Source organism: Aeromicrobium sp. NPDC092404, from assembly GCF_040684095.1.
In the GTDB taxonomy this organism is placed as follows: Bacteria; Actinomycetota; Actinomycetes; order Propionibacteriales; family Nocardioidaceae; genus Aeromicrobium.
The window spans coordinates 280268-721859 of record NZ_JBFBFI010000002.1 but is presented as its reverse complement, the minus strand read 5'-3'; the positions used below and the strand labels follow the sequence as shown (position 1 = coordinate 721859).

The window sequence follows — 441592 nt, the reverse complement described above, 5'->3', positions numbered from 1 at the left end:
CTTGGCGTGGGCGGGGAGCCTGAACGAGAGTCGAGCCCGAGCATGAAGAAGTCTCACGCCGTCGCCGTCATTGCAGCCTTCATCCTCGTGGGTGCTGGATCAGCCGTTGCCGTCGACGCCGCCACCACCACCCCACCGATCAAGCTCTGCAAGGCAAGCAAGGGCGGGACGGTGAGTGCCCCCGGCTCGTCTGGCGCATGCCCGAAGAAGACGACCGCGTTCTACGTCGCATCATCTGCCGATGTCCAGGCGTTGGCTGCTCGACTTGACGCTGCCGAGACTGCGAACGCTGATCAGGCCGACAGGATCGCTGACCTGGAGGCCGCTGTCGAAGATCTGCAGAATGGGACGGAAGAGCCTCCCGGACAAACTCTTTCCATCACGGGCACCTACAACATGAACGGCACCTTTGATGCTCACATCTCGAGCACCGGACTTGCCAACCAGAAGGTCACGTTGCTCAGGAACTTGGAGACCAGCGTTCGATCCACCATCGATTTCCCGACTCTCGCAGCTGATGGGACTGCAGTGGTTCGCAACCTCCCGTGCAGTGATCTTGTCGTGGGGGCGGAGGCCGTCGACGAGGCAGGGGATGACCTCATCAAGGCGATGCTCTTGACGGTCCAAGGCTGCGGAATCGAAGGACCCGAAGGACCCACAGGACCCACCGGCTGACCGCACAGACGTCCGGCCTCCCTCACTCCAGTGGAGCAGGTCGACCTGCGTCAGGTGCAGGTCACGTGCGGCGATCAGCAAGAACGGCCCGATGTGGCGCGCTCGACACACGGAAGCGCCCCGACCGATGGGTCGGGGCGCTCCATGAAAGGCGCTCAGTGCTTGAAGGCGTCCTTGACGTTCTCGGCGGCGTCCTTGAGATCGGACTTGGCCTGGTCGCCCTTGCCCTGACGCTCGAGCTCGTCGTCGCCCGTGGCTCCGCCGACGGCCTCCTTGGCCTTGCCCTTGGCGTCCTCAGCAGCGTTGCTCAGCTTGTCATCCAGTCCCATGACGGATTCCTTTCGTTGAGTTCAACACCACGGGTACCCGCAATCCGCGGGAGCTAACCCTCAGTGGGGGGTCGCCTCATGGTGACGTCGGCCATGCGTGCGCCGCTGCTCCTTCATCTCGGCCTCGAACAGGTGCGTACGCCCTCCGGCCAGCGCCTCGCGCGCCGAGCGCTCGTGGTCCTTGAACGCGTCGTAGTAGCCGGCATCGTAGTCCTCGACGATCTGGAACGTCCATCGGCCCTCGATGACGTTCCGGCCCACGAGGTCCTCGACGAGCCGGTCGGCTATCGCGTCCTGTCCGGCCTTCCGGAACAGGTCGACCGCCTCGTCAAGCGCCAGGTCGGCCTCGCCGGTGCGGCGGTGGAAGGAGTAGAGCAGGCCTCGTGCCTCCTCGACGGTCTCCAGCGCCTCGCTGAGCTTGCCCAGGGCCTCGACGGTGACGTCGTCAACGCCCTCGGGTCGTGTGTGCTGCTGCTTCGGTTCTTCACCCATGTGGCCACGCTAGATCGACGTCGCGCCGTCGGCACGTCGAGGCGTACGGCGGTCAGACCACGCTGCCCATCCGTTCGAGCGCCTCGGTGAGGATCTCGGGCGTGGTCGCGAAGTTGAGCCGCACGTACCCGTCCCCGTTGCCGAACGGGAGACCGGAGCTGACCGCGACCCGGCCGCGATCGAGGAAGGCTTCGGCAGGGTCGTCGCCCAGCCCGAGCCCGCGGCAGTCGATCCATGCGAGGTAGGTCCCGGCCCCCTGGCCCCAGCGGGCACCCGGCAGGTGCCGGTCCAGCAGCTCGGCCAGCAGGACCCGGTTGGCGGCGAGGTCGGCGTGCAAGGCGTCGAGCCAAGCGCCGCCCTCGCGAAACGCCGTCGCGTGCGCGATGTCGCCGAGGTGGCTGGGTCCGTGGGACACCACCTCGGGCAGGCGAGCGAGGTCGGCAGCGCCCTCCTCTCCCGCGACGAGCAGCGCGGCCTTCATGCCGGCGAGGTTCCACGCCTTGGTCGCCGACACGAGGCTGAAGGCGTTCGCCGTGCCGGGCAGGCTCAGGTAGGGCACGAAGCCGTCGGCCGCCAGCGGCGCATGGATCTCGTCGACCACGACCCGCACTCCGTACGTCTGAGCGAGGCCGGCGACGGCGGTCAGCTCCTCGGCGGTGTGCGCGACCGCCGTCGGGTTCTGCGGGTTGCAGAGCAGGTAGGTCACCGGCCGGCCAGTGGAGCCGGCGCGGATGAACGCCGCCTCGAGGGAGTCCAGGTCGAGCCGGCCGACCTCGTTCAACGGGGCCTCGACGATCGCCCGTCCGGCGTGCTCGACGTAGCCGTAGAACGGCGGATAGACCGGCGGGCTGACCACGACCGGGTCGCCCGGGGAGCTCACCAAGCCGATCGCCTCGACGATGCCGGTCATGACGTCGGCGACCCACGCCATCCGGCCGGGGTCGACGGTCCACGACCACCGCTCGAGCGCGAAGGCGGAGACCGCCTCGGCGTACGCCGTGCCGTGCGGATAACCCGTGTCGCCGTCGGCCACGGCTCGCGTCACCGCCCGGGTGATCGGCTCGGCGAGGAGCACGTCCATCTCCGCCACCCACAGGGGCAGCACGTCCGGCCCGTGCTCGCGCCACTTGACGCTCGTGCGCCGCCGGAGGTCGTCGAGGGTCAGCTCACGCAGGGGATGCATGACTCCCATCATGATCGGCGTCACGCAATGCGCATCACGTCGGCAGGTCTTGCGAGTTCAGTGAACACGTGTAGCCTGAAACTGTAACCATGAGTTACATCCTCGATCCGGGAGCGTCACATGACCGAACCGCTCATCGAACGAATCCCCGCCCTGCGGGGACTGCGCCGAGCCGCCCACGCCCTCACGACGCCGCTGGCGCCCGACGACTACCTCAAGCTGATCAACCCCCTGTGGTCCCAGCGTGAGCTGCGCGGGCGCGTGGAGAAGGTCGTCCCGGAGACCGAGCGCGCCGCGACCCTGGTGATCAAGCCCGGCTGGGGCTGGTCGTGGGACCACCAGCCCGGCCAGTACATCGGCATCGGCGTCGAGCTCGACGGCCGGTTCCACTGGCGCTCGTACTCGCTGTCGTCGGTCCCGCTCAAGGAGAACGGCACGGTCAGCATCACCGTCAAGGCGATGCCCGAGGGATTCCTCTCCGAGCACTTGGTCAACGGACTCGCACCGGGGACCATCGTGCGGCTCGCGTCGCCCCAGGGCGACTTCGTGCTGCCGGACCCGCCGCCGGAGAAGGCGCTGTTCCTCGTCGGCGGCAGTGGAATCACGCCGGTCATGTCGATCATCCGCACGCTCGATCGTCGCGGCTCGATGCCCGACGTCGTGCTGGCGTACTCGGCCGTGCACCCCGAGGACATGATGTTCCGCGACGAGCTCAGGGAGCTCGCCGAGACCCACGACAACTTCGCGCTGTACGAGCGGTTCACCGACACCGACGGCATCCTGACCCCGGACCAGCTCGACGACGTGTGCCAGGACTGGATGGAGCGGGAGACCTGGGCGTGCGGTCCGGGACCGATGCTCGACGCGTTCACCGACCACTACAAGCGCCTCGGCCGTGAGGAGAACATCCACGTCGAGCGCTTCACGCTCAACACCGCCGGTGGGGAGGCCTCAGGAGGCACCGTGACGTTCGGCGTCGGCGGCCCGTCGATCGAGGTCGACGGAGCGACGACGCTGCTCGAGGCGGGCGAGCAGGCCGGCGTCAACATGCTGTTCGGTTGCCGCATGGGCATCTGCCACACCTGCGACGTCCCGCTGGCGTCAGGGCGCATCCGCGACCTGCGCAGCGGCGAGGAGCACGACAACCCCAACGAGTACATCCAGACCTGCATCTCGGTCGCCGCCGGCGACTGCACCCTGACCCTCTAGACCACCTCACCCAGAAGGAGCGACACATGGCGTTCGCCGACGTACGTGAGTACACCCACCTGACCGACGAAGAGGTCGAGGCCATCGGCCGCGAGCTCGACGAGATCCGCGCCGAGGTCGAGGCCGACCGCGGCCAGGCCGACCGCGACTACGTGACCCGCATCATCACGCTCCAGCGGCGGCTGGCCGCGGCGGGGCGCATCACCCTGTTCGCCAGCTTCTTCCCTCCCGCGTGGCTGCTCGGCACCGCGATGCTGGGCTCGGCCAAGATCCTCGAGAACATGGAGATCGGCCACAACACGATGCACGGCCAGTGGGACTGGATGAACGATCCCGAGATCCACTCCAGCAACTGGGAGTGGGACACGACGCAGCCGGCGGAGCAGTGGAAGCACTCGCACAACTACATCCACCACCAGTTCACCAACGTGCTCGGCCACGACAACGACATCGGCTACGGCATCCTGCGGATGTCGCGCGACCAGAAGTGGACCCCGTACAACCTGGGCCAGCCGGTCTACAACTTCCTGCTCGCCGCGTTCTTCGAGTGGGGCGTCGCCCTGCACGACCTCGACATCGAGGCGATCCGCAAGGGCAAGAAGGACCCCAAGCTGCTCAAGAAGCAGCTCAAGCAGATCGGCAACAAGGTCGGCAAGCAGACGTTCAAGGACTACCTGATGTACCCGCTGCTGTCGGGTCCGTCGTTCTTCCACACGCTGAGCGCCAACTTCACGGCGAACCTCATGCGCAACTTCTGGTCGTACATGATCATCTTCTGCGGGCACTTCCCCGACGGTGCGGTGCACTTCACCGAGGAGGAGCTCGAGGACGAGACCCGTGCCGAGTGGTACCTGCGGCAGATGCTCGGCTCGGCCAACTTCGAGGGCGGCAAGCTCCTGCACGTCATGAGCGGGCAGCTCGGCTTCCAGATCGAGCACCACCTGTTCCCGGACCTGCCCAGCAACCGCTACGCGGAGATCTCGGTCAAGGTCAAGGACATCTGCAAGCGCTACGACATCCCGTACACGACCGGGCCGCTCCACAAGCAGTACGGCCAGACGTTGCGGACCATCATGAAGCTGTCGCTGCCGAACCGCCGTACGACCGACAACCCGGCCCCCCTGTCGCCGCGCAAGCGCCGTCGTCTCGACGACGCCGAGCGTCCGGTCCGGCGCTCCGAGCTCGGCAAGTGGTCGGGCGCGGCCTCGGCATGAGCACGGTGCTCGACGGTCGACCGGAGGCCGGCGGCCTGCCCGTGCCGTTCGCCTGCGAGGACGACGACGGGACGCTCGACCACGCTCGGGTGGTCAAGCGCCGCGCCATCCGGTGCGCCCTCAGCCGCATCTGCGGGATCTGCGGGGAGACCCTGTCCCGTCCGATCGCGTTCCTGGGGCCGGAGGCCGAGGCGGCCGGAGGGTCGTTCACCTTCCCGCCGACCCACCTCGCCTGCGCCGAGGACGCCCTCGCCTTGTTCGTGCCGATCGGCGGCCGGCACCTCGGTCAGGCCGAGGTGCCGCTCCGCTGGTCGCTCGTCACGACAGGCGGGTTCGACCTGGTCCGACCGGGTCGCCGCGGCGGGATCGTGCAGTTCAGGCCCAACTCGGTCCTGAGCACCACGACGTACGACTGACCGGTCTCGCCCCAGGCCCGGCGGGATCAGACGGCGTCGGACAACGCCCGGAACTGCTCGTCGGTCAGCTCGATGCCGGCAGCGCCGATGTTGTCCTCGAGGTGCGAGACGGTCGACGTGCCGGGGATCGGCAGCACGACCGGTGAACGCTTCAGCAGCCAGGCCAGCGCGAGCTGTGACGGCGTCGCACCCTGCTCGCGAGCGATCTCGGCCAGCGGGCCGCCGTCCTTGACCAGGCCGCCCGTGGCGAGCGGGAACCACGGGATGAACGCGATGCCCTGCGCCTCGGCATGGTCGAGGAGCGCCTCGGCGGAACGGTCGGCGAGGTTGTAGAGGTTCTGCACCGACACGATCTCGGCGGTCTTCTGCGCCTCCTTCAGCTCGTCGACGGTGACCTCGCTGAGGCCGATGTGGCGCACCTTGCCCTGGTCCTGCAGCTCCTTGAAGGCACCGACCTGGTCGGCGACCGGCACCTCGGGGTCGATGCGGTGCAGCTGGATCAGGTCGATGCGGTCGAGCCCGAGACGTCGCAGGCTGAGCTCGACCTGCTGCTTGAGATACGCCGGACGGCCCACGGGGATCCACTCCCCCGGGCCGGTGCGCGTCAGGCCGGCCTTGGTGGCGACCACGACGTCGTCGGCGTACGGGTGGAGCGCTTCGCGGATGAGCTCCTCGGAGACGTTGGGACCGTACGAGTCGGCCGTGTCGATGAACGTCACCCCGAGCTCGACCGCGCGCCGGAGCACGCGGATCGCCTCGTCGCGATCGCGGGGCTCGCCCCAGATGCCGCTGCCGGTGATCTGCATGGCGCCGTAGCCGAGGCGGGTGACCGCGAGGTCGCCGCCGATCTCGAAGGAGCCGGAGGTGGATGCCGAGAGTGTGGAAGTCATGTCGTGGTCAAGGAGACCGGGCAGCTGGATATTCCACGACCGCCACGTCGGGTCCCGTTGTCCTCGCGTGCCAGAGTGGCTCGTATGCAGATCGATCTCGGCGGACGCACCGCCCTCGTCACCGGCTCCACCCAGGGCATCGGGCTCGCGATCGCCACGGCGCTCGCCACTGCGGGAGCGCGGGTGGGCGTCAACGGGCGCAGCGCGGAATCGGTGTCGCGCGCAGCTGCCGAGCTGCGCGAGTCGGTGCCCGGCGCGGAGGTCGTCGAGGTGTCCGCCGACGTCACGACCGACGCCGGGGTCCAGCGGGTCGTCGAGCTGCTGCCCTCCGTCGACATCCTCACCAACAACCTCGGGATCTTCGAGGCGCGGCCGGCGCTCGAGATCAGCGACGAGGAGTGGCAGCGCTACTTCGACGTCAACGTCATGAGCGCCGTCCGGCTGATCCGGACCTACCTGCCGGGCATGATGAGCCGGGGCTGGGGGCGCGTGCAGAACATCGCCAGCGACTCCGCCGTCGTGATCCCGGTCGAGATGGTGCACTACGGCATGTCCAAGACCGCCCTGCTCGCGGTGTCCCGCGGCTTCGCCAAGGAGGCGGCCGGTTCCGGCGTGACGGTCAACTCGGTCATCGCCGGCCCGACCCACACCGGCGGGGTCGAGGACTTCGTCCGCTCACTGGTCGGCGACGACCTGCCGTGGGACGAGGCCCAGGCCGAGTTCATGCGCCTGCACCGGCCGCAGTCGCTGCTCCAGCGGCTCATCGAGCCGGAGGAGATCGGCAACCTGGTGGCCTACCTGAGCTCACCGCTCGCCTCGGCGACGACCGGCGCGGCCGTCCGGGTGGACGGCGGCTACGTCGACTCGATCGTGCCCTGAGCCGTACGCCCGGTGGCTAGTCGACCGGCGTCAGCAGGAACACCGGGATGACCCGGTCGGTCTTGAGCTGGTAGTCCGCGTAGGGCGGGTAGGCCTCGACGGACCGCGCCCACCAGAGGTCGCGCTCCTCGCCGGCGAGCTCGCGCGGTGTGTAGTCCTTGCGGACGGCACCGTCCTGCAGCTCGACGAGCGGTGCGTCGACGACGTTGTGGTACCAGCTCGGGTGCTTGGGGGCTCCTCCGAGCGAGGCCACGATGGCGTACTCGCCATCGTGCTCGACCCGCATCAGCGCGGTCTTGCGGAGCTTGCCGGACTTGGCGCCCAACGTCGTGAGCACCACGACCGGCATGCCCATGATCGTGTTGCCCTTGGCGCCGTTCGTGCTCTCGTAGAGCTCGGCCTGCTTGCGGGCCCAGTCGCTGGTGCTGGGCGCGTACTCCCCGGTCAATGGCATGTCGCCAGCGTGCCAGAGCCCTCCCAACCGGAAAGCCCCGGACACGGCATGATCGGGACATGGATCGCGTGAAGCTCGGAACCAGTGACCTCGACGTGTCGGAGATCATCCTCGGCTGCATGAGCTACGGGGACCCGGACCGCGGCACGCACCCGTGGACCCTGCCCGAGGACCAGAGCCGGCCGTTCATCCGGCAGGCCCTGGAGGCCGGCATCACGACGTTCGACACCGCCAACATGTACTCCGACGGCAGCAGCGAGGAGATCCTCGGACGCGCGTTGTCCGACTTCGCCCGTCGTGAGGACGTCGTCATCGCGACCAAGCTGTTCTACCCGATGGGCGGGGACCCCGACTCCGGCGGGCTCTCGCGTCAGGCGGTGCTCACGCAGGTCGACGGGAGCCTGCGCCGGCTCGGCACCGACTACATCGATCTCTACCAGATCCACCGCTGGGATCCTGACGTCCCGATCGAGGAGACCATGCAGGCGCTCGACGAGGTGGTCGCCGCCGGCAAGGCGCGATTCATCGGCGCATCCTCGATGTACGCCTGGCAGCTCGCCCAGGCCCAGCACGCCGCCGACCTCAACGGCTGGACCCCGTTCGTCTCGATGCAGGACCAGTACAACCTCGTGCAGCGCGAGGAGGAGCGCGAGATGCACCCGTTCTGCCTCGACGAGGGCATCGGCGTCATCCCGTGGAGCCCACTGGCTCGCGGCCGGCTCACCCGCGACTGGGACGACCTCAGCACGAGTCGCAGCGGATCGGACGAGGTCGCCAAGGGCTACTACCGCCAGGCCGAGGAGTCCGACCGCGCCATCTCGGCCGCCGTCGCCGAGGTGGCCGGCGAGCGTGGGGTCTCGCGCGCCCAGGTCGCGCTGGCGTGGGTTCGGCAGCACGAGGTCGTCACGGCACCCATCGTGGGTGCGACGAAGCCACTGCACCTCGACGACGCCGTCGCCTCGCTCGAGCTCACGCTCACCGCAGACGAGATCGCCAGGCTCGAGGAGCCGTACGTACCACGGCTCCCCGAGTTCTGACGCTCCTCACGACCAGACGCGGACCCAGTCGACGTCCGTCGTCGCCGGCAGCGGCGTGGCGGTGGGGCTGAACGCATTGGTGCCCGTGCCGAGCACCTGGGTCATCAGCACACCGAAGGGCTGGTCGAACGGGGCGGAGCCCGTCAACGGCGCGGCCGGGTTGATCGTGTGCACGACGCACGGAACACCGTCGTACATGATCGTGATGGTCTTCGGGGTCCACTCGACGGCGTACGTATGGAACACCGCCGGGTCGAGCTTGCAGGACCAGCTGGTCAACGGCGAGTCGGTCGTCGCGGTGTTGTAGTGGATGCGCGGGATCGAGCGGTCCGGGTACTGGCTGTAGAACTCCGCGACATCGATCTCGCCGGAGGCCGGCCAGCCGCCGTACTTCTGCGTCGCCGGGTAGAGCCACAGCGCGGACTGCAGGCCGGGGACCTTCAGCCCGGGGAAGCGCGCGCGGAACTCGAACCGCCCGTACGTCTGGGCGAACTTGCCGGTCGTCGTCACGCCACCGCTGGTGTACTGGGTCGTGTAGCTCCCGTACGGGTTCTTGCAAGTGAACGGCGCGGACTCCTTGCGGGTCGTGAGGTGCAGGCTGCCGTTCGAGACCGAGACATTCCGGCCGTTGTTGACGAGGCACTCCGGCCCGACGTGCATGCCGGTCACCGCGGTCTGCTGGATCGACCACTTCCTGCCGTCCAGCGCCCCGCTGGTGAAGTCGTCCGCGAATGTGCACCGCCAGGCGGTGCCATCGGCCTTGTAGATCTTCGTCGTCCCGCAGGTCGGCTGCGGCGTGGGCCACCACCACGCGGCACTCGCCGGTGCCGCGGTGGCCACGACGAGCGCGAGTGCTGCCGCGAGCACCCCTGCGCCACGGCGTCGACTAAACAATCGCTTCATGTTGCTGCTCCCTCTCGGTGTGCGTCACCAAGAAGGGCCACGCTCCCCGAACGCACCCACGTCTGCGCCGACCGACTCCCTATGCGGCCGGCTCGCGATCGTGGTGGCATCGAATCCACGCCGTGGCGCGGATCTCCCTTCGACGAACCCGATCGCGGTTCCGTGACTGCCAGGCTCCCTCCTGACAGGCGCCACGCTAGACCCGAGAGCGGCCGCTGCGCCGGGAAATCGCGATATCGACAGACCGGCTGTGACGTACGACGCGAATTTGACAGACTGACTCCATGCCGCCGCACGATGCACCAGAATCGACTCGAGAGGGTGTGAAGGGTCGAGGCATGCTTGCGACGGCACGCGGAGGAGCGTCATGCGCTACTACGTGCTGAGCACCCCCGCCGGCGACGAGGTCGTGCGACTCAGTCGCGGGACCGCGGCCTACTTCGAGAGCGCGACGGGGCGGTGGATCCCTGACCCGCTGCTGGCCGTCGAGGTCCGATTCGGGGGCGAGTGGCGCCAGGTCGACTCCGGCGAGCTGCCGCCGGAGGTCACCGAGATCGCCGACGCGGAGCCCCGGATCCGCCGGTCCCGCTCGTCGTCACGCCGCGGCCGCCGCTTCCGCAGGTGAGGCAACCGGCAGACTGTCCCTCGTGACGTCCGAGATGCCCGCAGACCTGCTCGCCCACGCCCGTGCCGCCAAGGGGTTCATGCCGGAGGACGAGGGCGCTTTCCTGCACCGCCTCGCCCGCGAACGCCTGCCGCACGGGCCCGCCCTCGAGATCGGGACCTACTGCGGGAAGTCCGCGATCTACCTGGGTGCGGCGGCCCGCGCGGTCGGTGGGACCGTGCTGACGGTCGACCATCACCGGGGCTCGGAGGAGAACCAGGCCGGGTGGGAGCACCACGACGCATCGCTCGTCGACGACGAGCTGGGCCTGATGGACACCCTTCCGGTCTTCCGCCGGACCCTGGCCCTCGCCGGTCTGGAGGAGCACGTCACCGCCGTCGTCGGACGGTCGACCAGTGTCGCGACATGGTGGCGCACCCCGCTCAGCCTGGTCTTCATCGACGGCGGGCACGCCGAGGTCCACGCCCAGAACGACTACTCGGGGTTCGCGCACTGGATCATGCCGGGCGGCACCCTCGTCATCCACGACGTGTTCGAGCGCCCCGAGGACGGCGGGCAGGCCCCGTTCCACGTCTGGCAGCGAGCCGTCGACTCCGGCAGCTTCGAGCCGCGGGACACGGTCGGCTCGATGCGGGCGCTAGCGCGTACCGGGGGAAGCGCCGGTGACCCGGTCGGCTGACGGGCAGTCGCACTCCAGCATGATCTCGCCGAAGTCGACGCCGATGCCGTGCCCCGTCATGATCTCGGCGCCCAGCGTCGTCCCGGTCAGCACGTCCCAGGCGAGGATCACGGCGGCGGCGGTGTAGGTCGTGTGCTCCGCGGGCCAGTTGACGTTCTCGGGGAAGACGAGGCCGGTCCAGTACGCGCCGTCAGCCGTGCGGAGGTGCTGCATGTCCGTGAACAGCTGCGTCGCCCGGTCGTCGCCGACCGACGCCAGGGCCATGACCAGCTCGCAGGTCTCGGCACCCGTGACCCAGGGGTTGGTGCTGACGCAGCGGATGCCCAGCCCGTCGACGACGAAAGTGTCCCACTTGGCCGCCAGCATCGCGTCTGCGGCCGGTCCGCGGACGGCACCGCCGAGGACCGGGTAGTACCAGTCCATCGAGAATGTCGACTTGTCGAGGAACCGGTCGCGGTGCTCACGCAGAGCATGGCCCAGTCGTCCGCCGGCGAGCTCCCACTCCGGCTGCGCCTCACCGATGACCTCGGCGAGCGCCACACCGCACCGCAGGGCCTGGTAGATGCTCGAGCTGCCCGCCAGGAGGGCGTCGCGATTGATCGTGGCCGGCCCGTTGCCGTCCCACTCGCGGGACCACGCGATGCCGCCGAACGGCAGCTGCAGGTCGACGACCAGGTCGAGCGCGCGGCGTACGACCGGCCACATGCGCTGCAGGAACGCCCGGTCCTGCCGGATGCGCCAGTGGTGCAGCACGCCGACGGCGATGTAGGCCGCCATGTTCGACTCCGTGCTGGCGTCCTCGACCTCTCCGGCCACGATCTTCATGGGCCAGGAGCCGTCCGGGCGCTGGGTCCTGGCGCACCACTCGTACGCGGCCTCGGCGGCCTCGAGCCGCCCGCCCACCACGAGCGCCATGGCGCCCTCCACGTGGTTCCACGCGTCGGTGTGCTCGCCGACGGTCCAGGGGATCGCGCCGTCCGCCTCCTGCATCGCGGCGATGCTGGACGCGGTCTCGGCGATCTGGTCGCGACCGAGCATCAGGCCGGCTTGCGCAGGTAGAGCACCATGCTCTTGCCGATCAGCGGGTTGAGGGCCCGCTCGGCCAGCCGCGTGGCGGTGCTGTAGCCACGGGTCTTCATGATGTCCCAGACCAGCACCTGGTGGTACGCCTTCACAAGCGGGTTGTCGTCGTTCTTCACGCCCACGGCGCACTTGAGCCACCAGTAGGGCGAGTGCAGCGCGTGCGCGTAGTCGATGCCCTCGAAGGTCATCCCGGCATTCTCGAGCTTGCCGATCAGCTCCTTGTCGGAGTAGATCCGGATGTGCCCGCCCGGCGTGTTGTGGTAGTCGTCGGACAGCTTCCAGCAGAGCACCTCGGGCAGCCAGCGCGGCACCGTCACGGCCATCGTGCCGCCGGGACGCAGAACGCGCACGAGCTCGTCGATCGCCTGGATGTCGGCGGGGATGTGCTCCAGCACCTCGGAGGCGACGACCCGGTCGAACTCGCCGTCGGCGAACGGCAGCGCAAGGGCGTCGCCCTCCTTGATGTCCGCGGAGGCGCCCTCGGGGACCTCACCGGCCTCCTTCATGGCACCGAACAGCTCCAGCACCCCGGCCAGCTCGTCGGCGTCCTGGTCGAACGCGATGACGTCCGCCCCGCGCCGGTAGAGCTCGAACGAGTGCCGCCCGGCACCCGCTCCCATGTCGATGACCCGGTCACCGGGCTTGAGGCCCAGCCGGTCGAAATCAATCGTCAGCACGGTCGTTCTCCTGTTCGGTGGCCGCTGATGCGGCGATGACCTCTTCGTACGCGGCTGCCGTGGCCTGGGCCACCGCGCGCCAGCTGAACTTCTCCAGCACTCGTTCACGCCCGGCCCGGCCCATGGCGGCGCGGCGCTCGGGATCGTCGAGCAGCTCGGCGATCGCGGCCTCGAGCTCGCCGACGTCGCCGGGAGTCACGAGGGTCGCGCAGACGCCGTCCTCGCCGACGACCTCAGGGATCGCGCCGGCCCGGCTCACGACCAAGGGCGTCGCACAGGCCATCAGCTCTGCGGTCGGCAGTGAGAAGCCTTCGTAGAGCGACGGGACGCAGGCGAGCTCGGCCGAACCCATGACGTCGACCAGCTCGGCGTCGCTGATGCCGTTGACGAACGTCACGTGGTCACCGATCCCGAGGTCGTCGATCAGCTTCTCGGTGCGACCGCCGGCCTTGAGCGTCGTGACCAGCAGGAGCTCCAGCTCCTCGCGCTCGGTGCGCAGCTTGGCGAAGGCCTCGAGCAGCGTGGCGATGCCCTTCATGGGGGCGTCCGCGCTGGCCATCGCCACGATCCGGCCGGGGACGCGCGGCGCCGTCGGCGGGACGAACACGTCGTCGACACCGAGGGTGATGACCTCGAGCCGCGCCGGGTCGACGCCGAAGTCGGTCGCGATGTCGCGCCGGCTCGACTCGGAGACGGTGAGGATCTTGGGGAGGCGCTGGGCGACCTGCTTCTGCATGCGCAGGAACCCGTACCAGCGGCGCAGGCTGAGCTTCTTGCGCAGCGTCGGGGCGTTCGCGATGTCGATGCGACGGTCGAACGTGATCGGGTGATGGATCGTGGTGATCATCGGGAAGCCCTGCTCGGCGATGTCGAGCATGCCCCGGCCCAGGGTCTGGTTGTCGTGAACGATGTCGAAGTCGCCGACCCGGCCCTTGAGCAGCCGCGCCACCCGCTTGCTGAACGTCTTGGGCTCGGGGAACCCCGCGGTCCACATCGTCAGGACCTCTTGCACGTCGATGAGGTCGCGGATCTCCTTGGGCCGAGGCGTGCGGAACGGGTCCGGCTCACGGTAGAGGTCCAGGGACGGGACCTTGGTCAGCGCTACGCCTTCGTCGAGCTCCGGGTAGGGCTGGCCCGAGAAGACCTCGACCGAATGGCCCAGGGCCACGAGCTCGCGGCTGAGGTGGCGTACGTAGACGCCCTGACCGCCACAGTGCGGCTTGCTGCGGTAGGACAAGATCGCGATGCGCAAGTGCCGCCTCCGGTTGACTGACTGGAACTGATTCCTATCATCCTTGGACAACCCACCATCCGCGCGGCGTGGGTCTGTGGTGCTCGTCATGTCACGAAGCCGCGCCCTTGCCGCTGTTGCCGGGATAGAAGGAGTGCGTCGCCGTCACGCCGCCGTCGACCGCGAACTCGCCGCCGGTCGTGTAGCCGCTCTCGTCGCTCGCGAGGTAGACGTAGAGCGGCGCGACGTCCTCGGGGGTGCCGACGCGCTCCAACGGGACGCGCGTCGCTCCCCACTGCATCGCTGCGTCGCCGCCGACGTCACGCGTCATGGCGGTGTCGATCATGCCGGGGTGCACCGAGTTGACCCGTACGCCGTGGGCGCCGAGCTCGACCGCGGCGGCCTTGCTCATGCCGCGGATCGCGAACTTGGTGCCGGTGTAGGCCGTCAGTGACGACATGCCCGCGAGTCCCTCGACTGACGAGCAGTTGATGATCGAGCCCTGCCGCGCCTGCTTCATCCCCGGCGCCACCGCGCGCATGCCCAGGAAGCAGCCGCGGAGGTTGACGTTGATGAGCAGGTCCAGGTCGTCCAGCGGCATCGTGTCGACCTCGCCGAAGCGCAGCACGCCGGCGTTGTTGACCAGGACGTTGACGGGCCCCCCGAACAGCTCGTTGGCGTCGGCGACGACGCGGTCCCAGGACGCGGGATCGCTCACGTCGTGGTGCCGGTAGTGGGCCGCGTCGCCGAGCTCGTCGGCGAGGGCCGACCCGTCGGCGACGTCGGCGATGACGACCCGGGCGCCCTCGCCCACGAAGGCACGCGCGATGGCCGCGCCCTGCCCCTGGGCGCCGCCGGTGACGATGACGTGCTTGTCCTTGAGTCGGGACATCGATTTCCTCCGTGAAGGTGAGGGGTGGGTGGGCTAGAGCGAGTAGACCGAGTCGGCCGCGAACGAGGCCTCGGGGTCCCGGTCGGCGAAGAACCCGCCGAGGGTCCGGTCGAGCTCGTCCGGCGACCAGGTGTCGCCCGTCGTGTCGAACCGGCGCTCGACGACCGGGGCAGCCATCAGCGCGACCATGCCGCCGTAGACGATGAACACCTGCCCGTTGATGCGCTCGGACGCAGGCGACGCGAGGTAGGCGACGAGCGGTGCCACGTGGTCCGCGCTGTAGGGGTCGATCGCGTCGCCGGACTCGTCGGCACCGAAGACGTCGGCGGTCATGGCCGTGCGTGCCCGCGGGCAGATCGCATTGGCACGCACGCCGATGCGGGACAGACCGCGCGCGGTGGTCAGGGTGAGCGCGGCGATCCCCGCCTTGGCGGCGGCGTAGTTGGCCTGGCCCGGCGATCCGGTGAGGAACGCCTCCGAGGCGGTGTTGATCACGCTGGCGTCCACGTTCTGACCGGTCTGCTTCGCGACCTGCCGCCAGTGGGCGGCGGCGTTCCTCGAGAGCAGGAAGTGGCCGCGGAGATGGATGCGGACGACGAGGTCGAACTCCTCGTCGGACATGTTGAACAACATCCGGTCGCGGGTCACCCCGGCGTTGTTGACCACGACGTCGAGCGAGCCGAAGCTCTCGAGCGCGGTCTGCATGATCAGGTCCGCGGTCGCGCGCTCGCCCACGTCACCCGGCGCGACGGCGACCTCGGCACCCAGTGCCTTGATCTCGGCGGCGGTCTCGTCGGCAGCCCCCGGCAGGTCGTTGACCACGACGCGGGCGCCCTCGCGCGCGAGGGCCAGGGCCTCGGCCCGGCCCAGACCCGCGCCGGCACCGGTCACGACGGCGACGCGGCCGTCCAAGGAGGTGCTGCTCATGCGTCTTCCGCGATGCGCAGCGCCGACTTGGGGCACGAGCTGACGGCCTGCTCGACCCGCTTGCGGTTCTCGTCCGTGACCGTCGGGTCCTCGACCTGCAGGAAGTCGTCGTCGTCGACGAAGAACACATCAGGCGCGAACGCCTCGCACAGCGCGTTCGACTCGCACGCGTCGAAGTTGACCTCAACCCTCGCCATCAGCGATCTGCCTCCTCGCTCAGGGGACCTAGAAACTAGAACGTGTTCTAGCCTAGCCCAGCGCCGTCAGTTTGGATATGGCCCAGTCGCCATCTCCCCTGGTGAGCTCGATGACCAGGCTGTTGCGGCTCATCTGCTGGTTGGCGGCCTTGCCGGTGCCGGCCGTCGTCGTCTGGTTGAGGAAGACCAGCACCTTGGCCTTGTGCTCGGTCGCGTTGATGATGGCCGACGAGACGGCCACGGCCTGTAGCACGATCTTGTTCTTGACCGTGTTGGCGCGGACCTGCTCCATCGTGCTGTCGTACTGCTTGCGGAACGCCTTGGTCATGCGCGCCCGAGCGACCTCCATGTCGTTCGGCAGCGTCTTGTAGTCGTACGACAGCGTGCGCTGCGCCAGGTCCGCCGCGGTGACCAGCACCTCGGTGCGCGCGTCGGTGCCGACGAGCGCACCGTCAGGAGCGACCGTCGACGACCCCTGCTCGGCGCGCCACCAGGCGTAGCCGACGCCGGCTCCCGCGAGCAGGACCAGCACCGCCAGCACGAGGGTCAGCCGGCGCAGCACGAAGGACCGGACGTCGTCGAGGGCCGGAACCGTCCGGGTTCGCCCGCTGGCGGCCTCGTCCGTCTCGGGCTCGGGCTCGTCCAAGGCCGCAGTGGCGGCCATCTCGGGCTCGGCCTCGGACTCGGACTCAGGCTCCTGGGCCGGCGCGGGCACCGGTACGGACGCAGCCGTCGGCTGCGGCTCCGGCTCGACCACGGGCGTCACGTCGGACTGGCAGAACCGGCACCGGATCGCTGAGGCCTTGATCGTCTCCGCACAGAACGGGCAGACGCGCTCGTCGCGCTTCAACCTCGCCATGTCAGCCCACGAACTCGAGCTGGGAGATCAACCAGCGGCTGTCCTCTTCGACCATCGTGAGCTTGATGCGCCACGACCTGTCCTCGACCTTGCCCTTGGTGCCCTTGTTCTGCACCTTGCTGCCGGCCGCGACGAACACCGTCGCCGAGCGGTCTCCGACCTCGCTCAGCCCGATCTCCTCGATGCTGCCCTTGGAGACCGACTCCTGGCTGATCGCGGTCTCCTTGAGGGACTTCAGGGACGCTTGGTACTGCTTCTTGAAGGTGCCGGTCGACCCTGCGATGACCCGGTCCGTCACCTCGTCCATCCGCTTGTGGTCGACGGCGAGGAACGCCAAGGTCTCCTCCGCGGCCGCCCGCCGGATGTCGGCGTGGCGATCGGCCAGCTCCTCGGTCGGCGTGCTGCCCGGCGCTGCCTCGCTGCCCTGCACCGCGAAGAGCGCCAACCAGCCGCACAACGCCACCAGGATCACGGCGAGCACCGTGTTGATCACGGACGTACGGTTCACTCGTCATCCCCGGACATCTGGCTCTTCCAGTCGATCGGCTCGGGTGCGTACTTCATGCCACGCATGTTCACCGGCGCTCCTGATGCGCACTCGGCGGGGAAGTACGGCACGAAGTCCTCCTGTGAGGCCGGTCGCCACTGCCCCGGCGGGAGGTAGCCCTCCGTGCAGGCCGGCGGGCTCTGGTTGAGGTTGAGGTTGACCCGACCGAACTTCTGGTCGCCCGGCGTCAGCGCCGACGGGCCGGCCGCGATCAGGCGCGGGAACGTCACGAGGAGCTGCTCGAGGGCGGGGAGCCGGGCGTCGAGGACCTCGGTCACGTTGATCAGGGGGCGCAGCAGGGGCGGGAGGGTCGTGCGCAGCGTGCTGACCAGGCGCGTCAGCTCGTCGGCGGCCGGGCCGGCCCGGTCGAGGATGCGGCGCACGTCGGCGTCGGACTTGGCCAACGTCCCGGTCAGGTCGGCCAGGTCGTTGGCGAACGAGCGGATGTCCGCGGCGTTGTCCTGCTGGGTCTGCAGGACCGTCTTGGCGTCGTCGAGGAGGCTGATGGTCGCGGCCTCGTTGGCTGCTGCCTCGTCGACGAAGGCCTGGGCGCTGTCGACCATCGAGCGCAGCGGGTTCGCGTTGTCGCGGAACATCGTGCCGAGCTCGCTCACCACGGTGTTGAGCTCGTCACCGTCGAGGCTCGAGACGAACCGGTCGAGGCTCTGGAGGAGGACGTCCTCGCCGAGCGGGAGGCTGTCCTTGGTGCCCTTGATCGTGTCGCCGTCCTTCAGCACGCGCCCTTGGTCGGAGCCCGGCTCGAACGAGATGTACTGCTCCCCCACGACGCTGAGGTTGTGCACGAACACCGGGGAGTCGGCCGGCACACGCGACCCCTCCTCCAGGGCGACGTCGACCCGGAGTCCGTCGCCGTTGACCTCCATGTCGGACACCTTGCCGATCTTGACACCCCGGTAGGTCACCTCGCTGCCCTCGAAGAGGCCGCCGGACTCCGGCAGCAGCACGTGGACGGTGTATCCCCGGCCCAGAGCCTGGTCGACGAAGCCGAGGTAGGAGGCACTGATGAAGACCATGCCCACCGAGCTCAGGATCGCGAAGGCGAGCAGCCTGATCTTGACGCCGCGCCTCATGACGACCCTCCTCCGAGCAGGCCGCTGAGCAGCTCCACCAGCAATCCGTCGGAACCACCCTCGCCCGTGCCGGGGTCAGGGGTCAGGCCCGGCACGTCCGGGAGTCCCGGTGTGGTCGGCTTCGATGCCTCGGGATCCGCGGCGCCCTCGCCCTCGGCGCGGGCCAGGGCGGCGGCGACCTCGTCCACGTCGGCGTCGGTGCAGAGCGGCAGGGTCGCGAGGACCGAGCAGAGCTGCTCGACGGCGTCGCCCACGGGCGAACAGATCGGTGCGGCCGGGGTCCCCCGGCACAGCTTGACGACGTCGTCGAGGGTGGTCGGGATGAGGCCGCCCTCGCTGACGGGCGTCAGCTTGAGCTGGAGGCTGAACACGACGTTCGCGTAGTCGCCCTTGATCGCGTCGGCGGCATCCATCGGGAACGGGTAGCTGGCGGCGGCGACCAGGCCCGGCACGAGCGAGTCGCCGGTGTCCGAGAGCTTGCGGAGCACGGGCTCGAGGTGGCGCAGCTCGGCGATGAGGTCGTCCTTGGTCTCGTTGATCACGCGTGTCCCGACGCTGCCGAGGCGATCGAGCTCGGAGAGCATCCGGACGAGCTGGGTGTGCTGGTCGCGCAGCACCGTGATCGCCGGCCCCGCCGCGTCGATGGCGTCGCCGATGGTCTCCTTCTCGGCGACCAGCGTGCTGCTCAGCCCGTTGATCGACTCCATGGCCTGGACGATGTCGCCCTTTTGGGAGTTCAAGGTCCTGACCAAGGTGTTGACCTGGCCGAGGACGTTGCGGATCTTGCCGGTACGGCCTTCCATCATCTCGTTGAGCTCGTGCGTGATGGACTGGATCTGGCCGACGCCGCCGCCCGTGAGCACCAGGGACAGGGCCCCCAGCACCTCCTCGACCTCGGGGTTGCGACCCGTGCGGTCGATCGGGATGACGTCGTCGGGCCCCAGGCGACCGGTCGCCGCCGTGGCGGTGATGCCCTCGCCCGCCGGCGGGGCCGACAGCTCCACGAACTTCTCGCCCAGCAGGCTGGTCTGCCGGATCTGCGCCTCCGCGTTGGCCGGCAGCACGACATCCTCGCGCACCAGCATCGTGACGCGGGCGTGCCAGCCGACCCGAGTCACGGACTCGACCTGTCCCACGGGGACGTCGCCGACCATGACCGAGGAGCGCGGGACCAGGTTGAGCGCGTCGGCGAAGTCGGCCTTGACGATGAAGCCGTTGCCCTGGTCGACCTTGTTGCCGGGCAGGGGGATGTCGTAGACGCCACTGAAGCCGCAGCCGCTCAGCAGGAGCGCGACCGCGAGTCCGAGGCTCGCACCCAGTCGACGTGACCTCACGACGCCTCACCTCCCAGCAGCGACAGCAGCGCGTCCAGGCCGCTCTTGGTGCCGCCGGGTGCCGGCGCCGTCGAGGCGTCCGGCTCGATCGGTGCCTCGATCGTGGGCTCGTTCGTCAAGGCGCTCGCGGCCGGTGCGGAGGTCGCCGGCAGGAGCGGCTGGAGCAGGTTGGTGAGCGTGGCGCAGACCGCCTCGGGGGTGCCGATGTTGACGAGCGTCTGGCACAGGAACTGGTCGGGCCGGAACTGGATGCCGGGGGCGACCTGGACGCGGGAACCGAAGGTCCCGGTGCTCGGCTCGAACGCGACCGCGAGGTTGCTCATCGCGAGCGAGCCCTTCTGCACCACGAGGCCGAGGGCGTCCTTCTGGTTGTCGACCCGCTGCAGCAGGCTGCCGAGCAGCTCGAGGTCCTTGCCCAGGGTCGCGCGGTTCTCCTTCACGAACCCTCTGACCGTGCCCAGCACGCGGGCCAGGGAGGCCACCACGTCACGCAGCTCGTCGCGCTCCCCGGCGAACTGCTCGGACACCGACGAGAGGTCCCGCACGAACGCCTGCACGGTCGAGTCGTTCTCGGCCAACGTGTTGGTGATCTCCGCCAGCGCGCGGACGTTGTCGAACAACGGACCGCGGTTGTCGGCGAAGACCTCGGCCGCCTGCGACAGGTTGCGGATGGTCTCGGACCCGAGCGCACCGTTGCCGTCGAGCGCCTTGGCGCCGGCCGACAGCAGGTTGTCCAGCGCGCCGCGGGTCGAGCCGGCCTTGGGACCGAGGGTCACGGCGAGGTCGTCGAGCGACTTGAACATGCGGTCGAGCTCGATCGGCGTCTGCGTGCGACTGATCGGGATGTTGCCGTGGTCGCGCATCGCCGGACCCTTGGAGTACGCCGGGAACACCTGGACGTACCGGTCGGCGACCAGGGTCGGTGTCACGACGGCCGCCTTGGCATCGGCCGGCAGCTTGTACTCCTTGTCGTACGTCATCTCGACGCGGACGCTGTTGCCCTCTGGCACGACCGCCGTCACCTCGCCGACGCGCACGCCCATGACCCTGAGGTGGGTGCCGGGATAGACGGCGACCGCCCGGTCGAAGTGGGCCGTGACGGTCCGCGGGCCCTCGCGGGGGAAGACCAGGAACGTGAGCACCAGCAGCGCGAACGGGATCGCGGCGGCGATGAGCTGGGTCCTGCGGCTCCAGGTCATGAGCCACCTCCGGGCTTGGCCGGCGAGAACTCGCCGGTGAAGACGCCCGTGATGTTGGGGACGTACGCATCGAACCACGGGCCGCTGCCGACGATGTTGCCGAGGATGCTGACGTACGGGCCGTAGTTGCGGATGAGCGTCTCGATCTGGTCCTCGCGCGCGTGCAGGAACGTCAGGACGTTCTCGAGCTTGTCGAGCGCGGGACGCAGCTGCTTGCGGTTGTCCTCGACGACGCCCTCGAGCTCGGTCGCCAGCGCGTTGGCGTTGACCAGGAGCTCGTGGATCGTCTGCTTGCGCTGCTGGAGCTCCTGGAAGATCAGGTTGGCCTGCTGCATCAGCTTGACGAGGTCGCCCTTGCGCTCGTCGAGCAGCTGGGTGACGTTGCTGGAGCGCCGCAGCAGGTTCTCGATCTCCGCGTCGCGGGAGGCGATCGTCGTCGAGAGCCGTGACAGGCCGCTGAAGCTCGTACGGACCTCGGGGGCCGCGGCGTCGACGACCTCGGCGAGCGAGTCCAGCGCCTTGGTCAGGTTCTGCTTGTTCGTCTGCTCGGTGTTGGTCGTGAGCTGGCCGAGGGTGCCGACGATGTCGAACGTGACGTCGGTGCGCGTCAGGGGGATCGTGGCGCCGGCAGGCATGGTGCCGCCCCCCTCGGGTGTCAGGTTGAGGAACTTCTCGCCCAGCAGGCTCTTGACCTCGACGCTCGCCCGCGTGGAGGTGCCCAACGTCGCACCGGAGACGTCGAAGTCGGCGATGACCTTCTCGGGGCCGATCCGCAGCTTGCTGACCCGGCCGACGCGGATGCCCGCGACCTGGACCTCGCTACCGGTGCGCAGGCCGCTCGCGTCGCTCAGCTCGGCGTGATAGGTCGTGCCACGCAGCCACGGCAGCCGCTGCAGGTTGAACGAGGCCACCATCACGAGCAGCAGGAGGGCCAGCGAGACGATTCCCATGCGCAGGATCTGCGCGTCACTTCGACGTGCCATCACTGACACCTCTTCGCTCGGCTGTACAGAGTGAAGTCGGACATCTGCTTCTGCACCTCGGCCGGCAGCGCATCCATGACGACGCTGGGCAGGACCACTCCGCCGTGGAACTCGCAGAGGTAGTAGTTGTACCAGGATCCGTAGACCCCGATCCGGGTCTGCTTGGCGAGCATCGACGGCAGCTTGTCGAGCGTCATGTCGAGGTACTTCTTGTTCGCCGGCTTCGCCAGGACGGTGAACAGGCGGCGCAGCTGGGCGACGTCCTGCTTGAGCAGCGGCCGCCCCTCGGTCAGGAGGTCCGCGACCGACTTGGTCACGGCGGAGATGTTGGTCAACGACGAGCCGATGACCTCGCGGTCCTCGGCGAGGTCGCCGAACCATGCCCGCATGGTCACCAGCAGCTCGTCGAGCTCCTGGTGGTGGTCGTCCACGGTGGTCATCAGGGTGCTGAGGTTGGTGATCACGTCGCCGATGAGCTGGTCGCGGTCGGCCAGGGTGTTCGTGAGGGATGCGGTGTTGGCCAGCAGCTCCTGCACCGTGCCCCCCTCGCCCTGGAGCACCTGGATGAGGTTGAGCGAGAGCTTGTTGACGTCCTCGGGACGGAGCGCGGCGAACAGCGGCTGGAAGCCCTGGAAGAGCTCGGTCAGGTTGAGGGCTGGCGTCGTGCGGTCCATCGGGAGGGTCGAGCCGGGGCGCATCCGCTGAGCGCCCGCCTCGCCCTCGGACAGCGACATGTAGCGGTCGCCGATCAGGTTGAGGAACCTGATGCTGGCGCGCGAGTCGCGGGTCAGCGGCACGCCGTCCTTGACCTTGAACGTGACCAGCGCGTGGTCGCGGTCGTGGATCTTGACGTCGGTGACCTTGCCGACCTGGACACCCGCGATGCGTACGTCGTCACCGGAGGTGAGCTCGGAGGCGCTCTTGAAGATCGCCTTGTACTCGTTCTCGGCGCGCAGGCCGAAGCCGCCCATGATGATGACGAGCATGCTCGTCACGATCAACGAGACCACGGTGAAGATGCCGAGCTTGATCGCGGCGGAGGTGAAGGCCCTGTCGCGGCTGTTCATTCGGGGCCCCCGGGACAGCGCGAGGGGACCTGATGGAGCACCCGCGGGAGCGGGCGGAGTGAGTGGTTTCCTGGGGTGATCACTTGATCCCCCCGTCCGGCTCGTCCTTGTCGGTGCCGTCCTTGAGGGGCTGGAACGGTGCGGGCACGTCGTAGTTGTCCGGCAGGCCGAGGCACCACGGTCCGTGGCCGACCTCGCCGTACTCCGGCGCATCAGCGGCGGTGTACGCGGTCCGCTGGGGCGCGCCGAGCTCGAGCGTCTGGTGGATGATGCCGTCGTTGAAGACGTTCTTGGCGTTGGGGATCTGGCGGTCGAGGCCCTCGATGACGCACGGCAGCTCGGGCGAGTAGGTGTCGAGCAGGGACAGCAGGGGCCGGCCCGACCGCACCTGGGCGATCAACAGCTTCTCGTTCTCCTTGAGCGTGACCCGCGTCTTGCTGGCCAGGCCCGTGAGGCTGCTGAGTGCCTTGTCGAGGTCGCCCTGCTTCTCGGTCAGCGTCTTGGCGGTCACCGTGGCGTTGCGCAGCAGCCGGATCAGGTCGGGAGCGGCCAGCTCGTACGTCCGGGACACCTGCGACAGCAGCTTGAGGTCTTCGCGAAGGGTGGGCAGCTCGACGTTGACCCGGCTGAGGTAGTCGTCGAGCGTCTCGAAGGTGTCGCCGAGCTGGTCGCCCTTGCCCTGCAGCGCGTGCGAGATCGCGTAAAGCGTGGAGTTGAGGTCGGCCGGCCGCACGGAGCGCAGGAGCGGGAAGAGGTTGGCGAGGATCCGCTGCAGCTCGACGTTCGTCGTGACCCGCTTCGCGGGGATGACCGTGCCGTCGCGCATCGGCCCGGCCGAGGTCCCGTCCTTGGGCGGCACGAGCTCGAGGTAGTTGCGACCGAAGAGCGTCGTGGGAAGGATCTGCACGCTGATGTCGCGCGGGATGCTGCGAGCCGAGTCGGGGTCGAGGGCCACCGTGATCTCGGCCTGCTTGCCGTTGCTCTCGATCTGCTTGATGTGACCCACAAGGGCACCGTGCAGGCGGACGTCGCCGTAGCGGGCCAGCTGCAGCCCGGCGCGGTCGGCCATCACCGTGACGTCGGTGCTGCTGGTGAATTTCTTGTCGTAGAGGGCGATGCAGAACCAGATGAGGAACGAGATGACGACGAGGTTGACGACGCCGGCCAGCCACAGGCGTCGGTGCTCGGCCGGCGAGTCGTGAACGATGTTGGCGTACATCAGCGCTACCCCGTGATCCGCACGGTGGTGGTCGATCCCCAGATCGCGAAGCTCAGGAAGAAGTTCACGACGACGACCGTCACGATCGAGGCGCGGATCGACCGGCCCACGGCCAGGCCGACTCCTGCGGGGCCACCCGTCGCCGTGTAGCCGTAGTAGCAGTGGATCAAGATGATGAGGACCGCGAGCACGATCAGCTTCGCGAACGACCACAGGATGTCGATGGGTGGCAGGAACTGCAGGAAGTAGTGGTCGTACGTGCCGGCCGACTCCCCGTAGATCAGCACCGTGATCAGGCGTGGCGAAAGGTAGGACGCCAGCAGCGCCACCGTGTAGAGCGGGATGACCGCGACGAAGCCGGCGATCATGCGGGTCGTCACGAGGAACGGCAGCGAGGGCACGCCCATGACCTCGAGCGCGTCGATCTCCTCGGAGATCCGCATCGAGCCGAGCCGCGCGGTGTAGCCGCAGCCGACCGTGGCGGCCAGGGCGATGCCGGAGACGAGCGGCGCGACCTCGCGGGTGTTGAAGTAGGCCGAGATGAAGGCGGTGAACTTCGCGACACCGATCTGGCTCAGCGACGCGTAGCCCTGCAGCCCGACCTCGGTGCCGGCGAAGAACGCCAGGAAGGCGATGACCCCGACGGTGCCGGCGATGACGGAGAGCGCGCCGACCCCGAAGACCACCTCGGCGAGGGTCTTCGCGATCTCCTTGCGGTAGCTGCGCAGCGCGTACGGGATGGCCGCCAGCGCCTTGGTGCAGAACAGCAGCATGTCGCCCAAGGTCTCGAGCAACGTGCGCTGGTACTTGACGGCCGACGTGCCGATCTCGGTGAGGACGCTCATGTCAGAGGCCCGCCTGCGGGACGAGCTGGAAGTACAGCGCCGTGATGATCGAGTTGACCATGAACAGCAGCATGAACGCGAGGATGACCGACTCGTTGACCGCACGACCGACGCCGGCGGGACCGCCATCGGCGTGGAGCCCCTTGTAGGCGCCGACGATCGCCGCCATGAAGCCGAAGATGGCCGCCTTGATCAGCGCCACGTAGATGTCGGTCAGCGTGGCCAGCGACGTGAACGAGGCGAGGAACGCTCCCGCGGAGCCGCCCTGCACGATGACGGTGAAGTAGTAGCCGCCGGCGATGCCCGCCGCGATCACGATCGAGATCATCAGCACCGACACGACCAACGTCGCCAGGGCGCGGGGCACGACGAGGCGCTCGATGGGGTCGATGCCCAAGGTCTCCATCGCGTCGATCTCCTCGCGCATCTTGCGCGCACCCATGTCGGCGCAGATGGCGGAACCGGCAGCGCCGGCGATGATCAGCGCGGCCGCGATCGGTGCCGCCTCGCGCACGGTCGCGAGCACCGCGGTGGCACCGGCGAACGACTCGGCACCGAGCTGGCCCGTGAGGTTGCCGACCTGCAGGGCGATGACGGCGCCGAACGGGATCGACACCAGGATCGTGGGCAGCATCGTCACCCGCGCGACGAACCAGGCCTGCTCGACGAACTCACGGAGCTGGAACGGGGTCGTGAACGTCATCTTCGCGACGTCCCACGACATCGCGGCGACATGGCCCGGACCGCGGACGACCGAGGCGAGGCTCAGGCCCATGTCTCCTCCTGTGGTCCGTCGACTCCGGCGAGACGAGACCCAGAACGGAGACCGCTGTCATGCGCGGCCGACTCGACTTTCGTACTGTAACGACCCGGTGTGACCTGCGTTACGTTTTCGGGGGTTCTCCCAGCGGCGTGACGGCCCGCCCGCCGGCCGAAGAACGAGGCCTCGCCGAGCTGCGTCCCCGACGCGTAGCCGCGTCCGTCGACCGCGATGTTGGAGGCACACGCGCCGGCCGCGTAGAGCCCCGCGACCGCCGTGCGGTCCTCGCGCAGCACGCGGCCGTCGGGATCGACCCGCAACCCGCCGCACGTGAAGCCGGAGTAGAAGCACGCGCCCGGGGTCAGGTCGTACGCCCCGTAGGGCGGCACGTCCAGGGGGGCGAGGAAGCTCGGTGCCTTGTGGAACGCGGGGTCCTCGCCGTCGCGGGCCGCGGCGTTGTAGTCGTCGAGCGTGCGGGCGAGCGACCCCGCCGGGACGCCCAGTCCGGCCTCCATCTCCTCGACGGTCTCCCAGCCGTCGACCAACGGCTGCAGGCCGTACGCTGGCTCGGCCATGTGCACGGAGTCGAGGATCAGCCAGGCCTTCTGCTCGGGCTGGTCGAAGACGAACGCGGAGGTGCGGGAGTGATAGGAGTCCTCGGCGACGAAGCGCTCGCCGAGGTTGTTGACGCAGATGCCCTTGACGAGGTCGCCGGGCGGATAGAACGGGGCGGTGAGGAACGCGCCCTCCATGTGGTCCGCGACGCCGCCGACCGACTCGCCGAGCCGGATGCCGAGGCCGTCGTCGTACGTGTTCCCGAGCGGCATGCCGCGGGCCAGGAGTGCCTCGAGCGGCGGGGCGAACTCGTGCACCATCTCGGGATTCATGACGAAGCCGCCGGCGGCGATGACGACGGCCGCAGCGCGGACGGCGCCGGTCTCGGCGAAGCGCTTCCACGCCACCCCGACGACCCGCTCGTCCTCGGTGACCAGGGCCGTCGCGCCGGTCTCGTAGCGGACCTCGACGCCGAGCTCGTCCAAGCGCTTCAGGGCGAGGTCGAGCACCAGCGCTCCCCCGCCGGAGTCACCGACGACCGGCGGCTGGTGACCACGCGGCGCCGGGACGGCGATGTCGTGGAACGGCCACACCTTCTCGTTGCCGGTGAACATCACGCCCTCGGTCCCGGGCGCCATGACGGTCTTGTGCGGGTAGTAGGTCCGTTCGAACGCGAAGCCGAGCGACTCAAGCCAGTGGAAGTGCTCGACGCTGTCCTCGCTGTAGACCCGGATCTTCTCGGGGTCGCAGTCGGGCGAGACTGCTCTGAGGTACTTCGCCATCTCGGCGGGAGTGTCCTCGAACCCGGCAGCCTGCTGCACCGGGGTGCCGCCGCCGAGGTAGAAGTGGCCGCCGGCCATGGCGGTGGTGCACGACAGCCGGCCACCGCGGTCGAGCACCAGCACGCTGGCCCCGGCCTGTGCGGCCTCGATCGCCGCCGCCGCGCCGGCCATGCCCGCGCCGATCACGAGCACGTCGACGTCGTCGGACCAGGACGTCACGGTGCCGGCCGGCACCTCGGCCGGGATCTCGAGGCTCGTCACGAGTACGTCACCCGGACCTTCTCCGAGGCCGGCTCGCTCTGGCAGCCGAGCCGGATCCCTTCGGCCAGGTCCTCGTCGTCGAGCACGTCGTTGGCGCGCATCGTGACCTCGCCCTCGAGGAGGCGGATCGCGCAGGCCGAGCACTCGCCCTCGCGGCACGAGTAGGGCGCCTTGACGCCCTTGCTCTCGAGGTGCTCGAGCAGCGTCGTGCCGGGGCTCCAGTCGGTGAACTCGTAGTCGACCCCGTCGAGGTCGACCTGCAGGTGCACCTGACCGGCCGCGGGCGGCGCGGCTTCCTCGTCCTGGTCGGCGCCGGGCTCACGCTCGGCCGCGCTCTCGAACGGGTTGCCGCCCAGCGAGACGAACTTCTCCTGGTGGCGGCGGTCGCGCGGGAAGTCGAGCTCCTTGAGCGCGGCCACCGTGGCGGCCATGAACGGCGCCGGCCCGCAGACGAACGCGTCCCGCTCGACGTACTGCGCGGCGAAGGCCCGCAGCTGCGCCTGGGTGGGCAGGCCCTGCACCGACTCGAGCCAGTGCACGACCTGCAGACGGTCCGGGTGCTCGGCCGCGAGCTCGGCGAGCGAGGCGTGGAAGATCACCGAGCGCTCGTCGCGGTTGGCGTAGAACAGCACGATGCGTCCCGAGCCGCGGGCCAGGGACGTACGGATGATCGACATCACCGGGGTGATGCCGCTGCCCCCGGCGAACAGGAGCAGGTCGGCGTCGAGGTCCTTGGGGGTGAAGATGCCACTCGGTGGCAGCACCCGGAGCCGATCGCCCGGGCGGAGCTCGGAGCAGATCCAGCCCGAGGCGTAGCCGTCGGGCGTCCGCTTGACCGTGATCGTCAGGGGGCCGTCGGCATCGACAGGGGTCGAGGAGAGCGAGTAGCTGCGTGCCACGAGGCCGGTGCGGTCACTCGGCACGGCGACGGTGAGGAACTGGCCGGGGGTGTAGGCGAAGTGCTCGCGGTGCTCGCCCGGGTCGAGGACCACCGAGCGCGCGTCGCCGGTCTCCTCGATGACGTCGAGCACCGTCAGCTCGAACGAGTCGTCAGTCATGGTTCATGACTCGCTCGCTGCGCTCACTCATCGACTGATCCGACCGGGTCGACCCCGGCGCCGACGGTGATGAGGCCCTCGCTGACGGCGTACTCGATCGAGGCGACGAGCCTGGGGCAGGCGGAGTGGACGGGGCGCCCGTCCTCCTGCCGGTCGAGGGCGGCGAAGGTCTCGCAGGCCCGGACGGCGTCCTGGTTCCACTGGATCGAGGTGTGGTGCTCGCTGTTCTTGCGCACCATGACGGTGGCCCCGCACTGCCGGCAGTCCACGTCCGACAGGCGCTCGGAGGTGTAGAGCTCGCGGTCCTCGAGCGTCTCGGCGCGCGTCGGGACGATGTACGCCATCAGGCGTCTGCCGTCTCGGCCTGGCGGTCCTCGGCCGCCTTGCGTGCCAGGTTCTCCGCGACCTCGGCGCGCCAGTTCTCGTTGGCCTTGGTCGTGTCGACCTCGAACTCGAACCGCTCGACCATCTCGGGCTCGATGTCGGCCTTGTCGACGTAGAACTGCTCGTACCAGCGGCGCAGCTGGTAGACCGGGCCGTCCTCCTCGCACAGCAGCGGGTTCTGCACGGGCGCCTTGTTCTGCCAGATCGCGACGTCCTGGAGGAACCCCTGCTCGAACGTCTCGGCGTACTTGTCGCCGATGTACTTCGCGGTCGCCTCGTCGACGCCCTCCGGCTTCTCGACGCACAGGCCGTACTGCAGGTTGAACGAGTTGGGACCGGTCGGGATGTGGCAGTTGATCAAGATGACCTTGGTCAGGAAGCCCTTGTAGTCGGTGTCGAGCCAGTTGACCATGTAGGACGGCCCGAAGTAGGTCGCCTCCGACTTGAGGACGAGGTCCTCGTCGCCGTAGCCCTCGGCCTTCATGTCCGGGCGGCCGGTCGACTCCATGAACTGGGTGGCCTTGTCGCCCTCGAAGACGTTGCGGAAGTTGGTGGGGAACGCGAAGTGGATGTAGAAGAAGTGCGCCATGTCGACGACGTTGTCGATGATCTCGCGGCAGTGCGCGTTGTCGACCTCGATGACGTTCCAGGTCCACTCGGTGTAGCGGTCGGTGCCGACGCCCTCCAGGAGCGGCGGGAGGGCGTCCATGTCGGCCGGGCTGCCCTCGGGGTCGTGCCAGATCAAGAGCTGGCCGTTGTGCACGACGCTCTCGTAGCGCTGCGTCCGCGCGCGCAGCGGGACGCGCTTGGCGTACGGGATCGCCTTGCACTTGCCGTCGCCACCCCAGCGCCAGTCGTGGAACGGGCAGGCGATCTCGTCGCCCTTGACGGTGCCCTGGGTCAGGTCGCCGCCCATGTGCCGGCAGTAGCCGTCGAGGACGTTGAGCTTGCCCTCGGAGTCGCTCCACACGACGAGCTTGCCGCCGAACGCCTGGACGGAATGCGGGTTGCCGTCGTTGAAGTCGCGCTCGAGGCCGAGGCAGTGCCAGCCGCGGGCGAATCGCTCCGGGACGGTGCCGGTGTCGAGAACGCGGGTCTCACTCACGATTGCCTCCGATTGCGGTCCCCTGTGGACCAAAACGAGAACACGTTATAGTTTTACCACATGTACGTCGCCCTGACAGCCGACCAGCTTCGCCTTCGTGATGAGCTCACGGGTTACTTCTCCGAGCTGGTCACGCCTGAGCGGCGCGCCGCCCTCGCAGCATCCTCCGGGGAGTTCGGCGACGCCACCGTCTACAAGGACGTGATCCGTCAGCTCGGCGCCGACGGCTGGCTCGGGATGGGCTGGCCCGAGGAGTGGGGCGGGCAGAACCGCTCGATGGTCGACGAGCTGATCTTCACCAACGTCGCCGCGGTCGCGGGGGTGCCGATCCCCTACCTGACGCTCAACACGGTGGGCCCGACGATCATGAAGTACGGCAACGACGAGCAGAAGGCCTACTTCCTGCCCAAGATCGTGCAGGGCGAGCTGCACTTCTCGATCGGCTACTCCGAGCCCGGCTCCGGCACCGACCTCGCCTCCCTGCGCACCAAGGCCGAGCTCGACGAGACGACCAACGAGTGGGTCATCAACGGCCAGAAGATGTGGACCTCGTTGATCCAGTACGCCGACTGGATCTGGATGGCCTGCCGCACCGACCCCGACCTGCCCCGTCACAAGGGCCTGTCGATGATCCTCGTCCCGGCGAGCTCCGAGGGCTTCTCCTACACCCCCGTGCACACGATCGCCGGCGTCGGCACCAGCGCGACGTACTACGACGACGTACGGGTGCCGGCCGAGAACCTGATCGGCGGTCGCGGCGGTGGCTGGGCGCTGATCACCAACCAGCTCAACCGCGAGAGGGTCGCCCTGACGTCGTCGGCGCCGCTCGTCCACTCGATCGAGCTCGTGACCGACTGGGCGCGGGAGACCAAGAACGCCAACGGCGTGCGCGTCATCGACCAGGAGTGGGTGCAGATCCTCCTCGGCCGGGCGCAGGCCCGCACGGAGGCCCTGACATTGATGGGCTGGAAGCTCGCCGCCGAGATCGACACCCTCTCCCCCGCTGACGCATCGGCCATCAAGGTCTACGGATCGGAGCTCGCGATCGAGGTCTACCGCGCCCTCAAGGAGATCGTCGGCCCCGCCGCCGGAATCGCCGCCGACTCCGCCGGCGCCGTGCTGGCCGGCCGGCTCGAACGCTACTTCCGCTCGTCGCTCGTCATGACCTTCGGCGGCGGCACCAACGAGATCCAGCGGGACATCATCGGCTACGTCGGGCTCGGCATGCCGGCAGCGAAGCGCTAGAGGACGACGACATGGACTTCACCCTTCCGCCCGAGGCCGAAGAGGCCGCCGCACTCGCAGCGACGATCCTGCGGGACCACACCGGTCCCGCCCGGCTCGCCGAGGTCGAGGCCTCCGGCAACCGGTTCGATCCCGTTCTGTGGCAGGCGCTCGGCGAGGCGGGCCTGCGCGGACTCACGACGCCGGAGTCGCACGACGGCGCCGGGCTCGGGTTCCTCGAGCTGTGCCGCGTCCTCGTCGAGGTGGGCCGCACCGTCGCGCCCGCCCCGCTCGCCACCGACGCCGTGGCCCGTCTGGTGGTGGCCGAGCACGGCACCGACGAGCAGCAGCGGACCGCCTCCGCCGCCGGGGTGCTGACCTGCGCGGTGGCCGAGGAGCACGAGCACGCCCCCAGCTCGCCGACCACGACCGCCGCGCCCGACGGCTCGGAGCTCGTGCTCACCGGCACGAAGTACCTCGTCCACGCCGCCGCCGTCGCCGACGGCTTCCTCGTCACGGCGACGACTCCTGACGGCACCGGGATCTTCCTCGTCGACGCCGGGTCGCCGGGGCTGCAGGTTCGCGAGCAGCGGCTGAGCGACGGCGACGCCGTGGGACTCATCGAGCTGTCCGGCGTACGCGTGGGTGCCGACCGGCGCATCGGCGATGCCGCAGCGGCACGTCGGCTCGTCGACCTGCTCACCGTGGCGAGCTGCGCCGTGCAGCTCGGCGTCACCGAGGGAGCGCTGCGGCTGACGGCCGAGTACGCGAAGGTCCGCGAGCAGTTCGACCGGCCGATCGGCACGTTCCAGGCCGTGTCCCAACGACTGGCCGACGGCTACATCGACACGCGGTTCCTCGCGCTGACGGTGTGGCAGGCCGCGTGGCGCCTGGCCGAAGGACTCCCGGCGACCGAGGCGATCGCGACGGCCAAGCTCTGGGCCTCTGATGCAGGGCACCGCATTGCCCACACGACGGTGCACGTGCACGGCGGGGTCGGGGTCGACCTCGACGGTGAGGCGCACCGCTACTTCACTGCCGGCACCCGCTACGACTTCGAGTACGGCGGCGCCACCGAGCAGGCACTGCGGCTCGGCAGGCTCCTCGCCGCCGAACCCGCGTGACGATCCGGGACCTGCTCCTCGACCGGGCCGAGCAGGACACCCCGGCACTCCTGACCCACGACCGCTCCTGGACGTGGCGCGAGCTGGTCGCGGAGGCCGCGTCGAGGGCGACAGCCGTCTCAGAGCTGCTCGACCCGGCCCGGCCGGCCCACGTCGGACTGCTGATGGACAACACCCCCGAGATGCTGCTCGGCCTGGCCGCGGCAGGTCTCGGTGGTCACGTCGCCGTCGGCGTCAACAGCACCCGGCGAGGTGACGCGCTGCTGGCCGACCTGGAGCGTGCGGATGTCCAGGTGCTGCTCACCGACGCCACGCAGCACCATCTCCTGGACGACCTCGAGCTGACCGGCGTCCGGGTGGTCGACACCGGCGGCCCGGAGTGGCGCGACCTGGTGGCGCACGCGAGTGCGGAGCCCGTCGCGGCCACGCCGACCGACGAGTCGCTCTTCATGCTGATCTTCACCTCCGGCACGAGCGGCCGGCCCAAGGCCGTGCGCATCACCCACGAGAAGGTGACCGTGCCGGGCGCCTACCTCTCCGAGAAGCTGGGGCTCGGCAGCGACGACGTGCACTACGTCGCGATGCCGCTGTTCCACTCCAACGCCGTCATGGCGGGCTGGGCGCCGGCGCTGCACAACGGTGCCGCCGTCGCGCTGCGGGAGAAGTTCTCCGCGTCCGAGTTCCTGTCGGACGTACGCCGGTTCGGTGCGACGTACGCGTCCTACGTCGGCAAGCCCCTCACCTACGTCCTGGCCACGCCGCCCCGGCCCGACGACGCGGACAACCCGCTGAGGTTCGTGTTCGGCAACGAGGCCGGCGACCGTGACATCCGCGCGTTCGGCGAGCGGTTCGGCTGCCACGTGATCGACGGTTTCGGCTCGACCGAGAACGCCGTGATCGTCAGCAGGATCGAGGGCACGCCGCCGGGCGCCCTGGGCTGGCCGGCGGACGGGGTCGCCGTCCTCGATCCCGAGACGCTGGCCGAGTGCCCTCGAGCCGTCGTGGACGCCGACGGACGGGTCGCGAACCTCGAGGAGTGCGTCGGCGAGCTGGTCAACACGACGGGCGGCGGGCAGTTCGCCGGCTACTACAACGACCCGGAGGCCACGGCCGAGCGGATGCGTGGCGGCATGTACTGGTCCGGCGACCTCGCGTACCGCGACGCCGATGGCTGGGTGTGGTTCGCCGGACGCACGGCAGCCTGGTTGCGGGTCGACGGCGAGAACCTCGCCTGCGCACCGATCGAGCAGGTCCTGCTCCGTCACCCCGCCATCGACCAGGCAGCCGTCTACGCCGTTCCGGACGAGCGATCCGGCGACCAGGTCGCGGCGGCGCTCGTGCTGCGAGGCGGGCTCGACGCGGACGATCTCGAGCGATTCCTCGACGAGCAGCCCGACCTGTCACCCAAGGCGCGGCCGCGCTACGTCCGGATCGTCGACGAGCTGCCCCGCACCGCGACCCACAAGGTGCTGCACCGCGACCTCACGGCGGCGGGCCTCGCCGACGTGACCTGGACCCGTGAGGAGCGCGGCACGCGGTACCTGACCGGAGTGCTGCGGTGACCTCGGATCGCGACACTGCGTACCGTCGTCCCTAGAGGGTAGTGATCATGACGGACCTCGAGAGGAGCCTGGATGCCGCCTACGACGATCGCCGGCCGCTATGCCGTCGAACGTGCCGTCGGCCGCGGCGGCATGGGCACGGTCTGGCTGTGTCGCGACGAGCTCCTCGGCCGCATGGTGGCGGTCAAGGAGGTCGGCAGCGTCCCCGGCGGGTCGACCTCGGACCTGGCGCGGGCCCTTCGCGAGGCCCGCAACTCAGCGGCCCTCAACCACCGCAACGTCGTCGCCATTTACGACGCGGTCGAGGACGGCGACCACAACTGGCTCGTGATGGAGTACGTCCCCTCGCGCAACCTGTCGGAGCTCGTCACCGAGGAGGGCGCGCTGCCACCCGAGCGCGTCGCCTGGATCGGGGCTCAGGTCGCTGACGGCCTCGCCGCCGCCCATGAGCGCGGCACGATGCACCGCGACGTCAAGCCGGGGAACATCCTGGTCACCGAGGACGACCACGTGAAGATCAGCGACTTCGGGATCGCCCGGACGTACGGGGATGCGACGCTGACCCGGTCAGGGGTGGTCACCGGCACGCCGGCCTACTTCGCACCCGAGCTGGCCCGGGGCGCGGAACCCACCCTCGCCGCCGACGTGTGGGGGCTCGGGGCGTCCCTCTACGCCGCGGTCGAGGGCCGGCTCCCCTATCCCGACCAGACGAACGCGATCGCCCTGCTGTCGCGGATCGCCACGGAGGCACCCGCACCGATGGAGAAGGCCGGGTTCCTCAACGAGGCGATCACCCGGATGATGGACCGCGATCCGAGCACCCGCTGGACCATGGCCGATGCGGCCCACGCCTTGCACCGCCTGCACGAGCAGCACGCCATCCGCCCCGCCGGCCCGACCACGGCGTCGTTGACCGAGCCGTTCGCCGGCAGCGAGCAGGCCGAGCCCGCGGAGCCGATCAGCGAGCCCGAAGCCGGCTCCGATGCCGTCGTCGCCCCAGAAGCCGACGTTGAGTCCGGGGGACCGCCGACCGAGCCCGTCTCGCCGCCGACGTCCGACTCCATCCGCCGGATCTCGACGCCTCCGCCGACCGCGGACCCCTCGCCGGGACGCGGCGATGACGATCATGGGCGGCGCGGCCTCGCGATCGCGGCTGCGCTGCTGGTCGTCGCCCTCGCCGCCCTCGGCGGCGCCTGGCTGGTGAACCAGGACGGCGACGACGACCCGACCGCACGGCAGGAGTCCACCAGCTCACCGTCGTCGGAGGCCGACGGCTCCGAGGCCCCGAGCGACGAGAGCGGCGACGCGGACAACGACGACTCGTCAGGCTCGGGCTCGGGCTCGGGTGCCGACTCCTCGGGAACGGGTGAGGGCGAGCCCTCCTCCGACCCGGCCCAGTTCGTCGAGGACTACTACTCGCTCCTCCCGGGCGACACCAAGACGGCGTGGGCCCTGCTCTCACCAGGAATGCAGGACACGGTCGGCGGCTACGGCAGCTACGCCGGGTTCTGGCGCACCGTCGAGGCCGTTCGCGTCGACGAGACGACCGCGGTCGAGGAGGGGGTCGTGGACGTCCGCCTGACCTACACGACGAGCCGTGGCGTCGAGTCGGAGACGAGGCGGTTGCGTCTGGTCGACGGCGGCAAGGGCCTGCAGATCGACGGCGACCAGACGGTCTAGGCGTCAGGTCACGGCCGGCGACGATGTCGATCGACTACGTCCGCGTCTGGTCCTAGACGCTCCTCGACGACCGCCCGGTGCCACAGGCTCCGGGCGGTCGTCGGTCGCGAGCTAGAGGTTCGAGAGCCGCTTGACGGTCTGCTCGTACTCGTCGACCAGGTCGGCCATGACGTCCGCGACCGGCCGCACCGTGTTCATCGAGCCGACGATCTGGCCCACCGGCATCGAGATGACGTCCGGGTTGCCGGCCGAGTTCATCCTGCTGTGCGCATCGGCCACCAGGAGGTTCTGCAGCGGCATCGGGAGCGGCGACGGCGCCTCCTCGGTGTCCCATGCCTCGGTCCACTTGGTCTTGAGCAGGCGCGCCGGCTTGCCGGTGTAGATGCGGGTCCGCACGGTGTCGGCGCTGGAGGCACGCAGGAAGGCCTCGGTCATGCCGGCGTTGGTGTTGAGCTCCTGGTACTCCTCGGTCGTCAGCCACACCGAGCCGGTCCACACGCCCTGTGCCCCGAGCGCCAGCGAGGCGGCGACCTGGCGGCCGCGGCCGATGCCGCCGGCACCGAGCACGGCCACGTCGGGCCCGACCGCGTCCACGATCTCCGGGGTCAGCACCATGCTGGCGATCTCACCGGTGTGGCCACCGGCCTCGTAGCCCTGCGCGATGATGATGTCGACGCCGTTGGCGACGTGCGAGAGCGCGTGCTTCGCCGCCCCGGCGAGGGCCGCGACCTGCACGCCTTCGGCGTGCGCCTGGTCGATGATGTCCTTCGGGGGCGAGCCGAGGGCGTTCGCGATCAGCACCGGGCGGTGCTTGCCACTGAGGGCGACGTCGACATGGGACCGGGCGACCGAGTGCAGCCAGCCCAGCACCCCGGCGCGTCCCTCACCCTCGGGCAGCGGCGGGACGCCGAGCTGCTGCAGGGTCCGCTCGACGAACGAGACGTGCTCGTCGGGGATCATCGCCTGGAGGTCGATGGCCTTGCCCTCGGTGGGCACCTTCATCGGCATCACGACGTCAACGCCGTAGGGCTTGCCGTCGGTGTTGTCGTCGAGCCAGTCGAGCGTGCGGTCCAGCTCGTCGGCCTCGTTGAACCGGACGCAGCCGAGGACGCCGAGGCCACCGGCCCGGGAGACCGCGGCGGCGACGTGCTCGGACGGGGTGAACGCGAAGATCGGGTACTCGATGCCGAACCGCTCGCAGAGCTCGGTGCGCATCACGCGACAGCCCCTCGGTGCGTGCTCTCGGCGATCTCCTTGGCCGCCGGGTAGTTTGCCTTGCCCGTGGCGGTGCGCGGGATCTCGTCGACGTACGCGACCGAGCGCGGCAGCTTGTAGCCGGACAGCAGCTTGCGCAGGTGGCCCTGGAGGTCCTCGAGGGTCGGCGGCTCCTCGGACCTCGACTGGATCACCGCGGACACGTGGTGGCCCCACTTCTCGTCGGGCAGGCCGACCACGAGCGCGTCGTAGACGTCGGGATGGCTCTTGAGCGCCATCTCGACCTCCTCGGGATACACCTTCTCGCCGCCGGTGTTGATGCAGTTGGAGCCCCGGCCGAGCAGGGTCACCTTGTTGTCGGCCTCGATGCGGGCGTAGTCACCCGGCACCGAGTAGCGCTTGCCGTCGACCTCGAGGAACGTACGGGCCGACTTCTCGGGATCGCGGTAGTAGCCGAGCGGCACGCTGCCGGAGCGTGCGAGCCGGCCGATGGCGCCGATGTTGTCCGGGTCGATCGGCTGGTTGTAATCGTCGAGCACGACGGTCTCCGCGCCGAGGGCGACGACGGGTCCCTGACCCTGGATGTTGTCGCTGTCCTGGAGCCCCGTGCCGGAGAACCCGGTCTCGGACGAGCCGATCGAGTCCGTGAAGAACGCGTTGGGGAACGCCTTCATCCAGACCTCCTTGACGGGGCGGCTGAAGATCGCCGCGCTGCTCGCGATCGCGACGAGGGAGCTGCCGTCGAAGCTGCCCGCCTGGTACGCCTCGATCAACGGCCGGGCCATCGCGTCACCGGTCATGAAGATGAGCTGGACCTTCTCGCGGTCGATGATCCGCCAGGTCTCCTCGGCGTTGAACGTCGGCTCGAGGATCGTGAGGTGGCCGGCGAAGAGGTGCATCAGCATGGCGGCCTGCGCGCCGCCGTGCATCAGGGGGCTCAGCGGGAACGTCACCATCGGGTCGGTGGTCTTGGCGCCCTCGGACTGCGTGAACTCCTCGATCCGGTCGCCGGTCATGAAGTCGATGCCGCCTCCGAGGACTCGCCAGAAGTCCTCGTGCCGCCACATGACGCCCTTGGGGAAGCCCGTCGTGCCGCCGGTGTAGACGATGTAGAGGTCGTCCCCGCTGCGCTCGTCGAAGTCCCGCTCGGCGCTCTGGCCCGCCAGCGCCTCGTCCCAGGTGACACCCCCGTACGGCGAGATGTCGGCCTGGCTGTCGAGGTCGGTCGGGTCGGGCATCGCCACGATCGTGGTGAGCGCCGGGTGCTGCGGCGAGGTCGCCGCGACCATGTCGGCGTACGGGCGCTCGTGCAGCAGCGCGACCATGTCGGAGTTCTCGATGAGGTAGTTGAGCTCGGCCTCGACGTAGCGGTAGTTCACGTTGATCGCCACGGCGCGGATCTTGAAGATCGCGAGCAGCGAGATGACGTGCTCGATGCTGTTCTTCGCGTAGATGCCGACGTGGTCGCCGGCGCCGATGCCGCGCGACGCGAGGTAGTGGGCGAGCTGGTTGGCCTGCGACTCCAGCTCCGCGTACGTCAGCTTGCGGGGTCCGACCTGGAGGATCGGACGGTCGGGTACGGCGTCAACAGCGTGCTCGAACAAGTCGGCGATGTTCAATGGCATGCGCCCAAGACTAGAACACGTTCTCGTTTTTGACTACGCTCTCGATATGTCATCCACCGCTGCCCACTGCCTGGTCGAGCTCCAAGGCAACACCCTGGTCGTCACGATGAACCGTCCCGAGGCGCGCAACGCGCTGTCCGGCGAGATGCTCGCCATCATGGGCGACGCGTGGGACCGGACCAACTCCGACCCCGACGTCAAGGTCGTGATCCTGACGGGTGCGGGCGGCTACTTCTGCGCCGGCGCCGACCTCAAGTCGATGTCGTCGTCCTCGCCGTCGGACAAGTTCGAGTCCGGCGAGTTCGACCCCTCGATCATCAAGCCGCTCCTCAAGGGCTTCCGGCTGACCAAGCCGCTCATCGCGGCCGTCGAGGGTCCCGCGATCGCCGGCGGCACCGAGATCCTGCAGGCCACCGACATCCGCGTCGCGGGAGAGTCGGCGCGCTTCGGCGTCTCCGAGCCCAAGTGGGGCCTCTACCCGCTGGGCGGTTCGGCCGTACGCCTCCCGCGCCAGCTCCCGTACACGGTCGCCGCCGACCTGCTGCTCACCGGCCGTCACATCAAGGCGCCCGAGGCCAAGGAGATCGGCCTGATCGGTCACGTCGTGCCCGACGGCGAGGCGCTCGCCAAGGCGCACGAGATCGCGGACCTGATCGCGGCCAACGGTCCCCTGGCCGTGCAGGCCGTGCTCAAGACGATCCGCGACTCCGAGGGCAAGCACGAGGACGACTGCTGGAAGGACGATGCTGCCGTCGGCGCCGCCGTCTTCGCGTCCGAGGACGCCAAGGAGGGCCCCCGGGCGTTCGCCGAACGCCGCACCCCCCAGTTCCAGGGCAAGTAGCGCCGACCACGCGGCGAGGGTCAGCCGACGTTGCGGTCCCCGGTCCAGAACTGGGCGCGCAGGGCCTTCTTGTCGGGCTTGCCGAGGGCCGTCAGCGGCAGCGAGTCCGCGATGATGACCTCCTTGGGGGCTTGAACCGCGCCCTTGCGCTCCTTGACCGACGCCTGGATCTCGGCCTTGATCTCGCTCAACGAGCGGCCGTCGCGCTTGGCGTCCTCGCGCAGCACCACGACCGCCGTCACGGCCTCGCCGAACTTCTCGTGAGGCGTGCCGATCACGCCGACCTGGGCGACCGCCGGGTGCTCGGCGACGACGTCCTCGACCTCTCGCGGGAAGACGTTGAAGCCACCGCTGACGATCATGTCCTTGATGCGGTCGACGATGTACCAGAAGCCGTCCTCGTCCTCGCGCGCCACGTCACCGGTGTGCAGCCAGCCGTCGTGGAACGCCTCGGCGGTCTCCTCGGGCTTGTTCCAGTAGCCGCCCGCGAGCACGGGACCGGCCACGCAGATCTCGCCCGGCTGGCCCTGCGCCACCGGCTGCCCGTCCTCGCCCAGCAGCGCGGTGCGCAGGAAGGCGCTGGGACGTCCACAGCTCGCGAGCCGCTCGGGGGTGTGGTCGGCCTTGGCGAGGTAGGAGATCACCATGGGGCACTCGGACTGGCCGAAGTACTGCGCGAAGATCTTGCCGAACCGGTCGATCGCCTCGGCCAGGCGCGTGGGGTTGATCGCCGCCGCTCCGTAGTAGACGGTCTCGAGGCTCGACAGGTCACGGGTGTGCGAGTCCGGGTGGTCCATCAAGGCGTAGAGCATGCTCGGCACGAGCATCGTCGCGGTGATCCGCTCCTCCTCGATCGTGCGGAGCACCGTCGCCGGGTCGAACCCGGGCAGCACGACGAGCCGGCCGCCCTTGGCCACGGTCGGGGCGAAGAACGCCGCACCCGCGTGCGACAGCGGCGTGCAGATGAGGAACGTCGGCGCCTCGGGCCACTCCCACTCGGCGAGCTGCACCTTGGTCATCGCGGCGATGCTCGACGCCGTCCCGATGACGCCCTTGGGCTTGCCGGTGGTGCCTCCGGTGTAGGTGATGCCGACGACGTGGTCCGGCGGCAGGTCCTTGGCGGTCAGCGGCTCGACGTCGTAGGTCGCGGCCTTAGCGGCCAGGTCGTCGATCGTGATGACGGTCGTGAGCGACGGCACGCGCTCCTTGAGGGCCTCGGCCCGCTCGAGGAACGCCGGGATGTTGTCGACGATCAGGGCCGTCACGCCGGCGTCGTCGAGCACGTACGCATGGTCGTCCAGAGAGCCGAGCGGGTGCAGCGCCGTACGGCGGTAGCCCTGCGTCTGGCCCGCGCCGATCAGGAACAGCACCTCAGGACGGTTGGCGGCCAGGAGGCCGACGGCCGTGCCGGTCCCGGCGCCCATGTCCTCGAGCGCGCGGACGTAGCGACTCATCTCGTCGGCCATCTCCTGGCCGGTGATGTTGCGTTCCCCCAGCTGCATGACCGAGGCGTTGCGGTGCCGCTTGAGGGAGTCGAGCAGCATCTGGCCCGAGTGGGGGCCGCGGTGGATGTCTGGATCGAGCGTCATGTCAGCGAGCCCCCTTGCCGGGGCCCTTGACCCGCGGATCGTCCTTGAAGTTGATGGCGTCACGCTCGCCGCCCACGGTGTTGATCGTGATGCCGCCGTCGACGTCGAGGATCGTGCCGGTGACGTACGACGAGGCGTCCGAGGCCAGGAACAGCGCCGCGTCGGCGATGTCGGCGTGCGTGCCCCAGCGGCGCAGCGGTGTCGAGGCCGTGATGGTCTCCTTGATGCCCGGCATCGTCGCGATGACGTTGTCCATCCCCCAGGTGTCCTCGATCGGGCCCGGGCTGATGCCGTTGACGCGGACTCCGGCGGGTCCCCACTCGAGCGCGAGGCACTTCGTCAGCATGTTGACCGCGGCCTTGGAGGCGCAGACATGGCTTTGGAACGCCAGCGGTTTGACCGCCTCGGGCGCCGTGATCGCGATCAGCGACGCGCCGGGGGCTCTCAGGTGCTCGAAGCTCGCGCGGTAGAGGTTGAAGGTGCCCATCAGGTCGATGTCGACGACGGACTGGAACGCCTTGGACGACATGCCGAGGGCGGGGGCGTAGAAGTTGCCGGCCTGCCCGGCGACGACGATGTCGATGCCGCCGAACGTGTCGGCGGTCTCCTGCATCGTCTCGGCGACCCGGTCGTAGTCGCGGGCGTCGGCCGGCAGGCCCAGCGCCTCGCCGCCCTCCTCGGTGATCTCCTTGGCCGCCGACGCGCACCGCTCGACGTCACGGCTCATCACGACGACCTTGGCGCCCTGCGAGGCGTACCGCTTGGCGATCGCGAGGTTGAACCCCCGCGTGCCGCCCGCGACGTACGCGACCTTGCCCTCCAGGATGTTCTCTCCGAACACGGTCATGCGGTCTCTCCCTTGGTGAATGACGCCATGGTGCGGTCGGGCTCCCAGTAGGCCTTCATCGAGGCGACCCGTCCGTCGTCGTTCACGACGTAGACCATGATCAGGTCCGTCGTGGTGTGGCTGCCGTCGGCGAACGACGTCGTGATGCGCCCGATGTTGGCGCACGTGTTGCCGGCAGGATTGGCGAACGAGTCGTCGATCTCGAACTCGAACCGGTCGATGGGGGCGATCGCGGCCTCCCAGAACGCCCGGATGCCGTCATGCCCGCGGTGGCCCTTGCCCTCCTCGTCGAACATCGACGGCCCGACAGGGTCTTCGATCACGGCGTCCTCGGCGTACACGGTCAACCACTCCTCGAGGTCGCCCTTGGCGACGGCGGAGTAGGAGCGCTGCGAGGCGGAGCGGGCTGGATGCGGGTCGTTGGGGGCGTTCCAGTGGATGGCGTCCGACGAGATCATGCTGGCGATTGTAGAACACGTTCTACTTTTGAGGTAGGTGCTGCAGACAACCACTTGCCGCTAAAACTAGAACATGTTTCACTTCTGCCATGAGCGAGCGCCAGCGAGTGAATCATGAGGGACTCATGCCAACGCCTCCGTATCGTGGGTTCTTCTCGGGGGCTTTGGCATGACTGACGTCGGGACCCTGCATGCGCCCATGAAGGTCGAGTTCGACTACACCCGGTCGCTCGGCCCCACCTTGTCGGAGTTCATCAGCGGGCTCAGACGACGACAGGTGCTCGGCGGCGTCCTGTCCGACGGGACGGTGGCCGTGCCGCCGCCGGAGTACGACCCGCAGACGTACGACGCCGTCACCGAGCTCGTGCCGGTCGCCAGCGAGGGCACGGTGCAGAGCTGGGTCTGGGTGCCCGAGCCGGTCGCCGGCCAACCCCTCGACCGCCCCTTCGCGTTCGCGCAGATCGTGCTCGACGGCGCCGACCGTCCCCTCCTGCACGCCGTCGCCGTCGACAGCCCCGACGCGATCGAGACCGGGATGCGCGTCCGCGCCCGTTGGGCCGACGAGACGGTCGGGGCCATCACCGACATCAGCTGGTTCGAGCCCGAGGGCGACGGACCGGCAAGCTCGCCCGGACCCGAGGGCGAAGCCGTCTCCGGCATCATCGCCCCGGTCAACCTGGCGTACGACTACGCGGCCTCGCCCGAGGAGTCGAAGTTCTTCCGCGGCCTGGCCGACGGCAAGCTCATCGGCCAGCGCTGCCCGGTGTGCGCGAAGGTCTACGTCCCGCCGCGTGGTGCGTGCCCCGTCGACGGGGTGCCGACCACCGACGAGGTGGAGGTCGCCGACCACGGCACGGTCACCACGTTCTGCATCGTCAACGTGCCGTTCACCGGTCAGCAGATCCCGATCCCGTACGTGTCGGCCTACGTCCTCCTCGACGGCGCCGACATCGCCTTCCTGCACCTCATCCTCGGCATCGAGGCCGCTGACGTACGCATGGGCCTGCGGGTCAAGGCGGTGTGGAAGCCGCGCGACGAGTGGGGCACGACGATCGCCAACATCAGCCACTTCGAGCCGACGGGTGAGCCCGACGCCGACTACGAGACCTACAAGGTGCACCTATGAGAGATGTGGCCATCGTCGGGTTCGCCCAGCGACAGATGAAGGAGTTCGACGGCTCCCCCACGTGCGTGGAGCTGCTCGTGCCGATCTTCGCGGAGCTGTTCGAGCAGACCGGTTGGACCAAGTCCGACATCGGCTTCTGGTGCTCAGGGTCGAGCGACTATCTCGCCGGGCGGGCGTTCTCCTTCGTCTCGGCCGTCGACGCGATCGGCGCGCTGCCCCCGGTCATGGAGTCGCACGTCGAGATGGACGCTGCCTGGGCGCTGTATGAGGCCTGGGTCAAGATCCAGACCGGGCTGGTCGACACGGCGCTCGTCTACGGCTTCGGCAAGTCGAGCGCCGGCCAGCTGCGCCGCGTCATGTCGCTGCAGATGGACCCCTACACCGTCACGCCCCTCTGGGCCGACGCCGTGTCGGTCGCGGGCCTGCAGGCCCGCGCCGGGATCGACGACGGCCAGTGGGACGAGGGCCAGATGGCGGCCGTCGTGGCCCGTTCGATGAGCGACGCGGCCGACAACCAGCACGCGATCCGGGCAGGTGCCACCACGGTCGACGACGTCCTGGCCCAGCCGATGTACGCCGATCCGCTGCGCCGCTGGGACTGCGCCCCGGTCTCTGACGGCGCCGCGGCGATCGTGATCTCCGCAGCTGACACCCCGGCATTCGACCGTCTGCCGGGCCAGGCGGCCTGGATCACCGGCTTCGAGCACCGCATCGAGCCCGGCGCACTCGGCACCCGTGACCTCACGGTGTCCTCCAGCACCGCGGCGGCCGGTGCCGCTGCCGGCGTCGACGGCATCGACCTCGCCGAGCTCCACGCGCCGTTCTCCCACCAGGAGCTGATCCTCGGCTCGGCCCTCGGGCTCGGTGACGACGTGCGCGTCAACCCGTCGGGCGGGGCGCTCACGGCCAACCCGATGTTCACCGCGGGGCTCAACCGGATCGGCGAGGCGGCGAAGCAGGTGTGGGCCGGCACCTCCCAGCGAGCCCTCGCGCACGCCACCTCAGGACCGGCCCTGCAACAGAACCTCGTACTCACGATGGAGGGACGGGCATGACGACCTTGGCAGCTGTGGTCGGAGTCGGCCAGACGCACCACCGCGCCAAGCGCTCGGACGTGTCGATGGCCGGCCTGCTGCGTGAGGCCGTCGACCGTGCTCTGGCTGATGCCGAGCTGACGTTCGCCGACATCGACGCGATCGTCATCGGCAAGGCGCCGGACCTGTTCGAGGGCGTCATGATGCCCGAGCTCTATCTCGCCGAGGCGCTGGGCGCAGCCGGCAAGCCGCTGCTGCGCGTGCACACGGCCGGCTCCGTCGGCGGCTCGACGGCGATCGTCGCCGCGTCGCTGGTCGAGGCCGGCATCCACGAGCGCGTCCTCACCGTCGCCTTCGAGAAGCAGTCGGAGTCCAACGCGATGTGGGCGCTGTCGATCCCCGTCCCGTTCATCATGCCGGTGCACGCCGGCGCCGGCGGCTACTTCGCGCCCCACGTGCGGTCGTACATCCGCCGCTCGGAGGCACCGAACCACATCGGCGCGATCGTCGCGGTCAAGGACCGACAGAACGCGCTCAAGAACCCGTACGCCCACCTGCAGAACCCCGACACGACCTTCGAGTCGGTCATGGCGTCGCAGATGCTCTGGGACCCGATCCGGTACGACGAGACGTGCCCGTCGTCCGACGGCGCGTGCGCCCTGGTCATCGCGTCCGAGGACGCCGTCGAGCGGTCCGGCATCAAGAACCCGGCCTGGATCCACGGCACCCAGATGCGCAGCGAGCCGACCACGGCCGCCGAGCGCGACCAGGTCAACCCGCACGCCGGTCGCGAGGCCGCCGCCGCCCTCTGGAAGCAGGCCGGCATCTCCTCCCCCATCGACGAGATCGACTGCGCGGAGATCTATGTGCCCTTCTCGTGGTTCGAGCCGATGTGGCTCGAGAACCTCGGGTTCGCCGAGGCCGGTGAGGGCTGGAAGCTCACCGAGGCCGGTGAGACCCGCATCGAGGGGCGCATCCCGGTCAACATGAGCGGCGGCGTGCTGTCGTCGAACCCCATCGGTGCCAGCGGCATGCTGCGCTTCGGCGAGGCAGCGCTCCAGGTCATGGGGGAGGCCGGTGAGCACCAGGTCGATGGCGCCCGCAAGGCGCTCGGTCATGCGTACGGCGGTGGCTCACAGTTCTTCGCGATGTGGGTCGTCGGCTCCGACAAGCCCGACCACTAGTCCTCGGACGACAACGGCGGACCCGGCCGAGGGTAGCCGCGTCGGACGGCCCTCTCCAGCAGGCCCAGCGACGCCCGCAGCGCCTTCTGGTCGATCACGGGAAAGATCGGCTTCCATTCCGGCGCGGCCCGCGACCAGTCGCAGTAGGACGTGACCACGGTGCCGCCGCCCGTCGCCGGCGAGAGCTCGTAACCGTAGACGTGGCCGATGGGCGGCTTCACGGTGCCCTCGATCGTCCACTCGATCGCGACGTCCTGCTCGAGAGCCGTGATGATGACGCGTACGTCGTACGTGCCCATCGGCAGGTCGCCGAGCGCCTCGCGGTCCATGTGCACGATGAAGGAGTCGCCCAGGGCGGACACCCCATCACCGGTCGCGGCCTGCAGCATGCCGCTCGAGTCGATCCCGACGTGGCCCTCGGGGTCGGTCAGGACGGGAAAGATCTCGCTTGCCGGGAACGGCATGGAGCGCTGGGCCGAGATGCGTTCAGTCATCACGACCCATGATGTCAGGCGCTCCGACGGAGTCGTTCCCGACGCTCAGACGTACTGGACCGGGAGCTCCTTGATGCCGTTGATCCAGCCATGGCGGAGGCGGCTGGCCTCGCCGAGCTGCTTGATGTCGGGCAGCCGGTCAGCGAGCGTGTTGAACATGATCTCGACCTCGAGGCGGGCCAGGTTGGCGCCGATGCAGTAGTGCGCGCCGTGGCCGCCGAACGACAGGTGCGGGTTGGGGCTGCGGGTGATGTCGAACGTCCCGGGGTCGGTGAAGACCTCTTCGTCGTGGTTGGCGCTGGCGTAGTAGAGGCCCACGCGCTCACCCTTCTTGACCTCGACGTCGCCCACCATGACGTCGTTGATGGCTGTGCGCTGGAACACCGTGACCGGCGTCGCCCAGCGGATGACCTCGTCGACCATCGTCGACGGGCGCTCGGCCTTCCACAGCTCCCACTGGTCGGGGTGCTGGAAGAACGCGTTCATGCCGTGCGTGATCGCGTTGCGCGTCGTCTCGTTGCCGGCCACCGCCAGCATGATGACGAAGTAGCCGAACTCGTCCTCGCCGAGCTGGCCGTGCCCGTCGACGTCGGCGGTGATGAGCTTGGTGATGATGTCGTCCTGCGGGTACTTGCGGCGCTCCTCGGCGAGTCCCATCGCGTAGACCAGGATCTCGGCGGCGGCCTCGTCGGGGTTGCCCTCGAAGTCGGGGTCGTCGAACGACATCATCGTGTTGGACCAGTCGAAGAGCTTGCCGCGGTCCTCCTGCGGCACGCCCATCAGGTCGGCGATCGCCTGCAGCGGCAGCTCCGAGGCCACCTCGACGACGAAGTCGCCGGAGCCCTTGGCGATGGCCTCGTCGACGATGTTGTTGGCCCGCTGGACCAGGACGTCGTGCTGGGCGTTGATCGAGCGCGGGGTGAAGCCGCGGCTGATGATCTGGCGGATCTTGGTGTGGTCCGGCGGATCCTGGTTGATCAGCATGATGCCCTGCAGCTCGACCTGGTCGCGGGTCATGTCGGGGGCGAAGCGGATGATCGCCCCGTTCTCCTGGCTGGAGAAGTTCTTGCTGTCCTTGGAGACCGCCGAGACGTCGGCGTGCTTGCTGATGGCCCAGAAGCCCTCGCCCTTCATGCCGGCGCGCGACTCCTGCGGCTGGTCGACCCACCAGACCGGGGCCGTCCGACGCAGCTCGGCGAACTCATCGAGCGGCACGCCCGCCTGGCACAGGTCAGGGTCGGTGGGATCGAAACCGCTGGGAACAGCGGGGGCGGCGGACGTCGTGGTCACATGGGCTCCTAGATTTCTGTAACACGTTCTAGTTCATCCTGACATGTCTTCCGTCGTTTCGAAAGGCTTGTGCAAGACGAGAACGTGTTCTAGTTTTGCTCCATGGGCACCCCCGTGATCGTCGACGCTGTCCGCACGCCCCAGGGCAAGAGGAACGGCGTGCTGGCCGGCGTCCACCCTGCCGTGCTGTTGGGTCTGACCCAGTCCGAGGTCATCGCCCGCGCCGGCATCGACGCCGAGCTCGTCGAGCAGGTCATCGGCGGTTGCGTGACGCAGGCCGGCGAGCAGTCCAACAACATGGTCCGCCGTGCGTGGATGCACGCCGGGCTGCCTAACGCCACGGCCTCGACCGAGATCGACGCCCAGTGCTCGTCCGCCCAGCAGGCGACCCACCTGGTGCACGCCATGATCGCCGGCGGCCTGATCAAGGCCGGCATCGCCTGCGGCGTCGAGTCGATGTCCCGCGTCCCCCTCGGCGCCAACGTCCCTCCCGGCACCGGCTCCCCCCGGCCCGACGACTGGTCGATCGACCTGCCCAACCAGTTCGAGGGCGCTGACCGGATCGTCCACGACCGCGGCTTCTCCAGGGCTGAGGTCGACGCGTTCGGCCTTTGGTCGCAGGACAAGGCGCGCGCCGCCCGTGACGAGGGCCGGTTCGCCCGCGAGATCTTCTCCGTCAAGGCGCCCGTCCTCGACGAGGAGGGCCAGCCCACGGGAGACACCCAGCTCGTCGACGCCGACCAGGGCATCCGCGAGACGTCGCTCGAGAAGCTCGCCGGCCTGAAGCCCGTCCTCCCTGACGGCACACACACCGCCGGCACCTCGTCACAGATCTCCGACGGCGCCTCCGCGCTCCTGCTCATGGACTCCGACCTCGCCGCGTCCCTCGGTCTGAAGCCGAGGGCGCGGATCGTCGCCTCGTGCCTCGTCGGCGCGGATCCCTACTACCACCTCGACGGGCCGGTCCAGGCGACCGAGAAGCTCCTCGCCGACACCGGCATGACGATCGGCGACATCGACATCTGCGAGGTCAACGAGGCCTTCGCCGGGGTCGTGATGTCGTGGGCCAAGGTCCACGCCGTGCCCGAGGACAAGATCAACGTCAACGGCGGCGCCATCGCGCTCGGCCACCCCGTCGGCTCGACCGGCACCCGACTGCTCACGACCGCGCTGCACGAGCTGGAGCGCCGGGACGCGAGCACTGCCCTGATCTCGATGTGTGCTGGTGGGGCGCAGGCATCAGGCACGATCATCGAACGCATCTGACCCGAAGGACTGCCATGACCAAGAACGAGACCCTGCGCGACGAGGCCGACTACGTCGTGGTCGGTGCCGGCAGCGCAGGAGCCGCCGCCGCGTCACGTCTGGCCGCCTCCGGAGCGTCAGTGATCCTGCTCGAGGCGGGCAAGAAGGACACCTCGATGCTGGTCACCAAGCCCGGCATGATCGGGCCGATGCACGCCGACCCGAGCATCAAGAAGCGGGTGGACTGGGGCTACTACACCGTCCCGCAGAAGCACATGAACAACCGGGTGATCCCGCAGACCCGCGGCAAGGTCGTGGGCGGCTCCAGCTCGATCAACGGCCTGCTCTGGGTGCGCGGCAACCGCGCCAACTACGACTCCTGGGCCGCCGAGGGCAACACCGGGTGGGACGCGGACTCGGTCAACGAGACGTACAAGAAGGTCGAGGACTTCGAGGACGGCGCCGACGACTACCGCGGCGAGGGCGGGCCGATCAAGGTCACCCGCCACACGCAGCCCACCGAGGCGTCGCAGCAGTTCGAGCAGGCGACGGCCGACACGCTGGGCGTCAAGATCCTCAAGGATTACAACGCCGCCGAGCAGGAGGGCGTGAGCCGGTTCCAGCAGAGCGCGTTCCAGGGCAAGCGCTTCTCGTCGTCACGGGGCTACCTCACCAACACCAGCTGGCCGACGATCCAGGTGCAGCCGCAGGTCCACGTCCAGAAGGTCGTGATCGAGAACGGCCGCGCCACCGGGGTCGAGGTCGTCGACAAGGGCGGCGCCCGCCGCACGGTCCGCGCGGGCAAGGAGGTCATCCTCTCCGCCGGCGTGTTCGGCTCGGCCCAGATCCTCATGCTCTCCGGCGTCGGGCCGGCCGCCCACCTCGCCGAGCACGGCATCGAGGTCAAGGCCGACCTGCCCGTGGGCGACAACCTGCACGACCACCTCTTCGTGCCCACCACGTGGCTGATGCCCAACGCGCTGCACCGGGGCATCCCCTCCTACTTCGCCCGCGGGCTTGCTCGGGAGCTCACGGTCGGCGGCTCGTTCCTGGAGAACTCGGTCTTCGAGACCGTGGCCTTCCTGCGTACGTCGTTGGCGACGGACGTGCCGGACCTGCAGATCCACGTCCTGCCCTGGGCGTACCCGTCGCCCAACCAGGACGCGCCCAAGCGTCACAAGGTCGACCGCCGCCGGGCGCTGACCGTGATGTCGACGCTGATCTATCCCCGCAGCCGGGGCACCTTGCGCCTCGCGTCGAACGACCCGAACGCGGCACCGCTGATCGACATGAACTACCTCGCCGAGGCCGGTGATCGTCAGGTGCTGACCGAGGGCGTCGAGATCATCCGCGAGATCATGAAGTCGGCGGCGTTCGGCGGCAACGTGACCTCGGAGCTCCACCCCGGCGCGGCGATCGACTCCGAGGCCATGAAGACCGAGGTGCTCAACCGGGCCACCACGGTCTACCACGGTGTCGGCACCTGCCGGATGGGCGTCGACGAGCGGGCGGTCGTCGGACCGGACCTGCGCGTGCGCGGCATCGACGGCCTGCGGGTCGCCGATGCCTCGATCATGCCGTCGATCATCGGCGGCAACACCAATGCCCCGTCGATCATGATCGGCGACAAGTGTGCGGAGCTGATCCTGCGATGACCACTCGACGACCGGCAAGCCTGACTCCCGACTTCCTGGACAGCCTCGTCCAGCGCGTGCCCGGCACGACCGGCAACACGTGGAAGCTCACCGAGGTCTACACCGGTGACCTCCTCGTGGAGCTGCCGCAGTCCTCGCCGACCGACATCAAGCAGGCGTTCGACACCGCCCGCGCGGCGCAGCAGATCTGGGGCTCGTGGTCGCTGCGCAAGCGGCTCAAGGTGCTCAAGCGGTTCCACGCCCTCGTGATCGAGAACCAGTTCCTCATCACCGACCTCATCCAGGCCGAGAGCGGCAAGAACCGGCGCATGGCGTTCGAGGAGTCCTGCGACGTCCCGATGGGGACCAGCCACTACATCAAGCGCGCGCCGTCGGTGCTCAAGGACCGCAAGCACGCCGGCCCGATCCCGGTGCTGTCGCACTCGACCGAGGTCCGCCGACCCAAGGGCGTCGTCGCGATCATCGCGCCGTGGAACTTCCCCTTCGCCACCGGGATCTCCGACACCATCCCGGCCCTGATCGCCGGCAACGGTGTCGTGGTCAAGCCCGACAACAAGACGGCGCTGTCACCCCTGCTGGGCGTACGCCTGCTGGAGCAGGCCGGCATGCCCAAGGGTCTCGTGCAGTTCGTGTGCGGCGAGGGGCCCGACGTCGGCGGACCGATGCTCGAGAACGCCGACTACGTCATGTTCACCGGCTCCACCGCAACCGGCCGCATCATCGGCGAGCTCGCCGGCAAGCACCTCATCGGCTGCTGCCTCGAGCTCGGCGGCAAGAACCCCATGCTGGTCCTCGAGGACGCCAACGTCGACGAGGCCGTCCACGCGGCGCTGTTCGGCGGCTTCGGCAACTCCGGCCAGATCTGCATGCACATCGAGCGCCTGTACGTCCACGACTCGATCTACGACGAGTTCCGCGACAAATTCGTCGCCGCGACGAGGGCCATGAAGATCGGCGCCTCGTACGACTTCGGGCCCGACATCGGCTCGCTCGTGTCGGTGGACCACCGCGACCGCGTCTCGGCCCACGTCGAGGACGCCAAGGCCAAGGGTGCGACCGTGCTCACCGGTGGCCAGGCCCGACCCGACCTCGGACCGGCGTTCTACGAGCCGACGATCCTCGAGGGCGTCACCAAGGACATGCTCGCCGGCTCGACCGAGACCTTCGGCCCGGTCGTCGGCCTCTACCGCTTCCACACCGAGGACGAGGGCATCGCCCTGGCCAACGACACCGAGTACGGTCTCAACGCCAGCGTATGGAGCGCTGACCCCCAGCACGGTCTCGCGGTGGCGCGGCGCATCGATTCGGGCAACGTCAACGTCAACGACATCCTCGCCACGGCGTACGCGTCGAAGGGCAGCCCGTCGGGCGGCCTCAAGCAGTCCGGCGTCGGCGCCCGGCACGGCGACCAGGGCCTGCTGAAGTACACCGACGCGCAGAACATCGCGCTGCTCAAGAAGCAGGTCATGGAGCCGAAGGCCGGCCAGACGTACGAAGCCTATGCCAAGCAGACCCAGATGTCGCTCAAGCTGATGCGCAAGACGCGCCTGCGCTGACGCTCAGGAGGGCAGCAGTGCCTCGGCACGGGCCTTGAGGGCGTGCGCGACCGAGTCGAAGCCGGCCTTGACCCACGCGCCGTTCAGCTCCATCACGAGCCCGGCGTGCTCACCGCTCAACGTGTCCGTCGTGGCGTACGCGCACCGGTCGAGGCCGAGCTCGGTGATGAACTGGTCGCGGACCGCGAAGATCCCCTCCATCTCGTCGCCCGTGTCGTAGCGCAGGTGGTAGGGCGGGTCGATGACACGGATGTATTCGCGATTGACGAACGTGCCGGAGCCGTCCGGCTCGGGCAGCGTCAGGTCGATCCGCTCCCCCACCTCGAGGGCCGTCGTGACCGCGATCGTGTACGGGTTCCACTCCGGGTAGCGCGGGTAGTCGACCAGCACGTCCCAGACGAAGGACGCCGGGGCGTCGATCTCGACGGTCACCGAGCTGATCACGTGGGTCTGCGTCGGCGGCGTGCTCATGCCGGCATGTACTCGCCGCCGTTGACGTCGAGCACCGCACCGGTGACCTCGGATGCCAGGTCGGACAGGAGGTAGAGGATCGCGCCGGCGCAGGCCTCGTCCGTCGGGATCCGGCCGAGCGGGTTGCGCGAGGCGATGTCGTCGTAGACGTCCTGCTCGGTGATGCCCTTCTCCTCGGCCGTCATCGTCAGGTAGAAGCGGACGCCCGGGCCGTCGAGCCAGCCCATGATCGCCTGGTTGACCCGGATGCCCTTCTCGCCGAGCTCGAGCGCCATGTACTGGGACGCACACCCCATGGCGGCCTTCGCCATCGCGTACCCGCCCTCGCCGCGCAGCGGGACGCGCGTGGACATCGTGCCCACGTTGACGATCGATCCCCCGCCCGTCATGTGCGGCACGACCGCTCGGCTCATCTCCAGCGATCCGTACAAGATGATGTCCATCGCCCGGCGCAGCGCCTTGTCTGGCGTGTCGAGCAGATCGGTGAAACCGGGGTGTCCGTACGCGCTGTTGACGAGCCCGGTGACCTTGCCGAAGCGCTCGACGGCCGTCGCCACGACGCGCTCGACGTCCTCGGTCCTGCGCACGTCGCACTGCACGGCAACGGCTTCGCCGCCGGCAGCGGTGATCTCCTTGACGGTCTGTCCGGTGACCCCGTCGGACCGCGCAGCGAGCACGACCTTGGCGCCCTCGGCCGCCGCCCGGACGGCCAGCTTCGCACCGAGTCCCGCCCCGACGCCGGACACGATCACCACTTCATCGTTGAGGATCACGGTGCAATCTCCTTCTGGTAGAACGCGAAGTCCTGCTCGAGCCCGGCCTCGGTGAGGCCGAAGTCCTCGGCCGTGTACGTGTGCGAGCCGTGGCGCTGCTCCTGGTTGCGGGCCATGTACGCCTCCAGCGCGTCACGGTCGACCGGGAGCCCCAGCTCGCCCAGGACCCGGGACGCGGTCCCGACCGGGTCGGACATCTGGTCCTTGAAGCCCACGTCGACGATGCGGTCGGGGCGCCGGTCGCGGACCTCGGAGAGTCCGCTCAAGGCCGTCACGAAGCGGTCCCGCCAGTAGGGCCCGACCTGCAGCGGGTCGACGTCGTCGCTGTACTGCCCGCTGATCGCACAGACCATCGAGGCGTACGACGGCACGGCCTGCTTCGGCGAGCGGTGCGTCATGACGATCTTGCAGTCCGGGAACGTGTCGAGCACGGTGTCGACGGCGGTGAGGTGGTGCGGCGACTTGAGGACCCACGGCTTGCCGGCGCGCGACGGGTCCTGGTGCTGGAGCGCCTGCAGCCACTCCTCGAGCTCGCGGTAGGCCGGCGCCTGGTCGAAGTCGCGCAGCCAGTCGCCGTACGTCGGCACCCAGTAGAACGAGTCGTAGCTCATCGAGGTGAAGGTCCGGTCGAGGATGATGACGTCCTCCTCCGGCCCGTCCCACTCGATCGTGTGGATGTCACCGAAGTCAGGAGCCATCTCCATGAACAGTGCGAACCGGTCACGCGCCTTTTGCTTGCGCAGCTCGGCGTCCGGGCCCTCGCCGGGGAACGGCAGCAGGTAGGACGTCTCCCACGACAGCGTCGACGTCACGTGCGGTGACGAGGCCAGCAGTCGGTGCAGGAGGGTGGACCCGGTGCGGGGCAGCCCGCAGATCTCGGCCGCGACCATGACCTGCTCGTCGAGGACGGCGGGGTTGTCCTTCTGGTACTGCCGCAGCCGCAGCCGGTCGGCGAGCAGGGCGGCCAGCCGCTGCTGGGTGAGCGCGAGGCCCAGCTCGGACAGCCTGGCCTCGTCGGCCAGCGACGACGTCAGGACGCGCAGCGGCTCGACGAACCACTCGTCGCCGTAGTCGCTGAGCCCGGTCTTGTCGCGGGCGGCGGTGAGCAGCCCGTCGGCGTCCAGGACGCGGGCGGTCTCGGCGGTGGTCATGAAGCCTCCATGTCGATCACCTTGCACTCCGGCAAGGGATGGTGGTCGGCGCCCAGCCAGCGCAGCAGCGCGGTGCCGCTCGTGTGGCCGGCGGTGTCGATCCAGTTGCCCCAGCCCGGGTCGCGGTCGGCCACGACGATCGTCAGCCGGCCGTCGTCGAGCTGTGCGGTGTGCTTGTTGATCGTGATCTTGCGCTCGTGGTCGAGCGACTCCATCCACCAGTTGTCGAGCTGGAAGTTCCAGTAGAGGCAGTCCGGCACCTCGGTCTCGATCACCCAGGCCTGTCCGGGCTCGAGCGCCCAGTAGCCGTGGAGGTAGAAGATCTCGGGATCGCCGCCGGCCTTCTGGAACATCTCCTGCCCGAAGTCGGGCATCTCGTTCGGGCGGGTCATGAACAGCTCGGTCCAGCTCGCGAACAGGGCAGCGGTGCCGTGCAGCGAGAAGGCAGCCGTGGCGAGGGCCTTGGCCAGGTGTGCGGGGTCGAGCTCCTTGCGCTCGATGGGGTCGCCGACGCGCTCGATGTGCCACTGACCCGGAACCTCGGTCGTGCGGTCGAGGTACGTCTGGCGGACCACGAGGCCCGTCGAGTCGGGCGCGAGCGGCAGCCAGTTCTTGTCGTGCGGCGTGGCGCTGACGATGATCTCGACGGTGCCGTCCGGCTCGACGACGAGGTCGCGGTCCGAGAGCTCGCCGGTCGAGGCCATCGTGCCGTCGATGGCGTACCGGTTGGCCTTGGAGCCGATGCTGAAGTACGCGATGGTGCCGCGCGTCCCGGTGATCCGGTACGTCCGGTCGCCCCGGATGTTGGCCGACAGGTAGACGTTGTCGGGGTTGTCGGCCCCGAGCTTGACCCGGTCCAGCTCGTGCAGCCGCGGGAAGTCGGGGTCGGCGTTCTCGACCGTCGTGTAGAGCATCTCGCGCAACAGGCGGGTCAGGTAGCGGTAACCCTCGGCCCGGTCGAGAGGCGTGTCCGGCGCGGTGTCACGCAGGACGACCTCGCCCGCCTGCTCCAGCGCGCGACAGAAGTCAGTCCACGCCTGCCCGGAGGAAACCTCCGCAGCCCCGTCGCCCATGCCAACCTCCACGGAGAAATCTAGAACACGTTCTACCAGTTTCGCACACATCGGACAACCGATCTGTAGAGTTCGGCACCTCATGAGCCACGACCTCTCGACCGACTTCGCGGACGCGCCGGGTGCCGCCCTGGTGGTCGGTGGCAGCGGAGGGCTGGGCGCCGCGATCGCCCGCCTGCTCGCCTCACGAGGCAGCGACGTCGCGCTGACCTACCGGGGCAACGCGGACGCCGGCCGGTCGGTGGCAGCCGAGGCCGAGGCCATCGGCGTACGGTCCTCGGCGCACGCCCTCGACGTGACCTCGGCCGACCAGTGCGCGGCCCTCGTCGCGGCGGTCGCCGAGACGTACGGAGGCCTGCACACCCTCGTCCACGCCGCCGGCCCGCACGTCCCGATGGTGCACCTGTCGAACGTGTCGCCGGCCGACTTCGCCGGGCAGCTCACCCAGGACGCCGTCGGCTTCTTCAACCTCGCGCAGCCCGCGCTGCCGCTGCTCCGGGAGTCCCAGGGGTCGATCGTCGCCGTCACGACCGCGGCGACGGCGCGGTTCCCCGTGCGCGACGGCCTCTCGTCGGCGCCCAAGGGCGCGGTCGAGCAGCTCGTGCGCGGCCTCGCCGCCGAGGAGGGCCGCTTCGGGGTGCGGGTCAACGCCGTGGGACCCGGCATGCTGACCGACGGCATGGCCGCCCGCCTGATCGACTCGGGCGATCTCGACGAGCGTGCGCTGGCGATCACCCGCACCAACATCCCGCTCCGGCGGTTCGGCAACGCCGCCGACATCGCCGAGGCGGTGTGCTTCCTCGCCTCGAGCCGCGCCGGCTTCATCACCGGCCAGAAGCTCGACGTCGACGGCGGCTACACCGTCTGACCCTTCTCAAGAACTGGAACACGTTCTAGATTGGCTCCATGATCATCGACGTGCCCGAGGGCAAGGACCCGATCGGCTACGTCTGGGGTGAGCTGGTCCCGGGCATCGGCGGAGCGGCGGCCACGATGGCGTTGAAGGTCTACTCCGACTCCACCCTCGGGCTGCGGGAGTTCGAGGCGGCCCGCCTGCGGATCGCCCAGGTCAACGGCTGCCTGTTCTGCCAGGACTGGCGCACCGAGCGCGACGGCATCACGGTGGAGGAGTCGTTCGACCAGGCCGTGCGCGACTGGCGCACCACCGACGCGTTCGACGAGCGTACGAGGCTGGCGGCGGAGTATGCCGAGCTGTACGCGACCGACCACCACAGCATCGACGACGCGTTCTGGGCGCGGATGCTCGCCGCGTACGACCAGCGCGAGGTCGTCGAGCTCAGCATGTGTCTCGGCTCGTGGCTCGCGTTCGGCCGCCTCAACCGCGTCCTCGGACTCGACGCCGCCTGCGTCCTGCCCTCGCACCTGTCGGCCGGCTGATGTCCACGCTCCGCGTCGTCGTCTGGTCGACCGGCACCTTGGGCCGGCACGCGATCGCCGGCATCGACCGCAACCCGGAGCTCGAGCTCGTCGGCGTGTGGGTCAGCGACCCGGCCAAGGACGGCCGGGACGCCGGTGAGCTCGCCGGCCTCGGGCGCGACCTCGGCGTCGCCGCCAGCACCGACCGTGACACCGTCCTGGCGACCCGGCCGGACTGCGTCGTCTACTGCGCCCTGACGGACGACCGGGTGCTCGAGGCGATCGACGACCTCGTCGGGCTGCTCAACGCCGGCGTCGACGTCGTGGCCAGCGGTCCGGTCATCCTGCTGTTCCCGAACCCGGCTCTGCCGGCCGAGATCTGGCAGCGCATCGAGGACGCCGGCCGTCGCGGCGGCGCCACCCTGCACGTCAACGGCATCGACCCGGGGTGGGCCAACGACGTCCTGCCGCTGCAGCTGACGTCCCTCAGCCAACGGATCGACCTGCTGCGGGTCGCGGAGATCGCCGACTACTCGACGTACTACCAACCCATGACGATGCGCGACATGTTCGGCTTCGGGCAGCCCGTCGACGCCGAGGTGCTGCTGTGGAAGCCCGGCGTGCTGTCGATGGCGTGGGGACCCGTCGTGCGGCAGCTGGCTGCCGGGCTGGGCCTCACCCTCGACGAGCCGCTGGTCGAGACCGTCGACCGACGTCCGGCGGAGCAGGACGTGTCCACCGTCAGCGTCGAGATCGAGGCGGGGACGATGGCGGCCGTCAGGTTCGAGGTCATCGGCACGGTCGACGGTGAGCCGCGGGTCGTGCTCGAGCACGTCACCCGCACGCATCCCGACCAGGTGCCGGAGTGGCCCAGCCCGCTCCAGGGCGACGGTTGCTACCGCATCGAGGTGGTCGGCGAGCCGATGATGAACCTCGAGCTGACGCACCATGGCGAGCACGGGGACCACAACGTCAGCGGCATGATCATCACGGCACAGCGCCTGGTCAACGCCGTGCCCGCCGTCGTCGCCGCGCGGCCCGGCCACGTCACCGCGCTCGAGCTGCCGCTCGTCGCAGGTCACGGGACGGTGGCCCGCTCATGACCGGCACCTTCGCCGGGCGCAGCATCCTGGTCACCGGGGCGTCGTCCGGGCTGGGTGCCGCGACCGCACGCCGGTTCGCCGCCGGTGGCGGCCTCGTGCTCGCCGCGTCGCGCGACCAGGGCAAGCTCGCGGAGGTCGCCGCGGCCTGCGCGGACCTGCCCGGCGAGGTCCGGGTCCACCCACTCGACGTCACGTCGGCTGACGACTGCCGATCCGCCGTCGCGGCGGCTGTCGACGCGTACGGACGGCTCGACGTGCTGGTCAACAACGCCGGCCGACACGACTTCCGGGTGACGACCGAGGTCACCGACGAGGAGTGGGACGCCGACATCGCGCTCAACCTCAGCGGGGCATTCCACCTGAGCCGGGCCGCGATCCCGCACCTGCTGGCCACGGGCGGCAACATCGTCAACGTCGCCTCGGTCGCCGGGGTGATGGGCGAGGCCTACTCGGCGGCATACACCGCCGCCAAGCACGGCATCGTCGGGCTCACCAAGGCGCTCGCCGTCGAATACCTCGACTCACCGCTGCGGGTGAACTGCGTCTGCCCCGGCGGGATGGACACGCCGCAGGTGCAGACCATCAGCATCCCGGACGGTGCCGACTTCGACCTGATCATGCGGGTGGCCGCCAAGCGTGGCTTCATGAGTGCCGACAGCGTCGCCGCCGTCATCGCGTTCCTGGCCTCGGACGATGCCTCATCGCTCCACGGCAGCATCCAGACCGTCGACCACGGCCACACCGCCGGCTGACCGAGCGCGGCCGGTGGGCTGGCCGGGTCAGCGGGGGGTCAGCAGGAAGAGCTTGATCTGACGATCGGTGCGCTTCTCGTACAGGCGGAAGTTGGGCCACGTCCTGACCATGTGCGTCCACGCAGCGGAGCGCTCGTCACCCGCCAGCCGGCGTACGGTCATCGCCGTGTCGCGACGCCGGAACGTGATCATCACCTCGTCCGCCGCCTCGATGTTCTTGACCCACATCGGCTCCTTGGGGCCGCCGAAGTTGGAGCCCGCGATCAGGATGTCGTCGCCGTACGGCACGCAGAGCAACGGCGTGCTGCGCGGGATCCCGCTCTTGCGGCCGGGCACCGTGAGCACCATGTTGGGCAGCCCCGCGATGTCGAGCAGGGTGAGACGCCCGCGGGTGACCCGCTGGATCATCATGTCGACCCACATGATCTGCGAGAGGTACCTCGGCAGCCACGGGATCGAGCCGATCCGGACGGCGAGCGGAGTGAGCAGACCCATGCCCGCAGACTACGACGTCCCGTAGACCGGTTCCGGACTTCCCGCCTCAGAGATGAGGTCGCGCAGCGCGGGCCCGACCTCGGCGGCGTCCCACCGCCGACCGGCATCCCGCTTGGGCCCGTGGGTCCAGCCCTGCTCGAGGCAGATCTGGCCGCCCTCGATCTCGATGACGCGACCGGTGACGTCGCCGGCATCGGTCGAGGCGAGCCAGGCCACGATCGGCGAGTTGTCCTCGGGCTCGGGCATCGCGGAGGTGTCGAACGCGCCCTCGGTCATGCGGGTCTTGGCGACCGGCGCGATGGCGTTGACCGTGACGCCGTAGCGGCCCATCTCGGCGGCGGCGACCAGCGTCATCCCGGCGATGCCGGCCTTGGCGGCGGAGTACGTCGTCTGGCCGATCGAGCCCTGCAGGCCCGCGCCTGAGGAGGTGTTGATCACCCGGGCCGCGCGCGTACGGTCCTGCTTCGACTCGCTGCGCCAGTACGCCCCCGCGTGCCGCAGTGGCGCGAAGTGGCCCTTGAGGTGCACCCGGATGACGGCGTCCCACTCCTCCTCGGAGGTGTTGACCAGCATCCGGTCGCGGACGAAGCCGGCATTGTTGACCAGGATGTCGAGGCCGCCGAACGTGTCGATCGCCTGCTGCACCATCTCCTCGGCCTGCACGAAGTCGGCGACGTCGGCCCCGTTGACGACCGCCTCGCCACCGAACGCCCTGATCTCCGAGACGACCGCGTCGGCGGGCGACTCGGTGTCGCTCTCCCCCGCCAACGAGACGCCGAAGTCGTTGACCAGGACCTTCGCGCCCTGCCGGGCGAGCTCGAGCGCGTGCGCCCGGCCGATGCCGCGGCCCGCGCCGGTCACGATCGCGATGCGACCTTCGAGAAGGGTCATGGGGTCTGCTCCTTGGTGACGACGTGCAGGAAGACGGGGGGCTCGCCGCCGCCGTGGCAGGCGACGGTCGCCCCGGAGACGTACGACGCGAGGTCGGAGGCCAGGAAGGCGACGACGCCGCCGACCTCCTCGGGCTCGGCCATGCGGCCCAGCGGGATCGTGGCCTCGACCGCGGCGACGGTCGCATCGTCGCCGTAGTGATCGGCGGTCTGCTCGGTGCGGCACAGGCCCACGTCGACGCTGTTGATCCTGACCTTGGGGCCCCACTCGACGGCCAGCGACGTGGTGAGCGAGTCGACGCCGGCCTTCGCGGCGCCGTACGTCGCGGTGCCGGGCGACGGTCGCAGCGCCGAGACCGACGAGATGTTGACGATCGCCCCACCGGCCGGCTGCTCCTGCATCACGGCGTTGGCGGCCTTGGCGACCGTCAGCACGGACATGAGGTTGAGGCCGACGACCTTGTCGTCGAGCCGCGGGCTGGAGTCGGCGGCGAGCGCGTACGGCGCTCCGCCCGCGTTGTTGACCACGAGGTCGAGGCTGCCGTGGCTCGCGACGATGCCGGCGACCATCGCCTCGACGTCGTCGGTCTCGCGGACGTCGCACACCACGTGGTGGGTGCCGTCGACCGGATCGGCGACCTCCGAGCGGCCACAGGTGATCACCGTGGCGCCGGCCTCGACCAGCACCGTCGCGATCCCGCGGCCGATGCCCCGAGAGCCACCGGTCACCAACGCGACGCGTCCGGAAAGATCCAAGGCCACAGTCATGCTGACAGCCTACCAAGCAAATGCTAGGTTGGCGGTCATGACGATTCGATCCGAGCTCCGAGATGACGGCATCCGCGTCGTCACGATGGAGCACCCGCCGGTCAACGCGCTGTCCGTCCAGGGCTGGTTCGACGTGGCCGACGCGATGGTCGAGGCCGGGGCGGACCCGGCCACCAAGGTCGTCGTGCTCCGCGCCGAGGGCAAGGGCTTCAACGCCGGCGTCGACATCAAGGAGATGCAGAACACCACGGGCTTCGACGCCCTGATCGGCGCCAACAAGGGCTGCTTCGCCGCGTTCAAGGCGGTGTACGAGTGCGCGGTCCCGGTGATCGCCGCGGTGCACGGGTTCTGCCTCGGCGGCGGCGTCGGCCTGGTCGGCAACTCCGACATCGTGGTGGCCAGCGACGACGCCTACTTCGGCGTGCCCGAGGTCAACCAAGGCGCCCTCGGTGCAGCGACGCACCTCGCCCGCCTCGTGCCCCAGCACCTGATGCGCACCCTCTACTTCACCGCCCGGACGATCCCGGCGGCCGACCTGGTCCAGCACGGATCGGTGTATGCCGTCGTCCCGCGCGACGAGCTCGACGACCTGGCCCTCGGCCTGGCTGCCGAGATCGCCGCCAAGGACGGCCGGGTCATCCGCGCCGCCAAGGAGGCGTTGAACGGCATCGACCCGATCGACGTCAACACCAGCTACCGCTTCGAGCAGGGGTTCACGATGGAGCTCAACCTGATGGGCGTGAGCGACGAGCTCCGCGACGACTTCGCCGGTACGGCGAAAAGCGGGCGGAGTGCCGGTACGGACAAGGCGAAGCAGTGAGGGCGCCGTCGAAGGAGCTGACGATCGACGAGGTCGTCGGCCGCATCGAGAGCGGGATGACCGTCGGCATCGGCGGCTGGGGCTCGCGCCGCAAGCCGATGGCGCTGGTCCGTGCGATCCTGCGCAGCGGCCTGACCGACCTGCACATCGTGTCGTACGCCGGCCCCGACGTCGGGCTGCTGCTCGACGCCGGCAAGGCCAGCCGCGTGACGTACGCGTTCGCGACGCTCGACTCGATCCCGCTCGAGCCGCTGTTCAGCAGGGCTCGCGTCGACGGCACCGCACAGTTCCGCGAGTGGGACGAGGGCATGTTCCAGACCGGACTGCGCGCCGCAGCCCAACGGATCCCGTTCCTGCCGATGCGGGCAGGGCTCGGCTCCGCGGTGCTCGAGAACGACCCCGACCTGCGCACGGTGCTGTCGCCGTACGACGACGGGGAGGAGCTCGTCGCGGTGCCTGCACTACCCCTCGACGTCGCCCTGGTGCACATGAACCGGTCCGACGAGCACGGCAACGCGCAGTACCTCGGGCCGGACCCCTACTTCGACGATCTGTTCTGCATGGCCGCCCGCGAGGCGTACGTGTCGACCGAGCAGATCATCGACTCGGCCGGACTGACCGTCGATGCCCCGCTGCAGAGCCTGCTGCTCAACCGCACGATGGTCGCTGGCGTCGTCGAGACACCCAACGGCGCGCACTTCACGGACTGCACCCCGACGTACGGGCGCGACGAGAAGTTCCAGAAGGCGTACGCCACCGCGGCCAAGACCCCTGAGGACTGGGGCGCGTTCCGCGAACGGTTCCTGTCCGGCGACGAGGCGGCCTATCAAGCCGCGGTCACCGCGTTCCACGAGGAGGCGACCGCATGACGGACGTGACGAGGTCGGAGTACTGCGCGGTGGCGATCGCCGATTGCTTCGCCGACGACGGCGAGATCATGGGCAGCCCGATGGGCCTGCTCCCGACGCTGGGCGCCCGCTTGGCCAAGAACACCACGAACCCGCTGCTGATGCTGACCGATGGCGAGGCGCGGATCCTGCGCGGCACGCCGCCGCTGGGCCAGACCGCCGACGTCACCGAGGGCTGGATGCCGTTCCGCCACGTGCTCGAGCACGTTGTCCCCTACGGCAAGCGACACGTCATGATGGGTGCCACCCAGGTCGACCGGCACGGCAATCAGAACATCTCGGCGATCGGCCCGTGGGACCGGCCGACCCGCCAGCTGCTCGGCGTGCGCGGCGCCCCGGGCAACACCGTCAACAACCGGACGTCCTACTGGGTGCCCAAGCACTCCGAACGGGTCGTCGTCGAGCAGGTCGACATCGTCAGCGGCGTGGGCCGGGCCCGCGCCGAGGCAGCCGGACCGGCAGCGACGCGGTTCCACGACGTGCACCGGCTGGTCACGAACCTCGGGGTCTTCGACTTCGGCGGGCCTGAGCACACGCTGCGCCTCGTCTCGGTGCACCCCGGTGTCTCGGTCGACGATGTACGCGCGGCCAGCGGCTGCAACGTCCACACCGACGGCGACGTTTCCGAGACCCGTACGCCGACGGACGGCGAGCTCACCTTGATCCGCGAGCTGCTCGACCCCAAGGCGCTGCGCGAGCGTGAGGTCCCCAACCCGTGATCGACCAGCTGCTGTCGACGCCGCTCACCGAGCTCACCGGCGTACGCCATCCCGTCGTCCAGACCGGCATGGGCTGGGTCGCGGGGCCGAGCCTCGTCAGCGCGACGGCCAACGCCGGCGGCCTGGGCATCCTCGCCTCGGCGACGATGACGCTGCCCGAGCTCGAGCGCGCGATCGTCGAGGTCAAGCAGCGCACCGATGCCCCGTTCGGCGTCAACCTGCGCGCCGACGCCGCCGATGCACCCGCGCGGTGCGACCTGCTCATCTCGTACGGCGTCAAGGTCGCCTCGTTCGCTTTGGCGCCCAAGCCGGACCTCATCGCACGGCTCAAGGTGCACGACATCGTCGTCATCCCGAGCGTCGGGCTGCCCAAGCACGCCGTGAAGGTCGCGTCGTGGGGCGCCGACGCCGTGATGATCCAGGGCGGCGAGGGCGGCGGGCACACCGGCTCGGTGCCCACCACCCTGCTGCTGCCGACCGTGCTCGACGCGGTCGACATCCCCGTCATCGCCGCGGGTGGGTTCTTCGACGGCCGCGGGCTGGCCGCCGCGCTGTCGTACGGTGCGGCCGGCGTCGGCATGGGCACCCGGTTCCTCCTGACGGCCGACAGCCGCGTGCCCGACGCGGTCAAGCAGCGCTACCTCGCCGCGAGCCTCGACGACACCGTGGTCACCCGGAAGGTCGACGGGATGCCGCACCGCATGCTCCGCACCGACCTGGTCGAGCAGGTCGAGGCCGGTGCCGGCCTCCGTCGTCTCGTGCCGACCGCCCGGCGCACGCTGGAGTTCAAGAAGATGGCCGGCATGTCGTGGAAGCAGCTCGCGGTCGACGGGCGCGCGATGCGCAAGGAGCAGGGTCGTACGCTCGGTCAGCTCGCCCTCGCCGCCAACACCCCGATGATGCTCAAGGCCGGGCTCGTCGACGGCGACGCCTCGGCCGGTGTGCTGGCGTCGGGCCAGGTGGTCGGCGTGATCGACGACCTGCCGACCTGCGAGGACCTGATCGACCGCGTCGTCACCGAGGCGGCAGGGGCGCTGAAGCAGGCCGGCAGCTACCTGACCTGAGGCGATCAGCTCGCGGCGGCGATCTCCATGAGGATCTTCTCGGCCAGGTCGACGCGGCAGATGAGCAGGTCCGGGAGGTAGGGGTGCTCAGCGTTGTAGGTCAGCGTGGACCCGTCGACGCGCGACGCGTGCAACCCGGCGGCGAGGGCGACCCCCACCGGCGCCGCCGAGTCCCACTCCCACTGGCCACCGGCGTGCAGGTACGCATCCGCGTCGCCGCGCAGCACCGCCATCGCCTTGGCGCCGGCGGACCCCATCGGCTGGAGGTTGGCGCCGAGCGCCGCCGCGACCGGTGCGGCGAACTCGGGCGGCCGGCTGTCGCTGACCAGGAACACCGGGTCCGAGTGCGGACCGCGCACGGTCGTCGACCGCCCTGAGGCGTAGACCATCGACAGGGCGGGCTGCGCCACTGCCGCCGCGGTGATCGCCGAGCCGGCCGCGCCACGCTCCCACAGCGCCACGTGCACGGCCCAGTCAGGTCGTCCCGGCATGCCGTACTCGCGGGTGCCGTCGAGCGGGTCGATGATCCAGACCCGGTCGGCCGAGAGCCGCTCGGGCGAGTCGGCCGACTCCTCCGACAGCACCGCGTCGTCCGGGCGCCGTTCGGCGAGCAGCTGCAGCAGCAGCTCGTTCGACTGCGCGTCGCCCGCCTTGCCGAGCTCCTTGCCGGTCAGGCCGGAGGTGCGCTGCAGGTCCAGCAGCAGCGCGCCGGCTCGCTCGGCCAGCTCGGCCGCGAGCGCCGAGTCCCGCTCGTTCACGTCGGTCATGCCTGCTCCACCCGGTCGATGATGATTCCGGCGAGCGTACCGACGTCGCCGTCGCTCGGCCGCAGCAGCAGGTCGGGGCGCAGCGGCGCCTCATACGGTGCGTTGACCCCCGTGAAGTCCGTGATCTCGCCGGCCCGCGCCTTGGCGTAGAGGCCCTTGGTGTCGCGGGCCTCGGCCACCTCGATCGGCGTGTCCATGAAGATCTCGATGAACGGCAGCCCGTCGGCCTCGTGCGCCGCGCGCGCCGCGTCGCGATCGGCTCGATAGGGGCTGACCAGCGAGACGATCGCGACCACGCCCGCGTCGGCGATGAGTCGGGCCACCTCGGTCACCCGGCGGACGTTCTCCTGCCGGTCCTCGGGGCTGAACCCGAGATCGGAGTTGAGCCCGTGCCGCAGGTTGTCGCCGTCCAGGATGTACGCCGGCTGGCCGGACGCGACGAGCCGGCGCTCGACCTCGACCGCGACGCTCGACTTGCCGGAGCCGGACAGGCCCGTGAGCCACAAGGTCATGCCCCTGGTGCGACGGTGCTCGCGCGTGACCGCACCGCTGTGCCAGACGATGTTGGGCTCGTTCTGGGTCGCGCCCAGGATCATGCCCGCCGCGACGGTGTTGTTGGTGGCCTCGTCGATCAGGATGAAGCTGCCGGTGTCGCGGTTGCGGCGATAGGGGTCGAAGTGCAGCGGCTTCTGGGTGCGCAGCCGCACGCGTCCGATCTCGTTGAGCGCCAGCGTGGGCGCGTCCTCGACGCGGTGCAGCGTGTTGATGTCGAGACGGTACTCCAGGTCCTTGACCGAGACGCGGGTGTCCCGGGTCGTGTGGAGCAGCGTGTACGTCGTGTCGGTCGACAGCGTCAGGTCGCTGTCCATCCAGCTGATCATCGCGTCGACGTCCTGCGTGCTCGTCGGCCGGTTGTTGGGCCGGCAGAGCATGTCGCCGCGACTGATGTCGAGGTTGTCGGCGAGCTCGACCGTCACGGCCTGCCCCGTGAACGCCTCGTCCAGCTTGGTCCCACCGGGACCCCAGACATTCGTGACGATCGTCGAGAACCCCGACGGCAGCACGACGACCTCGTCGCCGGGCCGGAAGACACCACCGGCGACCGTGCCGGCGTAGCCACGGAAGTCGTGGAAGTCAGCCTGCTGGGGCCGGATGACGTACTGCACCGGCATGCGGGCGTCGATGAGGTTGCGGTCCGAGGCGACGTGCAGCTCCTCGAGGTAGCCCAGCAGGGCCGGGCCCTCGTACCAAGGCATCGCGGAGCTCGGCGTGACGACGTTGTCGCCGGTCAGCGCCGAGACCGGTATGAACGTCAGGTCGCGCACCTCGAGCTTCGACGCGAACGCCTCGAACTCGGTGCGGATCTCCTCGAACCGCTCCTGGGAGTGGTCGACGAGGTCCATCTTGTTGACGCACAGCACGAGGTGCGGGATGCCGAGCAGCGTCGCCAGGAAGGCGTGGCGGCGGGACTGCTCGAGGACGCCGTTGCGCGCGTCGATGAGGATCAGCGCGACGTCCGCCGTGGAGGCACCCGTGACCATGTTGCGCGTGTACTGGATGTGCCCGGGGGTGTCCGCGATGATGAACTTGCGCTTGGGCGTGGCGAAGTAGCGGTAGGCGACGTCGATCGTGATGCCCTGCTCGCGCTCGGCGCGCAGGCCGTCCGTGAACAGCGCGAGGTCAGGCCCCTCGTGGCCGCGGGCGAGGCTCGCGGACTCGATGGCGCCGAGCTGGTCCTCGAAGATCGCCTTGCCGTCGAACAGCAGACGGCCGATCAGGGTCGACTTCCCGTCGTCGACGCTTCCGGCGGTGGCGATACGCAGCAGCTGCGACATCAGAAGTAGCCCTCTTTCTTGCGGTCTTCCATGCCGGCCTCGGAGATCGCGTCGTCGGCGCGCGTCGCCCCTCGCTCGGTGATGCGGGCCCCGGCGACCTCGGCGACCACTGCCTCGGGTGTCGTGGCCCGCGACTCGACGCAGCCCGTGCAGGTCGCGTCGCCGATCGTGCGGAAGCGCACCGTCGCCTCGAACGGGGTCTCGCCGTTCCTGGGCTGGATGAAGTGGTTGACCGCGAGCAGCATGTTGTCGCGCTCGATCACGGTGCGGTCGTGCGCGTAGTAGAGCTCGGGGAGGTCGATCTCCTCACGCAGGATGTAGTTCCAGACGTCGAGCTCGGTCCAGTTGGAGATCGGGAAGACCCGGATGTTCTCGCCCTTGTGGTGCCGGCCGTTGTAGAGGCTCCACAGCTCGGGTCGCTGGTTCTTGGGGTCCCACTGGCCGAACTCGTCGCGGAAGCTGAAGACACGCTCCTTGGCGCGGGCCTTCTCCTCGTCGCGCCGCGCGCCGCCGAACACAGCGCCGAACTGATTCTCCTTGATGCCGCGCAGCAGCGACACGGTCTGCAGCTTGTTGCGGGGGCCCAGCGGCCCGCCGACCTCGGCGACCCGGCCGGCGTCGATGTCGTCCTGCACCTTGGCCACGATGAGCCGCAGCCCGAAGCGCTCGACCGTACGGTCACGGAACTCGATGACCTCGTCGAAGTTCTGCCCGGTGTCGATGTGCATGACCGGGAACGGCACGGGCGCGGGCCAGAACGCCTTGGCCGCCAGGTGCAGCATCACGACCGAGTCCTTGCCGCCCGAGAACAACAAGGCCGGTCGTTCGATCGTCGCCGCGACCTCGCGGAAGATGTGGACCGCCTCGGCCTCGAGCTTGTCGAGGTCGGTCAACACGTACGTCGGGGTCATGCCGATCGCTCACGGATGGCACGGCAGAAATAGAACATGTTCTAGTTTTGCAGGCTGCGCTCGGAATCGCAACCACTTCGCGAGGTCAGGGTGACAGCAGCCCCGAGACCTGCTCGGCCACCGCTCGGCGTACGTCGGCGGGGTCGGCGCCGGTCGCCTCGCTCATGAACTGGCCGAATATCAGCCAGCCGAGCACTGACGCCCCGGCGGCGGACGTGGCCACGGCACGGTCGGGGTCGTCGCCGTCCCACAGGCCGGAGAAGAGCTCGGTCGTCGAGGCGGTGCCCGGCAGCGCTGCCTCGGGGCTGTCGAGGACGGCGTGGACGAGGGTTCGCCAGTACGACGGCCGCTCCGCGAGCAGGTCGAGCAGCTCGGCCACGACGTCAGGAGTCGCACCGCCACTCGTCGGGAGACCGGACTCGACGACCGCCGCGACGACCACCTCGGCATCGGCGGCCAACATCTGCTCGAGGACGTCGGCCTTGGTCCCGAAGTGCCGGTGCACGAGGGCATGGTTGACGCCGGCACGGGCGGCGATGTCGCGCACCGAGAACCCGTCGGGACCGCGCTCGGCCACCAGGGCGCTCGTCGCGGTGAGGACGGCGGTGCGGACCTGCTCGCGTCCGCGGGGCTTCGTCGCTGCGTCGGTCATACCGCGACACTGTACAAGGGTGTAACCATCCGGTTACAGTCGGCGGATGCGTCGTGCCCTGGCCGTGCTCGCGGTGATCTCCCTGATGGCCCTGCCCGCCCTCGGTGGGCCCTCGGCGTCCGCGTCGCCCGAAGTCACGCTCCCGCCGATCCCGGCCGTCCGGGGACTGCCGATCCCCTCGCTGCCCACCGACCTGCTGGCTCCGCGATTCATCGGTGCGCCGGCGACCAAGCAGCCACTGGCCCACCCACCCATCCCGCAGAACCCGTCACTCTCGCCGGACGGGACGAACTCGATGCACAACGACTCGTACGCCTCCGACGCGTACGAGGTCAGTGGCCCGCTCGGCCGCAACCTCAAGGTCACCTCGGCGTCGTACGGCGTCCGGGAGTGCGCCACGATCGCGTTCGACTCCCGCGGTCGCATCGTCGGGCTGTGCGGCGGGCTCGAGGGCTTCGGGATGATGGTCATCGACCCGGTCACCCTCAAGCCGATCTCCGAGCTCCGCACGTCCGCGCGCAATTTGGCCACGAGCGCCAACCCGTTCACCGACATCTGCGGGGGCACCTACTTCTTCCTCGACGGTGACGACGTCGCCTATCCGACCACGGCCGAGAAGTCCGTTCTCAAGATCTCCGTCCGGCCTGACGGCACCCTGGTCAAGCAGCAGGAGTGGTCGCTCGCCGAGCACGTATCGGCCGACGACTGCCTGATCGCCACGATGCCGGACTGGGCCGGCCGGCTCTGGTTCTTCACCCAGCAGGGCACCGTCGGCACGCTCGACCGCGACACCGGCGACGTCCGGGTCACCCGCCTGCCCGCCGGGGAGCAGGTCACCAACTCGGTCGCGACCGACGAGACCGGTGGCATGTACGTCGTCTCGACGCACGCGCTCTACCGCCTCGACGCCGCCTCCGATGGCACGCCGACGGTGTCGTGGCGCGAGACGTACGACCGGGGCAGCCGCCTCAAGCCCGGCAACCTGTCGCAGGGATCCGGCACCACCCCGACCCTGCTCGGCGACCGCTGGGTGGCGATCAACGACAACGCCGACCCCCGCACCAACGTGCTCGTCTACGACCGGCGGACCGGCGTGGCCGACCGACTCCACTGCACGCAGCCCGTGCTGGCGGCGGGTGCCGGCACGACCGACAACAGCCTCGTCGCGGCCGGCAGCTCGTTCATCATCGAGAACAACTACGGCTACGCGGGACCCACCTCGACGATCCTCGGCAAGACGACGACGCCCGGCCTCGCCCGCGTCATGGTCGAGGACGACGGCTGCCACGTCGCGTGGACGAGCAACGAGATCGCCCCCAGCTCGGTCGCCAAGGCCTCGCTCGGCAACGGGCTGCTCTACGCGTACACCAAGCCGACCTCCGGGCTGCTCGGCAACGTGCTCGACGCGTGGTACTTCACGGCGATCGACATCCGCACCGGCAAGACCGTCTGGAGCCGGCTGACCGGCACCGGCATCCAGTGGAACAACCACTACGCCGCGATCTACCTCGGCCCCGACGGCGCCGCCTACTCCGCCACGCTCGCCGGCCTGATCCGCATCGAGGACTCGTGAGGACGTACGTCGTCAGCGGCGCGGCCAGCGGCATCGGTGCTGCCACGACGACGCTCCTGCGAAGCCAGGGCGACCGGGTGATCACGGTCGACCTGCACGACGCCGACGTCACGGCCGATCTGTCGACGACCGACGGGCGTACGTCGGCGGTCGCGGGCGTCCAGCAGCTGACCGACGTCGTGCACGGCGTCGTGCCGTGCGCCGGGATCGCCGGAGCGACCGGGGTCGACTCCGCTCTCGTGGTGTCGGTCAACTTCTTCGGCGCCGTCGCGCTCGTCCGCGGCCTGCGTCCACAGCTCGCCGCTGCCGGCGGTGCCGGCGTGGTGCTGCTCGCCTCGAACTCGATCACCGGGATGCCGGGCTGGCGCGGCGCAGTCGCCCAGCTGTGCCTGGCAGACGACGAGCCCGGAGCGCGTGCCGACGCGGCGACCGTCGAGTCGGTCATGGTCTATCCGGCGACCAAGGCCGCGCTCGCGTGGTGGGCGCGCCGCGAGGCCGTGACCCCCGAGTGGATCGGCAGCGGCATCCGGCTCAACGCCGTCGCCCCGGGGATGATCGACAGCCCGATGACCGACACCCTGCTCGCCGATCCCGAGATCGGGCCGCTGGTCCAGGCTTATCCCTCGGCGATCGGCCGACCCGGCCGCGCCGACGAGATCGCTGCGCTGATCGCCTTCATGCTGTCCGAGACCAACAGCCTGATGGTCGGCTCGGTGGTCTACGCCGACGGCGGCACCGACGCGATGTTCCACCCGCAGGCGCCCGAGGGCTGGGACGTCGCCTAGCGGCCTTCGACGCCAACCGCGGCGAGTTCGCAGCGTGCGATGATACGAAAGCCGCGCCTAGACGTGCCCCGTGGAGAGGCTGCGGTCCTCGGTTCGAAGGAGCAGACGATGGCGTCCAATGCGGTCGAGGACCCGTCTGGCGCCGACATCGAGTCCGCAGTCGGCACGTTCAACGAGTCGCGTTCCCGCCTGTTCGGCATCGCCTACCGGATGCTGGGCAGCGTCGCAGAGGCCGAGGACATCGTTCAAGAAGCTTGGCTGCGGTGGCAGCAGACCGATCGCTCGAACGTGCGAAATCCTGCTGCCTTCCTGACAACGATCACCGCCCGACTGGCCCTCAACTCCGCTTCATCCGCACGTGTTCGGCGTGAGCAGTATGTCGGCTCGTGGCTGCCCGAGCCCGTCGACACCAGCGCCGACCCGAGCCTCGGCGCGGAGACAGCAGAGGCACTCGACGCCGCAGTCCTGATGCTCCTGGAAAAGCTCTCGCCGGAGCATCGCGCCGCGTACGTGCTGCGTGAGGCGTTCGGCTACTCGCACGAAGAGATCGCCGGGATTCTGGCGACCACGCCTGCGAATGCCCGGCAGCTCTTCAGCCGGGCCAAGAAGCATGTGCAGTCCAACCGCAAAGAGCCGGTCGACCCGGCCGAGCACCGAGCCCTGCTCGAAGCGTTTGTCGCCGCTGCCCGAAACGGCGACGTGAAGCAGCTAGAGCAGGTGCTCGCCGGCGATGTCGTCAGCACCTCCGACGGCGCGGGTATCGCGCCGCGGGCAGCGCGCCGTCCGGTCATCGGCCGAGACGACGTCGCGCGGTTCGTCGCCGGGTGGGCGAGCTGGTGGACCGACACCACCCTCACGTGGCTCGAGACCAACGGTCATGCGTCCGTGCTCGTCACTCGTGGCGACGAGGCGTTGGCGCTGCTCAGCATCAGCACCTCGCGGTCCGGCATCGACCAGCTGCTGTGGGTGATGGCTCCCGACAAGCTCAGCCACGTCACACCCTGACCTTCCCCGATCACGGACTTTCGGCGGTTGTCACACATGCAGGGGCTGGCTGGTCAGTAGAGCAGAGGCTCTGACGCCTCCTGACCCACAGCCCAGAAAGGCGCAACCCATGAAGATCGTCGTCATCGGCGGAACCGGACTCATCGGATCCAAGCTCATCGAGAAGCTCAACGCTCACGGTCACGACGCGGTGCCTGCCGCGCCCCAGACCGGAGTCGACACCCTCACCGGAGCGGGGCTGCCCGCCGCGCTGGCCGGTGCGGACGTCGTGGTCGACGTGTCGAACTCGCCGTCATTCGCGGATGACGACGTCATGCGCTTCTTCACCACCTCCACCAGCAACATCCTCGAGGCCGCGAAGGAGGCGGGCGTCAAGCATCACGTGGCGCTCTCCGTTGTCGGCACCGGGACACTGCCCGACAGCGGCTACCTTCGTGCGAAGGCGGCGCAGGAGGACCTAATCGAGCAGTCGGGCGTCCCGTACTCGATCGTGCACGCGACGCAGTTCTTCGAGTTCACGAAGGCGATCGCCGATGCGTCCACGATCGACGGCCGGCTCCACCTCGCGCCGGTGCACTACCAGCCGATCGCCTCTGACGACGTCGCTTCCGCCGTCGGACGCGTCGCGGTGGGTTCGCCGCTCAACGGGGTCAAGGAGATCGGTGGACCCGAGAAGGTCCGGATGGACCAGTTCATCCCGGCTGCGCTCGCCATGTCCGGCGACACCCGAGAGCTGGTCGTCGACGACCACGCCACGTACTTCGGGACCGAGCTCGCCGACGACAGCCTGGTGCCCGGACCCGATGCCGAGCTCGGCTCGATCTCGTACGAGACCTGGGCCAAGCAGTCCGCCTGACGCTCGGACCGAGAGGCCTAGCGACCTTCGACGTACTTCTTGAAGTCCTTGCTGCCGGTGTCGAGTGCGCTCTTGAGGACCCGCTTGAGCACGAAGCCCGGCATCGGCACCTTGACGCCGATCTCGAGGTCGAGCGTGATGTGCGTGCCGGAGGCGGTTGGCGTCAGCGTGTAGGTCGCGACCTGCTTGGACTGCACCGAGCTCTCCGCGAGCGTCCAGGTCACCGAGTGAGGCTCGTCCCAGGTGTAGTCGGTGACCTCCTCGTCGGTGAATCCGGCAGCTGAGACCTTGGCTCGTACGCGCTTGGGTCGGCCGTCCGCGTGGCGCGACTCGACCTCGGCCGACTTGTGCGCGCTGGAGCGCTTGGGCAGGTCCTTGATGGCGGCGACTGCGTCGAGGACCTGCTCGGGGGTGGCGTCGACGTCGAACTCGGTGCTGCCGGACACTGCCATGTCAGAGCCTCTCGATGATGGTGACGTTGGCCTGGCCGCCACCCTCGCACATGACCTGCAGGCCGAAGCGGCCCTCGGTGCGCTCGAGCTCGCCCAGCAGCGTCGTCATCAGCCGCGTGCCGGTCGCGCCGATCGGGTGACCGAGGGCGATGCCTCCGCCGTTGACGTTGACCTTGTCGTGCGGCACGTCGAGCTCCTGCATCCAGGCCAGCACGACCGACGCGAAGGCCTCGTTGCACTCGAACAGGTCGATGTCGTCGACCGTCATGCCGGCCTTGACCAGGGCGTGGCGGGTCGCGCCGATCGGACCGGTCAGCATCCAGATCGGGTCGTCGGCGCGCACGGACAGGTGCTGCACGCGCGCTCGCGGGGTGAGCTGGTGGTCCTTGACCGCCTGCTCCGACGCGATCAGCATCGCGCTCGCGGCGTCGCTGATCTGCGACGCGACGGCAGCGGTGATCCGACCGCCGGGTGCCAGCGGCTCGAGGCCGGCCATCTTCTCCAGCGACGTCTCGCGGGGGCACTCGTCGGTGGTGAACTCGCCGACTGGGGCGATCTCGCCGTCGAACCGTCCCTCGGCGATCGCCGTACGCGCACGGGTGTGCGAGGCCAGCGCGAACTCCTCCATCTGCCCGCGACTGATCGCCCACTTCTCGGCGATCATCTCGGCGGACTTGAACTGGCTGACCTCCTGGTCGCCGTAGCGCGCGAGCCAGCCGGGCGACTCCGCGAACGGCGTCGTGAAGCCGTACTGGTCGGCCACCAGCATCGCGGCGGAGATGGGGATGGCGCTCATGTTCTGCAGCCCGCCGGCGACCACGAGGTCCTGCGTGCCGGACATGACGCCCTGCGCGGCGAAGTGCACCGCCTGCTGCGACGAGCCGCACTGCCGGTCGATCGTCACACCAGGCACGTGGTCGGGCAGCCCCGCGACGAGCCACGCCGTGCGCGCGACGTCGCCGGCCTGTGAGCCGACCGTGTCGCAGCAGCCCATGATGACGTCGTCCACGGCGCCGGGATCAACGCCGGTGCGCTCCATGAGGGCGCTGAGCACGTGACCGCCGAGGTCGGCCGAGTGCATCCCGGCGAGGGAGCCGCCGCGGCGACCGACCGGCGTACGTACGGCATCGACGATGTAGGCGGTCTGGCTCATGAGGTGATCCCGTCGAGGAGGATGGTGAGGTACTGGTCGGCCACGTCGTGGTGGCTGAGCTTGGCGCCGGGGCGGTACCACCGCACCGCGACCCACACGGTGTCGCGGATGAACCGGTAGACGAGCTCGATGTCGAGGTCCTTGCGCAGCGCGCCGGACCGGACGCCCTCGCCGAGCAGCGTCAGCCACACGTCGCGCGACTGCTGATTGCGCTCGGCGAGGTAGGCGAACCGGTCGAACGTGCCGAGGTAGTCCGCCTCGTTCTGGAAGATCGCCACCTCGTTGCGGTGGTGGTCGATGGCCTCGAACGACACCCGCACGGCCGCCTCGAGCTTGGCGCGCGGATCGTCGCTGCCGGCGAGGATCCCGGCGTACGCACCGAACAGCTCTTCCTGGAACGTCGACAGGATCTCGTCGACCATCGACTCCTTGGAGTCGAAGTGGTGATAGAGCGAGCCGCTGAGGATGCCGGCCGCGTCGGCGATGTCGCGGACCGTCGTGTTCTTGAACCCCTTGGTCGCGAACAGCTCGGCTGCGATCTGCAGCAGCTCCTCGCGCCGGGTCTGGGTCTCGGTCATGCGTGCTGGCTCGAGACGGAGATGACCTCACCGGTCAGGTAGGACGAGTAGTCCGACGCCAGGAACACCATCACGTTGGCGACCTCCCAGGGTTCGGCCGCGCGGCCGAACGCCTCGCGCTGCTTGAGCTCGGCCAGCAGCTCGTCGCTGGTGACCTTGGCCAGGAACGGGTGCATGGCCAGCGAGGGCGCGACCGCATTCACCCGGATACCGTACGGCGCAACATCGAGTGCAGAGCACCGGGTCAGCGCCATGACGCCGGCCTTGGCGGCGGCGTAGTGGGCCTGTCCCTCCTGCGCGCGCCAGCCGATGACCGAGGCGTTGTTGATGATGACGCCGCGCTTGCCGGACGTACGCATGCGGTTGCCCGCGGCGCGGACGCAGCGGAACGTACCGGTCAGGGTGATGTCGAGGACGCGCGACCACTCGTCGTCGGTCATCTCGAGCACGTCGGCCGTGCCGCCGAGGCCGGCGTTGTTGATCATCACGTCGACGCCACCGTGCTCGTCGGCGAGGTCGAGGAGGGCCTGCACCTGCGCCTCGTCGGTCACGTCGACCGCGAGGGCGCGGACCCGCGCCTCACCGAACTCCGCAGCGAGCGCGTCACGGAACTCGTTGAGGCGTCGCTCGTGCGTGTCGCTGATGATGACGACGCCCGCCGCCTCCTCCAGCGCGCGGCGCGCGACGGCGGCCCCGATGCCGGCACCAGCGGCGGCGGTCACCACCACGACCTTGTCGGTCAGCAGGCCGTGCCCCGGCACGTAGTCGGGGGTCGGCTGCTCGGGTCGCATGGTGGTCATCCGCGGGGCTCCTTGGGCAGGCCGAGCACGCGCTCGGCGAGGATGTTGCGCTGGATCTCGTCGCTGCCGCCGTAGAGCGTGTCCGCGCGAGAGAAGAGGAAGAGCCGCTGCCACCGGTCGATGGCGTACGAGTCGCCGACGGTCAGGGCGCCCGCGCCGCAGACCTCCATCGCCAGCTCACCGAGCCGCCGGTGCCAGCCGGCCCAGACGAGCTTGGCGACGTTGTCGGCGCCCGGTGTCGCCTCGGTCAGCGAGCGGATCGCGTTGACCCGCATGACCTCGAACTCCGCACTCTGGGCGGCGAGGCGGTCGCGCAGGACCGGGTCGTCGAGAGCGCCGTTGCTGCGCGCGAGGTCGATCAGGTCGTTGAGCTCGCGCTCGAACCCGACCTGCTGGCCGAGCACCGAGACGCCGCGCTCGAAGCCGAGCAGCGCCATGGCCACCCGCCACCCGTCACCGGGCTCGCCGAGGACCATCGACGCAGCCGTCCGGGCGCCGGAGAAGAAGACCTCGTTGAACTCCGAGTCGCCCGTGATCTGCTCGATCGGTCGGATCTCGACGCCGTCCTGGTCGAGCGGCACGAGCAGGAACGAGAGCCCCTTGTGGCGCACAGAACCCGGCTCGGTGCGGGCGATCACGAAGATCCAGTCGGCCTCGTGCGCCCACGACGTCCACACCTTCTGCCCGTCGACGACCCACTCGTCCGTCGCCTCGTCGAGCACCGCCTTGGTGCTGACCGCGGCGAGGTCGGAGCCGGCGCCGGGCTCGGAGTAGCCCTGGCACCACAGCTCGTCGACCGCACGGATCAGGGGCAGGAAGCGTGCCTTCTGCTCGTCGGTGCCGAACTCGATCAGCGTCGGCCCGAGCAGCTGCTCGCCGAGGTGGTTGACGGTCTCGGGTGCGCCGGCGCGGGCGTACTCCTCGTGGAAGATCGCCTGCTGGGTCAGCGACAGCCCGCGGCCACCGTGCTCCTCGGGCCAGCCGAGGCACGTCCAGCCGTGCTCGGCGAGGAGGCGGTTCCAGGCGCGCAGCTGCTCGTACGTCCCGGTGCCGGTGGCCTTGCTGAGCTCGGCCCACTCCCCGACGAGATGCTCGGCGAGCCAGGCGCGCACCTGCTCGCGGAAGGCATCGTCGTCCGGGTTCATATGAGGTACCCTACCAAGCACTTGCTTGGGTCGAACAGGTTCGACCGACATCGAGGCGGAAGGAGGAGCCTATGAGCGACACCGTCCCGGGGCTCGTCCGCCGCGCCGCCACGGAGTTCGGCGATGCCGCCGCGTGCTCGATGGACGGGCAGACAGTCTCGTACGCCGAGCTGCACGACCAGGTGCGCCGCACCGCCGCGGCCTTCCACAAGCGCGGGATGCGGGGTGGCCGGGTCGTCCTGTGGGCGCCCAACAGCATCGAATGGATCGTCGCGGCACTGGCGGTGACGTACGCCGGCGGCACCCTCGTGCCGGCCAACTCGCGCTACACCGCCCACGAGGTCGCCGACATTGTCGACCGCACGGGCGCCGCACTCGTGATCGTCGCCGACGGGTTCCTCGGGCGTACGCAGATCGACGACCTCCGCGCCCTCACGACCTCCGCGCCGATCCTCGACCTCGCCGACATCGGCATCCTCGCGGCCGTCGCCGACGAGCTGGACCTGGCGACGGTCGAGGCGCTGGCCGACGCCGTCACCCCCGACGACATCGCCGACATCCTCTTCACCTCCGGCACGAGCGGCCGACCCAAGGGTGTGCTGAGCGCACACCGGCAGACCGTCGCCGCGGCTGCGGCCTGGAGCGCCGTCGGCGAGGTGAGCAGCGCCGACCGCTACCTCGTGATCAGCCCGTTCTTCCACTCGTACGGCTACAAGGTCGGTGTGCTGGTCGGGCTGATGCACGGCTGCACGCTGCACCCGATGGCGACGTTCGACGCCGATGCTGCACTCGCGCTGATCGAGGCGGAGCGCATCACGATGGTGCCCGGAGCGCCCGCGATCTTCCTCGGCCTGCTCGAGTCGCCAGCCTTCGCGACGACCGACACCTCGTCGCTGCGGTTCGCCAACACCGGCGCCGCGAACGTGCCGGTCGCCCTCGTCGAGCGGCTGCAGACCGAGCTGAGCTTCGACCTGGTCATCACGGCGTTCGGCATGACCGAGTGCGTCGTCGCCACGATGTGCCGGCGGGGTGACAGCGACGAGACCGTCGCCACCACGTGCGGCCGCGCGATCGACGGCATGGAGACCGCGATCGCCGACCCGGAGACCGGCGAGCACCTGCCCGCGGGGCAGGAGGGCGAGCTGCTGCTGCGCGGCTCGCAGGTCATGCTCGGCTATCTCGACGACCCGGCCGCCACCGACGAGGCGATCGACGCCGACGGCTGGCTGCACACCGGAGACGTCGGAGTGCTCGACGACCGCGGCTACCTGCGCATCACCGACCGGCTCAAGGACATGTACATCTGCGGCGGCTTCAACGTCTATCCCGCCGAGGTCGAGCAGGCGCTCGTACGCCTCGACGGCGTCGTCGACGTGGCCGTGATCGGCATCCCCGACGAGCGCCTCGGCGAGGTCGGGAAGGCGTTCGTCGTACGCCGTGACGGTGGGCCCGACGCCGATGCCGTGATCGCGTTCGCCCGTGAGCGGCTGGCCAACTTCAAGGTGCCGCGCGAGGTGGTCTTCGTCGACAGCCTCCCGCGGAACCTGTCCGGAAAGGTCCTGAAGACCGAGCTGAGGAGCACATCGTGACCGAGCAGGACGTAGTGACGTACGAGGTCGTCGACCAGGTCGCGCGCATCACGCTCAACCGGCCGGAGTACCGCAACGCGCAGAACTCCCAGATGACGTACGCCCTGGATGCCGCGTTCCAGCGCGCCACCGACGACGACGCGGTCAAGGTCATCGTGCTGGCCGGCAACGGCAAGCACTTCTGCGCCGGGCACGACATCGGGACGCCCGGGCGTGACGTCGACCAGACCTTCGAGCGCAAGGCCGTCATCTGGTGGGACCACACCGACAAGGAGGGCGGCGACCAGCGCTTCGCCCGTGAGTCGGAGGTCTATCTCGGCATGTGCCGCCGCTGGCGCGAGGTGCCCAAGCCGGTCATCGCGCAGGTGCACGGCGCGTGCATCGCCGGCGGGCTGATGCTCGCCTGGGCGTGCGACTTCATCATCGCTTCCGACGACGCGTTCTTCTCCGACCCGGTCGTCCGCATGGGCATCCCGGGCGTCGAGTACTTCGCGCACCCGTGGGTCATGAACCCCCGCGCGGCCAAGGAGTTCCTCTACTCCGGTGACCGGTTCACCGCCGATCGCGCCCTTGCGCTCGGCATGGTCAACCAGGTCGTCCCGGTCGACGAGCTCGAGAGCACCGTGACGGCATTGGCCGGCCGGATCGCCCAGATGCCGCGGTTCGGTCTCGCGCTGACCAAGAAGGCGGTCAACCAGGCCGAGGACCTTCAGGGCATGCGCGCCGGCATGGACTCGGTGTTCGGGCTGCACCACTTCGCGCACGCGCACAACGCCGAGACCTCGGACGACTCCCTTGGCGGGCTCGACGCCAAGTCGATGGCGGCCAAGGCTCGGGACAACTCAGCTGGGGAACAGAGTCCGGAGTGAATCTCGACTTCTCCCCCGACGAGCTGGCCTTCCGCGCCGAGGCCCGCGCGTGGCTGGCCGCGAACGTACCGGCCGAGGCGCTGCCGTCGATGGACACCGCCGACGGGTTCGCCGCGCACCAGGAGTGGGAGCGTCGGCTCGCCGACGCGCGTTGGTCGGTCGTGTCGTGGCCCGAGGAGTTCGGCGGCCGCGGTGCCTCGCTGGTCGAGTGGGTCATCTTCGAGGAGGAGTACTACCGCGCCGGTGCCCCCGGCCGCGTCTCGCAGAACGGCATCTTCCTGCTCGCGCCGATCATCTTCGACCACGGCACTCCCGACCAGCAGCAGCGCTGGCTGCCGAGCATGGCGACGGGCGAGACCATCTGGGCGCAGGCGTGGTCCGAGCCCGAGGCCGGGTCCGACCTCGCGTCGCTGCGGTCGACCGCGACCCGGACCGACGGCGGCTGGCTGCTCAACGGGCAGAAGACCTGGTCGTCCCGAGCGGCGTACGCACACCAAGGCTTCGGGCTGTTCCGCTCCGACCCGTCCGCCGAGCGGCATCGCGGGCTGACGTACTTCTGCTTCCCGCTCGACGCCGACGGCGTGACCGTGCGCCCGATCGCGCAGCTCGACGGCAAGGCCGGCTTCGCCGAGCTGTTCTTCGACGACGTGTTCGTGCCGGACGCCGACGTGCTGGGCGATCCCGGCGACGGCTGGCGGGTCGCGATGAGCACGGCGGGCAACGAGCGCGGGTTGTCGTTGCGGTCGCCGGGTCGGTTCTGCGCCGCCGCCGACCGGTTGTTGGATCTGTACGCCGACAGCGCCGACCCGGCCCTGTCCTCCGGCGTCGTTGAAGCCTGGCTCCGTGCCGAGGCGTACCGGCTGTTCACCTGGGGCACGGTCACCCGGATCGCCGACGGCGGCGACATCGGCGCGGCCGGCTCGGTCAACAAGGTGTGGTGGAGCGAGCTCGACGTGGCGCTGCACGAGACCGCGCTCGACGTGCTGGGGCCTGAGGCCGAGGTGGCGTCGAGCTGGACCGACGGCTACCTGTTCTCGCTGTCCGGGCCGATCTATGCCGGCACCAACGAGATCCAGCGCAACATCATCGCCGAGCGCATCCTCGGCCTCCCGAAGGAGGTGCGGGGATGAAATTCACGCTGACCGACGAGCAGACCGGGTTCGCCCGGTCGCTCGACGACCTGCTGTCGCGCGCCGACACCGTGGCGGCGAACCGGGCGTGGGCCGCCGGCGACCACGAACCCGGGCTCAAGCTCTGGGCCCGGTTGGCCGATCTCGGCGTGACCTCGCTGGCGGCCGAGGCCTCGCCCGTCGAGGTATGCCTCGCGTTCGAGGCCATCGGCCGGCACGTCGCACCCGGACCGTGGATCGAGTCCGCGGCTTTCCTCCCTCTCGCGCTGCCTGACACCGACCTGTCCGAGTCGCGGGCGACAGTTGCCATGCCCTACGCCCTCGACGCCGACATCGCGGACGCTGTCTATACGGTCGCCGACGGCCAGCTGCACCAGGCGACAGTCGGTGAGCGGGTTGCCTCGGTTGACCCCTCACGGCACCTGTTCGAGGTCACGGCGGGCGAGCCTGTCGACTCGCCGAACCTCGACGCGGCGCATGACCTCGCCACCCTCGCCGGCGCCGCCGAGCTGCTGGGTGCAGGCGAGCGGGTGCTGGCCGACTCAGTGGCGTACGTGAAGCAGCGCACCCAGTTCGGCCGGCCCATCGGGTCCTACCAGGCGATCAAGCACCAGCTCGCCGACGTACGCATCGCGCTCGACTTCGCCCGCCCGCTCGTCTACGGCGCGGCGCTTGGCGTGACTCGGCGCTCCGTGGCGGCAGCCAAGATCCAGTCCGCCGACGCCGCCAACCTCGCGGCCCGCGTCGGGCTGCAGGTGCACGGGGCGATCGGCTACACCGACGAGTACGACCTCAGCCGGTGGCTCCTGCGCATCCGCGCGCTGCAGTCGGCCTGGGGCTCCCCGGCCTCCCACCGCGCCTGGCTCATCAACGACCTCTTGGCCTCCCGCTCATGACCAACCTCGTCCCCACGCGGGAGCACACCGAGCTGGCCTCGTCCGTGCGCAGCCTGCTCGATCGCCGTTCCGACAGCCAAGCCGTCCGCACCGCCATGAGCTCGTCCGACGGTTTCGATCGCGAGCTCTGGGCGACGCTCTGCGACCAGGTCGGCGCCGCAGCACTGGCGATTCCGGAGGAGCACGGCGGAGCCGGCTTCACCCTCGCCGAGACCTACGTCGTTCTCGAAGAGCTCGGTCGCGCCCTCACCCCGTCTCCCCTGCTTGCCTCAGTCATCAGCAGCGCAGCCCTCTCCGAAGGTGCCCTGCTTGAACGAATCGCCAGCGGCGTCGTCGCGACGCTCGCGTGGTCCGGCATCACCGGCCCAGCTGATGCACCCGTCGACGTCACCTTCCAAGACGGCACGCTGACCGGAACCGTCTCCCCCGTCCTCAACGGCGACACCGCCGAGATCCTGCTCGTCGTCGCAAAGCACGGCGACGGTGTCGGTCTCTTCTGCGTCGATCCCAGCGAATCCGGCCTCAGCCGTATGCGCATCGGTGGCCTCGACCCGACTTTCGGGTTCGCCAGCATCGAGCTCGACGCCGTGCCAGCAGAGCCGATCACCCTCGACGCCACCGAGCTCCTCAACGCGACCCATCGTGTCGGCGCCCTCGCAGTCACTGCCCTCCAAGTCGGCTGCGCTCAGCGTGGCCTCGACATGACCGTCGACTACACGAAGCAGCGCGAGCAGTTCGGCCGGCCGATCGGCTCGTTCCAAGCGCTCAAGCACCGCATGGCCGACATGCTCGTCCGCACCCAGATGTCCCGCGCCGGCGCCTGGGCCGCCGTCCAGGCCCACGTCCACGGCTCCCCCGACTTCGACCGAATGGCCGCCGCCGCGTCCTCATACTGCAGCGAAGCCGCCCTGGCCGTCGCTGCCGAGACGGCCCAGCTTCACGGCGGCATCGCCATCACCTGGGAACACGACGCCCACCTCGTCCTCAAACGTGCCCAAGCCCTTAACCAGCTCTTTGGCCAACCTCACCAGCAGCGCCAATCGCTGATCCTCTAGGTTCGGTCGACCCGCACATTCCGTCCAGAATGACGTATGCGCGCACGAGCTAGAAGTCAGCACAAGTAATCGCGCAATAGAACCGTTCGAACGATATGCGAGAAGCCTTGACCGAATCGGAATCGCAGCTCACTTCATATCTGACGAGCGACAACTGTGACCGCAGCTGGTTCGTGCCGTTCTGACCACTGACTCAGCCTTGCAGGAAACTCGTACAGAGGAACTTCTGGCAGGAACGCGAGCCGCGGCCCAGGAATCCCGGTTCAATCTGCGAAGCGGTGGGATCGACGCTCGGCCTGAGAAGTCTGCGAGCCTGCTCCGATCTGGGAGCCGGATCACCTCCCTGGCCTCTCGGACGACGCCCCTTCCTGAAGGCATCCGGATTCTTTACGCTTGATTGCGCCGGTGGCGTCGATGAAGTCGTAGAAGTCGCACTCAGCAGGGGTCATTGCGATCAGGTCGACGGGAAAGAACGCCTCCTTTAGCAGTATCGACTTGAACCTTCGGAGCTCAATCAAGTCGCGATACACCAACAGCACATCCACGTCCGAAGCCGGCGCACCCACGGGTGCGCGATGCCAGGAGCCGAACGTGTACACCTCGATCGAGGGAAACGCTTCCGCCAGCCGCCCTATGACTTGGAGAGCTACGTCCGTCACGAGCAATCTCAGAAGTTCAGTCTCGACATGAACTCTGGCCAGAGTAATACCTCGACTCCGCTTTGCATTCCGACGTCCACAGCGGGCTGCGCAATGCTGTGATTGTTCGGGTTCGATGTGACAAATGCGTCCAGAGACCCGTAGCGCCCGATCGCTTCGCGCACCTTTTCGGCCGTCACTTCGTAGACACTTTCGATGTGGACGAAGATTGAGTCGCCTCTGAACCGGTGAAGTGAGTAGCCAAAGCGGCTGACGCGCGTGAAACTTCTGATAGACGAGTGCTGACTCAAGATCCGCTCGACGTAAAGAACTTCTCGATCCTCGTACTCGTGAGGGTGTCTCATCCGGAGAGCCCTGTAGGCATCGCCGAGACCACCAAATGCCACCCGAAGGTCCAGCGCAGCGTGGAAGAGATCCGATTCCATGTCTGAATCTCGCGGAACGTTCAGCACAAAGACCACGTCGGGATTGGTTTCGACGATTGCCCTCAAAAGGCCACCACCCAGCATCGAGACAGACACGACGGCAATCTCTACAGGTTCCATACCCAGTCGGTGCACTCGAAGGAACGGATCGCCAAGGATCTCCACATCTGAGACGAAGTCGAGCTCGCCGATTTTGGTCGCTGCCCACTCGGCGGAACTAGTCATCAGCCAGGACACGATCCATGTCGATGGGGTACATCTCCGCTCCGACCAGTTTGGTCTCCTGCTCGTGTCGAGCCACCAAGTCGGCGACATGCGTCCGGAACCGGCTCACGACAACTCGTTCGTTGTCAGTCAGCAGTCCAACATTCATATCAACTAGGCTAAGGATGAGTCTGCTGTTAGGGATAATCGTGTCGATCATCCGGCGCTTCCACGTCTGAGCACGGACGGCTTCTGGATCGAACATTTCGTCGCCATGGGGACCGAATTCTTCAAAAATCCGCCTGTTTTCAGACTGAAGGCGCTCAATCACTGTTCGAGCCTCTGAGCGAGAACCGCATACCTTGACCCCGAATGCTGCGGTCAGCTTCGCGCTATGTGAAGCCTTCCAGTCCCTGAGCATCTCAATGCTGAACAGTCCGGGTGCCTTGTCGATCTCCCTGTGACAACTCGGGCAAAGGAGGATCAAGTTCTCTGCGCGGTGGCGATCCGCGGAGGAAAGGTCAGACTTTCCACGCGGCCCATCCTCACTGAAAGCGACGATGTGCGCGATCTCGGCAATGTGTGTTGGCTCGTCCACATCCTTGAGATACAGAGGCCTCAAACATCCTGGGTTCTGGCAGCGCTGCGCGGCCGACGAAAATAGAGCCACCCTGACCGCGTCTGGAATCTTCGGCCGTCCCGCCATCAACGCCCCCTGCCTCGATCGGATAGTGCTCAGGGACGCCCGCTGCCCAAGGCCCCCGATCGACGGCATTCAATACCCACCTCAGGGAGCACCCGCGAGCGCAGTCCCTCTTGATTTTGGCACGCTGCTTGAGATTCCGTCCGGAAGACTCCAGACCCGCGCGCAATACGAACTGTCGAACGGGATGGTGTAACACGGATCCCCCCCGCAGAAGCTCCCGGCTCAGTTTCGATTCAGGTCAATCAAAGAACTGCCTTAGACGTCCCGGGGCCATCTCCTCAAACTCGCTCTCAGACTCAACGATCCATCGGAACGCCGGATGAGACTCGAGGGCCTCCTTACGAACGAGGTCCTCCACGTGTCTGACCAGATACGTGCTGGCGCTGTCGTCGATGACAACCACAATGATTGGAATTCGTTGAGATGCTGAGGCGTCCGCTATTGAGCCCAGTTTTCTGATGGTCCGACGAAGAGTAGAGATACTGGATCCGGTTCGACCGATAAACTTCAGTTCTACGGCGAAGCTCGGCCCACCGCGTCGTGGCGTAATGAGATAGTCCACCTCTGCGTCGCCTCCCATGCTGCGAACAGCAACTCCGACGTCGATTCGCCATGCGCCGCCTAGCGCCCGCGCCAGCAATCCGGCGAAGTAGGTTTCCAGTCCGGTCAGTTGCCTCATCTGCTCAGCAACCTCACCACCGCCCCGATGGTCGGACGTCTGCAAATGCAAGTCGTTGTTTTCGCCCCCGCCCCCTTGCCCGGTTTTCTCGGCGTCCGCTGGCTCGATCAAAGGAGCGCTTTTCACGATTTCAACCGCTTCGGCGCGACGGCGGTTTTCTTGCTCGGGTTCAGTGAGGGGACGGACTTCGCTCTCAACCTTCCGCATGAGCACTTGGTCGTATTTGTCGAGCTCAGCCTGCTTTGGGATCCACCGATAGAGCCCAACAACGAAAAGCATCACGCCGACACCGACGCCAACGCAGACGAACGTCCAATAGTGGTCTGTCGCGAAAGCCACATACTCCTGCCGCTGCAGAACTGTCTGACGTGCTTCCGGAGTTAGCCGGTCGAGTTCCTCTAGAGGAATGAGTAATTCCGTCTTGATTCGCAGAAACAATCCTGCGAGCGAAATGGTCGCGGCGACGATGGCGACGCCGAGCGTCGTCAAGTACTTGCTGAGGTGGCCGGCTTCGGTCGGGAGCACACCCTGACACTAATGGCACCTAAGTTGCCGCAATGCCCTATCGGTCAAAGGTCTGCTTCCGCCCTAGCCCGAGATCACAGCCGACCGAAGAACATCCGTCGCGTTGAGATACCTTTCGGGACCGCATTCAGCACACAGGTCGCCCCAGCCCATTACCGAAGCGCAGTCAGGCCGACAGCCGAACGTGGAGCACTTTGTTTCCACTAGTGGTCTGCGTCTCTTTGACCTCGGTGAACGACTGATCGCGTACCAGCAGTCCAAGGCGCTGAAAACCGTAGTTCCGCGAATCGAAGGTCGGCTGGTTCGCAACAAGCTGGAAACCGACGTTTGACAACAGCGCCCAGCCGTCGTCTTCGAGCTGCGCTGAGATGGCCGAACGGAGCATGTCCTCCAGCGCCGGGACGTCACCCGCCGCGGGTTCGACGACCGCCCCAATCTCCAGCGCCGATTCAGTCTCGGCGCCGGCCGTGTCATGGACTGCTTCTTGCGGCTTCTCGTTTCGAGCCACCCCCGCGTCGGCTAGTACCTCCAAGAAGGTGAAGCGATCGCAGGCATTGCTGAACGCAGCCGACGCGTTCTTCGAGCCGATTCCGACTACCCGCTTGCCTGACTCGCGAAGTCGCATGGCCAACCTGGTGTAGTCACTGTCATTGGCTACAAGGCAAAAGGTGTCCACTTGCCCGGAATGCAGCAGGTCCATGGCGTCAATCACGAGCGCGATGTCTGTAGCACCCTTCCCGGAAACGTAGGCGATCTGCTGCATCGGTTGAATCGCCAGACCGATCAGGACCGAGCGCCACCCCTTCAAGTTGGCGCTGCCCCAATCGCCGTATCCACGCTTCACGCCGACAACTCCATGAGTCGCCGCTTCAGCCGTGATGGCAGCGGCCTGCTGCCAGGAGACGTTGTCGCAGTCGATCAGTAGACCAACCCGGACTGGAAGCGGTCGCTGGGAAACTTCGTTGTTCACAGCCACCACTCCCATGCTGGACCCCTGCAGAGCCTGCCTACGCAATTGCCATCGTTGCGCACTTGAATCTCGTGCGTACGGCAATCGCCCTACTTCGTGCCGTGGAGCAGCCGATTCGGCTCAGCTGAGTTTGGGACGAAAGCAGATCGGAGACTCCGCGACAACGCCGGGATCATCACGGCCGCGGCGATGAGGTGCAGGCCGACCAATGTCACCGTTGTCGCGGGGTCTGCGCCGGCGAGGAAGGGTGGGATCAGCGAGAGCGCGGTCAGCGCCACCGTCGTGCGTAAGAACTGCTCAGCGGGGCGGGCGCTCCAGCGGAGGAACGCCGCCGCCATGACGACGCCCAGGAGCGAGAACACGCCGGTCATGAAGGCGATGCCCGACAGCGGGATCTCTTCGCCACCCGAGACCTTAAAGTCGACGCCGGCCGCTCGAGCGACAGCGGCAACCAACGTTGTCGCCACGACCGCAGCGACCACCGCGATGAGACCGGTGCCAACCAGGCGCTTCATGACGCGTCCTCCGCCGAGAGGCGCTCCGGCAGTCCGAGGTGGGCGTACGGGTAGTCGTGGAACGTGACGATCTCGGTGATCGCCCCGTTGGCGATGCGGAGGACATCCACCCCGAATGGTAGATACGCACCCTCCTGCTCTCGCCAGAGGTAGAAGGCGACAGCAGGCTGCCGATTGACAGTAGTCAGCACGCCGCGGAGGCCCGTCATGCTCTCGAATCCGTGCTGGATCCAGTCGTTCACCACCACGTCGCGACCGACCCAAAGGCCTGGCGTGGGCGGCATCGAGAAGCGGACATCGTCGCGCAGCATCGTGGCGAGTGCGCCGACATCGGTGGCGACGCTGGCGTCGGTGTACCGGCGCACCAGCTCGCGTGTCTCGGTGTCCTCCTCGCCGCCGGTCCAGTCCTGCCGCTCGGAAGGCAGGTGCTCGCGCATACCTGCGCGGGCCCGCTGCAGGGCGCTGTTGACCGAGTTCACCGAGTCGCCGAGCAAGTCCGCGACGTCCTTGGCAGGCCAGCCGAGCACGTCCCGCAGGATCAGCGCGGCACGCGGCCGCGGCGCGAGGTGCTGCACCGCGATGACGTACGCCAGCTCGATCGTCTCCCGCGCGACCGCGAGCGCCTCCGGCTCGTCCGTGTCGTCCGCGGGCAGCTCGTCGAGCAGCCGGTCGGGGTAGGGCTGCAGCCACAGCACCTCTCCCCCGGTCGCCGGCTCGGGCCGACGCTTGGCGAGCAGGTCGAGGCAGGCGTTCGTGGCGATCCGGTACAGCCACGCCCGGAACGTCGACCGTCCCTCGAACGTCTCCCGCCGGCGCCATGCACGCAGCAGCGTCTCCTGCACGGCGTCCTCAGCGTCCTCGAACGAGCCGAGCATCCGGTAGCAGTGCACGTGCAGCTCGGGCCGGTGCGGCTCGGCCAGCTCCGAGAACTCCCGCTCGTCCACCTCGCTCAGGCTGCCCACGTCCAGTCCCTCCAGTCGCATGTCCACACTCATGATGATCCTTTCGCGTTGTCCCGTCGCATGTATGACGGACGGCGGCCGCGAAACTCATCACTCAGGCGGAACAACCGCCTCGAGCCAATCGACGATGGTCTGACGGATGACCGGGGCGTCCTTCTTGAGCGAGTGGTCGCCCTGCACCACGACGAGCGTGTGCCCGGCAGGCAGGGTCGAAGGATCCGGTACGCCGAACGAATCCCGCTCACCCTGCACCACCAACGTCGGCACGGTGACGGCCGTGAGCTCAGGGAGCCGGGATTTCTCCGGCCGGCCCGGAGGATGAAGCGGGAAGGCCAGGCACAGGACGCCGGCCGCGCCGACATCCGCGGACGTACGACAGGCGACCCGGCCACCGAACGAGCGCCCGCCGACGACCAGCGGCAGACCCACGAACTCGGCGAGCAACTGCTCGGCCACAGCGCGCCACGCGGCATCGACCTGCACCGCAGGAGCAGGAGCCCGTCGGCCGGCGACCCGATAGGGCTGCTCGACCAGCGCGGCAGCGAGACCAGCCTCCATCGCGACCGCAGCCGCCAGCTGCAGGTCGGGCGCGGTCACGCCACCACCGGCACCGTGCCCCAGCATCACCAGGCCGCGCGGCTCGCCGGTGGGCCGAGCGAGGTGTACCCGCGCGTCGCCGTGCGGAGTCGGTACGAGAAACGCGTCGGCCATGCGACGACCGTACGCAGGTCAGCCGGCGTACTCCACCGGCAGCGTCTTGATGCCGTTGAGCCAGCCCGACCGCAGCCGAGCGGCCTCGCCCGTGCGCTTGATGCCCGGGGCCATGTCGGCGAGAGCCTCGAAGATCAGCTTGATCTCCATGCGGGCGAGGTTGGCGCCGATGCAGTAGTGGACGCCGTGGCCGCCGAACGCCAGGTGCGGGTTCGGGTCGCGGGTGATGTCGAAGGTGAACGCGTCGGTGAAGACGTCCTCGTCGTGGTTGGCGCTGGCGTAGAACAGCGCGACGCGCTGGCCGGCCTTGATCTGCACGCCACTGAGCTCGATGTCCTCGAGCGCGGTGCGCTGGAAAGAGGTCACCGGGGTCGCCCAGCGGATGACCTCGTCCACCATTGTGCTGGGGCGCTCGCGCACCCACAGGTCCCACTGGTCGGGGTTGTCGAAGAACGCGTTCATGCCGTGCGTCGTCGCGTTGCGGGTGGTCTCGTTGCCGGCGACGGCTAGGGCGATCACGAAGAAGCCGAACTCGTCATCGGTCAAGCCACGGCCGCCGTCCTCGCCGGACTGGACGAGCTTGGTGACGATGTCGTCGCGCGGGTTGGCCTTGCGGTCGGCGGCGAGGCCCATCGAGTACATCAGCACCTCGGCGGCCGCAGCCTCCGGGTCGTTGTCCTCGCGGGCGAGGTCAGCGTCCTCGGCACCGGTCATCTGGTTGGTCCAGTCGAAGATCTTCTGCCGGTCCTCGGCCGGGATGCCGAGCATGTCACCGATGACCTCGAGCGGGAACTGCGACGCGACCTGGTCGACGAAGTTGCCGCTGCCCGCCGCGACGGCGTCAGCCACGATGCGCCGCGCCCGCTCCTCCAGCACCTCGTCGAGCGCACCGATCGCCCGCGGGGTGAACCCGCGGCTGATGATCTTGCGCAGCTGCGTGTGGTCGGGCGCGTCCTGGTTGATGATCACGACTTGGGTCATCTCCAGCGACTCACGCGTCGCGGTCTCCGGCAGCCGGACGATGGCGCCGTTCTCCTTGCTCGAGAACACCTTGTGGTTCTTGGACACCTCGAGGATGTCGGCGTGCTTGGTCACCGCCCAGTAGCCCGACCCCGCGTCAGTCGACATGCCGGCACGTGCCGACTCGGCCTGCTCGACCCAGTGGATCGGCGCCGTGCGCCGCAGCAGCGTCAGCTCGTCGTGCGGGACGCCGATCAGGTTCACGTCGGGATCGGTGAAGTCGAAGCCGTCAGGTAGGACGTCGGTGGTCATGGCGCTCCTCGCGGGACAATGAGCATACAAAATCGTGAGTGTGTATGAACACAAACACGAATGTGTATGATCGTCAAGGATCGAGCGAAGGGGGACGCGGATGAGGGCACACGGCTGGAGCGGCCGTCCGCCGGCCGATGCCGAGGAGGCGCGCACCCGCATCCTCGCCGCGACGCGTACGCGCTTGAGCGCCGCAGGCACGACGAGCACCTCCGAGATCGCCGAGGTCCTGGGCGTCACCCGGCAGACGATCTACCGCTACTTCCCCACCACCGACGACCTGCTCGACGCGGCCTCGCTCGACGCGGCGAACGACCTGCAAGAGCACCTCATCTCGCACGTCGTCAGCCACCTCGACGGGTCAGGCGATGCTGCCGACGCCGCGGTCGAGGCCGTCGCGTACGTCTACGAGCACCTGAGGGACGACCCGGCGCTCAACCGATTGCTAGCCCCCGGTCGGATCAGCAGCACAACCGCTGCCCTCACCGCACCGTCGTCGATCGCGATCGGCGGCAAGCTGCTGGGCGGTCTCGGGGTCGACTGGTCCGGCGTCGGCCTCGCCGAGGACGACCAGCTCGAGCTCGTCGAGCACCTGCTGCGCACCTTGCAGTCGCTGGTGCTCGACCCCGGCGACCCTCCGCGTACGGGCGACGAGCTGCGCGCCTACCTGCGTCGCTGGGTCGCCCCCGCACTGCGCACCCATGCCGGAGGCACGTCATGAACGAGCAGGTGCTGCAGGAGGCGTTCGACCGCTACGTCGCCACGGTCGAGGAGATCAGCATGAGCCGGGACTGGTCGGCGTTCGCCGACATGTTCACCGAGGACGCGACCTACTGCGAGCACGCGTACGGCGACTTCAACGGCCGCGAGGAGATCCGGCCGTGGATCATCAAGACGATGACCGCGTTCCCCGGCAACGAGATGATCGCGTTCCCCCCGGCCTGGTCGATCCTCGACGCGCCGACCAACCGCGTCGTCTGCGACGTCCGCAACATCATGCGCGACCCCGGTGACGGCTCGGTGCACGAGACGTCCAACATCACGATCCTGACGTTCGACGACGACGGTGGCCTCGTACGCCAGGAGGACGTCTACAACCCGCAGAAGTTCATCGACATGACCCTCGCTTGGTGCCGGGTCGCCGACGCGCACGGCACGTTGAGCGACGCCGGCCGCAAGATGCTCACCGCCCTCGGCGGCTGAGCCGCTCAGTCGAGCGAGCCGGAGACCGATCCTTCGCGGGCCCAGCGCGGCACGATGAACAGCCCGGTCGCCTCGACCGCGGGCTCGTCGCCGTACGCCTCGCAGCCGAGGTGCGCCGTGACGGTGACCTTGCGGTCGTCCTCGTGGGTGATCTGCGCCTGCATGTGGATCCGACCGAGCGGCAGCGGCTTCCGGTAGCGCAGCGTGAGCGTGCCGGTGACGATCAGCCGGGTGTGCGCCGCGCTCGCGCACTCGCCCATGAGGTGGTCGAGCAGCAGCGCCGACACCCCGCCGTGCACGCAGCTGGGCGGCCCTTCGTACGCCGCGCCGAGGTCGACCTCCGAACGTACGGTCTCGTCGTCGACCCAGCGCAGCACCACGGGCGGGGCGATCGCGTTGCGGACGCCGACGACGGCGTTGCCCCAGTTCCACGACCGGCCCTCGGTGTTGAAGTGGATGCCTGCGGGCTCCTGCGACGCGTCCTCGGCGAGGATCCGCTCGGCCCGGCGCACCAGGTCGCGGGCCGCGGCGACGCGGTCGGCGTCGACGCGCGCACGGATGGCGACGTCGACCAGCAGGCGCACGTCCTGGGCGAGGTCGCCGTAGAGCTGCTCGGACGCCTCGACCTCGGCGGTGGACAGGTCGGACGGCACGAACGACATCGACGACAGGGTCATGCGGTGAGTCCCATGCGTGAGGCGAGCTTGTCGAGGTAGGCCAGCACCTTGTCCTCGTCGGAGTCCGGCACGCCCCAGATCAGCTCGGAGGCACCCGACGCCGCCCAGTCGGCGAAGTCCTCGCCGGTCGGCTTCTTGGCCACGAGGATGCGGATGTCGGGCTCGCCCTGGCGGCCGGCGTCGGCCCACTCCTTGCGCAGCAGCTCAGCCTTGGCCGCGGTGTCGGTCTCGATCGGCGTCGTCATCCAGCCCTCGGCGTTGCGGGCGATCCAGCGCATCGTCTTGGGCCCGCCGCCGGCGCCGATGATCACGGGAATCCGACCCTGCGGCGGCTTCGGATAGGCCCAGCTCGGCCCGAACGAGACGAACTGCCCGTCGTACGACGCCTCCTCCTCGGTCCACAGCGCGCGCATCGCCTCGAGGTACTCCTTGAGCACGGTGCGGCGCTTGTTGGCCGGGACGTGGTGATCGGTGAGCTCGTCGGTGTTCCAGCCGAAGCCGGCGCCGATCGTCAGCCGGCCGCCCGACAGGTGGTCGAGGGTGGCCAGCGTCTTGGCGAGCGTGATGGGGTCGGACTCGACCGGCAGGCACACCGCGGTCGACAGTCCGATCCGCTCGGTGACGGCGGCGCAGGTGGCCAGCGTCGTCCACGGGTCGAGGGTGCGCATGTAGCGGTCGTCGGGCAGCTCCTCGCCGCCGGTCGGGTGCAGCGCCTCGCGCTTGACCGGGATGTGGGTGTGCTCGGGCACGTAGAACGTGTCGAAGCCACGCTCCTCCGCAGCCTTGGCGAGGGCGGCCGGCTTGATGCCGCGGTCAGAGGTGAAGAGGACGAGTCCGTTGCGCATGCGTCCAATGTAGAACGTGTTCTAGCAATGGCGATAGGCTCAGGCATGGTCAACAGCGTCTTCGAGCCCGCCCGCCTCGGGCCGATCGAGCTGCGCAACCGTACGGTCAAGGCCGCCACGTTCGAGGGTCGCACGCCTCACGGGCTGGTCACCGACGAGCTGATCGACTATCACCTGGCCCCGTCGCGCGGCGGTGTCGGCCTCACGACGGTCGCCTATCTGGCGGTCGCACCCGAGGGACGTACGCAGAAAGAGGTCATCGTCGTCAACGCCGAGTCCGCTCCCGGGTTGGCCCGGCTCACCGACGCGATCCACGAGACCGGGGCCAAGGTCGCCGGTCAGCTGGGGCACGCCGGACCCGTCGCCAACGGTCGGTCGAACGGGGTGCATGCCCTCGCCGCGTCGCGCATGCCGTCGCCCTTGAGCATGCAGATGATCAACTCGGCGACAGCAGCCGACATCGCGCGGATCACCCGGGACTACGTGCGTACGGCCCGGACCATGGTCGACGCGGGCTTCGACGTGCTCGAGATCCACATGGCGCACGGCTATCTCCTCAGCTCGTTCCTCGCGCCGGGTCAGAACCGGCGCAAGGACGGCTGGGGCGGCTCGCTCGACCAGCGGGCGAAGTTCGCCCGCGACGTCGCCCGGGTCGTCCGCGAGGAGGTCGGCGACGCCGTCGCGGTCACCGCCAAGATCGGCATGACCGAGGGCTCGCCCAAGGGGTTCTCGATGCCGGAGAGCCTGGAGTTCGCGCAGATGCTGGAGGCCGACGGCCACCTCGACGCGCTCGAGCTCAGCGCCGGCAGCTCGCTGCTCAACCCGATGTACCTGTTCCGCGGCGACGTCCCCCTCAAGGAGTTCGCGGCCAACATGCCGCTGCCCGTACGCCTGGGGCTCCGCACGCCGGTCGGCAAGGCGTTCTTCAAGGCGTACCCGTTCGAGGAGGCCTACCTGCGCGACAAGGCGCTGGCCTTCCGCGCCGGGCTGTCGATGCCGCTCATCATGCTCGGCGGCATCAACGACAAGGCCACGATGGATCGCGCGATGGCCGAGGGCTTCGAGTTCGTCGCGATGGGCCGCGCCCTGCTGCGCGAGCCCGACCTGGTCAACCGCATGCAGTCCGGCGAGGCCACCCGCGGCATCTGCATCCACTGCAACCAGTGCATGCCCACGATCTACAGCGGCACCAGGTGCACGGTGCGTGAGCAGGAACGTGATCCAGCGAACCTTTGACTTCAAGTACTTGAAGTTTCTAACGTGGTCGGAGTGAGTCACCACGCCACCGATCGGACCTACACGATCAAGGAAGCCGCAGCGCTGACCGGACTGCCGGCAAGCACCCTGCGCTACTACGAGACGATCGGCGTGATCTCGTCCATCAGCCGCGGGGCGAGCAGCAAGCACCGCGTGTACGGCGAGGATGACCTCGACCAGCTGATGTGGATCGCCTGCCTCGCGGCGACCGGCATGTCGGTCAGCGACATGCGGCAGTACATCGCCAACGGACAGACCGGACCCAGCGCCGCGGCGGGTCAGATCGAGCTGCTGTCGAACCAGGCCGACCGCCTCGCGGAGGAGGCCGAGCACCTCGCCGTGCGCCAGCGCTACGTCCGCCTGAAGATCGACTACTGGCACGCGGTCGAAGCCGGCGACAGCGAGCGCGCAGAGCTCATCGGCGGCGAGGCCGGCACGCTCGCCGACACCCTCCGGCGCGCCAAGAAGTCCTAGCTCGCGGCATCCCAGCACACCCCTCAGCACCACCACCCAAGGAGAAACCCATGCAGGTCAACGCCTATGCCGCATCCGAGGCCGGCGCGCCGCTCGCCCTCACCACCATCGAGCGCCGACCCGTCGGTGACAACGACGTCCTTATCGCGATCGAGTACGCCGGCATCTGCCACTCCGACATCCACACGGTCAACGGTGACTGGGGGCCTCAGCCGTTCCCGGTCGTCCCCGGGCACGAGATCGTCGGCACCGTCGCCGAGGTCGGCCCCGCTGTGACCCAGCACCAGGTCGGCGACCGGGTCGGAGTCGGCTGCATGGTCAACTCCTGCCGGGAGTGCGTCAACTGCCTGCGGGGCGACGAGCAGTACTGCGTCAAGGGCATGGTCGGCACGTACGCCGTGACCGACCGTGACGGCACCACGACGCAGGGCGGCTACTCCACCCACGTCGTCGTCGACGCCGACTTCGTGCTGTCGATCCCCGAGGGACTCGACCCGGCCGCCGCAGCTCCTCTGCTCTGCGCCGGCATCACGACCTACACGCCGCTGAAGCACTGGAACGCCGGTCCGGGCACCAAGGTCGCCGTCGTCGGTCTCGGCGGGCTCGGTCACATGGCGGTCAAGATCGCCCATGCTCTCGGCGCCGAGGTCACCGTGCTCTCGCAGTCGCTGAAGAAGCAGGAGGACGGCCTCCGCCTGGGCGCCGACCACTACTACGCGACCTCCGACCGCGACACGTTCGCAGCACTGGCCAACCAGTTCGACCTGATCATCAACACCGTCAGCGCATCGATCAACCTGAACGCCTACCTCGGGCTGCTCGCCGTGGACGGCACGCTGGTCAACGTCGGCGCCCCGCCGGAGCCGTTCCGGGTCAACGCGATGTCCCTCATCTTCGGCCGTCGCTCGTTCGCCGGCTCGATGATCGGCGGCATCGCCATGACCCAGGAGATGCTCGACTTCTGTGCCGAGCACGACATCGCGGCGGAGATCGAGATCATCTCGGCCGACCAGGTCAACGAGGCGTACGAGCGAGTCCTCGCCTCTGACGTGCGCTACCGATTCGTCATCGACGCCAGCACGCTGAGCTGAGCGTCTGGGAGAGCCCCGATTCGGTCGCCCCTGAATCGGGGCTTCTTCAATCGTTGACATGTGACCAAATGGTCACCTATTGTCGTGGCCATGGGCGACGACGATGCAGCTTTCAAGGCGCTCGCGGACCCGACCAGGCGTCGCATCCTCGACCTGCTGCACGAGCTCGACGGGCGGACGCTGTCCGAGCTCGAGACCGCCATCGCCAAGCACACCGAGATGACCCGCTTCGGCGTCATGAAGCACGTCAAGGTCCTGGCCGCCGCCGGGCTCGTCACCACCGAGCGCAGCGGGCGGCACACCCGGCACTACCTCAACCCTGTACCGATCCGGCTGATCCACGACCGGTGGATCTCCAAGTACGCCGAAGCGCAGGTCGCGGCCCTCAGCGACCTCAAGACCCGATTGGAGTCGTCATGACCGAGACCGCAGCTGAGTCCCGGATGGTCTTCCAGATCTACATCCGCGCGACAGCGGACCAGGTGTGGCAGGCCATCACCGAGACGGAGTTCCGCCGACAGTACTTTCACGGCTCGACCATCGAGTCCGACTTCAGGCCCGGCTCGCCGCTCCGCTCGGTGAGCCCCGACGGTGAGCTCTGGGGCGACGACATCGTCCTGGAGTGCGAGCCGCCCCACCTGCTGTCCCACTCCTGGCGCAGCCTGTGGGACCCCGAAGCCGTCGACGAGCCCGCGAGCCGGGTGACCTGGCGCATCGAGCCCCAGGACGGCGGGGTCTGCAAGCTCACCGTCGTCCACGACCAGCTCGAGGAGTCCCCGGCCACGGCGCGCGGCGTCAGCGGGGGCTGGGCCTTCATCATCAGCGGCCTCAAGAGCGTCCTCGAGACCGGCGAGCCCCTCGCCACCCCTCCCAGCTGAACCGAAAGGAACCCATCATGTCCTGGTATCTCTACCGCCTGACCGCCCACCGCCCCGACTTCGCCGAGACCATGTCGGAGGCCGAGATGGCCACGATGATGGAGCACGTCGACTACTGGCGCGGCCCCTTGGCCGACGGCCGCGTGCTCATCTACTCCCCGGTCGCCGACCCCGAGCGCAGCTGGGGTCTGTGCGTCGTACGCGCTGAGTCCCAGGCCGAGCTCGAGGAGCTCCGCGACAACGACCCCGCCCACGTCGCCGGCATCGGCACGATCGACTGGCTGCTGCTGCCGATGCCCGTCGTCGCCGACCTCCCGGCTCACGCCTGAACACCCACTTCGAAAGGAACCGAGATGACGAACCACCCCGTGGCGTTCTTCGAGATCGTCAGCGACGACGCCCCCAGGCTCCACACGTTCTACACCGACCTGTTCGGCTGGACGGTCGAGACCGATGAGGACGGCTACGGCCTCGTCGACACCGGTGCCGGCGAGGACGCGGTCGCCGGCGGCATCGGCCCGTCGATGGCCCCGGGCGACACCGGCGTCAAGATCTACGTCCGTACGCCGGCACTCGAGGACACCCTCGCAAAGGCGCAGGAGCTCGGCTCGACGGTCTACCTCGAGCCGATGGACCTGCCGGGCGGATACGGCCGCATCGCCGTCGTCAGCGACCCCGACGGCAACCCCCTGGGTCTCTGGGCCTGAACCCTCAGTGCTTGAAGGGGTTGAACGTCTTCCCCATCGCGTACTGAGCCCGGTAGGGGACGGGGCGCATGGCGTGCGAGATGACCTTGTTGACGACACCCGGAACGCAGACGGGCTTGCCCGCGTTGACCGCACCCCAGCCCTCGCGCACGACTGCTTCTGGCTGCTGCCACAGCAGGGACGGCAGGCTGGTCGCTGCCTCCCTGCTGCCCATGACGTCGTGGAACTCGCTGTACGTGAACCCGGGACACAGGGCCGTGACGTGGACGCCGTGCGGCTTGAGCTCCATGTCGAGCGCCTGCGACATGTTGAGCACGTAGCTCTTGATGCCGGTGTAGAGCAGGCTCTCGCCGGGCGGGGCGAACGCGGCGAGGGATGAGAGGTTGATGATCCGTCCCCATCGGCGTTCCTTCATCCCCGGCACGACGAGGTGCGCGAGCTGGGTCGGCGCCGTCACCATCACCTGGATCTCGCCGGCCAGGGACTCCCACTCGGTATCGGCGAAGGCGTCCATGCCTGACAGCCCCGCGTTGTTGATCAGGACGTCGATGTGCAGCTGCTTCTCGGCCACGAACGCCATGATCGCCGCGGGTGCACTCGGGTCGCTGAGGTCGGCGCTGAAGACCTCGCACCTCACCCGGTGCTGCTCCTCGAGCTCAGCCGCCAGGTCGTCGAGGCGCTCCTTCCTGCGGGCCACCAGGACGAGGTCGAGCCCCTCGGCAGCCAGTACGCGCGCGAAGGTCGCGCCGATGCCGGCTGAGGCTCCAGTCACCAAAGCGGTGCGTGTGTGGTCGGTCATGAGGTCTCCTTGATCGGGTTGGCAATGGCAGGAACGTGGTGGTTCAGGAAGTCGATCTGGTCGGCGATGACGGTCTCGAAGAGCGGCTCGACGTAGGGGTCGAAGTGACCGCCCGGATAGACCTTGACGGTGGAGTGCCGGATCTTGGCTGCCGCGGCTTCCGCGACCGCTTGGGGGGTGATGGCGTCGTCGGAGACGATCTGGACCAGCGCAGGGCACTCGATGCGACCGGCCCAGCGCCTCGGAGAGTAGGAGCCGATACTCACGGCGATACGCGCTGCCACGGTCTCCGGGTAGCTCCCGTCGGCCAGGCCGGACTCGTGGATCAGCTTGAGCATTCCCGGCTGGGCATCCGGCGTCGTCATCATCCCGACGCGCCCAGGCAAATCGACGCTGCGGATGTGCACGGGTTCCCGTCCGAGCCACGACCCCACCACGTCTCGGAGAGCGGGAGACATGACCTTCAGCGACGATCGCAGGCCCTTCGACCTCACGGCCGCAATTCCGCTGACGTGCGGCACCTGGGCGATGATTGCCGCCAGGGGCTCCCCTCGGCCGGCGAGGGTGAGGACGTGCCCGCCGGCGAACGAGGTGCCCCACGCCACGACCTTCTGTGGATCGACCGCGTCTAGGGAGCGCGTGTAGCTCAGTGCGGCCCGCCAGTCCTCGTGCTGCATGCGGACGCTCAGCAGCTGCCGCGGCTCGCCCTCACTCTCGCCGAACCCGCGGTAGTCGAACACCACGACCACGTAGCCGGCCGCAGCGAATCGCTCGGCATAGGCATACAGGCGGAGGGCCCGTACGCCGCCGAACCCGTGCGCCATGACCACCGCAGGCCGCCGGCCACTGTGTCCGGACGGTCGGTAGACGCGGGCCGCGCACTTGACGCCGCGGGAGTCGAACCCGTCCTCGGCGGACGTGAACCCATGCTCGGTTTTCATCGCCGACTCCTTCCGATTGAGAGCGTCGCCACGTTTCTTGGACGCCGATCAAGACCGTACTTGCCGTCTTGATCGTCGTGCAAGATAAGGTGACGTATGCCTCGAAACCGTCGGCCTCGCGATCGCGAGGAGAAGTCCGCGGAGATCGTCGCGGCAGCAGCCAACCTCTTCATAGAGGTCGGCTTCGAGAAGACGTCGCTGGTCAGCGTCGCAAAGGCCGCAGGGGTAACCACCAACACGATCTACTGGTACTTCGAGAGCAAGGAAGTCCTGCTGGTCGCCGTCCTGGAGCACCTCTTCGCGGAGGCGCTGAAGGACGTGGGTCAGCAGGCCGAGGTGCCGTTGGTCGACCTGCTCGTCTGGGTCGTCGACCGGCTGCAGCAGCACTCAAAGCTCGTCACGACCGTCCATGCGCTGGCCGCGACCTCTCCTGTCGTCGGGACATGGCACGACGGCTTCCACGCCGTCACGAACGAGATCCTCGCCGAGGGTCTGCGGCAGTCAGGCGTGCCCGAGGACCAGGTCCTCCCCATGACCAGGCTCGGGGTCTTCGCCATCGAGGGTCTGCTGATGCACTCGCTGCCCAGAGCCGAGCAGCGCGCCGTTCTTGACCTGGTCAGCAACGGCTTGCGCTGAGCGGGGTCTAGCCGACCGCGAGATGGCCTCGCACGGCCGCGTTGCCGTCGTCTTCAGTCGGGCTCAACCGTCTCGACCTTCTATCACCATGATCGATGTCCGGGGGCTAGGCCAAAGGGTTACGTGTCCCGGGGCGTACGTGATCTCGAGTGGCTCGTCATCAGGTCCGACAACTTCAGCCCTAAGTTCTTCTCCCGCTGGAATCTCGAACAGCGCCAAAGCGGGCTCGATCAACACGCTCATCGGCTCGTCGTCGCCTGAACTCAGCGTGAGGAAGTAGCTCGCCTCTGGATCTTTGGCCTCTGGATCTTTGGCCTCTGGATCTTTGGCCTCTGGATCCTCGGCCTTTGGATCTTCGGCCTTTAGGTCCTTAGCCCTGCGCTTCAACGCCTCCCACATAGGACCATCTTGACCCATTCGACGGCGTGCGGGGCCGGGCAGACTCATTCCGACACCTTGGTTTCACTCACGCCGCGCCGGCAGTCAGCCGCGCCATTCCTCGGCGAGCATGGCGTAGGTGTAGGCGTCGAGCCAGCCACGGTCGCGGTGGAGTGATTCCTTGACGGTGTGGGCCTCGCGGCGCATGCCGAGCCGCTCCATCAGCCGCCACGACGGTTCGTTGTCGGTGAAGCAGATGGCGACGACACGGTGGAGGCCGAGGCCGTCGAAGCAGATCCCGAGCAGCGCCCGCATCGCCTCCGTCGCGAAGCCACGACCTTGGTACGCGGGATCGAGCGTCCAGCCGAGCTCCGCCTCGGCCCCGGCAGCCTGCTCGGCCACCTCGCGCTGAGCCCATGCGTCCTGGACCTTGACCATCAGGTCGCCGATCACCTGGCCGTCGTGCTCGACGATCACGGCCGTCTCGCCTTCACCGAAACGCTCGGTCAGGTCCTCGAGGTCCGTGACCTTGCCGCCAACCCACTCGGCAACCTCGGGCTGCAGGCGGAAGGCGAAGATCGCGGGCATGTCGCCCTCGGCGAGACGGCGCAGGACGAGCCTGTCGGTCCGCACCGGCCAGTCGAGGGCATCAAGAGGTGAGGGCATGTCTCATCTTCTCAGCCCGGGGTACGGCCGAGGGTCATCCGCTGCTCTCGTCGGCCGTGCGATAGCGGCCACGGTGGAACAGCAGGGGCTTGTCGGCGTCGCCGTGACCGAGGTCCTCGACCCGGCCGATGACGAGGTAGTGGTCGCCGGCCTCGTGCACGTCCTGCACGACGCAGTCGACCCAGCCGACGACGCCCTCGAGCCGCGGCATGCCGGCTTCGGTCGGCGACCAGTCGACGCCGGCGAACTTGTCGTCGGCCTGCGAGGCGAAGCTGTTGGAGATCTCGGCCTGGTCAGCAGCAAGGAAGTTGACGCAGAACCGGCGCGACTTGCGGATCGCCGCGAACGCGCGCGACGTCTTCATCGGCAGGAACGCGACGAGCGGCGGATCGAGCGAGACGCTCGTGAACGACTGGCAGGTCATCCCGACCGGCACGTCGGCCAGGACCGTGGTGACGACCGTGACCCCGCTGGCGTACTGGCCCAGCACGTCGCGGTACGTCCGCGCGGCAGCCTGCGCCGCCTCGCCGTCGATGTGCACGACCTCGCCAGGCCGCCACGCGAACATCTCGTCGTGGCCGCCGAGGTAGGACTCGATCAGCTCGCGGGACGGCCAGGTCGTCGCGGCGTCCGGGCTGATGCCGTCGGGCAGCTCTGCGTCGGTCACGGAGTCCACCGGACCTATCCCGACTGTCCGAACGCGTGGCCCCAGTAGGACACGGCGGTCGACTCGCGGGCGACCCAGCGCTCGTCGCTGACCGTCAGGCCCTCGCAGCCGAACTCGATGTCGAAGCCACCGGGCGACTTCACGTAGAACGACACCATCTCGTCGTTCATGTGCCGGCCTAGCGTCGCCGACAGCGGAGCCTTGTGCTTGCGGACGCGCTCGAGCGCGCGGCCGACGTCGTCGAGCTTCTCGACCTCGAGCATGAGGTGGACGCAGCGGCTGGGGTTGGGCATCGGCAGGAACGCCAGCGAGTGGTGCCGTGGGTTGACCCCGAGGAAGCGCAGCCAGACCTTGGAGCCGGGCTCCTTGCCGACGAACTCCCCCGGCATCGACATCGAGTCACGCAGGCGGAAGCCCAGGACGTCGCGATAGAAGCGCAGCGCCTCGACGTCGTCGTCGACGGGGATCACGACGTGACCCATGCCCTGGTCACCGGTCACGAACGTCGCGGCGTACGGGGTGACGACGGGGCGCGACTCATAGGTGATGCCGTGGAAGAGCTCGAAGACGTTGTCGAACGGGTCGGTGAACCGGATCATCTCCTGGACCCGGCGCTCGGCCAGCTCCTCGGCGGTGCCCTCGGTGAAGTCGACGCCGGCCTTCATGAGGTGCTCGCGGGCAGCCTGCAGCGCGTCATGATCGGCGAGCTCCCAGCCGACACAGTCGAGCCGGTCCTCGACGGCAGGGAAGACGATCAGCCGGGCTGAGACCTCGTCGATGCGGAAGTAGAGGTTCTCAGGGGTCGGTCCCCGACCCTCGGCGAGCCCGAGCACCTTGGAGCCGAAGTGCCGCCAGGCGTCCAGGTCGGTCGACGCGACTCGCGCATACCCCATGGAACGGATGTCGATGGTCATCAACGCTTCCTCTCGACGTGGCGGGCGAGGTAGGCCGTGCAGATCTCGCGGAACTCCTCGGCCGCCTCGATCTGCGCCCAGTGCCCACAATTCGGGAAGACATGCAGCGACGCCTTGGGGATCATCTTGAGCCCGACGAACGCGCCGTCGAGCGGGTTGACCCGGTCCTCGCGACCCCACGTCAGCAGGGTCGGCCGGCGCAGCTGGTGGGCGTCGCGCCACACCAGTCCGTCCTCATAGCTGTCGGGGTTCCAGAACGACATGCCCATCGAGCGCATGGCCTCCATGGCGCCGGGTGCGGTCGCATCGGCGTACCGCTCCTCGACCAGCTCGTCGGTGACGAGGTCCTGGTTGACGACCATGCTGGAGATGAACGCGCGCAGGGCTTCCTTGGACGGCGCGGCGGAGAAGTCCATCAGGCGCTTGACGCCCTCGGTCGGGTCCGCGTGGAACAGGTTGAGGCTCAGCCCGCCGGGACCCATGAGCACGAGACGGCCGACGCGCTCGGGATAGAGCAGGGCGAAGCGCATCGCCGTGCCACCGCCGAGGCTGTTGCCGAGCAGGTGGATGCGGTCGATGCCCAGCTCGTCGAGCAGCAGCTTGACCGCCTCGGCCGCGAACCGGAAGTAGTTGCCGACGACCTCGGGCTTGTCGCTCTGCCCGAAGCCCGGCTGGTCGATCAGCAGGGTGCGGAAGGTCTCCGCGAAGCCCGGCAGCGCGGGGCCGAAGTTGGACCACGCCGAGGCGCCGGGGCCGCCGCCGTGCAGCATGACCAGCGGCAGGCCGCCGCCGACCTCGGTCGGCTCGCCGGCCTCGTAGTAGTTGAGCGTCAGGTCGCCGGCCTTGGCGGACCGCCGGGTCGACTCGCGATCCAGACCCTTGGAGTCAGGACCGGCCATCAGTACATTCCCGGGTCGACCTTGTGACCGAACTCCGCCATGCCGAACATCTGCAGCGCCCGCTCGGGGTCGTTGGCCGCATGGACGCGACCGGCGTGCGCATCGCGCCAGGCGCGCTGGAGGTAGGTGCCCTGGGCCAGTGCCCGGCCGCCCGACGCCTCGAAGAGCTCGTCGATCGCGTCGATCGCGCGCTGCGTGCCGAGCACCTGGTCGCGGCGGACCTTGAGGCGCAGCGGGATCGGGATCTTCTCGCCCTTGGCGACCAGCGCCTGCTCCTCGCGGATGTTGGCCATCGTCAGCGCCCAGGCTGCGTCGATCTCGCTGCCGGCGCGCGCGATGCGGACGGCGGCGAAGGGGTCGGAGGACGCCTTCTCACCGAGGTAGGCCGCACGTACGCGCTTCTGCTGCATCTCGACGTGCTCGGCGTACGCTCCACGGGCCATGCCGATGATGGGCGTACTGATCGTCGTGGTGAACAGCGAGTGGAACGGCAGCTTGTAGAGATCGCCGGGGTTCTGCTCCTGGCCGGGGCCGAAGCAGCGGCCGGTGTCGCCCATCGAGAGGGTGAACTCCTCGGGGATGAACGTCTCCTCGACGACGATGTCGTTGGAACCCGTGCCCGACAGCCCGACGACGTTCCACACGTCGACGATCTCGTACTTGTCGCGCGGCACCATGAAGGTCTTGAAGTCGACGATCTGGCCTTCCTCGTTGGAGACCAGCCCGCCGAGCAGCACCCAGGTGGCGTGCGCGGAGCCGGACGAGAAGCTCCAGCGGCCCTGCAGGTTGTAGCCGCCCTCGGTGACGACGGCCTTGCCGGTCGGCGCGTACGAGGAGCTCAACCGGGTCGAGGTGTCCTCGCCCCACACGGCCTGCTGCGCGGTGTCGTGGAACAGCGCGACCTGCCACGGGTGGACGCCGAGGACCGACGAGATCCAGCCGGTCGAGCCGCACGCGGACGCGATGAGGCTGACCGCGGTGTAGAAGTCGACCGGATCCGCCTCGAGCCCGTCGAAGCGCTTGGGCTGCAGCAGCCGGAAGAATCCGGTCTCCTCCAGCTCCTTGACCGAGGCCTCAGGAACCTGACGCAGTCGCTCGGTCTCGTCCGCACGCTCGCGAAGCGAGGGCAGGAGGTCCCGAATGCCATCGAGCACAGCTTGGGTCATCACAGCTCCTTGAAGATCAGACCTCAATACTAGAACACGTTCTAGTCGTACGTCCACAGGGGGAGTCGTGCCTGTCTCTCTCCAATCCGCGCCGTTCTCTAGCAAAGTGGAACGTGTTCTAGGTACGGTCAGCGGCATGACGACAGCGCAGGCGAGCAGGACCGAGTCCATGGTGCGGGTCGTGGTGGCGTACGTCGTCGCCTTCGGGGCCGGCGCCGCATGGTTCGTCTGGGGTCCCGAGACGGAGTGGCTCTGGCTCGACGGGCTCGTCGCCGACCTGATCGCGACGCTCGTGATCTTCGCCGCGAGCCGCATGCACCACAACTCGAGCTTCTACGACGCGTACTGGAGCGTGCTGCCGCCGCTGCTGATGCTCGCCTGGTGGATCGAGGCCGACACGCCTGCCGACGACCCGCGGTCCTGGCTGACGATGATCGTGATCCTGCTCTGGGCGATTCGGCTCACCGCCAACTGGGTCCACACCTTCCCCGGGCTGCACCACGAGGACTGGCGCTACCCGATGGTGCGCGAGCGGGCGGGCCGCGCCGAGCTCGCTGCCGACCTCATGGGCATCCACGTCTTCCCGACCCTGCAGGTGTTCCTCGGCATGGTCCCCGTCTACGTCGTCCTGACCCGCACCGGCCGCGACCTCGGCTGGCTCGACGCCGTCGCCGTGATCGTCGGTGTGGGCGCCGTCGCCATTGAGCTGGTCGCCGACATCCAGATGCACCGGTTCATCCGCACCCGCGAGCCGGGGCAGGTCATGGACCGTGGGCTGTGGTCGTGGTCGCGGCACCCCAACTACTTCGGCGAGATCAGCTTCTGGGTCTCGCTCGCACTCTTCGGCCTCGCCGCCGACCCGGACACCTGGTGGGGCTTCGTCGGCGCCGCCTGCATGCTGGCGATGTTCCAGCTGGCCAGCATCCCGATGATGGAGGAGCGCAGCCTCGAGCGCCGGCCGGCGTACGCAGCGGTGATCGACCGCGTGCCGCGACTGGTGCCGCGACCCCCGCGGCGGAGCCGCACCACCGCATGACCCGGCCGCGCGTGGTGATCGCCGGGCTCGGCGACAGCGGTCTGCTCACCGCCATCCACCTCGCGCGGCACGCCGACGTCGTCGGCATCTCGACCCGGCCCGGGCTCGTCAGTGGCAAGGAGCTCGGCACCCGGCTGACCCAGCCCAGCGAGTGGGCACGGGACCACTGGATCGCGTTCGACCGCTACCGCCGCCTCGACGGCGTACGCACGGTGCACGGGACGGTGACCGGCGTCGACCTGGAGGCGCGCCGCCTCATGGTGACCACCGCGGACGGCAGGGCGACCGAGGAGCCGTACGACGTGCTGGTCGTGGCGACCGGCGTCACGAACGGGTTCTGGCGCCCACCCGGGCTGTTGTCAGAAGACGAGGTGGCGACCGAGCTGGAGGCGGCCCACAAGCAGCTCGGTGCAGCACGTTCCGTTGCGGTGATCGGAGGTGGCGCGGCGGCGGTGAGCAGCGCCCTCAACCTCAAGACGACCTGGCCGGACATCGCGGTCGACCTCTACTTCCCCGGCGATCGCGTGCTGCCGCACCACCACCCGCGGACCTCATCGACCCTCGCGCGCCGGCTGGCCGAGATCGGTGTCGGCGTGCACCCGGGACACCGCGCCGTGGTGCCGGACGGCTTCGCGTGCGACCGGATCACGGACGAGCCCGTCGCCTGGAGCACGGGCCAGGACCCGGTGACCGCCGACGCGGTGCTCTGGACGGTCGGGCGGGTCAAGCCGTCGACCGAGTGGCTGCCGCCGGCGCTGCTGGACGACCGGGGGTTCGTCGTCGTCGAGCCGACCCTGCGCGTGCCGGGCCACCCCGGGGTGTTCGCGATCGGCGACGTCGCGGCGACCGATCCGCTGCGGAGCTCAGCCCGCAACCGCGCCGACAAGCTGCTGGCCCGCAACATCCGGGCCGAGCTCGCGGGCAAACCCCTTCAGGCGTACCGCCCACCCAGGGGCCAGTGGGGCTCGGTCGTCGGGGTGCAGCCGAACGGCCTCGAGGTGTTCGCGCCGAACGGTCGGGCGTTCCGGTTCCCGTCGTGGACGATCCGTGGGCTGCTGCAGGGCCTCATCGTCCGGCGTGGCATCTACCGTGGCGTGCGCCGCTGACGTCAGACGCGCACGACCTTGGTCCAGCCGGCCCAGCCACGCTCGGCGAGCAGCTCCCTCAGGCGTACAACCATGGGGTGCCCCTCCGCCATCGAGTCCAGCAGCTGCACGAAGGCCGAGTCGTCCATGTTCAGGTCCTGGTCGTCGAGCTGCCCGGTGGCAGCCGCCTCCTCGAACATCTCCGCCAGCAGGTCGGCCATCTCGACGACGACCTGCTCGCCCGCGGCGTCGTCCGTCAGCAGCTGGGCGATGAGCCGGTAGAACCGCACGGTCCTGGGGTCCTCGAGCTGACGGACCTTGTCCGCCATGAACGCCGAGATCTGGTCGGGATAGCGGGCCGCCACCATGATCCAGGCGTCCCGCTCGGCCGCGATCATCATCTCGGGCACACCGAGCGCACGCACCTGCTCGAGGTAGTCGGCCACCTCGGCCGGCACGGCCAACGAGTCGCCCGAGGCCAGCTGGGCGATCCGCCGGCGGTGCTCCTGCAGCTCGCGGATCTGGGCCCGGAGCCCACGGTCGATCACGCTCGTCGCCTCGGCGAACGTCGTGGCGTCGGCGTTGAGCAGCTCCTGCACCCGTGCGAGCGGTACCCCCGCCTCGGCGAGCGTGCGGATCCGGATGAGCCGGACGACCGCCTCGGCCCCGTACGTCCGGTAGCCCGAGACGTCCCGCTCGGGCTCGGGCATCAGCCCGACCTGGTGGTAGTGCCGGACCGCGCGGATGGTGACCCCGGCGTACGACGCCAGCTGTCCGATCGTCAGCATGACCTCAGCCTGCCATCGCTCGTCATGCGATCTTGCTGCGGTAGACCGACATCGCGAAGACGTACGCCACGACGACGAGCCCCAGGCACCACGCGAGGGCGACCCACAGGTCGTCGCCCAGCGCCTGGTTGCCGAGCAGGTCGCGGATCACGTTGACGACCGAGGTGACGGGCTGGTGCTCGGCGAACGCGCGCACCGGCCCCGGCATCGAGTCGGTCGGCACGAACGCCGAGCTGATGAACGGCAGGAAGATCAGCGGGTACGAGAACGCGCTCGCCCCCTCGACCGAGCTCGCGGTCAGTCCCGGGACCACGGCCAGCCAGGTCAGGCCCAACGTGAAGAGGAACAGGATGCCGGCGACGGCCAGCCAGTCCAGCACGCTCGCGCTGGAGCGGAAGCCCATCACCAGCGCGACCAGGATGACCACGACGAGCGAGATCAGGTTGGCGACTACCGACGTCAGGACGTGCGCCCACAGCACCGCCGACCGGGCGATCGGCATGGACTGGAACCGCTCGAACAGCCCGCCCTTCATATCGAGGAAGATCCGGTACGCCGTGTAGGCGATGCCCGACGCGATCGTGATGAGCAGGATGCCCGGCAGCAGGTAGTCGACGTAGTCGCCCTGACCGCCGGTCTCGATCGCGCCGCCCAGGACGTACACGAACAGCAGCATCATGGCGATCGGCGTGACCGCCGTGGTGATGATCGTGTCGGGGCTGCGGCCGATGTGGCGCAGCGAGCGGCCGAGCAGGGTGCCGATGTCGGTGAGGAAGTATCTGGTCATGCTGGTCCTCAGCTCTCTGCGGCGACGGCCGCGGTCGGGGTGCCGGTGATGGCGAGGAAGATGTCCTCGAGGGACGGCTGCTTCTCGACGTACTCGACCTCGGCGGGTGGGTACAGCGCCTTGAGCTCGGCCAGCGTGCCGTCGACGATGATCGTGCCGTCGTGCAGGATCGCGATCCGGTCGGCGAGGTGCTCGGCCTCGTCCAGGTACTGCGTCGTGAGCAGCACCGTCGTGCCCTGGCCGGCGAGCTCCTTGATCGTGCGCCAGACCTCGATGCGCGACTGCGGGTCGAGACCAGTCGTGGGCTCGTCGAGGAAGATGATCGGCGGGTTGCCGATCAGGCTCATCGCGATGTCGAGCCGGCGCCGCATGCCGCCGGAATAGCTCGCGACCTTGCGGTGGCCGGCGTCGGTCAGCGAGAACCGGTCGAGCAGGTCGTCGGCGATCCCGGCGGGATCCTTCTGGTGCCGGAGCCTGGCCACCAGGACGAGGTTCTCCCGTCCGGTGAGGATCTCGTCGACCGCAGCGAACTGGCCGGTGAGGCTGATCGACTCCCTCACCTGGCCGGGCTGCGTCGCGAGGTCGAAGCCGTTGACCGTCGCGGTCCCGGCGTCGGCCTTGAGCAGCGTCGACAGGATCTTGACGGTCGTCGTCTTGCCCGAGCCGTTGGCGCCGAGCAGGGCGAAGATGCTGCCGCGAGCGATCTCGAGGTCGACTCCGCGCAGGACGTGCAGGTCCTTGAAGGACTTCTTCAGACCCTGCACGGTGATGGCTGGTGGATGCATGTGCGTGCCTCTCGTCAGGTGGCCCGATGAGGCCACGACGAGAGTGTGCAGGGTTGACGCTGCGTCAAGGTCAAGCCCGAGCTGCGGGCTGCGTCCTAGGGGTTGGCGTCGGCCTTCGCCTTGAGCATCAGGGCGATGTCGATGAGCTGGTCCTCCTGGCCACCGATCAGCTTGCGGCGGCCGGCCTCCAGCAGGATCTGAGCACCCGAGACGCCGTAGCGGTCCGCGGCGTTGCCGGCGTGCTTGAGGAACGAGGAGTAGACGCCGGCGTAGCCCATCATCAGCGTCATCCGGTTGAGGGTGCACTCCTCCGGCATGGCCGGACGGATGACGTCCTCGGCGGCGTCGACGACCTGCAGGAAGTCGACGCCGGTCTTCCAACCGAGCTTGTCGGCGACGCCGATGAACGCCTCGAGCGGGGTGTTGCCCGCGCCGGCACCGAACCGGCGTACGGACCCGTCGATCTGGGTCGCACCCGCACGCGCCGCGATGACGGTGTTGGCGACGCCGAGGCCGAGGTTCTCGTGGCCGTGGAAGCCGATCGTCGCCTCGTGCCCGATCTCGGCGACCAGCGCCGAGACCCGGTCGGCGACGCCCTCCATGACGAGCGCACCGGCGGAGTCCACGACGTACACGCACTGGCAGCCGGCGTCGACCATGATGCGCGCCTGCTTGGCCAGCGTCTCCGGCGACTGCGTGTGGCTCATCATGAGGAAGCCGACGGTCTCGAGACCGAGCTCGCGGGCGAGGCCGAAGTGCTGCTGCGAGGTGTCGGCCTCGGTGCAGTGGGTGGCGATGCGGCAGATCTGTCCGCCGTTGTCCTGGGCCGCGCGGATGTCGTCCTTGGTGCCGACGCCCGGCAGCATGAGGAACGCGATGCGGGCCGTCTTCGCGGTCTCGGCAGCGAGCTTGATGAGCTCCTGCTCGGGCGTCTTGGAGAACCCGTAGTTGAACGACGAGCCACCGAGTCCGTCGCCGTGGGTCACCTCGATGACGGGGATGCCCGAGGCGTCGAGCGCGCCGACGATGTCGCGCACCTCCTGCGGCACGAACTGGTGGCGCTTGTGGTGCGAGCCGTCGCGCAGGCATGTGTCGGTCAGCCGGAGGTCGAGGTCGCTGCCGGGGTCGGTCTGCGACCACGTACGAGCGAGGGCGTCGACGGAGGCGTCGAGGCCGGAGACGGGAGCAGCGGTCATCGGAGGATCTCCTTGGCGATCGACTCGCCGACCCGGGTGGCCGCGGCGGTCATGATGTCGAGGTTGCCGGCGTACGGCGGGAGGTAGTCTCCGGCGCCCTCGACCTCGACGAAGATGCTGACCTTGGTCAGCCCCATCGTGGCCTCGGTGGCGTCGTCGAACTGCGGGTCCTGCAGCAGGCGGTAGCCCGGCACGTACTCCTGCACCTGCTGCACCATCCGGACGACCGACTCGGCGATCGCGTCGCGGTCGGCGTCGGCCCCGACGCCGCAGAAGATCGTGTCGCGCATGATCATCGGGGGCTCTGCGGGGTTGAGGATGATGATCGCCTTGCCGCGCTCGGCACCGCCGATCGTCTCGACGCCGGCGCTGGTCGTCCGGGTGAACTCGTCGATGTTGGCGCGGGTGCCCGGGCCGGCCGAGGCACTCGAGACCGAGGCGACGATCTCGGCGTACGGCACGGCGGTCACGCGCGACACGGCGGCCACCATCGGGATCGTGGCCTGACCGCCACAGGTGATCATGTTGACGTTGTCGGCGGTGAGGTGCTCCTCGCCGTTGACCGGCGGGATGACGGCGGGGCCGACGGCCGCGGGAGTCAGGTCGATCGCGCGGATGCCGGCCTCGGCATACCGCGGGGCGTACTCCCGGTGGACGTATGCCGAGGTGGCCTCGAAGATCAGCTCGGGCAGCTCGTCCTGCTTGAGCAGCCAGTCGACGCCCTCGTGAGAGGCCTCCACACCGCGCTGGCGGGCCAGCTCGAGGCCCTCGGACGCCGGGTCGACGCCGATCATCCAGCGCGGCTCGATCGTGTCGCTGCGCAGCAGTTTGTAGAGCAGGTCGGTGCCGATGTTGCCCGGCCCGACGATCGCGGCGGTGACCTTCTTGCTCATGGTGTTACTCCTCGAAGGAGACGGTCAGGGGTGCGAACCCGCTGATGGAAGCCGTGACACGGTCACCCGCGGCGAACGGCACGAAGGGCCCGAGGGCCCCGGACAGGATCAGGTGCCCCGCGCGCAGCGGGTCGTCGAAGCGGGCGGCCTGGACGGCAAGCCACCGCAACGCCTCGAGCGGGTCGCCGAGGCACGCCGCTCCGTTGCCGGCCGAGCGCTCCTCGTCGTTGATCGTCAGGCTCATCTCGACCTCGCGCGGCTCGATGTCGCTCAGCGGGAGCCCCGCGTCGCCCACGACGTAGAGGCCGCTGGACGCGTTGTCGGCGACGGTGTCGGTGAACGTGATGTCCCAGCCCTCGATGCGCGAGTCGACGATCTCCAGCGCCGGGATCGCCACGTCGACGGCGTCGCGGACCAGGTCGATCGTGATCTGCTCCTCGGGCACGTCGATGTCACGACCCAGGCGGAAGGCGACCTCCGCCTCGACCCGGGGCTGCAGGAGCGTACGCATCGAGATCGGTGTGCCGTCGGTGCCGTGGCTGACGTCCATGTCGCTGAGCAGGTAGCCGAAGTCGGGCTGGTCCACACCCAGCTGGTCCTGCACCGCCTTGGACGTCGCGCCGATCTTGCGGCCGACGACCGTGACACCCCCGTTGAGCCGCCTGCGGACGAGACCTTGCTGGACGGCGTACGCCGCCGACAGGTCGTCGGTCCCGATCAGGTCGCGGACCGCCGCGCACGGCACCCGCGTCTCCAGCGCCTGCGCCAGCCGGTCGGTGGCGGCAGCGACGGCGGTGGGATCTGCCTGTACGGAGGACACATCGTCATACTAGAACCTGTTACAGTTTTGCGGTAGTTCACCCCTACGGAGGTCCCATGGAAGAGACGTGCGACGTCGTCGTCGTCGGTGCCGGAGGTGCCGGGATGACGGCCGCTCTCGCCGCTGCGGAGCACGGCCTGGAGACCGTCCTGATAGAGAAGAGCCCCTACTTCGGCGGCTCGACGGCCCGCTCGGGTGGCGGCGTGTGGATCCCCGGCAACCGGGCCCTCAAGGCCGCGGGCCAGGTGGCACCCGACGACGCCGAGCAGTCCAGCCGCTACCTCGAGTCCATCGTCGGTGACGTGGTCCCCCGCGAGCGCCGCGACACGTTCCTCGACCGTGGCCCGGAGGTCATGGACTTCCTGCTTGACAAGACACCGGTGCAGTTCGCGTGGGTGCCGGAGTACTCGGACTACCTGCCCGAGCAGCCGGGCGGCCGGGCCCGCGGCCGCAGCGTCGAGCCCGTCCCGATGGACGGTCGCATCCTCGGTGCCGAGCTCGACCGGCTGCACCCGCCGTACGCCAAGGCGCCGGCCAACCTCATCGTGACCCAGGCCGACTTCCGCAAGATCAGCCTCGGCCTCCGCACGATCCGGGGCCCGATGACGATGCTCAAGGTCATGGTCAAGCGGATGGTGAGCTCGTTCCGCGGCCGCCGCATGTACGCCATGGGCAACGCGCTGACGATCAGCCTGCGCAAGGCGTTGATGGACGCCGGCGTGCCGGTGCACTACGAGACCCCGCTGACCGGCCTCGTCATCGAGGGCGGCCGCGTCGTCGGCGTCCGCGCCGAGCGCGACGGCACCGAGATCGTGATCCGGGCCCGCCACGGCGTCATCCTCGGCTCCGGCGGGTTCGAGAAGAACGAGGCGCTGCGCGAAAAATACCTCCCGTCGCCCACCGACGCCGACTGGAGCACCGCTGCGGCCAGCAACACCGGCGCGGGCATCGAGGCCGGCGTCGCGATCGGCGCGGCCACCGACCTCATGGACGACGCCTGGTGGGGACCCACGATCCCGCTGCCGTCCGGGCCGTGGTTCTGCCTCGCCGAGCGCAACCTGCCCGGCTCGATCATCGTCAACTCCGCCGGCAAGCGGTTCATGAACGAGGCGCTGCCGTATGTCGAGGCGACGCACGCGATCTACGAGGGCGAGGCGACGGGCGTCTCGCACGTACCGGCGTGGCTCGTCATGGACCAGCGCTACCGCAACCGCTACCTGTTCGCCGGTCTCTCGCCGCGCCAGCCCTTCCCCGGCCGCTGGTACAAGTTCGACACCGTGCGCAAGGGCAGCTCGCTGAGCGCCCTCGCCGCGGAGATCGGCGTCCCGGCCGACGCGCTCGAGGAGACCGTCCGCCGCTTCAACGGCTTCGCCGAGACAGGCAACGACGAGGACTTCCACCGCGGCGACAGCGCGTACGACCGCTACTACGCCGACCCCCGGGTCAAGCCCAACCCGTCGCTCCACCGCATCGACCGCGGTCCCTTCTATGCCGTCAAGATCGTCCCGGGTGACCTCGGCACCAAGGGCGGGATCGTCACCGACGAGCGGGCCCGTGCGCTGCGACCGGACGGCTCCGTCATCGAGGGCCTGTACGCCGCGGGCAACTGCTCGTCGGCGGTCATGGGCCGTACGTACGCCGGTCCCGGCGCGACGATCGGGCCGGCGATGACGTTCGGCTACCTCGCCGCCGAGGACATCGCACGGAGCAGGGACGCCGGCTGATGCCGATCGATCCCGACGTCGCGATCGGCGCCGACCTCGGCACCCGCGAGTTCTCGTGGACCAGCAGCGACGTGCTGCTCTACCAGCTCGCCGTCGGCGCCGGATCGCGTCCGGGCGACAACGTCTCGGCTGACGCCCTGCGGTGGACCCATGACGACGAGGCCCTGCAGGTGCTGCCGAGCTTCGCGGTGGTCGCGCCCTCGTTCCACGAGACCGATCCACCCGCGCTCGACCTGCCGGGCTGCGACATCAACCTGTCCCAGGTCGTGCACGGCGCCCAGCACGTACGGGTCAACGGTCCGCTCCCGACCGACGGCTCGGCCCGGCTGACGACCCGCATCACCGATGTCTGGGACAAGGGCAAGGCAGCGGTGATCTGGCAGGAGGGCGTCGCGGTCGACCCCGACGGCGAGGAGCTGTGGCGCGTACGGTCGTCGATCTTCGTCAAGGGCGAGGGCGGCTGGGGCGGCAACCGCGGCACCAGCAACGCCGTCGTCGTGCCCGACCGGGCGCCCGACGCGTCGACGACCTACACCGTGACGCCGCAGCAGGCGCTGCTCTACCGGCTCTGCGGCGACCGCAACCCGCTGCACTCCGACCCGGCGTTCGCCAAGGCCGCCGGCTTCCCGGCGCCGATCCTGCACGGCCTCTGCACGTACGGGATCGTGCTGCGCGAGGTCATCGACCTGGTGCTCGGCGGTGACGCTGCCGCGGCCGGCGGCTTCGGCGCGCGGTTCGCCGGTGTCGTGTTCCCCGGCGAGACGCTGACGATCAACGCGTGGGACGAGCCCGATGGCATCGCGGTGACCGTCACGGTCGGCGACGACGCGCGTCCGGCCCTGGCCGACTGTCTCGTGACGCGTCGCTGATCCCGCCCTAGGGTCGGTGGCATGGAGCCGACTCCGAACGCCCGCACGATCGAGTCGTACGACGAGATCGCCGAGCAGTACGCCCGCGAGACCGCGAGCGAGACTCCCGTCCTCCGCGGCGGGCTGGACCGTCTGGCCGAGGCCGTGCCCGGTGCGCGCGTCCTCGAGATCGGTTCGGGTCCGGGCTGGGACGCCGACTACCTCGAGAAGGCCGGCCTGACGGTACGGCGGACAGACCTCACGCAGGGATTCATCGACGTGCAGCGCAAGCGGGGCAAGGACGTGGACCGCCTCGACGCGATCAACGACGACCTCGGCGGCCCGTACGACGCCGTCGTCTGCCTCCACGTCCTCCAGCACCTCGAGCCGCACGACCTCGAAGCCGTGCTGGCCAAGGTCGCCGCAGCCTTGCAGGCCGACGGCCGGTTCCTCGTGTCGATCCCGCTCGGGCACGAGTCCGGCATGGAGACCGGCGACTCGGGCAAGCCGTACTACCGGGCCCTGCGGACCGAGTCGGACTTCGTCGAGGCACTGGGGCGAGCAGGACTCGAACGGGAGTGGAGCGAGCGCTCCAACGACGACGAGGAGTCCGGCTGGCTCGCCGTGCTCGCTCGGCTGAACCAGCCGCGGCGGCCAAGCATCTACGCCACCATGGACGCGTGAGCCATCCCCCTCAGCCCCCACCGCACTGGACGCCACACCCGGGTTACTACCGGCCCGCCGAGCCAGGCCCGTCCGTCGGCTGGGCGGTGTCCTTGTGGATTGTTGCCGGGCTGAGTCTGGTGGGCACCCTGGTGTGCGGTGCCATCGCGGGATACGGATTCTGGATCAGCAATCACATGGCGACCGAGGGAGTGACCACCACCGCAGTCGTCACTGAGGTCAGTCCTCTTGACGACGTCACGCTGGACTTCACCACTGAGACTGGGCAGCGAGTCACCGCTGACGTGGTGTGGTGGTCCTCCGATGTCCCGGCGGTGGACGACGAGGTGGCCGTTGTCTACGACCCCGACGACGTGACCTACGTGTTGCCTGAAGGCAGCGACGAGGACCGGATCATGGCGATCATCTTCTCAGTGGCCGCGGGTGTCGGGCTGCTGGTCTCGGTCGGCACCGCGATCGGGGCGATCCTGGTCCACCGCGCCAGGTCCAGAAACGCCGAGACGGCCTGGCCGCGTCCGCATTGATCGATCGCAGGTCAGCCGGCGCCGAGGACGAGGCCTGAGGTCGGGACGCCGGTACCGGCGGTGACCAGCACGTGCTGCGCGCCGTCGACCTGGTTGACCGACGTGCCGCGCAGCTGCCGCACCGCCTCGGCGATGCCGTTCATGCCGTGGATGTAGGCCTCGCCGAGCTGCCCGCCGTGCGTGTTGAGCGGCAGTCGGCCACCGAGCTCGATCGCCCCGCCGGCGATGAAGTCCTTGGCCTCGCCGCGGCCGCAGAAGCCGAGCTCCTCGAGCTGCATCAGGACGTAGGGCGTGAAGTGGTCGTAGAGCACGGCGGTCTGGATGTCGTCCGGCGAGAGCCCTGACTGCCGCCACAGGTCGCGGCCGACGACGCCGATCTCGGGGATGCCGATGTCGTCGCGGTAGTAGGACGTCATGACGAACTGGTCGGCGGCGCTGCCCTGCGCCGCAGCGACGATCGGCACCGCTCCGGCGGCGAGGTCACGAGCGCGCTCGGTCGACGTGACGACGATCGCGACCGCGCCGTCGCTCTCCTGGCAGCAGTCGAGCAGACGCAGGGGGTCGGCGATCATCCGCGAGGCCTGGTGGTCGTCGATCGTGATCGGCTTGCCGTGGAAGAACGCCGCCGGGTTGGTCGCCGCGTGCCGACGGTCCGCGACCGCGACGGCGCCGAAGTCGGCCGACGTGGCGCCGTACTCGTGCATGTAGCGGCGGGCCTGCATCGCGACGGTGGCCGCGGGGGTCGACAGGCCGTGCGGGTACGACCACGCGTTGTCGAGCCCGTTGGTGTTGACCTGCTCGGCGGCCCACTTCTGCACCTGCCCGAAGCGCTGGCCCGAGCGCTCGTTGAAGCCGCGGTAGGCCACCACGACGTCGGCCATGCCGGTCGCCACGGCCATGGCCGCCTGCTGCACGGTGGCGCAGGCCGCGCCGCCGCCGTAGTTGATCCGGCTGAAGAACCGCAGGTCACCCATGCCGAGCTCGCGCGCCAACGCGATCTCCGAGGACGAGTCCATCGTGAACGTCACGAGGCCGTCGACGTCCGACGCGCTCAGCCCGGCGTCAGCGAGGGCCGCGAGGGTCGCTTCGGCCGAGAGCTGGAGCTCGGATCGACCCGACTCCTTGGAGAACTCGGTCGCCCCGATGCCGGCGATCGCCGCCGCCCCGCTGAACCCGTTCATCGGCGTACCTCCAGCCGGGCGTTGGCGTGGACGCCGATCGAGACCTTCGCGGTCACGTCGATCGTGGTCACGCCGTCCTCCTCCGAGACGATGTCTCCGGTGAAACGCAGGGTGTCGTACGGGTAGGCCGGTGCGCCGAGTCGCAGCGCGCACGACAGCACCTGGGTCTGCGGGCCGGCCCAGTCGGTGACGTAGCGCTGCACGAGGCCGGTCGTGCTCAGGATGTTGACGAAGATGTCCTTGCTGCCGTGCCCGATCGACCGGTCCCGGTCGTGGTGCACGTCCTGGAAGTCGCGGGTGGCCAGGGCCGTCGACACCACGAGCGTCGGGGTGATCGGCAACTCCCAGACGGGGAGGTCCGACGTCTCCTCTGCCTCCGGCTCCGGTGCAGCCTCTGCGCTCCCGACGGGCCGCCACTTGGCCAGCGTCACGTCGTCGTCGATCGCGTCGAACCAGACCTCGACGGCCTGGCCGGTCTCGATCTCGCCGGTGACCTCGCCGATCATGCGTACGCCCTCCTCGAGCTCGACCAGTGCGAGGGTCAGCGGCAGCTGCTTGCCCGGGACCATCGGGGCGTGGTGGACGAGGAAGGAGTGCACCGTGCCGAGCCCGGACGCGACGACGTACCCACGATCCATCGCGTGGCAGGCCGGGCACACCGGTCCGGGCGGGTGGCGGAGCTCGCCGCAGGCGTTGCAGGTCTGGATGCGCAGCTCGCCGGCTGCCGTGCCGGCCCAGAAGAACTCGGTGTCGCGGTTGATCATCGGGCGTGCGGTCCGGGACTTGTCGACCGTCGCGCGTCCGGTGCCGGGCTTGAACTTGAGCACCCGGAACGTCATCGTGGCGACCTCCTCGTCGCCGACGGTCCACGTGCTCTTGGTCGTGATGAACCAGCCCTCGCCGACGCCGGTCTTCTTCGGCCCGACGACCTCGTCGAGGCGGGTGCTGATCTGCGGCACCTCGCCGGGCCTGAGCGTGCGGGCGTACGTCTGGTCGCAGTTGGTGCCCAGCACCGAGGTGAAGCCGGCCTCGTCGAACACGCTCATGGTGTCGGGCAGCGGGTCACCCGGCATGCGCTCGGGGTTGAGGCCGTACATCGTCCACACCTGCGCCATCGCCGGCGGCGCCTCCGTGTCGGGGCCGGGCGCCCATCGCGGGTTCGTGTCGCCGATGGCCTCGGCCCAGTGGCGGATCATCGGCGTGTTGACCGGGTCCGGCGCCTCGCGGGCCGGGCTGTTGCCCCGCGCCTTGATCTCCGCGACCCGGGCGAGGATCTCGTCCTCCGTCATCTCGGTCGTCATCGCGGCACCCGCGGCAGGTCGAGGCCGAACATCGCGATCAGCTCGCGCTGCACCTCGTTGACGCCGCCACCGAAGCTCAGCACGAGGTTGCGCTTGCTCGTCGCGTCGAGGTACTCCCCCAGCCGCGCCGTCGCCGGGTCGGCCGGATCGCCGTACGTCGTGACGACGTCCATCAGCGCCAGGCCGAGGCGCTGCACCTCGTCGCTGGCGAAGACCTTGGACGTCGAGGCCTCGGCCACCGTCGACCGGTCGGACGACGAGCCGCGGGCGACGGCCCAGTTGAGCAGCTCGTTGACCCGGAACGACGCCGTGGCGCGGGCGAGCACGTCACGCACCCACGGCACCTCGAGCAGCGGCGTGCCGTCAGGCGCCTCACGGTCCTCGGCCCACGCCCGCACGATGTCGCGCAGACCCTCGATCCGGCCGGCCGGGCCGAGCATGACCCGCTCGTGATTGAGCTGCGTCGTGATGAGCTGCCAGCCGCGGTTCTCCTCGCCGACGAGCATGTCGACCGGCACCCGTACGTCGTTGTAGTACGTCGCGTTGGTGTGGTGCGAGCTGTCGCTCGTGACGATCGGGGTCGACGAGAACCCGGGATCTCGGGTGTCGACGATCAGCACCGAGATGCCGCGGTGCGGCGGCGCGTCGAGATCGGTGCGGACGGCGAGCCACACGTAGTCGGCCACGTGTCCGCCGGTCGTCCACATCTTCTGCCCGTTGACGACGTAGTGGTCGCCGTCGCGCCGTGCCGACGTCCGCATCGAGGCCAGGTCGGTGCCGGCGTCGGGCTCGCTGTAGCCGATCGCGAAGTGCACGTCGCCGTTGACGATGTCGGCGAGGAACATGTCCTTCTGCTTCTGGGTGCCGTACGCCTGCAGGGTGGGCCCGACGGTCTGCAGCGTCACGGACGGCAGGTGCACGTCCGCCCGCGCAGCCTCGTTGACGAACACCTGCTGCTCGATGACGCCGCGCCCCTGGCCGCCGTACTCCTTCGGCCAGCCGACGCCCATCCAGCCGTCGGCGCCCATCTGCTTGATGATGCGGTGGTACGCCGGACCGTGACGGTCGGTGCGCATCTCGTCGCGGTCGGCGTCGCTGGCCAGCCCGGTGAGGTAGTCCCGCGCCTCCTGCTTGAACGCGCGCTCCTCGGCGGTGAGCTCGGCGTTCTTGCCGGCCGTCTCGACGACCGGGACCTCGGCGAGGGCGGCCGGACCGCCCAGGTGCCGGGCGATGTCGCGCACGCAGGAGAAGTAGCGGTTGAGCGGATAGGTGATGTCGACGCCCATGCCGCCGTGGAGGTGCTGGCAGATCTGCAGCGTCGCCGGTGCGCGGTCGGCGAACCAGTGCGCGGCGATCGCCAGGTCGTCGCCGGCCGGGTCACCCGCGTCGAGGCGACGGGCGAGCTCGCCGGCCGTCAGGGTGAACGTACGGGACGCGATGTGGACGTCGGCGATCTGCTGCGCCACGGCCTGGAACTCGGCCAGCGCGCGGCCGAACTGGCGGCGGTCGCGGATGTAGCCGGCGGTCAGGTCGCGCGCGCCCTCGACGACGCCGGCCCCGAGCACGGCGAGGCCCGCGATGACGTGGTCGCGCACCACGTCGGCGTCGAGCACGCCGACAGACGGCGCATCGGTGAACACGTACGTCGCCTCGGTCGCGCCGCGCGAGGTCCAGGTGTCGACCCGGGTCACGCCGGGGCCGTCCGGGTCCACGAGCACCACGGTTGCGGCGTCGGTCGAACGATCCAGCGCCGACACCAGCAGCAGCGTCGTGCCGTCGAGGACCGGGACGCCGACCTTGGCGCCGGTCACGCCGCTGCCGTCGTACGTCGCCGCGGGATCGCGCGGCAGCGCGACCCCCGGCTCCCCGAGCGCCGGGGCGAGCAGCAGGTCGCCGGCCAGGACGCGCGGGACCAGCTCGGCCTGCAGGGTCTCGGAGCGGGACCGGGCGAGCGGCAGCAGACCGCATGCCACGGTCTCGAGCACGGGCAGGTCAACTGCGCGCCGGCCCACCTCGTGCAGCAGCACGGCCACCTCGGTCATGCCAAGACCCTCGCCGCCATGCTCTGCGGGGGCGGCCAGGGCGAGCAGGCCGGACTCCTGCAGGGCGCGCCAGGTCCCGTCACCACGGTCGAGCACGTCGCTGATGACGGAGCGCACCTCGTCGAGCACCGAGTCCACGCACATCCCCAATCGTCCGAAGGCAGCCTGTTCGTGCAAAACTATAACGTGTTCTAATCTTCGGAGCCCGACCTTGAGGAGGACGAGTGCGCAACCTGGTCCAGCTGCCCATGGCGGCGATGCGCCATCTGCTGCCCGACCCCTCGACGTGGGACCTGTTCGACGTCCCGCCGGTCGAGCTGCCCGAGGGCCGCTGGCTAGACCTCCCGCGGCGCGGACGTACGTGGCTGACCGACGTCCCGGGGCCGACCCCCGACGCCCCCGTCATCGTCCTGCTCCACGCCGTGGGCTGCACGGGCCAGCTCACCTGGTTCCCCGCAATCCCCCGGCTTGCCGAGCACTTCCGGGTCATCACGTTCGACCAGCGCTGGCACGGGCGCGGCATCACGTCCGAGCGCTTCCTGATCTCGGACTGCGCCACCGACGTCGCCGCGGTGATCGACGCGCTCGACCTGGACCTGCCGATCATCGCCGGCTACTCGATGGGCTCCGTCATCGCGCAACGCGTGTGGCGCCAGCACCCCGACGTCGTCGGCGGGCTCGTCCTGGCGGCCAGCACCGCGCACTTCCGCACCAACGGTCGCGAGCGGGTCTTCCACACCGGGATGGCGCTCGGCATGGGCCTGACCTCGACGCTGTCGCGCTCGCGGGTCGTACGGCGGGCCAGCGCTGCCGCCGCCGAGGAGATCGACGCCAACAGCTCGGACACCGCTCGCTGGGCCATGAACCAGTGGCGCTCGAGCAGCCCGTGGGCCGTCGGCCAGGCCGTCGCCTCGCTGGGTCGCCACCACTCGAGCAAGTGGCTGGCCGAGGTCGACGTGCCGACCGCCGTGGTGGTCACCACCAAGGACCGGGTCATCCCGCCGGACCGGCAGCGCGACATCGCCGACCGCATACCGGGTGCGACGGTGCACGAGGCCGCCTGCGGTCACGCCGGCTGCGTGCTGGAGCACCAGGAGTTCGTACCGGCGATGCTCGACGCCGCCCGCTCCACCGCGGCCCGCATGCAGCAGCGCCAACCCGCCTGACCGACCGAGATTTGGATGCGATTGCACCACCGCAACGCGCAGCGTGGTGCACGGGGATCCAAATCTCGGCTGCTCGGTCAGCCGAGCACGGCCTCGCGCATCGCCTCGAGCTCGACCGGGAACTGGTCGACGAGGTCCCACACCTGCGGCATGAGCTCGCTGCAGGCGATCGCGCCGATGTGCATGTGCCCGTGGTTGCTCATCACCGTGATGTTGAGCCCTGCACCGTGGAACACCGGCCCCAGCGGATAGAGCCCGTCGATGCGCGCGCCGACGAAGTACAGCGGCACGGGCGGACCCGGGACGTTCGAGATGACGAGGTTGTGGATGACCGGGGCCTTCTCGGCGAGCCGCAGGTCGGACACCATGCGCACCGCCAGGCCGAACGTCCGCGGTGCCGCGAACTCGGCCCACTCCTGCAACGTGTCCGCCGGTACGGCCGTGTGGTGGTCCTTGGCGTTCGCGTTGTCGACCGCCATCGCCGTGATGCGCTCGAGCGGGTCCTCGACGTCGGTGCCGAGGCGGCAGAAGAGCGACGACACCTTGTTGCGCCCGCCGCTCCTGGTCGACTCGTCGCGCACCGACACCGGGACGCTCGCGAGCAGCGACGAGTCGGGCAGCTCGTCGCGGTCCAGCAGGTAGCGGCGCAGGGCCCCACCGCTGAGCGCGAGCACGACGTCGTTGACCGTGGCGCCCGGCACCGCGCGCTTGATCTGCTTGATGGTCTCCAGCGAGACGTCGGTGAGGGCGATCGAGCGGTGACCCGTGATGGTGCCGTTGAACGACGTACGCGGCGCGGTGAGCGGTGCCGCCATCGCGGTGCCCTGCCGGGCCCGGCTGGCCGTCTCGATGAGGGTCCGCGCCGTGGGTGCCACGAGCCGGGCGAGCTGCCACGGCTTGGTCGCGGTCGCCAGCAGGCCGCGGCCCACGAGCTCGAGGTCGGACGGTGCGCGCTGGTGCTCGTTCGCGCCCGGCGCCGTGCCGGTGTCGAGCGGCGGCGCGTCGGGCTCGAGGCTGCAGAGGTAGGAGATCATGTTGGATCCCGAGACCCCGTCGACCGAGGCGTGGTGCATCTTGGAGAAGATCGCGATCTTGCCGTTGGCCAGCCCCTCGATGACGTGCATCTCCCACAGCGGCCTCGACCGGTCCAGCGGTATGCCCGCGAGGTGGCCCGCGACCTCGGTGAGCTCGTGGTCGCCGCCGGGCGCCGGTGCGGCGAGGCGGTGGACGTGCCGGTCGATGTCGAACTCGTCGTCGGTCACCCAGATCGGGAAGTCGATGCGACCGGGCACGAACTTGAGCTTGCGGTTGAACATCGCGATGCCCGAGACCCGTTCGGACAGCTCGTCCTTGAACCGCCGGAAGTCGTACCCACCCGGGATCGTGGCAGGGTCGACGACGATCACCCCGCACACGTGCATCAGCTGCGCGCCGCTCTCGAGGTAGAGGAAGCTGGCGTCGAGTCCGCTGAGACGGTCCATGGCCGTATCCTAGACCTGTCTAGAACATGTTCTATCCCGTCTGAGGAGCTCACATGTCAGCCGGGTTCACCCGTCGCCAGCTCACCCTCGCCGCTTTGGCCGTCAATGCCGTACGTCCGGCGCGGCGCGGCTGGTCCGCGATCCCCAGCTTCGCGCTCGGCTGGCCGACCAGCGAGCTGGCCCCGCACCTGCTCGCCGCGAGTGCGATCGACACGGCCGCCGAGGTCGTCGTGCGCGGCGGCCGGCCCTCGCGCCTCGGCCTGGCCGCGGGTGCCGTCGCGGCCGGCCTGCTGGGCTGGACGATCGCCGGAGCACGCCGCACCGGCACCCAGCTCGACGAGGCGCTGCGCGCAAGCATCGGCGACGGCTACCTCGACGAGATCGACCTGCCCGGCCCCGTCGACCTGCGACTCCCCCGCGGCTCGGTCGCCCGGCCGTTCAACTTCCGCGCCCAAGACATCGAGGTGCTGCGGGACGTGCCCTACACCGAGGGCGGCCGCAAGGCGCACCTCGACATCCGCCGGCCCAAGGACCGTGACCTCGCCGACGCCCCCGTGCTGATCCAGATCCACGGTGGCGGCTGGACGATCGGCAACAAGGAGCAGCAGGGCATCCTGCTGATGAACCGCATGGCCCAGCTGGGCTGGGTCTGCGTCTCGGTCAACTACCGCCTCGCCCCCAAGCACCGGTTCCCGACCCAGATCGTCGACGTCAAGCGCGCGATCGCCTGGGTCCACGAGAACATCAAGGAGTACGGCGGCGACCCCGCGTACGTCGCCATCACGGGCGGGTCCGCCGGCGGCCACCTCGCCGCCCTCGCCGCACTGACGCCCGGGCTCGCCGACTACCAGCCCGGCTTCGAGGACTCCGACACCTCGGTCTCGGCGTGCGTGCCGTTCTACGGCGTCTACGACCTCGGCGGGATCACCGAGACGCGCGCCGCGATCGACATGCGCGACCGGTTCCTCGGCCCGCGGGTGTTCGGCAAGGACCCTCGTACGGACCTCGACGACTTCGTCCAGGCGTCACCGATCGCCCACGTCGCGGAGCACACGCCCGACTTCTTCGTGATCCACGGCACCAACGACACCGTCGTGTCGGTCAACCAGGCTCGCGCGTTCGTCAAGGAGCTCAGCGAGACCTCCGACGCCAGCGTCACGTACGCCGAGCTGCCCGGGGCGCAGCACGCGTTCGAGGTGTTCTCCTCGATCCGCAGCCAGCACACGATCGCCGCGGTGCAGCGCTGGCTGCAGTGGCACCGCGCGACGCGTCACGCCTCAGCTGCGGGGTAGGCCCAGCACGCGCTCGGCGACGACGTTGCGCAGGATCTGCGTCGTCCCGCCGGCGATCGAGAGGCATCGGGTCAGCAGCATCTCGTGCACGTCAGCAGCGATGCGCTCGTCCGACGACAGCAGCGCCGCCGGCCCGTGCAGCCGCACCACGAGCTCGGACGCCTCCTGCCGGTTGCGCACGCCGAGCAGCTTGGCCACGCTCGACTCCGGCCCGGGGCCTCGACCGGCGATCGATCGCAGCGTCGACCGTACGCCGAGGAGCTGGCACACCGTCGCCAACGCCACCTGGTGCCCCACCGTCGCCGCGTCGGTCTCGGACTCGCGGCCGGCCAGCAGCTCGACGGCTCGCTCGGTGCTGACGCCGAGCTTGGTTCCGGCCATCGCGACCCGCTCGTTGGCCAACGTCGTGCGGGCGAGCTTCCAGCCGCCGTTGACCTCGCCCACGACGCAGTCGTCCGGCACGAACACCTCGTCGAGGAACACCTCGTTGAACAACGCGTCGCCGGTCAGCTCGCGCAGCGGCCGGGTGTCGATGCCGTCGGAAGTCATGTCGACGAGGAAGTAGGTGATGCCACGGTGTGCCGCGTCCTTGTCGGTACGCGCGAGGCAGATCGCCCAGTCGGCTTCCCGCGCTCGCGAGGTCCACACCTTCTGACCCGTGAGGCGCCAGCCACCGTCGGCCCGTACGGCGCGGGTGGTCAGCGAGGCGAGGTCGGAACCGGCGCCGGGCTCGCTGAACAGCTGGCACCAGCCGATCTCGCCCAGCAGGGTGGGCAGCACGAAACGCTCCGCCTGCTCAGGGGTGCCGTGCCCGATGATCGTCGGCACGGCCCAGGCTCCGATGGTCAGGTCCGGCCGGCTGAGCCCCGCCCGGAGGAGCTCCTCGTCGACCACGAGCTGCTCGACCGGCCCCGCATCGAGGCCGTACGGCCTCGGCCAGTGCGGCGTGAGGTAGCCGGCCTCGGCAAGCGCGGCGCGCTGGTCACTGGCCGGCAGCTCCGCGATCGACGCCATCGCCCGACGGGTGGTCTCACGGAGCTCGGCGTCGGCACCCTCGAAGTCGATCTCGGGCACGCGGCGCTGACCGGTGCCCGCGCGACGCGCCAGTCGCGCGGCGGACTGCTCGCCGCCGCCGGTCGCCGCCGCGACCGCCACACCCAGCGCGATCGCCCGGCGGAGGTAGAGGTGCGCGTCGTGCTCGAACGTGAACCCGATCCCGCCCAGCACCTGGATGCAGTCCTGCGCAACCGAGACGGCGCCGTCGAAGGCCACAGCTGCGGCGACGTCGGCCGCATAGTCGGCCTCCCCCGCCGGTACGCCCGACATCGCGGCCGCTCCGGCGTCCCAGGCGACTGCAGCCACCGACTCCGTCGTCTCGAGCATCTGGGCGCAGAGGTGCTTGATCGCCTGGAAGGAGCCGATCGGGGCGCCGAACTGCTCGCGCACCTTGGCGTACTCCACCGCGGTGTCGAGGCACCACTGCGCGACACCCGCGGCCTCGGCCGCTGCCAGCGCGACGAGCGTCCGGCGTACGCGCTGACCGTCGGCCTCGGACACGGGCACGACCTGCTCGGCCGGCGCGGCGACCCGCACGCGGCCACCACGACGGGACAGATCGAGTCCGGCCTCGGGTTCGGCGGTCCAGCCATCGGCGGCGACCAGCACCCACGAGCCGTCGGCCGTCGGCGCGAGCAGCCAGCCGGCGTCGACGACGTCGAGCGCGACCTCCAGGTCTCCCTTGGCGCCGGAAGCGTCGAGCGCGACGGATCCCACCAGCGCGACGGCGGCACTGCTGCCGGAGGCGATCGCTGCGCGCACCGTGTCGTCGCCGACCTGGGCAACCACGGTGGTCCCGAGGAGCGGGCCAGGCACCATGGCGTACGCCGCGGATTCGAGCGCGACCATCTGGTCGAGCAGGTCACCGCCACCACCGCCGTGCGCCTCAGCCACACCGATGCTGCTCAGCCCCGCCTCGATGACGGCCTGCCACGTCTTGGTGAACGCGGCGGCCGGGTCGGTCTCGGCTTCTCGCACAGCGGCCGCCCCCGCGAGCCCGCCGGCCCATGCCCTTAGGCTGGATCCCAGTTCAAGATGGTCCTGCGTCACGCCGACCGGCATCAGTGTCGCCTCCGAATCTAGAACGTGTTTCAATCATACGTACGGTCGGCGATGCCAACCGCGGCAGCAAGAAGTGGACAGGAGACGACGGATGGCGACGACGACAGAGACTGCCGGCTCCAACGCCCAGCGTGAGCGCCGGCGCCGCATCCTCGACGCCACCATCGAGCTCGCCGACAGCGGTGGCTTCGACGCGGTGCAGATGCGTGCGGTCGCTGACAACGCCGACGTCGCCCTCGGCACGCTCTACCGCTACTTCCCGTCCAAGATCCACCTGCTGGTGACCGCGCTCGGTCGCGAGTTCGAGCGCGCCGAGGCGCAGTCGCGCACCCGCGTGGTGCCCGGTGACACGCCGCACGAGCGCGTCATGCACGTGCTCGGCGTGACCACGACGGCGCTGCAGAAGCAGCCCCAGCTGACCGAGGCCCTGACCCGTGCGTTCATGTTCGCCGACGCGTCCGTCGCCGACGAGATCCACGTCGTCGGCATGAAGCTCACCGCGATGCTGACCCACGCGATCGACGGCACCGACGAGTCCCGCGAGCCCACCGACGAGGACATGGCGATCGTGCGTGTCATCGGCGACGTGTGGCTGTCCGCCCTCATGGGCTGGGTGACGGGTCGTACGCAGGCCGCCGACGTCACCACGTCGATGGACGTCGCGGTCCGCCTGCTGCTGCGCTGAGCCCGTCACGCCAGGTCCTCGTAGACCTGCATCTCGCGCGGCGTCGATGATCGCCGCGCGAACCGGGCGATGACGGCGACCGGGGCGCCGTGCCGGACGCCGTTGGCGGTGACGCTGTCGCCTGACGCGATCAGCTTGGTGACGCCCGTGATGCCCTTGCCGGCCAGCTCGTCGAGGAGCGCCCGCTTGCGACGCCGTCCGACGTGACGGGCTGCGCCGATGAACTGCAGCGACGATCCCACACCGAGGGTGCGGATCATGTGGGCGAGCTGGCGAAGGCCCGCGGCGACGTGGGCCGGCGTCGGTCGCATCATCTGGCGGTAGACCGGCCTGGGTTCCCAGTACGCGGCCATGCGGCGAACCTTGAGCGCGCCGTCCTCGTTCGTCGTCTGGTAGATCAGGTGGGCGGGCGTGCGCACCACGACGCCGGGCCGCAACGTCGACACGACCGTCGCGTCACGAACGACGTCGAAGCCGTGCACCCAGTCGCGGGCGACCTCGAACTCGATCTCGTTCGGAGCGATGAACGTGTCCCAGAACCTCTCGAGGGCGCCGGCGTCGTCGGACCGGACCGGACGCGCACCGACCGGATCCTCCACGACGTGCTCACGACCGAAGATCCCGAGCCAACCGGCCTTGTCGTGGGCGGCGACGAGCTCCGGCGACGACCGCACCAGTGCCAGCACCTCGGCCCGGTCCGGCGTCACGGCGTACCCACCCGGAACGGGACCCGCGTCGGCCGACGTACGTAGGGACCGGGCGCGTACTCGACGCCGTCGACGTCGACCTCGAACCCGGGGAAGCGGACCAGCAGCTCCTCGAGAGCGACCCGGGCCTGCATGCGGGCTGCCGCGGCACCGAGGCAGTGGTGGTTGCCGTGGCTGAAAGTCAGGATGTGGGCCGGCTTGCGCCGCACGTCGAGCTCCTCGGCGTCCGGACCGTACGTCGTGGCGTCCCTATTGGCTGAACCGTAGAGGAGGAGCACCTTGCGGCCGGCCGGGATGGTCGTCCCGTCGATCTCGACGTCGCGGGTCGTGGTGCGGCTGAGGCCCTGCACCGGCGAGGTGAGCCGCAGGAGCTCCTCCACCGCGTCCGCGACGAGTGCCGGGTCGTCCACGAGGATCTGGCGCTGGTCGGGGCGGCTCGTCAGCAGCTGCACGGCACCACCCAGCATCCCGGTCGTCGTGTCGTTGCCGCCGGTGACCATCGTGAACGCGAAGCCGAGGATCGACAGCAGCCCGTCCGTGTCGTCCGCCATGCCGGCCGCGACCAGGTGCGAGATCGTGTCGTCGCCCGGCTCGCGCCGCCGACGCTCGGCCAGCTCGGTGAAGTACGTCATCAGGTCGCCCACGGCCTGCGCCGCCTCGAGCGGGTCCCCGGCCGAGCTCGCCGCGACGATGTCGTGCGTCCACGTGTCGAACCGGTCGCGGTCCTCGGTCGGCACGCCGAGGTAGTGCGCCACGACCATCGTCGGCAACGGCTTGAAGAGCTCCATCACGATGTCGCCCTCGCCGACTTCGGCCAGCCGGTCCAGCCGCTCGGCGACGAACGCCCGAACGGCAGGCTCGATGCTCGTGACCTGGCGCGGCGTGAAGCCGCGTGACACCGTCCGCCGGAAGTCGGTGTGGCTCGGCGGGTCCTGCATGACGAGCGGCGGGTTGTCGCGCAGGCCGATCCGGTCCAGCTCGCCGTACTCCGTCGTCAGCCCCTCGGCCGACGAGAAGGTCTCGACGTCCCGGGCGGCGGCGAACACGTCCCGGTGGCGCGACAGCACCCAGTAGTCGCGCGACGGATCGCCCTCGGGGACGACCCGGTGGACGGGATCGTGCTCCCGCAGGGCGGCGTACATCGGCCACGGGTCGCGCCACGAGGGTCCCGAGCGCGGGACGTAACGAGCTTCCGCGGCAGCTGGCATCAAGCCGGCGGATCGATCGTGAACGTCGCGTCGATCCGCTTGATGCGGCAGTCGCTCGTCAGCGTGAAGTCCTCGTCGACGGTCGAGCTCGCGAGCGACAGCCCACCCAGACCGACCGGGATGTCGTAGTGCGCGTTGATGACGTCGGCCCGTCCGTCGGGCTGCCAGGTCCACACGACGTTCTCGATCGAGGTGAAGACCGAGTACTGCACGTGCAGGTAGAGCTGCAGCTTGAGGTCGAGCGCCGAGACCGACGTCGGCAGGCCGTTCTCCATGCGCAGGACGAACGGGTGGAGCGGGATCGCCCACGCGGCATCGCCGTCGACGAGCGCGTCGAGGTACTTCTGCGACGCAGCCTGCGAGTCGGCCTGCGAGCACCCCGTCGCGGCGGTGGCCGTCGCCGGTGACATGAGCGCGACACTGCCGGCGATGGCCGCCGAGACGAGCACGCGGCCGAGGCGCCGGGCGTTCACACGACCACCAGGCCGCGGCCCGTGACGAGTGGCAGGTCGAGGGCGGTGACGAGGCCGGGCTGCGCGTCGACGACGGCCGGGACGGCGTTGACCAGGCGCATCGCGGTGGCCTTGAGGCCGGCGGTGTTGTGGTCACCATCGGTGCCGAGCAGCTGGAGGTCCAGGGTGTAGTTGGGCTCGCCCTTGATCTCGACGCGATAGCAGCCCTTGCCGGCCGGTTGCGGCCAGTCCGGGCCGATGTCGTCGTGCACGCGGGTGACGTGCTCGAGGACCACGACGGCCTTGTCGCCCACCATCCCGCGTACCTCGAAGTGCAGGCCCGCGACGGTGCCCTCCTCGACGCGTCCGCTGTCGATGTCGAACGACTCGGTCGCCGGCAGGCGCTCGTAGAACTCCTCGACGTTGTCGAGCTCGACACCGAGCCCCGCGGCGATCTGGTGCACGACACTGCCCCACGCCATGCTGAGGATGCCCGGTTCGAGGAGCATCGGGACGTGGTCCATCGGCTTGCCGAAGCCCATGACGTCGAAGACGATCATGCCCTGGTCGTACGTGTTGTAGTTGAGCACCTCCGAGCAGCGCACCTGGTCGATGCGCTCGCTGATGCTGGTCAACGACAGGGGCAGCCAGTCGTTGGCGAACCCCGGGTCGATGCCGCTGACGTACAGCGAGACCCCGCCCTCGGCGGCCGCCTCCTGCACGCCCTTGGCCATGTCGACCGCGACGCCGGACGGGTACTGCAGGAAGACCGGCCCGCTCGACACGACGTTGATGCCGGCGCGCAGCAGCCGCTCGAGGTCGGCCATCGCCTCGAACAGCCGGTCGTCGGCCATCGCCGAGTGCAGCACGCAGTCGGGCTTGAGCGCGATGATCTCGTCGACGTCGTTGGTGGCCACCACGCCCAGGTCACGATCGAGCCCCGCGAGCCGGCCGGCGTCCTTGCCCACCTTGTCGGGGTTGGACACCCAGAGGCCGACGAGGTCGAGGTCGGGCCGGGCGTCGATGCCGGCGAGGACGTGCCTGCCGACGTTGCCGGTGCTCCACGCAACGACGCTGATGGTCATAGTTCTTCTCCCAGGTCGGGCAGTGCCATGTCGAGGTTGGGCTGGTCGATGCCGCCGTCGACCTCGATGACCTTGCCGGTCACGTAGGCGCCGGCCGGGCTGGCAAGGAACAGGACGGCGGCGGCGATGTCGTCGGGCTCGCCGATACGGCGAAGCGGGGTGTTGGCCTCCATCTGGGCGGTGAGACCCTCGTCGCCGGTGACGATCTCCAGCGCGGAGGTCGCGACGGAGCCGACCGCGATGGCGTTCACTCGTACGCGCGGGGCGAGGTCGCGACCGGCGAGACGGGTCCAGTGGGCGAGCGCCGCCTTGGCCGTGCCGTACGCCAGGTAACCACGGCCACTGACCCGGCCCATGACCGACGAGATGTTGACGACGGAGCCGCCGTCACCCGCGAGCAGGTGCGGCAGCGCTGCACGGGTCAGCGCGTGGGCCGTCGAGACGTTGAAGTGGAATGCGCCCTCGAGGGCGGCCACGTTCGTGCGGACGAACTCCTTGGGCATCGAGCCGCCCACGTTGTTGACGACCACGTCCAGCCGGCCGAACGTGTCGACCGCGGTCTGCGCGAGCGCGGCCACCTGGTCGAGGTCGGACAGGTCTGCGGGCACCACGAGCGCCTTGCGCCCCAGAGCCTCGACCTGTGCCGCGACCTCGCGGAGCTGGTCCTCCGTACGGGCGGCCAGGACGACATCGGCACCGGCTTCGGCGAGCGCCAGAGCACTGGCAGCCCCGATCCCGCGGCCTGCGCCGGTGACGATCGCGACCTTGTCGTCGAGCCGGAATCTTTCGAGCACCATGGCGGGGACAGTAGCGCAAAACTGGAACACGTTCTAGTCTTTGGCACCCGGGCCAACTGGCTGTCCGGCGCACCTGACAGGCTTGTCCCATGTCGTTGGCCATGTTCACCCTCGAGGACGACCACCTCGTGCCCGCCGAGATCGCCCGCAGCATGTGGAAGCACGACCAGATGCACGGCGTCGCCGTCAGCGGTGCCCTGGCTCGCGCGCTCGAGCTGCGGCTGACCGAGCTCGGGCGCGACGACCTGAGCCCAGCGCGCTACACCGTCGACCTGTTCCAGCCGGCCACGATGGCGCCGTGCACCGTCGAGACCGAGGTGGTCCGCGAGGGACGCCGTATCTGCCTGATCGACGCGGTCCTGCTGCAGGAGGGCAAGCGCGTCGCCCGGGCCAGCTGCATCTTCGTGCTGCCGACCGAGACGCCCAAGGGCGACGTGTGGACGCCCGACGACCATCCGAAGCCCCCGCCCGAGGACCTCGTGCCGCCCAGTGAGGAGCCGCGGGTGCCGCACTTCATCAGCGACTCGCCGTGGTCGCAGTCCTTCCCCGACCACCAGAACGCCGGGCGCAAGCAGACCTGGCAGGCCGGGCTCCCGGTCGTCGAGGGCGAGGACGGTACGCCGTTCCAGTCGGTCGCGAGCATCGCTGACGGCACGAGCATGGTCGTCAACTGGGGCAGCGAGGGCGTGAAGTTCATCAACACCGACGTCACCCTGGCGCTCGCTCGGCGGCCGGTCAGCCGCGAGGTGGGCCTGTCGGCCACCGACCGGGTCGAGCACGACGGCATCGCCGTGGGCACCGCCGAGGTGTTCGACCGCGCCGGGCCGTTGGGCACCGCCATGGTCACGGCGATCGCCAACGCCGGCAGGCCGATCGACTTCGGCGACGTCGAGTTCGAGGACGACGGCAGCCGCAAGCCCGCGGAGGGCTAGAGCCCCCGACGCTCCCGCGCCTCTTTGAGCAGGCGCACGGCCTTGGGTCCGACGCCGTGCAGCTGCAGCAGTGCGTCGAGGTCGTCCGGCAGGTCGGACAGCGTCGCGTGGCCGGCGTCGACCAGCGCACCGGTCGCGGGTCGACCGATGCTGACGCCGTCGAAGCTGCCGCCGCGGTCCACTGTCATGTCGCCTCCTGTGGTCCCTAGTGTGGGGGCATGCGTTCGCTGATCCTGACGTTCGACGCGCACGACCCCGTCCGGCTCGCCACGTTCTGGGCCGGGCTCTTGGATCGGGAGGCCATCGACGACTCTCTCGGCAAACCTGGTGACGGGGTCCGAGACACAGGTCGGTCTGCGGTTCGTGACGAGCTCTTCGACGAAGGACGGCCTCAACCGGGTGCACCTCCACCTGACCAGCACGGACCAGGCCGAGATGGACGGAACGATCACGAGAGCGCTCGAGCTCGGCGGGAGTCACCTCGACGTCGGTCAGCTGCCGGAGGAGGGACACGTCGTCCTCTCCGACCCTGAGGGCAATGAGCTCTGTGTCATCCCGCCGGGCAGCACGTTCCTCGCCGGATGCGGCTTCCTCGGCGAGCTGGCCTGCGAAGGCAGTCGGGAGGTCGGCCTGTTCTGGTCCGCCGCACTGGACTGGCCGTTGGTCTGGGACCAGGACGGGGAGACGGCGGTCCAGTCGCCACGCGGCGGCACCAAGATCGCCTGGGGAGGACCCCCGGTCGCGCCGAAGCGCGGCCGGAACCGGCAACGTCTCGACCTCGTCTCCTACGGAGACATCAAGGCCGAGGTCGATCGCCTGGTGGCATTGGGAGCATCTCTTGGCGGCGATGCCGACGGGGCGGTCGAGCTGACCGACCCCGACGGCAACGAGTTCCGCCTGCTCAGCGGCTGACGCTGTGTGCAGGACGTCAGTCCTGCTTGCGCTCCTGCTTCTTGGCCTCGGTCAGATCGCTCAGGATCTCGGCGTCCTTGCGGGCCTCGGCAGCGGCTTCCTTCGACTCGCGAGCATCGGCCAGCTCGGCCTTGGCCTCGCGACGGGCAGCGGCCTTCTTGGCCTCGGCTTCCGCCGCGACGCGCTTCTTGCGCTCCTCGACGGTCTCGGTGCGGCTCGCGGCCTTCTTGTCGGCGGCAGCCTTCTTGGCGGCCGCAGTCTTCTGGGCGGACTCTGCGGCGCGCTGCTTGCCCTGCACCTCGGTCTGCTTGGCTTCCGCGACACCGGAAGCGGCGCGCTCGGCGGCCGCCTCACGCTTCTCCGCGGCTTCCCGCAGGCCCGTCTCGGCGGCGTCGCGCGCCGCCTGGCGGCGGGACTCGGCCCGCTTCTCGAGATGAGCAGCCTTGGCGAGCTTGTCCGACCGCTCGATCCGGTCGGTGCCGCGGTCGACGATCTCGTCGTTGCGGAGGATGGTGCCGGCGAGCTTGTCGGCCGAGCCGATCGCGCGATCCACCGCCGTACGGGGCAGCGAGCTCTCGGGCAGGCGGCTGGTGAGGCCGCGGTCGATGGCGGTGAGCGGCAGTCGCGCCAGCTCGTACGGGAGGGCGATGAGGGTGCTGATCATGGTCATCCTTCGGTCGGGGCGTCGGCGCGCAGCTGCGCAGCCTGACGTTCGGCAATGTCGGCCTCGCGTTCAAGGCGCTCGCGGTCGGCAGCGGCTTGCTGCTCGGTGGTCCTGGCGTCGGCGGCGAGCATCTCCGACTCGCGGAGGCCGGCCTCGGCGACGGCGTCGGCCTCCTGCTCCGCCGACTGGCGTCCGATCGCCTCCTGCTGGGCCGCGTCGCGCTCGGCGGCGGCGCGCTCTTCTGCTCGCTCGCGGTCGACAGCGCGCTGGGCGACGTCGGCGCGGTCGTCCGCTGCCTGCTTCTCGGCGGCGGCCTCGTGATTGGTCTCGCGAAGCTCGTCGGCGGCCTGCTGGCGCTTGGCGTCCGCGATCGCCTCGTCGGCCACCGCAGCCTTGCGCTGCTTGGACTCGGCCTGCTGGAGCTGACCCTCTTCGACGAGCTCGTCGTTGCCGGTGACGGCACCGGCGACCTCCTTGGCCTTGCCGGCGACGCTGTCGAACAGTCCCTCGCGGGCTTCTGCTGCTGTGTCTACTTCGTCTTGGCTCATGCGGTGAAGGTGCCCTCCCCTGGGGCGACCTACACCCCCAGGACGGTGTGACATCGGCCTCAAAGCCCGGAATCCCGGGCGTGCTCACCGGACCAGCGCGCGCCGGAGATAGGGGGCCGTCACGCTCGCCGGGACGTCGAGGAGGTCGGCGGGCGTCGCCGCCGCGACGATCGTGCCGCCCCGGTCACCACCTCCGGGGCCGAGCTCGATGACCCAGTCGGCAGCAGCGACGACCTGCATGTCGTGCTCCACCACGACGACGGTGTCCCCGGCGTCGGTGAGCCGACCGAGCACGCGCACGAGGTCGCGTACGTTGACCGGGTGCAGGCCGCCGGTCGGCTCGTCCAGCACGAACAGCGTGCCCTCGCGGCGGGGGCGCTGCAGCTCGGTGGCCAGCTTGATGCGCTGCGCCTCGCCGCCGGACAGCTCGGTCGCCGGCTGACCCAGGGTCAGGTAGCCCAGCCCGACGTCCAGGAGGGTCACGAGGGAGCGGTGCACCGCGGGCACGTCGGCGAAGAAGTCCGCAGCCTCCTGCACCGTCATCGCGAGCACCTGCCCGATGTCGCGGTCGTGATACGTCACCTCGAGGGTCTCGGGGTTGTAGCGGGTGCCACGACAGGTCGGGCAGGTCGAGTAGCTCGTCGGCAGGAAGACCAGCTCGATCGCGATGAAGCCCTCGCCCTCGCACGTCGGGCAGCGACCGGCCGGCACGTTGAACGAGAAACGCCCCGCCTGCCACCCGCGCTCCTGCGCTTCGGGGGTCGCCGCGAACAACCGCCGTACGGCGTCGAACAGTCCGGTGTAGGTCGCCAGGTTAGAGCGCGGCGAGCGGCCGATGGGTCGCTGGTCGATCGAGATGATCCGCTGCGGGTCGCCCGTCGTGCCCGCTTGCTCCTCGAGTCGCTCCAGGATGGCGGCGAGCAACGACGACTTGCCCGCGCCCGATACGCCGGTGACGGCCGTCATCACACCGATCGGCAGGGACACGCTGACATCGCGCAGGTTGTTGATCGACAGGTGGTCGAGCTCGCGCCAGGCGATCGGTTCGCGTGCCGCGAGCTCGGGCACCGGCGCCCGGTCGAACATGAATTCTGCGGTCGCCGACTCGGCGGCGTCAGCCAGGGTTTCCGGCGGCCCGCTGTGGACGACGTGGCCACCGAGCACCCCGGCGCTCGGGCCCACGTCGACCACCCAGTCGGCGTTGCGCGCGATCGAGAGGTCGTGCTCGACCACGAACAGCGAGTTGCCGGACGAGACCAGCTCACGCAGCGCGGCGTACAGCGCCTCGGAGTCGGCCGGGTGGAGGCCGGCGGACGGCTCGTCGAGGACGTACAGGACGCCGAAGAGACCGGCCCGCAGCTGACCCGCGAGTCGTACGCGCTGCAGCTCGCCGGCCGAGAGGGCGGTGCTGGGCCGGTCCATCGACAGGTAGCCGAGCCCGAGAGCGATGATCGACTCGACGCGCGCCGAGAAGTCCTTGACGAGGGAACGCGCGGCGGTCGCCGCCGCCGCACCGTGGCGATCGGTCCCGCGGGCCTGGTCCGCCAGGCCGGTGTCGAGCAGCGTGCACACCTCGGAAAGCGGCATCGAGGCCATGGTGGCGATGTCCACCCCGGCGAACGTGATCGCGAGCGCTGCGGGCCGCAGCCGCTTTCCACCACACGTCGGGCACGGCCCTTCGGCGATGAACGCCTCGAGCTTCTCGCGCTGCGCCGGCGACTGCGTCTTGGCGAGGTTGCGCAGCAGGTACTTCTCGGCCGACGACCAGTGACCGTGATAGGCGCTGGCCTCGCCCTGCTTGTTGCCCTGCAGGAGCATCCGCGGCTCCTCGTCGGTGAACAGCAGCCAGTCGCGATCGGCCTGTGGCAGCGTGTGCCACGGAGCGTGGATGTCCATCCCGAGCTTGGTGACCATGCGACGGACGTTGAGGCCGACCCATGCCTTGTTGGCCCACACGCCGATCGCACCTTCGTCGATCGACAACGTCGGGTCCGGCACGAGCAGCGCCTCGGTGGTGCGTCGCGCGACTCCGCTGCCGTGACACGTCGGGCACGCGCCGACGGCGGTGTTCGGCGAGAACGCGGACGCCGGCAGGTGATCGGCGCCGGGCGGGTAGGTCCCGGCACGGCTGTAGAGCAGGCGCAGCACGTCCGACAGCGAGCTCAACGTCCCCAAGGTCGAGCGCGAGCTCGACGCGCCGCGCGCCTGCTGCAGCGCCACCGCCGGAGGCAGCCCGTCCATCGTGTCCAGGGCTGGGGCGCCGACCTGCGACAGGAGCCGGCGGGCATACGGCGCCACCGACTCGAAGAATCGGCGCTGCGACTCGGCGAACACCGTCCCGAACGCGAGCGACGACTTGCCCGATCCCGAGACACCGGTGAACGCGACGAAGCAGTCGCGCGGCAGGTCGACGTCGACGTCGCGCAAATTGTGCTCGCGCGCTCCCCGGACCCGGATCCACCCCGACGAGCCGTCCGGGAGCGGGGTGCCGTTCAGGTCTGTCTCGGGGCTGGTTGGCATCGACTCAACCTAGTCGCAGCTGCGGACAGGCGCCCTTCGACGAGAAGCTTGGGCGGCGGCGGAAATTCCGGCAGCGACGACAGCCGGCCGTCGGGAGATGCTACGTCGGCGAGCCCATCGCGAGTGGGAGAACCCTTGCCATATGGCCCGGCCCCGCTGGGGGACGATCCTCATCGATGGGTTCCGCGGGCGGTAGGGACCAAAGACCTCGACTGCGTGGCCCACCGAGACGGGGACTCTGGGTCAGCCACAGCGGGCGGCCCGATCGTCGTCGTGCAAAAGAGAAAACCCCCGATATCACTAGAATCCCAGTGAAGATCGGGGGTCTTCATCGTGCGGTGGCGGTGGGATTTGAACCCACGGTGGGTTTGAGCCCACACATCATTTCGAGTGATGCACCTTCGGCCGCTCGGACACGCCACCGCGGAGTACCTTACCGGACCCTCGGAGACCGGACGAACCCGCGTCCCGGGGCAGAATGGCCGCGTGAGCACGCCCCCGATCGATGACCTGCTCGCCCGCGCTGCCGGGCTGGCAAGGCCTGGCGCACGGCCGGTCCTCGGCATCTGTGGTGCACCAGGCGCGGGCAAGACCACGCTGGCCGAAGCGCTGGTCGGGCGGCTCCGCGCCAGCGGGGTCGCGGTGGCCCACGTCCCGATGGACGGCTTCCACCTGGCGGATGCTGCGCTCGCCGAGCGCGGCACCCTCGACCGCAAGGGAGCGATCGAGACGTTCGACGCCCGCGGCTACCTCGCCCTGCTGCAGCGCCTTCGGACCGACGTGGAGCACGAGGTCCTCGCCCCCGACTTCGAACGCACGTTGGAGCAGCCGATCGCCGGCGCCATCACCGTACGACCGCAGGACCGGCTCGTCGTGACCGAGGGCAACTACCTGCTCGACGAGGAGGAGCCGTGGCCCGCGATCCGCGCAGAGCTCGCGGAGTGCTGGTTCGTCGACGTGCCGGACGACGTCCGGGTCGAACGACTGGTGCAGCGCCACGTCGAGTTCGGCAAGGCCCCCGACGAGGCCCGGCGATGGGTCGAGACCGTCGACGAGACCAACGCCCGACGGGTCGTCGCCCAGCGCGAGGCGGCCGACCTGATCATCACGTCCTGACGGTGTGCGTTGGGCACGGTGGGGTATGCCTTGGGCATGAAGCTTCTACGCAGCGCTGCAGCCATCGGGATCGCCAAGAAGGTCTACACCGAGGCTCGCAAGCCCGAGAACCAGGCCAAGATCAAGTCAGCGGTCGACAAGGCGAAAGCCAGGCGCGCCAACAAGCCGCGCTGACCCGCTTGGTCAGGACTGGGGCTGCGAGATCGACAGGAACGTGTCGCTGAACAGGTCGATGTCGTCAGACGGTCCGCGACCGGTGCCGGCACCCTTGAGCAGGCTGACGAGCTCGCCCGCCGCGCGGTCGATGCGCTGGCCGAGCGCGTTGGTGCCGTCCGTGCCCCAGTCGTACGGGGACGCGAAGACGCCGGTCGGCACGATCAGCGCCTGCAGGTAGGCGAACAGCGGGCGCAGCGCGTGGTCGATCGCGAGCGAGTGGCGGGCCGTGCCGCCGGTTGCCGCGAGCAGCACCGGCTTGCCGATCAGCGCGTCGGCGTCGAGCACGTCGACGAACGACTTGAACAGGCCGGGATAGGACGCCTTGAAGATCGGCGTCACGGCGATCAGGCCGTCGGCTGCGACGACCTTGTCGATCGCGTCCTGCAGGCGCGGCGGCGCGAACCCGGTCAGCGTCGCGTCCGTGATGTCGTGCGCCAGCTCGCGCAGCGACACGACCTCGACCGACACGTCACCGGACTGCCGCTCGGCGGACTCGACCAGCCGGTCCGCGAGCATCCGCGTCGTCGACGGGTCGCTCAGACCGGCCGAGATGGCGACGATCCTCGTCATGCATTCACCTCTTCAATGGCTTCCTCAGAGTCAACCGCCGGGACCGCCGCGGCATTCCGCGCAGCGACGCGAGCGGCGTGCGTCGGGGCATCAGGTACGTTCGCCGGCCGGCGCGCGTCGAACCCTGCGCGCAGGTCGGGCAGCACCTCGCCGAGCAGGTCGAGCTGCTCGAGGACGATCTTGAGCGGCAGGCCGGCGTGGTCGACGAGGAACAGCTGGCGCTGGTAGTCGCCGAAGTAGTCCGCGAACGCCAGGGTCTTCTCGAGGAACTCCTGCGGGCTGCCCACCGTCAGCGGGGTCTGCGCCGTGAAGTCCTCGAGCGACGGCCCGTGGCCGTAGACCGGGGCGTTGTCGAAGTACGGCCGAAACTCCCTCACCGCGTCCTGGCTGTTCTTGCGGATGAAGAACTGACCGCCGAGGCCGACGATCGCCTGCTCGGGCTCGCCGTGCCCGTAGTGCTGGTAGCGCTGCCGGTAGAAGTTGATCAGCCGGATGTAGTGCTCCTTGGGCCAGAAGATGTTGTTGGCGAAGTAGCCGTCGCCGTAGTAGGCCGCGAGCTCGGCGACCTCAGGCGTACGGATGCTGCCGTGCCACACAAACGGCGGCACGTCGTCCAGCGGCCGCGGCGTCGCGGTGAAGCCCTGCAACGGCGTGCGGAACTGGCCCTGCCAGTCGACGACCTCCTCGTCCCACAGGCGGCGCAGGAGCTGATAGTGCTCGATCGTCAGCTCGACGGCCTTGCTGCCGTCGTAGCCGAACCACGGGTAGACCGGGGCGGTGTTGCCACGACCGAGCATGAGGTCCATCCGACCGTCGGCGAGGTGCTGCAGCGTCGCGTAGTCCTCGGCGATCTTGACCGGGTCGTTCGTCGTGATCAGCGTCGTGGACGTCGAGAGGATCAGCTTCTCGGTCTGCGCGGCGATGTACGCCAGCGTGGTCGTCGGGGACGACGGCACGAACGGCGGGTTGTGGTGCTCGCCGGTCGCGAACACGTCGAGGCCGATCTCCTCGGCCTTCTTGGCGATCGTGACGGTGTTCTTGATGCGCTCGTGCTCGGTCTGAATCGTGCCGTTCACGGGGTCGGGAGTGACGTCACCGACCGTGAAGAGTCCGAACTGCATGCTGGTCATCTGAAAATCTCCTTCGCCAGGACCGTCCGTGGTCCTGTTGAATGTTCAACTAGATTAGCACGTCGACTATTCCTCGACACCGACCGGACCGCCGCTTACTTTCGAGACTCGAGCCTCCTCGAGCCGGGCCAGGATCGTCTCGACCGTCTCATCGACCGTCAGGTCCGACGAGTCGACCCACAGCCCGACCCTCGGCGTCTCGTCGCGCAGCCCGGCGTCGAGGGCTTCCGGTGTCCAGGCGCCGTATCCGGTCTTGGCCCGTCCAGCCTCGCGCCGGGCGACCTCCGCCACTGACGGCGCGAGCACGACCACGTGCACGTCAGCCACGGCTGCCAGTTCCGCGACGATGTCGCCCAGCACCGGACCGAGGATGACATCTTGGTAGACCACGGTGAAGCCCGCGGCGACATAGCGAGCGGCGGCCGCAACCGCGAGGTCGTACCGCAGCCGTAGCTGCTCGGCTGCCGCGGCCTCCAGGTCCTCGCTGATCTCGACCCGCCCGTTGACGATCATCCGGCGGAAGACGTCGCCTCTCAGGTGGACGCTCGCCGGGAGGCGCTCGGCCAGCGCCTGGGCGACGGTCGACTTCCCGGCGGCCATGATGCCGGTGACGACGATGACGCCGGGCTGATCAGCCATGGTTCACTTTCCCTCTCGATCCTTCGCTTCGCGTATGCATCGATTCCCACGCGCAGGGGCGGCGCTACACCCGCTTCTGCCACGCACCCTCGTAGCCGATCGCGCGGAATCCCATGGCTTCGTTGACGTCGAGCATCGGCCGGTTCTCCTCGGCGTTCCACGTCACGATGGCCTCGAGCTGCGGTGCGTGCTCGAGGAGCAGGTCCGCGGTGGCGATCTTGACCAGGGTTCCCAGCCGGCGCCCGCGATGGTCCCGCAGGATCAACGTGTCCTCCTGCGTCGCGACGGACAAGCCGTCGGACACGAGGAGCTCGGAGTAGCCGACCAGGGTCCCGGACGCCACGTGCTCCACCGCCGCGGTGAGGACCGTGCGGCCGCTCTCGGCGATCCGCGCATCGTTCTCGCGCACGCGCTCGGCGTCCCACTCGTCGACCGGCGTCACCAGTCCGCCGGACGGCGCGTCGGTGCTCATCCGCGTACGCATCTCGGCCAGGTCGCCGACCCAGCGGTCCGGGGTGGCCCCGATCCAGCTGACGACACGGTAGGCGTCGCCGGCTGCCGCCACGGCGGCGTCGCGCAGCGGCCGGATGCGGTCGGCGAGGCCGTCGGTGTCGAGCAGGCTGATGCGGCTGATCTGCTCCAGGGCGTAGCCGTGGGAGGAGAGGAACCTGACCCCGTCGTCGTCGGCCGGCAGGTCGCCGAAGCCCGTCGGCGCAGCGACTCGCTCACCACCCGCCGCGGCCCTGTGCGGCAGGACCACCTTGAGCACCGATGCGCCGGTGTCGAGCGCGACCTGCTCGACCCGCTCGAGCAGCGCCGACCCCAGCCCTGCCCGGCGATGCTCGGGGAGGATGTCGGTCATCAGGTGGACGCCGGACTCCGGGCTCTGCGGCCTCGAGGTGACGATGCCCCGGCCGATGATCACGCCGTCTTGCCACACCGCGAAGTGCCTGCGGACCCGGTGCGGGTTGTCGCGATACTCCGACCACACGTCGGGCAGCGGCATCTCCAGCAAGTCGGTCCCCAGCGCGTACGACTCCACGGCGTTGCGGACCGTGACGTACTCCTCGAAGACGTCCCACCCCGGTCCCCCGATCGTCGCCGGGACCTGGATCTCCTCGATCGTGAAGCCGATGCCGCTCACCCTTTCCTGTGGTCTGCGAAGAACTGCTGGAGCATGGCGGTCGACTCCGACGCGAGCACCCCGCTCACGACCTCCGGGCGATGGTTGAGCCGGCGGTCGCGGACCACGTCCCACAGCGAGCCGACCGCGCCGGCCTTGTCGTCGAACGCCCCGAACACCAGTCGCTCCAGGCGCGCGGCGACGATCGCGCCGGCGCACATGGTGCAGGGCTCGAGCGTCACGACGAGCGTGCAGCCCTCGAGCCGCCACTCCCCCCGTACGCCTGCCGCCTCGCGGATGGCCACGATCTCGGCATGCCCCGTCGGGTCCCCGTCGCGCTCCCGGGTGTTGCGCCCCCGGCCGATGACGATGCCGTCGGGATCGACGACGACAGCCCCCACAGGCACGTCCCCGTCGGCCAGGGCGGACTCCGCAAGGAGCAGCGCCTGCTCCATCTCGTGTTGGTACGTCACCCGATGACGGCCTCGAACTCTTCACCGAAGCCGAGCCGGTCCGCGACATCGCGCAGGATGTCCTCGGGATAGAGGTCGTCGTCGTCGCACAGCACGCCGAGATCCATCGCCGGCATCCCGAGATCGCTCAACAGCTCGAGGTCGCCGGCGGCCTGGGGCTCGTCGTCGTCGCCGGGATTCGGCAGGTCGAGCAGGTCGGCCACCCCCACCGCGAGAGGCCAGTCGACCACGGCCGTCAGGTCGGACAGCATCGCGCGCACCTCGGTGCCCGAGCGGCGCAGGATCACGAAGAAGTCGTCGCTCATCGAGACCAGTCCCAGGACCCCGACGTCGGAGGGGAACCGGGCCAGCGCGAGGCTCAGCTCCTCGATGTCCTCGCCGAGGCTCGGCTTGAGCTCGACGACCTGCCACTCGCCCTCGTCCCGGTAGGCGGCGACGGCGAAGTCGACATCGTCTTCGGCCATGCTGCACCTCCTGTCGGACGGGCTCCCTTGCGATGGTGACAGACGTCCGCCACGCACCGCTAGTCTGCTGACATGCAGGTACACGTCGCCGACCACCCGTTGATCTCGCACAAGCTGACGGTGCTGCGCGACGAGAGGACCGACTCCCCGACGTTCCGGCGCCTCGCCGACGAGCTCGTGACGCTGCTGGCGTACGAGGCCACCCGCGACGTGCGCGTCGAGGAGGTCGACGTCATGACGCCGGTCGCCCCGGCCACGGGCGTACGCCTGTCGGACCCGCCGCCGCTCGTCGTGCCGATCCTGCGCGCCGGGCTCGGCATGCTCGAGGGCATGCAACGGCTCTTGCCGACGGCCGAGGTCGGCTTCCTCGGCATGGTGCGCAACGAGGAGACGCTCGAGGCCGTGACGTACGCCGAGCGGCTGCCCGACGACCTCACGGGGCGCCAGTGCTACGTCCTGGACCCGATGCTCGCGACCGGAGGCACGCTGGCCGCGGCCATCGAGTTCCTGGTCAGCCGCGGGGCCGACGACATCACGGCGATCACCCTGCTGGCAGCACCCGAGGGCATCGCACGGCTGGAGTCAGAGCTCGCGGCGATCGACGTGCCGGTCACCCTCGTGACGGCCGGCCTCGACGAGAAGCTCAACGAGCTCGGCTACATCGTCCCGGGCCTCGGCGACGCCGGCGACCGCCTGTACGGCGTCGTGGGTTGAGCTTCGCCGCGAAGGCTCAGCGGTAGATCCCGAAGATGAAGATCGCGACAACGGCGATCCCCAGGACGAGGAAGATGACGGCCTTGCTGCCCGTCGACTCCTTGTCGTCCGGCCGGTCGTACTCGAACTTGTCCACGGGTCCTCCAAAGGATCGGGTCGTCCTGTTCAACGAATGGCGCACACGGGCGTCACGACGGAGCGCTCAGAGCTCCCGGAGGATGTCCTCGACCCGCTCCTTGGCGTCGCCGAACAGCATCTGGGCGTTGTCACGGAAGAACAGCGGGTTCTGCACCCCGGCATAGCCCGCGGCCATCGACCGCTTGAACACCACGACGTCGTCGGCCTCCCACACCCGCAGCACCGGCATGCCGGCGATCGGGCTGGACGGGTCCTCGGTCGCGGCCGGGTTGACGGTGTCGTTCGCGCCGATCACCAGCACGACCGACGTTCCGTCGAAGTCGTCGTTGATCTCGTCCATCTCTAGCACGATGTCGTACGGGACCTTGGCCTCGGCTAGCAGCACGTTCATGTGGCCGGGGAGCCGGCCCGCGACGGGATGGATGCCGAAACGGGTCTCGACGCCGCGCTCGCGCAGCTTCTTGACCAGGTCGGCGACGGGGTACTGCGCCTGCGCGACCGCCATGCCGTACCCGGGAGTGATCACGACGCTCGAGGCGTTCTTGAGCAGCTCGGCGGTGTCCGCGGCGGTGACCTCGCGGTGGTCGCCGTAGTCGGTGTCGTCGGCGGGCCCGGCCTCGATGCCGAAGCCGCCGGCGATGACCGAGATGAACGACCGGTTCATCGCCTGGCACATGATGTACGACAGGTAGGCGCCTGACGACCCGACCAGCGCGCCGGTCACGATCAGGGCGTCGTTGTTGAGCAAGAAGCCGGATGCCGCGGCGGCCCAGCCGGAGTACGAGTTGAGCATCGACACGACGACCGGCATGTCACCGCCACCGATCGAGGCGACCAGGTGCCAGCCGAGCGCCAGGGCGACGACCGTGACGGCGACCAGCAGCCACAGGGCGGGATCGATCACGAACCACGCGGTCAGGGCCACGAACAGCGCCAGGGCCCCGAGATTGATGTAGTTCTTGCCCGGCAGCATCAACGGGCTCGACTTGATCCGCGCCGACAGCTTCAGGAACGCCACGATCGAGCCGGTGAACGTGACGGCGCCGATGAACACCCCGATGAACACCTCGGCGTTGTGGATGTCCTCCAGCGACTGGAGCGAGAACGACTCGTGCGCGAGGTAGCCGTTCCAGCCCACCAGAACGGCGGCGAGGCCGACGAACGAGTGCAGCAGCGCGATGAGCTCGGGCATGCCGGTCATCTCGACCACGCGCGCTCGCCACAGGCCGATGGCCGCGCCGATCACGACCGCGATCAGCAGCAGCACGACCGAGGTCGTGTCGGCCACGTCGGCGACCACGATGAACGTGGCGAAGAGCGCGATCACCATGCCGGAGATGCCGAACAGCACGCCCTGCGAGGCGGTCTCGTGCTTGGACAGCCCGGCGAGGGACAGGATGAACAGGAGGGCCGCGACGATGTACGCGGCGGTGGCGATGCTGACGGAGTCCATCGGGGATCAGCCCTTCGAGAACATGCTGAGCATGCGGCGGGTCACGGCGAATCCGCCGAAGACGTTGATGGAGGCGAGCAGGATCGCGACGAACGCCAGGATGCGGATGACCGTGGCGTTGTCGGCGTCGCCGTCGATCCCGACCTGCAGCATCGCCCCGACGACGATGATCCCGCTGATCGCGTTGGTCACGCTCATCAGCGGGGTGTGCAGGGCATGGTGCACCTTGCCGATGACGTAGTAGCCGACCACGATCGCCAGCGTCAGCACCGTGAAGTGCTCGGGCAGCGGCGCGGGTGCGTACGCGTTGACGAGGAACAACGCGAGGACGCCGAGCCCGATCAGGCCCAGCTTGCGACCCTGCGACATCGGTTCCTTCGCGGGCTTCGGCTCCGCCTTCTCCACCGGCGCTGCGGCCGGCGTCGCCGACACCTGGACGGGTGGCGGTGGCCACAGCGTCTCTCGATCGCGTACGACCGTGACGGTCCGCTGCACGACGTCGTCGAGGTCGAGGACCAGCTGGCCGTCCTTGCCTGGGGTGAGCAGCTTCATGAGGTTGACGAGGTTGGTGCCGTAGAGCTGCGACGCCTGCGTCGGGAGCCGGCCGGCCAGGTCGGTGTAGCCGATGATCGTGACGCCGTTGTCGGTCACGACCGCCTCGCCGGCGACCGTGCCCTCGACGTTGCCGCCGTTGGAGGCGGCCATGTCGACGATGACGCTGCCGGCCTTCATGGTCGCGACGTCCGCCGCCGTGATGAGGCGGGGTGCCGCGCGGCCCGGGATCAGCGCCGTCGTGATGATGATGTCGACGTCCGCGGCCTGCTCCGAGTAGATCTCGGCCGCGCGCCGGTCGTAGTCCTCCGAGGTCGCCTTGGCATAGCCGTCGGTGCTCTGCTCGGTCTCGACGTCGACCGCGAGGTACTCGCCACCGAGCGAGGCGACCTGGTCGGCGACCTCGGCGCGTGGGTCCGTCGCTCGGACGATCGCGCCCATGCTGTTGGCGGTGCCGATCGCGGCAAGACCGGCGACGCCGACGCCGGCGACGAGCACCTTGGCCGGCGGCACCTTGCCGGCAGCGGTGATCTGGCCGGTGAAGAACCGGCCGAAGACGTGCGCCGCCTCCACGACGGCGCGGTAGCCGGCGATGTTGGCCATCGAGCTGAGCACGTCCATCGACTGCGCGCGCGAGATGCGGGGCACGGCGTCCATCGCCAGCACCGTGATCGGTCGTTGCGCCAGCGCCTCGACGAGGTCGGGGTTGAGCGCGGGGCTGATGATGCTGATGAGGGTGGCTCCGTCAGCGAGCCGGCCGATCTCGTCGGTGGACGGGGCGTTCACCTTGAACACGATGGCGCTGCGCCACACCTCGTCACCGGGTGCGATCGTCGCGCCGGCCTCGGCGTACGCCTCGTCGGTGAACGAGGCCTTTGCTCCGGCGCCCACCTCGATCGTCACGGCGTACCCGAGATCGATCAGCTGGCGTACGGTGGCCGGTGTCGCCGCGACCCGGGTCTCGCCCGGGCTCGACTCGGCGACCACCCCGATGACCGACGCCGGTGGGCTCTCCTGCTGTCCCTCGCTCATTCGGCGAACGTTATCTGTTCGTAACCCGCCTCGACCACCCTGTGAGACTCGCGTCTCACTGGTTGGGTATGGCTCACGCGTCCCAGATGTACTGCGCGATGCCCCAGCCGATCCCCGCAGCGACCCAGGCGTACTGCAGTACTGCTCGAGCGATCTGTCGAGGAACCGTCCGGGACCACTGCTCCCTCGCCAGGACCCGCGGCAGGAACTTGAGCACGTACGAGGCGACGTGGATCAACCCGAAGGCGAAGAGGCCGAGGCCGAGCAGGCGCAACAGGACAGATTCGCCGTCGAGCGCCAGCTCCCATCCGTAGAGCAGCTCGAAGGCCGCCCGCCCGACCTCCAGCAGGACGAGCCTGGGGTGGTTCCATAGAGCCTGACCAAAGGTCTCGGGAGGCTCATCAGGTGCGGTGGTCCGCGCCGGACCTGGCTTGCGATGACTCCATGGAGTGGTGCCCGACAGCGCCTCGGTCTCCTCGGACGACCAATCGGTCTCGTGCTCGACCCACGGCCCGGTGCCGGTCTCGGGGCACGCAGCGTCGGCTGCGGCCCTCGTCTTGCGCGCCCGGTCAGGGAACCGCCGACCCTGCAGCACTGTGTCTGCGTCGACGTTGAGCTCGACCCGACCGTCCGGGTACTTGGCGTCGTACTCGATGACCCTCCGGCTTCTGCCGAGGACGCCCGAGACCTGAACACGTGCCGCCGCTCGGAGTGCCCCCGCCACCGGTTGCGTCGACATCCAGCAATGATGCCCTTCGACTCGGGCAAAGGAGGACGTTCCACAGATCAGCGCCCAGTCGCATCTGCGGGTACCGTCACCCCATGAGCGACGTGGTGTCTCCTCCCAGACGCAACAAGACCCAGCTCGTGCTCGTGCTGGCCCTCGTGGTCCTGCTCGTGGCGGCCGGCGTCGGCGCGTTCCTCGTCCTCCAGGGAGACGATGACCGCAACGACTCCTACCCCAAGGAGTGGGACGAGCGGATCAAGCCGTACGTCGAGATCGTCGAGGACAAGCGCGGCCTGTCGTTCGACCATCCGGTGAAGGTCCGCTTCCTCGACGCGAAGGCGTTCGAGAAGACCGTCCGGGCAGACAAGAAGGACCTCGACAAGGACGACCGCCAGGAGATCAAGGAGACCACCTCCCTGTTCCGGGCCTTCGGCCTGATCTCGGGCGACGTCGACCTCTTCGACGCCTTCGACGACGCGCGCGGCTCGGGCACGCTGGCGTACTATTCGTTCGACGACCGGACCATCACGGTGCGCGGCACGAAGCTCTCGCTGGCCACGCGGGGCACCTTGGTGCACGAGCTGACCCACGCGTTGCAGGACCAGAAGTTCGACATCGCCACCTCGACCAAGAAGCTCGCCAAGAAGGCCTCCGACGGCAAGGCGACCACCGAGGGCGACGCACTGCGCGCGATCGTCGAGGGGGACGCGGAACGCGTCGCCACCCTCTATCGCGCGTCGTTGGACAAGAAGGAGCGGGCCGCGCTCGACAAGGCCGAGTCGGCTGACACGAAGGGCTCCCAGGAGGAGCTCAAGGGCGTGCCGAAGGTCGTGACCACGCTGATCGGGGCTCCGTACGCCCTCGGTCAGGCCCTCACCGAGACGATCGCCGCCGATGACGACGACCGCGTCGACGAGCTGCTGGAGAACCCGCCACCCGACGACTCGATCCTGCTCGACCCGCTCAGGGCCTTGGACGACATCGACTCGACGAAGGTCAAGATCCCCAAGCCGGGCACGGGCGAGAAGAAGTTCGACTCCGGCCAGGTGGGGTCGCTGGTGACGTACCTGATGCTTGCCGAGCGCATCCCGCTGCGCGATGCGCTGGAGGCCGCCGACACGTGGCGAGGCGACGCCTACCTCGGCTTCAAGCGCAAGGACGTCCTGTGCGCGCGCGTTGCCTACGCCGCCAGCTCGCAGAAGGGCGCCGCACGCCTCACCTCCGCCTTCGAGGACTGGATCGCCGCCGAGGCCGGCTCGTCAGCGACCGTCTCGAGCGAGGGCAAGCGGGTCACGTTTGAGTCCTGCGATCCGGGCAAGGACGCCAAGCTGGGCAACGACGCCTCGGAGGATGCAATCCAGCTGGTCGGCACCCGCAGCTATCTGGGGGTCAGCGTCATCAAGGCCGGTGCCACGCCCAAGTCCGCGCGGTGCTTCTCGAACCGCGTGATCAACGAGTTCTCGATCGACGACCTCAACGACCCGGAGTTCGGCGCCAACGACCCGGCCTTGGTCAAGCGGGTCCAGGGCTTGGCCGCCGACTGCCGAGGTCAGTAGTACCAGGGGTACGGCGTGAAGTCCGGGTCGCGCTTCTCGAGGAAGGCGTCGCGGCCCTCCTGCGCCTCGTCCGTCATGTACGCCAGGCGCGTGGTCTCGCCGAGCAGGACCTGCTGTCCGACGAGGCCGTCGTCGATGAGGTTGAAGGAGTACTTCAGCATCCGCTGGGCCGTCGGTGACTTGGCGTTGATCTTGCGACCCCACTCGAGCGCCTCGGCCTCGAGCTCGGCGTGCGGGACGACCTTGTTGACCATGCCCATGCGGTGCGCATCGGCGGCGGAGTACTCGTCGCCCAGGAGGAAGATCTCGCGCGCGAACTTCTGGCCGACCTGGCGGGCGAGGTACGCCGAGCCGTAGCCACCGTCGAACGAACCGACGTCGGCATCGGTCTGCTTGAACCTCGCGTGCTCGGCCGACGCCAGCGTCAGGTCCGCGACGACGTGCAGGCTGTGCCCACCGCCGGCGGCCCAGCCCGGGACCACCGCGATCACGATCTTGGGCATGAAGCGGATCAGCCGCTGCACCTCGAGGATGTGCAGCCGAGCGAGCTTGGCCTTGTCGACCGACTCGGCCGAGTCACCCTCTGCGTACTGGTAGCCCGCCTTGCCGCGGATGCGCTGGTCACCGCCGGAGCAGAACGCCCATCCACCGTCCTTGGGCGACGGCCCGTTGCCGGTCAGCAGCACACACCCGACGTCGGACGACTGGCGCGCGTGCTCGAGGACGCGCAGCAGCTCGTCGACGGTCCCGGGCCGGAACGCGTTGCGCACCTCGGGACGGTCGAACGCGATCCGTACCGTGCCGTGGTCTGCCGCGCGGTGATAGGTGATGTCCTCGAGCTCCTCGAAGCCGGGGACCTCTCGCCAGGCGGAGGAGTCGAAGAGCTCGGAGACGGTCATGACGGCGAGGGTATCGCGCGACCTCGCCTCGATATCGTCGTGGCATGTCCGAGAACGAGCTCACCACGGTCCATGGCACGCCCGTCCTGGTCATGCCGCAGGACGGCCCGCCGCTCGACACCATCGAGGCCGCGACCGAGGTCGTCGGCGATGCCGCGTGGGGACCGGCCGAGATGGTGGCCATGCCGGCGGCGAGGCTCACCGACGACTTCTTCGAGCTCAAGACCGGTATGGCGGGCGAGGTCACGCAGAAGTTCGTGAACTATCGCCTGCGGCTCGCGATCGTCGGCGACATCGAGAGCCGCGTGGCCGAGAGCACCTCGCTCCGGGCATGGGTCACCGAGTCCAATCGTGGCCGCCAGCTGTGGTTCGTCCCGACCCTCGACGCACTGGCCGAGCGCCTCCAGCCCTGACCTCCCGCATGTGACATCGGCCATGGCGCATTTCGGATACCGACGGTATGTTGATGCGATGGCTGACAACTTCACCGGCAAAGTCGCGCTCGTCACCGGAGCCGCCCGCGGCATCGGCGCGGGCGTGGCGCGTGGTTTCGTCGATCGCGGGGGCAAGGTCGCGCTCGTGGGCCTCGAGCCCGCCCTGCTCGCCGAGCTGTCCGACGAGCTCGGCGACTCGGCCGCTTGGTGGGAGGCCGACGTGCGCGACTCCGCCGCCGTCGCCGCCGCCGTGGGTGCAGCCGCCGCCCACTTCGGACGCATCGACTTCGTGCTCGCCAACGCCGGCATCGCGTCGTACGGCACCGTGCGCCAGATCGAGGACGAGGCCTTCGAGCGCGTCGTCGACATCAACATCAACGGCGTCTTCCGCACGCTGAAGCACACGACCCCGCACCTCGCGGCGACCAACGGTTACGCCCTGGTCGTGGCGTCGCTCGCGTCGTTCACCGCGCTGGCCGGCCTGGCGTCGTACAACGCGAGCAAGGCCGGCGCGGAGTCGCTCGCCCTGGCGTACAAGCAGGAGGTCGCCCACCTCGGCATCGACGTCGGCATCTGCCACCCGTCCTGGATCGACACCGACATCGTCCGCAACGCCGAGAAGGACCTGCCGTCGTTCGCCGAGATCCGCACCAAGCTGCCCTACCCCGCCAACAGCACGACCAGCGTCGAGGAGTGCGTCGAGCTGATCCTGCAGGGCTTCGCGAAGCGCAAGAGCCGCGTGTACGTGCCCAAGGGCGTCCTGCTCGCCAGCTGGACCAAGGCACTGACCAACTCGCCCCTCGCCTGGCCGGTGCTCAAGCGCCTCGCGCGCAAGACCGTGCCGAAGCTCGAGAAAGAGGTCGAGGCGCTCGGGCGGTTCCACCACGCCCACGTGCCGGAGACCAAGCCGGCCGACTAGCGCGACTGGACCGACGCCGCCAGCGACACCATGTGGCCGAGCCGGGCCAGCTCGGACGCGAGGAACTCCGGTCCACCGTGACGGCCGACGACCACCACGAACCTGTCGCCCCCTCGGTCGCGGGCGGGTGATGCTGCCAGCACCATCGAGTCCCACTCCGGCACGTCGCGCAGCACCTTGGACGTACGGATCCCGAGCCATTCGGTCGCCTCGGCGACGAGCTTGGGGGCGGTCGACGAGGACGCCCTGACTGCCGCCTGGCCGTCGACCCGGTGCAGCGCCATCGCCCAGTCGGTGCGGAACGTCGCCGGGATGACCTCGACGAGCTGGTCGATCGCGTTCGCCGGGTCCTCGGTGAACCGCTCGACCGCCTCGAGATCCATGCTGAGGTTGGCGCCGGCGTTGTAGCGCGAGATCCAGGCGACCGTGACGTCCTCGAGCTGGTGGCAGGCCGTGATCAGCGCATCGGGCATGACCTGGGCCGGTAGCTCCAGCAGCACGTCGTCGACGACCCGGCCGTCCGCCCGCCGCTCCACGATCTCGATCGCCTCGATGTCGGCCCCGGCACCACCGAGCGCCGTGGCCAGTGCACCCAACGAGCCGGGCACGTCAGGTAGCTCGACGCGCAGCAGGAAGGCCATATGACCATTGTCACCGGCCCACATTGCCTAGGCGTTACGCGGGTAGCGTGGTGGCGTGAATCCCTCCTCCACCGTCCGCACCATCTTCCGTACCGTCGCGATCGCCGAGGCCCTGTCGTGGGCGCTGCTGCTCGCAGCGATGTTCTGCAAGTGGGTCCTCGAGTCCGAGCCGTTCGGCCTGCACGAGGGCGGCGTCCCGGTCGCCGGGCCGATCCACGGCGGGATCTTCATGCTGTACGTCGCGAGCTGCATCGTCGCCGCGATCGTCTTCAGGTGGAAGCCGGGCACCACCGTGCTCGCGCTGGCGTCCAGCATCCCGCCGTTCTTCACCTACTGGTTCGAGACCGTCGCCGATCGCAAGGGCCTGCTGAGCCGGCCTCAGCCGGCGGGCGCCACGTCGGCCCCGTAGCGCTCGACGCAGAACGCCTGCAGGCGCGCCGCCAGCCGGTCGAGCGTCGGAGCAGCGTGATGACCCCGCTCCCACGCGGCGAACAGCTCGATCCGCAATGGCCCGTCCCGGCCGATGATCTCCAACGGGTGCAGCCCGAACCTCGCGTCGTCCGAGACCACGGCTGCACCGCGACCCGCGGCGGCGAGGGCCTGTGCGACCTGCGGGTTGCTGCAGTCGACGACCGACCCGGGCGAGACCCCGGCCCGCTCCATCGCCCGGTCGAGGATCTGTCGAGGCTTGAACGCCGGCGTCAGCGCGAGGACCGTCTCCGTCGCGAGCTCCTTCAGGCGTACGGAGCCGCGGTCGCGCCAGTCGTGGTCGGCTCGGACGTACGCCCACACTGGCAGCACGGCGAGTGCGGTGCCGGCGAGGCGGGCCGGCGGCGGCTCGGTCGCGATCGCCAGGTCAGCACCGTGCTGGAGGGCGTCGAACGCCTCACGGGGATCGGACTCGATGACCGTGGGCATCGGGTCGTCCGGCCCGAGGGTGGCCAGGAACGGGGCGATGACGTCGGTCAGCGTCGTGGTCGGAGCGGCGATCGTGATCCGCTCGAGCCGGCCCGCTGCGTACGAACGGGCTGCACTGCGCGCCCCGTCGGCACGGCGCAGCACGTCCTGCGCGTGCGGCAGGAACTGCCGGCCCGCGGCGCTGAGCTGCAGCCGTCCAGCCGTGCGCACGAAGAGGTCGACCCCCAGCTCGGTCTCGAGCTGACGCACCTGTCGCGAGATGGCCGGCTGCGTCACGTGCACGACCTCGGCCGCCGCGCTGACCGACCCCGTCTCGGCGACCGCGACGAAGTAGCCGAGCGTCCGCAGTTCCATGCCTTCAGAGCATAGCCGCGATCACGAGGAAGTATTGGACGGCATACCTCGACCCGGCGAGAATCGGAGCATGTCTGCCTCGATCGAGCAACGCCGCAACCTCGTCACGGCCATCCCCGGCCCGCTCTCGCAGAAGCTGATGTCCCGCAAGCAGTCCGCCGTCGCCCAGGGCGTCGGCACGACGATGCCGGTCTTCGCCGTCGAGGCCGGCGGCGGGATCGTCAAGGACGTCGACGGCAACTCGTTCATCGACCTCGGCTCGGGCATCGCCGTGACGACGGTCGGCAACAGTGCTCCACGCGTCGTGGACGCCGTTCGCGCCCAGGTCGAGGCCTTCACCCACACGTGCTTCATGGTCACGCCGTACGAGGGGTACGTCGAGGTCGCCGAGGCGCTCAACCGGCTGACTCCGGGCGAGCACGAGAAGCGGTCGGCCCTGTTCAACTCCGGCGCGGAGGCCGTCGAGAACGCCGTCAAGATCGCCCGCGCACACACCAAGAAGCAGGCGGTCGTGGTGTTCGACCACGCCTACCACGGGCGCACCAACCTGACGATGGCCATGACGGCCAAGTCGATGCCCTACAAGAGCGGCTTCGGACCCTTCTCCCCCGAGGTCTACCGCGCTCCGCTGTCCTATCCCTTCCGCGACGAGAAGAACCTCGACGGCGCGGCTGCGGCACAGCGGGCGATCACCTCCATCGAGAAGCAGGTCGGCGCCGACAACCTCGCCGCCGTCGTCATCGAGCCGATCCAGGGCGAGGGCGGCTTCATCGTCCCGGCCGAGGGATTCCTGCCCGCGCTCGCCGACTGGTGCACCGCAAACGACGTCGTGTTCATCGCCGACGAGGTGCAGAGCGGCTTCGCCCGCACGGGCGAGATGTTCGCCTGCGAGCACGACGGCGTCGTGCCGGACCTCATCGTCACCGCCAAGGGCATCGCCGGCGGCCTGCCGTTGTCGGCGGTGACCGGGCGCGCCGAGATGATGGACGCGCCACACGTCGCCGGACTCGGCGGCACCTACGGCGGCAACCCCCTCGCCTGCGCCGCGGCCCTTGCCACGATCGAGACGATCGAGGCCGACGGTCTGGTCGATCGCGCACGCGAGATCGAGCGGCTGATGCTCGACCGGCTGCACCGCCTGCAGGCCGACGACGACCGGCTCGGCGACGTCCGCGGGCGTGGCGCCATGATCGCCGTCGAGATCGTCAAGAGCGGCACCGACGAGCCCGACCCGCTGCTGACCAACGCCGTCGCGGCTGCGGCACGGCTCGCCGGGGTGATCGTGCTGACGTGCGGCACGTACGGCAACGTGCTCCGGTTCCTGCCGCCGCTGGCGATCAGCGACGAGCTCCTCGGTGAGGGCCTGGACGTCGTCGCCCAAGCACTGTCGGAGGCGACCGCGTGAACGGGGTGTTCATCGGTGGCCGGTGGCTGGCGGGCTCCGCCGGCGAGTTCGACGTCGAGAACCCCGCCGACCGCTCGGTCATCGGCCAGGTCGCCGACGGCGGGCCGGGCGAAGCGACCGCTGCCGTCGATGCCGCCGCCGCGGCGCTGCCCGCGTGGCGCGCCATGCCGCCGCGCCAACGCTCCGAGATCCTCCGTCGCACGTACGAGCTGATGGTGCGCGACACCGACGAGCTCGCAGCGATGATCTCGGCCGAGAACGGCAAGTCGCTCGCGGATGCCACCGGCGAGGTCACGTACGCCGCCGAGTTCTTCCGCTGGTTCGCCGAGGAGGGCGTCCGCACGGGAGGTGACTACGGTGTCTCGCCCGCAGGGGGCACCAGGACCGTCGTGACCCACAAGCCGGTCGGCGTCGCGGCGCTCGTCACCCCGTGGAACTTCCCGGCGGCCATGGCGACCCGCAAGATCGCGCCGGCCCTGGCCGCCGGCTGCACCGTCGTGCTCAAGCCCGCTTCCGAGACGCCCCTGACCGCGCTCGCGGTGACCCGGCTGCTGGTCGAGGCCGGCGTGCCCGACGGCGTGGTCAACGTGGTCCCGACGACCGATGCCTCGGCCGTCGTGTCGACGTGGATGGCCGACGTCCGCGTCCGCAAGATCTCGTTCACCGGGTCCACCGGCATCGGCCGCATCCTGCTCAAGCAGGCCGCGGACCGGGTCGTGAACTCGTCGATGGAGCTGGGCGGCAACGCCCCCCTCGTCGTGACGGAGGACGCCGACATCGAGGCCGCCGTCGCGGGCACGATGATCGCGAAGTTCCGCGGTGGCGGGCAGGCCTGCACCGCCGCCAACCGGCTGTACGTCCACGCAGACATCGCGGACGAGTTCACCGCGCGGCTGGGCGCCGAGGTGGAGAAGCTCACGGTCGGCCCCGCCTCCGAGGGCTCGCAGATCGGTCCCCTGATCTCCGCCAAGGCCGCCGACGGGGTCGCCGCGCTGGTCGACTCGGCAGTCGCGGCCGGTGCCCGCATCAGCCACCAGGCCGCGGTGCCCGACAGCAAGGGCTTCTACTACCCGCCGACCGTCCTGGTCGACGTGGCTGCAGACGCCGACGTCGTGGTGAACGAGATCTTCGGACCCGTGGCGCCGATCATCACGTGGACGGACGAGGCCGAGATGCTGCGACAGGTGAATGCCTCGGAGTTCGGCCTCGCGGCGTACGTCTTCGCCGGCGAGCTCCAGCGAGCGATGCGGATCGGCGAGGCGATCGACGCCGGCATGATCGGCATCAACCGCGGGCTGGTGTCGGACCCCTCCGCACCGTTCGGCGGGATGAAGCAGAGCGGGCTCGGCCGCGAGGGGGCGCGCGCAGGCCTCGAGGAGTTCACCGAGACGCAATACTTGAGCATCGACTGGCGATAGGCCGCGCACCCGGTGCAGCACGCGAGAATCCCCATCCACGCAAGGAGCAGCCCATGACCACGACATCAGGACCCGCGTACCAGGTCGTCAACCCCGCCACCGGCGAGGTCGTCCAGACCTTCGACCCCGCGACGGATGCCGACATCGAGCAGGCGATCGCTGCCGCCACGCGTGCGTACGCGTCGTGGAAGGACGTGCCGATCACGGAGCGTGCGGAGATCGTCAAGAAGGTCGCCGCCCTGTTCGCCGAGCGTGCCGACGAGCTCGCGGCGATCGCGCAGGAGGAGATGGGCAAGCCCGTGGGCGAAGGGGTCGAGGAGGCGGAGTTCTGCCAGTCGATCTTCGAGTACTTCGCGAACGAGGGCCCGACTCTGGCCGCTGACCAGCCGATCAAGACGTTCGACGGCGGCAAGGCCGTCGTCCAGAAGCTCCCGATCGGCCCGCTGCTCGGCATCATGCCGTGGAACTTCCCGTACTACCAGATCGCCCGGTTCGCGGCGCCCAACCTCATGCTCGGCAACACGATCATCCTCAAGCACGCCGAGTCGGTGCCGCGGTCGGCGCTTGCCGTCGAGCAGATCATGAAGGATGCCGGCGTGCCCGAGGGCGCGTACGTCAACGTGTTCGCGACCCATGCGCAGATCGAGACGATCATCGCGGACCCCCGCATCCAGGGCGTCTCGCTGACCGGCTCGGAGCGGGCCGGCTCCGTCGTCGCCGCGCTGGCCGGCAAGAACCTCAAGAAGTGCGTGCTCGAGCTCGGCGGCTCCGACCCCATGATCGTCCTCGACAGCGACAACCTCGACGAGGTCGTCGACAACGCGTGGGACTTCCGGATGTACAACACCGGCCAGGCGTGCAACTCCAACAAGCGGATGATCGTCATGGAGGACCTCTTCGACGACTTCGTCAACAAGCTGACCGAGAAGGCCCGGGCCATCGACGCGTTCTCGCCGCTGTCGTCGCGCAAGGCTGCGGAGGCGCTCGCCGAGCAGGTCGACGACGCCGTGAGCAAGGGTGCGACCCTGCACGCCGGCGGCGTCCTGAGCGACGGGCCCGACGCGCACTACACACCGGCCGTGCTGACCGGCATCACCAAGGACATGCGTGCCTACTCCGAGGAGCTGTTCGGTCCGGTCGCGGTCGTCTACAAGGTGAGCTCCGACGAGGAGGCCCTCGAGCTGGCCAACGACACCACGTACGGGCTCGGGGGCGCGGTCTTCAGCGCCGACCCGGCGCGTGCCGAGAAGGTGGCGCAACGGCTCGAGGTCGGCATGGCCAACGTCAACTCCACGGCTGGCGAGGGCGCGGAGATCCCGTTCGGCGGCGTCAAGCGTTCCGGCTTCGGCCGCGAGCTCGGCCCGCTGGGGATGGACGAGTTCGTCAACAAGCGGATGTTCTTCATCGCCGACTGACGGCTAGCCCAGCAGCTCGGTCAGCGCCGCCTCGAACACCTCGTGGTGGCGCTGCACGTCCGCGACCGTGGTCGTCGGGGCCATCAGGGCCATGTTGTGGAACGGGGTCAGCAGGATCCCGCGGTTGACGAGGTAGACGTGCAGGAAGTCCTCGAGGTCCTCGTCAGCGGCGGCCGCGGACTCGCTGCCGTTGCGCGGAGCCGGTGAGGCGAACCGGTACTCCGTGCGGGCGCCCAGCTGGCTGACCGACCACGGCAGCGCGTGCCGGTCGATCGCAGCCTGCACTCCCTCGGTGAACGTCGTCGCGGTCTCGATCATCCGCGCGAACGCCTCGTCTGTTAGCACGTGCTCGAGCGTGGCGCGCATCGCGGCCACCGACACCGGGTTGCCGGCCAGAGTTCCGCCGACCCCACCCATGTCGACGAGGTCGAGGTCCGTGCGCTCCTCGGCACGCGACGCGAGCTCGTCGGACAGCCCGTACGCTCCGCAGGGCACCCCGCCGCCGATCGCCTTGCCGATGACCAGCACGTCAGGCTCCAGGCCCCACAACGCCGTGGCCCCGCCCGGACCCGCCGAGAAGGTGTGCGTCTCGTCGATGATGAGCAAGGTGCCGTGACGGCGCGTGATCTCGCGTACTCCCGCGAGGTAGCCGTCCTCCGGCAGCACGATCCCGATGTTGGTCAGGGCGGGCTCCATGAGCACCGCTGCCACGTCGCCGTGGGCCAGCTGGCGCTCCAGGCCTTCGAGGTCGTTGAACTCCGCGACCCGGCTCGTCGCCGTGACGTCGACCGGCGCCCCGACGTTGCCGGGACGCATCATGCCCTCGCCGTCCGGACCCACGACGATGAGCGACTCGTCGACGCTGCCGTGGTAGCAGTAGGCATTGACCAGGATCTTGGGCCGGCCGGTCAAGGCTCGCACGAGGCGGATCGCCCAACGGTTGGCATCGGTCGCGGTGAGCGAGAAGCTCCAGCGCGCCAGCCCGAAACGGCGGGTCAGCTCGGCGCCGACCCACTCGGCGTCGGCGGTGGGAAGCATCGTCGTGAGACCGCCCAGCTCCGACATGCGCCGGTGGACGGCGTCGACCGTCGGTCGGGGCGAGTGACCCGCCATCGCCCCGGTGTCGCCGAGCGCGAAGTCGACATGTTCGCGCCCGTCGACGTCCCAGACGCGACTGTCACGAGCCCGCTCGACGTACAAGGGGAAGCCGGCAGCGTTCTTGTTCATCCATGTCATCGGCACCCGGCCGAACAGGTGTGTCGCGTCGGCGTAGTGCCGCGCCGAGGTGGGATGGAGGTCGGCGTAGGTCGCGCGCTCCCGGGTCAGCAGCTCACCGAGCCGGTTCCGGTCGATCACCTCAGCGCCTCGGTGTCGCCGCTGATCTTCTGCGCCAACCAGATGGGGACGACCGACAGCAGGATCAGCACGACGGCGACGACGTTGACGATGGGCGCCTGGTTGGGCCGGAAGAGGTTGTTCAGGATCCAGATCGGCAACGTCTGCACACCGGCGCCGGCCGTGAAGGTCGTCACGATGATCTCGTCGAAGCTGAGGGCGAACGCGAGCAGGCCGCCCGCGAGGAGCGCCGATCGGAGCTGCGGGAACGTCACCAGTCGGAAGGTGGTCCAGACCCCGGCTCCCAGGTCGGCGGATGCCTCCTCGAAGCTGCCCCCCATCCGACGCAGTCGCGCCTGCACGTTGTTGAACACCGTGACGATGCAGAACGTGGCGTGCGCGATGATCACCGTCAGGATCGAGAGCTGCAGGCTGAGGATGCCGCGGAACGCGTTGTTGAGCGCGATGCCCGTCACGATGCCCGGCAGCGCGATCGGCAGGATGACCAGGAGATTGACCGAGTTCTTGCCGAAGAACTCATAACGCTGCAGCGCGATCGACATCAGAGTGCCCAGCACCAGTGCAATCGCGGTCGAGGCCAGCGCGACCTGGACGCTCGTGAGCACCGCCTCACGAGCGCCGTCGCTCTCGTAGGCCCGTTGCCACCAGTCCACGGTCAGGCCCGGCGGTGGCCACGTCAACGATCGACTGGTGTTGAAGGAGTTCAGCACCACGACGGCGAGCGGCAGGTACATCAGCAGCAGGATCAGGCCGGTCAGCGCCGCCAGCAACCGGCGGATCGAAGCACTCAGGATCATCGCGTACGCCTAGAGGTTCTCGAGGGCACCGGTGCGGCGGACAGCCGTCAGGTACCCGATCATGATGACGATGGGGATCAGCGCGATCGCCGCCGCCAGGGGCAGGTTGTTGGCCGCGCCGACGTTCGTGTAGACGAGGTTGCCGAGCATCTGGTTGGCACCGCCCACGATGTTGACCGTGATGTAGTCACCGAGGGTCAACGAGAAGCTGAAGATCGAGCCGGCGATGATCGCCGGCGTGAGCATGGGCAGCACGACGGTGCGCAGCGACTGCCACGACGAGGCGCCGAGGTCGCTCGACGCGTCGAGGAGCGAGTTCGGCACCCGCTCGAGGCCGGCGTAGATCGGCAGGATGACGTACGGCAGCCAGATGTACGCCTGGGTGATCACGACAGCAGTCAGTCCGTAGCCGGGAGTGTCCAGCCCGATGCGGCTCGCCGCCCACTGGAAGATGCCACCGTCCGAGAGCACGGAACGCCACGCGAACGCCTTCACGAGGTAGCTGGCCCACAGGGGGGTGAGCACCGCGATCACGAGGATGCGCTGCATCCGCCGCGACGCGACCTTGGCCATGTAGAACGCGATCGGCAGCGCGATCAGGATGTCCACGACGGTCACGAGCAACGCGACCCCGATCGTGCGGAGCGCGACGGTTCGATAGAGCGACTCGGTGGTGATCTCCTTGAGGTTGTCGAGGCTCAGGCCCCGGTCGAGCTCACCGGTGAAGCTGTCGACGGTCCACAGGGCCGAGACGAGCAGGGCGGCGAGCGCCACGACGTACACGAGGACGAGCCAGGTGAGCGGCGCGGCAAGCAGCAGCGCGAGCCGCGTGCGCGGCTTCGAGCTGAGCGAGGACGAGAGGCGCCGGGCGGCCGGCCCCCCCTGAGGGGGGACGGCTGCCCGAGCAGTGTCGATCGACATGTGGTCCTTAGCCCTTGATCGCCGTCCAGGCCTTGGTCCACTCCGAGTAGTCCTTGCACTTGACGTCCTTGCGGCCGTCGAGGCACTCCTCCACCGGAGTACGCCAGTACCAGAGCTGTGACGCGAACTCCTCGTCGCCGGCCTTGAACGTCTCGCAGAACTTCGGGTCGCTCGCGAAGTCACAGGCTTCCTTGCTGTTCGGCGCCTCACCGAAGTACTCCGTCGCCTGGGCGTTGGCCTTGGGCGACTCGATGTAGTTGAGCCACTTGTAGGCGCAGTTGGGGTTCTTGGCCTTGGACGAGATCATCCAGGTGTCGGACCAGCCGGTCGCGCCTTCCTCGGGAAGGATCGCCTTGACCTTGGACTTCTGGACCGAGTTGGCGATCACCTGCCACGTGGTGCCGATGACGGAGTCGCCGGTCTCGAACGCCGAGATCTCCTTGAGGTAGTCCGACCAGTACTCACCGACGTGCTTGCGCTGCTCCTTGAGCAGGTCGATCGCCGCGTCGAACTGCTTGTCGTCCAAGGAGTACGGGTTCTCGATCTTGAGCTCCGGCTGGTGCTTCATCAGGTACAGCGCGGCATCGGCGATGTAGATCGGCGAGTCGTACGCGGTGATCTTGCCCTTGTACTTCGCCATCTCCTCCGGCTCGAAGACCGCCGACCACGAGGTGGGAGCAGGCGTGACCTCGTCCTCGTTGTACATCAGGAGGTTGGCGCCATAGCCGTGCGGAACGCCGTAGTTCTTGCCGTCGAACGTGTTCCACTCCTTGTTCTTGAGGAAGTCGTAGACCTTCTCGTAGTTGGGGATCAGGTCGGTGTTGACCTCCGCGGCCTCCTCGGAGGCGACCATGCGGGCCGTGAGGTCGCCCGAGGCGGCGATGACGTCGTAGTCACCGGTCTTGGCCAGGTTGAACGCCTCATCCGAGGTCCCGTACGTCTTGCTGGTGACCTGGCACTTGGTCTCGTCCTCGAACGCGCTGACCCAGTCCACCTTCGGGTCGTTGCTGCCGTCCTCGACGTAGCCGGGCCAGGCGAGGATGGACACCTTGCCCTCGGTCTTGCCGAGCTTCTCGACGGGCTTGCTGCCCTCGTCCGAGTCGCCGCCGCCACATGCGGCGAGCACGACGAGCGCGCTGCTGGCGAGCAGAGCGCCGGCGGCTCTCCTGCTCCTGCGGGTGGTGATTCTCATCGGTGTCTCCAACTTTCTTCTGGTGGTGGGAGCGGTCAGGTTCAGGTCAGGGGCACGAGGTCGTCGGGAGACCAGCAGGCGACGATGCGTTCGCCCCGCTGCTCGTCGGCCTTGCCGCCCGTGCTCTGCTCGAGCACGACGATCTGCGTGCCGTCGTTCAGGCGGACGTGGATGCGATGCCCGGTGCCGAGGTAGATCGACTCGAGGATCACGCCCTCGACGCGGATCGTGCCGTCGTCGGATGCGGTGCTGCCCGCGGGCCGGAGCGAGATCTTCTCGGGTCGCAGTGCGTGGGTCCCGTCCCGACCCAGCAGGCGCGCCGAGGTCGGACCATCGAACAGGTTGGACGTCCCGACGAACGACGCGACGTACTCGGACGCCGGCTGCTCGTAGATCTCCTGCGGGGTGCCCAGCTGCACGATCTTGCCCTCGCTGAACACCGCCACGCGGTCGCTGAGCGTCAGGGCCTCTTCCTGGTCGTGCGTCACGAAGACGAAGGTGATGCCGAGGTCACGCTGCAGCTGCTTGAGCTCGACCTGCATCTGCTCGCGCAGCTTGAGGTCGAGGGCACCGAGCGGCTCGTCGAGCAGGAGCACCTTCGGACGGACGACGATCGAGCGGGCGAGCGCGACACGCTGCCGTTGTCCGCCGGACAGCTGCCCCGGACGGCGGCTGCCGAGGTGGGCCAGCTGGACGGTTGCCAGTGCCTCCTCAGCCTGCTGACGGCGTGGACCTTTCTTGACGCCTCGCACCCGCAGCCCGTACGCCACGTTGTCCAGGACGCTCATGTGCGGGAAGAGCGCGTAGTCCTGGAAGACCGTGTTGACGTCGCGATCGAATGGCGCGCGCCTCGTGACGTCCTCGCCCGCGAGGTGGATCGTCCCCTCGGTGGCCTGCTCGAAGCCCGCGATCAGGCGCAGCACCGTGGTCTTGCCCGAGCCCGAAGGTCCGAGCATCGAGAAGAACTCGCCGTCGGCGATGTCCAGGTCGACGCCGTCGACCGCCTTCACCTCGCCGAAGTGCTTGCTGAGCCCGCGAAGGGAGATCGCCGACCCCGCGGACGCGGCTACGCTCGGTGTCGTTCCGGCGGACGTGCTGACGCTCATCGTTGTCCTGTTCGGTCGGGCTGTGGGACGAGGTGGCCGGATGTGATCCAGGCCACCGCGTGCAAAATCATATGAGACCAGATATTAAATATCTACACTTCATTTGAAACAATCGTGTGAACGCGAGCGAAGGGGCGGGCATGGCGACAGTGCGGCGAGCCTCCACCCGCGCTCGCTCGGCGATCTTCGCTCCCATCGGCGACGAGGGCCGGGCTGTCCGCGTCGAGAACCGGCTCGCCGAGGCGATCCGGTCCGGCGTCCTCGCCGACGGTGAGCGCCTGCCGAGCGAGCCCGAGCTCGCCTCGATGCTGGGCGTCGCGACGGTGACGGCGCGCGAGGCCCTCGTCGCGCTGCGCGCCCAGGGGCTGGTCACCACCACCCGCGGCCGAGGCGGAGGCAGCTTCGTCACCCGTCCCGAGCAGAGTGGTCCGGCCGAGCTCGGCAGTCGGCTCGCCTCCATGTCCCGGGTCGAGCTTCGCGACCGCGGCACGATCTACGGGGTGATCCTCGCCGGGTGCGCCGAGCTCGCCGCCGAGCGGGCCGACGCCTCGGACGTCGAGGGGCTCCGTGCCCTCCTGCTCGACGAGACCGAGCCCGACGTGGGCCGGTGGCGGCACGCCGACTCCGAGCTCTACCTCTCGGTCGCCGCCCTCACCCAGTCGGCGCGCATGACGCGCGAGGTCGTCCGGCTCGAGGCCGACTTCGGCGCCCTGCTCCGGCTGCCCCTGTCCGAACCGGAGTTCCGGGCGGCGACGACCGCTCGCCACCTCGCTCTCGTCGATGCGATCGAGGCCCATGACGCGGACCAGGCCAGGCAGTGCGTACGTGACCATGTCTCCGATGCCCTGGAAACACTGGCCGATCTCCACGCAGCGATGCCATGATCAGACCAACGACCTGCGCCACGCGCGCAACGAAGGAGCACCCGGCATGACGGTCAAGACCGCAGACATCACCGACTGTGTCGACACCATCGAGGACTACTTCCACGGCATCCTGGCCCAGCTGGAGACGATGCGTGAGCAGCTCGTCGAGCTCTTCGACCGTGGTCCGGTCGACTCCGCCGTGGCCCGAGCCCGCATCGAGCCGCACGCCCGACGCTTCCTCGACACGTTCCCCATCGTGGGCTCGGGATACGTCGCCGCGCGGGGCGCGCTGAGCGACGAGCCGCTCTACCTCGCGTGGTGGCAGGGCGACAACCAGGACCTGCTCGCAGAGCCCGACGCGCCGGCGACCGGCGACCCGCTCGACTACACCCGTCACCCGTGGTTTCGCACGCCCGAGCGCACGGGACAGCCGTACGTCACGGGCCCCTACGTGGACTTCGTGTGCACCGACGAGTACGTCATGACGTCGACCGCACCGGTGATCTCCCGCGGGACGATGGTCGGGGTCGTGGGCGCCGACACCTTGGTCGAGACGCTCGAGGGCCTGTTGCTGCCGGCTCTCCGCGCCGCCGGCGCCACGCTCGTCAACGACCAGGGCCGGACGGTCGTCTCAGCTGATCCGCACCTGGCCACCGGGAGCCTGCTCGACCTCCGCGACCATCGCGAGAACGTGCGCTGCCGCGATCTGCCGATGTCGGTCGTCAGGCGCTGACCTTCGTCAGCGTGCCTGCAGGGCGTCGAGCGCGACTGCCATCGCCGCCGCGACGCGCCAGTCGAGCTGCCAGCCGTTGTCGAGCACCGGGACCGTGATCTCGTAGCGGTCGCGCAACGACCGCTGGCGCTCGGACGTCAGGACGACCTGCCCGTCGGACGCGGTGAAGTCGAAGTGGAACCGCAGGAAGATCGGCAGGTCGCCCACCACGTCGAGCACCCGCCGGGCGATCGCCACACCTTGGCTGCGTTCCTGACCGACCGCCACCAGGCCGTCGGGTGTCTGGAGGTGCCACGTGGAGCGCAGCAGCGACTTGCCGAAGTCCTTGCGGAACTCGCCGATGGGCTGGCCCTGGGCATCCGTCACGTCATAGGTCGCCGCGAGATCCATGCGCTTGCGCGCCTTGAACCCGAAGACCGGCTGCGTGCGGGCCTCGTCCGAGTAGAACGTGACCTCTTCCTTGAACGCCATGCGCTTCTGCTGGGCCAGCGCGATGAGCGGCCCTTCCTGCCCGTCGTCGCCGAGCGCACGCAGCTCGTAACGGTTGACCATCATCGTGATCGTCTGGCGGAGGGTGAAGCGCTGGTGGACGTCGGTCATGGGCCCATCCTCTCAGCGCAACGGGTCGAAGCTCGACAGCAGCCCCGGGGTATCACCCCGGACGATGTGCGCAGCAAGCAGCTTGCCGCTGAGGGGCCCCAGTGCGATGCCCCACATGCCATGGCCGCCGGACACGAACACCCGCGAGGAGCGCGTACGCCCCACGAGCGGCAGCCCGTCGGCGGTGCACGGGCGCGAGCCGACCCACTCGTCGGTGCGCGCCGCCCAGTCGACGCCGGTGAGCATCGGCTCGGCCGCGTCGATGATCGCCGCGATCCGGCGCGGGTCGAGGGGAGCGTCGGGCTTGCGGAACTCCATCATCCCGGCCACACGGAGGCCGTCGCCCAACGGCGTGCAGGCGACACGTTGGGCCGGGAAGTACATCGGCGCGACGGGCATGTGATCCGGCTGAACCGTGAAGCTGTAGCCACGGCCGGCCTGCACGATCGTCCTCACCCCGACTCCGCGCGCGAGGGAGCCCAGCCAGCTGCCGGTCGCGATCACGACGGCGTCCGCGGTGATCGGGGCACCCCCGGCGACGTCGAGGCGTACGCCGCCGGGCGTCTCCGTGACGTCCCGGACGTCGACGTCGGTCCTGATCTCGGCCCCGCGGTGGCGCACCGCGTCGGCGAGGGCATGGACGAAGCGCCCGGGGTTGATGAAGCGCTGGTCGCGCAGGCGTACGCCACAGGTCACGGCATCGCCGAGGGCAGGCTCGAGGGCGTGCATCGCGTCGCCGTCCAGCAGCTCGGCGGGCGTCTCGACCCCGAGCTCGCGCACGTGCTCGAACTCCTCGAGCAGGGTCTGCCGATCGTCCTCCGAGGTGAAAGCGGCCAAGAACGGCTCCGCCGCCCGGACCGACTCGGCGAGGTCGGTCGCGATCTCGTCGAATGCGCCGACCCCCTGCCGGTTGGCCTCGGCGAACACCGTCATCGCGGCCCGCCAGCGGGCCGGCGTGCAGTGCCGCACGAAGTCGAGCAGGAACGTCAGGAGTCGCGGGTTCGCCGTCATCGGCACGTAGACCGGTGAGGACGGCTTGAGCGTCGCCTTGATGCCGCCGCCCAGGATCGCCGGATCGGGAAGCGGCAGCGTCAGGGCAGGGGCGAGCCAACCGGCATTGCCCCACGACGAGCCGGCCGCGACACCGGCCCGGTCGACGACGGTCACCCGGACCCCCTCAGCCTGCAGGAACCACGCAGCCGAGAGCCCCACCATCCCAGCGCCCACCACCACGACGTGCTCCGGACGCTGACTCATGCCTTCATTGTGCGGTGCGACCGTCGACGCAGGCACTCGATACCCTGACCCGGACCGGAGGAGGACGGATGGACCAGCACACCCGAGGCGCGCAGCACGTGCAGCACATCGGCAAGTCGCGCCTGTTCGTCGAGCCCCCGGTGCGCTTCCTCGGTCCTTTCGTCATCCGCGCCGACACCCGCATCGGCGCGTTCACCGAGTTCGGCCGCGAGGTCGAGGTGCAGGCCGCGACGATCGGCCGCTACTGCGAGATCGGTCCCGGCAGCCTGCTGGGCGCCACAGGGCACCCGACGACCTGGCTCAGCGTCTCGGCGTTCCAGTACCGCGCGTCGACGTGGGGCTGGCACCCGTCAGCCGACGCCGCCGACGTCGTGGACCCCGAGGCCGGCGGTCGGCAGTCCTTCCGCAGCGTCGGGCCCGATCTGGCGACGATCGGCAACGACGTGTGGATCGGCGCCAACGTCGTCGTGCTGCGTGGGGTGACGATCGGCGACGGTGCGATCATCGCCGCCAACGCCGTCGTCACCAAGGACGTCCCGCCGTACTCGATCGCCGGCGGCATCCCCGCCAAGGTGATCCGGCCGCGGGTCGCCGACGACCTCCGCGACGAGCTCCAGGACCTGCGGTGGTGGCGCTTCTCGCCCAACCAGCTGAGCGGCATCCCGTACGACGACCCGGTCGAGGCTGCCCGCCGGCTGCGCCCGCAGGTCGAGGCGGGCCTGCAACCGTACGAGCCCGCAGTCGTCGAGGTGCCGAGGCCGGCGCCGCCCCAGCCGCGCCGGCGCTGGCGGCGCCGCTGACCGCGCGGCCTATCCCACGCGGAAGGGTGCATCCGCCAGCGCGCTGACGTACATCCGCGCATGAGCAGCTGCCACCATCTGGCGCTGCTCGATCCGCTGCTCGACCGACACCGGCTCGATGGGCGTCTCGTCGTACGCCTGACGGACCGCGTCGACCAAGGAGCCCTCGTCGAGCCCCCCGTCGTCGATCGTGAACCCGAAGACCGGGCTGTCGTCACCGAAGTGTCTGCCCGTCGGGGCCACCACGGCCGTGCCCACGTCGCGGCAGGCCTCCAGCCAGCTCGTGTGCGGACCGAACCGATGGGGCAGGACCGACGCGTCGAGGCAGCCCAGGTAGTCCCACATCTGAGCTTCGCTGAAGAACTCGCGCGACCGCACGCGGACTCGGTGCTGCGACCGCTCGACCTCCCGCGCCAGGTCGACCTCGAAGCGGCCACCGGCGGGGCCGAGCACGTCGGGGTGGGCGTCGATCTGCAGGATCGCTCCCGGGATGGCGCGCACGGCCCGGACCAGGGCGGGAAGCAGCGTGAACGGGTGCTCACCGGTCCGGGGCTTCGAGACCCGCAGGCCCACCGTGAACGGCCGATCTCGGTGCAGGGGGGTCTGGCGGCGGTGCCGGATGCGCGCCATCGCCGCGAGGTCGACGACGTGCGGGTGAGGCAGGACGACGGCCTGCCGTCCCCATCGGTCGGCGATGTCCGCAGCGGCCGCAGGCGTCAGGGCGACCACCGCGTCGGCGGCCGGCACCAGCACGTCCAGACGCGCGTCGTGCAGCTCGCGGTCGGACTCACGGGGACTGCGCAGATCGTGGACCGTGTGGATGAACGGCTTGCCCGCCCGACGGAGGGTGTCGACCAGCTCCCCGAGCTGGTCCGGCGCGACGTCATCGAAGCCGAAGTGCAGGTGGAACAGGTCGAACCGCTCGTGATGCTCGCGCACCCAGGCGGGCTCGAGCATGACCGGAGGCCACCACCGCGTCAGCGTGACCCGACTGGGATTCGACGGATCGGGATCGGGCAGCCGGACCACCTGCGGCAGGCCCTGGATCTCCTGGACCGGCGCGAGGTGTCGCACGTACGGATGCGCGGCCGGCACCGAGGCGACCTTGATCCGTCTGCGATGCAACGCCGCGGCGGGACTCGACGGTCCAGGACGGGCGGGGCGCGCAGTCGGCATCGTGACCATCCCTCAAGCTCGAGAGCGAGGTGGCGACCTTCTGCACCACCCGCGGGGGTACCCCGATCCCCCGCAGCCATTCGTCCGGCGAGCTGTCGACGCATGTCTCGTCACGATCCGGGTAGCACTCCAGCGGGGCCAACGAGGAGAGGGAGAAACAGAGATGGAGCACACCACTGACGAAGCCGGTCGACGCCCGCTGGGCTTGGTGACCGGCGCATCGAGCGGCATCGGCGAGGGGCTCGCCCGCGAGATGGTGAGCAACGGATTCGACTTGGTCGTCGTCGCCGAGGACGAGGGCATCGTCGACATCGCGGCCGAGCTCAGCGACCTCGCAGACGTGCAGGCACTCCGCGCCGACCTGGCGACGCGCAGCGGCAACGACATGGTGACCGACTTCCTGGCACAGCAGGGGCGTCCCGTCGCCGCGGCGGCGATCAACGCCGGCATCGGGGTCCATGGACGTCTGGTCGAGACCGAGCTCGACGATCACCTGCGACTGATCGCGCTCAACATCGTGTCGGCGGTACATCTCGGGCGTTGGGTCGCCAAGGACATGGTCACGAATGGTGGGGGCCGCCTGCTGTTCACGTCGTCGGTCGCGTCGCAGATGCCCGGCCCGTTCTACACGACGTACGCGGCGTCGAAGTCGTTCATCCAGTCGTTCGCGCTGGGTCTCCGCGAGGAGCTCCAGGACACTGCGGTCACGGTGACCTCGCTGATGCCCGGACCCACCGACACCGACTTCTTCGAGCGCGCCGGCATGGACGGCACGAAGGTCGCCGAGGGGCCCAAGGACGACCCCGCTGACGTCGCCAAGGCGGGTTTCGCCGCGATGATGGCCGGAGACGACCACGTGGTCACCGGATGGCGCAACAAGTTGCAGTCCGCGGCCGCCGGCGTGCTGCCCGACGCCGTGGCCGCCAAGGTTCACCGGTCCATGACGGAGCCCCTCACCTGACGAGCAGCACCAGCACGCCGCGATCCCCGAAGGTGCGGTGCTCCGCGATCCGCAGCCTGAGATCGGGATGGTCCGCCAGGTGATCACTGACGGCCGCGACCTGCTCGAGGTCGCCCACCTGCAGCACCGCTGATCCGCGGTCCATGAGGTGCCGTCCGATCAGCTGGACGCACGTGCGTGCGAGATCGAGGCCGTCGTCTCCCCCGTCGATCGCGTGCAGGGGATCGTCCTGGTGGTCACCGGTCCGGTCGCTCCGGACCCACGGCGGGTCGGCGATGATCAGCGCGAAGCGCTCGTCGTCGGCGATCTCCTCGTCCATGCGACCGCAGCGGATCTCGACAGGGCACGACACGTTCGCCTGCTCCACGTTCGCAGCGGCGTGCCGGCACGCGGTCTCGGACAAGTCGACCAGCACGAGGGGGCGGGTGTGACCGGCCATTGCCAGCAGACCGATGTGGCCGACACCGGCGCACAGCTCGAGGACGGGTCCGTCCGGCGCCGTGCGCAGCTGCGCAGAGGCCCACGCCGACTGCGCAGTGGTCCACCGCCGCGGCCGCAGCACCCGGCTGTCGAACTGGACCGACAACGACCCGAACTCGATGACCTCGGTCCTGACCTGCTCGACCTCAACGGTCACGGCGACTCCTTCGTCAGCGCCGCCGTCCGGGCGGCCCTGCGTGACTACCCCCGGCACTCCTCCGGCAAACGGTCAGTCGCCCAGCTTCAGCTCACGCGCCGGCACCACGATCCAGACCACGAAGACGAACAGCGCGATCAGTCCCGCGACGACCGAGGCGATCCAGGTCGTCGCGACGACCTCGATGACGAGCCAGACAGCACCGATGTTGGCCAGCGCCAGCACGGCCAAGCCCCACCGCGACGCCCGGTCGGCTGCCTCGACGAGCCAGGGCCTCGCGTCGTGCCCGAACAAAGCGCGGTGCAGCGCGACCGGCGTCATCAACAGGAAGGTCGCCACGACCGACGCGCAGAGCACCGCGGCATACACGGCGTGACGCGAGTCGGCCAGCTCGTGGAACCGCGGCGTGAACGGGAGGGTCAGCAAGAATCCGGTCAGGATCTGCACGCCGGTCTGCGCGACCCGGAGCTCTTGGAGGAGCTCCTGCCAGTTGCGGTCGATCTTCTCCTTCTGGGAGTCCTGCGCGCTCACGTCAGTGGTTGCGGAGGGCCTTCACCAGCTCCGACTTGTTCTTCCCCGAGTAGTTGGTCAGGCCGAGCTCCTTGGCCCGCTTGCGCAGCTCAGGGACCTTCCAGTCCTCGTACGAGCCGGACTCTCCGCCCTTGCGGCCGACCGACGACTTCGACCGGCCCTTCTGGGCTGCCGCGTTCGAGATGCGCGCGGCCTTCTCCTTGGAGGCGCCGTCCTCACGGAGCTCCTCGTACATCTTCGGCTTCTTGATGCTGCTCGCCATGATTCATCCCTTCCTTCGATCGATCAGAAGACGGGCTTGCCACCCGTGACGCCCAGCACCGTGCCGGACACATAGCTCGAGTCCCGCTCGGAGGCGAGGAAGACGAAGGCCGGCGCCACCTCGGCCGGTTGCCCGGCGCGACCCAACGGCGTGTCCTTGCCGAACTGCTCGACCTTCGAGGCCGGCTGGGTCGCGGGCTGCAAGGGCGTCCAGATGGGGCCCGGCGCCACGGCGTTCACCCGGATGCCCTTCTCACCGAGCTGACCGGCCAGGTTGACCGTTGCGTTGTTGATCGCCGCCTTGGTCGCGGCATAGTCGAGCAACGTGCTGGACGGGTCGAACGCCTGGATCGAGGTGTTGTTGATGATCGCCGAGCCGCGCGGCATGTGCGGGACGGCCGCGCGCGTGAGCCAGAACAGTGCGTACAGGTTGGTCTTGAAGACCCGATCCATCGTCTCGTCGGTGATCTCCTCGAGGGACTCCTCGCGTGCCATCTGGTAGCCGGCGTTGTTGACGAGGATGTCGAGGCCGCCGAGCCGCTCGACGGTCTCGCCGACGACCCGGTCGCACGTCTCACGATCGCGGAGGTCCGCCTCGATCGCAGCGTGCGTACGGCCGGCCTGCTCCAGGAGCGCGGACGTCTCGTCGGCATCCGCCTGCTCCTCCGCCAGGTAGGTGAAGGCCACGTCTGCGCCCTCGCGGGCGTACGCGATCGCGACGGCCCGGCCGATGCCGGAGTCCCCGCCCGTGATCAGCGCCTTGCGCCCCTCGAGACGACCGCTGCCCTCGTACGAGTCCTCGCCGTGGTCCGGCAGCGGGTCCATCTCTCTCGTCAGGCCGGGCGGGTCCTGCTGCTGCGACGGGAAGGCCTGGGAATCGTCATCAGTCATGCGGGCAGGGTGCCCACTCCATCGGGCGTTAAACGCAAATGACTGGCGCCCGAAGATCAACCGCGATTGACTGAAGACATGCGATCCATCTGGAAGGGCGCCATCAGCTTCGGTCTGGTCAATGTCCCGGTCAAGGTCTACAGCGCGACGCAGAGCCACGACGTCTCGCTGCACCAGGTGCACAACAAGGACGGCGGACGCATCCGCTACCAGCGCAAGTGCGAGGTGTGCAACAAGGTCGTCGCCTACGAGGACATCGACAAGGCCTACGACGACGGCGACAAGACCGTCGTGCTGACCGACGACGACTTCGCCTCCCTGCCGGCCGAGCGCAGCCACGAGATCGAGGTCGTCGAGTTCGTCCCGGCCGACCAGGTCGACGTCCTGCGGCTCGACAAGGCGTACTTCCTCGAGCCCGAGGAGCGCGCGCTCAAGCCCTACACCCTCCTGCGCCGTGCTCTCGAGGACTCCGACCGCACGGCGATCGTCCAGTTCGCCCTGCGGCAGAAGACCCGCCTCGCAGCGCTGCGGGTGCGCGACAACGTGCTGGTGCTGCAGACCATGCTGTGGGACGACGAGGTGCGCAAGCCCGACTTCGACGTGCTCGACTCGACGCCCCGCATCAGCCAGAAGGAACGCGACATGGCAGCCCAGCTGGTCGACTCGCTGTCAGAGGACTTCGACCCCACGGCATTCACCGACGACTACCAGGAACAGCTTCGTACGCTCATCGAGGCCAAGATCGAGCAGGGTGCCTCGCTCGACACCGAAGCGACGTTCGGCAAGCCGGACGAGGAAGAGGACAGCGCCGACGTCGTCGACCTGATGGAGGCGCTCAAGCGCAGCGTCGACCGCAAGAAGGCCACCAAGAAGACGGCGGCCAAGAAGACCACGGCCAAGAAGAAGACCGCCAAGAAGAAGGCCGGCTAGCCGGCCGCGACCTTGCCGTCGGTCACCAGGGGGGCCTCGAACGTCGCGTCGGGCGAGTTGCGGTTGTCGACGACCCATTCGGCGACGAATCGCAGCTTGACGTTGTGGGCCTGCGACTGCCGCCGGAGGAACTCGAACGCCCGGTCGGGATCGAGGTCGAACCGTTCCATCAAGATGCCCTGCGCCTGGCCGATGAGCTTGCGAGCGTCGATCGCGACCTGCAGGCCCTCCTCGTTGTGCGCGTTGGCGATGGCGACGGACGCGTGGCGGACGAAGATCGTGGCCACCGCGAGGTCGTCCTCGTCGAAGGCGCCGAGGCTGTTGGCATACAGGTTGAGCGAGCCGTAGCGGCGCGTCCGCGTCTCGAGGCGGATGCTCAGCACGCTGCGGATGCCGAGATCCTCGACCGCGGGTCCCCAATGGGGCCAGCGAGGGTCGCTGCCGACATCGCGTGACTGGTAGATCGCGTCGCCCTCGATCGCGTCGAGGCAGGGTCCCTCGTCGTGCACGATCTGCAGGTTGTGCGACTCGCCGACGCGCTGGGAGGTCGCAGCGGCGGTCTCGATCTGGTTGCGCGCGTGAACCAGCATGATGCCGGCGTCGTCACAGCTCGTCGCCACCCGCGCATACTCGGCGATGCGCTCGATCGTGCGCTCCGCGGTGGGCTCGTCGTGCAGGTCGAGCGCCATCTGAGAAAAGAAGGTCGAGCTGTCCACGCCGGAGCTCCTCACCGAATGACTCTTCACCATGACCACGTCCCCCGGAGGAAATATATCGCGGCCGGGGCCACTTGTTTGCCCCGAGAAGCGCTGGGTACGTCCGCAGCAGCATGCGACAGGCACGGTCCAGCGGCAGCGTCGACTGCCCTTCGACGTTCGGGAAGGGGTGCCCGATGGCGAAAGCTCCGGGCTCCACTGCAAGCACCGTCACGGTCTTCGGTGACAACAACGCCATCGACCATGCGCTCGGCACGCAGCTGGAGCGACTCGGGTGCAGGACGCACTTCGTCTCGGTCCCGACCGGCTGGCTGCGGTCCGCGGCGCACGCGGTCGTGCGCCTTGACACGGCCGCGGGTGCCGACGCCCTCCGTGAGCTCGCCGAGACGACGCAACCCCGGTCCCACGTCGTCGCCGTCTGCCCTGAGCTGATGGACGGTGCTGAGTCCGAGCGGGTGCGGGACCTGTGCCGAGCCTGCGGGGCGCACCACGAGGTCTCCCTGATCTGGCATCCGCCGCTCGAGGCCAACCTCGCGCATCCTGCCGGCGCGGCCACTGACGTACGCGCTGCGGCCAAGGCGCTGGCGGCCTCGGTCGCCGACGAGATGGTCGACCACTCTGCCGTCGGAGATCCGTCGTTCGTGACACGACCGTTCGTGCCGACTCTGGTCACCGATCACTGACGACCTCCTCGGCCGCCTCGTCGAACATCCCCACCGTGGCGCGCACGTCCCAGAGTGCCGATGGCGCATCGAGGGTGTCCACCACGATTGCCGGAGCTCCGTCCAGCTCGACGGCGGAAGCTGCCACGCCATGATGAAGCGAGAACTCGTGGAGCAGGTCGCTCTGGATGTCCGGACCGCTCACACGAAAAGTCAGGGTGATGCGTCGCAAATCTCTTTCCTCGGGTCAGCAAGATGTTGCGGCTGCTGCTGAACCGGCGTTGAGACCATACCCAACGCCAAGAGGCCGGCGGCCACCGGGTTCCGGTGACCGCCCACTCATCCAGCGACCTCAGGCTGCGTCTGCCGCCAGCGCGGACTCACGCAGCCGAGCCAGGAGCTTGGCCAGTCTGCGCGAGATCTGCATCTGGCTCACGCCCACGATCTCGGCGATCTCCTGCTGCGTCTTGTCCTCGACGAACCGGAGGCGGAGCAGCAGCTTCTCGTCGTCGTCGAGATCGCGGCAGAGCGGCTCGATCGTGACCCATTCGTCGATGAACTCGAACTCCGACGTCTCGGTCGCGATGGTCTCGCCGAGCGGACGGCCGCTCTCGCGCACGGGCTGGTCTAGCGATGTCGGCGAGAAGCAGCTGCGTGCGGCCATCGCCTCGCGCACCTCGTCGACCCCGGCGTCGATCTCGCTGGCGATCGTCTCGATGTCCGGCTGCCGCGAGTCCGACTGCAGGCGACGCTCGGTCGCGCTGGAGATGTCGGCCTGCATCTGCTGGATCCGCCGCGGGGGACGGACGCCCCAGCAGTAGTCGCGGAAGTACTTCTTGATCTCGCCGAGGATCGTCACCGTGGCGAACGGGACGAACTCGCCTCGTTCGTGGTTGAAGCCACGGATGGCCTTGACCAAGGCGAAGCAGGCCACCTGTGCCAGGTCGTCACGGTCGGCACCTCGGCCGGAGTAACGACCGGCCAGATGGTGGGCGAGGCCGAGGTGACGGCGAACAACCTCGTCCTCGAGGCGCGCTCGCTCGGCATCATCTGCGTGGCGAGCCGCTTCGATCAGATCGTGCGTGTCATCGTGCTGAGTGATTACGGGAGCAGTGTTCACGGAAAACCCCCAAAGGGTCTCGGTCCGTCAAACCGGCTTCTGCTCAACCGGTGAGCCAACCATGGCACTGTGGGAGGCGAAACGTCAAGAGTCATCTGGTTGGGAGTGACCAGCCGATATGGTTCTTTCGAACCATCTCCGCGCCGTGGCAGCGTGTTTCGGGCGGGTGCGGCCGGGTAGGAACCCCTGATGAGAGGAGGCGCCATGGCACGGCAGACCAGCACCCAGACCGTGTCAGTGGCCGGTCAACGCCTCCGCCTCACCAATCCGGACAAGGTCGTCTATCCCGCCACCGGCACGACCAAGGCCGAGGTCATCGCCTACTACATGGAGATCGCGCCTCATCTGCTGCCGCACCTGGCCGACCGGATCGTGACCCGCAAGCGCTGGGTCGACGGTGTCGGCACGGCCGACAAGCCCGGCGAGGTGTTCTTCGAGAAGAACCTCCCGTCGTCCGCGCCCGACTGGATCCGCCGCGTCGAGATTCAGCACAGCGACCACGTCAACACCTATCCGGTGTTCGACAGCGCGGCGGCGCTCGCCTGGGCGGGCCAGGTCGCTGCACTGGAGCTGCACGTGCCGCAGTGGAAGGTCGGGCCGCGCGGTGGCAAGCAGAATCCCGATCACCTCGTGCTCGACCTCGACCCGGGACCGGGTGCCGGCCTCCCCGAGTGCGTCGAGGTCGCCAAGCGCGCACGGTCGCTGCTCCGCGACCTCGAGCTCGAGGCCTATCCCGTCACCAGTGGCAGCAAGGGCCTCCACCTCTACGCGGGGCTCGACGGCACGCACGACGCGGACTACGTCAACCGTTTCGCCAAGCAGCTCGCCCAGGTGCTGGAGTCCGAGATGCCCGACCTCGTGGTCAGCTCGATGAAGAAGAGCCTGCGCGGCGGCAAGGTGCTGGTCGACTGGAGCCAGAACAACGCCAACAAGACGACGATCGCGCCCTACTCCCTGCGAGGCAAGGCTGAGCCGTACGTGGCGGTCCCCCGCACCTGGCGGGAGCTCAACGACGATTTGCGCCACCTCACGATGGACGAGGTGCTCACCCGCATGAAGCGGCGCAAGGACCCGATGGCGGACCTCGCCGGGCCTGAGCCGAGAAGCGACAAGCTCGCGACCTACCGCTCGAAGCGCGACGCCGGCAAGACGCCCGAGCCGGTGCCCGAGGCCTCCCCCGGATCCGGCGACGGGCACTCGTTCGTGATCCAGGAGCACCACGCCAGCAGCCTGCACTGGGACTTCCGACTGGAGCACGACGGCGTGCTGGTGTCGTGGGCCCTGCCCAAGGGCGTGCCGACCGATCCCAAGAAGAACCACCTCGCCGTGCAGACCGAGGACCACCCGCTGGAGTACGGCACGTTCGAGGGGACGATCCCCAAGGGCGAGTACGGCGGCGGCGAGGTGACGATCTGGGACGCCGGCACGTACGAGCTCGAGAAGTGGCGGGACGGCAAGGAGGTCATCGCGACGCTCACGGGACGCAAGGCCGGTGGTCTCGGCGGTCCCCGCAAGTACGCGCTGATCAAGACCGGCAAGAACTGGCTGATCCACCTGATGGACTCGCCCGCGCCGGCGGCCACGTCGAAGAAGTCCGCGCCACGGTCGATGAAGAAGGGCTTCGTCGCGCCGATGCTGGCCAAGCTCGGCTCGGCCGACGACATCCGCGATCCCGACGACTGGGCGTTCGAGATGAAGTGGGACGGCATCCGCGCCGTCGCGGTGGTCGACGGCAAGGACGTCGGTCTGTTCACCCGCAACGAGAACGACGTGACGGCCGGCTACCCCGAGGTCGTCACCGCGCTGGCCGAGCTCGGCCTCGACGACACCGTGCTCGACGGGGAGATCGTCGCGCTCAACGCCGCGGGGGTTCCCGACTTCGGCCGGCTGCAGCAGCGCATGGGTCTGACCAAGGAGCCCGACGTCGAGGCCGCGCGGCGCAACGTGCCGGTGAAGTACCTCGTCTTCGACGTCATGCGATCCGGCGGCGAGTCCTTGAGCGACCAGACCTACGTCGAGCGCCGCGGCGCACTGTCCCGCCTGAAGATCGGCGCGGACGTCGTCGAGGTGCCCACGGCGTACGACGGCTCCCTGACGGACGCCGTCGAGTCGAGCAAGGCCCTGGGTCTCGAGGGCGTGCTCGCGAAGCGGCGGGACTCCCGCTACCTGGGCGGCAAGCGGGCGACCGCCTGGACCAAGATCAAGCACCAGCGCATGCAGGAGGTCGTCATCGCCGGGTGGCGCGGCGGGCAGGGCGCCCGGAGCGGCCGCATCGGTGCGTTGCTGCTCGGCATCCCGACCGACGAGGGCCTGCGCTACGTCGGCAAGGTGGGCACGGGCTTCGACGAGCGCACGCTCGCCGACCTCCAGAACCGCCTCTCCAAGCTCGCCCGCAAGACCAGCCCGTTCGACGACGTCCCCCGCGACGTCTCGCGGGACGCCAACTGGGTCACCCCCAAGCTCGTCGGCGAGGTGACGTTCGGAGAGTGGACGTCGAGCGGCCATCTGCGTCACCCGAGCTGGCGCGGGCTACGAACCGACAAGAAGCCGCAGGAGGTCGCTTTGGAGTGAGGTTGCGACCTGACACACCATCATCACGACACGAGGAGATTCATGCCGTTCAAGAAGAAGAAGCTCAGCCAGCGACTCGAGGCCCGTCTGGACGACCTGGCCACCCAGACCGAGGAGCTGCGTCAGCAGGTCGTCGACCGGGCGCCGGGCGTACGCAACCAGCTGGTCGATATGCTGCCCGACAAGGACCAGCTGCGTGACCTGCGCGACGACCTGTTCGAGCGACTGCCCGACGGGGTCGCCGAGAAGGTCCCCGCCAAGGTCAAGCCCAAGAAGAAGCGCTCGAAGCTCAAGCGCGTCGCCTTCCTCGGTGCCCTGACGGGCGCCGGCGCGGCCGCCTTCGCCGCGGCCAAGGGACGGAGCAACACACCCGCCCCGGCACAGCCCTTCCCGGCACCGCCGACGCCTGCCGCACCGGCGGACGTCACGCCGCCGAAGCCGGCCAAGAAGGCCGCCAGCAAGAAGGCCTAGGCAGCCGGCACGAGGTCCCCGGGCAACCGTCCGGGGACCTCGTGCGCCACCGCCGTGAATAGCCTCCGGCCATCGGGGTAGTGGCGTCGGCACCATCGTGCTCGGAGGCCACCCATGACGACTGAGATCGACCCGACCTGGACCACGGAGGAGCTCAGCTCCATCCGGGAAGGTCTGCTGATCGCGGCCGACCGCCTCCGCGCCGAGCTCCTGGTCCTCGGCAACGCCTCCGCGCAGGCCGTCTCGGCGTCGACCCTCGAGGTCCTGCACGACGACCTCGACGTCGCGACCCACCGCGCCGAGCTCCTGCAGGATGCCGTCCAGGCCGAGAACACGGCCGCGATCCTCGCGCAGACCGAGCACGTCCTCGACCGGCTGGACCAAGGGCTGTACGGCCGGTGCGAGCAGTGCTCGGCCTCGATCGCCCGGCCGCGGCTCGAGGCGTTCCCGCGTGCCACCCTCTGCATCACCTGCGTGGCCTGACGGCGACCGATCGCCGCGAATCCTGGGGCCGCGCGGTTGGCTGCCTCCCGCTAGGCTCACTCCGTGACGGATCAGAAGAAGAAGCAGCTGCCGGTGTGGCAGGAGTCGATCCTTCTGGTCGCGACTGCCATGATCATGGCGATCATCGTCAAGACGTTCTTCCTCCAGGCGTTCTACATCCCGTCGGAGTCGATGGAACCCACGATGCTCGTCAACGACAAGATCCTCGTCCAGAAGGTCTCCTACTGGGGCGGCGACGTGAAGCGTGGCGACATCGTCGTGTTCGACGATCCCGGCGGCTGGCTGAGCGCCGAAGACTCCAAGCAGGCGTCCAACTTCGTCCAGAAGGGTCTCGAGACCGTGGGACTGTTCCCCACGGGCGGTCACCTGATCAAGCGCGTCATCGGCGTCGGCGGCGACACCATCGCGTGCTGCACCGACGGCAAGCTGACGGTCAACGGCAAGGAGATCACCGAGCCGTACGTCCTCGACGAGACCGCCACCAAGGACAAGACGTTCGAGGTCAAGGTCCCCGAGGGTCACCTCTGGGTCATGGGTGACAACCGGGGCAACTCCAGCGACTCGCGTGCCCACATGGGTGATCCGGGTGGCGGGTTCATCTCCGACGACAGCGTCGTCGGCAAGGCCTGGCTGCGGGTGTGGCCGTTCGGCCGGGCCGGTTTCATCCACAAGCCGGACACGTTCGACGCCGACCTCGACCCCTGACCCACGGCGCCCGCCCCAACGGCGGGCACCGCAGGTCACTCACGGAGTGACGCAGGCCTCGCTGATCGCCGCGACGTGCCGCGCGTCGGTGCCGCAGCACCCGCCGAGGACCCGCAGGCCCGGCAGGCGTTGCCGCAGTGCGTGGAACCGCCGGCCGAGGTCCTCCGGATCGCCCTCGTCCAGCTCCTCGGCCTCGTCCAGCTCGGCGTGACTCGCCATCGACGCGTTGGCCCGCAGCCCGGCGAGCCGCCCCGCCCACGAAGCGGCCGGGTCGAGCACCTGGTCGACGTGGGTCGGGTGCGCGCAGTTGATCATGAAGTACCTCGCGTACGCATCGGTGGCCGTGTCGACGGCCTCGATCGCGGCGCCGAGATCCTGGCCGGACGGCAGCCGGCCGTCGGTCTCGACGGTGAACGAGATGACCACCGGGATGCCGTGGTCCCGGGCGGCCAGCACGAGGCCGGTCGCCTCCTCCACGTACGTCATCGTGATCCCCGTGACCAGGTCCACCCCGCTCTCGGCGAACGCGGCCACCTGCGCCGCGTGGTAGTCCCGTGCCACGGCGACGTCCATCGCGTCCTCGACGGCATAGCCGTCACCACGCGGACCGATGCAGCCGCTGACCACCACCGTGGTGGCGGACGTGGCGTACTCGTCGCGAAGACCGACCAGGAGGTCGACCGCCGCACGGTTGATCGCTGCCACGTCGGAGACCGGTCGCCCCTGCCGGGCGACTCCGTCAGGGTGCGCCCGCCACGTCGGGGTTTCCAGGACGATGCCCACCTGGTCGCGTCGCGCGATCTCCAGATAGGAGACGAAGTAGCGGCGCAACGCCTCGCGGCCGGCCTCGTCGTCCAGCAGGATGAAAGCGGCGAAGTCCGGCAGGTCGATGCCGTCGTGGAAGATCAGCGTCGTCTCGATGCCTCCGTCGGTCAGCACCAGGGGGGCGTCCAGGGCGGTCATGGCGCTCATGCCGCACCACCCGTCCCCGGGGCGACGTGGATGACGTCCCGCCACCACTCGGCGAGTCCCGGGGCGAGCGCGTCGTACGTGCTCCGGAACCGCGCGTCCTCGACGAACGTGTCGGCCAGCGTGCGTTGCATCGCGCGGTCGGCGTCGTAGAACGACTGCAGCGAAGCGAGGTGTGCGTCGGCCAAGGCGTCGGCATCCGCGCTGCCCGGGGTGACGCCCGCAGCGAAGGCATCGACCAGTCGCTGGTTGAACGCATCGGTGTCGGTCTTGAGGCGGCGCCAGTCGTCCGCGGTGAGGTGCGCGGTGCGCTCCCGGCTCTGCTGCCAGGCCGAGGTCCCCTCCCACTTCTCCCGGGCCTCGTCCTCCCAGGACGGGTCGTACTCGGTCCCGAAGATCTCCAGCTTCTCCTCGGGGGTCAGGTCCTGTCCGCTCATGTGAGCCTCCATCTCCTTCTCTATCGCCTGGACCATCCCGCGTACGTGCTGCAGCTGCTCGGTCAGCATGCGGTGCTGACGGCGCAGGTGCTCGACCAGGTCGGCCGGGTCCGCGAGGAGGGTGGCGATGTCGTCGAGGGAGAACCCGAGGTGCCGGTAGTACAGGATCCGCGTGAGGCGGTCCAGGTCTCCGGCGTCGTACTGCCGGTAGCCCGCCGCACTGCGTGCCGACGGGACCAGGAGGCCGATCGACTCGTAGTGGTGCAGGGCTCGCACCGTGGTGCCCGACAGGCGAGCGACCTCGCCGACACCATGGCATCGCGTGGTCTTGGTCATGCGTCCTCCGGGTTGCTCCCGGTCCGGCACCGTGCCGGACCGAGGACCACCGTGACGCCTGACGTTACGTGAGGGTCAAGTCAACAGGAGGAAACTTCGACGAATTGTCGAGCCACCCCCGGACGCGCGAAGGCCCCGCGGACCGGACGGTCTCACGGGGCCTCACCACGAAGCGCGCCCGAAGGGATTCGAACCCCTAACCTTCTGATCCGTAGTCAGATGCTCTATCCGTTGAGCTACGGGCGCACACCCCGAAGGGCCTCGCTGAGTCTAGCGTGGCCCTACGCCGAGTGAAAATCTGGCCACTTCCCCGAACTTGCCCACAGGCGCAGCAGGGGTGACCTAGTGTTGCGGATCACAACCTGTCACCGATCGGGGAGGACCCGTCATGTCGGCACGCCCGCTGCGCACCATCGCCAGCGTCACCTCAACTTTCGCACTGGTCGCGGCCGGCCTCGCCGTCACGACGAGCGCGGCTCACGGCGCGCCGAACGTCGACGCAACCACGTGTCCTGGCACACCGGTCTGGACCGGTGGATTCACCCCCGACCAGCCGGTGCACGGACTCACCACGACGCGAGGAATCACGCCGGAGCCGTTCACCGGCACGTACGTCGACACGCTCGAGGACGGCGCCGGTCGCGGCAAGGACATCCTCGTGTTCAAGCTGGCTGGTAGTCGCATCACCAAGACCAACAGCGCCGGAGACACCAGCGCGGACGCCGGGATCTGGGCCGGGATGTCCGGCTCGCCCGTCTACGACGCGGACGACAACCTGATCGGTTCGGTCTCCTACAGGTTCAGCAGCGACGCGAGCGACTACGCCGGCGTCACCCCCGCAGCGGATCTCCTCGCCGTCGACAAGCCTGCAGCGCCGCTGCCCGTGGTGACGTCAGCCGCAGTCCCGAAGGCGATGGCCCGCTCGATGGCGGTCGCCAGCGAGTCCACGTCGGACACCACGTCGAGCTACTCGACGATCCGCCGGTTGACGCTCCCGCGGGTGTCGGTCGGCATCCCGGGCGAGGACGCCACCACGATGGCCGCCAAGTCGCGCACCCTCGCCGCCAAGGCGCCCGGGAAGGTCACGTTCCAGACGGCCGCCGCAGCCACCGACATCGACCCGCAGGACGCCATCGTCGCGGGTGGCAACATCGCCTCGGCCTGGTCCTACGGCGACGTCACGATGGCCTCGGTGGGCACCATCACCGCCGTGTGCGGGACCAAGGTGTTCGCCTTCGGTCATCCCGACACCTACACGGGCACGTCGACCGCGACCTTCCACGCGGCCTCGACGGCGTTCATCCAGGAGGATGGGGGCGACGGTTCGTACAAGCTCGTCAACATCGACACGGACCCGGTCGGCCAGATCACCCAGGACCGGCTCAGCGGCATCATGGGCGTGACGGGGCAGCTGCCCGCGACCACGCTCATCACCTCCAACACGACGGTGGACGGCGCGACGACCTCGGCCACGACCCGGGTGGCCGTCCCGGAGGCTCTGGGATCTGCTGTCGGTGGCCAGGTGTTCAACGACGTCATCGCGGGGCTCGACCAGTACTCCGGCCCCGGCGAGGCATTGATGACGTGGAACATCGGCTACACGCCCAAGGGTGGCCAGCCGGCGACCTACACCCGCACCCAGCGGATCTCGCTGAACTCGTACTTTGCCGAGGAGGCTCCGTACGACCTCGCGAGTGACGTCGAGTTCCTGCAGACCGGCTCGGACACCAAGGTCACGATCAACTCCGTGACGGTCAACACCGAGCTGAAGCCCGTCTACAACGCGCTGCGCATCTCGCGGATCGACGTCCGCAAGAGCGGCAAGTGGATCAGGGTCCCGAGCGGCGGCAAGGTCCTCGCAAACCGCGGCAAGCCGTTCCCGGTGCAGGTCCACCTCGTCCCGGCCAACGGCGACTCGGTGGCCGAACCGGTGATCAAGCGACTCGACCCGACGATCTCCAAGACGGCCTACGGCACCGGCTACCTCTCGTTCGTCGGCGGAACGAACTACTACGACGACGAGGAAGACTTCACGATCGACATCGACGAGGAGGACGAGGACTACTACTACTCCGGCGAGGAGACCTTGACTCTCGCCGAGGTGCTCTCCGCGCTGAAAGGCCAGGTGCGCTACGACTCCGCGCGCAGCACCCAGCGCTACTCCACGAAGTACGGGACGCAGCGCTTCTCGCGCAAGTCCGTCGAGACGTCGGCAGTGACCAACGGCTCGGCGTACATCCGGCTGGGGTACGTCAACTAGCTCGCAGACGACAGGAGGGGCGGTGCCATCCGGCGCCGCCCCTCCTGTCATACGTGTGACCATGTTCACCCCTTCCGACCAGCCCAAACTCCAGATGCGGCACGTAAAGTCGGCTGAATCGTCATCGCCCGTCGGTGACGATTCATCACACATCAGCTACCTGAGGCCTGCATGCCGAGGGAGTGCGAATCAATGCGCTTGGTTCGCGATGCGCGAGAAGGAAAAGCTCACACATGTCCGCAGACACCGCCATCTCCACCTACCGGACGACGCACCCCAGGCTCCAGGCCTGGGTCGATGACGTCGCCGCCCTGACCAGACCGGCCGCCATCCACTGGGTCGAAGGCACTCCCGAGGAATGGGTCGCGCTGACCGACGACCTCGTCGCCTCCGGCACCTTCGTACGACTCGACGAGTCCAAGAAGCCCAACTCGTTCTGGTGCGCCTCGGACCCGAGCGACGTCGCTCGCGTCGAGGACCGCACCTACATCTGCAGCGTCGACGAGGCCGACTGCGGCCCGACGAACAACTGGATGGAGCCTTCGGAGATGAAGGCGATCATGCGGGACCTCTACGACGGCTGCATGCAGGGCCGCACGATGTACGTCATCCCGTTCGTCATGGGCCACCTCGAGTCCAACAGCCCCATGTTCGGTGTCGAGATCACCGACTCCCCCTACGTCGTCGCCTCGATGACCGTCATGGCCCGGGTGGGCAAGAACGTGCTCGACAAGATCGAAAAGCTCGACGCCGACTACGTGCCGGCGCTGCACTCGATCGGCGCTCCCCTCGCCGAGGGCCAGCAGGACGTGCCATGGCCGTGCAACGACACCAAGTACATCGTGCAGTTCCCCGAGGAGCGCATGATCTGGTCGTTCGGATCGGGCTACGGCGGCAACGCCCTGCTGGGCAAGAAGTGCTACTCCTTGCGCATCGCGTCGGTCATGGGCCGCGACGAGGGCTGGATGGCCGAGCACATGCTGATCCTCAAGCTGACCTCGCCGGACAACGTCGTCAAGTACGTCGCGGCGGCGTTCCCCAGTGCCTGCGGCAAGACCAACCTCGCGATGGTCGAGCCGACGGTCCCCGGCTGGAAGGTCGAGACGATCGGCGACGACATCGCCTGGATCCGCGTGGGCGCCGACGGCCGTCTGTATGCCGTCAACCCCGAGTTCGGCCTGTTCGGCGTCGCCCCCGGCACCGGGTGGGACACCAACGCCAACGCGATGCGCACGATCGACCAGGGCAATTCGGTGTTCACCAACGTCGCGCTGACCGATGACGGCGACGTCTGGTGGGAGGGCATGACCGACGAGGCGCCGGCCCACCTGACGGACTGGAAGGGGCGCGACTGGACGCCGGCGTCCGACGAGCTCTCGTCGCACCCCAACAGCCGGTTCTGCACCCCGATCAAGCAGTGCCCGACCCTCGCCGCTGAGTACGACGACCCCAATGGCGTCCCGCTCGACGCGATCCTGTTCGGTGGTCGCCGCAAGACGACGATCCCGCTGGTGACCGAGGCCCGCGACTGGACCCACGGCACGTTCATGGGTGCGACCCTGTCGTCCGAGACCACCGCCGCGGCAACCGGCGCAGTCGGCGTCGTCCGCCGCGATCCCATGGCGATGCTGCCGTTCATCGGCTACGACGCGGGTGACTACTTCAGCCACTGGATCAACATGGCGAAGAACAACGACGAGTCGAAGTTCCCCAAGATCTTCTACGTCAACTGGTTCCGTCGCGACGAGGACGGCGGGTTCCTGTGGCCCGGCTTCGGCGAGAACAGCCGCATCCTCAAGTACGTCATCGAGCGCGTCGAGGGCAAGGTCGAGGCGGTCGAGACGCCGATCGGCCTCGTGCCCGTGCCCGGCGCGATCGACACCGACGGTCTCGACGTCACCGACGAGCAGCTCGAGAAGGCCCTGCGGGTCGACACCGAGGAGTGGCGAGCCGAGATCCCGCAGATCAACGAGTGGTTCGAGAAGTTCGGCGACAAGCTGCCGACGGTTCTCTGGACCGAGCTCGACGGCCTGAAGGCGCGCCTCGAGGCCTGACCTGCCGCACCACCGCTGAGCCTGACGTACTGCTGCCCGCCCACGGCGTGTCGCAGCAGACTCGTCAGGCTCAGCGCGTTCGGGGCTTCCAGCCGATCGCGGGGAGGACGTGGTCCGCGAGCGCGCCGAGAAGTCGGGCGTTGTAGGCGACGCCGAGCTGGTTGGGCACCGTGAGCAGCAGCGAGTCGGCCTCGCGCACGGCGACGTCCCGCGCGAGCTCCTCGGCCAGGGCATCGGGCTCCCCGACGTACGACTTGCCGAACCTCGCGATCCCGCCGTCGAGGTGCCCCAGCTGGTCCTCACCGCTGCGGTCGCCGAAGTAGGCGCGGTCCTGTGCGTCGAGGATCGGGATGACGCTGCGGCTGACCGACACCCGGGGCTCCCGCTCCCAGCCGGCCTCGGACCAAGCGGCGCGGAACCGCTGGATCTGCTCGAGCTGCAGCTCGTCGAACGGGACGCCGGTGTCCTCGGTCAGCAGCGTCGAGCTCATGAGGTTCATGCCCTGCTGGGCGGTCCACTCGGCGGTGCCGCGCGTGCCGGAGCCCCACCAGATCCGGTCGGCCAGGCCGGGCGCCTGGGGCATGACCGGCAGGGGCACCGACTGGCCCGTCATCTTGGGGTCGGACATCACGACACCGGCACCGGCGATGGCCTGGCGGAACACCTCGGTGTGCTGCCTCGCCATGTCGGCATCACTCTGGCCCTCGGCCGGCACGTGGCCGAACGACTCGTAGCCGCGCAGGGCGGTCTCCGGTGATCCGCGGCTGATGCCGAGCTGCAGCCGGCCACCGCTGATGAGGTCGGCCGCGGCGGCGTCCTCGGCCATGTAGAGCGGGTTCTCGTAGCGCATGTCGATCACGCCCGTCCCGATCTCGATCCGGCTCGTTCGGGCGCCGACCGCGGCCAGCAGCGGGAACGGGGACGCCAGCTGCCGCGCGAAGTGGTGCACTCGGAAGTACGCCCCGTCGAGCCCCAGCTCCTCGGCCGCCACCGCGAGGTCGATCGACTGCAGGAGGACATCCTCAGCCGTACGCGTCTGAGAACCGGGGACGGCCTGGTAGTGGCCGAACGAGAGGAAGCCGACGTTCTTCATACCGGGGTCAACGTCGAGGAGCCACGCGCTGTTCCGTCGGCTCACCCCATGAGGAGCGAGCCCTCGGCCAGTCGCGCGGACACGGTGGGGACGGCGCGGGACGACAGGCGGTGCGTGACCATGAGGACGGTCCGGCTGCCGTCGAGGAGGTGCTCGAGCACGCGCTCCTCCGTTCGTACGTCGAGAGCGCTGGTGGCCTCGTCGAGCACGAGGAGCTCGGGGTCCCGGATGATCGCGCGCGCGATGCTGAGCCGCTGCTGCTCGCCGCCCGACAGCTCGGCCAGCTCGTGCAACGGTGCCGAGAGACCACCTGGCAGGGCCGCGATCTCGGCCTCGAGCTGGCTGAGCCGCAGCGCCTCCCACGCCTCCTCCTCGGTCACCGTGCGGCCGGGCGGCAGCGACCAGGTGAGGTTCTGCCAGACGGTGCCGGGCACGAGGACGGTCTGCTGCGGGACGTACCCGATCCGCCTCCGCCACGCCTCGAGGTCACGAAGCCGCTCGCCGTCGACCAGGACCTCGCCGGTCTCGGGCCGCAACAGTCCGAGGATCACGTCGACCAGGGTGCTCTTGCCGGCGCCGCTCTCGCCGGAGAGCGTCACGAGACCGCGGTGAGGTATGTCGATGCTGACGCCTCGAAGCACGGGTCCGAGGTCTGCCTGGTGGCGCACCGTCACGTCGCGCACGGAGACGAGTGGGGCGCCGGCACGGGCGGGCGCGGGGGCCGGTCGACTGCGCCGGACTAGAGTCGACCCGTGATCGTCGCCGCCCTGCTCGTGCTCGCCCTCGGGCTGGCGACGGGGATCGTCGCCCGGCGCGGCGCTTCGGCGAGAGCGCCTCGGGCCGCCCACTTCCCCGGCCAGCCCGAGGGCCTGGCGGACCGGCCCCCCGTACGTCTGAGGGTGTGGGCCGCCGTGGCCGCGGCAGTCGTCGTCGCCGTGGCCGCCACCGCGTTCCTCGACCCTGCAGTCGCCCTTGGTGCCGCCGTGATCGGGAGCGTCGCCTTGATCGTGCTCACCGGGTTCCTCCACCGGTACGCCCGCGACTGCGCCAAGGTCGCCGCGGCCGTCGAGGCGTACGAGCCGACGATCGCGATCCCCTATGCCGGCAAGGTCGGCGTCCACATCGGTATGTGGTCGCCTTGGATCGAGCGGACCGGGGTGCGCTGGTGCATCGTGGCGCGCACGGCTCCGTCGTTCCGCGAGCTCGCCGAGATGTACCCGACGACGCCCGTGGTCCGTGGACCGATCCCGGCGAGCGTCCGCGGCGCGCTCTACCCGCACGGGGCCGCGAGCAACGCCGACTTCATCGCCGGCTCGGCCGCGACCCACGTCTTCCTCGGTCATGGCGACAGCGACAAGCCGCTCAGTGCGTCCGAGCGAGTGCTGCAGTACGACCTGGTGACCGTCGCCGGCCAGGCCGCGATCGACCGCTTCACGGCGGCGGGGCTCTCGATCCCGTCCGAGCGGTTGCGCATCATCGGCCGGCCGCAGACCGAGGGCATCGTCCCGGCGGCGGGCCCGGTGCCCCGACCGTCCACCGTGCTCTACGCGCCGACCTGGCGGCATGCCGACGACAGCCTCAATGTCTCGTCGCTGGCCGTCGCCGACCGGGTCGTCCGGGCGCTGCTCGACCACGGATGCACGGTCGTGTTCCGGCGCCACTTCGCCGGTCAGAACCACGTCGAGGCCGAGGCCATGATCGTCCGGGTCAACGAGCTGCTCGAGGCCGACGCCGCAACGACCGGGCGGGCCCACCGTTGGGGCCGGCCCGCGATGGACGAGCCGCTGATCGAGGCGTTCAACTCCGTCGACGCGATGGTCTCGGACGTGTCAGGGATCGTCGTCGACTTCATGGCCAGCAACAAGCCGCTCGTCATGTACGCGGCGCAGTTCGCCGACCCCGAGGCGTTCCGCGCGGCTCATCCGACAGCCGCAGCGGCATACGTCGTCGACCGCGACCTGCAGAACCTCGAGTCGGTGCTGGGCTCCGCGCTGGGCGACGACCCACTCGCCGGGATCCGCGCCGACCGGGCCGACCACTACCTCGGTGGGCCGGAACGTGCGGAGCCGGCGCGGCGCTTCATGGAGCTGGTCGTCGAGCTCGGCGGCTAGGGAAGGAAGCACCAGAGCTGCCAGGCCAGCACAACCACGCCGAGCACCCGCCGGAACGGTGCCGCACCGCGTACCACCTCGTCGAGCGCCCAGACGGTCAAGGCACCGGCGCCGACCCAGCGCAGCTCGGCATCCCGCTCGTCGTACGGGCTCCACCGCAGCGCAGTGGCCGACAGCCAGACCCAGAGGGCGGAATTGGGCACCTGCGCGACGACGAGACGCCCGGACTCGTCCCTGAAGAACGAGCCGAGGCGGATCACACCGTCATGCTATGTGGCCTGTGCGGTCGCCGGCTCCCTGATCGACTCCGGGGAAGGGTCCTGCTCGAGCTGTTCCTCGAGCTTCTCCGCCGAGATCGTCGGGATCGCGAGGCCCGCGACGGCGGCGAGCAGCAGGGCGCCGCCCAGCACGGCGAACCCCGCGGTGTAGCCGATCTCCTTGGGGAACCCGGTCGGCAGGACGTGCGCCGTGACGATGCTGGCCATGACCGCCGTGCCGACCGAGCCGCCGATCGTACGGATGTTGGCGTTCATGCCGCTCGCGACGCCGGTCTGCTCCGGCGGAACGGCACCGACGATGAGGCCCGCGAGGCACGCGAACGCCAGGCCGATGCCGACGCCCGTGATGCCGTTGGCGATGGCGATCTCGGTCTTGGTGTCGTGGGCGTAGGCCAGCATGAACATGCCGGCGGCGCCCAGCGCCGAGCCGAACACGACGACCGTCTTGGGCCCGATCCGGCGGGCGATCGACGCGGCGACCAGACCGGTCAGGAAGGTCGCCACAGCCGACGGCAGCATCAGCATGCCGGACTCGGTCACGCTGGACCCGAAGCCGTACCCGCTCTCGCTCGGGGTCTGGTTGAACTGCGGGATGAAGCCGAACGAGGCGTACATCCCGACGCCGACCAGCAGGGCGACGAGGTTGGTGGTCCAGACGCCGGGCAGGCGCATCATGTGCATGTCGATCAACGGCACGGCAGCCCGCTGCTCGACCCGGACCCAGGCCACGAAGAGCACGGCGGCCAGCACCAAGAGCCCGATCGTGCGGCCGGAGCCCCAGCCCCACTTGGGTGCTTCGCTGAGCGCCAGCAGCAGCGCGACGAGCCAGCTCGACAGCAGGACCGCCGGCAGCACCGAGATGCGGCCGGGCGTACGGACCGGAGAGCGCGGCACGAACACGATCGCGGCCGCGGCGGCCACGGACGTGACGATGAACGGCAGCCAGAACAGCCAGTGGTAGCCCAGGCCCGAGACGATGGGGCCGGCCAGCACGATCCCGGCGCCGAAGCCGACCGCGAGAAGCGAGGAGACCACGCTGACGGCCCCGCCGACCTTGTGGTGCGGGAACTCGTCACGGATGATCCCGAACGCCAGCGGCAGCACACCGCCACCGACGCCCTGGATGATGCGCGCGACGATCAGGACTCCGATCGTCGACGCCAACGCGGCGAGCAACGAACCGGCCGCGAGGGCGACCAAGGACAGCACCATCAGCCGCTCCTTGCCGAAGGCGTCGCCGAGGCGGCCCATGATGGGCGTGAAGACCGAGGCCGACAGCAGGTATGCCGTCAGCACCCAGGTCACGGTGTTCTGGTCGGTGTTGAGCTCCTGCTCGATCTCGGCGAGCACGGGGATCGTCAGCGACTGCATGAGCGAGTAGGACGACACCGCCACCGCCAGCACGGCGAAGGTCAGCCAGTAGTGAGTGCGTCGGCGTGACGAAGGCACAGGAGTTCTCCAGGAAGAGCAGGTGGGACGCAGCACTGATTGCTGCGTGCAACCAATATACGGAGTGTTTCTCCGGATCGCTACGTGCGCCTCGTCACCCTGCCGACTCTGGTGGGGTGCCGGCAAGGTCGTCGAAGAGCCGCTTGTCATGCGCGTTGAACACCGTCACGCCCGCTTCCTCGTCCAGGCGCCGCAGCGTGGCGTGGTTGCCGGCCAGCCGCTTGCGGTCGGCCGCCATGGCGCGCTCGAACCCCCGCAGCAAGCCGATCTTGGCCAAGGGGCCACCGCTGGGCGACGTCGGCGTGTAGAGGCTGGCGTCGAACACCGCGTCGCCCGCATGGACCAAGAGGCCTTGGCTGGACGTCTCGACTGCAACCGCTGCATGCCCCTTGGTGTGGCCCGGCATCGGCAGGTAGGTCACGCCCGGCAGCACCTCCATGCCGTGCAGGCCGTGCTTCCACGACTCGCCCGGCCCGGCGTGGGTCTGGATGCGCGGGCCGTGCGCCCACTGCCGCTGCGCATAGCGCCGCCGGGAGGCGAAGTCAGGGTTGACGACCGCCCAGTCGTACTCCTCGGCCGTCGTGTGGATGATGGCCTCGGGGAAGTCGGCGATGCCCCCGATGTGGTCGAAGTCCATGTGGGTCAGCACGATGTGCTGCACGTCGGCGGCCGTGAACCCCAGGGCCTCGACCTGTCCGATGGCGGTCCTGGCATCGGCGCGATCGGGTCGCATCAAAAACCGCGCGACTCCCATCCGCTTCGGCTCGGCGAAGTCCCGGCGGCCGAGACCGCTGTCGATCAGCACCAGCCCGTCCGCCGTCTCGCACAACAGCACGTGGCAGACGATCTCGGGTGCGAGCGGCGGGTGCAGGGATCCACAGTTGAGGTGATGAACGCGCATGCGCTTGATCCTGTCGGAGTTGCCGTGGCCCGTCACCTCGAATGCCGAATCAGTGCCTGACTACGCTCGGATGGTGACCCGTTCCCACCTGGTGCTCGCGGCGGCGGTCTACGGAGGCGCGCTGCTGCTGGTCGCCGCGTGGCCGACGCACGTCGACGAGGACGTCCCTGTGCTGGACGCGCCACCCTCGCGGTGGCTCGTCGGACAGGGGCTGTCCGCGGAGCGGACCTACTGGTTGATCGAGTGGGCCGCCAACGTCGGCCTGTTCGTGCCGTTCGGCGTGCTGGGGATGCTCGCTGTCAAGCGGGCGACCTGGATCCGCGTCACGGCTGCCGCGCTGGTCGTCTCCGGTGGCATCGAGGTCCTGCAGGCGGTCGCGCGACCGGGCCGCACGGCGGACGCCTCCGACGTCGCGGCCAACGTCCTCGGCGCGGCCGTCGGCGCGCTGGGCGTCACGACATGGCGCAGGTCAGCGCGCCGCCGCGCCACCGAGGTGTGACTTCACTAGCTCACGGATCGCCTCGACGAACACGCTCTCGTCGTAGCGGTCGGCGTGCTCCTTGATCTGCTCGACATCCCACTCGCGGACGTCGAGCTGGGCCAGCGCGTCACGCAGGCTCGCGGCCGACGGGTCCTCGACGAACAGCGCCGTGACGTGCTCGATCATCGTCTCCATGTAACCGCCCCACCGCAGGACGATGCTGGGCTTGCCGAACGAGGCCGCCTCCAGCGGAGTCAGTCCGAAGTCCTCGTGGCTGATCGCGATGAGCGCGCGTGATTGGCGGTAGAGCCACGCGATCTCACCGTCGGCGATGTCCTCCAGCAGACATACGTTGTCGGGGGCCGCGGCCCGCAGCTCCGCGCCCATGGGCCCGCGTCCCACGACCACGAGACGACGGTGCGGCTCCTCGGCGTACGCCTGGATCACCGCGCCCACGTTCTTGTAGGGCAGGAGCCGTGAGATGCACAGCTCGAAGGGGCGGCCGTCGAGCCAGTGGATGATCTCCGGCATTGGCACCGACGGCCGGTCGACCGTGTTGGGGCGCGGCGCCGGCAGCACGACGGACGTGCGGTCGTACTCGCTGAGGATGCGGTCCTGCACGATCGAGGAGATCGCGACGTAGGCGTCTGCGGACCGCGCCGCACGACGGTCCCACCAGACGAGGAACGGTCGCAGCAGCCGCAGTGCCAGCGACTCGGCCCGGCTCGCGTTGTCGCCCAGGTAGCGCCGGGACTGGTAGAGCCAGCGCGCGGGGGAGTAGCAGTAGACGACCTTGTGCCCCGAGGACCGGAACCCGTGCGCCCAGCCGCTGCTGCTGGCCAGGACGAGGTCGGCGTCGATCCTCGTCGCCGACGCGGCGAGCGGCAGGAGCGGCAGCGCGAACCGGTGGTGGCGCCGGAAGAACCCGATCCGGTTGAGCCACGACGTCTCGATCCGCAGATCGCGGAACTCGGGGAACGTGGCGTCTGGGTCGTAGACGGTCGTGTGGATCGTCGCCTCGGGGAATGCGGCGGCCATTGCCAGGACGACCCGCTCGGCACCCCCGCGCTGCGTCAGGTAGTCGTGCGCGATCGCCACCGTCGGGCGCCGCGTCACTGGACCACCTCCGGATGCCTCATCCCCCCATCGAACCAGATGCCCGGGTGCGCGCACGAGGTGCAGACCGTCTGTGCGGGTCGTTCAGGCGGCCACGCGCCGCGAGCCGATCGCCCGCCGCAGACCCCGTCGAGCCGGCTCCTCCACGAGGTGGAACACAAGCGCAGCCACGGCGATCACCGCGACGTAGACCAGGACCGGGGTCGCGCCCCGCATGAAGTCCGACGGCGGATGGCTCGACCAGATCCGGCCGATCGCCAGCGTCGCGAGGGCAAGCGTCAAGGTGTGGGTCATGTAGAGCGAGTACGAGACCCGGCCCAGCCAGACGACGGGACGGGTGCTGAAGACGTACCGCAGCGGTCCGGTCGCCCCGGCGCACGAAACCACGACGAGGGCCAGGCAGGGCACCGCGGCGTACGGGAAGAAGCCGACGTGGTGGATGTCCTCGGCCAGGCATGCGATGACGATGAAGACGGCGGCCGCGAAGCCGGCAGCATCCCAGTGCAGACCCTGTCGCCACCGGCCGCTGCGCTGCCACGCGACGCACAGCAGGCACCCGGTCAGGAACTGCATCGCCAGGCGGGTCCAGCCGGCCTGGTAGCTGAAGAACCCGAATCCATGGACATCGAGCTGGTCGAGTCGGAACAGTCCGGCCGCCGTGACGGCGATCGCCAGCAGCCAGGCCACGATGGCCGACCTCAACCTGATGAGCAACAGAGCGAGCAGTGGAAACGCGAGGTAGGCACCCATCTCGAGGCACACCGACCACGAGATCGACGCGATCGACGAGCTCGGCGGGACGTGGTTGAGCAGCAGGACGTTCATCACCACGTTGCGTGCGCTGAGGACTGAGTCGGTCAGAGTCGAGTCGTCACACGTCCGCACCAGGAAGTAGACCGCCCAAGCCACCGACATGACCAAGAACACCGGATAGACCCGTGCGAGTCGCAGACCGAGGAAGCCTGCCGTCCCCCACCACGACCAACGACCCAGCACGTCGAGGTAGTTCAGCGTGATGATGAACCCGCTGAGCACGAAGAACAGGTCGACCCCGAGGTTGCCGCCCAGGGCCAGGCCGCGGAGGTGCTCGGCCGGCGGCCACAGCGTGATCATGAGGTTGAGGGAATGACAGGCCAGCACCCAGATCGCTCCGACCGCCCGCAGGCCGGTCAGCTGCGGAACGTCGGGGACGCGGCTCACCCGGCGCTCGTCACCGGTGCTACCCGGCGTCGACGGGAGATCGCGCGTCGCGCCGGCTCCTCGACCAGGTGGTAGACCGTGGCGCCGAGTGCCACCACGACGGCGATCGCCAGGACGAGGCCTGCGACCCTCACCGGCCACGGTGCTGTCGCGACGTCGCGGCGCTCGACGATCTTGTCGTACGCGTAGGCCACGACATAGTGCGTGAGGTAGACCGAGTACGAGATGCGGCCGCCCCACACGATGGCACGTCCCGACAGCGCGCGGGCGACCCAACCGGTCGCGCCGGCACAACCCACGACGATGAGGCACAGGAACGGCAGGGCGGCCAGAGGCAGGTAGAACGTGGGCCCCGGGTCGCCGGTCATGACGGCCGCGAACATGCCGAGCACCCCGACCGCCGCGACAACGTCCCACGCCTGTGAGCGACCGCGATCGGCCATCAGCACCCAGCCCCGGGCCACCAGGCAGCCCGCCGGGAACGCCCAGCCGGCCCGCATCCACGACAGCTCGTAGAGCGGGTAGCCGAAGTCGTCGGACCAAGTCACCGCGATCAGCATCGACCCGGCGATCGCGATCGCGGCGGCGAGACCGAACGCCATCCATGACGTGGGGATCCGGACCACCGCCAGGACGAGGACCGGAAACAGCGCGTACGCCGCGACCTCACCCGGCAGCGACCACGCCGGCGGGTTGATGACGATGCCGCCGGGCGACGACTGCAGGAACAGGGCATTGCGGATGATGCTGCTGCGCTCGATCACGACCGACGGAATCGGTGGATCGGCCAGCCGTTGGGTCGCGACCGCGAAGGCGATGACCAGCGCCATCGACAGGGCGTAGACGGGATAGATGCGGGCGAAGCGGTGGCGCCAGAAGTCCCGCACGGCCGCCCACGAGAACGTCGCCATCCGCTCGCCGTAGATGTAGGTGATGATGAAGCCGCTGAGGACGAAGAACATGTCGACCGCGAGGCTGCCGGCCAGAGCAGGCCGCGCGAGCTCCACGAGATCCGGGAGCTGCTGGACCGCCGGGATCCAGAAGTGCCCGAGCACCACCCACGCCGCGAAGACCCCTCGGAGCCCGGTCAGCGGGCGGATCTCCGTCATGGCACGCCGGCGCTCTCGACGCTCGCGCGGCGCGGGTTGCTGCGCATCGCGGGAGACTCCACGAGGTAGTAGGTCGCACAGGACAGGGCGGTGGTGAGCGCCCCCACGATCGCGACGCTGACGACCATCCCGGCCGGGGTGTCGTCGCCGGCCCAGTCGTGCCGGGCGACCAGCAGGATCACGGGGTAGTGCCACAGGTAGACGCTGAGCGAGATCTTACCGACGAACCGTAGGGGGCCCCAGTCCGCCAGACGCGCGAAGCCCGACTCCCGGCCGCGCGCCGCGGGCTCGGTGACCACCAGCAGGAAGATGCCCGCCGCGATCGCAAATGCCGTCCCGGCGAACCGCGACCCGGTGGAGGTCAGCGCGAGGGCGACGGCGAACGTGAAGAACCAGGCCGGACACCCGACCAGCCACAGGCGACGTGCCGTCAGACTTTGCAACCCGCCGCGCTCCATCCACACGAAGAGGACGACGGCCACCATGCCGTACGCGAAGTTGTCCGCGAGCACGAACAGGCTGCGTGCCAGCACGGCGATGCCGTTGGAGCCGAAGTCGGCGTCGGCGACCGACATCTCCGGACGGTTCACCTGCAGCGCCGCGGTCACGACCTTACCGACGACACCGAGGACCGCCATCGCGACGGCCGGTAGCAGGGCTCGCGACAGGCGCGGCTCCCCAGCGCGGCCTCCCCGCAGGACCACGACGACGAGCAGCGGCAGCACGACGTAGAAGCACAGCTCGGTCGTCAGCGACCACGACGGCGCGATGCCGGTCTGCAGCGCGTCAGGCGAGAAGTTCTGCACCAGCGTCAGGTGCGCCAGCAGGTCGGGCGGCGCGGTGATGCGGCCGGACCCGTCGTCGGTGCCGGCGCGCGCGACGTCGGTCGAGTTGTCGAGGTAGACCGCGGCGAGGGCGAGGTTGGCCAGCAGGAAGATCACGACGTAGCCCGGATAGACCCGGCGCACCCGCTGCGAGGTGTAGCGCCGCAGGCTGGGTCGCGGCCGGCCAGCGGCGTACGCGCGGACGAACGGCAGGTAGATCAGGAAGCCCGACATCGCGAAGAAGTACACGATGGCCTCGCTCAGGTACGTCAGGTGGAACCGGTCGAGCTGCAGCGGGGCGAAGAAGGCGACCACGTGCACCACGAGGACGCACAGGCAGGCGATGCCGCGTGGGCCGTCGAGACCCACCAGCCGGGTGCGGTCGGTCATGCCGCCTCACGATCCAGCTCGTCGGCCCATCGGTCGTGCGACAGGTAGGCCAGCAGCACCCCGAACGCCATCGTGGCCGGTGGGAGCAGCGCCACGGGGAAGTCCAGCTGCAGAGCCACCAGCGCGACCGCCACGAAGCCCGCCGCGACGACCGCCTGGGGGAACGTGCCGGTCTGCAGGAGGCGCACCGAGCGGAACATCCCCGCGACGAGCAGCGCGACGAAGATGAGGCCGACGATCACGCCCGCCCGGTAGACCGTCAACAGGGGCGCGTTGGCGACGAAGTTGGTCACCTGGCCGACCGTGGGGTCGCGGAACTCCTCGATGCCCCACCCCTTGCCGAACCACCACTGACCACGCATCGCGTCAACGTAGTCGTTGAAGGCGGCCTGCCGAGCCTGCGTGCCGGCGTCGGTCGGGCCGAACGAGTCGAGCAGCCGGAGCCGCACCGCGGGGATCGCCAGGCCGACGACAGCCGAGGCGGCGACGGCGACGATCATCCCGACCCGGGCGCGCATGCCGACGTTGCCGAGCACCACGATGACGACGAACGCGACAGCAGCGGTCGCGATCGACGTACGGCTCAAGGTCAGCAGCACCGCGCCGCCGATGATCGCCGACACCACGACCCGTGGGACGCCACGCAGCAGCGCCACCGCGAGGACCAGCCCGACGACCAGGACGAAGCCCCCCATGTTGGGGTCGACGTAGGTACTGGTGAGCCGCAGCGACGTCTCCTCCGACCCTCGGACGACCCGCAGGTTGCCGCCCCGCACGTCGTAGCCGAAGGCGGTCAGCTGGTCCAGCAGGTAGCCCTGCCGGTCGACCGCGACCAGCAGCATCCCGACGGCGGAGCCGAAGCACGCGCCGGCGACGTACGCGCGCCCGAACGAGACGAGGTCCTTGGCGCCCAAGAGGCGCAGCGGGATGACCAGGGCGAACGCGATGACCCAGCGGCCGTACTCGACGATCGAGACGAGGTCGGGCGACGTCATCAGCACCGAGATGCCCGATACCACGACCGACAGCGCGACCAGCGCCTCGACCCAGCCGAGCCGGACCGCGGGTCGGACGGCCATCATGAGGACCACCCACACCGCCAGGCCGAGGATCAGGATCAGCGGTGCGCCGAGACCCGGGGCTGGGATCAGGGGTGCGCCGGCGAGGACGAACCCCGTGAAGCGGAACACCGACTGCGGGTGGACCGCCACGACCCACAGTCCGAACGCCGCGAGCAGGCCCATCAACGCGTACGTCCCGAGGGCCCATGGGCCGAGCATGACCAGCACCATCAGCACCGTGGCGACAGCGGCTACCGCGGCCCACCCGGCGGTCGTCGAGGTCCTGACGCGGAGATCGGTCATGACTCGATCCAGTCGAGGATCGTGCGCTGCGGGACCTCAGCGGCCCACCGGTCGGCGTTGACGGCGTAGATCCGTGCGCCCTCGGCGGCGGCGGCATCGCGGTCGAGGAGCATCGCCCGCGCCGCGGCGACGAAGTCCTCGCGCTCGTCGTCGGCAGGGATGTCGAACACCGAGGACAACGATCCGACGGCGGCCGATGTCGCCACGACCGGCAGTCCCCGGCTGGCGGCGTCGAGGATCTTGACGCGTACGCCTCCGCCGGTCGTCACGGGTGCCAGCACCGCCCGGCACGACCCGAGGAACGCGTCGAGGTCCGGGACGAAGCCCAGATCTCGCACGCCGTCAGGCAACGGCTGGGTACGCACGCGGTTGCCGACGACGCACAGCTCGGCGTCGTCGATGCCGCGCGAGATGTCGGGCCACCACTGCAACAAGGTCTCGAACGCCTGCTGGTTGGGCGGCCAGGCCCGCTCGCCGACGAACACGAGTCGCCGTCCGCTGGCGGCGACGTCCACGGCGGGCTTGGGCGCGAGGGTGACGTCCAGCCACCGCGCGCGAGGGACGCCATGCGCCCGATAGTAGGCTGCTTCGTCCGCGTCGTACGTGCCCACGCCGTGTGCCGCCCGGGCGACGCGCAGTTCGTCGCGGCGGATGCGGATGCTGTCGACCCGGCCCACCATCCCGCGGGTCTCGGACCACACGAGCGACTCGGAGATCACGGTGTTGACCAGCAGCGGGCGGGCGCCGGACCACCGGGAGCGGAGGAACGGCTCGGCCATGTAGCTGTGGTCGGCGATATAGACGTCGGCCTCGATCGCGTCGAGCGCCGCGACGTAAGCGTCGTCGTCGAACCTGGTGTGCACAAGGCTGCGGCCTCGCCGCAGGCTGCGCAGCGCGATCGACGCCGGGGCGACGGACGGCTTCGGCACCTTCCAGAGGTCACCGTCCTGCCGGGTCGAGGTCACGTCGGGGGACAGGCAGAGGCCGACGGTCTCGTGCGCCGAGCGGCTGATCGCCATCAGCTCGCGCGAGATCGTCAGGTCTCCACCGTGCGTCGTCGCCGGATCCTTGGAGAGCAGGAACGCCACCTTCACGGCAACCTCCCCCCGGCATCGACGGGTCGGTGCACCGCACGTCCGTAGGCATACGTCATGACCACGTCGGACACCACGAACGCCAGGGCCGCGGCAGGTCCGCCGTGCCGGCCGATGGCCAGCAGCAGCGCGAACTTCACAGCGACCGAGATCCACGTGACGACGGTGCGGAACCGGTCGCGCCTCTGCACGGCCAAGACCGTCGTGAAGATGCTGCTGAGCGTGCGCGGAACCGCGACGACGGCGAGGACCGCGAACGTCCAGACCAGCTCGCTGGATGCGTCGGCCATCGCCATCACGACCGCGACGACCGCCACGATCGCTCCGAGTCCCAGCGACAACGTGACCGAGGGGCAGATCGCCGGGCCGGCCGATGCGTGGCCGTGGGCCTCGCGCAACCGGGTGTTGAACGTGTAACTGTAGTTCTGGCCGACTGCGGCCAGCGACCAGATCAGCAGGCTGCCGTACGCGTAGTAGCCGGCTGAGCTGTTGGAGGCCAGGGCCCCGACCACGACGATGTCGGCCTGGGAATACACCGCGCCGCCGATCGCCTCGGCGACGATCGCGGCGGTGCGTGCCGTCAGCTCGGGGCGACGCGGGCCGTGACCCCAGCACGCCCAGCCGGCCCAGGCCAGGAACGGGACGAAGCTCACGAGCGTCCAGGTCGCGATGCCCAGCAGCGTCGGGTGATCCGACTCGAGGAAGTACGCGGCGGTCCCGCCGAAGCCGACCAGCTGCCGGGTCGTGTCGAGACCCATCGCGCGGGCGGGGTGGCCGTCGCGGATGAACTCGCTCTTGGCGGCGTTGAAGGCTATCTCCCCCCCGGCCTTGCCGATCGCGAACCCGCTGAGGAAGTGGTCGCCCTGCAGCAGGACCCCGCCGACGACGAGCAGCGCGACCCCGCCGAGGAAGCGCGTGGACCGGTCGCCGAGGAAGGTCAGCCCGTCGACCCGCAGGATCCGCACGACGTAGTAGTGGTCGAGCGGCACCGTGATCAGCACCGAGATCGCGATGGCGATCGCGTACGCGCCGTAGACCGCGATGCCCATCTCGCGGGTCAGCAGCACGGCCCAGAACAGTCCGATGAAACGGCTGAGATACATCCAGCCCGATGCGAGCACCGTCTCGGCGACCTGTCGCGAGACCCGCCAGATCACCGGGCCCACGCCTGGAGGTAGGGCGCGATCGCGGACTCGATGGTTTGCGTTGCCGCGAAGGCGTCGAGGTCGTCCGTGGCCGCCTGCAGCCTGGCGGGGTCGTCGACGAGGTCGGCCGCAGCGGCGGCCATGGTCGTCCCGTCACCGTCCACCACGATCGTGGCTCCCGCCCGTGCGGCGCTGCTCAGCGGACCGACGCCGGTGCTGAGCGACGGGGTCCGATAGGCGAGGGCGCGCATCAGCACGCTCGAGGCCGGGAACACCTCACCGCCGTAGACGTACCGGCGTTCGTACGGCAGGAGCAGGGCGCGCACCGAGGCGAAGAACTCGTCCTCGGCCGCACCCCGGACCTCGCCGAGGATCTCGACCCCGGGCATGAGCGGCAGGTCGGCCGTGCCGCGGCCGGCGACGCGCAGCGCGACACCGGGATCGAGGGCTCGCCGGATCGCCATGAGCTGGTCGAAGCCCTTGCCGCGGTAGACGTGGCCGAATAGGCCGACCGCTCTCGGCCGCTCATCGGCGGGCGGCAGCACAGGGCGTGCGGGGATCAGCAGATGACTGACGGTCTGGGACGCGCCGACGCCCGCCGCGGCCATCGCCTCGACACCTTCGGCGCTGAGCGCGAACGCCTCCACGTCGCGCATCAGGCGCCGCTCCACGCGCGCGGTGAGCCGGTCGAACGGGAGGTGGGCACCGTGCACGAGATAGCGGCTGCGCGCGAGGCCCTTGGTGAGGTAGGGGTACCACACAGGCCGGGGCGGGTCGTGCAGCGTCGCGGTCCGGACCGACGCCTGCGCCCCGGCCGCTGCCCATAGTCCGGCCAGCGAACCGCCGCTCAGCTCGGCGTGCACGACGACCGTACGGTCCCGGCGCTCTGCCAGTGCTGAGCGCAGAGCCCACCTGGTCCGCAGCACGTCCCCGATGCCGTCCTCACGCGGCGGGCCGTGACGTAGCTCGACGATGTCACCCAGGTGGGGTGTCACGGCGGCCACGAAGTCATCGGCGTGGTCGCCGACGCCCGACGTCCCGCCACGGGGGGCAAGGTAGAGGAGCGTGGTGCTCGCCAGGTCGGGCACGCGGCGACTCAGAAGAAGAGCGGCCGGAAGACCGGACGGTAATCGAGGGTCGAACGACGGATGCCGACCGAGACCGCGGGGACGCCGGCGACGATGTCCATCGCGGGGACGTCCTGGCGGACCAGCGAGCAGGCCGACACCACCGCACCGCGGCCGATCGTAACGCCGCATAGGATCGTCGTGCGCACGGCCAGCCACACGTACTCCTCAACCACGATCGGCTCAAGCACCGCAGGGAAGTCGGGAGCGTGGACGTCATGGAACGCGCCGACGAAGTGGGTGTCGCTAGCAATCACGGTGCTGGACCCGATCGTGAGTCCCCCCCGGGCGTCCAGCACGCAACGGAAGCCGATCGAGACCGCCTCCCCGATCTCGAGCCGGGAGATGCCGAGCACCGTCGTTCCGCGCAGCAAGGAGCAGTCGCGGCCGATCCGCGCACCCCACAGCCGGAGGGCGCCGATGCGCAGGCGATGCGAAGGTATGTAGGTCATCACCGAGTTGTAGACCACCTCGCCGAGATGGGCCCAGATACGCTGCGGTCGTGACACGCGTCAGGCTCCGGCCGGCCGAGCGGCCCGGGCGCGCATCGCGAGGTCGCGGGCGACCACGACGGCGGATCCGATGACGACACCCGCGACTAGGCCGACGACCAGGTTCACGGGCCAATTGGGGCTGCTGGGTGCGGTCGGCACCTCGGCCGCACTGATCACCGTGCCGGTCATCGCCGAGGGTCCATCCTTATCGGGTCGCTCGAGCAAGTTCACCTGATTGATTAGCGAACCGCTGACCGCGTCGGCTGTGGTAGCTGCACGCTTGGCCGACGAGTCACTGATCGTGACCTCGACGAGCGTCGTGGTGAGGCTAGTGCTGACCGTCACCCGGCCGTCGAGCTCCTTGGCATCGATGCCGCCGACCTCGGCCGCAGCCGGTTCGAGAACGCTGGCCGAGCGAGCCAGTGAGTCGAAGCCTTGGACCCTCGCCTGGGTGTAGGTCGCGGCGTACGCGAGGTCCTCACCCTTGGGTCCGCCGGCGGCGGAGAAGTAGATCGTGGTGGTCGCGGAATACTGCGTAGACGCCAGCGCCGACACGACGCCCGCGGCAACGAGCCCGAGGAGCGCGGCACCGAGCATGATTGGCCAGCCGCGAAGCATGGCCCTGACATAGTCGTACGGGTGCACCTGTGACTCCTGTTGCTCACGTCGCTTCGGCGTTCACGGACGACCTCACTCTATGAGGCGCAGCGGCGGCAGGCGAGATAACCCGCTCGTTGTCGGTCTTTCAGCTCCGTTCTCGCGAGACGAAGAGACCAGCCACGGTGCGTGCCTGGTCTCTTCGGTGGTGCTTGTTGCGTGGCAGCGGAGTGAACTCCTCTGTTCTCACGACGCAGAATGACCAGCCGCGTGAGCGACTGGTCACTTCTGGTGCTGCTTGTTGCGTGGCAGCGGAGGTGGCGAGATTTGAACTCGCGAGAGGTTTGAACCTCAACCCGCTTAGCAGGCGGGCGCACTAGGCCACTATGCGACACCTCCCCGCTGCCGATCGAGACCGGCAACCGGAACAGGATACCGACCGGGACTCCCGTCCGACGAATCGGGCATTCCACCTCGCGTGAAGCCTTCGATCTATAGAGTTCTCAGAGCCCGGACAGCCAGTCTCGGCGGCTGCCCGAAAGGCCCTGTCTTGCTCACGCATCCCCTCCGCCGCGTCATCGCGACGTGCGCCTCAGCCCTGCTCGTCCTGGGTCTCGTCGCGGCGACGTCATCGCCGTCGCAGGCTGAAGATCCGTACGTCCAATCGGTGGGCGGGATGGTGGTGGACGCCGAGGGCGTCGGAGTCGCCGGCATCTCGGTCACCGTCTATCGGGCGACCGGCAACACGGATTCGCCATGGGTGCTCGACAGCACGCTGCTCACCCGTGGCGATGGAGGCTGGACAGCCGCCCGCCTGCCGGCCGCCACCTACCGCATCATGTTCAACGAGTTCGACGACGGGACTGCCGCGTGGACGACGTGGCGACCAACGCCTTGGTCCCAGACCGATGACGACGAGCAGATCACCGAGTTCACCGTCGGCCCCGAAGTGTGGGTGGACTACACCCGGACAGTCCTGCACCCGCGAGGTGGCGAGGTGAGGGGGACCATCTCGGCGTCGTACGGCCGAACTCTCTACGGCGCGGACATCGTGTTGTACGACGCCGAGGGCAATGGCGACAAACCCTTGAGCACCACGACCAAGTCGGGTGATGGCGGTAGGTACTCCATCCGCCTGTCGACTCGACCGACAAAGATCTTCATCCGGACCAGCCATCTTGGGTCGCGGCTCGTCTCGCGGTGGGTCGGGGGTTCCACCTTCGAGGATGCCAAGACCTTCACGATGTCTGATGGCGAGGTATCGGAGGGGAACGACGAGGTGATCACCTACCTCGAACCGTCCACGATCTCCGGACGCGTCCTCGATCCTGAGGGCAGGCCGGTCGTCTCTGCTGAGATCGTGGGGTACAAGTCCAAGGACGGGGTCGGCGGACCGTGGGAGTACATGGGCAGCGTCGCCTACACCCGCAGCCCCACCGCGGCCGAGCCAGAACTGGCCGGAACCTTCATGGCGAAGCTGGATCCGGGGCGGTATCGGTTCAAGATCGAGCCGTTCTACGAGTACGGCCACCTCCTGCGGGACGAGTTCTATGGGGATGCAGCAACGATCGACGCAGCAGCGTCCATCGATCACGCCCGGACCGATCAGACACTGCCTGACATCGTTCTCGCCCACTCGGGCGGCTCGGTGTCCGGGAGAGTGGTGGACTCCGCCGGCAAGCCGCTGGCCAACGTCAGGGTCAGCTCCGGCTTGACCCGCTTCGGTCCGTCATGGCCCATGGCCAAGACGGTCACCGACGCTGCTGGTGCATACACGATTCGAGTGAGCAGCGATCCGACCACCCTCAGGTTCGTCACGTCATCGGCCGCTCACTTCGAGGACTTCTCCCTCAGCGAACTGACCGTGCCCGTCGGCGAGACACTGCTCCAGGCGGACGTGCAGATGATCCCGAAGCCCATCGCGAACACCAGCACCCCCAAGATCTACGGCTCGCTTTCTGTTGGCCGCAGCCTGAAGACTGCGGGCGGCGCCTGGGCACCGGCGGCGGTCACCAAGAACTACCGGTGGTACTACCTCAAGGGAGGCCGGATCCGGCCCATCATCGGCGGGACGCGGTCGTACCTGACTCTGCGCAAGACCGACTACGGCAAGCGGTTCCGCGTGAGGGTGACGGCGTCCCACCCAGGACTCAACTCCAAGGTCGTCATCAGCAGGTGGAGCACCGCACTGTTGCGCAACTCGTCGATGTCGCTCTCCGTGTCGTCGCCCAGCCGAGGGAAGATCAAGCTCACGGCGAAGGTCAGCGCGTCAGGTGCCAAGGCGACTGGCAAGGTCCGCTTCTCGTGTGGGACCTCGTCGGCGATCTTCGCTGCGAAGACCGTGACGCTGAGGTCCGAGAAGGCCTCCGCGACGCTCTCGACGTCGTACAGCACACGGATGACGTGTCGGGCCAACTACCACGGCAACTCGACGACCAAGAAGACCAGCAGGTCCAAGGGCGTCACCGTCAAGTAGTCGGGTCGAAGCGCTGGTAGCCGTTGGCGGCGTTGAGCCTCTCGTAGACGTCCCGCATCAGGGCGGGCGCCCGACTGCCGACGTACGCCAGCGGGAACGCGATGACAGCCTCGCCGCCACGGTCGACGTACAGTCGTCCGTCGGCGGTGCTGACGTCCTCGATGTCGAGCCACGCCACACGGATGGGCTTGACCGTGAGCGGGCCGCCGAGGCGCACGCCGCCCGGGTCGGTCCGGGCCACGAGCGGCGGCAGGGCGAAGACCCGCAGGGCATTGAGCAGCAGCACCACGGCGAGCACCCCGAAGACCCAGGCAAGGGCTGCGACGGAGGACAGGAAAAACGCGAGTGCGGCAGCAACACCAGCGGCGACCACGTTGATGCCGACGGCGAGCAGCACGAATCTGCGGTCGAGTCGATAGTTCGTCAAGCAGAGGGGGCGGGATTCGAACCCGCGGCTGACATCGCTGCCAGCGAGCGCTTTCAAGGCGCTTCCGATCGGCCGCTCCGGCACCCCTCCTGGGTGGCAACGCCAAGGGCGCTGCGCCGCGTCGATTATCGCACTACTTCAAGGCGGCGAAGCGAGGAGGTTCGACACGGACGACCGGCGCGATGGCTCGCGCTGCCCGCGAGGACGGTTCCTTGAGGACCTGGCGCCGCAGCACCAGACCCACCGCAAGGCCGAGCACGGCCGAGTAGAGGGTGGAGAGCCCGATGTACTTCGGGTACGCGCCGGGCGACACCAGCGAGGTCGTCAGGACGGCCGTGCCGATCACTGCGAAGACCAGGATCCACCAGCCCTCGCGTCGCTTGGAGCGCAACGCGACGCCGACGATCAACGCGGGGAACCCGATGAGCACCTCGATGGGTCGCGGCACACCGTGGAACGTCTGGCGGGTCCACATCACCAGATCGCTGAACGCCTGGACGAGCGACTGCGACCCATGCGTACGGACGAAGCTGCTGTAGGCGATCACCAGCATCACGAGGGCGGCCACGCCCAGCAGGATGCCCAGGTTCTGCCGGCCGAGACCGTGGAGGCCGGCTCCGAGGTTCCACACGAGGGTGATGGCGAGTCCCAGCGACAGCGTGAGGACGATGAGGTTGAACCGCTGGTAGTTGACAGGGGCGTTCCAGGCCGCGACGGCGAGGGTGCCGCTCAGCGCGACCAGCAGGGCAAGTGCGTACTCGCGCAGCGCGCCGGCCACGGTCGGGACGGGCCTGGTGACCAGGACGGCCCACACCGACGCAAGCACCGCGGTGACCGCGGCCGCCGACGCGAGCAGGAGGTTGGTTTCGACCACGACGGCCGCAACACCGAGGACCGCTGTCATCGGGAGCCACAGCCGCATGTGACCGCCGCCTCGATGGGTCAGACCCACCGCGAAGACGACCATCAGCAGCGCGGCGGCGGGCCGCTCGATCCAGCCTGGGGTGTCGAGCGCGATGATCGACGTCGCGGACCCCGCAGTTCCGGCGAGCCAGGCGACGAACACCAGCACCATGACGAACCGGGCGGCACGAGGCGACTCGAGGCGCGGCTCGCGGGTCGGGAGGTCGTACTCCGGGGGCACGGAGGCGTCGAGGCGACGGCGTCCACCCTTGGGGGCACGGCTCATGAGCTGGTACGGATCCTTCGGTTGGCCAGCGACGGGTTGATCTCCCGCGCACGGGCCACGGCCTCGGGTTCGAGGGTGGCGCGGATGATCTCGGGGGTCGAATCCGCCTCGCCCACGATAGAGCCCCACGGATCGACAACCAAGGAATGACCGGTGTAGCGGTCGCCACCCTGCGCGGCGGCCAGGACGTGCACGGTGTTCTCGATCGCCCGCGCGGCCAGGAGCGTGCGCCAGTGGTCGAGCTTGTGGTCCCCGGCCACCCAGGCTGCCGGGACGACGATCGCCTCCGCACCCGCATCGACGAGGGCGCGGGCGTGCTCGGGGAACCTCAGGTCGTAGCAGGTCATGAGTCCCACCGGCGTGCCCGCGATGTCGAGCACGACCGGCTCGAGGTCGCCCGCGCGGAGCCGGTCGGACTCCTTGTAGCCGAACGAGTCGTAGAGGTGGATCTTCCGGTACGTCTGACGGAGGCTGCCATCGGGCCCGACCACGACGAGGGTGTTGAACGGCAGCCCGTCCGTACGCTCGAACATGCCCGCCACGATCGTCGCGCCGAGCCGCCGGGCCTCCTCGCCGAGCATCGCGACGAACGGGCCGTCCAGCGGCTCGGCCACGGCGGTGAGGTCGTGATCGGCGGGGCCGAAGTCGTGCATCGCCCCCTCAGGCAGCACCACCAGGTCGAGCTCGTCGGCAGCCTCCAGCGCTGCAGTTCGAGACCGGATGTCTTGGCGATTCGCCTCCGAGTCCGTCGCCGAGACGAGCTGGACCAGTGCAACGCGCATAGCCTTCATCCTCTCAGGTGGCACCAGAACCCGGTGCTCGCCGGGGTCAGGACTGCTGGACGGGCACGGCCTCACGGAGGAACTCGACCTGGTCGGCGACCACCTCGTCGAACCACGGCTCGACGTAGAGGTCGAAGTGCCCCGTGCGATAGCGCTTGATCCGACCCTGCCGGGCCTTGCGGACGTGCCAGATCGTCGAGCGGGACGGGGCGACGCTGTCCTTCATCGCGACGCAGAACAGCGCGGGACACTCCAGCGACGCGGCGGCGCGGCCGGGGTAGTAGAACGGGATCCGCAGACCCACGCGAGCCGCCACGCGTTCCGGTGGGCGAGGACCGGGCGGCATCAGTGCGTCGAGCCCGGGCCGCACGTCCGGCGCGGTCATCAGGGCCGCGTCTCCCCGCCCTCCGGCGAGCCCGACCAGCACGGGCGGCTTGCCCCGCAGGCCGCGCAGCGCATCGCGTATGCCCAGGACCGTCAGCTTCACCAGGCTTCGGAGGCCGACCGCCCGCACCGACGCGAACCCGTCGGTGAACGGGCACTGCGAGATGATCGCCGCCACGTCGCCGTCACGGCTCGCCGCCTCGATGACGTGGCCGCCACCGAACGACGTGCCCCACAAGACGATGCGCCGCCGATCGACCTGGGGCAGCGACCGTACGTGATGCAGCGCGGCGGCCCAGTCGTCCAGCTGCCGGTGGATGTCGAGCAGCTCTCGCGGCTCGCCGTCGCTGGCGCCGAAGTGGCGGTAGTCGAACACCAGGACGCGGTAGCCCTCGGCGACGAACCGCTCGGCATACGCGTCGAGGCGCATCTCCTTCACGCCGCCCAGCCCGTGAGCCATGATGACGACGGGTCCCGGGGTCTCGGCGTTCTCAGGCTCGTACCACCAGCCGGCGCACCACACCGGACCAGAAGCGAAGCGCACGTCGACCCGACCCATGCTGGAAATGCTAGGGCGTGGCTGGGTGAACGTGGGGAAGGGCCGCTAGCCTGCGGGCATGCGCGCCGTCATCGCTCCCGAACCCGGAGGCCTCGAAGCCCTCCAGGTCGTCGACCGCCCCCAGCCCGAGCCGGGTCCCGGCGAGGTCCTCATCCGCGTGGCCGGGGCCGGCCTCAACCGCTCCGACCTGCTGCAGCGTCAAGGGCTCTACCCGCCCCCGCCCGGCGTGACCGATGTCCTGGGCCTCGAGTGTTCGGGTGACATCGTCGCGGTCGGTGACGGCGTCACGGACCTGCCGCCGGGCACCCACGTGTGCGCGCTGCTGGCCGGCGGAGGCTATGCCGAGTACGTCGTGGTGCCGGCCGGCCAGGTCGCCACGGTGCCCCTTGGCATCTCGCTGGTCGAAGCCGGCGGCCTGATGGAGGTCGCCGCGACCGTCTGGTCCAACGTCTTCATGATGGGCAAGCTCCAGCACGGCGAGACCCTGCTCGTCCACGGCGGCGGCAGCGGCATCGGCACGATGGCGATCCAGCTGGGCAAGGCGTTCGGGGCTCGCGTCATCACGACGGTCGGCTCGCCCGAGAAGGCCGAGTTCTGCCGCGAGCTGGGCGCCGACGTGGTGATCGACTACCAGCAGCACGACTTCGCCGCCGAGATGAAGTCGATGGACGTGACCGCCGACGTGATCCTCGACATCATCGGCGCGAAGTATCTCGGCGCCAACGTCTCGGTGCTGTCCACCGCAGGTCGCCTCGTCGTGATCGGGATGCAGGGTGGCGTCAAGGCCGAGCTCAACCTCGGGGCGCTGATGTCCAAGCGTGCCGCCGTCATGGCGACGACGCTGCGGGCGCGGCCCTCGGCCGAGAAGGCCGCGATCGTCCGCGCGATGGTCGCGCAGGTGTGGCCCTTGATCACCGACGGCACGGTCCGCCCGATCATTCACGCGACCTACGCCCTCGACGACGTACGACAGGCGCACCAGGTGCTCGAGGAGTCGAGCCACATCGGCAAGGTGCTGCTCACGCCTTGACCGGTCCCCGGCGTCGCGGAGCAGCGGCGGGGCACGCTGGCTAGGCTGGGCAGATGACTGAGCAGCGACCCGAGATCATCGGCCCCGACGGCACCGCCGTCCCCGCGCCGTCCCCGTCCGCCACGTCACTCGGCGATCTCGTCGAGCAGCCCGCCAAGGTCATGCGGATCGGCGGGATGATCCGGCAGCTCCTCGACGAGGTCAAGGCTGCTCCGCTCGACGAGGCCAGCCGCGTACGTCTGCGCGACATCCACCTCCAGTCGATCAAGGAGCTCGAGGACGGGCTGGCCCCCGAGCTGGTCGACGAGCTCGAGCGCCTGAGTCTCCCGTTCGACCAGGAGACCCCCAGCGAGGGCGAGCTCCGCATCGCGCAGGCGCAGCTCGTGGGCTGGCTCGAAGGGCTCTTCCACGGCATCCAGGCCGCGCTCTACGCACAGCAGGTCCAGGCCCAGGCGCAGTTCCAGAACATGCGGCTGGCTCTACCGGGTCCAAACGACACCAAAGGTGAAGATTCGGATACGTCCGCCGAAAACGGTGGTTCAGGGGGCATGTATCTCTAGAATGGTCATGATGTGAGCTGAGCACGGCGCAGGAGTGTCGCCGTCTCGGCTCATTGGGAAGAGGGAGCCCATGACCATCGTTGATGAGACGACGACACCACCGTGCGCGTACGAGCCGGACGTCTACCTTGACGACCTGTTGCACTCGCCGCCGGCACGGACCGACCTCAGCGCTGCCGACTGGGAGCGACTCACCACCAAGCAGGCCGCCGCTCACCGCCAGTGCGCCGGCTGCCCCCTGATGGTGGAGTGCCTCTATCGCGCGGTCGTCGAGATGGACGTCTCGGGATTCGTCGCGTGCACGACCGAGAGCGACCGGCTCGCGATCCGTCGCCGGCTCGGCATCGAGATCCACGAGCCGACGACCGTTGCGTACGGTGCGGCACGCGTCGGTGGCGGGCCCGTGAGCCACGAGGCCGTCATGACGGCGCGCCAGGCGTACCCCAAGGACACGTGCCACCAGCTCGCGGATCGGCTCGGCTGCTCGACCTCGACGATCAAGCGGCACCTGCGCCGTGCTCGCGAGCGAAAGCGTGACGACGCGCTGTCGCCCGCATCGGCCCCGGCGCGGCCCAGCGTGGCCGACGTCCTCGACGTGTTCGACGAGCTGGAGTCCAGCCGGACCGCCTGACAGCCCGCCACGCCCGGTGGTTTGGCAGGATCGTCACATGCGCAGTGAGACGTTTCCCGTACGCGCCGGTGGGCGCTCCGTCGTCCACGACCTGACGTCGGAGTGCGCGGCGTTCGTCCGCGACGAGCAGGACGGGTTGCTGCACGTGTTCGTCCCGCACGCCACGGCGGGAGTGGCCATCATCGAGACCGGCTCCGGCAGCGACGACGACCTGCTGACGGCGCTCGACGACCTGCTGCCGCGAGACGACCGCTGGGTGCACCAGCACGGCACGCCCGGACACGGGCGCGATCACGTCGTGCCGGCCTTCCTCGCGCCATCGATGACCGTGCCGGTCCTGGGCGGGCGGCTCCAGCTCGGCACGTGGCAGTCGGTGTGCCTCGTCGACACCAACGTCGACAACCCCGACCGCGAGGTGCGGCTCAGCTTCCTGCGCGGCTAGAGGTGGCGGAGGAGCTCGGTGGCGAGGCCGTCCTCGTCGATCGTGCCGGTCACGGCGTCCGCCACGGCCTTGACGTCGTCAGGCGCCTGACCCATCGCGACGCCTCGGCCGGCCCACTCGATCATCTCCAGGTCGTTGTTGCCGTCGCCGACGGCCAGCACCTCGGTACGGTCGATGCCGAGCTTGCCGCAGAGGAGCTCCAGCCCGGACGCCTTGGACACCCCCTCGGGTGCGAGGTCGAGCCACGCCGAGTAGCCGATGTAGTAGTTGGTGCCGGTCAGGCCGAGGTCCCTGACGATCGCGGTGAACTCGTCGCGGCTGTGCTCGGCCGACCGGATCACGACGCGGGCCACGGGCTCGGCGATCAGCGACTCGACGTCCTCGACCACGAACTGGCCGGAGATCTCGTTGTCGGGGAACGGCTTGTTGAGCCGGAAGCCCACCCCGACCTCCTCGACCGCGACGAGCGCCTCCGGCATGTGCTCGAGCACCCGGCGCACCGCCTCGCTGGCATCGAACGTCACGACGTCGATCAGCTCGACCTCGGGGTCGTAGCGGAACGTGACGGCGCCGTTGCTCGCGACCCCGTAGCCCTCGGTGAACCGCAGGTTGTCGACCGCGTCCATGACCCCGGGCACCCCTCGACCGGTAGCGATGACGGTCTCGATGCCGGCGTCGCGCACGGCGTGGACCGCCGAGCGTACGGCGTCGGTCATGACGTTGTCGCCGTCGACGATCGTGCCGTCGACGTCGAGCGCGACGAGCCGAGGACGCCAGGTCACTGCAGAGGCCTCAGGACCTCGCCGAGCAGCGGGTGCAGCGCCGCGGGAAGTCGTACGGATCCGTCCTCCTGCTGACCGTTCTCGAGCAGCGCGATGATCGTGCGCGTCATGGCGCAGAGCGTGCCGTTGAGGGTCGCCGCCGGCACGGTGCGCTCCTCGCCGCGGACCCGGATGTCGAGGCGTCGCGCCTGGAACTCGGTGCAGTTGGACGCCGACGAGACCTCGCGGTACTTGCCCTGCGTCGGGATCCACGCCTCGCAGTCGAACTTGCGGATCGCCGAGAGCCCGAGGTCGCCGGACGCCACGTCGATGACGCGGTAGGGCAGCTCGAGCGCGTCGAGCCAGGCGCGCTCCCACCCGAGGATGCGCTCGTGCTCGGCGTAGGACTCCTCGAGCGTCGTGTAGACGAACATCTCGACCTTGTCGAACCAATGCACGCGGAAGATGCCGCGCGTGTCCTTGCCGTACGAGCCGGCCTCGCGCCGGTAGCAGGGGCTGAACGCGGCATAGCGTCGCGGCAGCGAGCCGGCCTCGAGGATCTCGTCGGAGTGGTAGGCCGCCATCGGCACCTCGGACGTGCCGACGAGGTAGAGGCCATCCTTCTCGAGGTGGTAGACGTCGTCGGCCGCCTGGCCGAGGAACCCGGTGCCCTCCATCGCGCGCTCGTTGACCAGCGCCGGCGGGATCATCGGGGTGAAGCCCCACTCGGCGGCCTTGCTCATCGCGAGCTGCGTCAGAGCGAGCTCGAGCTGGGCACCGACGCCGGTGAGGAAGTAGAACCGGGAGCCGCTGACCTTGGCGCCGCGCTCGGTGTCGATGGCGCCCAGCAGCTGGCCCAGCTCGAGGTGGTCGCGTGGCTCGAAGCCCTCGGCGGCGAAGTCGCGAGGCGTGCCGACGGTGTCGAGCACGACGAAGTCGTCCTCGCCGCCCTCGGGCGCATCCGGCGAGGCGAGGTTGGGCAGGGCCTTGATGAGCCGGTCGTACGTCTCGGCCGCCTCGACCTGCGCGGCCTCGGCGTCCTTGACCTGCTGGCTCAGCTCCTTGGCCCGGGCCAGGAGCTCCTGCTTCTCGTCGCCCTGCGCCTTGGGGATGAGCTTGCCGAGGCCCTTCTGCTCGCCCCGCACGGCCTCGAACGCCGAGATCGTCGACCGGCGCCGCTCGTCGGCATTGATCAGCTCGTCGACCAGGTCGGTGGACTCGCCTCGACGCCTTTGGGCAGCGCGTACGGCGTCGGGGTCTTCTCGCAGGATTCGGGCGTCGATCACTGCCTCAGCCTATCGCCCGGCTGCCGACCCCCAAGCAGTCCATTAGGCTGGGTCGACCCCTGAGGAGGAAGCTTGTCGTTCGATCTGCGCCGTGCCGCGCCTGCGCGCCGGTCCATCCTCCTGTGGGCGCTCGCCGTGCCGACGACGCTGTTCTTGATCCTGGCGATCTGCATCGGCGCGGGAACCGACGCGATCCTCGACCTCGACCGTGACGTCGCCCAGGAGGCGTACGACTTCAGCTCCGGCAACAACGGTTTCGTCGACGTGCTCGACGTAGTCGCGTTGGTCTTCAGCAACGCCGGTGCCGGAATCGTGCTGGCCCTCCTCGCGGCGTACTCCCTCTGGCGGCACGAGCGCCGGGTGGCGATCTGGATCGTCCTGAGCGGTGTCGTCGCGATCGGCGGCAATGCGCTCATCAAGCTCGCGTACGAGCGGGAGCGCCCGGTCTTCGAGAAGCCGCTGCACGAGATCGGCGGCTACTCCTTCCCGAGCGGGCACTCGTCAGGGTCGGGGATGCTGTTCACGGTCGCGATCCTCCTGACGATCGTGCTGACCGGACGCGGCTGGAAGCGCCGGATCATCATCACGCTCCTGGCGCTCATGGGCCTGGCGGTCGGTGCCGACCGCATCTTCCTCGGCGTGCACTACCTCAGCGACGTCGTCGCCGGCCTCAGCTTCGGCACGGCAGTCGCCCTCGGCCTGTGGATCCTCCTCGTCGCCGACGCGACCCGTGTGCCCCACGAGCTGGCGGCCATCACCGGCAGCGGGCGCAAGCGGGCTGCCGTTGTGCTCAACCCCTCCAAGATCGCCGACGTCGAGGCGTTCAAGGAGCGCGTCCGCCTCGTCGCCCAGCGCGACGGGTGGAACGAGCCGATGTGGTTCGAGACCACGGTCGAGGATCCCGGCCACGGGCAGGCCAGTGCGGCGCTGCGGGCCGACGTCGACCTCATCGTCGCGGCCGGCGGCGACGGCACCGTGCGAGCGGTCTGCGAGGAGGTCGCCCGCACCGGCGTCGCGGTCGGCATCCTGCCCCATGGCACCGGCAACCTCCTGGCCCGCAACCTGTCGATCCCGCTCAACACCCGTGACGCCCTCGATGTCGTGTTCGGCGGTCAGGACCGCGCGATCGACCTCTCCACGCTCACGACCGACTCCGGCACCAACACGACGTTCCTCGTCATGGCCGGCCTCGGCATGGACGCGGCGATCATGACCGGCGTCAACGACCAGCTCAAGAGCAAGGTCGGCTGGCTCGCCTACTTCGTCAGCGGCGTCAAGGCCGCCCGCTTCCCGGCCATGAAGGTGCAGATCGCCGTGGACGACGGCGAGTTCAAGAAGTTCCGTGCCCGTACGGTCGTCGTCGGCAACGTCGGCTTCCTCCAGGGCGGCATCCCGTTGCTGCCCGACGCGCAGATCGACGACGGCAGGCTCGACGTCGTGGTGCTGGCGCCCAAGCGATTCATCGGCTGGCTCGCGATCATCGTGCGGGTCGTCGGGCGCCAGAAGCGTACGAACGAGCGGCTCGACCGCCTCACCGGCCACAAGGTCCACATCAAGGCCGAGAAGAAGATGCCGATGCAGCTCGACGGCGACCCGGTCGGCGAGGGCCAGGAGATCACCGCCGAGGTCCAGCCCGGCGTGCTGCTCGTCCGTGTGCCCCTGGCCCCGGCGCCGGCCACCGCGATCTGACTCAGAGCTCCGTCACAGCGACTCGAGGATCTCGTCGAGGCGCTCGTAGCCGTCGAGGACGCCCTGCTCCATGTTGGCGGCCATGCCGTCGCGGTCCTCGGTCGTGGTGAAGACCGAGACGCCGACCGAGCGGGTACGACCGTCACCGAGGTCCTCGAGCCGCAGCGTCTCGAACGAGACGTGGCCGGGCATGCCGAGCCACTCGAACGTCCGCATCGACAGCTCGGGGGTCTGCTCCCCGTGGAAGACGCCCCTGAAGGCGTACTCGTTGCCGTCGGGATCGCGCTGGACGAGCTTCCACGTCCCGCCGTGGTGCGCGTCGTTCACGATCTCGACGTTGGTCAGGTACTTCGGCCCCATCCAACGCGCGATGAGCTCGGGCTCGGTCATCGCCCGGAAGACCTTGTCGACCGGAGCATCGAAGTCGCGGCTGATCGTGATGGCGTGGGTGCCGGGGGTCTCGATCGTCGTTTCCTTGGTGGCGTTCATGATGCTTCTCCTCTGGGTGTGTGGTCAGTCCAGCGAGTCGAGCAGCTCGTCGAGTCGCGCATAGCTCTCGGTCCAGTACTCCCGGTAGTCGGCCAACCATCCGGTGGCCTGCTTGAGGGGCCCTGCCTCGAGATGGCTGAGGCGCATGGTCCCCTGCCGGTTGCGCGAGATCAGTCCGGCCTGCTCGAGCACCTTGAGGTGCTTGGAGATGGCCGGCTGTGACATCGTGAACAGTGCCGTGAGGTCGCCGACGTTGGCGTCCTCCCGCGCGAGCCGGGCCAGGATGGCGCGGCGCGTGCGGTCGGCCAACGCACCGAACACGAGGTCGAGCTGCTCGTCACTCATTCGATAACCATTCCTTTATGTAACTTGATGGTTATAGATAACCACGTGGCGATGGAAGCGTCAAGCCCTCGCACGAAGGAGCGGTGACCTGGCCGCGTCAGGCGGAGGTGGCGTAGCCGTCGATCTCCGCGAGGATGCTCGCCTTGGTGGAGTCGTCGGCGAACGATGCCCGCACCGACGCACGGGCGAGGTCCGCGATGCCCTGGTCGTCGAGACCCAGGAGCTGGGCCGCGACCTCGTACTCATGGTTGAGGGTCGTGGAGAACATCGGCGGGTCGTCGGAGTTGATCGTGACCGGTACGCCCGCGGCGACGAGGGTCGGCAGCGGGTGCTCCTCGAGCGACGGCACGGAGCGCGTGCGGACGTTCGACGTCGGGCACACCTCGAGCGTGATGCCGTGATCGGCGAGGTGGGTCATGAGCGCCGGGTCCTGGGCGGCGGCGATGCCGTGGCCGATGCGCTCGGCGCCGAGATGGTTGATCGCGTCCCAGATCGTCTCGGGTCCGGTCGACTCACCGGCGTGCGGGACGCTGTGCAGGCCGGCCGCGATCGCCTGCTGGAAGTGGGGGGCGAACTGCGGCCGCGGGACACCGATCTCCGGGCCGCCGAGACCGAAGCTCACGAGCCCGGCGGGCTGCAGCCGCAGCGCCGTGTCGAGCGTGATGTCGGCTGACGGCACGCCGGACTCCCCGGGGATGTCGAAGCACCACCGCATCGTCAGCCCGAAGTCCGCCTCGGCCCGACGACGCGCGTCCTCGAGCGCCTCGCAGTAGGCCTCGGCACTGATGCCGACAGCGATCGAGGTGTACGGCGTGCAGGTCAGCTCGACATACCTGACGTTCTGCTCAGACAGGTCACGGGCGACGTCATAGGTCAGGGTCCAGAGATCTTCGGGCGTGCGCAGCAGGTCGACGACCGAGAGGTAGACCTCGACGAAGTGCGCGAAGTCGGTGAACGTGAAGAACTCGCCGAGCGCCTCAGGATCGGTCGGCACCGTGGTGCTCCCGGCGTGGCGCTCGGCCAGCTCGGCGACCGTGCGCATCGAGGCCGAACCGACGTGGTGGACGTGAAGCTCTGCCTTGGGCAGACCGGAGACGAACGACATGCGGTCGACCCTACCGATCGGCGACCGCGACGTGCCTCAGGAGTCGGAGGCGCGCTGCCGCTCGACGACGCTGCCGCGCTGCTCGAACTCGATGTCGACCGTGACCAGGACCTCGTCGTTGATCGAGAACTCGACCCGGTTCTCCTCAGCCGTCAGGTTGCCGGCGGTGCCCTCGTCGAGCCAGGTGATCGAGCCGATGACGCTGACCAGCGCGACCTTGGCGCCGTTGTCGGTCTGGCCGCGGAACACGACCGGGCCCGGCCCGGCGTCGCGGATCACCAGGGCCGTACGGCTGACGGCCGGGTTGTCGACCGCCACGGTCAGGTCCTCGGCGCCGCCAGTGCGTCCGAAGGTCCATTTCGCGTCGCCGTCGAGCGTGACCTCACCGGTCTCGCCCTCCGCGGTCTTCCACATGACGGTGATCACTGCACTGCCTCTCGATACGTCTCGACTCCGTTTTCAGAGTAGGTCTTTCCCGTGCTTGAGACGTTCGAACGACCGATTTATGACTCGAAAGGACCAGACACCGACGGCGTCGTGCGGGTCAGCTCCCGGGGACGATCGCCGCGATGATCGTGCCGTCCGAGCGCCGGCGTCCGGGCACCGGGGGCGGCTCGCCCTCGATGCGCGGCCCCTGGCCCTCGATCGGCACGGTCACCGGGTCGCCGGGCAGCACGGTCACCTCGCGGCCGCGGACCACGAGGGTCGCTTCCTTGCCCTCCTCGACGCTGAGCTCGACGCTGTCGGGCAGCACCGTCACGCGTACGCGGGTCCCGCGAAGCGTCACACGGAAGGTCAGTGACTCCCACGACTCCGGCAGGCGCGGGTCGAGCGTGAACACGCCCTGGTAGTCGCGGAAGCCGCCGAAGCCGTTGACCAGCGCGCCCCACACGCCGCCGGTCGACGCCACGTGGACGCCGTCGGAGGTGTTGTGGTGCCGGTCGGCCAGGTCGACGAACAGCGCCGACAGGAAGTAGCGCAGCGCGAGATCGTGGTAGCCGACCTCGGCCGCGATGATCGACTGCACGACCGCCGACAGCGTCGAGTCGCCCGTCGTGATCGGGTCGTAGTACTCGAAGTCGGCGCGCTTCTGCTCGGGATCGAACTGGTCGCCCTGCAGGAAGAGCGCGAGCACCACGTCGGCCTGCTTGAGCACCTGGAACCGGTAGATCACCAGCGGGTGGTAGTGCAGCAGCAGGGGCCGCTTGTCCATGGGCGTGTTGGCGAGGTCCCACACCTCGCGCTCGAGGAAGTGCTGGTCCTGCGGGTGCACGCCCATGTGCTCGTCGTAGGGGATCGCCATGTCGGCCGCAGCGCGCTCCCAGGCGGCGACCTCCCGCTCGTCGAGCTCGAGCCGTGCGACCACGCGGTCGTACTCGATGCCGTCGCGGATCGCGAGCTCACGCACGGCCTCGGCGGCCCGGCGCAGGTTGAAGCGGGCCATGACGTTGGTGAAGAGGTTGTCGTTGACGACCGTCGTGTACTCGTCCGGACCGGTCACGCCATGGATGTGGAACGTCCCGTCCTCCTCGTTGCGCCAGAAGCCGAGGTCGACCCACATGCGGGCGGTCTCGACGAGCACGTCGATGCCCTCGCGGGTCAGGAAGTCGATGTCGCCGGTCGCCGCGAGGTACTGGCTCAGGGCGTACGAGATGTCGGCGTCGATGTGGTACTGCGCGGTGCCGGCGGCGTAGTAGGCCGACGCCTCCTCACCGTTGATCGTTCGCCAGGGGAACAGGGCACCGTGCTGCGCCAGCTGCTTGGCCCGGCTGCGGGCCGCGTCGAGCAGCGTGTAGCGGAACCGCAGCGCGTTGCGCGCGGCCCGCGGCGTCGTGTAGGTGAGGAAGGGCAGGACGTAGACCTCGGTGTCCCAGAAGTAGTGACCGCCGTAGCCCGAGCCGGTGACGCCCTTGGCGGGGATGCCCGTGCCCTCGGCGCGGGCCGACGCCTGCGCGAGCTGGAAGAGGTTCCAGCGCACCGCCTGCTGCACGGCCGGCTGTCCCGGGATCTCGACGTCCGACCGCTCCCAGAAGTCGTCGAGCCACTGACGCTGGTCGGCCAGCTGCTGGTCGAGCCCCTCGTCGCGTGAGCGGTCGAGCGTACGGTTGCAGCGGTCCAGGAGCTCGCGGGACGGCACGCCGCGCGACGTGTGATAGCTGACCATCTTGGTCAACGTGATCGGCTGACCCGGCTCGGCGTCGATGCGATAGGTCACCTTGGCCAGGTCGTCGCCGGTCTGCACCCGCTGGGTGTAGGTGTTGGCGGTCTCGAGCTGGTGGTCCGCGGCGACCGCGATCGTCATGCCGCTCTCGGTGCACTGGTAGCCCAGCCCCACGCGACCGTCGGCGGCGGTGCCGGAGTTGCTCTGCGGGATCAGGACGCGGTGCCGCATGCTGCTGGCTTTGCGCGGGTCGACGCCTTCGCCCATCGCCTTGTCGCGGACGTGGTACTCGTCCTCGCCGTCTTGCCGGTTGAGGATCTGCGACGAGATCGCCACGGGTGCGTAGTCGTCGAGCATCGTGACCTCGAACGTCATGACCGCGAGGTGCTTCTGCGTGAACGAGACCATGCGCCGTGACCGGATCTGCACCCGCTTGCCGCCGGGCGTGCGCCACAGGATCTCGCGCGACATCACGCCGGCCCGGAAGTCGATGCGGCGCTCGTACTCCATGAGGTCGGCGATCTGCAGGAGCAGCGGCTCGTCGTCGACGTAGAGCCGGATGACCTTGGCGTCGGGCGCGTTGACGATCGTCTGACCCACGCGCGCGAAGCCGAACGCCTCCTCGGCGTGCTGGATCGGCCACGTCTCGTGGAAGCCGTTGATGTAGGTGCCGTGCGAGTACGAGTCGCGGCCCTCGTCGACGTTGCCCCGCAGTCCGAGGTAGCCGTTGCCGACGGAGAACAACGTCTCTGTCGTGCCGAGATCGTGGCTGTCGACGTGGGTCTCGACGAGCGACCACTCGTCGACGGGATAGCGCGACCGGTCCAGGAAGTCGTGGATGTGCGGCGCGACGTGCGACGGCCCGGTCATGGCAGCAGCTCGTCCAGGTCGCTGACGACGACGTCGGCGCCGCTGGCCAGGAGCTTGTCGGGGCCGGCCCCACGGTCGACGCCGATCACGAGGCCGAAGTCGCCCGCGCGACCGGCGGCGACGCCGGACAGGGCGTCCTCGAACACCACGGCCCGGTCCTTGGACACACCGAGCTGCTCGGCGGCGTCGAGGAACGTGTCGGGCTGCGGCTTCCCGGCGAGGCCGCGCTCGGCCGCCACCTTGCCGTCGACGATGACGGGGAAGAAGTCGATCATGCCGGCTGCGCGCAGCACCGCGGGGGCGTTGCGCGAGCTCGAGACGACCGCCATCTTGGTGCCGCGCTCGACCAGCGCGTCGACGAGCTGGACCGAGCCAGGGTAGGGCACGACGCCGTCGGTCTGGAGGATCTGCTCGAAGTCGGCGTTCTTGCGGTTGCCGAGTCCGGCGACGGTCACCGACGACGGGGCGTCGGTCGGATCGCCCGCGGGGAGCTCGATGCCCCGGCTCGCCAGGAACGACCGGACGCCCTCATAGCGGGGCTTGCCGTCGACGTACGTGTAGTAGTCGTCATCGGTGTACGGCTCCGCGATCCCCCGCTCGCGCAGGAAGTCACCGAACATCTGGGCCCAGGCGCGCATGTGCACCTCGGCCGTCGGCGTGATCACACCGTCGAGGTCGAAGAGCGCAGCGTCGTAGTCGTTCCAATCCACACGTACGAGCGTATGCCCGCGAGGGGTCGCACCGTTACACAATCGGGTGCGTCTCTCGACACAGAATCCGCGGCGTCAGCCCGCTGCCACGACTTTCACCGTCGGTGTGCTGGTCGCGAAGGTGTTGAGGTAGCCGGGCTTCGATCCGGTCACCCGCACCTGCATCCGCTTGCCGACCTCGGCGGCCGTCAGGACGTACGTCTTGGCCGTCGCTCCGGTGACCGCGACGCCCTCGGCGAACCACTGGTAGGTGAACGTCACGCCGTCGGGCGTCCACGTGCCCTCGTTGGCCGTCAACGTCTCGCCCACCTTGGGTGTACCGGTGATCGTCGGGACGGCGTAGCCGAGGGCGGGGATCTGCTCGACGGGTGCGGACTCGGCGGTCGTGACGGTCACGGAGGTGTAGCCGGCCTTGGCGCCGGTCACCGCGACGGAGAGCTTCTTGCCCACACGTGACGAGCCGGGGGCGAACGTCGACGACGTCGCGCCGGCGACGGGGACGCCGTCGACCAGCCACTGATAGGTGAACGTCACGCCGGCCGGCGACCAGGTGCCGGGGTTGACGGTCATCGTCTGCCCGACCTTGGGCGTGCCGCTCAGGGTCGGCGCCACGGAGTTCACGACCGGCTGCGCCGCCGCCGGGACGACCGCCGCGGTGGCCGCGCTCGTGGCGAACGTGGTGAGCCAGCCCGGCTTGCTGCCGGTGACGGTCACCTGGATCCGCTTGCCGACGTCCGCAGCGGTTGGCGCGTAGGTCCTGGCCGTCGCGCCGCTGATGGGGGCACCTTCAGCGCGCCACTGGTAGGTGAACGCCACCCCGTCCGGCGTCCACGTGCCCTCGTTGGCGGTCAAGGTCTCGCCGACCTTCGGAGTGCCGGTGATGGTGGGGACGGCGTGGCCGAGTGCGGTCGGGGCCGGCACGGCCGCGGTCTGCGGACTTGTGGCGCTGGCCGAGGCGGTCATGCACTTGGCGGCAGTCACCTTGACCGAGATCTTCTTGCCGACCGCGCCACCCGGGACCACGTACGTCGTCGAGGTCGTGGCGGCGGTGACCGGTGCCCCGTCGGCCAGCCACTGATAGGTGAACGTCGCACCCGTCGGCGACCACGTGCCGGGGCTCGCCGTCAGCGTCGAGGCGACCTTGGCGGTGCCGGTGATCGCCGGTGGCGACGTGTTGACCATCGAGCCGAGGGCGAGCCGGCAGAGGAGGCTGCCGAGGTCGATGCCGGTCGGGCCGGGGTCGGCGGCCTTGGCGCTGGAGGGCGAGACGCCGACGAGGCACACGGCGGCGAGGAGCGCCGCCGACGCCTGACGAAGGGGGCGGACGGGGAGGATGCGCATGGGAGTCTCCGGTTGGTGTGTTCCCTCGTGAGACCGACACTAGAACAGCCTTTCCCGAACCGCAGCGAAATCGCGACTCTCGCCCCGCAGCGGCGCCATGTGGTGGCCTAGGGTGACTCCATGGATCTCGGAGCGGACAGCGAAGTCGGTCGCCTGCGTACGGTCATGCTGCACCGGCCCGGTCCTGAGCTGGGTCGGCTGACCCCCCGCAACAACGACCAGCTGCTGTTCGACGGCATCCCCTGGCTCGGCCGCGCGCAGGACGAGCACGACGCGTTCGCCCAGGCCCTGCGCGACCGCGACGTCGAGGTGCTCTACCTCGTCGAGCTGCTGGTCGAGGCGCTGGCCGTCGAGGAGGCGCGCGCGACGATCATCGAGAGCACCACGGCGAGCCTCCGTCTCGGCGACGGGCTGCGCCGGCACATCGCTCGGGTGATGACCGACCTGGCGCCCGAGGAGCTGGCGCTGACCCTGACTGCGGGCCTGCGCAACGACGAGGTCACGAGCTTCCGCAGCATCGTCACGAGCCTGCTGCCTCCCGAGGACTTCCTCATCGAGCCGCTGCCCAACCTGTTGTTCACGCGCGACTCGTCGGTGTGGCTGCCCCGCCATGTCGCGGTGACGAGTTTGGCCATGCCGGCCCGCATCCGCGAGACCCAGCTCACCGGGCTGATCTATGAGCACCACCCGCGGTTCGCCGGGGTGCCGCGCGTGCACGGACCGCACCTCGAGCACGTCGAGGGCGGCGACGTCCTGCTGCTGGCACCCGGCGTCATCGCCGTCGGCGTCGGCGAGCGCACGACCCCGGCCGGCTTCGAGCGCTTCGCGCGTCAGGTGCTGACCGGCGGCCTGGCCCACACCGTGCTCGCGGTGCCGATCGCGCAGGAGCGCGCCACGATGCACCTCGACACGATCGTCACGATGGTCGACGTCGACACCGTCGTGATCTACCCCAACATGGCCCATGACCTGCGGGCCCATGCCGTGACCGTCAGCGGCGACGAGCTCGTGGTCGCCGGCGAGCAGTCGTTCTTCACCGCGGCCGCCGAGGCGATGGGGATCGACACGCTGCACCAGATCGACACGGGGCTCGACCCGGTCACGGCCGAGCGCGAGCAGTGGGACGACGGCAACAACACGCTCGCGATCGGCCCGCGGCTCGCCGTGGCGTACGAGCGCAACGAGCAGACCAATGCCCGCCTCGAGGAGCACGGCATCGAGGTCGTCGCGATCAGCGGCTCCGAGCTCGGCTCGGGCCGCGGCGGTCCTCGCTGCATGTCCTGCCCGATCGACCGCGACTGAGCCCATGACGACACTGGTCGACACGTTCGAGGCCGAGCGGCCACGACTCCTCCACGTGGCCTACCGGCTCACCGGCAGCGTCGCCGACGCCGAGGACGCCGTGCAGGAGGCCTGGCTCCGACTGGCTCGCACCGAGACCGGGATCGACAACCTGCAGGCCTGGCTCACGACCGTCGTCAGCCGGTTGTGCCTCGACCGACTGACCTCGGCCGTTGCCCGCCGGGAGACGTACGTCGGACAGTGGCTCCCCGAGCCGGTCGTCACTCCCGTGGAAGGGTCCGCCGACCCTCTCGCTGCGGTGGTCCAGCAGGAGGACAACCGCCTCGCGGCGCTCGTCGTCCTCGACGTGCTGCCGCCCGACCAACGGGTGGCCTTCGTGCTGCACGACGCCTTCGGCGTGCCGTTCGCCGAGATCGCCGAGGTGCTGTCGATCGAACCCGCCAACGCCCGCCAGCTCGCGTCGCGCGCCCGCAAGGCCGTCGCCGACCCACCGCCTCCGGTCGACGACGAGGAGCACGACGCCGCGGTGGGCCGCTTCCTCGCCGCGATGGCGTCCGGCGACCTCGACGCCGTGCTGGCGACGCTCCACCCCGACGCCCTCATGATCGGCGACTCGAACGGCACGACCAGCACGGCCGCCCAGGTCGTCCGCGGCGCCGACAAGGTCGCGCGCTTCTACCTCGGTCTCCTGCGCCGCTACGGTCCCGACAGCCTGGGCGCGATGCAGCCCGCCATGGTCAACGGACAGCTCGGTGTCGTGAGCCGCGGCTGGACCGGCGAGACGGAGAAGCTCAGCTCGCCGGCCCGGATCGGTGGCTTCACCGTCCGTGACGGGCTGGTCTGGGCGACGTACGACGTGGCCAACCCCGAGAAGTTCTCCGGCGTCAGACTGCCTGACTGGCCGGTTCGTCCGTGAGCCACGGCACGCGGCACTGATCTCCGGAGCTGAAGCCCTGGTCGGTGATGCCGAGGGCGTGGTTCATCCGGGCCCGCTGGTTCTCGTGCGAGATCTGGTAGGTCAGCTCCAGGACGCCGTCGTGCCCGTACTTCTCGACCAGGGACGCGACCTGCTCGTCCGTCACGGTCATCGGCGTCGCCGTCATGGCGTCGGCGAGCCGGATGACCTCCCGCTCGTCCTCAGTGAACTTGTCCGAGGTCTCGAACTCACCGATCTCCTTGAGCCGGTCGATGTCCAGCCCGTCCATCCGCTGCAGCATCGCGCCGAAGTCGACGCACCACGAGCAGCCGACGGTCCACGCCGTCCGGTAGACGGCGAGCTCGACCAGGTGCTGCGGCACCACGTGCATGGCCTTCTGCAGGGCCAGCTCGTGGCGGGCTGCGAGGACGAAGAGCTTGCGATGGTGCGCCATGACCGCGAACGGCTCCGGCACCTCACCCAGCTGCTTGCGGGCCATCCGGTACCCGAGCTTCACGACCGGGCCGGCGTCCTGGGGAGCGAGTGCGGGGATGCGAGGCATGGGGATACTCCTGTCCTGCGGCGCCCTCGCGCCGCTCACCCCTCAGACGACGCAGCCCCCAGATGTGTGACAGCAGCGGTCCTAGCGGATCGAGACCTGGCCGCTGACGAGGGCGCCACGGGCTGAGCGCTGCTCCGAGGTCAGTGGGGAGTCGTCAGCGAGCGCCGCGTCGAGGCGGGTGCGGAACTCCTGCGCCGGCTTCTCCAGGTCGGCGGCATCGGCGTCGAACTCCCACACCGGGACGAGCCGGCCGTGCACGCGAAAGTGCCCGATGAGCTTGGTCCCCTCGCCGAGCGTCTCCTCGCCACGCACCTTGAGCCGTGCCAGCGCATCGAGCAGCGGCGTCTCGTCCTCGGTCATGACCCAACGGAGGAACCGCTGTGAGCCCATCTCGGTCCAGTACGCGGAGTCGACCGACTCCAGCTTGACCGTCGGGGCGATCGACTGGTTGGCCTCGGCCAGCAGCTCGGCCGTCTCGGGCCGCTCGTCGGTGCCCTCGACCCAGTAGTCGAAGCCCTGGTGCACCTCGACCTCGAAGGGGCTCGACGGGTCGACCAGGTCCTGCAGCCGGGGGCCGACGCCGGGATCGCCCATGGGGACGGGCTGGCCGGGTTCCATCTCGAGCGCGGTCTCGACGACGTACGCCAGGTCGCGGCTCGTGTCACCGAAGTTGTGGGCGACCTGCAGGCCGACCCAGATCTCGCCGTCGGGCCGCACGATGCCTGCCCCGTTGCCCGGCAGGAGCGAGCACACCTTGACGGACTGGCCCGAGGCCAGCGTGACCGTCGCGGTCGCCGACGGCACGAACTCGCGCAGCGCGATCCAGTCGGCCTCGTTGGGGAGCCCTTCGAAGGTGCGTGCCACGAACGGCATGCGGTCCTTCTTGGCGGCCTTGTTCTTGAGTCGCGACTTCTTGCCCATGAGGGGTCACTCTAGGCGACCCCATGAGGCCTCGGCCCACGAGGCTGCTGAGGGATCAGTGCGGGCTGAGACCCAGCTCCGCGTTGACCCGCGTGCCCGTCGACATGTCGACCCACCAGCGGTCGGCGACCCGGTTGATGATCGACAGGCCGCGGCCGCTGAGGGAGTCCTCGTCGAAGTCGATCGGCTTGAGCGAGCCACCCTGACCGGCGTCGTAGACGCTGAGCTCGAGGAGCGTGCCGTTGATCGCCCAGGAGATCTCGATCGTGCCGTCGGACGTGGGCACACCGTGGCTGACCGCGTTGGCGATCATCTCGCTGATGACGATGAGGGCATCGTCGATGACCTCGTTGGAGGCTCGATTGACCGTCAGGAAGGCGGCGAGACGGGTGCGGGCGATGCCCGGCGTCGAGAACGCGAAGGGCAGACGGATCGTGTCATGAGCCTTCATGACACCACCTTTCTGCAGACCGACACGGCGGTGTCGCTGCCTCCGCGGTGGCGGCTAGCGACACATCTATAGCCCAAAGTAACTACACGAAGGGGTCCATCGCCACTCCCTGGCCCAGAAAAGACCCCGTTCGTGGCACATCACACGTGTCGGGGGACTATGGAGGCATGAGTGATTCCGCCATCCCGACCACCGACGTCGCCAGCATTCCCGAGGTGATTCCGTCCGACGTGGTCGTGCTCGACGTGCGTGAACCGCACGAGTGGGCCGCCGGTCACATCGAGGGCGCGGTCCACATCCCGATGGGCGACCTGCCCTCGCGGGTGGGCGAGCTCGACCCCTCGAAGCACACGGTCGTGGTGTGTCACGTGGGTGGACGGTCCGCCCGGGTGACGGCGTGGCTCCATGCCCAAGGTCATGACGTCGTCAACCTCGACGGCGGCATGGACGCCTGGGAGCGGGCCGGTCGGCAGGTGGCCCGCTAGCGCCGTCCGGAGTCCCAGTCCGGCGGCAGCTCACCGGGGTAGTCCGGCCCGGGAACGGCCGGGGCGGCAGACGCGCTGGGCGGCGGTCCGGCCAGGTGCGACGAGGGTGGCGCGGGCGCCGGGTGCCACTGCTGCGGCGGGGCCTGGGTGACCGGCGGCCACCAGTACGCGTACGGGACCGGGGGCCACATCGGCGCCTGTGGTGGCGGCGGGGGCGCGATGGGCGGCCGGGTCCGCTGGAGGTTCTTCCGACGGGCGAGCAGCTCGACCAGCACGAGGAAGACGACGCTCGAGACGACGGTCGGGACGAGGTCGAGCGGCCCGGCATCACTGTCGTCGGTGGCGGAGAACATCCCCAGCGCGTCCAGCACGAACAGCACGACGTTGTTGGCGGTGTGCGCCGCGATGGCCGCCTCGAGACCGCCCGTGCGGATCGTCACCACGGCAGCCATGAGGCCGAAGATGCCGACGTCGACCAGGCCCCACAGCTCGTACGCGTGGCCGGCGACGAACAGCGGGACCGATACGACCACCGGGATGAACGCGAATCGGCTCCAGGAGCCCACGAGCTGGAGGATGTAGCCGCGGAAGACGTACTCCTCGGCTGCTGCCTGGAACGGCACGAGCAGCAGGATCAGCCCGATCGCGACGAGCGCCCGGGTGCTGATCTCAGCGGGACTGATCTCGGTGGGGTCCGTTGCCTCTCCGAGGGCGACCGCGCCGCCGATCGTGGCGATGAACACCGCGAACGCGACGACCCCCGTGAGCGCCAGCCACTTCCACCGCAGGCGCCCAGCGACCGACGAGAGGTAGCCGATCGGTCGTGGCCCGGTGATCAGGACGGCGACCAGCACGGCGGGCATCGCGATGATGATCGACAGCATGTCGAGGGCGAAGAAGTCCAGGTGCTGCAGGTCGAGCTCGCCGGCCCCGTCGGCCCAGGCTTCGAACTGGTCGAGGCCCGATCCGGTCGCGAACGCGATCACCGCCACGACCACCAGCACGATCCCGGCGCCGATCCACAGCACCACCGTCAGCAGGCCGGCGACCGGGAGCCGCCACCACGCGTACGCCGGCGTCTCGCGAGCGAGACGGTGGTAGCGCGTGGACATGGGCGCCATCCTCCCAGAGACGAGACAGCGCCACCGGGAAGACCCGATGGCGCTGCGCGATTGGTGCGGTTCTACTTGGCGGCGGCCTTGAGGCGCGAGCCGACGCTCACCTTGACGCCGAAGCCGGCGGGGATGTCGATGGTCTCGCCGGTCGAGGGGTTGCGGCCCGTACGTGCGGCACGCTGGACGCGCTCGACGGACAGGATGCCGGGGATCGAGACCTTCTCGCCATTGCTGACGGAGTCGAGCAGGATCTCGCTGAAGGACGAGAGGACGGCGTCGGCCTCGGCCTTGCTGGTGCCGGCCTTCGAAGCGAGGGCAGCGACGAGGTCGTTGCGTGAGATAGCCACAAAAGCTCCTTGTGAGTGGTGGGTGTGCTTCGACAGTCTATGAACCCGCGACGGCGATTCGACCGCGCCCCCACGGGAGCACCCCCCGCCGACCTGCTATCAGAGCCAGATCCCGGGCGGCTCGGCGTCGACGAGGGCGGCGATCGTCCGCAGGTAGCGGTCCCGCGGCCACTCCGTCACGCCCAGCGACGCCAGGTGGTCGGTACGCCACTGGGTGTCGATCAGCCCTTCGTCGCCGACCACCTCGACCAGCGCCATCAGCGCGACCTTGGAGGCGTCCGTCGCCCGGTGAAACATCGACTCGCCGGCGAACAGCCGCCCCACGCTGAGGCCGTACAGCCCTCCGACGAGGGTCCCGTCGGCGTCCCGTGTCTCGATGGAGTGCGCCCAGCCGAGCCGGTGCATCCGGACGTACGCCTCGCGGATCGGCGAGTCGATCCAGGCACCGGGCCGGGACGGGTCGGCGCACGCGTCGATGACCTCCTCGAAGGACTCGTCGATCGTCACGTCGAAGCGGCGCCTGGACCGGGCGAGTGATCGGCTGACCCGCAGGTCAGCGGGCACCAGGACACCGCGCTGCATCGGGGACCACCACAGCAGCACGCCGTCGTTCGGCATCGGGAAGGCGCCGCGCCGGTACGCCTCGAGGAGGGTTCCGGGCTCGAGGTCGGCGCCCGCCGCGACGCAGTCCTCGCGGGGCCACCGCGCGGGGTCGAACACCCACGGCGTCGGGCCCAGCGGCTGGCGGGCCACGTCAGCCATCGAGCACGCGCGACAGGTGGTGGAGCGGCGCCTCGCCCCACTCGGCGAGCTCGGCGGCGCTCGCCTCGGCGAGGCAGCCCCACCACGTCATGGCCCGGTTGACCGGCTGGGTGAGGCCTGATGCCACCCACTGCGGCTCGAGGTCGGCGGGCGTCACGCCCCACACGTCGCAGTACGCCTCCAGCACCTCGCCCCAAGGGAGCACGGTGCGCTGGGCGATCCAGCCGTACGGGACGCTCAGCAGCTCGGTGGCGTGCGCCCACTGCGCGTCGCCGAAGTCGAAGACCCGCAACGACCCGCGACCGACCGCGAACACGTTCCACGGGTGCAGGTCGCCGTGCTGCCAGGTCGTCGGAAGAGAGGAGGCCTCGAGCTCCTGGGCGGCGTCGACGACTGCCGGGCGCCTGGCCCGCAGACGGGCAGCCAGATCAGCGTCGAGGTGGGACGGGTCGTGCTCGGGCAGGGCGGCGAGGACCTCGACCAGCCGGTCGAACCGGTCGACGACCGTCGGCGGTGAGCAGTCGGGCATCCCGGTCGCCAGCAGGCGGTCGGCCTCGGTCGCCGTGATGCGCTGGAGCGTCGCCGCCTCGCCCAGGACGCGCCGCCAGTCCTCGATCGTCGGCTCGTGCGAGTCGCCCAGCGTCGACCCGCGGTCGCGGGTGAGCAGCCAGCCGCGGTCGGGCTGCGTCGCGTACGGGACGTCCACGGACCCCGGCGCGAGTGCCGCCAGCTCGTCGTGGAGCCGCGGCTCGAAGGCGAGGGCAGCGCAGTTGGCCTTGAACCACAGGGACCCGGCTGTCGTCGGGACGGTCAGCTGGGTCGACCAAGGACGTACGCGGGGCTGCTCGATCGGCCCGGTCATCGTGTCGCCGTGCCGGTCCAGCTGGCCACCGATCCAGGTCTCGGCCTCGCGCCGCCACTCCGCGTCGGCCACGCGCTCGGAGAAGGGTCGGACCATGCCCACAGCGTAGGGCCAGGAACCGGGCCGCTCGAGGATGCCGGCCTGGGAGACCGGCCTATGCTGAACGGATGGGAGTTCGCCGCAGCGTCGCCGCCACCGCGGGCGCCAAGCTCGCCCCGGCGGTCGCGTCGGGCTACGTCCGCACCGTTCTCGACCACGCGATCGACGGCATCGGGCCCTTGCGGTCGGCAGCCGCCTCGGCCGACACCAAGCTCGTCGACCACGGCGGCGACGTGGAGAAGGCGATCAGGGGTCTCGTCCGGATGCACGCGAGCCTCGCCGGCGTGCAGGGGTTCGTGACGAACCTCGGCGGCTTCTCGACCCTCGCGGTCTCCGTGCCGGCCAACGTCGTCGGGGTGACGCTCGTCCAGTGCCATCTCGTCGCCGGCATCGCGCACCTCCGCGGCTACGACCTGGAAGATCCTCGGGTCCGCAACGCGATCCTGGCCTGCATGCTGGGGGAGGACGCGGTCAAGGGACTCATCAAGCGGCACCGGTTGCCGTCCTCCCCGATGGCCTTGGCGACGTCGCCGGTGCACGACCCCGTGCTCGACGAGACCCTCTCGCGCGAGGTCACCGCTGAGCTCGTCGGACGCACGGCGGGACGCCGGGCGATCACCCTGATCGGGCGCAGGGTCCCCGTGCTCGGCGGCGCCGTGGGCGGCTCCAGCGATGCCCTCGCCACGTGGCACGTCGGCCAGTACGCCGCCGACGAGCTGCGGGACCGCCGCCTCGCGACCTGAGGGCGTACCCGAGCGTCGCGGGAGATGTCAGACCCGGCACCTACCGTCGTACGCATGACGCTCGAAGCCGTGATCCTCGCGCTGCGTGAGTCCTGGGGCCCCGACACCTGCTCGCCCGAGGACGTCCCGGACTGGACGCCGGACAACCCGGCACGCGGGCAGTGCGCCACGACCGCGCTCGTCCTGCACGACTACTTCGGCGGCTCGCTCGTCACGGGCGAGGTCTTCGTCGACTCCCCGACGGGTTCAGGCCTCGGCGAGAGGGTCGACTTCCACTGGTGGAACCGGCTGCCCGACGGTGAGCAGGTCGACATCACGCTCGAGCAGTTCGGCCCGCACGAGCACGTGGTCGGCGGCCTCGACGTCGTACGGCCCACTGGTCCCACCCGACTCGACCAGCAGTACGCGCTGCTCTCGTCGCGGGTCTCCGCGCGGCTGGCGCAGTCGGCCTAGCCGACCCGGCCCAGCGCACGGGCGACGGCGCTGGCCGGCTCCTTGCCGAGCACGCCCGACATCCAGACGCTGGTCTGCACCAGTGAGTCGAGGTCGACGCCGTGCTCGATGCCAAGACCCGTGAGCATCCACACGAGGTCCTCGGTCGCCAGGTTCCCGGTCGCGCTCTCGGCGTACGGGCACCCGCCCAGTCCACCGGCCGAGGCGTCGAACGTCGTGATCCCGTGACGTAGGGCCGCGTACGCGTTGGCCAGCGCCTGGCCGTAGGTGTCGTGGAAGTGCATCGCCAAGCGGTCCACGCCGACGCCGGCAGCACCGAAGGCCTCGATCAGGGCACCCACCTGAGCCGCCGTGCCGACCCCGATCGTGTCGCCGATCGACAGCTGGGAGGCGCCGAGGTCGAGCAGGCGCTGCCCCGTGGTCACGACCTGGTCGACCGGGACCTCGCCCTCCCAGGGGTCGCCGAAGCACATCGACACATAGGCACGAACGTCGAGGCCGGCGTCGCGCGCCCGGGCGACCACGGGCTCGAACATGACGAGCTGCGAGTCCAGCGTGGCGTTGAGGTTCTTCTGGGCGAAGGTCTCGGTGGCGCTGCCGAAGATCGCGATGTGGGTGCAGCCCGCCTCCAGCGCCCGGTCGAGCCCTCGTTCGTTGGGCACCAGGACCGGCAGGGGCGCCGGACCGTCGAGGGGGAGCCGCGCGACGAGCTCGGCGGCATCCGCGAGCTGCGGCACCCATCGTGGATGGACGAAGCTCGTCGCCTCGACGATCGGCAGGCCGGCCGCGAGGAGGCGCGTGATGAACTCGGCCTTGGCGTCGAGCGGCACGACCGCCGACTCGTTCTGGAGCCCGTCGCGCGGACCGACCTCATAGATCGTGACCGCGTCGGGCAGCGCCGGGTCGCGCACGACGGCCGGCGTCATGCCGGTTCCACCGTGAACAGCAGGTGCTTGATGGGCACCTGGTCGCCGACGGCAGCGCCGACGTGGGCGACCACCCCGTCGTAGGGCGCGAGCAGGGCGAGCTCCATCTTCATGGCCTCGACGACCCCCAGCTGCTGACCCAGCGTGACGGCGTCGCCCTCGGCGACATCGACGCGCAGCACCGTGCCCGGCATCGGGGACACGAGGTCGGCGTCCGTCGCCGCACCCAGATGATGACCGCCGCGCATCGGGTCAGGCACGACGAGGCGCCAGTTCTGGCCCTCCCAGGCCACGGTCAGACCTTCGGTGTCGATCGTGGCCAGCAGGTCTCCGCCGGGCTGATCGTCGTCCGTGAAGGCGAGCTCCCACGGGTGTCCCGTCTCGTCCACCAGCACCACCCGGGTCGGCGCCGGGTCGGCGCCCGCGCGCCAGCCGTCGCCGGCTGACCACGGCGAGTCACCGCCGGGAACGGTGAAGCTGCCCCACAGCCTGGCTGCGGCTCGGGCGGCCTCGGGGGGCAGCGTCGGGGTCGTCAGCAGCTCGGTCGACGCATCGCTGTCGAGCCAGGCGGTGTGCACCTCCCCGACCGCGAACTCGCGGCTCGCGACGAGTCGGCGGACGAATCCGAGATTGGTCGTCACCCCGAAGATGCCGGTGTCGTCCAGCGCCTCGACCATCCGGCGTCGCGCATCCTCACGATCGGTGCCGGCGACGACGATCTTGCCGAGCATCGGGTCGTACGCCGTCGAGACCTCCTGGTCGGCGCCGAGGTCGGTCTCGACCCGCGCGTCGAGGGGCCAGGCAGCATCGAGGACGTGGCCGGCCTGGGGCAGGAACCCGGCATAGGGGTCCTCGGCGTAGACCCGGACCTCCATCGCGTGCCCCGTCGCGGTGATCTCGTCCTGGGTCGAGGGCAGCCGGCCGCCGGCGGCGACGAGCAGCTGCCACTGGACGAGGTCGATCCCGGTGATCTCCTCGGTGACGGGATGCTCGACCTGGAGGCGGGTGTTCATCTCGAGGAAGTAGGCGCGGCCGTCCGCGACGAGGAACTCGACCGTGCCGGCTCCCGTGTAGCCGACCTCGCGACACAACGCCACGGACGAGTCGTGGAGGGTTCGACGCAGCTCGTCGGTGAGCCCGTAGGCCGGGGCCTCCTCGACGACCTTCTGGTGGCGCCGTTGTGCCGAGCAGTCACGCTCGAAGAGGTGGACGACGTTGCCGGCGGTGTCGCCGAAGACCTGGACCTCCACGTGTCGGCCCGCCTCGACGTACTTCTCGACGAGGAGCGTGTCGTCGCCGAACGCCGCCGCGGCTTCGCGACGCGCGGCGTCGAGCGCGGCGGACAGCCCGGCAGCCTCCCGAACGATCCGCATGCCCTTGCCACCGCCACCGGCGGCCGCCTTGACCAGGACGGGATAGGCATCAGCCGGGACGTCGGCCGCGTCGAACTGCGGAGTCACGGGTACGCCAGCACGCTCGGCGATCGCCCTGGCCCGGTCCTTGCGACCCATCGCGTCCATGACCTCGGCGGTGGGACCGATGAACACCAACCCCGCGTCGACGACCGTGCGGGCGAACTCGGCACGCTCGGACAAGAAGCCGTACCCGGGGTGGACCGCCTCGGCTCCCGCCTCCTTGGCGGCGGCGAGGACGCGCTCGATCGACAGGTAGGACTCCGTGGCCGGGGTCGGCCCGAGGTGCACGGCGTCGTCGGCCAGGCGGACGTAGGGGGCGTCCGCATCAGCGTCGGAGTAGACCGCGATGCTGCGCAGGCCGGCCTCCCGGCACGCGCGGATCACCCGGCGGGCGATCTCGCCGCGGTTGGCAATGAGGACGCTCTGAAAGGTCATGTCTCGCCTCACATCCGGAAGAGGCCGAAGCTCGGCTTCGGGGTCGGGGAAGCGGCAGCCAGCTGGAGGCCCATGCCGAGGACGCGGCGGGTGTCGACGGGGTCGATGATCCCGTCGTCCCACAGCCGTGCGGTGGAGTAGTAGGGCGAGCCCTGCCGCTCGAACTGCTCACGGATCGGCTCACGGAACGCTGCCTCGTCGTCAGCGGACCACTCGCCGCCCCGCGCCTCGATGCCGTCGCGCTTGACTGTCGCCAGGACGGCCGCGGCCTGCTCGCCGCCCATGACCGAGATCCGCGCGTTGGGCCACATCCAGAGGAAGCGCGGGTCGTACGCGCGGCCGCACATGCCGTAGTTGCCGGCGCCGTACGATCCCCCGATCACGACCGTGAACTTGGGCACGACCGAGGACGCGACGGCCGTGACGAGCTTGGCGCCGTCCTTGGCGATCCCGCGGTTCTCGTACTCCTGGCCGACCATGAAGCCCGTGATGTTCTGCAGGAAGACCAGCGGGATGCCGCGCTGGTTGGCCAGCTGCACGAAGTGCGCGCCCTTGAGGGCCGACTCGCTGAACAGGATGCCGTTGTTGGCCACAATGGCGACGGGATAGCCCCAGATGCGGGCGAACCCGCAGACCAGCGTCTCGCCGTAGAGCGGCTTGAACTCGTGCAGGCGCGAGGCGTCCACGATGCGGCGGATGACCTCGCGCACGTCGTAGGGCGTGCGGGCATCGACCGGCACGACGTCGTAAAGGCCCTCGGGATCCTCGGCCGGCGGCACGGGATCGTGCGGCGGCTCGGGGCTCGGCGGACGCTCGAGCGTGCCCACGATCGACCGGACGATCTGCAGGGCGTGCTCGTCGTCGTCGGCGAGGTGGTCGACGACCCCGGAGACGCGGGCGTGCACGTCGCCGCCCCCGAGGTCCTCGGCCGACACGACCTCGCCGGTGGCGGCCTTCACCAGCGGCGGACCGGCGAGGAAGATCGTGCCTTGGTCCTTGACGATGACGGTCTCGTCGCTCATCGCCGGGACGTACGCGCCACCCGCGGTGCACGACCCCATCACGGCGGCGATCTGCGGGATCTGCTGCGCCGACATGCGGGCCTGGTTGAAGAAGATGCGCCCGAAGTGCTCGCGATCGGGGAACACCTCGTCCTGCATCGGGATGAAGGCACCGCCGGACTCGACGAGGTAGACGCACGGCAGGTTGTTCTGCTCCGCGATGGTCTGGGCCCGGAGGTGCTTCTTGACCGTGAGGGGGAAGTAGGTGCCGCCCTTGACGGTCGCGTCGTTGGCGACGACGACACAGTCGTGTCCGCTGATGCGGCCGATGCCCGCGATGATGCCGGCGCTGGGGACGTCGTCGTCATAGACCCCCTCGGCGGCCAGCGGCGCGATCTCGAGGAACGGGGATCCGGGGTCGAGCAGATGGTCGATGCGGTCGCGGGGCAGGAGCTTGCCGCGCCCGACGTGGCGTTCCCGGGCAGCCTCGCTGCCCCCCAGCCGTACGGCCGCCAGCCTGGACCGCAGCTCTTCGACGAGTTCACGCATGCCGACAGGTTAACAGTCGTTAACCAGCCGTCGCCACTGGCTAGGGTGTCATCATGAGCACCACCCGTCGCCAGCAGATCCTCGAGACGGCGGCCACCTTGTTCGCGGAGCGCGGCTTCCACGGCGTCTCGGTGCACGACATCGGCGGCGCCTGCGGCATCTCCGGACCGGCGCTCTACAAGCACTTCGCCGGCAAGGACGACATCTTGACCCAGTCGCTCACCGCGATCAGCGAGCAGCTGCTGGCCGAGGGCACGGCCCGCAGCGCCGCAGCGCCCGATCCGGGCGCAGCCCTCGAGGCGCTCATCGCCTGGCACATCGACTTCGCCCTCGGGCATCCCGCGTTCATCGTGATCCAGGAACGCGAGTGGGCCAACCTCGACGCCGCGGGACGCAAGGAGGTCCGCTCGTTGCAGCTCGCCTACATCGACCTCTGGGTCGACATCGTGCGTCGACTCCGCGAGGACCTCGAGCCGGCGGAGGCCCGCGCCGTGGTCCAGGCGACGTTCGGGTTGCTCAACTCGACGCCGCACAGCGCTCGCATCAGTGAGTCGGCGATGCGCTCTCGACTCTCGGCGATGGCACGCTCGGCCCTCTTCGCGGTGTGATGACGGGTCGCCGTCGCGAGACGGTCGCGGCGGCGACGCCGACGAGCATGACCACGCCGCCCGCCAGCTCCAGCACCGTCGGCACCTCGTCCTGGACGAGCCAAGCGGTGGCGATCCCGACGACCGGCACCAGCAGGACGAACGGGACCACCGCACTCGCGGGATAGCGGGCCAACAGCGAGTTGAAGATGCCGTATCCGAGCAGCGACGCACCGATCGCCGTGAACGCCGTGCTGGCGATCGCTGTGCCTGACAGGTGGGTCAGCGCGTGGCCGACCTCGGCGCCACCGTCCACCACGAGCGAGAGACCCAGCGCCGGCAGGGGTACGACGAGCGCCGACCAGACGACCAGCGACAGCCCGGACGCGACCCCGGCGCGGCGCGCGATGACGTTGCCGATGGCCCAGGAGGTCGCCGCGCCCAGCATCACCAGGACGGGGACGACCGGGGCGGAGGCGCCGTGCGCGACCACCACGACCGCGAGTCCCCCGGTGCCGAGCGTCGCGCCCGCGACCTGCCGTCGGCTCGGCCGTTCCTTGATGACAACGGCGGCGATCACGATCGTGAAGATCACCTGCGCCTGGAGCACGAGCGACGCCAGGCCGGCGGGCATGCCGAGGTCGAGGGCGAGGTAGAGCAGGCTGAACTGTCCCAGGCTCATGAACGTGCCGACGGCCACGACGTTGCGCCAGCCGGCCGGCGGCGGCACGAAGAAGACCAAGGGCAGAGCCACGAACGTGAACCTCAGGGCGAGGAACAGCAGCGGCGGCACGTCCGCCAGGCCCTCGTCGATCACCACGAAGTTGGCACCCCAGATCAGCATCACGAGGACGGCGAGCATGCTGTGCTTGAGGGACATGCCCTCAGTCTCGTCCGCTCAACGATGAAGCACCAGCAACGCTTTGTGGACGAAACCGCGTACTGTTGCTTCATGATCGACCTCGGAGCGCTCCGTTCACTGATCGCCGTACGTGATCACGGCAGCATCGTGTCCGCGGCTGCCGCCCTGGACTTCACCCCGTCCGCGGTCTCTCAGCAGATCAAGAAGCTCGAGCGCCAGAGCCGCTCGCCGATGCTCGAGCGCGTCGGTCGGACCGTCATCCTGACCGAGCGCGGGCGCCTGCTGGCCGAGCGGGGAACCCAGCTGCTCTCGGACCTCGAGCAGGTGGAGAACCTGGCAGTCGGCGGGGCCGAGGAGCTGCGGGGCACGTTCCGGCTCGCCTCGTTCTCGACCGCGTCGCGCGGCATCGTCGCGCCCCTGCTGGCGCGTCTGCGCACCACGGCACCCGAGCTCGATGTCGTGGTCACCGAGGTCGATCCCCGCGAGGCGGTGACGTTGGTGGAACGGGGCGGCACCGATCTCTCGATCGTCCACGACTGGAGCACGATGCCGCTCGAGCTGCCGACGACCCTCGAGCACCGGGAGATCCACGTCGACCGGGCCGACGTCCTGCTGCCGTGGAGCCACCGGCTCAGCCTGAAGGACTCCGTCACGCCGACCGACCTCGCGACCGAGCGCTGGGTGACCACACCGGCCGGGACGATCTGCCACGACTGGCTGCTGCACATGTTCGCGATGCACGGCATCCGGCCCGACATGCGCTACTTCGACGGCTCGTACTCGACGCACGCCGCCATGGTCGAGCACGGTGTCGCGGTAGCCCTCGTCCCCCGGCTGGGCCGCGAGTCCCTCTCGCCCAGGGTCCGCGTGGTCCCGGTGGTCGATCCGACACCGACGCGGCGGGTCAGCTCGCTCTGGCGCACGTCGAGTCGTGAGAACCCGGCGCGGCTCCACGTGCAGCACGAGCTCGAGGACCTGTTCCCCCAGGCATCCGCCGACGCGTGAGTCAGGCGTCCTTGAGGGTCCGCCACGAGACCACCGCCGCGGACAGTGCGACGAGGATCGCCGTTGCCGACGTGAGCTGCACCCCGAGGTCGAAGGCCTGGTGCGCCGAGCGCACCATCGTCTCGCCGACCGCGTTGGGATAGAACTTGGCGAACTCGACCGTCCCGCCCAAGGTCTCGAACGCGGCGTCGTGGTGACCCCACTGCGCCACCGCCGGCACGGTGAGGTGCGACCGGTACGTCGACGTGAGGATGCTGCCCAGCACCGCCGTGCCCAGCACAGCACCGACCTCGTACGCCGTCTCGGAGATCGCCGACGCCGATCCCGCCTTGTGGGGTGGCACGCTCGACAGCATCAGGTCGTTCGTCAAGGTCTCGGCCAGGCCGATCCCGAGCCCCAGCACCGAGAAGGCGATCATGATCGACACCGTGGTCGGCGTGCCGACGAAGGCTGCGATCGCATAGCCGGCCGCCGACAGCCCGAAGCTGCCTGACACGAGCGCTCGCGCGGGAAACCGTCGCACCAGTCGGACGGCGGCGAAGCCCGCAAAGACCGTGACGACGAGGCCGGGCAGCAAGGCCGTCGCGGCCGACAGCGGAGACAGCCCCACGACGAGCTGGAGGAACTGCGCCGCGAAGTAGACGAAACCGGCATAGCCCATGAGGCTCAGCAGGTTGGCGACGATCGCGCCGCTGAAGACGCGGTCGGAGAACAGCGTCATGTCGATCAGCGGGTCGGCGATCCGACGCTGCCGCCGCACGAACAGCACCCCGCTCACGATGCCGACACCGAGACCGATGAGCGTCGGGTCACTGAGACCGTGCTCGGCCGCCTGCTTGATGCCGAACACGAACGGCAGCATCGCGGTCATCGACAGGACGATGCTCGCCAGGTCGATGCGTCCCGGCCGGGGATCGCGCGACTCCGGCAGCAGGAAGACCGCAGCGACGAGGAACACCGCGATGATCGGCACGTTGATGAAGAACACCGATCCCCACCAGAAGTGCTCCAGCAGCCAGCCGCCGACGACAGGGCCGAGGGCCGCCCCACCGGCGAACATCGCCGCCCACGTGGCGATCGCGAGCCTGCGGTCCTCGCCGTGCGTGAAGATGTTGCGGATCAACGACAGCGTGGACGGCATGAGGGTCGCGCCGAACACACCGAGCAGGGCGCGCGAGGCGAACAGCGCCTCCGCGGTCGGGCTGAACGCCGCGCACACCGAGGCGATGCCGAACCCGACAGCGCCGATCAGCAGGAGCTTGCGCCGGCCGATCCGGTCGCCGAGGCTGCCCATCGCGACGAGCAGGCCGGCCAGCATGAGCGGATAGATGTCGACGAGCCACAGCATCTGCTCGCCCGTCGGACGCAAGGCGATGCTGACCTGGGGCAGCGCGAAGCTCAGCACGGTGTTGTCGATCGACGTGAGGAGGACGGGCATCATCAGCACGCCGAGCGCAAGCCATTCGCGCACTCCGGCGCGCGGCGCGTCGAGCTCTTCGGCGCGTCGGCGCATGGTCATCGTGGTCATGGGGCCTCCTCCCATCGGCGACGGTCAACTATACCGTCTGGACGGTACAGTCAACGACGTCGGTGACCGTGATATTCCTCTCTGTAAGGTGAGCGCATGTCAGTAGGGGAGCGTTCGACGAGGGATCGTCTGCTCGACGCCTTCGAGACCCTTCTCGTCACCGCGGGCAGCCGGGCGGCAACGCTCGACGCCGTCGCCGCGGAGGCCGAGGTGTCCAAGGGCGGCCTGCTCTACCACTTCCACAGCAAGGACGAGCTCGTCGAGGGCATGCTGACCCGCCTGCGGGAGCAGGGCGAGGCCGATGTCGCCAAGATGCGGACGGCCAAGAAGGGGCCGGTCGAGTTCTACCTGGCCACCTCGGTCAACACCGGCAGCAACTTCGACCGTGCCCTCATCGCCGCCGGCCGCATCGCCCAGGAGAACGACTCTCGCGCGGCCGCAGCGCTCGCTGACCTCCGCGAGGGCTGGTTCCGGGTGCTCCGTGAGCACTTGGGCGACGAGTCCCTCGCTCGCACGATCCAGCTGATCGGCGACGGGCTCTACTTCGACGACACGACCGGGCTGACCGAGAAGAATGCCCTCAAGCACGTCCGCGCCGTGCTGAAACGGCTCGACGTCCTCTAGCTGTTCACTTGCCGGGCGCACGTCGTGCACGCAGGCGTCACCCGGTGCGCTTGGACTCGAGGACATGACAGTCCTCCGACCGTACGTTCGCCGCACCGCGCACGCCATCGGCGTCGCGGCCATCGCCACGGGAGCCGTCGCGGCCCCCGCAGGCGCCGCCGACAAGGCACCCACCACCCAGAGGTCCCTCCAGCACCAGTCGGTCACCGTGTTCGCGCATCGCGGCGCGTCCGGCTACCGCCCCGAGCACACGCTCGCGGCATACGCACTGGCGATCCGGCTCGGCGCCGACTACATCGAGCCCGACCTGGTCAGCACGAAGGACGGCGTGCTCGTCGCTCGCCACGAGAACGAGATCAGCGGCACGACCGATGTCGCCGACCACGCCGAGTTCGCCCAGCGCAAGACCACCAAGACGATCGACGGCGTCGCGATCTCCGGCTGGTTCACCGAGGACTTCACCCTCGCGGAGCTCAAGACCCTGCGCGCCAAGGAGCGGCTGCCGGCCGTGCGTCCCGGCAACACCCGCTACGACGGACGCTACGACATCCCCACGTTCGACGAGGTGCTGGCACTCGCCAACGCGGAGGGCCACAAGCGCGGACGTCGGATCGGCGTCGCGCCCGAGACCAAGCACCCGACCTACTTCCGATCGATCGGGCTGGCCCTCGAGAAGCCGCTCCTGCGCTCGCTGACCAAGGCCGGGCGCAACTCCCGGAACGCGAAGGTCGTCATCCAGTCGTTCGAGACCTCCAACCTTCGCAGCCTCGCGCGGCAGACCCGTGTCCCGCTCGTGCAGCTGACCTCGGCGAAGGGCGCGCCGTACGACCGGGTCGCCGCCGGTGACTCCCGTACGTACGCCGACATCATGACCCCGGCCGGGCTGCGGGACGTGGCCACGTACGCGAGCTGGCTCGGCCCGGAGAAGAACAGCATCATCCCCCGGGACTCGCGCGGCTTCCTGACCGAGCCGACCTCCGTCGTGAGGGACGCCCATCGCGCCGGTCTCAAGGTCGTCGCCTACACGTTCCGCGACGAGAACCAGTTCCTGCCGGCCGACTTCCGGGACGGCTCCGACCCCAACGCGAAGGGCGACGTCTTCGGCGAGCTGAACGCGTTCCTCGAGGCCGGGCTCGACGGCGTCTTCGCGGACTACCCCGACAGCGCCGATGTCGCACGCGACTGGTGGGAGGACCGCTAGACCCATCCCTGCGAGGGCACGCGGCGTCCTGACGGGCGCCGCGTGCCTCCGTTCCTGACATGCATCGGCTGAGCCAGCCCCTGTTGTCGATGGGCTCGGAGTCCTAGCCTGTGGGTATGTGCCGCAACATTCGTACCCTCCACAACTTCGAGCCCGCCGCCACGAACGACGAGGTGCAGGCCGCCGCGCTGCAGTACGTCCGCAAGATCAGCGGGTCGACCAAGCCGTCGAAGGCCAATGAAGAGGTCTTCAACCGCGCCGTCGCCGAGATCGCCCACATCACCGGGCACCTGCTCGAGGACCTCGTGACGACGGCGCCGCCCAAGGACCGCGAGATCGAGGCCGCCAAGGCCAAGGAACGCTCGGCCAAGCGGTTCGCCTCGGCCTAGCGGCCGCCGGTCGTCAGGACTTGCGCAGCTTGAGGAAGATGCTCGGGCCGAAGTTGCTGCGCGCCAGGCGACGCTGCGTCAGCCGCTCGGCGACCAGCATCGCGCTGGTCGGCAGGGCCTTCTTCAGCGTCTGGCTGCGCAGGTTGGACACCGACAGCTTGCTGTCGAGCGTCAGGCCGGCCGCCGCCGCCTGACTCAGCACGGTGTCGATGTTGTGGTTGACGAACGCGATCGCGTCGGGCTCGTCGGCCTTGGTCTTGCGGATGTTGACCGGCTCGGTCGGCAGCGGGGTGCCTTCCTTCTTGTGCCGGCGACGGTTCTTGTAGTGGCCGTAGTTGGCGACCTCGATGATCGCGGTCCCGCCGGGAGCCAGCACGCGCGAGATCTCCGCGAACTCGGCCGTGGGATCGGGCAGGTGGTGCATGACCCGGATCATCGTGACGAGGTCGAGCTCGCCGTCGTCGAACTTCAGGTCGTCGGCCTGCATCTGGACCTGCTTGATGTCGGTGCCCTCGAGCACCCGCTTGGCCGCCTCGAGCTGGGTCGCGGCCGGCTCGGCCAGCGTGACCTCGTCGGAGAAGGTCCGCAGCAGGATGCACAGACGGCCGAAGCCGCCGCCGATGTCCGCCGCCTTGCGGTAGTGGTTGCCCTTCAGCAGCCGCCGGATGGCAATGTGCTCTGCGGCGTTCTCGTAGTCGCGGTTGTCCCAGTACTTGGTGTAGTCGTAGTTGCGCTCGTACTGGTTGGCGACCTTCTTGGAGGGCTCTTTTTCACTCACGCCGACCACAGTAACAACGACCTGCGTGGACCTCTCAATCGTCCGCCGCGGCCGCTACGGACCGAAGGTGCGCGGGCCGAAGACGGGCGTCTCCTTGGCTGCACCGGCCTTGCGGGCGATCGACGTGTTCCGCGACTTGAACATCGCCGACTGCAGCTTGCGCTCGAGCCGGTACGCCGCACGGAGGCCGCGATGCCGGTTGCCGTAGATCAGCTGCTTGGTCGCCGCGACCGAGTCGGGCGAGCGCTCCACGAGCTGGTCGACGAGCGCCAGCGCTGCCTTGAGGGGATCGTCGCTGACCTCCGTGGCCAGGCCGAGCTCGGCGGCACGCTCGCCGGAGAACGTCTCGCCGGTCATCGACAGTCGCATCACCACGTCGGCGGGGAGCAGCTCGTTGAACGGCACGGTGCCCGCCATGTCGGGGACGAGGCCCCACTTGGCCTCGAGGATCGACCACGTCGAGTCCGGTGTCGTGAACCGGAAGTCCGCCCCGGCCGCGAGCTGCAGCCCCGCCCCGTAGCAGTGGCCGTGCACCACGGCGATGACCGGCACCGGCAGGCTGCGCCAGATGGCCGTGACCTTCTGGAACTGGTTGACGGTCCGGGGACCGGCGAAGAAGAACCGCGCCACCCGCTTCTTGTCCTTGAACGCGGCAGCGAAGTCGAGGCCGGCGCAGAAGGACCGGCCCTTGCCCTGGAGCACCACGGCACGGATCTCGCGGTTGCTCCGGAGCGTCTCGGCAGCGGCGATCAGCTCCGCGATGAGCTCGAGGTCGACGCCGTTGAGCTTGTCCGGCCGGTTGAGCCACACGTACGCGACGGGACCGTCGATCTCGGTCAGGACACGGGGTTCGGTCATGCGGTCAGGCTAGCCGTCCCCTTGATCGGCCGACCCTCCTGACCAGCGAAGAACATCCGATCCACAGATGTTTGAAAGCGCAACCTGTGGGCAATACCCCCGCATGGTCAACGTCAAGAGGCTCCCGCTCCCACTCATCGAGACGTATGAGTGGCAGTACCAGGGAGCGTGCATGGGCGCCGACAGCGAGGTCTTCTTCTCGCCCGAGGCCGAGCGCGGCGCCAAGCGCGAGCGCCGGGAGCAGAACGCCAAGAAGCTGTGCTTCACCTGCCCGGTGATCGACCGTTGCCGGGAGCACGCCTTGGCGGTGCAGGAGCCCTACGGCGTCTGGGGCGGGATGACCGAGAGCGAGCGAGCCGCGCTCACTCGTCACGCGGTCGCCAGCTGACGCTCGTCGGCGTTGCCGCAGCCGGTGTACAAAGGAGTGACATGAGCACTCCGACCATCCTCCACGTCGCGAAGGTCTGATTCACATGCCCGCCGCCCAGAAGCCCAGCACGTCCGCCAAGATCCTCTACCGACCGGTCGGCATCGTCAGCTCGATCCTCGGCGGCCTCATCGCCTCGATGCTGTTCAAGCAGATTTGGAAGCGGGTCAGCGCCGGCGAGAACGCCGATCCGCCCACACCCTTGCAGTCCGAGTACTCGTTCAAGGAGATCATGCTGGCCGCCGTGATCCAGGGCGCCATCTTCTCCGCGGTCAAGGCCGTCATCCAGCGCCAGGGCGCACGCGGCTTCCAGCGGGCCACCGGCGAGTGGCCCGGGTCGTGACGGCTGGAGCAGACCTGCTGGCCGACGCGTTCGGCCGGATCAACGAGGGCACCGTGAGTGTCGTCGAGGGCCTCTCACCGGCCGACCTGAGCCGCCGCGTCGCGCCGGGCGCCAACACGATCGGCTGGCTGGTCTGGCACCTCGTCCGGGTGCAGGACAATCACGTCGCCGAGGCGGCCGGCACCGAGGAGGTCTGGACCTCGGACGGCTGGTACCAGCGGTTCAACCTGCCGTTCAGCGAGCAGGCCACGGGCTACGGCCACAGCCGCGACGACGTCGACACCGTGCACGTCACGGCTGAGCTGTTGACCGGCTACGCCCGGGCGGTGGGCGAGGTGACGCTGAACTACGTCCGGGGACTCTCCGACGCCGACCTCGAGCGCGTCGTCGACAGCTCCTGGGACCCTCCGGTGACCCTCGCCGTGCGCCTGGTCAGCGTCATCGCGGACGACCTGAAGCACCTCGGGCAGGCCGAGTACGTACGCGGCCTGCTCTGACTCCTCGGCACGCGTAATTTGCAGTCCGCAAAGACAAATTACGAGACATATGCCACGTGTGAAATAGACCCGTGCGTTCTGTCACCGGAGAGGGCATGATCGAGCGATGGTTGATGTCGACGCAGCACTGGATGAAGCAGGACTCAAGAACCCCCACGTGCGTGAGTACGTGCGCTACTGGGCCGATCTGACCGGCGCCGAGCGGGTCGAGGTGGTCAGCGCCGCCGACGACGCGCGGCTCATTGCCGAGGCCCTCGAGGCCGGCGAGCTCGAGCCGGCCGGCGACGGTCTCTACTACTCACGCAGCTACGTGAAGGACACCGCGCGCTCCGAGGAGCGCACGATCGTCGCCACGAACGATCCCAAGGACAAGGGCGTCTACAACAACTGGCGCCCTGCCTCCGAGATGAAGCCGATGCTCGAGGACCGCATGCGCGGCGCGTCGGCCGGCAAGACGATGTACGTCATCCCCTACCTGATGGCACCCCCCGGCAACGCGCTCGCGCCATGGGCCGCCGGCGTCGAGCTGACCGACGCTCGGACCGTCGTGCTCCACATGATCCGCATGGCACGGGTCGGCGCCGAGCTTCTCGAGGACCTGGAGGACCCCGAGCAGTTCGTGCGCGCCGTCCACGTGACCGGCGACCTGGAGAACCTCGGGCAGGGCACCCCCGACGACCAGCGCTACTTCGTGACGGTCGCCGACGAGCGGACGATCCTGCACTACGGCTCGTCCTACGGCGGCAACGCCCTGCTCGGCAAGATCGCGCACGGCCTGCGCCAGGCGGCGTACGACGGGTGGGCGTCGCGCAAGTTCCTCGCCGAGCAGTACATGCTGATCGGCATCAAGGACAAGCAGACCGGCAAGACGTACCACATCTGTGGCGGCTTCCCGAGCGCCTCCGGCAAGACCAACCTGGCCATGATGCTGGCCCCCGACGTGCTCGGCGATCGCTATCACGTCTCGTTCTACGGTGACGACATCGCGTGGCTGTGGGTCGACGAGGCCAGCGGCAAGCTCTACGGCATGAATCCTGAGTACGGCGTCTTCGGCGTCGCCAAGGACACCAACGAGGGCACCAACCCGACGGCGCTCGCGTCGATCGCCGAGGGCACGCACGCGATCTTCACCAACATCGCCTACAACGCCAAGACGCACGAGGTCTGGTGGGAGGGTCGCACCCCCCATCCGCCGGCCGACCCCGACGGCTGGCTCGACTGGACGGGCGCCCCGATCGCCGATCGCGAGAACGGCGACGACAGCCCGTGGGCGCATCCCAACAGCCGTTTCACGACCCAGCTCGACAATGTCCCCAACATCGCCGACGACTACAACTCGGCGGCGGGCGTGCCGATCGACGCGATCATCTTCGGCGGTCGTACGCGCGACCGTGAGCCGCTCATCCGCGCGATCACCGATCTCGCCGAGGGCGTCTACGACGGCCTGACGCTGGGTGCCGAGGCCACGTCCGCAGCAGAGGGCGTCGAGGGCATGCTCCGCTACGACCCGATGTCCAACCGGCCGTTCATGGCGTACGGCGAGGGTGACTACGCGCAGCACTACCTCAACATCGTCGGGGCGGCCAAGGACCTGCCGATCTTCGCCCACGTCAACTGGTTCCAGAAGGATCCGGAGGACGGTCACTACCTGTGGCCCGGCTACCGGGACAACCTGCGACCGCTCCTGTGGCTGCTGCAGCTCCAGGCCGGCGAGGTCACGGGACGCCAGACGCCAGTCGGCATCATCCCGACCGCCGAGGAGCTCAACCTCGACGGTGTCGACATCACACCCGAGGACCTCGAGACCATCTTGTCGATCGACATCGATCGCTGGCGCCAGGAGATGGGCTTCCGCGAGGAGCACCTCAAGCAGTTCGACAACATGCCCGAGGAGATCTGGGAGGCTCACCGCCGCGTGTCCTCCGCCCTCGACGACGAGGCGTAGCTCCGACGGCCGGACCCCCGCACCCTTGGTGCGGGGGTCCGGTCGTGTGACGGGGTCGGCGGTGGGTAACAGCAGCCCGTGCCCGCACCCGATGTGTCCGCCGTCGCGCGAGACCTGCTCGAGCCCCACGCCCGTCTGCGTCCCGGTCAGCGCGACGCCATGGAGGCCGTCCTGGAGCACGACACCCTCGCCGTGCTGGCCACAGGGACCGGCAAGACACTCATCTACCAGGTCGCGGCCGAGCTGATCGACGGGCCGACCCTCGTCGTGTCGCCCACGATCGCCCTGCAGGCCGACCAGCTGGCGGCCCTGCGAGCCAGCGGCGCGACCGCCGAGACGCTCAACAGCACGCGCCGCCCTGCGCAGCGACGTCGAGCGCTCGAGGCGTTCGGTGCGAGACGGCTGGAGTTCCTGCTGCTGGCTCCCGAGCAGCTCACCCGCCCCGACGTCGTGGCCGTGCTCGCCGAAGCGGGCATCGGTCTGTTCGTCGTGGACGAGGCGCACTGCGTCAGCATGTGGGGCGAGGACTTCCGGCCGGACTATCTCGCCCTGGCAGCCGTCATCGGGACGCTCGGCCGGCCTCGGGTGCTCGCCCTCACGGCGACGGCCTCGCCGGCGACCCGCGAGCGCATCTGCGACGCCCTCGGCCTCACCGACCCGGTCGTCGTGGTGGGCGGCGCGGACCGAGCCGAGATCTGGCTGGGTGCCCGCCAGGTCGCGACCGAGGACGACGTGACCCACGAGCTCGCGGAGCTGCTGCGACCTCTCGCGGACGAGCAGCAGACCGCGATCGTCTATGCGGCGACCCGTCGGCGGACCGAGGAGCTCGTCGAGCGCCTCCGGGCCGAGGGGCTGGAGCCGGTGGCGTATCACGGCGGACTGGCCACGCGAGAGCGTACGCAGGTGCACCGCGGCTTCCGGGACGGCAGCACCCGGCTCGTCGTGGCGACCTCGGCATTCGGCCTCGGGGTGGACCGGGCCGACGTACGTCTGGTCGTCCACGCCGATCCGCCGGAGCGGCTCGACGACTACTGGCAGGAGGTCGGTCGGGCCGGCCGCGACGGCGAGGCGGCGCGCGGCATCCTGTTCACCCACCCCACGGCGTACGGGGTGCGGCGCTACTTCGCGGCCGGCACCGGGACGGACGCCGCTGACCTCAGCGCCCTGCTGATGGTGCTGCGGTCGGCCGAGGGTCCGGTGCGGCCGGGTGACCTGGCCCGTGCCGCCGACCTGTCGACCGCGAGGTCCCGTCGGGCGGTCAACGTCCTGCTGCGCTCCGGCGCGATCCTGGAGTCACGTGCCGGCATCCTGCTCCGCGACGACACGCCGCCTGGCGAGCTGGTGGACCAGGCGGTGGCGCTGGCGGACGGCCTCAAGGCAGAGCGGGAGACCGGCGTCGAGCTGATCCGCCGCTACGCCGAGACCGCGGACTGCCGGCGGCGACTCGTGCTCGAACTGCTGGGCGAGGCCCACCCGCAGCCATGCGGCGCGTGCGACAACTGCGATGCGGGGCGGTCCAGCCCCGCGATCGACCGGCCGTATCCCCTCGGCGCGGACGTGCGCCACGACGAGTGGGGGCTGGGGACGGTCAGCCAGTACGAGGGCGACCGCGTCGTGGTGCTGTTCGAGAGCGGCGGCTACCGGACGCTGTCGCTCGATGCCGTCCGGGAGCGCGACCTGCTCGAGCCGGCCTGACCTAGTCCTCGGGTTCCCACCGCAGGAGATCACCGGGCTGGCACTCGAGCGCCTCGCAGAGCGCCGCAAGGGTCGTGAAGCGTACGGCCTTGGCGCGCCCGTTCTTGAGCACCGCGAGATTGGCCGGCGTGATGCCGACGCGGTCGGCGAGATCTCCCACCGACATCTTGCGCTTGGCCTGCATGACGTCGATGTCGACGATGATCGCCATCAGATCACCTCGTCGAGCTCGGTCTGCAGGTGCTGCGCCTCAGCGTCGCGGGCCACAGCCTGCGCCAGGAGCATCCGTTGCACGTACACGATGAGCGCGATTCCCGCGATCAGCACGGCCAGGCCACCGAGCAGCAGCACCACGCCGGGTGCGGCCGACTCACCAGGAGCGAGGGTGGCTCCCAGGGCGAACGCGAGCAACGAAGCCGCGCCGATGGCACCGATGATGATGTCGACGTACCGGAAGGCGGCATGGGAGAAGACGGTCCCTCGCCGCACCATCGTGAGCAGCCGCCACACACAGACCGCGCACACCTGCACCGTCAGGATGCCGAGGACGACGATCACGATGATCGGCACCGCGACATCCGCGACGTCAGCGTTGAAGTCGTTGTCCAGGTCGTGGGCGAGCAGCGGGATCATCACCGCCTGCACGAACACGGACCCCAGCAGCACCATGCCGAGGACCACTCGCAGCGCGAGGATGGTCAGCTTTCCCATTCCAGACTCCTTCGATCGACGTACGAGTGAAACCTATCGATAAACGATAGATTACGCAAGCGTGCCAGCCGTCGTCGACAATGAGCGTGTGTCCTCCACGAGTCGTCCCCCCGGTGCGAGGGTGCTCGTGCACGACGACTCGCACGAGTCCCCGCACGCGTCGGTCCAGGACCTGGTGGTCCCGGCAGTCCTCCTGCGCGCAGCGCGGACGCCGTGGTCCGAGCTGGTGCACGTGTACGTCGCCCATGGGCCGACGGTCGCGTTCACCTCACGAGACCTCCGGTCACCAGGCATCGGCCGTGCCGTCACCATCGCCCGCCACCTCGGTTTCGAGGCCGTGGTCCGGTCGCCGGGCGGACGGATGGTCGCGTACGACAGCGGTGCCGTGGTCATCGACCACCTCACCCGGACGTCCGGCCTCCGTGGCGCGGGAAAGGATGTCTTCGCCCGCAACGCCGCGAGCCACGCCGAGGTGCTGCATGGCATTGGCGGTCTCGACGCGAGGGTCGGGGAGGTCGAAGGGGAGTACTGCCCGGGCCGGTACAGCGTCAACGTCGCGGGACAGGTGAAGATCATCGGATCGGCACAACGGGTCGTCAGCACCGGCACGCTGTTCAGCACCGTGGTGCAGGTCGCGGTCAGCGATCGCGTGCGTGCCGTCATCGTCGCGGTGTCGGAGGCACTCGGCTATCCCTTGCGGGTGGGCACGATCGGCGGACTGACCGACCACGTGCCGACTCTCACCAGCAGCGGTGTCGCCGCGGCGTTCGCCGCCGACTACCGCGAGCGGCTCGCCATGACCGACGGTGAGATCCCGTCGGCCGCGCTCACGCACGCGGCCACCGCGGCAGGTGCCGGTGACGGCCCGCCGTTCCACGTGGAGGCCTGGACCCGGGCGCACCCGCTCAGCGAGACGTACGGCTGACCGACTGGATACAGGAAGGACCCCGTCAGGCGCTGAGCGCCTTCCTCCTCAAATCCCCCACGTGCAGCAGTTGCCGAGACCCCAAGGGATCCCGGCAACGTGCTTTCGTCTTCACTCTGTGCGCGAGGGGGGATTTGAACCCCCACGCCCTTGCGGACACTGGCACCTGAAGCCAGCGCGTCTACCATTCCGCCACCCGCGCGTGGTCCCGTAGGACCGGTTCGCAAGTCTAACAGGCGGATTCCGGTGCGTTTCCTCACGCCCGCCCCTGCTGCGAAGTAGCGAGGATGGGCGGTCCCGATACGATCGCAGGGTAGAACCACGACAACGGGAAAGGCGGAGGCTGATGGCGGGGGTGCTGCAGCGATTCGAACAACGCCTCGAGGGCGCCGTGACCAGCGCGTTCGCTCGAGCGTTCCGTAGTGCCGTGCAGCCCGTCGAGATCGCGGCAGCCCTGCAGCGCGAGGTCGACAACTCGGCCCACATCCTGTCGCGCGAGCGGATGCTCGTGCCCAACGTCTTCACCGTCGAGCTCTCCCCGCCCGACTTCGACCGGCTCAACCCGTTCAGCACCACATTGGCCGACGAGCTGTCGACCCTCGTCAAGGAGCACGTCGACGAGCAGCGCTACACGATGGCCGGACCCCTCGAGATCGCCTTCACCAAGACCGGCGAGCTGAGCACCGGACGCTTTCGCGTCCGCAGCAAGACCAATGCCTCGGTGACCCCGGTCGCCGGCCAGCGGATGACCGACACCGCGATCCGCAGCTCCGACGTCGTGCTCGAGGTCAACGGCATGAAGCACCCGATCCAGGCCCCGGGCGTCGTCATCGGCCGCGGCAACGAGGCGGACCTCAAGATCGACGACCCGGGCATCTCGCGTCGCCACGCCGAGATCAAGATCCACCAGAGCGGAGCCGAGACCACCGTGACGATCGTCGACCTCAACTCGACCAACGGGGTCGTCCTCAACGGCCACAAGGTCGCCACCGGCATGATCACGGACGGGTCCGAGATCCGCCTCGGCAACACCGTGATCGTGATCCGCATGACCGAGGCCGGCCGCTAGATGTCAGAGCTCACCCTCACGCTGATCAAGCTCGGCTTCCTGGCCGTGCTGTGGCTGTTCGTGCTCTCCGCGGTGTCAGTCATCCGCTCGGACATCTTCGGCGCCAAGGCGCCGGCGACACCGCGGCCGGCCAAGAACAAGCAGAAGGCCCCGGCCAAGTCCAAGGCCAAGAACCGCAAGGCACCCAGGGGTGTCCCGACCAAGCTGCAGGTCGTGTCCGGTCCCAACGCCGGCCAGAGCGTCCCGCTCGGCGACACCCCGATCCTGTTGGGCCGCGGCACCGACGCGGCGATCCGCCTCGACGACGACTACGTCTCGACGCGGCACGCGCGGTTCGCGACGAACGGCGAGCAGTGGTTCGTCGAGGACCTCGGGTCGACCAACGGCACCTATCTCGGCAGCCAGCGCATCACCTCGCCCGTCCCGATCGGACTCGGCATCGCCGTCCGGCTGGGCAAGACCATCGTCGAGCTGCAGAAGTAGCCCATGACCGCCTTGACCTTTCGCTACGTCGCGCACACCGACACGGGTCTGCGCCGTTCCGCCAACCAGGACTCCGGCTACGCCAGCCCCCGCCTCCTGGTCATCGCCGACGGCATGGGCGGCGCCGCCGCCGGCGACCTCGCCTCGTCCGAGGTCATGCACATCATCCGCGAGCTCGACCGCGACGACCTCGACACCGACGCGATGGCGGCGCTCGAGGAGGCCGTCACCAAGGCCAACGCGCGGCTCGGCGACCTCATCACCGAGGATCCCGCCGTCGAGGGCATGGGCACGACGCTCGACGCGCTGCTCTGGGACGGTGAGAAGTTCGCCTTCGCTCACATCGGCGACTCGCGGGTCTACCGGCTGCGTGGTGGCGAGCTCACCCAGATCAGCCAGGACCACACGTTCGTCCAGAGCCTGATCGACGAGGGCCGCATCTCGCCGGCCGAGGCGCGGGTCCACCCGCACCGCTCGCTCATCCTTCGGGCGATGCTCGGCCGCGACGACAACGGTGCCGACCTCAGCTGGGTCCAGCCGATGCTGGGTGACCGCTACCTGCTCTGCAGCGACGGACTCACCGACATGGTCACCGACGAGGTCATCCGCGGCGCCCTGCTCGCCGAGACGATCGACATGGCCGCGACCGAGCTCGTACGCCTCGCGCTCGAGGCCGGCGGCTACGACAACGTCACCGTCGTGATCGGGGAGTTCGTCGAGGCCGGCACCCCCCCGGACGACCGGTTGTCCTCCTCCGACGGTCAGCCCCAGCTCGTGGGCGCCGCTTCCGGCCAGGCGCGACCGCGCACCGGCAAGGGCTCGAGCGGCAGCGACTCGGCCACCGCGTCGAGCTCCTCGACCTACGATCCCGAAGAGCTCCGCTACGCGCCACGGCCGCCGAGCCGCCGTCGGTGGATCCGGTGGGCGGCGGCGTTCGCGCTGGTGGCGCTGATCCTCGGAGCCGGTGGCGCGTGGGCCTACAACTGGTCGCAGACGCAGTACTTCGTGGCCGCCCAGGACGGCAAGGTCACGATCTTCAAGGGCGTGCAGGCGGACATCCCCGGCATCACCCTCCAGCACGTCGAGCAGGTCACCGACGTCGAGCTCGAGACGCTTCCGACGTTCCGCCGCCAGCAGGTCGAGGCCGGCATCGAGGCGTCCAGCAAGGCCGATGCCGAGGAGACCGTCGCCGAGCTCGACCAGCTCGCGGTCCAGCCGACCCCGACACCGACCAAGCCCACCCCCAAGCCGACGCCGACCAAGACCCGGTCGACGGCATCGAACGCCTCATGGCAGCGATGACGTCAGAGAGCTGGGTTCCCCGCAAGCGGCGGGGAGCCGAGTTCTTCCTGACCGTGCTCGCAGTCTTCATCGGCATCGCCGCCTACGCCTCGGTGGGCCTCGGTGCCGAGGGCACGATCCCCGCCGACACCTACAAGCTGGGCGGGGCGCTCATCGTCGTCGCCGTCGCGACGCACCTGATCGTGCGCCGTGTCGCGCCCTACGCCGACCCGGTGCTGCTGCCGCTCGTCATCGCGCTCAACGGCCTCGGCCTCGCGATGATCTATCGGCTCGACCTCGGACGGCAGCAGATCAGTCCCGACCGCGCCGCGTTCGCCAACTCCCAGCTCGTCTGGACTGCGGTCGGCATCGCCGCGTTCGCCGGCATCCTCGTGCTGGTCCGCGACCACAGACGGCTGCAGACGCTGACCTACACGTTCGGTGTCGCGGCCATCGGCCTGCTGATCCTCCCGCTGCTGCCCTACTTCGGCCGGACGATCAACGGCGCTCGGATCTGGGTCAACTTCGGCCCGTTCAGCTTCCAGCCCGGTGAGGCCGCCAAGGTGTGCCTGGCGATCTTCTTCGCCGGCTACCTCGTCGTCAAGCGCGACGCCCTCGCCCTGGCCGGGCGCCGGATCATGGGCATCGACCTGCCGCGCGGCCGCGACCTCGGGCCGATTCTGGCGGGCTGGCTGATCAGCGTCGGGATCTTGGTGTTCCAACGCGATCTCGGGTCGTCGTTGCTGTTCTTCGGGCTGTTCGTGGTGATGCTCTACGTCGCCACCGAGCGCCCCGGCTGGCTCGTCGTGGGTGCGCTGCTGTTCGGCGGCGGCGCCTACTTCGGCTATCTCGCGTTCTCGCACGTACGGGTCCGCTTCGACGCCTGGCTCGACCCGTTCTCCGACCCCGACCGCAACGGCCAGATCATCAACGGCCTGTTCGGGCTCGCGCACGGCGGCATCCTCGGCAAGGGCCTGGGCCAGGGCAGCCCCCAGATGACTCCCTACTCGTTCTCGGACTTCATCGCCGCGTCGATGGGTGAGGAGCTCGGGCTGACCGGGCTCATGGCGATCATCCTGATCTACGGGCTCATCGTCGAGCGGGGACTGCGCATCTCGCTCACGTGCCGCGACGCCTTCGGCAAGCTCCTGGCCGCCGGGCTCGCCTTCTCGTTCGCCCTGCAGGTCTTCGTCGTCATCGGCGGCGTCACCCGGCTCATCCCGCTGACCGGGCTGACCACGCCGTTCATGGCCCAAGGCGGCTCGTCGGTCGTCATGAACTGGGCCATCATCGGGCTGCTGCTGCGCATCAGCGACCAGACCCGCCGTCCCGCTCCCGAGATCTCCACTTTCGCCAGCGACGAGGAGACCCAGGTGGTGAAGCTGTCGTGAACCGCCCGATCCGCAACATCGCCATCGCCTGCCTCGTGCTGTTCGCGGCCCTGCTGCTCAACATCAACTACGTCCAGTTCGTCGAGGCCGACAGCCTCAACGACCGCAGCGGCAACCGCCGCGTCATCGACGAGGAGTTCTCCCGCGACCGGGGCGCGATCCTGGTCGATGGCGAACCGATCGCCGAGAGCGTCAAGTCCAAGGACGAGTACAAGTTCCAGCGGCGCTATCCCGACGGTGGGCTCTACGCACCGCTGACCGGTTCGTTCTCCTACATCTACGGCCCCAGCGCGCTCGAGAACTCGCAGAACGGGGTGCTGTCCGGCAGCGACAACCGGCTGTTCGTCAATCGCGTCGTCGACCTGGTCTCCAACAAGCAGCCCAAGGGCGGCAGCGTCGAGCTGACGATCGATCCGCTCGCGCAGAAGGCCGCGGCCGAGGGGCTCCAACGGCTCGGCAAGGACACCAAGGGGGCCGTCGTCGCGCTCGATCCGCAGAGCGGCGCCGTCCTGGCGATGGTGAGCCAGCCGTCCTACAACCCCAACCGGCTGGCCAGTCACGACTTCGACGCCGTGGTCGACGCCTACGAGGCCTACAACAAGGACGAGGACCGGCCGCTGCTCAACCGCACGACGCAGCAGACGCTGCCGCCCGGCTCGACGTTCAAGCTCGTCACGGCCGCGGCAGCGCTCGAGAACGGTGTCGTCGACGACATCGACGACCGCATCAAGGCCGGCTCACGCCTGACCTTCCCGGGCATCGACTACTCGTTGCCCAACGAGAACGGCGGCAACTGCGGCGGCGACCGCATCACGTTCGAGCAGGCCGTCAACGTCTCGTGCAACGTGTCGTTCGGAGCCCTTGCCGGCCGGATCGGTCAGGACAAGCTCGACGCCCAGGCAGCCAAGTTCGGCTTCGGCACCGATCCGCTCGACGGCCTGGCCGGGGACCCCAGCCGCTTCACCGTGGGTGAGAACAAGCTGGAGGCGCCGCAGCTCGCCCAGTCCGGCATCGGCCAGTTCGAGGTCGCGGCCACGCCGCTGCAGATGGCCATGGTCTCTGCGGGCATCGCCAACGACGGCGACGTCATGAAGCCCTACATCGTCAAGACCGTGCGATCGCCCAACCTCCGGGTGCTCGACCGGGCGCAGCCCGAGCGCCTGAGCCAAGCCATGAGCGGTTCCAACTCCGAGAAGCTCCGCGACATGATGGTCAGCACCGTGACCCGGGGCACCGCCACGTCGGCGCAGATCCCGGGGGTGGACGTCGGCGCCAAGACCGGCACGGCCCAGTCGACACCCGACCGCCCGCCGTACGCGTGGTTCGTCTCGTTCGCCCCGGCGAACGACCCCAAGGTCGCCGTCGCCGTGCTGGTCGAGTCGAGCGACACCGCCCGCGACGAGATCGCCGGCGGCCGCCTGGCCGGCCCCATCGCGCGGTCCGTCATGGAAGCGGTGCTGGGCAAGTGAGCACCAGCCTCGTGAGTCCACGGGCGCAGCTGGCGCCGACATGCCCTCGTGCAGGCAGCAACACGACCGCACCGACAAGTCTGGGAGACTGACACCATGACCGAATCCGGCGACGAGACCATCCGCCTGGGCGACCGCTACGAGCTCGGCGGCCTGCTCGGACGCGGCGGCATGGCCGACGTACGTGTCGGTCGCGACCTGCGGCTCGGGCGAACCGTCGCCGTCAAGCAGCTGCGCGGCGACCTGGCGGCGGACGACACGTTCCAGGCCCGCTTCCGCCGGGAGGCGCAGTCGTCGGCGGCGCTCAACCACCCGTCGATCGTCGCGGTCTACGACACCGGCGAGTCGATCGACAAGCACGGCAGCCACGTGCCCTACATCGTCATGGAGTACGTCGAGGGCCAGACGCTGCGCGACATCCTGCGTGGCGCCGAGAACGGTCGCAAGATCCTGCCCGAGCGCGCACTGTCGATCACGGCCGACGTGCTGAGCGCCCTCGACTACAGCCACCGTTCGGGCATCATCCACCGCGACATCAAGCCCGCCAACGTCATGCTGACGCCGTCAGGCCAGGTCAAGGTCATGGACTTCGGCATCGCCCGCGCCATTGCCGACACCTCGTCCGCCATGACCCAGACCGCTGCCGTCATCGGCACGGCACAGTACCTCTCGCCCGAGCAGGCGCGCGGCGAGACCGTCGACGCCCGCAGCGACATCTACTCCACGGGCTGCCTGCTCTACGAGCTCCTCACCGGGCGCCCGCCGTTCGTCGGCGACAGCCCGGTGTCGGTGGCCTACCAGCACGTGCGTGAGGAGGCCCGGCCGCCGTCGCAGCTCAACCCCGAGGTGAGCGCCGCGGTCGACAACATCGTCGCGAAGTCCCTCGCCAAGCGCGTCGAGGACCGCTACCAAAGCGCCGCGGACATGCGCAAGGACATCGACCGCGTGCTGGCCGGACAGGACGTCGAGGCCCCGGCGGCCGCGACCGCGGTCGTCGGAGGCACGGCGGTCGCCGCTGCGGCGCCCGTCCTTCCCGTGGCCGGCGGCGCGCGTCGCGCCGAGCCCGACCCCGACGAGGACGACGAGACCGAGAACCGGGCCAAGTGGTGGATCATCGGTGCGATCGCCGTGCTGCTCCTGGCCGGCATCGCGTACGCGATCTACCAGGCGACCGACTCGCCCGACGCCCCGCCGCAGGTCACCGTGCCGGACGTGACCGGCCGGTCCGTCGAGGCCGCGCAGCGCATCCTCGAGCGCGAGAAGCTCGTCGTGGACGGTGAGCCCGAGCAGCGAGCCAGCGAGGACGTCGAGAAGGGTCTCGTCATCGAGACCGATCCACCCAAGGGCGAGGAAGTGGCGGAGGGGGACTCCGTCACCCTGATCGTGAGCGCCGGTCCGGAACAGGTCGAGATCCCGACCCTGCAGGGACTGCCGTTCGACGAGGCCAAGGACAACCTCGAGGCCAAGGGCCTCCGGGTCAAGAAGGTCTTCCAGGACAGCGACGTGCCGCGCAACCAGGTGATCAACAGCAACCCGCCGGCCGGCGATCAGGTCGACGTCGGCACGGAGGTCAGGCTGATCGTGTCCAAGGGCCAGGTGACCGTCCCCAACCTCGTCGGGCAGAACATCGACGACGCCACCAAGGCGCTGGAGGACCTCGGGCTCAAGGTGACGACCACCGACGATCCAGCGGCCCAGGCTCCCGAGGGCACCGTGACCGCCCAGAACGTGGCGCCCAACGAGAAGGTGTCGCCCGGCACGACGATCCAGCTGACGGTCTCCACCAACACGGGGACCGACACCGATCCCGGTGGCGAGGACGCTGACGCCGATGGTGCCGGGCTGCTCGGCACCGAGGGCGACACCGACGGCGGCTAGTCCGTCGCCTTTGCGTAGCGCAGGCTGACCGTGCCGGCGTACGCCTCGGCCTTGACCCGGTCGACGTCCTCGATCTCGAGGCCGAGCTGGTAGTCGGGGTTGTTGGCGTACTCCGCGTAGGTGATGGTCGCGGCCGACGAGTTGATCGCCGCGTTCATCGTGGCGGAGTCGCCGATCGCCTCGATGACGTAAGGCGGGGAGTACGGCACGCCGTCGAGGACGACCGTCGCCCCGACGCACTTGATGCCGGTCGTGGAGATCAGACGCTGCCCCTGCAGCGTCACGGCGTCAGCGCCACCGGCCCACAGCGCGTTGACGTACGCCTGGATGTCCTGCTGGTGCACGATCATCCGGGGATCGACGTCCTCGGACGACGTGAGCACCGACGGGGCATCCGTGAGGGTCACCCGGATGCCCGGTCCCTCGACTGCCGTGAGGCCGGTCGGCTCCTCGAGGTCCTTGACCCGGGCGCTCAGCTTCTTGATCGTGGCGCTCGAGACGCTCTCGGACAGCTGGTCGATCGCGCTGCGCAGGTCGCGCGCGCGATCACGTCGTTCGTCGACGCGATTCCTGCGCTCCTCGGCCAAGGAGGCCGGATCGCCGCCGGACGGCCGGAGGTCGATGCCCCCCGCGCTGACCGACGCGGCGACGAAGAGAAATCCGGTGAACACGAAGATCGTGAACACGGCGAGGGGCCAGCTCTGACGGGCGTGCGCCCCTGTCTTCGCCATGCCGGAGTCCTCCTCAGTCGATGGCCTAGGCTATCCGAGAGCACCTACCGATGCGGGCCAGCCCGCAGCAACCATCCGGAGACGTCGTGGCGAAAGACAAGGCCCCCAAGGCACCGAAACCCCAGAAGATCGGCAACCGCTGGGCAGGTCCCGCGATGGTCATCTCGGGCATCATCGGCCTGATCTGGATCGTGGTCTTCTACACCCTGAGCAACCAGGACATCGACTACCCGTCGTTCCTGCAGTGGTACGCCGACCTCAACAGCTGGAACCTCGTGATCGGGATGGGCTTCATCGTGGCGGCCTTCGGCTTCGCCATGAAGTGGGAGTGAGAGTTACACCGGTGTAGTTGTCCACACCTGTGTGCACAGCTGTTGATAATCACATGGGTGTAACTCCGACCCTGTGGACTACAGCAGCTGGTTGCTTCGGACGACGATCGTCGCGACCATCGCGATCCACAGGGCCGCGAAGGTCAGGGCCTGTACGAGCTGCTTGCGGTCCCGCGGCGCGTACGCGAAGGCGAGCCCGAGCAGGCACCCCACGACGAAGCCGCCGAGGTGGCCCTGCCAGCTGATGTTGGCACGCAGGCTGAGCACGGCGTTGATCGCCAGGAGCACCAGGAGCGTCGTCACGTCCTGCTTGGCCTTGAGCAGCAGGATCAGCGCCATGCCGAACAGGCCGAAGACTGCGCCGGAGGCGCCGATCGTCGCGGTGGTCGGCTCGGTCAGCACGAAGACGAACACCGAGGCGAAGACCGCCATCGTGACGTACGCCGCGATGAACCGCCAGGTGCCGAGTGCCCGCTCGATGTACGGCCCGAAGAGATAGAGCGCGTACATGTTGAAGGCGAGGTGCAGCACGTCGGCGTGCAGGAAGGCCGAGGTCAGGAGCCGCCAGTAGTCGCCGTCGGCGACGACGTAGCCCTGCATGGCGCCGTTCTGGAAGATGTCGCCGGTCCTGTTGCCGGTCGCGACCTGCAGCAGGAACGCCACGACGTTGATGCCGATCAGGACCATCGACACGATCCCGTCGCGCCCGGACACCGCGCCGCCGGCCAGCGTGCGCGGTGCCCGTACGGACTTGGCACCTTCGGTGACGCACGACGGGCACTGGAAGCCCACCGAGGCGTCGTTCATGCACTCCGGACAGATCAGCCGCTCACAGCGCTGGCACGAGATGTAGGCCTCGCGGTCAGGATGCCGGTAGCAGCGGTAGTCCGAAGCGGGGAGGTTCACGCCTCGCGACGCTCGATCGTCAGCTTCTCGATGACGACGGGCTCGACGGGGCGGTCGAAGCCGTCCGTCGCGGTCGCGCCGATGGCATCGACGACGGCCTTGCTGTCGGCGTCGACGACCTCACCGAAGATCGTGTGCTTGCGGTTGAGCCAGTCGGTCGGCACGAGGGTGATGAAGAACTGCGAGCCGTTGGTGCCGGGTCCGGCGTTGGCCATCGCGAGCAGGTAGGGCTTGTTGAACTGCAGGTCCGGGTGGAACTCGTCCTCGAACTCGTAGCCAGGACCGCCGGTGCCGGTCCCGAGCGGGTCGCCGCCCTGCAGCATGAAGTTGGGGATGATGCGGTGGAAGCCGAGGCCGTCGTAGAACGGCTTGTTGGAGATCTGGCCGGTTGCCGGATCGATCCAATCCTTGGTGCCCTCGGCAAGGCCGACGAAGTTGTCGACCGTCTTGGGAGCGTGGTTGGGGAAGAGCTCCACGACGATGGTGCCGTGGTTGGTCGTGAAGGTCGCGATGAGCTGCGAGGCCACAGGGGGATTCCTTTCGGTTGCTGGGGCCCATCTTTTCATGCGCAGCCAAGACCGCCGCGCCCCCGGTCCGGCGGGCCCGCGGCGCTTCAGACGACTATCGTGACCCGCATGTCGCCGTCCGATAAGAGACATCCCGTCCGGAAGATCCTCCTGCTCGCGCTGGTCGCCGGCGCCGTCGTGGCCGTGCGCAACGCGGTCGCGGACAAGGGCGGCTCGTACGGCCCCACCGAGCCGGGCCCACGCTGATGGGGGTCGACGTGGAGCACACCGACAGCGGGGTCACGGTGCTGACGTTCAGTGCGCCGCCGGTCAATCTCTACTCGCTCGAGCTGCACGACGAGCTGGATCGCGCGCTCGACGAGGTCGAGGCGTCCCCACCTCGCGCGTTGCTGATCCGCGCCGAGGGCAAGCTGGTCTCCGGCGGCGTCGACGTCGCCCAGTTCCACGCGCGCAAGACGAAGGCCGACACCCAGCAGCTGTACGACCGGATGATCGAGCTGCCGAACCGCATCGACGCGCTGCCGTTCCCGACGATCTTCGCCGCGCACGCGTTGACCTTGACCTGGGCGTTCGAGGTCGCCCTCGCCTGCGATCTCGTCCTGGCGTCCGAGAAGGCGAAGTTCGGCCTGGTCGAACGCGTCATCGGACTGACTCCGACGATGGGCGGCACGCAGCGTCTGGCCGCCCGTGCGGGCGTCGGCCGGGCCAAGGAGCTCGTCTTCACCGGCGACCTCTACGACGCCTCGACGTTGGAGCGGTGGAACGTCGTCAACCGGGTCCTGCCGGTCGATGGGTTCGACGATGCCGTGACGGCCTTCGTCGACCAGCTCGCGGCCGGTCCGACCCGTGCGTTCGGCGCGGCCAAGGACGTCCTGCGTCACTTCGAGGCCGGGGGAGTCCCCGAGGCCAACGCCCACGTCACGACGATCGCGGCAGAGCTGTTCGAGACCGACGACCTGCAGCGCGGCATGGAGTCGTTCCTGCGTGACGGCCCGGGCCAGGCGACGTTCACCGGCCGGTAGGCCCCGGCTGTCAGACGGTGGAGCGGTCCGCCCCGCGCACGGCCTTGGTGGTGCGGCGCTCGGCCCAGAAGCTCACGAACGGGATCGTGGCCAGCAGCATCGTGGTGATCGTGAAGGCCGGCTTCCAACGATTGCGCTGGGACAGGATCGCGATGAGCACGAGCAGGCCCATGAAGAGCAGGCCGTGGACCTGGTCGATCACGGTGATCAGGCCGTCGTTGCGGTTCCACCACGACTGCTCATCGGTCGTCCGCTGCAGGACGGCGGCCGCGACGACGAACAACAGGTTGAGCCCGACGATCGTCGCAACCACCTGGTAGGGACGCAGCGGGCCGGAGGAATTGCTCACGGCGTCAGGCTACCTTCGGGCTCGAAGCTGCGACGCTCTCGGTCGCCATCCGCCACCACATGAACAGCGCGAACGCGCCGAACACCCACCACTGCAGCGCGTACGCCAGGTTGCGCAGGCCCACGGTCCACGAGACGTCACCCGGCTGCGGCGGCGGCACCAGGTCGAGCCCGCCGGCCGCCGAGGTGCTCGTGCTGATCGCGAAGCCGGAGTAGAGGTCGTACGGCAGCTCGTTGGTCAGGGCCGGGATGCGCACCGAGCCGATCTCGCGGCGGTCGGGGTCGTACGTCGTCCCGCCGGCCTCGCCCTGCTCGAGCACGGCGTCGATCGCCACCTCTCCGGCGGGCACGGCGGGGAGATCCGTCGGCTCTGGTGCCCAGCCGCGGACGACCAGCAACGCGCGGTCGTCGCCGTCGACCAGGAACGGGGCCAGCAGCCAGGCTCCGGTGCGGCCGTCCTGCTCCTTGCCGGTCACCCACACCTGGTCCGACGCCGGCGCGAAGGCGCCCTTCGCCGACACCGGACGGTGGTTGAGCTTCCCGGTGAACGGCTCGTCCGGGCCCCACACGCTGGACAGCGCGACCCGCGGGACCTCGCGCTTGTCAGCCTGCTCGTGCTCCTGGCGCGAGTCGTAGGCACCGAGCTGCCACAGCCCCATGAAGACGCAGAACGCGACCGCGACGACACCGAACACGTGCAGGCCGACGAGCCCCGGCCTCAGCCACGACCTCGCCGAACCACCGCTCACTTCGTGAAGGGGACGACGTCCGGGTAGAGCGGGAAGCGCTCGGCCAGCACGGTCACCCGCTTGCGCAGTCCCTCGGTGTCGACGTCGCCCGGCAGCAGGGCCGCGGCGATGATGTCGGCGACCTCGGTGAACTCCTCGGCACCGAAGCCGCGGGTCGCGAGCGCCGGGGTGCCGATGCGCAGGCCCGACGTCACCATCGGCGGACGGGGATCGTTGGGCACGGCATTGCGGTTGACGGTGATGCCCACCTCGTGGAGCCGGTCCTCGGCCTGCTGGCCGTCCAGCTCGGAGTCACGCAGGTCGACCAGCACCAGGTGCACGTCGGTGCCCCCGGTGAGGACGTTGACGCCGGCGGCGCGGGTGTCGGCCGCGACGAGGCGTTCGGCGAGGATCTTCGCGCCCTCGATCGTCCGCTCCTGGCGTTCCTTGAACTCCGGCTCGAGGGCCATCTTGAACGCGACGGCCTTGGCCGCGATGACGTGCTCGAGCGGACCACCCTGCTGGCCGGGAAAGACCGCCGACCGCATCTTCTTGGCGATGTCCTCGTCGTTCGTCAGGATCGCGCCGCCGCGCGGACCGCCGAGGGTCTTGTGCGTCGTGGTCGTGACGATGTGCGCGTGAGGCAGCGGGCTGGGGTGCAGACCCGCGGCCACCAGGCCCGCGAAGTGCGCCATGTCGACCCACAGCTTGGCGCCGACCTCGTCGGCGATCTCGCGGAACTGCGCGAAGTCGAGCTGACGCGGGTACGCCGACCAGCCGGCGATGATGACCGTCGGCTGGTGCTCGTGCGCGAGCGCCCGGACCTCGTCCATGTCGACGAGACCCGTCTCCGGCACCACGTGGTAGGCGACGGGCCGGTAGAGCTTGCCCGAGAAGTTGAGCTTCATGCCGTGCGTCAGGTGGCCGCCGTTGGCGAGGTCGAGGCCCAGGATCGTGTCGCCGGCCGTCGCAATGGCGTGCAGCGCAGCGGCGTTCGCGGTCGCGCCCGAGTGCGGCTGGACGTTGGCGTAGCCGGCGTCGAACAGCTGCTTGAGCCGGTCGATCGCGATCGTCTCGACCTGATCGACGAACTCGCAGCCGCCGTAGTAGCGCTTGCCCGGATAGCCCTCGGCGTACTTGTTGGTGAGCACGCTGCCCTGAGCCTCGAGCGAGGCGACGGGGGCGAAGTTCTCCGACGCGATCATCTCGAGCGTGGACTGCTGACGGTGCAGCTCGGCGTCCAGAAGCGCAGCGACGTCAGGGTCGAACTCGGCGAGATGCTGGTTGTGGCTCATGCTGCCCAGCGTATCGCCCGGCGCCTCGCACAGGGTCCTCGGCATTGCAGCCCGGACGGCCGTTCGGTAACCAAAATGCAATCTTGCGCGTCGGTCACGGCCCCACGGGCGCGTGTAGCGTGCGGAAAGGCTCGGTCCCATCATGTGGACAATCCCGCCGCGACCACGCGTTGCGGCTCGACTCGTAGGAGAGCAATGAAGAACTTCCGTCGAGGAACCGCGATCATCGCGGCCTCTGCGCTCGCCGGCATCACGCTGGCCGCGTGTGGACAAAGCAAGGACGACGGCGGGGACTCCGGTTCCGGCATCGTCGTCGGCACCACGGACAAGGTCGTCTCGATCGACCCGGCCGGCTCGTACGACAACGGCTCGCTCAACGTCCAGACGCAGGTCTACCAGTACCTGCTGAACTTCCCGGCCGGCAGCACCGAGCTCACGCCGGACGCCGCCGAGAAGTGCGACTTCGACACCGAGGACCCCACCAAGTACGTCTGCACGATGAAGGACGGGCTGAAGTTCGCCAACGGCAACGAGCTCACCGCCTCCGACGTGGTGTTCTCCTACACCCGCATCGGCAAGATCAACGACCCCAACGGCCCCGCCTCGCTCCTGGGTGCCATGAAGTCGGTCGAGGCCACGGACGACAAGACCGTGACCTTCACGCTGAACGCGGCCAACGACCAGACGTTCCCGCAGGTGCTGGTGACGTCGGCCGGCCCGATCGTCGACGAGGAGACCTACCCCGCCGACAAGGTCCTCGATGACGACGCTGCGGTCAAGGCCAACGGCTTCTCGGGTCCGTACACGATCTCCAAGTACTCCAAGAACCAGCTCGCCGAGTTCAAGGCCAACCCCGACTACGACGGGACCTACGGCAAGGCCCAGACCAAGACGGTCACGATGAAGTACGAGGCCAAGCCCGAGAACCTCAAGCTCGACATCCAGAACAAGGACGTCGACGTCGCCTACCGGTCGCTCACTCCGACCGACATCGCCGACCTGGAGAAGGAAGACGGGCTCACGGTCCACAACGGGCCCGGCGGCGAGCTGCGCTACATCACGTTCAACCTGAAGACCATGCCCGGCGACGATCCTGAGCAGAAGCTCGCGATCCGCAAGGCGATGGCCTCGTCGGTCGACCGTGCCGAGCTCGCGAGCCAGGTCTACAAGGACACGTTCACCCCGGCCTACTCGATGGTGCCGGACGGACAGGTCGGCGCGACCGAGTCGTTCAAGGACGCCTACGGCGAGACGGCTGACAAGGCCGCCGCCAAGAAGTTCCTCGACGACGCCGGCGTGAAGACCCCGGTCACGATCAAGCTGCAGTACAACCCCGACCACTACGGCTCCAGCTCCGCCGAGGAGTACGCCGCGGTCAAGCGTCAGCTCGAGGCCACCGACCTGTTCAAGGTCGACCTCCAGTCGACGGAGTGGGTGACGTACTCCGAGGAGTACCCGGCCGACGCCTACCCGGTGTTCCAGCTGGGCTGGTTCCCGGACTTCCCGGACGCCGACAACTACCTGTCGCCGTTCCTCTCGCCGTACAGCAAGGACAAGAGCGGCAACTTCACCAACTCGCACTACAACGAGGAGGGCACGGACTTCGAGGACAAGGAGATGTCCAAGCTCCTCGACGCCGAACGGACCGAGAGCGACAAGGCCGCCCGCGAGGCGACCCTGAAGGAGATCCAGGACCGCCTCGCGGACCAGGTTCCCTACCTGCCGCTGCTGACCGGCTCGCAGGTTGCGATCGCGACCGACGAGATCAAGGGTGTCAAGGACACGCTCGACCCGTCGTTCAAGTTCCGATTCACCTCGCTGACGAAGTGACACCGTGAAGAGGGGCGGGCCCGTGACGGGCCCGCCCCTCTTCCGTATGTTTGTCGATCGAACGGTCCTCGAGCCTGTCGAGAGGACCCGGCCCATGATCACGCCCCTCCGACAGGCTCAAGCAAGAAGAGGAACCGATGTCCACCGCCGAAGTCCTTGCGCCGTCCGAGCCGGCAGGGGAGTCAGCGCCGCGCCGCCGTGGCCCGCTGAGCCCGCTCGCTCGCTACCTGCTGGTCCGCCTCGCCCTCCTGATCCCCATGATCTGGGTGCTGGTGACGCTCGTGTTCGTCATGATGCGTGTCATCGGCGACCCGATCCAGGCCGCCCTCGGTGGGCGGCTCAACGCCGAGCAGATCGCTGAACGCAAGGCCGAGGCCGGCCTCGACCGGCCGATCCTGACGCAGTACTGGGAGTACATCAGCGGCCTGTTCCGCGGTGACTTCGGCACGACGCTCACCGACAACCGCAAGGTCTCCGAGATCTTGGTGACCAACGGGGCCGCGACGCTCGAGCTGGCGTTCTGGTCGCTGCTCGTCGCGTTCGCCGTCGGCATCCCGCTGGGCCGCATCGCCGCCCGATACCGCGACCGGACGCCCGACGTCGCGCTCCGGCTGTTCTCGATCCTGGTCTACGCCGCCCCGGTCTTCTTCGTGGGCCTGCTGCTCAAGCTCGCGTTCAGCCCCTTCGGCTGGCCGGCGTCCGGACGCGCCAGCGTCTCCAACGAGCTGACGCTCCTCGACGTCAACCCGCACACCAACATCATGATCGTGGACGCGCTGCTGTGGGGTGATCCCGCGATCATCGGCGACGTGCTCCAGCACGCCCTCCTGCCGGCGATCGCCCTCGGCCTGCTGACCGGCGGCGTGTTCCTGCGGCTCGTCCGCGTCAACCTCCTGCAGACCATGCGGATGGACTACGTCACCGCTGCCCGCGCCCGTGGCGTCTCCGAGCGCCGGGTCATGAACAAGCACGCCTTCCGCAACGCCCTGATCCCCGTCGTCACGGTCATGGGCATGCAGGTCGCCCTGCTGCTCGGCGGCGCGATCCTCACCGAGACGACCTTCGAGTGGAAGGGCCTCGGCTACAGCCTCTCGGAGTACCTCATCAAGCGTGACTTCCTCGCCGTGCAGGGCATCGTCACGGTCATCGCGTTGATCGTCGGAGCCATGAGCTTCCTCATCGACGTCATCATCGCGTTCGTCGATCCCCGAGTGAGGTTCTGACATGAGCCGTTTCGTGCCGTCCATCGTCCGGCAGTCGCACGGACTGCAACGCTTCATGCTGCTGCTGGGCTTCGGCCTGGTCGCGTTCTTCGTCTTCGTCGCGATCTTCGCGCCGTGGCTCGCCCCGTACGACTTCAACGCCGACCGCGCCGGCGGCAGGGTGTTCGGCACCCAGCAGGGGCCGTCCGCCGACCACTGGTTCGGCACGACGGTCGGTGGCACCGACGTCCTGTCGCGCGTCATCTACGGCACCCGCACCGCGGTCGAGGTCATCATCCTGGCCGTCGCACTGTCGGCCGTGATCGGCGTGCCGCTCGGGCTCGTCTCGGGCTACCTCGGCGGCAAGCTCGACCGTGTGCTCGTGCTGGTCATGGATGCGCTGTACGCCTTCCCGTCGCTGCTCCTCGCGATCGTCGTGTCGATCGTCGTGTCCGGCGGCAGCAGCGGCGCGGTCAGCGGCATCGTCGCCGCAGCGTTGTCGATCACTGTCGTGTTCGTGCCTCAGTACTACCGCGTCATCCGCAACGCGACGTTGTCGGTCAAGGCCGAGCCGTACGTCGACGCGGCCAAGGTGGTCGGTGTCCGCACCCCCCGGATCCTCAAGAAGCACATCTTCTCCAACGTCTCCCAGTCCTTGCCGGTCATCGGCACGCTCAACGCGTCCGAGGCGATCCTCACGCTGGCCGGGCTCGGCTTCCTGGGGTTCGGCATCGAGCCGACGGCCGCGGCCGAGTGGGGCTACGACCTCAACAAGGCGCTGCCCGACGCGTCGTCCGGCATCTGGTGGACCGGTACGTTCCCCGGCATCGCGATCGTGCTGATCGTGCTCGGTGCGACGCTGGTCGGTGAGAGCCTCAACGACATCCTCAACCCGTTGCTCCGCACGCGTGGCGCCGACAACGCCGAGGCTGACGAGGAGGAGATCAAGCACGAGTTCGAGGAGCTCACGGGCGAGGCCGAGCCTGCGGTCGAGGTCCGAGACAGCGGCCCGGCAGGCGACGAGAAGCGGGTCGCCGCGCTCTCGCTGTCCAACCTCGCCGTCACGTTCCGGACCGATGCGGCACCGGTGCACGCCGTCAACGGCATCAGCTTCGACGTCGCGCCCGGGGAGGTCGTCGCCGTCGTCGGCGAGTCCGGCTCCGGCAAGTCGGTCAGCTCGCGCGCCGTGCTCGGCCTGCTGCCGTCGACCGCAGAGGTCAGCGGTTCGGCCAAGCTCGGCACCCGCGAGCTGCTCGGGATGTCCGCGCGCAGCCTGCGGCCCATCCGGGGCGACCAGGTCTCGATGGTGTTCCAGGAGCCGTCGACCGCGCTCAACCCGGTCTACACCGTCGGGTGGCAGATCATCGAAGGCCTCCAGGCGCACCAGGACATCTCCAAGAAGGCGGCCCGCAAGCGCGCCGTCGAGCTGCTCGAGCTGGTCGGCATGCCCGATCCGGAGCAGCGCGTCGACTACTACCCGCACCAGCTGTCCGGGGGCCAGAAGCAACGCGTCGTCATCGCGATGGCGATCGCGTGCGATCCCGACGTCATCATCGCCGACGAGCCGACGACGGCCCTCGACGTCACGGTGCAGGCCGCGATCCTCGAGCTGCTGCTGTCCCTGCGGGACCGGCTCGGCACCGCGATCGTGCTCATCACGCACAACATGGGCGTCGTCGCCGACATGGCCGACCGGGTCGTCGTGATGTATCGCGGCAACATCGTCGAGGAGGCACCAGCTTCCCGGTTGTTCGCCGAGCCGAGACACCCCTACACGCGGGCGTTGCTCGACGCCGTGCCGCACCTCGGCCGCGAGAACGGTCCGGGCCTCGTCGACGACAACGAGCTGGTGCTCAAGGTCGACGACCTGGTCGTCGAGTTCCCCGGTGGCTTCGGCCAGCCGCCGTTCCGCGCCGTCGACCACGTGTCGCTCGAGGTGCGCAAGGGCGAGGTGCTCGGCCTGGTCGGTGAGTCCGGCTCGGGCAAGTCGACGGTCGGGCGCACGACGGTCGGTCTCCAGCAGCCGACCAGCGGCACGATCAACGTGTCGGGCAACGAGATCTCCGGGCTCAGCGATCGCGAGCTGCGACCGCTGCGGTCCCGCTTCGGGTTCGTGTTCCAGGACCCGGCCGCGTCGCTCAACCCGCGCATGTCGATCGGGCAATGCGTCGCCGAGCCGCTGCACGTCCAGACCGAGATGAAGCAGTCCGAGATCGACGCCAAGGTGCGGTCGCTGCTCGAGAGCGTGGAGCTCGGTGGCTCGTACGCCGAGCGGTTCCCGCACGAGCTCTCGGGCGGACAGCGCCAGCGCGTCAGCCTGGCCCGTGCGCTGGCGCTGGATCCCGACCTGCTGATCGCGGACGAGCCCACCTCGGCGCTCGACGTGTCGGTGCAGGCCCGGGTGCTCGAGCTGTTCACCGAGCTCCAGCAACGGCTGCAGTTCGCGTGCCTGTTCATCAGCCACGACCTGGCCGTCGTCGACACGCTCGCCAACCGCGTCGCGGTCATGCAGCACGGCAAGCTTGTCGAGATCGGTCCCCGCGACCAGGTGCTCGGCAACCCGCAGGAGGACTACACCAAGCGCCTCATCGCCGCGGTGCCCGTGCCGGACCCGGCCGAGCAGCGCCGACGTCGCGAGGAGCGCGGTCACCTGTTGACCGACATCTCCTGACCGAGCCGACTCACGCGACCCGGCGTACGGTCGAGCCATGAACCCGCTCGAAACCGTACGCCGGCGCGTGGGCGACTCGATCTTCTCGCGGGTCGCCGGTGACGAGGGCCCGGCCCGGCGCGACCGGATCCACTTCTCCGAAGGTCCGCGACGGTTCGCGCCGGACTCGGAGATCTGCCGCGTGCACGCCGATGCCTCGATGTTCGTCGGCGGCATCCGCGCTCTGCTGCTGCAGTCGATGCACCCACTCGCCATGGCAGCCGTCGACGCGCACTCAGGCTTCCGCGGCGATCCCTGGGGCAGGCTGCAACGCACCAGCACGTTCCTGGCCGAGACGACGTTCGGGACGATCGACGACGCCGATCGTGCGGTCGCCGTCGTCCGGGCGGTCCACGAGCGCATACGCGGCACGGCGCCCGACGGCCGGCCCTACGTCGCGTCCGATCCCCACCTCATCCGCTGGGTCCACGTGGCCGAGATCGACAGCTTCCTGCGGGCCCACGACCGCTACGGCGCGCACCCGCTCGATGCCGCCGGCCGCGACGCGTACGTCGCCCAGACCGCACACGTGGCTCGTGCCCTCGGCGCCGTCGACGTGCCGGAGACCGTCGCCGAGCTCGAGCAGGTGCTGGCTGACTACCGGCCCGAGCTGGCGGGCACTCCCGCCGCCCGCCGCGCGGCACGGTTCATCCTGGTGCACCCGCCCGTGCCCCTGACGCTGCGAGCGCCCTACGGCCTGCTGTCGGCGGCGGCCGTCGGCATGATGCCGCGGTGGACCCGCTGGCCTCTGCGGCTGCCGTGGCTGCCCGTCGTGGAGGCGACCGCCGTGCGTACGAGCGGCGTGGTGATCACCGGGGCGATCCGTTGGGCGATGGGCTCCGGCCCACCGACGCGCACCTAGCAGTCGGCGATGCCCGGGACCTCGCACGCCCCGACGACCGGGCCGGCTGAGGCGATCTTGAGCAACAGCTGCCTGAACACCTCGGCGTCCGTCTCGGAGAGCGGGCCGAGCAGCGCCCGCTCGACCTCACCGATGCGAGCGGCATGGGCCGCGAAGGTCGTGCGGCCCGCGGCCGTCAGCACGACGAGGCGCGCCCGTCGGTCGCTCGGGTCGGGCCGCCGCTCGACGAGCCCCGCCCTTTCCAGGTCGTCCACCAGGTAGGTCATGACGGTGCGGTCGAGCCCCATCAGCTCGGCGATGCCGGCCTGGTTGCTGGACGGGTTGCTCGAGGCGATCGACAGGACCTGATAGCCACGCGGACCGCCGGGCAGGTCGCTGATCGCCTCGGTGGCGCTCTCGAGGTAACGCCGCAACAGCGTGCCGAGGGCCTGACCGAGGTCGATGGAGCTCTCCACCGTCGTCGCCTCAGCCATGTCCGTCATGAGCCAAGTGTAGCCACTGGGTTCGCAGTGACGATCATCATGTTTCCCGATTGTCTGTCTAGTATATGATCGTTTCAACAGACTATCGAGATCTAGGAGCATCATGAGCACCATCTTCCGGTTGGACGCCAGCATCCGCCACGAAGGATCCGTCACTCGCGCGGTTGCCGACACCCTCGAGACGACCATCGTCGAGGAGCTCGGCGGCCCCACCGTCGTACGTCGCGATCTCGGCACCGACCCCATCGAGGCGACGTTGTGGCCGGCCGCGGCGTTCGCCGGCTTCACACCGCAGGAGCAGCGCACTGCCGAGCAGGCTGCCGCCGTCCGGGCAGCGGCGGCACTCGCGGACGAGGTCGTGTCGGCCGACGCCCTGATCTTCGCGGTCCCGCTCTACAACTTCGGCGTCTCCCAGCACTTCAAGACGTGGTACGACCTGGCCACGACCGACCCCCGTCTCACGATCGGCCAGAGCGAGGTCGTCGGCAAGCCCGCGTTCCTGGTGACCGCACGCGGCGGAGGCTACGGAGCCGGTACGCCGCGCGAGGGCTGGGACCACGCGACGGGCTGGATGCGGCGCGTGCTGGAGGATGTGTGGGGTCTCGACCTCGACGTCATCGAGACCGAGCTGACCCTGGCCGAGGTCACGCCGCAGATGGCCGAGCTCCGTGAGCTGGCCCGCGAGCAGCTGGCCGAGTCCCACGAGTCCGCGCGGCAGAGCGCCCGCTCCGTCACGATCAAGCTCCGCCCGGCGGCCTAGGCCCGAGCGCCGGGGAGGGCGAGCTCCCCGGCGCCCGTCGGACGCTCATGTGTGACCACTCCCCAACGGGGTACGCCCGACCCGAAGGAGTGGTTGATTGTGAAGAAGCTGACAGTGCTCGTCATCGGCGCCGCCGGGTACGTCCTGGGGGCTCGCGCCGGGCGCGAGCGTTACGAACAGATCAAGACCCAGGCCACCAAGGCCTGGAACAACCCCAAGGTCCAGAGCGCGGTGGACGACGTCCAGACCCAGGCCAAGCAGGCCGGCTCGGAGGTCGGCAGCAAGGTCGGCGCCAAGGTGGCCGACGTCGCGGGCGATGCCAAGACCAAGATCGCCGACAAGGTGAAGGGCAACGACACCGACCCGAGCTCGGACGCCTACAAGCCCGGCGACGAGGTCATCGGCCCGCCGCCCGTGCCGGGTGGGTCGAAGATCGCCGACGCCCACCGCCAGGGCATGTCATGACACCTCCGCGCGTCCCGACGTCGCAGGCGTCGACCGGGGAGCTGATCGCCCAGGCGTCCGATGACATCTCCACGCTGATCCGCAGCGAGATCCAGCTGGCCAAGCAGGACCTCGCGACGAGCGGCAAGCGCCTCGGAGTCGGCGCCGGCCTGTTCGGTTTCGCCGGGACCTTGGCGCTCTACGGCCTCGGCGCGCTCGTGGCGGCCGGCATCATCGGCATCGCCGAGGCCCTCGACGCCTGGCTCGCCGCGCTGATCGTCGCCGGCGGACTGTTCGTCGTCGCCGGGATCGCTGCACTGATCGGCAAGGCGCGCGTCAGCCGGGTCGCCAAGGGCCCGCGCGAGCGGGTCGAGAGCGTCAAGGCCGACGTCGCCGCCGCACGCCCCGGGGGAACCTCATGACCGACACGATCGAGCAGGACATCCAACAGACCCGCGAGCACCTGGGGCACACCGTCGACGCGCTCGCGGCCAAGGCCGACACCGGCAAGCGCCGCCTCGGCATGGTGGCGCTCGTCGGCGTCGCGGCGGTCGCCGCGCTCGTGCTCTGGCGACGCCTGAGCTGACACGTGCGCAGCCGCTGCTGCCCCGGCGATCCACGCGTCGGGGTGCGGCAGCGGTCCCGACCGCTCCTCGCAGCACAGTCGTAGGGCTGGGCTTCTACGATGGCAGGGTGATCATGACTCGCACCGACGAACGAACCCTCTGATGGCCGGCGGACTCGCAGCCCTGCTCGACGACGTGGCCGCGCTGGCCAAGCTGGCGGCTGCGTCGGTCGACGACGTCGGCGCTGCGGCGGGACGAGCCGGCACCAAGGCAGCCGGGGTCGTGGTCGACGACGCCGCCGTCACGCCCCGCTACGTCCAGGGTTTCGATCCTTCTCGCGAGCTCAACGTCATCCGGCGCATCGCCGTGGGGTCGCTGCGCAACAAGCTCCTGTTCATCCTTCCGGCGGCCATGCTGCTCAGCCAGTTCCTGCCGTGGCTGCTGACCCCGATCCTGATGGTCGGCGGCACCTATCTGTGCTTCGAGGGTGCCGAGAAGCTGTGGGAGAAGCTCGGTCACGGCCACCACGACGAGACCAAGCCCGTCGCGGCCGACGACAGCGACACCGACCACGAGGCGACCATGGTGGCGGGCGCCATCCGCACCGACTTCATCCTGTCGGCGGAGATCATGGTCATCGCGCTCAACGAGGTCACCGACGAGCCCTTCGTGTCACGGGCACTGATCCTCGCACTCGTCGCCGTCGGCATCACCGCGCTGGTCTATGGCGCGGTCGGCCTGATCGTCAAGATGGACGACATCGGGCTGCACCTCGCCAAGCGCTCGTCGGCTGTCGCCCAGCGCGTGGGGCGCGGCCTCGTCATCGCGATGCCGGTGTTCCTCAACGTGCTCGCGACGGTCGGCGTGGTGGCGATGCTGTGGGTGGGCGGTCACATCCTGCTGGTCGGCGTCGACGACCTCGGGTGGCACGCCCTCTACGACCTGGTGCATCACGCCGAGGAGGACATCAAGCACGCCGTGTCGACCGGCGGCGCTGCCCTCGCCTGGCTGCTGAACACCGCCGTGTCGGCGCTCATCGGCCTCGTGGTCGGAGCGATCGTCGCGACGATCTGGATCCAGGTGCAGAAACGGCGCGGAGCCGCCGCGCACTGAGGCGGGCTGGTGCCCGCTCCAGACGAGCGTGCAGAAGGCGAAGGCTCCCCACCCAAACCCGGGGTGGGGAGCCTTCGTATGTGGTGGAGCCGAGGGGACTCGAACCCCTAACCCCCTGCTTGCAAAGCAGGTGCGCTACCAATTGCGCCACGGCCCCGTGGTCGTGCCGGTCCGGAGTCAGACCTTGTCGCTGGCGGCGGCCCACGTGTCGGTGGGCTTGCCCTGCTTCTTCGACAGGGCCCAGAAGACACCTGCCGCGGTGAGCCCGAGGGCGATGATCTTCTTCATGGGACCTCCTGTGCGAGTGGGCGTACGAGGACTTGAACCTCGGACCTCATCCTTATCAGGGATGCGCTCTAACCAAGCTGAGCTATACGCCCGCAACAGCGATGAACTTTACCCCACCGCCATGCGCTCCCCCAAAACGGGGAGGGGTCTTACTTTTCCTCGGCGAATGTCACCTCGACACCGCCGAGGAGCTGGGCCGCCAGGTTGTAGAGATGAGCGCCGATCGTGGCCAGTGCGGTCGTCAGGATGACGTTGATCGCGGACAGCACGAGGGTCAGTCCGACCATGCGACCGAAGCCCAGGTAGTCGGTGATGTTGAAGCTCGTCGAGTCGTCGCTGAGCACGGAGGTGACGCTGCCGTTGATCTCGTCCCAGACACCGGTCGCCTCGAGGACGACCCAGAAGATCGACACGGCGACGACCGCCACGATCATCATCGCGACCGAGATCGCGAAGGCCAGGCGGGTGACGGACCACGGCTCGACGTGTGTCAGCCGCAGGCTGGCGCGGCGCTCCTTCTTGGAGCCCGAGTCCGGTGTCGGCGTGAGTGTCGCGCCGGACTTGGTGGTGGCTCCTTCGCGGTTCGCCTTCTGGTCGACCTTGTCCTTGACCGCCGGGATGACCGCGGTGGTCGAGGGCGACGGCTTGGTCGTGCGAGCGTAGTCGGCGGCGGTCAGGGTTCGTCCCTTGTCGTCGCTGTCCTTGCCGCGGTCAGACCCCTTGTCCTGGGTGTCGTCGCCGGACGACTTCGGCTGCTTGGCCGGGGTCGCGCGAGGCCGTCCCTTGTCGGTCTGCGTCCCGGCACCTGCCGCACCCTTGGCAGCGGCGCTCTTCTTGGCCGGGGCCTTCTTGGCCGGACGGCTCGCCGGCTTGGGGATGCGGGGGATCTGCTGGGTCGGCGCCGCGTCGCCTGCGCTGGAGCCCGGCGCGGAGGTCGGGTCCTGCTTGTCGTCTTCGGTCACTGATCCTGGTCCTCGTCGGTCGACGTCTCTTCGGCCTGCGCCTCGTCCTGGAGAAGCTCGGTGTTGCGCGCGATGGTCACGACCCGGTCATCCCCCTTGAACTTCACGAAGCTCACCCCCATCGTGCCACGGCCTGTCGGATTGACGCCGGAGACGAGGCTCCGGGTGACCTGTCCGGCGGCCGTCACCGAGATGACGTCGTCGGTGTCGACCAGCACGAGGCCGCCCACGAGCTCACCGCGGTTCTCGGTGATCTGCATGGCCTTGATGCCGAGACCGCCGCGGCCTTGCAGGCGGTACTGCTCCACCGGGGTCTTCTTGGCGAAGCCGCCGTCGGTGACCGTGAAGACGTAGAGCTGGTCCTCCTCGGGCACCTCTTCGGACTCGAGCGCGCCGGCTGAACGGCGGATGACCGACATGGACAACATCGAGTCGGCCTCGCGGAACTTCATGCCGGTGACGCCGGAGGTGGCACGACCCATCGGACGCAGCTGCTCGTCGTCGGCGCGGAAGCGGATCGCCTGCGCCTTGCGCGAGATGAGGATCAGGTCGTCCTCGGGCGTGACCAGCTCGGCGCCGATGAGCTCGTCGTCCTCGTCGCGGAAGTTGATCGCGATGACGCCGGCCTGGCGTGGGCTGTTGTAGTCGCCGAGCCGGGTCTTCTTGACCAGGCCCTTCTTGGTGGCCAGCACCAGGTAGGGCGCCTGCTCGTAGTCGCGGATCGCCAGGACCTGCGCGATCTCCTCGTCCGGCTGGAACGACAACAGACCAGCGACGTGGCCGCCCTTGGCGTCGCGCCCGGCCTCGGGCAGCTGGTAGGCCTTGGCGCGGTAGACCCGGCCGGCCGTGGTGAAGAACAGGATCCAGTGGTGGCTCGTCGTGGCGAACATGTGCTCGACGAGGTCGTCACCGCGCAGGGCCGCACCGCGTACGCCCTTGCCGCCGCGGTTCTGCACGCGGTAGAGGTCGGTCTTGGTGCGCTTGGCGTAGCCGCCCTTGGTGATGGTGACCACGACCTCCTCGTCGGGGATCAGGTCCTCGTCGGACAGGTCGCCGTCGGCGGGGATGATGTCGGAGCGCCGGTCCTCGCCGTACTTGTCGACGATGTCGGAGAGCTCCTCGGAGACGATCTGCCTCTGTCGTTCGGGCTTGGCCAGGATGTCCTTGAAGTCCGCGATCTTGAGCTCGAGCTCGGCGAGGTTGTCGATGATCTTCTGGCGCTCGAGGGCGGCCAGGCGACGCAGCTGCATGTCGAGGATCGCGCGGGCCTGGAGCTCGTCGATCGCGAGCAGGCTGATGAGGCCGTCGCGGGCCTCCTCGACCGTGGGGCTGCGGCGGATCAGGGCGATGACCTCGTCGAGCGCGTCGAGCGCCTTGGCGAGCCCGCGCAAGATGTGCGCCGACGCCTCGGCCTCGTCGAGAAGGTACTGGGTGCGACGCTGGATGACCTGGATCTGGTGGTTGATCCAGTTGCTGACGAAGCCGTCCAGGGTCAGGGTGCGCGGGACCTCGTCGACCAGGGCCAGCATGTTGGCGCTGAAGTTGGTCTGCAGCTCGGTGTGCTTGTAGAGGTTGTTCAGCACGACCCGCGCGATCGCGTCCTTGCGGATCTCGATCACGATGCGGCGGCCGACGCGCGACGACGACTCGTCGCGCAGGTCCGAGATGCCCTGGATGCGACCGGCGTTGACCAGGTCGGCGATCTTGCGCATGAGGTTGTCGGGGTTGACCTGGTAGGGCAGGCCCGTGACGACGAGCTGGATGCGGCCCTTGGTGTCCTCCTCGATCGACACGATCGCGCGCATCATGATCGACCCGCGGCCCGTCCGGTACATGTCCTCGATGCCCTTGGTGCCGACGATCAGCGCGTCGGACGGGAAGTCCGGACCCTTGACGCGCTCGATGAGCGCCTCGAGCAGCTCTTCCTTGCTGGCGTCGGGGTTGGCCAGCGCCCACTGGGCGCCCTCGGCGACCTCGCGCAGGTTGTGCGGCGGGATGTTGGTCGCCATGCCGACCGCGATGCCGGCCGACCCGTTGACCAGCAGGTTGGGGATGCGGGCGGGGAGCACCGTCGGCTCCTGCGAGCGGCCGTCGTAGTTGGGGCGGAAGTCGACGGTGTTCTTGTCGATGTCGCGCACCATCTCCATGGCGATCGGCGCGAGGCGGCACTCGGTGTAGCGCATGGCGGCAGCGCCGTCGTCACCCGGCGAGCCGAAGTTGCCCTGCCCGTCGATCATCGGTGCGCGCATGACCCACGGCTGCGCCAGTCGTACGAGGGTGTCGTAGATCGCGGTGTCGCCGTGCGGGTGGTACTGACCCATGACGTCACCGACGATGCGCGAGCACTTGGAGAAGCCGCGGTCGGGACGGTAGCCGCCGTCGAACATCGCGTAGAGCACACGTCGGTGCACCGGCTTGAGGCCGTCGCGTACGTCCGGCAGCGCGCGGGAGACGATGACGCTCATCGCGTAGTCGATGTAGGAGCGCTGCATCTCGTCCTGCAGCTCGACGGCTTCGATGCGGTCGTGCTCGGGAGGTGTCGTGTCAGTCATCAGTGAGCCCTGTCAGGTCAGATGTCGAGGAAGCGGACGTCTTTGGCGTTGCGCTGGATGAACGAGCGGCGCTGCTCGACGTCCTCGCCCATGAGGATCGTGAACATCTCGTCGGCCATCGCGGCGTCCTCGAGCGTCACCTGACGGAGGATGCGGTTGGCCGGGTCCATCGTGGTGTCCCAGAGCTCGCTGTCGTTCATCTCGCCGAGACCCTTGTAGCGCTGGATCTGCTGGCCGACCTCCTTGGGCAGGCGCTTGCCGTCGGCGGCGCCGGCCTTGAGCATCGCGTCGCGCTCGGCGTCGGAGTAGGCGAGCTCGTCGGCGGAGTTGCTCCACTTGATCTTGTAGAGGGGCGGCTGCGCGAGGTAGACGTGCCCGCCGTCGATCAAGGGCTTCATGAACCGGAACAGCAGCGTCAGCAGCAGGGTCGAGATGTGCTGGCCGTCGACGTCGGCATCGGCCATCAGCACGATCTTGTGATAGCGCAGCTTGTCGATGTCGAAGTCGTCGTGCACACCGGTGCCGAGCGCCGAGATGATCGCCTGGACCTCGGCGTTCTGCAGGATCTTGTCGATGCGAGCCTTCTCGACGTTGAGGATCTTGCCGCGCAGCGGGAGGATCGCCTGCGTACGGGGGTCACGGCCGCCCTTGGCCGAGCCACCGGCGGAGTTGCCCTCGACGATGAAGACCTCGCACTCCTCGGGGTTGCGCGACGAGCAGTCGGCGAGCTTGCCCGGCAGGCCACCGCCACCCAGGAACCCCTTGCGGTTGCGGGCCAGGTCGCGAGCCTTGCGAGCGGCCATGCGCGCGGTCGCTGCGTCGATCGACTTGCGCACGATCGTCTTGCCCTCGGTCGGGTGCTGCTCGAACCAGGCACCCAGCTCCTCGTTGAGGACCGACTGGACGTAGGACTTGGCCTCGCTGTTGCCGAGCTTGGTCTTGGTCTGGCCCTCGAACTGAGGCTCCTCGAGCTTGATCGACACGATCGCCGTCAGCCCTTCGCGGATGTCCTCGCCCGAGAGGTTGTCGGACGCCTTCTTGATGAGGCCCTGAGCGGTGGCGAACTTGTTGACCGTCGTGGTCAGTGCCGCACGGAAGCCTTCCTCGTGCGTGCCGCCCTCGTGCGTGTTGATCGTGTTGGCGAACGTGTGGACCGACTCGATGAAGCTGTCGTTCCACTGCATCGCGATCTCGAGCGAGAGGCCCTTGGACTCGTCCTCGGCCTCGATCGAGATGACCTCACGGTGGATCGGCGACTTGCTGCCGACGTTGATGTGCTCGACGTAGTCGACCAGGCCCTTGTCGAAGCGGAACCTGGCGTCGCGCTCGACCGCGTCGACGGGGGTGTCACCCTCGGAGGCCTCCTGGGCCTCTTCGCGGTCGTCGCGCAGCACGAGCTCGAGACCCTTGTTGAGGAACGCCATCTCGCGGAACCGGGTCTTGAGCGTCTCGTAGCTGTAGACGACGGTCTCGAAGATGTCCTCGCTGGCGTAGAACGTCGTCGTCGTACCGGTCTCGTCGGTCCTCTCGTGCCGCTCGAGCGGGGCATCGGGGACGCCGTAGGTGAACGACTGCGTCCAGCGGTAGCCGTCGCGCTTGACCTCGACGTGGAGCTTGGTCGACAGGGCGTTGACGACCGAGACGCCGACGCCGTGCAGACCACCGGAGACCTTGTAGCCGCCGCCGCCGAACTTGCCGCCCGCGTGCAGCGAGGTGAGGACCAGCGTCACGGCCGGCATCTTCTCGGTCGGGTGCTCGTCGACGGGGATGCCACGGCCGTCGTCGACGACCCGCACGCCGCCATCGGCCTGCAAGGTCACCGCGATGTGGGTCGCATATCCGGCCAGCGCCTCGTCGACCGAGTTGTCGACGACCTCGTAGACCAGGTGGTGCAGGCCACGCTCACCAGTCGAGCCGATGTACATGCCAGGTCGCTTGCGCACTGCCTCCAGACCTTCGAGAACCTGGATGTTGCTGGCGTCGTACGATGCTGCAGGATCTGGAGTTTGGCTCACCCATCCAGTATACGGGCCATTGTGTGGGTCTCAGCGCTTACCCACAGCTGGCGGGCGGCGCGTCGCGACCGTGACTTGCCCCTGAGAGCCACATAACGGCGGCTGTGACGACGGCGCAGACCCTCCACCAACCTCCGGTATGTCCGAAGGCCCGCCGAGTCGCCCAGTCCGGGCAGGGTTCGCGCGCCTTGGGAGCCATCGGGCATCGTAGAGGGATGAGCACGACAGTCACCCGTCGCGACACGGCGATCCCGGCCCTTGCCGCGGCCGTCGCAGCAGCGGGGACGCTCGCGCTCATGGTCGTCATCGCCCTGCAGTCGGCGCGGGGGCAGCGGTGGGACGACGAGGCGATGCGGACCGTCGTCGCCGGCCGCGACACGAAGCTCACCCTCCTCAGCGGTCTGGGCTATGTCTCGATCGGCGCGATCGTCGTGGTCGCGATCGCCTGCGGCGTGGTCGCCCTGTTGCGGGGCAAGGCCCGGCTCGCGATCGGCGCCGCGGTCATCATCGGCGGCGCGAACCTCGCGACCCAGCTGCTCAAGCACTCGTTCCTCGACCGGCCCGACTTCGGGCTCGGCGTGCTCAACAGCCTGCCGAGTGGCCACACGACCGTCGTCGCGAGCTCGGTCGGCGCGGCCCTGCTGGTCGCGCCCAAGGCCGTGCGCCCCCTCGTCGCCGCCGCCGGTGGACTCGCCACGACCCTGACCGGTACGTCGACGATCGTCGCCGGCTGGCACCGCCCCGCCGACGTCGTGGCCGCGCTCGCGGTCAGCCTGCTCTGGACCGGGCTCGTCGCCTGGTTCATGCACGGCCCGCGCACTCCGGTGACCGGCACGTTCATCAGCGCCGTGCTGGGGTGTGGTGCCGGCCTCGCCACGCTGGTCGCGATCGGCGTGCGTCCGGCGTACGGGTGGGTCGGCTTCACCCAGGCGTCGCTCGTGCTGGGCGCCGTCACGGCGATCACGGCACTGTTCGTCGTCGCCGCGGCAGCGGTCTCCCCGGCCGAGTGAGGATCAGCCGTAGGTGTCCCGCGGGCCGCGCGCACCGCGGATCGAGCGGGGGCCCTTCTTCCACGACGGCGCCTGTGGTCCGCGCACCACGATCCGCAGCACCGACCCGTCGCCCATCAGCTCGTTGAGCTTGGCCACGATGCGTGGCGCGAGGAGCCGGAGCTGGGTCGCCCACGCCGTCGAGTCGGTGCGCACCTCGACCTCGCCGTCGTCGAACGCGATGACCTCGGAGTGCTGGGCGACCTCGGGACCCACGATCGCGGCCCAGTCGGTGAACACCCGTTGCGCGGCGAGTCGTTCGTCCCAGCCTTGGTCGTTGACGACCTCGCCGAGCAGGTCGGCGAGGCTGCTCGGCTCGTCGCGGGCGGCCCGAACCGGCTTGGCCGGCCGCACGCGGCGCTTGCCGGTCGGTGGCACGGGCGAGCCCTTGCCGCGATAAGACTGCGCGATGTCCCGCGCCAGGTCGAGGCCGTCGTCGGACGGCGTGCCGGGATCAGTCACGGGCGACCTCCCCTCCGGCGACGTTGAAGCGGTGACCCTTGAGCGTCTCGGGCACGTCGTCGGCCACTGCTGCGGTGACGAGCACCTGCTCGGCGTCACCGACGAGCTCGGCGAGCTGCTGGCGGCGGCCCTGGTCGAGCTCGGCGAAGACGTCGTCGAGGATCAGCACGGGATCGTCGTCATCATCGCGCAACAGCTCGAACGACGCGAGCCTCAGGGCCAGCGCCAACGACCAGGCCTCGCCGTGGCTCGCGTAGCCCTTGGCCGGCAGCTCACCGATCGTCAGCACGACGTCGTCACGGTGCGGGCCGACGAGGCTGATGCCGCGGTCCATCTCGTCGTTGCGGCGCCGGGCGATCTCGTCCAAGAGCGCCTGCTGGATCTCAGCCTGGTCGCGGACGTCCGGGTCCAGCTCGAGTGACGGCTTGTAGGTCGCCGTGACGACGCGGCGATCGGGCGCCGCGGCCGCGGCCACTCGGACGTAGGCCTCGGCCAGGTGCGGGGCCAGCGCGTCGAGCAGCAGCAGACGCGTCGACACCACCTCGGCTCCGGTGCGCGCGAGGTTCTCGTCCCAGATGTCGAGGGTCGCGATCTCCACGGTGCGCCGGCCGCGGGCCGACTTGAGCAACGTGTTGCGCTGCTTGAGCACGCGGTCGTAGTCGGCGCGGACCCCGGCCAGGCGCGGGGTGCGGAGCACGAGGAGCGAGTCGAGGAACCGGCGGCGGTCCGACGGGTCACCCTTGACGAGTGCCAGGTCCTCCGGCGAGAACATCACGGTGCGGAGCACCCCGATGAGGTCGCGCGTCCGGGGCAGCGCCCCGCGGTTGATGCGGGCCCGGTTGGCCTTGCCCGGCGTGATCTCGAGCTCCAGCAGTGCCGTCCGGTCACCCCGCACGACATCCGCGCGGACGACCGCGCGCTCGGCGCCGGACCGCACGAGCGGCGCGTCGCCCGAGACCCGGTGCGAGTCGAGGCGTGAGAGGTAGTCGATCGCCTCGACCAGGTTGGTCTTGCCCTGCCCGTTGGACCCGATGAACGCGGTCGCCCCGGGCTCGAGGTCGATCTCGACGGAGTCGTACGAGCGGAAGTCGTGCAGGGTCAGGCGACTGACGTGCACGGGTTAGACGGGATCGGCCGGATCGGGTGCGGCGGGATCGAGGCCCTTCTCCTCGGCAGCCTTCACCGCGTGGCCGCCGAACTGCTGGCGCATCGCGGCGACGGCCTGCATCGCCGGCGACTCGTCCTGGCGCGAGGTGAAGCGCGCGAAGAGCGACGCGGCGATCGTGTGCATCGGCACGGCGTTGTCGATCGCGGCCTCGACGGTCCACCGACCCTCGCCGGAGTCCTCGGCGTAGCCGCGGACCTTGGACAGGCCCGGGTCCTCCTCGAGCGCCTTGACCAGCAGGTCGAGCAGCCACGAGCGCACGACGGTACCGGTGCGCCAGGAGTCGAAGACCTCGGTGACGTTGTCGACCATGTCGACCTTCTCGAGCAGCTCGAAGCCCTCGGCGTAGGCCTGCATCATGGCGTACTCGATGCCGTTGTGGACCATCTTGGAGAAGTGCCCGGCACCGACGCGACCGGCGTGCACGAAGCCCGACTCGCTGTCGGGGCGGAGCGCGTCGAATGCCGGCATAACCTTGGCGATGTCGTCGGTGCTGCCGCCGGCCATCAGGGCGTAGCCGTTGTCGAGTCCCCAGACCCCGCCGCTGACACCGCAGTCGACGTAGCCGATGCCCTTGTCGGCGGCGAGTGCTGCGTGCTTCTCGTCGTCGGTCCAGCGGGAGTTGCCGCCGTCGACGATGACGTCGCCCTCACCCAGCAGCTCGATGAGCTGCTCGACGGTGGACCGGGTGATGTCGCCGGCCGGCACCATGACCCACACGACCTTGGGCGACGGCAGCTGCTCGACGAGCTCCTCGAGCGATGCCACGTCGGAGACGTCCGGATTGCGGTCGTAGCCGACGACGGTGACACCGCCGTTGCGCATGCGGGTGCGCATGTTGCCACCCATCTTGCCGAGTCCGACGAGTCCGATGTCCATGGTGTGAGGTCCCTCCGAGAGTTCAGTTCTGCAGGCGTACGGGCATGATCAGGTAGCGGAACGCGACATCGGGGTCGGCGCCGATCTCCTGGACGCCCGAGATCGCGGCCGGCTTGGTGTGCTGGGTGAACGACAGGTGCACGACCGGGTCCGGCATGACCGCGAGTCCTTCGAGCAGGTAGGTCGGGTTGAAGCCGATCGAGATGTCGGCGCCGTTGATCGTGGCCTCGATGGACTCCGACGCCTGCGCCTCGTCGCCGCTCCCGGCCTCGAGCAGGAGCTGCCCGTCGGAGAACGTCAGGCGTACCGGGGTGTTGCGCTCGGCGACCAGCGCCACGCGCTTGACCGAGTCGACGAACGCCTGGGTCTCGACGTAGGCGACGGTCTCGGCCTGGGCCTGGAAGAGCTGGCGTACGCGCGGGAAGTCGCCCTCGAGCAGGCGGGTCGTGGTGCGGCGGGTGCCGTTGCCGACCACGCCCTCGAAGCCGATCAGGCCGTCGCCGGACTCGCCGGACGACACCGCGATCGTGACGTCGCCGCCGGAGGTGAGCGAGCGGGCCGTCTCGTTGAGGACGCGAGCCGGCACGAGCGCCTGGGCCGACAGGTCACTCGCCTCGGGATACCACTCGAGGTCGCGGAGGCTGGCGCGGAACCGGTCGGTCGCCATGAGCGAGATCGTCGAGCCCTCGAGCTCGAGGCGTACACCCGTCAGCAGGGGCAGCATCTCGTCGCGGCCGGCTGCGGCGCTGGCCTGGGAGACCGCGGTCGCGAAGTCGTCGGCCTTGATCGTGCCGGAGGCGGTGGGCATCTCGGGGAGCTGCGGGTACTCCTCGACGGGCATCGTCTGCAGGCTGAACCGAGCGCTGCCGCACACGACCTGGACCTTGGTGCCGTCCAGGGAGATGTCGACAGGCTTGGCGGGCAGGGCCTTGACGATCTCGGCGAGCAGGCGACCGGACACCAGCGCCCGGCCGTCGGCGCTGACCTCGGCCGGCAGGGTCGCGCGGGTCGAGGTCTCGTAGTCGAACCCGGACAAGGTCAGGCCGTCCGCGGCGGTCTCGACCAGGAGGCCGGCGAGCACGGGGACGCTCGGACGGTTGGGCAGGCTGCGGGCTGTCCAGGCGACGGCGTCGGCGAGCGTGTCGCGGTCGATGCGGAATTTCACGTGATGGGGCCTTTCCGAGGACGGGAGCCGTCGGGATGAATCCTGCCACGGTATCCGTGGCGCGACGTATTCAGGGGAAGTGCAGAAGATGTCATCCACACACAGCTCGAGACGTTCCTTCGGCTGGCATTGCGGAGATAGAGAAGAGTAGTAGTCGTAGTAGCGTCTGTGGATTCGGTGGACAACCTGGATTCGTGCTGGAGTTCCGGCGTTTGCCCCCGTGGACAACCTGTGGCCGGCGGCGACGCCAAACTACACAGAGCTGTGGATGTGGGTCTTGCGTTCACACGCTGTTCACACAGCGTCCGATGATGTCCACGTGACTGATGGGTTTTCCCACAGCGTCTTCCCCAGGTGTGAATGGTCCTGACGGGCCATTCACACGTCATGACTGACGGGCTTGCTGCTTGATGCGGGCCGTCAGCTCGGTGACCTGGTTGTAGACCGCGTGCTTCTCGGCCATGAGCTTGCGGATCTTGCGATCGGCGTGCATCACCGTGGTGTGGTCGCGGTTGCCGAACTCCTGCCCGATCTTGGGGAGCGACATCTCGGTCAGCTCGCGGCACAGGTACATCGCGATCTGCCGGGCGAGCACCAGGTTGCGGCTGCGGTTGGTGCTGCACAGGTCGTCGATCGAGAACTCGGAGTAGGCGGCGGTCTGCGCCATGATCATGCCGACCGTGATGTCGGGTTCTTCGCCCTCGGCGATGAGGTCCTTCAGCACGATCTGCGCGAGCTGCAGGTCGACCGTCGTGCCGTTGAGGTTGGCGAACGCCGTGGCTCGGATGAGGGCACCCTCGAGCTCGCGGATGTTGGTCTGCACCTTGCTGGCGATGAACTCGAGCACGTCGGCCGGCGCGGTGAGCTTCTCGTTGGCGGCCTTCTTGCGGAGGATCGCGATGCGTGTCTCGAGATCGGGCGGCTGGACGTCGGTCGTCAGGCCCCACTCGAACCGGTTGCGCAGCCGGTCCTCGAGGGTCGTCAGGTTCTTGGGCGGACGGTCCGAGGTCATCACGATCTGCTTGTTCTCGTTGTGCAGCGCGTTGAACGTGTGGAAGAACTCGGTCTGCGTCGACTCCTTGCCCTCGAGGAACTGGATGTCGTCGACGAGGAGGACGTCGATCTCGCGGTACTTGCGCTTCAACGCGGCGGTGCGGTTCTCACGGATCGCGTTGATGACGTCGTTCGTGAACTCCTCGCTGTTGACGTAGCGGACGCGCGAGGACGGGTAGAGGTTGAGGACGTAGTGGCCGATGGCGTGCAGCAGATGGGTCTTGCCCAGACCGGACTCGCCGTGGATGACCAACGGGTTGTACGCCTTGCCCGGTGCCTCGGCGACGGCGACGGCGGCGGCGTGAGCGAACCGGTTGGACGAGCCGATGACGAAGTTCTCGAACAGGTAGCGCGGGTTGAGTCTGGCCTCGGCGACGCTGCCGATGCGGGGCGGCGCGGTCTTGCGCTCGGCCCAGCTGGGGACGAACTCGTCCTGGTCGTCGTCGTCCTCGTCGTCCAGGTCGGTGTCCTGGCCATAGGAAGGCGTATTTGTCGACAAGTCGTCTTGTAGACTTGGACGCGGTTCCATTAAGGTCGGCTCGATCGTGACGACGAGCCGGGTCTCCTGCTGCAGGGTCGAGCTGATGGCGTGCTCGAGAGCTGGCCTGACGCGCGACTCGAGCTGCGCACGGGTGAGGTCGTCCTGGACCGCGACGATGAGGATGTTGTTGTGCAGCGTCAGCGGCTTGGCGGAGTAGACCCACACCTTCGCGCCGGGGGAGAGCGTGTCGACGGCTCCTTGCCAGACTCGGTTGAGATGCTCTTCCGGGCTGGTCTCCTGGCCGTCACTCATCCAATGCCTCCCGACACGTCCACATGGTTTTCCACATGGTGTGAATGCGAACTCGAGAGTTGAGGGTGCCTTGTGGAAAACTCGATACCGCGGTGACGCTAGCAGCGATGCAGGGTCCATACAAGCGGAATTCCCCAGCTCGTCCTCAGCCTTCGGCGTGTCGTGTGGACGACGGCGCCCAGGACGCGTAAGGAGATCAGTTTGACCGGTGTCCGAGGCCCCCGTACCGTTGTCTAGTCGTCCTAGAACGACTTCCGCCGCATGCCCACGACAAGTACGTCTCGGTCGTGGGCGAGCGGTGGCCGTCGACCGGCCCAGACTGAGATCCGTGAGGAACACATCGTGAGCAAGCGCACTTTCCAGCCGAACAACCGTCGTCGTGCCAAGAAGCACGGCTTCCGCCTCCGCATGCGCACCCGCGCCGGGCGCGCGATCCTCGCGGACCGCCGCCGCAAGGGCCGCGCCAAGCTGTCCGCCTGAGCCGTTGCTCGCGCGCGGCCAACGCATGCGCAGCGGGGATGACTTCCGGCACACGATTCGTCGTGGGGCCAAAGGTGCACAACCCACCCTCGTCGCTCACGTCTTGATGGGAACCAGTGTCCCAGGAACCGGCGGACCCACGTCCGTCGGTTTCGTCGTGAGCAAGGCCGTGGGGTCGGCAGTCGATCGCAACCGGGTCAAGCGCCAGCTGCGTCACCTGATGCGTGACCGCGTCGACGCGCTGCCAAGTGGCAGCCGGGTCGTGGTGCGAGCGCTTCCCGCCGCTCACGACGCCGGCTCGACGACGCTCGCTGAGCACCTGGACGCAGCGCTGGCGCGAGCCGGTGCCCGATGAAACACCCCTTGATCTGGTTGCTGAAGGCGTACCGCTTCGCCATCAGCCCGCTCTACGGTCAGGTCTGCCGCTACCACCCCACTTGCTCGGCCTACGCTTTGGAGGCCGTCGAGACCCACGGTGCGGTGCGCGGAACCTGGCTGGCCGGACGTCGTGTCCTGCGCTGCCACCCCTGGAGCGCCGGAGGCTATGACCCGGTCCCACAGTCACACAGAGGAGAACCATGTTCGACTTCCTAGGCGACATCGGCGGCGCCATCATGACGCCGCTCTACTACGCGGTGTCGGGGATCCTGCTGGTCTGGCACCGGCTGTTCGAGATGGTCGGGCTGTCGGGTGACTCGGGCTGGACCTGGGCCCTGGCGATCGTGGGCCTCACCGTCACGATCCGAACGCTGTTGATCCCGCTGTTCGTCAAGCAGATCAAGTCGAGCCGCAACATGCAGCTGCTGCAGCCGCAGATCAAGGCGCTCCAGCAGAAGTACAAGCACGACCGTGAGCGGCTCACGCAGGAGCAGATGAAGCTCTGGAAGGAGACGGGTACCAACCCGTTCGCCTCGTGCCTCCCACTGATCCTGCAGATGCCGATCTTCTTCGCGCTGTTCCGCGTGCTCGACCAGGCTGCGAAAAACGGCGCCGAGGGAGCTCGCGGGTTCCTGTCGGCCGACGACGCCGACTCGCTCTCGAAGGCCAAGCTGCTCGGCGCCCAGATCGCCGACACGTTCCTGCAGAGCGACGCCGTGGAGACCAAGATCCTCACGATGTCGCTGGTCATCATCATGTGCATCACGCAGTTCACGACGCAGCGCCAGCTCATGAGCAAGAACATGCCGGCCGATGCCATGTCGGGCCAGTACGCGCAGCAGCAGAAGCTGCTGCTGTACATCCTGCCGGTGGTCTTCGCCGTCGGTGGCGTGGCGTTCCCGCTGGGCGTCCTCTTCTACTGGACGACCTCGAACTTCTGGACCATGGGCCAGCAGTTCTACGTCATCCGCAACAACCCTGCTCCCGGCACGCCGGCGTTCAAGGCCAAGCAGGACCGCGATGCCAAGCACGGGAAGACGGTCGCCGAGGATCCGTTGAAGCCGGTCGTCGAGGACCTGCCCAAGCCTCCCCCGCGTCAGCAGCCCAAGAACCAGGCCCGCAGCCAGCGCAAGAAGAAGCCGGCCGGCCCGCCCAAGCGCAAGCCAGACATCACGAGCAAGAACGACGAGACGGACAAGGACGGCACCAAGTGAGCGACCTCGCGAAGAAGCTGGAGAAGGAAGGCGACATCGCTGCGGACTTCCTCGAGGGTCTGCTGGACATCGCGGACCTCGATGGTGACATCGACATGGATGTGGACGGCGACCGCGCTGCGGTGGCGATCGTCGGCGGCAACCTCGACCACCTGGTCGGCCGTGACGGCGAGGTGCTGGACGCGCTGCAGGAGCTGACTCGTCTTGCCGTCTATCGCGAGACGGGTGAGCGGAGCCGGCTGATGCTGGACGTCGCAGGCTTCCGGGCCGCGCGCCGGCTCGAGCTCGTGGCCATCGCGCAGGACGCGATCGACAAGGTCAAGGCCGGCGAGGCGTCGGTGTCGCTCGACCCGATGACGCCGTTCGAGCGCAAGGTCGTCCATGACGCCGTCGCAGACGGTGGTCTGAACAGCTCGTCGGACGGCGTCGAGCCGCATCGGTACGTCGTCGTGCATCCGGCGGCTGAGTAGGTGCGCCGATGACCGGGCCTGAGGCTGATCCGGGCGACACCGATCGTCAGGATGTTTCACGTGAAACACCCCCGTCGCACGCGGCGGGGGTGTTCGCTTCTCGGCTCCCCATGGCGGAGCGGTACGCGCATCTCCTGTCGACCGACGGGGTCGTGAAGGGTCTCATCGGCCCACGGGAGGTTCCACGGATCTGGGACCGGCACGTGATGAACTCGGCGGTCGTGGTGCCTCGAGTTCCGCACGCCGCGACGGTGGCGGACATCGGCACCGGTGCGGGCCTGCCGGGCCTGGTGTGGGCGATCGCCCGACCAGACCTCTCGGTCACGCTGGTCGAACCCTTGCTGCGCCGCACCCGCTTCCTCGAGGACGTCGTGGGCGAGCTCGGCCTGGACAACGTCACCGTGCTGCGTGCTCGGGCCGAGGAGGTCCACGAGACGTACGACGTGGTGACGGCTCGCGCCGTTGCGCCACTCGACAAGCTCGGTCGCTGGTGCCTGCCGCTGGTCAAGAAGAATGGCGTGTTGCTGGCTCTGAAGGGCCGCACGGCGCAGGAAGAGGTGACGGCCGCGACGGCGACCCTCCACCGGCTCGGTGCGAGGACTATCGTGGTGGCGACGTATGCGAACGGCGACGTGCCGACCACCGTCGTGGAGGTCAGCAGGTGAGAGCCCCTGAGCCCAGCCGCCCGCATGTTTCACGTGAAACCAACGAGGGGAACGCATGAGCGAGACGCCGCAGCCGTCGGCCCCCACCGCCGCATCCGCCTACCGGGTGCCGGTGCCGGCCCATGACGAGTCCACCCCACTCGCCTCCGAGGTGGAGGAGCACATCGCCTTGGTCCAGCGCTCGTCGGCGACACCTCGATTCGAGTCCCCGGCCGAGACCCGCGTGTTCGTCGTCGCCAACCAGAAGGGCGGTGTCGGCAAGACCACGACGACCGTCAACGTCGCCGCCGCTCTCGCCATCAAGGGACTGCGCGTCCTGGTCATCGACCTGGATCCACAGGGCAATGCCTCGACGGCACTCAACGTGCCGCACGCCGAGGGGACACCCGGGGTGTACGAGGCGATCGTGGAAGGCACCGACCTCGACGAGCTCATCAAGCCGTGTCCTGACATCGAGGGGCTGACGGTGCTGCCCGCGTCGATCGATCTCGCCGGCGCCGAGATCGAGCTCGTCTCACTCGTGGCTCGTGAGTCGCGCCTCGACCGCGCCCTCCAGAGCTATCTGAAGGACTGCGACGAGGCGGGCGACCGCATCGACTACGTGCTGATCGACTGCCCGCCGTCACTCGGGTTGCTGACCGTCAACGCGATGGTGGCCGGGCGTGAGGTGCTCATCCCGATCCAGTGCGAGTACTACGCGCTCGAGGGTCTGGGTCAGCTGGTCCGCAACATCGAGCTCATCCGGTCGCACCTCAACCCCAAGCTCGAGATCTCCACGATCCTGCTGACGATGTACGACGCGCGGACCCGGCTCTCGGCGGGCGTCGCCGAGGAGGTCCGGTCCCACTTCCACGAGCGCGTGCTCAAGACCGCGATCCCCCGGTCGGTACGCATCTCGGAGGCGCCGAGCTATCAGCAGTCGGTCATCACGTACGACGGAGGGTCGTCGGGCGCGCTGTCCTATCTCGAGGCGGCTCGTGAGATCGCGATCGCCGGAAGCCAGGGATCGACCCGATGAGCCAGGGCACCACATCAACCGGGAGGACGGCATGAGCACGCGACGTGGACTGGGACGTGGACTGGAGTCACTCATCCCGTCGGGGCCGGCCGAGGCCGCGGCCTCCGGGCTCCAGGAGATCGACGGCGCGCGCTTCGCCGAGATCCCCCTGGACCAGATCGTGGCCAACCCCAGGCAGCCGCGGCACGTGTTCGACGAGGACCACATGGCCGAGCTGGTCCACTCCATCAAGGAGGTCGGCCTGCTCCAGCCCATCGTGGTGCGTGAGGTCGCCAAGGACCGCTACGAGCTCATCATGGGGGAGCGGCGTTGGCGGGCCAGCGGCAAGGCCGGTCTTGCGACCATCGGCGCGATCGTCCGCGACACGTCCGACGAGGACCTGCTCCGAGACGCCCTTCTGGAGAACCTGCATCGGTCCAACCTCAACCCGTTGGAGGAGGCGTCGGCCTACCAGCAGCTGCTCGAGGACTTCGGCTGCACCCACGAGGAGCTGGCCGATCGCATCGGCCGCTCCCGGCCGCAGATCAGCAACACGCTGCGGCTGCTCAAGCTCTCGCCTGCGGTCCAGCGGCGGGTGGCCGCCGGCGTGCTGTCGGCCGGTCACGCCCGCGCACTGGTCAGTGTGGCGAACCCCGAGATCCAGGACCGTCTCGCGACCCGGGTGGTGGCCGAGGGCCTCTCGGTCCGGGCCCTCGAGGAGATCGTGACGGTGGGCCCTGAGTCGACCAGACGACCCGCGGCACGCCAGACACCCAAGGTCTCGGCACCCCGGCTGGCCGACCTGGCAGCCCGGCTGTCCGAGCGGTACGACACGCGGGTCAAGGTGGACCTCGGCCGGTCGAAGGGCAAGGTCACCGTCGAGTTCGCAACCCTCGAGGACCTCGAGCGGATCGTCGACCTGATGGACCCGGAGAAGAACTAAAGAGACAAGTCGACAAATAGACTAAGCAACAAGAAGCCCCGGTGAGCGTGTCACCGGGGCTTCGTGGTTGAACGGGTTGTGCGACTAGCTCGCGTGCTCCTCGAGCTCGCTGAGGATCGCGCTCTTCGGTCGGACACCGACGATCGAGCGGACGACCTCACCCTTGTAGTAGAGGTTCATCGTGGGCAGCCCGGTCACGCGGTACTGGGCCGGGGTGACCGGGTTGGCGTCAGCATCCATCTTGACGATCGTGAGCTTCTCGCCCTTCTCCTTGGCGATCTCCTCGAGGATCGGAGCGAGCTGGCGGCACGGTCCGCACCAGCTGGCCCAGAAGTCGACGAGGACGGGACCGTCGGCCTTGAGGACCTTCTCGTCGAAGTCGGCGTCGGTGACGGCGGTGATGTCTGCCATGGGTTCTCCTTCAGGTCTGTCTTGGGTTCAACGTCGGTGGGCGTGGGTTATTCCACGAGGGCAGCAGCCGGCGCGGGGGCTCCGGCATGCTCGATGTCGGCGAGGTAGCGCTCGGCGTCGAGCGATGCCGCGCAGCCGGTGCCGGCCGCGGTGATGGCCTGGCGGTAGGTGTGGTCGACCAGGTCGCCTGCGGCGAAGACGCCCGGGAGGTTGGTCGCGGTCGACCCGGCCTGGACCAGGACGTAGCCCTCGTCGTCGAGCTCGACCTGCCCCTTGAGCAGCTCCGAACGCGGGTCGTGGCCGATCGCGATGAACAGCCCGGTGGCGTCGATGCGGCGCAGCTCGCCCGTGACGGTGTCGCGCAGCGTGATGCCCTCGAGCTTGTCCTCGCCGTGCAGCTCGGCGACCTCGGCGTTCCACTCGAACGCGATCTTGTCGTTGGCGAAGGCCCGGTCCTGCATGATCTTGGAACCCCGGAGCTGGTCGCGGCGGTGAACCATCGTCACCTTGGACGCGAAGCGGGTCAGGAACGTCGCCTCCTCGAGCGCGGAGTCACCGCCGCCAACCACGACGATGTTCTGCTCGCGGAAGAAGAACCCGTCACACGTCGCGCACCACGAGACGCCGTGGCCCGACAGCCGGTCCTCACCCTCGACCTCGAGCTTGCGGTAGCCCGAGCCCATGGCGAGCACGACGGCGCGTGCGCTGTAGGTCGTGCCGTCGGCCAGCGAGACCGTCTTGACGTCGCCCGTCAGGTCGACGGCGGTCACGTCGTCGCTGATGAGCTCGGCGCCGAACCGCTCGGCCTGGGCGCGGAGCTTGTCCATCAGGTCCGGGCCCATGATGCCGTCGGGGAAGCCGGGGAAGTTCTCGACGTCGGTCGTGTTCATCAACGCGCCGCCGGCGGTGACCGAGCCCTCGAAGACGAGCGGCTCGAGGTTGGCGCGTGCGGCGTAGACCGCCGCGGTGTAGCCGGAGGGTCCCGACCCGATGATGATGAGGTTGCGGACTGAGTCGCTCATGAAGTGCCTTCTGATCGTGGTACGGGTATCAACGAATACTAGGTGTTGCGCATTCCCGGCCCGGACACCGTCTCGGCGCGTTCAGGACCGGCCGCGGATGACGACCTCGAGGATCTCGCCGCGGAAGCTGTCGGGCTCGACCTCGGGCAGCGAGCGCAGCCACACCACGACGTACCGGGTGAGGATGCCCGAGTCCAACGACACCGTCGAGTCCGTCCCGGAGTCGTTGAGGACGGCGACCTGGCGCAGCCCCCGCAGCGAGCGGGGGACGGTGGTCGCGGAGCCCGACGAGGCGTAGATCTGGAAGCTGGTCGGCGCGCCGGCGAGGCGGACCCGCAGCGACTCGACCTCGCGCTGTCCACCGAGATCCAGCACGAGGCCCACCCCGTCCTTGAGCCCGCCGAGCTCCGGCGAGCCGAGGTAGGTCGAGGTCCGCCAGCCCGTGGACAGGTCGTCGTCGACGGCCAGCCGGGCCTGGTCGGCATTCTCCTGCTCGTCCTCGCCCAGGGGGTCGAAGTCGACGGCTCGTTGCACCGGCAGGACGCGCAACGGGCTGGAGCGCTCGATCGGGTCGCTGCTGTCGGTGGTCGACCGGCCCACGAGGAACGCCAGGACCGTGGCGATGAACAACGTTCCGACGATGCCGAGGAGCACCAGCCCGCGATCGCCCTTGGCCGCCCGCCTGGCCCGCTCCTTGCCGCGCTCGAGCGTCGTCGGCGGCGCCGGCTGGTACGCCTTGGGGCGGCGACGTGGCGGCTCGAGGCCGGGTGGCGGACCCTCCGGCACGATGACCGGATCGAGGCGCAGGAGGTCGGGCGACGACATGCTCGCGAGGCTCGGCTGGTCGTCGTGCAGGTCGTCGTCCTCGCCCGACAGCCGGAGCGTCCGCGCGATGTCGCCGGCCTTGCGCAAAGGTGCAGCGTGGTTGCGAGGCGGCGTGCCCAGGATCCGGTCGCACGTCGTGTCGACGTCGCGGGAGACACCGGCGCGCACCTGCCGGGGTCGCAGCAGCCGGCCGTGCTCGGTGGGCGCTGCGGGCAGGCCATCGACCTGCGCGCCCGGCCACCGCGCCGTCAGGCACGCGTAGAGCAGCTTGCCGATCGCCTGGACGTCGAGCTGCTCGTACCCCTGCAGGTCCGCCAGGGAGTCCTGACGACCGACCGGCGACAACGCCGTCGTGACGCCGAGCCCGACGACGCGCACGGCGCCGGACTGCTTGAGCAGGACCTGGTGAGGCGTGAGTCGGCGGTGGTAGACCCCGTGCTCGTGGGCGGCGGCGAGGGCCTCGGCGACCTCCGCGACGACCGTCGCCGCTCGGCGATTGGGCAACGGCGACTGCGCGAGCAGCTGGTCGAGCGGGAAGGCGCGGGCCCACTCGCGGACGACCAGGTGGTGGTGCTGCTCGTCCTCGATCAGGTCGAGGACCCGGAGGAACCGGGGATCGGTGACCGAGGTGGACTCACGGGCGGCCTGCAGGAAGTGCTCAGCGCGCGGATCGCCGCTGGAGAGCATCTCGATGCCGACGTTGCGGTTCAGCACCTGGTCGTGAGCGCGCCACGTCGTCGACCCGAGCTTCTCGTTGACGAGGTCCTGGAGCTCGTAGCGATGGGCGAGCACGTCACCGGAGGCCAGCAGCCGCCTCTCGCTCATCACCACTCCTTCTCGGAACCATTCCCATGCTAGTCCGCGTGTGGAGGCAGGACCGGGTGATTCAGGTGCGGCGACGCAGGGTGTCGACGACGTACGTCAGCTGGTCCATGCCCACTGTGCGAGCTGCGACGACGTACGTGATGGCGCCGGCGAACCCGGCGACGGCGGTCGTGATCGCGCCACCGACCGCGCGAGCGGGCTCGATGCCGACGGTGTCGAGGCCGTGCGCGAAGCCGAGCGCGACAAAGGCCGCCAGCCCGCAGGAGACGACAAGGCGTACGGCGAAGACCAGCATCTCCCGGTCGAAGACGTTGCCGACCGCGAAGGCGAGCAGCGATGCGGACAGGATCGAGCCCACGAGGTAGGCGATGCCGAACGACAGGGCCAGCATCATGGCCACGCGAGCCGGCTCGACGGCCGAGGCGAGCTGGAAGGCCAGTCCGATGTTGACCGTCGCGATGACGACCTGGATGAAGAACGGGGTGCGGTTGTCCTCGTTGGCGTAGAACCCCCGCAGCATCAGGTAGTGGATCGTGAACGTCACCATGGCGAGTGAGAACGCCTGGATCGTGTGCCCGATCGCGACGGTCTGACCGCCGAGGGAGCCCACGCCGCCGGCGATCGCCGTCATCGGCTGGCCGAGACAGAGCAGACCGACGGCGACCGGTGCCACGATCGACAGCGCGATGCGCACGGTGCGACCGAGCTCGACCCGGAACCGGCGGTAGTGCCGGTCCGCCGCCAGCCCCGCGAGCGTGGGGATCACCGCGGTCGCGAGTGACACGGTGATGACGCCGTGCGGCAGCTGGCTGATGAGGAAGCCGAGACCGTAGACCGTCGAGCCGGCGGCGGCCTGCCCGTCGATCGCGCCGGTGATCGTGGCACTGGTGGCGATCTTGTTGATCGTGATGAACGCGACCTGGTTGGCGATGATGAACGCCAGCGTCCAGGCGCCGAGCTTGAGCGTCTTGCCCAGACCGACGCCGCGGAAGTCGAATCGTGGCCGGTAGCGGAAGCCGGCGGCCCGGAGATAGGGCACCAGCACCATGGCCTGCAGGGCGATCGCCGCGGTCGATCCGAGGCCGAGGACCATGGCCTCCGAGGTGGTGAACCCGTCGACGCCGTTGCTGGCGCCGAACACCACGGCGTACGCGATGATGACCGCGCACGCGACGACGTTGTTGATGATGGGCGCCCACATCATGGGGCCGAAGCGGCTGCGGGCGTTGAGCACCTGGCCGGTGAGCACGAACGCGCCGTAGAAGAACACCTGCGGGAGGCACAGCAGCATCAGCAGCCGAGCCGACTCCCGCTGGTCGCCCAGACCCTTGGTGAAGAGGTCGTCGTCGAAGACGACGTGCAGCAGCTGCGGCACGAGCAGCATCAGCACCACCGTGCCGACGCCCAGCACGAGCAGCCCGAGCGTGATGACGCGATTGGCGTACGCCGTGCCGCCGTCGTCGTCCTGCTTCATGGCCCGCACGAGCTGGGGAACGAGCACGACGTTGAACACGCCACCGGCGAGCAGGATGTAGAGCGAGTTGGGGATCGTGTTGGCGATGTCGAACAGGTCGGCGTTGAACTGGGTGCCGATCACGACGGCGAGCAGCGCGGCCCGGAGGAAACCGGTGACCCGCGAGACGATCGTGCCGAGCGCCATCCAGGCGCTGGCGCGGGCGATCGTCTGGTCAGTCATCGTCGTCCGCGGGGCGCTCGGACGCGACGCGGGTGCTGGTGCGACGCCGGCTGAAGCGGCGGACCAGCGCGGCGAGGACCAGCAGCGCCGCGAGGCCCATCGCGACCCAGAGGACGACGCCGATCTTGCTCGACCGGACGTTGAACTCGTCGGGCAGCCCGATCGCCTTGCCGTCGGTCGACCTGAGGCGCGCGGTGACGGACGTCGTGTTCTGGCGGCCCAGGTCGACGTCGACCGTGACCGTCCGGCGCTCGCCCGCGCCGATGTCGACCGGCTCGACGTCGGGGATGCGGAGCGCTGGATTGCTGGAGTCGAGCGAGACACCCACCCGGATGGCCTCGTCGGTGCCGTTGCGGATCGTGATGGGGAAGCCGCCCTTGGAGCTGGACAGCGTCACCGAGGGCGGGGCCTTGATCGTGATGCGGCGGAGCTCGGCGCCGGCCTCGCGGGCGAGCTTCTCGGCGATCGCGGTCCCGGCCGCCGGGTCCCTGCGCCAGCGCACGCCGAGGACGCTGGCCACGTCCTGCGCCAGTGCGTCGTCGACCGCGTCGCTCTGCGGGATCACCGAGCTCAGCGCGTTGCCCTTGGCCACGATGCCGGCGGCGGCGTCGAGCTGCGCGCGGCTCAGGGGACGGTCCTTGGCTGCCGCGACCTTTCCGCCGTACCTCGCGAGCGGCCGGGTCAGGACGGACTCGAGGCTCGTGGGACTCGTGAACGGCGTCTCGAACGCCTGGGACAGCCGGCCCACCGACCACCGCGGTCCGGGGTTCCACCGCGGATCGACCATCGTGATGGCATCAGCACGGGACTTGGGGTCGATCTCGCGCTGCAACGTCGCGAGTGCAGCCTCGCTGAGGATGCGTTGACGCAGCGTCACGACCGAGTCCTGACCCGGCACGCCTGCGTCGAGCTCGTCGGTCACGAGAAGCGGCATCGGTCCGCTGGGAGTCGCGTAGCGGACCACCGAGCCCTGTCGACGGTCCCAGTCCGGCAGCGCCTCGGACGCGACGACGACCGGGCTGTCGCCCGAGCCGCGAAGGTCTCGGAGCAGCCGTGCGGTGACGCCCCGCTTGGTGGGCCACGACGTCCTGCGGCCGAACAGCTGGAACGTCGTGAGGGTCGAGTCAGTGGCACGGTTGACGGCAGCGCGCAGAGGTCCTTCGAGGCCGCCGCTCTGCGACAGCCCGAGGACGTCGGGCCGGTCGAAGCCGAGGATCCAGCACCCGCGGAGCCGCGCGAACGCCAGGAGGTCGCCGAGGAACCGCCTGGCCTCGGCCCTCTGCTGCTCCGTGAGCTCGACGCCGTCGGGCAGGCGACGGTCGCGGGCCAGGTCGTCGACCCCGACGAGCAGTGCCGGGTCGATCAGGGCTGTCGACGCGTTGCCACCGGTGTCGACCGCGAGGTCGAGCAGGTTGCGGAGCCGGCCGCCGGGCGAGACCGCGGTGAGCAGGCCCTTGGGATCGGCGTAGTCGCCGTCGTAGCCCCGGCGGTCGGGCATGAGGAACGGCCAGACGACCGCCGACGGGACCCGCGGATGTCCCGAGGACACCAAGGGGAGGAAGGTCGTGGCGCGGGCGATGGCATCGGTGCTGCGCTGTCCGCCGGTGTCGGTGCCGAGGATCTGGACGCCGACGGGATAGACCCCTTCTGCCCCACTGATGCGGAGCTGGGCCGCGGGCACCCGAACCGTGAACCGGAGGGTCTGTTTGGGTGCGAGATCACCCAGGTCGTCGAACGTGCCCGGGTCGATGACACGGGCGCCGGTGTAGGCATCACCGTTGTCGATCGCGTCCTCGACCTGGGCCCGAGTCGTGAACGGGACGGTCGGGATCACGAGGTAGGCCTGCACGTTGGACCAGGCGTGGTCGTCGTGGTTGGTCACCGTGCCCGTCATCGTGACGGTGGCGGGGCCGCCCAGCCGGCTGGGGCTGAGGGTCTGGATGCTGACCCCCAGCTGCGGGTCCTGGTCGGCTGCCCGCGCCGGCAGGCCGGGCGCGACGACGGTGCCGAGGATCATCGCGAGCAGCGCGACGAGGACGGGACGACGGCGGCTGCTCACCCGAACATGCTAGGCCGTACGCCTGCGTGGACGGCCGCACAGGCGTCGCCGCGCCGGATCGCGGCGTCCGGAGGCCGATAGAGTATGTCCTCGTGCCCACGTCCACGCTGAACCCGGATCGCCGCGCCAGGATCGAGGCGTCGCTGCAGGCCAACCCTTTCCTGGCCGAGCTCGGAGCGCTGTTCGAGAAGGCTGGTCACGAGCTGGCGATCGTCGGCGGACCCGTGCGCGACGCGGTGCTCGGTCGACCGGGCAACGACTGGGACTTCTCCACCTCGGCGCGACCCGCAGAGATCGAGCGCATCGCGGGGTCGTGGGCGGACGCGGTGTGGGACGTCGGCCGGGAGTTCGGCACGATCGGGCTGCGCAAGGGCGAGCACGACCTCGAGATCACGACCTATCGCAGCGACGCGTACGACTCGGAGTCGCGCAAGCCCGAGGTGCAGTTCGGTGACACGCTCGAGGGCGACCTGTCCCGCCGCGACTTCGCGGTCAACGCGATGGCCATCCGGCTGCCGTCAGCCGAGTTCGTCGACCTGTTCGGCGGGCAGGACGACCTGGACGACCGGCTGCTGCGCACCCCCGTGACCCCCGAGCAGTCGTTCAGCGACGACCCGCTGCGGATGATGCGAGCTGCCCGGTTCGTGTCGCAGCTCGGCTTCGCCGCAGCGCCGGACGTCGTGGCGGCGATGACCGACATGGCCGGTCGTCTCGAGATCGTCTCGGCCGAGCGCGTGCGCGACGAGCTCAACAAGCTGCTCCTGGGCGCCCACCCCGTTGCCGGGTTGCGGTTGCTCGTCGACACCGGCCTGGCGGCCCAGATGCTGCCCGAGCTGCCGGCGTTGATCCTCGAGCGCGACGAGCACCACCGGCACAAGGACGTCTACGAGCACTCGTTGATCGTCCTGGAGCAGGCGATCGCGCTCGAGCATCGGCTCGAGACCCGGCCGGATCTCGTGATCCGCCTCGCTGCGCTGCTGCACGACATCGGGAAGCCCAAGACCCGCCGGTTCGTCGAGGGCGGCACCGTGACGTTCCACCACCACGACGTCGTCGGCGCCAAGCTGGCGCGCAAGCGCATGCGGGCGCTGCGCTACAGCAACGACCTCACCGACCAGGTCGCCAAGCTCGTCGAGCTGCACCTGCGCTTCCACGGCTACGGCTCCGGGGAGTGGACCGACTCGGCCGTGCGCCGCTACGTCCGCGACGCCGGCGACCAGCTCGAGCGCCTGCACATCCTGACCCGGGCCGACTCCACGACGCGCAACCAGAAGAAGGCACTGCGCCTCCAGCGCACCTACGACGAGCTCGAGGAGCGGATCGCGGTGCTGGCCGAGCAGGAGGAGCTCGGCTCGATCCGCCCCGACCTCGACGGGCAGCAGATCATGACGATCCTCGGCATCGGTCCGGGGCCGGAGGTCGGCGAGGCGTACCGGTTCCTGCTGGACCTGCGGATGGACCGCGGCCCGCTGAGCGAGGCCGACGCGACCGAGGCGCTCAAGGCGTTCTGGGCCGCCCGCAGCTGACGGGGACGCACGAAGGGCCGGCTCCCCTCAGCCGGCCCTTCGACGCGCAGGTGCCTACTTCGCCGGGATCCCGTCGGCCGGCGGGACCGTCGGGTCCTCGGTGTACTCCTCGACCGGGGTGTCGCCGTCATCGGTGGAGTACGTCGGGCCGAAGTAGTCCTGCGAGTCGCCGGTCACCTTCGCCATGCGCACCCCGCCGTAGCCGGCGTGGTCGTCCGGCGAGTAGCGCAGCTTGCCGAGACCGGAGCCGTCGAGGCCGCCCTTCTCGATCGTCTCCATCAGGCCCTCGCGGGTGAGGTCCTTGCCGGTCTGTTGAAGGGCCTGGACGAAGAGGTACCCGACCGTCATGCCGTACACCGTGTTGCCGGTGAACGGCGCGTCCTTGTTGAAGTCGGCGTTGATCTTCTTGAACTGCTTGATCCACGGGTCCTGGTCGTCGAACGCCGACGGCAGGTAGTTGGTGGACAGGAATCCCTCGAGCAGCGGCGCCGCGTCGCCCAGGGCACCGCCGACGGTGTTGAGGTCCGCGCCGACCGAGGTGGCGATCCACTGCGGCTGGAACTTGAGCCGTGCCGCGGTGCCGACGGCGAGCGCCGTGAAGCCCGGCACCGTGGCGAGCGACACGACCTCGCAGCCGGCTGCCTTGAGCTTGCCGATCTGCGGGCCGACGTTGGTGTTGCTGGTGACGTACTTCTGCCGCTCGGCCACGCCATCCTCGCCGAGGATCTGGGTCAGGCCCTTCAGCGCGTCACGGCCGAAGTCGTCGTCCTGGCCGAGGAAGCACACCTTCTTGTCGGCGAGGTTCTCCTTGATGTAGGTCGCCTGCACCTTGGTCTCGGTGGTGTAGTCGGCCTGGAACCCGAACGTCGTGGGGTACTTGTCGACCTGGTTCCAGTTGCGGCTGCCCGAGGCCACGAACAGGTCGGGCACCTTGTTGGTCTTGAGGAAGTCCAGGACTCCGGTGTGCGTCGGCGTGCCGAGGCCGTTGACGATCGCGAAGACCTTGTCCTTGAGGACCAGCTCACGGACGACCTTCTGCGTGTTGGCCGGGTTGTAGCCGTCGTCCTTGATCTCGTACGAGATCTTGCGGCCGTGCACGCCGCCCTTGCTGTTGACGTAGTCGAAGTACGCCTTGGTGGCCGGCGAGATCGAGGAGTAGCCGGCGGCGGCCGGTCCGGTCAGCGGCTGGTGCGTGCCGATCTTGATCGTGGTGTCGGTGACACCGGGCGCCGAGGATCCGCCGCCCCCGTCCCCGCCGCACGCGGCGAGGGTGCCGATCAGGGTGAACGAGGCGACCGCCGTGACGGATCGCCGCAGGCGTGACAGGTGCTCATGCATCGATGGACTCCGAACTGGTTGTGATGGGTGGGACTTCCGAGGGGGCAGGAGCGGGGCGCGCGCGGAGGCGGCGCGTGGCGGCGTCGACGAGGCCCTGGATCCCACGAGGGAAGAGGATCGTGACGAGGATCAGGACCAGGCCGAACACGGCGAGCGAGAGGTTGCCGTCGAGGCGTTCGGCGAGCCGGGGCGACGAGCCGATGCTGTCGGCCAGGGAGTCGGTGATCTCCGGCAGCGCGACGAGCAGCAGCGCACCCCAGACCGCTCCGGCCAACCGGCCGACCCCGCCGATCACGACCGCCATCAGCAAGAAGAGGGAGAACGCCAGCGAGAAGCCGCCCGGCGAGACCGACTGCGTGAGGATCGCCAGGATCCCCCCGCCCAGCCCCGCGGTCGCGGCACTGACGACGAACACCACGACCTTGGTGCGCTGCACGTTGATGCCGGCGAGCCGCGCCGCGACCTCGTCGTCACGCACCGCGCGCATCTCGCGGCCGAACCGGCTGTGGACGAGGTTGGCGAGCAGGAACATCGTCAGCAGCGCCGCGAGGCAGGCGATCCACGCCTGCCACCGCTCCAGCGGGAACATCACGCCGAGGCTCGCAGGCGCGGGCTCGACCAGCACCGAGAGGCCTTGGTCGCCGCCGAGCTGGTCGGCGAACGTCGTCGTGATCGCCGGCACGACGATCGTCAGCGTGAGGGTCAGCCCGGCGAGGTAGGGACCGAAGAGCCGTGCCCCGGCGAGACCCACGATGCCCCCGGCCGCCGCCGTCACGACGACCGCGGCGACGAGCGGCACCAGCAGCAGGAGCGGGCCGGTCGTCCCGCCGTCCCCGAGCTCGGTGGCGACCAGGGCGTACGTGTAGGCGCCGACCGCCATCAGGGCGCCGTGGCCGAGGGAGAGCTGGCCGGACAACCCGACCAGGACCGTCAGGCCGGCCGTGGCGCAGAGGTACGCGGCCATCGTCGCGAGCTGGTAGTTGCGGTAGGGCGAGAGCGCGAACGTCAGCGCGAAGATCGCAGCACCGGCGGCCAGCGTGATCAGGGCGTGCCGCAGCAGGGTGTGGCGGGCGAGGAGATCGATCATCGTCAGACCTGCCTTGCCGTGGCGCGGCTGAACAGGCCGGAGGGTCGCAGGAGCAGGACCCCGATCAGCAGGCCGAGGATGACGACGGCCGACAGGTCGCTGCTGGAGTAGCCGCTGACGTACGACAGGACGAGCCCGACGCCGAGGCCGCCGACGACGGCGCCGATCGGGCTGTCGAGCCCGCCGACCACCGCGGCCGTGAAGGCGTAGACGAACACCAGGTCGGTCGCGTGGGGATGTGCCCCCAGCTCGGTCGGCACGACCAGCAGCGCCGCGAGCCCGCCGACCGCGCCGGCGAGGGCCCAGCTCAGGGTCAGCATGCGACTGACGTTGACGCCGAGGAGCCGGGCCATGTCTGGGGCGAACGCGGCGGCACGCATCTTCAGGCCGATGTCGGTGCGGGTGAAGGCGTAGCCGAGGCCGAGCATGACTGCCAGGACCGTCCCGAACACGAACAGGTCGTACGGCGAGAGCAGCGCCTGGTCGCCGATGCTGAGCGGGCTGCGGCTGAACGGCACGTCCATCGGCCGGTACTCGCTGCCGTAGACGACGCCGAGCACCGCCTGGATCACCAGCACCAGCCCGAGGGCGACGATGACCGCGTTGAGGTGCTGGGTCGGATCGACCCAGCGCATGACCAGGCGTTCGGTGAGGCCGCCGATCGCCAGGCCACTCAGGACGGCCGCGACCAGCCCGATCCAGTAGGACCCGGTCGCGTTCGTCACGCTGTAGGCGACGTACGTCGACGCGGCCGCCATCGCGCCCTGGGAGAAGTTGACGAGACGGGCGCCGCGCCAGATCAGCACCAGCGCGAGGGCGAACGCGGCGAACACGGCACCCCGGGCGAGGCCGTCGATGGTCAGGAAGATGAAGCGATCCACGTGTCAGAACCCCAGGTAGGCGTGTCGGAGGTCGTCGTCCGCCGCGATCCGGGCGGCGTCGTCCGAGACGACCACCGTGCCCAGTGAGAGGACGATGCCGCGGTCGGCGATCGACATCGCGCTGCGGACGTTCTGCTCGACGAGCAGGATCGAGAGCCCGGTCTCGTCACGAAGGCGACGAAGCAGGCCCATGATCTGCGCCGTGACCTTGGGCGCCAGACCGAGGGACGGCTCGTCGAGCAGCAGCAGCCTCGGTCGGGCGACCAGCGCCCGGCCGATCGCGAGCATCTGCCGCTCGCCGCCGGACAGCTGGTGGCCGGCGCTCGTGCGCCGGCGGGCCAGCGGCTCGAACAGCTCGTAGACCTCCGCAGTGGCACGGCGGGCGTCGTCCTTGTCCCGACGCCATACGTGGCCGAGGCGCAGGTTCTCCTCGACGGTGAGCTCGGTGATGACGCCGCGCCCCTCCGGCACGTGCGCGATCCCGCGGCGGACGAGGTCCTCGACCCGCGTGCCGCGCAGCTCTGCGCCGTCCCACGCGATGGCCCCGGCCGTGGGGACGAGCAGGCCCGAGAGTGCCCGAAGCAGTGTCGTCTTGCCGGCGCCGTTCGCGCCGACCACGGCGACGATGGTGCCGGGCTCGACGTCGAGGTCGACGTCGTGCAGCACGGGTGCCGCGCCGTAGCCGACCGTCAACCCGCGCACGTGCAGCGCACCCGTCCCGTCGGCCGGCATCAGGACGCCACCTCGGCACCGAGGTAGGCCTCGGCGACCTTCGGGTCGTTGCGCACCTGGTCCGGCGTGCCTGCTGCGATGACCTTGCCGAAGTCGAGCACGACGATCGAGTCGCAGACACCCATCACGAGGTCGACGTGGTGCTCGACGAGCATCACCGAGGAGCCGGCTCCACGGCTCGGGAGGCTCGTGATGAGCTGGCCGAGCTCGTCGATGTCGTCGTGGCCGAGGCCTCCGGCCGGTTCGTCGAGCAGCACGAGCCGTGGCTCGCAGATCAGGGCGCGGGCGAGCGCAGCGCGTTTGCTCACGGCGTACGGCAGGGTCGCCGGGCTGGCTCCGGCGTACGCACCCAGACCGAGCTCGTCGATCAGCGCGCCGGCCCGCTCGCGCAGGTCGCGCTCGTCACGGTCCGCCCGGGGCAGAGCGAGCAGACCGGAGAGGAAGCCGCTGCGTGCCGTGTGGGTCGCTCCGGCGACGACGTTCTCGAGGACCGTGAGGCCCGGGAACAGGCCGAGACCCTGCAGGCTTCGGGAGATGCCCTGCCGTGCGAGCCGGTGCGGCGCCGGTCGCCACGGTGCGCCGTCGAGGAGCAGCGTCCCCGCCTGGGGGCGGGTGAAGCCGCAGATCACGTTGAAGAGCGTCGTCTTGCCGGCGCCGTTCGGCCCGATGACCCCGACCACCTGCCCGGACGGCACCTCGAACGACACGGCGTCGAGTGCGCTGAGGCCGCCGAACGAGACCGACACCCCGTCGATCTCGAGTCGTGCACCGCCGGCGCCGTCGCGTGTGACGTGGGTCTCCCGATTCATGCACACAGAGTGTATGTTTTTTCGGCGGGCGTCAACCGGTCGGCTCATCCGGGCCCGGCGGTGGCCGTCCGAGGGTCATACTTGGCCCGTGGTGAGCAAGGAGAATCCGACGATGCCGAGCAACCGGCCGCGCAACACCGACGGTCGCATCGCGCGCGGTGAGCGCACCCGCGACGCCATCGTCGATGCGCACACCGAGCTGCTCCGCGAAGGTGTCCTGAAGCCGACCGCCAAGGTCATCGCCGAGCGGGCCGGGATCTCGTTGCGCACGGTCTGGCTCAACTTCAACGACCTCGAGGCCTTGCTCCGCGCCACGACCGCCTACTGGCTCGAGGCGGACGCCGAGCTCCGCCGAGACGTCGACCCGGCGCTGCCCCTGACGCAGCGGATCGAGCAGTACATCGCGCAGCGGGTGCGCCGCCTCGAGCACATCGCGCCGGCTGCGCGCTCGGCCGCGCTCGGCGAGCCGTTCTCCGCAGCCCTCCAGGCCAGCCGCCGGGCGCACGTGGAGCGTTCTTTGAGCGACCTTCGGCTCGCGTTCGCACCGGAGATCGAGGCCGCCAGGAGCGAGGGCGATGTGCTGGTGCGATCGCTGTTCCTCGCGACCAGCTGGCCCAGCTGGACGCAGCTGCGGGACGACTTCGGCCTGGGCGTCGCGGCCGCGACGAAGGTCGTGCGCCAGTCGATGACGGCGCTGCTGGAGACATGACGAAGGGCCGGCCCCGAACGGGACCGACCCTGCGTCAAGCAGCGTGAGCGATCAGCGCTCGACCTCACCCGCGATGTACTTCTCGAGCATCTCGCGACCGAGGTCGTCGGGACGCTGCTCCGGGGGCGACTTCATCAGGTAGGACGAGGCCGACAGCAGGGCGCCGCCGATGCCACGGTCCTTGGCGATCTTCGCCGCACGGATGGCGTCGATGATGATGCCGGCCGAGTTGGGCGAGTCCCAGACCTCGAGCTTGTACTCGAGGTTCAGCGGGACGTCACCGAACGCGCGACCCTCGAGGCGGACGTAGGCCCACTTGCGGTCGTCGAGCCACTGGACGTAGTCGCTCGGGCCGATGTGCACGTTCTTGGCGCCGAGGTCGTGGTCCAGGTTGGAGGTCACGGCCTGCGTCTTCGAGATCTTCTTGGACTCGAGGCGGTCACGCTCCAGCATGTTCTTGAAGTCCATGTTGCCGCCGACGTTGAGCTGGTAGGTGCGGTCGAGCACGACGCCGCGGTCCTGGAACAGCTTGGCCATGACGCGGTGCGTGATGGTGGCGCCGACCTGGCTCTTGATGTCGTCGCCGATGATCGGGACGCCGGCGTCCTCGAACTTGCGGGCCCACTCGGGGTCCGAGGCGATGAACACGGGCAGGGCGTTGACGAACGCGACCTTGGCGTCGATGGCGCACTGCGCGTAGAACTTGTCGGCCTCCTCCGAGCCCACCGGGAGGTAGGAGACGAGCACGTCGGCCTGGGTGTCCTTGAGGACCTGCACGACGTCGACCGCCGGGGCGTCCGACTCCTCGATCGTCTCGCGGTAGTACTTGCCGAGTCCGTCGAGCGTGTTGCCCTTCTGGACGATGACGCCGGTCGGCGGCACGTCGGCGATCTTGATCGTGTTGTTCTCGCTGGCCTGCGTCGCCTCGGAGAGGTCGAAGCCGACCTTCTTGGCGTCGACGTCGAACGCGGCGACGAACTCGATGTCCTTGACGTGGTAGTCACCGAACTCGACGTGCATGAGCCCGGGCACGTTGCCGTGGGGATCAGCGTCCTTGTAGTACTCGACGCCCTGGATCAGGGACGTGGCGCAGTTGCCCACACCCACAATTGCTACGCGTACCGAACCCATGGGTTCTCCTTCATTGATGTGTTCACTTCTCGGTCGTGTTGAGGTCTGTGCTGGTCGTGCCGTCTGCATCGGGATAGCCCCCGGAGCGTTCGCGATCGATGAGCTCGGTCAACCACTTGACCTCGCGCTCGACCGACTCCAGGCCGTGCCGCTGCAGCTCCAACGTGTAGGAGTCGACCCGGTCCCGCTTCCGCTGCCCTGCCTTGCGGACGTGGTCGAGGCGCTCCTCCAGTCGGCTTCGTCGTCCCTCGAGGATGCGAACCCTCGAGGCGGCGTCGGTGCGCGCGAAGAACGCGAACCGTACGCCGAACGTCTCGTCGTCCCACGTCGAGGGACCGGAGTCCTCGAGCGCCTGGGCGAAGTGTTCCTTGCCCTCGGCGGTGAGCTTGTAGACGATGCGGGCCCGGCGTCCCCGCCCCTCGGTCTCGGCGGACTCGTCGGCCACGATGTAGCCGTCCTTGCCGAGTGCCTTGAGGCAGGGGTAGAGCGTGCCGTAGGACAGGACGCGGCCCCAGCCGAGCAGGGCGTTGACCTGCTTGCGCAGCTCGTAGCCATGCATCGGGGCATCGTGCAGCAGTCCGAGGACTGCCACCTCGAGTGCCGCGCCGCGTCGTGTCATCTGCCCGTCCTGACAAAGTGTGTCATTTGTTCGTATATCGGAACGATACATCTAACTGGTGTATCGACAAACTCCCGACCTTCGTGACGCAGCACACGCGGCCCGGGCTCGATTAACCAATCCTCAGGTAGGTTCGGCACACTTGGTCGTTGACGGATCCGAATCCGGGATCCCCATGGAGGTAGACAGACCCTTGGCAACACAGCGAAAGAAAGCGCCACGCCCTGACGCAGAAGGCGGGCGCCTCAAGGCGATGGCCCGCAGGATCGGCGGACGCGGACCCTGGTGGCTGTCCACGATCCGGTGGGGAGCCTTCCTCGGCGTGCTCGGCGTGCTGTTCGCAGCGGGCACCTTCTTCATCCTCTACCAGTCGATCAGCATCCCGACCGAGAACGCCGCGTTCAAGACCCAGACGACCAAGGTCTACTACTCCGACGGCAAGCACGTGCTCGGCACGTTCGCGACGCAGGACCGCGAGAGCATCTCCATCGACGAGATCCCGGCGTCGATGCAGGCCGCGGCGATCGCCGCGGAGGACCGCTCGTTCTACTCCAACCGCGGCATCGACATCAAGGGCATCATCCGTGCGGCGCGCAACAACGCCACGAGTGGCGAGATCCAGGGCGGCGGCTCGACCATCACGCAGCAATACGTCAAGATCCTCTACCTGACGCAGGAGCAGTCCTACAAGCGCAAGGTCAAGGAAGCGATCTTGTCGCTCAAGATCCACAACCAGCTGAGCAAGAAGGAGATCCTGCAGGGCTACCTCAACACGATCTACTTCGGCAACGGTGCGTACGGCGTCCAGGTCGCCGCGAAGACGTACTTCGACAAGCCCGCCTCCGAGCTCAACTACGCCCAGTCGGCGATGCTCGCCACGATCATCAACAGCCCGTCGTTCTACGACCCGTACGCCGAAGGTGCCGAGGAGCGCATCGGCCCGCGCTTCCGCTACGTGCTCAACGGCATGGCCAAGGACGGCGCCATCACCGAGGAGGAGGCCGCGAGGTTCAGCGACCGCCTGCCGAAGTTCGCCCCCAAGCGCGAGATCAACCGCTTCAGCGGCTCGAAGGGTTATCTGCTCGACCTCGTCAAGAAGAAGATGGACGCCGAGGGCTTCTCGTCCCAGGAGGTCGACGGCGGCGGCCTGCGGATCGTCACGACGTTCAACTTCAACAAGCAGAAGGAAGCAATCGCCGCGATCAAGGCGCACCGCCCGGAGGGCAAGAAGGAGCTGCACCAGTCCCTCGTCTCGGTCAAGCCCGGCACGGGAGCCGTGCAGGCGATGTACGCCGGTCGCGACTACCTCAAGAACCAGGTCAACTGGGCGACGTCCCCCACCCAGCCCGGCTCGACGTTCAAGGTGTTCTCGGTCATCGCCGCGCTCGAGAACGGCTACAGCCTCAAGACCAAGCTCAACGGCTCGTCGCCGCTGATCATCGACGGCAAGCAGGCCACCGAGAACCAAGGCGACAGCGGCGGAGCCTCGTTCGGCAGCGTCCCGCTCGAGTTCGCGACGCAGAAGTCGGTCAACACCGCGTTCGTCGACCTGATGGACCAGATGAAGGACGGCCCGGACAAGACCCTCGAGGCGGCCGAGAAGGCCGGCATCCCGGCTCGCGTCCTCGACCCGGTCCGCGAGGCCGGAGCACCGCTCGTGACCCCGCTCGGGTTCTTCGGCGTGGCCCCGGTCGACATGGCCAACGCCTACGCGACGCTGGCGGCGCAGGGCAAGCGCGCCAACTGGTACGTCATCGAGTCGGTCAAGGACTTCCGCGGCAAGACGCTGCACAAGCACAAGGTCGAGACCGAGCAGACGATCCCCAAGGACGTCGCGGCCGACACGATCGCCGCGATGCAGAAGGTCGTCAACTCCGGGGGCGCCGGCACCGGCTCCAACGGTCGGACGGTCTGCCCGACGGCGGGCAAGACCGGCACCGCGACGGCCGGCCCTGACGACGACCAGCACGTGTCGTCGTCGTGGTTCGCCGGCTTCACGCCGAAGCTCGCGACCGCGGTGATGTACAACCGCGGCAAGCTCGGCAACGCCGACCTCGAGGGCTACATGGTGCCGTTCTTCGGTGGCCAGATCCCGGCCCTGACGTTCCAGACGTACATGAACGACGCGCTCGAGGGCACGGAGTGCGGCACGTTCCCGCCCCCGGCAAACATCAAGGGCACGAAGGGCACGACCTACCAGAAGCCGGCCCCCAAGTGCGGCGACGGCCAGCGGCTCAACGACAGCAAGACCAGGTGCGTCGACGAGCCGAAGCCCAAGCAGGAGCGGTGCGGCGCGGACGAGCAGCCGGACGGCAATCTCGGGTGTGAGCCCAAGCCGGTGGAGACCTGCCCGCCGGGCCAGACCGGCACCCCGCCCGACTGTGTCGAGCCGGGTACGGACCCGGACGGGACCGATCAGGACGGCACCGATACCGACGGCAGCAATCCCAACGGCAACGGCAACGACGGCAACGGGATCCTGTTCGTCCTGGCCGCGCCGCTCGCCGGCCTGGGTCTCGGCATCCAGCGCAGGAAGCAGCCGCGCGCCTAGCGCAGGTTGATCGCGTCGAACGTGGCGGTGGTGAACCGCACCGCCACGTCGACGCGGTCGCCGACCTGTGGTGCCGTCACCGACGCGGGCAGGAACACCATGCTCGCCTGCATGTGCGGCGGCTCGGCGAACCACCGCTGCTTGCCGTCGATCGTGAACGGCGACAGCGAGAACCCCGCGGCCTCGAGCCCGCCCTTGGCGAGCGACTTGCCGCGCTGCACGACACCGGCGGACGCCTTGGGCGCCTCGAGGCCGATGCCGTTGCTCGTGCCGCCGGAGATGATCAGCAGCGTGCCGTCGCGGGGCATGGGCCGCTGGCGGTAGCCGACCCGCTCGCCGCGCGCGACGAGGTGGCTGTCGAGCACCGTCGCGCGTACGGTCAGGGCGCCGAGGTCGCCGAGCCACAGCAGCGTGCCCACGCGGGGCCGGATGTCGAGCTGGGGGCGGCGCTCACGCAGGATCGTCAGCTCGCCGGCCGTGAGGTGCGAGGCGTAGAACGTCGAGGCGTCGACCTGCGAGGCCTCGAGCGCGGCGGCCCAGTTCTCAGCCTCGCGCAGGTTGTCGCCGGACATCGGCAGGTGGATCGCGAAGCCCTCGACCCGCAGCTCGCCCAGCGCCGCCACCGCCGCTGCGAGCTCGTGCCGGTCGAGGCCGTGCCGCGCCATCGTCGTCTCGCCCTCGACCAGGACACGCGCGGTCGGGTCGGGCCCGGCAGCGAGCGCCGCGATGTCCTCGACCCGGCCGACCGTGTGGACGACGCGCTCGTCGTGGACGACGTCGGTGAAGAACGGCCGCCACGGCGTCAGCACCATGACGTCGCCGTCGAACGCCGCGAGTGCGCCGGGCACCTCGGCGTACGTGCCCACGGCGATCATCCCGAGTCCGAGGGCCTTGGCCTCGGCGGCGAGCAGGTCGCGACCCAGGCCGTAGCCGTTGCCCTTGACGACCGGCACGATGCCCGGGGTGCTCTCGACGACGGCGCGGAGACCGCGTCTCCAGCGCTCGGCGTCGATGTCCAGCTCGAACGTCACCGTCATCGCCTCTTCAGGTATTGCGTGAAGCCGAGGTGGAGGGCGCGGTTGAGGGGCAGGTCCCACTCGCCGAGATACTCGACCGCCTCGCCGCCGGTGCCGACCTTGAACTGGATCAGCCCCACGTGGGGGTCGTCGGGATCGAGCGTCTCGGTGATGCCGCGCATGTCGTACGCCGTGGCGCCGGCGGCCATGGCGTCACGGATCATCTGCCACTGGATCGCGTTGGAGCCGCGGACGTCGCGCTTGGCGGTCGTCGACGCTCCGTAGGAGTACCAGGCGTGCTCGCCGACCCGCACCATCGTGGTCGACGCGACCAGGTCGCCCTCGTGACGGGCGAGATAGAGCACGAGGCGGTCGGGCTCCTCGGCGGTCAGGGCGTCCCACATGCGCTCGAAGTACGCCAGCGGCCGCGGCGTGAAGTGGTCGCGCTCGGCGGTCTCGGCATAGACCTCGTGGAACGCCGCCAGGTCGTCGCGCGCACCGCGGACGACCTCGACCCCGGCCTTGGCGGCCTTCTTGATGTTGCGCCGCCACTGCTGGTTCATGCCCGCGAGGACGTCGTCCTCGGACCGGCCGGCCAACGGGATCTGGAAGTTGAACTTGGGCTGGCCGGCGGAGAACCCGTTCTCGGTCGGGATCTCCTTCCAGCCCAGGCCGGTGAGGGCCGTGGCGACGCCGAGCGCCTCCTCGTCGCGCACGTCCGCGGGGACCTCCGACAGGGTCGTCAACACCGGGTCGGCGATGGCCTGCTTGATCGTGGCGGCGTGCCAGCGGCGGGTGATGACGGGCGGGCCCATCCGGATGCCGAAGGCACCCTGGCTCTTGAGGTGGGTGGCCAGCGGGGTCAGCCAGCGGCCGAGGTCGGGATCGGTCCAGTCGATGTCCGGGCCCTCGGGCAGGTAGGCGAGGTAGCGCTTGAGCCGGGGCAACTGCCGGTAGAGCACCAGCGCGGCGCCCACGAGGGTGCTGCCGTCGTACCAGCCGATCGACTCACCGCGCCAGTCGTTCTTGACCGTGGCCCAGGCCGGGGTCTGCAGGAAGCTCACCGAGGTCCGACTCCGTACGAAGTCGAGGTGCTCCGGCGTGCTGATGGGGCGGACCACGAGCGCTGACGTCACCGGGCCACGCTACCAACCGGGCATAAGTTAGGCTGTCCTAACCAGATCGACGATCGAGGGGAACAGACAGTGAAGACGTACGCCGCCACGGTGCTGGGCCGCCGCCAGCTCTCCGCCCACCTGGTCACGGTGACGCTCGGAGGCCTCGACGGATTCGTGTCCACCGGAGTGCCCGACGAGTACGTTCGCGTGCTGATCCCGCCGGCCGGGGCCGAGCTCGCGATCCCGCAGATCGACGACGACTGGACCGTCACGCTGCCCGAGGGCGCGGTCGAGCCGGAGTCGCGGGTCTACACGGTGTCCGACCACCGGGTCGTCGACGGCGACACCCGCGTCGACCTCGACATCGCCCTGCACGACGAAGGTGTCGGCTCGGACTGGGCGCGCACGTGCCAGCCCGGCGACCGGGTCGGCATGATCGAGCCGCACGGCCTGTACGCCGCACCGGCCGGGGTCGGCTGGCAGCTGCTGGTCGCCGACATCACCGGTGTGCCGGCCGTGGCGCGCATCCTGCGCGGGCTTCAGCCCGGCCAGAAGGCCGACGTCGTGATCGTGCTGACCGATCCCGGCGACGAGATCCCCCTGCCCAGCGCGGCAGACGTCGAGGTGACCTGGCAGGTCGTCGACCGGGAGACCGACATCTGCGACGCTCTCGCCGAGGCCGTCACATCCCGTGACCTGCCGGCCGAGGACCGCTACGTGTGGCTCGCCGGCGAGGCGCGCGCGAGCCGCGCAGTCCGGCGGCACCTGCGCCGCGAGCTGGGCTGGCCGCAGGCCGACTTCTACACGTGCGGCTACTGGCAGATCGAGGCCGAGAAGTGGAACGCGCGCTACGAGGAGGTCGCCGCCGAGGTCATGGCCAAGGCCAAGGCGGTCGAGCAGGAGGTCGGCGACGACCAAGGTGCCTACCTCGACGCGCTCGACGACATCTACGAGAGCGTCGGCCTCTGACCCACCGGAGTGGCTCGTCGGGTCACGCGACGACGACGAACTGGGGTTGCTTCGGGGTCACCAGCAGCGTCATGCCGGCCTCGGCCGGCGTGCGGTCCGCCTTGCGGTGGTTGCACCGGATGCAGGCGGCGACGGCGTTGTCCCACGTCAGGCCCCCACCGCGGCTGCGCGGCACGATGTGGTCGACCGTCTCGGCCCGGCCGCCGCAGTAGGCGCACATCTTGTCGCGAGCCTTGATCGCGCTCTTGGTGCACAGGTGGGAACGACGGTGCATCCAGCGGGTCACGACGTAGCGGACGAGGCGCAGGACCTTGGGCTTGGGGAACGGCCCGAACGAGCCGCCGGCCTCCTCCTCGATGACCGCGACCTCGCGAACGAGCATCTTGATCGCGTGCCGCATCGAGACGCGCTGGAGGGGCTCGTAGCTCGCGTTGAGCACCAGGACGTGTGCATCCGCCATCGGCCGGCCCCTTTCTGAGCGAAAGCGTAGCCCGCCGACCCACGAAATGCCTCGGATCTCGTGCAGATCCTCCGGGTGTCGATCGCGGCCGGCACCCGCGAAACACGTCCGTGACGAATCTGTCCTACGGTGGGACGCGTGGATCTCCCTCAGCTCTTCGACGGCTACGGACCCGTCGTCGGATTCGACGAGATGATGGGACCGGACCTCGAGGGGTCAGGATCCTCGACGGTCCGCGAGAACTACCGTCGCGTGCACGAGTCGTTCGAGAAGATGGGCTCCGAGGAGATCCGGCTGCGCGCCGACTCGCTGGCCTCGTCCTACCTCGAGCAGGGCGTCACGTTCGGCGTCGCCGGCGAGGAGCGGCCGTTCCCGCTCGACATCGTCCCCCGCCTGATCGAGGCTGCTGACTGGGAGCACGTGGAGCGCGGTGTTCGTCAACGGGTGCTCGCGCTCGAGGCCTTCCTCGCCGACGCCTACGGTCCCGGCGAGCTGTTCGCCGACGACGTCGTGCCGCGTGCGACGGTCATGACCTCGCCGCACTTCCATCGCGTCGTGGCCGGGCTCGAGCCGGCCAACGGCGTACGCGTGCACGTCGCGGGCGTCGACCTGATCCGCGACGGCAACGGTGACTTCCGGGTGCTCGAGGACAACGTGCGCGTGCCGTCCGGCGTCTCCTACGTCATGACCAACCGGCGGGCCCTGTCGGCCGCGCTGCCCGAGGTGTTCGCCGACCATCGCATCCGCCCGGTGTCGCAGTACTCGCAGCGGCTGCTCGCGGCACTGCGCAAGGCGGCGCCGGCCGGCGTCAACGACCCGACGGTCGTGGTGCTGACGCCCGGTGTCTACAACTCGGCGTACTTCGAGCACACGCTGCTGGCCCGCACGATGGGCGTCGAGCTGGTCGAGGGCCGCGACCTCGTGTGCCGCTCGGGCCGCGTGATGATGCGCACGACGAACGGGCTCGAGCCGGTCGACGTGATCTATCGCCGGATCGACGACGACTTCCTCGATCCCGTGCAGTTCCGCTCCGACTCGGCCCTCGGCGTCCCGGGCATCATCAACGCCGCCCGCGCCGGTCACGTGACGATCGCCAACGCCGTCGGCAACGGCGTCGCCGACGACAAGCTGCTCTACACCTACGTCCCGGACCTCATCCGCTACTACCTCTCGGAGGAGCCGATCCTGCGCAACGTCGACACGTGGCGGATGGGCGAGGCCGAGCAGCGCGAGGAGGTGCTCGACCGGCTCGACGAGCTCGTGCTCAAGCCGGTCGACGGATCGGGCGGCAAGGGCATCGTGATCGGCCCGGCGGCCTCGCGCGACGAGCTCGACGAGCTGCGGGCCAAGATCATGCTCGACCCGCGGGCGTGGATCGCGCAGCCGGTGGTCTCGCTGTCCACCGTGCCGACCTTGGTCGAGGACGGCGTACGCCCGCGGCACGTCGACCTGCGTCCGTTCGCGGTGCACGACGGCGACGACGTCTTCGTGCTGCCCGGCGGCCTGACCCGTGTCGCGCTGCCGGAGGGCGAGCTGATCGTGAACTCCAGCCGCGGCGGCGGGTCCAAGGACACCTGGGTCCTCGCCAGCCCGACCGACCCCGAGGACGAGGGCGAGGGCGCACCCGCGGCCAGTCGCGTCGCCGGCACGCCCCAGTCGGCCGGCCCCGCGATCGACGGCGACACGAGTGACGTCCAGGTGCAGGAGCAGGAGCAGCAGCAGGGCCGCCTGGTCGAGGAGTCGTCGTGCTGAGCCGCATCGCGCAGTCGCTGTTCTGGATCGGCCGCTACCTCGAGCGCGCCGACGACACCGCCCGCATCCTCGACGTCCAGATGCAGGTCCTGATCGAGGACCCCGGCATGGACGAGCGCACGTCGTGCGAGCAGCTGCTGTCCGTCATGGGGGTCGAGGACTACACCGGCAACCCCAACCGCTGGATGATCCTCGACCTGCTCGCGCACAACGCGGACTCGCCGGTCTCGATCGCGGCCGCGATCGGCGCAGCTCGGGAGAGCGCCCGCCGGGCTCGCGAGACCCTCTCGACCGACATCTGGGCGGCGATCAACACGACGTGGCGCGGGCTGCCGACGGCCCGGGCCATGCGCTCGCCCGACATGTTCGCCTGGGTGCGCAACCGCACCGCCATGATCTCGGGCATCGCCGACTCGACCATGACCCGCGACGAGGGCTGGCAGTTCTACATGCTCGGCCGCAGCATCGAGCGCGTCGACATGACCGCCCGGCTGCTGTCGACCGCGGCGCTGGCGTCCGGGCCGCAGGTGGCCTGGCCCACGACGCTGCGGGCCTGCGGAGCGTACGAGTCCTTCATCCGCGCCTATCGCGGCATCGAGGCCGACCGACAGGCCGCGGAGTTCCTGCTGCTCGACCGCTGGTTCCCCCGGTCGATCGTGTCGTCCCTCGCCCAGGCGGAGAAGGCCCTGACCAAGCTCGAGCGCAGCGGTCAACGTACGGGCTTCAGCGACGAGGCGCAGCGCCTGCTCGGCCGGGCCCGCACGGAGCTCGAGTACCGCCCGCTCGCCGACATCGTCTTCGACCTGCCGGTCGAGATGGAGCGCCTGCAGCGCAGCTGCGCCGCCGCGAGCGACGCCGTGTCGGCGCGCTACTTCGCGGAGTACGAGGAGCACACGTGGCGGGGAGGGATCGTGCTGTGAACCCACCCCAGAGCATGCAGATGCGGATCCGGCACACCACCGGCTACCACTACGAGCGAGGTGCGGCCGCGTCGTTCAACGAGGCGCGGATGACGCCGATGACGACGTCGGAGCAGTACGTCCTGCGCTCGCGCTTGGAGATCTCGCCGACACCGTGGAGCTATGAGTACCGCGACTACTGGGGCACGACCGTCACCTCGTTCGAGGTGCACGACCCGCACACCGACCTGACGGTCGTGGCGAGCTCGACGGTCGAGACGCAGGAGGTCCCGCACCGGCCGCACGCGGCGACGTGGGACGACCTGTCGGGCGTCGAGGACGAGTACTGCGAGTTCCTCGAGCTGTCCTCCTGGGTCGCGCCCTCGCCGACGCTGCTGGCCGAGCTGGCGCCGATCCGCGCCGCCGCCGCGACGCCGGGTGAGTACGCGCTCGCGGCAGCCGGGTTCCTGCACGAGCAGGTCGCTTACGTGACCGGCAGCACCGAGGTCACCACGACGGCGGCAGACGCGTGGGAGAGCAAGAACGGCGTCTGCCAGGACTTCGCCCACCTGACCCTCGGCGTGCTGCGCGAGGCGCGCATCCCCGCCCGTTACGTCTCCGGCTACCTCCACCCGTCACCCGACCCCGTGGTCGGCGAGGCGATCGAGGGCGAGTCGCACGCGTGGATCGAGTGGTGGGACGGCGAGTGGGTGGGCTGGGACCCGACCAACGCCATCGCCCCGGGACCACGCCACGTCGTGGTCGCCAAGGGGCGCGACTACGGCGACAGCCCACCGCTGCGCGGGATCTTCTCGACGTCCGGCGGCTCCGAGCTGTTCGTCTCGGTCGAGATCACCCGGCTCCGATAGGTTCGGCCCATGGCGATCCTGCACGGCGATGCCGACATCAGCCCGACCAAGCCCGAGCTGCTCGCGACCTGGGTGCCGGCGCAGCCGTGGTTCACCGGCGATGCTGCCGACCTGCAGCACCTCGGCGCCTACCGGTTCGACGACCCCGCCGGTGAGGTCGGCATCGAGACGCATCTCGTCCGGGCCGGCGACGGGCCGGTCCTGCAGGTGCCGTGGACCTATCGCGGTGCCCCGCTCGACGGTGCCGAGCAGTTCCTGGTCGGCACGATGGACCACACCGTTCTGGGTCAGCGCTGGATCTACGACGCGATCGGAGACCCGGTCTACCAAGCGGTGCTGGCGACGACGATCCTCACCGGTGGCAGCCAGGCCGAGCTCGTGCGCGAGCTCGCCGACGGCAGCAGCACGATCGTGGAGCCGAGCGTACGGGTCACGGGCAGCGGCGCCGGCTCGCCCACCGCACCCGTCGACCTCGAGGTCGTGCGCGTGCTCGGCGGCACGCCGCCCGAGGGCGACGAGACGTTGACCGGCACCTGGGCCGAGGCGCCGGACCCCGTGGTGCTGGCCGTCGCCCGGCTGCGCTGATCAGCGCAGCGGCGAGCGCGGGGTGGGCCGGAGCCGCAGGGTCTGCAGCTCGCCACCCGGCAGCCCGTCGCCGCCCAGGGCGACCACGACCCGGTCGTCGCGGACCGGCAGCCGGAAGGTGTTGGGGCCGGGATGGCTCAGCAGCATGTCCCCGCCGCCGGCGTCGATCGCCGCCTCCAGCGCCGAGGAGCCGTCGTCGAGCGACCACACCCTGACCGCCAGCTCGCCGAAGACCGACACCGGGAGGCCGGGCTTGCCGGGCCGCGGTCGCAGCATCAGCACGTCGTCGGAGTCGATGAGGTCCGCGTTGGTCTCGTCGCGCAGCGCAGCCCAGACAGGTCCGTCGTAGAACGCGGCCAGCGACGCGTCGCGCTGCTGGAGCGAGGAGAACCCGCGGAACCACACGAACCGGTCGGCGTCGTCGAGGTCGGCGAACATGCCGAGGACGTCGATGCCGACGGCCTGCTGCGTGTCGACGAACTCTCGTTCGAAGCGCTCGACGAAGGCGTCGCGCCTCCCGGGCTTGAGCGTGTACTGGCGCAGCTCGATGATCGGGTCCGACATGTCCCGAACGTACGTCCGGGTGCCGACAGTCGCCAGGCGGCTAGCGTGGAGCCATGACCGACAGCGCTTCGTTCGCCGACCCCGTACCCGAGATCCACCGTCCCTACGTGGCCGCCGAGGACCGCTACACGCACTGGGACTATCGGCGGGTCGGGCGCTCCGGCCTGTTCCTGCCGCCGCTGTCGCTCGGCCTGTGGTGGAACTTCGGTGACAACTTCCCGTTCGACAACCAGCGCGCGGTGCTGCGGCATGCCTTCGACAACGGCATCACGCACTTCGACCTCGCCAACAACTACGGCCCGCCCTACGGCTCGGCCGAGGAGAACTTCGGTCGCATGATGCGTACCGACTTCAAGGCGTACCGCAACGAGCTGATCCTCTCGACCAAGGCCGGCTACGACATGTGGCCGGGGCCGTACGGCAACTTCGGCTCGCGGCAGTACCTCTTCGCGAGCCTCGAGGAGTCGCTCCAGCGGATGTCGGTCGACCACGTCGACATCTTCTACTCGCACCGCGCCGACCCCGGCACGCCGCTCGAGGAGACGATCGGTGCGCTCGACGCCATCGTCCGTCAGGGCAAGGCGCGCTACGCGGGCATCTCGTCGTACTCGCCCGAGCGCACGTCCGAGGCCGTCGCGATCGCGAACGCGCTCGGCACCCCGATCGTGATCCACCAGCCGTCGTACTCGATGATCAACCGCTGGATCGAGGACGGGCTGACCACCGTCCTGGCCGAGCACGGCGTCGGCTCGATCGGCTTCGGCTCGCTCGCGCAGGGCCTGTTGTCCGACCGGTACGTCGAGAGCCCCGACCCCGAACGCTCGCAGCAGCGCGGGTCGTTCGACTCGTCGATGGCCAACGACGACAACCGCGAGCGGCTCAAGAGCCTGGCGGCGCTCGCCAAGAAGCGCGGCCAGACGCTCGCCCAGATGGCGATCTCGTGGACCCTCCGCCCCGGCGGGGTGACCTCGGCCCTGATCGGCGTCTCGTCGGTCGAGCAGCTGGACGAGAACCTCGAGGCCGCGCAGCGCATCGACTTCACCGACGAGGAGCTCGCCGAGATCGACTCGTACGCGGTCGAGGCCGGCATCAACATCTGGGCCGCCAGCTCCGACGTCTAGACGGCACGAGCTCAGCTCGTCGGGGCGCTCCTGATCCGGCGGGTCAGCTCCTCCGGCGGGATCGGCCTGATGTCGACGATGCGGGCAGGACCGACCGAGAGCTGGCCGTCGTCGAGCGGCTCGCACCGGATGCCGGCGTGGCCGCGCATCGCCTGGTGGGCCCCGGACGCGTAGACCGTGTTGAGCCACGCGCACGGGTTGGCCGGCGTCATCGAGCGGAATCGGATCGGCCCGTGACCGGCGTCGAGCGTGAAGGTCGTCCGTGCGAGAGCGTCGACGTCGAGGCCGTGGGTCACGAGGTTGCGCCGCGCCAGGGCGGGATCGAACGGCGTGTTCGCCGCCGGGAAGAGGCCCTCACCGGCGAGGTCGCGCTCGAGCTGCTCGATCTTCTCCGCGGCGATCATCGACATCGCGGCGAACGTGAACCGTGAGCCGAAGTAGCGGTCGCCGACGAGGCCCTTGTTGGCCCTGACCCGCGCCGTCTCCACCAGCTCGTCGCGGATGTCGTACGGCGCCGGACCGTCGGCCGGCCGGCCGTCGTAGCGGCGCACCCGCGACACCAGCAGCGACCGGATCTCGAATTTCACGTCTAGACGATACCGGCCCCCCAAGCGAACTGGTTGCAGGGCGAATCGATGCTTGCCGGATCGGTGCCGGAGGAGAACAATCGGTCGACGACGGTCGGGGCGTCAGGTTGTCTCGGGTTCTTCATCTCCTCACCGGTCATCCATGGCACCCAGGCGAGCCACTCGCCCCGATCGAAGGAACCGCATGAAGTCCATCTCGCGCATACTCGCCGCCGTGGCGCTGGTGGCGGGCCTGACGCTCGTCGCCGGCGGCTCGGCCACCGCCGCCACCCCGAAGTGGCTGTCGATCTCCGCCGGCAACACGCACACGTGCGCCATCGCCACCAACCACGCGTTGTACTGCTGGGGCGACAACAACGAAGGAGAGCTCGGCATCGGGCCGGCGGGCGACCAGAACACGCCGCAACGCGTCGGCTCGTCGACGAGCTGGAGCAGCGTCAGCGCCGGCTTCTCCTTCACCTGTGCGCGCCACCAGTCCGGGTCGCTCTACTGCTGGGGCAACGGCTGCAGCGGGCAGCTGGGCACGGGCGAGTTCAACGACCGGAACACCCCTCAGAAGGTGGTGACCTCGGTCAAGGACTGGGTCAGCGTCGACGCCGCGACCAGCCACGTGTGTGCCCGCCGGGCGACCGGTTCGGTCTACTGCTGGGGCGCCAACAGCAGCGGTGAGCTGGGCCTGGGCGCCGGGAACAACGACGACCGGGCGACTCCAGGCAAGGTCGGCACCTCGACCGGCTGGAAGAGCGTCAGCACCGGCGGCGCGTCGAGCTGCGCCCTCCACGAGAACGCGTCGGTCTACTGCTGGGGGTCCAACGGTCAAGGCCACCTCGGCATCGGGCCCAGCGGTGACAAGTTCACGCCCACCAAGATCGCCGCGCCGACCAAGTGGACCAGTGTCAGCGTCGGCCTGCTCCATACGTGCGCCCGCCACGCCACCGGGTCGCTGTACTGCTGGGGCTACAACGACGACGGCCAGCTCGGGACGGGCGGCGGCAGCTTCGCCTCGAAGTACACGCCGCAGAAGGTCGGCACGTCGACGAGCTGGACCGGCGTCAGTGCCGGCAGCAGCCACACCTGTGCCAAGCACGCGTCCGGCTCGCTCTACTGCTGGGGCGAGGGCACCGGTGGCCGGCTCGGCACCGGCGACGGCGGCGACAAGCCGTCACCGGCGAAGGTCGGGACGTCGACCAGCTGGACCACGGTCACGGCGGGCGGTGCCCACACCTGCGCCCTCCTCTCGTCGGGCTCGGCCTACTGCTGGGGCACCAACGGTTCCGGCCAGCTCGGCACCGTCGGCGGTCCGAGCGCCGTTCCCAAGAAGGTCGTCTAGGCAGCGGGCCGGCCGGTGGGCGCGACGTGATCGCGTTCGCCGGCCGGCAGCTCGCCGTTCGCCGTAGGCTCGGGCCGTGACCGACCCGATCCTCGACATCGCGTTCCACGGCGACGCGGCCGAGATCGCTGCGGTCGCCGCGGAGGCGGAGGCCCGCGGCGTGGGTGGGCTGTTCGTCGCCGAGGCCGCGCACGACCCCTACATCGCGATGGCCCTGGCCGGCACGGCGACGAGTCGCATCCGGATCGGCAGCTCCGTCGCGATCGCCTTCGCCCGTACGCCGATGTCGACGGCGTACTCGGCGTGGGACGTGCACCGGCTGAGCGGCGGTCGCCTGGTGCTGGGTCTCGGGACCCAGATCAAGCCGCACATCACCCGCCGGTTCGACATGCCGTGGTCCAGCCCGGCGCCGCGGATGACGGAGTACGTCGAGGCGTTGCGCGCGATCTTCGCCAGCTGGCAGGACGGGTCGAGGCTCGACTTCCAGGGCGACTTCTACGAACACACGCTCATGCCGCCTCTGTTCGACCCGGGACCGGTCGACGGTGGTCCGCCGCCGATCTGGCTGGCCGCCGTCGGGCCCCGGATGCTGGCCGCCGCCGGGTCGGTCGCCGACGGCCTCATCTGCCACCCGCTGCTGTCGCGGTCCTACCTCGACGAGGTCATCGCGCCGACGGTCGTCGGTGCCCGGTCGACCGGGCCGCACGCTGCCGAGCCGTTCACGACCTCGGTGCTCTGCATGGTCGCCACCGGTCGTACCGAGGAAGACCTGGCCGCGGCCGTCGCCGGCACCAAGCGACAGATCGGGTTCTACGCGTCGACCCCGGCCTACCTGCCGGTGCTCGAGCACCACGGCTGGAGCGACCTGCACACCGAGGCACACGCGCTGACGAAGAGCGACCGCTGGGCCGAGCTGGGCGACCTGGTCGACGACGAGGTGCTGTCCACGTTCGCCGTCGTCGGTGAGCTGGCAGCGGCGCGGGACGAGTTCCGCACGCGCTTCACAGGGTCGGCCCAGCGGGTCATCACGTCGATCCCCTACGACGCCGACAACCAGCTCGCGCTCGACCTCGTCGGCGACTGAGGCCGGGCACTCACAGCTTGTGGATGATGTTCTCGGCGTACTGCTCGAGATGCTTGACCTTGGTCTCCAGCGGCTCGGTGTCGGGACCCTTGATGTAGGGGATCCGGAAGCCGACGATGCAGTCGGTGACGCCCTTGTCCTCCAGGCGCTTGACGCCGTCGAGGTCGTAGGCGTCGTACGAGATGACGTGGATCTCGAAGTCGTCGCGGGTGTCGCCCTCCTCGCGGCGGATCTCCGCGAGCCGGGCCAGCAGCCGGTCGAGCTCCTCGCCGTCTCCGCCGGCATGCATCCAGCCGTCGCCCTTGCGGACCGCCCGACGCAGCGCGTTGTCGACGTGGCCGCCGACGAGCAACGGGATCGGCTCGGTGGGAGCCGGGGACTGCTTGAGCTCGTCGATCTCGTAGAACTCCCCCTGGTAGCCGAAGAACTCGCCGGTCGTCAGGCCGCGCAGGATGTCCATGCACTCGTCCATCCGCTTGCCCCGTCGAGCCCAGTCGACCTGCAGGTTCGCGAAGTCCTCGGGCCACGGGGAGATGCCGACGCCCAGGCCGAGCCGGTTGCCCGACAGGTACGCGAGGGAGGACGCCTGCTTCGCGACGAGTACCGGCGGACGTACGGGCAGCTTGAGCACGAACGGGGTGAGGCGCAACGTCGTGGTCAGGGCGAACAGGTGCGCGCACAGCACCATCGCCTCGATGAACTCCTTGCCCTCGAGGAACTCCCGGTCCCCGGTGTCGGTGTAGGGGTACTTCGAGTCCGACTCCTTGGGATAGATCAACGAGTCGGCGACGGTCATCGACGTGTATCCCGCCGCCTCGGCCGCCTGGGCGAGTGGTGCGTAGAACGTCGCCTGGGTCATGGCCTCGGCATAGGTGAAACGCATGGGGTCTCTTCTCGAAGGGGGTTGCTCGAAATATAGAACGTGTTCTTGTTTTCTGCCAGAGTGCTGGGCATGGACCTTCAAGAGATCAGCGACCGCGCCGAGATCGGCGACGTGCTCGTCCGCTACACCCGCGCCGTCGACACGTTCGACTGGGACCGGCTCGACACCGTCTTCACGCCGGACGCCGCGATCGACTACACCGAGTCCGGCGGGATCGCGGGGACCTATCCCGACGTCAAGCCATGGCTCGCCGAGATGCTGCCGGCGTTCTTCCGCAAGCTGATGCACACCCTCGGGCAGGTGGAGGTGACGATCCGCGGTGACGAGGCGGACGTGACGGCGTACTTCCACAACCCCATGACGATGGACGACGGCAACGGCGGCGAGAAGGTCGTCGAGATCGGCGGGCTCTACCACCACACCATGACGCGTACGCCCGACGGCTGGCGGAGCCGCGCGCTGCACGAGGAGGTCGTCTGGAAGCGGAACATCTGAGATCGCGGGACGATTAGCCTCGCGCGCGGGTGTTCCCGTAGACTTCCCCGGTTGCCGTTTGGCAACCCACTCCTGCTACGGAGGCCCCGTAGCCGTTTAGTCCGAAGGAGACTGAATGTCATTGCGCCCGTATGAAGTCATGATCATCCTTGATCCTGATCTCGAAGAACGTACCGTCGCCCCCAGCCTGGACACGTACCTCAACGTCGTCCGCCAAGATGGCGGCTCCGTCGACAACGTCGACGTGTGGGGCAAGCGCCGCCTCGCGTACGAGATCAACAAGAAGAACGAGGGCATCTACGCCGTCGTCCAGCTCCAGGCGGAGCCGGCCACGGTCAAGGAGCTCGATCGCCAGCTCACGCTCAACGAGTCGGTCGTGCGCACGAAGGTCACCCGTCCCGACGTGAAGTAAGGCCCGACGGACAGCGATGTCCACAAGGACCGCACGCGACCCTCGCAGGTGTCGCACCACTGCGGTTCACTGGAGTCAGACACCCCACACTCGAAAGGCTGCGTCATGGCAGGCGAAACCGTCATCACCGTCATCGGCAACCTCACCGACGACCCGGAGCTCAAGTTCACTCCTTCGGGCGCCGCGGTCGCCAACTTCACCGTTGCGTCGACGCCTCGTACGTTCGATCGCCAGACCAACGAGTGGAAGGACGGCGATGCGCTGTTCATCCGCTGCGCCGCATGGCGTCAGCTGGCCGAGAACTGCGCGGAGTCGCTGCAGAAGGGTCAGCGCGTCATCGTGACGGGCGCCCTCCGCATCCGCAACTTCGAGCGCCAGGACGGGTCGAAGGGCACGAGCGTCGAGATCAACGTCGACGAGATCGGCCCCTCGCTGCGCTACGCCACGGCCAAGGTCACCAAGGCGAGCCGCTCCGGCGGCGGCGACTTCGGTGGCGGCCAGGGCGGCGGCAACGCCGGTGGCGGCGGGGCTGCACAGAGCAACCCGTGGTCGACGCAGCCCGCACAGGGTGGAGCACAGGGTGGATCTGACGCCTGGGGCGGCAACGCCGGCACGACCGACGAGCCCCCCTTCTAAACACACCTCAGCATCAAGTTCAGGAGCAACATGGCAAAGCCAGTAGTCCGGAAGCCGAAGAAGAAGAGCAACCCGCTCACCGCGGCCAAGGTCACCGAAATCGATTACAAGGACACCGCGCTGCTGCGCAAGTTCATCTCGGACCGCGGCAAGATCCGCGCGCGCCGGGTGACGGGTGTCTCCGTCCAGGAGCAGCGTCTCATCGCCAAGGCCATCAAGAACGCCCGCGAGATGGCCCTGCTGCCCTACACCTCGACCAGCCGCTAAGGAGGTTCTGATGAAGCTCATCCTCACCCACGAGGTCACCAACCTCGGAGCCCCCGGCGACATCGTCGACGTCAAGGACGGCTACGGCCGCAACTTCCTGCTGCCGCGCAACTTCGCCATCCGTTGGTCGAAGGGCGCTGCCAAGCAGGTCGAGTCGATCCGCGCCGCGCGTGACGCGCACGCCGTGCACGACCTCGAGGAGGCCCAGAGCATCAAGGGCAACCTCGAGGCCAACCCGGTCAACGTCCCGGTTCGCGCCGGCGTCGGCGGCCGTCTGTTCGGCGCCGTCACGGTCTCCGACATCGCCGAGGCTCTCGGCGCCGTCGGCGCCAAGGTCGACAAGCGTCGCATCGAGGTCGGCAACCCGATCAAGTCGCTCGGAGCCCACACGGTCTCCGTTCGCGTCCACCCCGACGTGAGCGCGCAGGTCAAGCTCAACGTGGTCGCCTCCAAGTAGTCCACCTCTGGCGGGTCAGGTCGGGGGTTCCCTGACCCGCCACGGGTGGTCGACGACATCGACCATGCGTATTCTCGCGGCCCCCGCCGCGTCCTTCCTCCTCGCCGGGAGCCTCGTGCTCGCCGGTTGTTCGTTGGTGCCCGACGACGACAAGCCGTCGCCGACCGGCAGCACCGCCGACACGGCCCTGAAGAACACGTCGTGGACTCCGGCCGGCCGCGGCAAGGTCGCCGACGGCGGCACGCTTCGCCTCGGCACGACGGCTCTCCCGCGCAACTTCAATCCCCATCACCCCGACGCCGTCAACAGCGACGCCGCCCGGATCCTCGCCCCCACGGTCGGCGGGGCCGTCCGCATCACGCCGGACGGTGGCTGGCAGATCGACCACGACTACGCGGAGTCGATCGAGGTCGCCGACACCGACCCGTTGAAGATCTCGGTGCGCCTCAACCCGCGGGCGGTCTGGCAGGGCGGCACCTCGATCACGGCGGCCGACATGATCGCCTACTGGAAGGCGCTCAACGGCTCCGACGACGACTACGAGGTCGCGTCGACCGAGGGCTTCGACGACATCGAGTCGGTCGAGCAGGGCAAGACGAAGTTCGACTACACGGTGACCTTCGACGAGCCCAACGCCGAGTGGCCGAACTACATCTACCCCCGGCTCGCCGCCAACGTCTCCGAGTCGCCCAAGCTGTTCAACGACGCGTTCCGCACCCGCGCCATCTCCTCCAACGGGCCGTTCCTGGTCTCGTCGATCGACACCCGCAAGGGCACCGTCGTCCAGAAGCGCAACCCGCGGTGGTGGGGCCAGAAGCCCAAGCTGTCGAAGATCACCTTCCAGGTCGCGACGCCGACCGTGCTCGCCAAGGCGTTCGTCGCCGGTGACCTCGACGCCGTCGACCTCGAGGCCTCCAGCTACCGGATCGCCGAGCAGGCCGAGGCCGGCTCGATCCAGCGCGCCTCCGGCGTCGAGTGGTCGCAGATCACCCTCAACGGCGGTCGTGGCCCGCTCGAGGACCCCGACGTACGTCGCGCCGTCGCGCATGCGATCAACCGCGAGACGATCGCCCAGCAGTCCGCGTCGGCCCTCGGGGCGTCGGCGACCCCGCTGGGCAGTGTCATGCTCGTGCCCGGCCAGCAGGGCTACGTCGACTCGTCCGACCGGATCGCGTTCGACCGCGCCAAGGCCGAGTCCCTGCTCACCGAGGCCGGCTGGAAGGAAGGGTCCGACGGCACCCGCATCCGCAAGAACAAGCGGTTGACCCTGACGATGCCGGTGCCGTCCAACACGCCCGCCAACCGGCAGCGCGCGTCGCGGATCTCGCGCGACCTCCGCGCGGTCGGCATCGACGTGCGCGTCAAGAGCGTCCCGGCCGATCGGTTCTTCAACCAGTACGTCATCCCGCTCGACTTCGACATCGTGACGTTCGTCCGCCGCGGCTCACCGTTCCCGATCGCGGCCGCCGAGCCCCTGTTCCACCCGGTCGACTCGCCCCAGAACTACACCGGGGTGAGCGAGGACCGGTTCGGCAAGGGGTGGGACGTCACGACGCAGACCCTCGACGACGAGCTGAGGCTCAGGCGCGTCGCGAAGCTCGACGAGTGGGTCTTCGACAAGCCGACGGTCGTGCCGCTCGCGGTGACCCCGATCGCGATGGGCGTCCGCAAGGGCTTGGTCAACTACGGGGCCGCCCAGTTCGAGCAGCCCGACTGGACGGTCGTCGGCTTCACCGACAAGCAGTAGCGACGAGCTCCGCCACCTGTCGGCCCACGGCGACGGTCGAGTCGTCCTCGGCCCGTACGAAGCGGTCGTTCGCTGCGTCGTAGCGCGACATCGCGACCGAGCCGTGGTCGGCGTCGACATCGGTCCACGTCACGGGCCAGCCTGCAGCCCGCAACCGGTTGGCGAGCCCGCGGACGAGCTCGGGTGTGGCGATGTCGTCGCGGGTGGCGCTGACGACGTGCACCGGCCCGGCGTGCGGTGCCTCCGGGAACGGGTCGGGCAGCGGCGCGCCGGTGAACGGGTCCAGGGCTCGGGGTCCGTCCCCGGGTGAGAGCAGCACCGCGGCGCGGATCGCGACGCCCAGCTCCGGCGCCTGCATGACCAGGCCGAGGGTGGCCGTCCCGCCGAGAGACCAGCCGACCACCACGACCTCGTCCGGGTCACGGCCCAGGCCGGTGGCCTCGTCCCGAGCCCTGGCGAGCGAGTCGAGCAGGTCCGCGCGGCCGCCGTCAGGTGCTGTCGAGTCCCAGTCGGGCACGACGACGCGTACCCCGTGCTCGGTCATCTCGTGGGCCAGGTCGGCGACCACGCTGCGGGAGTTGGCGCCACGGCCGTGCCACAGCAGGACGACTCCTGCGCGGCCCTCCCCGTGGATGTCGACCAGGCGGCCGGGCGCGTGCTCCTCGGTGATCATGAGCTCAGTCTGCCGAACGACTGGCGCCCAGCACCATCCAGGCACTGCCCGTCTGCCGCCGCCACAGCGTCACGAGGCGGGCTGCCATGAATCCGCCATACGCGACCCACAGCCAGGTGAACCCCGCGTCCGTCCAGCCCACTGCGAGCACCAGCGGGGCGTACACCGCGAGGACCAGCAGACCTGCCCAGGCCAGGTAGCGCCCGTCTCCCGCGCCGATCAGGACCCCGTCGAGGACGAAGACGACGCCGGACAGCGGCTGGATCGCGGCCACGACCAGGAGGGCCGGCACGAGCGCGTCCTGGACGGCCGGATCGGAGCTGAAGAGCTGTGGGAGCCACGGGGCGCCGGCAGCCAGCAGCACCGCCGCGGCGACCCCGGTGACCACACCCCAGCCGATCATCCGGTTGGTGAGGGCGCGAGTGCCGGCCGCGTCGCCGGCGCCCAAGGTGCGTCCGGTCAGCGTCTGTCCGGCGATGGCGATGGCGTCGAGCCCGAACGCGAGGAACGTGACGATCGCCGCCGCGACCTGGTTGGCCGCCAAAGGGACGTCGCCGAGGCCCGCGGCGACGACGGTCGCCAGCAGAAGAGAGGCTCGCAGTGTCGCGGTGCGGACGAGGAGGGGGACGCCCACGCGTGCCGCCTCGATGATCTCGCCGGTACGCGGCCGGGTCGGCGCCTTCGCGCGGCCGGCGCGGCGGACCAGGACGGTCACGAGCCACACGGCGCCGAACCACTGCGCCACGACCGTGCCGGCCGCAGCGCCACGCACGCCCCAGTCGAAGCCGTAGACGAAGGTCAGGTTGAGCACGATGTTGAGGACGTTGGCGGCGACCATCGCGATCAGTGGGGTGCGGAGATCGAGCACGCCGCGCATGGCACCGGTGGCAGCCAGGATCAGCAGCATCGCCGGAAGGGCGAGGGCCGAGATGAGCAGGTAGTCGTGGGCGAACCCGGCCACTCGGCCCGAGCTCGACAGCACGTCGGCCAGCGGGTTGCTGACGCCCGCGACGAGCATCCCCAGGCCGGCGCCGAGGCCGGCGGCGAGCCACAGGCTGCTGATGGCCAGGCCGAGCGCCGTACGCTCGTCACCCGCGCCGTGGTGGCGCGACACGATCGCGGTGCTGCCGTACGCCAGGAACACGCACAGGCCGACGACCGTGCCGAGAGCCACCGAGGCGGCGGCCAGGCCACCCAGCTCCGGGGTGCCGAGGTGCCCGATGATCGCGGTGTCCGCGAGCAGCATGAGCGGCTCGGTGATGAGGGCGAAGAACGCCGGGACGGCGACCCGGAAGATCTGCCGGTCGACGTCGAGCCAGCGGCGCATGACAGGCCTTCCTCGACGTGACGGGATGGTGTCGTGGGGACGAAGTGACGGGGTTTGTCGACAAGTGTATGAACAGGGGTCCGTGGACGACGACGGGGCCGAAACTATTTTGTCTCCACACGCGTGTACGTACGTTTGCGCAGGTCAGGGACTTGGCGACGCGGGCCCGGCTGATGTTGTCCACACCTTCGTCCACGGACTGTGCACATGGTTCTCGGCGTTTTCCACAGCATCTCGACGGTTGCGCACACCCCCTGTGTGGCGCTGTCTGTGATTGCGCCCCGAGGAGGCCTACTGTGACGGGTCGGCACCATCCTCCGGGGATCTGACAGTGCCGGCCACTACCGTGAAGCTCGAGGCGAAAGGGGACAGTTCTGTGAGCGTGACGGACCTCTACGAGGCTGCACCAGGGCCCAGTGAGGACCCCGGCTCCGGACGTGTTCCGCCGCAGGACCTGGCCGCCGAGCAGAGCGTGCTCGGGGCGATGCTCATCAGCAAGCAGGCCATCGATCCCGCCTCCGACATCCTCCAGGGCCGCGACTTCTACCGGCCGGCTCACGAGCTGATCTTCGACACGATCGTCGACCTCGCCAACCGCGGCGAGCCGGCTGACGCCATCACCGTGGCTGCCGAGCTGCAGCGTCGCGGCGAGGTCGGTCGCATCGGCGGAGCGCCCTATCTCCACACGTTGGTCGCCGGCGTGCCGATCGCGTCCAACGTCGACTTCTACGCCGACATCGTCCGCGAGAAGGCCGTGCTGCGACGCCTCGTCGAGGTCGGTCAGCGCATCGCCCAGCTCGGCCAGGCCGGACAGGGCGAGGTCGCCGAGATCGTCGACCGGGCCCAGGCCGAGGTCCTCGACGTCGACGGCACGAGCCAGGCCGAGGACTACCAGTCCGTGGCCGAGCTCATGAGCCTCACGATCGACGAGATCGAGGAGATCCAGGGCCGCGACGGTCAGATGACCGGTGTGCCGTCGGGCTTCCCCGATCTCGACAAGCTCACGACCGGCTTCCGGTCCGGCCAGATGATCGTCGTCGCCGCCCGGCCCGGTGTCGGCAAGTCGACGCTCGGACTCGACTTCTGCCGGTCGGCCTCGATCCGGCACGGCATTCCCACCGCGATCTTCTCGTTGGAGATGACCGGCGCCGAGATCGCCATGCGCATGCTCTCGGCCGAGGCCCGCGTCAGCATCTCGCACATGCGCGGCGGTGGCATGCACCAGCGCGACTGGGACGCCATCAGCAAGGCGATGCCGCGCGTCCAGAGCGCGCCGATCGTGATCGACGACAGCCCCAACATGACGATGCCCGAGATCCGCTCCAAGGCACGCCGCATCAAGAAGCAGTACGGCCTCGGCATGATCGTGATCGACTACCTGCAGCTCATGACGTCAGGCAAGCGGGTCGAGAACCGTCAGGTCGAGGTCTCGGAGTTCTCCCGACAGATCAAGCTGCTGGCTAAGGAGCTCGAGCTCCCGGTGGTCGCGATCAGCCAGCTCAACCGTGGCTCCGAGCAGCGCACCGACAAGACCCCGCAGCTGTCCGACCTCCGTGAGTCCGGCTCGATCGAGCAGGACGCCGACATCGTGCTGCTGCTCAACCGCCCTGACGCCCACGGGGCCGGCGAGTCCGAGCGCCCCGGTGAGGCCGACATCATCATCGCCAAGAACCGCTCCGGTCCGGTCAACAAGGTCGCCGTCAGCTTCCAGGGCCACTACTCACGCTTCACCCCGATGGCCCGCGACGCCGAGCCCCCCGGAGCAGCCGCCGGCGACTTCTTCGGCTGAGCGAGGGAGCCGACCGCCGCGAGGGGATTGAGCCTGACGGATACGCTCGTGCCCGTGACCCTACTGACCGCTCTCGCGCAGGAGACGGCCAACGCGCCCGACTCCGGGCTCGCGGGCTGGACCGTGCAGCTGATGGACGACCTCGGCCTGTTCGGCGCGGCGCTGGCGGTCTCGCTCGACAACTTCTTCCCGCCGATCCCCAGCGAGATCATCCTGCCCCTGGCCGGCTTCGCGGCGAGCCAGGGCACGTTCTCGCTGGCCGGCGCCCTCATCGCCACGACCGTCGGCTCGGTGTTCGGCGCGTGCGTCCTCTACTGGCTGGGCGCGATCTTCGGCCGTGAGCGGGCGGTGTGGATCTTCGACAAGACGCCACTGCTCAAGGTGAGCGACCTCGAGCGCACGGAGGCGTGGTTCGCCAAGCATGGTGGCAAGGCGGTCTTCTTCGGCCGCATGGTGCCGATCTTCCGCAGCCTGATCTCGATCCCGGCAGGGGTCGAGCGCATGAGCTTCACGGCGTTCTTCCTGCTGACCGCCGCCGGTAGCGCGATCTGGAACTCGATCTTCGTCGTTGCCGGCTATCGCCTCGGCGAGAACTGGGACGACGTCGAGCCGTACGCCTCGCTGTTCCAGAAGCTCGTGATCGGCGCGGTGCTCGTGGTCATCTGCGTGTTCGTCGTCGTGCGGGTGCGCCAGCTGCCTCGTCGGCGCCGGGCCTGAGCGCGCTCTGGATCGCCGTCCTACGCTGAGGACATGACTGAGTCACGCGAGAAGGAAGTCGTCGCCGCCGTACGCCCGCAGCTGTTCATCGGTGGCGACTGGCGCGATGCCGAGGGCGGCGGGACGTTCGCGGTCGAGGACCCGTCCAACGGCCGGACCCTGGTCGAGGTGGCGGACGCGAGCGTCGCCGATGGAAAGGCGGCCCTCGATGCGGCCGTCGCGGCCCAGGCCGAATGGGCCGCCACGGCGCCTCGCGATCGTGGCGAGATCCTGCGCCGGGCGTACGAGATCATCACCGAGCGCGCCGACGAGCTCGCCCTGCTGATGACCCTCGAGATGGGCAAGCCGATCAAGGAGGCGAAGGCCGAGATCGCGTACGGCTCGGAGTTCTTCCGCTGGTTCTCCGAGGAGTCCGTGCGGATCGCCGGTCGCTACTCGGTCGCGCCCAACGGAGCCACCCGGCTCCTGACCCTCAAGCAGCCGGTCGGTCCGTGCCTGATGATCACGCCGTGGAACTTCCCCCTGGCGATGGGCACCCGCAAGATCGGCCCCGCGATCGCCGCGGGCTGCACCATGGTGGTCAAGCCGGCCGCCCTGACGCCGCTGTCGATGCTGCGCCTCGGCGACATCCTCACCGAGGCGGGTCTGCCCGCCGGCGTGCTCAACATCGTGACGACCAAGAGCACCGGCAAGGTCATGGAGCCGCTGATCCGTGACCCGCGGCTGCGCAAGCTGACCTTCACCGGATCGACCGAGGTCGGCCGCTCCCTGGTCGAGCAGAGCGCTGAAGGTCTGCTGCGCGTGTCGATGGAGCTCGGCGGCAACGCGCCGTTCCTGGTGTTCGAGGACGCCGACCTCGACAAGGCCGTCGAGGGCGCGATGCTCGCCAAGATGCGCAACATCGGCGAGGCGTGCACCGCCGCCAACCGGTTCATCGTGCACGAGTCGGTCGCCGAGGAGTTCGGGGCCAGGCTCAGCGAGAAGATGCAGGCGCTGTCGGTCGGCCGCGGCACCGAGGACGGCATCGACGTCGGACCGCTGGTCGAGGCTGACCAGCGCGACAAGGTCGCCGAGCTCGTCGACGACGCGGTCGACAAGGGTGCGACGGTCCTCACCGGGGGCTCGGCGCCCGATGGCGAGGGCTACTACTACTCGCCCACCGTGCTGTCGGACGTACCTCTCGACGCCCGCCTCGCCAAGGAGGAGATCTTCGGCCCCGTCGCCCCCATCTTCACGTTCTCCGACGAGGCGGACGCGCTGCGGATGGCCAACGACACCGAGTACGGCCTCGTGGCGTACGCCTTCACATCGGACCTCTCGCGCGCCGTCCGCGTCTACGAGGGGCTCGAGACCGGCATGGTCGGGCTCAACCAGGGCATCGTCTCCAACCCCGCGGCCCCGTTCGGCGGGGTGAAGGCATCCGGGTTCGGTCGCGAGGGTGGGGCCGAGGGCATCGAGGAGTACCTCGAGACCAAGTACGTCGGCATCGCCCTGTGACCCGCCGAGCGGCGGCCGCGGTCCTGGCCGCCGGGCTGATGCTCGCTGCCTGCGGTGGTGGCGGCGACTCGGAGGCCGGCGACCCGACACCGAGCGCGTCGGCGACGGCACAGCCCTCGCTCGACCCGAAGGAGCCGGCCTGCTCGTTCCTCACAGCGGCAGACCGCAAGCGACTCGTGGGCTCGGCCATCGACGAGGTCGTCGCCACGAGTGGCACCGATCGCAGCACCCAGTGCCGCTGGCAGGCCGCCTCGGCGCTGGTCCAGGTGACGACCCTGCCTGCCGAGGAGTGGGCGAAGACCCTGCCGCAGGTGGTGGCGCAGCTGGAGCAGTCGGGCGACCTCACCTCGGCAACCGACAAGAAGGAGCTCGCCCGCGCCAAGAAGCTGCTGTCGAAGGCGTCGTCCTTCAGCGGCGACCAGGCCTGCGACGCGTTCACGACGCTGGCCGAGCTCGGCGGCGCCAAGCCCGGCGCCACCACGACCATCACCGCGGTGCCGATCAGCGAGGCCGAGGCCGGCATCTCCGCGCAGATGTGCACCGCCGGCGAGATGACCTCGTTGATCTACTCGGTTCCCGGCCTGAAGAAGACCAAGGCCACCGACGCGGCGGTCACGAAAGCCCTGGCCGCTGCCCAGACCCGAGCCCTCGCAGCACGCTGACGCCTAAAGTGGCCCGATGCGATTGATTCTCGGGGGCATCGCTCTCGTTCTGGCCGGAACCCTCACGGGTTGCGTCGATGGGGGCACCGTGAATGAAGGTGAACCGACCCGCGCGGCGTGCCAGCTGTTGAACCGCGTCGACAGGGAGACGATCGACGGAACGGCCATCGACCGAGAGATGCCTGCCGAGGGAAATCTCGGACCACGCGAGAATCAATGTGGGTGGGCGTCCCGGAAGGCCAACATCAGAGTCATCTCGATGGCGTCCACCACGTGGGCGGACGTTCTTCCCGCTGCTCTGGACCAGCTCGAGAAGTTGCCCCAGGTGAAGCTGAGCGCGGCGGATCGCGCGAAGCTCGACGAGGGCAGAAAGCTTCTGGACGACAAGGCGCTTCTGCCGGACCAGGCGTGCGACCTCTTCGTGACGCTCGCCAAGCTCGAGGACGGCCAGGACGGCAGCAACGAGGTGATCAGATACCTCCCGCTGAACGACGGGCAGGCGATGACGATCAGTGCGCAGACCTGCTCCGACGGCAGGTTCACGTCCGTGACCTACACGACCGACGGCATGCAGAAGTCAGTCGAGCTCGAGGAGACCATGGCGGACCTTCGATACGTCGCGCATCGGCGAGCCATTCGGCAGGACCTCTAGGGCGCCCCGGCGCTAGAACGAGACGTCGGCTCGGCGGTCGTCGGCGCCCGGCTTGTCGCAGTAGGTCTCGCCGCTGCTGAAGCGGACGCCGTCGGTGAACCGGGCCTCGATCTGCCCCGACCCGAACTGCTCGACGTACAGGCGGGAGTACAGGCCGCCGAGGGCCAACAGCTCGTCGTGGGTGCCCTGCTCGACGAGCCGGCCGTCCTCGAGCCCGAAGATCACGTCGGCGTTGTGGATCGTCGAGAGCCGGTGAGCGATCGCGATCGTCGTACGGTTGTGGGTCGCCCGCTCGAGGGCATCCTGCACCAGCCGCTCGGTCTCGGTGTCGAGCGCCGAGGTCGCCTCGTCGAGGATCAGGATGCGCGGGTCCATGAGCAGCACGCGGGCGATCGCGAGCCGCTGCTTCTCGCCGCCGCTGAGCCGGTAGCCGCGCTCGCCGGTGATCGTCTCGTAGCCGTCGGCGAACGACAGGATGCGGTCGTGGATGTTGGCGTCGCGTGCCGCCTGCTCGATCTCGTCGGCGGTGGCGTCGGGCTTGGCGTACGCGATGTTGTCGCGGATCGTGCCGTGGAACAGGTAGGGCTCCTGCGTGACCATGCCGACCGCCTCGGCCACCGATCCCATCGTCAGGTCGCGCACGTCGGTCCCGTCGATCAGCACGGCGCCGGAGCTGACGTCGTAGAACCGGGGGATGAGATAGGTCATGGTGGTCTTGCCCGAGCCCGATGGGCCGACGATCGCCGCCAGCTGGCCGGGCTCGACCCGCAACGAGACCCCGTCGAGGGCCCAGCCCTGCTCGGGCGCCGGCGTCGCGCGCTCGATCCGCACGCCGCTCTCGCCGAACCGGTCACCCCCCGCACTGCCCGACAGGCTGCGCGGCTCGGGGTAGCGGAAGCGCACGTCGCGAAACTCGATCCGGCCCTGCACGTCCTCGGGGTCGAGTGCCACCGCTCCCGGCCGCTCGGTGATGGCCGGCTCGAGGTCGAGGTACTCGAACAGGCGGCGGAACAGCGCGAGCGACGTCTGCACGTCGAGCGAGACGCGCATGAGCTGCAGCAGCGGCATCTGCAGGCGCGCCTGCAGGGTCGTGAACGCGACGAGCGTGCCGGCGGTCAGCGACGTGCCGCCCTGGAGCATGTAGCCGGCGACGAGATAGATGAGCGCCGGGGTGATGGCGAAGAACGTCTGTACCGTCGCGAAGAACGCGCGGCCCGTCATGGCCTGCTCGACCTGCAGCCGGGTCTGGTTGCGGTTGGCCTCGCGGTAGCGCTCGACCTCGGAGTCGGCGCGGTTGAACACCTTGGACAGCAGGATGCCGGAGACGCTGAGGGCCTCCTCGGTGATGGCGGTCATCTCCGAGAGCGACTCCTGCGTCTTGCGGGCCAGCCGCTGGCGGCGCTTGCCGACCTGCAGCTGGATCCAGACGAAGAGCGGCATCACAATCAACGTCAGCACCGTCAGCTGCCACGACAGGATGACCATGGCGATGAACGCGGCCGACACCGTGACGCTGTTCTGCAGGATCGAGGTCGCGGTGTCGGTGAGCACGGTCCGCACACCGGCCACGTCGTTGGCGAGCCGAGACTGGATCGCCCCCGTCTTGGTCGCCGTGAAGAACGCCAGCTCCATCTTCTGCAGGTGGGCGAACAGGTCGCTGCGCAGGTCGGCCATCGCGGAGTTGCCGATCGTGGAGGTCAGCCAGTTCTGCACGATGCCGATCAACGCGGTCACGACGGGGATCGCGCACAGCGCCCCGACCAGCCAACCCAGCAGGCCGAGGTCGACCCCGCTCCCGTCCGTGGGGAACAGTGCCTCGTCGAACACCGCTTTGGTGAAGAACGGTGCGACCGAGGCCAACGCGGCCGACACGAGGACGGCGACCGCGACGTACGCCATCTTGGTCCGGTAGGGCCGGAGCATGTGGGCGATGCGGCCGAGGATCGGCGGACCGGTGCCGATCTCGTCGTCGGCCAGGTGCGTGATGGTGGGACCGGAGCGCATCATTCCTCGATCTTGGTCAGCAGCACTGCCGTGGCGTCGCCCTCGACCGGCACGAGCTCGGTGGTGCCCCACACCCCGGCGTCCGTCCGGAGCATGGCCCAGATCAGCAGGGCGCTGGGATCGTTGACCAGGCTCGGGTCGACGTGCAGGGCGAACTCGGCCGGGACGCCCGGCGCCTCGGTCGCGGTCGCGGCCAGCACCTCGCCCTCGGTGTCGACGAGCTTGATCGTCGCGACGGCACCGGGCGGGACGGCGACGCGCTCACGGAAGGTGACGGAGCCGGTGACGGTGAGGACGTGTGCGGAGGCCATGTCCTGAATGCTATGCCTCGCCCACAGACTCCTCCCGGCGAAAGCGGCGCACCTGCCAGGCCGTGCAGACGAGCAGGATGCCGAGGGCGAGGGTGACGACGGCACCGACGGCGCCGTGGAACGCCATCGAGTGCAGTCCGACCGACGCCTTGGGCAGGGCCGCGGCGAGTGCGGCGACGGCGCCGGCGACGATCACGGCGGGCAACGTGAGGAGCGGCAGCAACCGATCCGGCCGTGGCTCGCGGACGACCGGCTGCCGGCGCAGGTGTGCGAACGCGTATGCCGCGATGACGACGAGTCCGCCGACGGCCGAGGCGTACTGGGCCCATCGGAGCCCGGCCACGCCGAGGTGGTCGGCCCGCAGCCACGCGACGTGGCGATAGCCCCAGGTGTGGTCGTGGGTGAACGAGTCCCAGGTGACGTGGAGGGTCGCGCCGATGAGCCCGCCGACCGGGGCGAGCCACCACTGCCGGCGGGTCAGGCGGGCACGCGGAGCCAGGCGACTCCTGATGGGTCCCGGGGCGAGGTCGGCCAGCGGGTCGCGCAGCACCGTGAACCAGATCCACAGCACGAGCAGGGTGCCGATCACGTCGACGGTCGGGATGCCGATCGGGCTGTGCGCGATCTCGTAGCCGCGGCGCGACCCGAGGTAGAGCGGGATGTCGAGCACCATGCTGCCGATCACCAGCGACGTCATGGGCAGCCCCAGGCGGCGAAGCGGCAGCACCAGTGCAGGGTGGCTCAGGGTCAACGGCACCCGTCGAGCGTACGTTCTGCCGGGAGTGAACAGCCCTGTCGCCGCCGGCGTGGGCATGGTTCATTGAGGCCATGAGCTCCGTCCTCGTCCTGGGTGGCACCTCGTGGGTCGGCGGGGAGGTCGCGCGGACCGCGGTCGCGCGAGGGCACGAGGTGACGTGCCTGGCGCGAGGCGAGTCCGGCGACCCGCCCGACGGCGTGCGCTGGGTCCGCGCGGACCGCGACGACCCGCGCGCGTACGACGAGGTCCGCGGCCGGGACTGGGACCAGGTGATCGACGTGTCGCGCCAGCCCGGCCAGGTGCGGTCCGCGGTCGACGTCCTCGGCCCGACCACGGGGCACTGGACGCTCGTCTCGACGGGCTCGGTGTACGCCGACCAGAGCGGCCCGCTGACCGAGGACTCACCGGTGCTCGAACCGCTCGACGGTGACGTCGCGGGACCCGATCAGTACGGCGAGGGCAAGGTCGCGTGCGAGCAGGCCGTACGACGTCTGGGCCGGCACTTGATCGTGCGAGCGGGGCTCATCGGTGGTCGGGGGGACCGCTCGGACCGGCTCGGGCACTATGTCGCGCGGTTCGCGCTCGCGGACGACGGGCCGGTGCTCGTGCCGGGTGTCGCGGACCAGCCGATGCAGGTCATCGACGTCCGTGACCTCGCGGCCTGGATCGTGGCAGCGGCGGAGTCCGGCACCACCGGCACGGTGCACGGAGTCGGCGAGGCCACGACGGTCGGCGAGCTCGTCGCGCTGTCGGCTGCGGTCGCCGGGTTCGCCGGCGAGCAGGTGGTCGCCGACGAGTCCTGGCTGCGTGAGCGCGGGGTCGAGGAGTGGATGGGGCCGCGGTCGCTGCCGCTGTGGTTGCCGAGGAGCCACCACGGCATGGGGCTGATGGACGACACGCGAGCGCTGGCCCACGGCCTCGAGCGACGGTCGCTGTCCGAGACGATCGACGCGACGTTGGCGGACGAGCGCGAGCGTGGGCTGGGCCGCGAACGACGAGCGGGACTGAGCCGGGAGGACGAGCTCGAGCTGATCGCGCAGCTGCAGGCCTGAGTTCATCGAGCGGTCCCGACGGGGCGGCGTAGCCTTGGAGGATGAGTGCGAAGCCGGGTCGGCCACGGACGCTGACCGACGACCAGATCATCGACGCCGTGCTGGCCGAAGGACTCGACACGTTCAGCATGCCTTCGGTCGCCGCCAGGCTGGGTGTCGTGCACTCCGGGCTCTACCGCTACTTCACGGATCGCGAGCACCTCGTCGTCCAGGTCATGGACCGCATCGCGCGCTCGGCATCGTGGCCGGCGGCGGACCTGCCGTGGCGCGAGCACCTCGAGCAGCTCGGCGAGACCTTGTGGGCGACGTGCGCCCGCTATCCCGGCTACGACATCACGGCACTGCGCTCGACCAACGTCTCACCCGGGTTCGTCGAGATGCTGACCCCGCACGTCGAGTCCTTGCAGCGTCAGGGTCTCGACGTCGTCGACGCCACCGCCGCCGTCGAGTTCATCCGCACCCTCGTGCTGACCCAGTCGATCGAGGCCAGGCGCCTCGAGGCGATCGCGGACCGTGCCGACCTGCCCGACCACGCGATCCCCGGTTTCGCCGACCCGGAGAAGTGGGCCGGCCGCGGGTGGTACCGCCGGCACCTCAACACGTGGCTCGACGGGCTGGCCCAGCGGGTCGCCGTGCGCGAGAACAGCGTCTGAGCCACTCGTAGCCGTACCTGGACGAAGATGCCCCGCCCCGACTGATTCGGGGCGGGGCATCTTTTCGTCGTGCAGCTGTCTGCTCAACGTGCCGACATGACAGACGTACCCGGTGTCGTACGGGACATGCATGGTGAGCCAGAACTTGATTGGTACCCCCTAGGGGTATATGTTGTCGAGTGATCAGATACCCCCCGGGGGTAGGAGACGAGGAGTTCCGATGGCGCACGACCACGAAGCACGCGGCTACGACGACAAGAAGGCCGACTACCTCAAGCGGCTGCGCCGCATCGAGGGACAGGCCCGTGGCCTGCAGCGCATGGTCGAGGAGGACCAGTACTGCATCGACATCCTGACCCAGGTCTCGGCGATGACCAAGGCGCTCCAGTCCGTCTCGCTCGGCCTGCTCGACGACCATCTGAGCCACTGCGTCGTCGACGCGGCCCGCGCCGGCGGTGCCGAGTCCGACGCCAAGATCCGCGAGGCGTCCGACGCGATCGCCCGCCTCGTCCGCAGCTGACCCGAACACCCTCACCACGAGAGGAAGTCCCATGACCACCAGCACCTACACCGTCGTCGGCATGACCTGCGAGCACTGCGTCCGCTCGGTCAGCGAGGAGGTCGGCGCCATCCCCGGCGTCAACGACCTCAGCGTCGACCTCGAGACCGGCTCGCTGTCCGTGACCACCGAGGCCGAGCCCGTCGCCGACGACGCCGTACGCGCCGCAGTCGTCGAGGCCGGCTACCAGCTCGCATGAGCTCGTTGACGAAGGTCGGCATCTTCGCGGGCGGCCTGTGCGTCGTGTTCGCCGCGGCGATCGCCGTCGGCAACGCCGTCGGCCCGGTCGACGATGAACCGGCCGCGATGGAGCACGGCACGGGGGAGGGCACGCACGACATGCCCAGCACGTCGGCCGCGGCCGACCAGCTCCCCGGCGGGCTGCAGGTCGCCCAGGACGGCTATCGCCTGGTGCTCGACGAGCCCCAGCAGCAGCCCGACGACCGGGCCGTCGTCACGTTCCGGATCCTCGGACCCGACGGTGATCCCCTGACGGAGTACGCGACGCTGCACGACAAGCGGCTGCACTTCATCGTCGCCAAGCGCGACCTGTCGGGCTTCCAGCACGTCCACCCGACGATGGACGAGCAGGGGACCTGGACCGCGGAGCTCGCCCTCGATGCGGGCCAGTGGCGTACGTTCGCCGACTTCGACCCGGCCGGCAAGGATGCGCAGCTCACGCTGGGCGCCGACCTCACGGTCGCCGGAGACGTGACGCCCAAGAGGCTCCCGGCACCGTCGACCGAGAGCACGGTCGGCGACTACACCGTCACCCTCGACGGCGCGGCCGAGGTCGGCGCGTCCTCGAAGCTGACCCTGAAGGTCGCCAGGCAGGGCACCCCGGTCACCGACCTGCAGCCCTACCTGGCGGCGTACGGCCACCTCGTCGCGCTGCGCGAGGGCGACCTGGCCTACCTGCACGTGCACCCGGACGGCGAGCCCGGCGACGGCACGACGAAAGCCGGTCCCGGCATCACGTTCCACACCGACTTCCCATCGGCAGGCCGCTACCGGCTCTACCTCGACTTCAAGCACGAGGGAGTCGTCCGGACTGCCGAGTTCACCGTCGAGGCAGGCCAGGTGAAGGGCACGCCGGAGCCGGAAGCCGCGGACGACGACGACGCAGACCACGACGACGCGGAGCACGAGCACTGACATGGCCATCACCGACCACGAGCCCACGACCGATCGCATCGACCTGACGATCGGCGGCATGACCTGCGCGTCGTGCGCGATGCGCATCGAGAAGCGGCTCAACAAGCTCGACGGGGTGACCGCCTCGGTCAACTACGCGACGGAGAAGGCCCGGGTCGACGCTGCTGGTCCGATCGACCCTGCGGTGCTGATCGCCGAGGTCGAGAAGGCCGGCTACTCGGCCGAGCTGCCCTCACCACCGCAGTCGGAGCAGCCTGAGGACGAGGTCGAGGCCGATCCGTCCCGGCCGCTACGCGACCGGCTCCTCATCTCGCTCGTCCTCACGATCCCGGTCGTCGCGATGGCGATGATCCCGGCGCTGCAGGTCACGAGCTGGCAGTGGCTGTCCTTGACCCTGGCCGCGCCGGTCGTGGTGTGGGGCGCCCTGCCGTTCCACGTCGCTGCCTGGACCAACCTGCGGCACGGTGCCGCCACGATGGACACCCTGATCTCGGTCGGCACCCTCGCGGCGTTCGGTTGGTCGATCTACGCGCTGTTCTGGGGCACGGCCGGCGAGCCCGGCATGAAGCACCCGTTCGAGCTGACGATCTCTCGCATGGACGGCAGCGGCAACATCTACCTCGAGGCCGCGGCCGGCGTGACGACGTTCATCCTGGCCGGACGCTGGTTCGAGGCGCGGTCCAAGCGCCGCGCGGGCGCGGCCCTGCGTGCGTTGCTCGCGCTGGGTGCCAAGGAGGTCTCGGTCGTCCGTGACGGCGTCGAGGTCCGCGTGCCGACGGACGAGCTGCGCGTCGGCGACGTGTTCGTCGTGCGCCCCGGCGAGAAGATCGCGACCGACGGAGTGGTCGAGGGCGGGACGTCGGCGGTCGACGCATCGATGATCACCGGTGAGCCGGTGCCCGTCGAGGTCGTGCCGGGGGACGACGTCGTCGGCGGCACGGTCAACACGAGCGGCCGGCTGACCGTCCGTGCGGCCCGGGTCGGCGCGGAGACACAGCTGGCTCAGATGGCTCGGATGGTCGAGGACGCCCAGAGTGGCAAGGCGCAGGCCCAGCGGCTCGCCGACTCGATCTCGGGCATCTTCGTCCCGATCGTGATCGCCCTGGCGGTCGGCACGCTCGGGTTCTGGCTCGGCACCGGCGAGGGGGCGTCCGCGGCGTTCACTGCGGCCGTCGCGGTGCTGATCATCGCGTGCCCGTGCGCGCTCGGCCTGGCCACGCCGACGGCACTCATGGTGGGCACGGGTCGCGGCGCCCAGCTCGGCATCCTCATCAAGGGACCCGAGGTCCTGGAGTCGACCCGTCGGGTCGACACGGTCGTCCTCGACAAGACCGGCACCGTCACCACGGGGCAGATGGCGTTGCACGACGTGATCGTCGCCGAGGGCGAGGACCGGTCGACCGTGCTCCGCATCGCCGGCGCCCTCGAGGACGCCTCGGAGCACCCCATCGCCCGCGCGATCGCCGACGCCGCCCGTGCCGAGCTCGGCCAGCTGCCACCGGTCGAGGGCTTCAGCAGCACCGAAGGACTCGGTGTGCAGGGGGTTGTCGACGGTCACGCGGTGGTGGTCGGCCGCGAGGCGTTCCTCGCGGACTGGTCGCAACCGCTCGGCGACCTCGCAGAGCCCAAGGCCGACGCCGAGGCGCACGGGCGTACGCCGGTCGTCGTCGGCTGGGACGGTGCGGTCCGCGGCCTCCTGGTCGTCTCGGACACGATCAAGGAGTCGAGTGCCGACGCGGTCCGCCAGATGCGCCGGCTGGGGCTCAGCCCGGTGCTGCTGACGGGTGACAACCAGCGCGCCGCCGCCGCGGTCGCCGCGGCCGTCGGCATCGACGAGGTCCATGCGGAGGTGCGGCCCGGTGGCAAGGTCGACGTCATCCGTGGTCTGCAGGCCGAGGGTCGCACCGTCGCCATGGTCGGCGACGGCGTCAACGACGCCGCGGCACTGGCGCAGTCCGACCTCGGGCTGGCGATGGGCACCGGCACCGACGCGGCGATCCAGGCGGCCGACCTCACCTTGGTGCGCGGCGACCTGCGGGCCGTGCCGGACGCGATCCGGCTCGCCCGGCGCACGCTCGGCACGATCAAGGGCAACCTGTTCTGGGCCTTCGCCTACAACGTCGTCGGCATCCCGCTGGCCGCCGCCGGGCTGCTCAACCCCATGCTGGCCGGCGCCGCGATGGCGCTCTCCTCGGTGTTCGTGGTGTCCAACAGCCTGCGGCTGCGCGGCTTCCAGCCGCTCGAGCCGAGAGGACGATGATGAGCGAGCACCACCGTCACGACACGGCGGTCTCCGGACGCGAGCTGACGCGGAGCGCGATCTCCGCGACGCTCCACTGCCTGACCGGCTGCGCGATCGGCGAGGTCCTGGGCATCGTCATCGGCACCGCCCTGGGCATGAGCGACGGCAGCACGATCGCCCTCGCCGTCGTCCTGGCGTTCTTCTTCGGCTACGCCCTGACGGTCCGCCCGGTCCTTCGCGCGGGCTTGTCGTGGCGTGGCGCCATCAAGGTCGCCCTCGCTGCCGACACCCTCTCGATCCTGGTCATGGAGATCGTCGACAACGCGGTGCTGCTGATCGTGCCGGGAGCGATGGAGGCGGGGCTGGCCAGCTGGCTGTTCTGGGCCAGCCTGGCGTTCGCGCTGGCCGTCGCCTTCGTCGTCACGGTGCCGGTCAACCGCTGGCTCATCGGTCGCGGCAAGGGCCACGCAGTCATGCACGCCTACCACTGACCTAGGCTCGACGACATGACTGAGATCCCCGGACTGGACGGCATGCTCGGCGTCGAGCACGTGACGGCGAACGCCGATCAGGTCGTCGTACGCTTCACGATCGGCGAGCAGCACCTGCAGCCGTTCGGCATCCCGCACGGCGGCGCCTACTGCGCGGTGCACGAGTCGACAGCCAGCGTGGCCGGTCAGATCTGGCTCGGCGACAAGGGCATCGTCGTGGGCACCAACAACTCGACGGACTTCCTGCGGCAGGCCAAGGTCGGCGACACCATCACGACGACCGCGACCCCGATCCATCGCGGTCGCAGCCAGCAGCTCTGGCACCTCGATTCGGTCGACCAGGACGGTCGCCTCATCGCACAGGGGCAGGTTCGACTGGCGAACCTCGATCAGCCCCTTCCGCAGGAGGCCATGGACCGGTTCACCGCCGCGCTGCCGCAAGGCTGAGCTGCCGTGCCGCGGCGGGTGGTCCTCGACTGCGACACGGGGTCCGACGACGCCATCGCGATCATGCTGGCGGCTGCGAGGCCGGAGCTCGAGCTGCTCGCGGTGACGGCGGTGTGGGGCAACCACGCCGTGAGGCACACGGCTGACAACTCCCGCCGTACGCTCGACCTGATCGGTCGCCCGGACGTCCCGGTGCACGCCGGGCTCGGCGGACCGATCGACCCGCCGCCGGCCGCCGAGCCGGCGAAGGCCAGTCCGGAGCGGGCCACGCTCCCGCTCCCCGCGGCGACCACGGCCGTCGACCCGCAGCACGCCATCGAGTGGCTCGTGCAGGCGGCGCGGGAGGCCACGGACCGCTTCACCCTCGTGGCGACCGGCTCGCTGTCCAACGTCGCTGCCGCGATCCGGGCGGACCCCGAGGTCGTGCGGGCGGTCGATGAGCTCGTGGTGATGGGCGGGGTCATGGAGCGGGGCGGTGCCCTGCCCGACGTCGAGACCAACATCGGCAACGATCCGGAGGCCGCCGAGCGCGTCCTGGCCGCCGGCTTCGAGCGAGTCGTGCTGATGCCGCTCGACACGACGTATCGAGCCACCGTGTCGGCCGAGCAGTGCGGCGAGCTGCAGGGTGGTGGCGGGCCGGCCGCCGCCATCGCGGCGGACCTCATCGAGCAGCGCATCGAGCGCTACCGGACGCTGCCGGCGCTGGCCGGTCGGACCGCGGCACCGGTCCACGACGCGCTGACCGTCGCCTACCTCGTGGACCCGACGCTGGTGACGCTCCACCCAGCGGTCGTCACGGTCCACACCGGCCACTCGCCGACCCGCGGTCGTACGGACATCACGCTCGAGCCGGCCGGAGCCGTGCACCTCGCGCTCGATCCGGATGCACTCCGCTTCTTCGACCTGCTCCGCGCGTCGCTCGAGAGCCTCTAGGCGAGCCCGCGGTCCTTCTTGATCTTGCGCCATCCACCGGCCCGGTTGTCCGCGATGATCGCCCGGAACATCTCGAGGAGGGCGGCTGCGTTGACGGCCTCACCCTCGCGGAAGCCGACGGTGCGCGCGGTCTGGTTGTCGTGGCCGGCGGTGATGATGCCGTGGGGATCCGGCACGATCCCGCCGTCGTAGACGAACACGTTGACGTGGTCCTTGGCGGCCAGCAAGGCGCAGACGTTGCCCTCTAGGACGAAGTACGGCTGCACCGTGCGCTTGATGGTCTCCTCGACCTCACGATCGGCCGCGTGCACGAGGTCGCGCACCTCGTGACAGATGTCCTGCTGCCACGGTGGCAGCGCGTCGATGTAGTCGTCGACGCGCGGGTCCTTGACGTAGTCCATGGAATGTCCTGCCTGCCGGGGCGTTGTTCCGTACAGGTTAGACTTGGGGCAGTCGGTCGCGACTGGCGTTGAGGTGGGTACCACCGGGGAGCGACTGCAGAAACCGGACATCGGGACCGTTCGCCTGGGCCCCACGTCAGCCGTGCATTGCTGACTGGAGGCAACCGAGATGATGATGACCATGACGACGACTGATCCCTTCCCGACCTCGCTGCTCGACGACGAGGACGTACGCGTCCTGCTGCTCGAGAACATCCACGTCGACGGGGCCGAGTTCCTGCGGGGCAAGGGCTACCAGGTCGAGACCCGCGACGGTGCGCTCGGCGAGGACGAGCTCATCGAGGCCATCCAGGGCGTGCACCTCCTGGGGATCCGCTCGACGACCTACATCACCGAGAAGGTGCTGGACGCCGCCCCTGACCTGATCGCCATCGGCGCCTTCTGCATCGGCACCAACCAGATCGACCTGGCCGCCGCCACCGCGCGCGGCATCGCGGTGTTCAACGCGCCCTACTCCAACACCCGCAGCGTCGTCGAGCTGGCGATCGCCGAGATCATCTCGCTGGCTCGCCGGCTGCACGAGAAGTCGACCGACATGCACAACGGGGTGTGGAACAAGTCGGCCGCCGGCAGCCACGAGGTCCGCGGTCGCACGCTCGGCATCGTCGGCTACGGCAACATCGGCAGCCAGCTCTCGGTCATCGCCGAGGCCCTGGGGTTCAAGGTCGTGTTCTTCGACATCGACGACAAGCTCGCGCTCGGCAACGCGAAGCGCTGCTCGACGATCGAGGAGCTGCTGCAGATCTCGGACGTCGTGACGCTGCACGTCGACGGCCGCCCGGGCAACGCGGGGCTGTTCGGCGCCGAGGAGATGGCGCAGATGAAGCCGCGCTCGCTCTTCCTCAACCTCTCTCGCGGCATCGCGGTCGACACCGCGGCACTGCGACAGCACATCGAGTCGGGTCACATCGCCGGCGCCGCGCTCGACGTGTTCCCGGTCGAGCCCAAGCGCCAGGGCGATCCGTTCGAGTCCGACCTGCGCGGCCTGGCCAACGTCATCCTCACCCCGCACGTGGGTGGCTCCACCGAGGAGGCGCAGCAGGACATCGGCCGGTTCGTCGCATCGAAGCTGCGGTCGTACGCCTCGACCGGCGGCACCTCGCTCAGCGTCAACCTGCCCGAGATCAACCTGCCGTCCGACGCCACCAAGCACCGTCTCGCCCTGGTGCACCTCAACCATCCCGGCGTGCTGGCGCGCATCAACGGCCTGCTGGGTGAGCACGAGGTCAACATTGAGGCGCAGTCGCTGTCGACGCGCGGAGAGCTGGGCTACGTGCTCACCGACGTCGCGGCCGAGGTCGGTCCCGACGTGCTCAAGGAGCTCGCGAGCCTCCCTGAGACCGTACGCCTGCGCCAGCTCAGCTGACCCGGACGCCAGAACGCCCCGATCCGAGCACGGATCGGGGCGTTCTGTCGTGCGGCTACTTGAGGCCGAACGGCGGGTACTTGTCGGTGAGCAGGTTGGCGTACGCGTTGAAGCGCGCCATCCAGCGGATGAAGCCGACCACGAAGGACTCGAGCCCGGACGGCCAGCGGCCGAGGATGATGACCGCGAACCAACCGATGATCACCACGACGTACATCGCGATGGCAAGGAAGAAGAAGACGAAGAAGTGCGGGATCAGCAACAGCCCGCGGAAGAAGATCGTCAGGCGGCTGCGGTTCTCGATCTCCGGCTGGAAGTCCAGACGGACGCGCGCATCGGTGCCGGGGTCGGTGAACTCCGTGTCGAAGGCGAACGGTGGGTACTCCCCACGCAGGAACAGCATGTAGGTCTGCACCCTTGCGCCGTAGCGCAGGGCAGCGACGATCAGGCCTTGGATGCCCTCAGGGATCTTGCCGGTGATGACGCCGACGATCCAGGCGACGAAGACGAGGATGCCGGCGACGAGGTTCAGCACGTACAGGACGATGACGTGCGGAATCACCAGGAGCCAGTGGATCAGCGGTCGCCAGCGCGCAACCGTGCCCGGTGAGTCGAACGTGAACGTGGCGGGATAGTCACTCGGCGCGGGAGCCGCGGCGGGGGGAGGCGGTGGGGAGACGGCGCTCATGGGAGTCCTTCGGCGATGCGGATGGGTCGTCCGAACGCTATCGCTGCTGAGCCGGGTCCACTGCCATTTCGGGCAAACGATGCGACGGCGTGTCACGAAGCAACGTGAGCGTCTCGGCGCAGCCTGCCTCGATCTTGAGCGTCGCGAGCTCGTCGCCTCGTGTGCTGCCGCGGTTGATGATCACGACGGGGATGCCCCGCTTGTGGGCCGCGCGCACGAACCGCAGCCCGGACATGACCTGCAACGACGAGCCGAGCACGACGAGAGCATCCGCCTCCTCGACCAGCGCGTACGAGCGCGCGACCCGATCCTTGGGGACGTTCTCGCCGAAGAACACGACGTCGGGCTTGAGGTCACCGCCGCACGAGGTGCAGTCGGCGACCCGGAAGTCGGCGGTCTCGTCGAGGACGACGTCGCCGTCAGGCGCCACCTCGCCGACCCGGGTCTCGTAGCCGGGGTTGAGTGCTGACAGCCTCGCGTGCAGTGCGGATCGCGGCGTCAGGTCCCGGCACTGCAGGCAGATCACGCGGTCGATGCGGCCGTGCAGGTCGATCACGTCGCGGTGACCGGCCCGGGTGTGCAACCCGTCGACGTTCTGGGTGATGAGGCCGGTCAGAGAGTCCTGCCGCTCCATCTCGACCAGCACGTGGTGGGTGGCGTTGGGCTCAGCCCGCCGCATCCGGCTCCAGCCCACGTGGGCGCGCGCCCAGTAGCGCTGGCGGCCCTCAGGCGTACGCACGAACTCCTGGTACGTCATCGGGGTCCGCACCGGCGACCCCGGCCCGCGATAGTCAGGGATCCCGGAGTCGGTCGAGACGCCGGCTCCGGTCAGCACGAGCCAGCGGCGGTCGCCGAGCACGTCGTCGAGGGTGGGCTGGTCCACCCCTCAAGCGTACGTTCCCGCCTGTCATCGCGGCCGAGATGCGGATCGGCCGGACCGGCGTACCTTCGGTAGGAAGGTGGCCGGCGCCCGTCGGCCACGGACAGGAGGGCAGTAGCTGTGGTCATCCTCGGCATCATCTTGGTGATCCTCGGAGCGGTGCTCGATATCTCGATCCTCTACACGATCGGCATCGTGCTGGTCCTCGTCGGCGCGATCCTGTGGATCCTTGGCTCGATGGACCGTGGCATCGGCGGTCGGAGACATTGGTTCTGACCTGAACCAAGGCGGGCCGTCACCTTCGGGTGGCGGCCCGTCGTCATGCCGGGCGTCAGCCGGCGAGCTCGATGAGCTTCCGGACGGTGTTGAGGTTGCGGGCCGTGCCCGGCACCTTGAGCGCCCGGCCGATCGACTCGGCCTTCATCTCCGGCCGGCCTGCGCCGTTGGCGTAGCGGATGTGCATCTCGGTGCCGATGACCTGCCACCGGTCATCACCCGTCTCGTAGGTCTCGGCCTTCGCGATCGCGTCGGCCGTCGGCCGCTCGGCGAGGAAGGTGACGTAGGAGAACTTGGGCTCGGTGACCTCGAACGGGTGCGCCTCCAGCGCCTCGCGCACCTGCGCCGGCGTACGGGAGATGACCTCGCGGAACCAGCCGTAGCGCTGCTCGAGCGCCTGCTCCAGTGCCCGGTCGAAGTCGGCGCCCTTGCCGGGAACGTCCGCGATGAGGTTGCCCGAGGCGATGTAGGTCGACACGTCCGTCGCGCCGAGACCGGTGGCGATCTCCCGCAGCTCGGCCATGGGCAGCTGGGTGCCTCCGACGTTGACGGCGCGCAGGAGGAGGATCCGGATGCTCACCGCCTCAGTATCGCGGTCAGCCGGCCAGGACGGCGAAGAACACGATCGTCGCGACGACGCTGACGCAGAACCCCCCGACCGCCCATGGCCACAGTCGCCGATTGGTCGACGTGGCCACGATGAGGCCGACGAGGGTGCCGATCAGCAGGACGCCCAGGGCGATCCAGTACCCGATCATCGCCGAGCCGGCACTCTCGTCGGAGCACGAGCCGCTGCCGTCGGTGCACCACGAGTCGATGATGACGGCGAAGATCGAGATGACGACCATGACCCCGGAACCGACGACCTGTCCGGCGTACAGGAGCCACGACAGGACGATGTCCGGCGTCCGGTCCTTCTTCTGGGGTGGCCGCTGCTGGCCGTGCGGGTACGCGTGGACCGGCGGTGTCCACGACGGCTGAGGCGGAGGCGTGCCGTACGGCGGGAGGTTCGGGTCAGGCGGCTGGCTCACGTGCCGAACCTAGCGGTTCCGGATTCCCATGCCGTCACGGCTCGCGCCGCCGACTAGAGGCGCGCGGCCAGCTCCGTGGCCTGCTTGATGGCGCGCTTCGCGTCGAGCTCGGCCGCGACGTCGGCGCCGCCGATGACGTGCACCGGCCGGCCGAGCGCCTCGAGCGGCTCGATGAGATCGCGTACGGACTCCTGCCCGGTGCACAGCACGATCGTGTCGACGTCGAGCACCCGCGACTCGGAGGAGTCCCCGGTCGCAACGGTGATGTGCAGGCCGTCGTCGTCGATGCGGTCGTACGTGACGCCCTTGACCATCTCGACCTCGGAGTCCTTGAGGGTCTGGCGGTGCACCCATCCCGTCGTCTTGCCAAGGCCCTTGCCGAGCTCGGTCGACTTGCGCTGCAGGAGGACGACCTCGCGCTTCGGCGGGGCCTTGAGCTTGGTCGCGAGGCCGCCGCGCTCGAGCTCGGGGTCGGTGACGCCCCAGCGTTCCATCCAGTGCTCCAGGGACTCGTCCGGGTCGTGCAGCAGGAACTCCGACACGTCGAAGCCGATGCCGCCGGCACCCATCACCGCGACGCGGCGACCGACGGGAACCCGGTGGCGGATGACGTCCTGGTAGGTCACGACCGTCGGGTGGTCGACGCCGGGGAGGGACGGGACGCGAGGCTCGACGCCCGTGGCGACGACGACCTCGTCGAAGGATGCCAGGTCGTCGACGGTGGCCCGGGTGCCGAGATGGATCTTGACCCCGCTCAGCTCGAGCCTGCGGGAGTAGTAGCGGATCGTCTCCTTGAACTCCTCCTTGCCCGGGATCTGCATCGCCAGCCGGAACTGGCCGCCGACCTCGGGCAGCGCCTCGAACAGCTCGACCGCGTGGCCGCGACCGGCCAGCTCGGCGGCTGCTGCGAGTCCGGCGGGCCCGGCGCCGACGACGGCGATCCGCTTGGCCGTACGCGTGGGGGACAGCACGAGCGTGGTCTCGTGCCCGGCCCGGGGGTTGATCATGCAGCTCGCGCGCTTGTTCTGGAACGTGTGGTCGAGGCAGGCCTGGTTGCAGGCGATGCAGGTGTTGATCTCGTCGGCGCGGTCCTCGGCGGCCTTGGCGACGAAGTACGGGTCGGAGAGCAGCGGACGCGCCATCGACACGAGGTCGGCCTGGCCGGACGCGATGATCTCCTCGGCGAGCTCAGGGGTGTTGATCCGGTTGGACGCCACGACCGGCACCGAGACCTCGGGCCGGAGCTTGCCGGTGACCCAGGAGAACGCTCCGCGGGGCACCGACGTGACGATCGTCGGGATGCGGGCCTCGTGCCAGCCGATGCCGGTGTTGATGATCGAGACACCGGCCGTCTCGATCTTCTTGGCCAGCGCCACGGTCTCGTCCCAGCTCTGGGCGTCGTCGACGAGGTCGAGCAGCGACATGCGGTACATCACGATGAAGTCCTCGCCGACCGCCTCGCGGACCCGCTCGACGATCTCGACCGGGAAGCGCATGCGGTTCTCGGCACTGCCGCCCCACCGGTCCGTACGGTCGTTGGTCCGCGCGGTCAGCATCTGGTTGATCAGGTAGCCCTCGGAGCCCATGATCTCGACGCCGTCGTAGCCGGCCCGGCGCGCCAGCATCGCCGAGCTCGCGAAGTCCGAGACGGTCCGGTCGACCTCGCGGGTCGACATGGCCTTGGGCTTGCCCATCGGGGTGATCGGTGACGGCTTGCTCGAGGCGGCGCGCTTGAACGGGTGGTAGCCGTAGCGGCCGGCGTGCAGCAGCTGCATCACGATCTTGCCGTCGTGCTCGTGGACCGCGTCCGTGACGATGCGGTGCTTGTCGGCCAGGCGCTTCGACGTCATCAGCGAGCCGAACGGCAGCAGCCAGCCGCGCCAGTTGGGCGCATAGCCGCCGGTCACCGAGAGGGCCACACCGCCCTTGGCCCGCTCGGCGAAGTAGGCCGCGAGCTCGGGCAGGTGCTTGGCCCGGTCCTCCATGCCGGTGTGCATCGAGCCCATGATCACGCGGTTGCGCAGCGTCGTGTGGCCGAGGTCGAGCGGCTCGAGCAGGTGCGGGTAGGGGTTCATCGGGTCTCTCCTGACATCTCGGCCAGGGCCTCGGCCTGGATCCGGTCGAACTGGGCGCCCATGGCCTGGGCCAGGGCGTTGGCTCCGGACAACGGACGCACCATCACGGTGAGCTCGCTGATCAGGCCGGCGTCGTCGGTGCGGATGAGGTCGATGCCGTTGACGCTCACGCCGTCGACGACGGTCTCGAACACCAGCGCCGATCCGTGGTTGTCGTCGTCCGCCAGCTCACGGACGTAGCGGAAGTCGGTGAAGACCCGGCCGACGCCACGCAGGATCGCCGCGACGATGGGCTTGCCCTCGTACGGCTTGAACGCGACCGGGCTGCGGAACACGACGTCGTCGGCCAGCAGGTCGCCGAGGGCGTCGAAGTCACCCGCCTCGACAGCGGCACGAAACTGTTTCACTGGAGCTCCTGTGATGGGATGGTCAGGTGATCTCGAAGACTGCCGCCCGGTTCCTGGTCGTCGCGGGCGTGTTCAACGTCGTGATCTGGCCGCGGTTCGCCAAGGCGATCGTCGACGACGACCGGGCCTGGGACGGCGCGCACTGGGACAGTGCCCCGACGTCGTTCTTCTGGGTGCACGCGGTGCTCATCACGACGGCGATCGTGCTGGGCCTGGGTGTGCTGCTGGTGGGCGTCCGGGCTCATCGGTCCGCCTCGCGGTCCACGAAGGCCTGAAGGATCTCGTCGCACCAGGCGATGCCCATCTGCTCCTGCATGAGCCCGGCTCGCAGCACGAGGTAGGCGCCGAGCTCGTCGTCGCCGAGCGCAGACGGATCGGGGTAGTGCTTGGCGGCGCTGGCCTCGTAGTAGGCCAGCTGCGCGAGGTGGGCCTGCCGCCGGACCCGTACGTCCGACAGCACGGCGTCGCGATCGCCGAACCGCAACCCGCGCACCTTGACCGCGATCTCGCTGCGCGGCGACTCGATCGGCGTCGGCAGGGACGACCAGCGCAGGAGCTCGGCACGCCCCTCGTCGGTGATGGCATACACCTTCTTGTCGGGGCGGCCGGTCTGCTCGACGAGGTGGGCCTCGACCCACTTGTCGGACTCCATCCGGCCCAGCACCTTGTAGATCTGCTGGTGACTCGCCTTCCAGAAGTGGGCGATCGAGGCATCGAACCTGCGCGCGAGGTCATAGCCCGAGGCGGACTTCTCCGCGAGGGACACGAGGATCGCGTGCTCGAGGGCCATCCGGCGACCGTACTATGCAACGAGTTGCAGTGCAACTGGCTGCATCTGGCTGTGCGGCGGACGCGTCCGGGCTACGATGCGCGGGTTCACGACGTGAGGATCTCCATGGCCGACCGCAACGACGAGGGTGCCCTCCCCGGCGCGCCGGCCGACGACCCGGCCGACACCCCGGCATTCGACCCCGCGCTGTTGATCGACGTCGCCGAGGCGTACCTCTTCGACGAGCCCGCGTCGCTGACCCAGGCGCAGGTCGCCGAGGCAGCCGGCGTCGACCTCGACACGGCCAATGCGATGTGGCGCCACCTGGGCTTCTCTGAGCGGGCCGACGACGAGGTGGCGTTCACCCCGGCGGACGTCGAGGCACTCCGCATCACCCAGCGGCTGACCGAGCTGGGAATCGTCGAGCCCGAGCGGATGCCGCAGTTCGTGCGGTCGATGGGCCGGTCGTTCTCGCGCCTGGCCGACTGGCAGACCCGGGTGCTGCTGAGCTCGCTGGCCGAGAAGGACGGTCTCGACGACCCACCGCTGGAGGTGCTGGTCGAGGTGATCCCGATGGTCGAGCAGGTCCAGGGCTACATCTGGCGGCGGCACCTGCTGGCGACGGCCAGCCGGATGGCGCTGCGCGGTGTCTCCGACCGGTCGACGGTGTCGACGGCGGTGGGGTTCGTCGACATCGTCGGCTACACGTCCCGCAGCCGGCAGATGACGACCCGCGCCCTCGGCGACATGGTCGAGTGGTTCGAGCGTGTCACCACCGATCTCGTCGTCGCGCACGGCGGTCAGGTCGTGAAGACCATCGGTGACGAAGTGCTCTACACCGTCGACGACCCGGTCCGCGCCGGCCACCTCGCGTTGTCGTTGGCCGAGCGGTCGCAGTCCGACGAGCGGTTCCCGGAGGTCCGGGTCGGCACGGCGCACGGGCCGGTCCTGGCCCGACTGGGTGACGTCTTCGGCGCCACCGTCAACCTCGCCGCACGGCTGACCTCGATCGCGCGGCCCGGGCGGGTCCTGGCCGACGGCGAGCTCGCGAAGCTCCTGCAGGCCCACCCCGAGGAGTTCCGGCTCCGGAGGACCCGGCGAACGTCGGTCAAGGGCTACGAGCATCTCGAGCCGTGGTCGGTCAAGCGGCCTCGCGAGTCGCGCGACTGAGACTCACGCCTCCTGGGTGGCGCGCTGGTCGAAGGCCATCCGGGCGCGGATGATGGCCTCCTGGTTGCTCTCGGTCCACGTGACGAGGGTCTGGATCGTTTCGATCAGCCCGCAGCCGAGATCGGTCAGCTCGTAGTCCACGCGGGGCGGCACGACCGGGTGGACCGTCCGCTGGATCAGCCCGTCGCGCTCGAGATGACGGAGCGTGACGGTGAGCATGCGCTGGCTGACCCCGTCGATCTCGCGCTTGAGCTCGGTGAAGCGCAAGGTCCGGTGCCCGAGCAGCGAGATGACCATGAGGGACCACTTGTCGGCCACGCGGTCGAGGATCTGCCGGACCTCGCACCCTTCACGGGTGTCCCACTGGAACGCATCGGTCGTCCCGGTTACGTCGCAGGAACCGGGTGAGGTTGAAGTGCCTTCTTCCATGACCCCTCATGGTGACGCATGATGGGGTCAGTTACAAGAGGTAACCACGAGAGGACTCCGATGACCACTACGACCCAGCCCGCCGAGGGCCAGATCAAGCGGCTCGACGCGCGCGGGCTCGGGCTCCTGCTCGTCCTCAGCGGTGCCTTGTTCCTCGAGGGTGCGGACATCGCGATGCTCGCGGTCGCCCTGCCCTCGATCGGCGCCGAGTTCGACCTCAGCGCCGGCGGCCTCCAGTGGGTCATGAGCGCGTACGTCCTCGGCTACGGCGGCTTCCTGCTCCTGGGCGGCCGCGCGGCCGACCTGCTGGGCCGGCGGCGGATGTTCCTGATCCCGTTGGCGGTGTTCGTCGTGTTCTCCGGCATCGGTGGCCTCGCCACCGAGTCGTGGATGCTGGTCGTGGCGCGGTTCGTGACCGGCGTCGCTGCGGCCTTCATGACACCGGCCGGCCTGTCCATCATCACGACGGGCTACGCCCAGGGCGCGGCCCGCCAGAAGGCCTTGCTGATCTACGGCGCCGCCGGAGCGGCCGGCTACAGCCTCGGCCTCGTGCTCGGCGGCCTCCTCACCCTCGCCGACTGGCGCTGGGTCTTCTTCGCCCCCGTGATCATGTCGGCGGTGATCCTGGCCTTCGCCACGCGCCTCGTGCCCCCGGACTCGGTCGTGGCGAGCCGAGCCGTCCGCCAGCTCGACCTCACGGGTGCCGTCGCCCTGGCAGCCGGCCTGCTCCTTCTGGTCAACACGTTGGAGCGGGCGTCCCACACCTCACTCGCGTGGACGCTGACCAGCGGCCTGGGCGCCGTCGCCGCCCTGGCGGCGTTCGTGGCGATCGAGCGCCGGGTGCGGGAGCCCCTCGTGCGCCTCGGCATCTTCCGCGCCGGGTCCGTCATCCGGGTCAATCTCGTGGCCCTGCTGTTCTCGGCGGCGTTCTTCAGCTTCCAGTTCGTGATCGTGCTCTACCTGCAGGAGCTGCGCGGCTGGTCGACGCTCGAGACGAGTCTGGCGCTGCTCATCATGGCCATCGACGGCCTCCTGGCCCCGACGTTGACGCCGTGGGTCGTGACGCGCTTCGGCCACGCCTCGGTGCTGACCGCGGGCGTCGTGGCCCAGGCGGTGTCGTTCCTGCTCTTCCTGCCGATGACGGCTGACTGGTCGTACTACGCGATGCTCCCCGGGCTGGTCGCGATGGGCCTGGCCTTCACCCTGGCGTACGGGACGCTCGCGATCGCTGCGACCGACGGTGTCGACGACTCGGAGCACGGCCTGGCCGGCGGGCTGCTCTACACGGCGTTCCAAGTGGGCGCGGCCCTCGGTCTCGCGGTGGTGTCCGCCGCGCTGGTCGCCTTGGCCGACGGTGGGGCGACGGGGCTCGACGACTACCGCGCAGCGCTGTTGGTGCCGCTGGTGGCCGCGATCGTGGCGGTCGGGGTGAGTCTGGTCCATGCCGTGCGGAAGCCGCCATCGACTGGCGCTGCAGGGTGATCCGCGAGAACCTGTGACCATTCCACGGCTGGCGCCAACAGGGGACGCCGGCCACGAGGAGGTCTCGATGACCATGCGCACACGCACACTGTCCCTCGCCGTCGCCTCGGCGCTCGTCCTCGCCGGCTGCGGATCCGGCGGCTCCGACGACGAGGGTGTGGCCGACCTGTCGGCAACCAAGCTGATCTCGACAGCCAAGAAGCAGCTGGGCCAGGAGGACAACGTCAGGATCAAGGGCAAGGGCAGTGACGAGGGCCAGGAGATCGAGGTCGACATCGGCTTCGCTGGAGGAGATGCCGAAGGTTCGGTCACGGCCAGTGGCCAGACCCTCGGCGTGCTGAAGGCGGACGGCAAGTCCTACTTCAAGGCCGACGCGAAGTTCTTCGAGTCGAGCGGAGCCCCGGCGGAGGCAGCGAGGACCATCGGCGGCAAGTGGGTGCTGATCGACCCGAACAACGCGGACTTCGCCGAGCTCGGAAACTTCGTGTCCAAGGACAAGTTCGTCGACGAGCTGCTCGACCCTGAGGGCAAGGTCAAGAAGGGCAAGGAGAAGAAGGTCAACGGCGTCGACTGCGTGACCCTCAAGGACGGCGAGGGCACGCTCTACCTCGACAAGGAGGACGGCAGGCCCGTCAGCCTGGTGTCGGAGGGGGGCTCCGACGGCGAGGGCACGCTCAACTTCACGTACGAGAAGGTCGACCCGGTCGAGGCGCCGGCCGCGAGCGAGGTCGTCGACCTCGCCTCGCTCGGCGGCTAGGCCAGCTCGCCCACCACGTCGGACGCCAACCAGGTCGCGACACCGCGTGCAGCGGCTCGTCCGGCCCGGTTGGCGCCGATCGTGCTGGCGGACGGCCCGTAGCCGACCATCTGGATCCGCGGGTCGACCACGGCGGTCGTCCCGTCGAGCTGGATCCCGCCACGCGGGCTGCGCAGGTGCAGCGGTGCCAGGTGCTCGATCGCCGGCCGGAAGCCGGTCGCCCAGAGGATGACCTCGACCCGTTCGAACGTGCCGTCGCCCCACCGCACGCCGTCGGGCTCGATCCGGCTGAACATCGGCCGGCGCTCGTACGCGCCGAGGCGCTCGGCCTCGCGCTCCTGCTCGCGCAGCATCAGGCCCGTGACACTCACGACGCTGCGGGGCGGCAGTCCTTGACGCACGCGCTCCTCGACCCGCGCCACGACCTGGCGGCCGATCTCCGGGGTGAACTCGTCGGTGCGCCACACCGGCTCGCGCCGGGTGACCCAGATGGTCTCCGTGATGGGGCGCAGGGCGCCGAGGAACTGGACCGCCGACGCGCCACCGCCCACGACCAGGACCCGCTTGCCGTGGAAGTGCTCGGGCCCCGGGTAGTCGACGGTGTGCAGCTGCTCGCCGGCGAACGTCTCGGCGCCCGGGTAGTAGGGAATGAACGGCCGCGTCCACGTGCCCGTCGCGTTGACGAGGGTCCGGCTCGCCCACGACCCCTGGTCGGACTCGATGCGCAGCAGCCCCTCGTGGTCCCGTACGGCCCGCACCTGGACCGGGCGGATCACCGGCAGGTCGTGCGTGCGTTCGTAGTCGGCGAAGTACGCCGGCACGAACGTGTTGGCGCGCGAGGCGTCCGCGGCGAAGGGGACCGGCTCGTCCGGAAGGTCCGAGACCCCGTGCACGTCATGCATCGTCAGCGCGTCCCACCGGTGCTGCCACGCCCCGCCGGGGTGCGCGTTGGCGTCGAGGAGGACGTGGGAGATGCCGCGCCGCTTGAGGTGGTGCGACGCCGACAACCCGGCCTGGCCGCCCCCGATCACCACCGCGTCGTAGATCTCCACATCCAGCACAACGCGGTGGAGGTGCTTGCTATTTCAGGCGGCCTGCTCGGCCGCCTGGGCGGCCCGGGCGGCCGTGTTGTCGATGACGCGGACGATGAGGTCGGGGTCGTCGATCATCGGGACGTGCCCGCAGTGCGGCAGCGCGACGTGCTTGGCCTGGGGGAGGCGTTCCTGCGCGAGGGCCGACTGGCCGAACCGCAGGATCCGGTCCCGGGTGGCCCAGGCGATCGTCGTGGGCACGCTGACCGAGCTGGTGAACTTGTAGTGCACCCCGGCCTTGAGCGTCCCGCCGAAGGCGCGCGCCTGCTTGAGCGCGATCGCGTCGCCCAGGACCGCGGTGTTGTCGAACCGCTCGGGATGCGAGTAGAGCGAGAGCCCGGCCACCCGGCGGCCGAACGCGCTGTGCGAGACCGCCTTGAGGATGGGCATGGGTGCCAGCGCGGCGACCCGAAGGACCAGCAGGAGCACCAGCGCCTGCAGCCGGTCGCCCAGGTTGCGGAAGAACCCGGCCGGGCTGAGCGCCGTGACGGAGCGGGCCATGCCGCGTGCGCCCATCTCGAGGGCGATCGCGCCACCGAGCGAGTTGCCGACGACGTGTGGCCGGGTGATGCCCCACTCCTGGAGGTTCTCGCCGATGATCCGGCAGGCGTTGTCCATCGTGTAGGCCGTGCCGTCCGGATAGGGCTCGGACTCACCGAATCCCGCGAGATCGACCGCGACGACGTCGTACGACTCGGCCAGCCGGTCCATCACGGGATCCCACGCCTGGCGGCGGTGTCCGATGCCGTGGATCAGCAGGAGGGGCTCGCCGGAGCCCTTGCGCGTGTACGCGAGACGAGTCGTCATGTGGTTCCTTCCGGGACGTGACATCGATGATGACACATGGCCATACCGGTGGTATGTAACCGGGGTCACTTGCAACCGTGACAGTGGCACTGTCACAATCGATCGTGTGACCATCCCCCGCACCGGACCCCTGCACGGCGTACGCGTGATCGAGCTCGTCGGCATCGGCCCGGGCCCGTTCGCCGGCATGCTGCTCGCCGACCTCGGGGCCGATGTCATCCGGATCGACCGCCCCGGTGGGGCCGGCCTGGTGGTGCCGACCGACCAGGACATGCTGAGCCGGGGCCGGCCGTCCGCGGCGGTCAACCTCAAGGACCCACGGGCGATCGACGTCGTGCTCGACCTCGTGGAGCGGGCCGACATCCTCATCGAGGGCTTCCGGCCGGGCGTGACCGAACGACTCGGGTTGGGCCCGGAGGCGTGCCACGCCCGCAACGCGGCACTCGTCTACGGCCGCATCACCGGCTGGGGCCAGGACGGACCGCTCGCGCAGACCGCCGGCCACGACGTCAACTACATCTCCGTCGCCGGCGCCCTCGACCCGATCGGCCGGGCCGGAGGGCCCCCGCAGATCCCGCTCAACCTCCTCGGCGACTTCGCCGGCGGCTCGATGTACCTCGTCACCGGCGTGCTCGCGGCGTTGACCCACGCGCGGGCGACGGGCGAAGGGCAGGTCGTCGACGCGGCGATCACCGACGGCACCGCGCACCTGTTGGGGATGCAGCTGTCGATGCAGGCCGCCGGCTTGTGGAGCACCGACCGAGGCACCAACCTGCTCGACACGGGCGCGCCCTACTACGACGTCTACGAGACCTCCGACGGCCGGTGGATGTCGGTCGGCGCCCTCGAGCCGCGGTTCTACGAGGTCCTCATCTCCGTCCTGGGGATCGAGGACGTCCCCGACCGCAACGACATCGGCCAGTGGGACGCGCTCCGCGGGGTCCTCGCCGAGACGTTCGCGTCGCGGACCCAGGCCGAGTGGACCGCGCTGTTCAACGGCACGGACGCCTGCGTCGCCCCGGTCGTGCCGATGCACGAGGCCGCGCAGCACCCGCACAACGTGGCCCGGCAGACGTACGTCGAGCACGAGGACCTGGTCCAGCCAGCACCTGCTCCACGATTCTCCCGGACCCCCGCCACCCTGACCACGCCCCCGCAGCGGCCCGGCGCCAACACCGCCGAGGCCCTCGCTGCATGGGGCATCGACGACGTCGACCGGCTCATCGCCGACGGTGTCGTCACCCAAGCCGACTGAGACAAGAGGATTGACATGAAGCGCGACATCTTCGAGGCCGACCACGAGGCGTTCCGCGAGACGGTGCGGACGTTCTGCGAGAAGGAGATCGCCCCGCACCACGACCAGTGGGAGCAGGACGGCGTGGTCCCGCGCGAGCTGTGGGCCAAGGCCGGCGAGCTGGGCCTGCTCGGCTTCATGATGCCTGAGGAGCTCGGCGGCGGCGGCATGGACGACTTCCGCTTCAACGCCGTGCTCGACGAGGAGCTCATCCGCATCGGCGCGAGCGGCGTCGGCTTCGTGCTCCACACCGACCTCGTGTCGGGCTACCTCCTGGCGTACGCCACGCAGGAGCAGAAGGAGCGCTGGCTGCCGAAGTTCTGCACCGGCGAGATGATCACCGCGATCGCGATGACCGAGCCCGGCACGGGCTCGGACCTGCAGGCGATCCAGACCACGGCGATCCGCGACGGTGACCACTACGTCGTCAACGGCGCCAAGACGTTCATCTCCAACGGCATCCTCGCCGACTTCGTCATCGTGGCGGCGAAGACCGATCCCGAGGCGGGCGCGATGGGCGTCTCGCTCATCGTGCTCGAGCGGGGCATGGAGGGCTTCGAGCGAGGCCGCAACCTCGACAAGATGGGCCTCAAGGCCCAGGACACCGCAGAGCTGTTCTTCGACAACGTGCGCGTCCCGGTCGGCAACCTCCTCGGCGAGGAGGGCAAGGGCTTCATCTACCTGATGGAGAAGCTGCCGCAGGAGCGGCTGGCGATTTCGGTCGGCGCGATGGCCGCGACCCGGGCGATCATCGACATGACGCTCGACTACGTCAAGGAGCGCAAGGCGTTCGGCAAGCCGATCGGCTCGTTCCAGAACTCGCGCTTCGTCCTCGCGGAGCTGGAGACCGAGATGCAGATCGGTCAGGCGTTCGTCGACAAGAGCATCCTCGCGCTCAGCAGGGGTGAGCTGACGATCGAGGAAGCCGCGATGGGCAAGTGGTGGACCACGGAGCTGCAGAACAAGGCGGCGGCCAAGTGTCTGCAGCTGCACGGCGGCTACGGCTACATGTCGGAGTACCCGATCTCCAAGGCCTACACGGACAGCCGGATTCAGACGATCTACGGCGGGACGACCGAGATCATGAAGGAGATCATCGGCCGCACGATGGGCCTCTGACCTCCTACTGCTCCGGCGGGGAGGTGGACGCCAGCTCCCCGCTCAGCTGCCTTCGGTCCGGCGCCGGATCGTCTCGCGCTTGGCCTCGTCGACCGCGGTCTCGTACGCCGTGACGAGTGCCTGGATCGTCAACGGCTTGAATCGCTCGACGAGCGCCGTGATGTCCTCGGCCGTACGCCCGGAGGACCGCAGCTGAGGCCACCACAGCGTGCGGAACACCTCGGTGATCTCGTCGGCCACGGCCTTGCCGGCCGCGTCGAAGATGCGACGAGAGGCGTGGGCCACCTCGATCGGCATGTCGGTCTCGACGAACTGGATGCCGACCGCGAGGTGGGCCGGGGCGACCCGGAAGACGTCCTCGGCGGGCGTCGGCTCGACCACGCCGAGCGCGATCAGCGTCTCGATCGCCTGGTCGTCGAGCTCGCGCCCGGCCCTGAGCTCGAGGGCCTGCCGGTCGAGCTCCTCCGGCCGGTCGGCCATCCAGGGGGCGAGCAGCGTGCGGTGCAGGGCGACCTGCTCGGGCGTCGCGTCACTGGGGATGTTCTCGAGGTAGCCCTCGATCGCCGACAGGGTGAACCCGTGCGCCTGGAGCTCGCGGACGAGCTCGAGGCGGGCGATGTGGTCGGGACCGTAGTAGCCGTTGCGGCCCTCGCGGCGCGGCGGCGGGATCAACCCGCGGCCGGCGTAGAAGCGCACGGTCCGCACCGTCATGCCGACACGCGAAGCGAGCTGCTCGACGCTCATCTCGGCGGGTGCGGCGGTCATGGTGCAGAGACTATGCCACCGACGCTGGCAGGGTCCGCGTACGTCCGCCCGCACGTGACGCGGCCCACAGAAGGGCGCCTAGAACTTTGACAGTGCCGGTGTCACAATCGAGGTTGTCGCTTCGGCGACACCTCTTTCACCTGAATTCTGCGAGGACCCGCCATGACCGAGGCTTATGTCTACGACGCCATCCGTACCCCGCGAGGGCGCGGCAAGAAGACCGGATCGCTGCACGAGGTCAAGCCGATCTCGCTGATCACCGGCCTGATCGACGAGATCCAGAAGCGCAACCCGACCCTCGACCCCCATGGCGTCGACGACGTCGTGCTCGGTGTCGTGTCCCCGGTGGGCGACCAAGGCGCCGACATCGCCAAGACCGCGGCGCTCGCCGCCGGGCTGCCCGACACGGTGGCCGGCGTCCAGCTCAACCGCTTCTGCGCCTCGGGCCTCGAGGCGGTCAACCAGGCCGCGGGCCGCGTCCGCTCCGGTTGGGAGGACCTGATCCTCGCCGGTGGTGTCGAGTCGATGAGCCGTGTGCCCATGGGCACCGACGGCGGCGCGTGGGCCATGGACCCGCGCACGGCGTTCGACACGTCGTTCGTGCCGCAGGGCATCGGCGCCGACCTCATCGCGACGATCGAGGGCTACAGCCGTACGGACGTCGACACGTTCGCGGCCGAGTCGCAGGCGCGCGCCGCCAAGGCCATCGCCAACGGCTACTTCGCCAAGTCCGTCATCCCGGTCAAGGACGCCAACGGCCTCACGATCCTCGATCACGACGAGTTCGTCCGCGAGGGCACGACGGCCGAGAGCCTCGCCGGGCTGCCGGCATCGTTCGCCGGCATCGGTGACATGGGCGGCTTCGACTCGGTGGCGCTCGAGAAGTACCACCACATCGAGCGCATCGACCACGTCCACCACGCAGGCAACTCCTCGGGCATCGTCGACGGCGCCGCCCTGGTCGCGATCGGCAACGAGGCCGCGGGCAAGCGCCACGGTCTGACCCCGCGGGCACGCATCGTGTCGACCGCGGTCTCGGGCGCCGATCCGACGATCATGCTCACCGGCCCCGCCCCGGCGTGCTGGAAGGCCCTCGACAAGGCCGGCCTCTCGGTCGCCGACATCGACCTGCTCGAGATCAACGAGGCGTTCGCCGCCGTGGCGATGCGCCTCATGAAGGATCTCGACTTCCCACACGAGCGCACCAACGTCAACGGCGGCTCGATCGCGATGGGCCACCCGCTCGGCGCGACCGGCGCCATGATCCTCGGCACCCTCATCGACGAGCTCGAGCGCCGCGACCTGCGCTACGGCCTCGCCACGCTCTGCGTCGGCGGCGGCATGGGCATCGCGACCATCGTCGAACGAATCTGAAACGGACTAGGACCCTCACATGACCAGCACCACTGAAGCTGTCCGCTACGAGCTCGTCGACGGGATCGCCAACCTGATCCTGGACGACCCGAGCCAGAGCGCGAACACCATGAACCAGGCGTACACCGACGGGATGGCGAACGCCGTCGACCGGCTGGCCGCCGACGTCGCCGCCGACGCCGACTCGATCAAGGGCGTCATCGTCTCCTCGGCGAAGAAGACCTTCTTCGCCGGCGGCGACCTCAAGCTCATGACCCAGGCCACGCCCGACGACGCCCAGGCGCTGTTCGACAACGTCGAGCGCATCAAGGCGACGTTGCGCAAGCTCGAGACGATCGGCAAGCCGGTCGTCGCGGCGATCAACGGCGCGGCCCTCGGCGGCGGCCTCGAGATCACGCTGGCGGCGCATCACCGCATCGCGGTCGACGGCGGCTACGAGCTCGGTCTGCCCGAGGTCACCCTCGGCCTGCTGCCCGGTGGCGGCGGCGTCACGCGTACGGTCCGGATGTTCGGCATCCAGGACGCGATGCTCAACTTCCTCCTTCAGGGCCCGCGGATGAAGCCCGCCCAGGCCAAGGAGAAGGGCCTGGTCGACGACATCGTCGCGACACAGGACGAGCTCATCCCTGCTGCCAAGGCCTGGATCGAGGCCAACGCCGGCAACGAGGAGGCCGCGACGCAGCCCTGGGACCGCAAGGGCTACCGCATGCCGGGCGGCACCCCGTCCTCGCCGAAGCTCGCGCAGTTCCTGCCGGCCTTCCCGTCCAACCTGCGCAAGCAGATCAAGGGCGCTGCGTACAAGGCGCCGCGCGCCATCATGAGCGCTGCCGTCGAAGGTGCGCAGGTCGACTTCGACACCGCTTCGCGCATCGAGTCGCGCTACCTCGTCGAGCTCCTGGTCGGCCAGCAGTTCAAGAACATGACGCAGGCGTTCTTCTTCGACCTCGGCGCGATCAACGCCGGTGGCTCACGCCCCGAGGGCATCGAGCCGAGGACGTTCACGAAGGTCGCCGTGCTGGGCGCCGGCATGATGGGCGCGGGCATCGCGTACGTCTCGGCGAAGGCCGGCATGGAGGTCGTCCTCAAGGACGTCAGCCTCGAGGCCGCCGAGAAGGGCAAGGCCTACAGCGAGAAGCTCCTCGACAAGCAGCTCGAGAAGGGCCGCATCACCCAGGACAAGAAGGACGCGTTCCTGGCTCGCATCACCCCGACCGCCGACTACGCAGACCTCGACGGCTGCGACCTCGTCGTCGAGGCCGTCTTCGAGTCCGTCGAGCTCAAGCACTCGGTGTTCGCCGAGCTCGAGCCGGTCGTCAAGGCCGATGCGCTGCTCGGCTCCAACACCTCGACGCTGCCCATCACCGGCCTGGCCGAGGGCGTCAAGCGTCCCGAGGACTTCATCGGGATCCACTTCTTCTCGCCGGTCGACAAGATGCCGCTGGTCGAGATCATCGCCGGCGAAAAGACCAACGACACGACGATCGCGCATGCGCTCGACTACGTCCAGGCGATCAAGAAGACGCCGATCGTGGTCAACGACAGCCGCGGCTTCTTCACGAGCCGGGTCATCGGGCACTACATCAACGAGGGCCTCGGCATGCTGGCCGAGGGCGTCAACCCGGTCTCGATCGATCGCGCCGCGACCCAGTCGGGCTACCCGACCGGGCCGATCCAGATCAGCGACGAGCTCAACCTCGAGCTGATGAAGAAGATCCGGGTCGCGTCGCAGAAGGCCGTCGAGGACGAGGGCGGCACCTGGGTCAGGACGCCTTCCGAGGACGTCATCGACACGATGATCGAGCTGGGCCGCACCAGCCGGCTCGTCGGCAAGGGGTTCTTCGACTATGACGAGAACGGCAAGCGCGCGGCCCTGTGGCCGGGCCTCGCCGAGCACTTCCCCGTCGCCGCCGAGCAGCCCGACTTCCAGGACCTCAAGGATCGTCTGGTCTTCATCATGTCGCTCGACACGGTGCGCTGCCTCGAGGAGGGCGTGCTGCGCACGGTGGCCGACGCCAACATCGGGTCGATCTTCGGCATCGGCTTCCCGCCCCTGCTGGGTGGTGCGCTGCAGTACATCAACGGCTACGAGGCACCTGACGGCCGCATCGGCGTCGAGGCGTTCACCGAGCGTGCCCAGGAGCTGGCCGCGAAGTACGGTGAGCGTTTCGAGCCGCCGGCGCTGCTGCTCGACAAGGCCAAGAACGGCGAGAAGTTCGCCTGACCCTCGCCCACCCGAACGCCCCGGCCCCTGCGGCCGGGGCGTTCGGCATGGCATGCAGGTGCGATCCCGCGGGTCTGCGGATACCCTGACTTCACTGGTCATCGGGACTGGAATTCGAGGGGAAAGGCGACATCATGTTGCGAATCCGTACAGCGCTGGCCGGCCTGGCCGTTGCGCTCCTGGCCGCGGTCACCGCCGCCGGACCGTCCGCCGCCATCACCGGCGGTGAGCCCGACGGGAACGACCATCCCAACGTCGGGCTGATCCTGTTCTACGACTCGACCGGCCGCTACCGCTGCACCGCGACGCTCATCAGCCCGACCGTCCTGCTCACGGCCGCCCACTGCACCAGTGGCGTCGTCGGCAAGGTCCTGGTCGACTTCGACACCGTCATCAGCGAGACCGGGCCCAACCCCTACCCCGAGGCGACCGATCCGGCGGCGGGCTACACGCCGGAGCAGATCGCCGCCATCGGTGAGCTCTCCGGCACGGCGTACACGCATCCCGACTACTCCGACTTCACCGACCTGAAGAACTGGAACGACGTCGGTGTCGTGGTGCTCGACCAGCCGGTCGCCGGCATCACGCCTGCGACCCTCGCGCCCCAGGACTACCTGAACCAGTTCGTTCCCAAGATCCTCAACAAGACGGCGTTCGACGTCGTCGGCTACGGCACCGAGGTGCGGCAGGCCGAGTCCGGACCCCAGAAGCCGACGCCGATGAGCTACCCGCTGATCCGTCGTCAGACCTCGGTCATCGGGCAGAAGCTCACGCCGCAGATCCTGCAGGGCAACGGCAACGAGAAGGACAACCGAGCCGGTGGCGGGACGTGCTTCGGCGACTCCGGTGGTCCGGTGTTCCACAACGGCCTCGTCGTCGGTGTCACGAGCTACGGCTACACCGACAACTGCCGCTACATCGACGGCTACCAGCGCGTCGACATCGCCGGGGTCCAGAGCTGGGTGGGCTCCTTCCTCTAGGCATCACGGTCACCAGACGGCGCCCCTCGGTCCATTCGATCGGGGGGCGCCGTGCTGTCCGGACACGTGATGTTCATGGTGCGGTTGACCTCAACCAAGGTTGAGGGTCAAGGATGGGGCCAACAGCACGGCAGGAATTCGCTGAAAACTGTCAGTGGGTCGTGCTATTCCTAGTAGGAATAAAACGGTAGGCTCGAATCTCAGTTTTCAGTGGAAGGAACCCCATGTCTGCTCCAGCAGTGGAGGCAGTAGACCTCGTCAAACGATTCGGTGACAACGCCGCGGTCGACGGCGTCAGCTTCGTCGTGCCCCAAGGCAGCGTGCTCGGACTTCTCGGTCCCAACGGAGCCGGCAAGACCACGACCGTCCGCATGCTCACGACGCTGAGTGTCCCGACGAGCGGCACGGGCCGGGTGGCCGGTCACGACATCCGCACCGAGCCCGACGCGGTGCGCCGCAGCATGGGCCTGACGGGTCAGGCCGCGACGGTCGACGAGCTGCTCACGGCCCGCGAGAACCTCAAGCTCATCGGCCGGCTCTACGGGCTGCCCAAGGCGTACGTCGCGCGGACCTCGGACGAGCTGCTCGAGCGGTTCTCGCTCACCGAGGCGGCCAACCGCACGGCCAAGACGTACTCCGGTGGCATGCGCCGGCGACTCGACCTCGCGGTCAGCCTGATCGCCGCGCCGCCGGTGCTGTTCCTCGACGAGCCGACGACCGGGCTCGACCCGCGCAGTCGCACCGAGCTGTGGGAGGTCCTGCGCGGCCTCGTCCGCGACGGCACGACGCTGCTGCTGACGACGCAGTACCTCGAGGAGGCCGACCACCTCGCGGACAACATCGTCGTGATCGACAAGGGCAAGGTCATCGCGGAGGGCACGCCGACCCAGCTCAAGGACCAAGCCGGTGCGGCGAGCGTGGTGGTCACGGTGACCGACGCCGCTGACCTGCAGCGCGCCGCCGAGCTGAGCCGCACGGTCTCCAGCGAGGTGCACGTCGACGAGACGTCGCGTCGGCTCACCGCCAAGGCGTCCGGGCTGGGCGACATGACCCGCATGGCGCACGTGTTCGAGGAGAGCGGCATCCAGGTCGACGACCTGGGTCTGAAGCGTCCCAGCCTCGACGACGTGTTCTTGCACCTCACCGGCCACAAGGCCGAAGAGGTCGACGAGCTCGAGGCCCAGTTCGAGGAAGCGGAGGTGCTCGCATGACCACGACGACCACGTCGACCACGCGTCCGCCGATCAGTCCACCGTCGATGCTGCGTGCCTCGAGCACGGTGGTGTGGCGCAACCTGATCCACATCAAGCGCATGCCCGAGATGCTCATGGACGTCACGGTCCAGTCGATCATGTTCGTGCTGCTGTTCGCGTACGTCTTCGGCGGCTCGATCAACCCGCCGGGTGACGTGTCCTACAAGGAGTTCCTGCTGCCGGGGATCATGGCGCAGACCATGGTCTTCTCGTCGGCGGTCGTGGCGATGGGCCTGACCAACGACCTGCAGAAGGGCATCGTCGACCGGCTCAAGTCCTTGCCGATCTCCCGGTCCTCGGTGCTGGTGGGGCGAAGCATCTCCAGCCTGATCCACTCCAGCATCGGCATCGCCGTGATGGGCGTGACCGGCGTGCTGATCGGCTGGCGCATCCGCGACGGGGTCGTCAGCGGCGTCCTGGGGTTCGTGCTGCTCCTGCTCTTCGGGTTCGCGATGATCTGGCTCGGCATCTGGGTCGGTTCGCTGATGCGGACCGTCGAGGCCGTGCAGGGCTTCATGTTCACCGTGATGTTCCCGCTGACCTTCGTGGCCAACACGTTCGCGCCGACCGAGCAGATGCCGGCGTGGCTGCGCTTCATCGCCGAGTGGAATCCCGTCTCGGCGTTGACCCAGGCCTGCCGAGAGCTGTGGGGCAACACCTCCCCGATCGCCGCGGACGCGGCGTGGCCGCTGCAGAACGCCGTCCTCGCGTCGATCATCTGGTCGCTGCTCCTCACGGCGGTGTTCGCACCGTTGGCGCTGCGGGCCTACCGCCAGCGTTCCAAGGACTGATCGGATCGACCGAAGGGGCGCCGCCCGGCCGAGCGGCGCCCCGTTGGCGTGTGATGAGTGCCACGGCGCTGGCAAGGTAAGACGTGCCTAAGTTAGGGTGACCTACGTCCCCCCGACGAAAGGCTTGTTCGTGTCGTACGTACGTCGTCTGGCTGGTGGAGCGCTCGCCGCCCTGCTCGCCACCACCGTCCTTGCCGCCTGCGGCTCCAGCGCGTCGTCCGACGACGACGCCAAGAGCGGCGGCCCCTGGTCGTTCACCTCCGGCAACGGGAAGACGGTCAAGCTCGACGCGACCCCCAAGCGGATCATCGCCAGTGGGGCCGAGGCTGCGGCGCTGCTCTCGTTCGGCATCAAGCCGGTCGGCATCTACGCGACCGGGCCGGTCAAGGACGACAAGAACCTCAAGGACCTCGACCTCTCGGGCATCACGATCCTCGGCGAGACCTGGGGCGAGATCGACGTCGAGAAGGCTGCGTCGCTCAAGCCCGACCTCATCGTCGCCGACTGGTGGCCGGCCGAGAAGGCCTACAGCGGGCTCGAGGAGGGCGCGAAGGCATCGAGCAAGAAGCTGCTCGACCTCGCGCCGATCGTCGGCATCAGCCAGGGCGACTCGATCGAGGAGCTCGCGCAGGGCTACGAGGAGCTTGCCGCCTCGCTGGGCGCCGACGTCGACGATCCCGAGATCGCCAAGAGCAAGAAGGCGTTCGAGACCGCCAAGAGCAACTTCGAGAAGGCCGTCGAGGCCAAGCCCGGCCTCACCGCGCTCGCCGTGTCGCCGTCGGACGACCTGCTCTACGTCGCCAACCCCAAGTACGCGCCCGAGCTGCTCGACTTCCAGCGCTGGGGTCTCGACGTGATCAACCCCGACAAGCCGGACAAGGGCTTCCCCTACTGGGAGAACCTCAGCTGGGAGAACGCCGACAAGTACCAGCCTGACCTGCTGCTGATCGACAACCGGATGTACGAGTCCACGGTCAAGCAGGGCGAGAAGCAGCCGACCTGGTCCAACATCAAGGCCGCCAAGGCCAAGGCCTACGTCGAGTGGCCCGCGTACTGGATGCACACCTACGGCGAGTACGCCACGCAGCTCGACGCGCTGACCGCGGCGATCGAGAAGGCCGACCCCGACCTCGCATGACACTCCTCGAGACGGCCCCACCCCAGCCCGAGACCGCACCCCGGCATCGTCCGGGGGCGGGCCTCGCGGCCGGACTGGTCGTCCTGGTCGGCGTGCTGCTGGTGACGTGCTTCGTCAGCATCACGCTGGGCTCGCGCGGAGTCGGCGTCGGCACCATCTGGAAGGCGTTCACCGACTTCGATCCCGGATCGGCCTCCGAGACGGTGATCCGGGAGATGCGAGTCCCCCGCACCCTGATCGGTGTCTTCGCGGGCGCGGCACTGGGCCTCAGCGGGGCGATCCTGCAGGGCGTCACCCGCAACCCGCTCGCCGACCCCGGGATCATGGGCATCAACGCGGGCGCGGCCGCCTTCATCGTGTTCGGCATCATGATCATCGGCGTGCAGGGCGTCATCGGCTACGTCTGGCTGGCGTTCCTCGGCGCCGGCGTCGCCACCGTGACGGTCTACGGCATCGCGTCGTTCGGCCGCGAGGGGGCGACCCCGGTCAAGCTGGCGCTCGCCGGAGCCGCGGTCACCGCGGTGCTGTCGTCGCTCACCACGGCGATCGTCATGACCAACGTCGACGCGCTCAACGAGCTGCGCTTCTGGCAGGTCGGCTCGCTCGCCGGCCGCTACATGGGGGTGTTCTGGCAGACCGCCCCGTTCATCGCCGTCGGACTGGTCGTCGCGATGGGCGCCGGCCGGGCCCTCAACGGCCTCGCCCTCGGCGAGGACCTCGCGCTGGCCTTGGGCCAGCGACTCCGCCTGACCCGGTTCGTCATGTTCGTCACCGTTGCGGTGCTGTGCGGCGCGGCCACCGCGGCCTGCGGCCCGATAGTCTTCGTGGGGCTGATCGTGCCTCACCTCGCCCGCTTCATCTGCGGGCCCGACTATCGCTGGATCCTGCCCTACTCGCTGGTGCTGACCCCGATCGTCCTCCTGGCCGCCGACATCTTCGGCCGCGTCATCATCTCTCCCGGCGAGCTTCAGGTCGGCGTCGTGCTGGGCGTGCTCGGGGCACCGGCCTTCATCACGCTGGTCCGCTACAAGAGTCTGGCCGAGCTGTGATCGATCACGTCTCGAACGCGCCTCCGCGTACGCACCGTCCGCGGGCCCGACACGCGCGAATGCTCGCGGTGACCGTCGCCCTGGCGATGGTGGCCTTCGTCCTGTTCGTCCTGACGATGATGGTCGGCAGCTTCTACGTCCCGGCGTGGGACGTCATCACGTCGGCGTTCCACCTGCGCGACGAGCCCTCCGTCGACTTCATCGTGCGCGACCTGCGCCTGCCGACCGCGTCGGCGGCCCTCGCTGTCGGCTTCGCGCTCGGCGTGTCCGGGCTGCTGTTCCAGAAGCTGCTGGGCAATCCGCTCGCCTCGCCCGACTTCGTCGGTGTGTCATCGGGCGCGAGCATGTTCGCGGTGACCGCGATCGTGATCTTCGGCGCCAGCAGCTCGATGATCTCCGCATCGGCACTGACCGGTGCGGTCGTCACGTCGTTCGTGATCTACCTGCTGGCGTGGCGCGACGGCATCTCTGGCTACCGCTTCGTGCTCATCGGCATCGCCGTCTCGCAGTTCATGCTGTCGATCATCGGCTACATCGTCGCGCGCGCCGAGCTCTACGAGGCCCGGCAGGCGATGACCTGGCTGGTCGGCACCGTCGGCCAGGCCGGTCCCACGGAGCTGCGGACCCTGCTCGTAGCCCTCCTGGTCCTCGTGCCGGCGGCGCTCCTGCTGCAGCGTCCCCTGCGCGTCCTCGAGCTCGGCGACGACACCGCGCACGCGTTGGGCGCGCGTGTGGAGATCAGCCGGCTGGCCCTGATCGCGGTCTCGATCGTGCTCATCGGCTTCGCCACTGCTGTCGCGGGCCCGATCATGTTCGTCGCCCTCATCGCCGGGCCCATCGCCCAGCGCATCGCCGGCCACAGCGGCGGCGGCATCATGGCAGCCGGCTTCGTCGGATCGATCATCGTGCTGGGCGCCGACCTGGTGGCTCAGCACGTCGTGCCGGTCGCCCTGCCGACCGGCGTCGTCACGGGCATCATCGGTGCCCCTTATCTCATCTGGCTCCTCGCCACCGTCAACCGGGAAGGACGCGGCGGATGACCCACGACCTGCGCGCCAAGAACCTCACGCTCGGCTACTCAGAGGTCGACATCGTCCGCGATCTCGACGTCGCGATCCCCGACGGCCGCATCACGGTGATCGTCGGGGCGAATGCCTGCGGCAAGTCCACGCTGCTGCGCGGCCTCGCCCGTCTGCTGCGTCCGCGCAGCGGCCAGGTGATCCTCGACGGCAAGTCGGTCCATGACCTCAAGAGCGTCGACGTGGCCAAGGTGCTCGGGCTGCTTCCGCAGTCGCCGGTCGCCCCGGATGGCATCACGGTCGGCGATCTCGTCGGGCGCGGCCGCTACCCGCACCAGGGCTGGTTCCGGCAGTGGAGCGCCGAGGACGACCGGGCGGTCGCGGGCGCGCTGGAGGCCACCGGCACCGCGGACCTGGTGGACCGCAATATCGCCGAGCTGTCCGGGGGTCAGCGCCAGCGCGTGTGGGTGGCCATGGCGCTCGCGCAGCACACCGACCTGCTGCTGCTCGACGAGCCGACGACGTTCCTCGACATCAATCACCAGGTCGAGCTGCTCGACTTGTTGACCGATCTCAACCGGGAGTCGGGCAAGACGATCGTGATCGTCCTGCACGACCTCAACCTGGCGTGCCGCTACGCCGACCACATCATCGCGATGAAGAAGGGCGTGATCGTCGCGGAGGGCCCGCCGACCGACGTCATCGACTCGGCCGTCGTGACCGATGTGTTCGGGCTGGCGTGCGAGGTCGTGCCCGATCCCGTCAGCGGGACCCCGATGATCGTGCCCCGCGGGCGTCACCACGCGGCTCGGGAGGTCGTGCGCGCCCTCGGCTAATCTCTCGCCCGGCCGGCGGGAGCACGCTGGTCCGACGCACCAGCGCCCGAGCGGTGCTCACCGACGAGCGTTGAGGGCTTGGTCGACGGCGTCGGCATAGGAACCGCGCCACGGCACGCCGTGCCCCGGCAGGAGGACGTCTCCGCTCAGCCGACGCAGCTGGTCGAGCGAGCGACGGTTCGCAGCGACGTCGTGGTGGAACATCCTCGGGAGCAGCTGCGGTCCCGTACGCCTGACCGTCGGGTGCCCCGTGACGAGCGCGTCTCCGGTGACGAGCACTCCCGTGTGCGGCAGGTGGTAGCAGGTGTGACCACTCGTGTGCCCCGGCGTCACGATCGGCACGGGTAGGCCGGGCAGGTCCAGGGCACCCTCGGCGAAGCCCTGCGCCTGCGGCACGCCCGCCTTGGTGGTGCCTCCGGCGGCCACGACGTGCAGCGACCAGGCCAGCACTCGCGGTCGCCACGAGGCCGCTGCGACCTGCAGGGGTGTCGCCTGCTCGAGGAACTCGCGCCGGGCATGGTGCGCCTCGACCTCCGACGTCAGCACCGGGACGTCACGCCCCTCGAGCAACCGTGGCAGGGAGCCGATGTGGTCGACGTGGGCGTGGGTCACCAGGACGGCCTCGAGCTGGTCGAGCGAGTAGCCGATCTGCTCGATCGACGACAGGACGGCGTCGCGGTCGCCGGGGTATCCGGCGTCGACGAGGGTGAACGCGTCGCCCTCGGTGAGCAGGATCCAGCTGACCGACGTGCCCTGCGCGACGTGGACGCCGTCGGCGACCTGGGTGACGGTGGGTGTGCTCACTCGGCCGTCGGCGCCGCGTCCTGCCCGGCGGGGGCCTGCTTGAGACCCCGACCGAGGCGGGAGCGGCGATAGCCGTACAGGAAGTAGACGACGAACCCGATCGCGAGCCAGGCGAGGAATCGCAACCAGGTCTCGACCGAGAGGTTCACCATGAGCCAGAAGCACGCCAGGATCGACAGCGCCGGGATCCACGGGACGGCCGGCACCCGGAACGGCCGGTGCAGGTCGCCGCGGGTGCGCCGCAGGATGATGACCCCCGCCGACACCAGGACGAACGCGAACAGCGTGCCGATGCTGACGAGCTTGGACAGCTCCGACAGCGGGACGAAGCCGGCGAGCGCGGCGACGAACACGCCGGTGAGGATCGTGATGCGGTACGGCGTGCCGAACCGGGGGTGGACCTTGGCCAGGGACACCGGGAGCAGCCCGTCGCGAGACATCGCGAAGAGCACTCGCGCCTGGCCCAGCATCAGCACGAGGACGACCGTCGTCAGACCGGCCACGGCCCCGGTCGAGATGAGCTTGCTGGCCCAGTCGAGCCCGTTGGCGCTGAAGGCCTCGGCCAGCGGCGCTGCGGTCTTCATCCGCTCGTCGCTGTACTTCAGCATCCCGGTGATGACGAAGGCCACGGCGGCGTAGAGGAACGTGCAGATCGCCAACGACCCGAGGATGCCCCGTGGGACGTCCCGCTGCGGGTTCTTGGTCTCCTCCGCAGACGTCGCGACGATGTCGAAGCCGATGAACGCGAAGAACACGACCGACGCCGCGGCGATGATGCCGTAGACCCCGAACACGGTGGGGTCGACCCCGAAGACCGACTGCAGCAGCGTCGAGTCGAGGCCGGACTCCCCGCTCTCGGCAGGCTTGGAGTCCGGGACGAACGGGGTGTAGTTCGAGAGCTTGATGAAGAACAGCCCGGCGATGATGACGAACATGATGACGGCGACCTTCACGACGACCAGCACGCCGGTGAACCGACCCGAGAGCTTGGTGCCGAGCACCCCGACCAGCGTCAGCCCCAGGACGACGGCCATGGCGCCGAAGTCGGGGGTGGCCTCGTCCCCGGCAAGCCACGTCGGCAGGTCGAACAAGGACTGCAGGTAGGCCGACCACCCACGGGCCACGACGGCGGCCCCCAGGGCGAGCTCGAGCACCAGGTCCCAGCCGATGATCCAGGCGATCAGCTCGCCGAGCGTCGCGTACGAGAACGTGTAGGCGCTCCCGGCCACCGGCACGGTCGAGGCGAACTCGGCGTAGCAGAGCGCGGCCAGGCCGCAGGTGATGCCGGCCAGGATGAAGGAGATCACGATGGCCGGGCCGGCGTTGCTGTAGGCCTGCTCCCCCGTGAGCACGAAGATGCCGGTGCCCACCATGACCCCGACGCCGAACACCGTCAGGTCGAGGGCCGAGAGCTCCTTCTTGAGGCGATGATCCGGCTCGTCGGTCTCCTCGATCGAGCGCTCCACGGACTTGGTGCGGAAGAGGTCCATGGCCACCATCCTGTTGCGGCTGGTGGGCGCGCGCAAACGCAGCCGACGATCAGCGGGTCCGGACGTAGCGCGCCCAGGCGAAGCAGAACAGGCCGAAGGCCGCGAGCCCGATCGCGACGAGTGTCAGCAGGTAGGGACCGTAGGGCTGGTCGCGCACGGTCTTGAGGGCGTCGTCGAGACCGCCGGCCTTCTCGGGGTCGTACGCCACCGCGGCCCAGCCGAACAGGAGGCCGACGACGCCGATCGCGGCGCCCTTGCCGACGTACCCCACCCGGCCGACGAGAAGGACGGGCGACCGTGTCGACCCGCTCGTGGCACCGCCCTGGAGGTCGTGCGTGAAGTTGTCGGTGATGCCGCGGTGCACGTGCTTGGCCGCGATGACGAGGATCGCCACACCGACGGCTGCCACGAGGATGCGGCCGGCCGGCGCTCCGAGCAGGTCGGCCGTGAGGCCCTCGCCCTTGCTGTCCTGGCTCTTGCCGCCACCACCCGAGCCCGACGCGGTGCGGGCTGCGGAGAACCCGACGACCGCGTAGACGACGGCTCGGCCGATCGCGGCCAGGCGCTTGATGGTGCGGTGCTTGTCGTCGGACTCGTCGCGGTGTCCCCAGATCGCGGTCATGACCTGCCAGATCGCCAACGCTGCGAGCCCGCCGGCCACGACCCACAGGAGGGCCTCGCCGTACGGCTCCTTGGCCACGGTCTGCAGGGCGCCCTGGCTGTCCGCCTTGCCGCCCCCGCCGCCCCAGGCGATCTGCAGCGCGAGCCACGCGATGAGCAGGTGGACCAGGCCGAACGCGACCAGACCGACCCGAGCCGCGGCGCGCATCGTGTCGCTGTGCCGGGCCTCGTTGCCGGCCGTGCTGACGTCACCCATGTGCCGACACTCCCTCTCCCCCGAGTGATCGTCTCAGAGGCCGAGAGGTTCCGCCTCTCGAGTGACTAGCGCTCGAGCGCCTCGGCGGCCTTGGCGATGTTCTTCTGCATCGAGCCGAAGATGATGCCGTGGAACGGGTAGACGGACCACCAGTAGAGGTGGCCGAGCAGGCCCTTGGGATGGAACAGCGCTCGGTGGTGGAACGTCGTGGTGCCGCCGTCGGTCGAGCCCACCCGCAGCTCGAGCCAAGCGAGGCCTGGCAGCTTCATTTCCGCCCTCAACCGCAGGAACGTCCGGTCGTCGGTGTCCTCGACGCGCCAGAAGTCGAGGGCGTCGCCGACCACGAGGTCACGCTCGTTGCGGCGTCCGCGCCGCAGGCCCGGCCCGCCCACGGCGCGGTCCAGGAGGCCGCGGACCCACCACGCCAACGCCCAGGAGTACCACCCGTTGCGACCGCCGATGCCCTCGATGATCGTCCACAGGTGCTCGGGGCTCGCGTCGACCTCGCGCGTGCGCTCGTCGGTGTACAGCGAGCCGCCGGCCCAGTCCGGGTCGGTCGGCAGCCCGGTCGCCGGTGCCCCAGCGGTCGAGGCAGACGACCAGCGGGTCGGCACGTCGAGGTTCTGGATCTTGGTCAGCGCGAGCTCGACCGAGCGGTCGAAGCCGATGAGGCCCTCAGGGGGGTCCGGCACGTACGTCTTGATGTCGGTCTCCGCGGCCACGACCGTGTTGCGGAGCGACTCGACGAGCGGCCGGGCCAGGCTCGCCGGCACGGGCGTGATGAGGCCGACCCAGTGGCTCGACAGCGTCGGGGAGAGCACCGGCACCGGGAGCACCCGCCGCTTCGGCAGGCCGGCGACCGTGGCAAACCGCTGCATCATCTCGACGTACGTCAACACGTCCGGACCGCCGATGTCGAAGCGCCGGTTGACGTCCGCAGGCAGGTCGGCGCACGCCACCAGGTAGCGGAGGACGTCGCGGATGGCGATCGGCTGGATGCGCGTGTGCACCCACTTCGGCGTGACCATGGCCGGCAGGCGCTCGGTGAGGTAGCGGAGCATCTCGAACGACGCAGAGCCGGAGCCGATGACGACGCCGGCCTGCAGGACCGCCGTGGGCACGCCGGAGTCGAGCAGGACCTCCCCGACCTCCTCGCGCGAACGCAGGTGCTCGGACAGCTCCTCGTCCTTGGGCGACATGCCCCCGAGGTAGACGATGCGACGGACCCCGGCCGCCTTGGCCGCGGTGGCGAACGTCTCGGCGATCCCGCGCTCGGTGGCCGCGAAGTCCTCACCCGTGCCGATCGAGTGCAGCAGGTAGTAGGCGACGTCGACGTCCTTCAGCGCGGCGGCGACCTGGTCGGGCTCGGTCGCGTCGGCGACCGCGATCTCGACGTCCCCGGACCACTCGTGGGCCTGGGCCTTGCGCTCGTCGCGCACCATCACCCGTACGTCGTGGCCGGCCTGCACGAGCTGGGGGACGAGCCGGCCGCCGACGTAGCCGGTGGCGCCGGTGACGAGGCTGCGAGTCGTGGGCACCTGACCAGTCTTGGGGTCGCGCGCGGTTGGCGCACGCTCAATATGTCAGGTCAGGAGATAGGAGTGGATGTCCTCGTACGCGAACCGGTTGGGGAACGCGTGCGGCGTCTGCGGGGTGCCGGTCGGGATCGCGTCGTGCGGCGGCTCCTGGACCGCGCCGCACGGGCGCGCGTACCAGTCGTTGCGACGCACCAGGCGGTCGTCGACGACCGTCCCGAGGTAGCGGCCGTTGCAGTCGACGGCGTCGTGGTCGTCCCACGGGAAGTAGCCGATCCAGCGGCCTTCGCAGTCGTAGAGGTAGGGGTCGGTCCAGGTCTGTCGGAAGGCGACGGGCTCGCCCTCCATGTCGAACAGGTACACGCTCATCCGAGAAGTCCTTCCAGCGCTTCCCTCCGACCGTACGACTGTCGGCCTGCGATTGCGGGGATTTGTTGTGAGCCAAGCAGAAAATGGCTCAAAAGGACTAGACCGTTTCAGCGCGCGTCCCCCTCAGTCGCTCGGATGGACAACCCCCGCGGTGCGGGGTAGGACTTGGACATGAAGCTCACCCGGGTTCTCGGCGGGGTCGGTGCCGCTCTCGGCGCCGTGGCGGTGCGCGACCTGACGCAGAAGCGCCACGCGTTGCTGCGCAACTATCCCGTGGTCGCCCACGCCCGTTACTGGTTGGAGACCATCGGTCCCGAGCTGCGCCAGTACATCGTCACGAGCAACGACGAGGAACGGCCGTTCAGCCGCGACCAGCGCTCGTGGATCTACGCGTCGTCGAAGCAGGAGAACAACTACTCGGGGTTCGGCACCGACAACGACATCGAGCACCTGCCGGGCTACGCGATCATCAAGCACCGGACGTTTGCCGACTCCCTGCCCCACGACCACGCGGAGCAGGTCGGCCTGCCGAGCGCCAAGGTGCTCGGGCAGGCTCGGGGGCGGGCCAAGGCCTTCCGGCCGGAGTCGGTCATCAACGTCTCGGCGATGAGCTTCGGCTCGATGTCGGGCAACGCGATCCAGGCGCTCAACAAGGGCGCCGAGATCGCCGGCTGCCTGCACAACACCGGCGAGGGTGGGCTCTCGCAGCACCACCGCCAGGGCGGTGACGTCGTGCTCCAGATCGGTACGGCGTACTTCGGGTGCCGCGACGAGGACGGCACGTTCTCGCTCGATCGGCTCAAGGCCGTCGTCGACTCCGCCCCGGTGAAGGCCATCGAGATCAAGCTCTCGCAGGGGGCCAAGCCGGGGCTGGGCGGCCTGCTGCCCGCCGCCAAGGTGACTCGCGAGATCAGCGAGATCCGCGGCATCCCGATGGGCAAGGACTGCGCGAGCCCGTCGCGGCACACGGCGTTCACCGACGTCGACAGCCTGCTCGACTTCGTCGAGCTGGTCGCGACCGAGACGGGGGTGCCGGTCGGCATCAAGAGCGCCGTCGGCGAGATGGACTTCTGGCACGAGATCACCCGGCTCATGGCCAAGGGCGACCGGGGCGTCGACTTCGTGACGGTCGACGGCGGCGAGGGCGGCACCGGCGCCTCCCCGCCGATCTTCGCCGACTCGATCGCGCTGCCGTTCCGCATGGGCTTCTCGCGGGTCTACGGCACGTTCGCCGAGTCCGGGCTCACCGACGACGTCACGTTCATCGGGTCCGGCAAGCTCGGGCTCATCGACAACGCCGTGGTGGCGTTCGCGCTGGGCGCCGACATGGTCAACGTCGCTCGTGAGCCGATGATGGCGATCGGCTGCATCCAGTCGCAGAAGTGCCACACCGACCGGTGCCCGACAGGAGTCGCGACCCAGGATCCGTGGCTGGCGCACGGCCTCGACCCGACGTCGAAGTCGGTGCGCTGCGCGCAGTACATCCGCACGTTCCGCAAGGAGATGGTCAAGGTCTCCGAGTCGGTCGGTGTCGCCCACCCCAGCCTGATCACCGCGGACGACGTCGACATCATGTGCGGCGACTACGAGGCCCGGTCGCTGCGGTCGGTCTACGGCTACCAGGACGGCTGGGGCTCTCTCGGCAGCAGGATCGCCAACGAGATCACGGAGCTCATGGCGCCCGGCGGATCGCGTCCCGAGACCCGCTCGATCGAGGAGGGTGAGGGCGAGAAGCCCATGGGCCAGGACAGCACCACCGGGATCACCTGACCGCTCCTCTGTCAGGCTCGGGCGGTGGATCCTCCACCGAAAGAGCCGCCATTCGGTTGCGAATCCACCGCCCGAGCGTGAGGGCCGCAGGGTGGGCGTAGCGTCGCGGTATGACTGACACCGAGCGATCCGTCGAGCTGACCCGCACCGGCAAGGCGCGGTTCCGCGCGACCAACGTCCGCGGCGGGACCCTGGACCTCGACGAGGGCAACGGCACCGACTTCACCCCGATCGAGCTGCTGCTCGCCGGCATCGCCGGGTGCAGCGCGATCGACGTGGACTACCTCGTCGGCAAGCGCGTCGACCCCGAGTCGTACGACGTCTCGATCCGCGCCGACAAGATCCGTGACGACCTGGGCAACCGGCTCACCAACATCCGCGTGACGTTCGACGTCACCTTCCCCGAGGGGGACGACGGCGACCGCGCCGCGGAGAGCCTGCCCCGGGCGGTCGCCCAGTCGCACGACCGCCTGTGCACCGTCACGCGCACGGTCATCGTCGGCACGCCGGTCGAGTCGATCATCGCCTGACTCAGACGCCGTCGTACGCGTCCTGGAGCGCCTGCAGGTCGAGCCGCTTCATCTGCATCATCGCGGCCTGGGTGCGGCCGGCCTTCTCGCGGTCTGGGTCGCTCATGAGCCGCATCAGCAGGGTCGGGATGATCTGCCACGAGAGACCGAAGGCGTCGACGAGCCAGCCGCACGGACCTTGCTCACCGCCGCCGGCGATCAGTGCGTCGGAGATCGTGTCGACCTCGTCCTGCGTCTCGACGCTGACCGACAGCGAGAACGCCTCGCTGAGCCGGTGGTCCGGGCCGCCGTTCATGAGCGTCAGCGTCTGGCCGTGCAGCCGGATCGTGGCGATGAACAGCGTGCCGTCCGGCATGCGGTTCTCGTCGACGATCTCGGCGTCGTCGAAGACCTCGAGGTAGCGCTCGACCGCCGGGCCGGCGTTGTCGTCGAACCACAGGAACGGCGTGATCGTGGTCATGAGTCGTCGCCTTGGTGGTCATCGGGGTCGTTGCGGAACTTGGCGGGGGTCTCGAGCAGGGCGTCGAGCTTGTGGAACGACTGCCGCCAGCCGATCGCGCTCATCTCGCGCATCTCCTCGGGGAACGGGCCCTGTCGGAGCTCGAGGCGCGTGCCGTCACCCTCGGGGATGAGCTCGAGCGACAGCGACAGCCGGGTGCCGTCCTCGATGCCGGGGATCGACTGGGCGGTCTCGTAGCCGACGAGCAGCTGGTTCTCGACGACCTCGGTGAAGGTCGCGTTCACGGGTGCCCGCCACTCGGGGTCGTCCTTGCCGACCATCGTCATCTTCCAGTGTCCGCCGGGGCGGATGTCGACGTCGACCGTGTCCATCGGCACGACGAACAGCGGGAGAACCGGTCGTCCCACAGGTGGCTGAGGTGCTCCATCCACGAGGTCGCCTCCTTCAGCGGTGCCGCCTGCAGGCTGTTGGTCCGCCACTGCGCCCGCTTGTCCCGGCTGATCAGGCCCGCTCCCTCGAGCACCTTCAGGTGCCGGGAGATCGCCGGGAGGCTGATCGGGAACGGGTCGGCGAGCTCGGTCACGGTGGCGTCGCCCTGGCCGAGCCGCGTGAGGATCTCACGTCGGGTCGGGTCGGCGAGAGCCGAGAAGACCCGGCTGAGCTGATCGGTTGCCATGTACTTAACGTATGCGTTAATTAACCACTACGTCAAGTACCGAGGTGCGGGGGTGCAGAGGGTCCCTGCCGGGAGGAGGTCAGTGCATGCGCAGCTCGGGGTTGTGCGGCCCCTTGGGCTCGACCCAGAAGTCGAGGGCGAGGTCGTCCTCGGCACCGCCGTTGAGGTAGACCGAGAAGTCGGTGACCCCGGCGTCCTCGAGGACGTCGTCGTCGATCAGGAACTGCCCGGTGTAGTCGCGACTCGGCTTCGTGATGATCTCGTACGCGGCATCGGCCATGATCGCCGGCGTGCGGGAGTGGCTGACGAGGCCTGCGCCGACGACGTTGCGGACCGCCGCGGTGTCGATCGCGGTGCGGGGCCACAGCGAGTTGGCCGCGATGCCGTACGGGCGCAGCTCCTCGCTCAGGCCGAGCGTCACGAGGCTCATGCCGTACTTGGCGATCGTGTATGCCGTGTGCTTGTCGAACCACTTGGGATCGAGGCTCATCGGCGGGGACAGCGTCAGGATGTGCGCGTTGTCGGACTGCTTGAGCCACTCGATGGCGGACTTGGCGAGCAGGAACGAGCCGCGGGTGTTGATGTCGTTCATGAGGTCGTACTTCTTCATCGACACGTCCTCGGTGCTGGACAGGTCGATCGCGCTCGCGTTGTTGACCACGATGTCGATGCCCCCGAAGGCCTCGGCGGTCTTGGCGACCGCGTCGAGCACGAACGCGTCGTCGCGGATGTCACCGACCAGGGGCAGGGCCTTGCCGCCGGATTCCTCGATCGCCGTCGCGGCGGTGTAGATCGTGCCGGGCAGCTTGGGGTGCGGCTCGGTGGTCTTCGCCAGGAGGGCGACGTTGGCCCCGTCCTTGGCCGCGCGGATCGCGATCGCCTCGCCGATCCCACGGGATCCGCCGGACATGATGATGGTCTTGCCTGCAAGCGTCATGGTCACACCTTAGATAGTCGGGCGACGACCGGCGATGGCGAACCGGGGTTCGGGCTCGGTCGTGCCCGCGACGAGATCGGCGACCATCGTGCCGACGAGGGGCACGAACTTGAAGCCGTGGCCGGAGAAGCCGGCAGCGACGGTGAGCCGTCCCGTGCGGTCGATGAGGAAGTCGTCCTCCGCCAGGCCGCCGTACAGGCACGTGCCCGGGTCGAGGCTCTCCGGCGCGACCCCCGGGACCCACGCGGCGGCGTAAGCGCGCAGCGCCTCGACCTCCTCGTCGACCACGGCGAAGTCGCGGTGGTCAGGGTCGACGACCTTCCCGCCGCCGTGGAAGCCGATCTTGACGCCGTCGGGCGACGGCAGCCCGTACGCCTCTGGCATCGCGGCGCCGTGCTCGTCCGCCCTGCGGTGGATGAACGTCGGCCACGCCGTCGAGGAGTCGAGGGGCGCGAAGTGCGAGGGCTGCACCTGCGTCGCCACGTCGGTCGGCAGGTCCGCGAGCCGGTGGCTCCACACGCCCGCGGCGAGGACGGCTTGGTCCGCCGAGAAGACCTGGTCGCCGGCCAGGACCCGCACGCCGTCTGCGGTCTCCTCGATCGCGTCGACCCGGGTGTGCGGGTGCCACGCGGCGCCGCGCGTGATGGCATCGCGCTGCAGGAGGGCGAGGGTGTGGTCCGGGTGGGCGACGCCGCCGTCGGGCTGGAACAGGACGGCCTGGTCGAACCTCAGCCCCGGCCAGCGGCGGGATGCCGCCGCGGGGGTGAGCCATTCGTAGGCCGCCCCGGCCACGTCCAGCGCAGCCGCGAACGGTTCGAGCAGGTGCCGTGGACCGTGGTCGACGCTGCCGGTCCGGCGGAACACCTCGGCGTCCGTACGCTGCTGCAGCGCGTCCCACCTCGGCCGGGCCGTCATCGCGAGGCGTACGTAGAACGGGTCGTCGTACACGACGCGGACGATGCGGGAGGTCCCGTGCGAGCTGCCGCGTGCGTGCCGCATCTCGTGCTGCTCGAGGACCGTGACCGGGTGCCCGCGCTGAGCCAGCTCACAGGCCACGCTGGAGCCCATCGCTCCACCGCCGACGACGATCACAGAAGGAGGCGTCACCGCTCGATCCTGTCACCAGGCCGGGCTCGGTGCAGCCGGCGGGCATCCTCCCCTAGAGTCAGGTAGCGCCCCGCGTGAGGAGAGTCGATGAGCCACGAGGTCCCGACCTGGTTCACGGATGCACTCAGCCAGTCCTACGACGCCGCCGAGATCGAGGTCGACGGGGTGCGGGTCGCCTACCGCGCCTGGGGCAAGAGCGGCGGCCCCGTCGCGATCCTCGTGCACGGCGGCGCCGCCCACGCAGGCTGGTGGGACCACGTCGCGCCGCACCTGACGGCGGGCCACCGAGTCATCGCCCTCGACCTCAGCGGGCACGGCGACAGCGGCCACCGCGAGACGTACGCGCTGGAGGCCTGGGCCGACGAGGTCATGGCGGTCGCAGCGGCCGAGTCCGACCTGCCGCCCGTCCTGCTGGGTCACAGCATGGGCGGGTTCGTCGTGCTGACCGCTGCCCAGCGACACGGCCACGCGATCCGCGGAGCGGCCGCGATCGACTCCCCGGTGCGGGAGATGTCACCCGAGGCGCGCGCCTGGGTCAAGCGCAAGCACGTGCCCGGCCACCGCGTCCATCCCGATCGCGAGTCGATCCTCGCGCACTTCCGGACGCTGCCGGCCGACGGTGCCTCCCTGCCGTACGTGCACCGGCACCTGGCGGTGGGCTCGATCCGGGAGGTGCCGGGGGGCTGGACGTGGAAGTTCGACCCGCACATCTTCCTTCGTGCCCGCATGGAGCCCGAGGACCTGGCCGAGGCGGTCTGCGAGATCGCCCTCATCCGCGGTGAACGGGGCATGGCGACGACCGACATCACCGACGTCGTCGCAGAGCGGCTCGGACGCGACGTCCCGGTCACCGTGATCCGCGACGCGGGCCACCACATCATGCTCGACCAGCCCATCGCGCTCATCGCGGTGCTGCAGACCCTGCTCGGCCAATGGAGGATCGCGTGAGTGAGTCCGTGCTGCTCGACACGACCGACGGTGTCCTGACGATCACCTGGAACGAGCCGGAGCGGCTCAACGCCCTCACCGCCGCCATGCTCGACGCCGCAGCCGCCGCGATCGAGGAGGCCACGGACGTACGCCTCGTCGTCATCACGGGCACGGGCCGCGCCTTCAGCTCGGGTGCTGCCCTCGGGCCGGGCTTCGACGGGACCGCGACCCTCGACAGCGCCAACCGTCTGGTCCGCGCCATCACCAGTGCGCCGGTCCCTGTCGTCAGTGCGGTCAACGGCCTCGCGGCCGGTGTCGGGGTCTCGATCGCGATCGCCGCCGACCTCACGGTGGCCAGGACGTCGGGCTACTTCCTGCTCGCGTTCGTCAACATCGGCCTGATGCCCGACGGTGGCGCCACGGAGCTCGTCGCCGCGTCGATCGGCCGGGCCCGCGCCAACCGCATGGCGATGCTGGGAGAGCGGCTCTCCGCCGACGACGCCGCCGAGATCGGCCTGATCCACGCCTCGCTCGACGACGAGGGCTATGCCGCCGAGCTCACGAGGCTCGTCGACCGGCTCGGCCACGGTCCGACAGTGGCACTCGCCAGGACCAAGGCCGCGATCACCGCGACGACCCTGTCCCACCTCGACGACGCGCTCGAACGGGAGCGTGAGGGCCAGGTCGCCCTGTTCGCGACGGCTGACTTCGCCGAGGGCGGGCAGGCGTTCATCGACAAGCGCACGGCGACGTTCACCGGCCAGTGACCGGCCGGCGTCAGCCGCGCAGGGCGCCGACCCCCAGGACGGCGGCAAGACCGAGCGCGCTGCGCGGGTGGTAGGCGCTGGTCCACAGCCCGCCGTGCGCCGCGTTGACCGCCTCGTCCTGCCACGGCTCGGCCTGCGGCGCGGCCCCGGACTTCAGGTCGTACGCCATGAGCGCGGCCATCAACGTGTTGCTCGTCGCCGGCTCGAACACCTCGACCCCGAAGCGGTGCGCGCCGGCATACGCAGCGGCGAGTGCCTTGTTCTTCACGACCGAACGCGTCCGGGTGGCCGGTGCCACGTTGAGGGAGACGGTCGTGCCGTCGTGTCGCGCTGTCGTGGCGCGCCAGCGCTGCAGGCGCTTGGCGAGGGCGTAGTTGGGACCCTGCTGCGGCACGAGTGCGTCGCACACGCCGGGATCGGCGCCCGGCGGGTAGTTGCGCTGCAACAGGCGTCCACCGCTGACCATCCGCAGGGGCGCGCGCAGCACCTTCGACGACGTGGCGTACGCGCGGTTGGCCGCGGCCACCTCGGCAGCCGGCACCGCGAACGTGTCGGTCGGCGTCGCGAGGAACGCCAGGGCGGTGTCGTGCCGCTCGCGGGTCAGGTGCGCCGCGAGTGCGTCGGCGGCCATCGACACGCGGACGTGTGAGGCGCCGTCGGCATAGCAGTAGTTGCCCAGCACCAGACGACCCTCGAAGCCGTCGAGCCAGTGCGCGACCGCGGACAGCTCGGTGACGAGGTCGGCGCCGGAGTCGTCGTCACCGTTCGTGACGATGCGGGCCGGGACGTGCACCCGGCTGGCCGACTGCTCGGCGTACGTCCGCACGCGCTCCTGCATGTCGGGCCGCGGCAGGTCGAGCGCGATGACATCGGCACCCCAGCGCAGCAGCGCGCGATAGGGCGCCATCTCGGCACCGGCGCCCAGCACCACGACCACGTCGCCGTCGAGCCGAAGCCACTCCGGGTGCTCCTGGACGGTCTGGACCGCCTCGGAGCACGACTGCGTGATGATGCCGTGCTGGACCCAGGAGTCCAGCTGGTCGACCAGTGCCTGACCGCGCAGGCGCTCGCCGCGGTAGGGGATCGAGAGCTCGGTCTCGGGCTCGGCCGACCCCGCGATCGTCCGGGTGTGGAACACCTGCGACAGGGCCGTCCCGCTGATCGCCTCGTCGAGACCGACGTCGCCGAACCGCATCAGCTCGTGCGCACTGCGCAGCCCGTCGGCGGCGATCGAGTGTGCGGCCGGCGCCTCGCCGATGCCGGCCTCGACGGCCCGGCGGAAGTGCGTCAGGTAGTTGCGACGCCAGCTTGTCTCGTTCTCCACCGCCCGTGCACCCACCGGATCGGCCTTGCGCAAGGCGTCGGACAGGATCGTCCGGGCGGCGGCTGACGTGCTCTCGGTCGGAAACGACACTCCCTCAAGTCCCATCGGCTCAGCCTAGGAGCGTTTCCGGGTTACTGACGAGTCAGGTGACCGCTTCTTTTTTCGCGGCCCGTGGCGCCGCGCCGGATAGGCTCCGGCCATGGGATCTGTCCACCTCATCCGGCACGGCCAGGCCTCGTGGGGATCCGACGACTACGACCAGCTGTCCCCGGTCGGCGTGCAGCAGTCGAGCGCGCTCGGCATGTCGTGGGAGGCGTCGGGCTGGGCGCCGACCGCTGCGGTGGCGGGGTCGATGACGCGCCATGCGCAGACCGCGATCGCGGCGATCGACGCCTCCGGCCAGGGCGACGGTTATGACGTCGACGCGGGCTGGAACGAGTACGACCACCTGGCGATCGCGCGAGCTCACGATCCGGGCTCGCTGACCAAGGACCCCAAGGAGTTCCAGCGGCTGCTCAACGTCGCGCTCGACAGGTGGATGGCCGGCGAGGGTGAGCACGCCGAGACCTACCAGCACTTCGTCGACCGGGTCATGACGTCGTTCGAGAGGGTCGTCGCCGACGCCGGCCCCGGCCGCTCGATCGCGGTGTTCACCTCGGGCGGCCCGATCGCGATGGTGGCGTCCCACCTGCTCACCGGCGACGACTCGGCGTTCCAACGGATCAACGACGTCATGATCAACGCCGGGGTCAGCACGGTCATCTGCGGGTCGACCGGCCCTCGCCTGCTGGCGCTCAACGAGAGCATGCACCTGCCGCGTGACCTCGTCACGTACCGGTGATTCAGATACCGGTAGTATCCGAACATGTCCATCGCCCCGAACTCCCGTGCCCTTGTGACCGGGGCCGCCTCCGGCCTGGGCCTGGCCCTCGCCCGTCAGCTGGCTGCCCGTGGCTGCCGCGTGCTCGCCACCGACGTCCACACCGATCCCCCTGAGTCGCTGCGCGACCTCGACGGCATCACCTACCTGAGGCTCGACGTGACCCAGGACGTCGACTGGGCCGCCGCGCGCGACTGGGTCGTCGAGCAGTGGGACGGCCTCGATCTCTTGTTCAACAACGCCGGCGTCGCCGCAGGTGGCCGCATCGAGCTGTCCGAGATGGACCAGTGGCAGTGGATCGTCGAGATCAACCTGCTGGGCGTCGCGCGCGGGTGCCGGACGTTCACCCCGATGCTCAAGGCGCAGGGCAGCGGGCACATCATCAACACCGCATCGGCCGCTGGACTCATCCACCCGCCTCGGATGAGCGAGTACAACACCGTCAAGGCCGGAGTCGTGGCTCTCAGCGAGACGCTGTTCCACGAGCTGAAGCCGTACGGCGTGAAGGTCTCGGTGATCTGCCCGACGTTCTTCAAGACCAACCTCACGGCATCGCTGCGGGGCAAGGACGAGTCGGCCAACCGGTCTGCCGCCAAGCTCATCGACAGGTCGACCATCAGCGCCGACACCATCGCCGAGCGGGTCCTCAAGGGCATCGACAAGGGGCGGCACATCATCCTGACCGACCGCGACGGCAAGGTGGCGTACGCGGCGAAGCGGTTTGCCCGCCCGTTGTACTACTCGATGATGAACAAGGCCTCCGTCAAGATGTCGAAGAAGGACTGATCCGATGCGCAAGAACGTCCTCATCACCGGCGCCAGCTCAGGACTCGGCGCGGGGATGGCCCGGATCCTCGCCGTCAACGGTCATCACCTGGCGCTGACCGCCCGCCGGCTCGACCGCCTCGAGGCGCTGCGCGACGAGCTGGTGGCAGCCCACCCCGACATCGAGGTGGTCGTGCACGAGCTCGACGTCAACGACCACGACCGGGTGTTCGCGGTGTTCAAGCAGGCGATCACCGACCTCGGCGGTCTCGACCGGGTCATCGTCAACGCCGGCCTCGGCAAGGGTGGTCGCATCGGCACCGGCAAGTTCCACGCCAACAAGCAGACAGCCGAGACCAACTTCATCGCGGCGATCGCCCAGTGCGAGGCGGCCATGGAGCACTTCTACGAGCGCAAGGCCGGGCACCTCGTGGTGATCTCCTCGATGTCGGCGATGCGCGGGATGCCGTCGTCCATGACGACGTACGCCGCGACCAAGGCAGGCATCGCCGCGGTCGCCGAGGGCATCAGGTCCGACCTGATCGGCCGCAAGGGTCTCGACATCAAGGTGACGACGTTGTTCCCCGGCTACATCGCGTCGGAGATGAACGAGGGCGTGCAGCAGGAGGCCAAGATGATGGTCGACACCGAGACCGGATGCCGCGCCATGGTCAAGGCGATCGACAAGGAGGTCGCCGACGCCGCGGTGCCGTCGTGGCCCTGGGCGCCATTGGGGCAGGTCATGAAGCACGCGCCGCTCAGCGTCGTACGACGCATGGTCTGACTAGGACCTGGGGCTGAACTGCTTCTGCTTCGGCCGCCCCGAGAACACGATCCGGCTGACCACGAACGCGACGCCCGCGGTGTGCGTCGCCAGCAGTGCCGCGCCCAGCACCACGATTCCGATGAGGATCCACTCCAGCATCCCGCCATTTTAACGGTCTGCTCCGCGAGTCGCCCGTCTTCTGCCGACCGCCATGGGGCCGGTGATGCGACAGGTTGTGCGCCGTGCCACGGTGGTGGTCTCGTCTGATGCCACCGAAGGGAAACCCATGAGCACCACGCCGCCCGACGATCCTGCGCAGCCCGGCACCGGTGGATACCCCGCCTACCCCGGCGAGGGCGGAGGGCAGCCGACCGGTCCCGGAGGCTATCCGACACACCCGGGGATGCCGCCCGGAGGCGGTCATCCCGGCCAGCCGGGTGCACCCGGCGCGGAGGTGCCGCAGCCCGGCTCGATCCGTCTCGCCGTGCGGCTGATGTGGGCCGGCGCCGTGGTGAGCCTGCTCTCGCTCATCGTCGGCATCGCGACGCTCGGCGGCGCGAAGGAGGAGATCCGTGACGAGCTCGCCAAGGACGACCCGACCGTGAGCCAGTCGACCGTGGACGCGGCGTACGCCATCGGAGTCGTGTTCGTCGTGGTCATCGGCGTGCTCAGCGTCCTGTTGTGGCTGTGGATGGCGTGGAAGAACGGCCAGGGCAGACAGTGGGCGCGTGTGGTCGCGACAGTCCTGGCCGGGCTCAACGTGCTGTTCACGTTGCTGTCCTTGGTCGTCCCGAGGACCACCGCCGACGAGAACTCGGCGGCTCTTGCGTTCTCCCTGGTCAACCTGGTGCTCGCGATCGTGATCCTGGTGCTGCTGTGGCGCAAGGATTCCAACGACTTCTTCGCGGCCAGGTCGCGCCCGCAGTGGGGCTGAACCAAGCCGAGGAGGCGACGCTCGACGAGCTGTCGGCGCGGATCGACGACCTGCGTTCCGCCCGGTCGCGCACGGTGGTTGCCGTCAGCGGCTACGGCGGCGCCGGGAAGTCGACGCTGTCGAAGGCCCTCGTGGCGCGGGGCGGGTCGCGTGCGCGGCTGCGGGGCGACGACTTCCTCGATCCCGTACGTTCGCACCAGCGGTCGACGGATTGGGACGGCGTCGACCGCGCCCGCCTCCGCTCCGAGGTGCTGGAGCCCTTCCGCCGGGGTGAGCGGGTGCGCTTCCGGCCGTACGACTGGCACCTCGGCGCTCTGGGCTCGATCACGGAGCTGCCCGACGTCGAGGTCCTCGTGGTCGACGCGATCGGCATCCTGCACCCGGACCTCGACGGCTGCTTCGACCTGGCCGTCTGGGTCGACGTCGACCTGGCCACCGCCGGCACCCGAGGGCGCCGCCGGGACCAGGTCGCCGGGCACGACCACGACGCGCTCTGGACCGACGTGTGGCTGCCCAACGACCGCGACTTCGCCGCGAGGTTCGACCCCGTCGGCCGGGCCGATCTCCGCTACGTCCCCGAGGACGTCGCGGGGCGGGAATGAGGAAAGCCGGCGATCTGTTGACAACCATTGTCAATCAACGAGAGGTGACCATCATGGCTCGATCAGCCGACCTCAGGCCCATCGTCAAGCTCCGCTCGACCGCCGGCACCGGCTACACGTACGTGACCCGCAAGAGTCGCCGGAACGACCCCGACCGCATGGGGCTGCGCAAGTACGACCCGGTGGCCCGCCGGCACGTGGAGTTCCGCGAGGAGCGCTGACTCAAGCTCTGCGCACGGCGCGCAGCACAGCATCGACCGCGACGGCAGGACGGCCGTCGCGGTCGATCGAGTCCCGCTCCGGACGCGTCGCCTCGATGACCTGCCAGTCCGCAGGGTCGAGCGTCCCGGCGACCTCCTCGGCCGTGAACCGCATGTCGGCGAGATCGGAGCTCTCCGCCGGGTGGCGATGGTCGTCCGGATGGTGCCCGACGATCAGCAGCGTGCCGCCGGGCGCCACGGAGGCCGCGAGCTCGCGGTGCAGCCGGGTCACGGCCGGCCGCGGCAGGTGCATGAACTGGGCCGACACCAGGTCGTACGTCGGTCCGGCCGTCCACTCGAAGGCATCCGCCTGGTGCCACCGGATGTCGAGCCCGGCCTCCTTGGCGCGGCAGTCAGCGCCCTCGAGCGCCACCGGCGAGATGTCGATGGCCGTGACCTGCCAGCCCTGCTGCGCCAGCCAGATGGCGTCGGCGCCCTCGCCGCTGCCGTACTCGAGCGCGGTGCCGGCCCGCAGCGGGGAAGCATGAGTCACGAGGTGGGGATTGGGGTTGCCGCTCCAGACCTGGTCGCCGGCATAGCGCACGTCCCAGAACTCGCGGGTGAAGTGATCGTTCGGATCAAGAGCATGTTCATGTGTCATGCCCTCATGGTGAGGTGTTCGCCACCATCTGACAAATGCGTTTGCCGAGATGGCAACCTAATCCCTCGAGCGCGGCTTCGCGCGGACGTGCATGCGCTCGCCCTGCGTGCCGAACAGGGTCAGCAGCTCGAGGACCCGCTTGCCGGCGTTGCTGAGGCTGTGCGGCAGGCGGGTGTCGAACTCGGCGGCCTCGCCGGGTCCGAGCACCAGGTCGTGCTCGCCGATGCGCAGACGCAGTCGGCCGGACAGGACGTAGAGCCACTCGTACCCCTCGTGCGTCTTGAGCTCGTCCGCCTCGGTGTCGGGTCCGTCGAGGGGCGGGACGATGACCTTGTACGCCTGGAGGCCGCCGGCTTGGCGGGTGAGCGGCACGAAGGTCCGCCCATGGCGGACGAGCGGCTCGGGCTGGATGCGGGGATCCTCGCTCGGCGGCGCCTCCACGAGCTCGTCGAGCGTGACCCCGTGGGCCTTGGCCAGCGGCAGCAGGAGCTCCAGGGTCGGCTTGCGCTGCCCCGACTCGAGGCGCGACAGCGTGCTGACGGAGATGCCGGTCGTCGCCGACAGCTGAGCGAGGGTGGCTTCGCCGCGTTGGCGGAGGGCCTTGAGGCGGGGCCCGACAGAGGTGAGGGCGTCGGCGAGATCGGTGGTCATGAGGACGATCTTGCCACATCGGCAACACTATTTGCGAAGACGGTGGCGGCGACGAAGACTGGCTGCATGAACACATCTGCCTACGACGCGATCATCATCGGAGCCGGCGCAGCCGGCCTGTCCACCGCCCTCGTGCTCGGACGTGCACGCCGCCGCGTGCTCGTGCTTGACGGCGGGCCGCCGCGCAACGCCGCCGCCGCCCACGTCAACGGCTACCTCGGCGTCGACGGGCTGAGTCCCCTCGAGCTGCTCGACGTCGGACGTACGCAGGTCGAGAAGCTGGGGGTCGAGGTGCGGGAGGCAGCTGTCTCCGCGGTCCAGATGGCCGGGGACGGGTTCCTCGTCACTCTCGACGGCGAGCAGGCGCAGGCCAGGCGGGTCGTCCTGGCGTCGGGCATCACCGACCGGCTTCCGGAAATCGCCGGACTGGCCGAGGGATTCGGCGTCGACATCTTCCACTGCCCCTACTGCCACGGCTACGAGGTCGCCGGGCAGCGGCTCGCTGTGGTGGCCACCCATCCGATGTCGGGTCACCAGGTGCGCATGGTGCGCCAGTGGTCGGACGACGTCCTGTTCTTCCTCAACGACACCGCCGAGCTCGACGCCGAGGAGCGCCGGGTGTTCGCGGCACGGGGTGTCGAGGTCGTCGACGGGCCGGTCGACGAGATCGTCCGTCGGGACGGGACGCTGCACGGCGTACGAGCGAGTGGAGAGGTCCGCGAGGTCGACGCCGTCTTCGTGGCGCCGTCGATGGTGCTGAACATCGACGCCATGGCGGGCCTCGGCCTCGAGATGTCCGACACCCCGCTCGGGCCCGTCGTCGCGGCGGACCCGACGGGCGCGACGAACGTGCCGGGCCTCTGGGCCGTGGGCAATGTCGCCGATGCCGGCTCGCAGGTCATCTCGGCCTCGGCCGCGGGCGCCAAGGCCGCTGCGATGCTCAACTTCAGCCTCATCGAGGACGAGTGGGCCGCCGCAGCGGAGGCGGTGAGCTAGCGTCCAGCCGACCGTACGCCGTGGACGCCAAGTCACCGCTCGCTTCGGTGGGCGCGGAGTCAGGCCAGCAGGCCGCGGGCGAGCTCGCCGACCTGGTCTGACTCGACGAGGAAGCCGTCGTGGCCGTAGGGCGACTTGACCACGTCCAGCGACGCGGAGCCCGGGATCCCGTCGGCGAGCTGCTGCTGCTGGTGCAACGGGTACAACCGGTCGGAGTCGATGCCCGCCACGACCGTACGGGCGGTGATGTGCCCCAGCGCAGCGGTGATCCCTCCGCGCCCCCGCCCGACGTCGTGGCTGTTCATCGCAGCGCTGAGCACGACGTACGAGTTGGCGTCGAAGCGGCCGACCAGCTTGGCGCCGTGGTGTTGCAGGTAGGACTCGACCGCGAACCGGCCGTCGTCCTGGACCGTACGGCCGAAGCGCTCGGCGAGCTCGTACTCGCTGCGATAGCTGATGTGCGCGATCCGACGAGCCAGGTCGAGGCCGTGGAGGGGTCCGTGAGGCCCGTCGTAGTAGTCGCCGCCGAAGTACGCCGGATCGGCGCGGATCGCGTCGATCTGGGTGGCGGACAGCGCGATCTGCTCCGCCGACGCCGCGGCCGAGGTGGCGAGCAGGAACAGTCGCTCCACCCGCTGCGGGTGCTCGATGGCCCACTCGAGCGCGCGCATGCCGCCGGCCGATCCGCCGATGACGCCACGCCAGGAGTCGATGCCCAGCTGGTCCGCGAGCGCCACCTCTGCACGTACCTGGTCGCGCACCGTCAGGGCGGGAAAGGCGCCGCCCCAGGGCAGCCCGTCAGGACCGAGCGAGGCGGGTCCCGTCGAGCCCTGGCAGCCGCCGAGGATGTTGGCGGCGACGACGTAGAGGCGGTCGGTGTCGATCGCCCTGCCCGGCCCGACCAGCGCATCCCACCAACCGGCCGTGGGATGGCCCGGCTGCGCCGGCCCCGACACGTGACTGTCACCCGTGAGCGCGTGCAGGACCAGCACGGCGTTGCCGCCGTCGTACGTGCCCCAGGTCTCGTACGCCATGCGCACGTCCGGGAGGATGGCGCCGGACTCCAGCAGGACGTCACCGACGTCGGCGAACGTCCGGGCGCCCGGCGGATCCCCCTCTCGCCACGCGCCGGTGACGAGAGTGGGATCGATGCCGGGCACGACCGTCACTTCGCTGCGCGGAACCCGGCGTCGAGATCGGCGAGGATGTCGTCGATCCCCTCAAGGCCGATCGCGAGGCGGACCAGCCCGGGCGTGACGCCGGTGGCGGCGTGCTCCTCCGGCGTGCCCTGCGAGTGCGTCGTGCTGGCCGGGTGGATCGCGAGGCTGCGGACGTCGCCGATGTTGGCGACGTGGCTGAACAGCTCGAGCGAGTCGATGAACGCGCGACCGGCGTCGACGCCGCCGGGCAGCTCGAACGTCAGGACCGCGCCGGCGCCCTTGGGCACGTACTTGTCGGCGAGCGCCTTGTAGGGGCTGCTGTCGAGGCTGGCCCAGGTCACGGTGCTGACGTCCTCACGTGCCTCGAGCCACTCGGCGACCTTGCGGGTGTTGTCGAGGTGACGGTCGATGCGCAGGCTCAGCGTCTCGAGACCCTGCGCCAGCAGGAACGCGTTGAACGGGCTGATCGCGGGGCCGATGTTGCGCAGGAACTGCACGCGCAGCTTGGCGATGAAGGCCGCCGGGCCGAGCGCCTCGGCGAACTTGAGCCCGTGATAGCTCGCGTCGGGCTCGGTGAACCCGGGGAACTTGTCGCCGTGGGCACCGTAGTCGAACGTGCCGGCATCGATCACGACGCCGCCGATGGCCGTGCCGTGGCCGCCGATGTACTTCGTGGCGGAGTGGACGACGGTGTCGACGCCGTGCTTGAACGGGTTGAGCAGGTAGGGCGTTGCGATCGTGTTGTCGACGATGAACGGTACGGCCACGTCCTTGGCCACTGCGGAGATCGCCTCGAGGTCGAGGATGTCGCCCTTGGGGTTGCCGATCGTCTCACCGAAGAACGCCTTGGTGTTGTCCTGCACGGCGGCGCGCCAGGCGTCGGGGTTGTTGGAGTCCTCGACGAACGTGACCTGGATGCCGAGCTTGGGGAAGCTGTGCCGGAGCAGGCTGTCGGTGCCGCCGTAGAGGCTCGCGGACGCGACGATGTGGTCGCCGGCCTCGGCCACGTTGGTCAGCGCGGCGGTGGTGGCGGACTGGCCCGACGCGAGCAGCAGGGCGCCGACGCCGCCCTCGAGAGCGGCGAGCCGCTGCTCGACGACGTCCTGCGTCGGGTTCATGATGCGCGTGTAGATGTTGCCGGGCTCGGCGAGGCCGAACAGGTCGGCCGCGTGCTGGGTGTCGCGGAACTGGTAGGACGTCGTCTGGTAGATCGGCAGCGCTCGGGCGCCGGTCGTCGGATCAGGCGTCTGGCCGGCGTGGATCTGCTTGGTCTCGAAGGACCACTCGTCGCTCATGGGTTCTCCTGCAGGTCGAAGGTCTGTGCCATCGACTGTGCCAGCGTCTCAGGAAACGACAACCGCGTCTCACGATCCGGACCTGCAGCTCGGGACGACTCAGGGGCTCTCGATCAGCACATGCTGAACGGCTGCGCGGTGCTCTCCAGCACCGAGAGCCACAGGTCGCCGTCGGGGGAGACGCTGTGGGAGCCGGAGGTGACGAACGGGATCGGCACGTGGACGAAGCGGTGCCGGCGGCGGCCGACGACCATGTCCGTTCGGCCGGCCATCGCGGCGTGGACCGCGGTCTGTGCCAAGCGTGCGCAGTAGACCGAGTCCGAGGCGTCGGCCGGCACGGAGCGGATCGCGTAGCCGGGGTTGAAGTAGCGCATCGTCAGGGGCTGGTTGCGGTTGGCGAAGTCCTTGGTGATCTGCTCACGGAGGAAGCCGGCGATGTCGCCGAGCACCGCGTTGCCGCTCGCGTCCTGGCGGTCGCTCGCCGGGATGAGGTCCTGACCGGCGCCCTCGGCCAGCACGATGACGGCGCTGCCGCGATCGGCGACCCGGCGTTCGATCAGGGCGAGCAGACCGTTGTCGCCGTCGAGCGAGAACCCCACCTCGGGGATCAGCACGAAGTCGGCGTCGTGGTTGGCCAGCGCGGCGTAGCAGGCGATGAACCCGGCGTGGCGGCCCATGACCTTGACGATGCCGACGCCGCCGACGGCTGCCTCGACCTCGACCCGGGCGGCCTTGATCGACTCGGCGGCCTTGGCGAACGCCGTGGAGAAGCCGAAGCTCTGCCCGATGTGGGGGATGTCGTTGTCGATCGTCTTGGGCACGCCGACGACGCCGATCGACAGGCCACGCGCGGCGATCTCGGCGCCGATGTTGTGCGCGCCGCGCATCGAGCCGTCGCCGCCGATGACCATGAGGATGTCGATGTCGAGCTCGACGAGCCGGTCGACGATGGCCCGCGGGTCCTGGGCGCCGCGGGACGACCCGAGGACCGTGCCGCCGCGCTCGCTGATCCGCGAGACGAACTCCGGGGTGAGCTGGACGACGTCGTGCCCGTTGGCCTCGATGAGCCCCGCGTAGCCGTGCTGGAAGCCGACGACGTCGCGGACGCCGTAGTGCGTGTTGAGCTCGAGCACGATCGCGCGGATGACGTCGTTGAGACCCGGGCAGAGGCCGCCGCAGGTCACGACCCCGACCTTCGTCGTGGCGGGGTCGAAGAAGATCTTCTGGCGCGGGCCGCCGGACTCGAACGTCGGCAGCTCGGTGAGTGGGACGCCACGCGACTCGATCAGCTCGAGGGTGTCGTCGTAGAGGATGCGGTCGGTCTCGCCGACGTAGTACTCGTTGGTCGTGCGCCCCTCGACGTACAGCGCGAGCGGCGAGTCGACGGTGCATGCACCGAGCGAGCGGACCTGGAGATCGGAGAGCGAGACCACGGGTCCATCGTATCCGAGGAAACCCTCAGGTTTGACCGGGATTCAGGGAGTGAACACGAGGCAGGTCGAGGTCGCGGTCGCCAGCAGCCGCCCCGCCGCGTCCTTGATGTCGGCCTCCACGAAGGCGGCTCGTGTTCCCGGCTTGGTGACCCGGCCCTGAGCGGTGACGCGGCCGGTATCGCTCGTCATGCCGCGCAGGAAGCTGACGTTGAGGTCGAGCGACGTGTACGCCATGCCGGCCGGCAGCGTCGTCTGTACCGCGCACCCGCACACCGAGTCGAGCAGCGTGGCGGCGAAGCCTCCGTGGACCGAGCCGATCGGGTTGTAGTGCGACTCGTCGGGGGTCGCCATCATCGTCGCCACGCCGGGACTGACGCTGGCCAGCTCGAGGTTGATGTGGCTCGCGATCGGCGGCGCGGGGAGCTGCCCGTCGATCATGGCCTGCAGGTAGTCGAGGCCGGACATCGTGAGGGCGGCCGCGGCCTGCGGTCGCGGGTCCACCCACGAGATCGTCTTGTGCTGGGTGTCGCGGTCGAGCTCCGTCATGGCGTGCCTCTGTTCGTACGGGGGACATGAGCGTAGCATCTGAGTTGGAGATACAAACTCAGCCGACCAGGAGCGCCTCATGCCGTTGACCGACTACGACTCGGCCACCTGCTCCATCGCCAGGACCGCGCGCATCCTCGGCGATCGCTGGTCGGTGCTGGTCGTGCGCGACCTGTTCAACGGGGTGCGCCGGTTCGACGCCCTGCAGCAGCACCTGGGCGTCGCCCGGGACGTGCTCACCAAGCGTCTGGCGCTGCTCGTCGACGAGGGGATCGTCGAACGCCGCCCCTATCGACCCGCGGGTGAGCGGGCCAGGCACGAGTACGTCCTGACCGCCGCGGGTCGCGACCTGCGCACCGTGATGGTCGCCCTCATGGACTGGGGCGATGCCCATCGCCCGGGGGAGGACGGCCCGCCGATGTCGTTGCGGCACCGCGAGTGCGGTGCCGAGATCCACACCCACCTCACGTGCGCCGCCGGTCACGACATCGCACCGGCGACCCGTGCCGAGCTCGTCCCCCTCGCGGGCGCCAGGCTCGCGGGTACTCAGGCGTAGGTGTAGTCCTCGAGCGGAAAGCTGCCGGCCTCGCGGAACGCGTTGAGCGTCGAGGTCGGCCGCAGCAGCGTCGCCATGCCGTGCTGGTTGAAGTAGTACGAACGCGACGTGGCGCAGCTGCCGTTGACGAACACGGAGTCCTCGATGAGGTCCGTCACCCGGTCGAGGAACGCCGCGTTGGCCTCCTCGGTGACCTCGAACGTCGTGGCGCCGCGCCGCTCGACCTCACCGAGCAGCCGCTTCATGTGCTTCATCTGGGACTCGATCGTCGTGAAGTACGACAGCCCCGAGTACGAGTACGGGCTGTTGAGCGAGATGAAGTTGGGGAACCCGGGGACCGTGACGCCCTCGTACGCCTGGAACTGTTGCTCGCGCCAGAACTTGCCGAGGTCCTTGCCGTCGCGGCCGATGACCTCGAACGCCGGGAAGTTGGTGTCCCAGAGGTTGAAGCCGGTCGCCAGCACGAGCGTGTCGATGGTCCGCTTCGTGCCGTCGGAGGTGACGATCCCGTCGGGCTCGATGCGCGCGATCGGCGTGGTCTCGAGGTGCACGTTGTCGCGGTTGAACGTCGGGAAGTACGTGTTGGAGAACGTGGGGCGCTTGCAGCCGAACGTGTAGTCGGGAGTCAGCTTCCTGCGGGTCTCGGGGTCCTTGACCTGCCGCTCGAGGTGCCGCAGCGCCATCTTCTCGACCGAGCGGTTGAGCAGCTTGGTGCGGCGGTAGTTGAGCACGCCGGCGACCATGATGAGCTCGAGGATGCTGCTGCCGATGGCGCGCACGGCACGCTGTGCGAGCGGCACCCGCGCGTACAGCTTCTGCACCCGCTTCGGGATCGCGCCGTCGCGCTTGGGGGTGACCCAGATCGCGGTCCGCTGGTAGACCGTGAGCTCCGCGAGACGGGGCGCGATCTCCGGGATCAGCTGGACGGCGGTGGCTCCCGTGCCGATCACGGCCGCCCGCCGGCCCTCGAGGTCGATCGAGTCGTCCCAGCGGGTCGTGTGGATGACGGTGCCGCCGAACGAGTCGATGCCCTCGATGTCAGGGAAGGCCGGCTGTGACAAGAACCCGGTCGCCGTCAGGAGCATGCGAGCGTGCAGCCGCTCGCCGCCCGCGACGTTGACGGTCCAGTGCTGGTGGTCCTCGTCCCACACGGCGCCCTCGACGACGGTGTCGAACCGCATGTGACGGCGGATGTCGTACGTGTCGGCGACGTGCACGGCGTACGCCTTGAGCTCCGGGCCCGGTGCGTAGAGCCGCGACCAGTAGGGATTGGGCTCGAACGAGTAGGAGTAGGTCGACGAGGGGATGTCGACGGCGAGACCGGGATAGCGGTTGACGTGCCACGTGCCGCCGAGGTCGCTCTCGCGCTCGAGGATCACGAGATCGTCGAAGCCGAGCCGTCGCAGCTGGATCGCGGCGCCGATGCCGCCGAACCCGGCGCCGACGATCGCGGCGTCGTGGATGGTGTCGGGCATGCTCGCTCCTAGATTTCAGATAATCGCAATATCTGAGTGTCAGTAAACCAGCGACGGCGCCGCGTGACAACCCCGATGTCATGGTCGGGGCCGTGACCATGCGGCAGGATGACGGCATGACGCTCGACATCACGGTCCGCGGTTCGGCCGAGCAGCGCTATCCGGCGGAGCGGGCCACGGTGTCGATGTCGGCCGCCATCGAGGGGGCGGAGCGGCAGCAGGTCTTCAAGGACACCGTCGCGATCCACGACTCGCTGACCTCCCAGCTGCGCGAGCTGGTCGAGCTGCGCGCGGTCGGCCCGTGGTCGAGCGACCAGGTCCGGGTGTTCAGCCACCGCCCGTGGGACGCCGACGGCAAGCGGGGGGCGACGGTGCACGTCGCGCGCGTGCAGATCAGTGCCGAGTTCACCGACTTCGAACGGCTCAGCGGGTTCCTCGACTTCTGGTCCGGGACCGACGGCGTCGAGGTCGGCGGCATCAGCTGGGACGTCGGGGTCAAGAGCCGTCGATCGTACGAGGCCGAGATTCGCAAGGCCGCCGTGGACGATGCGATCGCCAAGGCACAGTCGTATGCCAACGCGGTGCGCCGCGGCAAGGTCGTGGCAGTCGAGCTGGCCGACCCGGGGATGCTGACGCAGCAGCCCGAGGGCGGGGCGTACCCGATGGCGAAGGCGAGCTTCTCCGACACCTCGACGGGCGGACCCGAGCTCGACCTCACCCCGGCGGACATCGTGATCCACGTCGACGTGGACGCCCGCTTCGTCGCCGAGTAGGGCACCTAGTCGAAGAACACGATCTTGACGAGCGCGAGGGTGCCGATCGCCAGGATCACGGCCCGAAGGACAGCCGGTGGCAGGCGCCGACCGATCCGGGCGCCGAGGTAGCCACCGACGAGGCTTCCGCCGCCGATGAGTCCGACAATCCGCCAGTCGATGTCGTCCCAGGCCACGATCATGAAGGTGATCGCGGCGACGGCGTTGACGATGGTCGCCAGGACGTTCTTGACCCCGTTCAGGTCCTGCAGCCCGATCGTGAGCAGGACGCCCAGCAGGCCGACCAGGAGCACTCCTTGGGCGGCGCCGAAGTAGCCGCCGTAGATGCCGAGCGCATAGACGCCGGCCGGCAGCAACCAGCGCGAGGGTGGCGGGGCGGTGCCGAGCTCGGCGTGGCGCCGGGCCGTGCGGCGCTGCACCACAGGTCCGACGACCACCATGGCGAGGCCCAGCGCGATCAGGACCGGCACGATCGCGTCGAACGCCCCGTCGGGCAGCACCAGCAGCAGGAGCGCGCCCGTCACGGCGCCCAGCACCGACGCCGGCGCGAGGCGCAGCAGGAGCGACCGGTGCCGCAACGCCTCCTCGCGATAGCCGTGCACGCCGGAGAGGCCGCCGGCCACTAGGCCGATGTTGTTCGAGACGTTCGCGGTGATGGCCGGATAGCCGAAGAGCAGCAGGGTGGGGAACGTGATCAGCGTGCCCGACCCGACGATGACGTTGATCGTGCCGGCCCAGACCCCCGCCGCGAAGATGACGACTGCCTCGAGCATGCGATCACCTCCCGTCGACGTGCTGCCCGTACGAGTGTCACGCATCCGGCCGCCCAGCGGGCACGGTACCCGCCACACCGCCCCTGACCTGCGCAAACGTCGTGCTCGAAGTTGAGGCGCGGGCATACCGGAGGTACGCTCGAGGCATGTGGTCCACCGTGGTCAAGCGCGTCCCGGCCCTCCCGGGCGTCGCGAAGCTGCCCCGCAGAGGGGTCCGACTGAGCCTGCCCGGGCGGGGCCCGATGCGTGTCGTGTTCGACAAGGCCGTCGTCCACGAGAGCTACAGCTTCAGGGCGCGGGTGCTCCAGCGGACGATCCGCATGGTGTTCAAGCCCGTGCTGCGCTTCACCCCCATCAGCGAGCGGACCTTCGCCACGATCCGCACGATCGACGGCCTGCAGACCCGGCGCAAGCGGTCGCCGCACGTGACCTTCGAGGTCTCGGAGCTCGGTGGCGTGCGGGTCGAGCGCATGTCGCACCGGCACGGACCGGACAGCGAGATGACGCTGCTCTACCTGCACGGTGGCGGGTTCTTCTCCGGAAGCATCGCGACGCATCGTCGCATCTGCGAGCGGCTCGCTCTCAAGACTGGTGCCACGGTCGTCTCGGTCGACTACGTGCAGCTGCCCGAGGGGTCGATCGCCGACTCGGTGCAGGACGTCATCTCGGCGTACGCCGCTCTGGTCGAGTCCGTGGAGCACCCCGACAAGATCGTCGTTGCCGGCGACTCGGCCGGCGGCTACCTGACGATGAAGGTCGCCGAGCTCGCGACCCGCCGTGGCCTGCAGGCACCGGCAGCGCTGCTGGGCTTCTCGCCGATGCTCAGCGTGGATCCCGACCGCGAGGACAAGGCCGTCGAGCGCATCATCCGCGCCCGTGACGCGTACCTGCCGATCCAGCGGATCGCGCACATCCGCGAGCGCTGGCTGCCCGAGGACGGCGCACCGATCGAGGGCTACGCATCACCTCTGCACGCCTCGGCGTACGTCTCGTCGCCCACGTTCTTCGTCGCGGTCGAGGACGAGCTGCTGCGACCGGAGGTGGAAGCCATGGCGCTGATGCTCGCCGAGCGAGGCGTCGAGGTCGAGACCCACCTGTGGCGCAAGCAGGTCCATGCGTTCCCGGTGCTGGTCGACCTCGTGCCGGAGAGCGAGATGGCCATCCAGCTCGCTGCCGACTTCGCGCGGCGTGCCGTCGGTGAGCTCGACCGACCCCCGGTCGAGGACCCCGACAGCCACGAAGAGGTCATGACCGGCGAGCTGGTGCCGGACCAGGGTGGTTCCGCGGCCTGACTGTGCCGGGCCAGGACGGTCCTTCCCGTGATTCCGCTGTCTCGGCTCTGGTGCGGGGTTACCGTGAAGAGCCGGCGACATGGTGTCGCGGCGGATGGGTCCTCATCATGCGCAAGCTTCTCGTAGCCGTGTCAGCCGCCTTCGCCGGTCTCCTGCCGGCCACCTTCCTGGCGCCGGCCGACGCTGCCGGGTCCTACAGCGTCACCGCCAAGGTCTCGGCCACCTCCATCAACTTCGGGCAGGAGGTCACGATGACCGGCAAGGTGTCGCCTTCGGCGGCGGGCGCCAAGATCCGCATCCAGAGGTCGCACGACGACCAGGACTACGTGGGCTTCGAGACGGTGCACACCGCGACCATCCGGTCGGACGGGACGTTCTCCAAGACGTTCGAGCCGTCGATCGGAACCTACACGTGGCGTGCCTACAAGATGTACGGCCAAGGCAGGTCCGGCGGCGCGAGCACGCCCATCGCGATCCACGCCTACACCTGGTACCAGCTGGCGAACGCCACCTGGGTGCACGTCCTCTCGGATGACACGGGCGGACCCGGTCGGTTCGGTCCGATCACCGTCGCCGGCGCACCGTTCAAGAGCTATTGGGAGTCAAAGCCCGACGCCACAGGAAGCACCCGTTGGTACCTCGAGCGCTCGTGCCGCCGGTTCATCGGGACTGTCGGGCTCGACGACGCACGCTCGGACGCCGGCGCGTTCGGCCGGGTGCGCGTGGCCGGCAGCCCCACCCTCCTGCTCGACAAGTCGATGAACGGCAGCACCAAGCTGGCGGTCGACGTCTCCTTCGACCCCGCGAAGAACTCGTGGCTCACGATCAGTGCCAGTCGACTGCATGCCGACAAGGCCACTGCAGTGGTCGTGGCGAACCCCAAGGTGCAGTGCGCGTTCCCGCACAACGAGGACGAGCTTCCCTGACCCACCTCCCGCCCTGCCGGCTGGCAGGGCAGGCGGTGTCACTTCGCGAAGGACACCCGCAGGCTGAACACCGAGTGCTCGCCGTCCTTGCCTCCGGACAGGCCGACCGCCTTGACGGTCCGCGCCTCCTCGATGTCCTTCGCGACGTCGTCGGGCGGGTCGGCCTCCATCAGCTTGTCGAGGATCGTCCCGACGTCGACGAACAGGCCGAACGCCGTGTCGTCGCCGTACGGCATGACGGACGTGAACGTGTCGTCGTCGCCGAGCTTGCCGTTCGGTGTGTCGATCGCCTCGGCCGCGTCCTCGTTGGTCGCGATGATCGCGCCGTCATCGGTCTCCTTGGTCGGTAGCTCGATGCCCACCTGGGAGGCCAGGGCGGCGAGACGGGTGGCGAGGTCGATCGCCTTGGCCGGGTCGGTCGTCATCTTGAGCGCGACGTCGAGCTCGGCCACGTCGGCAGGCCCGGACAGGGCGGGCACGTTCTCGAGGTTGCTCGAACCGATCGAGACCGTGAGGCTCTCGCCGAACAGCGTCTCGAGGTCCTCGGGAAGCTTGAGCCCCGTTGACCGCTCGAACTCCGCGATCATGGCCGCGGGGTCGAACAGGCCGACCGGCTCGTCGGCCATGAAGTCGTCGTACGCGTCCTGCTGCTCGGGCGTCAGGCCGTCCGCCGGCTCGAGCGCAGGGCTCCCGAAGCCGCGATCGAGCTGCGAGAAGAACGCGTCGTACTGCGCCGAGACCTGCTTGCCGACGCCTCCGACGGACAGTGCCGCGACAGTGTCGGCAGGCAGCTTGTCGAGCGAGCCGCCCTTGGTGTCATAGGCGTCCGTCAGCCCGGAGAGTCCGGCGAGCTCCAAGGTCGAGCCGTCGACGCGCAACGTCGTCGCCATGGTCCCGGCCTGCTTGAGCATCTTCTCGGTGTCGGGACCGGCGGCGCTGGCGAAGCCGGCCTTGAAGTCCGGGATCTCAGCGAGCGCCTCGAAGTCGCCCCAGGCCGAGGCGACGCCCTGCTCGCCGAGGTCCTCGAAGTCGGAGGCGAAGGCCGCGTTGTCAGCCAGAGGCTTCTTCTCGGCCGCCTTCACGGCGGCGTCGGCCTGCTTCTGGGTCTCCGCGACGATCGCGTAGCCGTCGAGGAAGGCGACGGCGGCCTTCTCGTCGTCGCATGCGAAGAGATCCTTGATGCCCTTCTCGGCCTTCTCCTCGTCCGAGACCTGGATCGCGACGAGCGGGACCTGCTCGTCGTCGAGCGCGACGCCGATGCGGCTGCCGAGCCACGGCTTGACGTCGTCGTCGTACGAGAGGTCGCAGTCGCCCTCCTCGAGTGCCTCCTCGACGAGCAGCTTGCGCACGTCCTGGTCGGCGCTCTTGATGCCGACGTCGTCAGCGGCCTCGGGGAACTTGCGGATGAGCTTGAACAGCGCGATCTTCTGGCTCGCGGAGGGGTCGACGTCGACACGGGCATAGGCGACGACCGACGACGGCAGGACGTCGTGTGGCTGGGCGCCACCACCGTCGAGCTTCTTGACGACCGCGAACGCACCGCCGGCCAGCGCCAGCACCACGACGGTGGCGATGGCACCGAAGGCGAGCCGCTTGGTGTTGCGACCGCCGCCGGCGGGAGCCTCGTCCGGGGTCGAGAGCTCGTACGTGATCGGGGGCTGCTGCTCGGTCATACGACGTCCTTCGAGAGGAATCTGGTGGGAGTCCGAGGAGAATATCGGACTTCGCACCACCTCCGAGACAGATTGGCGCGATCCGGACGACGCCGCACGTGGCGTCCGTCACGCGTTGCCCGCCGATGGCCCGCCCCCTCATGCGGGAGGCGGGCCGAGGGGCAACCTCAGCGATCGATCTTGGTGACGGAGAACGCCCGGTCGAGCTCGACCGTGACGTCCTCGCCGCCCGGCAGCAGCACGTCGACCTCATACTCGTGATCCGCGTCGTCGCTGCCGCTGGTCTCGGTGATCTTGCCGCCGTCGGTGGCCTTGAGTGCCGCGGCCGAAGCCTTCTCGAGCGTCGCCCCGGTCAGCGGCCGGTCGTCGTCGGCCCTCGCGCTCGACGACGGTGCGGATGTCGCGCCGGCGGCCTCGGGCGCTGCCGAGGGTTCGAGGTCGGCGGCCTTGGCCGGGCTGTTCGTCACCTTGAAGGACGTGTCGAGCTCGACGTCGATGTCCGCCCCGTTCGGGAGGGTCACCTCCACGCCGTAGGCGTATCCGTCGTCGCCGTCGCCGCGCTCGGCATCGGTGACGGCGCCACCGCCGACGTACTCGAGTGCGGCGGACGAGGCCTTCGCTCGGTCGCTGCTGCTGAGCTTCTCGTCGTCGCCGCCTCCGCAGGCGCTGAGGCCGAGGGCCGCGACGAGGGTCAGTCCGATGATGGCGCGAGGGGTACGCATGTCACTCCTGTGAGGTCGAGGATCAGTAGCCCACAGCACACCGTCGCGGCGTGAGGTGGACGTGAAGGACGGGTGAGAGAGTTCTCATCAATAACAATCAGGCTTGACTGTTTGTGTAGGCGTCCCGCATGCTGGGTCCGTGACGACGGACTCCGGCACCACGACGCGTACGCCCCAGGGCGAGCGCACGCGGGCCATGCGGCTGCGGCTCATGGAGGCGACCGTGGAGTGCCTCGTCGAGCTGGGCTGGGCGGGCACGACCACGACTGTCGTGAGCCAGCGGGCCGGCGTCAGCCGCGGCGCGCAGCTCCACCACTTCCCGAGCAAGCAGGATCTCGTGGTCGCGGCCGTCGGCCACCTGACCGAGCGCCGCCGTGAGGACATGCGCGCGGCAGCGGCCGAGCTGCCGGTCACCGGTCGCACGCGGGCCGTCCTGGAGATCCTCAGCCAGCAGTTCGTGTCGCCGGTGTTCTTCGCAGCGCTCGAGCTGTGGGTCGCGGCGCGCACGGATGCCGACCTCCGCGCCGAGGTGGCACCGCTGGAGCGTCGGGTCGGACGCGAGACCCACGCCTACGCCGTGGAGCTGCTGTCGATCGACGAGGGCCGGGGCGACAACCGCCGCCTGGTCCAGGCCACCCTCGACCTGCTGCGTGGCCTCGGCCTCGCGGCGTCCCTTAGTGACGACGCCGCCCGTCGAGCCGCCGTGCTCGACTCGTGGGCGATCGTCCTCGACCACGAGCTGGAGACGACATGAGCGGCACGACCACGATCCTCGAGGGCATCCTCGCCGATCTCGCCGACGAGAGCCTGCAGCTCGACACCTGGGTGTCGGGCCTCAATGCCGACGGGTGGGCGACGGTGACCACCCCCGAGGGCTGGACCGTGGCCCACCAGATCGGCCACCTCCACTGGACCGACGCCGCGTCGCTTGCCGCGATCACCGACCAGGACGAGTTCGGGCGCGGCATGAAGCTCGCGGCCGAGAACCCCGAGGGATATGTCGACGAGGGCGCCGAGGAGATGGCGCTGCTGCCGCCAGAGGAGCTGCTCGCCATGTGGCGCGAGGGCCGGGTCGCGCTCGACGCCGCCCTGCGCAGCGTGCCGGATGGCGAGAAGATCCCCTGGTTCGGTCCACCCATGAGCCCTGCGTCGATGGCCACGGCGCGGATCATGGAGACCTGGGCCCACAGCCACGACGTGGGGGAGGCGCTCGGGCTCGAGATCCCGCAGACCTCGCGGGCCAAGCACGTGTGCCACATCGGCGTACGCGCTCGTGGCTACGCCCACCTCGTCCGCGGCGAGCAGCTGCCCGAGTCCGAGGTGCGGGTCGAGCTGACCGGTCCCGATGGTGACCTGTGGACCTGGGGACCCGAGGACGCGGAGCAGCGAGTGACCGGCTCGGGCTACGACTTCGCACTGCTGGCCACTCGTCGCCGCCATCCCGACGACGTCGACGTCCGGGCCGAGGGCGCCGACGCGGCGCACTGGCTGACGATCGTGCAGGCGTTCGCGGGTCTGCCGGGCGCCGACCCGGTGAGGCTGGCCGACCGATGATCCGTGTCGGCAACTGCTCTGGCTACTACGGCGACCGGATCTCGGCGATGCGCGAGATGCTCGAGGGTGGTGACCTGGACTACCTGACCGGTGACTACCTCGCCGAGCTCACGATGCTGATCCTCGGACGCGACCGCATGAAGGACGAGTCCTTAGGCTACGCCAGGACCTTCGTCCGGCAGATGACCGACTCGATGGCACTGGCGAAGAGCAACGGCGTTCGCATCGTCGCCAACGCCGGCGGGCTGAACCCGGCCGGCCTCGCGGACAAGCTGCGGGAGATCGCCGCGTCGCAGGACCTGGACGTCTCGATCGCGCACATCGAGGGTGACGACCTGCTCGCCCGTGCCGGCGAGCTCGGCTTCGGCGACGTCATGACGGCGAACGCCTACCTCGGCGCCTTCGGGATCGCGTCGGCCCTGAAGGGAGGGGCCGACGTGGTGGTCACCGGGCGCGTCACCGACGCCTCGGTGGTCGTCGGCCCGGCGATCGCGCACTTCGGCTGGGGGCGGGACGACCTCGACCGGCTGGCCGGCGCGGTGGTGGCCGGCCACGTGATCGAGTGCGGCACGCAGGCGACCGGCGGCAACTTCGCGGGATTCACGAATGTCGACATGTCGACCGCTTTGGGCTTTCCGATCGCGGAGATCGGCGAGGACGGCTCGGCCGTCATCACCAAGCACGCCGGGACGGGCGGCGCGGTCACGGTCGACACCGTCACGGCGCAGCTGGTCTACGAGATCGGCGGCCCGGTCTACCTGGGCCCTGACGTCTCGACCCGCCTCGACACCATGACGCTGACCCAGGACGGTCCGGACCGGGTGGCCATCAGCGGCGTCGTGGGTGCTCCGCCGCCGGAGACCACCAAGGTGTGCCTCAACGCGTTCGGCGGCTTCCGCAACAGCGTCGAGTTCCTGCTGACCGGGCTCGACATCGCCGAGAAGGCCGAGCTCATCCAGCGACAGATGGAGAGCGCCCTGGCCGCCGGTACCGTCCCCGAGACGGTCGACTGGCAGCTCGACCGCACGGACACCGCTGATCCAGCGACCCAGGCGCAGGGGACTGCGCTGCTGCGCTGCCACGTCAAGAGCGCCTCGCCCGACCCGGTCGGTCGCGCCTTCAGCGACGCCGCGATCCAGCTGGCCCTGGCGTCCTATCCCGGCTTCAGCGTCTCCCGGCCGCCCGCGGCCGGCACCCCGTACGGCATCTACCGGCCGGCGTACGTCCCGCAGACCAAGGTGCCGCACGTCGTCGTGCACGCCGACGGCCGCCGCGAGGACATCGCTCCACCGCCGGCCCTCGAGGCCGACGCCAGGACGTCCGACGTCCCTTCGGCCGGCTCACGGACCGACGAGCTGCGGGACTGGATCGCCCAGACCGTCCGGACACCCCTCGGCCGGCTGGTGTACGCGCGATCGGGCGACAAGGGCGGCGACGCCAACATCGGGGTGTGGATCCCCGCCGATCATCCGGCCCGTGACGACGCCTATGCCTGGCTCGTGAGCTTCCTCGACGAGGCCACGGTGCGCGAGCTGCTTCGCGAGGCGGCGACGCTCGACATCGAGATCCACCCCCTGCCCAACCTCGCGGCGGTCAACGTCGTGATCCACGGACTGCTGGGCGAGGGCGTGGCGTCGTCGACCCGTCTCGACCCCCAAGCCAAGGCAGTCGGCGAGTGGTTGCGGGCGCGTGACTGCGCCATCCCGGCAACCCTGCTGCCCGCCGCGGTGGCCGAGGCGGCGCTGTGAACGCCTGGGACACTCCCGAGCGCCGGGCGCTGCGCGAGATGGTCACCTCCTTCACCGAGAAGGAGGTCGTCCCGCACCTCCCTGCCTGGGAGGACGCCGGCGAGGTGCCCCGCGAGCTGCACCGCAAGGCCGCGGAGGCAGGGCTGCTCGGTGTCGCGTTCCCCGAGGACGTCGGTGGACAGGGCGGCGACCTGATCGACTCGGCGATCGTCACCGAGGCGATGCTGCAGGCCGGCGGCTCGACGGGGCTGATCGCGGCCCTGTTCACCCACGGCATCGCGCTCCCGCACATCGTCGCGTCCGCGAACACCGACCTGATCGACCGCTACGTCCGCCCGACGCTCGCCGGGGAGCTCATCGGCTCGCTCGGCATCACCGAGCCCGGTGGCGGGTCGGACGTCGCCAACATCCGGACCAAGGCGGTCCGCGACGGTGACGACTTCGTGGTCGAGGGCGCCAAGACGTTCATCACCTCGGGCGTCCGTGCCGACTTCGTGACGACGGCGGTGCGCACGGGTGGCGAGGGCTACGGCGGCATCAGCCTGCTGGTCATCGACAAGGGCACGCCGGGGTTCGCGGTCGCGCGGCCGCTCAAGAAGATGGGCTGGCACTGCTCCGACACCGCCGAGCTGAGCTTCGACGGCGTCCGCGTCCCGGCAGCCCACGTCGTGGGCGAGGTCGACGGCGGGTTCGTCCTGGTGATGCAGCAGTTCGTCAGCGAGCGGCTGAGCCTGGCGGTGCAGGCGTACTCGACGGCGCAGCGCTCGCTCGATCTCGCCGTGGCGTACGCCCGGGAGCGCGAGACGTTCGGCAAGCCGCTCATCGCGCGCCAGGTCGTCCGGCACAAGCTCGTCGACATGCACCGCCGCACGTCGGCCGCGCGGGCCCTGACCCGCCAGGCGGTCGAGCGGGCGGTCGCCGGTGACGCCACGGATCCGGCTGTGATCCTCGATGCGGTGCTGGCCAAGAACCAAGCGGTCGAGGCGTGCGAGTGGGTCGTGTCCGAAGCCGTCCAGATCTTCGGCGGCATGGGCTACATGCGCGAGTCGGAGATCGATCGGCACTACCGTGATGCCCGCATCCTCGGCATCGGCGGCGGGGCCACCGAGGTCCTCAACGACCTGGCCGCGAAGCTGCTGGGGTACTGATGTCGATCCGCCAGCGCCGTCTCCGCAACCAGCACCTCGTCGGTGAGCCCGCCGGGTCGCCCGAGCAGGTCGTCTGGCGGCTGTGCGCGGTGCAGGCCCAGGACTACGCCGGCGCTGCCTGGGCCATCGGCCAGCGGACCGCCGAATGCACTCGCTCCGACGTCGACGCCGCCTGTGCCGCAGGCCATCTCGTCCGGACGCACGTCATGCGGCCGACGTGGCACGTCGTGCGCGCCGAGGACCTGCCGTGGCTGATGGCCGCGACCGCGCACCGGGTCCATGTCGCCAACACCTCGATGTACACCAAGCTGGATCTCGACGAGGCCACCCGTGGCCGGACGACCGAGGCGCTCGTCGCTGCACTGGCCGATGGCGCGCACCTGACCCGCACCGAGCTCGGGAAGCGGCTCGGCGAGGACGGCGTGCGGATGGGCTACATCCTGATGAGCGCTGAGATCGACGGGGTGATCGTCAGCGGAGCCATGCAAGGCAAGCAGCACACGTACGCGCTCGCGGCGGACCGGCTGCCGAGCGCCGCGGCGGTCGATCGCGACGAGGCTGCCGCGATGCTCGCCGCCCGCTACCTCGCCGGCCACGGCCCGGCCCTCGTCGAGGACCTCGCCTGGTGGTCAGGGCTGACCAAGGCCGAGGCGAGCCGTGCCCTGGCCGACTCGGGCGCGTCGCACGAGGAGCTCGACGGTCGTACGTACTGGGCGCTCGACCAAGACGACGCGACGGACGCCGGTGCCAGCGCCCACCTGCTCCCCAACTACGACGAGTACTTCATCGCCTATCGCGACCGCTCGACCCTCGCGGCCGCCTTCGATGTCGAGCCGCCCGAAGGATTCTTCCACCGGCACGTCGTCGCGATCGACGGATTCGTCCTGGGCGCCTGGCAGGCGACCGTGAAGCGCAGCAACGTCGCCGTGGAGATCACGCTGCTCGTCGATGCAGAACCCCCAGCTCAGGCGCTGCTGCGCGCAGCCGCCGACCGTCACGCCCGCCACCTCGACCTCTCACTCGACCTCACGATCGGGAAGGCTTCATGACCACGACCCAGGTCGACACCACGTCGGCAACGTACGAGACCAACCGAGCCCTCATGCTCGAGCGACTCGCCGACCTCGCGGAGCAGCACGCCGCGGCGCTGGCCGGCGGCGGCGAGCGCTACGTCGAGCGCCACCATGCCCGCGGCAAGCTGACGGCGCGCGAGCGCATCGAGCTGTTGGTCGATCCCGACTCGCCGTTCCTCGAGCTGTCGACCCTGGCGGCGTGGGGCACCGACTTCGCCGTCGGCGCCTCGCTCGTGACGGGCATCGGCGTGGTCGAGGGCGTCGAGTGCATGATCGTGGCCAACGACCCGACGGTGAAGGGCGGCTCGACCAACCCGAGCACCCTCAAGAAGGGCCATCGCGCGGCGCAGATCGCCCACGAGTGCGGCCTGCCGACGATCAACCTGGTCGAGTCCGGTGGCGCTGACCTGCCGACCCAGAAGGACATCTTCATCCCCGGCGGCGGCTCGTTCCGCGGCATCACCCGCGCCAGCGCCGACCGTCGGCCGACCGTCGCCCTGGTGTTCGGCAACTCGACGGCCGGCGGTGCGTACGTCCCCGGCATGAGCGACTACGTCGTCATGGTCAAGGAGGGCGCCAAGGTGTTCCTCGGCGGGCCCCCGCTGGTCAAGATGGCGACGGGCGAGGAGTCCGACGACGAGTCGCTGGGCGGGGCGGAGATGCACGCCCGCACGTCCGGACTGGCCGACTACCTCGCCGTCGACGAGCTCGACGCCATCCGCATCGGGCGGTCGATCGTCCGGCGGCTCAACTGGCGCAAGCGCGGAGCCACGCCGGCGCCGACGTACGCCGAGCCCGTGCTCGACCCTGAGGAGCTGCTTGGCATCGTGCCGACCGACCTCAAGATCCCGTTCGACCCGCGCGAGGTCATCGCCCGCATCGTCGACGGGTCGGAGTTCGACGAGTTCAAGCCGCTCTACGGCTCGTCCCTCGTGACGGGCTTCGCCCAGCTGCACGGCCACCCGATCGGCATCCTTGCCAACGCTCAGGGCGTGCTGTTCAGCGAGGAGGCGCAGAAGGCGACGCAGTTCATCCAGCTCGCCAACCAGACCGACACGCCCCTGCTGTTCCTGCACAACACGACGGGCTACATGGTCGGTGCGGAGTACGAGCAGGGCGGCATCATCAAGCACGGCGCGCAGATGATCAACGCGGTGTCCAACTCGACCGTCCCGCACCTGTCGGTCGTGATCGGCGCGTCCTACGGTGCCGGGCACTACGGCATGAGCGGCCGGGCGTACGACCCGCGGTTCATGTTCAGCTGGCCCAACGCCAAGTCCGCCGTCATGGGTCCGGCCCAGCTCGCCGGCGTCATCTCGATCGTGGCGCGCGGCGCCGCCGAGGCGAAGGGCCAGCCGTACGACGAGGAGGGCGACAAGGCGATGCGTGCCTTCGTCGAGGAGCAGATCGAGAAGGAGTCCCTGGCCTACTTCACGTCCGGGATGCTCTACGACGACGGGGTGATCGACCCACGTGACACTCGCACGATCCTCGGCATCTGCCTGAGCGCCATCAACACCCGCCCCGTCGAGGGCGCCAAGGGATACGGAGTGTTCCGCCCATGATCACGTCCATCCTCGTCGCGAACCGGGGGGAGATCGCCCGCCGGGTCTTCCGCACGTGCCGCGAGCTGGGCATCACGACCGTCGCGGTGCACTCCGACGCCGATGCCGGGGCGCCCTTCGTCGCCGAGGCCGACGTCGCCGTGCGGCTGCCCGGCAGCTCCCCGGCCGACACCTACCTGCGCGGGGACCTCGTCGTCGCGGCAGCACTCAAGGCCGGAGCCGATGCGATCCATCCCGGCTACGGCTTCCTGTCCGAGAACGCCGAGTTCGCCCGCAGCGTCGTCGAGGCCGGTCTGACCTGGATCGGGCCGGCGCCCGAGACGATCGACGCCATGGGTTCCAAGATCCGGGCCAAGGAGCTCATGGCCGCAGGCGGCGTGCCGATCCTCGAGGTCGACCCGTCGACGGCGACGCCTGACGACTTCCCGCTGCTGGTCAAGGCCTCCGCGGGCGGCGGCGGCCGCGGCATGCGGGTCGTCACGGATGCTGCCGACCTCGAGGGCGAGCTCGCGGCGGCCGGCGCCGAGGCGCTCTCGACGTTCGGCGACGCCACGGTGTTCGTCGAGCCCTACCTGCCGACCGCGCGCCACATCGAGGTGCAGGTCATGGCCGACACCCATGGCACCTGCTGGGTCGTCGGCGACCGGGACTGCTCGATCCAGCGTCGACACCAGAAGGTCGTCGAGGAGGCTCCCGCGCCGGCGGTCAGCGATCCCGTGCGCGCGACGCTGCACGACGCGGCTCGGGCAGCGGTCAAGGCCGTCGACTACGTCGGCGCCGGCACCGTGGAGTTCCTCGTCGCCGACGCGCACCTCGACACCGGCACGGTCTGGTTCCTCGAGATGAACACCCGGCTCCAGGTCGAGCACCCCGTCACCGAGGAGGTGTTCGGCGTCGATCTGGTCGCCGAGCAGGTCCGGGTCGCCGAGGGCGCCCAGCTCGGGGACGAGCCCGCAGGTCCGCACGGCCATGCGGTCGAGGTGCGGCTCTATGCCGAGGACCCGGCCGACGACTGGCAGCCCCAGACCGGCACGGTCCGTACGTTCGAGGTCCCGGCCGGCGTGCGCGTCGACGCGGGGGTCGAGGCGGGATCGGTCGTCGGCATCCACTACGACGCGATGATCGCCAAGGTCGTCGCGCACGGGGCCGATCGAGCGACGGCTGTCCGCAAGCTGGGCGACGCCCTCCGGCGCACCCGCATCCACGGCGTCTCGACCAACCTCGACTTCCTGCGCTCGATCCTCGCCGACGAGGAGTTCGTCGCCGCACGCGTGCACACGGCGCTGCTCGACGAGCGGCTCACCGAGTGGTCGCAGCCGCGGCTCGACGACCGGGCCGTCCGCCTGATGGCACTCGCGGCGGCTCTCGCCGAAGCGAGCACGGCCACGGCGAACGCGAAGGTGCTGAGCCGCATCCCCACCGCGTTCCGCAACGTCCCGAGCCAGCCCCGCACCCGCACGTACGTCGGCGACATCACGGTCTCCTACTCCGCGGGTCTCGCGCAGCACGACCTCGACGGCGTGACCGTCGTCGAGGCCTCGCCGACGCGGGTCGTGGTCGACGACGACGGCATCCTCCAGACGTACGGAGTCGCGGTGGGTGAGAGCTGGGTCGACGTCGACGGGCCCCAAGGCTCTCTGACGCTGACCCCCGTGCCGACGTTCGTGAACCCGGCGGACGTCGTGGCCGAGGGGTCCCTCCTCGCGCCGATGCCCGCCTCGGTCATCAGCGTCGCCGTCGCCGACGGGCAGCACGTCACCAAGGGCGATGTCGTGGTCGTCCTCGAGGCCATGAAGATGCAGCACACCATCACGGCGCCGACCGACGGCGTCGTGTCCGGACTCTCGGTCGCGCCCGGCGCGCAGGTCGAGTCCGGCGCCGTCCTCGCCGTCATCGCGGCGAGCTCAACGAACGAAGTGGGGGAAGAGTCATGAACAGCTTCACCGAGTCTGACGAACGTCTGGCGCTCCGCAAGGCCGTGGCCGACCTCGGCGCGAAGTACGGGCGCGACTACTTCGAGAAGGCTGCGCAGGAGGGCCGCAAGACCACCGAGCTCTGGGACGAGGCCGGCAAGCTCGGCTATCTCGGAGTCGCGGTCCCCGAGGAGTTCGGCGGCGGCGGTGGCGACATCGGTGACCTGGCAGCGGTCTGCGAGGAGCTCGCCGCGGCCGGGAGCCCGCTGCTGCTGATGGTCGTGTCGCCGGCGATCGTCGGCACGATCATCGCCCAGTACGGGACCCAGGAGCAGAAGGAGCGCTGGCTGCCCGGTCTCGCCGACGGCACCTCGACGTTCGCGTTCTCGATCACCGAGCCCGACGCCGGGTCGAACTCGCACCAGATCATCACGACGGCCTACCGGGAGGACGACGGCTGGCGCCTGAAGGGCACCAAGACGTACATCTCCGGCGTCGACGAGGCCAGCCACGTGCTGGTCGTCGCCCGCACCGAGGACGCCCGCACCGGCAAGCTCAAGCCCGCGCTGTTCCTCGTGCCGACCGACGCCGAGGGCTTCACCCATCAGGAGATCGACATGGGGATCACGTCGCCGGAGAAGCAGTTCACGCTGTTCTTCGACGACGTCCGCGTGCCCGCCGACACCCTGATCGGCAGCGAGGACGCCGGCATCGACCAGCTGTTCGCCGGGCTCAACCCCGAGCGCATCATGGGCGCCGCGTTCGCGACCGGCACGGCGCGCCTCGCGTTGGCCAAGGCGTGCGAGTACGCCAAGCAGCGCCAGGTCTGGAAGGCGCCGATCGGCTCGCACCAGGCGATCGCGCACCCGTTGGCGCAGACGTTCATCGAGATCGAGATGGCCAGGCTCATGACCCAGAAGGCGGCAGCGCTCTACGTCGCCGGCGACTTCATGGGTGCGGGCGAGGCCGCGAACATGGCGAAGTACGCCGCGGGCGAGGCCGTGTGCAACGCCGTCGACCGCGCGATCCAGACGCACGGCGGCAACGGCCTGGCCAACGAGTACGGTCTGGTGCAGATGCTCGCCGGCTCGCGCCTGTCGCGCATCGCACCGGTCAGCAAGGAGATGGTGCTCAACTTCATCGCCCAGTTCTCCCTGGGCCTCCCCAAGTCCTACTAGCAACCCCCGCTGAGCGTGACCTTCTGCCGGCGACACGCCGGTCGCAGCCTGCAGAACGTCACTCCCAGCGGAGCGGAAGGAGACCCATGACCGAGCTGGTGCACCTCGAGGTGGCCGAGCAGGTGGCCACCGTCTCGCTCGACAGCGAGGCCAACCGCAACGCCCTGAGCCGGCAGCTCGTCACCGAGCTCGCCGCCCACCTCGCGACGGCGGACGCCGATCCAGCCGTCAAGGCGATCCTCGTCCGCTCGGCCGGTCCGGTGTTCTGCTCCGGAGCCGACATGACCGAGGCGATCAGCGGCGGCATGGCCGAGGGCGCCGCGGCGATCGTCGCCCTGCAGCGGCAGATCGCCACCGCTGCCAAGCCGGTCGTCGTCGAGCTCGGGGGCCCCGTACGCGCCGGCGGTCTCGGCATCGTCGGTGCCGCGGACCTCGTCATCGCGGCCGAGTCGGTGACGTTCCAGCTGACGGAGGTACGTCTGGGACTCGCGGCGGCGATCATCTCCCTCAGCCTCATCCCGCGCTTCAGCGATCGCGCGGCGGCCGACCTGTTCCTCACCGCACGCAAGTTCGACGCAGCAGAGGCCGCGGAGGTCGGCCTCGTCACCCGTGCCGTCCCCGACGCGGAACTCGAGGCCGAGGTCGCACGGGTGCTCACCGACCTCTGCAAGGCCTACCCGCAAGGCCTGCGCGAGAGCAAGCGCATCCTCAACCGCGACCTGGTGGCCCGCATCGACGCCTTCGGTGACGAGGTCGCGGCGACGTCGGCCGAGCTGTTCGGCAGCGACGAGGCCCGTGAGGCCATGAGCGCGTTCCTCGCCAAGAAGGGCTAGCCCGTCGGTCAGACCCAGCTGCACCTGGTCTGTCTCGGTGCTCGCCGAGGACGCCCGCCTCGAGTCCGCCCTGCGAGACATCGGCAGGCCGGCTGAATCAGGGCTACTGTCACGTCTATCGGGGAAACCCTCGGTGGACCACCACAGAGGAGACGCAATGCGCCATGCCGTGAGGGTGCTCGTCCTGGCGTTCGTGGGGATGATCGTGCTGCCCGGCAGCGCCACCGCTGCCGCGACGCACCTGACACAGGCCGGCGACGATCGGCCCGTCGTGCGCGTGGGCACCGAAGGTGTCTATCCGCCGTTCTCGTTCCACGACGCCGAGACCGACGAGCTCACGGGCTTCGACATCGAGGTCATCAAGGCCGTCGCCAAGAAGGCCGGGTGGCGTCTCGAGTTCGTCGAGACGACGTTCGACGCGATCTTCACCGCGCTCGAGGCCGACCGCATCGACGTCATCGCCAACCAGGTCACCTTCAACCCCGAGCGCGACGCCAAGTACGGCCTCGGCACGACGTACACCTACTCGCGCGGCGTCATCGTGGTCAAGAAGGGCACCAAGGGCATCAAGACCCTCGCCGACATCAAGGGCAAGACCGCCGCTGAGTCGATCACCACGAGCTGGGCGGACGTGGCTCGCAAGGCCGGCGCCAAGATCCAGGCCGTCGAGGGGTTCTCGCAGGCCGCCGCCCTCGTGGTGCAGGGGCGGGCCGACCTGCTGATCAACGACAACATCGCGGCGCTCGACTACCTCAACACGACCGGCAAGGACGACATCGAGATCGTCGGCAACGCCGGCGACGAGGTCAGCGAGCAGGTCCTGGCGTTCCGCAAGGGCGACCCGCTGCTCGAGGAGTCCAACAAGGCGTTGGCCGAGCTCAAGGCCGACGGCACGCTCGCCAAGATCTCGGAGAAGTACTTCAAGACCGACGTCACGGTCGAGAACGCGGGCGACGTCGACGTGTCCGGCGGCCGGGCGGTGCGCAGCGACACCGAGGTCATCCAGGACGCGGCCTGGCCGATGCTCAGGAAGGCCCTGCTCGTCACGATCCCGATCACGTTCATCAGCTTCGCGTTCGGGCTGGTCCTCGCGGTGGGGGCGGCCCTGGCCAGGATCTCCGGCAACCGCGTCCTCAGCGCGATCGCGAAGGCGTACATCTCGATCATCCGAGGCACGCCGCTGCTCGTGCAGCTCTTCATCATCTTCCTCGGCCTGCCCGAGATCGGCATCAAGTTCTCGCCGTGGACCTCGGCGATCCTGGCCCTGAGCCTCAACGTGGGCGGCTACGCGGCCGAGGTGGTCCGATCGGCGATCCTGTCGGTTCCCAAGGGCCAGTTCGAGGCGGCGTCGACGGTCGGCATGGGCTATTGGCAGACCCATCGGCGCATCATCTTCCCCCAGGCCGCCCGGACCGCGGTTCCCCCGCTGTCGAACACCTTGATCTCGTTGCTCAAGGACACCTCGCTGCTCGCGGTCGTCACCGTGACCGAGTTGACCCGCCAGGCCCAGTTCGCCGCCGCCAACAGCAACGCGTACCTCCCCCTCTACTGCGTGGCGGCGCTCTACTACTGGGTCATGTGCGTGGGCCTCTCCACGATCCAAGGCAGACTCGAGACCCGACTGAACAGGTTCGTGGCCAGATGACCGACATGCAGCAGACCAGCAGCGACATGGGCAACCTCCGCGTACGCGCGAGGGGCATCCAGAAGTCGTTCGGCGACAACCACGTGCTCCGCGGCATCGACCTCGACGTCGCCGCCGGCAGCACGACGGTCCTGATCGGCCCCTCGGGCTCGGGCAAGACCACGATCCTGCGGTCGCTCAACGTCCTCGAGCGGCCGGACGCCGGCACGATCCGCATCGACGACGTCGAGGTCGACTTCGGCACGTTGCCCGAGAAGGGTTCCTCCGTCAGGCAACAGGTGGCTGAGCTGCGGGCGCAGAGCGGCATGGTGTTCCAGGCACACAACCTGTTCCCCCACAAGACCGTGCTGCAGAACGTCATCGAGGGACCGGTCCAGGTGCAGAAGCGCCCGCTCGAGGAGGCCGTCGCTGACGCCAGGGCGCTGCTCGAGCAGGTCGGACTCAGCGACAAGATCGACCAGCACCCGTTCCAGCTCTCGGGCGGTCAGCAGCAGCGGGTCGGCATCGCCCGGGCCCTGGCACTGAAGCCCCGCGTCATGCTCTTCGACGAGCCCACGTCGGCGCTCGACCCCGAGCTCGTCGGCGAGGTGCTGTCGGTCATCAAGGACCTGGCAGCAGAGGGCTGGACCACGGTGCTCGTCACGCACGAGATCCGCTTCGCCGAGCACGTGGCCGACCAGGTGCTGTTCCTCGACGAGGGTGCCGTCGTCGAGCGCGGACCCAGTGCCCAGGTCATCGCGGACCCGCGCGAGGAGCGTACGAGGCAGTTCCTCAAGCGGATCCTCGACCCGGCCTGAGTCAGCGCAGCTTGGCTCGCGCTGAACCCGGGCGGATGTGCTTGTCGCCCGAGTAGTCGACCGTGACCTTCTTGCTCAACGCCGGTGAGCCCTTGGCCGAGCCGAACAGCGTGATCGCGGTGCCGCCGTCGGTGAGGGGGAGCTCGGTGCTGAACAGCTTGGTCGAGACCGTGACCGACCCGGTCGCAGGGGCGCCGGTCGCGCGCTCGGTCACGGTGACGTCGACGACGGCCTTCTTCTTGCGGACGTCGACGTCGAGATCGATCGAGGCCGTCGACACGAGCGTCACGCCGACCTTGCGGCGAGTCTTGCCGTGCTTGACCTTGATCGTGTCGGCCTTGGCGAAGGACCGCCCGCCGTGCCATCCCGGTGCGAAGTCGCCGTCAGCCTCGTCGTCCGCGACCAGCCGGTAGGTGCCGGCCGGAAGCTCCTCGACGACGAACGCGCCACCGGTGCCCGAGACCGCCGTGGCGACCGCGCGTTCCTTGTCGTCCAGCACCGTGACCTGCATGCCGCGCAGCCCGCGGCCGCGCGAGCTCTGGACCGTTCCACTGATCGCTGCGGTGTGGCGGCGGTGCTTGCCCTTCTTCTCGGGCTTCTGCTTGGCGGCCCTGCGCTTGTCCTTCGTGTTCTTCTCGCGGGGCTTCTCGGCAACCGGAGGTGCCTCTGGCTCGGGCTCGGGCTCGAATTCGGGCTCGGGTTCCGGCTCGGGTTCGGGCTCGGGTTCCGGCTCGACCTCGACGGGATCCACGAGGTCGTTGTCCAGCGGGGGCGGCTCGAGGTCCGGCTCGTCGTCGGCGGGCGTCGTCAGGTGCAGTGAACGCAGCGGCTCCAGCTCGACGACCGGGCTGTGCTGCTCCTGCCCGGTCTCTCCCTCGTCCCGATCGTCGTCGGACTCCGGCTCGTCGTCGCGGTCGTGCTGTGCCGGCCCCTCGACGTCAGCGGTCTCGGCTTCTGCCGCCGGAACCTCGGGATCCTGCTCAGGATCCTCGTCGAGGTCCTGCACGAAGGCGGCCGCCGTGCGTACGGACTTGGGCATGATGACGGGCGCGGCGGGGGCGACGGACTCGCGGTCGTGGGGCTCGTCGCTCGAGGGGCGCGAGATGACCGGCATCTCGGCGGCCGGCTCGCGGCGCCGCGGCTCGGACCTGAACCCGATGCCGTGCGACGGCGCGACGAGGGGGATCGGGCCGAACTCGTGAGGCGGGCCGGCCTGCGCGGCGATGATGCGGTCCTCACCTGGCGAGGTCTCCGGCGTCGGTGCCACGACCGTCAATCGTGCGGGCGCACGAGGCGGGCCGGGCGCTGCCGGACGTTCGAGCTCAGGTGCCGGAGCAGCCTCAGCGACCAGCCTGCGCATCGACTCAGCTGCCCGGGATACCGCTGCGGCAGCGACGGCGGTCGCCACCATTCGTGCCGTCACGCGCCAGCCGCCTGCCATCGTCTTCCTCACGCCGGGTCCAGGGCCCCAGTATGACCTGTCGCCCGGGTTCGCGCCGAGCAATCCGGGAGTGCCACGCCGGGCGCTGCGCCAAGTCGGTCAACCGGTCGCGACGCGTGCCCGCACACCGGACAACTGCCTGCGGAATATTTCGACGACGCAATAGACTTGTGAGTTCTCTAGGGCGAAAAAGGAGTCTGGTGAGCTCGAACAACGCGGAACAGCGCGAGATCGACGCGGAGCAGGCCTATGTCGACTCCGTGTACGAGCGTCTCGACGCGTCCGCCAAGGTCGCGCAGTCCCTCGTCGTCGAGGGGATGGCGCGTGGCCACGTGGGCAACGAAGGTGGTCTCGTCGAGCGGGACGCCATGGTCTACCAGGCCTCGCTCCGGCTCTCCGCGCTCAACGCGGCTCATGACGGCCTCGTGTTCGGTCGCCTCAACATGCTCGACGGCGAGTCGCGCTACATCGGCCGCATCGGCGTGCGCGACGCCGATCGCGAGATCATGCTCATCGACTGGCGGGCGCCGGCTGCCGCGATCTTCTACCAGGCCACGGCGCAGGAACCGGCCGGTGTCGTACGCCGCAGGGTCCTGCGCTGCGCCAACGACACGGTCATCGGCATCGAGGACGACCTCCTCGACGCCGACAACGCCCCCGACGACCTGGTCGTCATCGGCGAGGGCGCCCTGCTCGCGAGCCTGACCCGAGCGCGCGACAGCTCGATGCACTCCGTCGTCGCAACGATCCAGAAGGAGCAGGACGAGGCGATCCGCGCCCCCAGCCGCGGCGCCACCACGATCGGCGGTGGCCCGGGCACCGGCAAGACGGTCGTCGCGCTGCACCGCGCGGCCTACCTGCTCTACACCGACCGTCGCCGCTTCGAGTCCGGTGGCGTGCTCGTCGTCGGACCCTCGACGGTGTTCATGAACTACATCGAGCGCGTGCTGCCGAGCCTCGGTGAGACCAGCGTGACGCTTCGGTCGCTCGGCGAGGTCGTCGACGGTCTGCGCGCCGCGCGCCATGACGAGCCGGTCGCCGCGGCGGCCAAGGGCTCGTCGCGCATGACGGCGTTCCTCTCCCGGGCGGCAGCAGCGCCGGCGCCGGGATCGCCCACCGAGCTCCGCTACTTCTACAAGGACGATGTCCTTCGGCTCGACGGCCATCAGCTCGAGCGCATCCGCCGCAACCTGCTGTCGGGTGGCAAGCGCAACCGCGCCTACGTCAAGGCTCCGGCCGCGCTGGTCGACGCGCTGTGGGCGCAGGTCGAGGGCGAGCGAGCGCTCGAGAAGGGCGAGGAGGAGTTCGTCGAGACCGTCACGACCGACGACCGATTCGTCGACTTCGTCGAGGACTGGTGGCCGCCGGTCGAGCCCATCGACGTGTGGCGCACGTTGCCCGAGCTCATCGACGAGCTCGCCCGCGGTGCATTCAGTGCCGACGAGCTCGCAGCGCTCAAGGCGTCGTGGGAGATCGGCGAGCCCAGCATCGAGGACGTGCCGCTGATCGACGAGCTGCGCTACGTCATCGGCGAGGTGCCGGTCGCCAACGGTGACGACGAGGACGTGCCCAAGCAGCTCATGAGCTTCGAGCGGCGTGAGCGTGAGGTGCGCAACGACCGCTTCCGCTCGACCCAGAGCATCGAGGACGACGGCTTCGCCCACGTGCTGGTCGACGAGGCTCAGGACCTGTCTCCGATGCAGTGGCGGATGCTCGGCCGTCGCGGGCGCTACGCGAGCTGGACGATCGTCGGCGACGAGGCGCAGTCCTCGTGGCCGCACCCCAAGGAGTCGGCCGTGGCGCGCAAGGCGGCCCTCGAGGGCAAGCCCGAGCACGCCTTCCGGCTCTCCACCAACTACCGCAACTCCGCCGAGATCTACGACCTCGCGGCCAAGGTCGCGGCGATCGCCGTCCCACACCCCGACCTCGCCGACGCCGTACGTCGCACGGGCGAGCAGCCGGCGCACCGCACGGTCGCCGCAGGTGAGCTCGTCGAGGGCGTCCACCGCGCCGCCGAGCAGATCCTCGACCGGGTCGAGGGCACCGTCGCGATCGTCGCACCGACCGCCCGGCTCGCCGACCTCGGCGATGACCTGGCCGGCCTGCTGGATCAGCATCCCGACCGGCTCCGCCTGCTCGACGGTCTCGACACCAAGGGTCTGGAGTTCGACGGGGTCGTCGTGGTCGAGCCTGACGGCATCACCGACGAGTCCAGCGCCGGTTGGCGTACCCTCTACGTCGTCCTGACGCGCGCGACGCAGCTGCTGACGACGATCGGCACGACGGACCGCTGGTTGTCGCGGGTCTCATGACCCGGGCTCTCAAGGTCCTCCTGCTCGTCCTCCTGGCGGTGGGCGTGGCGCTGCCGACCGGCTACTCGACGTTCGTGCACAGTGAGCGCGAGGTCGTGATCGGGGCGCACGACGCAACGGTGCAGCCGACCTTCACCGGCCATGCTCGGATCGACTTCGGCACGCTGATCCCGCAGATCAGGGTGCCGGCGGAGGCACCCCTGGGGCTGGGCGTCGACATCCGCCTGGGTGACAGCGAGATCACAGATCTCGACCAGCTCGTCGCCCAGGACGCCGCGATCGCGGCGCAGCCGCAGGGCGAGATCGCCTCCGTCCGCTCGACGGTCGTGTCGATGTTGATCGATGCCGCGATGCGGGCCGCGGGCGCCGCACTGCTCGCCGTCCTCGTGGCGGTCCTGGCATGGCGAGCCATCGGACGTACGCGGCGTCGCGCGATCCTGGCGAGCGCCCGGCACCCACGTGGTGCCCAGGTCCTGGGCGCTGTCGGGGTCGGGCTGGTCACGGTCGCAGCGCTGGTGCTGGTCGCTGCGCCCGATCGCCCGCGCTCGGACGAGACGGCGTGGCAGCCGATCGGAGCAGTGTTCCCCGAGCTGCCGTCGGACCAGGTGCTCGACAAGGTCGAGATCGCCCAGGGTGCGTCCACCCAGGGGAGCCGCGCGCTCGTCGAGGGCGCGCTGGCGACCTATCGCACCTCGGTGTCGTTCTACGGTCGGCTGGCCGTCAACGCTGCGTCGGCCGAGGTGCGTACGCCGGCTGAGGGCGAGACGACTGCCCTGGTGGTGACCGACCGGCACGACAACATCGGCATGGACCCGGTGGCTCGCGCCATCGCCGAGCGCGCCGGCGCACGCCTGCTGATCGACCTCGGCGACGACACGTCCAACGGCGGGAGCTGGGAGACGTTCAGCATCAACTCGTTGGCGCGGGAGTTCCGCGGCTTCGACGTCGTGGCCGTAGCGGGCAACCACGACACCGGGCCGACGGTCCGCAAGCAGATGGAGGACAAGGGCTTCACGGTGCTCGACGGCGAGCCCGTGACGGTCGGTGGCGTCCGGTTCATCGGCAGCAGCGACCCGCGCAGCTCGGGCCTCACAGCCGGCTACAGCGGCGATCCCTCCGCCAACTCGATGTCGCTGAAGCAGCAGGACGAGCAGCTCCAGAAAGCGACCTGCGACGACGGGGACGTGAGCGTCATCGCCGTCCACTCGCCCTCGTCGGCGACCCGTGCGGCGGCGTCCGGGTGCGCCGACCTCGTCCTGTCCGGCCATCTCCACCGGCAGGTCGGGCCGACCACCGTGGCCGGTGCCAACGGCCGGACGACCACGACCATGACGACGGGCTCGACCGGTGGCGCGGTCTACGCGTTCGCGCTGGGCAGCAAGCTGCGCCGTGAGGCCCAGGTGACGATCGTGACGTTCGCCGACGGCAGGCCGGTCGGGCTGCAGCCGGTCAGCTTCCAGCCCGGCGGCATCATCGAGGTCGCCGACTTCGCGCCGATCACGACGTCACCGCGCTAGCGGCAACGGGCCAGGACCAGCTCGGCGTACGCCCGTGCGCAGGCGACGACCTCGTCGATCGCGACGCGCTCGTCGACGGCGTGCGCGTCGGCGATGCGACCCGGCCCGTACTGCACCGTCGGGATGCCCGCCGCCGCGTACTGGCGCAGGTCCGAGCCATAGGGCGCGCCCGTGAGGTACGGTGGTGGCTCCCCGGCGGCGATCACCGCGTCGACGACCTGAGGTCCGAAAGCGTCGCCCTCCGGGAGGCGGCCCGCCGCGAAGTGGCCACCGGGCCACGTGACCGTCGGCGGGTTGTCCGCGAGCCACGGGTCGCGCGCCGCCGCAGTGGCGAGCGCGTTCTCGAACGCGGCCTTGGCGTCGGCGAACGACTCGCCAGGCATCACGCCGTACCGACCTTCGGCGACCAACAGGTCCGGGACGGTGCTGGCCCAGTCGCCCGCGTGCAGGACCCCGACGCTGATCGGCCACGGCAGCTCGCCGAACGGATGCGGGGGAGCGGCATTGCGTACGGCCTCGAGCTCGGCGAGCGCGCGATGCAGGAGCTCGAACGCCGTGATCGCGCTGTGCCCGGTGGCTCGCATCGAGCCGTGGGTCGCCCGTCCGACGACCTCGATCCGGAACGTGAGCGAGCCGGCGTTGGCAGCCACCACCTCACCGGCAGTCGGTTCGGCGATGACGCACGCGTCCCCCACGTGACCGCGCCGCAGGGTGGCGTACGTCCCGAGGCCGCCGTCCTCCTCGCCGATCACGGTGTGGATCGCGAATGGCCGCGCCAGCTCGATGCCGCTGACGGCGCGGGCCGCCGCGATGATCGCGACGACTCCGCCCTTCATGTCGCAGACGCCGCGGCCGTACCAGGTCCCGTCCTTCTCACGGAGGAGCCACGGGTCGGCGTTGGCCCAGGTCTCGGCGTCCCCGGGCGGCACGACGTCGACGTGGCCGTTGAGGATCAGGGCCGGTGTGCCGGGACCGCTGACGCCCACGCAGCCGAGGGCCTCAGCACGGTCGACCTCCTCGCCCGGGTAGTCCGGGTCAGCTCGCAGCTCGTCCAGGTCAAGCGTCCACTGGTCGACATCCAGCCCGAGACCCGTCAGCGTCGCTGCGCACCACCGCTGAACGGCGACCTCGGCGTCGGAGCCGCCGACGCTCGGGATGTTGACGATCTGAGCGAGGTCGCGACGGATCAGGTCGACATCAATCTCCATGTCGCCAGCATGGCAGTGCCCGGGTCAGCACGAGGACCGACCCGGGCACCGCTCAGCGTCAGCCGATGCGGGTCGGCTTCAGTCGGATGTCGGTGTCGCCGGTGCCGAGCTTGCCGTGCTCGTTGTTGCCCCAGCAGTAGAGGGCACCCGAGGCGTGAACGGCGCACGTGTGCAGGGTCCCGGCGCTGACCGACCGCCAGCTCGTGGAGGCACCGACCCTCGTCGGCACGTCGCGGGCTGACCCGTCTCCGAGCCCGAGCTGGGAGTACTCGTTGTAGCCCCAGCAGTAGAGCGACCCGGCAGAGCGGATCGCGCAGCTGTGATAGTCGCCAAGACCGGTCTTGGTCCAGCTCGTCGAGGTGCCGACCTTCTTGGGGGTGTGCGCGATCAGGCCGAACCCGATGCCGACCTGACCGATCTGGTTGTCACCCCAGCAGTAGAGCGAGCCGGAGCTGTGCCCGGCGCAGCTGAACCGGCCCCCGACGTCGACACGCTCCCAGCTGCTGGACGAGCCGACCCGTGTCGGCTTCTTCCGGCTGTCCGTGTTGCCCAGCCCGAGCTGGCCGTCGCCACCATAGCCCCAGCAGTAGAGCGAGCCCGACGTGCTCGTCGCGCAGGTGTGGTAGCTGCCCGCCGCGACGCTGACCCAGCTCGAGGACGTGCCGACCTTGGTGGGCTTCAGGCGGCCGTCCTGATCGCCCACGCCGAGCTCGCCGTCGCTGTTGAGGCCCCAGCAGTAGAGCGAGCCCGACGTGTGGCGTGCGCAGGTGTGAGCCTCGCCCATGGCCACAGCGGTCCAGCTCGTCGACGTCCCGACCTTCGTGGGCCGATCACGTTCGTCCTGGTCGCCGAGACCCAGCTGGCCGTCGGCGTTGTTGCCCCAGCAGTAGAGCGATCCGCTCGCGTGCCGCGCGCAGGTGCTGTTGTAGCCGGTGCCGACGCTGGTCCAGCTGCTGGACGAGCCGACTCGCGTCGGCTTGTCGTGGCCGTCGTTGTCACCCAACCCGAGCTGGCCGTCGGAGTTGTCGCCCCAGCAGTACAGCGCGTTGCTGGTCGAGATGGCGCAGGTGTGGTTGGTGCTCGCCGAGACCGAGCGCCACTGCGGGGTCGCGGCCGATGCCGAGCCGATCCCGACCAGGCACACGCCCGCGGCGAGCACGAGCGCGGCCGCGGCACGCACGACGTTCCTCATGTGGTCCTCCTGGTGCGATGCCCGGCGTCAGCCGACCTTGGTCAGCGTGTCGCGCGGGTCGAAGTCGCCGTTGCCGAGCTGGCCCCGCTCGTTGTAGCCAGCGCAGTACAGCGCCCCGGTCGAGTACCGCGCACACGTGTGGTTGCCGCCCCCGCTGACGCTCTTCCAGCTGGTGGAGCTGCCGACCTTGGTCGGCACGTCACGGTTGTCGTCGTCGTTGAGGCCCAGCTGCCCGAACCCGTTGTAGCCCCAGCAGTAGAGCGCCCCGGTGCTGTAGCGGGCGCACGTGTGCTGCTGCCCTGAGGAGACGGAGGTCCAACTCTTGGACGTCCCGACCTTGACCGGCACGTCGCGCTTGTTCTTGTCGTTGAGCCCGAGTTCACCGGAACCGTTGTATCCCCAGCAGTAGAGCGATCCGCTCTCGTGACGGGCGCAGGTGTGGTTGCCGCCGGCACTGACGCTCGCCCAGCTCGTGGAGCTGCCGACCTGCTCGGGCTCGTAGTGCGTCGCCTCGTCGTTCTGGCCCAGCTGGCCGGAGCCGTTGGAGCCCCAGCAGTGGAGGGACCCCACCTTCTTGCGGGCGCAGGTGTGGCCGTCACCGCTGTCGAGGCTGACCCAGGCGGTCGAGGTGCCGACCTTGGTGGGGACCTCCCGCTGGGTGACGTCGCCGAGGCCCTGCCCGAGCTGATAGCTGTTGTTGAGTCCCCAGCAGTAGATCGATCCGGTCTTGTGCCGGGCGCAGGTGAAGTTGGCTCCGGTGGTGACGGCGGTCCAGCTGGTCGAGGTGCCGACCTTCTTCGGGGTGGCGCGGTCGTCGTCGTCGCCGAGTCCGAGCTGGCCGAACTGGTTGTAGCCCCAGCAGTAGATCGATCCGGTCTTGTAGCGGGCGCAGGTGTGGCCGAACCCCGCGCTGACGCTGGTCCAGCCGGTCGAGGTACCGACCTGCTTCGGAGTGACCCGGTCGTCGCCGATGATGCCGAGCTGGCCGTACTCGTTCCAGCCCCAGCAGTACAACGCCCCCGTCGTGGCGATGGCGCACGTGTGTGAGGTGCCGGTGCTGACCGACGCCCACGTCGGCGTGGCCGCCTGGGCCGTCCCGGTGCCGACCAACGACACGGTTCCGGCGAGCAGCAAGGCTGCAACGATGCGTACGAATGTCTTCATGAGTGTGTCCCCTGTCACGCTGTCGCGGTTGATCATGCCACGCGAGGCTCGAGAGTGCCGGGAAATCGCCGTCAACCGATCGCGGTCGGGGTGACGGTGACTCAGAAGACCCTCGAGGGCTTCAGTCGTCGTCACTCACGCCGACTTGCTTGGGAACGACCGCCGCCGACTCTGGGACCTGCGCTCGCCTGCGCTAGGCTCGTGCCATGACAGCTCAGACCGCCAGCTGGTGGCTCCACCTGTAGGTGGACTGTCGACTCGTGCCCAGACCGCCTCGCCGGCTCTGGGCATTTTGTGTCTTGGCCGGTCGAGACTTCTCCAAGGAACCTTCATGACCCAGCTCGACGACCTGCTCGCCCAGCCGGCGTTCGCCCTGATCCGCGTCCGCGACTCCGACACCGTGACGCTCATCGGTGGTCCCCGCACCGACCTCGACCGGCTGTCCGACATCCCGTTGGTGCCGGGGAGCGACGCTGGTTGGGACCACGTGGTGCTGGTGCCGTACGCCCAGGTGCGCGAGCGCGGCTTCGAGGCCCACCAGGACGGCACGCCGTTGAGCGCGATCGAGGCGGCCTTCAGCGCCGAGATGCCGCTGACCGAGCTGCTGGACCTGCTGCCCGACGAGCCGATCGAGTTCGCCGACCGCGGCGGGTTCGAGTCGACCGACGACGCGTACGCTGATCTCGTCCGGACGATCATCGACGAGGAGATCGGGCAGGGCGAGGGGGCCAACCTCGTGATCGGCCGGCACTACCGGGCCAAGGTCGCCGACTGGGGCCACGCGGGAGCGCTGACCGTCTTCCGCCGGCTCCTGGAGCGCGAGCGGGGGGCGTTCTGGACGTTCTGCATCTTCACGGGCGACCGCTACCTGATCGGCGCGAGCCCCGAGCGGCACGTGAGCGTCGAGGACGGCCAGGTGCGGATGAACCCCATCAGCGGCACGTTCCGCATGCGCGGCCTCGAGACGCATGCCGATCGCAAGCGCGAGCTGCTGCGTTTCCTCCAGGACGAGAAGGAGATCTACGAGCTCTTCATGGTCGTCGACGAAGAGCTCAAGATGATGTGCGACATCTGTCACGAGGGCGGGCTCGTGCTGGGGCCCTACCTCAAGCCGATGACGCACCTCGTGCACACGGAGTACCTGCTCGCCGGCCGCACCAACCGGGACGTGCGCGAGGTGCTGCGGGACTCGATGTTCGCGGCGACGGTCACCGGCAGCCCGGTCGAGAACGCGTGCCGGCTGATCAAGAAGTACGAGCCCGAGGGCCGCGGCTACTACGCCTCGGTGGCAGCGCTGATCGGCCGCGACGACGACGGCAACCCCCGGGCCGACGCGCCGATCCTCATCCGTACGGCTGACGTCGACCTCGACGGCAACCTGAAGGTCACCGCCGGCGCGACGCTCGTGCGCGACTCCGACGCGATGTACGAGACCAAGGAGACGTGGGCCAAGGCCTCCGGGATCCTCAGCGCCTTCGGCCTCGTCGACGCGGCACCCGAGCCGGTCGAGGGCTTCGACGCGTTCACCCGTGAGGACGAGGTGCTGATCGCCCTCGGGTCGCGCAACCAGCGACTCAGCCAGTTCTGGCTCACCGACCAGTCCGGCGCCGCTCCGGTGACCACGCTCACCGGCAAGCGGGTCGTGATCGTCGACGGCGAGGACGACTTCGTCAACATGCTGTCCCACGTGTTCGGGGTGCTCGGCATGACGACCGACATCGTCCGGCACGACGTCTACGCCGAGGGTGACCTCGACGGCTACGACCTCGTGGTCGTCGGGCCGGGACCCGGTGACCCGCGTGATCTCGCCGACCCCAAGATGGCCGTGCTGCACGGGCTCGTCGCCGGCCTGTTGGAGGCAGAACGACCCTTTCTGGCTGTTTGTCTTGGTCACCAGGTGCTGAGCCACACCATCGGCCTCGACCTTGCTTTCAAGGACATCGTCTTCCAGGGCACGCAGAGCCGGCTCACGGTGCTGGACCGCCCCGAGACCGTCGGCTTCTACAACACGTTCGTGGCGCGCGTTCCGTCGTCGGGGCTGCCCGACGGCGTCGAGGTCGAGACCGATCCGGGCACCGGCGACATCCACCTCGTCGCCGGTCCGCACTATCGCGGGGTGCAGTTCCACGCCGAGTCGATCCTCACGCAGAACGGCTTCGGCATCCTGCGCGACCTCGTCACGGAGCTGATCGGCTGATGCGCACGATCGGGTTCATCGGCGGGATGAGCTGGGTCAGCACGGCCGAGTACTACCGTCTCGCCAACGAGGAGGTCGCGCGTCGGCTCGGTGGCCTGCACTCGGCCCGGATCCTGCTGGAGTCGGTCGACTTCGCCGAGATCGAGGAGCTCAAGCTGGCTGGGCGCTGGGACGAGGTCGGCGTACGCCTGGCAGCGGCTGCCGCGCGGCTCGAGACTGCTGGTGCAGAGCTGATCGTGCTCTGCACCAACACGATGCACCACGTCGCCGGTCCGGTCGAGGCGGCGGTGACGGTGCCGTTCGTGCACATCGCCGACACCACGGCGTCGGCGATCACGGCCGCCGGGGTGGGTCGCGTGGGGCTGCTGGGCACGGCCTTTACGATGAACGAGGCGTTCTATCGTGACCGCATCGCAGGTCACGGCATCGAGGTGCTCGTGCCCTCGGACGACGACCGGCGGCGGGTCAGCGAGATCATCTACGACGAGCTGTGCCTCGACGTCGTGCGGGACGAGTCGCGCACGTTCTACCTCGACGTCGTCGAGCGACTCGTCGCCTCCGGAGCCGAGGGCATCATCCTGGGCTGCACCGAGATCGAGCTCCTGATCGACCAGTCGCACCTCGCCGTACCGGCGTTCCAGACGACGCTCCTGCACGTGCAGGCCGCCGTCGACCTGGCCCTCGCCTGATCCCACCCCCGCTGAGCGTGACGTCTTGCAGGCGACACGCCGGTGCGAACCTGCAGAACGTCACGCTCAGCGGGGCGAGGTCAGAGCTTGGTCGTGGCGAGGGTCGCGCCGAGCCCGGTGAGCACGCCGCCGGTCGCGCGGTCCCACCGCCGGCGCACGGTCGGCCGGGCGAACCAGGCGCCCAGCCCCGCACCGACCGACACGAGCACCGCCCACAGCAGCAGGCCGGCCACGACGTCCACGATGCCGAGGGCCAGGACCTGCGCGGCCGTCGACGTCCCGGCCACGACGAACTGCGGCAGGACCGCGGCGAAGAACAGGATCGCCTTGGGATTGAGCAGGTTGGTCAGGAGCGCCTGGGTGAAGGCGGTCGCGGTCGTCAGGTCGGGCTCCGCCCGGACCTCGTCGTCCGTCTTGAAGCTCGAGCGGATCAGCCCGATCCCCAACCAGACCAGGTAGGCCGCACCGGCCCAGCGGATCGTGGTCAGCGCCTCGGGCGAACGAGCCAGGAGCACGGAGAGGCCGGCAGCGGCGACGAGCATGTGGACGCACAGGCCGGTCTGCGCTCCGAGGGCGGCAGCGGCGCCTGCTCGCCAACCGCGGGTCGACGAACGGAGGATCACCGCGAAGTCGGGTCCCGGAATGGCGTACGCCACGGCCACGACACCGAGGAACGCCCACCAGTGGATGCCCATGTCAGCCCTTGAGCGCGCGCAGCGCTGACGGGGCGTGGGCGGCTCTCGCCCCCGTCTTGTCGCTCTCGACGATGAACTTCGGCTCGTCCTCGGACGCTGTGAACTTCTGCTTGGCGAGCTGGAAGTCCTTGGTCTTCTTGTCGACGATCTTTCCCTGCGTACGTCCTTGGGAGGTGTCCCAGCTGACGCGGTCCCCGATCTTCATGCCTCCAGTCTGCGCCGGTTCGCCGGCCGCCGCAGGTCGGAGGGGCTCCGGCAGGATCAGGCCGCTGGGGCGCGCTCGTCGTCCGGTACGTCCTTGGGTGCCGACCTGAGGCGCGTGATCGCGACGCCGATGAGGCACAGCGCGCCGCCGACGAACGCGAGGGCGGCCGGGACCTCGTCGAGGACTGCCCACGAGATCAGCGTCGCGGTCGCGGGAGCCAGGTAGGTGGTCGAGGCGGCCTTGCCGGTCGAGATGCGCTTGAGGGCGTAGGACCAGGTGCTGAACCCGATGGCGGTCGGGAAGACACCGAGATAGACGACCCACAGGATGTCCTCGGTCGAGGCACGACCCAGCTCGTCGATCAGGGCGGGCGTGAACGGCAGGCACACGACCACGCCGACGAGGCAGCCGAGCCACACCGACATGACGGGCTCCATGTGCTTGAGCGCGGGCTTCTGCGCCAGCGCACCGAACGCGTAGAAGGCTGCCGCGGCGACGCACAGGAGGACCCCGGTCGTGCTCGCGGTGTCGACGGCCGTCGAGTCGCTCTCGGTGCTCAGCGCGATCAGCACGACGCCGGCGAACGCGATGCCCATGCCGATCATGAGCGGCTTGGGGAAGCCCTCCTTGTAGAGGAAGCCCGCGATGACGGCCGCGAAGATCGGACCGACGTTGACGATCAACGCCGTCGTGCCGGCGTCGAGGTCGCGCTCGGCGGCGTTGAGGGCGATGTTGTAGGCGCCGAACCACACGACGCCGTAGAGGATGACCAGGACGAGGGGCCGACCCGTGGGGAGGGCCGCGATGGTCGGGCGGGCGAAGAACGTGAGGGCGACGACGCCGACCAGCAACCGCCCCAGGGTCAGCGAGCCCGGGGAGAACGTGTCGCCGACCGCGCGGATCGCGACGAAGGCCGAGGCCCAGACCACGACCGTGACGAGCAGGGCCGGCATCGACAGGTCGCGTTCGATCTTCACCTCTCCACGGTAGTGAGGAGCTCAGACAGGCACGAGCGAAAATCGGCCATCCTCGCGCCGGATCCCGCCGAACGTCGACCTAGGTGGTCCTGAGATCCGACAGGTCGAGCCCCGGGCGCTCGTCGTCCCACGTCATCGAGCTGATGCGCCAGCCCTCGGGAGTCGCGACGAGCTGGGTGAGGATCACGCCGCGGACGCTGAACGCGGTCCCGCCCTGGACGCCCGACTTGGCGTACTCGCTCAGACGGTGCGCGACAGCACCGAACACGGTCGTCGTGGCCGACAGCTCCTCCTCGAGGAACTCGGTCAGCTCACCGGACTCCACGAGGGCCCGCCGCGGCGCGATGAACTCGGCGGGGGTGGAGATCTCGGCCGCGCCGGCGATGTTCTTGATCAGCAGGCCGCGGTCGATGAACAGCGCCGGTATGGCGTCGTAGTGGGGACGTTCGCCGGCGCCGAAGGAGACGCTGGCGAGGAACCGCCGCATGAGCTCGGCGATCTGGGTCGTGGCGTCGGTCGGGGACATGAGCACCTCCGGACCGGACTCTAACAGTCGTCATAGTCCGGTCCGGAGAGCCTGCGTCAGTCGGTGGAGCCGGCGTCCGACCCGAGGGTCACCTCGACCTCGTTCTTCTTGCCGTCGCGGTTGTAGGTCAGCGTGATCTTCTGGCCCGGCTGGAAGCCGCGGACCGAGGCGACGAGCGCCTCGGAGCTGGCCACCAGGTCGCCGTTGACGGCGGTGATGACGTCGCCCTTCTGGAGGCCTGCATCGGCACCGGCCCCGTCCGGCGTGACCTCGTCGATCTCGGCACCCGTGCCGGTGATGCCGTCCTCGGACACCGCCGGACGGACGGTGACGCCGATCTGCGCGTGGGCGAACTTCTCGCCCTTGACGAGCTGCTTGGAGACGTTCTTGGCGAGGTCGATCGGGATCGCGAAGCCGAGGCCGATGGAGCCGCCCTCGCCGCCGCTCGAGGCCTTGATCGCCGAGTTGATCCCGATCACGTTGCCCTCGATGTCGACCAGCGGTCCACCGGAGTTGCCTGGGTTGATCGCCGCGTCGGTCTGGATCGCGGGGAACGTGTTGGAGCTGGCGGCGTCGTTGCTGCCGTCCGACGACGTGACCGGCCGGTTGAGCGCGGAGATGATGCCCTGGGTCACGGTGCTCTCGAGCCCGAACGGCGAGCCGATCGCGACGACTTCCTGACCCACCTCGAGGTCCTTGGAGCTGCCGAGGGTCGCCGGAGTCAGGCCGGTCTTGTCGCTCGCCTTGATGACCGCGAGGTCGGTCTTGGGGTCGGCCCCGACGACCTTGGCCCGGGTGAACGACCCGTCGTTGAACGCGACCGTGATGATGCCGTCGTCGCCCGCGACCGCGGTGACGTGGTTGTTGGTCAGGATCTCGCCGTCGCTGCTGATGATGATGCCCGTGCCGGAGCCGGACTCGTCATCACCCTTGACGTTGATCTGGACGACGGAGGGCAGGACCTTGGCGGCGACCTGCTCGACCGCGCCGGCCGGGACGTTGGTGTTGGTGACCTTGTCGCCGGTGTCGAGCGAGCTGACGCTCGACCCGTTGTCGCCCCCGTCGTCCTGGGACCGGTCCTGGAGCCAGGCGCCACCGTAGCCGGCGCCACCGGCGAGGAGGACGAGGGCCAGCACTCCGGCGAGCAGGCGTCCGGTGCGGCGCTTCGGCTTGGCCGGCGGCTCGTCACGGCCGTTGCCGTCGTCGGCCGCGAACGCGGTGGCGAAGGGTGGGAGCGGTTCGGTGCGGGTGTCCTCCATCGGAGCCGCGGGGGGCGCGTCGGCGAAGCGATGCGTGTAGGCCTCGGCCGGGGTTGCGGGCGGATCGGAGGTGGTGGCAGCCGGCTGCTCGACCGTGCGCGGCTCGGACTCCGCGGCGGGCACCGGCGCGACCGGGATGGTCGGCTCGGAGTCGGCCTGGGACGGGGCGGCCGGCGCCTCGCCCGTGGGCGCGTCGGGCTGCTGGTCGTCCGGGGCGGCGGGGCTGCCGGCGGGCTCGGAGGGGGCGGGCCGGTCGTCGCCGCTGCCGCCGCGCTCGGTCGGCGGGACGTAGGGGCGCTCGGCGAACGGGTCGTTCGTGTCGGTCATGAAAGTAGATTCTCCCGTATCGCTGAGACTGATCTGAGAGCGGCGTGTGAGCGTTCGAAGAAACCCGCAGGTCAGGCTTGGTCGGAGCTCGGCAGCTCGAGCGTGAAGGTGGTTCCGCCGCCAGGTGGCGACTCGACCTCAACGGTACCTCCGTGGCGTTCAGCCGCTCGCTTGACGATCGAGAGGCCCAGCCCGGAGCCGGGCAGCGTACGTGCCTCGCTCGAGCGGTAGAACCGGTCGAAGATGTGCGGCAGGTCGGCCGCGTCGATGCCGGGACCTTGGTCCGTGACGGTCAGGGCGCCACCGGCGAGGTGCACGTGGACGGTGCCGCCGGGAGGGCTCCACTTGGCGGCGTTGTCCAGGAGGTTGGTGACGGCGCGCTCGAGCAGCTGGGGCTCTCCGAACACCATCCACGACTCCAGCTGGACGTCGAACGTGACGTGGTGCGCGCGCATCCGTACGCGGTCGACGGCCTGCGTCACGACGTCGGAGAAGTCGAGCGGCTCGGGGTCGCGGGCGATCGGCTCGTCACGCGCGAGCTCCACGAGGTCGCCCACGAGGGTCGTGAGCTCCTCGAGCTGCGACCGCACGTCGCCCATGATCTCGTGCCGCTGCTCCTCCGTCAGCGACTTCTCGGCGTTCTCGGCGGCCTGGCCGATGAGCTCGATGTTGGTGCGCAGGCTCGTCAGCGGGGTCCGCAGCTCGTGGCCCGCGTCGGCGACCAGCTGGCGCTGCCGGGTCTGTGAGGCGTCCAGCGCCTGCAGCATGGCGTTGAACGACGTCGTGAGCCGGGCCAGCTCGTCGTGCCCTGTCACCGCGATGGGGGTCAGCTCGGACGTCCGCGCGACGCGCTCGGTCGCCGCGGTGAGCCGCCGGACCGGGCGCAGGCCGTTGGCGGCCACCGCCCACCCCGCGATGCCGGCGAGGGCGACGCCGGCGGCGCTGCAGAGCAGCAGGATGACCTTGAGCCGCTTGAGGGCGTAGTCGATCGACTCCATCGACTGCGTCATGACGAGGGCCCGGCCGCTGCCGGCCTCGACGGCGACGACGCGGTAGGGCGTGCCCTTGACGTTCACGGTGCGCATCGACTGGGACGCCTCGCCGAGCGACACCTCGAGCTCGTGATAGCTCTTGAACGCGCCCGCGACCTGGTCGTCGGTGTTGGCCGGGTTGGTGAACAGGGTGCCGCCGCTCACGACGAAGATCTGGACGTCGGCGATGCGCTGCAGGGGCGGGTTGATCTGGTTGAACTGCTCCGGCTCGGCGAGGCCGGCGTCGACCGCCGCCTGCGCCCGGCGCAGCATCGACTCGTCGAGCGAGCTCTCGAACTCCGCACGCACGACGACGAACACGATCATGCTGACGACGCCGAGCGTCGCCGCCACGGCCATCGTCGTGAGCACCGCGACCCGCAGGGCGAGCGACATCCGCTGGGTGAACGGCTGCAGCGAGCGGTGCAGGACGTCGATCACGGAGGGGTCTCGCGCAGGACGTATCCGACGCCGCGCACGGTGTGGAGCAGCCGGGGCTCGCCCTCGGCCTCGAGCTTGCGGCGGACGTATCCGACGTAGACCTCGAGTGAGTTCGCGGTCGTGGGGAAGTCGAATCCCCAGACCTCCTCGAGGATGAAGGAGCGTTCGAGCACCCGCTTGGGGCGCTGGAGGAACAGCTCGAGCAGGGCGAACTCGGTGCGGGTCAGCGACAGCGACCGCTCGCCGCGCTTGACGTCGCGGGTCACCGGGTCGAGCGACAGGTCGGCGAACGTCAGGGGCGCCTCGTCAGGCTCGACGGCGGCGGCTCGGCTCGAGCGCCGCAGGAGCGAACGTACGCGCGCGAGCAGCTCTTCGAGCGCGAAGGGCTTGGTCAGGTAGTCGTCGGCCCCGGCATCCAGCCCGTCGACCCGGTCGGAGACGGCGTCGCGGGCCGTGAGGACGAGGATGGGTACGTCGTTGCCGGCGCCGCGGAGGGCGCGCGTCGCCTCGAGCCCGTCGAGCCGCGGCATCATCACGTCCATGATGATCGCGTCGGGGTTGATCTGCGGGACCCGGGCGAGCGCCTCGGCGCCGTCGGAGGCCAGCTCGACCGCGTAGCCGTTGAACTCGAGCGATCGCCGCAACGAGTCGCGCACAGCACGGTCATCGTCGACGACAAGGATGCGCATGGCCATCAGTCTGCCTCGGATCCCTGAGACTTGGCTGAACTACGAGGACGTTCCGGCCAGCAGGCTCTGCGCCGCGGCGACCGCCCGGGCGCCGTACGTCCCGCCGAAGAGCGTGGCGTGCACCAGCAACGGATGCAGCTGGTGCAGCGCGACGCGGTCCCGCCATCCGTCCGTCAAGGGTGCGGCCTCGTCGTACGCATCGATGACCCGCTGGAGGTGCGGGATGCCGAACAGCGCCAGCATCGCGAGATCCGTCTCGCGGTGACCGCCGTGCGCGGCCGGGTCGATGAGCCACACGTTGCCGTCGGAGCCCCAGACGACGTTGCCCGACCACAGGTCGCCGTGGATCCGGGCCGGCGGTTCCTCGGGGCCGGCGAAGTCGTGGATGCGGCGCATCGCCGCCTCGATCGTGGCCGCCTCGGCGGAGGTCAGCGCCTGGCGGTCGACGGCGGCGCGGACGTAGGGCATGACCCGGCGCGACGCGAAGAACTCCGGCCAGGTCGGCAGCGGGCGGTTGGGCAGCGGGGCGAGCCCGACGAAGCCGTCCTGGGCTCCGCCGAACTCCTCGGCGCCGGCTTGATGGGTCACGGCCAGCGCGCGGCCGAAGCGCTCGGCGACGTCGGTCGTGGGCTTGCCCGGCTCGACCCAGTCGAGCACGATGCAGTCGTCGGCGACGGCGAGGACCCGGGGCACCTTGGCGCCGTCGGCCGCGCCCAGCCAGCGCAGCCCCTCGGCCTCGCGCTCGAAGAATCCCTCGGGCGGGTGCGGGCGGGTCTTGATGATGGCGCCGCGGCCGTCGGTCAGCCGGAGGCGCGTCGAGGTGCAGATGTCACCGCCGGCCACAGGAGTGGTGGAGACGACGCCGATGCCAAGGAGTGCCTCCGCCCGGGCGGCGGTCCCTGCCATGCGTGCCATGACGATGACGTTACCCCGTGCGGAACCGTACGTTCAGCGGTCCATGAGGTCCGGCAGCCGCGCGACCAGGCCGTCGGTCGTGCGCTCGATCATCGCCAGGACGTGCGCGAAGCCGTCGTCGCCGCCGTAGTAGGGGTCCGGCACCTCGTCGTCGCCCTCGGTCGCCTCGGGGTCGAAGGCCCGGAACATGCGCACCTGCTCGGCCTGGGCGACCGTGGGCGACTGGTCGACGACATCGGCGTGGTTGCTGGCGTCCATCACGAGGAGGAGGTCGTTCTCGGCGTACCAGTCGGGAGAGAAGGTGCGGGCCCGATGGCGCGTCGGGTCGTATCCCGCGGCGGACAGGGTCGCCGCCGCTCGGGGATCCATGGGGTGTCCGACGTGCCAGTCGCCCGTGCCGGACGACGCGACCTCGACCCGGTCGTCGAGCCCCGCCCGGGCCAGTCGGTCCTCGAGGACGACGTGCGCCATCGGGGACCGGCAGATGTTGCCGAGGCAGACCAGCGCGATGCGGTAGGTCAACGGACCGGACGGGTCTTCTTGTTGGTGAAGCCACTCAGGACGGCATTGACCAGCGAGATGACGATCGAGCCGAGCAGGGCCCACCAGAACCCGTCGACGTGGAACGGGACGCCGAACCTGTCGGTGACCCACTCGGTCAGCAGGAGCAGCAGCGCGTTGATCACGAGGAGGGCGAAGCCCAACGTGACGATGATGAACGGCAGGGACAGGGTCTTGATGATCGGCGCGACGAAGGCGTTGATCGCCGTGAAGACCAGGGCGACCAGGGCGATCGCGACGATGCGCTCGGCGGTGGAGTCGCCGGAGGCGCCGATGTCGATGTGGTCGCCGAGCAGGCCGGCAGCGGCAGCGAGCGCGAGTCCGCTGAGGATCCATGCAGTCACGAGTCTGGGCATGGAGCCGATTGTTGCACTGATGGCCGAGCCGTCGCTCGGGCGATGAGGGCCGGGGAGCTACGGCTGGGGCAGCACGGACTCGACCTTGCGCGAGGTCTGTGCCAGCACGATGCCGGCGAGCACCGCGACCGCACCCACGACCTGGATCGGTGTCAGTGACTCGCGGAACCAGGCCCACCCGAGGACGTTCGCGATGACGGGCTCGAGCATCGCGACCACGACGACGATCGTCGCGGGCAGGTGCCGCAGCGCGACCATCTCGAGGAAGAACGGCATGACGGTGCCCGGCACGACCACGATGGCGATGACCAGCCACGGGTTGGCGGAGTGGTCCGCCAACCGCCCCAGCAGGGACGTCGAGCCGTCGAGCGCGGGTGTCGTCCAGATGGGCTGGATGAGGTTCATCGCCACGGTCGCCACGACGAACGCCCACAGGATGACGCGCAGCGGGTCGTCGAAGCCGACATGGTGCTCGCCGAGCAGGAAGTACGTCGCGAAGCTCACGGCTGCCAGCAGGGCCATGACGACTCCGAGCCCGTCGAACTGCAGCCCGTTCCACGCCCGGCTGACGACCGCGAGACCGCCGATGGCCAGCGCGACGGCGAGCCACATCCGGCCGCGGACGGGTTCCTTGCGGACGAACCGGACCCACAGCACCACCAGGACGGGTGCGAGGTACTCGATCAGCAGGGCGATGCCCAGTGGCAGCCGGTCGATCGCGACGTTGTAGGTCAGCTGCAGCGCCGTCACCCCGACCAGGCCGAGGCCGATGATGAGCAGCAGCGAGCTGCCACGAGGCCGACGGAGGGCCGAGCGGCGGAAGCACGCGGCGTACGCGACGAAGACCAGTGTCGCGCCGGTGATGCGCAGCGTCGTGAACGACTCGGGACTCAGGCCGGACCCCATGGCGACGCGCGAGACGCCGCCGTTGACGCCGAACAGCACGGCGGCGAGGACGACCAGCGCGTAGCCGAGCCTCGCGTTGCGAGAGGTCACGCGCTCGATCATGTCAGCGCCCGCGTACGTGTCCGTTCGCGGGCACGGGGTACGGGACGGGCATGACGCGATTCGGCTACACCCTCATGTGCGAGCAGTCCGATCCCCGCGCACTCGTGCGCCACGCCGTCGACGCCGAGCGGGCCGGCTTCGAGCTGGCCGTGATGAGCGATCACTTCAACCCGTGGTTGGACGAGCAGGGGCACAGTCCCAATGCCTGGCCGACCTTGGGGGCGGTCGCTCAGGCCACCGAGTCGATCGAGCTGATGACGTACGTGACGAGCCCCGTCGCGCGCTACCACCCTGCGGTCATCGCGCAGCAGGCCGCGACGGTCGGGCTGCTGAGCGAGGGCCGTTTCACCCTGGGACTGGGCTCCGGGGAGAACCTCAACGAGCACGTCATCGGCGCCGGGTGGCCGCCGGTCAACGTCCGGCACGAACGCTTCGTCGAGGCGCTCGACATCATCAACGCCCTGTTCGACGGCGGCTACGTCAACTACGTCGGTGACCACTACCGGGTCGACTCGGCCAAGCTCTGGGACCTGCCCGACGCGCGGGTCCCGATCGGTGTCGCGGTCAGCGGCCAGCAGTCGATCGAGGCGGGTGCGCCGCGCGCCGACGTCATGATCGCGGTCGAGCCGGACCCCGAGCTCGGTCCGGCCTTCGACGCCCACACGCGAGCCACGGCGCCGGCGCGCAAGGTCGGCCAGCTGCCGATCTGCTGGGACCGCGACGTCGATGCAGCGCGTACCCGTGCTCATGAGCAGTTCCGCTGGTTCGCTGGCGGCTGGAAGGTCAACGCCGAGCTGCCGGGCCCCTCGGCCTTCGCGGGAGCCACCCAGTTCGTACGCCCGGACGACGTCGCGGAGCAGATCCCGTGCGGCGACGACCTCGGCGCGATCGTCGACGCGGTCCGGCCGTTCGCGAAGGCAGGGTTCACCGACGTCGCGCTCGTCCAGATCGGCGGCGAGCACCAGGACGCGTTCCTCGCCGCAGCCGAGGCCGAGCTGCTGCCGGAGCTCCGGCAGCACTTCTCCTGACCGATCGGTCAGGTATTACGCTCCTTGCATGACCGTTCCCCGCGCTCGTCAGGCACTCGACCACATCCCGGTCTATCGCCCCGGCAAGGCCGCCGCGAGCGAGGACCACAAGCTCTCGAGCAACGAGAATCCGTTCGATCCCTTGCCCGGCGTCATGGAGCGGGCCGCCCTGGAGCTCGGGCGCGTCAATCGCTATCCCGACGCCGGCACGACCGCGTTGTACGACGCGCTGTCGGCGAAGCTCGGGCTCTCGCCCGACCACTTCGCCGCGAGCACCGGCTCGGTCGCCGTGCTCTATGCGCTGCTCAACGCACACCTCGAGACCGGCGACGAGGTGATCTATGCGTGGCGGTCGTTCGAGGCCTACCCGATCGCCGCCGACCTGACCGGCGCGACGACCGTGCGCATCCCGCTGCGGCCGGACGGCACGCACGACCTGGACGCGATGGCGGCTGCCGTGACCGACCGTACGCGGGTCGTGCTGGTCTGCACGCCCAACAACCCGACCGGCCCGGTCGTCGCCGCTGCCGAGCTCGACCGGTTCCTCGCCGCGGTGCCCGAACGCGTCCTCGTCGTGGTCGACGAGGCCTACGTCGAGTTCATCCGCGACCCCGAGGCGGCCGACGGGCTGGCGGCACTGGCAAAGCATGACAACGTCGTGGTGCTCCGCACCTTCTCCAAGGCGTACGGGCTGGCCGGCCTGCGGGTGGGCTACGCGATCGCGCGACCGCCGGTGGCCGAGGCGATCCGCAAGGCGTCGCCGCCGTTTGCCGTGACCGACCTGTCGCAGGCGGCGGCCGTCGCCTCCCTCGACTCCGAGGACGCGCTGGCCGAGCGGGTCGACGTGATCGTCCGGGAGCGGGAGGCCATGGTCGCTGCGCTGGAGGGCCAGGGCTGGGACCTGCCGGCGACGCAGGCCAACTTCGTCTGGTTGCCGCTCGGCGACGACGCCACGGAGTTCGCAGCGTGGTGCGACCCCGTCTCCGTACGCCCGTTCGCCGGCGACGGCGTGCGGGTCAGCATCGGCAGCGCTGAGGTCAACGCCGTCTTCCTGGACCGTGCTGCTGCCTGGCGCAAGGAGCACTGAGCCGGACGACCGTCTGTCACGAATGCGCGCGATCGACGTGACCATCGACTCGCCGGGGCGTTGTTTTGGTCAGGCGGAGGTTGCCGGGATACGGTGGGATCGATGTGATGCCAGTCACGTCATGCGAGTCCACCATCGTCCACCACCCCTGTGACACTGGTGTCTCGCATCTTCGACATCGGAACGGCAACCCCGTCCACCGATCGATTGAGGGAGTCGCATGAGCGCCACCATGCCCGACGCGTACGTAGCCGACGATCCGGCGGAAGCCTTCCCGCTCGTCCAGCTCCTGACTCCCGAGGGGGAGCGCGTCACCCACCCCGACTACGCGTACGACGGCGACGACGACAGCATTCGCGACCTGTTCCGCGATCTCGTCCTGAGCCGCCGCATCGACTTCGAGGCGCACGCCCTGCAGCGCCACGGCGAGCTCGGCCTCTGGGCGCCCGCCCTCGGCCAGGAAGCCGCCCAGATCGGCTCCGGCCGGGCCCTGCGCCCGCAGGACTTCGCCTTCCCGACCTATCGCGAGCACGGCGTCGCGCTGTGCCGCGGCGTCGACCCCGCGTTGCTGCTCGGCCTGTTCCGTGGCGTCGAGCTCGGCGGCTGGGACCCGGTCGAGCACGGCTTCGCGCTTTACAGCATCGTGATCGGCGCCCAGACCCTGCACGCGACGGGCTACGCCATGGGCCTGACGCTCGACGGCGAGGTCGGCCGCAACGATCCCGACCGTGACGCCGCGGTGATCGCCTACTTCGGCGACGGCGCCACGAGCCAGGGCGACGTCAACGAGGCCTTCGACTGGGCCGCGGTGTTCAACGCGCCGGTCGTGTTCTTCTGCCAGAACAACCAGTACGCCATCTCGGCGTCGACCGACCGCAACACCCGCGGGCCGATCGCCCAGCGCGCCGGCGGGTTCGGCTTCGACGGCGTCCGGGTCGACGGCAACGACGTGCTCGCCTGCCACGCCGTCACGACAGCGGCGATGCAGAAGGCTCGCAACGGTGAGGGCCCGACGCTGATCGAGGCCTACACCTATCGCATGGGCGCCCACACGACCTCGGACGACCCGACTCGCTACCGGGACAGCTCCGAGGTCGAGACCTGGAAGCTCAAGGACCCCATCGAGCGGGTCAAGCGTCATCTCCTGACCCAAGGCACGCCCCAGGACTTCTTCGACGCGCTCGACGCCGAGGCCGACGAGCTCGGCAAGCACCTGCGTGAGGCCTGCAAGGCTCTGCCGGAGCCAGATCTCGCGACCCTGTTCGACAACGTCTACGTCGACGAATCGGTCGAGCTCCAGGAGCAGAAGGCGCAGTACGTCGCCTACAGAGACAGTCTCGAGCCCGAAGGGAGCGGCTCATGACTCGCATGCCGCTGGGCAAGGGCCTCAACGCCGGCCTGCGTGCCGCGATGGAGGCCGACAGCAAGGTCCTGATCATGGGTGAGGACGTCGGCAAGCTCGGCGGCGTCTTCCGCATCACCGACGGGCTGCAGAAGGACTTCGGCGAGAGCCGGGTCATCGATGCGCCGCTCGCCGAGAGCGGCATCATCGGCACCGCGGTCGGGCTGGCGATGCGGGGCTACCGCCCGGTCCTCGAGATCCAGTTCGACGGCTTCGTCTATCCGGCCTACGACCAGATCGTCAGCCAGGTCGCCAAGCTGCACTTCCGCAGCAGTGGCCGGGTCGCGATGCCCATCGTCATCCGCATTCCCTACGGCGGTGGCATCGGGGCGGTCGAGCACCACTCGGAGAGCCCAGAGGCGCAGTTCGCCCTGACGGCCGGGCTCAAGGTCGTGTCGTGCGCGAACGCCAACGACGCCTACTGGATGATCCAGCAGGCGATCGCCAGCGACGACCCGGTCGTGTTCATGGAGCCCAAGCGCCGCTACTGGGACCAAGGCGAGGTCGACCTCGACGCCGAGCCGATCCCGTTGCACGCCTCGCAGGTGGTCCGTGAGGGCACCGACGCCACCGTCATCACGTACGGTCCGACGGTCAAGACCTGTCTCGAGTCGGCCGAGGCCGCCGCGGAGGAGGGCACGAGCATCGAGGTCATCGACCTGCGCACGCTGTCGCCGCTCGACCTCGATCCGGTCATCGCGTCCGTACGTCGCACGGGCCACGCGATCGTCGTCCACGAGGCGGCGCAAACCCTTGGCCTGGGTGCTGAGATCGCTGCGCGCATCACCGAGAAGTGCTTCTACTCCCTCGAGGCGCCGGTCATCCGCGTCACGGGATACGACCTGCCCTATCCGCCCAGCCGGGTCGAGGAAGAGTTCCTCCCCGGCCTCGATCGCGTGCTCGAAGCGGTCGACCGTTCGCTGGCCTTCTAGGAGTCGTTGATGAGTGAGTTCAAGCTGCCCGACGTGGGCGAGGGTCTGACCGAGGCCGAGATCGTCACCTGGAAGGTGTCGGTCGGCGACACCATCAAGGTCAACGACATCATCGTCGACATCGAGACCGCCAAGTCGATCGTCGAGCTGCCCAGCCCTTACGAGGGCACCGTCGACGCGCTGCTGGTCGACGAGGGCCAGACCGTCGACGTGGGCACCCCGATCATCCGCATCACGTCGGCCGACGAGCCGTCGACGGCTGCGCCGGGGGCCACCCTGCCTGCCGCCATGACGGCC

At 69.4% G+C, this 441592-nt stretch carries 462 protein-coding genes, 7 tRNA genes and 1 riboswitch (1 of these 470 only partly in view); of the genes, 214 read left to right on the top strand and 255 right to left on the bottom strand.

Annotated elements, in window-relative coordinates:
* Nucleotides 1-42: 42 nt before the first annotated feature.
* On the top strand, nt 43-675 hold the full coding sequence (locus tag AB0N22_RS14075) for a hypothetical protein (protein ID WP_364641298.1): 633 nt from the start codon (nt 43-45) through the stop codon (nt 673-675).
* 155 nt (nt 676-830) lie between these two features.
* On the opposite strand, the gene AB0N22_RS14070 is transcribed toward AB0N22_RS14075, so the two are convergent.
* Genes AB0N22_RS14070 through AB0N22_RS14060 form a run of 3 tightly spaced genes read right to left on the bottom strand, consistent with a single transcriptional unit; the run spans nt 831 to nt 2679 of the window.
* Nucleotides 831-1004 carry a CsbD family protein gene (locus tag AB0N22_RS14070; protein ID WP_082530480.1) on the bottom strand — a complete coding sequence of 58 codons (174 nt, stop codon included), beginning with the start codon at nt 1002-1004 and terminating at the stop codon, nt 831-833.
* 60 nt (nt 1005-1064) lie between these two features.
* Nucleotides 1065-1496 (bottom strand): hypothetical protein, encoded by a 432-nt coding sequence (locus AB0N22_RS14065; protein WP_364641295.1) that lies wholly within the window; start codon nt 1494-1496, stop codon nt 1065-1067.
* Between the two features lie 52 nt (nt 1497-1548).
* Nucleotides 1549-2679, bottom strand: a complete 1131-nt coding sequence (locus tag AB0N22_RS14060) for an aminotransferase class I/II-fold pyridoxal phosphate-dependent enzyme (protein ID WP_364641292.1) — start codon at nt 2677-2679, stop codon at nt 1549-1551.
* Between the two features lie 120 nt (nt 2680-2799).
* Between AB0N22_RS14060 and AB0N22_RS14055 the strand changes: the two genes are divergently transcribed.
* From AB0N22_RS14055 to AB0N22_RS14045, 3 genes are read left to right on the top strand one after another with little or no spacing between them, the layout of a single operon-like run.
* Complete coding sequence (locus AB0N22_RS14055; protein ID WP_364641289.1) at nt 2800-3888, top strand: ferredoxin reductase; 1089 nt, start codon at nt 2800-2802, stop codon at nt 3886-3888.
* 26 nt (nt 3889-3914) lie between these two features.
* On the top strand, nt 3915-5102 hold the full coding sequence (locus AB0N22_RS14050) for an acyl-CoA desaturase (protein ID WP_364641286.1): 1188 nt from the start codon (nt 3915-3917) through the stop codon (nt 5100-5102).
* The gene (locus AB0N22_RS14045) at nt 5099-5518 is read left to right on the top strand and encodes a hypothetical protein (protein ID WP_364641283.1); all 420 of its coding nucleotides are present in this window, start codon (nt 5099-5101) and stop codon (nt 5516-5518) included. The genes AB0N22_RS14050 and AB0N22_RS14045 overlap by 4 nt, the downstream gene beginning before the upstream one ends.
* 26 nt (nt 5519-5544) lie before the next feature.
* On the opposite strand, the gene AB0N22_RS14040 is transcribed toward AB0N22_RS14045, so the two are convergent.
* Entirely contained in the window at nt 5545-6408 is an 864-nt protein-coding gene (locus AB0N22_RS14040; RefSeq protein WP_364641280.1) for an aldo/keto reductase, read from the bottom strand.
* Between the two features lie 84 nt (nt 6409-6492).
* Here AB0N22_RS14040 and AB0N22_RS14035 point away from each other — a divergent pair, with 84 nt between their 5' ends.
* Nucleotides 6493-7287 (top strand): SDR family oxidoreductase, encoded by a 795-nt coding sequence (locus AB0N22_RS14035; RefSeq protein ID WP_364641277.1) that lies wholly within the window; start codon nt 6493-6495, stop codon nt 7285-7287.
* A 16-nt stretch (nt 7288-7303) separates the two neighbouring features.
* Here the strand turns inward: AB0N22_RS14035 and AB0N22_RS14030 are convergent, their stop codons facing one another.
* Nucleotides 7304-7741 (bottom strand): nitroreductase family deazaflavin-dependent oxidoreductase, encoded by a 438-nt coding sequence (locus AB0N22_RS14030; RefSeq protein ID WP_364641274.1) that lies wholly within the window; start codon nt 7739-7741, stop codon nt 7304-7306.
* Nucleotides 7742-7800: 59 nt separating this feature from the next.
* On the opposite strand from AB0N22_RS14030, the gene AB0N22_RS14025 reads away from it, so the two are divergent.
* Nucleotides 7801-8778, top strand: coding sequence for an aldo/keto reductase (locus AB0N22_RS14025; RefSeq protein ID WP_364641271.1), 978 nt, complete (start codon nt 7801-7803; stop codon nt 8776-8778).
* A gap of 6 nt (nt 8779-8784) precedes the next feature.
* Here AB0N22_RS14025 and AB0N22_RS14020 read toward each other — a convergent pair whose 3' ends face one another.
* Nucleotides 8785-9681: a glycoside hydrolase family 16 protein gene (locus AB0N22_RS14020; RefSeq protein ID WP_364641269.1), complete on the bottom strand. Its 897-nt coding sequence runs from the start codon at nt 9679-9681 to the stop codon at nt 8785-8787.
* A gap of 367 nt (nt 9682-10048) precedes the next feature.
* On the opposite strand from AB0N22_RS14020, the gene AB0N22_RS14015 reads away from it, so the two are divergent.
* Both AB0N22_RS14015 and AB0N22_RS14010 read left to right on the top strand, forming a co-directional pair.
* A complete protein-coding gene (locus tag AB0N22_RS14015; protein ID WP_364641266.1) occupies nt 10049-10306 on the top strand; it encodes a hypothetical protein in 258 nt (85 codons plus the stop codon).
* Between the two features lie 22 nt (nt 10307-10328).
* Nucleotides 10329-10985, top strand: a complete 657-nt coding sequence (locus tag AB0N22_RS14010) for a class I SAM-dependent methyltransferase (RefSeq protein WP_364641263.1) — start codon at nt 10329-10331, stop codon at nt 10983-10985.
* Here AB0N22_RS14010 and AB0N22_RS14005 read toward each other — a convergent pair.
* The 20 genes from AB0N22_RS14005 to AB0N22_RS13910 all read right to left on the bottom strand — a co-directional run bounded on the left by AB0N22_RS14005 (nt 10944) and on the right by AB0N22_RS13910 (nt 30041).
* On the bottom strand, nt 10944-12023 hold the full coding sequence (locus AB0N22_RS14005; protein WP_364641260.1) for a prenyltransferase: 1080 nt from the start codon (nt 12021-12023) through the stop codon (nt 10944-10946). The genes AB0N22_RS14010 and AB0N22_RS14005 overlap by 42 nt on opposite strands.
* On the bottom strand, nt 12023-12745 hold the full coding sequence (locus AB0N22_RS14000; protein WP_364641257.1) for a methyltransferase domain-containing protein: 723 nt from the start codon (nt 12743-12745) through the stop codon (nt 12023-12025). Before AB0N22_RS14000 ends, AB0N22_RS14005 begins: the two co-directional genes overlap by 1 nt.
* A complete protein-coding gene (locus AB0N22_RS13995; RefSeq protein ID WP_364641254.1) occupies nt 12732-13997 on the bottom strand; it encodes a glycosyltransferase family 4 protein in 1266 nt (421 codons plus the stop codon). The genes AB0N22_RS14000 and AB0N22_RS13995 overlap by 14 nt, the downstream gene beginning before the upstream one ends.
* A 91-nt stretch (nt 13998-14088) precedes the next feature.
* The gene (locus AB0N22_RS13990; RefSeq protein ID WP_364641251.1) at nt 14089-14868 is read right to left on the bottom strand and encodes an SDR family oxidoreductase; all 780 of its coding nucleotides are present in this window, start codon (nt 14866-14868) and stop codon (nt 14089-14091) included.
* A gap of 33 nt (nt 14869-14901) precedes the next feature.
* Complete coding sequence (locus AB0N22_RS13985) at nt 14902-15795, bottom strand: 3-oxoacyl-ACP reductase (RefSeq protein ID WP_364641248.1); 894 nt, start codon at nt 15793-15795, stop codon at nt 14902-14904.
* The gene (locus tag AB0N22_RS13980; protein ID WP_364641245.1) at nt 15792-15992 is read right to left on the bottom strand and encodes a ferredoxin; all 201 of its coding nucleotides are present in this window, start codon (nt 15990-15992) and stop codon (nt 15792-15794) included. Before AB0N22_RS13980 ends, AB0N22_RS13985 begins: the two co-directional genes overlap by 4 nt.
* Nucleotides 15993-16044: 52 nt before the next feature.
* Nucleotides 16045-16851: a hypothetical protein gene (locus AB0N22_RS13975; RefSeq protein ID WP_364641242.1), complete on the bottom strand. Its 807-nt coding sequence runs from the start codon at nt 16849-16851 to the stop codon at nt 16045-16047.
* A gap of 1 nt (nt 16852) precedes the next feature.
* The gene (locus AB0N22_RS13970) at nt 16853-17344 is read right to left on the bottom strand and encodes a hypothetical protein (RefSeq protein WP_364641239.1); all 492 of its coding nucleotides are present in this window, start codon (nt 17342-17344) and stop codon (nt 16853-16855) included.
* Between the two features lie 11 nt (nt 17345-17355).
* Nucleotides 17356-18489 carry an MlaD family protein gene (locus AB0N22_RS13965; RefSeq protein WP_364641236.1) on the bottom strand — a complete coding sequence of 378 codons (1134 nt, stop codon included), beginning with the start codon at nt 18487-18489 and terminating at the stop codon, nt 17356-17358.
* Nucleotides 18486-19823, bottom strand: a complete 1338-nt coding sequence (locus tag AB0N22_RS13960; RefSeq protein ID WP_364641233.1) for an MCE family protein — start codon at nt 19821-19823, stop codon at nt 18486-18488. Before AB0N22_RS13960 ends, AB0N22_RS13965 begins: the two co-directional genes overlap by 4 nt.
* Entirely contained in the window at nt 19820-21022 is a 1203-nt protein-coding gene (locus tag AB0N22_RS13955) for an MCE family protein (protein ID WP_364641230.1), read from the bottom strand. The genes AB0N22_RS13960 and AB0N22_RS13955 overlap by 4 nt, the downstream gene beginning before the upstream one ends.
* Nucleotides 21019-22005, bottom strand: coding sequence for an MCE family protein (locus AB0N22_RS13950; protein WP_364641227.1), 987 nt, complete (start codon nt 22003-22005; stop codon nt 21019-21021). The genes AB0N22_RS13955 and AB0N22_RS13950 overlap by 4 nt, the downstream gene beginning before the upstream one ends.
* Nucleotides 22005-23072 carry an MCE family protein gene (locus tag AB0N22_RS13945; protein WP_364641225.1) on the bottom strand — a complete coding sequence of 356 codons (1068 nt, stop codon included), beginning with the start codon at nt 23070-23072 and terminating at the stop codon, nt 22005-22007. Before AB0N22_RS13945 ends, AB0N22_RS13950 begins: the two co-directional genes overlap by 1 nt.
* 79 nt (nt 23073-23151) lie before the next feature.
* Nucleotides 23152-24291, bottom strand: a complete 1140-nt coding sequence (locus AB0N22_RS13940; RefSeq protein ID WP_364641222.1) for an MCE family protein — start codon at nt 24289-24291, stop codon at nt 23152-23154.
* 5 nt (nt 24292-24296) lie between these two features.
* A complete protein-coding gene (locus tag AB0N22_RS13935) occupies nt 24297-25136 on the bottom strand; it encodes an ABC transporter permease (protein ID WP_364641219.1) in 840 nt (279 codons plus the stop codon).
* A 1-nt stretch (nt 25137) separates the two neighbouring features.
* Complete coding sequence (locus AB0N22_RS13930) at nt 25138-25911, bottom strand: ABC transporter permease (RefSeq protein WP_364641215.1); 774 nt, start codon at nt 25909-25911, stop codon at nt 25138-25140.
* Nucleotides 25902-27494, bottom strand: a complete 1593-nt coding sequence (locus tag AB0N22_RS13925) for an FAD-binding protein (RefSeq protein WP_364641212.1) — start codon at nt 27492-27494, stop codon at nt 25902-25904. Before AB0N22_RS13925 ends, AB0N22_RS13930 begins: the two co-directional genes overlap by 10 nt.
* Nucleotides 27491-28552, bottom strand: a complete 1062-nt coding sequence (locus tag AB0N22_RS13920) for a ferredoxin--NADP reductase (RefSeq protein ID WP_364641209.1) — start codon at nt 28550-28552, stop codon at nt 27491-27493. Before AB0N22_RS13920 ends, AB0N22_RS13925 begins: the two co-directional genes overlap by 4 nt.
* Nucleotides 28553-28575: 23 nt before the next feature.
* A complete protein-coding gene (locus tag AB0N22_RS13915; RefSeq protein ID WP_364641206.1) occupies nt 28576-28896 on the bottom strand; it encodes a hypothetical protein in 321 nt (106 codons plus the stop codon).
* Nucleotides 28896-30041, bottom strand: a complete 1146-nt coding sequence (locus AB0N22_RS13910; RefSeq protein WP_364641203.1) for a Rieske 2Fe-2S domain-containing protein — start codon at nt 30039-30041, stop codon at nt 28896-28898. Before AB0N22_RS13910 ends, AB0N22_RS13915 begins: the two co-directional genes overlap by 1 nt.
* Before the next feature lie 60 nt (nt 30042-30101).
* Here AB0N22_RS13910 and AB0N22_RS13905 point away from each other — a divergent pair, with 60 nt between their 5' ends.
* The 4 genes from AB0N22_RS13905 (at nt 30102) to AB0N22_RS13890 (ending at nt 35631) form a co-directional block, all read left to right on the top strand.
* Nucleotides 30102-31286 (top strand): acyl-CoA dehydrogenase family protein, encoded by a 1185-nt coding sequence (locus AB0N22_RS13905; protein WP_364641200.1) that lies wholly within the window; start codon nt 30102-30104, stop codon nt 31284-31286.
* An 11-nt stretch (nt 31287-31297) separates the two neighbouring features.
* Complete coding sequence (locus tag AB0N22_RS13900; protein WP_364641197.1) at nt 31298-32389, top strand: acyl-CoA dehydrogenase family protein; 1092 nt, start codon at nt 31298-31300, stop codon at nt 32387-32389.
* Nucleotides 32386-33951 (top strand): AMP-binding protein, encoded by a 1566-nt coding sequence (locus tag AB0N22_RS13895; RefSeq protein WP_364641194.1) that lies wholly within the window; start codon nt 32386-32388, stop codon nt 33949-33951. The genes AB0N22_RS13900 and AB0N22_RS13895 overlap by 4 nt, the downstream gene beginning before the upstream one ends.
* Nucleotides 33952-34023: 72 nt before the next feature.
* Nucleotides 34024-35631 (top strand): protein kinase, encoded by a 1608-nt coding sequence (locus AB0N22_RS13890; protein WP_364641191.1) that lies wholly within the window; start codon nt 34024-34026, stop codon nt 35629-35631.
* 111 nt (nt 35632-35742) lie between these two features.
* Here the strand turns inward: AB0N22_RS13890 and AB0N22_RS13885 are convergent, their stop codons facing one another.
* Complete coding sequence (locus tag AB0N22_RS13885; RefSeq protein ID WP_364642757.1) at nt 35743-36846, bottom strand: nitronate monooxygenase family protein; 1104 nt, start codon at nt 36844-36846, stop codon at nt 35743-35745.
* Entirely contained in the window at nt 36846-38471 is a 1626-nt protein-coding gene (locus AB0N22_RS13880) for an acyl-CoA synthetase (RefSeq protein WP_364641188.1), read from the bottom strand. Before AB0N22_RS13880 ends, AB0N22_RS13885 begins: the two co-directional genes overlap by 1 nt.
* 46 nt (nt 38472-38517) lie before the next feature.
* Between AB0N22_RS13880 and AB0N22_RS13875 the strand changes: the two genes are divergently transcribed.
* Nucleotides 38518-39312: a crotonase/enoyl-CoA hydratase family protein gene (locus AB0N22_RS13875; RefSeq protein WP_364641185.1), complete on the top strand. Its 795-nt coding sequence runs from the start codon at nt 38518-38520 to the stop codon at nt 39310-39312.
* Between the two features lie 20 nt (nt 39313-39332).
* Here the strand turns inward: AB0N22_RS13875 and fadD8 are convergent, their stop codons facing one another.
* The 3 genes from fadD8 to AB0N22_RS13860 are packed head-to-tail and all read right to left on the bottom strand — an operon-like array spanning nt 39333 to nt 42206.
* Nucleotides 39333-40901 (bottom strand): fatty-acid--CoA ligase FadD8, encoded by a 1569-nt coding sequence (fadD8, locus tag AB0N22_RS13870; RefSeq protein ID WP_364641182.1) that lies wholly within the window; start codon nt 40899-40901, stop codon nt 39333-39335.
* Nucleotide 40902: 1 nt separating this feature from the next.
* A complete protein-coding gene (locus AB0N22_RS13865; protein WP_364641179.1) occupies nt 40903-41748 on the bottom strand; it encodes an SDR family oxidoreductase in 846 nt (281 codons plus the stop codon).
* Nucleotides 41745-42206, bottom strand: coding sequence for a nuclear transport factor 2 family protein (locus tag AB0N22_RS13860; protein ID WP_364641176.1), 462 nt, complete (start codon nt 42204-42206; stop codon nt 41745-41747). Before AB0N22_RS13860 ends, AB0N22_RS13865 begins: the two co-directional genes overlap by 4 nt.
* A gap of 169 nt (nt 42207-42375) precedes the next feature.
* Here AB0N22_RS13860 and AB0N22_RS13855 point away from each other — a divergent pair, with 169 nt between their 5' ends.
* Genes AB0N22_RS13855 through AB0N22_RS13845 form a run of 3 tightly spaced genes read left to right on the top strand, consistent with a single transcriptional unit; the run spans nt 42376 to nt 45550 of the window.
* Nucleotides 42376-43332 (top strand): OB-fold domain-containing protein, encoded by a 957-nt coding sequence (locus tag AB0N22_RS13855; RefSeq protein ID WP_364641173.1) that lies wholly within the window; start codon nt 42376-42378, stop codon nt 43330-43332.
* Complete coding sequence (locus tag AB0N22_RS13850) at nt 43329-44387, top strand: thiolase domain-containing protein (protein WP_364641170.1); 1059 nt, start codon at nt 43329-43331, stop codon at nt 44385-44387. Before AB0N22_RS13855 ends, AB0N22_RS13850 begins: the two co-directional genes overlap by 4 nt.
* The gene (locus tag AB0N22_RS13845; RefSeq protein WP_364641167.1) at nt 44384-45550 is read left to right on the top strand and encodes a thiolase domain-containing protein; all 1167 of its coding nucleotides are present in this window, start codon (nt 44384-44386) and stop codon (nt 45548-45550) included. Before AB0N22_RS13850 ends, AB0N22_RS13845 begins: the two co-directional genes overlap by 4 nt.
* On the opposite strand, the gene AB0N22_RS13840 is transcribed toward AB0N22_RS13845, so the two are convergent.
* Together AB0N22_RS13840 and AB0N22_RS13835 are read right to left on the bottom strand one after the other, a co-directional pair.
* Nucleotides 45547-46044 carry a polyketide cyclase gene (locus tag AB0N22_RS13840; RefSeq protein ID WP_364641164.1) on the bottom strand — a complete coding sequence of 166 codons (498 nt, stop codon included), beginning with the start codon at nt 46042-46044 and terminating at the stop codon, nt 45547-45549. The two genes, AB0N22_RS13845 and AB0N22_RS13840, sit on opposite strands and share 4 nt — an antisense overlap.
* Nucleotides 46045-46089: 45 nt before the next feature.
* A complete protein-coding gene (locus tag AB0N22_RS13835) occupies nt 46090-47334 on the bottom strand; it encodes a cytochrome P450 (RefSeq protein WP_364641161.1) in 1245 nt (414 codons plus the stop codon).
* Between the two features lie 102 nt (nt 47335-47436).
* Here AB0N22_RS13835 and AB0N22_RS13830 point away from each other — a divergent pair, with 102 nt between their 5' ends.
* Genes AB0N22_RS13830 through AB0N22_RS13820 form a run of 3 tightly spaced genes read left to right on the top strand, consistent with a single transcriptional unit; the run spans nt 47437 to nt 51790 of the window.
* Nucleotides 47437-48600, top strand: a complete 1164-nt coding sequence (locus AB0N22_RS13830; RefSeq protein WP_364641158.1) for a steroid 3-ketoacyl-CoA thiolase — start codon at nt 47437-47439, stop codon at nt 48598-48600.
* A gap of 14 nt (nt 48601-48614) precedes the next feature.
* Nucleotides 48615-50234, top strand: a complete 1620-nt coding sequence (locus tag AB0N22_RS13825) for a GMC family oxidoreductase N-terminal domain-containing protein (protein ID WP_364641155.1) — start codon at nt 48615-48617, stop codon at nt 50232-50234.
* The gene (locus AB0N22_RS13820) at nt 50231-51790 is read left to right on the top strand and encodes a succinic semialdehyde dehydrogenase (RefSeq protein WP_364641152.1); all 1560 of its coding nucleotides are present in this window, start codon (nt 50231-50233) and stop codon (nt 51788-51790) included. Before AB0N22_RS13825 ends, AB0N22_RS13820 begins: the two co-directional genes overlap by 4 nt.
* A 3-nt stretch (nt 51791-51793) precedes the next feature.
* Here AB0N22_RS13820 and AB0N22_RS13815 read toward each other — a convergent pair whose 3' ends face one another.
* Genes AB0N22_RS13815 through AB0N22_RS13800 form a run of 4 tightly spaced genes read right to left on the bottom strand, consistent with a single transcriptional unit; the run spans nt 51794 to nt 55258 of the window.
* Entirely contained in the window at nt 51794-52261 is a 468-nt protein-coding gene (locus AB0N22_RS13815; protein ID WP_364641149.1) for an SRPBCC domain-containing protein, read from the bottom strand.
* Nucleotides 52258-53034, bottom strand: a complete 777-nt coding sequence (locus tag AB0N22_RS13810; protein WP_364641146.1) for an SDR family oxidoreductase — start codon at nt 53032-53034, stop codon at nt 52258-52260. Before AB0N22_RS13810 ends, AB0N22_RS13815 begins: the two co-directional genes overlap by 4 nt.
* On the bottom strand, nt 53031-54185 hold the full coding sequence (locus AB0N22_RS13805) for a sulfotransferase (protein WP_364641144.1): 1155 nt from the start codon (nt 54183-54185) through the stop codon (nt 53031-53033). Before AB0N22_RS13805 ends, AB0N22_RS13810 begins: the two co-directional genes overlap by 4 nt.
* Nucleotides 54182-55258 carry a DUF1214 domain-containing protein gene (locus AB0N22_RS13800; protein ID WP_364641141.1) on the bottom strand — a complete coding sequence of 359 codons (1077 nt, stop codon included), beginning with the start codon at nt 55256-55258 and terminating at the stop codon, nt 54182-54184. The genes AB0N22_RS13805 and AB0N22_RS13800 overlap by 4 nt, the downstream gene beginning before the upstream one ends.
* Before the next feature lie 82 nt (nt 55259-55340).
* Between AB0N22_RS13800 and AB0N22_RS13795 the strand changes: the two genes are divergently transcribed.
* From AB0N22_RS13795 to AB0N22_RS13780, 4 genes are read left to right on the top strand one after another with little or no spacing between them, the layout of a single operon-like run.
* Nucleotides 55341-56126 (top strand): SDR family oxidoreductase, encoded by a 786-nt coding sequence (locus AB0N22_RS13795; RefSeq protein WP_364641139.1) that lies wholly within the window; start codon nt 55341-55343, stop codon nt 56124-56126.
* A gap of 38 nt (nt 56127-56164) precedes the next feature.
* Nucleotides 56165-56656: a carboxymuconolactone decarboxylase family protein gene (locus tag AB0N22_RS13790; protein WP_364641137.1), complete on the top strand. Its 492-nt coding sequence runs from the start codon at nt 56165-56167 to the stop codon at nt 56654-56656.
* Nucleotides 56656-57738, top strand: a complete 1083-nt coding sequence (locus tag AB0N22_RS13785; RefSeq protein ID WP_364641135.1) for a diacylglycerol kinase — start codon at nt 56656-56658, stop codon at nt 57736-57738. Before AB0N22_RS13790 ends, AB0N22_RS13785 begins: the two co-directional genes overlap by 1 nt.
* Entirely contained in the window at nt 57735-58490 is a 756-nt protein-coding gene (locus tag AB0N22_RS13780) for an SDR family oxidoreductase (protein WP_364641132.1), read from the top strand. The genes AB0N22_RS13785 and AB0N22_RS13780 overlap by 4 nt, the downstream gene beginning before the upstream one ends.
* Nucleotides 58491-58517: 27 nt before the next feature.
* Here the strand turns inward: AB0N22_RS13780 and AB0N22_RS13775 are convergent, their stop codons facing one another.
* The 3 genes from AB0N22_RS13775 to AB0N22_RS13765 are packed head-to-tail and all read right to left on the bottom strand — an operon-like array spanning nt 58518 to nt 60643.
* Entirely contained in the window at nt 58518-58985 is a 468-nt protein-coding gene (locus tag AB0N22_RS13775; protein ID WP_364641130.1) for a nitroreductase family deazaflavin-dependent oxidoreductase, read from the bottom strand.
* Between the two features lie 9 nt (nt 58986-58994).
* Nucleotides 58995-59876: an SDR family oxidoreductase gene (locus AB0N22_RS13770; RefSeq protein ID WP_364641127.1), complete on the bottom strand. Its 882-nt coding sequence runs from the start codon at nt 59874-59876 to the stop codon at nt 58995-58997.
* Entirely contained in the window at nt 59873-60643 is a 771-nt protein-coding gene (locus AB0N22_RS13765) for an SDR family oxidoreductase (RefSeq protein WP_364641124.1), read from the bottom strand. The genes AB0N22_RS13770 and AB0N22_RS13765 overlap by 4 nt, the downstream gene beginning before the upstream one ends.
* Before the next feature lie 37 nt (nt 60644-60680).
* Between AB0N22_RS13765 and AB0N22_RS13760 the strand changes: the two genes are divergently transcribed.
* From AB0N22_RS13760 to AB0N22_RS13745, 4 genes are read left to right on the top strand one after another with little or no spacing between them, the layout of a single operon-like run.
* Complete coding sequence (locus AB0N22_RS13760) at nt 60681-61463, top strand: enoyl-CoA hydratase family protein (RefSeq protein ID WP_364641121.1); 783 nt, start codon at nt 60681-60683, stop codon at nt 61461-61463.
* Nucleotides 61460-62332, top strand: coding sequence for a CoA-transferase (locus AB0N22_RS13755; RefSeq protein ID WP_364641118.1), 873 nt, complete (start codon nt 61460-61462; stop codon nt 62330-62332). The genes AB0N22_RS13760 and AB0N22_RS13755 overlap by 4 nt, the downstream gene beginning before the upstream one ends.
* Nucleotides 62329-63090, top strand: coding sequence for a CoA-transferase (locus AB0N22_RS13750; RefSeq protein ID WP_364641115.1), 762 nt, complete (start codon nt 62329-62331; stop codon nt 63088-63090). Before AB0N22_RS13755 ends, AB0N22_RS13750 begins: the two co-directional genes overlap by 4 nt.
* Complete coding sequence (locus tag AB0N22_RS13745; RefSeq protein WP_364641112.1) at nt 63087-64154, top strand: nitronate monooxygenase; 1068 nt, start codon at nt 63087-63089, stop codon at nt 64152-64154. Before AB0N22_RS13750 ends, AB0N22_RS13745 begins: the two co-directional genes overlap by 4 nt.
* A gap of 5 nt (nt 64155-64159) precedes the next feature.
* On the opposite strand, the gene AB0N22_RS13740 is transcribed toward AB0N22_RS13745, so the two are convergent.
* From AB0N22_RS13740 to AB0N22_RS13725, 4 genes are all read right to left on the bottom strand, one after another.
* A complete protein-coding gene (locus tag AB0N22_RS13740) occupies nt 64160-64921 on the bottom strand; it encodes a 3'(2'),5'-bisphosphate nucleotidase CysQ (RefSeq protein WP_364641109.1) in 762 nt (253 codons plus the stop codon).
* Nucleotides 64918-66756, bottom strand: coding sequence for an adenylyl-sulfate kinase (cysC, locus tag AB0N22_RS13735; protein WP_364641106.1), 1839 nt, complete (start codon nt 66754-66756; stop codon nt 64918-64920). Before cysC ends, AB0N22_RS13740 begins: the two co-directional genes overlap by 4 nt.
* Complete coding sequence (gene cysD / locus AB0N22_RS13730; RefSeq protein WP_364641104.1) at nt 66756-67667, bottom strand: sulfate adenylyltransferase subunit CysD; 912 nt, start codon at nt 67665-67667, stop codon at nt 66756-66758. Before cysD ends, cysC begins: the two co-directional genes overlap by 1 nt.
* Before the next feature lie 85 nt (nt 67668-67752).
* On the bottom strand, nt 67753-68319 hold the full coding sequence (locus AB0N22_RS13725) for a TetR/AcrR family transcriptional regulator (protein ID WP_364641101.1): 567 nt from the start codon (nt 68317-68319) through the stop codon (nt 67753-67755).
* Between the two features lie 46 nt (nt 68320-68365).
* Between AB0N22_RS13725 and AB0N22_RS13720 the strand changes: the two genes are divergently transcribed.
* From AB0N22_RS13720 to AB0N22_RS13705, 4 genes are all read left to right on the top strand, one after another.
* Nucleotides 68366-69892, top strand: coding sequence for a hypothetical protein (locus AB0N22_RS13720; RefSeq protein WP_364641098.1), 1527 nt, complete (start codon nt 68366-68368; stop codon nt 69890-69892).
* On the top strand, nt 69889-70677 hold the full coding sequence (locus tag AB0N22_RS13715; protein ID WP_364641095.1) for an SDR family oxidoreductase: 789 nt from the start codon (nt 69889-69891) through the stop codon (nt 70675-70677). Before AB0N22_RS13720 ends, AB0N22_RS13715 begins: the two co-directional genes overlap by 4 nt.
* 108 nt (nt 70678-70785) lie before the next feature.
* Entirely contained in the window at nt 70786-71682 is an 897-nt protein-coding gene (locus AB0N22_RS13710; protein WP_364641092.1) for an RNA polymerase sigma-70 factor, read from the top strand.
* 109 nt (nt 71683-71791) lie between these two features.
* Nucleotides 71792-72538: an SDR family oxidoreductase gene (locus AB0N22_RS13705; RefSeq protein ID WP_364641090.1), complete on the top strand. Its 747-nt coding sequence runs from the start codon at nt 71792-71794 to the stop codon at nt 72536-72538.
* A gap of 17 nt (nt 72539-72555) precedes the next feature.
* On the opposite strand, the gene AB0N22_RS13700 is transcribed toward AB0N22_RS13705, so the two are convergent.
* The 5 genes from AB0N22_RS13700 to AB0N22_RS13680 are packed head-to-tail and all read right to left on the bottom strand — an operon-like array spanning nt 72556 to nt 76666.
* Nucleotides 72556-72990 carry an SRPBCC family protein gene (locus AB0N22_RS13700; protein ID WP_364641087.1) on the bottom strand — a complete coding sequence of 145 codons (435 nt, stop codon included), beginning with the start codon at nt 72988-72990 and terminating at the stop codon, nt 72556-72558.
* Between the two features lies 1 nt (nt 72991).
* Nucleotides 72992-74143 carry an acetyl-CoA C-acetyltransferase gene (locus AB0N22_RS13695; protein ID WP_364641084.1) on the bottom strand — a complete coding sequence of 384 codons (1152 nt, stop codon included), beginning with the start codon at nt 74141-74143 and terminating at the stop codon, nt 72992-72994.
* Nucleotides 74140-74721 carry a TetR/AcrR family transcriptional regulator gene (locus AB0N22_RS13690; protein WP_364641081.1) on the bottom strand — a complete coding sequence of 194 codons (582 nt, stop codon included), beginning with the start codon at nt 74719-74721 and terminating at the stop codon, nt 74140-74142. The genes AB0N22_RS13695 and AB0N22_RS13690 overlap by 4 nt, the downstream gene beginning before the upstream one ends.
* A complete protein-coding gene (locus AB0N22_RS13685; RefSeq protein WP_364641079.1) occupies nt 74718-75521 on the bottom strand; it encodes an SDR family oxidoreductase in 804 nt (267 codons plus the stop codon). The genes AB0N22_RS13690 and AB0N22_RS13685 overlap by 4 nt, the downstream gene beginning before the upstream one ends.
* Nucleotides 75518-76666: an acyl-CoA dehydrogenase family protein gene (locus AB0N22_RS13680; RefSeq protein ID WP_364641076.1), complete on the bottom strand. Its 1149-nt coding sequence runs from the start codon at nt 76664-76666 to the stop codon at nt 75518-75520. The genes AB0N22_RS13685 and AB0N22_RS13680 overlap by 4 nt, the downstream gene beginning before the upstream one ends.
* A gap of 71 nt (nt 76667-76737) precedes the next feature.
* On the opposite strand from AB0N22_RS13680, the gene AB0N22_RS13675 reads away from it, so the two are divergent.
* From AB0N22_RS13675 to AB0N22_RS13655, 5 genes are read left to right on the top strand one after another with little or no spacing between them, the layout of a single operon-like run.
* Nucleotides 76738-78255: an AMP-binding protein gene (locus AB0N22_RS13675; RefSeq protein ID WP_364641073.1), complete on the top strand. Its 1518-nt coding sequence runs from the start codon at nt 76738-76740 to the stop codon at nt 78253-78255.
* On the top strand, nt 78252-79124 hold the full coding sequence (locus AB0N22_RS13670) for an enoyl-CoA hydratase (RefSeq protein ID WP_364641070.1): 873 nt from the start codon (nt 78252-78254) through the stop codon (nt 79122-79124). The genes AB0N22_RS13675 and AB0N22_RS13670 overlap by 4 nt, the downstream gene beginning before the upstream one ends.
* The gene (locus tag AB0N22_RS13665; RefSeq protein WP_364641067.1) at nt 79121-80254 is read left to right on the top strand and encodes an acyl-CoA dehydrogenase family protein; all 1134 of its coding nucleotides are present in this window, start codon (nt 79121-79123) and stop codon (nt 80252-80254) included. The genes AB0N22_RS13670 and AB0N22_RS13665 overlap by 4 nt, the downstream gene beginning before the upstream one ends.
* The gene (locus AB0N22_RS13660) at nt 80251-81150 is read left to right on the top strand and encodes an acyl-CoA dehydrogenase family protein (RefSeq protein ID WP_364641064.1); all 900 of its coding nucleotides are present in this window, start codon (nt 80251-80253) and stop codon (nt 81148-81150) included. Before AB0N22_RS13665 ends, AB0N22_RS13660 begins: the two co-directional genes overlap by 4 nt.
* Nucleotides 81147-82205: an acyl-CoA dehydrogenase family protein gene (locus AB0N22_RS13655; RefSeq protein WP_364641061.1), complete on the top strand. Its 1059-nt coding sequence runs from the start codon at nt 81147-81149 to the stop codon at nt 82203-82205. Before AB0N22_RS13660 ends, AB0N22_RS13655 begins: the two co-directional genes overlap by 4 nt.
* A 335-nt stretch (nt 82206-82540) precedes the next feature.
* On the opposite strand, the gene AB0N22_RS13650 is transcribed toward AB0N22_RS13655, so the two are convergent.
* From AB0N22_RS13650 to AB0N22_RS13610, 9 genes are all read right to left on the bottom strand, one after another.
* The gene (locus tag AB0N22_RS13650) at nt 82541-82864 is read right to left on the bottom strand and encodes a nucleotidyltransferase domain-containing protein (RefSeq protein ID WP_364641059.1); all 324 of its coding nucleotides are present in this window, start codon (nt 82862-82864) and stop codon (nt 82541-82543) included.
* Between the two features lie 8 nt (nt 82865-82872).
* Nucleotides 82873-83526, bottom strand: coding sequence for a hypothetical protein (locus tag AB0N22_RS13645; RefSeq protein WP_364641056.1), 654 nt, complete (start codon nt 83524-83526; stop codon nt 82873-82875).
* Complete coding sequence (locus AB0N22_RS13640) at nt 83507-84199, bottom strand: HNH endonuclease signature motif containing protein (RefSeq protein WP_364641053.1); 693 nt, start codon at nt 84197-84199, stop codon at nt 83507-83509. Before AB0N22_RS13640 ends, AB0N22_RS13645 begins: the two co-directional genes overlap by 20 nt.
* Before the next feature lie 238 nt (nt 84200-84437).
* Nucleotides 84438-85403, bottom strand: a complete 966-nt coding sequence (locus AB0N22_RS13635; protein WP_364641051.1) for a hypothetical protein — start codon at nt 85401-85403, stop codon at nt 84438-84440.
* A 166-nt stretch (nt 85404-85569) separates the two neighbouring features.
* The gene (locus AB0N22_RS13630; RefSeq protein ID WP_364641048.1) at nt 85570-86388 is read right to left on the bottom strand and encodes an NYN domain-containing protein; all 819 of its coding nucleotides are present in this window, start codon (nt 86386-86388) and stop codon (nt 85570-85572) included.
* A gap of 74 nt (nt 86389-86462) precedes the next feature.
* Nucleotides 86463-86888, bottom strand: a complete 426-nt coding sequence (locus tag AB0N22_RS13625) for a DUF6069 family protein (protein ID WP_364641045.1) — start codon at nt 86886-86888, stop codon at nt 86463-86465.
* A complete protein-coding gene (locus AB0N22_RS13620) occupies nt 86885-87883 on the bottom strand; it encodes an RNA polymerase subunit sigma-70 (RefSeq protein WP_364641042.1) in 999 nt (332 codons plus the stop codon). Before AB0N22_RS13620 ends, AB0N22_RS13625 begins: the two co-directional genes overlap by 4 nt.
* A gap of 57 nt (nt 87884-87940) precedes the next feature.
* Complete coding sequence (locus tag AB0N22_RS13615; RefSeq protein ID WP_364641039.1) at nt 87941-88561, bottom strand: alpha/beta family hydrolase; 621 nt, start codon at nt 88559-88561, stop codon at nt 87941-87943.
* A gap of 18 nt (nt 88562-88579) precedes the next feature.
* Complete coding sequence (locus tag AB0N22_RS13610) at nt 88580-89833, bottom strand: cytochrome P450 (RefSeq protein WP_364641036.1); 1254 nt, start codon at nt 89831-89833, stop codon at nt 88580-88582.
* A 100-nt stretch (nt 89834-89933) separates the two neighbouring features.
* On the opposite strand from AB0N22_RS13610, the gene AB0N22_RS13605 reads away from it, so the two are divergent.
* Together AB0N22_RS13605 and AB0N22_RS13600 are read left to right on the top strand one after the other, a co-directional pair.
* A complete protein-coding gene (locus AB0N22_RS13605; RefSeq protein WP_364641033.1) occupies nt 89934-90554 on the top strand; it encodes a TetR/AcrR family transcriptional regulator in 621 nt (206 codons plus the stop codon).
* A complete protein-coding gene (locus AB0N22_RS13600; protein ID WP_364641030.1) occupies nt 90551-91036 on the top strand; it encodes a nuclear transport factor 2 family protein in 486 nt (161 codons plus the stop codon). Before AB0N22_RS13605 ends, AB0N22_RS13600 begins: the two co-directional genes overlap by 4 nt.
* Nucleotides 91037-91041: 5 nt before the next feature.
* Here AB0N22_RS13600 and AB0N22_RS13595 read toward each other — a convergent pair whose 3' ends face one another.
* Both AB0N22_RS13595 and AB0N22_RS13590 read right to left on the bottom strand, forming a co-directional pair.
* Nucleotides 91042-91713, bottom strand: coding sequence for a PaaI family thioesterase (locus tag AB0N22_RS13595; protein ID WP_364641027.1), 672 nt, complete (start codon nt 91711-91713; stop codon nt 91042-91044).
* A complete protein-coding gene (locus AB0N22_RS13590; RefSeq protein WP_364641024.1) occupies nt 91710-92558 on the bottom strand; it encodes an LLM class F420-dependent oxidoreductase in 849 nt (282 codons plus the stop codon). Before AB0N22_RS13590 ends, AB0N22_RS13595 begins: the two co-directional genes overlap by 4 nt.
* A 45-nt stretch (nt 92559-92603) precedes the next feature.
* On the opposite strand from AB0N22_RS13590, the gene AB0N22_RS13585 reads away from it, so the two are divergent.
* The 7 genes from AB0N22_RS13585 (at nt 92604) to AB0N22_RS13555 (ending at nt 96965) form a co-directional block, all read left to right on the top strand.
* Nucleotides 92604-93794, top strand: a complete 1191-nt coding sequence (locus AB0N22_RS13585; protein WP_364641021.1) for an NADH:flavin oxidoreductase — start codon at nt 92604-92606, stop codon at nt 93792-93794.
* 33 nt (nt 93795-93827) lie between these two features.
* On the top strand, nt 93828-94289 hold the full coding sequence (locus tag AB0N22_RS13580) for a MerR family transcriptional regulator (protein WP_364641019.1): 462 nt from the start codon (nt 93828-93830) through the stop codon (nt 94287-94289).
* A 50-nt stretch (nt 94290-94339) separates the two neighbouring features.
* On the top strand, nt 94340-95380 hold the full coding sequence (locus AB0N22_RS13575; protein WP_364641016.1) for an NAD(P)-dependent alcohol dehydrogenase: 1041 nt from the start codon (nt 94340-94342) through the stop codon (nt 95378-95380).
* A gap of 90 nt (nt 95381-95470) precedes the next feature.
* Nucleotides 95471-95800, top strand: a complete 330-nt coding sequence (locus tag AB0N22_RS13570) for a helix-turn-helix domain-containing protein (RefSeq protein ID WP_364641013.1) — start codon at nt 95471-95473, stop codon at nt 95798-95800.
* Nucleotides 95797-96258, top strand: a complete 462-nt coding sequence (locus AB0N22_RS13565; protein ID WP_364641010.1) for an SRPBCC family protein — start codon at nt 95797-95799, stop codon at nt 96256-96258. The genes AB0N22_RS13570 and AB0N22_RS13565 overlap by 4 nt, the downstream gene beginning before the upstream one ends.
* A 17-nt stretch (nt 96259-96275) precedes the next feature.
* Nucleotides 96276-96587, top strand: a complete 312-nt coding sequence (locus AB0N22_RS13560) for a hypothetical protein (RefSeq protein ID WP_364641007.1) — start codon at nt 96276-96278, stop codon at nt 96585-96587.
* A 24-nt stretch (nt 96588-96611) separates the two neighbouring features.
* A complete protein-coding gene (locus tag AB0N22_RS13555) occupies nt 96612-96965 on the top strand; it encodes a VOC family protein (protein WP_364641004.1) in 354 nt (117 codons plus the stop codon).
* A gap of 4 nt (nt 96966-96969) precedes the next feature.
* On the opposite strand, the gene AB0N22_RS13550 is transcribed toward AB0N22_RS13555, so the two are convergent.
* Complete coding sequence (locus AB0N22_RS13550; protein WP_364641001.1) at nt 96970-97764, bottom strand: SDR family oxidoreductase; 795 nt, start codon at nt 97762-97764, stop codon at nt 96970-96972.
* Nucleotides 97761-98705 carry an alpha/beta fold hydrolase gene (locus tag AB0N22_RS13545; RefSeq protein WP_364640998.1) on the bottom strand — a complete coding sequence of 315 codons (945 nt, stop codon included), beginning with the start codon at nt 98703-98705 and terminating at the stop codon, nt 97761-97763. The genes AB0N22_RS13550 and AB0N22_RS13545 overlap by 4 nt, the downstream gene beginning before the upstream one ends.
* Nucleotides 98706-98801: 96 nt before the next feature.
* On the opposite strand from AB0N22_RS13545, the gene AB0N22_RS13540 reads away from it, so the two are divergent.
* Nucleotides 98802-99341 carry a TetR/AcrR family transcriptional regulator gene (locus tag AB0N22_RS13540; protein WP_364640996.1) on the top strand — a complete coding sequence of 180 codons (540 nt, stop codon included), beginning with the start codon at nt 98802-98804 and terminating at the stop codon, nt 99339-99341.
* A gap of 63 nt (nt 99342-99404) precedes the next feature.
* On the opposite strand, the gene AB0N22_RS13535 is transcribed toward AB0N22_RS13540, so the two are convergent.
* From AB0N22_RS13535 to hsaA, 6 genes are all read right to left on the bottom strand, one after another.
* Nucleotides 99405-99740 (bottom strand): hypothetical protein, encoded by a 336-nt coding sequence (locus AB0N22_RS13535; protein ID WP_364640993.1) that lies wholly within the window; start codon nt 99738-99740, stop codon nt 99405-99407.
* An 84-nt stretch (nt 99741-99824) separates the two neighbouring features.
* Complete coding sequence (locus AB0N22_RS13530) at nt 99825-100385, bottom strand: GNAT family N-acetyltransferase (protein ID WP_364640990.1); 561 nt, start codon at nt 100383-100385, stop codon at nt 99825-99827.
* Between the two features lie 34 nt (nt 100386-100419).
* Nucleotides 100420-101052, bottom strand: a complete 633-nt coding sequence (locus AB0N22_RS13525) for a flavin reductase family protein (RefSeq protein ID WP_364640987.1) — start codon at nt 101050-101052, stop codon at nt 100420-100422.
* 14 nt (nt 101053-101066) lie between these two features.
* A complete protein-coding gene (gene hsaC / locus AB0N22_RS13520; protein WP_364640984.1) occupies nt 101067-101966 on the bottom strand; it encodes an iron-dependent extradiol dioxygenase HsaC in 900 nt (299 codons plus the stop codon).
* Entirely contained in the window at nt 101966-102865 is a 900-nt protein-coding gene (hsaD, locus tag AB0N22_RS13515) for a 4,5:9,10-diseco-3-hydroxy-5,9,17-trioxoandrosta-1(10),2-diene-4-oate hydrolase (protein WP_364640981.1), read from the bottom strand. The genes hsaC and hsaD overlap by 1 nt, the downstream gene beginning before the upstream one ends.
* Nucleotides 102865-104031, bottom strand: coding sequence for a 3-hydroxy-9,10-secoandrosta-1,3,5(10)-triene-9,17-dione monooxygenase oxygenase subunit (gene hsaA / locus AB0N22_RS13510; protein ID WP_364640979.1), 1167 nt, complete (start codon nt 104029-104031; stop codon nt 102865-102867). Before hsaA ends, hsaD begins: the two co-directional genes overlap by 1 nt.
* Before the next feature lie 136 nt (nt 104032-104167).
* On the opposite strand from hsaA, the gene AB0N22_RS13505 reads away from it, so the two are divergent.
* On the top strand, nt 104168-105067 hold the full coding sequence (locus AB0N22_RS13505; protein ID WP_364640976.1) for a DUF1295 domain-containing protein: 900 nt from the start codon (nt 104168-104170) through the stop codon (nt 105065-105067).
* Nucleotides 105064-106173 (top strand): FAD-dependent oxidoreductase, encoded by a 1110-nt coding sequence (locus tag AB0N22_RS13500; protein WP_364640973.1) that lies wholly within the window; start codon nt 105064-105066, stop codon nt 106171-106173. The genes AB0N22_RS13505 and AB0N22_RS13500 overlap by 4 nt, the downstream gene beginning before the upstream one ends.
* 2 nt (nt 106174-106175) lie before the next feature.
* On the opposite strand, the gene AB0N22_RS13495 is transcribed toward AB0N22_RS13500, so the two are convergent.
* The 6 genes from AB0N22_RS13495 to AB0N22_RS13470 all read right to left on the bottom strand — a co-directional run bounded on the left by AB0N22_RS13495 (nt 106176) and on the right by AB0N22_RS13470 (nt 111421).
* Nucleotides 106176-106940, bottom strand: coding sequence for a MerR family transcriptional regulator (locus AB0N22_RS13495; RefSeq protein WP_364640969.1), 765 nt, complete (start codon nt 106938-106940; stop codon nt 106176-106178).
* A gap of 22 nt (nt 106941-106962) precedes the next feature.
* Nucleotides 106963-107727 carry an ABC transporter permease gene (locus tag AB0N22_RS13490; protein WP_364640966.1) on the bottom strand — a complete coding sequence of 255 codons (765 nt, stop codon included), beginning with the start codon at nt 107725-107727 and terminating at the stop codon, nt 106963-106965.
* An 8-nt stretch (nt 107728-107735) separates the two neighbouring features.
* Nucleotides 107736-108512, bottom strand: coding sequence for an ABC transporter ATP-binding protein (locus tag AB0N22_RS13485; protein WP_364640964.1), 777 nt, complete (start codon nt 108510-108512; stop codon nt 107736-107738).
* A gap of 95 nt (nt 108513-108607) precedes the next feature.
* Nucleotides 108608-109708 (bottom strand): 4-hydroxy-2-oxovalerate aldolase, encoded by a 1101-nt coding sequence (dmpG, locus tag AB0N22_RS13480; RefSeq protein ID WP_364640961.1) that lies wholly within the window; start codon nt 109706-109708, stop codon nt 108608-108610.
* Nucleotides 109705-110601, bottom strand: a complete 897-nt coding sequence (locus AB0N22_RS13475) for an acetaldehyde dehydrogenase (acetylating) (RefSeq protein WP_364640958.1) — start codon at nt 110599-110601, stop codon at nt 109705-109707. The genes dmpG and AB0N22_RS13475 overlap by 4 nt, the downstream gene beginning before the upstream one ends.
* A 4-nt stretch (nt 110602-110605) precedes the next feature.
* Nucleotides 110606-111421, bottom strand: a complete 816-nt coding sequence (locus tag AB0N22_RS13470; RefSeq protein WP_364640955.1) for a fumarylacetoacetate hydrolase family protein — start codon at nt 111419-111421, stop codon at nt 110606-110608.
* Nucleotides 111422-111477: 56 nt separating this feature from the next.
* On the opposite strand from AB0N22_RS13470, the gene kstD reads away from it, so the two are divergent.
* From kstD to AB0N22_RS13450, 4 genes are read left to right on the top strand one after another with little or no spacing between them, the layout of a single operon-like run.
* On the top strand, nt 111478-113145 hold the full coding sequence (gene kstD, locus AB0N22_RS13465) for a 3-oxosteroid 1-dehydrogenase (RefSeq protein ID WP_364640952.1): 1668 nt from the start codon (nt 111478-111480) through the stop codon (nt 113143-113145).
* Nucleotides 113145-114014: a MaoC/PaaZ C-terminal domain-containing protein gene (locus AB0N22_RS13460; RefSeq protein WP_364640949.1), complete on the top strand. Its 870-nt coding sequence runs from the start codon at nt 113145-113147 to the stop codon at nt 114012-114014. Before kstD ends, AB0N22_RS13460 begins: the two co-directional genes overlap by 1 nt.
* Before the next feature lie 21 nt (nt 114015-114035).
* Nucleotides 114036-114677 carry a class I SAM-dependent methyltransferase gene (locus AB0N22_RS13455; RefSeq protein WP_364640946.1) on the top strand — a complete coding sequence of 214 codons (642 nt, stop codon included), beginning with the start codon at nt 114036-114038 and terminating at the stop codon, nt 114675-114677.
* Nucleotides 114674-115201, top strand: a complete 528-nt coding sequence (locus AB0N22_RS13450) for a hypothetical protein (protein WP_364640943.1) — start codon at nt 114674-114676, stop codon at nt 115199-115201. The genes AB0N22_RS13455 and AB0N22_RS13450 overlap by 4 nt, the downstream gene beginning before the upstream one ends.
* Before the next feature lie 11 nt (nt 115202-115212).
* Here AB0N22_RS13450 and AB0N22_RS13445 read toward each other — a convergent pair whose 3' ends face one another.
* From AB0N22_RS13445 to AB0N22_RS13435, 3 genes are read right to left on the bottom strand one after another with little or no spacing between them, the layout of a single operon-like run.
* Nucleotides 115213-116382, bottom strand: coding sequence for a lipid-transfer protein (locus AB0N22_RS13445; protein WP_364640940.1), 1170 nt, complete (start codon nt 116380-116382; stop codon nt 115213-115215).
* Nucleotides 116379-117683, bottom strand: coding sequence for an OB-fold domain-containing protein (locus tag AB0N22_RS13440; RefSeq protein ID WP_364640937.1), 1305 nt, complete (start codon nt 117681-117683; stop codon nt 116379-116381). The genes AB0N22_RS13445 and AB0N22_RS13440 overlap by 4 nt, the downstream gene beginning before the upstream one ends.
* Nucleotides 117680-119869 (bottom strand): acyl-CoA dehydrogenase, encoded by a 2190-nt coding sequence (locus AB0N22_RS13435; RefSeq protein WP_364640935.1) that lies wholly within the window; start codon nt 119867-119869, stop codon nt 117680-117682. The genes AB0N22_RS13440 and AB0N22_RS13435 overlap by 4 nt, the downstream gene beginning before the upstream one ends.
* Nucleotides 119870-119949: 80 nt before the next feature.
* On the opposite strand from AB0N22_RS13435, the gene AB0N22_RS13430 reads away from it, so the two are divergent.
* A complete protein-coding gene (locus tag AB0N22_RS13430) occupies nt 119950-120891 on the top strand; it encodes an alpha/beta fold hydrolase (RefSeq protein ID WP_364640932.1) in 942 nt (313 codons plus the stop codon).
* A gap of 77 nt (nt 120892-120968) precedes the next feature.
* Here AB0N22_RS13430 and AB0N22_RS13425 read toward each other — a convergent pair whose 3' ends face one another.
* Nucleotides 120969-122372 carry a wax ester/triacylglycerol synthase family O-acyltransferase gene (locus tag AB0N22_RS13425; RefSeq protein WP_364640930.1) on the bottom strand — a complete coding sequence of 468 codons (1404 nt, stop codon included), beginning with the start codon at nt 122370-122372 and terminating at the stop codon, nt 120969-120971.
* Nucleotides 122373-122425: 53 nt separating this feature from the next.
* Between AB0N22_RS13425 and AB0N22_RS13420 the strand changes: the two genes are divergently transcribed.
* On the top strand, nt 122426-123664 hold the full coding sequence (locus tag AB0N22_RS13420) for an alpha/beta hydrolase (RefSeq protein WP_364640927.1): 1239 nt from the start codon (nt 122426-122428) through the stop codon (nt 123662-123664).
* Here the strand turns inward: AB0N22_RS13420 and AB0N22_RS13415 are convergent.
* A complete protein-coding gene (locus tag AB0N22_RS13415; RefSeq protein WP_364640924.1) occupies nt 123650-125782 on the bottom strand; it encodes an acyl-CoA dehydrogenase in 2133 nt (710 codons plus the stop codon). The genes AB0N22_RS13420 and AB0N22_RS13415 overlap by 15 nt on opposite strands.
* 91 nt (nt 125783-125873) lie before the next feature.
* Here AB0N22_RS13415 and AB0N22_RS13410 point away from each other — a divergent pair, with 91 nt between their 5' ends.
* Entirely contained in the window at nt 125874-126467 is a 594-nt protein-coding gene (locus tag AB0N22_RS13410; protein ID WP_364640921.1) for a TetR family transcriptional regulator, read from the top strand.
* 5 nt (nt 126468-126472) lie between these two features.
* On the opposite strand, the gene AB0N22_RS13405 is transcribed toward AB0N22_RS13410, so the two are convergent.
* The 5 genes from AB0N22_RS13405 to AB0N22_RS13385 are packed head-to-tail and all read right to left on the bottom strand — an operon-like array spanning nt 126473 to nt 130716.
* Complete coding sequence (locus AB0N22_RS13405; protein ID WP_364640918.1) at nt 126473-127174, bottom strand: hypothetical protein; 702 nt, start codon at nt 127172-127174, stop codon at nt 126473-126475.
* Entirely contained in the window at nt 127171-128382 is a 1212-nt protein-coding gene (locus AB0N22_RS13400) for a cytochrome P450 (protein WP_364640915.1), read from the bottom strand. The genes AB0N22_RS13405 and AB0N22_RS13400 overlap by 4 nt, the downstream gene beginning before the upstream one ends.
* Nucleotides 128382-128855 carry a hypothetical protein gene (locus AB0N22_RS13395; protein ID WP_364640912.1) on the bottom strand — a complete coding sequence of 158 codons (474 nt, stop codon included), beginning with the start codon at nt 128853-128855 and terminating at the stop codon, nt 128382-128384. Before AB0N22_RS13395 ends, AB0N22_RS13400 begins: the two co-directional genes overlap by 1 nt.
* Nucleotides 128852-129919, bottom strand: a complete 1068-nt coding sequence (locus AB0N22_RS13390; RefSeq protein ID WP_364640909.1) for a diacylglycerol kinase — start codon at nt 129917-129919, stop codon at nt 128852-128854. Before AB0N22_RS13390 ends, AB0N22_RS13395 begins: the two co-directional genes overlap by 4 nt.
* Nucleotides 129916-130716 (bottom strand): SDR family oxidoreductase, encoded by an 801-nt coding sequence (locus tag AB0N22_RS13385; protein WP_364640907.1) that lies wholly within the window; start codon nt 130714-130716, stop codon nt 129916-129918. The genes AB0N22_RS13390 and AB0N22_RS13385 overlap by 4 nt, the downstream gene beginning before the upstream one ends.
* An 89-nt stretch (nt 130717-130805) precedes the next feature.
* Here AB0N22_RS13385 and AB0N22_RS13380 point away from each other — a divergent pair, with 89 nt between their 5' ends.
* Nucleotides 130806-131648, top strand: coding sequence for a thioesterase family protein (locus AB0N22_RS13380; RefSeq protein WP_364640904.1), 843 nt, complete (start codon nt 130806-130808; stop codon nt 131646-131648).
* Here AB0N22_RS13380 and AB0N22_RS13375 read toward each other — a convergent pair.
* Entirely contained in the window at nt 131645-131836 is a 192-nt protein-coding gene (locus AB0N22_RS13375; RefSeq protein WP_364640901.1) for a helix-hairpin-helix domain-containing protein, read from the bottom strand. The genes AB0N22_RS13380 and AB0N22_RS13375 overlap by 4 nt on opposite strands.
* Nucleotides 131837-132011: 175 nt before the next feature.
* Here AB0N22_RS13375 and AB0N22_RS13370 point away from each other — a divergent pair, with 175 nt between their 5' ends.
* A complete protein-coding gene (locus AB0N22_RS13370; RefSeq protein ID WP_364640899.1) occupies nt 132012-132560 on the top strand; it encodes a VOC family protein in 549 nt (182 codons plus the stop codon).
* A 16-nt stretch (nt 132561-132576) separates the two neighbouring features.
* Here the strand turns inward: AB0N22_RS13370 and AB0N22_RS13365 are convergent, their stop codons facing one another.
* The 4 genes from AB0N22_RS13365 to AB0N22_RS13350 form a co-directional block, all read right to left on the bottom strand.
* On the bottom strand, nt 132577-133224 hold the full coding sequence (locus AB0N22_RS13365; RefSeq protein WP_364640896.1) for a hypothetical protein: 648 nt from the start codon (nt 133222-133224) through the stop codon (nt 132577-132579).
* 2 nt (nt 133225-133226) lie between these two features.
* Nucleotides 133227-133772, bottom strand: a complete 546-nt coding sequence (locus tag AB0N22_RS13360; RefSeq protein WP_364640893.1) for a hypothetical protein — start codon at nt 133770-133772, stop codon at nt 133227-133229.
* An 84-nt stretch (nt 133773-133856) separates the two neighbouring features.
* Nucleotides 133857-136292, bottom strand: coding sequence for an excinuclease ABC subunit UvrA (locus tag AB0N22_RS13355; RefSeq protein ID WP_364640890.1), 2436 nt, complete (start codon nt 136290-136292; stop codon nt 133857-133859).
* 336 nt (nt 136293-136628) lie between these two features.
* Nucleotides 136629-136715, bottom strand: a tRNA-Ser gene (locus AB0N22_RS13350).
* 63 nt (nt 136716-136778) lie between these two features.
* On the opposite strand from AB0N22_RS13350, the gene AB0N22_RS13345 reads away from it, so the two are divergent.
* Both AB0N22_RS13345 and AB0N22_RS13340 read left to right on the top strand, forming a co-directional pair.
* Entirely contained in the window at nt 136779-137408 is a 630-nt protein-coding gene (locus tag AB0N22_RS13345) for a nucleoside/nucleotide kinase family protein (RefSeq protein ID WP_364640887.1), read from the top strand.
* Between the two features lie 36 nt (nt 137409-137444).
* Nucleotides 137445-137582 (top strand): hypothetical protein, encoded by a 138-nt coding sequence (locus AB0N22_RS13340; protein ID WP_364640884.1) that lies wholly within the window; start codon nt 137445-137447, stop codon nt 137580-137582.
* Between the two features lie 9 nt (nt 137583-137591).
* On the opposite strand, the gene AB0N22_RS13335 is transcribed toward AB0N22_RS13340, so the two are convergent.
* The 6 genes from AB0N22_RS13335 to AB0N22_RS13310 form a co-directional block, all read right to left on the bottom strand.
* A complete protein-coding gene (locus AB0N22_RS13335) occupies nt 137592-138194 on the bottom strand; it encodes an FMN reductase (RefSeq protein WP_364640882.1) in 603 nt (200 codons plus the stop codon).
* The gene (locus AB0N22_RS13330) at nt 138191-139315 is read right to left on the bottom strand and encodes an LLM class flavin-dependent oxidoreductase (protein ID WP_364642754.1); all 1125 of its coding nucleotides are present in this window, start codon (nt 139313-139315) and stop codon (nt 138191-138193) included. Before AB0N22_RS13330 ends, AB0N22_RS13335 begins: the two co-directional genes overlap by 4 nt.
* A 75-nt stretch (nt 139316-139390) precedes the next feature.
* The gene (locus AB0N22_RS13325) at nt 139391-139963 is read right to left on the bottom strand and encodes an AAA family ATPase (protein WP_364640879.1); all 573 of its coding nucleotides are present in this window, start codon (nt 139961-139963) and stop codon (nt 139391-139393) included.
* Nucleotides 139964-140027: 64 nt separating this feature from the next.
* A complete protein-coding gene (locus AB0N22_RS13320) occupies nt 140028-141107 on the bottom strand; it encodes a GNAT family N-acetyltransferase (protein ID WP_364640876.1) in 1080 nt (359 codons plus the stop codon).
* Nucleotides 141104-141541 carry a tRNA adenosine(34) deaminase TadA gene (gene tadA, locus AB0N22_RS13315; protein ID WP_364642751.1) on the bottom strand — a complete coding sequence of 146 codons (438 nt, stop codon included), beginning with the start codon at nt 141539-141541 and terminating at the stop codon, nt 141104-141106. The genes AB0N22_RS13320 and tadA overlap by 4 nt, the downstream gene beginning before the upstream one ends.
* 14 nt (nt 141542-141555) lie before the next feature.
* Nucleotides 141556-142023: a tRNA adenosine deaminase-associated protein gene (locus AB0N22_RS13310; protein ID WP_364640873.1), complete on the bottom strand. Its 468-nt coding sequence runs from the start codon at nt 142021-142023 to the stop codon at nt 141556-141558.
* Nucleotides 142024-142095: 72 nt separating this feature from the next.
* Here AB0N22_RS13310 and upp point away from each other — a divergent pair, with 72 nt between their 5' ends.
* Nucleotides 142096-142737, top strand: a complete 642-nt coding sequence (gene upp / locus AB0N22_RS13305; RefSeq protein ID WP_364640871.1) for a uracil phosphoribosyltransferase — start codon at nt 142096-142098, stop codon at nt 142735-142737.
* A 202-nt stretch (nt 142738-142939) separates the two neighbouring features.
* Here upp and pntB read toward each other — a convergent pair whose 3' ends face one another.
* The 3 genes from pntB to AB0N22_RS13290 form a co-directional block, all read right to left on the bottom strand.
* Nucleotides 142940-144328, bottom strand: a complete 1389-nt coding sequence (pntB, locus tag AB0N22_RS13300; RefSeq protein ID WP_364640868.1) for a Re/Si-specific NAD(P)(+) transhydrogenase subunit beta — start codon at nt 144326-144328, stop codon at nt 142940-142942.
* Between the two features lie 6 nt (nt 144329-144334).
* Nucleotides 144335-145912 (bottom strand): Re/Si-specific NAD(P)(+) transhydrogenase subunit alpha, encoded by a 1578-nt coding sequence (locus tag AB0N22_RS13295; RefSeq protein WP_364640865.1) that lies wholly within the window; start codon nt 145910-145912, stop codon nt 144335-144337.
* 73 nt (nt 145913-145985) lie between these two features.
* Nucleotides 145986-146651 (bottom strand): hypothetical protein, encoded by a 666-nt coding sequence (locus tag AB0N22_RS13290; RefSeq protein WP_364640862.1) that lies wholly within the window; start codon nt 146649-146651, stop codon nt 145986-145988.
* Nucleotides 146652-146734: 83 nt separating this feature from the next.
* On the opposite strand from AB0N22_RS13290, the gene AB0N22_RS13285 reads away from it, so the two are divergent.
* Nucleotides 146735-148195 carry a hypothetical protein gene (locus AB0N22_RS13285; protein ID WP_364640859.1) on the top strand — a complete coding sequence of 487 codons (1461 nt, stop codon included), beginning with the start codon at nt 146735-146737 and terminating at the stop codon, nt 148193-148195.
* Here the strand turns inward: AB0N22_RS13285 and AB0N22_RS13280 are convergent.
* The gene (locus AB0N22_RS13280) at nt 148189-149094 is read right to left on the bottom strand and encodes a 1,4-dihydroxy-2-naphthoyl-CoA synthase (protein WP_364640856.1); all 906 of its coding nucleotides are present in this window, start codon (nt 149092-149094) and stop codon (nt 148189-148191) included. The two genes, AB0N22_RS13285 and AB0N22_RS13280, sit on opposite strands and share 7 nt — an antisense overlap.
* A gap of 44 nt (nt 149095-149138) precedes the next feature.
* Between AB0N22_RS13280 and AB0N22_RS13275 the strand changes: the two genes are divergently transcribed.
* Together AB0N22_RS13275 and AB0N22_RS13270 are read left to right on the top strand one after the other, a co-directional pair.
* A complete protein-coding gene (locus AB0N22_RS13275; RefSeq protein ID WP_364640853.1) occupies nt 149139-149507 on the top strand; it encodes a DUF4180 domain-containing protein in 369 nt (122 codons plus the stop codon).
* A gap of 58 nt (nt 149508-149565) precedes the next feature.
* The gene (locus AB0N22_RS13270) at nt 149566-150447 is read left to right on the top strand and encodes an SDR family oxidoreductase (protein WP_364640850.1); all 882 of its coding nucleotides are present in this window, start codon (nt 149566-149568) and stop codon (nt 150445-150447) included.
* On the opposite strand, the gene AB0N22_RS13265 is transcribed toward AB0N22_RS13270, so the two are convergent.
* Nucleotides 150444-151088, bottom strand: coding sequence for an amino acid-binding protein (locus AB0N22_RS13265; RefSeq protein ID WP_364640847.1), 645 nt, complete (start codon nt 151086-151088; stop codon nt 150444-150446). The genes AB0N22_RS13270 and AB0N22_RS13265 overlap by 4 nt on opposite strands.
* A 55-nt stretch (nt 151089-151143) precedes the next feature.
* On the opposite strand from AB0N22_RS13265, the gene AB0N22_RS13260 reads away from it, so the two are divergent.
* Complete coding sequence (locus AB0N22_RS13260; RefSeq protein WP_364640844.1) at nt 151144-151497, top strand: DUF3817 domain-containing protein; 354 nt, start codon at nt 151144-151146, stop codon at nt 151495-151497.
* On the opposite strand, the gene AB0N22_RS13255 is transcribed toward AB0N22_RS13260, so the two are convergent.
* Nucleotides 151467-152360, bottom strand: coding sequence for a LysR family transcriptional regulator (locus AB0N22_RS13255; protein WP_364640841.1), 894 nt, complete (start codon nt 152358-152360; stop codon nt 151467-151469). The genes AB0N22_RS13260 and AB0N22_RS13255 overlap by 31 nt on opposite strands.
* A gap of 70 nt (nt 152361-152430) precedes the next feature.
* On the opposite strand from AB0N22_RS13255, the gene gabT reads away from it, so the two are divergent.
* From gabT to AB0N22_RS13240, 3 genes are read left to right on the top strand one after another with little or no spacing between them, the layout of a single operon-like run.
* Nucleotides 152431-153765, top strand: a complete 1335-nt coding sequence (gene gabT, locus AB0N22_RS13250) for a 4-aminobutyrate--2-oxoglutarate transaminase (RefSeq protein WP_364640838.1) — start codon at nt 152431-152433, stop codon at nt 153763-153765.
* Entirely contained in the window at nt 153762-155183 is a 1422-nt protein-coding gene (locus AB0N22_RS13245; RefSeq protein ID WP_364640835.1) for an NAD-dependent succinate-semialdehyde dehydrogenase, read from the top strand. The genes gabT and AB0N22_RS13245 overlap by 4 nt, the downstream gene beginning before the upstream one ends.
* 53 nt (nt 155184-155236) lie before the next feature.
* Nucleotides 155237-156598 (top strand): NAD-dependent succinate-semialdehyde dehydrogenase, encoded by a 1362-nt coding sequence (locus tag AB0N22_RS13240; RefSeq protein ID WP_364640833.1) that lies wholly within the window; start codon nt 155237-155239, stop codon nt 156596-156598.
* A 3-nt stretch (nt 156599-156601) separates the two neighbouring features.
* On the opposite strand, the gene AB0N22_RS13235 is transcribed toward AB0N22_RS13240, so the two are convergent.
* From AB0N22_RS13235 to AB0N22_RS13215, 5 genes are read right to left on the bottom strand one after another with little or no spacing between them, the layout of a single operon-like run.
* Nucleotides 156602-157954: a transaminase gene (locus AB0N22_RS13235; RefSeq protein ID WP_364640830.1), complete on the bottom strand. Its 1353-nt coding sequence runs from the start codon at nt 157952-157954 to the stop codon at nt 156602-156604.
* Nucleotides 157951-158751, bottom strand: a complete 801-nt coding sequence (locus AB0N22_RS13230) for an ABC transporter permease (protein ID WP_364640827.1) — start codon at nt 158749-158751, stop codon at nt 157951-157953. Before AB0N22_RS13230 ends, AB0N22_RS13235 begins: the two co-directional genes overlap by 4 nt.
* 9 nt (nt 158752-158760) lie before the next feature.
* Complete coding sequence (locus AB0N22_RS13225; protein WP_364640824.1) at nt 158761-159672, bottom strand: ABC transporter permease; 912 nt, start codon at nt 159670-159672, stop codon at nt 158761-158763.
* A 7-nt stretch (nt 159673-159679) separates the two neighbouring features.
* Nucleotides 159680-160864 (bottom strand): ABC transporter substrate-binding protein, encoded by a 1185-nt coding sequence (locus AB0N22_RS13220; RefSeq protein WP_364640821.1) that lies wholly within the window; start codon nt 160862-160864, stop codon nt 159680-159682.
* 41 nt (nt 160865-160905) lie between these two features.
* Nucleotides 160906-161970 carry an ABC transporter ATP-binding protein gene (locus tag AB0N22_RS13215; RefSeq protein WP_364640818.1) on the bottom strand — a complete coding sequence of 355 codons (1065 nt, stop codon included), beginning with the start codon at nt 161968-161970 and terminating at the stop codon, nt 160906-160908.
* A gap of 140 nt (nt 161971-162110) precedes the next feature.
* Between AB0N22_RS13215 and AB0N22_RS13210 the strand changes: the two genes are divergently transcribed.
* Both AB0N22_RS13210 and AB0N22_RS13205 read left to right on the top strand, forming a co-directional pair.
* A complete protein-coding gene (locus AB0N22_RS13210) occupies nt 162111-162854 on the top strand; it encodes an FCD domain-containing protein (RefSeq protein WP_364640815.1) in 744 nt (247 codons plus the stop codon).
* Nucleotides 162855-162900: 46 nt separating this feature from the next.
* A complete protein-coding gene (locus tag AB0N22_RS13205; protein ID WP_364640812.1) occupies nt 162901-163569 on the top strand; it encodes a cache domain-containing protein in 669 nt (222 codons plus the stop codon).
* 6 nt (nt 163570-163575) lie between these two features.
* Here AB0N22_RS13205 and AB0N22_RS13200 read toward each other — a convergent pair whose 3' ends face one another.
* On the bottom strand, nt 163576-164169 hold the full coding sequence (locus tag AB0N22_RS13200; protein WP_364640809.1) for a hypothetical protein: 594 nt from the start codon (nt 164167-164169) through the stop codon (nt 163576-163578).
* A 12-nt stretch (nt 164170-164181) separates the two neighbouring features.
* Nucleotides 164182-165426, bottom strand: a complete 1245-nt coding sequence (locus AB0N22_RS13195; protein ID WP_364640806.1) for an FAD-dependent oxidoreductase — start codon at nt 165424-165426, stop codon at nt 164182-164184.
* Between the two features lie 68 nt (nt 165427-165494).
* Between AB0N22_RS13195 and AB0N22_RS13190 the strand changes: the two genes are divergently transcribed.
* The gene (locus AB0N22_RS13190) at nt 165495-166226 is read left to right on the top strand and encodes a CatB-related O-acetyltransferase (protein WP_364640803.1); all 732 of its coding nucleotides are present in this window, start codon (nt 165495-165497) and stop codon (nt 166224-166226) included.
* A gap of 9 nt (nt 166227-166235) precedes the next feature.
* On the opposite strand, the gene AB0N22_RS13185 is transcribed toward AB0N22_RS13190, so the two are convergent.
* Complete coding sequence (locus AB0N22_RS13185) at nt 166236-167402, bottom strand: glycosyltransferase family 1 protein (protein ID WP_364640800.1); 1167 nt, start codon at nt 167400-167402, stop codon at nt 166236-166238.
* Between the two features lie 163 nt (nt 167403-167565).
* On the opposite strand from AB0N22_RS13185, the gene AB0N22_RS13180 reads away from it, so the two are divergent.
* On the top strand, nt 167566-168363 hold the full coding sequence (locus AB0N22_RS13180) for an SDR family NAD(P)-dependent oxidoreductase (protein ID WP_364640798.1): 798 nt from the start codon (nt 167566-167568) through the stop codon (nt 168361-168363).
* Here the strand turns inward: AB0N22_RS13180 and AB0N22_RS13175 are convergent.
* The 4 genes from AB0N22_RS13175 to AB0N22_RS13160 form a co-directional block, all read right to left on the bottom strand.
* Nucleotides 168356-169000, bottom strand: a complete 645-nt coding sequence (locus tag AB0N22_RS13175; RefSeq protein ID WP_364640795.1) for a class I SAM-dependent methyltransferase — start codon at nt 168998-169000, stop codon at nt 168356-168358. The two genes, AB0N22_RS13180 and AB0N22_RS13175, sit on opposite strands and share 8 nt — an antisense overlap.
* A gap of 72 nt (nt 169001-169072) precedes the next feature.
* On the bottom strand, nt 169073-169531 hold the full coding sequence (locus tag AB0N22_RS13170; RefSeq protein WP_364640792.1) for a DUF6328 family protein: 459 nt from the start codon (nt 169529-169531) through the stop codon (nt 169073-169075).
* A gap of 1 nt (nt 169532) precedes the next feature.
* Nucleotides 169533-169793, bottom strand: a complete 261-nt coding sequence (locus AB0N22_RS13165) for a Rho termination factor N-terminal domain-containing protein (protein WP_364640789.1) — start codon at nt 169791-169793, stop codon at nt 169533-169535.
* Nucleotides 169794-169816: 23 nt separating this feature from the next.
* Nucleotides 169817-170683 carry an SDR family oxidoreductase gene (locus tag AB0N22_RS13160; protein WP_364640786.1) on the bottom strand — a complete coding sequence of 289 codons (867 nt, stop codon included), beginning with the start codon at nt 170681-170683 and terminating at the stop codon, nt 169817-169819.
* A 78-nt stretch (nt 170684-170761) separates the two neighbouring features.
* On the opposite strand from AB0N22_RS13160, the gene AB0N22_RS13155 reads away from it, so the two are divergent.
* Entirely contained in the window at nt 170762-171613 is an 852-nt protein-coding gene (locus tag AB0N22_RS13155) for a Ku protein (protein ID WP_364640783.1), read from the top strand.
* Here AB0N22_RS13155 and AB0N22_RS13150 read toward each other — a convergent pair.
* Complete coding sequence (locus AB0N22_RS13150) at nt 171610-172329, bottom strand: GAF and ANTAR domain-containing protein (RefSeq protein WP_364640781.1); 720 nt, start codon at nt 172327-172329, stop codon at nt 171610-171612. The genes AB0N22_RS13155 and AB0N22_RS13150 overlap by 4 nt on opposite strands.
* A 176-nt stretch (nt 172330-172505) precedes the next feature.
* On the opposite strand from AB0N22_RS13150, the gene AB0N22_RS13145 reads away from it, so the two are divergent.
* Nucleotides 172506-173012, top strand: coding sequence for a hypothetical protein (locus tag AB0N22_RS13145; RefSeq protein ID WP_364640779.1), 507 nt, complete (start codon nt 172506-172508; stop codon nt 173010-173012).
* Here AB0N22_RS13145 and AB0N22_RS13140 read toward each other — a convergent pair.
* Both AB0N22_RS13140 and AB0N22_RS13135 read right to left on the bottom strand, forming a co-directional pair.
* Nucleotides 172999-173223, bottom strand: a complete 225-nt coding sequence (locus AB0N22_RS13140) for a hypothetical protein (RefSeq protein ID WP_364640776.1) — start codon at nt 173221-173223, stop codon at nt 172999-173001. The two genes, AB0N22_RS13145 and AB0N22_RS13140, sit on opposite strands and share 14 nt — an antisense overlap.
* Nucleotides 173224-173343: 120 nt before the next feature.
* Entirely contained in the window at nt 173344-173976 is a 633-nt protein-coding gene (locus tag AB0N22_RS13135) for a sigma-70 family RNA polymerase sigma factor (protein WP_364642748.1), read from the bottom strand.
* Here AB0N22_RS13135 and AB0N22_RS13130 point away from each other — a divergent pair.
* The 5 genes from AB0N22_RS13130 to lepB all read left to right on the top strand — a co-directional run bounded on the left by AB0N22_RS13130 (nt 173881) and on the right by lepB (nt 178362).
* Nucleotides 173881-174165, top strand: a complete 285-nt coding sequence (locus AB0N22_RS13130; RefSeq protein WP_364642795.1) for a hypothetical protein — start codon at nt 173881-173883, stop codon at nt 174163-174165. The genes AB0N22_RS13135 and AB0N22_RS13130 overlap by 96 nt on opposite strands.
* Before the next feature lie 150 nt (nt 174166-174315).
* Nucleotides 174316-176682 carry an ATP-dependent DNA ligase gene (locus tag AB0N22_RS13125; RefSeq protein ID WP_364640773.1) on the top strand — a complete coding sequence of 789 codons (2367 nt, stop codon included), beginning with the start codon at nt 174316-174318 and terminating at the stop codon, nt 176680-176682.
* Nucleotides 176683-176724: 42 nt separating this feature from the next.
* Nucleotides 176725-177153, top strand: a complete 429-nt coding sequence (locus AB0N22_RS13120; RefSeq protein ID WP_364640770.1) for a hypothetical protein — start codon at nt 176725-176727, stop codon at nt 177151-177153.
* Nucleotides 177154-177267: 114 nt separating this feature from the next.
* On the top strand, nt 177268-177636 hold the full coding sequence (locus tag AB0N22_RS13115) for a TraR/DksA C4-type zinc finger protein (RefSeq protein ID WP_364640767.1): 369 nt from the start codon (nt 177268-177270) through the stop codon (nt 177634-177636).
* A 63-nt stretch (nt 177637-177699) separates the two neighbouring features.
* Entirely contained in the window at nt 177700-178362 is a 663-nt protein-coding gene (gene lepB, locus AB0N22_RS13110; RefSeq protein WP_364640764.1) for a signal peptidase I, read from the top strand.
* Nucleotides 178363-178401: 39 nt separating this feature from the next.
* On the opposite strand, the gene AB0N22_RS13105 is transcribed toward lepB, so the two are convergent.
* The 3 genes from AB0N22_RS13105 to AB0N22_RS13095 all read right to left on the bottom strand — a co-directional run bounded on the left by AB0N22_RS13105 (nt 178402) and on the right by AB0N22_RS13095 (nt 180350).
* Nucleotides 178402-179334, bottom strand: coding sequence for a homocysteine S-methyltransferase family protein (locus AB0N22_RS13105; RefSeq protein ID WP_364640761.1), 933 nt, complete (start codon nt 179332-179334; stop codon nt 178402-178404).
* Nucleotides 179331-180104 (bottom strand): MerR family transcriptional regulator, encoded by a 774-nt coding sequence (locus tag AB0N22_RS13100; protein ID WP_364640759.1) that lies wholly within the window; start codon nt 180102-180104, stop codon nt 179331-179333. The genes AB0N22_RS13105 and AB0N22_RS13100 overlap by 4 nt, the downstream gene beginning before the upstream one ends.
* Nucleotides 180105-180277: 173 nt before the next feature.
* Nucleotides 180278-180350, bottom strand: a tRNA-Arg gene (locus tag AB0N22_RS13095).
* A 142-nt stretch (nt 180351-180492) separates the two neighbouring features.
* On the opposite strand from AB0N22_RS13095, the gene AB0N22_RS13090 reads away from it, so the two are divergent.
* Together AB0N22_RS13090 and AB0N22_RS13085 are read left to right on the top strand one after the other, a co-directional pair.
* Nucleotides 180493-182364, top strand: a complete 1872-nt coding sequence (locus tag AB0N22_RS13090; protein ID WP_364640756.1) for a hypothetical protein — start codon at nt 180493-180495, stop codon at nt 182362-182364.
* A 233-nt stretch (nt 182365-182597) separates the two neighbouring features.
* On the top strand, nt 182598-184418 hold the full coding sequence (locus tag AB0N22_RS13085; RefSeq protein ID WP_364640754.1) for a phosphoenolpyruvate carboxykinase (GTP): 1821 nt from the start codon (nt 182598-182600) through the stop codon (nt 184416-184418).
* A gap of 70 nt (nt 184419-184488) precedes the next feature.
* On the opposite strand, the gene AB0N22_RS13080 is transcribed toward AB0N22_RS13085, so the two are convergent.
* Entirely contained in the window at nt 184489-185511 is a 1023-nt protein-coding gene (locus AB0N22_RS13080; RefSeq protein ID WP_364640751.1) for an LLM class flavin-dependent oxidoreductase, read from the bottom strand.
* Nucleotides 185512-185552: 41 nt separating this feature from the next.
* Entirely contained in the window at nt 185553-186194 is a 642-nt protein-coding gene (locus tag AB0N22_RS13075) for an ABC transporter ATP-binding protein (RefSeq protein ID WP_364640748.1), read from the bottom strand.
* A gap of 69 nt (nt 186195-186263) precedes the next feature.
* Here AB0N22_RS13075 and AB0N22_RS13070 point away from each other — a divergent pair, with 69 nt between their 5' ends.
* On the top strand, nt 186264-187622 hold the full coding sequence (locus tag AB0N22_RS13070) for a CDP-glycerol glycerophosphotransferase family protein (protein WP_364640745.1): 1359 nt from the start codon (nt 186264-186266) through the stop codon (nt 187620-187622).
* Here the strand turns inward: AB0N22_RS13070 and AB0N22_RS13065 are convergent.
* The 3 genes from AB0N22_RS13065 to AB0N22_RS13055 all read right to left on the bottom strand — a co-directional run bounded on the left by AB0N22_RS13065 (nt 187619) and on the right by AB0N22_RS13055 (nt 190250).
* On the bottom strand, nt 187619-187882 hold the full coding sequence (locus AB0N22_RS13065) for a hypothetical protein (protein WP_364640742.1): 264 nt from the start codon (nt 187880-187882) through the stop codon (nt 187619-187621). The genes AB0N22_RS13070 and AB0N22_RS13065 overlap by 4 nt on opposite strands.
* A 9-nt stretch (nt 187883-187891) precedes the next feature.
* Nucleotides 187892-189349, bottom strand: a complete 1458-nt coding sequence (locus AB0N22_RS13060; protein ID WP_364640739.1) for an MFS transporter — start codon at nt 189347-189349, stop codon at nt 187892-187894.
* 94 nt (nt 189350-189443) lie between these two features.
* On the bottom strand, nt 189444-190250 hold the full coding sequence (locus AB0N22_RS13055) for an MBL fold metallo-hydrolase (RefSeq protein ID WP_364640736.1): 807 nt from the start codon (nt 190248-190250) through the stop codon (nt 189444-189446).
* A gap of 73 nt (nt 190251-190323) precedes the next feature.
* On the opposite strand from AB0N22_RS13055, the gene AB0N22_RS13050 reads away from it, so the two are divergent.
* Nucleotides 190324-190749 carry a VanZ family protein gene (locus AB0N22_RS13050; protein ID WP_364640733.1) on the top strand — a complete coding sequence of 142 codons (426 nt, stop codon included), beginning with the start codon at nt 190324-190326 and terminating at the stop codon, nt 190747-190749.
* Here AB0N22_RS13050 and AB0N22_RS13045 read toward each other — a convergent pair.
* From AB0N22_RS13045 to AB0N22_RS12995, 11 genes are all read right to left on the bottom strand, one after another.
* Entirely contained in the window at nt 190720-191847 is a 1128-nt protein-coding gene (locus tag AB0N22_RS13045) for a glycosyltransferase (protein ID WP_364640730.1), read from the bottom strand. The genes AB0N22_RS13050 and AB0N22_RS13045 overlap by 30 nt on opposite strands.
* Before the next feature lie 84 nt (nt 191848-191931).
* The gene (locus AB0N22_RS13040; protein WP_364640727.1) at nt 191932-193047 is read right to left on the bottom strand and encodes an acyltransferase; all 1116 of its coding nucleotides are present in this window, start codon (nt 193045-193047) and stop codon (nt 191932-191934) included.
* Complete coding sequence (locus AB0N22_RS13035) at nt 193044-194156, bottom strand: acyltransferase (protein WP_364640725.1); 1113 nt, start codon at nt 194154-194156, stop codon at nt 193044-193046. The genes AB0N22_RS13040 and AB0N22_RS13035 overlap by 4 nt, the downstream gene beginning before the upstream one ends.
* Nucleotides 194153-195370 carry an acyltransferase gene (locus AB0N22_RS13030; protein ID WP_364640722.1) on the bottom strand — a complete coding sequence of 406 codons (1218 nt, stop codon included), beginning with the start codon at nt 195368-195370 and terminating at the stop codon, nt 194153-194155. Before AB0N22_RS13030 ends, AB0N22_RS13035 begins: the two co-directional genes overlap by 4 nt.
* Nucleotides 195367-196734 carry a hypothetical protein gene (locus AB0N22_RS13025; protein WP_364640719.1) on the bottom strand — a complete coding sequence of 456 codons (1368 nt, stop codon included), beginning with the start codon at nt 196732-196734 and terminating at the stop codon, nt 195367-195369. Before AB0N22_RS13025 ends, AB0N22_RS13030 begins: the two co-directional genes overlap by 4 nt.
* Nucleotides 196731-197828, bottom strand: a complete 1098-nt coding sequence (locus AB0N22_RS13020; RefSeq protein ID WP_364640716.1) for a glycosyltransferase — start codon at nt 197826-197828, stop codon at nt 196731-196733. The genes AB0N22_RS13025 and AB0N22_RS13020 overlap by 4 nt, the downstream gene beginning before the upstream one ends.
* Nucleotides 197825-198985, bottom strand: a complete 1161-nt coding sequence (locus AB0N22_RS13015) for a hypothetical protein (protein WP_364640713.1) — start codon at nt 198983-198985, stop codon at nt 197825-197827. Before AB0N22_RS13015 ends, AB0N22_RS13020 begins: the two co-directional genes overlap by 4 nt.
* Entirely contained in the window at nt 198982-200061 is a 1080-nt protein-coding gene (locus AB0N22_RS13010) for a hypothetical protein (protein ID WP_364640710.1), read from the bottom strand. Before AB0N22_RS13010 ends, AB0N22_RS13015 begins: the two co-directional genes overlap by 4 nt.
* Nucleotides 200062-200069: 8 nt before the next feature.
* A complete protein-coding gene (locus tag AB0N22_RS13005) occupies nt 200070-200609 on the bottom strand; it encodes an acyltransferase (protein WP_364640707.1) in 540 nt (179 codons plus the stop codon).
* Nucleotides 200610-200612: 3 nt separating this feature from the next.
* The gene (locus AB0N22_RS13000; protein ID WP_364640705.1) at nt 200613-201239 is read right to left on the bottom strand and encodes a hypothetical protein; all 627 of its coding nucleotides are present in this window, start codon (nt 201237-201239) and stop codon (nt 200613-200615) included.
* Between the two features lie 264 nt (nt 201240-201503).
* Nucleotides 201504-201590: transfer RNA gene (locus AB0N22_RS12995), tRNA-Ser, on the bottom strand.
* Between the two features lie 151 nt (nt 201591-201741).
* Here AB0N22_RS12995 and AB0N22_RS12990 point away from each other — a divergent pair.
* Nucleotides 201742-203667: a carboxypeptidase-like regulatory domain-containing protein gene (locus tag AB0N22_RS12990; RefSeq protein WP_364640702.1), complete on the top strand. Its 1926-nt coding sequence runs from the start codon at nt 201742-201744 to the stop codon at nt 203665-203667.
* On the opposite strand, the gene AB0N22_RS12985 is transcribed toward AB0N22_RS12990, so the two are convergent.
* The 5 genes from AB0N22_RS12985 to AB0N22_RS12965 all read right to left on the bottom strand — a co-directional run bounded on the left by AB0N22_RS12985 (nt 203660) and on the right by AB0N22_RS12965 (nt 207008).
* Nucleotides 203660-204094: a hypothetical protein gene (locus AB0N22_RS12985; protein WP_364640698.1), complete on the bottom strand. Its 435-nt coding sequence runs from the start codon at nt 204092-204094 to the stop codon at nt 203660-203662. The genes AB0N22_RS12990 and AB0N22_RS12985 overlap by 8 nt on opposite strands.
* Before the next feature lies 1 nt (nt 204095).
* Nucleotides 204096-204184 (bottom strand) — tRNA-Ser (locus tag AB0N22_RS12980).
* A gap of 43 nt (nt 204185-204227) precedes the next feature.
* Nucleotides 204228-205283: a hypothetical protein gene (locus AB0N22_RS12975; protein ID WP_364640695.1), complete on the bottom strand. Its 1056-nt coding sequence runs from the start codon at nt 205281-205283 to the stop codon at nt 204228-204230.
* Nucleotides 205280-206065, bottom strand: a complete 786-nt coding sequence (locus tag AB0N22_RS12970; RefSeq protein WP_364640692.1) for a carbon-nitrogen hydrolase family protein — start codon at nt 206063-206065, stop codon at nt 205280-205282. Before AB0N22_RS12970 ends, AB0N22_RS12975 begins: the two co-directional genes overlap by 4 nt.
* A gap of 46 nt (nt 206066-206111) precedes the next feature.
* Nucleotides 206112-207008: an alpha/beta fold hydrolase gene (locus tag AB0N22_RS12965; RefSeq protein ID WP_364640689.1), complete on the bottom strand. Its 897-nt coding sequence runs from the start codon at nt 207006-207008 to the stop codon at nt 206112-206114.
* Between the two features lie 58 nt (nt 207009-207066).
* Between AB0N22_RS12965 and AB0N22_RS12960 the strand changes: the two genes are divergently transcribed.
* The 4 genes from AB0N22_RS12960 (at nt 207067) to AB0N22_RS12945 (ending at nt 209671) form a co-directional block, all read left to right on the top strand.
* Nucleotides 207067-208038, top strand: coding sequence for an NAD(P)H-quinone oxidoreductase (locus tag AB0N22_RS12960; RefSeq protein ID WP_364640686.1), 972 nt, complete (start codon nt 207067-207069; stop codon nt 208036-208038).
* A 53-nt stretch (nt 208039-208091) separates the two neighbouring features.
* A complete protein-coding gene (locus tag AB0N22_RS12955) occupies nt 208092-208598 on the top strand; it encodes a bacterial proteasome activator family protein (RefSeq protein ID WP_364640683.1) in 507 nt (168 codons plus the stop codon).
* Nucleotides 208599-208668: 70 nt separating this feature from the next.
* Nucleotides 208669-209229: a WhiB family transcriptional regulator gene (locus tag AB0N22_RS12950; RefSeq protein WP_364640680.1), complete on the top strand. Its 561-nt coding sequence runs from the start codon at nt 208669-208671 to the stop codon at nt 209227-209229.
* A gap of 37 nt (nt 209230-209266) precedes the next feature.
* Entirely contained in the window at nt 209267-209671 is a 405-nt protein-coding gene (locus tag AB0N22_RS12945; protein WP_364640677.1) for a secondary thiamine-phosphate synthase enzyme YjbQ, read from the top strand.
* Here the strand turns inward: AB0N22_RS12945 and AB0N22_RS12940 are convergent.
* The gene (locus AB0N22_RS12940) at nt 209668-210453 is read right to left on the bottom strand and encodes an HAD family hydrolase (RefSeq protein ID WP_364640674.1); all 786 of its coding nucleotides are present in this window, start codon (nt 210451-210453) and stop codon (nt 209668-209670) included. The two genes, AB0N22_RS12945 and AB0N22_RS12940, sit on opposite strands and share 4 nt — an antisense overlap.
* On the bottom strand, nt 210450-211718 hold the full coding sequence (gene serS / locus AB0N22_RS12935; protein WP_364640672.1) for a serine--tRNA ligase: 1269 nt from the start codon (nt 211716-211718) through the stop codon (nt 210450-210452). The genes AB0N22_RS12940 and serS overlap by 4 nt, the downstream gene beginning before the upstream one ends.
* Before the next feature lie 72 nt (nt 211719-211790).
* Here serS and AB0N22_RS12930 point away from each other — a divergent pair, with 72 nt between their 5' ends.
* Nucleotides 211791-213407: a YegS/Rv2252/BmrU family lipid kinase gene (locus AB0N22_RS12930; RefSeq protein WP_364640669.1), complete on the top strand. Its 1617-nt coding sequence runs from the start codon at nt 211791-211793 to the stop codon at nt 213405-213407.
* A 12-nt stretch (nt 213408-213419) separates the two neighbouring features.
* Here AB0N22_RS12930 and AB0N22_RS12925 read toward each other — a convergent pair whose 3' ends face one another.
* The 7 genes from AB0N22_RS12925 to AB0N22_RS12895 form a co-directional block, all read right to left on the bottom strand.
* Nucleotides 213420-213896, bottom strand: a complete 477-nt coding sequence (locus AB0N22_RS12925; RefSeq protein WP_364640666.1) for an SRPBCC domain-containing protein — start codon at nt 213894-213896, stop codon at nt 213420-213422.
* Nucleotides 213897-213920: 24 nt separating this feature from the next.
* On the bottom strand, nt 213921-214241 hold the full coding sequence (locus AB0N22_RS12920) for a metalloregulator ArsR/SmtB family transcription factor (RefSeq protein WP_364640663.1): 321 nt from the start codon (nt 214239-214241) through the stop codon (nt 213921-213923).
* Nucleotides 214242-214338: 97 nt separating this feature from the next.
* A complete protein-coding gene (locus tag AB0N22_RS12915) occupies nt 214339-215346 on the bottom strand; it encodes an adenosine deaminase (protein ID WP_364640660.1) in 1008 nt (335 codons plus the stop codon).
* A 36-nt stretch (nt 215347-215382) separates the two neighbouring features.
* Complete coding sequence (locus AB0N22_RS12910) at nt 215383-215772, bottom strand: hypothetical protein (RefSeq protein ID WP_364640657.1); 390 nt, start codon at nt 215770-215772, stop codon at nt 215383-215385.
* A 118-nt stretch (nt 215773-215890) separates the two neighbouring features.
* Nucleotides 215891-218377, bottom strand: a complete 2487-nt coding sequence (locus tag AB0N22_RS12905) for a glycosyl hydrolase family 65 protein (protein ID WP_364640654.1) — start codon at nt 218375-218377, stop codon at nt 215891-215893.
* Entirely contained in the window at nt 218374-219087 is a 714-nt protein-coding gene (locus AB0N22_RS12900) for a beta-phosphoglucomutase family hydrolase (RefSeq protein WP_364640651.1), read from the bottom strand. The genes AB0N22_RS12905 and AB0N22_RS12900 overlap by 4 nt, the downstream gene beginning before the upstream one ends.
* A 75-nt stretch (nt 219088-219162) precedes the next feature.
* Nucleotides 219163-220428 (bottom strand): hypothetical protein, encoded by a 1266-nt coding sequence (locus AB0N22_RS12895; protein WP_364640648.1) that lies wholly within the window; start codon nt 220426-220428, stop codon nt 219163-219165.
* A gap of 120 nt (nt 220429-220548) precedes the next feature.
* On the opposite strand from AB0N22_RS12895, the gene AB0N22_RS12890 reads away from it, so the two are divergent.
* Together AB0N22_RS12890 and AB0N22_RS12885 are read left to right on the top strand one after the other, a co-directional pair.
* Entirely contained in the window at nt 220549-221730 is a 1182-nt protein-coding gene (locus tag AB0N22_RS12890) for an arginine deiminase (RefSeq protein WP_364640646.1), read from the top strand.
* Between the two features lie 4 nt (nt 221731-221734).
* Nucleotides 221735-222646: a sigma-70 family RNA polymerase sigma factor gene (locus AB0N22_RS12885; protein WP_364640643.1), complete on the top strand. Its 912-nt coding sequence runs from the start codon at nt 221735-221737 to the stop codon at nt 222644-222646.
* Here AB0N22_RS12885 and AB0N22_RS12880 read toward each other — a convergent pair.
* The 3 genes from AB0N22_RS12880 to AB0N22_RS12870 form a co-directional block, all read right to left on the bottom strand.
* Entirely contained in the window at nt 222615-223208 is a 594-nt protein-coding gene (locus AB0N22_RS12880; protein WP_364640640.1) for a carboxymuconolactone decarboxylase family protein, read from the bottom strand. The genes AB0N22_RS12885 and AB0N22_RS12880 overlap by 32 nt on opposite strands.
* Nucleotides 223209-223289: 81 nt before the next feature.
* Nucleotides 223290-224129: a DUF5926 family protein gene (locus AB0N22_RS12875; protein ID WP_364640637.1), complete on the bottom strand. Its 840-nt coding sequence runs from the start codon at nt 224127-224129 to the stop codon at nt 223290-223292.
* 55 nt (nt 224130-224184) lie between these two features.
* A complete protein-coding gene (locus AB0N22_RS12870; protein ID WP_364640634.1) occupies nt 224185-224580 on the bottom strand; it encodes an ATP-binding protein in 396 nt (131 codons plus the stop codon).
* 167 nt (nt 224581-224747) lie between these two features.
* Here AB0N22_RS12870 and AB0N22_RS12865 point away from each other — a divergent pair, with 167 nt between their 5' ends.
* Nucleotides 224748-225065, top strand: coding sequence for a rhodanese-like domain-containing protein (locus tag AB0N22_RS12865; protein ID WP_364640632.1), 318 nt, complete (start codon nt 224748-224750; stop codon nt 225063-225065).
* On the opposite strand, the gene AB0N22_RS12860 is transcribed toward AB0N22_RS12865, so the two are convergent.
* The 4 genes from AB0N22_RS12860 to AB0N22_RS12845 all read right to left on the bottom strand — a co-directional run bounded on the left by AB0N22_RS12860 (nt 225062) and on the right by AB0N22_RS12845 (nt 228247).
* Nucleotides 225062-226177, bottom strand: coding sequence for a type II CAAX endopeptidase family protein (locus tag AB0N22_RS12860; RefSeq protein ID WP_364640629.1), 1116 nt, complete (start codon nt 226175-226177; stop codon nt 225062-225064). The two genes, AB0N22_RS12865 and AB0N22_RS12860, sit on opposite strands and share 4 nt — an antisense overlap.
* 71 nt (nt 226178-226248) lie before the next feature.
* Nucleotides 226249-226521 carry an HU family DNA-binding protein gene (locus AB0N22_RS12855; RefSeq protein WP_364642746.1) on the bottom strand — a complete coding sequence of 91 codons (273 nt, stop codon included), beginning with the start codon at nt 226519-226521 and terminating at the stop codon, nt 226249-226251.
* Nucleotides 226522-226626: 105 nt separating this feature from the next.
* Nucleotides 226627-227289, bottom strand: coding sequence for a leucyl/phenylalanyl-tRNA--protein transferase (aat, locus tag AB0N22_RS12850; RefSeq protein WP_364640626.1), 663 nt, complete (start codon nt 227287-227289; stop codon nt 226627-226629).
* On the bottom strand, nt 227282-228247 hold the full coding sequence (locus AB0N22_RS12845; protein WP_364640623.1) for a phosphotransferase: 966 nt from the start codon (nt 228245-228247) through the stop codon (nt 227282-227284). The genes aat and AB0N22_RS12845 overlap by 8 nt, the downstream gene beginning before the upstream one ends.
* A gap of 71 nt (nt 228248-228318) precedes the next feature.
* Between AB0N22_RS12845 and AB0N22_RS12840 the strand changes: the two genes are divergently transcribed.
* Nucleotides 228319-228993 carry an EcsC family protein gene (locus tag AB0N22_RS12840; RefSeq protein ID WP_364640621.1) on the top strand — a complete coding sequence of 225 codons (675 nt, stop codon included), beginning with the start codon at nt 228319-228321 and terminating at the stop codon, nt 228991-228993.
* Between the two features lie 54 nt (nt 228994-229047).
* On the top strand, nt 229048-229446 hold the full coding sequence (locus AB0N22_RS12835) for a hypothetical protein (RefSeq protein ID WP_364640618.1): 399 nt from the start codon (nt 229048-229050) through the stop codon (nt 229444-229446).
* Here the strand turns inward: AB0N22_RS12835 and AB0N22_RS12830 are convergent.
* Genes AB0N22_RS12830 through AB0N22_RS12820 form a run of 3 tightly spaced genes read right to left on the bottom strand, consistent with a single transcriptional unit; the run spans nt 229443 to nt 233772 of the window.
* Nucleotides 229443-230372, bottom strand: coding sequence for a hydroxymethylglutaryl-CoA lyase (locus AB0N22_RS12830; protein WP_364640616.1), 930 nt, complete (start codon nt 230370-230372; stop codon nt 229443-229445). The genes AB0N22_RS12835 and AB0N22_RS12830 overlap by 4 nt on opposite strands.
* Entirely contained in the window at nt 230369-232222 is a 1854-nt protein-coding gene (locus AB0N22_RS12825) for a biotin carboxylase N-terminal domain-containing protein (RefSeq protein ID WP_364640613.1), read from the bottom strand. The genes AB0N22_RS12830 and AB0N22_RS12825 overlap by 4 nt, the downstream gene beginning before the upstream one ends.
* Before the next feature lie 8 nt (nt 232223-232230).
* On the bottom strand, nt 232231-233772 hold the full coding sequence (locus AB0N22_RS12820) for a carboxyl transferase domain-containing protein (RefSeq protein ID WP_364640610.1): 1542 nt from the start codon (nt 233770-233772) through the stop codon (nt 232231-232233).
* A 53-nt stretch (nt 233773-233825) separates the two neighbouring features.
* Between AB0N22_RS12820 and AB0N22_RS12815 the strand changes: the two genes are divergently transcribed.
* The gene (locus AB0N22_RS12815; RefSeq protein WP_364640607.1) at nt 233826-234380 is read left to right on the top strand and encodes a TetR/AcrR family transcriptional regulator; all 555 of its coding nucleotides are present in this window, start codon (nt 233826-233828) and stop codon (nt 234378-234380) included.
* On the opposite strand, the gene AB0N22_RS12810 is transcribed toward AB0N22_RS12815, so the two are convergent.
* The gene (locus AB0N22_RS12810) at nt 234316-235239 is read right to left on the bottom strand and encodes an EamA family transporter (protein WP_364640604.1); all 924 of its coding nucleotides are present in this window, start codon (nt 235237-235239) and stop codon (nt 234316-234318) included. The genes AB0N22_RS12815 and AB0N22_RS12810 overlap by 65 nt on opposite strands.
* A gap of 72 nt (nt 235240-235311) precedes the next feature.
* Here AB0N22_RS12810 and AB0N22_RS12805 point away from each other — a divergent pair, with 72 nt between their 5' ends.
* Nucleotides 235312-236226: a LysR family transcriptional regulator gene (locus AB0N22_RS12805; RefSeq protein WP_364640601.1), complete on the top strand. Its 915-nt coding sequence runs from the start codon at nt 235312-235314 to the stop codon at nt 236224-236226.
* A 1-nt stretch (nt 236227) separates the two neighbouring features.
* Here the strand turns inward: AB0N22_RS12805 and AB0N22_RS12800 are convergent, their stop codons facing one another.
* Entirely contained in the window at nt 236228-237754 is a 1527-nt protein-coding gene (locus tag AB0N22_RS12800; RefSeq protein ID WP_364640598.1) for an MFS transporter, read from the bottom strand.
* 96 nt (nt 237755-237850) lie between these two features.
* Between AB0N22_RS12800 and AB0N22_RS12795 the strand changes: the two genes are divergently transcribed.
* The 3 genes from AB0N22_RS12795 (at nt 237851) to AB0N22_RS12785 (ending at nt 239968) form a co-directional block, all read left to right on the top strand.
* Complete coding sequence (locus tag AB0N22_RS12795) at nt 237851-238378, top strand: TetR/AcrR family transcriptional regulator (protein WP_364640595.1); 528 nt, start codon at nt 237851-237853, stop codon at nt 238376-238378.
* A 64-nt stretch (nt 238379-238442) separates the two neighbouring features.
* Entirely contained in the window at nt 238443-239579 is a 1137-nt protein-coding gene (locus AB0N22_RS12790) for a glycerophosphodiester phosphodiesterase (RefSeq protein ID WP_364640592.1), read from the top strand.
* 116 nt (nt 239580-239695) lie between these two features.
* Nucleotides 239696-239968 (top strand): DUF2277 domain-containing protein, encoded by a 273-nt coding sequence (locus AB0N22_RS12785; RefSeq protein ID WP_364640589.1) that lies wholly within the window; start codon nt 239696-239698, stop codon nt 239966-239968.
* A gap of 13 nt (nt 239969-239981) precedes the next feature.
* Here the strand turns inward: AB0N22_RS12785 and AB0N22_RS12780 are convergent, their stop codons facing one another.
* Together AB0N22_RS12780 and AB0N22_RS12775 are read right to left on the bottom strand one after the other, a co-directional pair.
* Nucleotides 239982-240746 carry a class I SAM-dependent methyltransferase gene (locus AB0N22_RS12780; RefSeq protein WP_364640586.1) on the bottom strand — a complete coding sequence of 255 codons (765 nt, stop codon included), beginning with the start codon at nt 240744-240746 and terminating at the stop codon, nt 239982-239984.
* Nucleotides 240747-240800: 54 nt separating this feature from the next.
* Nucleotides 240801-241604, bottom strand: a complete 804-nt coding sequence (locus AB0N22_RS12775) for a crotonase/enoyl-CoA hydratase family protein (protein ID WP_364640583.1) — start codon at nt 241602-241604, stop codon at nt 240801-240803.
* A 103-nt stretch (nt 241605-241707) separates the two neighbouring features.
* Here AB0N22_RS12775 and AB0N22_RS12770 point away from each other — a divergent pair, with 103 nt between their 5' ends.
* From AB0N22_RS12770 to AB0N22_RS12750, 5 genes are all read left to right on the top strand, one after another.
* Nucleotides 241708-241992: a WhiB family transcriptional regulator gene (locus AB0N22_RS12770; RefSeq protein WP_364640580.1), complete on the top strand. Its 285-nt coding sequence runs from the start codon at nt 241708-241710 to the stop codon at nt 241990-241992.
* 85 nt (nt 241993-242077) lie between these two features.
* A complete protein-coding gene (locus AB0N22_RS12765) occupies nt 242078-242374 on the top strand; it encodes a DUF4235 domain-containing protein (protein WP_364640577.1) in 297 nt (98 codons plus the stop codon).
* Nucleotides 242371-242871 carry a DUF664 domain-containing protein gene (locus AB0N22_RS12760; RefSeq protein ID WP_364640575.1) on the top strand — a complete coding sequence of 167 codons (501 nt, stop codon included), beginning with the start codon at nt 242371-242373 and terminating at the stop codon, nt 242869-242871. Before AB0N22_RS12765 ends, AB0N22_RS12760 begins: the two co-directional genes overlap by 4 nt.
* Before the next feature lie 106 nt (nt 242872-242977).
* A complete protein-coding gene (locus AB0N22_RS12755; RefSeq protein ID WP_364640573.1) occupies nt 242978-244816 on the top strand; it encodes a phosphoenolpyruvate carboxykinase (GTP) in 1839 nt (612 codons plus the stop codon).
* A gap of 78 nt (nt 244817-244894) precedes the next feature.
* Nucleotides 244895-246511: a RecQ family ATP-dependent DNA helicase gene (locus tag AB0N22_RS12750; RefSeq protein ID WP_364640571.1), complete on the top strand. Its 1617-nt coding sequence runs from the start codon at nt 244895-244897 to the stop codon at nt 246509-246511.
* A 1-nt stretch (nt 246512) separates the two neighbouring features.
* Here the strand turns inward: AB0N22_RS12750 and AB0N22_RS12745 are convergent, their stop codons facing one another.
* Both AB0N22_RS12745 and AB0N22_RS12740 read right to left on the bottom strand, forming a co-directional pair.
* Nucleotides 246513-246722, bottom strand: coding sequence for a helix-turn-helix transcriptional regulator (locus AB0N22_RS12745; protein WP_364640570.1), 210 nt, complete (start codon nt 246720-246722; stop codon nt 246513-246515).
* On the bottom strand, nt 246722-247222 hold the full coding sequence (locus AB0N22_RS12740; protein ID WP_364640568.1) for a DUF2975 domain-containing protein: 501 nt from the start codon (nt 247220-247222) through the stop codon (nt 246722-246724). Before AB0N22_RS12740 ends, AB0N22_RS12745 begins: the two co-directional genes overlap by 1 nt.
* Nucleotides 247223-247349: 127 nt before the next feature.
* Between AB0N22_RS12740 and AB0N22_RS12735 the strand changes: the two genes are divergently transcribed.
* Complete coding sequence (locus tag AB0N22_RS12735) at nt 247350-248147, top strand: lipoate--protein ligase family protein (RefSeq protein ID WP_364640566.1); 798 nt, start codon at nt 247350-247352, stop codon at nt 248145-248147.
* 119 nt (nt 248148-248266) lie between these two features.
* Here AB0N22_RS12735 and AB0N22_RS12730 read toward each other — a convergent pair.
* A tRNA-Leu gene (locus AB0N22_RS12730) sits at nt 248267-248349 on the bottom strand.
* Between the two features lie 144 nt (nt 248350-248493).
* Between AB0N22_RS12730 and AB0N22_RS12725 the strand changes: the two genes are divergently transcribed.
* The 6 genes from AB0N22_RS12725 to pknB all read left to right on the top strand — a co-directional run bounded on the left by AB0N22_RS12725 (nt 248494) and on the right by pknB (nt 255718).
* Nucleotides 248494-249216, top strand: a complete 723-nt coding sequence (locus tag AB0N22_RS12725) for a DUF3662 and FHA domain-containing protein (RefSeq protein WP_364640564.1) — start codon at nt 248494-248496, stop codon at nt 249214-249216.
* Complete coding sequence (locus AB0N22_RS12720) at nt 249217-249699, top strand: FHA domain-containing protein (protein WP_364640562.1); 483 nt, start codon at nt 249217-249219, stop codon at nt 249697-249699.
* A 3-nt stretch (nt 249700-249702) separates the two neighbouring features.
* Complete coding sequence (locus AB0N22_RS12715) at nt 249703-251001, top strand: BofC C-terminal domain-containing protein (protein ID WP_364640560.1); 1299 nt, start codon at nt 249703-249705, stop codon at nt 250999-251001.
* Nucleotides 250998-252371 (top strand): FtsW/RodA/SpoVE family cell cycle protein, encoded by a 1374-nt coding sequence (locus AB0N22_RS12710; RefSeq protein ID WP_364640558.1) that lies wholly within the window; start codon nt 250998-251000, stop codon nt 252369-252371. Before AB0N22_RS12715 ends, AB0N22_RS12710 begins: the two co-directional genes overlap by 4 nt.
* On the top strand, nt 252368-253840 hold the full coding sequence (locus tag AB0N22_RS12705) for a penicillin-binding protein 2 (protein WP_364640556.1): 1473 nt from the start codon (nt 252368-252370) through the stop codon (nt 253838-253840). Before AB0N22_RS12710 ends, AB0N22_RS12705 begins: the two co-directional genes overlap by 4 nt.
* A 96-nt stretch (nt 253841-253936) precedes the next feature.
* The gene (pknB, locus tag AB0N22_RS12700; protein WP_364640554.1) at nt 253937-255718 is read left to right on the top strand and encodes a Stk1 family PASTA domain-containing Ser/Thr kinase; all 1782 of its coding nucleotides are present in this window, start codon (nt 253937-253939) and stop codon (nt 255716-255718) included.
* Here pknB and AB0N22_RS12695 read toward each other — a convergent pair.
* Nucleotides 255715-256449 (bottom strand): DUF881 domain-containing protein, encoded by a 735-nt coding sequence (locus AB0N22_RS12695; protein WP_364640552.1) that lies wholly within the window; start codon nt 256447-256449, stop codon nt 255715-255717. The genes pknB and AB0N22_RS12695 overlap by 4 nt on opposite strands.
* A gap of 86 nt (nt 256450-256535) precedes the next feature.
* Here AB0N22_RS12695 and AB0N22_RS12690 point away from each other — a divergent pair, with 86 nt between their 5' ends.
* Nucleotides 256536-256781: a cell division protein CrgA gene (locus tag AB0N22_RS12690; RefSeq protein WP_364640550.1), complete on the top strand. Its 246-nt coding sequence runs from the start codon at nt 256536-256538 to the stop codon at nt 256779-256781.
* 78 nt (nt 256782-256859) lie between these two features.
* Here the strand turns inward: AB0N22_RS12690 and AB0N22_RS12685 are convergent, their stop codons facing one another.
* Nucleotides 256860-257687: a rhomboid family intramembrane serine protease gene (locus AB0N22_RS12685; RefSeq protein ID WP_364640548.1), complete on the bottom strand. Its 828-nt coding sequence runs from the start codon at nt 257685-257687 to the stop codon at nt 256860-256862.
* Nucleotides 257684-258214, bottom strand: a complete 531-nt coding sequence (locus AB0N22_RS12680) for a peptidylprolyl isomerase (RefSeq protein WP_364640546.1) — start codon at nt 258212-258214, stop codon at nt 257684-257686. Before AB0N22_RS12680 ends, AB0N22_RS12685 begins: the two co-directional genes overlap by 4 nt.
* Nucleotides 258215-258322: 108 nt before the next feature.
* On the opposite strand from AB0N22_RS12680, the gene AB0N22_RS12675 reads away from it, so the two are divergent.
* Nucleotides 258323-258460, top strand: coding sequence for a hypothetical protein (locus AB0N22_RS12675; RefSeq protein WP_364640544.1), 138 nt, complete (start codon nt 258323-258325; stop codon nt 258458-258460).
* Between the two features lie 11 nt (nt 258461-258471).
* Nucleotides 258472-259236, top strand: coding sequence for an enoyl-CoA hydratase/isomerase family protein (locus AB0N22_RS12670; protein WP_364640542.1), 765 nt, complete (start codon nt 258472-258474; stop codon nt 259234-259236).
* Nucleotides 259237-259246: 10 nt separating this feature from the next.
* Here AB0N22_RS12670 and AB0N22_RS12665 read toward each other — a convergent pair whose 3' ends face one another.
* From AB0N22_RS12665 to glyA, 3 genes are read right to left on the bottom strand one after another with little or no spacing between them, the layout of a single operon-like run.
* Nucleotides 259247-259585, bottom strand: coding sequence for a DUF3817 domain-containing protein (locus AB0N22_RS12665; RefSeq protein ID WP_364640540.1), 339 nt, complete (start codon nt 259583-259585; stop codon nt 259247-259249).
* A 4-nt stretch (nt 259586-259589) separates the two neighbouring features.
* On the bottom strand, nt 259590-260333 hold the full coding sequence (locus tag AB0N22_RS12660) for an SURF1 family protein (protein ID WP_364640537.1): 744 nt from the start codon (nt 260331-260333) through the stop codon (nt 259590-259592).
* Entirely contained in the window at nt 260330-261607 is a 1278-nt protein-coding gene (gene glyA, locus AB0N22_RS12655; RefSeq protein ID WP_364640534.1) for a serine hydroxymethyltransferase, read from the bottom strand. Before glyA ends, AB0N22_RS12660 begins: the two co-directional genes overlap by 4 nt.
* Before the next feature lie 195 nt (nt 261608-261802).
* Between glyA and AB0N22_RS12650 the strand changes: the two genes are divergently transcribed.
* The 4 genes from AB0N22_RS12650 (at nt 261803) to AB0N22_RS12635 (ending at nt 268211) form a co-directional block, all read left to right on the top strand.
* Nucleotides 261803-263437: an ABC transporter substrate-binding protein gene (locus tag AB0N22_RS12650; protein WP_364640531.1), complete on the top strand. Its 1635-nt coding sequence runs from the start codon at nt 261803-261805 to the stop codon at nt 263435-263437.
* 137 nt (nt 263438-263574) lie between these two features.
* Nucleotides 263575-264660, top strand: a complete 1086-nt coding sequence (locus tag AB0N22_RS12645) for an ABC transporter permease (protein WP_364640528.1) — start codon at nt 263575-263577, stop codon at nt 264658-264660.
* A gap of 1 nt (nt 264661) precedes the next feature.
* The gene (locus AB0N22_RS12640) at nt 264662-267310 is read left to right on the top strand and encodes a dipeptide ABC transporter ATP-binding protein (RefSeq protein ID WP_364640525.1); all 2649 of its coding nucleotides are present in this window, start codon (nt 264662-264664) and stop codon (nt 267308-267310) included.
* A gap of 37 nt (nt 267311-267347) precedes the next feature.
* Complete coding sequence (locus AB0N22_RS12635; RefSeq protein WP_364640522.1) at nt 267348-268211, top strand: oxygenase MpaB family protein; 864 nt, start codon at nt 267348-267350, stop codon at nt 268209-268211.
* Here the strand turns inward: AB0N22_RS12635 and AB0N22_RS12630 are convergent.
* Nucleotides 268208-268693 (bottom strand): MarR family winged helix-turn-helix transcriptional regulator, encoded by a 486-nt coding sequence (locus tag AB0N22_RS12630; RefSeq protein WP_364640519.1) that lies wholly within the window; start codon nt 268691-268693, stop codon nt 268208-268210. The two genes, AB0N22_RS12635 and AB0N22_RS12630, sit on opposite strands and share 4 nt — an antisense overlap.
* A 103-nt stretch (nt 268694-268796) precedes the next feature.
* Here AB0N22_RS12630 and AB0N22_RS12625 point away from each other — a divergent pair, with 103 nt between their 5' ends.
* The 5 genes from AB0N22_RS12625 (at nt 268797) to AB0N22_RS12605 (ending at nt 271576) form a co-directional block, all read left to right on the top strand.
* Nucleotides 268797-269453: an NAD(P)H-dependent oxidoreductase gene (locus AB0N22_RS12625; RefSeq protein WP_364640516.1), complete on the top strand. Its 657-nt coding sequence runs from the start codon at nt 268797-268799 to the stop codon at nt 269451-269453.
* 99 nt (nt 269454-269552) lie between these two features.
* Nucleotides 269553-269918: a hypothetical protein gene (locus tag AB0N22_RS12620; protein WP_364640513.1), complete on the top strand. Its 366-nt coding sequence runs from the start codon at nt 269553-269555 to the stop codon at nt 269916-269918.
* Nucleotides 269915-270319, top strand: a complete 405-nt coding sequence (locus AB0N22_RS12615) for a phage holin family protein (RefSeq protein WP_364640511.1) — start codon at nt 269915-269917, stop codon at nt 270317-270319. Before AB0N22_RS12620 ends, AB0N22_RS12615 begins: the two co-directional genes overlap by 4 nt.
* Nucleotides 270316-270483 (top strand): DUF3618 domain-containing protein, encoded by a 168-nt coding sequence (locus tag AB0N22_RS12610; protein WP_364640508.1) that lies wholly within the window; start codon nt 270316-270318, stop codon nt 270481-270483. The genes AB0N22_RS12615 and AB0N22_RS12610 overlap by 4 nt, the downstream gene beginning before the upstream one ends.
* A gap of 142 nt (nt 270484-270625) precedes the next feature.
* The gene (locus tag AB0N22_RS12605; protein ID WP_364640505.1) at nt 270626-271576 is read left to right on the top strand and encodes a DUF808 domain-containing protein; all 951 of its coding nucleotides are present in this window, start codon (nt 270626-270628) and stop codon (nt 271574-271576) included.
* An 81-nt stretch (nt 271577-271657) separates the two neighbouring features.
* Here the strand turns inward: AB0N22_RS12605 and AB0N22_RS12600 are convergent.
* The 5 genes from AB0N22_RS12600 to gyrB form a co-directional block, all read right to left on the bottom strand.
* Nucleotides 271658-271733, bottom strand: a tRNA-Ala gene (locus AB0N22_RS12600).
* Between the two features lie 148 nt (nt 271734-271881).
* Nucleotides 271882-271956 (bottom strand) — tRNA-Ile (locus AB0N22_RS12595).
* A gap of 57 nt (nt 271957-272013) precedes the next feature.
* Nucleotides 272014-272826, bottom strand: coding sequence for a DUF3566 domain-containing protein (locus AB0N22_RS12590; protein WP_364640502.1), 813 nt, complete (start codon nt 272824-272826; stop codon nt 272014-272016).
* On the bottom strand, nt 272823-275378 hold the full coding sequence (gene gyrA, locus AB0N22_RS12585; RefSeq protein ID WP_364640499.1) for a DNA gyrase subunit A: 2556 nt from the start codon (nt 275376-275378) through the stop codon (nt 272823-272825). The genes AB0N22_RS12590 and gyrA overlap by 4 nt, the downstream gene beginning before the upstream one ends.
* Before the next feature lie 17 nt (nt 275379-275395).
* Nucleotides 275396-277393 carry a DNA topoisomerase (ATP-hydrolyzing) subunit B gene (gene gyrB, locus AB0N22_RS12580; RefSeq protein WP_364640496.1) on the bottom strand — a complete coding sequence of 666 codons (1998 nt, stop codon included), beginning with the start codon at nt 277391-277393 and terminating at the stop codon, nt 275396-275398.
* A 215-nt stretch (nt 277394-277608) separates the two neighbouring features.
* On the opposite strand from gyrB, the gene AB0N22_RS12575 reads away from it, so the two are divergent.
* Nucleotides 277609-278403, top strand: coding sequence for a phosphatase PAP2 family protein (locus tag AB0N22_RS12575; protein ID WP_364640493.1), 795 nt, complete (start codon nt 277609-277611; stop codon nt 278401-278403).
* Between the two features lie 3 nt (nt 278404-278406).
* Here AB0N22_RS12575 and AB0N22_RS12570 read toward each other — a convergent pair whose 3' ends face one another.
* The 5 genes from AB0N22_RS12570 to dnaA form a co-directional block, all read right to left on the bottom strand.
* On the bottom strand, nt 278407-278904 hold the full coding sequence (locus tag AB0N22_RS12570; protein WP_364640490.1) for a DciA family protein: 498 nt from the start codon (nt 278902-278904) through the stop codon (nt 278407-278409).
* Nucleotides 278897-280021: a DNA replication/repair protein RecF gene (recF, locus tag AB0N22_RS12565; RefSeq protein WP_364640488.1), complete on the bottom strand. Its 1125-nt coding sequence runs from the start codon at nt 280019-280021 to the stop codon at nt 278897-278899. Before recF ends, AB0N22_RS12570 begins: the two co-directional genes overlap by 8 nt.
* A gap of 3 nt (nt 280022-280024) precedes the next feature.
* The gene (gene gnd / locus AB0N22_RS12560; protein WP_364640485.1) at nt 280025-280948 is read right to left on the bottom strand and encodes a phosphogluconate dehydrogenase (NAD(+)-dependent, decarboxylating); all 924 of its coding nucleotides are present in this window, start codon (nt 280946-280948) and stop codon (nt 280025-280027) included.
* A gap of 22 nt (nt 280949-280970) precedes the next feature.
* The gene (gene dnaN, locus AB0N22_RS12555; RefSeq protein WP_364640481.1) at nt 280971-282113 is read right to left on the bottom strand and encodes a DNA polymerase III subunit beta; all 1143 of its coding nucleotides are present in this window, start codon (nt 282111-282113) and stop codon (nt 280971-280973) included.
* 385 nt (nt 282114-282498) lie between these two features.
* Nucleotides 282499-283959 carry a chromosomal replication initiator protein DnaA gene (dnaA, locus tag AB0N22_RS12550; protein ID WP_364640478.1) on the bottom strand — a complete coding sequence of 487 codons (1461 nt, stop codon included), beginning with the start codon at nt 283957-283959 and terminating at the stop codon, nt 282499-282501.
* Between the two features lie 342 nt (nt 283960-284301).
* On the opposite strand from dnaA, the gene rpmH reads away from it, so the two are divergent.
* The 8 genes from rpmH to AB0N22_RS12510 all read left to right on the top strand — a co-directional run bounded on the left by rpmH (nt 284302) and on the right by AB0N22_RS12510 (nt 289106).
* Entirely contained in the window at nt 284302-284439 is a 138-nt protein-coding gene (rpmH, locus tag AB0N22_RS12545) for a 50S ribosomal protein L34 (RefSeq protein WP_056210619.1), read from the top strand.
* 4 nt (nt 284440-284443) lie between these two features.
* Nucleotides 284444-284794 carry a ribonuclease P protein component gene (gene rnpA / locus AB0N22_RS12540; protein WP_364640475.1) on the top strand — a complete coding sequence of 117 codons (351 nt, stop codon included), beginning with the start codon at nt 284444-284446 and terminating at the stop codon, nt 284792-284794.
* Complete coding sequence (yidD, locus tag AB0N22_RS12535) at nt 284791-285033, top strand: membrane protein insertion efficiency factor YidD (RefSeq protein WP_364640472.1); 243 nt, start codon at nt 284791-284793, stop codon at nt 285031-285033. The genes rnpA and yidD overlap by 4 nt, the downstream gene beginning before the upstream one ends.
* Nucleotides 285018-286031 (top strand): membrane protein insertase YidC, encoded by a 1014-nt coding sequence (yidC, locus tag AB0N22_RS12530; RefSeq protein ID WP_364640469.1) that lies wholly within the window; start codon nt 285018-285020, stop codon nt 286029-286031. Before yidD ends, yidC begins: the two co-directional genes overlap by 16 nt.
* The gene (locus tag AB0N22_RS12525) at nt 286028-286501 is read left to right on the top strand and encodes a R3H domain-containing nucleic acid-binding protein (RefSeq protein WP_364640466.1); all 474 of its coding nucleotides are present in this window, start codon (nt 286028-286030) and stop codon (nt 286499-286501) included. Before yidC ends, AB0N22_RS12525 begins: the two co-directional genes overlap by 4 nt.
* Nucleotides 286502-286611: 110 nt before the next feature.
* On the top strand, nt 286612-287166 hold the full coding sequence (gene rsmG / locus AB0N22_RS12520; protein ID WP_364640463.1) for a 16S rRNA (guanine(527)-N(7))-methyltransferase RsmG: 555 nt from the start codon (nt 286612-286614) through the stop codon (nt 287164-287166).
* A 55-nt stretch (nt 287167-287221) separates the two neighbouring features.
* Nucleotides 287222-288184 carry an AAA family ATPase gene (locus AB0N22_RS12515; RefSeq protein ID WP_364640460.1) on the top strand — a complete coding sequence of 321 codons (963 nt, stop codon included), beginning with the start codon at nt 287222-287224 and terminating at the stop codon, nt 288182-288184.
* Between the two features lie 31 nt (nt 288185-288215).
* Nucleotides 288216-289106 carry a ParB/RepB/Spo0J family partition protein gene (locus tag AB0N22_RS12510; protein ID WP_364640457.1) on the top strand — a complete coding sequence of 297 codons (891 nt, stop codon included), beginning with the start codon at nt 288216-288218 and terminating at the stop codon, nt 289104-289106.
* 84 nt (nt 289107-289190) lie between these two features.
* On the opposite strand, the gene trxA is transcribed toward AB0N22_RS12510, so the two are convergent.
* The 5 genes from trxA to AB0N22_RS12485 form a co-directional block, all read right to left on the bottom strand.
* Entirely contained in the window at nt 289191-289517 is a 327-nt protein-coding gene (trxA, locus tag AB0N22_RS12505) for a thioredoxin (RefSeq protein ID WP_056210625.1), read from the bottom strand.
* A gap of 47 nt (nt 289518-289564) precedes the next feature.
* Nucleotides 289565-290539: a thioredoxin-disulfide reductase gene (trxB, locus tag AB0N22_RS12500; RefSeq protein WP_364640454.1), complete on the bottom strand. Its 975-nt coding sequence runs from the start codon at nt 290537-290539 to the stop codon at nt 289565-289567.
* Between the two features lie 81 nt (nt 290540-290620).
* Nucleotides 290621-292189 carry a protein kinase family protein gene (locus tag AB0N22_RS12495; RefSeq protein WP_364640451.1) on the bottom strand — a complete coding sequence of 523 codons (1569 nt, stop codon included), beginning with the start codon at nt 292187-292189 and terminating at the stop codon, nt 290621-290623.
* A gap of 61 nt (nt 292190-292250) precedes the next feature.
* Nucleotides 292251-293885 carry a murein biosynthesis integral membrane protein MurJ gene (murJ, locus tag AB0N22_RS12490; protein WP_364640449.1) on the bottom strand — a complete coding sequence of 545 codons (1635 nt, stop codon included), beginning with the start codon at nt 293883-293885 and terminating at the stop codon, nt 292251-292253.
* On the bottom strand, nt 293878-295944 hold the full coding sequence (locus tag AB0N22_RS12485) for a DUF6049 family protein (protein ID WP_364640446.1): 2067 nt from the start codon (nt 295942-295944) through the stop codon (nt 293878-293880). The genes murJ and AB0N22_RS12485 overlap by 8 nt, the downstream gene beginning before the upstream one ends.
* A 107-nt stretch (nt 295945-296051) precedes the next feature.
* On the opposite strand from AB0N22_RS12485, the gene AB0N22_RS12480 reads away from it, so the two are divergent.
* Nucleotides 296052-297470 (top strand): CCA tRNA nucleotidyltransferase, encoded by a 1419-nt coding sequence (locus AB0N22_RS12480; RefSeq protein ID WP_364642743.1) that lies wholly within the window; start codon nt 296052-296054, stop codon nt 297468-297470.
* Between the two features lie 54 nt (nt 297471-297524).
* Here AB0N22_RS12480 and AB0N22_RS12475 read toward each other — a convergent pair whose 3' ends face one another.
* From AB0N22_RS12475 to AB0N22_RS12455, 5 genes are read right to left on the bottom strand one after another with little or no spacing between them, the layout of a single operon-like run.
* Nucleotides 297525-298808 (bottom strand): ABC transporter substrate-binding protein, encoded by a 1284-nt coding sequence (locus AB0N22_RS12475; protein WP_364640443.1) that lies wholly within the window; start codon nt 298806-298808, stop codon nt 297525-297527.
* Nucleotides 298801-299895 (bottom strand): branched-chain amino acid ABC transporter permease, encoded by a 1095-nt coding sequence (locus tag AB0N22_RS12470; protein WP_364640440.1) that lies wholly within the window; start codon nt 299893-299895, stop codon nt 298801-298803. The genes AB0N22_RS12475 and AB0N22_RS12470 overlap by 8 nt, the downstream gene beginning before the upstream one ends.
* A gap of 2 nt (nt 299896-299897) precedes the next feature.
* Nucleotides 299898-300776 carry a branched-chain amino acid ABC transporter permease gene (locus AB0N22_RS12465; RefSeq protein ID WP_364640437.1) on the bottom strand — a complete coding sequence of 293 codons (879 nt, stop codon included), beginning with the start codon at nt 300774-300776 and terminating at the stop codon, nt 299898-299900.
* A gap of 3 nt (nt 300777-300779) precedes the next feature.
* Nucleotides 300780-301508, bottom strand: a complete 729-nt coding sequence (locus tag AB0N22_RS12460) for an ABC transporter ATP-binding protein (RefSeq protein ID WP_364640434.1) — start codon at nt 301506-301508, stop codon at nt 300780-300782.
* The gene (locus AB0N22_RS12455; RefSeq protein ID WP_364640431.1) at nt 301508-302317 is read right to left on the bottom strand and encodes an ABC transporter ATP-binding protein; all 810 of its coding nucleotides are present in this window, start codon (nt 302315-302317) and stop codon (nt 301508-301510) included. The genes AB0N22_RS12460 and AB0N22_RS12455 overlap by 1 nt, the downstream gene beginning before the upstream one ends.
* Nucleotides 302318-302405: 88 nt before the next feature.
* Here AB0N22_RS12455 and AB0N22_RS12450 point away from each other — a divergent pair, with 88 nt between their 5' ends.
* Complete coding sequence (locus AB0N22_RS12450) at nt 302406-303026, top strand: TetR/AcrR family transcriptional regulator (RefSeq protein WP_364640429.1); 621 nt, start codon at nt 302406-302408, stop codon at nt 303024-303026.
* Between the two features lie 51 nt (nt 303027-303077).
* Here AB0N22_RS12450 and AB0N22_RS12445 read toward each other — a convergent pair whose 3' ends face one another.
* Nucleotides 303078-304157, bottom strand: coding sequence for an inositol-3-phosphate synthase (locus tag AB0N22_RS12445; RefSeq protein WP_364640426.1), 1080 nt, complete (start codon nt 304155-304157; stop codon nt 303078-303080).
* Between the two features lie 22 nt (nt 304158-304179).
* On the bottom strand, nt 304180-304776 hold the full coding sequence (locus AB0N22_RS12440; protein ID WP_364640424.1) for a PadR family transcriptional regulator: 597 nt from the start codon (nt 304774-304776) through the stop codon (nt 304180-304182).
* Between the two features lie 253 nt (nt 304777-305029).
* On the opposite strand from AB0N22_RS12440, the gene AB0N22_RS12435 reads away from it, so the two are divergent.
* Entirely contained in the window at nt 305030-307327 is a 2298-nt protein-coding gene (locus AB0N22_RS12435) for a transglycosylase domain-containing protein (protein WP_364640421.1), read from the top strand.
* Here AB0N22_RS12435 and AB0N22_RS12430 read toward each other — a convergent pair.
* Together AB0N22_RS12430 and AB0N22_RS12425 are read right to left on the bottom strand one after the other, a co-directional pair.
* On the bottom strand, nt 307324-308358 hold the full coding sequence (locus AB0N22_RS12430; protein ID WP_364640419.1) for an alanine racemase: 1035 nt from the start codon (nt 308356-308358) through the stop codon (nt 307324-307326). The genes AB0N22_RS12435 and AB0N22_RS12430 overlap by 4 nt on opposite strands.
* 2 nt (nt 308359-308360) lie before the next feature.
* Nucleotides 308361-309479: a peptidoglycan bridge formation glycyltransferase FemA/FemB family protein gene (locus tag AB0N22_RS12425; RefSeq protein WP_364640417.1), complete on the bottom strand. Its 1119-nt coding sequence runs from the start codon at nt 309477-309479 to the stop codon at nt 308361-308363.
* 69 nt (nt 309480-309548) lie between these two features.
* On the opposite strand from AB0N22_RS12425, the gene AB0N22_RS12420 reads away from it, so the two are divergent.
* Nucleotides 309549-310430 (top strand): siderophore-interacting protein, encoded by an 882-nt coding sequence (locus AB0N22_RS12420; protein WP_364640414.1) that lies wholly within the window; start codon nt 309549-309551, stop codon nt 310428-310430.
* 22 nt (nt 310431-310452) lie between these two features.
* Here AB0N22_RS12420 and AB0N22_RS12415 read toward each other — a convergent pair whose 3' ends face one another.
* The gene (locus AB0N22_RS12415; RefSeq protein WP_364640411.1) at nt 310453-310890 is read right to left on the bottom strand and encodes an HNH endonuclease; all 438 of its coding nucleotides are present in this window, start codon (nt 310888-310890) and stop codon (nt 310453-310455) included.
* Between the two features lie 138 nt (nt 310891-311028).
* Between AB0N22_RS12415 and AB0N22_RS12410 the strand changes: the two genes are divergently transcribed.
* The 4 genes from AB0N22_RS12410 to AB0N22_RS12395 are packed head-to-tail and all read left to right on the top strand — an operon-like array spanning nt 311029 to nt 314995.
* Nucleotides 311029-312642, top strand: a complete 1614-nt coding sequence (locus AB0N22_RS12410) for a circularly permuted type 2 ATP-grasp protein (protein ID WP_364640409.1) — start codon at nt 311029-311031, stop codon at nt 312640-312642.
* On the top strand, nt 312636-313562 hold the full coding sequence (locus tag AB0N22_RS12405; RefSeq protein WP_364640406.1) for an alpha-E domain-containing protein: 927 nt from the start codon (nt 312636-312638) through the stop codon (nt 313560-313562). The genes AB0N22_RS12410 and AB0N22_RS12405 overlap by 7 nt, the downstream gene beginning before the upstream one ends.
* Nucleotides 313559-314410 carry a transglutaminase family protein gene (locus tag AB0N22_RS12400; RefSeq protein ID WP_364640404.1) on the top strand — a complete coding sequence of 284 codons (852 nt, stop codon included), beginning with the start codon at nt 313559-313561 and terminating at the stop codon, nt 314408-314410. Before AB0N22_RS12405 ends, AB0N22_RS12400 begins: the two co-directional genes overlap by 4 nt.
* A gap of 9 nt (nt 314411-314419) precedes the next feature.
* Nucleotides 314420-314995 (top strand): hypothetical protein, encoded by a 576-nt coding sequence (locus tag AB0N22_RS12395; RefSeq protein WP_364640401.1) that lies wholly within the window; start codon nt 314420-314422, stop codon nt 314993-314995.
* Here AB0N22_RS12395 and AB0N22_RS12390 read toward each other — a convergent pair whose 3' ends face one another.
* Nucleotides 314996-315559 (bottom strand): NIPSNAP family protein, encoded by a 564-nt coding sequence (locus AB0N22_RS12390; protein ID WP_364640398.1) that lies wholly within the window; start codon nt 315557-315559, stop codon nt 314996-314998.
* Between the two features lie 53 nt (nt 315560-315612).
* On the opposite strand from AB0N22_RS12390, the gene AB0N22_RS12385 reads away from it, so the two are divergent.
* Entirely contained in the window at nt 315613-316680 is a 1068-nt protein-coding gene (locus AB0N22_RS12385) for an aldo/keto reductase (RefSeq protein ID WP_364640395.1), read from the top strand.
* Nucleotides 316681-316691: 11 nt separating this feature from the next.
* Here the strand turns inward: AB0N22_RS12385 and AB0N22_RS12380 are convergent, their stop codons facing one another.
* Entirely contained in the window at nt 316692-317267 is a 576-nt protein-coding gene (locus AB0N22_RS12380; protein WP_364640392.1) for an MOSC domain-containing protein, read from the bottom strand.
* 184 nt (nt 317268-317451) lie between these two features.
* On the opposite strand from AB0N22_RS12380, the gene AB0N22_RS12375 reads away from it, so the two are divergent.
* Together AB0N22_RS12375 and AB0N22_RS12370 are read left to right on the top strand one after the other, a co-directional pair.
* Entirely contained in the window at nt 317452-318597 is a 1146-nt protein-coding gene (locus AB0N22_RS12375) for a hypothetical protein (protein ID WP_364640389.1), read from the top strand.
* Nucleotides 318598-318673: 76 nt separating this feature from the next.
* The gene (locus AB0N22_RS12370; protein ID WP_364640386.1) at nt 318674-319681 is read left to right on the top strand and encodes a TIGR03617 family F420-dependent LLM class oxidoreductase; all 1008 of its coding nucleotides are present in this window, start codon (nt 318674-318676) and stop codon (nt 319679-319681) included.
* A gap of 10 nt (nt 319682-319691) precedes the next feature.
* On the opposite strand, the gene AB0N22_RS12365 is transcribed toward AB0N22_RS12370, so the two are convergent.
* A complete protein-coding gene (locus AB0N22_RS12365) occupies nt 319692-320564 on the bottom strand; it encodes a TIGR03619 family F420-dependent LLM class oxidoreductase (RefSeq protein WP_364640384.1) in 873 nt (290 codons plus the stop codon).
* A gap of 69 nt (nt 320565-320633) precedes the next feature.
* Here AB0N22_RS12365 and AB0N22_RS12360 point away from each other — a divergent pair, with 69 nt between their 5' ends.
* The 6 genes from AB0N22_RS12360 to AB0N22_RS12335 all read left to right on the top strand — a co-directional run bounded on the left by AB0N22_RS12360 (nt 320634) and on the right by AB0N22_RS12335 (nt 324578).
* Nucleotides 320634-321059 carry a nuclear transport factor 2 family protein gene (locus AB0N22_RS12360; RefSeq protein ID WP_364640381.1) on the top strand — a complete coding sequence of 142 codons (426 nt, stop codon included), beginning with the start codon at nt 320634-320636 and terminating at the stop codon, nt 321057-321059.
* Nucleotides 321060-321180: 121 nt separating this feature from the next.
* Entirely contained in the window at nt 321181-321471 is a 291-nt protein-coding gene (gene rpsF / locus AB0N22_RS12355; RefSeq protein WP_056215410.1) for a 30S ribosomal protein S6, read from the top strand.
* A 105-nt stretch (nt 321472-321576) separates the two neighbouring features.
* Nucleotides 321577-322107, top strand: coding sequence for a single-stranded DNA-binding protein (locus tag AB0N22_RS12350; protein WP_364640378.1), 531 nt, complete (start codon nt 321577-321579; stop codon nt 322105-322107).
* A 30-nt stretch (nt 322108-322137) separates the two neighbouring features.
* On the top strand, nt 322138-322374 hold the full coding sequence (gene rpsR / locus AB0N22_RS12345) for a 30S ribosomal protein S18 (protein ID WP_056400519.1): 237 nt from the start codon (nt 322138-322140) through the stop codon (nt 322372-322374).
* Between the two features lie 10 nt (nt 322375-322384).
* Entirely contained in the window at nt 322385-322831 is a 447-nt protein-coding gene (gene rplI / locus AB0N22_RS12340; RefSeq protein ID WP_364640374.1) for a 50S ribosomal protein L9, read from the top strand.
* Between the two features lie 64 nt (nt 322832-322895).
* The gene (locus AB0N22_RS12335) at nt 322896-324578 is read left to right on the top strand and encodes an ABC transporter family substrate-binding protein (protein WP_364640371.1); all 1683 of its coding nucleotides are present in this window, start codon (nt 322896-322898) and stop codon (nt 324576-324578) included.
* On the opposite strand, the gene AB0N22_RS12330 is transcribed toward AB0N22_RS12335, so the two are convergent.
* Entirely contained in the window at nt 324562-325251 is a 690-nt protein-coding gene (locus AB0N22_RS12330; protein ID WP_364640368.1) for an alpha/beta fold hydrolase, read from the bottom strand. The genes AB0N22_RS12335 and AB0N22_RS12330 overlap by 17 nt on opposite strands.
* A 4-nt stretch (nt 325252-325255) precedes the next feature.
* Nucleotides 325256-326578, bottom strand: coding sequence for an MATE family efflux transporter (locus tag AB0N22_RS12325; RefSeq protein WP_364640365.1), 1323 nt, complete (start codon nt 326576-326578; stop codon nt 325256-325258).
* A gap of 376 nt (nt 326579-326954) precedes the next feature.
* On the opposite strand from AB0N22_RS12325, the gene dnaB reads away from it, so the two are divergent.
* Genes dnaB through AB0N22_RS12300 form a run of 5 tightly spaced genes read left to right on the top strand, consistent with a single transcriptional unit; the run spans nt 326955 to nt 331895 of the window.
* Nucleotides 326955-328367 carry a replicative DNA helicase gene (dnaB, locus tag AB0N22_RS12320; protein WP_364640362.1) on the top strand — a complete coding sequence of 471 codons (1413 nt, stop codon included), beginning with the start codon at nt 326955-326957 and terminating at the stop codon, nt 328365-328367.
* 54 nt (nt 328368-328421) lie between these two features.
* The gene (locus tag AB0N22_RS12315; RefSeq protein ID WP_364640359.1) at nt 328422-329084 is read left to right on the top strand and encodes a DedA family protein; all 663 of its coding nucleotides are present in this window, start codon (nt 328422-328424) and stop codon (nt 329082-329084) included.
* A gap of 33 nt (nt 329085-329117) precedes the next feature.
* Nucleotides 329118-330581 (top strand): NAD-dependent succinate-semialdehyde dehydrogenase, encoded by a 1464-nt coding sequence (locus tag AB0N22_RS12310; RefSeq protein WP_364640356.1) that lies wholly within the window; start codon nt 329118-329120, stop codon nt 330579-330581.
* Entirely contained in the window at nt 330578-331243 is a 666-nt protein-coding gene (locus tag AB0N22_RS12305; RefSeq protein ID WP_364640353.1) for a hypothetical protein, read from the top strand. Before AB0N22_RS12310 ends, AB0N22_RS12305 begins: the two co-directional genes overlap by 4 nt.
* A gap of 16 nt (nt 331244-331259) precedes the next feature.
* Nucleotides 331260-331895, top strand: coding sequence for a hypothetical protein (locus AB0N22_RS12300; protein ID WP_364640350.1), 636 nt, complete (start codon nt 331260-331262; stop codon nt 331893-331895).
* Between the two features lie 12 nt (nt 331896-331907).
* Here AB0N22_RS12300 and AB0N22_RS12295 read toward each other — a convergent pair whose 3' ends face one another.
* The 3 genes from AB0N22_RS12295 to AB0N22_RS12285 are packed head-to-tail and all read right to left on the bottom strand — an operon-like array spanning nt 331908 to nt 334967.
* On the bottom strand, nt 331908-333902 hold the full coding sequence (locus AB0N22_RS12295) for an ABC transporter ATP-binding protein (protein ID WP_364640347.1): 1995 nt from the start codon (nt 333900-333902) through the stop codon (nt 331908-331910).
* Complete coding sequence (locus AB0N22_RS12290) at nt 333899-334210, bottom strand: YbaY family lipoprotein (protein WP_364640344.1); 312 nt, start codon at nt 334208-334210, stop codon at nt 333899-333901. Before AB0N22_RS12290 ends, AB0N22_RS12295 begins: the two co-directional genes overlap by 4 nt.
* A gap of 10 nt (nt 334211-334220) precedes the next feature.
* On the bottom strand, nt 334221-334967 hold the full coding sequence (locus AB0N22_RS12285) for a DUF4184 family protein (RefSeq protein ID WP_364640342.1): 747 nt from the start codon (nt 334965-334967) through the stop codon (nt 334221-334223).
* A 71-nt stretch (nt 334968-335038) separates the two neighbouring features.
* Between AB0N22_RS12285 and AB0N22_RS12280 the strand changes: the two genes are divergently transcribed.
* From AB0N22_RS12280 to AB0N22_RS12240, 9 genes are all read left to right on the top strand, one after another.
* Entirely contained in the window at nt 335039-336019 is a 981-nt protein-coding gene (locus AB0N22_RS12280; RefSeq protein ID WP_364640339.1) for an NAD-dependent epimerase/dehydratase family protein, read from the top strand.
* Between the two features lie 41 nt (nt 336020-336060).
* A complete protein-coding gene (locus AB0N22_RS12275) occupies nt 336061-336672 on the top strand; it encodes a TetR/AcrR family transcriptional regulator (protein ID WP_364640336.1) in 612 nt (203 codons plus the stop codon).
* Between the two features lie 220 nt (nt 336673-336892).
* Nucleotides 336893-337192: a metal-sensitive transcriptional regulator gene (locus tag AB0N22_RS12270; protein WP_304439348.1), complete on the top strand. Its 300-nt coding sequence runs from the start codon at nt 336893-336895 to the stop codon at nt 337190-337192.
* A gap of 31 nt (nt 337193-337223) precedes the next feature.
* Nucleotides 337224-337430: a heavy-metal-associated domain-containing protein gene (locus AB0N22_RS12265; RefSeq protein WP_364640333.1), complete on the top strand. Its 207-nt coding sequence runs from the start codon at nt 337224-337226 to the stop codon at nt 337428-337430.
* The gene (locus tag AB0N22_RS12260) at nt 337427-338386 is read left to right on the top strand and encodes a hypothetical protein (RefSeq protein WP_364640330.1); all 960 of its coding nucleotides are present in this window, start codon (nt 337427-337429) and stop codon (nt 338384-338386) included. The genes AB0N22_RS12265 and AB0N22_RS12260 overlap by 4 nt, the downstream gene beginning before the upstream one ends.
* Nucleotide 338387: 1 nt before the next feature.
* On the top strand, nt 338388-340646 hold the full coding sequence (locus AB0N22_RS12255; RefSeq protein WP_364640327.1) for a heavy metal translocating P-type ATPase: 2259 nt from the start codon (nt 338388-338390) through the stop codon (nt 340644-340646).
* Nucleotides 340646-341119: a DUF4396 domain-containing protein gene (locus tag AB0N22_RS12250; RefSeq protein ID WP_364640324.1), complete on the top strand. Its 474-nt coding sequence runs from the start codon at nt 340646-340648 to the stop codon at nt 341117-341119. Before AB0N22_RS12255 ends, AB0N22_RS12250 begins: the two co-directional genes overlap by 1 nt.
* 15 nt (nt 341120-341134) lie before the next feature.
* Nucleotides 341135-341566, top strand: coding sequence for a PaaI family thioesterase (locus AB0N22_RS12245; protein ID WP_364640321.1), 432 nt, complete (start codon nt 341135-341137; stop codon nt 341564-341566).
* Nucleotides 341567-341572: 6 nt separating this feature from the next.
* Complete coding sequence (locus tag AB0N22_RS12240; RefSeq protein WP_364640318.1) at nt 341573-342499, top strand: nucleoside hydrolase; 927 nt, start codon at nt 341573-341575, stop codon at nt 342497-342499.
* Here the strand turns inward: AB0N22_RS12240 and AB0N22_RS12235 are convergent.
* On the bottom strand, nt 342496-342900 hold the full coding sequence (locus AB0N22_RS12235) for a DUF1801 domain-containing protein (RefSeq protein ID WP_364640315.1): 405 nt from the start codon (nt 342898-342900) through the stop codon (nt 342496-342498). The genes AB0N22_RS12240 and AB0N22_RS12235 overlap by 4 nt on opposite strands.
* Nucleotides 342901-342948: 48 nt before the next feature.
* Nucleotides 342949-343037, top strand: a riboswitch (ZMP/ZTP riboswitch).
* A gap of 44 nt (nt 343038-343081) precedes the next feature.
* Between AB0N22_RS12235 and serA the strand changes: the two genes are divergently transcribed.
* A complete protein-coding gene (gene serA, locus AB0N22_RS12230) occupies nt 343082-344326 on the top strand; it encodes a phosphoglycerate dehydrogenase (protein ID WP_364640313.1) in 1245 nt (414 codons plus the stop codon).
* A 55-nt stretch (nt 344327-344381) separates the two neighbouring features.
* On the opposite strand, the gene AB0N22_RS12225 is transcribed toward serA, so the two are convergent.
* Together AB0N22_RS12225 and AB0N22_RS12220 are read right to left on the bottom strand one after the other, a co-directional pair.
* The gene (locus tag AB0N22_RS12225; RefSeq protein WP_364640310.1) at nt 344382-345014 is read right to left on the bottom strand and encodes a DUF4389 domain-containing protein; all 633 of its coding nucleotides are present in this window, start codon (nt 345012-345014) and stop codon (nt 344382-344384) included.
* 37 nt (nt 345015-345051) lie between these two features.
* On the bottom strand, nt 345052-345897 hold the full coding sequence (locus AB0N22_RS12220) for an NAD-dependent protein deacetylase (RefSeq protein ID WP_364640307.1): 846 nt from the start codon (nt 345895-345897) through the stop codon (nt 345052-345054).
* A gap of 117 nt (nt 345898-346014) precedes the next feature.
* Here AB0N22_RS12220 and AB0N22_RS12215 point away from each other — a divergent pair, with 117 nt between their 5' ends.
* Nucleotides 346015-346170, top strand: coding sequence for a hypothetical protein (locus AB0N22_RS12215; RefSeq protein WP_364640304.1), 156 nt, complete (start codon nt 346015-346017; stop codon nt 346168-346170).
* Between the two features lie 55 nt (nt 346171-346225).
* Here AB0N22_RS12215 and AB0N22_RS12210 read toward each other — a convergent pair whose 3' ends face one another.
* The 4 genes from AB0N22_RS12210 to AB0N22_RS12195 are packed head-to-tail and all read right to left on the bottom strand — an operon-like array spanning nt 346226 to nt 349683.
* A complete protein-coding gene (locus AB0N22_RS12210) occupies nt 346226-346750 on the bottom strand; it encodes a DUF1697 domain-containing protein (protein WP_364640301.1) in 525 nt (174 codons plus the stop codon).
* A 16-nt stretch (nt 346751-346766) separates the two neighbouring features.
* Nucleotides 346767-347201: a hypothetical protein gene (locus tag AB0N22_RS12205; protein WP_364640299.1), complete on the bottom strand. Its 435-nt coding sequence runs from the start codon at nt 347199-347201 to the stop codon at nt 346767-346769.
* A 53-nt stretch (nt 347202-347254) separates the two neighbouring features.
* Nucleotides 347255-349276: an NADPH-dependent 2,4-dienoyl-CoA reductase gene (locus tag AB0N22_RS12200; protein WP_364640296.1), complete on the bottom strand. Its 2022-nt coding sequence runs from the start codon at nt 349274-349276 to the stop codon at nt 347255-347257.
* Nucleotides 349273-349683 carry a nuclear transport factor 2 family protein gene (locus tag AB0N22_RS12195; RefSeq protein WP_364640293.1) on the bottom strand — a complete coding sequence of 137 codons (411 nt, stop codon included), beginning with the start codon at nt 349681-349683 and terminating at the stop codon, nt 349273-349275. The genes AB0N22_RS12200 and AB0N22_RS12195 overlap by 4 nt, the downstream gene beginning before the upstream one ends.
* A gap of 26 nt (nt 349684-349709) precedes the next feature.
* Here AB0N22_RS12195 and AB0N22_RS12190 point away from each other — a divergent pair, with 26 nt between their 5' ends.
* The gene (locus tag AB0N22_RS12190) at nt 349710-349958 is read left to right on the top strand and encodes a hypothetical protein (RefSeq protein WP_364640290.1); all 249 of its coding nucleotides are present in this window, start codon (nt 349710-349712) and stop codon (nt 349956-349958) included.
* Here AB0N22_RS12190 and AB0N22_RS12185 read toward each other — a convergent pair.
* Nucleotides 349925-350473 carry a PadR family transcriptional regulator gene (locus AB0N22_RS12185; RefSeq protein WP_364640287.1) on the bottom strand — a complete coding sequence of 183 codons (549 nt, stop codon included), beginning with the start codon at nt 350471-350473 and terminating at the stop codon, nt 349925-349927. The genes AB0N22_RS12190 and AB0N22_RS12185 overlap by 34 nt on opposite strands.
* A gap of 105 nt (nt 350474-350578) precedes the next feature.
* Between AB0N22_RS12185 and AB0N22_RS12180 the strand changes: the two genes are divergently transcribed.
* Nucleotides 350579-351622: an adenylate/guanylate cyclase domain-containing protein gene (locus AB0N22_RS12180; protein ID WP_364640284.1), complete on the top strand. Its 1044-nt coding sequence runs from the start codon at nt 350579-350581 to the stop codon at nt 351620-351622.
* A 3-nt stretch (nt 351623-351625) separates the two neighbouring features.
* Here the strand turns inward: AB0N22_RS12180 and AB0N22_RS12175 are convergent, their stop codons facing one another.
* Nucleotides 351626-352051 carry a helix-turn-helix domain-containing protein gene (locus AB0N22_RS12175; protein ID WP_364640281.1) on the bottom strand — a complete coding sequence of 142 codons (426 nt, stop codon included), beginning with the start codon at nt 352049-352051 and terminating at the stop codon, nt 351626-351628.
* A gap of 60 nt (nt 352052-352111) precedes the next feature.
* Between AB0N22_RS12175 and AB0N22_RS12170 the strand changes: the two genes are divergently transcribed.
* On the top strand, nt 352112-353533 hold the full coding sequence (locus tag AB0N22_RS12170; protein WP_364640279.1) for an MFS transporter: 1422 nt from the start codon (nt 352112-352114) through the stop codon (nt 353531-353533).
* Between the two features lie 67 nt (nt 353534-353600).
* Nucleotides 353601-354290, top strand: coding sequence for a hypothetical protein (locus tag AB0N22_RS12165; RefSeq protein ID WP_364640276.1), 690 nt, complete (start codon nt 353601-353603; stop codon nt 354288-354290).
* On the opposite strand, the gene AB0N22_RS12160 is transcribed toward AB0N22_RS12165, so the two are convergent.
* Both AB0N22_RS12160 and AB0N22_RS12155 read right to left on the bottom strand, forming a co-directional pair.
* Complete coding sequence (locus AB0N22_RS12160; protein ID WP_364640273.1) at nt 354287-355342, bottom strand: NAD(P)-binding domain-containing protein; 1056 nt, start codon at nt 355340-355342, stop codon at nt 354287-354289. The genes AB0N22_RS12165 and AB0N22_RS12160 overlap by 4 nt on opposite strands.
* A 33-nt stretch (nt 355343-355375) precedes the next feature.
* The gene (locus AB0N22_RS12155; protein ID WP_364640270.1) at nt 355376-356188 is read right to left on the bottom strand and encodes an alpha/beta hydrolase; all 813 of its coding nucleotides are present in this window, start codon (nt 356186-356188) and stop codon (nt 355376-355378) included.
* Between the two features lie 106 nt (nt 356189-356294).
* Here AB0N22_RS12155 and AB0N22_RS12150 point away from each other — a divergent pair, with 106 nt between their 5' ends.
* Nucleotides 356295-357443 carry a CaiB/BaiF CoA-transferase family protein gene (locus tag AB0N22_RS12150; RefSeq protein ID WP_364640268.1) on the top strand — a complete coding sequence of 383 codons (1149 nt, stop codon included), beginning with the start codon at nt 356295-356297 and terminating at the stop codon, nt 357441-357443.
* A 15-nt stretch (nt 357444-357458) separates the two neighbouring features.
* A complete protein-coding gene (locus AB0N22_RS12145; RefSeq protein WP_364640265.1) occupies nt 357459-358601 on the top strand; it encodes an acyl-CoA dehydrogenase family protein in 1143 nt (380 codons plus the stop codon).
* Nucleotides 358602-358643: 42 nt separating this feature from the next.
* On the opposite strand, the gene AB0N22_RS12140 is transcribed toward AB0N22_RS12145, so the two are convergent.
* Nucleotides 358644-359366 (bottom strand): MerR family transcriptional regulator, encoded by a 723-nt coding sequence (locus AB0N22_RS12140; protein WP_364640262.1) that lies wholly within the window; start codon nt 359364-359366, stop codon nt 358644-358646.
* A 162-nt stretch (nt 359367-359528) separates the two neighbouring features.
* Between AB0N22_RS12140 and AB0N22_RS12135 the strand changes: the two genes are divergently transcribed.
* The 9 genes from AB0N22_RS12135 to AB0N22_RS12095 all read left to right on the top strand — a co-directional run bounded on the left by AB0N22_RS12135 (nt 359529) and on the right by AB0N22_RS12095 (nt 370027).
* On the top strand, nt 359529-360740 hold the full coding sequence (locus AB0N22_RS12135; protein WP_364640259.1) for an acetyl-CoA C-acetyltransferase: 1212 nt from the start codon (nt 359529-359531) through the stop codon (nt 360738-360740).
* Nucleotides 360741-360759: 19 nt separating this feature from the next.
* A complete protein-coding gene (locus AB0N22_RS12130; RefSeq protein WP_364640256.1) occupies nt 360760-362961 on the top strand; it encodes a 3-hydroxyacyl-CoA dehydrogenase NAD-binding domain-containing protein in 2202 nt (733 codons plus the stop codon).
* A 134-nt stretch (nt 362962-363095) separates the two neighbouring features.
* Nucleotides 363096-363941, top strand: coding sequence for a S1 family peptidase (locus AB0N22_RS12125; RefSeq protein WP_364640253.1), 846 nt, complete (start codon nt 363096-363098; stop codon nt 363939-363941).
* A 224-nt stretch (nt 363942-364165) separates the two neighbouring features.
* Complete coding sequence (locus AB0N22_RS12120) at nt 364166-365152, top strand: ATP-binding cassette domain-containing protein (protein WP_364640251.1); 987 nt, start codon at nt 364166-364168, stop codon at nt 365150-365152.
* Nucleotides 365149-365985 carry an ABC transporter permease gene (locus AB0N22_RS12115; RefSeq protein WP_364640248.1) on the top strand — a complete coding sequence of 279 codons (837 nt, stop codon included), beginning with the start codon at nt 365149-365151 and terminating at the stop codon, nt 365983-365985. Before AB0N22_RS12120 ends, AB0N22_RS12115 begins: the two co-directional genes overlap by 4 nt.
* Nucleotides 365986-366115: 130 nt before the next feature.
* Entirely contained in the window at nt 366116-367123 is a 1008-nt protein-coding gene (locus tag AB0N22_RS12110; protein ID WP_364640245.1) for an ABC transporter substrate-binding protein, read from the top strand.
* Nucleotides 367120-368172 carry an iron chelate uptake ABC transporter family permease subunit gene (locus tag AB0N22_RS12105; protein ID WP_364640242.1) on the top strand — a complete coding sequence of 351 codons (1053 nt, stop codon included), beginning with the start codon at nt 367120-367122 and terminating at the stop codon, nt 368170-368172. The genes AB0N22_RS12110 and AB0N22_RS12105 overlap by 4 nt, the downstream gene beginning before the upstream one ends.
* A gap of 68 nt (nt 368173-368240) precedes the next feature.
* On the top strand, nt 368241-369212 hold the full coding sequence (locus AB0N22_RS12100) for an iron chelate uptake ABC transporter family permease subunit (RefSeq protein ID WP_364640239.1): 972 nt from the start codon (nt 368241-368243) through the stop codon (nt 369210-369212).
* Nucleotides 369209-370027: an ABC transporter ATP-binding protein gene (locus AB0N22_RS12095; RefSeq protein WP_364640236.1), complete on the top strand. Its 819-nt coding sequence runs from the start codon at nt 369209-369211 to the stop codon at nt 370025-370027. The genes AB0N22_RS12100 and AB0N22_RS12095 overlap by 4 nt, the downstream gene beginning before the upstream one ends.
* A gap of 57 nt (nt 370028-370084) precedes the next feature.
* On the opposite strand, the gene AB0N22_RS12090 is transcribed toward AB0N22_RS12095, so the two are convergent.
* From AB0N22_RS12090 to AB0N22_RS12070, 5 genes are all read right to left on the bottom strand, one after another.
* Nucleotides 370085-370831 carry an MBL fold metallo-hydrolase gene (locus tag AB0N22_RS12090; protein WP_364640233.1) on the bottom strand — a complete coding sequence of 249 codons (747 nt, stop codon included), beginning with the start codon at nt 370829-370831 and terminating at the stop codon, nt 370085-370087.
* Nucleotides 370828-372321, bottom strand: coding sequence for an amino acid permease (locus tag AB0N22_RS12085; protein ID WP_364640230.1), 1494 nt, complete (start codon nt 372319-372321; stop codon nt 370828-370830). Before AB0N22_RS12085 ends, AB0N22_RS12090 begins: the two co-directional genes overlap by 4 nt.
* Before the next feature lie 49 nt (nt 372322-372370).
* Entirely contained in the window at nt 372371-373198 is an 828-nt protein-coding gene (locus AB0N22_RS12080) for a DUF1206 domain-containing protein (protein ID WP_364640227.1), read from the bottom strand.
* Between the two features lie 65 nt (nt 373199-373263).
* Entirely contained in the window at nt 373264-374736 is a 1473-nt protein-coding gene (locus AB0N22_RS12075) for an SDR family oxidoreductase (protein WP_364640224.1), read from the bottom strand.
* A 45-nt stretch (nt 374737-374781) separates the two neighbouring features.
* Nucleotides 374782-375102 (bottom strand): 4-fold beta flower protein, encoded by a 321-nt coding sequence (locus AB0N22_RS12070; RefSeq protein WP_364640221.1) that lies wholly within the window; start codon nt 375100-375102, stop codon nt 374782-374784.
* 171 nt (nt 375103-375273) lie between these two features.
* Between AB0N22_RS12070 and AB0N22_RS12065 the strand changes: the two genes are divergently transcribed.
* Together AB0N22_RS12065 and AB0N22_RS12060 are read left to right on the top strand one after the other, a co-directional pair.
* Nucleotides 375274-376872: an FMN-binding glutamate synthase family protein gene (locus AB0N22_RS12065; protein WP_364640218.1), complete on the top strand. Its 1599-nt coding sequence runs from the start codon at nt 375274-375276 to the stop codon at nt 376870-376872.
* Between the two features lie 110 nt (nt 376873-376982).
* Nucleotides 376983-377402 (top strand): OsmC family protein, encoded by a 420-nt coding sequence (locus tag AB0N22_RS12060; RefSeq protein WP_364640215.1) that lies wholly within the window; start codon nt 376983-376985, stop codon nt 377400-377402.
* 1 nt (nt 377403) lies between these two features.
* Here AB0N22_RS12060 and AB0N22_RS12055 read toward each other — a convergent pair whose 3' ends face one another.
* The 5 genes from AB0N22_RS12055 to AB0N22_RS12035 all read right to left on the bottom strand — a co-directional run bounded on the left by AB0N22_RS12055 (nt 377404) and on the right by AB0N22_RS12035 (nt 380582).
* Nucleotides 377404-377862: a VOC family protein gene (locus AB0N22_RS12055; protein ID WP_364640212.1), complete on the bottom strand. Its 459-nt coding sequence runs from the start codon at nt 377860-377862 to the stop codon at nt 377404-377406.
* Nucleotides 377859-378233 (bottom strand): SRPBCC domain-containing protein, encoded by a 375-nt coding sequence (locus tag AB0N22_RS12050; RefSeq protein ID WP_364640209.1) that lies wholly within the window; start codon nt 378231-378233, stop codon nt 377859-377861. The genes AB0N22_RS12055 and AB0N22_RS12050 overlap by 4 nt, the downstream gene beginning before the upstream one ends.
* On the bottom strand, nt 378185-378538 hold the full coding sequence (locus AB0N22_RS12045) for a metalloregulator ArsR/SmtB family transcription factor (protein WP_364640204.1): 354 nt from the start codon (nt 378536-378538) through the stop codon (nt 378185-378187). Before AB0N22_RS12045 ends, AB0N22_RS12050 begins: the two co-directional genes overlap by 49 nt.
* Nucleotides 378539-378617: 79 nt before the next feature.
* Nucleotides 378618-379475, bottom strand: coding sequence for an NAD(P)-dependent oxidoreductase (locus tag AB0N22_RS12040; RefSeq protein ID WP_364640201.1), 858 nt, complete (start codon nt 379473-379475; stop codon nt 378618-378620).
* 9 nt (nt 379476-379484) lie between these two features.
* Nucleotides 379485-380582, bottom strand: a complete 1098-nt coding sequence (locus AB0N22_RS12035; RefSeq protein ID WP_364640198.1) for an FAD-dependent oxidoreductase — start codon at nt 380580-380582, stop codon at nt 379485-379487.
* Nucleotides 380583-380669: 87 nt separating this feature from the next.
* On the opposite strand from AB0N22_RS12035, the gene AB0N22_RS12030 reads away from it, so the two are divergent.
* Complete coding sequence (locus AB0N22_RS12030; protein ID WP_364640195.1) at nt 380670-381530, top strand: alpha/beta hydrolase; 861 nt, start codon at nt 380670-380672, stop codon at nt 381528-381530.
* Nucleotides 381527-382279: an enoyl-CoA hydratase-related protein gene (locus AB0N22_RS12025; protein ID WP_364640192.1), complete on the top strand. Its 753-nt coding sequence runs from the start codon at nt 381527-381529 to the stop codon at nt 382277-382279. The genes AB0N22_RS12030 and AB0N22_RS12025 overlap by 4 nt, the downstream gene beginning before the upstream one ends.
* A gap of 10 nt (nt 382280-382289) precedes the next feature.
* On the opposite strand, the gene AB0N22_RS12020 is transcribed toward AB0N22_RS12025, so the two are convergent.
* A complete protein-coding gene (locus AB0N22_RS12020) occupies nt 382290-383708 on the bottom strand; it encodes a hypothetical protein (protein ID WP_364640189.1) in 1419 nt (472 codons plus the stop codon).
* A 94-nt stretch (nt 383709-383802) separates the two neighbouring features.
* Here AB0N22_RS12020 and AB0N22_RS12015 point away from each other — a divergent pair, with 94 nt between their 5' ends.
* Genes AB0N22_RS12015 through AB0N22_RS12005 form a run of 3 tightly spaced genes read left to right on the top strand, consistent with a single transcriptional unit; the run spans nt 383803 to nt 386032 of the window.
* Entirely contained in the window at nt 383803-384444 is a 642-nt protein-coding gene (locus tag AB0N22_RS12015) for a histidine phosphatase family protein (protein WP_364640186.1), read from the top strand.
* Nucleotides 384445-384468: 24 nt separating this feature from the next.
* Entirely contained in the window at nt 384469-385269 is an 801-nt protein-coding gene (locus tag AB0N22_RS12010) for an SDR family NAD(P)-dependent oxidoreductase (RefSeq protein ID WP_364640183.1), read from the top strand.
* A gap of 4 nt (nt 385270-385273) precedes the next feature.
* Complete coding sequence (locus AB0N22_RS12005) at nt 385274-386032, top strand: SDR family oxidoreductase (RefSeq protein WP_364640180.1); 759 nt, start codon at nt 385274-385276, stop codon at nt 386030-386032.
* On the opposite strand, the gene AB0N22_RS12000 is transcribed toward AB0N22_RS12005, so the two are convergent.
* The gene (locus AB0N22_RS12000) at nt 386033-386173 is read right to left on the bottom strand and encodes a hypothetical protein (protein WP_364640177.1); all 141 of its coding nucleotides are present in this window, start codon (nt 386171-386173) and stop codon (nt 386033-386035) included.
* Between the two features lie 127 nt (nt 386174-386300).
* On the opposite strand from AB0N22_RS12000, the gene AB0N22_RS11995 reads away from it, so the two are divergent.
* Genes AB0N22_RS11995 through rpmG form a run of 3 tightly spaced genes read left to right on the top strand, consistent with a single transcriptional unit; the run spans nt 386301 to nt 387771 of the window.
* Nucleotides 386301-386948 (top strand): hypothetical protein, encoded by a 648-nt coding sequence (locus AB0N22_RS11995; RefSeq protein ID WP_364640175.1) that lies wholly within the window; start codon nt 386301-386303, stop codon nt 386946-386948.
* Complete coding sequence (locus tag AB0N22_RS11990; RefSeq protein ID WP_364640172.1) at nt 386939-387550, top strand: hypothetical protein; 612 nt, start codon at nt 386939-386941, stop codon at nt 387548-387550. Before AB0N22_RS11995 ends, AB0N22_RS11990 begins: the two co-directional genes overlap by 10 nt.
* A 53-nt stretch (nt 387551-387603) precedes the next feature.
* On the top strand, nt 387604-387771 hold the full coding sequence (rpmG, locus tag AB0N22_RS11985; protein ID WP_364640169.1) for a 50S ribosomal protein L33: 168 nt from the start codon (nt 387604-387606) through the stop codon (nt 387769-387771).
* Nucleotide 387772: 1 nt separating this feature from the next.
* Here rpmG and AB0N22_RS11980 read toward each other — a convergent pair whose 3' ends face one another.
* Both AB0N22_RS11980 and AB0N22_RS11975 read right to left on the bottom strand, forming a co-directional pair.
* Complete coding sequence (locus AB0N22_RS11980; protein WP_364640166.1) at nt 387773-388411, bottom strand: class I SAM-dependent methyltransferase; 639 nt, start codon at nt 388409-388411, stop codon at nt 387773-387775.
* 57 nt (nt 388412-388468) lie between these two features.
* On the bottom strand, nt 388469-389062 hold the full coding sequence (locus AB0N22_RS11975) for an XRE family transcriptional regulator (RefSeq protein ID WP_364640163.1): 594 nt from the start codon (nt 389060-389062) through the stop codon (nt 388469-388471).
* A 66-nt stretch (nt 389063-389128) separates the two neighbouring features.
* Between AB0N22_RS11975 and AB0N22_RS11970 the strand changes: the two genes are divergently transcribed.
* The gene (locus AB0N22_RS11970) at nt 389129-390058 is read left to right on the top strand and encodes an NAD(P)/FAD-dependent oxidoreductase (protein WP_364640160.1); all 930 of its coding nucleotides are present in this window, start codon (nt 389129-389131) and stop codon (nt 390056-390058) included.
* A 59-nt stretch (nt 390059-390117) separates the two neighbouring features.
* On the opposite strand, the gene AB0N22_RS11965 is transcribed toward AB0N22_RS11970, so the two are convergent.
* From AB0N22_RS11965 to AB0N22_RS11950, 4 genes are all read right to left on the bottom strand, one after another.
* The gene (locus AB0N22_RS11965) at nt 390118-391218 is read right to left on the bottom strand and encodes a homoserine O-acetyltransferase (RefSeq protein ID WP_364640157.1); all 1101 of its coding nucleotides are present in this window, start codon (nt 391216-391218) and stop codon (nt 390118-390120) included.
* Between the two features lie 5 nt (nt 391219-391223).
* On the bottom strand, nt 391224-392513 hold the full coding sequence (locus AB0N22_RS11960; protein WP_364640155.1) for a bifunctional o-acetylhomoserine/o-acetylserine sulfhydrylase: 1290 nt from the start codon (nt 392511-392513) through the stop codon (nt 391224-391226).
* A gap of 113 nt (nt 392514-392626) precedes the next feature.
* Nucleotides 392627-393946 (bottom strand): ATP-dependent 6-phosphofructokinase, encoded by a 1320-nt coding sequence (locus AB0N22_RS11955; protein WP_364640152.1) that lies wholly within the window; start codon nt 393944-393946, stop codon nt 392627-392629.
* A 42-nt stretch (nt 393947-393988) separates the two neighbouring features.
* The gene (locus AB0N22_RS11950) at nt 393989-394492 is read right to left on the bottom strand and encodes a PaaI family thioesterase (protein ID WP_364640149.1); all 504 of its coding nucleotides are present in this window, start codon (nt 394490-394492) and stop codon (nt 393989-393991) included.
* A gap of 79 nt (nt 394493-394571) precedes the next feature.
* Here AB0N22_RS11950 and AB0N22_RS11945 point away from each other — a divergent pair, with 79 nt between their 5' ends.
* On the top strand, nt 394572-395048 hold the full coding sequence (locus AB0N22_RS11945) for a helix-turn-helix domain-containing protein (protein ID WP_364640146.1): 477 nt from the start codon (nt 394572-394574) through the stop codon (nt 395046-395048).
* Here the strand turns inward: AB0N22_RS11945 and AB0N22_RS11940 are convergent.
* Nucleotides 395039-396523 carry an NAD(P)/FAD-dependent oxidoreductase gene (locus tag AB0N22_RS11940; RefSeq protein ID WP_364640144.1) on the bottom strand — a complete coding sequence of 495 codons (1485 nt, stop codon included), beginning with the start codon at nt 396521-396523 and terminating at the stop codon, nt 395039-395041. The two genes, AB0N22_RS11945 and AB0N22_RS11940, sit on opposite strands and share 10 nt — an antisense overlap.
* A 116-nt stretch (nt 396524-396639) precedes the next feature.
* Here AB0N22_RS11940 and AB0N22_RS11935 point away from each other — a divergent pair, with 116 nt between their 5' ends.
* Nucleotides 396640-397296 (top strand): SIMPL domain-containing protein, encoded by a 657-nt coding sequence (locus AB0N22_RS11935; RefSeq protein WP_364640141.1) that lies wholly within the window; start codon nt 396640-396642, stop codon nt 397294-397296.
* A 5-nt stretch (nt 397297-397301) separates the two neighbouring features.
* Here the strand turns inward: AB0N22_RS11935 and AB0N22_RS11930 are convergent, their stop codons facing one another.
* A complete protein-coding gene (locus tag AB0N22_RS11930) occupies nt 397302-398069 on the bottom strand; it encodes a sulfite exporter TauE/SafE family protein (RefSeq protein WP_364640138.1) in 768 nt (255 codons plus the stop codon).
* Nucleotides 398070-398215: 146 nt separating this feature from the next.
* On the opposite strand from AB0N22_RS11930, the gene AB0N22_RS11925 reads away from it, so the two are divergent.
* Together AB0N22_RS11925 and AB0N22_RS11920 are read left to right on the top strand one after the other, a co-directional pair.
* Nucleotides 398216-399361, top strand: coding sequence for an alpha/beta hydrolase (locus tag AB0N22_RS11925; RefSeq protein ID WP_364640135.1), 1146 nt, complete (start codon nt 398216-398218; stop codon nt 399359-399361).
* A 107-nt stretch (nt 399362-399468) separates the two neighbouring features.
* Complete coding sequence (locus tag AB0N22_RS11920) at nt 399469-400287, top strand: hypothetical protein (RefSeq protein ID WP_364640132.1); 819 nt, start codon at nt 399469-399471, stop codon at nt 400285-400287.
* Between the two features lie 38 nt (nt 400288-400325).
* Here the strand turns inward: AB0N22_RS11920 and AB0N22_RS11915 are convergent, their stop codons facing one another.
* Nucleotides 400326-401960, bottom strand: coding sequence for a hypothetical protein (locus AB0N22_RS11915; protein ID WP_364640129.1), 1635 nt, complete (start codon nt 401958-401960; stop codon nt 400326-400328).
* Between the two features lie 167 nt (nt 401961-402127).
* Nucleotides 402128-402682: a PepSY domain-containing protein gene (locus AB0N22_RS11910; RefSeq protein WP_364640126.1), complete on the bottom strand. Its 555-nt coding sequence runs from the start codon at nt 402680-402682 to the stop codon at nt 402128-402130.
* 139 nt (nt 402683-402821) lie between these two features.
* Between AB0N22_RS11910 and AB0N22_RS11905 the strand changes: the two genes are divergently transcribed.
* From AB0N22_RS11905 to AB0N22_RS11855, 11 genes are all read left to right on the top strand, one after another.
* A complete protein-coding gene (locus AB0N22_RS11905) occupies nt 402822-403436 on the top strand; it encodes a TetR/AcrR family transcriptional regulator (protein WP_364640123.1) in 615 nt (204 codons plus the stop codon).
* Complete coding sequence (locus AB0N22_RS11900) at nt 403433-404236, top strand: TIGR03084 family metal-binding protein (RefSeq protein WP_364640120.1); 804 nt, start codon at nt 403433-403435, stop codon at nt 404234-404236. The genes AB0N22_RS11905 and AB0N22_RS11900 overlap by 4 nt, the downstream gene beginning before the upstream one ends.
* On the top strand, nt 404233-405984 hold the full coding sequence (locus AB0N22_RS11895; RefSeq protein WP_364640117.1) for an acyclic terpene utilization AtuA family protein: 1752 nt from the start codon (nt 404233-404235) through the stop codon (nt 405982-405984). Before AB0N22_RS11900 ends, AB0N22_RS11895 begins: the two co-directional genes overlap by 4 nt.
* Nucleotides 405981-407132: an acyl-CoA dehydrogenase family protein gene (locus AB0N22_RS11890; RefSeq protein ID WP_364640114.1), complete on the top strand. Its 1152-nt coding sequence runs from the start codon at nt 405981-405983 to the stop codon at nt 407130-407132. Before AB0N22_RS11895 ends, AB0N22_RS11890 begins: the two co-directional genes overlap by 4 nt.
* Nucleotides 407132-408181, top strand: a complete 1050-nt coding sequence (locus AB0N22_RS11885; RefSeq protein WP_364640111.1) for a winged helix DNA-binding domain-containing protein — start codon at nt 407132-407134, stop codon at nt 408179-408181. Before AB0N22_RS11890 ends, AB0N22_RS11885 begins: the two co-directional genes overlap by 1 nt.
* Entirely contained in the window at nt 408178-409770 is a 1593-nt protein-coding gene (locus AB0N22_RS11880) for a carboxyl transferase domain-containing protein (protein WP_364640109.1), read from the top strand. Before AB0N22_RS11885 ends, AB0N22_RS11880 begins: the two co-directional genes overlap by 4 nt.
* A complete protein-coding gene (locus AB0N22_RS11875; protein ID WP_364640107.1) occupies nt 409767-411704 on the top strand; it encodes a biotin carboxylase N-terminal domain-containing protein in 1938 nt (645 codons plus the stop codon). Before AB0N22_RS11880 ends, AB0N22_RS11875 begins: the two co-directional genes overlap by 4 nt.
* Nucleotides 411701-412861, top strand: coding sequence for an acyl-CoA dehydrogenase family protein (locus AB0N22_RS11870; protein ID WP_364640104.1), 1161 nt, complete (start codon nt 411701-411703; stop codon nt 412859-412861). Before AB0N22_RS11875 ends, AB0N22_RS11870 begins: the two co-directional genes overlap by 4 nt.
* An 86-nt stretch (nt 412862-412947) precedes the next feature.
* Nucleotides 412948-413694 (top strand): enoyl-CoA hydratase-related protein, encoded by a 747-nt coding sequence (locus AB0N22_RS11865; RefSeq protein ID WP_364640102.1) that lies wholly within the window; start codon nt 412948-412950, stop codon nt 413692-413694.
* A gap of 157 nt (nt 413695-413851) precedes the next feature.
* Nucleotides 413852-415339, top strand: coding sequence for an ABC transporter substrate-binding protein/permease (locus AB0N22_RS11860; protein WP_364640099.1), 1488 nt, complete (start codon nt 413852-413854; stop codon nt 415337-415339).
* 5 nt (nt 415340-415344) lie between these two features.
* Nucleotides 415345-416136, top strand: coding sequence for an amino acid ABC transporter ATP-binding protein (locus AB0N22_RS11855; RefSeq protein WP_364642740.1), 792 nt, complete (start codon nt 415345-415347; stop codon nt 416134-416136).
* A 1-nt stretch (nt 416137) separates the two neighbouring features.
* On the opposite strand, the gene AB0N22_RS11850 is transcribed toward AB0N22_RS11855, so the two are convergent.
* The gene (locus AB0N22_RS11850) at nt 416138-417403 is read right to left on the bottom strand and encodes a carboxypeptidase-like regulatory domain-containing protein (RefSeq protein WP_364640096.1); all 1266 of its coding nucleotides are present in this window, start codon (nt 417401-417403) and stop codon (nt 416138-416140) included.
* A 374-nt stretch (nt 417404-417777) separates the two neighbouring features.
* On the opposite strand from AB0N22_RS11850, the gene AB0N22_RS11845 reads away from it, so the two are divergent.
* Together AB0N22_RS11845 and AB0N22_RS11840 are read left to right on the top strand one after the other, a co-directional pair.
* Complete coding sequence (locus tag AB0N22_RS11845; protein ID WP_364640093.1) at nt 417778-419889, top strand: AAA family ATPase; 2112 nt, start codon at nt 417778-417780, stop codon at nt 419887-419889.
* On the top strand, nt 419886-421406 hold the full coding sequence (locus AB0N22_RS11840) for a metallophosphoesterase family protein (protein WP_364640090.1): 1521 nt from the start codon (nt 419886-419888) through the stop codon (nt 421404-421406). Before AB0N22_RS11845 ends, AB0N22_RS11840 begins: the two co-directional genes overlap by 4 nt.
* Here the strand turns inward: AB0N22_RS11840 and AB0N22_RS11835 are convergent.
* From AB0N22_RS11835 to AB0N22_RS11825, 3 genes are read right to left on the bottom strand one after another with little or no spacing between them, the layout of a single operon-like run.
* Nucleotides 421403-422614, bottom strand: coding sequence for an ArgE/DapE family deacylase (locus AB0N22_RS11835; protein WP_364640087.1), 1212 nt, complete (start codon nt 422612-422614; stop codon nt 421403-421405). The genes AB0N22_RS11840 and AB0N22_RS11835 overlap by 4 nt on opposite strands.
* Before the next feature lie 58 nt (nt 422615-422672).
* The gene (locus AB0N22_RS11830) at nt 422673-423806 is read right to left on the bottom strand and encodes a hypothetical protein (protein ID WP_364640084.1); all 1134 of its coding nucleotides are present in this window, start codon (nt 423804-423806) and stop codon (nt 422673-422675) included.
* Nucleotides 423807-423833: 27 nt separating this feature from the next.
* Complete coding sequence (locus AB0N22_RS11825; RefSeq protein ID WP_364640082.1) at nt 423834-424970, bottom strand: hypothetical protein; 1137 nt, start codon at nt 424968-424970, stop codon at nt 423834-423836.
* Nucleotides 424971-425301: 331 nt separating this feature from the next.
* Here AB0N22_RS11825 and AB0N22_RS11820 point away from each other — a divergent pair, with 331 nt between their 5' ends.
* Nucleotides 425302-427167, top strand: coding sequence for an anthranilate synthase family protein (locus tag AB0N22_RS11820; protein WP_364640079.1), 1866 nt, complete (start codon nt 425302-425304; stop codon nt 427165-427167).
* A complete protein-coding gene (locus AB0N22_RS11815) occupies nt 427167-427856 on the top strand; it encodes an aspartate/glutamate racemase family protein (RefSeq protein ID WP_364640076.1) in 690 nt (229 codons plus the stop codon). Before AB0N22_RS11820 ends, AB0N22_RS11815 begins: the two co-directional genes overlap by 1 nt.
* 80 nt (nt 427857-427936) lie before the next feature.
* On the opposite strand, the gene AB0N22_RS11810 is transcribed toward AB0N22_RS11815, so the two are convergent.
* The 11 genes from AB0N22_RS11810 to AB0N22_RS11760 all read right to left on the bottom strand — a co-directional run bounded on the left by AB0N22_RS11810 (nt 427937) and on the right by AB0N22_RS11760 (nt 436834).
* Nucleotides 427937-428551, bottom strand: coding sequence for a LysE family translocator (locus AB0N22_RS11810; protein ID WP_364640073.1), 615 nt, complete (start codon nt 428549-428551; stop codon nt 427937-427939).
* 1 nt (nt 428552) lies between these two features.
* The gene (locus AB0N22_RS11805; RefSeq protein WP_364640070.1) at nt 428553-428756 is read right to left on the bottom strand and encodes a DUF2945 domain-containing protein; all 204 of its coding nucleotides are present in this window, start codon (nt 428754-428756) and stop codon (nt 428553-428555) included.
* 56 nt (nt 428757-428812) lie between these two features.
* A complete protein-coding gene (locus AB0N22_RS11800) occupies nt 428813-429733 on the bottom strand; it encodes a DMT family transporter (protein WP_364640068.1) in 921 nt (306 codons plus the stop codon).
* 79 nt (nt 429734-429812) lie between these two features.
* A complete protein-coding gene (locus AB0N22_RS11795; protein WP_364640065.1) occupies nt 429813-430259 on the bottom strand; it encodes a hypothetical protein in 447 nt (148 codons plus the stop codon).
* A 56-nt stretch (nt 430260-430315) separates the two neighbouring features.
* Nucleotides 430316-431845 (bottom strand): trypsin-like peptidase domain-containing protein, encoded by a 1530-nt coding sequence (locus tag AB0N22_RS11790; protein WP_364640062.1) that lies wholly within the window; start codon nt 431843-431845, stop codon nt 430316-430318.
* Between the two features lie 71 nt (nt 431846-431916).
* Nucleotides 431917-433317, bottom strand: coding sequence for a HAMP domain-containing sensor histidine kinase (locus AB0N22_RS11785; RefSeq protein WP_364640059.1), 1401 nt, complete (start codon nt 433315-433317; stop codon nt 431917-431919).
* Entirely contained in the window at nt 433314-434006 is a 693-nt protein-coding gene (locus AB0N22_RS11780; RefSeq protein WP_364640056.1) for a response regulator transcription factor, read from the bottom strand. The genes AB0N22_RS11785 and AB0N22_RS11780 overlap by 4 nt, the downstream gene beginning before the upstream one ends.
* Before the next feature lie 39 nt (nt 434007-434045).
* Nucleotides 434046-434921: a fructosamine kinase family protein gene (locus tag AB0N22_RS11775; protein WP_364640054.1), complete on the bottom strand. Its 876-nt coding sequence runs from the start codon at nt 434919-434921 to the stop codon at nt 434046-434048.
* A 33-nt stretch (nt 434922-434954) separates the two neighbouring features.
* Nucleotides 434955-435443, bottom strand: a complete 489-nt coding sequence (locus AB0N22_RS11770) for a low molecular weight protein-tyrosine-phosphatase (RefSeq protein WP_364640051.1) — start codon at nt 435441-435443, stop codon at nt 434955-434957.
* Nucleotides 435440-435838: a phage holin family protein gene (locus tag AB0N22_RS11765; protein ID WP_364640049.1), complete on the bottom strand. Its 399-nt coding sequence runs from the start codon at nt 435836-435838 to the stop codon at nt 435440-435442. The genes AB0N22_RS11770 and AB0N22_RS11765 overlap by 4 nt, the downstream gene beginning before the upstream one ends.
* Before the next feature lie 57 nt (nt 435839-435895).
* Entirely contained in the window at nt 435896-436834 is a 939-nt protein-coding gene (locus AB0N22_RS11760; RefSeq protein ID WP_364640047.1) for an EamA family transporter, read from the bottom strand.
* Nucleotides 436835-436896: 62 nt separating this feature from the next.
* On the opposite strand from AB0N22_RS11760, the gene AB0N22_RS11755 reads away from it, so the two are divergent.
* The 5 genes from AB0N22_RS11755 to AB0N22_RS11735 form a co-directional block, all read left to right on the top strand.
* Complete coding sequence (locus tag AB0N22_RS11755; protein ID WP_364640044.1) at nt 436897-437874, top strand: TIGR03557 family F420-dependent LLM class oxidoreductase; 978 nt, start codon at nt 436897-436899, stop codon at nt 437872-437874.
* Nucleotides 437875-437902: 28 nt separating this feature from the next.
* Nucleotides 437903-438961, top strand: coding sequence for a histidinol-phosphate transaminase (locus tag AB0N22_RS11750; protein WP_364640041.1), 1059 nt, complete (start codon nt 437903-437905; stop codon nt 438959-438961).
* A gap of 220 nt (nt 438962-439181) precedes the next feature.
* Nucleotides 439182-440324 carry a pyruvate dehydrogenase (acetyl-transferring) E1 component subunit alpha gene (gene pdhA / locus AB0N22_RS11745; protein ID WP_364640038.1) on the top strand — a complete coding sequence of 381 codons (1143 nt, stop codon included), beginning with the start codon at nt 439182-439184 and terminating at the stop codon, nt 440322-440324.
* Nucleotides 440321-441295 carry an alpha-ketoacid dehydrogenase subunit beta gene (locus tag AB0N22_RS11740; protein WP_364640036.1) on the top strand — a complete coding sequence of 325 codons (975 nt, stop codon included), beginning with the start codon at nt 440321-440323 and terminating at the stop codon, nt 441293-441295. The genes pdhA and AB0N22_RS11740 overlap by 4 nt, the downstream gene beginning before the upstream one ends.
* A gap of 9 nt (nt 441296-441304) precedes the next feature.
* Nucleotides 441305-441592 carry the beginning of a dihydrolipoamide acetyltransferase family protein gene (locus AB0N22_RS11735; RefSeq protein WP_364640034.1) on the top strand. 1062 nt of this gene lie beyond the right edge of the window, so the window shows 288 of its 1350 coding nt (coding positions 1-288); it begins with the start codon at nt 441305-441307; the stop codon falls past the right edge of the window.

What these genes read in the sequence shown, in the direction of transcription:
- AB0N22_RS13225 (WP_364640824.1), bottom strand. Translation starts at nt 159,672, where the DNA reads ATGTCGATCGACACTGCTCGGGCAGCCGTCCCCCCTCAGGGGGGGCCG.
- AB0N22_RS12415 (WP_364640411.1), bottom strand. Translation starts at nt 310,890, where the DNA reads ATGGCGGATGCACACGTCCTGGTGCTCAACGCGAGCTACGAGCCCCTC.
- AB0N22_RS12000 (WP_364640177.1), bottom strand. Translation starts at nt 386,173, where the DNA reads ATGCTGGAGTGGATCCTCATCGGAATCGTGGTGCTGGGCGCGGCACTG.
- AB0N22_RS12975 (WP_364640695.1), bottom strand. Translation starts at nt 205,283, where the DNA reads ATGAGCCGTGCCCCCAAGGGTGGACGCCGTCGCCTCGACGCCTCCGTG.
- AB0N22_RS12350 (WP_364640378.1), top strand. Translation starts at nt 321,577, where the DNA reads ATGGCAGGCGAAACCGTCATCACCGTCATCGGCAACCTCACCGACGAC.
- AB0N22_RS13180 (WP_364640798.1), top strand. Translation starts at nt 167,566, where the DNA reads ATGGAGCACACCACTGACGAAGCCGGTCGACGCCCGCTGGGCTTGGTG.
- AB0N22_RS14055 (WP_364641289.1), top strand. Translation starts at nt 2,800, where the DNA reads ATGACCGAACCGCTCATCGAACGAATCCCCGCCCTGCGGGGACTGCGC.
- AB0N22_RS13590 (WP_364641024.1), bottom strand. Translation starts at nt 92,558, where the DNA reads ATGCGCAACGGACTCGTCCTCTTCACCTCTGACCGCGGCATCAAGCCG.
- AB0N22_RS11805 (WP_364640070.1), bottom strand. Translation starts at nt 428,756, where the DNA reads ATGAAGATCGGGGACCGCGTCAGCTGGGACACCTCCCAAGGACGTACG.
- AB0N22_RS13725 (WP_364641101.1), bottom strand. Translation starts at nt 68,319, where the DNA reads ATGACCGACGCAGCGACGAAGCCCCGCGGACGCGAGCAGGTCCGCACC.
- AB0N22_RS13600 (WP_364641030.1), top strand. Translation starts at nt 90,551, where the DNA reads ATGAACGAGCAGGTGCTGCAGGAGGCGTTCGACCGCTACGTCGCCACG.
- AB0N22_RS13785 (WP_364641135.1), top strand. Translation starts at nt 56,656, where the DNA reads ATGTCCACGCTCCGCGTCGTCGTCTGGTCGACCGGCACCTTGGGCCGG.
- AB0N22_RS12060 (WP_364640215.1), top strand. Translation starts at nt 376,983, where the DNA reads ATGACTGACACCGAGCGATCCGTCGAGCTGACCCGCACCGGCAAGGCG.
- AB0N22_RS13160 (WP_364640786.1), bottom strand. Translation starts at nt 170,683, where the DNA reads ATGACTGATGACGATTCCCAGGCCTTCCCGTCGCAGCAGCAGGACCCG.
- AB0N22_RS12015 (WP_364640186.1), top strand. Translation starts at nt 383,803, where the DNA reads ATGGGATCTGTCCACCTCATCCGGCACGGCCAGGCCTCGTGGGGATCC.
- AB0N22_RS12860 (WP_364640629.1), bottom strand. Translation starts at nt 226,177, where the DNA reads ATGTCCACGCGCTACCACCGTCTCGCTCGCGAGACGCCGGCGTACGCG.
- AB0N22_RS12625 (WP_364640516.1), top strand. Translation starts at nt 268,797, where the DNA reads ATGAGCACCATCTTCCGGTTGGACGCCAGCATCCGCCACGAAGGATCC.
- AB0N22_RS13545 (WP_364640998.1), bottom strand. Translation starts at nt 98,705, where the DNA reads ATGAAAACCGAGCATGGGTTCACGTCCGCCGAGGACGGGTTCGACTCC.
- AB0N22_RS13780 (WP_364641132.1), top strand. Translation starts at nt 57,735, where the DNA reads ATGACCGGCACCTTCGCCGGGCGCAGCATCCTGGTCACCGGGGCGTCG.
- AB0N22_RS13380 (WP_364640904.1), top strand. Translation starts at nt 130,806, where the DNA reads ATGTCGTTGGCCATGTTCACCCTCGAGGACGACCACCTCGTGCCCGCC.
- AB0N22_RS12650 (WP_364640531.1), top strand. Translation starts at nt 261,803, where the DNA reads ATGAAGAACTTCCGTCGAGGAACCGCGATCATCGCGGCCTCTGCGCTC.
- AB0N22_RS12615 (WP_364640511.1), top strand. Translation starts at nt 269,915, where the DNA reads ATGACACCTCCGCGCGTCCCGACGTCGCAGGCGTCGACCGGGGAGCTG.
- AB0N22_RS13610 (WP_364641036.1), bottom strand. Translation starts at nt 89,833, where the DNA reads ATGACCACCGACGTCCTACCTGACGGCTTCGACTTCACCGATCCCGAC.
- AB0N22_RS13285 (WP_364640859.1), top strand. Translation starts at nt 146,735, where the DNA reads ATGAGCGACGTGGTGTCTCCTCCCAGACGCAACAAGACCCAGCTCGTG.
- AB0N22_RS12040 (WP_364640201.1), bottom strand. Translation starts at nt 379,475, where the DNA reads ATGACGCTTGCAGGCAAGACCATCATCATGTCCGGCGGATCCCGTGGG.
- AB0N22_RS13085 (WP_364640754.1), top strand. Translation starts at nt 182,598, where the DNA reads ATGTCCGCAGACACCGCCATCTCCACCTACCGGACGACGCACCCCAGG.
- AB0N22_RS12925 (WP_364640666.1), bottom strand. Translation starts at nt 213,896, where the DNA reads ATGAACGCCACCAAGGAAACGACGATCGAGACCCCCGGCACCCACGCC.
- AB0N22_RS11775 (WP_364640054.1), bottom strand. Translation starts at nt 434,921, where the DNA reads ATGGCACGCATGGCAGGGACCGCCGCCCGGGCGGAGGCACTCCTTGGC.
- hsaC (WP_364640984.1), bottom strand. Translation starts at nt 101,966, where the DNA reads ATGACCATCGACATCCGTTCCATGGGGTATGCGCGAGTCGCGTCGACC.
- AB0N22_RS12830 (WP_364640616.1), bottom strand. Translation starts at nt 230,372, where the DNA reads ATGACGCCGGCCGTCGTGCGCGACCCGGCGCTGCCCGACGCGGTCACG.
- AB0N22_RS13630 (WP_364641048.1), bottom strand. Translation starts at nt 86,388, where the DNA reads ATGGGAGTGGTGGCTGTGAACAACGAAGTTTCCCAGCGACCGCTTCCA.
- AB0N22_RS13550 (WP_364641001.1), bottom strand. Translation starts at nt 97,764, where the DNA reads ATGACCGACCACACACGCACCGCTTTGGTGACTGGAGCCTCAGCCGGC.
- AB0N22_RS11915 (WP_364640129.1), bottom strand. Translation starts at nt 401,960, where the DNA reads ATGACCGAGCAGCAGCCCCCGATCACGTACGAGCTCTCGACCCCGGAC.
- AB0N22_RS13680 (WP_364641076.1), bottom strand. Translation starts at nt 76,666, where the DNA reads ATGAACCCGGACGACGATGCCTTCCGCGAGCAGGTGCGCGCCTGGCTC.
- AB0N22_RS13505 (WP_364640976.1), top strand. Translation starts at nt 104,168, where the DNA reads ATGACGACAGCGCAGGCGAGCAGGACCGAGTCCATGGTGCGGGTCGTG.
- AB0N22_RS11960 (WP_364640155.1), bottom strand. Translation starts at nt 392,513, where the DNA reads ATGAGCGACGAGTGGTCCTTCGAGACCAAGCAGATCCACGCCGGCCAG.
- aat (WP_364640626.1), bottom strand. Translation starts at nt 227,289, where the DNA reads ATGGCTGACGTGGCCCGCCAGCCGCTGGGCCCGACGCCGTGGGTGTTC.
- AB0N22_RS13220 (WP_364640821.1), bottom strand. Translation starts at nt 160,864, where the DNA reads ATGAGAATCACCACCCGCAGGAGCAGGAGAGCCGCCGGCGCTCTGCTC.
- AB0N22_RS12265 (WP_364640333.1), top strand. Translation starts at nt 337,224, where the DNA reads ATGACCACCAGCACCTACACCGTCGTCGGCATGACCTGCGAGCACTGC.
- AB0N22_RS13605 (WP_364641033.1), top strand. Translation starts at nt 89,934, where the DNA reads ATGAGGGCACACGGCTGGAGCGGCCGTCCGCCGGCCGATGCCGAGGAG.
- AB0N22_RS12290 (WP_364640344.1), bottom strand. Translation starts at nt 334,210, where the DNA reads ATGGCCTCCGCACACGTCCTCACCGTCACCGGCTCCGTCACCTTCCGT.
- AB0N22_RS13495 (WP_364640969.1), bottom strand. Translation starts at nt 106,940, where the DNA reads ATGCTGACGATCGGACAGCTGGCGTCGTACGCCGGGGTCACCATCCGC.
- AB0N22_RS13200 (WP_364640809.1), bottom strand. Translation starts at nt 164,169, where the DNA reads ATGACCGACGTCCACCAGCGCTTCACCCTCCGCCAGACGATCACGATG.
- AB0N22_RS12880 (WP_364640640.1), bottom strand. Translation starts at nt 223,208, where the DNA reads ATGCCTCGCATCCCCGCACTCGCTCCCCAGGACGCCGGCCCGGTCGTG.
- AB0N22_RS13830 (WP_364641158.1), top strand. Translation starts at nt 47,437, where the DNA reads ATGGGCACCCCCGTGATCGTCGACGCTGTCCGCACGCCCCAGGGCAAG.
- AB0N22_RS13775 (WP_364641130.1), bottom strand. Translation starts at nt 58,985, where the DNA reads ATGGGTCTGCTCACTCCGCTCGCCGTCCGGATCGGCTCGATCCCGTGG.
- AB0N22_RS13905 (WP_364641200.1), top strand. Translation starts at nt 30,102, where the DNA reads ATGTACGTCGCCCTGACAGCCGACCAGCTTCGCCTTCGTGATGAGCTC.
- AB0N22_RS11750 (WP_364640041.1), top strand. Translation starts at nt 437,903, where the DNA reads ATGACCGTTCCCCGCGCTCGTCAGGCACTCGACCACATCCCGGTCTAT.
- AB0N22_RS13750 (WP_364641115.1), top strand. Translation starts at nt 62,329, where the DNA reads ATGACGGACGTGACGAGGTCGGAGTACTGCGCGGTGGCGATCGCCGAT.
- AB0N22_RS13770 (WP_364641127.1), bottom strand. Translation starts at nt 59,876, where the DNA reads ATGACCCTTCTCGAAGGTCGCATCGCGATCGTGACCGGCGCGGGCCGC.
- AB0N22_RS11865 (WP_364640102.1), top strand. Translation starts at nt 412,948, where the DNA reads ATGACCGAGCTGGTGCACCTCGAGGTGGCCGAGCAGGTGGCCACCGTC.
- AB0N22_RS13800 (WP_364641141.1), bottom strand. Translation starts at nt 55,258, where the DNA reads ATGGGCGACGGGGCTGCGGAGGTTTCCTCCGGGCAGGCGTGGACTGAC.
- AB0N22_RS12875 (WP_364640637.1), bottom strand. Translation starts at nt 224,129, where the DNA reads ATGGGCAAGAAGTCGCGACTCAAGAACAAGGCCGCCAAGAAGGACCGC.
- AB0N22_RS13330 (WP_364642754.1), bottom strand. Translation starts at nt 139,315, where the DNA reads ATGCAGTTCGGACTCTTCACGGTCGGTGACGTCACTCCCGACCCCGTG.
- AB0N22_RS12255 (WP_364640327.1), top strand. Translation starts at nt 338,388, where the DNA reads ATGGCCATCACCGACCACGAGCCCACGACCGATCGCATCGACCTGACG.
- tadA (WP_364642751.1), bottom strand. Translation starts at nt 141,541, where the DNA reads ATGGAGCAGGCGCTGCTCCTTGCGGAGTCCGCCCTGGCCGACGGGGAC.
- AB0N22_RS12845 (WP_364640623.1), bottom strand. Translation starts at nt 228,247, where the DNA reads ATGGTCCGACCCTTCTCCGAGCGCGTGGCCGACGCGGAGTGGCGGCGC.
- AB0N22_RS13540 (WP_364640996.1), top strand. Translation starts at nt 98,802, where the DNA reads ATGCCTCGAAACCGTCGGCCTCGCGATCGCGAGGAGAAGTCCGCGGAG.
- gabT (WP_364640838.1), top strand. Translation starts at nt 152,431, where the DNA reads ATGTCTGCCTCGATCGAGCAACGCCGCAACCTCGTCACGGCCATCCCC.
- AB0N22_RS13920 (WP_364641209.1), bottom strand. Translation starts at nt 28,552, where the DNA reads ATGACTGACGACTCGTTCGAGCTGACGGTGCTCGACGTCATCGAGGAG.
- gnd (WP_364640485.1), bottom strand. Translation starts at nt 280,948, where the DNA reads ATGGACATCGGACTCGTCGGACTCGGCAAGATGGGTGGCAACATGCGC.
- AB0N22_RS12635 (WP_364640522.1), top strand. Translation starts at nt 267,348, where the DNA reads ATGAACCCGCTCGAAACCGTACGCCGGCGCGTGGGCGACTCGATCTTC.
- AB0N22_RS12710 (WP_364640558.1), top strand. Translation starts at nt 250,998, where the DNA reads ATGACGTCAGAGAGCTGGGTTCCCCGCAAGCGGCGGGGAGCCGAGTTC.
- AB0N22_RS13215 (WP_364640818.1), bottom strand. Translation starts at nt 161,970, where the DNA reads ATGAGCGTCAGCACGTCCGCCGGAACGACACCGAGCGTAGCCGCGTCC.
- AB0N22_RS13475 (WP_364640958.1), bottom strand. Translation starts at nt 110,601, where the DNA reads ATGAGCAAGAAGGTCACCGCCGCGATCGTCGGGCCGGGCAACATCGGC.
- AB0N22_RS13850 (WP_364641170.1), top strand. Translation starts at nt 43,329, where the DNA reads ATGAGAGATGTGGCCATCGTCGGGTTCGCCCAGCGACAGATGAAGGAG.
- AB0N22_RS12030 (WP_364640195.1), top strand. Translation starts at nt 380,670, where the DNA reads ATGAGCCACGAGGTCCCGACCTGGTTCACGGATGCACTCAGCCAGTCC.
- AB0N22_RS12375 (WP_364640389.1), top strand. Translation starts at nt 317,452, where the DNA reads ATGAAGTCCATCTCGCGCATACTCGCCGCCGTGGCGCTGGTGGCGGGC.
- AB0N22_RS11895 (WP_364640117.1), top strand. Translation starts at nt 404,233, where the DNA reads ATGATCCGTGTCGGCAACTGCTCTGGCTACTACGGCGACCGGATCTCG.
- AB0N22_RS12955 (WP_364640683.1), top strand. Translation starts at nt 208,092, where the DNA reads ATGACTGAGCAGCGACCCGAGATCATCGGCCCCGACGGCACCGCCGTC.
- AB0N22_RS13145 (WP_364640779.1), top strand. Translation starts at nt 172,506, where the DNA reads ATGGCGAAAGCTCCGGGCTCCACTGCAAGCACCGTCACGGTCTTCGGT.
- AB0N22_RS13335 (WP_364640882.1), bottom strand. Translation starts at nt 138,194, where the DNA reads ATGACGAGGATCGTCGCCATCTCGGCCGGTCTGAGCGACCCGTCGACG.
- AB0N22_RS12715 (WP_364640560.1), top strand. Translation starts at nt 249,703, where the DNA reads ATGACCGCCTTGACCTTTCGCTACGTCGCGCACACCGACACGGGTCTG.
- AB0N22_RS11755 (WP_364640044.1), top strand. Translation starts at nt 436,897, where the DNA reads ATGACGCGATTCGGCTACACCCTCATGTGCGAGCAGTCCGATCCCCGC.
- AB0N22_RS12045 (WP_364640204.1), bottom strand. Translation starts at nt 378,538, where the DNA reads ATGGCAACCGATCAGCTCAGCCGGGTCTTCTCGGCTCTCGCCGACCCG.
- kstD (WP_364640952.1), top strand. Translation starts at nt 111,478, where the DNA reads ATGGAAGAGACGTGCGACGTCGTCGTCGTCGGTGCCGGAGGTGCCGGG.
- cysC (WP_364641106.1), bottom strand. Translation starts at nt 66,756, where the DNA reads ATGTCGCAGCTGCTGCGTATCGCCACCGCCGGAAGCGTCGACGACGGG.
- AB0N22_RS12105 (WP_364640242.1), top strand. Translation starts at nt 367,120, where the DNA reads ATGACACTCCTCGAGACGGCCCCACCCCAGCCCGAGACCGCACCCCGG.
- AB0N22_RS13365 (WP_364640896.1), bottom strand. Translation starts at nt 133,224, where the DNA reads ATGATCAGCACCCTCATCGCCCTCCCGTACGAGCTGGCGCGACTGCCG.
- AB0N22_RS14040 (WP_364641280.1), bottom strand. Translation starts at nt 6,408, where the DNA reads ATGACTTCCACACTCTCGGCATCCACCTCCGGCTCCTTCGAGATCGGC.
- AB0N22_RS11860 (WP_364640099.1), top strand. Translation starts at nt 413,852, where the DNA reads ATGCGCCATGCCGTGAGGGTGCTCGTCCTGGCGTTCGTGGGGATGATC.
- AB0N22_RS13240 (WP_364640833.1), top strand. Translation starts at nt 155,237, where the DNA reads ATGACCACGACATCAGGACCCGCGTACCAGGTCGTCAACCCCGCCACC.
- AB0N22_RS12010 (WP_364640183.1), top strand. Translation starts at nt 384,469, where the DNA reads ATGTCCATCGCCCCGAACTCCCGTGCCCTTGTGACCGGGGCCGCCTCC.
- hsaA (WP_364640979.1), bottom strand. Translation starts at nt 104,031, where the DNA reads ATGACCCAAGCTGTGCTCGATGGCATTCGGGACCTCCTGCCCTCGCTT.
- AB0N22_RS13625 (WP_364641045.1), bottom strand. Translation starts at nt 86,888, where the DNA reads ATGAAGCGCCTGGTTGGCACCGGTCTCATCGCGGTGGTCGCTGCGGTC.
- AB0N22_RS13940 (WP_364641222.1), bottom strand. Translation starts at nt 24,291, where the DNA reads ATGTACGCCAACATCGTTCACGACTCGCCGGCCGAGCACCGACGCCTG.
- AB0N22_RS12295 (WP_364640347.1), bottom strand. Translation starts at nt 333,902, where the DNA reads ATGATGCGCTCCGGTCCCACCATCACGCACCTGGCCGACGACGAGATC.
- AB0N22_RS13570 (WP_364641013.1), top strand. Translation starts at nt 95,471, where the DNA reads ATGGGCGACGACGATGCAGCTTTCAAGGCGCTCGCGGACCCGACCAGG.
- rsmG (WP_364640463.1), top strand. Translation starts at nt 286,612, where the DNA reads ATGGCGGAGCGGTACGCGCATCTCCTGTCGACCGACGGGGTCGTGAAG.
- AB0N22_RS13760 (WP_364641121.1), top strand. Translation starts at nt 60,681, where the DNA reads ATGACGATTCGATCCGAGCTCCGAGATGACGGCATCCGCGTCGTCACG.
- AB0N22_RS13420 (WP_364640927.1), top strand. Translation starts at nt 122,426, where the DNA reads ATGTCAGCCGGGTTCACCCGTCGCCAGCTCACCCTCGCCGCTTTGGCC.
- AB0N22_RS12460 (WP_364640434.1), bottom strand. Translation starts at nt 301,508, where the DNA reads ATGCCGGCCGACGGGACGGGTGCGCTGCACGTGCGCGGGTTGACGGTC.
- AB0N22_RS12270 (WP_304439348.1), top strand. Translation starts at nt 336,893, where the DNA reads ATGGCGCACGACCACGAAGCACGCGGCTACGACGACAAGAAGGCCGAC.
- trxA (WP_056210625.1), bottom strand. Translation starts at nt 289,517, where the DNA reads ATGGCAGACATCACCGCCGTCACCGACGCCGACTTCGACGAGAAGGTC.
- AB0N22_RS11790 (WP_364640062.1), bottom strand. Translation starts at nt 431,845, where the DNA reads ATGACCGACACGAACGACCCGTTCGCCGAGCGCCCCTACGTCCCGCCG.
- AB0N22_RS13675 (WP_364641073.1), top strand. Translation starts at nt 76,738, where the DNA reads ATGAGCGACACCGTCCCGGGGCTCGTCCGCCGCGCCGCCACGGAGTTC.
- AB0N22_RS13255 (WP_364640841.1), bottom strand. Translation starts at nt 152,360, where the DNA reads ATGGAACTGCGGACGCTCGGCTACTTCGTCGCGGTCGCCGAGACGGGG.
- AB0N22_RS13975 (WP_364641242.1), bottom strand. Translation starts at nt 16,851, where the DNA reads ATGGCGAGGTTGAAGCGCGACGAGCGCGTCTGCCCGTTCTGTGCGGAG.
- AB0N22_RS12225 (WP_364640310.1), bottom strand. Translation starts at nt 345,014, where the DNA reads ATGAGCGCCGTCTCCCCACCGCCTCCCCCCGCCGCGGCTCCCGCGCCG.
- dnaA (WP_364640478.1), bottom strand. Translation starts at nt 283,959, where the DNA reads ATGAGTGACGGCCAGGAGACCAGCCCGGAAGAGCATCTCAACCGAGTC.
- AB0N22_RS13685 (WP_364641079.1), bottom strand. Translation starts at nt 75,521, where the DNA reads ATGACCACCATGCGACCCGAGCAGCCGACCCCCGACTACGTGCCGGGG.
- AB0N22_RS12065 (WP_364640218.1), top strand. Translation starts at nt 375,274, where the DNA reads ATGAAGCTCACCCGGGTTCTCGGCGGGGTCGGTGCCGCTCTCGGCGCC.
- AB0N22_RS13640 (WP_364641053.1), bottom strand. Translation starts at nt 84,199, where the DNA reads ATGGCGGGACGGCCGAAGATTCCAGACGCGGTCAGGGTGGCTCTATTT.
- AB0N22_RS13090 (WP_364640756.1), top strand. Translation starts at nt 180,493, where the DNA reads ATGTCGGCACGCCCGCTGCGCACCATCGCCAGCGTCACCTCAACTTTC.
- AB0N22_RS12795 (WP_364640595.1), top strand. Translation starts at nt 237,851, where the DNA reads ATGTCAGTAGGGGAGCGTTCGACGAGGGATCGTCTGCTCGACGCCTTC.
- AB0N22_RS13695 (WP_364641084.1), bottom strand. Translation starts at nt 74,143, where the DNA reads ATGAGCCAGACCGCCTACATCGTCGATGCCGTACGTACGCCGGTCGGT.
- trxB (WP_364640454.1), bottom strand. Translation starts at nt 290,539, where the DNA reads ATGAGCGACTCAGTCCGCAACCTCATCATCATCGGGTCGGGACCCTCC.
- AB0N22_RS13205 (WP_364640812.1), top strand. Translation starts at nt 162,901, where the DNA reads ATGACGGTCAAGACCGCAGACATCACCGACTGTGTCGACACCATCGAG.
- AB0N22_RS12640 (WP_364640525.1), top strand. Translation starts at nt 264,662, where the DNA reads ATGAGCCGTTTCGTGCCGTCCATCGTCCGGCAGTCGCACGGACTGCAA.
- AB0N22_RS13950 (WP_364641227.1), bottom strand. Translation starts at nt 22,005, where the DNA reads ATGGCACGTCGAAGTGACGCGCAGATCCTGCGCATGGGAATCGTCTCG.
- AB0N22_RS13230 (WP_364640827.1), bottom strand. Translation starts at nt 158,751, where the DNA reads ATGATCCTGAGTGCTTCGATCCGCCGGTTGCTGGCGGCGCTGACCGGC.
- AB0N22_RS12605 (WP_364640505.1), top strand. Translation starts at nt 270,626, where the DNA reads ATGGCCGGCGGACTCGCAGCCCTGCTCGACGACGTGGCCGCGCTGGCC.
- AB0N22_RS13155 (WP_364640783.1), top strand. Translation starts at nt 170,762, where the DNA reads ATGCGATCCATCTGGAAGGGCGCCATCAGCTTCGGTCTGGTCAATGTC.
- AB0N22_RS12905 (WP_364640654.1), bottom strand. Translation starts at nt 218,377, where the DNA reads ATGACCGGGCCGTCGCACGTCGCGCCGCACATCCACGACTTCCTGGAC.
- cysD (WP_364641104.1), bottom strand. Translation starts at nt 67,667, where the DNA reads ATGACCCCGACGTACGTGTTGACCGACCTCGACAAGCTCGAGGCCGAG.
- AB0N22_RS12455 (WP_364640431.1), bottom strand. Translation starts at nt 302,317, where the DNA reads ATGAATCGGGAGACCCACGTCACACGCGACGGCGCCGGCGGTGCACGA.
- AB0N22_RS12770 (WP_364640580.1), top strand. Translation starts at nt 241,708, where the DNA reads ATGGTCAACGTCAAGAGGCTCCCGCTCCCACTCATCGAGACGTATGAG.
- AB0N22_RS13740 (WP_364641109.1), bottom strand. Translation starts at nt 64,921, where the DNA reads ATGACCGACGTGAACGAGCGGGACTCGGCGCTCGCGGCCGAGCTGGCC.
- pknB (WP_364640554.1), top strand. Translation starts at nt 253,937, where the DNA reads ATGACCGAATCCGGCGACGAGACCATCCGCCTGGGCGACCGCTACGAG.
- AB0N22_RS13355 (WP_364640890.1), bottom strand. Translation starts at nt 136,292, where the DNA reads ATGCCAACCAGCCCCGAGACAGACCTGAACGGCACCCCGCTCCCGGAC.
- AB0N22_RS13360 (WP_364640893.1), bottom strand. Translation starts at nt 133,772, where the DNA reads ATGAGCCAAGACGAAGTAGACACAGCAGCAGAAGCCCGCGAGGGACTG.
- AB0N22_RS12095 (WP_364640236.1), top strand. Translation starts at nt 369,209, where the DNA reads ATGACCCACGACCTGCGCGCCAAGAACCTCACGCTCGGCTACTCAGAG.
- AB0N22_RS12630 (WP_364640519.1), bottom strand. Translation starts at nt 268,693, where the DNA reads ATGACGGACATGGCTGAGGCGACGACGGTGGAGAGCTCCATCGACCTC.
- AB0N22_RS12135 (WP_364640259.1), top strand. Translation starts at nt 359,529, where the DNA reads ATGACCGAGGCTTATGTCTACGACGCCATCCGTACCCCGCGAGGGCGC.
- AB0N22_RS12055 (WP_364640212.1), bottom strand. Translation starts at nt 377,862, where the DNA reads ATGACCACGATCACGCCGTTCCTGTGGTTCGACGACAACGCCGGCCCG.
- AB0N22_RS12695 (WP_364640552.1), bottom strand. Translation starts at nt 256,449, where the DNA reads ATGGCGAAGACAGGGGCGCACGCCCGTCAGAGCTGGCCCCTCGCCGTG.
- AB0N22_RS13560 (WP_364641007.1), top strand. Translation starts at nt 96,276, where the DNA reads ATGTCCTGGTATCTCTACCGCCTGACCGCCCACCGCCCCGACTTCGCC.
- AB0N22_RS13820 (WP_364641152.1), top strand. Translation starts at nt 50,231, where the DNA reads ATGACCACTCGACGACCGGCAAGCCTGACTCCCGACTTCCTGGACAGC.
- AB0N22_RS12170 (WP_364640279.1), top strand. Translation starts at nt 352,112, where the DNA reads ATGACCACTACGACCCAGCCCGCCGAGGGCCAGATCAAGCGGCTCGAC.
- AB0N22_RS12440 (WP_364640424.1), bottom strand. Translation starts at nt 304,776, where the DNA reads ATGACACGACGCGGCGCGGCACTCGAGGTGGCAGTCCTCGGACTGCTG.
- AB0N22_RS13880 (WP_364641188.1), bottom strand. Translation starts at nt 38,471, where the DNA reads ATGCCATTGAACATCGCCGACTTGTTCGAGCACGCTGTTGACGCCGTA.
- AB0N22_RS13790 (WP_364641137.1), top strand. Translation starts at nt 56,165, where the DNA reads ATGATCATCGACGTGCCCGAGGGCAAGGACCCGATCGGCTACGTCTGG.
- AB0N22_RS13460 (WP_364640949.1), top strand. Translation starts at nt 113,145, where the DNA reads ATGCCGATCGATCCCGACGTCGCGATCGGCGCCGACCTCGGCACCCGC.
- AB0N22_RS11830 (WP_364640084.1), bottom strand. Translation starts at nt 423,806, where the DNA reads ATGAGGAACGTCGTGCGTGCCGCGGCCGCGCTCGTGCTCGCCGCGGGC.
- AB0N22_RS12740 (WP_364640568.1), bottom strand. Translation starts at nt 247,222, where the DNA reads ATGGGAAAGCTGACCATCCTCGCGCTGCGAGTGGTCCTCGGCATGGTG.
- AB0N22_RS11885 (WP_364640111.1), top strand. Translation starts at nt 407,132, where the DNA reads ATGTCGATCCGCCAGCGCCGTCTCCGCAACCAGCACCTCGTCGGTGAG.
- AB0N22_RS13425 (WP_364640930.1), bottom strand. Translation starts at nt 122,372, where the DNA reads ATGGACCGTCTCAGCGGACTCGACGCCAGCTTCCTCTACCTCGAGAGC.
- AB0N22_RS12970 (WP_364640692.1), bottom strand. Translation starts at nt 206,065, where the DNA reads ATGCGCGTTGCACTGGTCCAGCTCGTCTCGGCGACGGACTCGGAGGCG.
- AB0N22_RS13265 (WP_364640847.1), bottom strand. Translation starts at nt 151,088, where the DNA reads ATGGCCTTCCTGCTGCGCGTCGAGCTACCTGACGTGCCCGGCTCGTTG.
- AB0N22_RS14050 (WP_364641286.1), top strand. Translation starts at nt 3,915, where the DNA reads ATGGCGTTCGCCGACGTACGTGAGTACACCCACCTGACCGACGAAGAG.
- AB0N22_RS13055 (WP_364640736.1), bottom strand. Translation starts at nt 190,250, where the DNA reads ATGCGCGTTCATCACCTCAACTGTGGATCCCTGCACCCGCCGCTCGCA.
- AB0N22_RS12275 (WP_364640336.1), top strand. Translation starts at nt 336,061, where the DNA reads ATGAGTGCGAAGCCGGGTCGGCCACGGACGCTGACCGACGACCAGATC.
- AB0N22_RS13945 (WP_364641225.1), bottom strand. Translation starts at nt 23,072, where the DNA reads ATGAACAGCCGCGACAGGGCCTTCACCTCCGCCGCGATCAAGCTCGGC.
- AB0N22_RS13280 (WP_364640856.1), bottom strand. Translation starts at nt 149,094, where the DNA reads ATGACCGTCTCCGAGCTCTTCGACTCCTCCGCCTGGCGAGAGGTCCCC.
- AB0N22_RS13535 (WP_364640993.1), bottom strand. Translation starts at nt 99,740, where the DNA reads ATGTGGGAGGCGTTGAAGCGCAGGGCTAAGGACCTAAAGGCCGAAGAT.
- fadD8 (WP_364641182.1), bottom strand. Translation starts at nt 40,901, where the DNA reads ATGACGCTCGATCCAGACATCCACCGCGGCCCCCACTCGGGCCAGATG.
- AB0N22_RS12805 (WP_364640601.1), top strand. Translation starts at nt 235,312, where the DNA reads ATGATCGACCTCGGAGCGCTCCGTTCACTGATCGCCGTACGTGATCAC.
- AB0N22_RS12385 (WP_364640395.1), top strand. Translation starts at nt 315,613, where the DNA reads ATGACCGACAGCGCTTCGTTCGCCGACCCCGTACCCGAGATCCACCGT.
- AB0N22_RS11820 (WP_364640079.1), top strand. Translation starts at nt 425,302, where the DNA reads ATGACCCAGCTCGACGACCTGCTCGCCCAGCCGGCGTTCGCCCTGATC.
- AB0N22_RS13115 (WP_364640767.1), top strand. Translation starts at nt 177,268, where the DNA reads ATGACGACTGAGATCGACCCGACCTGGACCACGGAGGAGCTCAGCTCC.
- AB0N22_RS14005 (WP_364641260.1), bottom strand. Translation starts at nt 12,023, where the DNA reads ATGCTCGGTCGCGACCAGATCGCCGAGACCGCGTCCAGCATCGCCGCG.
- AB0N22_RS12865 (WP_364640632.1), top strand. Translation starts at nt 224,748, where the DNA reads ATGAGTGATTCCGCCATCCCGACCACCGACGTCGCCAGCATTCCCGAG.
- AB0N22_RS12185 (WP_364640287.1), bottom strand. Translation starts at nt 350,473, where the DNA reads ATGGCCCTCGAGCACGCGATCCTCGTGTCCCTCGCGGAGAAGTCCGCC.
- AB0N22_RS12475 (WP_364640443.1), bottom strand. Translation starts at nt 298,808, where the DNA reads ATGCATGAGCACCTGTCACGCCTGCGGCGATCCGTCACGGCGGTCGCC.
- AB0N22_RS13935 (WP_364641219.1), bottom strand. Translation starts at nt 25,136, where the DNA reads ATGAGCGTCCTCACCGAGATCGGCACGTCGGCCGTCAAGTACCAGCGC.
- AB0N22_RS12950 (WP_364640680.1), top strand. Translation starts at nt 208,669, where the DNA reads ATGACCATCGTTGATGAGACGACGACACCACCGTGCGCGTACGAGCCG.
- AB0N22_RS12080 (WP_364640227.1), bottom strand. Translation starts at nt 373,198, where the DNA reads ATGGGTGACGTCAGCACGGCCGGCAACGAGGCCCGGCACAGCGACACG.
- AB0N22_RS13885 (WP_364642757.1), bottom strand. Translation starts at nt 36,846, where the DNA reads ATGCGCACCGAGCTCTGCGAGCGGTTCGGCATCGAGTACCCGATCTTC.
- AB0N22_RS12130 (WP_364640256.1), top strand. Translation starts at nt 360,760, where the DNA reads ATGACCAGCACCACTGAAGCTGTCCGCTACGAGCTCGTCGACGGGATC.
- AB0N22_RS11855 (WP_364642740.1), top strand. Translation starts at nt 415,345, where the DNA reads ATGCAGCAGACCAGCAGCGACATGGGCAACCTCCGCGTACGCGCGAGG.
- AB0N22_RS12300 (WP_364640350.1), top strand. Translation starts at nt 331,260, where the DNA reads ATGCGATTGATTCTCGGGGGCATCGCTCTCGTTCTGGCCGGAACCCTC.
- AB0N22_RS13440 (WP_364640937.1), bottom strand. Translation starts at nt 117,683, where the DNA reads ATGACGACCGAGATGACGGAGGACGAGATCCTCGCCCGGGTCGCGGAG.
- AB0N22_RS13595 (WP_364641027.1), bottom strand. Translation starts at nt 91,713, where the DNA reads ATGACCCTGTCGTCGATGTCGTTCGTGCCGTCCGACCTGTCCACCGCC.
- AB0N22_RS11930 (WP_364640138.1), bottom strand. Translation starts at nt 398,069, where the DNA reads ATGCTCGAGGCAGTCGTCATCTTCGCGGCGGGGGTCTGGGCCGGCACG.
- AB0N22_RS13620 (WP_364641042.1), bottom strand. Translation starts at nt 87,883, where the DNA reads ATGAGTGTGGACATGCGACTGGAGGGACTGGACGTGGGCAGCCTGAGC.
- AB0N22_RS11840 (WP_364640090.1), top strand. Translation starts at nt 419,886, where the DNA reads ATGACCCGGGCTCTCAAGGTCCTCCTGCTCGTCCTCCTGGCGGTGGGC.
- AB0N22_RS13400 (WP_364640915.1), bottom strand. Translation starts at nt 128,382, where the DNA reads ATGCCAGCTGCCGCGGAAGCTCGTTACGTCCCGCGCTCGGGACCCTCG.
- AB0N22_RS12155 (WP_364640270.1), bottom strand. Translation starts at nt 356,188, where the DNA reads ATGACGACTCGTCTCGCGTACACGCGCAAGGGCTCCGGCGAGCCCCTC.
- AB0N22_RS12390 (WP_364640398.1), bottom strand. Translation starts at nt 315,559, where the DNA reads ATGTCGGACCCGATCATCGAGCTGCGCCAGTACACGCTCAAGCCCGGG.
- AB0N22_RS12920 (WP_364640663.1), bottom strand. Translation starts at nt 214,241, where the DNA reads ATGAGTGACGAGCAGCTCGACCTCGTGTTCGGTGCGTTGGCCGACCGC.
- AB0N22_RS12470 (WP_364640440.1), bottom strand. Translation starts at nt 299,895, where the DNA reads ATGATCGATCTCCTCGCCCGCCACACCCTGCTGCGGCACGCCCTGATC.
- AB0N22_RS13435 (WP_364640935.1), bottom strand. Translation starts at nt 119,869, where the DNA reads ATGTGCGTGGACTCGGTGCTCGACGAGGTGCGCTCCGTCATCAGCGAC.
- AB0N22_RS12115 (WP_364640248.1), top strand. Translation starts at nt 365,149, where the DNA reads ATGACCACGACGACCACGTCGACCACGCGTCCGCCGATCAGTCCACCG.
- AB0N22_RS14020 (WP_364641269.1), bottom strand. Translation starts at nt 9,681, where the DNA reads ATGAAGCGATTGTTTAGTCGACGCCGTGGCGCAGGGGTGCTCGCGGCA.
- AB0N22_RS13860 (WP_364641176.1), bottom strand. Translation starts at nt 42,206, where the DNA reads ATGATCTCGTCGGACGCCATCCACTGGAACGCCCCCAACGACCCGCAT.
- AB0N22_RS13795 (WP_364641139.1), top strand. Translation starts at nt 55,341, where the DNA reads ATGAGCCACGACCTCTCGACCGACTTCGCGGACGCGCCGGGTGCCGCC.
- AB0N22_RS12765 (WP_364640577.1), top strand. Translation starts at nt 242,078, where the DNA reads ATGCCCGCCGCCCAGAAGCCCAGCACGTCCGCCAAGATCCTCTACCGA.
- AB0N22_RS13855 (WP_364641173.1), top strand. Translation starts at nt 42,376, where the DNA reads ATGACTGACGTCGGGACCCTGCATGCGCCCATGAAGGTCGAGTTCGAC.
- AB0N22_RS11940 (WP_364640144.1), bottom strand. Translation starts at nt 396,523, where the DNA reads ATGCCCGACACCATCCACGACGCCGCGATCGTCGGCGCCGGGTTCGGC.
- AB0N22_RS12840 (WP_364640621.1), top strand. Translation starts at nt 228,319, where the DNA reads ATGGGAGTTCGCCGCAGCGTCGCCGCCACCGCGGGCGCCAAGCTCGCC.
- AB0N22_RS13210 (WP_364640815.1), top strand. Translation starts at nt 162,111, where the DNA reads ATGGCGACAGTGCGGCGAGCCTCCACCCGCGCTCGCTCGGCGATCTTC.
- AB0N22_RS12175 (WP_364640281.1), bottom strand. Translation starts at nt 352,051, where the DNA reads ATGGAAGAAGGCACTTCAACCTCACCCGGTTCCTGCGACGTAACCGGG.
- AB0N22_RS13765 (WP_364641124.1), bottom strand. Translation starts at nt 60,643, where the DNA reads ATGACTGTGGCCTTGGATCTTTCCGGACGCGTCGCGTTGGTGACCGGT.
- AB0N22_RS12810 (WP_364640604.1), bottom strand. Translation starts at nt 235,239, where the DNA reads ATGTCCCTCAAGCACAGCATGCTCGCCGTCCTCGTGATGCTGATCTGG.
- AB0N22_RS13275 (WP_364640853.1), top strand. Translation starts at nt 149,139, where the DNA reads ATGTCCGAGAACGAGCTCACCACGGTCCATGGCACGCCCGTCCTGGTC.
- AB0N22_RS13585 (WP_364641021.1), top strand. Translation starts at nt 92,604, where the DNA reads ATGGTCAACAGCGTCTTCGAGCCCGCCCGCCTCGGGCCGATCGAGCTG.
- AB0N22_RS13965 (WP_364641236.1), bottom strand. Translation starts at nt 18,489, where the DNA reads ATGAGGCGCGGCGTCAAGATCAGGCTGCTCGCCTTCGCGATCCTGAGC.
- rpmG (WP_364640169.1), top strand. Translation starts at nt 387,604, where the DNA reads ATGGCTCGATCAGCCGACCTCAGGCCCATCGTCAAGCTCCGCTCGACC.
- AB0N22_RS12870 (WP_364640634.1), bottom strand. Translation starts at nt 224,580, where the DNA reads ATGAAGGCTCATGACACGATCCGTCTGCCCTTCGCGTTCTCGACGCCG.
- AB0N22_RS12330 (WP_364640368.1), bottom strand. Translation starts at nt 325,251, where the DNA reads ATGATCACCGAGGAGCACGCGCCCGGCCGCCTGGTCGACATCCACGGG.
- AB0N22_RS13120 (WP_364640770.1), top strand. Translation starts at nt 176,725, where the DNA reads ATGCCGTTCAAGAAGAAGAAGCTCAGCCAGCGACTCGAGGCCCGTCTG.
- AB0N22_RS13310 (WP_364640873.1), bottom strand. Translation starts at nt 142,023, where the DNA reads ATGGCCGAAGACGATGTCGACTTCGCCGTCGCCGCCTACCGGGACGAG.
- AB0N22_RS13340 (WP_364640884.1), top strand. Translation starts at nt 137,445, where the DNA reads ATGAAGCTTCTACGCAGCGCTGCAGCCATCGGGATCGCCAAGAAGGTC.
- AB0N22_RS12365 (WP_364640384.1), bottom strand. Translation starts at nt 320,564, where the DNA reads ATGCGTTTCACCTATGCCGAGGCCATGACCCAGGCGACGTTCTACGCA.
- AB0N22_RS12895 (WP_364640648.1), bottom strand. Translation starts at nt 220,428, where the DNA reads ATGCGCATCCTCCCCGTCCGCCCCCTTCGTCAGGCGTCGGCGGCGCTC.
- AB0N22_RS13390 (WP_364640909.1), bottom strand. Translation starts at nt 129,919, where the DNA reads ATGACCATCAGCGTCGTTGCGTGGAGCACCGGCAACGTCGGCAGGCAC.
- AB0N22_RS13720 (WP_364641098.1), top strand. Translation starts at nt 68,366, where the DNA reads ATGCGTCGTGCCCTGGCCGTGCTCGCGGTGATCTCCCTGATGGCCCTG.
- AB0N22_RS12325 (WP_364640365.1), bottom strand. Translation starts at nt 326,578, where the DNA reads ATGCGCCGCTGGCTCGACGTCGACCGGCAGATCTTCCGGGTCGCCGTC.
- AB0N22_RS11810 (WP_364640073.1), bottom strand. Translation starts at nt 428,551, where the DNA reads ATGGGCATCCACTGGTGGGCGTTCCTCGGTGTCGTGGCCGTGGCGTAC.
- AB0N22_RS11835 (WP_364640087.1), bottom strand. Translation starts at nt 422,614, where the DNA reads ATGGAGATTGATGTCGACCTGATCCGTCGCGACCTCGCTCAGATCGTC.
- AB0N22_RS11795 (WP_364640065.1), bottom strand. Translation starts at nt 430,259, where the DNA reads ATGTCCCCGACCGACGCCACGACCCAGATCGCCGAGCTCATGCGGCGG.
- yidC (WP_364640469.1), top strand. Translation starts at nt 285,018, where the DNA reads ATGTTCGACTTCCTAGGCGACATCGGCGGCGCCATCATGACGCCGCTC.
- AB0N22_RS12235 (WP_364640315.1), bottom strand. Translation starts at nt 342,900, where the DNA reads ATGGACTACGTCAAGGACCCGCGCGTCGACGACTACATCGACGCGCTG.
- AB0N22_RS13385 (WP_364640907.1), bottom strand. Translation starts at nt 130,716, where the DNA reads ATGGTGCTCGAAAGATTCCGGCTCGACGACAAGGTCGCGATCGTCACC.
- serA (WP_364640313.1), top strand. Translation starts at nt 343,082, where the DNA reads ATGACGACGACTGATCCCTTCCCGACCTCGCTGCTCGACGACGAGGAC.
- AB0N22_RS14030 (WP_364641274.1), bottom strand. Translation starts at nt 7,741, where the DNA reads ATGCCATTGACCGGGGAGTACGCGCCCAGCACCAGCGACTGGGCCCGC.
- AB0N22_RS13565 (WP_364641010.1), top strand. Translation starts at nt 95,797, where the DNA reads ATGACCGAGACCGCAGCTGAGTCCCGGATGGTCTTCCAGATCTACATC.
- AB0N22_RS13845 (WP_364641167.1), top strand. Translation starts at nt 44,384, where the DNA reads ATGACGACCTTGGCAGCTGTGGTCGGAGTCGGCCAGACGCACCACCGC.
- AB0N22_RS11980 (WP_364640166.1), bottom strand. Translation starts at nt 388,411, where the DNA reads ATGACACATGAACATGCTCTTGATCCGAACGATCACTTCACCCGCGAG.
- AB0N22_RS14025 (WP_364641271.1), top strand. Translation starts at nt 7,801, where the DNA reads ATGGATCGCGTGAAGCTCGGAACCAGTGACCTCGACGTGTCGGAGATC.
- AB0N22_RS13415 (WP_364640924.1), bottom strand. Translation starts at nt 125,782, where the DNA reads ATGCCGGTCGGCGTGACGCAGGACCATCTTGAACTGGGATCCAGCCTA.
- AB0N22_RS13190 (WP_364640803.1), top strand. Translation starts at nt 165,495, where the DNA reads ATGGACCAGCACACCCGAGGCGCGCAGCACGTGCAGCACATCGGCAAG.
- AB0N22_RS11825 (WP_364640082.1), bottom strand. Translation starts at nt 424,970, where the DNA reads ATGAAGACATTCGTACGCATCGTTGCAGCCTTGCTGCTCGCCGGAACC.
- AB0N22_RS11875 (WP_364640107.1), top strand. Translation starts at nt 409,767, where the DNA reads ATGATCACGTCCATCCTCGTCGCGAACCGGGGGGAGATCGCCCGCCGG.
- AB0N22_RS12820 (WP_364640610.1), bottom strand. Translation starts at nt 233,772, where the DNA reads ATGCGTGAACTCGTCGAAGAGCTGCGGTCCAGGCTGGCGGCCGTACGG.
- AB0N22_RS13530 (WP_364640990.1), bottom strand. Translation starts at nt 100,385, where the DNA reads ATGCCCTCACCTCTTGATGCCCTCGACTGGCCGGTGCGGACCGACAGG.
- AB0N22_RS11975 (WP_364640163.1), bottom strand. Translation starts at nt 389,062, where the DNA reads ATGACCACCGATCTCGCCGACGCCCTCACCTCTGTCGGGCCCCGCCTC.
- AB0N22_RS12250 (WP_364640324.1), top strand. Translation starts at nt 340,646, where the DNA reads ATGAGCGAGCACCACCGTCACGACACGGCGGTCTCCGGACGCGAGCTG.
- AB0N22_RS11815 (WP_364640076.1), top strand. Translation starts at nt 427,167, where the DNA reads ATGCGCACGATCGGGTTCATCGGCGGGATGAGCTGGGTCAGCACGGCC.
- AB0N22_RS11935 (WP_364640141.1), top strand. Translation starts at nt 396,640, where the DNA reads ATGACGCTCGACATCACGGTCCGCGGTTCGGCCGAGCAGCGCTATCCG.
- AB0N22_RS13710 (WP_364641092.1), top strand. Translation starts at nt 70,786, where the DNA reads ATGGCGTCCAATGCGGTCGAGGACCCGTCTGGCGCCGACATCGAGTCC.
- AB0N22_RS12610 (WP_364640508.1), top strand. Translation starts at nt 270,316, where the DNA reads ATGACCGACACGATCGAGCAGGACATCCAACAGACCCGCGAGCACCTG.
- AB0N22_RS12245 (WP_364640321.1), top strand. Translation starts at nt 341,135, where the DNA reads ATGACTGAGATCCCCGGACTGGACGGCATGCTCGGCGTCGAGCACGTG.
- AB0N22_RS12005 (WP_364640180.1), top strand. Translation starts at nt 385,274, where the DNA reads ATGCGCAAGAACGTCCTCATCACCGGCGCCAGCTCAGGACTCGGCGCG.
- AB0N22_RS13080 (WP_364640751.1), bottom strand. Translation starts at nt 185,511, where the DNA reads ATGAAGAACGTCGGCTTCCTCTCGTTCGGCCACTACCAGGCCGTCCCC.
- AB0N22_RS12915 (WP_364640660.1), bottom strand. Translation starts at nt 215,346, where the DNA reads ATGTCGTTCGTCTCCGGTCTGCCCAAGGCAGAGCTTCACGTCCACCAC.
- AB0N22_RS13375 (WP_364640901.1), bottom strand. Translation starts at nt 131,836, where the DNA reads ATGACAGTGGACCGCGGCGGCAGCTTCGACGGCGTCAGCATCGGTCGA.
- AB0N22_RS12310 (WP_364640356.1), top strand. Translation starts at nt 329,118, where the DNA reads ATGACTGAGTCACGCGAGAAGGAAGTCGTCGCCGCCGTACGCCCGCAG.
- AB0N22_RS12495 (WP_364640451.1), bottom strand. Translation starts at nt 292,189, where the DNA reads ATGAGCGAGAGGCGGCTGCTGGCCTCCGGTGACGTGCTCGCCCATCGC.
- AB0N22_RS11995 (WP_364640175.1), top strand. Translation starts at nt 386,301, where the DNA reads ATGAGCACCACGCCGCCCGACGATCCTGCGCAGCCCGGCACCGGTGGA.
- AB0N22_RS12800 (WP_364640598.1), bottom strand. Translation starts at nt 237,754, where the DNA reads ATGACCACGATGACCATGCGCCGACGCGCCGAAGAGCTCGACGCGCCG.
- AB0N22_RS13270 (WP_364640850.1), top strand. Translation starts at nt 149,566, where the DNA reads ATGGCTGACAACTTCACCGGCAAAGTCGCGCTCGTCACCGGAGCCGCC.
- AB0N22_RS13500 (WP_364640973.1), top strand. Translation starts at nt 105,064, where the DNA reads ATGACCCGGCCGCGCGTGGTGATCGCCGGGCTCGGCGACAGCGGTCTG.
- AB0N22_RS12775 (WP_364640583.1), bottom strand. Translation starts at nt 241,604, where the DNA reads ATGACCGAACCCCGTGTCCTGACCGAGATCGACGGTCCCGTCGCGTAC.
- AB0N22_RS13615 (WP_364641039.1), bottom strand. Translation starts at nt 88,561, where the DNA reads ATGGCCGACGCGTTTCTCGTACCGACTCCGCACGGCGACGCGCGGGTA.
- AB0N22_RS12395 (WP_364640401.1), top strand. Translation starts at nt 314,420, where the DNA reads ATGGCGATCCTGCACGGCGATGCCGACATCAGCCCGACCAAGCCCGAG.
- pntB (WP_364640868.1), bottom strand. Translation starts at nt 144,328, where the DNA reads ATGGACTCCGTCAGCATCGCCACCGCCGCGTACATCGTCGCGGCCCTC.
- gyrA (WP_364640499.1), bottom strand. Translation starts at nt 275,378, where the DNA reads ATGACTGACACGACACCTCCCGAGCACGACCGCATCGAAGCCGTCGAG.
- AB0N22_RS12575 (WP_364640493.1), top strand. Translation starts at nt 277,609, where the DNA reads ATGAGCACGACAGTCACCCGTCGCGACACGGCGATCCCGGCCCTTGCC.
- AB0N22_RS13030 (WP_364640722.1), bottom strand. Translation starts at nt 195,370, where the DNA reads ATGACCGACCGCACCCGGCTGGTGGGTCTCGACGGCCCACGCGGCATC.
- AB0N22_RS13985 (WP_364641248.1), bottom strand. Translation starts at nt 15,795, where the DNA reads ATGAGCAGCACCTCCTTGGACGGCCGCGTCGCCGTCGTGACCGGTGCC.
- AB0N22_RS11740 (WP_364640036.1), top strand. Translation starts at nt 440,321, where the DNA reads ATGACTCGCATGCCGCTGGGCAAGGGCCTCAACGCCGGCCTGCGTGCC.
- AB0N22_RS11870 (WP_364640104.1), top strand. Translation starts at nt 411,701, where the DNA reads ATGAACAGCTTCACCGAGTCTGACGAACGTCTGGCGCTCCGCAAGGCC.
- murJ (WP_364640449.1), bottom strand. Translation starts at nt 293,885, where the DNA reads ATGACTGACCAGACGATCGCCCGCGCCAGCGCCTGGATGGCGCTCGGC.
- AB0N22_RS13900 (WP_364641197.1), top strand. Translation starts at nt 31,298, where the DNA reads ATGGACTTCACCCTTCCGCCCGAGGCCGAAGAGGCCGCCGCACTCGCA.
- AB0N22_RS11920 (WP_364640132.1), top strand. Translation starts at nt 399,469, where the DNA reads ATGCGCAAGCTTCTCGTAGCCGTGTCAGCCGCCTTCGCCGGTCTCCTG.
- AB0N22_RS13660 (WP_364641064.1), top strand. Translation starts at nt 80,251, where the DNA reads ATGAAATTCACGCTGACCGACGAGCAGACCGGGTTCGCCCGGTCGCTC.
- AB0N22_RS12140 (WP_364640262.1), bottom strand. Translation starts at nt 359,366, where the DNA reads ATGACCGCCGCACCCGCCGAGATGAGCGTCGAGCAGCTCGCTTCGCGT.
- AB0N22_RS12445 (WP_364640426.1), bottom strand. Translation starts at nt 304,157, where the DNA reads ATGGGTTCGGTACGCGTAGCAATTGTGGGTGTGGGCAACTGCGCCACG.
- AB0N22_RS12085 (WP_364640230.1), bottom strand. Translation starts at nt 372,321, where the DNA reads ATGGACCTCTTCCGCACCAAGTCCGTGGAGCGCTCGATCGAGGAGACC.
- AB0N22_RS13655 (WP_364641061.1), top strand. Translation starts at nt 81,147, where the DNA reads ATGACCAACCTCGTCCCCACGCGGGAGCACACCGAGCTGGCCTCGTCC.
- yidD (WP_364640472.1), top strand. Translation starts at nt 284,791, where the DNA reads ATGAAACACCCCTTGATCTGGTTGCTGAAGGCGTACCGCTTCGCCATC.
- AB0N22_RS13805 (WP_364641144.1), bottom strand. Translation starts at nt 54,185, where the DNA reads ATGACCACCGCCGAGACCGCCCGCGTCCTGGACGCCGACGGGCTGCTC.
- AB0N22_RS13915 (WP_364641206.1), bottom strand. Translation starts at nt 28,896, where the DNA reads ATGGCGTACATCGTCCCGACGCGCGCCGAGACGCTCGAGGACCGCGAG.
- AB0N22_RS13485 (WP_364640964.1), bottom strand. Translation starts at nt 108,512, where the DNA reads ATGCATCCACCAGCCATCACCGTGCAGGGTCTGAAGAAGTCCTTCAAG.
- AB0N22_RS12070 (WP_364640221.1), bottom strand. Translation starts at nt 375,102, where the DNA reads ATGAGCGTGTACCTGTTCGACATGGAGGGCGAGCCCGTCGCCTTCCGA.
- AB0N22_RS13825 (WP_364641155.1), top strand. Translation starts at nt 48,615, where the DNA reads ATGACCAAGAACGAGACCCTGCGCGACGAGGCCGACTACGTCGTGGTC.
- AB0N22_RS12675 (WP_364640544.1), top strand. Translation starts at nt 258,323, where the DNA reads ATGTCGCCGTCCGATAAGAGACATCCCGTCCGGAAGATCCTCCTGCTC.
- AB0N22_RS13705 (WP_364641090.1), top strand. Translation starts at nt 71,792, where the DNA reads ATGAAGATCGTCGTCATCGGCGGAACCGGACTCATCGGATCCAAGCTC.
- AB0N22_RS12725 (WP_364640564.1), top strand. Translation starts at nt 248,494, where the DNA reads ATGGCGGGGGTGCTGCAGCGATTCGAACAACGCCTCGAGGGCGCCGTG.
- AB0N22_RS12645 (WP_364640528.1), top strand. Translation starts at nt 263,575, where the DNA reads ATGTCCACCGCCGAAGTCCTTGCGCCGTCCGAGCCGGCAGGGGAGTCA.
- AB0N22_RS12825 (WP_364640613.1), bottom strand. Translation starts at nt 232,222, where the DNA reads ATGACCTTTCAGAGCGTCCTCATTGCCAACCGCGGCGAGATCGCCCGC.
- AB0N22_RS13455 (WP_364640946.1), top strand. Translation starts at nt 114,036, where the DNA reads ATGGAGCCGACTCCGAACGCCCGCACGATCGAGTCGTACGACGAGATC.
- AB0N22_RS13890 (WP_364641191.1), top strand. Translation starts at nt 34,024, where the DNA reads ATGCCGCCTACGACGATCGCCGGCCGCTATGCCGTCGAACGTGCCGTC.
- AB0N22_RS11925 (WP_364640135.1), top strand. Translation starts at nt 398,216, where the DNA reads ATGTGGTCCACCGTGGTCAAGCGCGTCCCGGCCCTCCCGGGCGTCGCG.
- AB0N22_RS12125 (WP_364640253.1), top strand. Translation starts at nt 363,096, where the DNA reads ATGTTGCGAATCCGTACAGCGCTGGCCGGCCTGGCCGTTGCGCTCCTG.
- AB0N22_RS13290 (WP_364640862.1), bottom strand. Translation starts at nt 146,651, where the DNA reads ATGTCGACGCAACCGGTGGCGGGGGCACTCCGAGCGGCGGCACGTGTT.
- AB0N22_RS12885 (WP_364640643.1), top strand. Translation starts at nt 221,735, where the DNA reads ATGACGACACTGGTCGACACGTTCGAGGCCGAGCGGCCACGACTCCTC.
- pdhA (WP_364640038.1), top strand. Translation starts at nt 439,182, where the DNA reads ATGAGCGCCACCATGCCCGACGCGTACGTAGCCGACGATCCGGCGGAA.
- AB0N22_RS13295 (WP_364640865.1), bottom strand. Translation starts at nt 145,912, where the DNA reads ATGAGCGAGGGACAGCAGGAGAGCCCACCGGCGTCGGTCATCGGGGTG.
- glyA (WP_364640534.1), bottom strand. Translation starts at nt 261,607, where the DNA reads ATGAGCCACAACCAGCATCTCGCCGAGTTCGACCCTGACGTCGCTGCG.
- AB0N22_RS13700 (WP_364641087.1), bottom strand. Translation starts at nt 72,990, where the DNA reads ATGGCAGTGTCCGGCAGCACCGAGTTCGACGTCGACGCCACCCCCGAG.
- AB0N22_RS13035 (WP_364640725.1), bottom strand. Translation starts at nt 194,156, where the DNA reads ATGACGGAGATCCGCCCGCTGACCGGGCTCCGAGGGGTCTTCGCGGCG.
- AB0N22_RS12180 (WP_364640284.1), top strand. Translation starts at nt 350,579, where the DNA reads ATGGCCGACCGCAACGACGAGGGTGCCCTCCCCGGCGCGCCGGCCGAC.
- AB0N22_RS14075 (WP_364641298.1), top strand. Translation starts at nt 43, where the DNA reads ATGAAGAAGTCTCACGCCGTCGCCGTCATTGCAGCCTTCATCCTCGTG.
- AB0N22_RS12120 (WP_364640251.1), top strand. Translation starts at nt 364,166, where the DNA reads ATGTCTGCTCCAGCAGTGGAGGCAGTAGACCTCGTCAAACGATTCGGT.
- AB0N22_RS13955 (WP_364641230.1), bottom strand. Translation starts at nt 21,022, where the DNA reads ATGACCTGGAGCCGCAGGACCCAGCTCATCGCCGCCGCGATCCCGTTC.
- upp (WP_364640871.1), top strand. Translation starts at nt 142,096, where the DNA reads ATGCAGGTACACGTCGCCGACCACCCGTTGATCTCGCACAAGCTGACG.
- AB0N22_RS13185 (WP_364640800.1), bottom strand. Translation starts at nt 167,402, where the DNA reads ATGCCGACTGCGCGCCCCGCCCGTCCTGGACCGTCGAGTCCCGCCGCG.
- AB0N22_RS13195 (WP_364640806.1), bottom strand. Translation starts at nt 165,426, where the DNA reads ATGAGTCAGCGTCCGGAGCACGTCGTGGTGGTGGGCGCTGGGATGGTG.
- AB0N22_RS13100 (WP_364640759.1), bottom strand. Translation starts at nt 180,104, where the DNA reads ATGACCAAGACCACGCGATGCCATGGTGTCGGCGAGGTCGCTCGCCTG.
- AB0N22_RS12790 (WP_364640592.1), top strand. Translation starts at nt 238,443, where the DNA reads ATGACAGTCCTCCGACCGTACGTTCGCCGCACCGCGCACGCCATCGGC.
- AB0N22_RS12835 (WP_364640618.1), top strand. Translation starts at nt 229,048, where the DNA reads ATGACGCTCGAAGCCGTGATCCTCGCGCTGCGTGAGTCCTGGGGCCCC.
- AB0N22_RS13445 (WP_364640940.1), bottom strand. Translation starts at nt 116,382, where the DNA reads ATGAACGGGTTCAGCGGGGCGGCGGCGATCGCCGGCATCGGGGCGACC.
- rpsR (WP_056400519.1), top strand. Translation starts at nt 322,138, where the DNA reads ATGGCAAAGCCAGTAGTCCGGAAGCCGAAGAAGAAGAGCAACCCGCTC.
- AB0N22_RS13865 (WP_364641179.1), bottom strand. Translation starts at nt 41,748, where the DNA reads ATGACCGTGTTCGGAGAGAACATCCTGGAGGGCAAGGTCGCGTACGTC.
- dmpG (WP_364640961.1), bottom strand. Translation starts at nt 109,708, where the DNA reads ATGACCGCTGCTCCCGTCTCCGGCCTCGACGCCTCCGTCGACGCCCTC.
- AB0N22_RS13575 (WP_364641016.1), top strand. Translation starts at nt 94,340, where the DNA reads ATGCAGGTCAACGCCTATGCCGCATCCGAGGCCGGCGCGCCGCTCGCC.
- AB0N22_RS12745 (WP_364640570.1), bottom strand. Translation starts at nt 246,722, where the DNA reads ATGGCGATCATCGTCGACATCGACGTCATGCAGGCCAAGCGCAAGATG.
- AB0N22_RS14015 (WP_364641266.1), top strand. Translation starts at nt 10,049, where the DNA reads ATGCGCTACTACGTGCTGAGCACCCCCGCCGGCGACGAGGTCGTGCGA.
- AB0N22_RS14060 (WP_364641292.1), bottom strand. Translation starts at nt 2,679, where the DNA reads ATGCATCCCCTGCGTGAGCTGACCCTCGACGACCTCCGGCGGCGCACG.
- AB0N22_RS13325 (WP_364640879.1), bottom strand. Translation starts at nt 139,963, where the DNA reads ATGGCTGATCAGCCCGGCGTCATCGTCGTCACCGGCATCATGGCCGCC.
- rplI (WP_364640374.1), top strand. Translation starts at nt 322,385, where the DNA reads ATGAAGCTCATCCTCACCCACGAGGTCACCAACCTCGGAGCCCCCGGC.
- AB0N22_RS12890 (WP_364640646.1), top strand. Translation starts at nt 220,549, where the DNA reads ATGGATCTCGGAGCGGACAGCGAAGTCGGTCGCCTGCGTACGGTCATG.
- AB0N22_RS11945 (WP_364640146.1), top strand. Translation starts at nt 394,572, where the DNA reads ATGCCGTTGACCGACTACGACTCGGCCACCTGCTCCATCGCCAGGACC.
- AB0N22_RS13555 (WP_364641004.1), top strand. Translation starts at nt 96,612, where the DNA reads ATGACGAACCACCCCGTGGCGTTCTTCGAGATCGTCAGCGACGACGCC.
- AB0N22_RS13165 (WP_364640789.1), bottom strand. Translation starts at nt 169,793, where the DNA reads ATGGCGAGCAGCATCAAGAAGCCGAAGATGTACGAGGAGCTCCGTGAG.
- AB0N22_RS12145 (WP_364640265.1), top strand. Translation starts at nt 357,459, where the DNA reads ATGAAGCGCGACATCTTCGAGGCCGACCACGAGGCGTTCCGCGAGACG.
- AB0N22_RS13930 (WP_364641215.1), bottom strand. Translation starts at nt 25,911, where the DNA reads ATGGGCCTGAGCCTCGCCTCGGTCGTCCGCGGTCCGGGCCATGTCGCC.
- AB0N22_RS12515 (WP_364640460.1), top strand. Translation starts at nt 287,222, where the DNA reads ATGAGCGAGACGCCGCAGCCGTCGGCCCCCACCGCCGCATCCGCCTAC.
- AB0N22_RS13875 (WP_364641185.1), top strand. Translation starts at nt 38,518, where the DNA reads ATGTCATCCACCGCTGCCCACTGCCTGGTCGAGCTCCAAGGCAACACC.
- AB0N22_RS13690 (WP_364641081.1), bottom strand. Translation starts at nt 74,721, where the DNA reads ATGACCGAGACCCAGACCCGGCGCGAGGAGCTGCTGCAGATCGCAGCC.
- AB0N22_RS13980 (WP_364641245.1), bottom strand. Translation starts at nt 15,992, where the DNA reads ATGGCGAGGGTTGAGGTCAACTTCGACGCGTGCGAGTCGAACGCGCTG.
- AB0N22_RS12020 (WP_364640189.1), bottom strand. Translation starts at nt 383,708, where the DNA reads ATGGGACTTGAGGGAGTGTCGTTTCCGACCGAGAGCACGTCAGCCGCC.
- AB0N22_RS13490 (WP_364640966.1), bottom strand. Translation starts at nt 107,727, where the DNA reads ATGACCAGATACTTCCTCACCGACATCGGCACCCTGCTCGGCCGCTCG.
- AB0N22_RS12755 (WP_364640573.1), top strand. Translation starts at nt 242,978, where the DNA reads ATGGTTGATGTCGACGCAGCACTGGATGAAGCAGGACTCAAGAACCCC.
- AB0N22_RS13105 (WP_364640761.1), bottom strand. Translation starts at nt 179,334, where the DNA reads ATGAGCGCCATGACCGCCCTGGACGCCCCCCTGGTGCTGACCGACGGA.
- AB0N22_RS12165 (WP_364640276.1), top strand. Translation starts at nt 353,601, where the DNA reads ATGACCATGCGCACACGCACACTGTCCCTCGCCGTCGCCTCGGCGCTC.
- AB0N22_RS14065 (WP_364641295.1), bottom strand. Translation starts at nt 1,496, where the DNA reads ATGGGTGAAGAACCGAAGCAGCAGCACACACGACCCGAGGGCGTTGAC.
- AB0N22_RS13410 (WP_364640921.1), top strand. Translation starts at nt 125,874, where the DNA reads ATGGCGACGACGACAGAGACTGCCGGCTCCAACGCCCAGCGTGAGCGC.
- AB0N22_RS12965 (WP_364640689.1), bottom strand. Translation starts at nt 207,008, where the DNA reads ATGGGTCGGGTCGACGTGCGCTTCGCTTCTGGTCCGGTGTGGTGCGCC.
- AB0N22_RS14070 (WP_082530480.1), bottom strand. Translation starts at nt 1,004, where the DNA reads ATGGGACTGGATGACAAGCTGAGCAACGCTGCTGAGGACGCCAAGGGC.
- hsaD (WP_364640981.1), bottom strand. Translation starts at nt 102,865, where the DNA reads ATGGCCGGTCCTGACTCCAAGGGTCTGGATCGCGAGTCGACCCGGCGG.
- AB0N22_RS11910 (WP_364640126.1), bottom strand. Translation starts at nt 402,682, where the DNA reads ATGCGTACCCCTCGCGCCATCATCGGACTGACCCTCGTCGCGGCCCTC.
- AB0N22_RS13840 (WP_364641164.1), bottom strand. Translation starts at nt 46,044, where the DNA reads ATGACTGAACGCATCTCGGCCCAGCGCTCCATGCCGTTCCCGGCAAGC.
- AB0N22_RS11950 (WP_364640149.1), bottom strand. Translation starts at nt 394,492, where the DNA reads ATGACGGAGCTCGACCGCGACACCCAGCACAAGACGATCTCGTGGGTG.
- AB0N22_RS12200 (WP_364640296.1), bottom strand. Translation starts at nt 349,276, where the DNA reads ATGAACCCCTACCCGCACCTGCTCGAGCCGCTCGACCTCGGCCACACG.
- AB0N22_RS12815 (WP_364640607.1), top strand. Translation starts at nt 233,826, where the DNA reads ATGAGCACCACCCGTCGCCAGCAGATCCTCGAGACGGCGGCCACCTTG.
- AB0N22_RS12050 (WP_364640209.1), bottom strand. Translation starts at nt 378,233, where the DNA reads ATGGACACGGTCGACGTCGACATCCGCCCCGGCGGACACTGGAAGATG.
- AB0N22_RS12260 (WP_364640330.1), top strand. Translation starts at nt 337,427, where the DNA reads ATGAGCTCGTTGACGAAGGTCGGCATCTTCGCGGGCGGCCTGTGCGTC.
- AB0N22_RS11970 (WP_364640160.1), top strand. Translation starts at nt 389,129, where the DNA reads ATGAACACATCTGCCTACGACGCGATCATCATCGGAGCCGGCGCAGCC.
- AB0N22_RS11765 (WP_364640049.1), bottom strand. Translation starts at nt 435,838, where the DNA reads ATGCCCAGACTCGTGACTGCATGGATCCTCAGCGGACTCGCGCTCGCT.
- AB0N22_RS14035 (WP_364641277.1), top strand. Translation starts at nt 6,493, where the DNA reads ATGCAGATCGATCTCGGCGGACGCACCGCCCTCGTCACCGGCTCCACC.
- AB0N22_RS12785 (WP_364640589.1), top strand. Translation starts at nt 239,696, where the DNA reads ATGTGCCGCAACATTCGTACCCTCCACAACTTCGAGCCCGCCGCCACG.
- AB0N22_RS14045 (WP_364641283.1), top strand. Translation starts at nt 5,099, where the DNA reads ATGAGCACGGTGCTCGACGGTCGACCGGAGGCCGGCGGCCTGCCCGTG.
- AB0N22_RS13815 (WP_364641149.1), bottom strand. Translation starts at nt 52,261, where the DNA reads ATGAGCACGCCGCCGACGCAGACCCACGTGATCAGCTCGGTGACCGTC.
- AB0N22_RS11880 (WP_364640109.1), top strand. Translation starts at nt 408,178, where the DNA reads ATGACCACGACCCAGGTCGACACCACGTCGGCAACGTACGAGACCAAC.
- AB0N22_RS12945 (WP_364640677.1), top strand. Translation starts at nt 209,267, where the DNA reads ATGCGCAGTGAGACGTTTCCCGTACGCGCCGGTGGGCGCTCCGTCGTC.
- AB0N22_RS13125 (WP_364640773.1), top strand. Translation starts at nt 174,316, where the DNA reads ATGGCACGGCAGACCAGCACCCAGACCGTGTCAGTGGCCGGTCAACGC.
- AB0N22_RS12435 (WP_364640421.1), top strand. Translation starts at nt 305,030, where the DNA reads ATGGCCCGCAGGATCGGCGGACGCGGACCCTGGTGGCTGTCCACGATC.
- AB0N22_RS13990 (WP_364641251.1), bottom strand. Translation starts at nt 14,868, where the DNA reads ATGTCCCGACTCAAGGACAAGCACGTCATCGTCACCGGCGGCGCCCAG.
- AB0N22_RS12280 (WP_364640339.1), top strand. Translation starts at nt 335,039, where the DNA reads ATGAGCTCCGTCCTCGTCCTGGGTGGCACCTCGTGGGTCGGCGGGGAG.
- AB0N22_RS12510 (WP_364640457.1), top strand. Translation starts at nt 288,216, where the DNA reads ATGAGCACGCGACGTGGACTGGGACGTGGACTGGAGTCACTCATCCCG.
- AB0N22_RS12720 (WP_364640562.1), top strand. Translation starts at nt 249,217, where the DNA reads ATGTCAGAGCTCACCCTCACGCTGATCAAGCTCGGCTTCCTGGCCGTG.
- AB0N22_RS11780 (WP_364640056.1), bottom strand. Translation starts at nt 434,006, where the DNA reads ATGCGCATCCTTGTCGTCGACGATGACCGTGCTGTGCGCGACTCGTTG.
- AB0N22_RS12960 (WP_364640686.1), top strand. Translation starts at nt 207,067, where the DNA reads ATGCGCGCCGTCATCGCTCCCGAACCCGGAGGCCTCGAAGCCCTCCAG.
- AB0N22_RS12335 (WP_364640371.1), top strand. Translation starts at nt 322,896, where the DNA reads ATGCGTATTCTCGCGGCCCCCGCCGCGTCCTTCCTCCTCGCCGGGAGC.
- AB0N22_RS12360 (WP_364640381.1), top strand. Translation starts at nt 320,634, where the DNA reads ATGGACCTTCAAGAGATCAGCGACCGCGCCGAGATCGGCGACGTGCTC.
- AB0N22_RS11900 (WP_364640120.1), top strand. Translation starts at nt 403,433, where the DNA reads ATGAGCGGCACGACCACGATCCTCGAGGGCATCCTCGCCGATCTCGCC.
- AB0N22_RS13025 (WP_364640719.1), bottom strand. Translation starts at nt 196,734, where the DNA reads ATGACCGATCTCCGCGTCAGGACCTCGACGACCGCCGGGTGGGCCGCG.